Source organism: Pararhizobium capsulatum DSM 1112 (assembly GCF_030814475.1).
In the GTDB taxonomy this organism is placed as follows: domain Bacteria; phylum Pseudomonadota; class Alphaproteobacteria; order Rhizobiales; family Rhizobiaceae; genus Pararhizobium; species Pararhizobium capsulatum.
The window spans coordinates 56,652-518,024 of the sequence record NZ_JAUSVF010000002.1 but is presented as its reverse complement, the minus strand read 5'-3'; the positions used below and the strand labels follow the sequence as shown (position 1 = coordinate 518,024).

General features: G+C 59.3%; 378 protein-coding genes and 29 pseudogenes (2 of these 407 running past the window's edge). 170 read left to right on the top strand and 237 right to left on the bottom strand.

From position 1 onward, the window contains the following. A protein-coding gene (locus QO002_RS22785) for an ISNCY family transposase (RefSeq protein ID WP_307233340.1) crosses the window boundary here: on the top strand, positions 1-400 show its 3' portion. The gene continues 1,028 nt to the left of window position 1, outside the view; 400 of the gene's 1,428 nt are visible here — the last part of the coding sequence; the start codon falls outside the window, past its left edge; its stop codon occupies positions 398-400. A gap of 376 nt (positions 401-776) precedes the next feature. Beyond that, positions 777-1,054 (top strand): annotated as a pseudogene (locus tag QO002_RS22780) (ISNCY family transposase); the annotation flags it as partial. Here the strand turns inward: QO002_RS22780 and QO002_RS22775 are convergent. Together QO002_RS22775 and QO002_RS22770 are read right to left on the bottom strand one after the other, a co-directional pair. Beyond that, a pseudogene (locus QO002_RS22775) lies at positions 1,035-1,790 on the bottom strand (IS110 family transposase); the annotation flags it as partial. The pseudogenes QO002_RS22780 and QO002_RS22775 sit on opposite strands and share 20 nt — an antisense overlap. 293 nt (positions 1,791-2,083) lie before the next feature. After that, on the bottom strand, positions 2,084-2,353 hold the full coding sequence (locus QO002_RS22770; RefSeq protein ID WP_307234078.1) for a helix-turn-helix domain-containing protein: 270 nt from the start codon (positions 2,351-2,353) through the stop codon (positions 2,084-2,086). 128 nt (positions 2,354-2,481) lie between these two features. Between QO002_RS22770 and QO002_RS22765 the strand changes: the two genes are divergently transcribed. The 4 genes from QO002_RS22765 (at position 2,482) to traR (ending at position 5,672) form a co-directional block, all read left to right on the top strand. Beyond that, positions 2,482-3,162 (top strand): hypothetical protein, encoded by a 681-nt coding sequence (locus tag QO002_RS22765; protein WP_307234076.1) that lies wholly within the window; start codon positions 2,482-2,484, stop codon positions 3,160-3,162. 138 nt (positions 3,163-3,300) lie between these two features. Continuing rightward, complete coding sequence (locus QO002_RS30955) at positions 3,301-3,906, top strand: dihydrodipicolinate synthase family protein (RefSeq protein ID WP_370878587.1); 606 nt, start codon at positions 3,301-3,303, stop codon at positions 3,904-3,906. A gap of 217 nt (positions 3,907-4,123) precedes the next feature. Beyond that, on the top strand, positions 4,124-4,570 hold the full coding sequence (locus QO002_RS22760) for an alpha/beta hydrolase (RefSeq protein WP_307235031.1): 447 nt from the start codon (positions 4,124-4,126) through the stop codon (positions 4,568-4,570). A gap of 397 nt (positions 4,571-4,967) precedes the next feature. Then, positions 4,968-5,672, top strand: a complete 705-nt coding sequence (gene traR, locus QO002_RS22755; RefSeq protein WP_307234074.1) for an autoinducer-binding transcriptional regulator TraR — start codon at positions 4,968-4,970, stop codon at positions 5,670-5,672. Between the two features lie 9 nt (positions 5,673-5,681). Here traR and QO002_RS22750 read toward each other — a convergent pair whose 3' ends face one another. Next, the gene (locus tag QO002_RS22750; RefSeq protein WP_307235028.1) at positions 5,682-5,990 is read right to left on the bottom strand and encodes a transcriptional repressor TraM; all 309 of its coding nucleotides are present in this window, start codon (positions 5,988-5,990) and stop codon (positions 5,682-5,684) included. An 812-nt stretch (positions 5,991-6,802) separates the two neighbouring features. On the opposite strand from QO002_RS22750, the pseudogene QO002_RS22745 reads away from it, so the two are divergent. Beyond that, positions 6,803-7,089: pseudogene (locus QO002_RS22745) on the top strand (hypothetical protein). Here the strand turns inward: QO002_RS22745 and QO002_RS22740 are convergent. Continuing rightward, a pseudogene (locus tag QO002_RS22740) lies at positions 7,071-7,401 on the bottom strand (S26 family signal peptidase); the annotation flags it as partial. The pseudogenes QO002_RS22745 and QO002_RS22740 overlap by 19 nt on opposite strands. Next, entirely contained in the window at positions 7,398-10,700 is a 3,303-nt protein-coding gene (gene traA / locus QO002_RS22735) for a Ti-type conjugative transfer relaxase TraA (RefSeq protein ID WP_307235026.1), read from the bottom strand. The pseudogene QO002_RS22740 and the gene traA, both read right to left, overlap by 4 nt. Before the next feature lie 258 nt (positions 10,701-10,958). On the opposite strand from traA, the gene traC reads away from it, so the two are divergent. The 6 genes from traC (at position 10,959) to QO002_RS22705 (ending at position 14,607) form a co-directional block, all read left to right on the top strand. Next, the gene (traC, locus tag QO002_RS22730) at positions 10,959-11,267 is read left to right on the top strand and encodes a conjugal transfer protein TraC (protein ID WP_307234072.1); all 309 of its coding nucleotides are present in this window, start codon (positions 10,959-10,961) and stop codon (positions 11,265-11,267) included. Between the two features lie 4 nt (positions 11,268-11,271). Next, the gene (traD, locus tag QO002_RS22725; protein WP_307235024.1) at positions 11,272-11,487 is read left to right on the top strand and encodes a type IV conjugative transfer system coupling protein TraD; all 216 of its coding nucleotides are present in this window, start codon (positions 11,272-11,274) and stop codon (positions 11,485-11,487) included. After that, positions 11,474-13,444, top strand: a complete 1,971-nt coding sequence (traG, locus tag QO002_RS22720; protein WP_307234070.1) for a Ti-type conjugative transfer system protein TraG — start codon at positions 11,474-11,476, stop codon at positions 13,442-13,444. The genes traD and traG overlap by 14 nt, the downstream gene beginning before the upstream one ends. Then, positions 13,441-13,884 carry a thermonuclease family protein gene (locus tag QO002_RS22715; protein WP_307234069.1) on the top strand — a complete coding sequence of 148 codons (444 nt, stop codon included), beginning with the start codon at positions 13,441-13,443 and terminating at the stop codon, positions 13,882-13,884. The genes traG and QO002_RS22715 overlap by 4 nt, the downstream gene beginning before the upstream one ends. A gap of 95 nt (positions 13,885-13,979) precedes the next feature. Next, positions 13,980-14,246, top strand: coding sequence for a WGR domain-containing protein (locus QO002_RS22710; RefSeq protein WP_307234067.1), 267 nt, complete (start codon positions 13,980-13,982; stop codon positions 14,244-14,246). Between the two features lie 82 nt (positions 14,247-14,328). Continuing rightward, positions 14,329-14,607 carry an HU family DNA-binding protein gene (locus QO002_RS22705; RefSeq protein WP_307234065.1) on the top strand — a complete coding sequence of 93 codons (279 nt, stop codon included), beginning with the start codon at positions 14,329-14,331 and terminating at the stop codon, positions 14,605-14,607. 42 nt (positions 14,608-14,649) lie between these two features. Here the strand turns inward: QO002_RS22705 and QO002_RS22700 are convergent, their stop codons facing one another. From QO002_RS22700 to QO002_RS22665, 8 genes and pseudogenes are all read right to left on the bottom strand, one after another. Beyond that, on the bottom strand, positions 14,650-14,961 hold the full coding sequence (locus tag QO002_RS22700; protein ID WP_125850942.1) for a DUF736 domain-containing protein: 312 nt from the start codon (positions 14,959-14,961) through the stop codon (positions 14,650-14,652). 369 nt (positions 14,962-15,330) lie between these two features. After that, positions 15,331-15,798, bottom strand: a complete 468-nt coding sequence (locus tag QO002_RS22695; protein WP_307234062.1) for a shikimate kinase — start codon at positions 15,796-15,798, stop codon at positions 15,331-15,333. A gap of 11 nt (positions 15,799-15,809) precedes the next feature. After that, a pseudogene (locus tag QO002_RS22690) lies at positions 15,810-16,597 on the bottom strand (ParB N-terminal domain-containing protein); the annotation flags it as partial. Positions 16,598-16,631: 34 nt separating this feature from the next. Beyond that, positions 16,632-16,997 (bottom strand): annotated as a pseudogene (locus tag QO002_RS22685) (DUF1419 domain-containing protein); the annotation flags it as partial. Positions 16,998-17,127: 130 nt separating this feature from the next. Continuing rightward, positions 17,128-18,063 carry a DUF3991 and toprim domain-containing protein gene (locus tag QO002_RS22680; protein WP_307234060.1) on the bottom strand — a complete coding sequence of 312 codons (936 nt, stop codon included), beginning with the start codon at positions 18,061-18,063 and terminating at the stop codon, positions 17,128-17,130. Positions 18,064-18,237: 174 nt separating this feature from the next. Continuing rightward, on the bottom strand, positions 18,238-18,363 hold the full coding sequence (locus tag QO002_RS22675; protein WP_307235099.1) for a hypothetical protein: 126 nt from the start codon (positions 18,361-18,363) through the stop codon (positions 18,238-18,240). Positions 18,364-19,037: 674 nt separating this feature from the next. After that, positions 19,038-19,646, bottom strand: a complete 609-nt coding sequence (locus tag QO002_RS22670; protein ID WP_307235022.1) for an RES family NAD+ phosphorylase — start codon at positions 19,644-19,646, stop codon at positions 19,038-19,040. A gap of 8 nt (positions 19,647-19,654) precedes the next feature. Then, complete coding sequence (locus tag QO002_RS22665) at positions 19,655-20,317, bottom strand: XRE family transcriptional regulator (RefSeq protein WP_307234058.1); 663 nt, start codon at positions 20,315-20,317, stop codon at positions 19,655-19,657. A gap of 228 nt (positions 20,318-20,545) precedes the next feature. On the opposite strand from QO002_RS22665, the gene QO002_RS22660 reads away from it, so the two are divergent. From QO002_RS22660 to QO002_RS30945, 5 genes and pseudogenes are all read left to right on the top strand, one after another. Beyond that, complete coding sequence (locus QO002_RS22660; protein ID WP_307225521.1) at positions 20,546-20,932, top strand: transposase; 387 nt, start codon at positions 20,546-20,548, stop codon at positions 20,930-20,932. 175 nt (positions 20,933-21,107) lie between these two features. Beyond that, positions 21,108-22,232, top strand: a pseudogene (locus QO002_RS22655) (IS5 family transposase). A gap of 134 nt (positions 22,233-22,366) precedes the next feature. Next, the gene (gene tnpB / locus QO002_RS30950; RefSeq protein WP_370878586.1) at positions 22,367-22,618 is read left to right on the top strand and encodes an IS66 family insertion sequence element accessory protein TnpB; all 252 of its coding nucleotides are present in this window, start codon (positions 22,367-22,369) and stop codon (positions 22,616-22,618) included. A gap of 74 nt (positions 22,619-22,692) precedes the next feature. Beyond that, a complete protein-coding gene (tnpC, locus tag QO002_RS22650; RefSeq protein ID WP_307234056.1) occupies positions 22,693-24,291 on the top strand; it encodes an IS66 family transposase in 1,599 nt (532 codons plus the stop codon). 73 nt (positions 24,292-24,364) lie between these two features. Then, on the top strand, positions 24,365-25,303 hold the full coding sequence (locus QO002_RS30945; RefSeq protein ID WP_370878569.1) for a TIR domain-containing protein: 939 nt from the start codon (positions 24,365-24,367) through the stop codon (positions 25,301-25,303). A 175-nt stretch (positions 25,304-25,478) separates the two neighbouring features. On the opposite strand, the gene QO002_RS22635 is transcribed toward QO002_RS30945, so the two are convergent. The 3 genes and pseudogenes from QO002_RS22635 to tnpA (QO002_RS22625) form a co-directional block, all read right to left on the bottom strand. Beyond that, positions 25,479-26,684 carry an ATP-binding protein gene (locus tag QO002_RS22635; RefSeq protein WP_307234054.1) on the bottom strand — a complete coding sequence of 402 codons (1,206 nt, stop codon included), beginning with the start codon at positions 26,682-26,684 and terminating at the stop codon, positions 25,479-25,481. Between the two features lie 53 nt (positions 26,685-26,737). Continuing rightward, positions 26,738-26,965: pseudogene (gene tnpB / locus QO002_RS22630) on the bottom strand (IS66 family insertion sequence element accessory protein TnpB); the annotation flags it as partial. After that, a complete protein-coding gene (tnpA, locus tag QO002_RS22625; RefSeq protein WP_307234049.1) occupies positions 26,962-27,429 on the bottom strand; it encodes an IS66-like element accessory protein TnpA in 468 nt (155 codons plus the stop codon). The gene tnpA (QO002_RS22625) and the pseudogene tnpB (QO002_RS22630), both read right to left, overlap by 4 nt. A 376-nt stretch (positions 27,430-27,805) precedes the next feature. On the opposite strand from tnpA (QO002_RS22625), the gene QO002_RS22620 reads away from it, so the two are divergent. Further along, positions 27,806-29,188 (top strand): IS701 family transposase, encoded by a 1,383-nt coding sequence (locus QO002_RS22620; RefSeq protein WP_307234047.1) that lies wholly within the window; start codon positions 27,806-27,808, stop codon positions 29,186-29,188. 113 nt (positions 29,189-29,301) lie between these two features. Here QO002_RS22620 and QO002_RS22615 read toward each other — a convergent pair whose 3' ends face one another. The 13 genes from QO002_RS22615 to QO002_RS22555 form a co-directional block, all read right to left on the bottom strand. Then, positions 29,302-30,006 (bottom strand): SGNH/GDSL hydrolase family protein, encoded by a 705-nt coding sequence (locus QO002_RS22615; RefSeq protein ID WP_307234045.1) that lies wholly within the window; start codon positions 30,004-30,006, stop codon positions 29,302-29,304. 116 nt (positions 30,007-30,122) lie between these two features. Continuing rightward, entirely contained in the window at positions 30,123-30,542 is a 420-nt protein-coding gene (locus QO002_RS22610) for a hypothetical protein (protein WP_307234043.1), read from the bottom strand. A gap of 155 nt (positions 30,543-30,697) precedes the next feature. Further along, positions 30,698-31,024, bottom strand: a complete 327-nt coding sequence (locus QO002_RS22605; protein WP_307235097.1) for a hypothetical protein — start codon at positions 31,022-31,024, stop codon at positions 30,698-30,700. 34 nt (positions 31,025-31,058) lie between these two features. Further along, complete coding sequence (locus QO002_RS22600) at positions 31,059-32,153, bottom strand: glycosyltransferase (RefSeq protein ID WP_307234042.1); 1,095 nt, start codon at positions 32,151-32,153, stop codon at positions 31,059-31,061. Beyond that, a complete protein-coding gene (locus tag QO002_RS22595) occupies positions 32,150-33,439 on the bottom strand; it encodes a hypothetical protein (protein WP_307234040.1) in 1,290 nt (429 codons plus the stop codon). The genes QO002_RS22600 and QO002_RS22595 overlap by 4 nt, the downstream gene beginning before the upstream one ends. Positions 33,440-33,471: 32 nt before the next feature. Then, positions 33,472-34,713 (bottom strand): polysaccharide biosynthesis protein, encoded by a 1,242-nt coding sequence (locus QO002_RS22590; RefSeq protein WP_307234038.1) that lies wholly within the window; start codon positions 34,711-34,713, stop codon positions 33,472-33,474. Positions 34,714-35,121: 408 nt separating this feature from the next. Continuing rightward, entirely contained in the window at positions 35,122-36,981 is a 1,860-nt protein-coding gene (locus QO002_RS22585; protein ID WP_307234036.1) for a cellulose synthase, read from the bottom strand. Continuing rightward, positions 36,978-38,036 carry a family 8 glycosyl hydrolase gene (locus QO002_RS22580; protein WP_307234034.1) on the bottom strand — a complete coding sequence of 353 codons (1,059 nt, stop codon included), beginning with the start codon at positions 38,034-38,036 and terminating at the stop codon, positions 36,978-36,980. Before QO002_RS22580 ends, QO002_RS22585 begins: the two co-directional genes overlap by 4 nt. Then, positions 38,033-40,393, bottom strand: coding sequence for a cellulose biosynthesis cyclic di-GMP-binding regulatory protein BcsB (locus QO002_RS22575; protein WP_307234032.1), 2,361 nt, complete (start codon positions 40,391-40,393; stop codon positions 38,033-38,035). The genes QO002_RS22580 and QO002_RS22575 overlap by 4 nt, the downstream gene beginning before the upstream one ends. Beyond that, a complete protein-coding gene (gene bcsA / locus QO002_RS22570) occupies positions 40,390-42,576 on the bottom strand; it encodes a UDP-forming cellulose synthase catalytic subunit (RefSeq protein WP_307235020.1) in 2,187 nt (728 codons plus the stop codon). The genes QO002_RS22575 and bcsA overlap by 4 nt, the downstream gene beginning before the upstream one ends. 106 nt (positions 42,577-42,682) lie before the next feature. After that, positions 42,683-43,696 (bottom strand): cellulose biosynthesis protein BcsN, encoded by a 1,014-nt coding sequence (gene bcsN, locus QO002_RS22565; protein WP_307234030.1) that lies wholly within the window; start codon positions 43,694-43,696, stop codon positions 42,683-42,685. Between the two features lie 152 nt (positions 43,697-43,848). Continuing rightward, complete coding sequence (gene pbpC / locus QO002_RS22560; protein ID WP_307234028.1) at positions 43,849-45,933, bottom strand: penicillin-binding protein 1C; 2,085 nt, start codon at positions 45,931-45,933, stop codon at positions 43,849-43,851. Continuing rightward, on the bottom strand, positions 45,933-51,380 hold the full coding sequence (locus QO002_RS22555; protein WP_370878568.1) for an MG2 domain-containing protein: 5,448 nt from the start codon (positions 51,378-51,380) through the stop codon (positions 45,933-45,935). The genes pbpC and QO002_RS22555 overlap by 1 nt, the downstream gene beginning before the upstream one ends. Positions 51,381-51,573: 193 nt before the next feature. On the opposite strand from QO002_RS22555, the gene QO002_RS22550 reads away from it, so the two are divergent. After that, a complete protein-coding gene (locus QO002_RS22550; RefSeq protein WP_307234024.1) occupies positions 51,574-52,077 on the top strand; it encodes a hypothetical protein in 504 nt (167 codons plus the stop codon). A 9-nt stretch (positions 52,078-52,086) separates the two neighbouring features. On the opposite strand, the gene QO002_RS22545 is transcribed toward QO002_RS22550, so the two are convergent. The 8 genes from QO002_RS22545 to QO002_RS22510 form a co-directional block, all read right to left on the bottom strand. Then, positions 52,087-53,478 (bottom strand): FAD/NAD(P)-binding protein, encoded by a 1,392-nt coding sequence (locus QO002_RS22545; protein WP_307234022.1) that lies wholly within the window; start codon positions 53,476-53,478, stop codon positions 52,087-52,089. Between the two features lie 176 nt (positions 53,479-53,654). Continuing rightward, positions 53,655-54,044, bottom strand: coding sequence for a BRA0787 family protein (locus tag QO002_RS22540; protein WP_307234020.1), 390 nt, complete (start codon positions 54,042-54,044; stop codon positions 53,655-53,657). Between the two features lie 236 nt (positions 54,045-54,280). Continuing rightward, positions 54,281-54,997, bottom strand: coding sequence for an ABC transporter ATP-binding protein (locus QO002_RS22535; protein WP_307234018.1), 717 nt, complete (start codon positions 54,995-54,997; stop codon positions 54,281-54,283). Continuing rightward, positions 54,978-55,742, bottom strand: coding sequence for an ABC transporter ATP-binding protein (locus QO002_RS22530; RefSeq protein ID WP_307234015.1), 765 nt, complete (start codon positions 55,740-55,742; stop codon positions 54,978-54,980). The genes QO002_RS22535 and QO002_RS22530 overlap by 20 nt, the downstream gene beginning before the upstream one ends. Beyond that, positions 55,742-56,746 carry a branched-chain amino acid ABC transporter permease gene (locus tag QO002_RS22525; RefSeq protein ID WP_307234013.1) on the bottom strand — a complete coding sequence of 335 codons (1,005 nt, stop codon included), beginning with the start codon at positions 56,744-56,746 and terminating at the stop codon, positions 55,742-55,744. Before QO002_RS22525 ends, QO002_RS22530 begins: the two co-directional genes overlap by 1 nt. 1 nt (position 56,747) lies before the next feature. After that, a complete protein-coding gene (locus QO002_RS22520; protein ID WP_307234010.1) occupies positions 56,748-57,611 on the bottom strand; it encodes a branched-chain amino acid ABC transporter permease in 864 nt (287 codons plus the stop codon). Between the two features lie 149 nt (positions 57,612-57,760). Further along, positions 57,761-58,933: an ABC transporter substrate-binding protein gene (locus QO002_RS22515; protein WP_307234008.1), complete on the bottom strand. Its 1,173-nt coding sequence runs from the start codon at positions 58,931-58,933 to the stop codon at positions 57,761-57,763. Positions 58,934-59,168: 235 nt separating this feature from the next. After that, positions 59,169-59,993, bottom strand: coding sequence for a bifunctional allantoicase/(S)-ureidoglycine aminohydrolase (locus QO002_RS22510; protein ID WP_307234005.1), 825 nt, complete (start codon positions 59,991-59,993; stop codon positions 59,169-59,171). A 276-nt stretch (positions 59,994-60,269) separates the two neighbouring features. On the opposite strand from QO002_RS22510, the gene QO002_RS22505 reads away from it, so the two are divergent. Next, positions 60,270-60,425 (top strand): hypothetical protein, encoded by a 156-nt coding sequence (locus tag QO002_RS22505; RefSeq protein ID WP_307234004.1) that lies wholly within the window; start codon positions 60,270-60,272, stop codon positions 60,423-60,425. 3 nt (positions 60,426-60,428) lie between these two features. Here the strand turns inward: QO002_RS22505 and QO002_RS22500 are convergent, their stop codons facing one another. Beyond that, positions 60,429-61,088 (bottom strand): GNAT family N-acetyltransferase, encoded by a 660-nt coding sequence (locus QO002_RS22500; RefSeq protein ID WP_307234001.1) that lies wholly within the window; start codon positions 61,086-61,088, stop codon positions 60,429-60,431. Positions 61,089-61,160: 72 nt separating this feature from the next. Further along, positions 61,161-61,847 (bottom strand): pyridoxamine 5'-phosphate oxidase family protein, encoded by a 687-nt coding sequence (locus QO002_RS22495; protein ID WP_307233999.1) that lies wholly within the window; start codon positions 61,845-61,847, stop codon positions 61,161-61,163. Between the two features lie 100 nt (positions 61,848-61,947). On the opposite strand from QO002_RS22495, the gene pdxR (QO002_RS22490) reads away from it, so the two are divergent. Beyond that, a complete protein-coding gene (pdxR, locus tag QO002_RS22490) occupies positions 61,948-63,348 on the top strand; it encodes a MocR-like pyridoxine biosynthesis transcription factor PdxR (RefSeq protein WP_307233997.1) in 1,401 nt (466 codons plus the stop codon). Positions 63,349-63,472: 124 nt separating this feature from the next. Here pdxR (QO002_RS22490) and QO002_RS22485 read toward each other — a convergent pair whose 3' ends face one another. Further along, on the bottom strand, positions 63,473-65,746 hold the full coding sequence (locus QO002_RS22485; protein WP_307233995.1) for a tetratricopeptide repeat protein: 2,274 nt from the start codon (positions 65,744-65,746) through the stop codon (positions 63,473-63,475). A 379-nt stretch (positions 65,747-66,125) separates the two neighbouring features. Next, on the bottom strand, positions 66,126-67,190 hold the full coding sequence (locus QO002_RS22480; protein ID WP_307233993.1) for a LacI family DNA-binding transcriptional regulator: 1,065 nt from the start codon (positions 67,188-67,190) through the stop codon (positions 66,126-66,128). A 104-nt stretch (positions 67,191-67,294) separates the two neighbouring features. Here QO002_RS22480 and QO002_RS22475 point away from each other — a divergent pair, with 104 nt between their 5' ends. Beyond that, positions 67,295-68,131: a phytanoyl-CoA dioxygenase family protein gene (locus QO002_RS22475; RefSeq protein ID WP_307233991.1), complete on the top strand. Its 837-nt coding sequence runs from the start codon at positions 67,295-67,297 to the stop codon at positions 68,129-68,131. 5 nt (positions 68,132-68,136) lie between these two features. Here the strand turns inward: QO002_RS22475 and QO002_RS22470 are convergent, their stop codons facing one another. Then, complete coding sequence (locus QO002_RS22470; protein ID WP_307233989.1) at positions 68,137-69,153, bottom strand: LacI family DNA-binding transcriptional regulator; 1,017 nt, start codon at positions 69,151-69,153, stop codon at positions 68,137-68,139. Positions 69,154-69,286: 133 nt separating this feature from the next. Here QO002_RS22470 and QO002_RS22465 point away from each other — a divergent pair, with 133 nt between their 5' ends. From QO002_RS22465 to QO002_RS22440, 6 genes are all read left to right on the top strand, one after another. Beyond that, the gene (locus QO002_RS22465) at positions 69,287-70,384 is read left to right on the top strand and encodes an ABC transporter ATP-binding protein (RefSeq protein WP_307233987.1); all 1,098 of its coding nucleotides are present in this window, start codon (positions 69,287-69,289) and stop codon (positions 70,382-70,384) included. Then, positions 70,381-71,271 (top strand): carbohydrate ABC transporter permease, encoded by an 891-nt coding sequence (locus tag QO002_RS22460; RefSeq protein ID WP_307233985.1) that lies wholly within the window; start codon positions 70,381-70,383, stop codon positions 71,269-71,271. The genes QO002_RS22465 and QO002_RS22460 overlap by 4 nt, the downstream gene beginning before the upstream one ends. After that, positions 71,268-72,116, top strand: a complete 849-nt coding sequence (locus QO002_RS22455) for a carbohydrate ABC transporter permease (RefSeq protein ID WP_307233983.1) — start codon at positions 71,268-71,270, stop codon at positions 72,114-72,116. The genes QO002_RS22460 and QO002_RS22455 overlap by 4 nt, the downstream gene beginning before the upstream one ends. A gap of 62 nt (positions 72,117-72,178) precedes the next feature. Further along, positions 72,179-73,507 (top strand): extracellular solute-binding protein, encoded by a 1,329-nt coding sequence (locus QO002_RS22450; RefSeq protein WP_307233981.1) that lies wholly within the window; start codon positions 72,179-72,181, stop codon positions 73,505-73,507. A gap of 207 nt (positions 73,508-73,714) precedes the next feature. After that, positions 73,715-76,483 carry a glycoside hydrolase family 2 protein gene (locus tag QO002_RS22445; protein WP_307233979.1) on the top strand — a complete coding sequence of 923 codons (2,769 nt, stop codon included), beginning with the start codon at positions 73,715-73,717 and terminating at the stop codon, positions 76,481-76,483. A 305-nt stretch (positions 76,484-76,788) separates the two neighbouring features. Continuing rightward, the gene (locus tag QO002_RS22440) at positions 76,789-77,097 is read left to right on the top strand and encodes a hypothetical protein (protein WP_307233977.1); all 309 of its coding nucleotides are present in this window, start codon (positions 76,789-76,791) and stop codon (positions 77,095-77,097) included. A gap of 254 nt (positions 77,098-77,351) precedes the next feature. On the opposite strand, the gene QO002_RS22435 is transcribed toward QO002_RS22440, so the two are convergent. The 11 genes from QO002_RS22435 to QO002_RS22385 form a co-directional block, all read right to left on the bottom strand. Next, positions 77,352-80,030 (bottom strand): DNA translocase FtsK, encoded by a 2,679-nt coding sequence (locus QO002_RS22435; RefSeq protein WP_307233975.1) that lies wholly within the window; start codon positions 80,028-80,030, stop codon positions 77,352-77,354. A 237-nt stretch (positions 80,031-80,267) separates the two neighbouring features. Beyond that, positions 80,268-81,545: an L-fuconate dehydratase gene (locus QO002_RS22430; RefSeq protein WP_307233973.1), complete on the bottom strand. Its 1,278-nt coding sequence runs from the start codon at positions 81,543-81,545 to the stop codon at positions 80,268-80,270. 86 nt (positions 81,546-81,631) lie between these two features. Continuing rightward, the gene (locus QO002_RS22425) at positions 81,632-82,366 is read right to left on the bottom strand and encodes an SDR family oxidoreductase (protein ID WP_307233971.1); all 735 of its coding nucleotides are present in this window, start codon (positions 82,364-82,366) and stop codon (positions 81,632-81,634) included. A 12-nt stretch (positions 82,367-82,378) separates the two neighbouring features. Beyond that, positions 82,379-82,828: a MaoC/PaaZ C-terminal domain-containing protein gene (locus tag QO002_RS22420; RefSeq protein WP_307233969.1), complete on the bottom strand. Its 450-nt coding sequence runs from the start codon at positions 82,826-82,828 to the stop codon at positions 82,379-82,381. 3 nt (positions 82,829-82,831) lie between these two features. Continuing rightward, entirely contained in the window at positions 82,832-83,911 is a 1,080-nt protein-coding gene (locus tag QO002_RS22415; protein ID WP_307233966.1) for a Gfo/Idh/MocA family protein, read from the bottom strand. Continuing rightward, entirely contained in the window at positions 83,904-84,233 is a 330-nt protein-coding gene (locus tag QO002_RS22410) for an L-rhamnose mutarotase (protein ID WP_370878567.1), read from the bottom strand. The genes QO002_RS22415 and QO002_RS22410 overlap by 8 nt, the downstream gene beginning before the upstream one ends. Positions 84,234-84,244: 11 nt before the next feature. Further along, positions 84,245-85,357 carry a mandelate racemase/muconate lactonizing enzyme family protein gene (locus QO002_RS22405; protein ID WP_307233964.1) on the bottom strand — a complete coding sequence of 371 codons (1,113 nt, stop codon included), beginning with the start codon at positions 85,355-85,357 and terminating at the stop codon, positions 84,245-84,247. Between the two features lies 1 nt (position 85,358). Beyond that, positions 85,359-86,453 carry an ABC transporter ATP-binding protein gene (locus tag QO002_RS22400; protein ID WP_307233962.1) on the bottom strand — a complete coding sequence of 365 codons (1,095 nt, stop codon included), beginning with the start codon at positions 86,451-86,453 and terminating at the stop codon, positions 85,359-85,361. 3 nt (positions 86,454-86,456) lie between these two features. Then, positions 86,457-87,323 (bottom strand): carbohydrate ABC transporter permease, encoded by an 867-nt coding sequence (locus QO002_RS22395; RefSeq protein WP_307233960.1) that lies wholly within the window; start codon positions 87,321-87,323, stop codon positions 86,457-86,459. Continuing rightward, positions 87,323-88,219, bottom strand: coding sequence for a carbohydrate ABC transporter permease (locus QO002_RS22390; RefSeq protein ID WP_307233958.1), 897 nt, complete (start codon positions 88,217-88,219; stop codon positions 87,323-87,325). The genes QO002_RS22395 and QO002_RS22390 overlap by 1 nt, the downstream gene beginning before the upstream one ends. A 79-nt stretch (positions 88,220-88,298) precedes the next feature. Beyond that, positions 88,299-89,618: an ABC transporter substrate-binding protein gene (locus QO002_RS22385; protein ID WP_307233956.1), complete on the bottom strand. Its 1,320-nt coding sequence runs from the start codon at positions 89,616-89,618 to the stop codon at positions 88,299-88,301. Positions 89,619-89,780: 162 nt separating this feature from the next. Between QO002_RS22385 and QO002_RS22380 the strand changes: the two genes are divergently transcribed. Both QO002_RS22380 and QO002_RS22375 read left to right on the top strand, forming a co-directional pair. Next, positions 89,781-90,575, top strand: a complete 795-nt coding sequence (locus QO002_RS22380) for an IclR family transcriptional regulator (protein WP_307233954.1) — start codon at positions 89,781-89,783, stop codon at positions 90,573-90,575. A gap of 103 nt (positions 90,576-90,678) precedes the next feature. After that, on the top strand, positions 90,679-91,515 hold the full coding sequence (locus QO002_RS22375) for an amidohydrolase family protein (RefSeq protein WP_307233952.1): 837 nt from the start codon (positions 90,679-90,681) through the stop codon (positions 91,513-91,515). 121 nt (positions 91,516-91,636) lie between these two features. Here the strand turns inward: QO002_RS22375 and QO002_RS22370 are convergent, their stop codons facing one another. The 10 genes from QO002_RS22370 to QO002_RS22325 all read right to left on the bottom strand — a co-directional run bounded on the left by QO002_RS22370 (position 91,637) and on the right by QO002_RS22325 (position 99,511). Further along, positions 91,637-91,981 carry a hypothetical protein gene (locus QO002_RS22370; RefSeq protein WP_307233836.1) on the bottom strand — a complete coding sequence of 115 codons (345 nt, stop codon included), beginning with the start codon at positions 91,979-91,981 and terminating at the stop codon, positions 91,637-91,639. Further along, positions 91,978-93,069, bottom strand: a complete 1,092-nt coding sequence (locus QO002_RS22365) for an IS5 family transposase (protein WP_307233949.1) — start codon at positions 93,067-93,069, stop codon at positions 91,978-91,980. The genes QO002_RS22370 and QO002_RS22365 overlap by 4 nt, the downstream gene beginning before the upstream one ends. A 234-nt stretch (positions 93,070-93,303) precedes the next feature. Next, positions 93,304-93,759, bottom strand: a complete 456-nt coding sequence (locus QO002_RS22360) for a DoxX family protein (RefSeq protein WP_307233947.1) — start codon at positions 93,757-93,759, stop codon at positions 93,304-93,306. 197 nt (positions 93,760-93,956) lie between these two features. Continuing rightward, a complete protein-coding gene (locus QO002_RS22355) occupies positions 93,957-94,889 on the bottom strand; it encodes a carbohydrate kinase family protein (RefSeq protein WP_307233945.1) in 933 nt (310 codons plus the stop codon). Beyond that, entirely contained in the window at positions 94,886-95,398 is a 513-nt protein-coding gene (locus QO002_RS22350) for an ureidoglycolate lyase (protein ID WP_307233943.1), read from the bottom strand. The genes QO002_RS22355 and QO002_RS22350 overlap by 4 nt, the downstream gene beginning before the upstream one ends. Continuing rightward, a complete protein-coding gene (locus QO002_RS22345; RefSeq protein ID WP_307233941.1) occupies positions 95,395-96,135 on the bottom strand; it encodes a BtpA/SgcQ family protein in 741 nt (246 codons plus the stop codon). The genes QO002_RS22350 and QO002_RS22345 overlap by 4 nt, the downstream gene beginning before the upstream one ends. A gap of 26 nt (positions 96,136-96,161) precedes the next feature. Beyond that, entirely contained in the window at positions 96,162-96,947 is a 786-nt protein-coding gene (locus QO002_RS22340) for a GntR family transcriptional regulator (RefSeq protein ID WP_307233939.1), read from the bottom strand. 21 nt (positions 96,948-96,968) lie between these two features. After that, complete coding sequence (locus QO002_RS22335; RefSeq protein ID WP_307233936.1) at positions 96,969-97,829, bottom strand: ABC transporter substrate-binding protein; 861 nt, start codon at positions 97,827-97,829, stop codon at positions 96,969-96,971. 33 nt (positions 97,830-97,862) lie between these two features. After that, positions 97,863-98,627, bottom strand: a complete 765-nt coding sequence (locus tag QO002_RS22330) for an amino acid ABC transporter ATP-binding protein (RefSeq protein ID WP_307233934.1) — start codon at positions 98,625-98,627, stop codon at positions 97,863-97,865. Further along, entirely contained in the window at positions 98,624-99,511 is an 888-nt protein-coding gene (locus QO002_RS22325) for an amino acid ABC transporter permease (protein WP_307233932.1), read from the bottom strand. Before QO002_RS22325 ends, QO002_RS22330 begins: the two co-directional genes overlap by 4 nt. Before the next feature lie 623 nt (positions 99,512-100,134). Here QO002_RS22325 and QO002_RS22320 point away from each other — a divergent pair. Next, the gene (locus QO002_RS22320) at positions 100,135-107,589 is read left to right on the top strand and encodes a N,N-dimethylformamidase beta subunit family domain-containing protein (RefSeq protein WP_307233930.1); all 7,455 of its coding nucleotides are present in this window, start codon (positions 100,135-100,137) and stop codon (positions 107,587-107,589) included. 36 nt (positions 107,590-107,625) lie between these two features. Here the strand turns inward: QO002_RS22320 and QO002_RS22315 are convergent. The 10 genes and pseudogenes from QO002_RS22315 to QO002_RS22270 all read right to left on the bottom strand — a co-directional run. Then, a pseudogene (locus tag QO002_RS22315) lies at positions 107,626-107,736 on the bottom strand (IS630 family transposase); the annotation flags it as partial. Positions 107,737-108,087: 351 nt separating this feature from the next. Further along, positions 108,088-109,380 (bottom strand): amidohydrolase family protein, encoded by a 1,293-nt coding sequence (locus QO002_RS22310; protein WP_307233928.1) that lies wholly within the window; start codon positions 109,378-109,380, stop codon positions 108,088-108,090. Positions 109,381-109,396: 16 nt separating this feature from the next. Continuing rightward, positions 109,397-110,341, bottom strand: a complete 945-nt coding sequence (locus QO002_RS22305) for an ABC transporter permease (protein WP_307233925.1) — start codon at positions 110,339-110,341, stop codon at positions 109,397-109,399. Then, positions 110,338-111,387 carry an ABC transporter permease gene (locus tag QO002_RS22300; protein WP_307233923.1) on the bottom strand — a complete coding sequence of 350 codons (1,050 nt, stop codon included), beginning with the start codon at positions 111,385-111,387 and terminating at the stop codon, positions 110,338-110,340. The genes QO002_RS22305 and QO002_RS22300 overlap by 4 nt, the downstream gene beginning before the upstream one ends. Further along, entirely contained in the window at positions 111,377-112,897 is a 1,521-nt protein-coding gene (locus QO002_RS22295) for an ABC transporter ATP-binding protein (RefSeq protein WP_307233921.1), read from the bottom strand. The genes QO002_RS22300 and QO002_RS22295 overlap by 11 nt, the downstream gene beginning before the upstream one ends. Continuing rightward, positions 112,894-114,300, bottom strand: coding sequence for an amidase (locus tag QO002_RS22290; protein ID WP_307233919.1), 1,407 nt, complete (start codon positions 114,298-114,300; stop codon positions 112,894-112,896). The genes QO002_RS22295 and QO002_RS22290 overlap by 4 nt, the downstream gene beginning before the upstream one ends. A gap of 13 nt (positions 114,301-114,313) precedes the next feature. After that, positions 114,314-115,300, bottom strand: a complete 987-nt coding sequence (locus tag QO002_RS22285; RefSeq protein WP_307233917.1) for a BMP family protein — start codon at positions 115,298-115,300, stop codon at positions 114,314-114,316. A gap of 109 nt (positions 115,301-115,409) precedes the next feature. After that, positions 115,410-115,757, bottom strand: a complete 348-nt coding sequence (locus QO002_RS22280) for a hypothetical protein (RefSeq protein ID WP_307233915.1) — start codon at positions 115,755-115,757, stop codon at positions 115,410-115,412. A 358-nt stretch (positions 115,758-116,115) separates the two neighbouring features. After that, positions 116,116-117,183, bottom strand: a complete 1,068-nt coding sequence (locus tag QO002_RS22275) for a D-TA family PLP-dependent enzyme (RefSeq protein WP_307233912.1) — start codon at positions 117,181-117,183, stop codon at positions 116,116-116,118. Between the two features lie 116 nt (positions 117,184-117,299). After that, positions 117,300-118,190: a helix-turn-helix domain-containing protein gene (locus QO002_RS22270; protein ID WP_307233910.1), complete on the bottom strand. Its 891-nt coding sequence runs from the start codon at positions 118,188-118,190 to the stop codon at positions 117,300-117,302. A gap of 94 nt (positions 118,191-118,284) precedes the next feature. Here QO002_RS22270 and pobA point away from each other — a divergent pair. The 3 genes and pseudogenes from pobA to QO002_RS22255 all read left to right on the top strand — a co-directional run bounded on the left by pobA (position 118,285) and on the right by QO002_RS22255 (position 121,524). Beyond that, a pseudogene (gene pobA, locus QO002_RS22265) lies at positions 118,285-119,452 on the top strand (4-hydroxybenzoate 3-monooxygenase). Positions 119,453-119,600: 148 nt separating this feature from the next. Further along, positions 119,601-121,130: a winged helix-turn-helix domain-containing protein gene (locus tag QO002_RS22260; protein WP_307235016.1), complete on the top strand. Its 1,530-nt coding sequence runs from the start codon at positions 119,601-119,603 to the stop codon at positions 121,128-121,130. A gap of 124 nt (positions 121,131-121,254) precedes the next feature. Then, complete coding sequence (locus tag QO002_RS22255; RefSeq protein WP_307233908.1) at positions 121,255-121,524, top strand: hypothetical protein; 270 nt, start codon at positions 121,255-121,257, stop codon at positions 121,522-121,524. Positions 121,525-121,868: 344 nt separating this feature from the next. Here the strand turns inward: QO002_RS22255 and QO002_RS22250 are convergent, their stop codons facing one another. Then, positions 121,869-122,768 (bottom strand): SDR family oxidoreductase, encoded by a 900-nt coding sequence (locus tag QO002_RS22250; RefSeq protein ID WP_307233906.1) that lies wholly within the window; start codon positions 122,766-122,768, stop codon positions 121,869-121,871. Between the two features lie 95 nt (positions 122,769-122,863). On the opposite strand from QO002_RS22250, the gene QO002_RS22245 reads away from it, so the two are divergent. Then, complete coding sequence (locus QO002_RS22245) at positions 122,864-123,682, top strand: helix-turn-helix transcriptional regulator (protein ID WP_307233904.1); 819 nt, start codon at positions 122,864-122,866, stop codon at positions 123,680-123,682. Positions 123,683-123,721: 39 nt separating this feature from the next. Continuing rightward, positions 123,722-124,303, top strand: coding sequence for a dienelactone hydrolase family protein (locus QO002_RS22240; protein ID WP_307233902.1), 582 nt, complete (start codon positions 123,722-123,724; stop codon positions 124,301-124,303). A gap of 179 nt (positions 124,304-124,482) precedes the next feature. Here the strand turns inward: QO002_RS22240 and QO002_RS22235 are convergent, their stop codons facing one another. From QO002_RS22235 to QO002_RS22205, 7 genes are all read right to left on the bottom strand, one after another. Next, positions 124,483-125,724 carry an LLM class flavin-dependent oxidoreductase gene (locus tag QO002_RS22235; RefSeq protein WP_307235014.1) on the bottom strand — a complete coding sequence of 414 codons (1,242 nt, stop codon included), beginning with the start codon at positions 125,722-125,724 and terminating at the stop codon, positions 124,483-124,485. A gap of 69 nt (positions 125,725-125,793) precedes the next feature. Next, complete coding sequence (locus QO002_RS22230; RefSeq protein ID WP_307233900.1) at positions 125,794-126,720, bottom strand: LLM class flavin-dependent oxidoreductase; 927 nt, start codon at positions 126,718-126,720, stop codon at positions 125,794-125,796. An 8-nt stretch (positions 126,721-126,728) separates the two neighbouring features. Further along, on the bottom strand, positions 126,729-127,973 hold the full coding sequence (locus QO002_RS22225) for an acyl-CoA dehydrogenase family protein (RefSeq protein ID WP_307233898.1): 1,245 nt from the start codon (positions 127,971-127,973) through the stop codon (positions 126,729-126,731). Between the two features lie 131 nt (positions 127,974-128,104). Beyond that, positions 128,105-129,097, bottom strand: coding sequence for an ABC transporter permease (locus tag QO002_RS22220; RefSeq protein WP_307233896.1), 993 nt, complete (start codon positions 129,095-129,097; stop codon positions 128,105-128,107). A gap of 4 nt (positions 129,098-129,101) precedes the next feature. Beyond that, the gene (locus QO002_RS22215) at positions 129,102-130,052 is read right to left on the bottom strand and encodes an ABC transporter permease (RefSeq protein WP_307233894.1); all 951 of its coding nucleotides are present in this window, start codon (positions 130,050-130,052) and stop codon (positions 129,102-129,104) included. Then, positions 130,045-131,655, bottom strand: a complete 1,611-nt coding sequence (locus QO002_RS22210) for a dipeptide ABC transporter ATP-binding protein (protein WP_307233892.1) — start codon at positions 131,653-131,655, stop codon at positions 130,045-130,047. The genes QO002_RS22215 and QO002_RS22210 overlap by 8 nt, the downstream gene beginning before the upstream one ends. Before the next feature lie 13 nt (positions 131,656-131,668). Then, on the bottom strand, positions 131,669-133,429 hold the full coding sequence (locus tag QO002_RS22205; RefSeq protein WP_307233890.1) for an ABC transporter substrate-binding protein: 1,761 nt from the start codon (positions 133,427-133,429) through the stop codon (positions 131,669-131,671). 427 nt (positions 133,430-133,856) lie between these two features. On the opposite strand from QO002_RS22205, the gene QO002_RS22200 reads away from it, so the two are divergent. After that, positions 133,857-135,002: an LLM class flavin-dependent oxidoreductase gene (locus QO002_RS22200; protein ID WP_307233888.1), complete on the top strand. Its 1,146-nt coding sequence runs from the start codon at positions 133,857-133,859 to the stop codon at positions 135,000-135,002. Between the two features lie 10 nt (positions 135,003-135,012). Then, positions 135,013-136,263: a GNAT family N-acetyltransferase gene (locus tag QO002_RS22195; protein WP_307233886.1), complete on the top strand. Its 1,251-nt coding sequence runs from the start codon at positions 135,013-135,015 to the stop codon at positions 136,261-136,263. Between the two features lie 313 nt (positions 136,264-136,576). Here the strand turns inward: QO002_RS22195 and QO002_RS22190 are convergent, their stop codons facing one another. The 6 genes from QO002_RS22190 to QO002_RS22165 all read right to left on the bottom strand — a co-directional run bounded on the left by QO002_RS22190 (position 136,577) and on the right by QO002_RS22165 (position 143,041). Beyond that, complete coding sequence (locus QO002_RS22190) at positions 136,577-137,296, bottom strand: FadR/GntR family transcriptional regulator (protein ID WP_307233884.1); 720 nt, start codon at positions 137,294-137,296, stop codon at positions 136,577-136,579. A gap of 93 nt (positions 137,297-137,389) precedes the next feature. After that, positions 137,390-138,295 carry a dihydrodipicolinate synthase family protein gene (locus QO002_RS22185; protein WP_307233882.1) on the bottom strand — a complete coding sequence of 302 codons (906 nt, stop codon included), beginning with the start codon at positions 138,293-138,295 and terminating at the stop codon, positions 137,390-137,392. A gap of 10 nt (positions 138,296-138,305) precedes the next feature. Next, positions 138,306-140,021 (bottom strand): L-arabinonate dehydratase, encoded by a 1,716-nt coding sequence (araD, locus tag QO002_RS22180; protein WP_307233880.1) that lies wholly within the window; start codon positions 140,019-140,021, stop codon positions 138,306-138,308. 248 nt (positions 140,022-140,269) lie between these two features. Further along, positions 140,270-141,049, bottom strand: a complete 780-nt coding sequence (locus QO002_RS22175; RefSeq protein WP_307233877.1) for an SDR family oxidoreductase — start codon at positions 141,047-141,049, stop codon at positions 140,270-140,272. Between the two features lie 17 nt (positions 141,050-141,066). Beyond that, a complete protein-coding gene (dgoD, locus tag QO002_RS22170; RefSeq protein WP_307233874.1) occupies positions 141,067-142,215 on the bottom strand; it encodes a galactonate dehydratase in 1,149 nt (382 codons plus the stop codon). 55 nt (positions 142,216-142,270) lie between these two features. Next, positions 142,271-143,041 (bottom strand): FadR/GntR family transcriptional regulator, encoded by a 771-nt coding sequence (locus QO002_RS22165; protein WP_307233873.1) that lies wholly within the window; start codon positions 143,039-143,041, stop codon positions 142,271-142,273. 204 nt (positions 143,042-143,245) lie between these two features. Between QO002_RS22165 and QO002_RS22160 the strand changes: the two genes are divergently transcribed. From QO002_RS22160 to QO002_RS22130, 7 genes are all read left to right on the top strand, one after another. Further along, entirely contained in the window at positions 143,246-144,229 is a 984-nt protein-coding gene (locus tag QO002_RS22160; RefSeq protein WP_307233872.1) for an arabinose ABC transporter substrate-binding protein, read from the top strand. 65 nt (positions 144,230-144,294) lie between these two features. Beyond that, positions 144,295-145,827, top strand: coding sequence for an L-arabinose ABC transporter ATP-binding protein AraG (gene araG / locus QO002_RS22155; RefSeq protein WP_307233871.1), 1,533 nt, complete (start codon positions 144,295-144,297; stop codon positions 145,825-145,827). Continuing rightward, entirely contained in the window at positions 145,824-146,774 is a 951-nt protein-coding gene (gene araH / locus QO002_RS22150; RefSeq protein ID WP_307233870.1) for an L-arabinose ABC transporter permease AraH, read from the top strand. Before araG ends, araH begins: the two co-directional genes overlap by 4 nt. Before the next feature lie 20 nt (positions 146,775-146,794). Next, a complete protein-coding gene (locus QO002_RS22145; RefSeq protein ID WP_307235012.1) occupies positions 146,795-147,661 on the top strand; it encodes an aldose 1-epimerase in 867 nt (288 codons plus the stop codon). Between the two features lie 423 nt (positions 147,662-148,084). Beyond that, entirely contained in the window at positions 148,085-148,639 is a 555-nt protein-coding gene (locus tag QO002_RS22140; protein ID WP_307233869.1) for a DNA-3-methyladenine glycosylase, read from the top strand. 311 nt (positions 148,640-148,950) lie between these two features. Continuing rightward, positions 148,951-149,073 (top strand): hypothetical protein, encoded by a 123-nt coding sequence (locus QO002_RS22135; RefSeq protein ID WP_307233868.1) that lies wholly within the window; start codon positions 148,951-148,953, stop codon positions 149,071-149,073. 276 nt (positions 149,074-149,349) lie between these two features. Continuing rightward, entirely contained in the window at positions 149,350-150,447 is a 1,098-nt protein-coding gene (locus tag QO002_RS22130) for an extracellular catalytic domain type 1 short-chain-length polyhydroxyalkanoate depolymerase (RefSeq protein ID WP_307233867.1), read from the top strand. A 134-nt stretch (positions 150,448-150,581) separates the two neighbouring features. Here the strand turns inward: QO002_RS22130 and QO002_RS31190 are convergent, their stop codons facing one another. The 3 genes and pseudogenes from QO002_RS31190 to QO002_RS22120 all read right to left on the bottom strand — a co-directional run bounded on the left by QO002_RS31190 (position 150,582) and on the right by QO002_RS22120 (position 151,713). Continuing rightward, on the bottom strand, positions 150,582-150,764 hold the full coding sequence (locus QO002_RS31190) for a divalent metal cation transporter (RefSeq protein ID WP_503128901.1): 183 nt from the start codon (positions 150,762-150,764) through the stop codon (positions 150,582-150,584). A 42-nt stretch (positions 150,765-150,806) separates the two neighbouring features. Beyond that, positions 150,807-151,004, bottom strand: a pseudogene (locus tag QO002_RS31185) (divalent metal cation transporter); the annotation flags it as partial. Between the two features lie 181 nt (positions 151,005-151,185). Further along, complete coding sequence (locus QO002_RS22120; protein ID WP_307233866.1) at positions 151,186-151,713, bottom strand: hypothetical protein; 528 nt, start codon at positions 151,711-151,713, stop codon at positions 151,186-151,188. A 264-nt stretch (positions 151,714-151,977) separates the two neighbouring features. On the opposite strand from QO002_RS22120, the pseudogene QO002_RS22115 reads away from it, so the two are divergent. Then, positions 151,978-152,106, top strand: a pseudogene (locus tag QO002_RS22115) (IS3 family transposase); the annotation flags it as partial. A gap of 22 nt (positions 152,107-152,128) precedes the next feature. On the opposite strand, the pseudogene istA reads toward QO002_RS22115, so the two are convergent. The 3 genes and pseudogenes from istA to QO002_RS22100 form a co-directional block, all read right to left on the bottom strand. Further along, positions 152,129-152,819: pseudogene (gene istA / locus QO002_RS22110) on the bottom strand (IS21 family transposase); the annotation flags it as partial. Positions 152,820-152,923: 104 nt separating this feature from the next. Beyond that, a complete protein-coding gene (locus tag QO002_RS22105) occupies positions 152,924-153,364 on the bottom strand; it encodes a helix-turn-helix domain-containing protein (RefSeq protein WP_307233865.1) in 441 nt (146 codons plus the stop codon). 1 nt (position 153,365) lies between these two features. After that, positions 153,366-156,164, bottom strand: a complete 2,799-nt coding sequence (locus QO002_RS22100; RefSeq protein WP_307233864.1) for a beta strand repeat-containing protein — start codon at positions 156,162-156,164, stop codon at positions 153,366-153,368. An 872-nt stretch (positions 156,165-157,036) separates the two neighbouring features. Here QO002_RS22100 and QO002_RS22095 point away from each other — a divergent pair. Continuing rightward, a complete protein-coding gene (locus QO002_RS22095) occupies positions 157,037-157,321 on the top strand; it encodes a hypothetical protein (protein WP_307233863.1) in 285 nt (94 codons plus the stop codon). A gap of 332 nt (positions 157,322-157,653) precedes the next feature. Here QO002_RS22095 and QO002_RS22090 read toward each other — a convergent pair. The 3 genes and pseudogenes from QO002_RS22090 to QO002_RS22080 all read right to left on the bottom strand — a co-directional run. Beyond that, positions 157,654-158,156: pseudogene (locus QO002_RS22090) on the bottom strand (transposase); the annotation flags it as partial. A 46-nt stretch (positions 158,157-158,202) separates the two neighbouring features. Beyond that, a complete protein-coding gene (locus QO002_RS22085) occupies positions 158,203-158,580 on the bottom strand; it encodes a hypothetical protein (RefSeq protein ID WP_307233862.1) in 378 nt (125 codons plus the stop codon). Further along, positions 158,562-159,263 (bottom strand): glycosyl hydrolase 108 family protein, encoded by a 702-nt coding sequence (locus QO002_RS22080; RefSeq protein ID WP_307233861.1) that lies wholly within the window; start codon positions 159,261-159,263, stop codon positions 158,562-158,564. Before QO002_RS22080 ends, QO002_RS22085 begins: the two co-directional genes overlap by 19 nt. Positions 159,264-159,355: 92 nt before the next feature. On the opposite strand from QO002_RS22080, the gene QO002_RS22075 reads away from it, so the two are divergent. Then, positions 159,356-160,129 carry an ABC transporter permease gene (locus tag QO002_RS22075; RefSeq protein WP_307233860.1) on the top strand — a complete coding sequence of 258 codons (774 nt, stop codon included), beginning with the start codon at positions 159,356-159,358 and terminating at the stop codon, positions 160,127-160,129. Between the two features lie 41 nt (positions 160,130-160,170). Then, positions 160,171-160,872, top strand: coding sequence for a GDSL-type esterase/lipase family protein (locus QO002_RS22070; protein ID WP_307233859.1), 702 nt, complete (start codon positions 160,171-160,173; stop codon positions 160,870-160,872). Here QO002_RS22070 and QO002_RS22065 read toward each other — a convergent pair. Together QO002_RS22065 and QO002_RS22060 are read right to left on the bottom strand one after the other, a co-directional pair. Beyond that, positions 160,852-161,544, bottom strand: a complete 693-nt coding sequence (locus tag QO002_RS22065) for a hypothetical protein (protein WP_307233858.1) — start codon at positions 161,542-161,544, stop codon at positions 160,852-160,854. The two genes, QO002_RS22070 and QO002_RS22065, sit on opposite strands and share 21 nt — an antisense overlap. After that, positions 161,541-162,593 (bottom strand): GSCFA domain-containing protein, encoded by a 1,053-nt coding sequence (locus tag QO002_RS22060; RefSeq protein ID WP_307233857.1) that lies wholly within the window; start codon positions 162,591-162,593, stop codon positions 161,541-161,543. Before QO002_RS22060 ends, QO002_RS22065 begins: the two co-directional genes overlap by 4 nt. A gap of 657 nt (positions 162,594-163,250) precedes the next feature. On the opposite strand from QO002_RS22060, the pseudogene QO002_RS22055 reads away from it, so the two are divergent. From QO002_RS22055 to QO002_RS22030, 6 genes and pseudogenes are all read left to right on the top strand, one after another. After that, positions 163,251-163,394, top strand: a pseudogene (locus QO002_RS22055) (IS5/IS1182 family transposase); the annotation flags it as partial. Positions 163,395-163,766: 372 nt separating this feature from the next. Continuing rightward, positions 163,767-164,225 carry an IS66-like element accessory protein TnpA gene (gene tnpA / locus QO002_RS22050; RefSeq protein WP_307233856.1) on the top strand — a complete coding sequence of 153 codons (459 nt, stop codon included), beginning with the start codon at positions 163,767-163,769 and terminating at the stop codon, positions 164,223-164,225. Then, on the top strand, positions 164,206-164,559 hold the full coding sequence (gene tnpB / locus QO002_RS22045; protein WP_307233855.1) for an IS66 family insertion sequence element accessory protein TnpB: 354 nt from the start codon (positions 164,206-164,208) through the stop codon (positions 164,557-164,559). Before tnpA (QO002_RS22050) ends, tnpB (QO002_RS22045) begins: the two co-directional genes overlap by 20 nt. 52 nt (positions 164,560-164,611) lie before the next feature. After that, a pseudogene (locus QO002_RS22040) lies at positions 164,612-165,070 on the top strand (IS66 family transposase); the annotation flags it as partial. Between the two features lie 347 nt (positions 165,071-165,417). Next, positions 165,418-165,519: pseudogene (locus QO002_RS22035) on the top strand (IS5/IS1182 family transposase); the annotation flags it as partial. A 278-nt stretch (positions 165,520-165,797) separates the two neighbouring features. After that, positions 165,798-167,597 (top strand): capsular polysaccharide export protein, LipB/KpsS family, encoded by a 1,800-nt coding sequence (locus tag QO002_RS22030; RefSeq protein ID WP_307233854.1) that lies wholly within the window; start codon positions 165,798-165,800, stop codon positions 167,595-167,597. Positions 167,598-168,029: 432 nt separating this feature from the next. Here QO002_RS22030 and QO002_RS22025 read toward each other — a convergent pair whose 3' ends face one another. Next, positions 168,030-170,579, bottom strand: coding sequence for a tail fiber domain-containing protein (locus QO002_RS22025; RefSeq protein WP_307233853.1), 2,550 nt, complete (start codon positions 170,577-170,579; stop codon positions 168,030-168,032). 830 nt (positions 170,580-171,409) lie between these two features. Here QO002_RS22025 and QO002_RS22020 point away from each other — a divergent pair. The 5 genes from QO002_RS22020 to QO002_RS22000 all read left to right on the top strand — a co-directional run bounded on the left by QO002_RS22020 (position 171,410) and on the right by QO002_RS22000 (position 177,250). Beyond that, the gene (locus tag QO002_RS22020) at positions 171,410-172,132 is read left to right on the top strand and encodes an IspD/TarI family cytidylyltransferase (RefSeq protein ID WP_307233852.1); all 723 of its coding nucleotides are present in this window, start codon (positions 171,410-171,412) and stop codon (positions 172,130-172,132) included. A 20-nt stretch (positions 172,133-172,152) separates the two neighbouring features. Continuing rightward, positions 172,153-173,454, top strand: a complete 1,302-nt coding sequence (locus QO002_RS22015) for a CDP-glycerol glycerophosphotransferase family protein (RefSeq protein WP_307235010.1) — start codon at positions 172,153-172,155, stop codon at positions 173,452-173,454. A gap of 133 nt (positions 173,455-173,587) precedes the next feature. Beyond that, on the top strand, positions 173,588-174,625 hold the full coding sequence (locus QO002_RS22010; RefSeq protein WP_307233851.1) for a polysaccharide pyruvyl transferase family protein: 1,038 nt from the start codon (positions 173,588-173,590) through the stop codon (positions 174,623-174,625). 288 nt (positions 174,626-174,913) lie between these two features. Next, positions 174,914-175,963, top strand: coding sequence for an NAD-dependent epimerase/dehydratase family protein (locus QO002_RS22005; protein ID WP_307233850.1), 1,050 nt, complete (start codon positions 174,914-174,916; stop codon positions 175,961-175,963). Positions 175,964-176,062: 99 nt separating this feature from the next. Next, the gene (locus tag QO002_RS22000) at positions 176,063-177,250 is read left to right on the top strand and encodes a CDP-glycerol glycerophosphotransferase family protein (protein ID WP_307233848.1); all 1,188 of its coding nucleotides are present in this window, start codon (positions 176,063-176,065) and stop codon (positions 177,248-177,250) included. A 485-nt stretch (positions 177,251-177,735) separates the two neighbouring features. Here the strand turns inward: QO002_RS22000 and tnpB (QO002_RS21995) are convergent, their stop codons facing one another. After that, entirely contained in the window at positions 177,736-177,939 is a 204-nt protein-coding gene (gene tnpB, locus QO002_RS21995) for an IS66 family insertion sequence element accessory protein TnpB (protein ID WP_307233847.1), read from the bottom strand. A gap of 524 nt (positions 177,940-178,463) precedes the next feature. Here tnpB (QO002_RS21995) and QO002_RS21990 point away from each other — a divergent pair. From QO002_RS21990 to QO002_RS21980, 3 genes and pseudogenes are all read left to right on the top strand, one after another. Then, positions 178,464-179,123 carry a peroxiredoxin gene (locus tag QO002_RS21990; protein WP_307233846.1) on the top strand — a complete coding sequence of 220 codons (660 nt, stop codon included), beginning with the start codon at positions 178,464-178,466 and terminating at the stop codon, positions 179,121-179,123. A 203-nt stretch (positions 179,124-179,326) separates the two neighbouring features. Continuing rightward, positions 179,327-179,479 (top strand): hypothetical protein, encoded by a 153-nt coding sequence (locus QO002_RS21985; RefSeq protein ID WP_307233845.1) that lies wholly within the window; start codon positions 179,327-179,329, stop codon positions 179,477-179,479. 122 nt (positions 179,480-179,601) lie between these two features. After that, positions 179,602-179,927, top strand: a pseudogene (locus QO002_RS21980) (transposase); the annotation flags it as partial. A gap of 428 nt (positions 179,928-180,355) precedes the next feature. On the opposite strand, the gene QO002_RS21975 reads toward QO002_RS21980, so the two are convergent. From QO002_RS21975 to QO002_RS21930, 10 genes are all read right to left on the bottom strand, one after another. Further along, the gene (locus QO002_RS21975; RefSeq protein WP_307233844.1) at positions 180,356-181,123 is read right to left on the bottom strand and encodes an ABC transporter ATP-binding protein; all 768 of its coding nucleotides are present in this window, start codon (positions 181,121-181,123) and stop codon (positions 180,356-180,358) included. An 11-nt stretch (positions 181,124-181,134) separates the two neighbouring features. After that, positions 181,135-182,130: an ABC transporter substrate-binding protein gene (locus QO002_RS21970; protein WP_307233843.1), complete on the bottom strand. Its 996-nt coding sequence runs from the start codon at positions 182,128-182,130 to the stop codon at positions 181,135-181,137. A gap of 42 nt (positions 182,131-182,172) precedes the next feature. Continuing rightward, complete coding sequence (locus QO002_RS21965) at positions 182,173-183,024, bottom strand: ABC transporter permease (protein ID WP_307233842.1); 852 nt, start codon at positions 183,022-183,024, stop codon at positions 182,173-182,175. Between the two features lie 12 nt (positions 183,025-183,036). Further along, positions 183,037-184,389: an LLM class flavin-dependent oxidoreductase gene (locus QO002_RS21960; RefSeq protein ID WP_307233841.1), complete on the bottom strand. Its 1,353-nt coding sequence runs from the start codon at positions 184,387-184,389 to the stop codon at positions 183,037-183,039. 260 nt (positions 184,390-184,649) lie between these two features. Next, positions 184,650-186,134 carry a UdgX family uracil-DNA binding protein gene (locus QO002_RS21955; RefSeq protein ID WP_307233840.1) on the bottom strand — a complete coding sequence of 495 codons (1,485 nt, stop codon included), beginning with the start codon at positions 186,132-186,134 and terminating at the stop codon, positions 184,650-184,652. Next, positions 186,134-187,366 carry a putative DNA modification/repair radical SAM protein gene (locus tag QO002_RS21950; protein WP_307233839.1) on the bottom strand — a complete coding sequence of 411 codons (1,233 nt, stop codon included), beginning with the start codon at positions 187,364-187,366 and terminating at the stop codon, positions 186,134-186,136. Before QO002_RS21950 ends, QO002_RS21955 begins: the two co-directional genes overlap by 1 nt. 92 nt (positions 187,367-187,458) lie before the next feature. Next, positions 187,459-187,635, bottom strand: coding sequence for a hypothetical protein (locus QO002_RS21945; protein WP_307233838.1), 177 nt, complete (start codon positions 187,633-187,635; stop codon positions 187,459-187,461). A 63-nt stretch (positions 187,636-187,698) separates the two neighbouring features. Next, a complete protein-coding gene (locus tag QO002_RS21940) occupies positions 187,699-187,857 on the bottom strand; it encodes a hypothetical protein (protein ID WP_307233837.1) in 159 nt (52 codons plus the stop codon). A gap of 15 nt (positions 187,858-187,872) precedes the next feature. After that, the gene (locus QO002_RS21935; protein WP_307233836.1) at positions 187,873-188,217 is read right to left on the bottom strand and encodes a hypothetical protein; all 345 of its coding nucleotides are present in this window, start codon (positions 188,215-188,217) and stop codon (positions 187,873-187,875) included. Continuing rightward, on the bottom strand, positions 188,214-189,317 hold the full coding sequence (locus tag QO002_RS21930) for an IS5 family transposase (RefSeq protein ID WP_307233835.1): 1,104 nt from the start codon (positions 189,315-189,317) through the stop codon (positions 188,214-188,216). Before QO002_RS21930 ends, QO002_RS21935 begins: the two co-directional genes overlap by 4 nt. Positions 189,318-189,584: 267 nt before the next feature. Here QO002_RS21930 and QO002_RS21925 point away from each other — a divergent pair, with 267 nt between their 5' ends. The 10 genes from QO002_RS21925 (at position 189,585) to QO002_RS21880 (ending at position 199,149) form a co-directional block, all read left to right on the top strand. Continuing rightward, on the top strand, positions 189,585-189,854 hold the full coding sequence (locus QO002_RS21925; protein WP_307233834.1) for an acylphosphatase: 270 nt from the start codon (positions 189,585-189,587) through the stop codon (positions 189,852-189,854). A 268-nt stretch (positions 189,855-190,122) separates the two neighbouring features. Continuing rightward, positions 190,123-190,776, top strand: coding sequence for a Rieske 2Fe-2S domain-containing protein (locus tag QO002_RS21920; RefSeq protein WP_307233833.1), 654 nt, complete (start codon positions 190,123-190,125; stop codon positions 190,774-190,776). Beyond that, positions 190,773-191,618 (top strand): aromatic ring-hydroxylating oxygenase subunit alpha, encoded by an 846-nt coding sequence (locus QO002_RS21915; RefSeq protein ID WP_307233832.1) that lies wholly within the window; start codon positions 190,773-190,775, stop codon positions 191,616-191,618. Before QO002_RS21920 ends, QO002_RS21915 begins: the two co-directional genes overlap by 4 nt. Beyond that, complete coding sequence (locus QO002_RS21910; RefSeq protein ID WP_307233831.1) at positions 191,618-192,277, top strand: glutathione S-transferase family protein; 660 nt, start codon at positions 191,618-191,620, stop codon at positions 192,275-192,277. The genes QO002_RS21915 and QO002_RS21910 overlap by 1 nt, the downstream gene beginning before the upstream one ends. 1 nt (position 192,278) lies before the next feature. After that, entirely contained in the window at positions 192,279-193,661 is a 1,383-nt protein-coding gene (locus QO002_RS21905) for an amidohydrolase (protein ID WP_307233830.1), read from the top strand. A gap of 22 nt (positions 193,662-193,683) precedes the next feature. Further along, complete coding sequence (locus QO002_RS21900; protein WP_307233829.1) at positions 193,684-194,781, top strand: BMP family ABC transporter substrate-binding protein; 1,098 nt, start codon at positions 193,684-193,686, stop codon at positions 194,779-194,781. A gap of 6 nt (positions 194,782-194,787) precedes the next feature. Further along, positions 194,788-196,305 (top strand): ABC transporter ATP-binding protein, encoded by a 1,518-nt coding sequence (locus tag QO002_RS21895; RefSeq protein WP_307233828.1) that lies wholly within the window; start codon positions 194,788-194,790, stop codon positions 196,303-196,305. Next, positions 196,302-197,405: an ABC transporter permease gene (locus tag QO002_RS21890; RefSeq protein WP_307233827.1), complete on the top strand. Its 1,104-nt coding sequence runs from the start codon at positions 196,302-196,304 to the stop codon at positions 197,403-197,405. Before QO002_RS21895 ends, QO002_RS21890 begins: the two co-directional genes overlap by 4 nt. Then, positions 197,402-198,313, top strand: coding sequence for an ABC transporter permease (locus QO002_RS21885; protein ID WP_307233826.1), 912 nt, complete (start codon positions 197,402-197,404; stop codon positions 198,311-198,313). The genes QO002_RS21890 and QO002_RS21885 overlap by 4 nt, the downstream gene beginning before the upstream one ends. A gap of 650 nt (positions 198,314-198,963) precedes the next feature. Next, the gene (locus QO002_RS21880; RefSeq protein WP_307235095.1) at positions 198,964-199,149 is read left to right on the top strand and encodes a hypothetical protein; all 186 of its coding nucleotides are present in this window, start codon (positions 198,964-198,966) and stop codon (positions 199,147-199,149) included. On the opposite strand, the pseudogene QO002_RS21875 reads toward QO002_RS21880, so the two are convergent. From QO002_RS21875 to QO002_RS21865, 3 genes and pseudogenes are all read right to left on the bottom strand, one after another. Then, positions 199,140-199,362 (bottom strand): annotated as a pseudogene (locus QO002_RS21875) (IS3 family transposase); the annotation flags it as partial. The gene QO002_RS21880 and the pseudogene QO002_RS21875 sit on opposite strands and share 10 nt — an antisense overlap. A 103-nt stretch (positions 199,363-199,465) precedes the next feature. Beyond that, positions 199,466-199,672, bottom strand: coding sequence for a hypothetical protein (locus tag QO002_RS21870; RefSeq protein WP_307233825.1), 207 nt, complete (start codon positions 199,670-199,672; stop codon positions 199,466-199,468). Positions 199,673-199,690: 18 nt separating this feature from the next. Then, positions 199,691-200,587: an acyltransferase gene (locus QO002_RS21865; RefSeq protein WP_307233824.1), complete on the bottom strand. Its 897-nt coding sequence runs from the start codon at positions 200,585-200,587 to the stop codon at positions 199,691-199,693. Positions 200,588-200,659: 72 nt separating this feature from the next. Between QO002_RS21865 and QO002_RS21860 the strand changes: the two genes are divergently transcribed. Further along, positions 200,660-201,340 (top strand): SGNH/GDSL hydrolase family protein, encoded by a 681-nt coding sequence (locus QO002_RS21860; protein WP_307233823.1) that lies wholly within the window; start codon positions 200,660-200,662, stop codon positions 201,338-201,340. 293 nt (positions 201,341-201,633) lie between these two features. On the opposite strand, the gene katG is transcribed toward QO002_RS21860, so the two are convergent. Next, entirely contained in the window at positions 201,634-203,811 is a 2,178-nt protein-coding gene (gene katG, locus QO002_RS21855) for a catalase/peroxidase HPI (RefSeq protein WP_307233822.1), read from the bottom strand. A gap of 195 nt (positions 203,812-204,006) precedes the next feature. Here katG and QO002_RS21850 point away from each other — a divergent pair, with 195 nt between their 5' ends. Then, the gene (locus tag QO002_RS21850; RefSeq protein WP_307233821.1) at positions 204,007-204,921 is read left to right on the top strand and encodes a hydrogen peroxide-inducible genes activator; all 915 of its coding nucleotides are present in this window, start codon (positions 204,007-204,009) and stop codon (positions 204,919-204,921) included. Between the two features lie 32 nt (positions 204,922-204,953). Here the strand turns inward: QO002_RS21850 and QO002_RS21845 are convergent, their stop codons facing one another. Then, positions 204,954-205,871: an AraC family transcriptional regulator gene (locus tag QO002_RS21845; RefSeq protein WP_307233820.1), complete on the bottom strand. Its 918-nt coding sequence runs from the start codon at positions 205,869-205,871 to the stop codon at positions 204,954-204,956. Between the two features lie 107 nt (positions 205,872-205,978). On the opposite strand from QO002_RS21845, the gene QO002_RS21840 reads away from it, so the two are divergent. Continuing rightward, positions 205,979-207,178 carry an MFS transporter gene (locus tag QO002_RS21840; protein WP_307233819.1) on the top strand — a complete coding sequence of 400 codons (1,200 nt, stop codon included), beginning with the start codon at positions 205,979-205,981 and terminating at the stop codon, positions 207,176-207,178. 82 nt (positions 207,179-207,260) lie between these two features. Here the strand turns inward: QO002_RS21840 and glgX are convergent, their stop codons facing one another. The 3 genes from glgX to QO002_RS21825 form a co-directional block, all read right to left on the bottom strand. Then, positions 207,261-209,348 (bottom strand): glycogen debranching protein GlgX, encoded by a 2,088-nt coding sequence (gene glgX / locus QO002_RS21835; RefSeq protein ID WP_307233818.1) that lies wholly within the window; start codon positions 209,346-209,348, stop codon positions 207,261-207,263. A gap of 145 nt (positions 209,349-209,493) precedes the next feature. After that, a complete protein-coding gene (locus QO002_RS21830; RefSeq protein WP_307233817.1) occupies positions 209,494-209,697 on the bottom strand; it encodes a DUF2934 domain-containing protein in 204 nt (67 codons plus the stop codon). Between the two features lie 466 nt (positions 209,698-210,163). After that, a complete protein-coding gene (locus QO002_RS21825; protein WP_307233816.1) occupies positions 210,164-211,771 on the bottom strand; it encodes a bifunctional aspartate transaminase/aspartate 4-decarboxylase in 1,608 nt (535 codons plus the stop codon). Between the two features lie 916 nt (positions 211,772-212,687). On the opposite strand from QO002_RS21825, the gene aspT reads away from it, so the two are divergent. From aspT to cax, 6 genes are all read left to right on the top strand, one after another. Next, the gene (gene aspT, locus QO002_RS21820; protein ID WP_307233815.1) at positions 212,688-214,379 is read left to right on the top strand and encodes an aspartate-alanine antiporter; all 1,692 of its coding nucleotides are present in this window, start codon (positions 212,688-212,690) and stop codon (positions 214,377-214,379) included. A gap of 119 nt (positions 214,380-214,498) precedes the next feature. Next, positions 214,499-215,635: an AI-2E family transporter YdiK gene (gene ydiK, locus QO002_RS21815; protein ID WP_307233813.1), complete on the top strand. Its 1,137-nt coding sequence runs from the start codon at positions 214,499-214,501 to the stop codon at positions 215,633-215,635. 75 nt (positions 215,636-215,710) lie between these two features. Then, on the top strand, positions 215,711-216,160 hold the full coding sequence (locus QO002_RS21810) for a hypothetical protein (protein WP_307233812.1): 450 nt from the start codon (positions 215,711-215,713) through the stop codon (positions 216,158-216,160). Positions 216,161-216,162: 2 nt separating this feature from the next. Next, complete coding sequence (locus tag QO002_RS21805; protein ID WP_307233811.1) at positions 216,163-217,389, top strand: HlyD family secretion protein; 1,227 nt, start codon at positions 216,163-216,165, stop codon at positions 217,387-217,389. Positions 217,390-217,509: 120 nt separating this feature from the next. Then, complete coding sequence (locus tag QO002_RS21800; RefSeq protein ID WP_307233809.1) at positions 217,510-218,163, top strand: VIT1/CCC1 transporter family protein; 654 nt, start codon at positions 217,510-217,512, stop codon at positions 218,161-218,163. Between the two features lie 71 nt (positions 218,164-218,234). Next, positions 218,235-219,383 carry a calcium/proton exchanger gene (cax, locus tag QO002_RS21795; RefSeq protein ID WP_307233808.1) on the top strand — a complete coding sequence of 383 codons (1,149 nt, stop codon included), beginning with the start codon at positions 218,235-218,237 and terminating at the stop codon, positions 219,381-219,383. A gap of 54 nt (positions 219,384-219,437) precedes the next feature. Here cax and QO002_RS21790 read toward each other — a convergent pair whose 3' ends face one another. Next, a complete protein-coding gene (locus tag QO002_RS21790; protein ID WP_307233806.1) occupies positions 219,438-219,926 on the bottom strand; it encodes a hypothetical protein in 489 nt (162 codons plus the stop codon). A gap of 182 nt (positions 219,927-220,108) precedes the next feature. Here QO002_RS21790 and QO002_RS21785 point away from each other — a divergent pair, with 182 nt between their 5' ends. The 4 genes from QO002_RS21785 to QO002_RS21770 all read left to right on the top strand — a co-directional run bounded on the left by QO002_RS21785 (position 220,109) and on the right by QO002_RS21770 (position 224,743). After that, positions 220,109-221,047 carry a polyphosphate kinase 2 family protein gene (locus QO002_RS21785; RefSeq protein ID WP_307233805.1) on the top strand — a complete coding sequence of 313 codons (939 nt, stop codon included), beginning with the start codon at positions 220,109-220,111 and terminating at the stop codon, positions 221,045-221,047. Between the two features lie 122 nt (positions 221,048-221,169). Then, complete coding sequence (locus QO002_RS21780) at positions 221,170-221,604, top strand: potassium channel family protein (protein WP_307233804.1); 435 nt, start codon at positions 221,170-221,172, stop codon at positions 221,602-221,604. An 88-nt stretch (positions 221,605-221,692) separates the two neighbouring features. After that, a complete protein-coding gene (gene pdxR / locus QO002_RS21775) occupies positions 221,693-223,204 on the top strand; it encodes a MocR-like pyridoxine biosynthesis transcription factor PdxR (protein WP_307233803.1) in 1,512 nt (503 codons plus the stop codon). Positions 223,205-223,360: 156 nt separating this feature from the next. Continuing rightward, entirely contained in the window at positions 223,361-224,743 is a 1,383-nt protein-coding gene (locus tag QO002_RS21770) for an aminotransferase family protein (protein WP_307233802.1), read from the top strand. A 60-nt stretch (positions 224,744-224,803) separates the two neighbouring features. Here the strand turns inward: QO002_RS21770 and QO002_RS21765 are convergent, their stop codons facing one another. Beyond that, a complete protein-coding gene (locus tag QO002_RS21765; protein ID WP_307233801.1) occupies positions 224,804-225,556 on the bottom strand; it encodes an SDR family NAD(P)-dependent oxidoreductase in 753 nt (250 codons plus the stop codon). Positions 225,557-225,595: 39 nt separating this feature from the next. Further along, a complete protein-coding gene (locus QO002_RS21760; protein WP_307233800.1) occupies positions 225,596-226,336 on the bottom strand; it encodes a sulfite exporter TauE/SafE family protein in 741 nt (246 codons plus the stop codon). A 441-nt stretch (positions 226,337-226,777) separates the two neighbouring features. Between QO002_RS21760 and QO002_RS21755 the strand changes: the two genes are divergently transcribed. The 5 genes from QO002_RS21755 to QO002_RS21735 all read left to right on the top strand — a co-directional run bounded on the left by QO002_RS21755 (position 226,778) and on the right by QO002_RS21735 (position 231,844). Then, positions 226,778-227,752 (top strand): agmatinase, encoded by a 975-nt coding sequence (locus QO002_RS21755; protein ID WP_307233799.1) that lies wholly within the window; start codon positions 226,778-226,780, stop codon positions 227,750-227,752. A gap of 74 nt (positions 227,753-227,826) precedes the next feature. Further along, positions 227,827-228,960: an extracellular solute-binding protein gene (locus tag QO002_RS21750; RefSeq protein WP_307233798.1), complete on the top strand. Its 1,134-nt coding sequence runs from the start codon at positions 227,827-227,829 to the stop codon at positions 228,958-228,960. A gap of 94 nt (positions 228,961-229,054) precedes the next feature. After that, positions 229,055-230,149, top strand: a complete 1,095-nt coding sequence (locus QO002_RS21745; RefSeq protein ID WP_307233797.1) for an ABC transporter ATP-binding protein — start codon at positions 229,055-229,057, stop codon at positions 230,147-230,149. Continuing rightward, complete coding sequence (locus QO002_RS21740; protein WP_307233796.1) at positions 230,146-231,030, top strand: ABC transporter permease; 885 nt, start codon at positions 230,146-230,148, stop codon at positions 231,028-231,030. The genes QO002_RS21745 and QO002_RS21740 overlap by 4 nt, the downstream gene beginning before the upstream one ends. A 7-nt stretch (positions 231,031-231,037) precedes the next feature. Further along, a complete protein-coding gene (locus QO002_RS21735) occupies positions 231,038-231,844 on the top strand; it encodes an ABC transporter permease (RefSeq protein WP_307233795.1) in 807 nt (268 codons plus the stop codon). A 30-nt stretch (positions 231,845-231,874) separates the two neighbouring features. Here the strand turns inward: QO002_RS21735 and greA are convergent, their stop codons facing one another. The 5 genes from greA to QO002_RS21710 form a co-directional block, all read right to left on the bottom strand. Continuing rightward, complete coding sequence (greA, locus tag QO002_RS21730) at positions 231,875-232,357, bottom strand: transcription elongation factor GreA (protein WP_307233794.1); 483 nt, start codon at positions 232,355-232,357, stop codon at positions 231,875-231,877. A 614-nt stretch (positions 232,358-232,971) separates the two neighbouring features. After that, positions 232,972-233,868: a DMT family transporter gene (locus QO002_RS21725; RefSeq protein WP_307233793.1), complete on the bottom strand. Its 897-nt coding sequence runs from the start codon at positions 233,866-233,868 to the stop codon at positions 232,972-232,974. Positions 233,869-234,010: 142 nt separating this feature from the next. Beyond that, positions 234,011-235,303, bottom strand: coding sequence for a TadE/TadG family type IV pilus assembly protein (locus QO002_RS21720; protein WP_307233792.1), 1,293 nt, complete (start codon positions 235,301-235,303; stop codon positions 234,011-234,013). A 102-nt stretch (positions 235,304-235,405) separates the two neighbouring features. Beyond that, positions 235,406-237,121, bottom strand: coding sequence for a SulP family inorganic anion transporter (locus QO002_RS21715; RefSeq protein WP_307233791.1), 1,716 nt, complete (start codon positions 237,119-237,121; stop codon positions 235,406-235,408). A gap of 215 nt (positions 237,122-237,336) precedes the next feature. Next, entirely contained in the window at positions 237,337-238,236 is a 900-nt protein-coding gene (locus QO002_RS21710) for a LysR family transcriptional regulator (RefSeq protein WP_307233790.1), read from the bottom strand. A 118-nt stretch (positions 238,237-238,354) separates the two neighbouring features. Here QO002_RS21710 and QO002_RS21705 point away from each other — a divergent pair, with 118 nt between their 5' ends. Continuing rightward, positions 238,355-239,041 (top strand): hydrolase, encoded by a 687-nt coding sequence (locus QO002_RS21705; RefSeq protein ID WP_307233789.1) that lies wholly within the window; start codon positions 238,355-238,357, stop codon positions 239,039-239,041. 90 nt (positions 239,042-239,131) lie between these two features. Here the strand turns inward: QO002_RS21705 and QO002_RS21700 are convergent, their stop codons facing one another. The 9 genes from QO002_RS21700 to QO002_RS21660 all read right to left on the bottom strand — a co-directional run bounded on the left by QO002_RS21700 (position 239,132) and on the right by QO002_RS21660 (position 250,716). After that, a complete protein-coding gene (locus QO002_RS21700; RefSeq protein ID WP_370878585.1) occupies positions 239,132-240,748 on the bottom strand; it encodes a GMC family oxidoreductase in 1,617 nt (538 codons plus the stop codon). A 2-nt stretch (positions 240,749-240,750) separates the two neighbouring features. Beyond that, positions 240,751-242,280: an FGGY-family carbohydrate kinase gene (locus QO002_RS21695; RefSeq protein WP_307233787.1), complete on the bottom strand. Its 1,530-nt coding sequence runs from the start codon at positions 242,278-242,280 to the stop codon at positions 240,751-240,753. Between the two features lie 238 nt (positions 242,281-242,518). Next, the gene (locus QO002_RS21690; RefSeq protein ID WP_307233786.1) at positions 242,519-243,361 is read right to left on the bottom strand and encodes a class I fructose-bisphosphate aldolase; all 843 of its coding nucleotides are present in this window, start codon (positions 243,359-243,361) and stop codon (positions 242,519-242,521) included. Next, positions 243,334-245,076, bottom strand: a complete 1,743-nt coding sequence (locus tag QO002_RS21685) for a glycerol-3-phosphate dehydrogenase/oxidase (RefSeq protein WP_307233785.1) — start codon at positions 245,074-245,076, stop codon at positions 243,334-243,336. The genes QO002_RS21690 and QO002_RS21685 overlap by 28 nt, the downstream gene beginning before the upstream one ends. A 12-nt stretch (positions 245,077-245,088) precedes the next feature. Continuing rightward, on the bottom strand, positions 245,089-246,084 hold the full coding sequence (locus QO002_RS21680; protein ID WP_307233784.1) for an aldo/keto reductase: 996 nt from the start codon (positions 246,082-246,084) through the stop codon (positions 245,089-245,091). Next, entirely contained in the window at positions 246,081-247,088 is a 1,008-nt protein-coding gene (locus QO002_RS21675; RefSeq protein ID WP_307233783.1) for a sugar-binding transcriptional regulator, read from the bottom strand. The genes QO002_RS21680 and QO002_RS21675 overlap by 4 nt, the downstream gene beginning before the upstream one ends. A gap of 1 nt (position 247,089) precedes the next feature. Beyond that, entirely contained in the window at positions 247,090-248,079 is a 990-nt protein-coding gene (locus QO002_RS21670; protein ID WP_307233782.1) for an ABC transporter permease, read from the bottom strand. Positions 248,080-248,095: 16 nt separating this feature from the next. Beyond that, entirely contained in the window at positions 248,096-249,622 is a 1,527-nt protein-coding gene (locus QO002_RS21665; protein WP_307233781.1) for a sugar ABC transporter ATP-binding protein, read from the bottom strand. A gap of 65 nt (positions 249,623-249,687) precedes the next feature. Further along, entirely contained in the window at positions 249,688-250,716 is a 1,029-nt protein-coding gene (locus QO002_RS21660; protein WP_307233780.1) for a substrate-binding domain-containing protein, read from the bottom strand. Between the two features lie 411 nt (positions 250,717-251,127). Here QO002_RS21660 and QO002_RS21655 point away from each other — a divergent pair, with 411 nt between their 5' ends. Next, complete coding sequence (locus QO002_RS21655) at positions 251,128-252,744, top strand: arylsulfatase (protein WP_307233779.1); 1,617 nt, start codon at positions 251,128-251,130, stop codon at positions 252,742-252,744. 154 nt (positions 252,745-252,898) lie between these two features. On the opposite strand, the gene QO002_RS21650 is transcribed toward QO002_RS21655, so the two are convergent. Together QO002_RS21650 and QO002_RS21645 are read right to left on the bottom strand one after the other, a co-directional pair. After that, entirely contained in the window at positions 252,899-253,873 is a 975-nt protein-coding gene (locus QO002_RS21650; RefSeq protein ID WP_307233778.1) for a SphA family protein, read from the bottom strand. Between the two features lie 148 nt (positions 253,874-254,021). Further along, positions 254,022-254,390, bottom strand: coding sequence for a hypothetical protein (locus QO002_RS21645; protein ID WP_307233777.1), 369 nt, complete (start codon positions 254,388-254,390; stop codon positions 254,022-254,024). A 381-nt stretch (positions 254,391-254,771) separates the two neighbouring features. Between QO002_RS21645 and QO002_RS21640 the strand changes: the two genes are divergently transcribed. From QO002_RS21640 to QO002_RS21625, 4 genes are all read left to right on the top strand, one after another. Beyond that, positions 254,772-257,798 (top strand): calcium-binding protein, encoded by a 3,027-nt coding sequence (locus QO002_RS21640; protein WP_307233776.1) that lies wholly within the window; start codon positions 254,772-254,774, stop codon positions 257,796-257,798. A gap of 169 nt (positions 257,799-257,967) precedes the next feature. Then, positions 257,968-258,558 (top strand): 3'-5' exonuclease, encoded by a 591-nt coding sequence (locus tag QO002_RS21635; protein WP_307233775.1) that lies wholly within the window; start codon positions 257,968-257,970, stop codon positions 258,556-258,558. A gap of 169 nt (positions 258,559-258,727) precedes the next feature. Next, positions 258,728-260,017, top strand: a complete 1,290-nt coding sequence (locus QO002_RS21630; RefSeq protein ID WP_307233774.1) for a cystathionine gamma-synthase family protein — start codon at positions 258,728-258,730, stop codon at positions 260,015-260,017. A gap of 41 nt (positions 260,018-260,058) precedes the next feature. After that, entirely contained in the window at positions 260,059-260,274 is a 216-nt protein-coding gene (locus tag QO002_RS21625) for a hypothetical protein (protein WP_307233773.1), read from the top strand. 12 nt (positions 260,275-260,286) lie between these two features. Here QO002_RS21625 and QO002_RS21620 read toward each other — a convergent pair whose 3' ends face one another. Next, positions 260,287-261,099 (bottom strand): helix-turn-helix transcriptional regulator, encoded by an 813-nt coding sequence (locus tag QO002_RS21620; protein ID WP_307233772.1) that lies wholly within the window; start codon positions 261,097-261,099, stop codon positions 260,287-260,289. A 190-nt stretch (positions 261,100-261,289) separates the two neighbouring features. Between QO002_RS21620 and QO002_RS21615 the strand changes: the two genes are divergently transcribed. The 7 genes from QO002_RS21615 (at position 261,290) to QO002_RS21585 (ending at position 267,584) form a co-directional block, all read left to right on the top strand. Next, positions 261,290-262,375 (top strand): ABC transporter ATP-binding protein, encoded by a 1,086-nt coding sequence (locus QO002_RS21615; RefSeq protein ID WP_307233771.1) that lies wholly within the window; start codon positions 261,290-261,292, stop codon positions 262,373-262,375. Between the two features lie 53 nt (positions 262,376-262,428). After that, positions 262,429-263,592: a polyamine ABC transporter substrate-binding protein gene (locus tag QO002_RS21610; protein WP_307233770.1), complete on the top strand. Its 1,164-nt coding sequence runs from the start codon at positions 262,429-262,431 to the stop codon at positions 263,590-263,592. Positions 263,593-263,706: 114 nt separating this feature from the next. Next, positions 263,707-264,573 carry an ABC transporter permease gene (locus QO002_RS21605; protein WP_307233769.1) on the top strand — a complete coding sequence of 289 codons (867 nt, stop codon included), beginning with the start codon at positions 263,707-263,709 and terminating at the stop codon, positions 264,571-264,573. Next, complete coding sequence (locus QO002_RS21600) at positions 264,573-265,385, top strand: ABC transporter permease (RefSeq protein ID WP_307233768.1); 813 nt, start codon at positions 264,573-264,575, stop codon at positions 265,383-265,385. The genes QO002_RS21605 and QO002_RS21600 overlap by 1 nt, the downstream gene beginning before the upstream one ends. Before the next feature lie 13 nt (positions 265,386-265,398). After that, entirely contained in the window at positions 265,399-266,160 is a 762-nt protein-coding gene (locus QO002_RS21595; RefSeq protein WP_307233767.1) for an SDR family NAD(P)-dependent oxidoreductase, read from the top strand. 277 nt (positions 266,161-266,437) lie between these two features. Continuing rightward, on the top strand, positions 266,438-267,244 hold the full coding sequence (locus QO002_RS21590; RefSeq protein WP_307233766.1) for a Hint domain-containing protein: 807 nt from the start codon (positions 266,438-266,440) through the stop codon (positions 267,242-267,244). A gap of 157 nt (positions 267,245-267,401) precedes the next feature. Then, a complete protein-coding gene (locus tag QO002_RS21585; protein WP_307233765.1) occupies positions 267,402-267,584 on the top strand; it encodes a DUF6894 family protein in 183 nt (60 codons plus the stop codon). A 59-nt stretch (positions 267,585-267,643) separates the two neighbouring features. Here the strand turns inward: QO002_RS21585 and QO002_RS21580 are convergent, their stop codons facing one another. Beyond that, a complete protein-coding gene (locus QO002_RS21580) occupies positions 267,644-268,378 on the bottom strand; it encodes a Crp/Fnr family transcriptional regulator (protein ID WP_307233764.1) in 735 nt (244 codons plus the stop codon). A gap of 460 nt (positions 268,379-268,838) precedes the next feature. Then, complete coding sequence (locus QO002_RS21575; RefSeq protein WP_307233763.1) at positions 268,839-269,042, bottom strand: hypothetical protein; 204 nt, start codon at positions 269,040-269,042, stop codon at positions 268,839-268,841. Between the two features lie 974 nt (positions 269,043-270,016). Between QO002_RS21575 and QO002_RS21570 the strand changes: the two genes are divergently transcribed. Continuing rightward, positions 270,017-270,259 carry a hypothetical protein gene (locus QO002_RS21570; protein ID WP_307233762.1) on the top strand — a complete coding sequence of 81 codons (243 nt, stop codon included), beginning with the start codon at positions 270,017-270,019 and terminating at the stop codon, positions 270,257-270,259. A gap of 122 nt (positions 270,260-270,381) precedes the next feature. On the opposite strand, the pseudogene QO002_RS21565 reads toward QO002_RS21570, so the two are convergent. The 5 genes and pseudogenes from QO002_RS21565 to QO002_RS21545 all read right to left on the bottom strand — a co-directional run. Continuing rightward, a pseudogene (locus QO002_RS21565) lies at positions 270,382-270,687 on the bottom strand (hypothetical protein); the annotation flags it as partial. A 238-nt stretch (positions 270,688-270,925) separates the two neighbouring features. Further along, a complete protein-coding gene (locus QO002_RS21560; protein ID WP_307233761.1) occupies positions 270,926-272,110 on the bottom strand; it encodes a gluzincin family metallopeptidase in 1,185 nt (394 codons plus the stop codon). Positions 272,111-272,154: 44 nt separating this feature from the next. Next, a complete protein-coding gene (locus tag QO002_RS21555; protein ID WP_307233760.1) occupies positions 272,155-272,910 on the bottom strand; it encodes a TfuA-like protein in 756 nt (251 codons plus the stop codon). A 7-nt stretch (positions 272,911-272,917) separates the two neighbouring features. After that, positions 272,918-274,003 carry a YcaO-like family protein gene (locus tag QO002_RS21550; protein WP_307233759.1) on the bottom strand — a complete coding sequence of 362 codons (1,086 nt, stop codon included), beginning with the start codon at positions 274,001-274,003 and terminating at the stop codon, positions 272,918-272,920. A 124-nt stretch (positions 274,004-274,127) separates the two neighbouring features. After that, positions 274,128-277,202 (bottom strand): ATP-binding protein, encoded by a 3,075-nt coding sequence (locus QO002_RS21545; protein ID WP_370878566.1) that lies wholly within the window; start codon positions 277,200-277,202, stop codon positions 274,128-274,130. A 507-nt stretch (positions 277,203-277,709) separates the two neighbouring features. Between QO002_RS21545 and QO002_RS21540 the strand changes: the two genes are divergently transcribed. From QO002_RS21540 to QO002_RS21520, 5 genes are all read left to right on the top strand, one after another. Continuing rightward, positions 277,710-282,062, top strand: a complete 4,353-nt coding sequence (locus QO002_RS21540) for a DUF4082 domain-containing protein (protein ID WP_307233758.1) — start codon at positions 277,710-277,712, stop codon at positions 282,060-282,062. Positions 282,063-282,175: 113 nt separating this feature from the next. Then, a complete protein-coding gene (locus QO002_RS21535) occupies positions 282,176-283,390 on the top strand; it encodes a GTP-binding protein (RefSeq protein WP_307233757.1) in 1,215 nt (404 codons plus the stop codon). 31 nt (positions 283,391-283,421) lie between these two features. Continuing rightward, positions 283,422-283,730: a hypothetical protein gene (locus QO002_RS21530; RefSeq protein WP_307233756.1), complete on the top strand. Its 309-nt coding sequence runs from the start codon at positions 283,422-283,424 to the stop codon at positions 283,728-283,730. A gap of 30 nt (positions 283,731-283,760) precedes the next feature. Further along, complete coding sequence (locus QO002_RS21525; protein WP_307233755.1) at positions 283,761-285,905, top strand: peptidase domain-containing ABC transporter; 2,145 nt, start codon at positions 283,761-283,763, stop codon at positions 285,903-285,905. Continuing rightward, positions 285,902-287,296 carry an HlyD family type I secretion periplasmic adaptor subunit gene (locus QO002_RS21520; protein WP_307233754.1) on the top strand — a complete coding sequence of 465 codons (1,395 nt, stop codon included), beginning with the start codon at positions 285,902-285,904 and terminating at the stop codon, positions 287,294-287,296. The genes QO002_RS21525 and QO002_RS21520 overlap by 4 nt, the downstream gene beginning before the upstream one ends. A gap of 83 nt (positions 287,297-287,379) precedes the next feature. Here QO002_RS21520 and QO002_RS21515 read toward each other — a convergent pair whose 3' ends face one another. Beyond that, a complete protein-coding gene (locus QO002_RS21515) occupies positions 287,380-288,093 on the bottom strand; it encodes a helix-turn-helix transcriptional regulator (protein WP_307233753.1) in 714 nt (237 codons plus the stop codon). Positions 288,094-288,612: 519 nt separating this feature from the next. Between QO002_RS21515 and QO002_RS21510 the strand changes: the two genes are divergently transcribed. The 6 genes from QO002_RS21510 to QO002_RS21485 are packed head-to-tail and all read left to right on the top strand — an operon-like array spanning position 288,613 to position 294,907. Next, positions 288,613-289,908 carry an SLBB domain-containing protein gene (locus QO002_RS21510; protein ID WP_307233752.1) on the top strand — a complete coding sequence of 432 codons (1,296 nt, stop codon included), beginning with the start codon at positions 288,613-288,615 and terminating at the stop codon, positions 289,906-289,908. A 56-nt stretch (positions 289,909-289,964) separates the two neighbouring features. Then, entirely contained in the window at positions 289,965-290,840 is an 876-nt protein-coding gene (gene rfbA, locus QO002_RS21505; protein ID WP_307233751.1) for a glucose-1-phosphate thymidylyltransferase RfbA, read from the top strand. Between the two features lie 5 nt (positions 290,841-290,845). Then, positions 290,846-291,418: a dTDP-4-dehydrorhamnose 3,5-epimerase gene (gene rfbC / locus QO002_RS21500; protein WP_370878584.1), complete on the top strand. Its 573-nt coding sequence runs from the start codon at positions 290,846-290,848 to the stop codon at positions 291,416-291,418. Next, complete coding sequence (rfbB, locus tag QO002_RS21495) at positions 291,415-292,488, top strand: dTDP-glucose 4,6-dehydratase (protein WP_307233749.1); 1,074 nt, start codon at positions 291,415-291,417, stop codon at positions 292,486-292,488. The genes rfbC and rfbB overlap by 4 nt, the downstream gene beginning before the upstream one ends. Beyond that, positions 292,485-293,399: a dTDP-4-dehydrorhamnose reductase gene (gene rfbD, locus QO002_RS21490; RefSeq protein ID WP_370878565.1), complete on the top strand. Its 915-nt coding sequence runs from the start codon at positions 292,485-292,487 to the stop codon at positions 293,397-293,399. Before rfbB ends, rfbD begins: the two co-directional genes overlap by 4 nt. Next, positions 293,396-294,907 carry an O-antigen translocase gene (locus QO002_RS21485; protein WP_307233747.1) on the top strand — a complete coding sequence of 504 codons (1,512 nt, stop codon included), beginning with the start codon at positions 293,396-293,398 and terminating at the stop codon, positions 294,905-294,907. Before rfbD ends, QO002_RS21485 begins: the two co-directional genes overlap by 4 nt. A gap of 137 nt (positions 294,908-295,044) precedes the next feature. Here the strand turns inward: QO002_RS21485 and QO002_RS21480 are convergent, their stop codons facing one another. Genes QO002_RS21480 through QO002_RS21455 form a run of 6 tightly spaced genes read right to left on the bottom strand, consistent with a single transcriptional unit; the run spans position 295,045 to position 300,543 of the window. Next, a complete protein-coding gene (locus QO002_RS21480) occupies positions 295,045-296,235 on the bottom strand; it encodes a DegT/DnrJ/EryC1/StrS family aminotransferase (protein WP_307233746.1) in 1,191 nt (396 codons plus the stop codon). Further along, entirely contained in the window at positions 296,232-297,206 is a 975-nt protein-coding gene (locus QO002_RS21475) for an NAD-dependent epimerase/dehydratase family protein (protein WP_307233745.1), read from the bottom strand. The genes QO002_RS21480 and QO002_RS21475 overlap by 4 nt, the downstream gene beginning before the upstream one ends. Continuing rightward, the gene (locus QO002_RS21470; RefSeq protein ID WP_307233744.1) at positions 297,203-297,901 is read right to left on the bottom strand and encodes an acyltransferase; all 699 of its coding nucleotides are present in this window, start codon (positions 297,899-297,901) and stop codon (positions 297,203-297,205) included. The genes QO002_RS21475 and QO002_RS21470 overlap by 4 nt, the downstream gene beginning before the upstream one ends. Continuing rightward, complete coding sequence (locus QO002_RS21465; RefSeq protein ID WP_307233743.1) at positions 297,891-299,006, bottom strand: DegT/DnrJ/EryC1/StrS family aminotransferase; 1,116 nt, start codon at positions 299,004-299,006, stop codon at positions 297,891-297,893. Before QO002_RS21465 ends, QO002_RS21470 begins: the two co-directional genes overlap by 11 nt. Beyond that, on the bottom strand, positions 299,003-300,040 hold the full coding sequence (locus QO002_RS21460; protein ID WP_307233742.1) for a Gfo/Idh/MocA family protein: 1,038 nt from the start codon (positions 300,038-300,040) through the stop codon (positions 299,003-299,005). Before QO002_RS21460 ends, QO002_RS21465 begins: the two co-directional genes overlap by 4 nt. After that, complete coding sequence (locus tag QO002_RS21455; RefSeq protein WP_307233741.1) at positions 300,037-300,543, bottom strand: acyltransferase; 507 nt, start codon at positions 300,541-300,543, stop codon at positions 300,037-300,039. Before QO002_RS21455 ends, QO002_RS21460 begins: the two co-directional genes overlap by 4 nt. A 352-nt stretch (positions 300,544-300,895) precedes the next feature. On the opposite strand from QO002_RS21455, the gene QO002_RS21450 reads away from it, so the two are divergent. Next, entirely contained in the window at positions 300,896-302,143 is a 1,248-nt protein-coding gene (locus QO002_RS21450) for a glycosyltransferase family 4 protein (RefSeq protein WP_307233740.1), read from the top strand. A 644-nt stretch (positions 302,144-302,787) separates the two neighbouring features. Next, positions 302,788-303,591: a LuxR C-terminal-related transcriptional regulator gene (locus QO002_RS21445; RefSeq protein WP_307233739.1), complete on the top strand. Its 804-nt coding sequence runs from the start codon at positions 302,788-302,790 to the stop codon at positions 303,589-303,591. A 332-nt stretch (positions 303,592-303,923) separates the two neighbouring features. Here QO002_RS21445 and QO002_RS21440 read toward each other — a convergent pair whose 3' ends face one another. Then, positions 303,924-304,847: a glycosyltransferase family 2 protein gene (locus QO002_RS21440; protein WP_307233738.1), complete on the bottom strand. Its 924-nt coding sequence runs from the start codon at positions 304,845-304,847 to the stop codon at positions 303,924-303,926. Between the two features lie 467 nt (positions 304,848-305,314). Between QO002_RS21440 and QO002_RS21435 the strand changes: the two genes are divergently transcribed. The 3 genes from QO002_RS21435 (at position 305,315) to wecB (ending at position 309,059) form a co-directional block, all read left to right on the top strand. Next, positions 305,315-306,874, top strand: a complete 1,560-nt coding sequence (locus QO002_RS21435) for a GumC family protein (RefSeq protein WP_307233737.1) — start codon at positions 305,315-305,317, stop codon at positions 306,872-306,874. A 57-nt stretch (positions 306,875-306,931) separates the two neighbouring features. Continuing rightward, on the top strand, positions 306,932-307,720 hold the full coding sequence (locus QO002_RS21430) for a CpsD/CapB family tyrosine-protein kinase (protein ID WP_307233736.1): 789 nt from the start codon (positions 306,932-306,934) through the stop codon (positions 307,718-307,720). Positions 307,721-307,805: 85 nt separating this feature from the next. After that, the gene (gene wecB / locus QO002_RS21425) at positions 307,806-309,059 is read left to right on the top strand and encodes a non-hydrolyzing UDP-N-acetylglucosamine 2-epimerase (RefSeq protein WP_307233735.1); all 1,254 of its coding nucleotides are present in this window, start codon (positions 307,806-307,808) and stop codon (positions 309,057-309,059) included. Between the two features lie 177 nt (positions 309,060-309,236). Here the strand turns inward: wecB and wecC are convergent, their stop codons facing one another. From wecC to QO002_RS21410, 3 genes are read right to left on the bottom strand one after another with little or no spacing between them, the layout of a single operon-like run. Next, complete coding sequence (wecC, locus tag QO002_RS21420; protein WP_307233734.1) at positions 309,237-310,508, bottom strand: UDP-N-acetyl-D-mannosamine dehydrogenase; 1,272 nt, start codon at positions 310,506-310,508, stop codon at positions 309,237-309,239. Further along, positions 310,505-311,332, bottom strand: coding sequence for a WecB/TagA/CpsF family glycosyltransferase (locus tag QO002_RS21415; RefSeq protein WP_307233733.1), 828 nt, complete (start codon positions 311,330-311,332; stop codon positions 310,505-310,507). The genes wecC and QO002_RS21415 overlap by 4 nt, the downstream gene beginning before the upstream one ends. Before the next feature lies 1 nt (position 311,333). Continuing rightward, positions 311,334-312,623, bottom strand: coding sequence for a hypothetical protein (locus QO002_RS21410; protein WP_307233732.1), 1,290 nt, complete (start codon positions 312,621-312,623; stop codon positions 311,334-311,336). Positions 312,624-312,990: 367 nt separating this feature from the next. On the opposite strand from QO002_RS21410, the gene QO002_RS21405 reads away from it, so the two are divergent. Beyond that, entirely contained in the window at positions 312,991-313,953 is a 963-nt protein-coding gene (locus QO002_RS21405) for a glycosyltransferase (RefSeq protein ID WP_370878564.1), read from the top strand. On the opposite strand, the gene QO002_RS21400 is transcribed toward QO002_RS21405, so the two are convergent. Continuing rightward, entirely contained in the window at positions 313,932-315,155 is a 1,224-nt protein-coding gene (locus QO002_RS21400) for a glycosyltransferase family 4 protein (protein WP_307233730.1), read from the bottom strand. The two genes, QO002_RS21405 and QO002_RS21400, sit on opposite strands and share 22 nt — an antisense overlap. A gap of 752 nt (positions 315,156-315,907) precedes the next feature. On the opposite strand from QO002_RS21400, the gene QO002_RS21395 reads away from it, so the two are divergent. From QO002_RS21395 to QO002_RS21385, 3 genes are all read left to right on the top strand, one after another. After that, complete coding sequence (locus QO002_RS21395) at positions 315,908-318,298, top strand: calcium-binding protein (RefSeq protein WP_307233729.1); 2,391 nt, start codon at positions 315,908-315,910, stop codon at positions 318,296-318,298. Positions 318,299-318,733: 435 nt separating this feature from the next. Further along, positions 318,734-319,666: a glycosyltransferase family 2 protein gene (locus QO002_RS21390; protein ID WP_307233728.1), complete on the top strand. Its 933-nt coding sequence runs from the start codon at positions 318,734-318,736 to the stop codon at positions 319,664-319,666. Between the two features lie 49 nt (positions 319,667-319,715). Next, positions 319,716-320,540, top strand: coding sequence for a right-handed parallel beta-helix repeat-containing protein (locus QO002_RS21385; RefSeq protein WP_307233727.1), 825 nt, complete (start codon positions 319,716-319,718; stop codon positions 320,538-320,540). Positions 320,541-320,569: 29 nt separating this feature from the next. Here the strand turns inward: QO002_RS21385 and QO002_RS21380 are convergent, their stop codons facing one another. Continuing rightward, positions 320,570-321,481, bottom strand: a complete 912-nt coding sequence (locus QO002_RS21380) for an FkbM family methyltransferase (RefSeq protein WP_307233726.1) — start codon at positions 321,479-321,481, stop codon at positions 320,570-320,572. A gap of 272 nt (positions 321,482-321,753) precedes the next feature. On the opposite strand from QO002_RS21380, the gene QO002_RS21375 reads away from it, so the two are divergent. From QO002_RS21375 to QO002_RS21340, 8 genes are all read left to right on the top strand, one after another. After that, the gene (locus QO002_RS21375; protein WP_307233725.1) at positions 321,754-323,238 is read left to right on the top strand and encodes an O-antigen ligase family protein; all 1,485 of its coding nucleotides are present in this window, start codon (positions 321,754-321,756) and stop codon (positions 323,236-323,238) included. Further along, positions 323,235-324,422 carry an L-2-hydroxyglutarate dehydrogenase gene (gene lhgD / locus QO002_RS21370; protein ID WP_307233724.1) on the top strand — a complete coding sequence of 396 codons (1,188 nt, stop codon included), beginning with the start codon at positions 323,235-323,237 and terminating at the stop codon, positions 324,420-324,422. The genes QO002_RS21375 and lhgD overlap by 4 nt, the downstream gene beginning before the upstream one ends. Before the next feature lie 240 nt (positions 324,423-324,662). Next, entirely contained in the window at positions 324,663-324,896 is a 234-nt protein-coding gene (gene rpsU, locus QO002_RS21365; RefSeq protein ID WP_307233723.1) for a 30S ribosomal protein S21, read from the top strand. Positions 324,897-324,950: 54 nt separating this feature from the next. Next, entirely contained in the window at positions 324,951-325,340 is a 390-nt protein-coding gene (locus tag QO002_RS30940) for a hypothetical protein (RefSeq protein ID WP_370878563.1), read from the top strand. Between the two features lie 20 nt (positions 325,341-325,360). Next, positions 325,361-326,485, top strand: a complete 1,125-nt coding sequence (locus QO002_RS21355) for an IS5 family transposase (RefSeq protein ID WP_307228028.1) — start codon at positions 325,361-325,363, stop codon at positions 326,483-326,485. Positions 326,486-327,391: 906 nt separating this feature from the next. Further along, positions 327,392-329,038 carry a hypothetical protein gene (locus tag QO002_RS21350; protein ID WP_307233722.1) on the top strand — a complete coding sequence of 549 codons (1,647 nt, stop codon included), beginning with the start codon at positions 327,392-327,394 and terminating at the stop codon, positions 329,036-329,038. Next, positions 329,020-330,642 carry a Dyp-type peroxidase gene (locus QO002_RS21345; RefSeq protein WP_307233721.1) on the top strand — a complete coding sequence of 541 codons (1,623 nt, stop codon included), beginning with the start codon at positions 329,020-329,022 and terminating at the stop codon, positions 330,640-330,642. The genes QO002_RS21350 and QO002_RS21345 overlap by 19 nt, the downstream gene beginning before the upstream one ends. Then, a complete protein-coding gene (locus QO002_RS21340) occupies positions 330,639-331,883 on the top strand; it encodes a cytochrome P450 (protein WP_307233720.1) in 1,245 nt (414 codons plus the stop codon). The genes QO002_RS21345 and QO002_RS21340 overlap by 4 nt, the downstream gene beginning before the upstream one ends. Before the next feature lie 18 nt (positions 331,884-331,901). Here QO002_RS21340 and QO002_RS21335 read toward each other — a convergent pair whose 3' ends face one another. From QO002_RS21335 to QO002_RS21235, 21 genes are read right to left on the bottom strand one after another with little or no spacing between them, the layout of a single operon-like run. Beyond that, the gene (locus tag QO002_RS21335) at positions 331,902-335,648 is read right to left on the bottom strand and encodes a translocation/assembly module TamB domain-containing protein (protein ID WP_307233719.1); all 3,747 of its coding nucleotides are present in this window, start codon (positions 335,646-335,648) and stop codon (positions 331,902-331,904) included. A 2-nt stretch (positions 335,649-335,650) separates the two neighbouring features. Continuing rightward, positions 335,651-336,313: a hypothetical protein gene (locus tag QO002_RS21330; RefSeq protein WP_307233718.1), complete on the bottom strand. Its 663-nt coding sequence runs from the start codon at positions 336,311-336,313 to the stop codon at positions 335,651-335,653. Then, entirely contained in the window at positions 336,310-338,358 is a 2,049-nt protein-coding gene (locus tag QO002_RS21325) for an ATP-binding protein (RefSeq protein ID WP_307233717.1), read from the bottom strand. The genes QO002_RS21330 and QO002_RS21325 overlap by 4 nt, the downstream gene beginning before the upstream one ends. Continuing rightward, positions 338,355-339,908: a hypothetical protein gene (locus tag QO002_RS21320; protein ID WP_307233716.1), complete on the bottom strand. Its 1,554-nt coding sequence runs from the start codon at positions 339,906-339,908 to the stop codon at positions 338,355-338,357. The genes QO002_RS21325 and QO002_RS21320 overlap by 4 nt, the downstream gene beginning before the upstream one ends. A gap of 12 nt (positions 339,909-339,920) precedes the next feature. Further along, a complete protein-coding gene (locus QO002_RS21315; RefSeq protein ID WP_307233715.1) occupies positions 339,921-341,144 on the bottom strand; it encodes a hypothetical protein in 1,224 nt (407 codons plus the stop codon). Between the two features lie 11 nt (positions 341,145-341,155). Further along, positions 341,156-343,945, bottom strand: a complete 2,790-nt coding sequence (locus tag QO002_RS21310; RefSeq protein ID WP_307233714.1) for a hypothetical protein — start codon at positions 343,943-343,945, stop codon at positions 341,156-341,158. Beyond that, positions 343,939-346,014: a phage tail protein gene (locus tag QO002_RS21305; protein ID WP_307233713.1), complete on the bottom strand. Its 2,076-nt coding sequence runs from the start codon at positions 346,012-346,014 to the stop codon at positions 343,939-343,941. The genes QO002_RS21310 and QO002_RS21305 overlap by 7 nt, the downstream gene beginning before the upstream one ends. Then, complete coding sequence (locus QO002_RS21300) at positions 346,007-348,382, bottom strand: putative baseplate assembly protein (protein WP_307233712.1); 2,376 nt, start codon at positions 348,380-348,382, stop codon at positions 346,007-346,009. Before QO002_RS21300 ends, QO002_RS21305 begins: the two co-directional genes overlap by 8 nt. A 10-nt stretch (positions 348,383-348,392) precedes the next feature. Then, complete coding sequence (locus QO002_RS21295; protein WP_307233711.1) at positions 348,393-348,788, bottom strand: GPW/gp25 family protein; 396 nt, start codon at positions 348,786-348,788, stop codon at positions 348,393-348,395. Positions 348,789-348,790: 2 nt separating this feature from the next. Beyond that, the gene (locus QO002_RS21290; RefSeq protein ID WP_307233710.1) at positions 348,791-349,186 is read right to left on the bottom strand and encodes a PAAR-like domain-containing protein; all 396 of its coding nucleotides are present in this window, start codon (positions 349,184-349,186) and stop codon (positions 348,791-348,793) included. 1 nt (position 349,187) lies between these two features. After that, entirely contained in the window at positions 349,188-350,030 is an 843-nt protein-coding gene (locus tag QO002_RS21285; RefSeq protein ID WP_307233709.1) for a hypothetical protein, read from the bottom strand. Next, on the bottom strand, positions 350,027-350,506 hold the full coding sequence (locus tag QO002_RS21280) for a phage baseplate assembly protein V (protein ID WP_307233708.1): 480 nt from the start codon (positions 350,504-350,506) through the stop codon (positions 350,027-350,029). The genes QO002_RS21285 and QO002_RS21280 overlap by 4 nt, the downstream gene beginning before the upstream one ends. Beyond that, on the bottom strand, positions 350,503-351,672 hold the full coding sequence (locus QO002_RS21275) for a phage late control D family protein (RefSeq protein WP_307233707.1): 1,170 nt from the start codon (positions 351,670-351,672) through the stop codon (positions 350,503-350,505). The genes QO002_RS21280 and QO002_RS21275 overlap by 4 nt, the downstream gene beginning before the upstream one ends. After that, a complete protein-coding gene (locus tag QO002_RS21270) occupies positions 351,672-352,364 on the bottom strand; it encodes a CIS tube protein (RefSeq protein WP_307233706.1) in 693 nt (230 codons plus the stop codon). Before QO002_RS21270 ends, QO002_RS21275 begins: the two co-directional genes overlap by 1 nt. A gap of 3 nt (positions 352,365-352,367) precedes the next feature. Next, positions 352,368-352,562 carry a hypothetical protein gene (locus tag QO002_RS21265; protein WP_307233705.1) on the bottom strand — a complete coding sequence of 65 codons (195 nt, stop codon included), beginning with the start codon at positions 352,560-352,562 and terminating at the stop codon, positions 352,368-352,370. Positions 352,563-352,564: 2 nt separating this feature from the next. After that, entirely contained in the window at positions 352,565-353,083 is a 519-nt protein-coding gene (locus QO002_RS21260; RefSeq protein ID WP_307233704.1) for a phage tail protein, read from the bottom strand. A gap of 2 nt (positions 353,084-353,085) precedes the next feature. Then, positions 353,086-355,338: a phage tail sheath family protein gene (locus tag QO002_RS21255; RefSeq protein ID WP_307233703.1), complete on the bottom strand. Its 2,253-nt coding sequence runs from the start codon at positions 355,336-355,338 to the stop codon at positions 353,086-353,088. Between the two features lie 5 nt (positions 355,339-355,343). Then, positions 355,344-355,781: a phage tail protein gene (locus QO002_RS21250; protein ID WP_307233702.1), complete on the bottom strand. Its 438-nt coding sequence runs from the start codon at positions 355,779-355,781 to the stop codon at positions 355,344-355,346. Positions 355,782-355,805: 24 nt separating this feature from the next. Beyond that, complete coding sequence (locus tag QO002_RS21245; protein ID WP_307233701.1) at positions 355,806-358,277, bottom strand: phage tail sheath C-terminal domain-containing protein; 2,472 nt, start codon at positions 358,275-358,277, stop codon at positions 355,806-355,808. 19 nt (positions 358,278-358,296) lie between these two features. Further along, positions 358,297-358,953 carry a hypothetical protein gene (locus QO002_RS21240; protein ID WP_307233700.1) on the bottom strand — a complete coding sequence of 219 codons (657 nt, stop codon included), beginning with the start codon at positions 358,951-358,953 and terminating at the stop codon, positions 358,297-358,299. Beyond that, positions 358,950-359,522: a Pvc16 family protein gene (locus tag QO002_RS21235; RefSeq protein WP_307233699.1), complete on the bottom strand. Its 573-nt coding sequence runs from the start codon at positions 359,520-359,522 to the stop codon at positions 358,950-358,952. The genes QO002_RS21240 and QO002_RS21235 overlap by 4 nt, the downstream gene beginning before the upstream one ends. 618 nt (positions 359,523-360,140) lie before the next feature. On the opposite strand from QO002_RS21235, the gene QO002_RS21230 reads away from it, so the two are divergent. After that, complete coding sequence (locus QO002_RS21230; RefSeq protein WP_370878583.1) at positions 360,141-361,172, top strand: site-specific integrase; 1,032 nt, start codon at positions 360,141-360,143, stop codon at positions 361,170-361,172. Positions 361,173-361,201: 29 nt separating this feature from the next. Here the strand turns inward: QO002_RS21230 and QO002_RS21225 are convergent, their stop codons facing one another. Further along, positions 361,202-362,053, bottom strand: coding sequence for a calcium-binding protein (locus QO002_RS21225; RefSeq protein ID WP_307233698.1), 852 nt, complete (start codon positions 362,051-362,053; stop codon positions 361,202-361,204). A 285-nt stretch (positions 362,054-362,338) separates the two neighbouring features. On the opposite strand from QO002_RS21225, the gene QO002_RS21220 reads away from it, so the two are divergent. After that, on the top strand, positions 362,339-362,551 hold the full coding sequence (locus QO002_RS21220) for a hypothetical protein (RefSeq protein WP_307233697.1): 213 nt from the start codon (positions 362,339-362,341) through the stop codon (positions 362,549-362,551). A gap of 28 nt (positions 362,552-362,579) precedes the next feature. Here the strand turns inward: QO002_RS21220 and QO002_RS21215 are convergent, their stop codons facing one another. The 9 genes from QO002_RS21215 to QO002_RS21175 all read right to left on the bottom strand — a co-directional run bounded on the left by QO002_RS21215 (position 362,580) and on the right by QO002_RS21175 (position 373,404). Next, positions 362,580-362,984: a type II toxin-antitoxin system VapC family toxin gene (locus tag QO002_RS21215; protein WP_307233696.1), complete on the bottom strand. Its 405-nt coding sequence runs from the start codon at positions 362,982-362,984 to the stop codon at positions 362,580-362,582. Further along, complete coding sequence (locus QO002_RS21210; protein ID WP_307233695.1) at positions 362,981-363,214, bottom strand: AbrB/MazE/SpoVT family DNA-binding domain-containing protein; 234 nt, start codon at positions 363,212-363,214, stop codon at positions 362,981-362,983. The genes QO002_RS21215 and QO002_RS21210 overlap by 4 nt, the downstream gene beginning before the upstream one ends. 84 nt (positions 363,215-363,298) lie before the next feature. Beyond that, a complete protein-coding gene (repC, locus tag QO002_RS21205; protein WP_307233694.1) occupies positions 363,299-364,567 on the bottom strand; it encodes a plasmid replication protein RepC in 1,269 nt (422 codons plus the stop codon). A 623-nt stretch (positions 364,568-365,190) separates the two neighbouring features. Beyond that, a complete protein-coding gene (gene repB / locus QO002_RS21200) occupies positions 365,191-366,270 on the bottom strand; it encodes a plasmid partitioning protein RepB (RefSeq protein WP_307233693.1) in 1,080 nt (359 codons plus the stop codon). Positions 366,271-366,272: 2 nt separating this feature from the next. After that, positions 366,273-367,520, bottom strand: a complete 1,248-nt coding sequence (repA, locus tag QO002_RS21195; protein ID WP_307235003.1) for a plasmid partitioning protein RepA — start codon at positions 367,518-367,520, stop codon at positions 366,273-366,275. Between the two features lie 510 nt (positions 367,521-368,030). Continuing rightward, positions 368,031-368,891, bottom strand: coding sequence for an urea carboxylase-associated family protein (locus QO002_RS21190; RefSeq protein WP_307233692.1), 861 nt, complete (start codon positions 368,889-368,891; stop codon positions 368,031-368,033). Positions 368,892-369,169: 278 nt separating this feature from the next. After that, entirely contained in the window at positions 369,170-370,879 is a 1,710-nt protein-coding gene (locus QO002_RS21185) for an acetyl/propionyl/methylcrotonyl-CoA carboxylase subunit alpha (protein WP_307233691.1), read from the bottom strand. A 4-nt stretch (positions 370,880-370,883) separates the two neighbouring features. After that, positions 370,884-372,644 carry a 5-oxoprolinase subunit B/C family protein gene (locus QO002_RS21180; protein ID WP_307235001.1) on the bottom strand — a complete coding sequence of 587 codons (1,761 nt, stop codon included), beginning with the start codon at positions 372,642-372,644 and terminating at the stop codon, positions 370,884-370,886. Then, complete coding sequence (locus tag QO002_RS21175) at positions 372,637-373,404, bottom strand: LamB/YcsF family protein (protein WP_307233690.1); 768 nt, start codon at positions 373,402-373,404, stop codon at positions 372,637-372,639. Before QO002_RS21175 ends, QO002_RS21180 begins: the two co-directional genes overlap by 8 nt. Before the next feature lie 537 nt (positions 373,405-373,941). Between QO002_RS21175 and repA (QO002_RS21170) the strand changes: the two genes are divergently transcribed. Continuing rightward, on the top strand, positions 373,942-375,156 hold the full coding sequence (gene repA / locus QO002_RS21170) for a plasmid partitioning protein RepA (protein ID WP_307233689.1): 1,215 nt from the start codon (positions 373,942-373,944) through the stop codon (positions 375,154-375,156). Positions 375,157-375,198: 42 nt separating this feature from the next. Next, positions 375,199-376,251, top strand: coding sequence for a plasmid partitioning protein RepB (gene repB, locus QO002_RS21165; protein WP_307233688.1), 1,053 nt, complete (start codon positions 375,199-375,201; stop codon positions 376,249-376,251). 293 nt (positions 376,252-376,544) lie between these two features. On the opposite strand, the pseudogene QO002_RS21160 reads toward repB (QO002_RS21165), so the two are convergent. Beyond that, positions 376,545-377,167 (bottom strand): annotated as a pseudogene (locus QO002_RS21160) (thiolase family protein); the annotation flags it as partial. Positions 377,168-377,673: 506 nt separating this feature from the next. On the opposite strand from QO002_RS21160, the gene QO002_RS31140 reads away from it, so the two are divergent. From QO002_RS31140 to QO002_RS21130, 6 genes are all read left to right on the top strand, one after another. Further along, the gene (locus QO002_RS31140; protein ID WP_442417771.1) at positions 377,674-377,799 is read left to right on the top strand and encodes a hypothetical protein; all 126 of its coding nucleotides are present in this window, start codon (positions 377,674-377,676) and stop codon (positions 377,797-377,799) included. A 368-nt stretch (positions 377,800-378,167) separates the two neighbouring features. Then, positions 378,168-379,364, top strand: a complete 1,197-nt coding sequence (gene repA / locus QO002_RS21150) for a plasmid partitioning protein RepA (protein ID WP_370878582.1) — start codon at positions 378,168-378,170, stop codon at positions 379,362-379,364. Beyond that, positions 379,361-380,344 carry a plasmid partitioning protein RepB gene (gene repB, locus QO002_RS21145; protein WP_307233686.1) on the top strand — a complete coding sequence of 328 codons (984 nt, stop codon included), beginning with the start codon at positions 379,361-379,363 and terminating at the stop codon, positions 380,342-380,344. Before repA (QO002_RS21150) ends, repB (QO002_RS21145) begins: the two co-directional genes overlap by 4 nt. Before the next feature lie 153 nt (positions 380,345-380,497). Beyond that, complete coding sequence (gene repC / locus QO002_RS21140) at positions 380,498-381,712, top strand: plasmid replication protein RepC (RefSeq protein ID WP_307233685.1); 1,215 nt, start codon at positions 380,498-380,500, stop codon at positions 381,710-381,712. 121 nt (positions 381,713-381,833) lie between these two features. Beyond that, positions 381,834-382,145 (top strand): DUF6074 family protein, encoded by a 312-nt coding sequence (locus QO002_RS21135; RefSeq protein ID WP_307233684.1) that lies wholly within the window; start codon positions 381,834-381,836, stop codon positions 382,143-382,145. 67 nt (positions 382,146-382,212) lie between these two features. Next, a complete protein-coding gene (locus QO002_RS21130; RefSeq protein ID WP_307233683.1) occupies positions 382,213-382,527 on the top strand; it encodes a plasmid stabilization protein in 315 nt (104 codons plus the stop codon). A 23-nt stretch (positions 382,528-382,550) separates the two neighbouring features. Here QO002_RS21130 and QO002_RS21125 read toward each other — a convergent pair whose 3' ends face one another. Continuing rightward, positions 382,551-383,444: a LysR family transcriptional regulator gene (locus tag QO002_RS21125; protein WP_307233682.1), complete on the bottom strand. Its 894-nt coding sequence runs from the start codon at positions 383,442-383,444 to the stop codon at positions 382,551-382,553. Positions 383,445-383,613: 169 nt separating this feature from the next. Between QO002_RS21125 and QO002_RS21120 the strand changes: the two genes are divergently transcribed. From QO002_RS21120 to QO002_RS21100, 5 genes are all read left to right on the top strand, one after another. Next, entirely contained in the window at positions 383,614-384,477 is an 864-nt protein-coding gene (locus tag QO002_RS21120) for a D-amino-acid transaminase (RefSeq protein WP_307233681.1), read from the top strand. Positions 384,478-384,517: 40 nt separating this feature from the next. Continuing rightward, complete coding sequence (locus tag QO002_RS21115; protein WP_307233680.1) at positions 384,518-385,378, top strand: ABC transporter substrate-binding protein; 861 nt, start codon at positions 384,518-384,520, stop codon at positions 385,376-385,378. A gap of 13 nt (positions 385,379-385,391) precedes the next feature. Beyond that, the gene (locus tag QO002_RS21110) at positions 385,392-386,501 is read left to right on the top strand and encodes an amino acid ABC transporter permease (RefSeq protein ID WP_307233679.1); all 1,110 of its coding nucleotides are present in this window, start codon (positions 385,392-385,394) and stop codon (positions 386,499-386,501) included. A 24-nt stretch (positions 386,502-386,525) separates the two neighbouring features. After that, complete coding sequence (locus QO002_RS21105) at positions 386,526-387,269, top strand: amino acid ABC transporter ATP-binding protein (protein WP_307233678.1); 744 nt, start codon at positions 386,526-386,528, stop codon at positions 387,267-387,269. A gap of 122 nt (positions 387,270-387,391) precedes the next feature. Continuing rightward, on the top strand, positions 387,392-388,426 hold the full coding sequence (locus QO002_RS21100) for a DmpA family aminopeptidase (protein ID WP_307233677.1): 1,035 nt from the start codon (positions 387,392-387,394) through the stop codon (positions 388,424-388,426). Positions 388,427-388,934: 508 nt separating this feature from the next. On the opposite strand, the gene QO002_RS21095 is transcribed toward QO002_RS21100, so the two are convergent. Continuing rightward, on the bottom strand, positions 388,935-389,240 hold the full coding sequence (locus QO002_RS21095; protein WP_307234999.1) for a hypothetical protein: 306 nt from the start codon (positions 389,238-389,240) through the stop codon (positions 388,935-388,937). Between QO002_RS21095 and QO002_RS21090 the strand changes: the two genes are divergently transcribed. Together QO002_RS21090 and denD are read left to right on the top strand one after the other, a co-directional pair. After that, a complete protein-coding gene (locus QO002_RS21090; protein WP_307235093.1) occupies positions 389,212-389,478 on the top strand; it encodes a hypothetical protein in 267 nt (88 codons plus the stop codon). The two genes, QO002_RS21095 and QO002_RS21090, sit on opposite strands and share 29 nt — an antisense overlap. Continuing rightward, positions 389,445-390,434, top strand: coding sequence for a D-erythronate dehydrogenase (denD, locus tag QO002_RS21085; protein ID WP_307233676.1), 990 nt, complete (start codon positions 389,445-389,447; stop codon positions 390,432-390,434). Before QO002_RS21090 ends, denD begins: the two co-directional genes overlap by 34 nt. A 363-nt stretch (positions 390,435-390,797) precedes the next feature. Here the strand turns inward: denD and QO002_RS21080 are convergent, their stop codons facing one another. From QO002_RS21080 to gntR, 5 genes are all read right to left on the bottom strand, one after another. Beyond that, positions 390,798-391,781 (bottom strand): ABC transporter permease, encoded by a 984-nt coding sequence (locus QO002_RS21080; RefSeq protein ID WP_307233675.1) that lies wholly within the window; start codon positions 391,779-391,781, stop codon positions 390,798-390,800. Then, a complete protein-coding gene (locus QO002_RS21075) occupies positions 391,778-392,758 on the bottom strand; it encodes an ABC transporter permease (protein ID WP_307233674.1) in 981 nt (326 codons plus the stop codon). Before QO002_RS21075 ends, QO002_RS21080 begins: the two co-directional genes overlap by 4 nt. Next, the gene (locus QO002_RS21070; RefSeq protein ID WP_307233673.1) at positions 392,755-394,305 is read right to left on the bottom strand and encodes a sugar ABC transporter ATP-binding protein; all 1,551 of its coding nucleotides are present in this window, start codon (positions 394,303-394,305) and stop codon (positions 392,755-392,757) included. Before QO002_RS21070 ends, QO002_RS21075 begins: the two co-directional genes overlap by 4 nt. 72 nt (positions 394,306-394,377) lie before the next feature. Further along, positions 394,378-395,502, bottom strand: a complete 1,125-nt coding sequence (locus QO002_RS21065) for a sugar ABC transporter substrate-binding protein (RefSeq protein WP_307233672.1) — start codon at positions 395,500-395,502, stop codon at positions 394,378-394,380. A gap of 222 nt (positions 395,503-395,724) precedes the next feature. After that, the gene (gntR, locus tag QO002_RS21060; RefSeq protein WP_307233671.1) at positions 395,725-396,786 is read right to left on the bottom strand and encodes an HTH-type transcriptional regulator GntR; all 1,062 of its coding nucleotides are present in this window, start codon (positions 396,784-396,786) and stop codon (positions 395,725-395,727) included. Positions 396,787-397,322: 536 nt separating this feature from the next. Between gntR and QO002_RS21055 the strand changes: the two are divergent. Continuing rightward, a pseudogene (locus QO002_RS21055) lies at positions 397,323-397,758 on the top strand (plasmid maintenance toxin (PemK-like)). 144 nt (positions 397,759-397,902) lie between these two features. Here QO002_RS21055 and hydA read toward each other — a convergent pair. The 5 genes from hydA to QO002_RS21030 form a co-directional block, all read right to left on the bottom strand. Continuing rightward, positions 397,903-399,303 carry a dihydropyrimidinase gene (hydA, locus tag QO002_RS21050; RefSeq protein WP_307233670.1) on the bottom strand — a complete coding sequence of 467 codons (1,401 nt, stop codon included), beginning with the start codon at positions 399,301-399,303 and terminating at the stop codon, positions 397,903-397,905. A gap of 17 nt (positions 399,304-399,320) precedes the next feature. Next, the gene (locus QO002_RS21045) at positions 399,321-400,580 is read right to left on the bottom strand and encodes a cysteine desulfurase-like protein (protein WP_307233669.1); all 1,260 of its coding nucleotides are present in this window, start codon (positions 400,578-400,580) and stop codon (positions 399,321-399,323) included. Between the two features lie 29 nt (positions 400,581-400,609). Beyond that, complete coding sequence (locus QO002_RS21040) at positions 400,610-401,347, bottom strand: amino acid ABC transporter ATP-binding protein (protein WP_307233667.1); 738 nt, start codon at positions 401,345-401,347, stop codon at positions 400,610-400,612. Next, positions 401,344-402,018 (bottom strand): amino acid ABC transporter permease, encoded by a 675-nt coding sequence (locus tag QO002_RS21035; RefSeq protein ID WP_307233666.1) that lies wholly within the window; start codon positions 402,016-402,018, stop codon positions 401,344-401,346. Before QO002_RS21035 ends, QO002_RS21040 begins: the two co-directional genes overlap by 4 nt. 68 nt (positions 402,019-402,086) lie before the next feature. Beyond that, positions 402,087-402,887 (bottom strand): ABC transporter substrate-binding protein, encoded by an 801-nt coding sequence (locus tag QO002_RS21030; protein ID WP_307233665.1) that lies wholly within the window; start codon positions 402,885-402,887, stop codon positions 402,087-402,089. A gap of 191 nt (positions 402,888-403,078) precedes the next feature. Here QO002_RS21030 and QO002_RS21025 point away from each other — a divergent pair, with 191 nt between their 5' ends. Beyond that, positions 403,079-403,768, top strand: a complete 690-nt coding sequence (locus QO002_RS21025; RefSeq protein WP_307233664.1) for a FadR/GntR family transcriptional regulator — start codon at positions 403,079-403,081, stop codon at positions 403,766-403,768. A gap of 199 nt (positions 403,769-403,967) precedes the next feature. On the opposite strand, the gene QO002_RS21020 is transcribed toward QO002_RS21025, so the two are convergent. After that, the gene (locus QO002_RS21020; RefSeq protein WP_307233663.1) at positions 403,968-405,194 is read right to left on the bottom strand and encodes an MFS transporter; all 1,227 of its coding nucleotides are present in this window, start codon (positions 405,192-405,194) and stop codon (positions 403,968-403,970) included. Positions 405,195-405,515: 321 nt separating this feature from the next. On the opposite strand from QO002_RS21020, the pseudogene QO002_RS21015 reads away from it, so the two are divergent. The 3 genes and pseudogenes from QO002_RS21015 to QO002_RS31180 all read left to right on the top strand — a co-directional run bounded on the left by QO002_RS21015 (position 405,516) and on the right by QO002_RS31180 (position 407,941). Next, positions 405,516-406,891: pseudogene (locus QO002_RS21015) on the top strand (transposase). 211 nt (positions 406,892-407,102) lie between these two features. Continuing rightward, entirely contained in the window at positions 407,103-407,486 is a 384-nt protein-coding gene (locus tag QO002_RS21010) for a VOC family protein (protein ID WP_307233662.1), read from the top strand. A 395-nt stretch (positions 407,487-407,881) separates the two neighbouring features. Beyond that, positions 407,882-407,941: a hypothetical protein gene (locus QO002_RS31180; protein WP_503128900.1), complete on the top strand. Its 60-nt coding sequence runs from the start codon at positions 407,882-407,884 to the stop codon at positions 407,939-407,941. Positions 407,942-408,341: 400 nt separating this feature from the next. Here the strand turns inward: QO002_RS31180 and QO002_RS21000 are convergent, their stop codons facing one another. From QO002_RS21000 to QO002_RS20975, 6 genes are all read right to left on the bottom strand, one after another. After that, the gene (locus tag QO002_RS21000) at positions 408,342-409,565 is read right to left on the bottom strand and encodes an alpha/beta hydrolase family protein (protein ID WP_307233660.1); all 1,224 of its coding nucleotides are present in this window, start codon (positions 409,563-409,565) and stop codon (positions 408,342-408,344) included. Between the two features lie 366 nt (positions 409,566-409,931). Beyond that, positions 409,932-410,657 carry a hypothetical protein gene (locus QO002_RS20995; protein ID WP_370878562.1) on the bottom strand — a complete coding sequence of 242 codons (726 nt, stop codon included), beginning with the start codon at positions 410,655-410,657 and terminating at the stop codon, positions 409,932-409,934. A 65-nt stretch (positions 410,658-410,722) separates the two neighbouring features. Then, complete coding sequence (locus tag QO002_RS20990) at positions 410,723-411,574, bottom strand: alpha/beta fold hydrolase (protein ID WP_307233659.1); 852 nt, start codon at positions 411,572-411,574, stop codon at positions 410,723-410,725. Between the two features lie 12 nt (positions 411,575-411,586). Then, positions 411,587-412,057, bottom strand: coding sequence for a nuclear transport factor 2 family protein (locus QO002_RS20985; RefSeq protein WP_307233658.1), 471 nt, complete (start codon positions 412,055-412,057; stop codon positions 411,587-411,589). Between the two features lie 2 nt (positions 412,058-412,059). Further along, complete coding sequence (locus QO002_RS20980; protein ID WP_307233657.1) at positions 412,060-412,683, bottom strand: pyridoxamine 5'-phosphate oxidase family protein; 624 nt, start codon at positions 412,681-412,683, stop codon at positions 412,060-412,062. 85 nt (positions 412,684-412,768) lie between these two features. Next, positions 412,769-413,743 (bottom strand): alpha/beta fold hydrolase, encoded by a 975-nt coding sequence (locus tag QO002_RS20975; RefSeq protein WP_307233656.1) that lies wholly within the window; start codon positions 413,741-413,743, stop codon positions 412,769-412,771. Positions 413,744-414,186: 443 nt separating this feature from the next. On the opposite strand from QO002_RS20975, the gene QO002_RS20970 reads away from it, so the two are divergent. From QO002_RS20970 to QO002_RS20960, 3 genes are read left to right on the top strand one after another with little or no spacing between them, the layout of a single operon-like run. Next, entirely contained in the window at positions 414,187-415,038 is an 852-nt protein-coding gene (locus tag QO002_RS20970; RefSeq protein ID WP_307233655.1) for a PAS domain-containing protein, read from the top strand. A gap of 42 nt (positions 415,039-415,080) precedes the next feature. After that, a complete protein-coding gene (locus tag QO002_RS20965; protein WP_307234997.1) occupies positions 415,081-416,091 on the top strand; it encodes a PAS domain-containing sensor histidine kinase in 1,011 nt (336 codons plus the stop codon). Further along, positions 416,081-416,704, top strand: a complete 624-nt coding sequence (locus tag QO002_RS20960; RefSeq protein ID WP_307233654.1) for a response regulator transcription factor — start codon at positions 416,081-416,083, stop codon at positions 416,702-416,704. The genes QO002_RS20965 and QO002_RS20960 overlap by 11 nt, the downstream gene beginning before the upstream one ends. Positions 416,705-417,033: 329 nt before the next feature. Here the strand turns inward: QO002_RS20960 and QO002_RS20955 are convergent, their stop codons facing one another. The 7 genes and pseudogenes from QO002_RS20955 to QO002_RS20935 form a co-directional block, all read right to left on the bottom strand. Beyond that, a complete protein-coding gene (locus QO002_RS20955) occupies positions 417,034-420,063 on the bottom strand; it encodes a PAS domain-containing protein (protein WP_307233653.1) in 3,030 nt (1,009 codons plus the stop codon). Between the two features lie 2,251 nt (positions 420,064-422,314). Then, positions 422,315-424,411: a catalase gene (locus tag QO002_RS20950; protein ID WP_307233652.1), complete on the bottom strand. Its 2,097-nt coding sequence runs from the start codon at positions 424,409-424,411 to the stop codon at positions 422,315-422,317. A gap of 185 nt (positions 424,412-424,596) precedes the next feature. Next, positions 424,597-425,742 (bottom strand): catalase family protein, encoded by a 1,146-nt coding sequence (locus QO002_RS20945; protein WP_307233651.1) that lies wholly within the window; start codon positions 425,740-425,742, stop codon positions 424,597-424,599. Next, positions 425,739-426,242 (bottom strand): molybdopterin cofactor-binding domain-containing protein, encoded by a 504-nt coding sequence (locus QO002_RS30935; RefSeq protein ID WP_370878581.1) that lies wholly within the window; start codon positions 426,240-426,242, stop codon positions 425,739-425,741. Before QO002_RS30935 ends, QO002_RS20945 begins: the two co-directional genes overlap by 4 nt. Next, complete coding sequence (locus QO002_RS30930; RefSeq protein ID WP_442417770.1) at positions 426,145-426,714, bottom strand: molybdopterin cofactor-binding domain-containing protein; 570 nt, start codon at positions 426,712-426,714, stop codon at positions 426,145-426,147. Before QO002_RS30930 ends, QO002_RS30935 begins: the two co-directional genes overlap by 98 nt. A 174-nt stretch (positions 426,715-426,888) precedes the next feature. Beyond that, positions 426,889-427,416, bottom strand: a pseudogene (locus QO002_RS30925) (molybdopterin cofactor-binding domain-containing protein); the annotation flags it as partial. A 602-nt stretch (positions 427,417-428,018) separates the two neighbouring features. Next, entirely contained in the window at positions 428,019-429,119 is a 1,101-nt protein-coding gene (locus tag QO002_RS20935; protein ID WP_307233650.1) for a YihY/virulence factor BrkB family protein, read from the bottom strand. Positions 429,120-429,531: 412 nt separating this feature from the next. On the opposite strand from QO002_RS20935, the gene QO002_RS20930 reads away from it, so the two are divergent. Further along, positions 429,532-431,445 carry a hypothetical protein gene (locus QO002_RS20930; protein WP_307233649.1) on the top strand — a complete coding sequence of 638 codons (1,914 nt, stop codon included), beginning with the start codon at positions 429,532-429,534 and terminating at the stop codon, positions 431,443-431,445. Positions 431,446-431,751: 306 nt separating this feature from the next. On the opposite strand, the gene QO002_RS20925 is transcribed toward QO002_RS20930, so the two are convergent. The 4 genes and pseudogenes from QO002_RS20925 to QO002_RS20910 form a co-directional block, all read right to left on the bottom strand. Next, positions 431,752-432,543, bottom strand: a complete 792-nt coding sequence (locus tag QO002_RS20925) for an SDR family NAD(P)-dependent oxidoreductase (protein ID WP_307233618.1) — start codon at positions 432,541-432,543, stop codon at positions 431,752-431,754. 144 nt (positions 432,544-432,687) lie between these two features. Further along, positions 432,688-433,800, bottom strand: a complete 1,113-nt coding sequence (locus QO002_RS20920; RefSeq protein ID WP_307233648.1) for an NAD(P)-dependent alcohol dehydrogenase — start codon at positions 433,798-433,800, stop codon at positions 432,688-432,690. Between the two features lie 29 nt (positions 433,801-433,829). Further along, entirely contained in the window at positions 433,830-434,441 is a 612-nt protein-coding gene (locus QO002_RS20915; protein ID WP_307233647.1) for a hydrolase, read from the bottom strand. A gap of 438 nt (positions 434,442-434,879) precedes the next feature. After that, positions 434,880-435,782 (bottom strand): annotated as a pseudogene (locus QO002_RS20910) (alpha/beta fold hydrolase); the annotation flags it as partial. A 253-nt stretch (positions 435,783-436,035) separates the two neighbouring features. Between QO002_RS20910 and QO002_RS20905 the strand changes: the two are divergent. From QO002_RS20905 to QO002_RS20895, 3 genes and pseudogenes are all read left to right on the top strand, one after another. Then, a complete protein-coding gene (locus QO002_RS20905) occupies positions 436,036-436,947 on the top strand; it encodes a helix-turn-helix domain-containing protein (protein WP_307233646.1) in 912 nt (303 codons plus the stop codon). Positions 436,948-437,300: 353 nt separating this feature from the next. Further along, positions 437,301-437,443: pseudogene (locus QO002_RS20900) on the top strand (transposase); the annotation flags it as partial. Positions 437,444-437,640: 197 nt separating this feature from the next. Continuing rightward, positions 437,641-438,480: a DUF2189 domain-containing protein gene (locus QO002_RS20895; RefSeq protein ID WP_307233645.1), complete on the top strand. Its 840-nt coding sequence runs from the start codon at positions 437,641-437,643 to the stop codon at positions 438,478-438,480. Positions 438,481-438,518: 38 nt separating this feature from the next. Here QO002_RS20895 and QO002_RS20890 read toward each other — a convergent pair whose 3' ends face one another. The 7 genes from QO002_RS20890 to QO002_RS20860 all read right to left on the bottom strand — a co-directional run bounded on the left by QO002_RS20890 (position 438,519) and on the right by QO002_RS20860 (position 444,095). Beyond that, positions 438,519-438,863, bottom strand: coding sequence for a cytochrome C oxidase subunit IV family protein (locus QO002_RS20890; RefSeq protein ID WP_307233644.1), 345 nt, complete (start codon positions 438,861-438,863; stop codon positions 438,519-438,521). Between the two features lie 5 nt (positions 438,864-438,868). Continuing rightward, on the bottom strand, positions 438,869-439,588 hold the full coding sequence (locus QO002_RS20885) for a heme-copper oxidase subunit III family protein (protein ID WP_307233643.1): 720 nt from the start codon (positions 439,586-439,588) through the stop codon (positions 438,869-438,871). A gap of 11 nt (positions 439,589-439,599) precedes the next feature. Then, a complete protein-coding gene (locus QO002_RS20880; protein ID WP_307233642.1) occupies positions 439,600-440,307 on the bottom strand; it encodes a cytochrome c oxidase subunit 3 in 708 nt (235 codons plus the stop codon). After that, entirely contained in the window at positions 440,304-442,082 is a 1,779-nt protein-coding gene (locus tag QO002_RS20875) for a cbb3-type cytochrome c oxidase subunit I (protein ID WP_307233641.1), read from the bottom strand. Before QO002_RS20875 ends, QO002_RS20880 begins: the two co-directional genes overlap by 4 nt. Before the next feature lie 40 nt (positions 442,083-442,122). Continuing rightward, on the bottom strand, positions 442,123-442,938 hold the full coding sequence (locus QO002_RS20870; protein ID WP_307233640.1) for a cytochrome c oxidase subunit II: 816 nt from the start codon (positions 442,936-442,938) through the stop codon (positions 442,123-442,125). Between the two features lie 135 nt (positions 442,939-443,073). After that, positions 443,074-443,463 (bottom strand): c-type cytochrome, encoded by a 390-nt coding sequence (locus QO002_RS20865; RefSeq protein ID WP_307233639.1) that lies wholly within the window; start codon positions 443,461-443,463, stop codon positions 443,074-443,076. 149 nt (positions 443,464-443,612) lie between these two features. Further along, positions 443,613-444,095 (bottom strand): hypothetical protein, encoded by a 483-nt coding sequence (locus QO002_RS20860; protein ID WP_307233638.1) that lies wholly within the window; start codon positions 444,093-444,095, stop codon positions 443,613-443,615. 305 nt (positions 444,096-444,400) lie between these two features. Here QO002_RS20860 and QO002_RS20855 point away from each other — a divergent pair, with 305 nt between their 5' ends. Further along, a complete protein-coding gene (locus QO002_RS20855) occupies positions 444,401-444,970 on the top strand; it encodes an NADPH-dependent FMN reductase (RefSeq protein WP_307233637.1) in 570 nt (189 codons plus the stop codon). A gap of 239 nt (positions 444,971-445,209) precedes the next feature. Here QO002_RS20855 and QO002_RS20850 read toward each other — a convergent pair whose 3' ends face one another. Together QO002_RS20850 and QO002_RS20845 are read right to left on the bottom strand one after the other, a co-directional pair. Further along, on the bottom strand, positions 445,210-446,691 hold the full coding sequence (locus QO002_RS20850) for a mechanosensitive ion channel family protein (RefSeq protein ID WP_307233636.1): 1,482 nt from the start codon (positions 446,689-446,691) through the stop codon (positions 445,210-445,212). A 222-nt stretch (positions 446,692-446,913) separates the two neighbouring features. Next, positions 446,914-447,579 (bottom strand): LysR substrate-binding domain-containing protein, encoded by a 666-nt coding sequence (locus QO002_RS20845; RefSeq protein ID WP_307233635.1) that lies wholly within the window; start codon positions 447,577-447,579, stop codon positions 446,914-446,916. A gap of 186 nt (positions 447,580-447,765) precedes the next feature. On the opposite strand from QO002_RS20845, the gene QO002_RS20840 reads away from it, so the two are divergent. Further along, complete coding sequence (locus QO002_RS20840) at positions 447,766-449,043, top strand: adenylate/guanylate cyclase domain-containing protein (RefSeq protein ID WP_307233634.1); 1,278 nt, start codon at positions 447,766-447,768, stop codon at positions 449,041-449,043. A gap of 258 nt (positions 449,044-449,301) precedes the next feature. Here the strand turns inward: QO002_RS20840 and QO002_RS20835 are convergent, their stop codons facing one another. The 4 genes and pseudogenes from QO002_RS20835 to QO002_RS20820 form a co-directional block, all read right to left on the bottom strand. Further along, positions 449,302-449,499 (bottom strand): hypothetical protein, encoded by a 198-nt coding sequence (locus QO002_RS20835; protein WP_307233609.1) that lies wholly within the window; start codon positions 449,497-449,499, stop codon positions 449,302-449,304. 72 nt (positions 449,500-449,571) lie between these two features. Next, positions 449,572-450,689 (bottom strand): annotated as a pseudogene (locus QO002_RS20830) (IS91 family transposase); the annotation flags it as partial. A gap of 3 nt (positions 450,690-450,692) precedes the next feature. Beyond that, a pseudogene (locus tag QO002_RS20825) lies at positions 450,693-451,598 on the bottom strand (tyrosine-type recombinase/integrase). Positions 451,599-451,743: 145 nt separating this feature from the next. Next, positions 451,744-451,998 (bottom strand): hypothetical protein, encoded by a 255-nt coding sequence (locus QO002_RS20820; RefSeq protein WP_307233633.1) that lies wholly within the window; start codon positions 451,996-451,998, stop codon positions 451,744-451,746. A gap of 121 nt (positions 451,999-452,119) precedes the next feature. Here QO002_RS20820 and QO002_RS20815 point away from each other — a divergent pair. After that, a pseudogene (locus tag QO002_RS20815) lies at positions 452,120-452,745 on the top strand (hypothetical protein). Positions 452,746-453,149: 404 nt separating this feature from the next. Further along, on the top strand, positions 453,150-454,130 hold the full coding sequence (locus tag QO002_RS20810) for an aldo/keto reductase (RefSeq protein ID WP_307233632.1): 981 nt from the start codon (positions 453,150-453,152) through the stop codon (positions 454,128-454,130). A gap of 207 nt (positions 454,131-454,337) precedes the next feature. On the opposite strand, the gene QO002_RS20805 is transcribed toward QO002_RS20810, so the two are convergent. The 4 genes from QO002_RS20805 to QO002_RS20790 form a co-directional block, all read right to left on the bottom strand. Next, the gene (locus QO002_RS20805) at positions 454,338-455,084 is read right to left on the bottom strand and encodes a GntR family transcriptional regulator (RefSeq protein WP_307233631.1); all 747 of its coding nucleotides are present in this window, start codon (positions 455,082-455,084) and stop codon (positions 454,338-454,340) included. A gap of 180 nt (positions 455,085-455,264) precedes the next feature. Continuing rightward, positions 455,265-456,395: a sugar phosphate isomerase/epimerase family protein gene (locus tag QO002_RS20800; RefSeq protein ID WP_307233630.1), complete on the bottom strand. Its 1,131-nt coding sequence runs from the start codon at positions 456,393-456,395 to the stop codon at positions 455,265-455,267. Positions 456,396-456,458: 63 nt separating this feature from the next. Then, on the bottom strand, positions 456,459-457,328 hold the full coding sequence (locus tag QO002_RS20795) for an amino acid ABC transporter permease (protein WP_307233629.1): 870 nt from the start codon (positions 457,326-457,328) through the stop codon (positions 456,459-456,461). A 4-nt stretch (positions 457,329-457,332) separates the two neighbouring features. Continuing rightward, a complete protein-coding gene (locus tag QO002_RS20790) occupies positions 457,333-458,262 on the bottom strand; it encodes an ABC transporter substrate-binding protein (protein WP_307233628.1) in 930 nt (309 codons plus the stop codon). A gap of 518 nt (positions 458,263-458,780) precedes the next feature. On the opposite strand from QO002_RS20790, the gene QO002_RS20785 reads away from it, so the two are divergent. The 3 genes in view from QO002_RS20785 to QO002_RS20775 are tightly spaced (at most 27 nt apart) and all read left to right on the top strand, a layout consistent with a single transcriptional unit that may run on beyond the window. Continuing rightward, positions 458,781-459,989, top strand: a complete 1,209-nt coding sequence (locus tag QO002_RS20785; protein ID WP_307233627.1) for an ABC transporter ATP-binding protein — start codon at positions 458,781-458,783, stop codon at positions 459,987-459,989. A 27-nt stretch (positions 459,990-460,016) separates the two neighbouring features. After that, positions 460,017-461,060, top strand: a complete 1,044-nt coding sequence (locus tag QO002_RS20780) for an ABC transporter substrate-binding protein (RefSeq protein ID WP_307233626.1) — start codon at positions 460,017-460,019, stop codon at positions 461,058-461,060. Positions 461,061-461,070: 10 nt separating this feature from the next. Then, positions 461,071-461,373, top strand: the 5' portion of a protein-coding gene (locus QO002_RS20775; protein WP_307233625.1) for an ABC transporter permease. 525 nt of this gene lie beyond the right edge of the window; 303 of the gene's 828 nt are visible here — the first part of the coding sequence; its start codon is at positions 461,071-461,073; its stop codon lies beyond the right edge, outside the window.

The following is a 461,373-nucleotide window of genomic DNA, read 5'->3' as shown; positions in this document are numbered from 1 at the left end:
TCCGACGGATCTCGCCAAGACGCTCGCCGGTAACAAGGTCGTTGTCTGCGACTATCCCGATGGTCGCCTCGAGATCACCCACGAGGGGACGTCCCTGCCCTACAAAACCTTCGACACGCTGCGCTCGGTGCACCGCTCCGAGGTGGTTGAGAACAAGCGGCTTGATGACATGCTGGCCCTGGTGGCCGAGATGCAGGCCGGACGTGAGCAACAGCGCAGCCAGAGTGGACCACGCCGCACTGGTCAGACCGACCATATGTTCGGCATTCGCGACGGCAGTACAGCCAATGGCTACCAAAAGCGCGGCACCAAGCCTGGCAGGAGGACGGATTTTACCAATGATCCAGTGGTAATCGCCCGGCGACAGCAAGCCCTTGCGCAGTTGAAAGCGGCGGAGTGATCGGGGTGTCAAAGCTAAAGTTTACTCTTCCAGCTGGAGCCATCCGCCGCCGCCCGGCCTACGCAACCCCGACCAGCTCCACCCGGGCGGCGGCTTACGTCTGTGTATAGGCAAATATAGAATCTTGCAAAATCAGTAATAACGAATAGGATGGTGTCGCGTCTCTAAATTTCTTACTTTGTCTCATCTTTAAATAGCTGTGACAGATCATGTAGCCGCAAAGTTAGAATGTCCTAATTCGGCAAAGTTAGAATGTCACACTCCCCGGGTCTGATTGACGTCTGGGAGATTGCAAATGGGATTGATTGCGATGAGCGAGCGTGATCTGCAGCGGATCGAAGTTCTGTCGAAGGTTGTTGATGGTCATATGACGCTGGATGCCAAGGGCGGCCAGGGCATGACCCAGTTCGGGCGTGCGCTCTGCGAGCTAAACATCGAGATTCTCTGCGCAAATTCGAGCCAAGCCAAGGGGCGCGTCGAGCGGATGAACAGGACACTGCAGGATCGATTGGTCAAGGCACTGCGGCTGGCCGGGATCGATAACATGAAGGCTGGCAACGCGTTTCTGTCGAGTTCATGGACCGTTACAATGCGCGATTTTCAGTCGTCCCTGCCCGACCCGATGATTTGCACCGGCCGCTGAATCTGGTGCCTCAAACGTCAGCGGCTCGTTTACGGACAGGAGGGAGTTGCGCTCGCGCTCCACCCCGGCGATTTGCTCCAGCAGCAACTCAAGACGATCGAGTTCTCGATTTATTTGAGTCTTAAGATGGCTCGGCAAGTCACGCCCGTCTCCGGTTTGGAGCTCCTCCAAGCATTTGCGGCGATCCTTGCGAAGCGGTTGATAGTCGCTCACGCCTTGGGTGAAGAGTAGACCCTTGACGCGATTAACATGCCTTACCCGCTCTGCAATCAACACTTTGCGTTCCCGGCAAATTCGACGACGGTCTTCGTCCTCATGGGACGGCGCTCTGACCATTGCGCATACACGTGGCTCGCCACGCTTGAATGCTAGCAGTGTTCGCGTCAGTGCCTCTCCATCAATCTTGTCGGTCTTAACACGCCGACGTCGACGAGAGGTCGCGATAGAAGCTGCATCAACAACGTAACTCTCAATCCCCTTCGCTTCCAAAACCCGATGTATCCAAAAGCCGGCCAATCCAGCCTCTTGGATCGTTACGATGGGAAACGACTTCCCTGTTCGCAGCCGCGCCTTCTGTTGGAGCTGCTCAAACCGGGCGAGCAACGCGGCAATGTTACCGCCGTCCACCACATGCTTCGACATCTTTTCGCCGTTGCCCGGCGACAACGAAGTGATCAACCAGGTCGATCGGCTAAGTTCCAAAGACACAAAAATTGCGCCAAGATCAGTGCGAACCGCAGTCTGCATTTCCAATTGAACGGATTTGGCTTCCATAATGTGCTCCTCCCGAACGAGTGCATTGATGCAACCTCACTCTGCCAGAGCTCCGGCCGCTGTTCACTCCTCATGGGATCTAAAGCCGACGGGCAACGTCTCACCCGCCCCCTCCCGTCCCTTGCAACCCGGCCCAGCCGGTCGGATCGGGGGCTGATCGTCAAGGCCAGTGTCGCGTTTCTAAATGGCCGACGACATCGCAGCCCTATCCAGCTTTGACAGATCAGTTATAACATCACGTATCATAAAATATCCCAACTTGCTCTTCACGGAGGTGAGAGCGCAGGACCCCCGCCGGTGATTAATTCTATTGGATCAGAAAAGCGAACGCCAGCGCCACCGCCATTCTGTGGGATGAACTCTATGCCAGCGGCCTCAAATGCGACCCGTAGTGCCTCAAGAGTTGCGGGATAGCCTGGACGACCAGCTTCAATCCGAGTCACTGTCGCTGCTGTGACATTAGCTCGGCTTGCCAGATCGCGAACACCCCATCTTAGTGCAGCTCGTGCCATTCGGACTTGCGCGGCGTTCAACATTATAACCTTGACATAATCTTTGAAAGATTCAAACTCTCTGCGACCAACGTTTGGTCACAGCAGCCACGCAGGTGCTCGCAACACCTCGCGTGGCCTGACCGCAATTCAAGCTGTAGGGAGCTCGGATCATGGCTGATTCTGAGGATAGCAGAACAGTGCCCGCAATTACTCTCAGAAAACGAAATTCCAACGGATTTGCGACAGAAAAAATTCCGCACCAAATCGACCGGCGAAACCTTCTCCCCATTGCCGCACGTCTACTCAGCACACGGACTGCGGAGGCGAACAGTCAACCAAGGGCGCCTGGCCCCACACCTGTGAGAGAACTCTGGCCAAAGTGGTACGCCCTTTATCAGCAGCACATGCGGGCGTGCAAGTTCAGAAAAAAGCTCGAAATGGAAATGCTGGAAGATCACGCCTGCGCCCCGATTGCGCTGCAAATCGAAGGATCGGATCGTCCGGTTACCGTTCATTCCTATGCCGAAATCCAACGACTTTGCTGCCAACTGGATGCTGGCCAAATCGCCGGGGTACGGGCTAGCCTCAGGCAACGCCGACGAGCATGGAAAAAGGCCGACGAACGCCTGGGTTACAGTGCCGCTGTTGCGCTCGAGCAAGACCTCGCCCAACAGGCTGGCATAACAGGCCGTGTCATGGGGATCGCGAAACCTTTTTCCTTGATGGAAGTCGCCGCGAAGCTCCACTGCCTGATCGTCACGGAGGATCCGGCCCTGAAACTCGAAGAAACCCCTTGGCCAGAACTTCGGACGATGTTGAAGGATCTCATCCTCATAGAGCGAAGACGCTAGCACCTTCAACAGAGGCCTTATTATCGCTCCAGCACATGTTGGAGACACCTTTTGGGGCAGCCCCACTGGAAACTCGTTGGGCGACGTCTAGGGCGTGGATCCCAACTCTCCCCGGCGCAGGCACTTGGCTTAGCGCTTGTGACTGCTCGAAGTCTCTGGCAGGTTGCAGCATCAATCGAACAAGGATGGCGATGCAAGTGGATATACGACGTGGGACAGCTTCCCCTATGCGTCTACAACAATCCCAGCACAACAAGATTTACGTTCAGCGTTGAACTGATCGAACGGCCCGCCAAGGTTCGAAACATCGTAGCCATAAAAATGCCGCTGCCTGCCGACGGGGACTACTCTTCCGAGATGTCGACAATCCGACGTCACACGGCGCCTCCGTTTGCGACTGGCTATAGCGGGGATTGGGGTGCGGCTGACGCGCTGCTGGCAGGAGCCGATGCCTGGCACAGCGTTGTCTCAGGGCTGTTACCATCAGAGGCCTTAGCTATCACCAGAGCGGCTCGATCTGGAGACACCGAGCTTGCAGCGAGCATCAACAAGGGGTTCGAACCGATGTCGTCGACGTTCAAGGAGTTCGGAAGCTTCCGCGTTATATTCGCTGTCGCGGAAATTATCGGGATCGGAGCCTTCGAGCCGCCCCGTCCAGTTCTGGGGCTTCATCCGGAGGCGCGCGCTCGGGTGGCGGAGGCAATCTATGGACTTCGTTCCGCCGACTCATCGGCTCACGATTAGGATGGTACCATCACGGTTTTTTGCCCGAAGCGGTCATCCGTTTGTTGAAGAGGGATGCAATAGCGTGACAGCCATTCCCATGGAAGAAACTCATGCTGACACTTATAGCCTTTCATGGCTCAGGGCGAGAAGAAACAGATTTGATAGAATTCTGCCGCCAGCTCACACCTGACGCTAACATACGCGCGCCTCGCAGTTCGTTTGGACAGGCGGATGGATTTACCTTCTTCAGACGGCGCGCCGATCGGAGCATTGCTGCTGCAGAAGTCCTGAACTAGCGACGAACTGGATTTCGCAAGAGTTCGAGACGCACTTCCCGGAGTCAGGCGACGTCATTGCGGTAGGATACTCGAGCGGCGCGATATTCGCTGAAACGCTGCTCTCTGTCGCGCCGGAGTTGTTCGCAGCGGCGGTCCTCCTGCGCCCCGAGCCGCTATCACTGGGCTTCAGTTTTCCGGCGATGCCGGCGAAACGCATTCTCATTGTCGCCGGCAAGCGCGACGAGCGTCGTCGCCACGACGACGCTGCTGTTCTCGCTGAACAATTACACAGTGCTGAAGCCATCGTTTCACTGCATGTCATCGATGCAGGCCATGGATGGGCACAGGACGATGGGGACATTGCCTCAGCGCGCTCGTGGCTAGCGACCCTTGCTGCGGCTTGACGTCCGCATTTTGGCGAGAACCCGCCAAAAATGAGCGGCTTCAATTTCCTTGCCTTCAAGGTGATCGCGACCAGGATCCCCGTTCCTGCTGATGCGCTTGCTCGCAATCCAATCTCTCTGCGATGGCGACCTATGAAACTGGAAACAGCTGTTCTCAACAAAATTTATGCCAACTTAGATTACGTGTAATTGTATACTTGCAGAGTTTGGCTATGATGGCGTCGCTGCCGGGAGCAAACTGGAGGTTTCGCTGTCGCCACTTGGAAGCTGGCGATCTTGCTGAAATCCAGCAGAACAGTGAACGGCGTCTGGCTAGGCGCCCCCCAGCCCCAAATTAATGCCGAAAGCCGCATACTCTCCGCGACCTCTTCCACCTGCCACGCAAACGGAGCGACACATGAAGGACTGGCTTGATAAGTTGACCAATCTCGCTGCAGCACAGGGAGACGAGAACGTCCTCAAGCAAGCCCTGGCGGATTTCGCCGACCAAGCTGGCTTCGGCGGATACGCTTATCTCTACATCAGACCCAGCCATACGATCGCCGCGTCCAACTATCATCCCGAATGGCGCTCGACTTACTTCCAGCGAAACTATGAGAAGGTCGATCCAGTCGTCAAACGCTCAATGTCCTTTAACAAGGCTTTTACCTGGAGTGCAGACGACGAAAGGCCTCGCCTCGACAAAGAGGGACGAGCATTCTATGCTCACGCCGCAGACTTCGGCATTCGCTCCGGCTTGACCATTTCGATCAGGACTGCAAACGGGTCGACCTCGATGTTCACGCTGGCATCGGAAAAAACGGTGATCGAACTTGGGCGCGATATCGACGCTGTTTCGGCCGTTGCTGCTGTTGGGCAACTCCATGCCCGTATGTCCTTCCTGCCCCTGACTGCGAGCGAACAGCATCCGGGCTGGCTCGATCCCAAGGAAGCCGCCTACCTCCGATGGATTGCTGTCGGCAAAACCATGGAGGAAACGGCATGCGTGGAAGGGGTCAAATACAATTCGGTAAAGAGCAAGCTCGAAGAGATGAGAAAGCGACTTAGTGCGCGTACGATGCCGCAACTCGTAGCACTGGCTATCCGCGCCGGACTTATCTGAGCTGCCAGATCAGTTGACCGAGACGTTTGGGATATAGCCCAGAAGGTCAACCAGAGTGCTCAGGGCGACCATCTGTGCATGCATCTCGATCATTGCCTCGATGTATTCGAGATGCTGTGCGCCACCAGTGGCTGTTCCGGTCTTGTAGTCGTCCGGCAAGGCCTGGAACAACTGATCTGCCTTTTCAAGGAGCTGCCGGTGCAGCCGGATGGCGTTCACCGTTAAAGTCTCGATGTCTGAGTTTGGCAGCCCGCGCGTCAGCCCAATCACAGGGCGGAGTTCACATGTATCCGCCAACGTCTCATTTTCCGATAACATTTCGATCCAGCCTTGGTAGACGTTGGTCTGCGGTACGCCCCCGCTGACCACGAACCCTGTGAACTCTAGCCGGGGGTTAGAATCCGAGATGAATCGGCCCTGAGACCTTTAGCACCGAGGCGCCTGGACATACGTCACAGGCCCCCGGCCATAAGGTCAGAGGGTTCTTGGGCCATTCCGGTCGGCACCAACCGTTCATCAGGGGATTCTAAGCCCCAACGCGGCGCGTACTGCGTCTCGTTTGTTATAAGGGTCAATCTGGAAAGACGCCAGAGGAGACACGCGTTGACGTGTCATTTCTGGTCTATTCAGGGCCTAGGGCAAGATTACCTTGATGACGGTTGGGTCGATGCGGAAGTCCTCCTCAAACGAAGCTTCTACGAAAGATCAGGCGTTGGCTGGAACGTCTCGATATCCGCCTTGGCTAGAGGTATTCGGCCCTTGCTTATTCAGCGGCATATGGCGATTTGCCTTAAAGTGGCGTTGCGACCGCACCTTGAAAAATTTGCGGCAGGCAGTTTGGGAAGATTGCCGCCACGACGCAGCATCGCGCCTGATGTCAACGACCTCTCATGCGATCAAGAACGCCAAAGCCACTCGTCTCCCTCGTCTGCAAAAAGATAAGGACCATAATGCCGAAAACCCGGCTACCCACTTTCCTTTTCTTCATCGCTTTTATGGCGCTCCTTGTTTCTGCAGGCGCTTGGATCTCTGCCAGCGGCATGCGGCATGCGGCGTCCGCGCGTCTGTTCCGTCGGTCCAACCTGTAGAATTGATTTGAAAACGAAGATAAAGGCTGCTTAAATGCTCCCATGAAGGCAGTGATTTTCGCTGTTGCCCCGCTGCTGCCTTCGACCGGCTTTGCCGCCGATGCGCTAAAAGTTAACGCGCGCGATCATGATTGCGCCGCGATCAGCAAAATCATTCGCGACAACAAAAAGGAATTTGTCAGCACCGGCTTTGGCGGTCGCAGCTTCCGTTATCCGCCCGCGCGTTGCAACCTTGGGGTATGTATAAGACCGTTAGCACGCGCGATGCGAAAGAGCAGCAGTGCGTACTTAAATACGCCTGCGTAATTGATCCATCGATGACGACCTGATCACCGATCTCGACACGCTGACGGGCAAGAGCTGCTACCGTTTTGATGAGTGGTGCAAAGCCACCGTTACACGATCCCCAGCGAAGATAGCCGCGTTGTCGAGCGCGCTCAAAGCTGTCGGTTGCCCGGCGGGCAGACGAAGACGAGATCGCCGACAGCGACGTCTCGGGAAAGTAGCTCGATGCGCCAGAGCCCAAGCGGTTCGCTTGGTGTCAGGTTCAGCCGGTAGCCGCCGCTCCACCCGGCCGCGACAAGACCGATGATGACGACGCCAGCCCCCGCCAGGAACAAGAGCACCTGACGCCGCCTCATTGCTTCAGCGCCGAGGACTGGCGCTGGGTAAGGCGGATGTCTTCGGCCTGCCTGAGCGACTGGACCGTACGCTCGTGAGCCGCGAGTTGCTGGGCCGTGCGCATGACTGGCCAGGCTTCCTTCAGCCGCTCCTTCTCCTGAGGTGCCAGTCCCTCAGAGAGCTTGGTGAACACCTGACCCTCGGGGTTGCGCGCGGAATTCGCCAGCAGCGCGCGCTCCCCGAACCGCTCGGTCACCGCCTTGTTGAAACCGTCGATCTCGGCCTTGGTTTCGCGATTGCTGAGTGCGTATGCCATCGCAGCTGGAAGGTCGTTACGGTCGATCGCGTCACGCACACGTTCCAGGATGCTTTGCGCCGCCGGCGACAGCGCCGGGATATCGATCGAGACGCGCTGGCGCTGTGTCTTCTCCTCACCCTCGATCCGCTGCACGGCGGCCTCGCGGATCCGAAGGTAGGTTTCGATGTCGCGCTTCAATGCCGGCACGTTGACCTCGGCGACACGACGGGCTTCCCGGTCAGACTTGCTGGCGAGAATCCCGGTCTTTCCCTTCAGCGGGCCGACCGACGCGGGCTCCACGGCAAGCTTGTCGAGTGTCTGCGTTGCCACCTGCTTGTCTACGAGGACCGCGTCGAAGTTCATCGACCGGAAGGCGGTCTCGGCATCGGCGAACACGTAGCGGAACCGCGTCGAGACCTCCTCCCACTGATTCTTAACAGCAGGATCGTCCGCAACCTTACGATCGACGGCGTCGCTCAACGGTACGGGGAAGAGTTTGACGCCTGACACCATCGGTCGGGTCTCCTTTATCGTTTGAGGTTTCGGGGCTTGCAGCAGGCCGAGACGTGTCCCGGCTGTTCGAAGACGCGCGGCCAGATCGGCAAGTTTCGACCCCTGGCGCAGCGTCCAGTCGAGCCGGTCGCGCAGCAGGGTTCGAGCGACCTGGACGATGTGAAGGCCGCGGCTTTGGGCAAAGGCGAGCGCCGGGCGATAGAGGCCACCGCGCTCGTAGTCGAGCGTGGTCTCCTTGGCATTCCTGCGCGTCAGGATTTCCGTCAGACCACCCGCCTTTGAGAAGGAACGACGGCCATAGTAGAGCGCCAGATCCTCGCGGTGGCGGGTCATCGCGACATAGGTGAGATGGCGATCGAGTGACAGACTTGCCAGCACCTTCACCCGGTCTACGGTCGCACCCTGGCTCTTGTGAATTGTCGTGGCATAACCATGATCGAGATTGTTATAGAAGCGCTGTTCGACGGACACCTGGCGCAGCTGATCACCCTCACCAACCACGACCGATATACGGTTCGGCGCTGCCTCGACGACACGGCCGATTATGCCGTTCTTGACGCCAAGCGAGCCCTCGTTTTTGAGGAAGACGATCTGATCGCCGGTATCGAAATGGCGGATGCCGTCGGCTGTCTTGAAAGCATGGCCCTCACTGAGGATGCCGCGCTCGACAAGTTTATCGCGTGCCATGACATTGAGCATGCGAACGTCGCGGCGCAGGTGCGCCAGCATCAGCATAGACTTTGCCGGATCGTAATCTCGGTTCCAGTCGACGATGAGGTGTTCGACGGCCTGAGCCTTCAAATCCGAGCCAAGCACCCTGCCCTCGGAACGATAGGCGGCCAGCGCTTCGCCAACGCGGCCACGCGCAAGATCGAGCGAGGCCTTACGCATCCAATCGTCACGCTGGCGATAGATGGTTTCGAGTTCCGCGTAACCGACACGATCCGCGATGGCGCGAAACGCAGCGCCCGCCTCGATCGGCTGGAGCTGCTCAGGATCGCCGACAAGCACGAGCTTGGCGCCTGACCTAACCACGGTCTCGACAAACCCAGCCATCTGCCTGGACGCGACCATGCCGGCCTCGTCCATGACGAATATTGTTCTGGCATCGAGCGCGTCGCGGTCCTTCTTCCAGCGCAGCTCCCACGATGCCAGCGTGCGGCTCTGGATCCCCGCTTCCTTTTCCAGACCCTCGGCCGCCTTGCCGGCGAGCGCGCCGCCGACGACACGGTATCCAGCGAGTTCCCAGGCCTCTCGGGCCGCCTTCATCATCGTGGTCTTGCCCGCACCAGCGCGTCCGACGACGGCTGCGATGCGCGCAGAGCCAGCGACGTGTTCGATTGCGGTGCGCTGCTCATCTGACAAGCGGGCATGGCGCGCGAACGTTGCCTCGAGGACGGCTTGGGAAACGCCATGCGTTTCCCGCTCGGACAGCCAAAGCGACCGCCGGGCCATCTCCGCTTCCAACCGGATCAGCTCTCGTGTCGTGTACCGCGCCGGCAATCTCTGTCCGGTCGCGAACTCGATTGTGTCCAGCTGCAGACCCAGGGTTTCGGGACTCTGGAGGATGCGCGCCAGCAGCTGTTGGAACACGCCGGGATCGTCGATATAGCGATGCAGCACCTTGGCCACATCGCGATCATCGAAAACGCTTTTTTCACGGGTGATCAGGTCGAGCACGATGCCCGGATTGCGAAGAATACGGCGGGCACTCTCGCTGCGGCGCTGCTCGTTCAACTCGATCCGCTCGAGTTCTGGACGCACACCCCGACTTTCCGCCTTGCGCTCGATCGCCTTGGCGCCGACGCCGAGATGGATCGTCGGCTCAAGGTCTATCCCCTGCTTTTCGTAAGAGCGACCGTCGATGCGAAGATCGATACCGCACAGCGTCAGGTGATGGTTCTGACGTTCGAACCAACCATCCCGCAGGGCATTGAAGTCGTCAGTAGACCCGGCCCAGAGTTCGTAGACGATCTTGCCGGAGTTGGTACGGACCGGTTGACCATCCTCGCCGATGACCGCGACCTTCTTCGGCCCAAAACCCTCCTCGGTCATTGGGCGCAATGTCGTCATCAGGTGGATGTGCGGATTGCCGGGATTGTCGTGGTAGACCCAGTCGGCAACCATGCCCCTGGCGAGGATGTGTTTTTCCACGAAGTCGCGTACCAGCGCGATGTTCTGTTCGGGCGTCAGTTCCAGTGGAAGTGCGATGGTCAGGTCGCGGGCGAGCTGTGCATCGGAGCGTTTCTCGAACGTCTCGACCTTGTTCCAGAAGGCTTCGACCGCTCCCGAGACCGAGCGATCGGCGATAAGGGAGCGGACCCATTTCGGGGCGTCGGCGGGGAGGACGAACTCCTCATGCAGCAGGCCCTGCTTGCGGGTGTAATCGATGGTGCGGGCCTCGCGTTCATATTCCATCTTGGCGCAGTGGCGGTATGCCGCAGACAGCACGGCGCTGCGGCCGTCACCACGGCTGACAAGGCTGGCTGAGAAATGGGCGATGGCCACGGCGATGAACTTCCCGAAGTTAAAACCTTCGTCCGTCGGGAGTGGCAGTCCAGCCCGGCCCCGCCAGGGCCGAATGCAACCACGTCGCCTCAGCGACGTATAATTGCGCCCTTGGAACCGCTCCTTCGGAACGGCGGGATCATCCACCAAAGCATCGGCTTTGCCGATGTGCAGATCTGCAGGTTCCATTTTTCGAGCGTCCGGGAGAGTTTTGGCGTCGCAACAGCAACGCCATGACCATAAAGGAGATCGTCCGGAATGAAGAAGCCGTCATCCAAGATCAGGGAAGAAATCGCCAAATTGCAGGACCAGTTGAGGGCCGCCGAGACGCGCGAGGCGGAACGCATCGGCCGGATCGCGCTGAAGTCTGGCATTGGTGAGATCGACATCGAGGAGGCAGGGCTTCAGGCAGCCTTCGAGGAGATCGCAGGCCGGTTTCGCGAGGGCAAAAAGGGCACAACGGGACGGGCCAATGCAAGAAAGAATGCCAGCGGGACCGGAACCGGCAGCGAGACCACCTCGCCGCTCACGGCTGGCGCGGGTGCGAGCGGCGTTGGCGAGGCTTGAGCGGATGGCGAAAGGGATGACGACAGACGCCCGCAAAAAGGACACGCGCGAAAAAATCGAGCTCGGCGGTCTGATCGTAAAAGCGGGCTTGCGCTACGAAAAACGGGCGCTGCTGCTTGGCCTGCTGATCGAAGCCGGAAAGCGGATCAAAGGCAATAAGGCCGAGCGCTCGCGCATGACTGTTATCGGCGCGGAGGAGTTCGGTAATGACAGCGAATAGGCTGCTTCTCGGGATTCTTCCGGCAGTCATCATGATCGCCGCCATGGTCGCAGCATCCGGCCTGGAACACCGGCTTGCGGGCTTCGGAAGCTCCGCGCAGGCAAAGCTTTTGCTTGGTCGCGCCGGTCTCGCCCTGCCCTATATGGCAGCCGCCGCGATCGGCGTGGTCGCGCTGTTTGCTGCGAATGGATCGGCAAATATCAAGGCAGCCGCGCTGAGTGTGCTTGCCGGAAACACAGCAGTCGCTTTCATCGCAATCGTGCGCGAAACGATCCGGCTGGCGGGCATTAGTGGCAGCGTGCCAACAGGCCAATCGGTTTTGGCCTATGCCGATCCGGCGACGATGGTTGGCGCGAGCGCCGCATTGTTCAGCGGGGTGTTTGCGTTGCGGGTTGCCATCAAAGGCAACGCCGCGTTTGCTCAAGGACGGCCAACGCGGATCGGCGGGAAACGGGCAGTGCATGGCGATGCCAATTGGATGACCATACAGGAGGCCGGGAAACTGTTTTCCGACGTGGGCGGCATCGTCGTCGGCGAGCGATACCGCGTCGATCATGACAGTGTCGCGGCGATGGCGTTCCGCACTGACGATCCACCGAGCTGGGGTATCGGCGGCAAGGCGCCGCTGCTCTGCTTTGACGGCTCATTCGGCTCATCGCACGGCATCGTCTTTGCCGGCTCCGGCGGTTTCAAGACGACGTCGGTGACCATTCCGACCGCGCTCAAATGGGGCGGTGGGCTCGTCGTGCTCGATCCGTCGAGCGAAGTGGCGCCGATGGTCGTCGAGCACCGGCGAAAGGCTGGCCGCAAGGTGATCGTGCTCGATCCCGCCAACCCCGCGACCGGCTTCAACGCCCTCGACTGGATCGGCCGCTTCGGTGGCACCAAGGAAGAGGATATCGTCGCGGTCGCCACCTGGATCATGACCGACAACGCGCGGGCGGCCTCGGCACGCGACGACTTCTTCCGCGCGTCGGCCATGCAGCTGCTGACCGCGCTGATCGCCGACGTTTGCCTGTCCGGACACACCGACGCCAAGGAACAGACGTTGCGTCGTGTTCGCGCCAATCTATCCGAGCCCGAACCGAAACTGCGCGAGCGGTTGACGCGGATTTACGAGCAGTCAGAATCCACCTTCGTGCGCGAGAACGTTGCCGTGTTCGTCAACATGACGCCGGAAACGTTCAGCGGCGTTTACGCCAATGCGGTCAAGGAGACGCACTGGCTCTCCTACACGAACTATGCCGCCCTCGTTTCCGGAGACAGTTTTTCGACCGATGAGCTGGCGGCCGGGGCCACGGACATTTTCATCGGTCTTGACCTGAAGGTTCTGGAAGCACATCCGGGACTGGCGCGGGTGGTGATCGGCTCCTTCCTCAACGCGATCTATAATCGCAACGGCGAGGTCGCTGGACGCACCCTGTTCCTCCTCGATGAGGTTGCGCGCCTGGGGTATCTGCGCATTCTCGAGACGGCTCGCGACGCCGGGCGTAAGTACGGTATCAGCCTGGCACTGATCTTCCAGTCAATCGGCCAGATGCGCGAGGCTTATGGCGGTCGTGACGCCAGCTCGAAATGGTTTGAGTCCGCGTCCTGGATTTCGTTTGCGGCGATCAATGATCCGGAAACTGCGGAGTACATTTCCAAGCGCTGCGGTGACACCACGGTCGAGGTGGATCAGACAAGCCGCTCTTCCGGAATGAAGGGATCGTCACGCTCACGGTCAAAGCAACTGACGCGCCGTCCGCTGATCCTGCCGCATGAAGTGTTGCGCATGCGCGGGGACGAACAGATCGTCTTTACCGCGGGCAATGCGCCGCTGCGCTGCGGACGCGCCATCTGGTTCAGACGCAAGGATATGAGCGCGTCCGTTGGGGAAAACCGGTTTCACAAACAAGCTACAGACGGGGTAAAGAGCGAGAAGACCGCTCCAACTACAGATATCGAGGAGAAATGACATTGAGAGTTTTTGCGGCCGTCGCCAGCCTATTCGCCTTAGTCATCGGCACCCTCCAATCTGTAGCCTCAGCCCAGCAGCCAGACAGCGCCAGCGACATATTCTCTATCTGTGGAAGTGGGCAACGTATCACCTGCGTGGTGGACGGCGATACGTTCTGGTTCCGAGGTGAAAAGATCAGGATTGCGGACATCGACACGCCAGAACTTAGCCCACCGCGATGTCAGCGCGAACGCGAGCTCGGCCTCGCGGCGAAAAACCGTCTGCTCGACATTCTCAATTCCGGTCAGCTGTCGTTCAAGACGACCGCCAGAGAGGAAGATCGCTTCGGTCGCAAGCTCAAGATCGTCTACCGCGATCGGCACTCAGTCGGCGATATGCTCGTCGCCAAAGGCTTGGCTCGGAAGTGGCAAGGATCACGCCGGAGCTGGTGCGAATAATCCAGGCGCCACGCATCACCGTCGTGAATCGTTGATACCCATCCGATTCACAACATTCATTGGACGGCAGAATCCGGACGCGCGATTCTGCCGTCATGATCACGCAGCCCTATCACCTCTATGTTGAGCGGATCGCGCCGGAAAAGAACATGGCGCGGTTCTATGCGCTTGCTGTTCAGCCGACCTTGTTCGGCGAGGTATCGCTTGTTCGCGCCTGGGGTCGGATCGGAACGCGCGGGCAGCAGATGGTGCATCTGTTCGACGACGAGACCCAGGCCATCAACCTGTTCCTCGACGTGCTTCGCGAGAAGCGTAAACGGGGCTACCGACCGAAACCACCTGTGGACATCCCGCGGATCTGATCCGCGCTTCCCCGGTTGCCGATGACAAGACGGTCATAAGCTGACACGGATTCTTTCATTGTTAGAAGATGCGAGGGATTCCATGACCAACGCCAATGAAATCGCCGACAAGATTGCAGCCGACAACAGCCTGACCAAGGTCCAGGCCAAGGGCATCGTCGAAGCCGTGTTCCAGGCGATCGCCGATGCAGCAGGCTCCGACGCCGAAACGTCGATCCCCGGCTTCGGCAAATTTAAGGTGAAGGCATCGCCTGAGCGTGAGGGTCGCAATCCTGCGACCGGAGAGAAGATGACGGTTGCCGCTTCGAAGAAGCTGACCTTCGCGCCTGCTAAGGCGCTCAAGGATGCACTGAACAAGTGATCCTGATGTGGAGAGCCCCGCCTTACGGCGGGGCATCCGGTATCAGTCCCGGTTCGACCGGGACCAGATGAGGGAGAGGCCTTCCTCGCCTTCGACCTCGATCAGCGTTGCGTAGATCGGAGCCGGGAAGCTCGGGTCATCGAGCTTGACCGAGAGGTAGTCGCGGCCTTCGTTGGAGGTCTTCTTCCAGGCTGCGCCGAATTCGACCGTAGCTCCGGCGAGGATGCGGTAGTCCGGGCCTTTCTCGGAAGTGCGCTCCACCGTGCGGATGGTTGCCTTGACGTTGAGGTTGAGGGTCTTGATGGTGCCGGAGAAGCCGTTGCCGGAAGCGGTGAAAGAGCCGATGGTTGCCATTGTCGTAATCCTTTTCGGTTGTTCGGGCTGCGTCCATCGCGGCCTCGATGGCAGTCGATAGGACCGGAGACGATCGGCCTGCACCTGAAATGCCGAAACGGAGTGGAGGACGGCCAAAGGAGAGGCTTTCTTGCCTCGCGAGGAATGGGCGCTTCAGCGCACAGGGGAAGAAAACGATCCGGCCGTTGCGGATGCCGATCGAGCCGAATGCAATGAGGCGATCTTTGGTCAGACATGCCCCATCGAGACCGCAGTGGACGTGTCCGCTGACTGATCAAGGGATATGGCAATGGCATTATCTGGCGGTGCTCGGTGTTCAAACAGGCCCATGCCATTGAAGGCACAGAGCGATACTCATGACTGCGCTCATCAGGGCATGTCGGCCCGCACCCTGGTCATGAAAATACCCTCTTCCGTAGCGGTCGGGCGGGCCTGCGGCACGGGGTGGACGTTCAAATAGGACATCAAAGCCTGCATCGTTACCGCCGCGACCATTTCGTGCTGGCCGTCGACGGACACCACCGTCACGTCGGCCAGAGCATAAGTTGGGTAACGCTCATCGATAAACTTGCGCAGGGCGCTATCGGGATCGGGGGTTTGCAGCAACGGCCGGTTGGCGCCCCCGCGCACGCGGCGGATCAGTACGTCGAAATCGGCTTTCAGCCAGATCGACACCCCCTGCTCCGCGATCAGCGCGCGGGTCTCGGCATTCATGAAGGCACCGCCGCCGGTCGCCACCACTTTCGGCCCTTCGGCCAGGAGCCGCGCGAGCACCCGCCGCTCGCCGTCGCGAAAATAGGGCTCGCCGTGCCGGGCAAAGATTTCCGGGAGCGTCATGCGGTGCGCCGCCGGTAGGCAACGGACTGGACCGACCCGTCGCGCGCGTTGATGTACCATCCGGTCAGGTCGCCCTTCCCGGGCTTGCCGTAGACCTGTTGAGCCTTTGCCGGCAGCTTGGCCTGGCCGTATTCATTGGCCTCGATGACCGATCCGCGCTTAGGCAGATTGCTGGCGATCCACTCCTGCTGGGCTCCGAGGAATGCCTCGACATCGGTGGTGTAGCGGCTGTCTTCATCGGCGGGTGCAAACAGGCCCTCGACCCAGGTGATGCCGTAGGCCTGCGCCAGTTCGTCACCGAAGCTCGCATGTTTGGCCAGCATGCGAGTGGAGGTCAGCGCCCGGGCGATCTCCCACCAGGACACCTGCGGCTCCTGCTTCTTCGGCTTATTCTTCTTCCAGACCTCGGCCTGCTCATCCTGACCGGCAGCCGCGATCGTGCGCAGCTGCTGTTCGTTCGGCATGTCGCCGCGCGCCACTGATCGACCGGGTTCAGCGGCTCGCGGGCGATGTTTTCGGCGAACGACTGCATGGCGCCGAGATCGTCGGATGGATCGGCCAGCAGCGGCGGGATTTCCAAGAGATCCGCGGCAATCGCCTGGGCGGCGCGGCGGTGACCGAAGACGATGATGTAGCTGTTGCCGCCTTCCGGATCGAGTTTGACTATCGGCGGCTGGACGACACCGATGGCCCGGATAGATGCGCAAAGCAGCGCGTCGGATTGGGGTGAGGATTTCGATTGGCGGGACCGGTCGGGATTGTCCTTCAGGCTGCGCGGAACGGCTGTAATCAACTGCATGGGAATAACCTCCAGGTTTCGGGCGGACGGACTGGCGGGATTCCCGAGTGACAATTTCGGCGCGCATCCGGTCTGGCGACTGACGATCGCCAAGGTCGCAATATCCGTGAAACCATCGGGACCGATCGTCGATCGTCAGCGCAAAGAACACGCTTGTGACGCTTGCGGCCAGAAACTCGCGCATGGCGAACATGTCACCGCGATAGAAGAGCGGCGGCACGATCTCGAACATGTGGTCGTGGTCGGCTTCCGATATCTCAAACCACTCGCCGACGTAGCGCGTGCCATTTATCCGATCATCGTCGAACGGCGATTGGCTGTGGCGGTTGAACAAGGCATACATTTCGTGGCGGCTGGCCACACCTTCGAACACCTTACGGATAGCGGGCGAAACGAACATTTGCGGCTCCTTCGGGGTTGCGACTGAAGCGAAGCCTGTTCGACCTCTCTGTTCAGTCCTTTGATCACCCCTCCTCAGCCGGCGCCTCGCGGGCAGCGGGTCAAGGGCCGCCGTCAGGCGGGCGGCGGCTTCACCCTTGATGCGCTGGCCGCGTATGCGGCAGCTCTCCTCTCTCCCTCCACTCCTTCAATTCCTCATTCCAATCCTCAGCTTCCGGCCTCAGCCGCGAGAAATCGCAACCGGCGCGATCTGCCATCTGGCGCAGACGATCGGCAAAGACCTCACCCTGAACATTGTTGTCGGTCGCGGCCACAAGCCATGCGCCCTCCCCGGACGCTAGGTTTTCCAACGCGAGCGCGGTTAGCGGAGACCAACCGCCTCCGGTGCTGACATAGAGCGTGTCCGGTCTTGTCTGTTCGATCGCGGCAAGGCTAAGCGCATCGATCGCAGCCTCGGTCACACAGATCCGTCGGGCACTGGTGCTCCCAAGCTGGAAGAGCGCCTTAGCGCCGCCGGTGGAAAACCCGCGCCAGTCCGGACCGCGCTCCTCCCAGCCGATGACGGCGCCAGCCTCATCGACATGCTTTGCCCACATCGAGCCATAAGGGCCTTCCCGAAGAACGTCAGCCTCATCAGCCGCGGAGATGACCTGCCATGGCAGCTCCCGGCATTGCCGCAGATACGTCCAGGTCGCCGACGCGCGCCACGGCCGTTTTCGGTGGTTCCATCGGTCAGTGATCGAAGCCATTGTTTGCGTGTGAACGATAGGTTTTTCCCAAACCGGTGCAGTTGGCTGAAACGCGACCAGTTCGCCGACAGCCGCCAGGGCTTCTGCAAAACCGATCCCTTGCAGATATCTTGCAAGCGCGAAGACGTCGCCCTTGGCATCCGAACGAGCGTCGAACCAGCCCCTGTCGTCGTGTATTACGATGATGATGTCGTCGTCGCGCCGGAATTTGACTGCCCGGCGCGTGCTCTCTTTTCTGTCTATCGCGAAGCCTTCATGCTCAAGGACGGCTGCGCAGCCCACCCGGGTACGCAGCTCCTCGATGTCATTCTTATTCATTTCACATCCTTTGCTTTCCTGACTTTTCGGACTGGCAGCGCCCTGCCCGCGAAGATGGAAGCGCGCAAGGGCGCGGTTCGCAATGTGCAGATCTGCCGGACAAGCTCGCGGCGAAGCCTCCCTTGCGCGCGCATCAGCGCAAGCGGCACGCGCTCCCCCGAAGGGGTGATCGGCTCAATGAGCCGATCCATAGGCAAAGGGATCGTATTCGTTGATGATGGCGTCCTCATCGCCGTCATACTCGGCGGAAGGCATGACGCCGATCTCTCGAATTATTTCGAAGAGGGTGACCGGGACCATGAGGGTCCGGCAAGATCGAGGGCGTGGTTTGTGCGAGGCTGAGATCCGACATGTGACGCTCCATCCGTTGGCGGGGCCGATCCCCGCTCGATGGCGCCCGTTCGATCCCGGCCCGGCCGCGGTCACCTCGGCGGCGCAGCCAGAGAGGTCGCAGGAACTGCGAACCCCCTGCGGGTTGACCGTCCAAGGACGGGACTGGATTAGGGATGCCAGACAAAAGAGCTGGGTTCGGCAACGCCATTGGTTGGAACGGGACTGGTATTCGAGCTCGCCCGCACGACATTCGCCGGGTTATACAGACTGTAGATCCTGCTACGAAATGGAGATGTGAAGGTGCTTCATGACGAGAGCGCGGCCGGCGACGCCAAGCCGGAAGCCGTGCATCCTGGACAGGCCCGGTTACATGGCCTAAACGAGCATCTCTAGCCGCCGACGAGCTCTTGCGTCGTGCGGCTGTCCGTTACGGGCGTAACGCTATATTCTGGCGGCAGCAGCGTCAGCGTCATGGTGTCTGGAATTCGGTTTCGAAAGGACGGAACGCTGGGCAAACTGCAGGAAACGCTGAATTTGTCATTTATGGACGAGAGACACACTCAAAAATGAGGCCGCCAGTACCTGACGAACGCAGGCTCCTCAACCGAGCCGGGAACGACCAGCACTAAACCGGCAATGCATCAAGGGAAATCGACCAGACCCACACGGAGGTCATTGATGACCGCAGCGAGCCCTGGTGCGCCGATCAGTGGCACGACCCGGGCCGGCGCCAGCTTGGAGACGGCACGCCCGAAGACGGCGATATTCGTGTGGCCGTTCAGGCGAGATGGATAGATGATGCCGTCGGGAAGCGACTGGTGCTCGTGGAATGCCAGCCCCCAGGAGCGCGCAAGGCTCTGACGCGATGATTTCGCCACGTCAGTTGGCACACCCATCCTGATGGCGTGATCGTCGCGCAGGTCAACAAGACTGAGGTCTGCGATCGTCTCGATCTCAGCGTACCGCCGCGCATAGATTTCTTTTTCATCAATAGGAAGATCGCCAATAAGACCGTCGCGGCGATCACGCAGAACCGCTTCGAGGAAACAGACCTTGAGTGTTTCGCCCAGATAAAGAACGCCGAAGCGCTTCGTTGCGTCACGTCGGCGCGGATCGCTGAAACGGCTCGCCGTCTTTCCAAATCCAGCGGGTCCGGAAAGGCGCTTGCGTAGATCCGGCCAAAGCGACGCCCTGACGGAATGGTTTCGATATCGAGCGGCTGACGCTCGAAACCGGCAGGCGGTTTGAATCCAGTCATTTAGCGAAAGTCACCGCGGGCAATGCCCTCGGCTGCGGCGATCACGCCGCTATCCTGGCCCCGCTTCAAAGCGTCGAGCCCGGTGCGACCGTCAAGCGCGCCGTGGGGCGAAACAAGAAAGCGGTAAACGGCCCAGGCACCTGCCAGTATCTCGTGCAGTTTTGGAAGCGACGCATAGGGCCGGCCGTCCTGATCGAGCTGCCAGGCCGGAAACCGGAACCCTCGCTTGGCCCCATCCAGGCCGAGAACCTGGCCGTTTTGACGCTTCGTATTGACCGTGACCCGCGAAACGCCAAGAAGATCGGAAAATACGTCCGCGCTCAGCATGTCGTCCTCGCTGAGGATCTCTGCAACGCGGCGACGGCCGCGCTCTCTTGCGGAGGACAGGGCTGCCTTCAGTTCGTCATCCGGTTCGCCAGCCTCTTCGACCGGAAACACACTGTCGCCAACCAGTGGGTCTTCCTCGACGATCGAAATTGTCTGCGCTCCGGCGCGCGGATCCACGACGACGCGGAAACTCACCTGATGGCCAGCCTTCTGGCTCAGCTGCACCGCCTTGGTATACTGATTGAGCAACGCTTTTTCGAAATCGGCCTTGCGAGGCAGCTTCATTGATAGCGCGATATTTGGAGTTTCACTTGCTGACGTTTTCGTGACGGGCATGACAATCCACCTTCTGAAATTAAAATAACCAGTCGCTGCCATTTCGTCAAGTTCGTTAAGTTGGTAAAGTCTCCACCGACGTATTTGGACATAGGCGTTTCATAAAAACCGTCGTTTGATGCCGAAATGAGCCTTTGACACCACTACTATTAAGTAAGCGCAGGCGACCCCACGTAGCGGGGCGTCGTAAAATGGCTCATTTTCGGCATGAATCATGCGGAGAATCCTATGAGCGACAGTGTGAATCAGGCTCGTGCCTTTGAGGTTTTGACAGCAACACCGGTACGGTCGAGACGTAAGCCGCGCGATTGGCCGGATGACGAGAAGGCGCGGCTGATTGCCGAGACGTTTCTGCCGGGGGCGAATGTCTCGGCTATCGCACGCGCTGCAGGACTGGATGCTTCGCAGCTTTACGGCTGGCGTCGCAAGGCATTGGCCTCGGGATCGGTGGTGCCCCTTTCGAAAGAGGCTAATGAAAGGGTTAGTTTCGCGCGCGTCGAAGCTGTTGCAAGTTCACCGGTGGAGATCGTCATGGGTGACGTCGTGGTGCGCGTTGCCGGAGATATCGAGCCGGATCATCTTGCCAAGATCCTACGGGCGGTGCGCAGGGCATGATTGCGTCTGGCGTTGTCGTTTACGTCTCCTGCCAACCGGTCGACTTTCGCAAGGGAGCGGCTTCGTTGATGGCTTTGGTCAGGGATGGCGGTCTAGCAGGATGCGGAAAAAGGCGCTTGCTGCGAGCGGACTGGCGTGATTGCATGCCCGAGTGATTGGCCGGCAGGAGCAGGACATGCGGGGCAGTGATATCCAGACGGCGGGTCTGTTTTCTTATGTGAGCTGCGAAGCACGCGTTCCGACAAGCCATCCGCTGCGGGCAATCCGCGCGATTGTCGACGAGGCACTGGAAGTTCTGTCGCCTGATTTCGAGGCGATGTATTCAGCGATCGGCCGCCCGTCGATCCCGCCGGAGAAGCTTCTGCGCGCCCTGTTGTTGCAGGCTTTCTACACGATCCGCTCGGAGCGCCAGCTCATGGAGCAGATGGACTACAATCTGTTGTTCCGATAGTTCGTCGGCTTGTCGATGGACGCGCCGATCTGGGACGTCACCGTGTTCACCAAGAACCGTGAGCGGCTCCTGGCTGGCGACATCGCCGCCAAGTTCCTGGCCGCATTGCTGAGCCAGCCGCGAGTTAAGGCTCTCTTGTCAGACGAGCACTTCTCGGTGGACGGCACCTTGATCGAAGCCTGGGCCAGCATGAAGAGCTTCAAGCCCAAGGACGAGACTGATGGTGACGGTGATGACAACAACGGCTCCGGCGCTGACGCGAACAAGCCCGCAAAGGCTACGGCACGCAACCCTGAGCGGGATTTCCACGGCGAGAAGCGCAGCAACGCAACTCACGCGTCGACCACCGACCCGGATGCCAGGCTTTACAAGAAGGCCCGTGGGCAGGCGGCCAAGCTTTGCCACATGGGCCACGTCACCATGGAAAACCGCAACGGGCTGGTTGTCGACGCCACGCTGACCCATGCGACAGGAACCGCAGAGCGCGAGGCTGCACTGGATATGGTGGGCCGCATGGATGGTCGTCATCGCATCACATTGGCTGCAGACAAAGCCTACGATACGGCAGACTTCGTTGCCGCCTTGCGGGATATCAAGGTGACGCCACACGTTGCTCAGAACACGGCGAACCGACGCTCAGCCATCGATGGTCGTACCACCCATCACCCCGGCTACGCTGTCAGTCAGCGCATCCGAAAACGCATCGAAGAGGTATTCGGCTGGGCCAAGACCAGCGGCGGAATGCGCAAGACCCGCCATCGCGGAAAGGATCGCGTCGGTTGGATGTTCACCCTGACAGCGACGGCTTATAATCTGGTGAGGCTGCCAAAGCTGCTGACGACGGCATAATCGCGCCCGCAATCCGCCGAGACAGGGCGGATGACGACAAAAGGGCCGAAAAGGCCGCTGAAAAAGCCTCATCCCCGCTCGTCTTCGAACCGTCTAGCGAGGATCGGTAGAAAAATTAGCGCTATTTCCGCAACCTGCTAGATCCTTTCAATAGCGCCCTTTACGTGTTCCGTTCCAAACGGAAGGACCGTGTCCGGATCGTGTGGTGGGATGGCAGCGGGGTCTGTCTCTATTCGAAAGTTATCGAAGGAAATGGCTTTTGCTGGCCGGCAGCGACGGCGGCGCGCATCCGTCTGGATCATGCCCAGCTCATGGCCCTACTGGCCGGAATGGATTGGAAGAAGATCCGCTCGGCGACAATCAGGAGGCCGCTTTCGACGGGTTGAACCCATCCAAAAAATCTCACGCATGTTACTGTAAACGCTAGGAAAAGATCACTATTTGTGATCTACTTCCTGCTATGATGTTCTCTGCTTCGGACCTTCCTGACGACGTTGATGCACTCAAGGCGATGATCGTCGCCATGAGTGCAGAAGGCGCCGCTGCCCGAGCGGAGATCACCCGGCTTGAGGCATTGAAGAAAGACACTGACGAGCGGATCGCCACCCTCACTGCGATTGTGAAAGTTCTACAGCGTGCTCAGAAAGGCACCCGCTCAGAACGGCTTCGGTTGGGAATCGACGATGATCAGATCGACTTTGCGTTCGAGGAGGTCGAAACCGGCTTAGCGACGATCGACAGCGAGCTCGACCAGTTACGGAAAGACAAGCCGAAGCGGGAGGCTCGCCCGCGCAAAGGCTTTGCCGCTCATCTCGAGCGTATCGAGGAGGTCATTGAACCTGAAATCCCTGAAGAGTGCCAAGGGTTGGAAAAGGTTTTGATCGGCGAAGACCGATCCGAGCGGCTCGATGTCATCCCACCGAAGTTTAGGGTTATTGTCACCCGCAGACCTAAATACGCGTTTAGGGGCCGTGACGGCGTGCTGCAGGCTTTGGCACCTGCCCATATCATCGAAGCTGGCCTGCCGAGCGAACGGCTCCTGGCCTACATCGCCGTATCCAAATACGCCGACGGCCTTCCGCTCTACCGTCAGGAAACAATCTACCTGCGCGACAGCGTGGTACTGAGCCGCTCCTTGATGGCTCAATGGATGGGACATCTCGGCTTCGAGCTCAAGATCCTGGCCGATTACATCCTGGAGAGGATTAAAGCAGGTGAAAGGGTCTTTGCCGACGAAACGACATTGCCGACCCTGGTGCCTGGTTCGGGAAAAACAATGACGGCATGGCTGTGGGCCTATGCACGTGATGATCGGCCGTTCGGGGGATCAGGGCCACCAATGGTCGCCTACAGATTTGAAGACAGCAGAGGTGGGCGCTGTGTGGCCCGTCACCTGAGCGGCTTCAACGGCATTCTCCAGGTTGATGGGCACGGCGCCTATACGAGCATGGTCAAAGAGCAGGTCAAGGCCGGCAGCAACGAAACCATCACGTTGGCAGGGTGCTGGGCGCATGTCAGGCGCAAATTCTACGAACTCCATGTGGGGGGTATCAATCACGCCGCGACAGCCTCGGTGAAGGCGATGAGCGAGTTGTGGAAGGTCGAGGACGAGATCCGGGGAAAGGATGCCAACATCCGTGCTGCCGCACGACAAGAGCGGTCTGCGGCCATTGTCGCCAACCTTTTTGACATCTGGGAAAAGGAGCTCGCGAAAGTTTCTGGCAAGTCCAAGACCGCGGAAGCGATCCGCTATGCAATGACCCGCCGACAATCTCTGGAACGCTTTCTCGGTAACGGCCGCATCGAGATTGACTCCAATATCGTCGAGCGCGCAATCCGTCCCCAAACGATCACACGCAAGAATAGTCTATTTGCCGGAAGCGAAGGCGGTGGCAACACATGGGCCACGATCGCCACGCTTTTGCAGACAGCTAAAATGAACAACGTCGATCCGCTCGCCTGGCTGACACAGACCTTAGTTCGCATGGCCAACGGATGGCCCGCGCAGGATATCGACGCTCTGATGCCGTGGAACTTCGAGTCGAGCGGGGTCGGCTAACCGCTTACACTATTAACAGCAAGGCTCTGATTTTGTGTGATAATGTCCCGTATCACATTTAGGAGGAGTGCGCATGGAGGTTCTGAAAATTCCACCATTTCCATCGAGGGCTTTGGTGATCGCTTCAGCCAATGTACTCAGAGCGGTAGGTCATTCCGGCTTCAATGCCCTGCGATTGGAATGGAATCTTGACGACACTGATGCTGGTTCAGGTGGCAGCGTTGCCGATCGAGCGACCTCATTGGCCACCTATGCATTGAAAGATCCTGAGCTTCGAACCCCTGAAGGTATTTCGCTTCAGTCTGCGATCGTCGCCAAAGCAGGAGAGATCTATCGTGAAGGGTATATGAACAACATCGGGGAGAAAGAGCGGCTTGCGTTTAAAAAGCATTCGAGCGAAGCTGGCACGATGAACGATGTTTCAGAAAGCGGTATGCTGGAACTCGGCGACACCATTGGTCACGTCGAAATTGCCAATGTCGAAGGCCGGCCAAATGATATAGTTCGAGTAAGGCCAGCGATATCTAGATCTAACAAAGTGTTCATCGTACACGGCCACGACGAGGGAGCGATTTATAAGCTCGCTCGGTTCCTCGAGAATATGAAGCTTGAGGTAATCATCCTCAAGGAAAGGCCAAACCAAGGCCGAACCATTATCGATAGATTCGAGGACTGTGCAAACGAGGTCGGTTTCGCCGTTGGCGACGTCAAGTGCGCGACGGCATTCTGGTGCTGCCGTTTGCGGCGGCAACGACGCCGTCTCCGCACGATGGTATCGAGCCGGCATTCGTTCCTGTGGCAATCGCTGCGGAGCCGCCACGCCGGTTTCCGCGCCGCGGCTCGACAACTTCGTAGCGACCAACAAATCCATCATCTGCCATGCAAATCTCCAGATAAAACTGGAAACCTTCTCGCATACGCAGCAAGCCTCAAAATACACCCAATCAAATGGGGCCGAGACGGCGCTTACTGCGGCTCTGTTCCCTCGCCTGCTCCATGCAGGTATCAGTGAGTATCGACCGACAACGGAACAATTGTCAGTGAGAAAGCTAAAGCCCAAAGGGCAGTGTCTCTCCCGCCCCCTCCCGTTCCTTGCAACCCGGCCCAGCCGGTCCGGTCCGGGGCTGACCGGCGCAGCAGGAACGGCACCGGTGTCGCGTTTCTAACTGGCCGACGACATCGCAGCCCTATCCAGCTTTGACAAAGGGCGATTTCAGGATTTCGCGAACCTCGTTGACTGCCGACAGCAATGTACGCACCTTGACGCCGCCCTTCGCCGGATAATCTTCGGTGCCAGCGCCGACAACAATCCTGTTCTCGATTTCAAGATCGTCACAGGCTACGAAGAAACCGCGCTCGGCGTGCGGAGCACTGGCGCGCTTGACCTCGATCGCCACTTTCGCTCTGCCGGCCTGTTCAAACACCAGGTCGATCTCGGCGCCGTCGGCTGTCCTGTAGAACAGAGGTGTCACATCAGGTCCGGCCACGTTGATCAGCGTCTCGATCACAAATCCCTCCCAGCTCGGTCCGACCACCGGGTGGCCCAGGAGTTGGTTGAGCGTGCCGATCTCCAGGAGGGCGTGGACGAGCCCGCTGTCTCGGACATAGATCTTTGGCGACTTTACAAGGCGCTTGCCGAGATTGCCGCTCCATGGGTGGAGAAGGCGAACCAGCATGAGATCGACAAGGAGATCAACATACCGGCCGATCATCGGTGCGGATACGCCCAGGCCCTGGGCGAGCCGGGCGCTGTTCAGTGTATTCCCTTGCCCGTTGGCGAGCATCGTCCAAAGGCGTCCGATCGTTGTGGCCGGCATGCGAGGCGCAAACATCGGGACATCGCGTTCAAGGTAGCTACGGACGAAGGCCTGGCGCCAGAGATAGCTGTCCTCATCGGTGATGGCGGTCAGGCTGTCGGGGAAACCGCCGCGCAGCCACAACCGGTCGATGTCGATGGAGGCCGCGACAGCCTCTTCCGCTCCGATTGGCGGCATCTCGAGATAGACAATCCGGCCTGCTAGGGTTTCCGATACCTGCTGGATCAGGTCCAGAGACGCGGACCCCAGCAGCAAAAATTGCCTGGATCGCTCTCCCCCGGCGCGCCGGTCGTCTACGATCCCGCGCAGTTCGGCAAACAGTTCAGGTAGTCGCTGCACCTCATCCAGCACGGTCAGATGCCCGACCTGGGCCTGGAGGAATGCTTCGGCATCTTCTAGCCTGCGGCGGTCTGCTATGCGCTCCAGATCGAGATAAATTGTGCCTTGTACTCGATCTGTGAGCTTGCGTGCGAGGGTGGTCTTGCCAACCTGACGCGCCCCGATCAGGGCGACGACGGGCGCGCGCGCCACAGCGCTCTCAAGGGCAGTCTCGATTTGAGGTCGGGGTATCATCATTCCCGTAAATCGTAAATCACAATTTTGATTTACGGTCAATGTTAAATGCAGGTAAAGTGGCGATCTTCTAAAACCTTGGTCACCATCACCATGCCACTGCCGTCCCAAACCACCATCTTCAAACGATCGTTGCGCTTACTGCGGAAGAAATAGACGTCACCCGAAGAAGGGTTCGCGCCAAGCGCTGTCGACACCAGTGCCGCCAGACCGTTGATGCCTTTCCTAAAATCCACCGGCTTTGAAGCAATCAGGATCCGCAAATCCGATCCAAGCGAGATCAAGCCAACCCTCGCAGCGCACTGAACACCGTCCGTCGTGCCTGCTCGTCGACGCCGCCTTCGATAACGACACAAGCACCATGAATCTCAATGCGCACAGTCAGCTTCGTATCGAGAGAAGGCTGGAGCCGCTCGTCTTCAATCTTTACCACAGGGACGAAACACATCTCCTGCCCATCAGATACGCGCTCGCGGGCGCAGCGGCGCCAGTAGTGTAACAAGCCTTGGCTGACGCCGTATTGACGTGCGACCGCAGAGATATTGGCGCCAGGCACAAAACTCGCCGCCGTAATCGTCGCCTTATCCTCGGGGCTCCATCGACGCCGGCGCTCTTCGCCGATGATAACCTCGACGCGAAGCGGACCCGATCGAGCACGCTCCGCATTACCTTGCGCATAGTGCTGATGACTGTCATCAGCACTATGCGGTCCAACTTTCTCATCGCCCGCGATTGGCACCAGATCCATAATTTCCACCTTCAAATCTCGAAAGATAAGAAGTATGCGCGAACTGAAATCCCGTTAAAACGTGGGGTGTTCGCAATGCTTACGACATAATTCCGCCGGGTGGTTTCAGTCCAGGCCATCGTGCTCTCCTCGAATCTTCGCAAATCCGAAGGAATCACCGACTGAAATCACTCACATCTTTTTGAGGCAGCCTCTTACCTCGACTTTGTACAAAATTCTTTTGGAATTTGAGTTGGTTGGCGGCGCTGACAGGCTGCGTCCGGCCGGCTTATGGTGCATACCAGCGCACGCATTTTCTATCATCTGAATTGGGTGAATCAATTTGCCGCAGTCTCTTTGCCTTGCCTGTTTCGTCTGAGCGGATTCGAACCGATGGATGACCGATCATAATGAGAACTGCGTCGGGTCGAGTGATCCTGTTCCGCACATCCTTCGCCAGTGGCTGTCGTCGTTTCGTCCCTGGTTCACGGCACCCAGCTGGGAGCATCTGCTGGTCCTGGTGATGGGCGCGATCCTGTCTCCAGGCAAACGAACAGTATCGTCGTGTTTGCGGATCACCGGCCGCGCCGAGGCCGGCAATTTTTCCCTCTACCATCAGCTGCTTAATCGCGCGCGTTGGAACCCGCGCACACTGGCTTCGCGGCTGCTATCGGTTGTTGTCGCCCGCCTCGTACCTGCTGGCCCTGTCATTATCGGCATGGACGACACCATCGAACGCCGATGGGGACCAAAGATTGCCGCCCGCGGCATCTATCGCGATCCGGTGCGCTCCAGTCACGGTCACTTCGTCAAAGCCAGCGGCTTGCGCTGGCTGAGCTTCATGGTTCTTGCCCCAGTCCCATGGGCCAAATGCATCAAGGCCCTGCCAGTCTTGACGCTGTTATGCCCCTCGGAGCGCTACGATAAGAAAAGGGGACGAAAGCATAAACTGCTGACGGATTGGGCAAGGCAGGGCGTGCTGCAGCTCTGCCGATGGCTACCTGGTCGCGACATCATCTTTGTCGGAGACAGCAGTTTTGCGGTTCACACCCTGGCTGCGGCTCTTCCCCACAAAGCCATCCTCATCACACGCTTGCGCCTGGATGCAAGTCTGTTTGCTCCACCAGACCAACGGCACGAACACACGCTTGGGAGGCCTGCACAAAAGGGCATGCCACAGCCAAAACTGAAGACGATCCTGCACCATCCCAAAACCGTGTGGCAGCGCATTACCGCCTCAAGCTGGTACGGACGAGAAACGAACAAGAGCCTCGATATTACCTCTTCCACCGGGTTATGGTACCGGCGAGGAACGCCGCCAAAGCTAATTCGCTGGGTGTTGGTCCGAGACCCCTCAGGCCGCCGCGAACCGCAGGCGTTCATGAGCACCAATACCGATCTCGAACCAGCTCAGATCATTGCCTACTTCGTTCGGCGCTGGCAAATCGAGGTAACGTTCGCGGAAACACGCGCGCATCTGGGTATCGAAACCCAGCGCCAATGGAGCGGCAACGCTATCCTGCGCACGACACCTTCGCTTCTTGCCCTCTACAGTCTCGTCACGGTATGGGCCGGTGATGTTCTCAGCCAAAAAACGCGCCCCTACGCGGCCGCATGGTACAAGAAAACCGATCTGACATTCACAGATGCAATGGCTGCAGTTCGCCTGGTTTTGTGGAGTGACGATCTTTATCGACACTCACCGTCAAACCCGGAAATGCATAAAATACCTCCCGGACGGCTTCAGCGCATGGCCCAGGCTCTTTGCTTCGCCGCATAATGTGCAAAGTCGAGCTTACGGCCTGCCGTGGCGGAGATGGATATCTGTACGTCCTGCGCCTCTACAATCAACAAGCTTTCAATCAACCATTTCCACTGCGGGGCTTTCCAAGTTCACCATCCTTTCGCCATCAGAACGCGGGCCACTTTGGCTGCAACCTTTGCATAACCTTTGTCATTAAGGTGAACCGGATCTGCCCGATCATCACATTTGATCTCTTCATTCACATCGATAAAATTATCTGGATAGATTTTCTTCAGCCATTCGTTGACGTGGGTTAGTTGCTCGCCACGAGGCGTCCCCGCGGCCTCTTTTTTATTACCCGCCCTCAGTATTGCTAGGAATAGATAATTTCTATCGCCAAGAAATGCAGATATTCTTGATATATCACGCGTAACTCCGTCAAAATCGTCAAAATTATTTCTTCCAACCCAAGCTATTACAACAGATTTTTTTGGAATTCGTTCTTTCAAGAACAAGTTTGTTATTATAGTCGATTTGTGTCCACCAAGAGCTAATACTCTATACGCCCTTCGCTCCCCGTCCAGAGAACCCAACGTTATCGCCGGGAATGCCAAGGATTGATTTGTAGCCCCCGCCCCCTTTGTTAAGCTGTCGCCAAGGAAAATCAGTTCAGGTTTTGCGCCTGCTCCACCGACAACTGGAAAACTAGTGGGCATCGGAGGTGGTTGAGCTGCTAATTTAGCCTTAGCTGCGGGAGCGGGAGGCCAATCGCATACTTCTTGAGCCGATAAGGTGCCCGAAATTGCCAAAAGTGTTGTTAAACCAATCAATAAACGAATAAAATACGAATACATAGCACCTCCGTTTGAAGAGACATACTTCCTAGATGAACCCGTAGACACAAATTGGAAGCCGAAAATTGGAAAGATCTAGCTCACGATCCAGCCCCAGATCAGCGCTGCAGTGGAAGTTATTTTATCAAGCGTTCGGTCGTTTTGTAGGCGCCACGTTCACGACGAAGTGTGATCACCTTCAAGCCTTTTGAGCTTTTCAACGACATAACAACTCGGTGATCCCCTATTGAAATGGTATCGACCTTTTGAATTTGTATTTCTGTATCTGGAACTATCTTTGTGCAACCGGCGCCAGCTGCATATGTGTAATAAACCTCCTTCGGGCGATAGAAACGAGTAAGTGGCTTCTCTCCGTCCATAAGGACGGTGCAATCCGCGCCCAGCGAAGTCGTGTTATAATTGCCGGCACCGGATACACATCCAGCTAGCATGAATCCGGCGACAGCGACGATAAACACTGATACAATTTTCATAATGTCCTCATTAGTCCTATTTTTTTTAGTATCATTCTGTTTTTTAGTTTCTGCGAAACTCATGCGGCGAACACTTTTAAGAGTGAACAAAACCATACGTTTCGGAAAGAATTTGGTCCGAACTACAGGTCGTTAAAGCTGACACAAATAAGTACTTTCCCAAACAAGCCCGCCGGCGCAGACCCTGAATGTGCGCCGTGGGCGAAATCCAGGAGAACCTATATTCTTCTGTTTTTCATTTCAACAATTGGATGCCACCATTTACCGTAAGCGATATCGTCATTGGCTCCAAAACGAACAGATCTCCTGCCGACCTTCAAAGTCTCCTCGCCGACATACGGACGTGGGATGGTGGAATCCGCCAGTTCCTCGTCTATGAACAATGCGATCCTGAGATGATCGACCGTGTCATGGTCGATGAGGTGAAGCGCGTCCCATAGATTCGGCCAATCGAGCGCGCGAAAATGTGTTCGCCGGACGCTAACGGCACAACTTCGAGGGCAAAACCAACGCGTCACCGTGAAGATACCCGGGAATCCCCACATTCCGGCAGTCCGAGGTTTGGGTTCGGATCACCGTTTACTTCGCCAGTATGCCTATGTACTTATCGAGCATCTGGCGAGCGATATGGCTCCAGTGATATCTTTCCGAACAGTGAAGCGCTTTGTATGCCATTTTTGTAAGATTATCACCGCCACGCGAAAGTACATCAGGCAGTATTTCATCAAAATCACTAAAATCTTTCTTAATTCGAATGGCGACACCGACATCAAAAAGCTCTGGTAAGTTACACTCTTCAGTTAATATTGGGATGCACCCTTGTTGTAGCGCTTCGAGTACAGCCATTGGCAAGCCTTCGCTAAGCGAAGGCAATACGAAATATTGGGATGTCGCGAGTAGCTTGTCCTTCTCGTCCCCATATGCAGACCCGATGAACTGCACGTTGGGGGTTCCCGCCACAAGTTCTCTTACCGCCTTCTCGTACTCGGGCTCGCCCCAACCAGCAATAGTCAATTGGTTAGCGGAACTCTGAGGTAGCGCATTCCAAGCGGTGATCAGCTCCAAAACCTGCTTCTTCGGATGAAGCCGACCCAAGTACAGGGCCCCCCGCTTACGTCCTAAGGCAGTTGACTCAAGCGTCTTATCTGATGCAATTCCGTTGGGTATTATGAATGTTCTCTCGCGGGCGGAAGGCATGAACTTTATGACAGATTCATACTCCGAATCGCTCAAGGCATGTATATGCGCTTTCTTTAAGACAGGCCTTTCCAACAAGAACGCATGGAGGGCTTTAACTGATCTTCGCCTGCCAACTATCCACGGATCAAGCATGCCTCTCGGAGAAACAACTACAGGAACGCCCCGCGCTTCTGTTAATAGCGCATAGATGGAAGCGGCTGACCATATACCGTGAACGTGAAGTATATCGGGTTTAAATAATTTAAGTTGTCTAAGTACTGACGGGTTAAATCCATACGAACCCTTTTTTGAAGCGAACGTCGATAGATGTAGATCTTCCCATATAGGTTTGTCCTCATCGTAAAATTGATCTGTCCCGCCAAATACGCAAACATCCACGTCCAGCTCTGCCAAGGACTTCGTTAGGCCGGAGACTGAGTAATATAAGCCTCCTGCACTTCGCGAAAGCGACGTCGAAAAATGCGCTACTCTCATTTCAACTGCCCGGAAGACTTTGCGTCAAATTTCTCCACTTGGAATCCCTTTCCATAGGTTGACCTAAAAAAACGTCCCAATACATAACGAAGCAATATTAATCCGTAAAAATATCTAACTGAGTTCCTAATGGGGTATTGAGAGGCGAACATCAAGCCGATGACAAATGCGCCAAGCAAAGTCACAAAGGCGACACGCCCGATTCTCAGTGATGAATTAACAGCAGACGCAGAAAAAAAGATAACTATCCAAAGATATGTATAATAAAATGGGCCAAAGACCCACGCTTCACCGAAGGCATTGAACGGAATATATTCGGCTATACGTTGCTCATTCGCAAGTTTCAGTGATTGAAATCCGTCTATAAACCCGAAGGAAGGTGCGAACGACACAAATTTGTAGTAAACGTCATAGGCCTCAGGCACTGCTGCCTTCGCCGATGCGGAGGTCACCAAAAGAGACGCCGCAAGATTTGTAACAATCATCTCTAGTAGATCAGGATTTGAGAAGGACAAAGTAATATATTGATAGACATACGAAAGTCCCAGAGTGGGGTGAGCCCGTGCCTCCAAAGCATACCCAACAAAAATCAGCGAAATCAGAGCGCAAGCGGCGGCAACTTTCTTTCTATCAATTACGTAGAAACTTACAGCCGCAACGATGAGGTAAACGCTTGTTATACGACTTGCTTCTGCTATCGACATCATAAAAGCTATCGATATAGGAACAGCCGCCAGCAATTGCAGGTACCACCTGCGGCTTCGCGCGCTAACTATAGTGGAAGCAATCAAGACCAGCGCTATCGGCCTAAAAGTTCCGCCAATTACTTTACCAAGCTCATTAAACTCAAATCGTTCATTCAGATCCTTAATTGAGCCATAGCCATCGTAAGACATCAAATTTGCAATCCCTAGCTGAGCTAGCAAATAGCATCCAGACAACGTCACGCAAGTAATCATAGTTAAAATAAAGGTGTCTGGTATACGGATTGCCTTAGATACCTCCCAACTAGTCGCCAAGAGGTTTCTATAAGAGAAAGAACAGTAAATCGATAGCAGTAAAAAACAAAACGCGGTAACGCCTTGTGCTGTGTTCGCGGATAAATCGGTATTTACAAAAATATAAATACTTCCAAATCCACGAGAAAAACCATTTCTCGCTGCGGATAGAGAAAAAATGATCGCAGATAGAAGTGTGAATGCTGCAACAAATCGACCCGATAGGTGAGCTTTAAACGGGTTTATTAATATTACAAGAGCTGCAACACAAATAAAATTGTAATACATATTCGCCCCATTTCGATGCTAGTCAGAATGAACTATTTCCGTCGCAGTATGTAGACACTCACCGTAATGCAAATTATTCCTTCAAGCAAATCTGCAAGTACAAATCCATATATACCAAGAGGTCGGGCTAACGTCACGCTTAAAAATGCGCCCCCGATAACCCCCGCCACGCTTAGTAACATTAGTGGGCGGAACTGGCCGAGGGCTGCCATTCCCTGCTTGAAGGTGAGCGCCAAACTTCCGGTTAGGACCACCGCAGAGAAGGCTACTAGTACAGACCCTATGCGTGAAAAGTTCTTGTCATTCTCCAATGTTAGTCCCAAGCCCACCGTTAGCATCACCATGCTGAAAATGAACGTAGTAATGATGCTAATCCATTGATGACGAAGAATAAGTGTTGGCTTATTCCTGGATTCCAACGTCATGGAGGAAACGATCGATGGAAATTCGACGCGTCGAAGAAAGCCAACGATTTGCATTGTAGCCGCGAGTATCTGCTTTCCGTATACGAATAATGCTGTGCTTTCGGATCCCAGTAAAGTAACTGAAATGAGAAGCTGAAATCTGTAGTACAATTGACCGGGGATGGTGCTCCCTATCAAGGAAAGGCCGTCACGTGCAGCCTGCCATATGCCTTCCCAACCGGGTAATACGAAAGTAATTCGCATTCCGACGGATTTTAGAGAAACGACTTGAAGCGCGAGTGCAGCTATGTGTCCACTAGTAAAAGCGAGCCCCAACATGGCGCCTGCATCCTCATTTGCCCTTCCAACAGATAGAATCAGGGCAGTTGCTGAGAAGATGTATGGCATTGCTCCGGTAGCGCCGCTTAGGCCGCTGCGACGGAGGCCGTCAAATAGGCCAGAAAAGTTGAACCCCCAAACAAGATATGCTGGAAGCGCGTAGAGGAAGAAATTGGTGGTGAATTTATCGTCGCTTAGGAGAAACAAATATACCGAAATTGCTAATGTGCAAAAGAGGGAAAGCGTTACTCGGATTGTTGTCACTTCCCAAAACAGTTTCCAGAACGGTGTAGGATTTGTGTCATGTTCCGCAAGCAAGCTTGATTGACGTGCGAAAACAGTGAGGGATCCGGCATCGACAAAAATTATGCCGAGCATTGCAACGGAAAAATGGGTCCCAAAAGCAGCTAAAAGGTTGAGTTCCTGGCGAGCGACTAACCATGTTTGCGCTGCAAAAATGGAGCCTTGTCCAAGGCCGTATGAGGAAATCAAAAGGAGAATATTGAGGTATTTATTCTTCAGAGTTGCCATTTTGTTTTGTTTACCGACGGAATTGATATCCGTAAATTCTAGCTTCTCACTAAACGCCAACCCGATTTGATTTCAAAAGGGTTCCTCTAAGTGTTTTACTACCGTTGCTTGTTCTCCCTTTGGCGGGGCTCTTAAGCCCCTCTTGGTTCAAACTGGCGTCGAGATTTCTAGACTTCTTGCGCTGATTTATCTACGAGAGATCGGGCCTTGCGCTGCTTGCGGACAGTTGCAGGGCATCCGGCAGCAACCATTCCCTCAGGCAAGTCGTGCAGAACGGTGCTTCTAGCCGCCACGACACTACCCCGTCCGACTTTCACACCAGGTGCAATGAAGCAATCTGTCGCGATCCATGCCTCCGCTTCCACCTGAATTGCTTTTGCTACGAGAGGAAAGTAGATATCGTAAGGATCATGAGTGCCCGCGCAAAGATAGCTCCGTTGTGAAACAACCGCATGAGCTCCGATAGTGATTGGTGCAAGGCTGTAACCAGCCGCGATTAAGTGCCGAGTTGGGATGCAGGGTGCGAGGGTCGATCGTTGTCCTGCAGCCGCGTTGCACGGTCGTCGCCTGCGGTGCGGCCACTACCGTGCGCCGTGGTGTCTCGCGATAATCGACGTAGGCGGTCTGCCCGGCGACAACGGAGCGCTCTGGCTGAGCTTGGGGCTGAACCTGTTGCTGGGCGACAGGCTGTTGGGCAAGGGGCTTCCCTGACGTCAGTGGGACCAGACCGAGCTCTTTCAACCGCGCCGCACGCTCGGCTTCCGTCTCCGGTTGTCCCACACGGGCGATACGCTGCGAGCGACCGGCCCAAAGACGCTGGATTTCCGCAAGGTTCTTGATGTCGTTGATCTGCTGATACGTCACTGCGAGCCCATAGGCCGACGGCTCGTCGTCGAGTTTCCAGCCGAGCGCCGTACGGAACCATTGGATGGCGGTCTGCGGTTGGTTCAGCGCCCGCGCGTACCAGCCGAATTGTTGCGCCGTCGCGGGATCGCGCGACTTGATCACTTCAGGGGCAATACGCCGAAGAACCTCACCTGTGATCGGTAAGGGGGGCTCCACGCCAAGCAGATTGGCAGTCGCCGCCAGATAGACCGCCTTGGCTTCCTTCGAAGCATCCCGCCAGCGATACATCGCGTCTTCTGCCGCTAAATAGTCCTTGCGCTCGATCAGCGTCAGCGCCAGCCCTTCGGAGGCTGAAGCGGTGTCTTCCTTGTCGCGCGAGCGGCGGAACCATTGTTCGGCCGAAGGAATGTTCTTGTGCAGGTAATGGTACCAGCCCAGCAGCAGCGCATCGGATGCTAGGCCACCGGTTTCAGCCACCTTCTCCAGTCGCTCGACATAGGTCGGCGGAACGGTTTTCTTCTCGTCCGAATTGGCATCAGCGACGAAGCGGCGCGCGAGATCATCGCGCAGGCTGTCGAATTCGCCGATGCCGTTGTCCAGCACCTTGCCCTTGGCCAGCAGTTCCTCGATGGCCGGTGCGGGCAATATCGCAGATGCCTTCTGCACCGTCGCCAAGCGTTCGGCGGTGTTCGTGCAATTGTTGAGGATATAAGTGTAGGCGTCGGTCGAGCGCTCTGGCCGGTCCGTGCGGAAGAAGGCTTCGGCGACGCGCCAAAGCACGTCCACTTCACTGCAGGTGAGCAGGCTGGGCGTCTCCGAGCCAATGGTAACCACGGCCTCATATTGCTTGAGATCGGACGCGTTGATCAATCGCAGCCGGGCTTCGGCGACATCCAGCCGCTCGATCAGATCTGCCGGGGGCCTCCAGTTTGTTTCTGCTACCTGTCGCGCAGCAATTGCCTTGCGCACCTCGGCATAACGTGCCTCGGAATAGAGTTTCCACATCCCCTCGAGCTGCGTGTCGGCATTCTGCGGCACTGCCAGCGGGTCTTTCGGTGGTACCCAGTTCGGATAAAGTGCGCGCAGTCGCGAAATTTCAGCCTGAAGCCGGACATTATCACCGCGGCTGGCGAAATAACGCAGCGCGCTCTCGTCCACGACAGGATCTGTTGCGGAGGTCGTGATCGCATCAGCAACCGGCAGGAGAGGCTTGGAAGGAACAACTTCGCGGAACTCGGCGATCACATTGCGCGGCATTTTTCCGGATGGGGTGGGAAGCGAACTCAGTTCGACCGACGCCTCGGCTTCGCCGTTGATAGTCGTCTTCACGAATTCGACCAGGCTGTCGAAGGTTGCACTGTCTCTCACGCCGATAAACGTGGCAGCAAGGGCGACGGACAGGGCAAGGTGCGACAGCTTCATAAACACTCCGGCCGCTTTTCAGCGACAAAGGCTAGCCCCAGAAGATGGAGCGTCGACGGATAGTATTGCGTCGGCCGAAAACTTTTCACGTCTTCCGGCAACGGCGTTCCTTCGACTACACAGGCCAGAATATGGTTAATAATTCGATAACCCGGATCGCTCAGGTTGTTTTTTACTTCTCCAGTATTGACATCAGTGATTGCAATCGCATCGGCTTTTCCCGTAATTCCCTGACGGAAGCGGTTGAGGAGCGCGGGATCTGTTTCACCGGAACGCACGAGATAAAGCGGAATTCTCAGGGCGTTGTATCCAAACTCCGGCGGGAACCCCTCCGCTGCTTTCGGCGCACTGGCAAGAGAAAGCCAATCCGGCGGCAGGCGTCTGGGACCGAGCGCTACGTCGCGTATGAGGGCAAGGCCCGATTCCCGAATTTTCGCCCATTGTGGTGATGGGCTGAGTGAATCGAGGACTGGCAACGCCTCGAGTACCCAGTAGGACAGATTGACGATGGGTCCGTCTTTTCGCCCCGGCAGCACGAACCCCTCTGCTGCCGGCAACAGCAGGCTGCGCGAAGTGTTTTCGATCGTCGCACTCTTCAGGATGCCGCGGGCAATTCCGGCACCGGCAGCGAGATAGTCGTTGCGCTTCCACTCGCGCCCGGCGAGCGCCAATGCATAGGCGATGAGGATATCGCCATCGGTGGCGTTGTTGATATCCGTAACGTGCGGTTTTGCGGCTGGGCTCCACTTCCACGCAGCAAGGCCGTCATTGCGGATCAGAAGTTCGGTCCTGGTGAAGCTCCAGATCAGTGCGAAGTCCGCACGATTGCGGGCCAGATAGGCAAGCAGGAGGCCATAGCCCTGCCCTTCGCTGTGGCTGATATTGCCGTTGCCGTCGTCAATGATCCGGCCGCGCGGATCGAGGAATTTGCCCTTGTAGGCGTCCCACGCCGGCACCTCGATCCGTTGCTGCGAAAGTGCAGGCCACGACGACATCATCAGAGCGACGACGCCAAGCAAAACAGACAGAATTTTTGCACCCGCACCCGCCGTCATCCCCTCCGTCCCAGGTTGGTAAGCAGCGCTGCGGTCGCAAGACCCAGAATAACAGCAAGGGCTGCCAGCAAAAGTGCGTAGCTGAGTATGTTGCTCGACAGCCAGTTGGCCGCGATCAGGCGATAGTTGGCGAAAGACGGCGGCAGTGTCGGCACGAGCTCGAAACCCGCGACTGGTACCGTCTGGATGGTTTTGGCATCGGGCTGATAGCTTGCCACATGACCGGTGATCTGGGTCCAGTTTTCGCGCGCACTCACGGCCAGCATGGCATCCTTGAGTTCCCGACCGGTGCGGCCGGCAACAACTGTCCACGTGCCGTGCTCCTCGGGGCTCGCCCCTTGCGCGATGATCAGGGATGCGTCCCGCGCGGGTGAAAACCGCGGCTCCGGCGCGGGTGTCAGTCGCAGAGAATTGAGAGAGATGTCGAAGTTGCGCTTCAGCCAGTCCTCCAAGGCAGTAACCTGTACACTCAAGGCTCCACCGGGCAGTTTATCGCGCCATTCGTCGAAGGCAACCTGCGTTTCGGCCTCGTCGCCTCCGTCCGTTTCGCTACCACCCCATATGGTCTGGTTAGTGGCCGCGATGTTCAATTGCGTAAAGACTGTTGGTGGCATCTGCGACAGCGTGCCGACGAAGATCGCGTCGCGATTTCCGATCAAGGATGGTGACGCAACCGTTTCGATCGGAACGGGATGGCCCGAGCCAGATGCAATGCGGGCAAGAAAGGTTGCAGCTGCCGAAAGTGTGTCGCTGTCGAGCCGGTCCATGAAGAGAGGGACAGGTGCGGTCGCACGGCCGTAAGGAAAACCGGTCCCGGCAACTGCCGAAAGATTGGGTAGCTGCGCTATCCGGGCGAAGTCCGGCATGTGAAATTCTGTCGTGTCGAAGAGGGCAAAACGCGGCGTATCCGCAGCCGTGCTGCCCGGTGCACATGCTTTGTCCTCCCCGGTATTGAGGATAGCTTCGATGGTGATCGTATTGACGCCGGGTCGAAAGTGGCGAAGCGTCACGTTGATCGGCAGGTGCCGCAAGATCCCGCCACCCGTTGCCGAGATTGGCACGGTGGAAGCAATATTGCCGTTCACATAGATGTCGATGTGGCTCCCTGGCAGCACGCTCTGGGCATAGGCGGCATCGAGCAGAAGAACCGCCTCGCCATAGGCATTGGCATAGAAATCGGCGGGAACCGCAAGGTTGAACTGTGTACGAAAGCGCCGCCCGGGGAAGTTCTCGGATTTCAAGCCGAGTTGCGACAGGCGTATATTTGCGCCGGAAAACAGGAAGGGTACATCCGGCGCCATCCAGCGCTGCGTGGCGATCACGTCGCGCCGGGAGTCCGGCGCCGCGTCAGATGGGGCGACAATGCTTTCGATGGCGCTCGACACGGCCTCCCAGGTGGGACCGCTGACGACGAGGACGGATCCACCGCTTCTGGCATCATTGACGAAGGTTGCGATAGGCCCGCTGCCCGCCTCTGCAGGCAGAGCCGGCAATAGCGGCTGGAGTTCGTCAGCCGTGCCGACCAGTACAGTCAGTCGACCCGGAAGATCCTTGGCTGGAGCGCTCGCCTCGATGGTGACCGACTGGTTGGGCATGTTGGCAAGTGTGGCGAGCCCCTGCGACAGCCGCAGCAACGGTACTGTTGCCGATGGCCGTTCGATGCCAGGAGCGACAAGATTGAACTGGGTCAGTCCCTTGTCATCCACACCAACGGCGCGAACATCGTCAATGGTACTCAGCAGGCTGGGGGCCCGCCCGTCAAAATTCAGATATGTTCTTTCGCCGCTGATGTTCGACCAGAGTTCGTAGGTCGATTGGATGGTGCAATCCGTGCGGTGCCGTTGCGTGGCGCGCAGACGCAAGAGATTGGCGCCAGGTTTCAGCAATCCCTTGGGCACCGTCAGGTTTAAATCCGAAGGACCTTCTGCGGAACGCAGTGCTTCGTCAGCCAGTTCGACATCATTGATGCTGACTGTCAGTCGTGACGTCTCGGGCGCAACAAGGATAGCGTTTTGATAGCCAATATTGAATGTCGTCGCGGAGGCAGCCTGCTCGGCCGTAAGATAGACGGTCCAGGCTGCCTGATCGACTTCACCTGCGAGGTTGAGATCCTTGCTCGGCAGCATATAGCGCCGGAAACTCTCGGTTTCCGCCGGTATGTCCTGCGCAGGTTGCGCATCCGAAGGCTGTGCATCCGTAGGTCCAGAACCTTCCGCCCCTGCCGCCGGTTGATCAGGCAAGGGTGCCGGCATCTCCTGAACGGGGCGTTCGGTCGACATATCGAAAGGCAAGGATTGGGCATCGGCGTCAGCGGTGACAGTCAGAAGCAGGAAACAGGCCGCAAGAATGCGTTTCATGTTTTTGCTCCTTCCTTCGCTATCTCCGGCCGCGAGCCGGTTCCCTTGAAGAGATAGGCCAGACCGCGGCTGGTCTGGTAAAGGGCTAGCCCGAAAAACCAGATCGTGCCCCGCAGCAGGCCGGGATTGCCACGGCGCGATAGCTGGAAATCGGTCCACTGTTTCGAATTCGCGAAGATCAGATCGGCCACGAGACTATGGTGTCGCGCGACTTCCGGCAGGTAGCGGCAACCCAGCGTGACGATGTCGCCCGCCACCTCGCTGTTGCGGATCGCGACAGGAAGAATTTCTTCGTGTCCATCACCACTATGGGGTTTGAAGCGAATTTCACCCCGCGTATCGAGCGCCAGCTTCGGAATGTTCTTGGCGTAGACGTTCACGCGCGCGCCATGCACAGAGACGTTGTCTATCGTTGCCGGGTACCATTGCCCGTCCAGGCCGAACTCGCACCGACGGCTAACCTTGACGCGGCGGGTGGCTGTCCTCTCCCCCCGTTCCGAAACCACGCCGAGCGCGCAGCCGGCCAGAACCAGGTTGAGAAGGTTCCATCCGCCGACGACGAGCGTCACATCGGCTTTGTAGGGTTCTGCATAAACCCGGTAGATAGTCACCACGAACGCGAGGAGAAGCACCCCGAAGATCACGAAGAATGGTCGGCTGATCTCCGACAGTCGGCTGACAAGGATGGACTCGTCCTTCGCCGTGACCTTGAAGCTTGGCTTGCGCGGATTTATGATCGCGGAAACGACCGCCGGCAGGAGATGCACCGTCTGTACATATTCATAAAGCTCTGAGATCCATGGCCAGCGGAAGGCGCCGTAGAGATAGTTCTGCATCATCAGGTTCACGAGCATGTAAGCCAGCGTATAGGCGAGGAACTCGCCGCCAGAGGCTGTGAATATCTGCAGATCGAGAAAGAGATAGCAGAGTGGCGCGAACAGGAAAATCGCGCGCGGGAACGGAAACAGCCAGAAGAGAATGGATGACATGTAGCAGAGGCGCTGCGGCAGCGAGAGGCCGCGCTTCAGCAGAGGGAAGCGGAACCGCATGATCTGCATCATGCCCTGCGCCCAGCGGCTGCGTTGGCCGATGAAGCTCGCGAACGTGGCGGGCTGCAGCCCGGCGATCAGCGGCTTGTCTACATAAACGCTGTTCCAGCCATTTGCGTGCAGCTGAATTGCGGTTTCGCAGTCCTCGGTGATGCTGAGGCCGCTGAAGCCGCCCGTCTGGTCGAGAGCCTGCCGGCGGAGTACCGCCGCCGAGCCGCAGAAAAATGACGCGTTCCACTTGTCGAGGCCGCGCTGAATGATGCCGTAGAACATCTCGTTTTCGCTCGGCATGCGCTCGAAAGTGCGCAAATTGCGTTCAACGGGATCGGGGTTGAGGAAGAAATGCGGCGTCTGAACGAGGAACAGCTTCGGATCGTCCTCGAAATAACCGACAGTCTCCAAGAGGAAATCGCGTGCAGGCGCGTGGTCGGCATCGAAGACGGCGATCAGTTCGCCGATCGAGTGCTTCATGCCATTGTTGAGGTTGCCGGCCTTGGCGTGCTCGTTTCGGTCGCGGGTGAGATAGTTGACGCCAAGATCGAGGCACAAGGACTGTAGTTCCTCGTATCGTACCTTGGCCGCCTGATCCTCAAGAAGATTTGTAGACGTGCGCTTCTGCAACGTGCCGCCGTCGTCGAGCAGCCAGACGGTCACCTTGTCCGCCGGATAATCCATGCCTTTGGCCGCGGCCAGTGTGTTTGCGAGCAGCCCGGCCTCTTCGTTGTAGGTGGGGACGAAGACATCGACAAACGGGAAGTTGTCTTCGGTGGCCGCACGCGAAGGACGCGGCGGCAGCGGCATCGCAACGACAAAGAGGCTAAGCGCCAGCATCATGACGCTATACATTTCGGCGAGATAAAGCAGGAAGCCAGGAATGAAATTTTCAAGCTGGTTGACGGGGGGAAGCGTGCTGGTGGTTCGCCAATAGACATAACGCAGGACGACGGCTGTACCAAAGGCCAGCGCGATCAACCGCCACTTCCCCTCCGCGCGCAGGATCTTGATGACGGCCATGGAGGTGACCACAACAAGGCTGGCGATCAGCTGCGTCTGCAGGTTGATCGGCAAAGTGATCAGCAGGATCACGCAAAAGGAAACGATCGCCCAGAAAAGTATAATGCCGGCTTTGCGCATGCGTCCTGCCTTTCGGGAAACACCGCCGGCGCCAGCCATCGACACTATCTTCGACAACCGTGCACGGATCGGGTTCTGATCCGCGGTCCATCATGGACCATTACTTCTAGCACGGCGGTGTTCCGTCCGAGTTTGCCACGCAAGACGGAGAAGGAACAACGACTGTGTTCATATCTGACGTTACAGGTAAAGGAATGGTTTCCGCCGCCTGAGGATTCTGCACGCCGTCCGGCGATGGCACAAGTTGAGTGGAATTTTCCACCTGTGTCGCTCGAACCGGCACAACCTTCGTCACTATGGGCCTGGAAACGTGCGTCACCCGGGCCGGCTCCAGATCCTGCGGAAGCGGCCGAATCGGATTGGAGGTTCGCCCCAGACCATCATCCACGGATGGGGGCGCGCCGTAGGGGTTCCAGCCCGGCTTGCTGATGCCGGCGCGGATCGTATAGCCATACATGACCGAGAGGAGCTTTTCTTCGCTCGCCCCTTGTTCGCACAACCGCAAACGCACCTGAATGGTACCACCGTTCTGGAAGGCAGAGCGTTCTTGTTCATTGGAGCGGATTTGTTGCCAGCCGTAGAAGCAGGAATCGTTCTGGCGGCCGCGACCAAATGCATAGCCGAATGGGCCGTAATCGTTCTGCAGGAAGAGATCGGAGCGTTTCATCCCGACGCCGGGAAACTGCGCGCGCATTTCCTGACCGATCGTGCTTTCGCGCAATGTGGCATAGCCAAGCGATTTGCCGCCATCACGATCGATGCCCATGGGGCCGAAAAGCTTGATACGGAGGAAGTTCTGGCCTGGCGTCGATGCCGAGGTGAACAGCAGTATGTCTTGCTCGTCGGCATTCGTGAATGTGCGGGAGACAACGCTGACAACGGCAGGCCCGCCCGGTGGCGGCAGAGCCATTGCCTCTTCCGAGGGAACGGTTGTGGCGCCTTCGGTCAGACGAACGCCGTCGCGCGGCGCGCCGCAAGCCACAACGGAAGCACTCATCACAGCAAGCGTCGCTGCTCTCCGCAGGCTTGGCATGCTCAAAACGGGCACATGGCGGTGGAAAAACCCCGCGAAAAATCCCCGCGAAGGGGTGTTTTGTCGAATCAAGGGAAACCGAATCATGGTCCACTGTTAAAGGATCAGAACCTCTTCGTGAATCCCGATTGATCACTAGGGGATAATCCAAGATCGAAGGTTATGGCGATTCGGATCACGCGTGTAGCCGCTAGCACACGTCGTCCCCAGCCAATTGCACTCGGATCAGCGAAGCGAGGTTATTGCAGAAAGACCCGCACGCTTGCTGCTCGCCCTGCCGCGTCGATCACGGTCAGCGTCGAATAACCGGCACCGTCCGGCGTCCACTGCGTCGTGCGCCGACGTAAAGGTTCCGCCATTGGCTTGCCATTGGCAAGCCACCGGAACGGCGCCCTCCCGCCCTGGAGTTTCAACGTCAGGGGTTGAGCAATACCCGCGGCGTCGGCACCAAGCTCGACGTGAGCACCTTCCGGTGGATAGACGATCTGGGGCGCGGGTTCGCGTGTTGACGCGACCACCAGCCCATTGGCGGTAGTTGCAAAGCGCCGCTGACTGATCGGTAATTCGGCTTGCGCGATGCGCACGGCGCCGGGCGGTGCGCTCGGCAGGCGCGTAATGGCAACGCCCGAGCGGTTGAAGGCTTCAAACAGGATCGGGGCAGCATTGGCATACCCCGCCATGCCCGGCACCGCGGCATTGTCCGGCCGGCCGATCCAGACGCCCAGCACGTAGCGACCGTCGAACCCGACGGACCAGGCATCGCGGTAGCCGTAGCTCGTTCCGGTCTTGTAGGCGATGCCGCGCTGCCGGCTGCCGGCCGGCGCAATGACGCCGGAAAGCACGTCAGCCACATTCCAGGTGGCCACCGGATCGAGAAGCGGATCACCCGCGAATACGCCCGGTTCAGCATGAATCCCATCGCCGAGCCTCACCGGTTTGCCGCTGTTGGCAAGAGCCGCATAAAGCTGGACAAGATCGGTAAGGTTTATACCGAGACCGCCAAGACCGATCGCCAGCCCCGGGGCCTCATTGTCCGGCAGGATCGGCCGTACATCGGCGCGGCGGAAGCGCATCAGAAGCCGTGTCGGCCCCACTGCATCGAGCAACCGGACTGCAGGCACATTGAGGGATAGTTGCAAGGCATCTCGGATCGTCACATCGCCCTGGTAGCTCATATCGAAATTGCGCGGGCGATAGCCAAAGAAGTCGGCAGGGCGATCCTCGATGATCGTCTCCTGCGCAACCAGCCCCTCTTCGAAGGCAAGGCCGTAGATGAAGGGCTTCAGCGTCGAGCCGGGAGAACGCGGCATGCGGGTCATGTCGATCCAGCCCGAACGACTGGCGTCGAAATAGTCGGCCGACCCTACCTCGCCGACGATCTCGCCCGTGCGGGCATCCGCCATGATCAGCGCCACCGAAACCTTAGGATCGAGCCGGGATGCCGCCTCGCGCGCCACCGTTTCAAGCTCGCTCTGGATCCTGCGCCGCAAGGTCGTCTGGAAGACAGTCTTCGCTGGGTCTTTTCGGCGAGCTGCTTCCGCTAGATGGGCGGCATAAGCAGGAAGCTGGAGGCGTCGGGATGGAACCGGCACAAGTGCCGCGCGCTCCGCCTCGCCCTCTCCGATCACTTCGGATACGGCCAAGCGCTCGAGAACTCGTTGTCGCGCGGCCTTGGCAATCGCCGGATTGCGGTCCGGGCGCCGCTTTTCCGGAAGCTGCGGAATGGCGACCAGCATCGCCGCCTCCGGTACGGTCAGCCGTCGTGGCTCCTTGCCGAAATAGGCAAGGCTTGCCGCCCGGATGCCTTCCAGATTGCCGCCATAGGGCGCGAGCGTCAGATAGAGATCGAGGATCTGCGCCTTGGTCAGCCGCCGTTCGATCTGCAGGGCGCGGACGAGCTGCAACAACTTGGCATCAAGGCTGCGGCTCTGGCGCGGCTCGATCAAACGGGCCACTTGCATGGAAAGTGTCGAGGCGCCGGAGACAATCCGGCCGTGGCTGATGAATTGCCAAACCGCCCGCGCCACCGCATAGGGATCGATGCCCCTGTGCTCATAGAAACGGCGATCTTCATAGGCAACGAGCATACGCAAGAACTGCGGATCGACCTCATCCGCCGTCGTCTTCAACCGCCAGCGTCCTTCCGGCGTTGCAAAGGCTCGGAGTAACTGCCCATCGGCATCGAGCACTTCGGACGAGACGATGCGTGCACCTTCCAGCGGCGGCGGGAATGCGCGGTCTGCCGTATTGAGCCCGAAGATCGCGGCGGGAACGGCAACCGCAATGGCCGCCGCAACCCCCAGCCACTTCCAGCGCCTCTTCATTACTCGACTGCCTTAACTTCCATGCGTCCCGTCGCCGTGCGCGCCGAGAACTGCGGGCGATACATGTCCTCGACACTCGCGGCCGGGTGGTCATAGGTGCCCGGTGTGACGGCACGTACAACATAGGCAACGGTGATCGTTCTGTTGTCACCGGCACTACGATCGAAGGCGGCGACGAAGCGATCGAAGCGGAATTCCGTATGGGCCGCTTCCACCTCTCCGATCCAGTCGAAGTTCGAGAGTTTGGCGCTGTCTACAAGACTTGGATTGTCGATCTCGAAACCAGCAGGCAGGAGATCGGTGATCAGCACGCGCGAAGGCCAGTCGTTGGTCTCGGTGGCATTGATCACCACGACATAACGCTCGTTCTGCCGGGCTTCGCTGACATTGGCCTCCTCGCCATCCAGCGTATAGTAGGTCCGGTCGATGCTGAAGCCATTGCCGCCGGCCGGCAGCGGATAGGCCGGGGCGGCAACCGTCGTTACTACGGCTGTCACCGAATCCTTGCTGCGATTGGCGAGCACGATCGGCGTGTCCAGCAGCGCGTCGCCGGTCATGCGGGCGGAATAGCCGCCGCTATAAGCCTCGCCGTTGACCTCGATCTTCAGGTCCTCGTTACCCTTCTGGATCGCGCGGGCGGCAAGCAGCATCCACATTTGCTCCTGCGTGCTCGTATACGTCTGCTGCTCCCATTCACGAGAAACGAGCTTGGCCATCTGGGGGATGATCGGCGGCACCGGCCGGCTTTCGGCGGCAAGCGTCAGCACCGCTGCATTGTCACGCAAGGCCGAACCATAATCGGAGCGGCTGAGGCTCGGGGTGGTCGTCGATGCCATCTGAAGCGCCTCTTCGAAGATGCTACCCGAGCGTTGGGCGTCGCCATAGAGCGCAAGCGCTGCGGCCAGATGCCCCTTGGAGAGCGGCGTCGGGAACTCGGAAAGCTTCGTATCGGCATAGAAACGCAGGTCGCTGATCGCGGCCTTACGATTGCGGGCGAGCACATAGAGCGCATAGGCCATCTCGTTGCCACGATCGACGACATTGCTGTCATAGCTCAGGGCGTTCTGCAGATTGTCGAGCGCCTGCACCATAGCCTGTTCCGGAACGTCGTATTTCTGCTCGCGTGCCCGGGTCAGGAAGTCGCTGACATAGGCATCGAGCCAGAGATCGCCCGAACCCGGCCCCCAGAGACCGAAGCTCCCGGAAGACGACTGGTAGGAAAGCACCTTGTAGATCGCCTCCTGCACCCGCTTCTTGACGTCCTCCTCTTCGGCCATGCCGGATTGCTTCAGGAGTTCGCTGAGATAAAGCAGCGGCAGCGCCCGGCTCGTCGTCTGCTCGGCGCAACCATAGGGGTAGCGGTCGAGAGAGACGAGCAACGCCGGAATATCAAAAGCTGCCGAGCGTGTGACGTTCACACTGACGGCTGCACCCTGAAGGATGCTTTCCGCCAGCAGTTCGCCATCGACCTTAAGACTGGAATTCGGCTGCAGCGTAATCGGGTTACGAGTGGTGACCGGCAAAGCTGCCGGGCGTACGGGAACAGAAATCGCCTGATCGAGCGATGTACCATCCGCGCTTGCAAGCCTGAGGGTGATCGCCCCGCTTCCCGGATGCACACCGGTCAGAGGTAACGTCACATCGAACTTGCCGCCCTGCGGCAGCGGGAATGTCTGTTCCGCCAACGCCTTGTCGATCGCAATCGAGGCATCGGCCTCAACCGAGAGGCGGACATCGCCGGCCGGCGCATCGGTATTGGCAATATCAAGCCTCAGCTCCGCCTTGTCGCCGGGCGCCAGAACCTTCGGCATGCTGGCGGTGACCACGATCGGGTCACGGATGACCACATCCTGGCTGGCATGACCGACGCCCGCCTTCGACCAGGCGACGGCCATGACCCTCGCCGTGCCGTTGAATTGCGGAATATCGAAACTGATGATCGCCTTGCCATTCTCATCGAGCGTTACGGGACCGGAGAAGAACGCCACCAACTTTTCGGTGGGCGGACTTCCCTGCAGCGCCATCTCGCCGCCGTCACCACCCGTGCGCAGCCGGCCCATGGCGCCGAGCGAACCATCAATCAGGCGGCCATAGAGGTCGCGGATTTCGAGGCCAAGGCGGCGCTGGCCGAAATACCAGCCGTCCGGATCGGGCGCTTCATAGCGGGTCAGGTTGAGAATGCCGACATCGACGGCCGCGACCGTGACATAAGCGCCCTCCCCTGCCCCCGCACCGGTTACCTCGACCGGAATATTGAGCGTCTGCCGCGGCAGCGTCTTTTCCGGCAGGGTGAGCTTCACCGCAAGCTTGCGCTCGGCCGGATCGACCGGCAGCCATTTGACGCCGATAGCGCGCATCGGCATGCGGCTTTGCTGTGCATCTCCAGGACGGTAGAGCGTTGCCGTCACATAAGAGCCGGCGCCGAATTCCTGCGTCACCGGCAGGTCGATCTCGCCGCCTTCGGCCCCGATGCTCGCCAGCTTGGTGGCAATCAGGTTTTCGGAGCCGACCGTAACCAGTACTTCACCGGCAAAACGCGGCGAGATCTTCAGCTTGGCGGTCTCGCCGATGGCGTAATGTTCCTTGTCGAGCGCGATTTCGAGGCCATCAGGCGTTTCAGTGGACGTCGCCTCGACATACCATCCGGCATCGAACTCGACGCTGGTCGTCGGGCCGCCAGGATCGGCGGTTTCGATTTCGAGGCGGTAGCGGCCCCAATCGACGGACGCGGAGATTTCCGCCCCGTTTTCGCTTGTATCCACGGTCCCGGTCGAAATCTGCCGGGTGGAGATGACCGGCTCATAGCGCCATGCCGTTCCATCGCGATACCATTGATAATCGCGCTCAACAGCGAGCAGTTTCCAGCCGAGCTTGGTGCCCGCCAGCTTCTTGCCATCGGCATCCACGGCGATCACATGGAAGCGGCCAACGGAATTTTGCTGCAGGTCGCCGCTGAATTCCGGCTTGATGCCGATCATGTCGGATGCCGGCTTGACCGGCAGCGTCAGCGAGCGCTCGACGGCCCGGCCGCCGGCCTCGCGCATGCGCACGGTGATCTGAGCATTGAGCAACCGGGTGGTGGACGGCAGTTCAGGCAACGTGACATCGAGAGACGCCTCGCCGTTGTCATCAAGCGGTTCCAGCAAATCGAGTGACGTAAGACTGTCTTCGCTTTCCTCCTCATCGGCAAGGCCGAAGACATAGCCCGGGAAATCCGGATTTTCGCGGGTGGTCTTGAGCCCGATATCGCCTTCGAGCTCCAATCCCGCTGCCGGGGCGCCGTAGAGGTAACGGCCCTTGATATCGACAGGGATCGGCTGGTCGACATCCGCCTGCTTAAGCTTGCTCGTCATGTCGAACTCGACACGATCCGGAACGAAATCATCGACTTGGAAGGTCTTTTCGCTGATCGAAGAGCCCTTGGGATCTGTAAACACCCGCACCATCCAGGTGCCGCGCATGGCGTTCGGCTGCAGTGGCAAGTCGAGTGCATAACCGCCCATTTGCTTGCCGTCGCTAACAAGGCGGCGATCCTCGACGCCATCCGGCCGGGTGAAGATGAAGGTAAGCGGCAGGTTCTCGACCGCCTGCGCACTGGAATCGCGGGCGAGAGCCGAGACATGCACGGTTTCGCCGGCACGGTAGATGCCGCGTTCGGTCCAGGTAAAGACATCGAGCGCACCGGGCGCCGCACGCCCGGTCACTCCACGATCGGAAAGATCGAAGCCGGCGCGGGTCATGTCGAGGAAGACGTAGTCGTCTGTGCCACTCTCTGCCGAGATGATAGCTGGCATCATCGCAGCCGTGCCGCGGATCAGGCCGGCCGTAAAGGTCGCGCGGCCGCTGACATCGGTCGTCGCGGTGCCCAGTACTTCATTGTTTTTGGCCAAGAGATTGAGCTTGATGCCGGCCATCGGCTTGGCGCTCGCCAGCGAGCGTGCAAAGACGTTCAGCCCATCGCTACCGGAATAGGTGGCAAGGCCGATATCGGACACGAGGAACCACTGCGTGGCGCGGCTGTCCCATTCATTGGAAACGCCGGTGCCTGAAACGGCTGTCAGCACATAGACACCGGGCTTGCGCTTCGGCAGAACCTCATCGACCGGGAACGAGGTCACGACCTCTTTGTTGAGTTCGGGCGCGATATCGATCGCACCCTCCCAGACGAGTTCGCCATTCTGCTCGCTGATCTGATCGGCACTATAGCCATCAAGCTGCGTCAGGAACTGCGAATTCGCCATCAGCGGCGCAATGTTGCGGTCGCCGATCCGGTAAAGCTTCAGATTGGCGCTCGACGTGTTGACCGAGACGATCGGAATGCCCCGGCGCGCGGTCGACGGTAGGACGAAGCTGTCGCCGGTAAAACGCACCATGGCGGAGCGATCCGGGACGTAGACGTCGAACTCGACATTCTCCTCCAGGGGCTCGTCGGAAATCGAGGACGGCAGGCCACGACGCAAAGCGAGCTTGTAACGCTGGCCGTGATCGAGCCCTTCGACGCAGATCTGCGAACCCGAAGCTTCCAATGCCTTCGGCGCCTCGCCGTTCAGGCTGACATAGGGTGTATAGTCGACGCCAAGCTTGACCAGCGGTTCGGAGAAAGTGACGCAAACGCGCGGCGTGGCGCTGTCGGCATCAATGGTGTGCTCGGTGACGCGAAAGCCTTCGCGGGTGCGCAGATCGAGGTAGGCTGCACGGACGGTGCGGGCGTTTACGAGAGCAAGGCTCGCCTTGTAGGCATCGAGCGCCGGGCGGCCATTGCCGGATTGCTGAAGTGCGAGCGCCAGCACGGAAAGCGCATCGGCCCGCTCTTGGGTGGTGCGGGTCAGCTGGTAGCCGTTGATGGCCGAGAGCGATGCCTGCACGGCCACATCGGTGTTGTTGAGAATACGGTTGGCAGTTCGGGCTGTCTCGATCCAGAGATCGGCGTCCTCAGGCTCGATCGCCAGCGCCCCGCGGAAGGCGAGCAGTGCAGCATCGACATTATTGTTATTGAGTTCGCGCCGGGCGGCGGCTTTCAGGCTTTCGAAGCCGCGTGTCTTCTGGTCTTCGGCCAGTTCAAGGTTCTGCTTGACTGTGCGGGCGTCGGAGAGAAGCTGGTCGGAGATAAAGGGCAAGGCAGGGGGTGCGCCGATATCCGGTTCATTAGCGTCAGCCTCTACAACCTTGCCACCGATTGCGCCGGCAAAACGATTGACCTGGTTGAAATCAGACTTGAGGAAGCACCACTTGACTTTGGGGTTATAGGTGAAGGCCTTGCAAGCGCTGTCGGCAAGGCAGACGCTTTCGCAGTCCGCGAGACTGACATTCTGCTCCGTGCGCAGGTCAAAGCCGAAATAATCGCTATCCGGATTGGCGATCACATGGCGGTCGGCCGCAAGCGCTGGCCCCGCCGCCATCAAGGTGGCGGTGATCAAGAACGCAAAGTTCCGGATAAGCGCGCGCATCGACATTTGTCCCCCACCGCTGCCGTTTTCGATCTGCCCGCACTGTTGGAGGAACGTCTCCATTTGTCAACGGACCGCGAGATAACGGTTCTCCTTGCGGCTTTATTCGCATTGAGAATAAAATCTACAAGCGAGCAACAGGAACGTCTTGGCCGCTCGTTCGTTGTGGCCAATCCCATCAGGAGAAACCCGCATGCGCTTCCTGACGATCCCCCTTGCTATTGCCGGCCTTTCGCTCGCCGCGCCCTCCTTCGCCGGCGAGGCTGAATATCTTGCTTCGCTGCAGGGCACCCTGAAGGGAACAGGCTTTGCAAAGCTGCGCACCAACCGGGCAGCTATCAGCCTCACCTGCACGTTCACATCCGTCGCGAAGGCGACTTCGTTGTCGCTTTCCGGTACATGCCGGAGCCTCGGCGTCTTCAAGCGCAACATCGATGCGCGGCTCAATGTGACCGGATCGCGCTATCGCGGCACCTATACGGGCGCGGCAAGCGGCCCGGCGACACTATCTGGGAAACGTTCGGGTCAAACGATCCAGCTTCAAGTTCTATGGTCAAAGGAAATCAATGGCGACAAATCCGCTGATATGCGCATCGAGCGCACCAGCGGAAATGGCATCCGCATCGTCACTATTGATCGCGATCCCGAAAGCGGGAAATCGGTGGTGACGTCACAGATCGATCTTCGCCGCGGCTGACCGCCTCTACTATCCCGCCCGCAGCTGTGGCATGGAGCGTGCGTCGATCAGGCTGGCCGCCGCATAGGTCTGGGTGACGATCTCTGGCACAAGATCGATATCCGGAAGCGAGCCCAGTCCGAGCGGGCCGATGGCAAAGAGGCCGGCAGGCCTATTTTTCGACCCAAGCAGTTCGCCTGCCGGATTGACCGCCAGCCCGAGATCCAGCTCGTCGGTTACGGCAAGGCCGCCCTTCAGAAGGTCGGCAATGACCGGTTCGCAAAGGTCGGGGGCAAGGCATCGACAATCGATAACTTCGCTGGCGGCAAATAGACTTTCCTCGGTTTCACCCGCCCAGCGCACACGCAAACCCGACGTCACCGTTTCGATCGCCGTTCCCCGCCGGAGTTCTGTCTGTCCCGTTGCCAGCTCTCGTTCCAGCCGGGCATGGACATCGGCAGGCAGGCGGTTGCGGTGGGCGTCGTAGATTGATCGCAGATGACGGTTGAACTGACGTTTTTCGCTCGGCGGAAGCGACGACCAGAGCGTGCGAGCACGCTTCCTCAGGCCGTTCATGGTTGCCTGCCAGCTCCAGCCGTTTTCCTCCGCCTCTGCACAGGCCTCCCGCACGAAACGGACGATCTGGCGGAGGTTGGATGGCATGGGGTGGTTTGGGAAGACCGCATCTGCCGGAAGGCGCGTATGCGGCTGCGGCAGGAAACCGCGTCGCGAAACGATGGTGATGCGACCACGGAAGCCGCCGTCGCGCAATTGCAGCACCTGGTCGACGACGCGAAGTCCGCTGCCGAGCACGACAACGTGTTCCGCGTCTGCTCCACCTTCGGCAAAGGTATCCAGGGCCTCAAGCCTGGATTCCGCGCGTTTGCGGCCAAAACCGGTGGCAAGGATCACATCATGGAAACGACCAGTGTCGCCTTCCTCGAACGCGATCTCGAACAGTCCGGATTCCGTGACGCGGACGCTGGCAACGCCCTCGCTCGACATCTGCACAGAAACGTCCTTGCGCTCGGCAAGTGCCTCGGAAAATCGCTGGAAAACGTAGTCACTGAAAGTGGATTTCGGCACGAAAATCTGGCCGAAGCCGGGGATTGCGGCTGAAACGGCCTGCCGGAACGGCGCATTTGCCTGCAGCCAACGGGTAAAATCCTTGGGCTCTCCCGTGGAAACCGAAAGGTCGCGCGCGCGACTGTTCAGAATTTCGGTTGACCGTGCGGTGAGTAGCGCCTGTCCGCCACTGACCGTGGGCATGGGATCGATCAGACGAAGGCGAAAAGGCTGGCGGATCGTCTTCAACAGAGCGATGGCCATCATCATTCCGGAAAAGCCGCGGCCGATGACGGCTACGTTTAAAAGATCGCCCTGATAACTCGAATATGGCGATGCGAACCCATGTACCGTCATGTCATTCTCCTCTCCGCCCCTCCGGCTGGATCGTTGAATTTCGGCATCGCGAGGCGCGATGGTACAGGTGGATAATAGTCTATCTATTTTGTCATCTTAAGCAGATATTAACCGGCCGGCAAGCCCTTGTCGTAATCGTGCCCTTCGAGAGACATTACCGAAGGGCACGGCCACAACTATCGGGACGGCCTCATCTGATGAGCTGACATCCGCTTCAGAAGCACGGCGAGATTGGCATCGTCGTCGTGCATGGCCCTCTTGCGAAGCAATACGCACATGACCCTGGCCGCTGTCGAAAACGTGATTTCATCGAGCGAATTCTGGCGGTTCATGGGCCGCGTCAGCCGCTCCTTGATTTCGATCAGCATGTTGCGGGGCAGAATATCGGTGCAGGACCGCATATGGTCGAAAACCTCGGCGATCGAAATGCGTTCGCCCTGGAAATCGACCGTGGGGACCAGATCACCGCTTCCCCAGTCGTCATAGGCCTCCAACGCGTCGCGAAACAGTTGCTGGAGGGTAATCGGCGCATGGCCGTCGTGCAGTTCTGGCAGTAGAGTGTTCATCGGCGTCTCCTCGCGTCAATGTCGGAACTTACTCTGCTGTCGACGTAACTCGACGAAATAAAAATGCACGAAAGAATGCAAAGTTCCAAGGGATAAGAATTTAATTTTCGTAAGGTGAAAAACGCAAAAAATTCTTCCAGATAAATCAAAATGTTAGACGCGTTGAAAAATCACGTGACCATTGGCATACGCCGGTCACGTGATGGTTTCGACGTTTCTGGATGGGAATCAGGCCGTCAGTGCAGGCCGCCGACACCAAGCAGTCGTTCGACCGTATCGTGATCTGCCGTCAGCTGTTTTGGCGTGCCGCTCCAAGCGACGCGACCGCGTTCGAGCACGACAACCTGATCGGCAAAATCGAGTGCGCTCTGGATGCGCTGCTCCACCAGCACGATCGTCATGTCGCCGGTTGAAGCCAGCTGCGAGAAGGCGGCCATCAGCTCATCGCAGATCACGGGAGCAAGGCCTTCCAGCGGCTCATCCAATAACAGAACGGATGGGCGACCGAGAATGCTGCGCGCAGTCGTTAGCATCTGCTGTTCGCCGCCGGAAAGCTGCGAGCCGAGATTACGGCGCCGCTCGAAAAGCCGGGGAAACATGTCGTAGGCCTGCTGGAGATCGGTCTTCGGCCTGTCTTTCAATCCGACGAACAGGTTTTCCTCCACCGTCAGCGTCGGGAAGACGCAGCGCGCCTGCGGCACATAACCGAGCCCCTGCCGTGCCCGGTAGGCGCTTGAAAGCGGGGTTACATCGACATCGCCCAGCCGTATGCGGCCGTCATAACGGCGTGTCTGTCCGGCAAGGGTGGCAAGCAACGTCGTCTTGCCCATGCCGTTGCGGCCAAGGAGAGCCAGTCGCCCCCCGGCCGGCAGCGAAAACGAGATGTCTTCAAGCACCCGTGTCGGGCCGTATCCAGCCGACAGGTTTTCGACGTCAAGCGGCGTGGCTGGCATCGGCGTAGCTCCCCAGATAGGCTTCGCGCACCCGCGCATCCTTGGTCACCTCGGAGGGTAACCCATCGAAAATGATCGTACCGGCAGCCAAAACGATAACGCGCTTGGCAAAACGGAAGACCAGATCCATGTCATGTTCGATCATCAGCACCGCAAGATCGGCCGGCAGATCAGCCAGCGCCCGTTCGATCCTGCCCGTATCGCTCTGCGGCACCCCGGCCGCCGGCTCGTCGAGCAGCAAAACCTTGGGCCGGAGGGCAAGCGCCATGGCAATCTCCAGAAGCCGCTGCTGGCCATAGGCGATCTCGCTCACCTTGCGGTGCATGAGATCGAGAAGGCCGAGGCCCGACAGCAAGCCGGTCGCCTCCTCCATCACATCGGGCATCGACAGGAAGTTGCCGAACATGCGGCCGGAGCGGCCGTCACGCTGGAGAATGGCGATCCCGACATGTTCGGCCGGAGTCATGTCCTGAAACAACCGCGTAACCTGAAAGGAGCGACCGAGGCCACGTCGCACGCGACCAGTCGCATTGATCCCCGTGACGACCTCGCCATTCAGCCGGACATCGCCCGCATCCGGGCGCAGATGGCCGGTGACGAGATTGACGAAGGTGGTCTTGCCAGCGCCGTTCGGACCGATCAGCGCCACCCGGTCGCCCGATGCCATGGAAAGGCTGACATCATTGGTGACGGCGAGACCGCTGAAGGCCTTTTTCAGCCCGTTGACTTCGAAAACGGGGGTCATCAGCGAACTTCCTTTCGGCGTGAAAGATAAGCCGCGGCGGTTCCATAGATGCCCTTGGGTGCAAACAGCACCACCAGGATCAGAAGCGCACCGACCATGGTAAGCCAATGGAAGGGATTGGCGGCGGACACATAGTCCTCAAACAGCATGAAGACGACCGTACCGACGAGTGCACCGAACAAAGACCCGGTTCCGCCAAGAACCAGCATCACCAGCGCTTCCGCCGACTGGGTGAACGACAGGCTGTCGAGGCCGACGACTTGGGTCGAGATGGCATTCAACGCACCGCCCACCCCGGCAACGGCGCCAGAGATCACGTACATCTTGATGAGCGCAACCTTGGGCGAAGCACCCATGGCGGCGATGCGGATCGGGTCTTCCTTGATGCCGCGGCAGAGCATGCCGAAGGGCGATCGCACGAGCAGGCGCAAAAGCACCATGACCATCAGAAGCAGGCCGACACCGAAGAAGTAGGCAGTCCGTCCCCACAGATCGAATTCGAAAACGCCGAACAGCGCGTCAGTGGAGATGCCCGAAAGTCCGTCGCTACCGCCTGTCCAGCCGGATGCCTTGTTGGCGACTTCATGGAACAGATAGATCAGCGCGATGGAGAGCACGAGTTGCGGCAGGCCGTGTGCCCTGAGAATGATGAAACCGCAGATCAGTCCGGCAAACATGCCGCCAGCGATGCCGCACAGCGTCATCAGCAGGGGATTGGTGATGCCGAAATGGGCGGATGCGATACCTGCCGCATAGGCGCCGGAGCCGAAGAGGGCCGCCTGCCCAAGCGTCGCAATGCCGCCATAGCCGGTCACCAGATCGAGCGACAGAACCAGCAGCGCGATGCCGATGATCCGCGTCAGAAGGGCGAGATTGTCAGGGAAAATCAGATAGCCGAGCCCGGCCGCAACGATGATTGCTGCGAGCCCGATGAGATCGCGACCGAGAGCCGGAGACCGGCGGGCGGGGGTTTCGAGAGGGCGGTCGTTCATGGCAATGGACATCCTATCGCACCCGCCCGGCAAAGCCCTTGGGGAATATGCAGATGATGGCGATGACGGCGAGATAGAAGAAGAACTCTCCGAATTCTGGCATCAGGTAGCGACCGGTCGTATCGATGCCGCCGAGCACGAGACAGGCGATCAGCGCACCGGGAATGGAGCCCGCACCGCCAACGGAGACGACGACAAGGAAGGTCACCATGTAGCGCAGCGCATAATAGGGTTCGACAGGGAGCAGCTCCGCTCCAAGAATGCCGCCGAAGGCTGCGAGACCAACGGCGACTGCAAAGGAAACCGCATAGATGATCTCGGTGCGCACACCGAGCGCTGCCGCCATGGCTGCATTGTCGACCGCAGCCCGCAGTTTGACGCCAAACGCGGTCTTTTCGATGCAATACCAGAGGCCACCAGCTACCAGCAGGCCGCAGACGATAGCAAAGATGCGATGGCTGGCGATAGAGCGGAAGCCGAGATTGGTCGAGCCTTGCAGCTCCGCCGGCAGCGGAATGGTCTTCAGTGTCGGGCCGAAAATATAGTTGGCGATGCCGATGATGCAGAAGGTGATGCCGATGGTCATCAACACCTGGGTCAGTTCCGGCGCGCCGTAGATGCGGCGGTAGAGCAAGCGCTCGATCGGGATGGAAATCAACACCGTGCCGACGATGGCGATCAGCACGGCGACACCATAGCCCAGCCCCAGATCGCGACTAGCATAGGAGGCGATATAGCCGCCGATCATGGCGAAGGCGCCGTGGGCGAGGTTGACGACGCGCATCAGCCCCATCGTCACCGAAAGCCCGATGGAGATCACGAAGAGCACCATGCCATAGGCAATCGCATCAACGGCTATGCTGAAAAATGTCTGCATCCGGTGGTTCCGTTCTTCCAGGTTAGGCTCGTCTCGGGCGGCTCGCCCACTTCGACGACATGGCTGCGCACTTGGCTATGCCTGGGATGAATGTTGCCGCCCGATGCGAATTGCGCCCTGCACGCGGCAACATTCGATAGCTGAAAAAATCACTTAGCCGCTGCGAGCCCAGGGTCGCCCTGCTTTTCGAAGGTCTGGATTTCCTTGTTATAGTAGGTGCCGTCATCGGCCTTGGTGACTTCGCGCAGATAGATGTTCTGCGTGATGTGGCGGCTTTCGGGATCTATAGTTACAGGGCCGCGCGGGCTGACCCAGGAAAGACCTTTAACCGCCTCAACAGCCTTTTCCGCATCCTGTTCGCCGCCGGTTGCCTCGATCATCTTGTAGATGACATGCATGCCGTCATAGGCGCCGACCGAGGGGAAGGAAAGTTCCGCCGGGTTGCCGATCGCTTTGCTGGCGGCTTCGACGAAGGCTTTGTTTTCCGGTGAATCATGCGACACGGCGTAGTGGAACGTCGTCTGGATGCCCAGCGCGGCATCGCCAAGCGCCGGCAGGTCGGATTCCTGCGTCAGATCGCCAGGGGCGAAAAACTTGATGCCGGCGTCCTTCAACCCGTTTTCATTGTAGGCCTTGACGAAGCCGAGCGTCGTCGGCCCAGACGGCAGGAAGGCAAACACCGCCTGCGCGCCGGAATCCTTGATGCGCTGCATGATCGGGCTGAAGTCGTTGGTCGAAAGCGGCATGCGAATTGCCTCGACGACTGAGCCGCCTTCCTTCTCGAAACCGGCCTTGAAAGCGTTTTCAGCATCAACACCCGGACCGTAATCGCTGACAACCGAGATCACTTTCTCAACACCCGCATCATGGGCGACCTTGGCGATCGGGGTGGATGTTTGCCAGGTCGTGAACGACGTGCGCACGACCAGCGGGCTCTTGGTGACGATGGCCGATGTCGCTGCGTTCATGATCACCAACGGCGTATTGGCCTGCTTGAGGATCGGTGTGACCGCCATGGCATCGGGTGTGAAGTAGAAGCCGGCGAGATACTGCACGCCTTCCTTGACGACGAGTTCCTGGGCCAAAGCCTTCGACTGGGCCGGGTCGGCGGCGGGCAGATCGCGATACACTATCTCGATGGTGTCGTCGCCGATCTTGTCGCCATGGGTGGCGATATAGGCGTCGATGCCAGCCTTGAAGTTCTTCCCCTGCAGGGCGAACGGACCGGAGAACGGGCCGACGACGCCGACCTTGATCGTGTCTGCATAGGCAGCACTGCCCATAACAACGGCCGCGATTGCGGCCAGGACTAGCCTTTTCATACGTTCCTCCCTGATGATCGGCACACTCCCAGGCGCCAATTTTCCATTGACTGATAAGCCGGTCGTAAACTGGCGCGGCAGAATGGTAATGTAAAATGAATTATGGGTCGTAATTCATAACCTTTGAATTATGAATACAGCCCATAATTGGATTTCGAATGAAAGGGCATTGCTACGTTCGCGCCCGAACCGACCAACTCGTCGAACGGAGTTCCGGCCGGCCGTTCCGTGACAATTATCGCGGCAACCGCATGTGGCGGTTCACATCCTTATAGAGGAGGTAACGGAACTTGCCGGGGCCGCCGGCATAGCAGGCCTGCGGGCAGAAGGCGCGCAGCCACATGAAGTCGCCTGCTTCGACCTCGACCCAGTCCTGGTTCAGCCGATAGACCGCCTTGCCTTCCAGCACATAGAGGCCGTGTTCCATCACATGGGTTTCGGCAAAGGGAATGACGGCGCCGGGTTCAAACGTGACGATGGTCACATGCATGTCGTGGCGCAGGTCGAGGGGATCGACGAAGCGCGTGGTCGCCCACTTTCCTTCCGTGCCAGCCATAGGCGTCGGAGCGACATCCTTCTCATTGACGAAGAAGGCTTCCGGTGCATCAAGACCATCCACGGCCTGGTAGGCCTTGCGGATCCAGTGGAACCGGGCATGGACAGAGCCCTTGTTGCGCAGACGCCAGCCACTTGCTGGCGGCAGGAAGCCGAAACCACCTGGGCCGAGGCGATGGGTCTCGCCGCCGATTTCGACGGTGATCTCGCCTTCAACAACGAAGACCACGCCTTCGGCGCCGTCATCCGGCTCCGGCTTGTCGCTGCCGCCACCGGGCGCGACTTCCATGATGTATTGCGAGAAGGTCTCGGCAAAGCCGGAGAGCGGGCGAGACAGCACCCAGAGGCGGGTATCGTCCCAGAAGGGCAGATAGCTGGTGACGATATCCATCATTACGCCCTTGGGGATCACCGCATAGGCTTCGGTGAACACCGCGCGCCCGGTCAAAAGCTCCGTCTGCGCGGGCTGGCCACCCTTTGGCGAAAAATACGTCCGTTCCGTCATGTCGTCCTCGATCTCTTCAATGCTGTGGCGACCACCCTCTGTGGCAAGGCAGTGCCGACTCCGTCGGCATCGTTAGCATGTTGCCGGGTGCGCCGGTACCCAAGAGAAAAGGCGAAGGTTTTTTGCCACAAACGACGGGAATTACCCCGGTTCGCGTTCACGAAGAGGAAACGTTAACCATGGCCGATGTTCCCTGGGAAACGGCCATTATTGCGTCGCACAAATACGGTCCTTTGGCAGGTGTAAGGTGCGCGTTGCAGATGGAAGGACGGACAAGTGGTCAAGACACAATTGGGAGCATTGCTGGCCGTCGTGGCAATCTCGCTCGTGGTTTCGGGCGCACTGCACTTTGCCTTGTCGCACACGCCAACGACGCCGGTACCGGGCGGCGTCTCGGCTGAGACGACGGCCTCGATTCCCGATGGACAGTAATCGTCAGAAGCTCAGCTTCGTCTTCTGCTGACCGTTCTCATCAAAATTGTCAGGCTGCAGCCAACGATCATATCCGGCCTTCAATGTCGGCCATTCGTTATCTAGCATCGAAAACCAGGCCGTGTCCCGGTTACGCCCCTTGGTCACCATATGTTGCCGGAAGATGCCTTCGGAAGTAAAGCCAAACCGCTGTGCCGCGCGCTTCGACGGTTCATTGAGATTGTTGCACTTCCACTCGAAGCGGCGGTAGCCAAGCTGGTCGAAGGCATGGCTTGCGAAGAGGTAGAGCGCTTCAGTCGCCATGCGGGTGCGGGCGATGGCCGGCCCCCAGAGAATATTGCCGATCTCGATGACGCCATGAACGGCATCGATGCGCATCAGCGCCTGCCTGCCTTCCGCACGCCCCGTCGCCTTGTCGATGACAGCAAAGAACATCGGATCTTCCGAGGCGGAGGCTTTGTCAAGCCAGGGTAGGAAGGCATCCAAATCGGCCGGTGTCTCCTCGAACAGATACCGAAACCGGTCATCTGCACCTGGCGCCTGGGCAGAGGTGAAAAGATCGCGGCCATGACGTTCCACGTCCAGCGGCTCGAGCCGTGTGTAATGCCCCTCCAGCGAGATACGTTGTGGGCGTTCCACGCCCTTCCAATCGGAAAGTTCCATTGCGATATCCTGTCGGTCTTTCGTTATACCGGCGTCGCGCATGTTGCACGCTCCGCAAGTGGAATCCAGTGTTCAGCGCAGCCGGCCGGAGCGGATCAGTGCGTCCAGTTCGGCGGAAAGCGCAAGGCCTTCTTCAAGCCCCGATAGGGGCTCAGCATCCGCAAGCATGCTGCGAACCGGAATGATCCCGGCCCAGACGGGAACATCCGCATCCTCCGGGTCTCCGGGTGGCGCGTTGCGCACCTTGGCCGTCGCTTCCTCGATCTCCATCCAGAGCACCGACGTGGCTTTCAACTCCTGATCCTTCATCGGGCGCAGTTGCTCCCAGCGGCCGGGAAACAGGCCTTCGACAAAGAAGCGCAGCGCTTTCGTCTTCTCGCCCACGTCCTCGACAACCCGCGCCTTGCCGAAGACCATGGCCGAACGGTAATTGACCGAGTGGTTGAAGGCAGATCGGGCCAGCACATAGCCGTCGAGCATGCTGCAGGTGAGGCAGACCGGCATGCCCTCGATCTTGCGCAGGAAGCGGCTTGCCGCCGAGCCGTGCCAATACACCCGGTCGCCATCGCGCCAATGAAGCGTCGGCGTGACATAGGGCGTACCATCGAGCGTGTAGCCGATATGGCCCAGGGGACAGGCGTCGAGCACGGCAAAGACGTCGGCATGTTTGTGGCTGCCACGCTCGTGGCGACGGCGCAGACGGCTTCGCTCGGTCGTAGGGAAAACATTGTCGGCATTGGTTTGATCTGGAGAATACATGGCAACCTCATCGATTGGTCGCGAGATTGCTCTTGAAAGCGGCCTGATGTAAAAGGCCACTTAGCCAATTTTGAGCAGTCCACTTTGTTTTATGACAACGATGCAACCCCCATGGCTGGAGCTTGACCGTCAGGCCGGCGATCTGGAAGGCCAGATTTACCGCGCCTTGCGCGAACGCATTCTTGATGGTCAGCTTTCCGCAGGGCAACGCCTGCCATCGACACGCCAGATGGCGACTGTGCTTGCCGTTTCGCGCTCGACGGTCGTCGATGCCTATGATCGGCTGCGGGCAGAAGGTTACATTGAGGCTCAGACGGGCTCCGCCACCCGTGTTGCGACGCTCTCCTCCTCCCCATGGGTTCAATCCGGGCCGTCGCGTGAGCCCACCGCCCTGCCCCAGCTTTCGCCGGCGGGAGACGGCATGTTCCGGCCGGGCACACCAGATGTTTCAGACTTTCCCCATGCCGCCTGGGGCCGGTGCCTGGCCGCACGTGCGCGATCGCTGCGCATCCACGATCTCAGCTATGACGACCCTTGCGGCATCCGCGCGTTGAAGGAAGCGGTGCTCGAGCACGCCGCGGCAAGCCGGGGTGTTATCGCTAACACGGATCAGGTCCTGATCCTGCCATCGACCCGTTCCGGGATTGATCTTTTGGCCCGCCTGATGATCAAAGCGGGCGACAGCAAAAACGATGTCGCCTGGATGGAAGAGGCGAGCTACCCCTCCGCCCAGTGGCTCCTTAAGGAAGCCGGCGCTCGGCTTTTCGCCATCCCCTGCGATGAAGCAGGCATCGATGTCTCCAGAGCCGATGCTCACTCACCCCGCCTGATCTACGTGACCCCGTCCCATCAATATCCCACCGGCGTGACGATGAGCCTGCCACGCCGCCTCGCTCTCCTCGAACGCGCGCGGGAAACGGGCGCTCTCATCGTCGAGGATGACTACGACAGCGAATTCCAATATGGCTCCCGTCCGATCGCGGCGCTTCAGGGCATCGACCGGGGCGATGTGGTCGCCTATCTCGGAACCTTTGCCAAAATCCTCGCCCCTGGCCTGCGCGTTGCCTACGCGATTGTACCGACGCACCTCGTGGCAGAGGCCTCGCTCGAAATGCAGCGCCGCGGCCTCGCGGTCCCAATCCACATCCAGGCCGCCCTTGCTGATTTCATTCGCGAAGGGCGCCTGAGAGCCTATCTTCGGCAGATGAACGCGCGCTATGCCGAGCGTATGCAGACAATGGTCTCTACGCTTAAGCGGCAGTGCTGTGACTGGCTGGATATCGCCGAAGGCCAGGGCGGACTGCAACTCGCGACATGGTTCCACGAGAGGGACTTCGACGACGTCGCCCTAGTCTCAAGATTGGGACCGGCGGCACAGGGGCTGCAGCCGATGTCCCCGTTCTACCTTTCAGCCCCTCGCCCAGGGCTCCTGTTTGGTATAGCACGGGTGGATGTTGCGCGTGTACGGACCGCAATTATCGCGTTTAAACAGAGGCTCTGAAGTCCGCGCTTCAACCGCGATCACCAAAAAATTGAGTGACTGCTCAGCCTAAATTTGCGGTGAGCGCAGAATGAGTCCGATAAAGAGCTTTCAAACTATCGGACGTTTCTGGTTGACGAGCAGGTTAGTTGAGAAGCACGGAAATCAAATTAGCTGCCGAGCTATTGAGCGGTCCCTTGTCGCACCGTTGCGCAGCCGGACTTTCTTCACAAAGCCTATTCAGAGCTTGGATTGTCGATCTAGTCAATTGACCATTCAGAGGACCTGCATATAGCCCACGCTGCTTCAGGCGTTCCTGTGCAACATAAACATATGCATTGGGATTAGTAGTGCGTAAGCGCGATATTGTACCGGATTGTATTGCTGGCGGAGCTGCGGCTAACGACTTCGATAATTGTTCGAAATCATTGATCGATGTTGCCGAAGCTGACAAAAGGACGATTTTTTCTCGTACCAAGTCTCCTGGAGCAAAGAGGCTTTCGTAGCGCACAAGAGAGTCACGGGCCTTGGAGAGATTTTTGGAGACGTCTTTTCCTCGGCCATCGCGATAAATAGCCACCAACATAGCGGCGGCCCTCGCGTTCCCGGCATCTGCTGCAGCAGTCAGGGACTTAATTGCTTTCGAAGCATTTTTCGGAACTCCATTTCCCGAAAGTTGCAGACTGGCGAGAGACACAGCCGCCAGCTCGTTTCCTTGCTTTGCAGCTTCCGCAATGAGCCTTACACCGACTCCTTTGTCAGACTTTCTACCGTATCGCTGATAAACATAGTTTTCACCAAGCGCCAACAGAGCCGAGGTCTGTCCCATCTCGGATGCCTTGCGATAGTAATCAACCGACTTCTGCACATCCCGGGGTACCAGTGTGCCATCGCGGTAAATTTCTCCGAGGCGTACGTAAGCAGAGACATTTCCCGATTCGGCAGAAGCCAAAAATGCCTGTATACTTGCCTTCCCATCTGCCTCAAGGAAATCGCCTCGATAGAGGTAATCTCCGAGAGTATAGAGCGCACCGCTGTTTTGCTTTGTTGCCTCTTCAATCAATGCAACACCGCGTCCCGCATCTTTAGCCACGCCAATTCCCTTGATGTAGGCCTCACCGAGACGAATTTTGCCAGTGGAATTGCCGGCATTCGCAGCCCGTTGAAACGATTCGAATGCCTTCTGTGGATCTGCGGTAACAACAGTGCCGTCACGATAAAGTTCACCGATGCGAACCAGCGCAGCCGAATTGCCGGTATCAATCGTACGTTGATAATAGGAAAGCGCCTTTTGACCATCGATCGGAACGGGTCCTCCGCGGGAATAGGCATCGCCGAGCGTCAATAATGCCCCGCTGTCACCTGTCTGAGCGACCTCCTCGATCAGCGTCAAGCCCTTGGCTACATCAGCCTGCGTTCCAATGCCCCGGATATAGGCTTCACCCAAGCGAATTTTGCCGGTGGCGTTACCAGCATCGGAAGCCCGTTGAAACGATTCGAATGCCTTCTGTGGATCTGCGGTAACAATAGTGCCGTCACGATAAAGTTCACCGATGCGAACCAGCGCAGCCGAATTGCCGGTATCAATCGTACGTTGATAATAGGAAAGCGCCTTTTGACCATCGATCGGAACGGGTCCTCCGCGGGAATAGGCATCGCCGAGCGTCAATAATGCCCCGCTGTCACCTGTCTGAGCGACCTCCTCGATCAGCGCCAAGCCCTTGGCTACATCAGCCTGCGTTCCGATGCCCCGGATATAGGCTTCACCCAAGCGAATTTTGCCGGTGGCGTTACCAGCATCGGAAGCCCGTTGAAACGATTCGAATGCCTTCTGTGGATCTGCGGTAACAACAGTGCCGTCACGATAAAGTTCACCGATGCGAACCAGCGCAGCCGAATTGCCGGTATCAATCGTACGTTGATAATAGGAAAGCGCCTTTTGACCATCGATCGGAACGGGTCCTCCGCGGGAATAGGCATCGCCGAGCGTCAATAATGCCCCGCTGTCACCTGTCTGAGCGACCTCCTCGATCAGCGTCAAGCCCTTGGCTACATCAGCCTGCGTTCCAATGCCCCGGATATAGGCTTCACCCAAGCGAATTTTGCCGGTGGCGTTACCAGCATCGGAAGCCCGTTGAAACGATTCGAATGCCTTCTGTGGATCTGCGGTAAACACAGTGCCGTCACGATAAAGTTCCCCGATACGAACCAGCGCACCTGCATTGCCAGAATCAGCTAATTTCTGCAAATCTGATACAGCTTGTTGGACCACCCCACGATCTGTGGATTGCTTAATCTTCTCCTGCAACTGTTCGACGGTTTTAGCTATGTTCAAAGTATCCGGTGAAATGTCTTGCGCATTCGCCTCCGTGAAAGGAATCGCTGCGAATAAGGCGGCAACAATAAGGTAACTCTTCATTTGCTTTGCCCTCGTGATATATTCAAAATTTGAAATTTATAATGATGTCCGCTCAGTTTACAGGAGCCTGCCCTATCCGTCCAGCTTCGCACGTGTCCGTTCAAATAAAGGTGAAGCAAAGCTGATCACAGAAAATGAGGCAGGCCTCAAACAAGAAAAAGTCGCTTGAGACAACAAGTACGGGATGCCTTCAAACCTCGATATTCACCACGCCCGGTACATCCGGCATAACGCGTCCTCCGGAGATGATACAAGGTTTGCCCCCATCGTTCGCGGGGCCAACGAGGCCTTCCTGCTCTATGCGTGGACGAGGGAAGCCGCGCGGTTGTAGCCGATCGACCGGGCGGCCGCACCGCCTGGGGAAGATTCAAACGGCACGCTATTGAGGAGAATTGTTCCGGTACTGACATCTCTGAAGCGATGCGCACGAATTGCGTGTCACAAGCGAACAGGCGATTTTGTGTACAGATTTCGAGCCATGCGGTGGCGTTTCAAGCTGGCGGATGGCCCAGGCGCCCATCGCACGATGCGGCAGATCGAGCGTCGTCAACTGCGGCTTCATGTGGCGAGCAATCTCGTCGTCGTCGTAACCGACAACAGAGATATCGCCGGGGATGCTGAGACCCGCATCACGGATCGCGTTGAAACAGCCGGTTGCCATCTTGTCGTTCTGGCAGAAGATCGCCGTTGGACGGTCTGTTAGAGATAAAAGTCTCTGCGTCGCCTCATAGCCGGAGGTCGGGGTCCAGTCTCCTTCGGCAATAAGGCGATCATCATAAGGCAGGTTCGCCTTGGCCAGGGCTTTCCGATAGCCGCTCAGCCGGTCCTGGGCAGCTTCCATGAAACTCTCCCCCACGATGGTGGCAATGTGCCGGTGCCCCAGATCGATAAGGATCGACGTCGCCATCCTGCCCCCAGTAATCTCGTCCGGAACCACGGCGGGGAACCGCTCGTCGCTGGTGTAGCAGTTCAACAAAACCATCGGGACCGGGAGATTGTCGAAGATTGCATCCAGCGCGACCCGGCGCGTGAAGATCGACATATAGACGATGCCCTGTGCCCCCGCCTGAAGCAACCGATCCAGCGCCCGCTTCTCGTGCTCCACGCGCCCTTGCGTCTGGGCAACCAGGATAGTGACGTCGTCATCCCACGATTCCTGGCGGGCGCCCTCAATGGCGTTCACCGCTTCCGGCGCCGTGGCCAACTGGTCCACGATGAAGCCGATACAGCCGCCGCGAAGCTCCTCCATCGCCGTGCGACGGATCGGGCTGCCGGTTCCATAGCCGAGAGATCTGGCGGCATCCAGAACACGCGCCCGCAGATCGGCGGAGATCTTGATGTCCGTAACATTGTTAAGGACGAAAGAGACCGTGGCCTGGGAGCAGCCCGCAAGCTTCGCCACATCCATCATGGTTACGCGCTTGATTGTCTTCCGGCCGCTCATTCGCCCCTCCGTCTGGAGCTTTCTATCGGAACTAATAATAATTTTCCATTGACTAATAATTATTAGTTGCCGTAGCCTCGTTCTATTCCGGAGGAGGAAGAACGATGAACGCACATCACAAATTCGACTATGATATCGCCGCGCAGGTCGGTCAGCTTCATGAGGATGGTATTATCGGACTGAAGGGTGCTTTCAGCCCCGAATGGGCTGACGGGATGCGCGAAGACATGATGACGGCCTTTTGGTCGGCTATCCAAAGGCCGGGCGGCGCAGTCGGCCGCGGGCCGCGCCGCTGGTATGTCGAGATCCACCCACAGGATTTCCGTGGGTTCGTCGACCTCGTGACCCATCCGTGGGTCGTAGATGTCTGCAGGAATGTGCTCGGACCGGACTACCAGATCGTCGAGATCGGCCTCGACGTACCGTTCCAGGGCGCGAAATACCAACCCTGGCACCGGGATTTTCCTTCGCCCGTCGATACCTATCGCGACCGGAAAATCACATCCCTCGCCTTCAACCTGACCGGCGTCGATGTCACCGAAGACATGGGGCCGTTCGAGATTGCCTCCGGAACGCAATATGACGATGGTCGCGATTGGAAGCATGAAATGTTTCCGGACAAGGCGCTCTGGGGGCGCTTCCAGGACCGGGCAACCCGCAAGTTTCCGCGCCGCGGCGACATCTCCTGCCGCTCGGCGCTGACGGTGCATCGCGGTACCGAGCATCAGTCTCCGATCGCCCGCCCCGTCATGGTTCTGGGCGTTGATGCGCCGGGTGCCGGCCATGCGGAACTGCATGACATGATGGTAACCAAGGATTGGCACGACGCCTTGCCGGAGATTGCCAAAAAGCATCTCATCTGCCGGGTTGTCGAAGAACTCGTGCCGATCACGCAAAAGCACGACATCGAGGGTCTTGTCATGGGAGCGGACCCGACCTGATTGCCCTACCGGGCTGGCACCGGCGCGACTGATTGGCGCACGATCATGTCGCACTCCAGCTTGACCCTGTGATTGTCGTGGCGCATGCGCGGCGCGGCAATCATCTCGGCAAGCTTTTCGACGGCATAACGCGCCATGTCTGCGTGAGGCAGTTGCATGGTCGTAAGCGGCGGCAGCATGTCGCCGGAATAGGATTCGTTATCGAAACCGATGACCGAGAGATCGCGCGGGATCGACAGCCCCGCTTCCTTTGCAGCCTCATAGACACCCATGGCGATACGGTCGCAGAAGCAGCAGATGGCGGTGGGCGGCTCGTCGAGCGCCTGAAGCCGCTTGAACGCGGCGTAGCCACCCTGGATCGTCCAGCGCCCCTTGATAATCAGGTGGTTGTCGACGGGGATATCGTGCATCGTGAGCGCACGACGATACCCCTTTATGCGCTCACGCGAGGCTTCGATCGAATCTTCGCCGCCAATATAGGCGATACGCGTATGCCCGGCATCGATCAGTGAGAGCGTCGCTTTCATGACTGCCGACAGATCGCCGGGCACAACACTCGGCAAGGGCGTGTCGACGGCATAGCAGTTCAGCAGCACAGTCGGCCATTCCACAAGCTGTGGCGCAAGCGTCACCTGCTGCGTGATCAGCCGCGCATAGATAACGCCGGCGATCGGCATCGTCGCGAGGTGATCGAGAGCTGCGTGTTCGGCCGCCTCGTCAGCGTCCGTCGGCATGACCGACAGCAGATACCCCAGTTCATTCGCCGCCTCCGCAGCGCCCTCGATCAGGCCCGCAACATGGGGTGAACTCGTCACTTCATTGATGAGCATGGCGATAAGCGGACGCCGGTCGATACGGCGCGCAGGCGTGCTGTAGCCGAGATCGGCAGCAGCCCGCAGCACGGCCTCGCGCGTGGATGCCGAGATACGTGTCCCCGGAGCATTGTTCAGGACAAGCGATACTGTCGCCTGCGAAACCCCGCAGGTCGTGGCGATATCGGACATGGTCGGCTTTTTGGACACGCGAACCCCTTGGGAATCTAGGCTTTCCGATTAGCACGAAGTTTTATCAACGCAAAAGGGCTGAACAGGGCTTGCGTGCTAATATTTTTAGTTATAACTGATAATATATAACTAATCGCTCTGGGAGGAGTGCATGGCAGGGGTAACGCTCGCGGGTGTGTCGAAGAATTATGGCGCGGTGAATGTCATTCGTGATGTTTCGCTTGCGATCAAGGACGGCGAGTTCGTCGTCTTCGTCGGACCATCCGGCTGCGGAAAATCGACACTGCTGCGCATGATCGCCGGCTTCGAGATCATCACCGGCGGTAGCGTCGAGATCGGCGGCACTCGCGTCAACGACATGGCTGCCCGCGACCGCGGCGTCGCCATGGTCTTCCAGAACTACGCGCTCTATCCCCACATGAGCGTTCGCGAGAACATGGCGTTCGGCCTGAAGAATATCGGCACGCCCAAGGCCGAAATCACCCAGCGCATCGCCAAGGCTGCCGCCATTCTGCAGCTTGAACCCTATCTCGATCGCAAGCCCAAGCAGCTTTCCGGCGGCCAGCGCCAGCGCGTCGCCATCGGCCGCGCCATCATGCGCGAACCGGAGGTCTTCCTGTTCGACGAGCCGCTTTCCAATCTTGATGCAGCGCTTCGTGTCTCGATGCGCACCGAGATCGCCAAGCTTCACCACCGCCTCGGCGCGACGATGATCTACGTCACCCACGACCAGACGGAAGCCATGACCATGGCGGACCGCATCGTCGTCTTGAGGGCCGGAGAGATCGAGCAGGTCGGCGCACCAATCGAGCTTTACGAACGTCCGGCCAACGCATTCGTCGCCGGCTTCCTCGGTGCACCGCGTATCAATCTGATCCCGGCCACCGTTGCGGTCGTCGATAGAGAAAACGTCGAGCTTGTCTGCCCCGGAGAGACCCGCGTGAGCGCAAAAGTCCGCGCCGGCTCCGCCACGGTCGGAGACAAGGTGACCCTTGGTCTGCGACCGGAAATCCTGTCGCCAGCCAATGACGGCCCCATCAGCGGGACTGTCGATGTCGTCGAGCAGCTGGGCTCGATGCAGCTCGTCTATGCGACACTTGCAGATGGCACCTCGATCGTCTCCGAACTGCGTGGCGGCGCGGCACCTGCCATCGGCTCCATCGCCCGTTTCGCGATCGGCCCTGGCACACGCCATGTCTTCGACGCCAACACGCTCTCGATCACCCTGCATGCGGGAGGTGGGGCATGAGCGCCAACAGCCTCAAAGCTGCGCACAGGCGGGATGTTCTTGCCGCCTATCTCTTCCTCGCACCCTTTGCCGTGATCTATGCGACATTCCTGGTCTATCCCTTCTTCAAGGGCCTGTGGATCAGCCTCCACGACTGGGAGCTCGCCGGAAACTACCGCGAATATATTGGCTTCCTGAACTACGAAGATCTGTGGCTCGACGCGATCTTCTGGAAGGCCGTGGGCAACACGCTCAACTTCGTCGCCATGACCGTTCCGACCATGACGGCGCTGGCGCTGGTTCTGGCGCTCGCCGTCTTCGGTCAGGGACGCCTCAAGGGTGTGCTGCGCTCGGTCTTCTTCATGTCGAGCGTGTTTTCAGTCTCGGTCGTGACGCTGATCTGGTCGATGGTGTTGTCCGCCGACAACGGCCTGCTGGTGCCGCTCTTCAACATGATCGGCGTCAAGCCGATCAACTTCCTCGGCCACCCGACGCTTGCCATGCCGTCGATTGCGCTGACCACGCTCTGGTGGGGCGTCGGCCTGCCGATGGCACTGTTTCTGGCGGCGCTCAGCCAGATACCTCCGGAACTTTATGAGGCGGCTGAACTCGATCACGCCGGTCGCTTCACGGTCTTGAAGAACATCACCCTGCCCTCCATCCGCCACACCGTCCTTCTCGTTCTGGTGCTGCAGATCGTCGGCCAGTTCCAGATCTTCGGTCAGGCGCACCTGATGACGCAGGGTGGGCCGGCAAACCGAACGCGCATGCTGGTTCAGTATATCTATGAGACGAGCTTCCGCGACTGGCAGGTCGGTTATGCCACGGCCATGTCCTTCGGGCTCTTCATCCTGATGCTGGGCTTCACCATGGCGCAGCTCTGGCTCGGCCGGAAGGGAGACGAATGATGGTCAGCGCACGCACCAGCGGCCTGCGCCGTGTCACCGATCTCCTGATCCTCGGGGCGACTATTGCCTTCGCGATCCTCTGGCTCGTGCCCGTCATCTGGGTCGTCGCCATGTCGCTGAAGCCGAATGCAGAGTTGATGCACTCGACGGCAGGCTTCCTGCCGATCCCGTTCACGCTCGACAACTATATCGGCCTCCTGAAGCTCGATACCGTGCCGCGCTGGCTGATGCACAGCCTGATCGTCTCGGTGACGATGACCCTGATGGTTCTGTTCGTCTCGTCCATGGCCGGATACGCCTTCGCGCGGCTGGAGTTTCCATTCAAGAAGACCCTGTTCATGGCAATGGTCGCCGGCCTGATGGTGCCGGAGCAGGCCGTGTTCATTCCGCTCCACACGATGGTGTCCGGCTGGGGGCTGCACAACACGCACTTCGCTCTCGTCATGCCGCGCGTCGCCGTTCCGATCGGCGTGTTCCTGATGATGCAGTTCTTCCGCAGCGTCCCGAAGGAACTGGAAGAAGCCGCTGCCATCGACCACGCCTCGCGGCTGACGATCTTCCTGAAGATCATGCTGCCGCTTTCCATTCCGGCGCTGACCACGCTCGGGCTCTTCACCTTCATCTTCGCCTGGAACGACTTTCTCTGGCCGCTCGTCTCGGCAACCAAGGCCGACATGTACACGGTGACCGTGGGTCTCGCCTCGATCCAGAGCAACTTCGCCTTCTCGGAAGGGCTCGGCCAAGTCATGGCGTCGGCGGTCTTCGCCAGCCTTCCGATCGTTCTTCTGTTCCTGATCTTCCAGCGCTTCATCGTGGCGGGTGTCGCCATGAGCGCCGGCAAATAGACGCCGCCTGTCCGGGCTTTCCGGGACGGCCATTTCAGTACCGCATCGACAAGGAGGATATGATGCACAAGACCAAAACGTTGCAACGCCTGGCACTCGCCACGACACTAATGACCACGCTCTGGGGAGGAGCAGCCCACGCCGTCGATATCTCGTTCTTCCGCTTCTTCGGCGATTGCAAGACCGAATACGGCGAAGTGACCGATGTCTCCAAGGCCAATGGCGAATGCGGCATCATCACAGCGCTCACCAACAAGTTCAACGCTGAAAACACCATTGGCGCCAAGGTCGTCACCCAGACAGTCGACTGGGGTGCCTATTACGACCTGCTGACCGCGACCTATTCCACCGGCAACATCCCTGATGTCGCAGTCATGCATGCTTCAGTCATGCCGAATTTCTCTGACCGCGACCTCCTCACGCCCCTCAGCAAGTCGATGGCCGATCTCGGCATCGATACCAAGGACTTCGTGCCCGCAGCACTCAAGAACGCATCCTCCGGGGATGAAGTATATGCGCTGCCCTACGACCTCCATGCACTGCTTCTCCACGTCAATATGGATCTGATGAAGCAGGCCGGCCTCGTCAATGCCGATGGCTCGCCTGTCCTGCCGAAGTCGCCGGAAGAACTCCTCGCCCAGGGCAAGCAGTTCAAGGAAAAGACCGGCAAATACTATATCGGCTCAGAAGCCCAGAGTGCTGAAGGCATGATGGTTCGCGTCTTCGATACGTTCCAGTGGCAACAGGGCGTCGACGTCATTTCCGGTGATGGCAAGACGGCCAGCATCAACACGGCCGAAGGTCTGAATGCCGCCAAGCTCGTCTCGTCGATCTTCTCGGAAGGTCTCGCTAATGCCGCGCTTGATTATCCCGGCTCCGAACAGGCGTTCCTCAACGGTGAAACCGGCATCCTGATCAACGGCACCTGGGGCGTCGACAATTACGATACCCAAGCCAAGAGCGGCAAGGTTGCGCTCAAGGACTACCGCGTCGCCAACTTCCCGCAGGTCTATGCCAAACCGGCGGTCTGGGCCGACAGCCACATGTGGGTAATCCCGAAGGATGACAGTCGCAGCGAAGAGAAGACGCAAGCCGCCCTCGCCTTCCTCAAGTTCCTGAACGACAACAACTTCCAATGGTCGCGCACCGGCCATCTGTCGGTTCGCCAGTCGGTCCTGAACTCAGATGAATTCAAGGCCCTTCCGCACCGCGCCGAATTTGCCGACACCGCCAACAATGCCACGGCGTTGCCGCAGATCCAGAACCAGCGCGCCGTCTACAACGCGATGATCACCGACTTCAACGCCATGTGGCTGACGGGCACCGAGCCGCAGGCAGCGCTTGAAGCCATGCAGAGCGGGGTCGAGCGCGTGCTGCGCCGTAATCGTTAAGCATGTCGCGCAAAAGTGCGAAGCGGTTTTGCGATAACCACATGCGCCAAAACAAGAGCTTAAAGCGCCAAAGCGATCTGAAAGATTGCGACGCGCTTTAGGGTTCCTCACAGCCCCTCGGTGAGGGGCTGGTCTCCCGCGGGATACGCGCTTTGCCGCGCGTATCCCGTCTCAAGCCGAATTTGCCGATCTTCCAAGGATAATCCGATGAATGCCCATTCCCAGTCGCTTAGCCCAGCGAATACGCCGCACCGTGCCACGCTTTCCCTCGATGGAATGTGGGCGTTCCGTCACGAAACCGATGGCGTCTGGCGGCAGGCAAAGGTGCCTGCGCATTGGCAGGCCTGCTTCGAGGATCTTGCCGTCAGCTTCGGATCGGCAACTTACCGCCGTGATTTCGCATTGCCTGCCGAGTGGAACGGTCGCGAAATCGCCATCTGCTTCGGCGCCGTTAGCGATCTGGCTGTCGTCTCCATCAACGGCAACGAGATCGGCCGTCATGAAGGAGGTTATCTACCCTTCGAATTCGTGATCCCCGCAGGTCTTCTGAAGGCAGAGAACACTATCGAAGTCGTCGCCTCCCTGCCGGACGGACATCGCAACGAACACGGCGTCGATTTCGCGGAAATCCCCCATGGCAAGCAGAGCTGGTATGGTCCGCAGGGCGGCATCTGGCAGTCGGTACGGCTCGAGGCACGCCACACGCTTCACATCTCGTCCCTGCGTCTCGATCCGATCTGGCCTGAGGGCCGGCTCGATGTGAGAGCGGGCTTTGCAGGCGCAGTCGCCGGTACGCTGAAACTCGAGATCGTCGGCCCGCAGGGTACGTCCGTCTTTGCTGGGACCGTTCCCGTCACAGGGAACGCGCTCGACTATTCTATCCAGCTCGACGCTGTGCGGCCCTGGTCGCCGGACAGCCCGAGCCTTTACGCAATCAAGGCAACGCTCGTCGCCGATGGCATCGAGATCGACAGCCGGCAGGAGAGCTTCGGCTTCCGCTGTTTTGAAGCCAAGGACGGCTACCTGTATCTCAACGGCGCTCCGCTTTATCTGCGCGCCGCCCTCGATCAGGACTATTATCCCGACGGCTTCGGCGCGCCGCCCTCGCTGGAGTTGCTGGAAGACCAGTTGCGCAAGGCGAAGGCCATGGGCCTCAATTGCCTGCGCTGCCATATCAAGGTGCCGGACCCGCGCTACTACGAGGTCGCAGATCGGCTGGGCATGCTGATCTGGACGGAAATCCCCAATATCGAGACCTTCACTCCGGCCTCGGCCGAGCGTCTCAGGACGACGATGGAAGGCATCCTCGCCCGTGACCGCAACCATCCCTCGATCGTCATTTGGACCTTGATCAACGAAGACTGGGGCACGCGTCTGCGCGAAGCCGCAGAACAGCGGCAATGGATTTCCGATATGGTCGACTGGCTGCGCGCCGAGGATCCGCTGCGCCTCGTCGTCGACAACTCAGCCTGCTTTCCGAATGTCCACGTCAAGACCGATATCAACGACTACCACTTCTACCGGACGGCCGTTGATCGCCGCGAGGAATGGGACTTGCTCTGCCGCGAATTCGCAGATAATGCCGACTGGACCTTCTCGACGGACAAGGAATCGGTTCGTACACGGAAAGAGCCGCTGATCCTCTCCGAATTCGGCGTCTGGGGCCTGCCGGACCCGTCCCGCCTGCGTGACGAAAGTGGCCGCGACCCCTGGTGGATGGCTTATGGCGCGACATGGGCGGATGGCACCGCCCTGCCGCAGGGCATCGAAGCCCGCTTCCGCGAACTGGGTCTTGGCCAGGTCTTTGGCGACATCGGGAGCTTCATCGAACAGGTGCAGTGGTACCAGTACATGAACCTCAAATATGAGATCGAGGTCATCCGCACCCACGCACCAATCGGCGGCTACGTCATCACCGAACTCACCGACGTCCATTGGGAAGGCAACGGACTGATGGACATGGCACGCAATCCGCGTCCCTTTGCGCAGGCGCTGCCGGCTGTGAATTCCGATATCGTCATCGCACCGGGCGCTGCCCGCCACGCGATGTATGGTGGGGAGGACGCCGCATTCAACGTCAAGGTCTCCACCGGTGGTGCAACGCTGCCAGAAGGCAGCCGCCTCGTCTGGGAACTTGGTGCGGAAACAGGTGAAATTCGGTTGCCGGCAATTGCCCCGATGCAGGTTCATGATCTTCCGGTTTCGGCGACTGCAAATGCAGCGCCGGCGCCCGATATCCGCAAGGCGGCTTTCCGCATCGTGGCGCCGGATGGCAACATACTCTCTGAAAATTCCGAGATGATCTCGATCTATGCCAAGCGCGATGCGCTCTCGCCGGTCCGTTTTGCTTCGAACGACGACCAGATTTCAGCGCGGCTCTCGGCTCTCGGCCATGCTATAGCTTCACCTGAGGAAGCGGATGTCTTCGTCACCCATGACATCAATGCCGAGCGCATCGAGGCCATCCATTCCGGCCAGCGTGTGCTGCAGATTGTCGCAAAAGAGCCGGGACGCCTGCGTGACGACACGTCTCCTCGGGATGGGCCGATGTCGATCGAGATCGATCCGGGTGCCGGTGGCATGATGTCGGGCCCCTATTTCAGCTTCCCGGGCTACAACCTGATCAATCGTCACAAGTCGATCTGGCGCGGTGATTGGGTCGGCAATTTTTCATGGCTGCGACGCGACGGCGTCTTCGCAAATGTGCCGGGCGGCCCGCTGTTTGATCTGTCCTTCACTGGTGTGGTGCCGCACCAGCTGATGGCCGGGTTCCGCCCCTGGGAGTTTCAGGGGCGCGTGCATGCGGGCGTCGTCATCGGCTGGGTCCATAAGCCGGCCGCCTTCGTCATCGAGAAGCGGCTGGGTCGCGGCAAACTGGTCGCGACGACTTTCCGGCTCCACCAGGAAGCAGCGGATGTGGATCCGCTTGCCACCGCGCTCTACGACGGCCTGCTGCAGCTCGCGAAAAAACCATAAAATCCGTCTTGCTCGACTTTCGAACTCCAGCGGAAACCTAATCTCGGTTTCCGCTGGAGTTGATCAACTGGGGCTTGCTCGGGGACCCAGGACGCACGAGACCACGTCCGTCAGCCTTTGCGGACGCCGCATCGGCCCCTCGGATGCCCCGCTTCACAAACGTTGCAACGCCAGGGCCACTCCTCGCCACCGCGAAAATAGGGCGCCAATCGGGCTGTGCGGTATTTCGCGAATTGAAAATACGAATTTAATTCAATAGGCTGCCCCTTGTACGTGTATGATGCAGGCCATTGGAGGCGGGACAGGTGAGTGAAGTACAGAACAAGGCAGTTCGTCTTCTGGTTCAGACCGAAGGCACGCGCTCCACGTCTCTTGAACTTCGCCGCGACGCTTACTTAGCCAGTGCGCTTGATCTCTACTACGCGTCGGGCGGAAGCGTTGATAGCGCTAAGGCCCTTCTGGGCTTACGTGAAGATGAACCTCCTTCGCACGTCGATGTCGCTGTAGCCAATGTGGTCGTTGAAGTCGCGGGTCTCAGCCATATCCACGACATCGATATGATCCAGGCGACCTACAACCGCCTCGATGCTGAGCTTCACGATGCGGAAGGATGATTTCGGCTTGGCGGTCAATCCATCGAGCGACTTGCTGCAGGCATAGGAAGGCCTTTAGAGTTTGTCAGGGAAAAGTGGGAACCGATTTTCCTGAAAAGACAAACGAAAACAAAAGAAAGAGGATGTCTGGTTCAATCTGAACCAGACGTCCTCTCGAAGTGATGCGAAGGAACGCTTCTTCAATATTGGCTCTCGGTGAAGTCGCAAGTCTTAAGAAAATGAGCCCGGCAGGATCACCAGCCGGGCATCTACAATCAAACCTCTATATCCACGCCACCTGGAGCATCCGGCATATCGCGTCCACCGGCAATAATGGACCGTTTGCCGACATGGTTGGCGGGGCCGACGAGGCCTTCCTGCTCCATGCGTTCGACTAAGGAAGCCGCGCGGTTGTAGCCGATCGACAGGCGACGCTGGATGTAGGAGGTCGAGCACTTCTTATCGCGAAGCACGACCTTGACGGCCTTGTCGTATAGATCGTCACCGTCGTCCTCACCCATAGCCGTCTTGTCGAAGACGGCTGCGTCTTCATCCGCGGTGTCATCGATCTCATCGGCATCCTCGGTGACCGTGCCCAGATATTCCGGCCGTCCTTGCGTCTTCAGATGCGCGACGACCTTTTCCACTTCCTCGTCGGAAACGAAAGGACCGTGGACACGGGCGATACGGCCACCGCCCATCATGTGCAGCATGTCGCCTTGGCCGAGCAGATGCTCCGCGCCCTGTTCGCCGAGGATCGTGCGGCTGTCGATCTTGGAGGTCACCTGGAAGGAAATACGGGTTGGAAAGTTTGCCTTGATCGTGCCGGTGATGACATCGACGGACGGACGCTGCGTTGCCATGATCAGGTGGATGCCGGCGGCGCGGGCCATCTGGGCCAGCCGCTGGATCGCGCCTTCAATCTCCTTGCCGGCCACCATCATCAGGTCGGCCATTTCGTCGACGATGACGACGATGTACGGCATGGCCGCGAGGTCCATTTCCTCCTGCTCGTAGGTCGGTTCGCCGGTCGAGCGGTCAAAGCCGGTCTGAACGCTGCAGAGGATAGTTTCGCCCTTGGCGCGCGCGGTTGCCGCGCGGGTGTTGTAACCGTCGATATTTCGCACGCCGAGCCGCGACATCTTGCGATAGCGGTCTTCCATCTCGCGCACGGCCCATTTCAGCGCCATGACGGCTTTCTTCGGGTCGGTGACGACCGGCGTCAACAGGTGTGGGATGCCGTCATAAACGGAAAGCTCGAGCATCTTGGGATCGACCATGATCAGGCGGCATTCTTCCGGCTTCAAGCGGTAGAGCAGTGACAGGATCATCGTGTTGATGGCGACCGACTTGCCCGAACCGGTGGTGCCGGCAACGAGCAGATGGGGCATTTTTGCAAGCTCGGCGACGACCGGTTCGCCACCGATTGTCTTGCCAAGGCAAAGGGCAAGCTTCTGGCGCGTCTCGGTATAGTCTGAAGACTCGATCAGCTCGCGGAAATAGACAGTTTCGCGCACCGGGTTCGGCAGTTCGATACCGATAACATTGCGGCCGGGAACCACGGCGACGCGGGCCGAGAGCGCCGACATCGAGCGGGCGATATCGTCGGAAAGGCCAATGACGCGGGAAGACTTCACACCAGGCGCCGGCTCGAATTCATAGAGCGTGACGACCGGGCCGGGGCGCACATCGATGATCTCACCCTTGACACCGAAATCCTCCAACACGCTCTCCAGAAGCCCGGCGCTCTGCTCCAGCGCTTCCTGCGACATCGTGGTGGTTTCCTGGAAACGCGGCTCCTGCAACAGGTCGATCGGAGGAAACTCGTATTCTCCCACAGAAAACGCGAGATCGCGCGTGAAAGGCAAGGATGTCTGAGGCCTGACGATCGGGCGGATGTCCACTTTCGGGGTGGCCAGTTCAACCGTCTCGACCAACGGCATTGCCTGCGGCGCAGAAGGAAGGATGAGTGGTTCTTCAGCGACGGGCAGCATCTCGGGGGCCAGCGGAAGGCAACCGATTTCGCGATATAGCCCGGTAACGGACTCAGGCAGCGCCTTGAAGGAAGGCAAAGGCGTCGGCGCAACGTAGGCAACGATAGTGGGTGTAGGCTTCGCAATGAGAGCCTGCTTAGCAGTGGGCGCGGATACCACGACGACGGGGGGAGCAATCACAGTGGTAGCAGGTCGGTTGAGAACAGCTGCCGCAAGGGTCGACGTCGCAACAGGCTCCGGAATGTCTCCCGCGTTCGGGATGCTGACCGCTTCCCAAAAGGCATAATCGGACAGATGGTAGGCAACACTTGGGGCTATGGCGATCGGTGCCCGGTCCGGCTGCATTTCGTCATCGGGCGGGAAGCAGACAAGATCGATCTGTGCGTCAGATGCTTCTGCCGCAGACACCTCGATTGCGGAGACATCAATCGCCGTTCGGCTTTCCTGCGTGATGCTCGCCTCTTCCTCAAGCCGACGAGCGAGTTCGCGGCGCAGGCGATAGGAAAGTGCCCGCGCCCCGACAGGCTGCGGCAGGATTTCCGGCTTGGCAATCGGGGGTTCGACTGCAGCACGTTTAACGATCAGCGCGGGCGGCCGTTCGGCAGGGATAACAACCTCCGGCACGGTCTCGACGGTTTCCGGCTCTGTGGCCGCCTGCGGCATTTCCGTAGATGGGCGCTTGGCCATGGCACTTTCCGGCGTGCGGGTGAAGCGCACGTTTGGGCCGAGCACGAAGGCGCTCTGCCACACGGGCATGTCTTCTCGTCCCTCGATGCTGTTTGCGGCCATCGCGTCGGTATCCTGCCGCACCTGCGGTGCAGGTGTGCTGGCTTGCGAAGCTGACAACGGACGACGGGCAACCGAGCCTTGCTCGATCGCATTGCCCTTTTCCCCCTGTTTTACCGCTTCCTCCCCTATGCTGTTGATGGAATTATTAAAATTGGACCGGGAAAGATTCATGGCAACCTGTACACTTTACGAAGACGGACAATTGGCACTCCTCCTTTCAATAGAAAATAAAGGTTAACCTCCCCTTGCCAGCGCCTCCGAAGGGCTAAGATTTCCGCGTCCCCCAATGCCCTGAAAACGAGAAATCCGCCCTCACAACAAGCAAGAGACGGATTTGAAACGAGAATTTTTATTATTTTGTCTGAGCGTGTGCCCCAAGAAAAATGAGCCCTCCTTCAGGGGATCACATCATCCGGCGAAGGTGTACTCGGCAATCGATTCGGGCTTCATCTCGATCGAGAAACCGGCGCGCTCCGGTGGCATGTAAGCGGCATTCGTTATCACGCAGGGATCGATGAAATGTTCGTGCAGATGGTCGACATATTCAATCACCCTGCCCTCCTTTGTACCGGAGACCGCGATATAGTCGATCATCGACAGATGCTGGACATATTCGCAAAGCCCGACGCCGCCGGCATGGGGCCAGACGGGCAGATTGTATTTCGCCGCCACCAGCAGCACCGCCAGCACCTCGTTCAACCCGCCCATGCGGCAGCTATCGATTTGGACGATATCGATCGCGCCTTCGGCGATGAACTGTTTGAACATGATGCGGTTCTGGCACATCTCGCCGGTCGCCACCTTCACCTTGCCGATGGCCTGGCGGATCTTGCGGTGGCCGGCGACATCGTCCGGGCTCGTTGGCTCCTCGATGAAGAAGGGATTGGCAAACGAGAGCTTGTTTACCCATTCGATCGCCTGATCGACTTCCCACACCTGGTTGGCGTCGATCATCAAATAGCGATCCGGACCGATGACTTCGCGAGCAATGGTGAGACGGCGGATATCGTCTTCTAGATCGCGGCCGACTTTCATCTTCACATGGTTGAAGCCAGCATCGACGGCCTCCTTGCAAAGACGCCGCAGCTTTTCTTCGGAATAGCCAAGCCAACCCGCCGAGGTGGTGTAGCAGGCATAACCTTCACTTTTCAGGGTCGCGATGCGCTCAGCCTTGCCGACCTCCGCCTTCTTCAGGATGGCGATTGCCTCATCGCGAGTCAGAACATCCGTCATGTAACGATAGTCGACGATATCGGCGATCTCTTCCGGAGACATTTCGGAAACGAGTTGCCAGACAGGCTTGCCCGCCTGACGGGCCAGAAGGTCCCAGACGGCGTTGACGACAGCACCGGTCGCAAGGTGCATCGCGCCCTTTTCCGGGCCAATCCAGCGCAACTGGCTGTCGCTGGTTAGGTGGCGCCAGTATTTGCCCGGCGCTGCAAGAACCTCGGCGAGATCGGTGCCAACAACCAGATGCTCCATGGCGCGGATAGCCATGCAGCATATGTCATTGCCGCGGCCGATGGTGAAGGTCAGCCCATGGCCCTCCAGCCCCGCCTCGTCGGTCCCGAGGATGACATAGGCCGCCGAATAATCCGGGTCGGGGTTCATCGCATCGGAACCATCGAGGCTGAGCGAGGTGGGAAAGCGCAGGTCGAAGACGCGCATGCTGGTAATACGGGCCATGGGAAAGCTCCAGTTTGGCGCCTGTCACTTGGCGACAGGCAGGCAATGATCTCATGGGACGGTTATCGCCCCGATCCATACGGCCGTCAGATCGACCAGCCACCGTCGATGTTGTAGGCCTGACCCGTCGTGTAGGTCGCCCCGGCAACATAGACGGCAAGGTCCGCAATCTCCTCCGGTGTACCGATACGGCCGATCGGCTGGCGGGCAATAAAGGCGGCGCGGGCGGCTTCAAAGTCACCTTGGGCCCGCAGGCGATCCTGCAGCGAAGGGCTTTCGACCGTGCCGGGGCAAATCGCATTGCAGCGGATGCCCTGGCCGACATAATCGGCAGCGACGGCCTTGGTGAGGCCGATGACTGCCGCCTTGGTGACGCCGTAAGCAAAACGGTTCGGTACGCCCTTCACGCTGGACGCGACCGAGGCCATGTTGACGATCGAGCCGTCCTTGCGCTCCAGCATGCCCGGCAGCACGGCACGGATAGTGCGGATCATCGCCTTGACGTTGAGATCGAACGCGAATTCCAGATCCTTGTCCGGCATGTCCAGAATGGTGCCGCCGTGGACGACGCCGGCGCAATTGAACAGCACATCGATGGCGCCAATCTCGGCGACCAGACCCTTCACGGCATCTTCATCCAGCACATTGAGCTTATGGGTGACAATACCGTCTTTTCCGGCGATTTCGGAAAGCACATCCATGTTGATGTCGGTCGCATGGACCTTGGCACCGGCCATGGCAAAGGCAAGCGCCGAGGCGCGACCGATGCCCTGAGCTGCCGCCGTGATCAATACCGTCTTGCCGTGAAGATAATCCGTCATCTCATTTCTTCCTTAGTTGGCTTTGCGTTCGACCAGCAGGATATGATCCGCGGCCAGAACGACTTCATGTCTCTGGTTCAGTACTTCGCAGCGTTCCACGACCCGTCCCATGTTCACCCGCTTCGGATCATCCTCCTTGGCGGAGATTGTCACCCGCGTGCGGATCGTATCACCGATATGGACGGGACGGATGAAGCGTAAGCGATCATAACCATAGGAAAAAGCAACCGGGTTGATGAGCGTGGCTGTGAGGCCGACGCCGATCGAGAACACCATGGTGCCATGGGCGATGCGCTGGCCACCGGGAAGCGACTTCGCAAATTCGGCATCCATGTGATGCGGGAAAAAATCGCCGGTGTGGCCGGCATGCACGACAAAGTCCGTTTCGGTGATCGTGCGGCCGGTCGTGACACGCTCGTGGCCGAGTTCGTAGTCTTCGTAGTGGATGATCTGCTCTGCCATGTCTCAGGCCTCCGGAAGTTGTGCAATCGGCATGGCTGGCGCGGCGCTCGATTGGTAAGCGGCCTCGACCAGGGCCATTGTCTGCCAGGCATCCTCGACGGAACCGATCAGTTCCCTGTCCTCGCCGGTGGCAAAACGCTGCAGATTGGCCATGCGGTTAATGAAGGCGTCAGGGAACCATGCGCCCTCAAGCGCGACCTGAACCCAGTCTTGCGTGCCACGGGGGCGTATCCAAAGTTCGTCCGGCTCGCCGCGCGGATAGTCGAGATTGACGCCAAGTTTCACGTAGGCTGCGCCTTCCGTACCGGATATGCGAAACTCGCAGGCCTGGAACTTGCGGCCGAAATCATGGTCGTGGTTGATCGAGAGCACGCAGCGCACCTTGTCGCCATAGTCCAGAATGGCGGCCGTGCGGGTCTGGGCGACCTCGTGGTTCGGATGGCCGATTGTCTTGGCATGGACGCCCTTCGGATTACCGAGAAGGCCTCGCACGAAATCAAGATAGTGTATCGAGTGCATGGCGATCTCGATACGCGGCAAGCCTTTGAGAAATGGCCAGAGACCCCATGGGGTCGCGAGCGCCAGCCATGCGTCGAAGTCTACAATCTCACCAAGATACCCCTTTTTGACAGCATCATGCAGCGCCAGCATCATCGGGGCGAAACGGAGCTGGAAATTAACGGCGGCGCGGATATCGCGTTCGCGGCAGACTTTCAGGATATCGGTCGCCTGAGCGAGATCACTGCCCATTGGCTTCTGGATCAGCGCATGGGAGCCACGCGGCAATTGCGAGAGGATTTCAGCATGGACGGCCGGTGGCGTGGCGAGATCGAAGATCGCGCCTTCGACCGCAAACGCCTCATCGCGTGATGCAAAAGCCTTGATGCCCCATTGCTGCGCCAGCGCCTCGGCCTTGTCGCGGTTGGGGTCGTAAAGCCCAGCAACGGGGAAGCCGCCCTTGCGATAGGCAGGCAGATGGGCGTCGCCAACAATCGAACCAGCGCCAAAAATCACGATCGGTTTTGGCGCAGACGGCTTGGGCCACCATTGTCGGAGGCTGGATGGGTCGGATATCTCAATCATGATGAAACACCTCTTCCATCATCGCCCACCATTCACCTTCCTTGCGGGTGGCAAGCGGCTCCTGGCAGGGCATGCAGACGGACCACCATTCCTGGTTCTTAGGATGGCGCGCCATGGCAGCCATATCGGCCTCGAAATCGGCTCCGACATACTCCCAGGTGCCGAACAGCAGGTTTTCCGGCTCCTTTAGGAAGATGGTGTAGTTGGTGATGTTGCATTCGGAAATCAGCGCAAGAATTTCGGGCCAGACGGCTGCATGCAGCCGCTTGTATTCCGCGACCTTCTCCGGCTTCAGTCCGATCACCATACCCATGCGCTGCATAACGTTTCTCCTCAGGCGCGGAACTCAGTGGTGAATTCCGGGATCGAGCGGGCCTTCACCGCGTCCCAATCCCACGCAATGCCAATCCCGGCTTCTGACGGTGCCAATGCCTTGCCATCGACGATCTCCATGCCCTTGGTCGTCAGGTCATCGAGCTGGGGGATATATTCGACATATTTACCGTTCGGCACGGCGCAGGTGAGGCTGACATGCAGTTCCATCAGGAAGTGCGGGCAGACTGGGATGTCGAAGGCTTCTGCCGCATGCGCCACCTTCAGCCAGGGCGTGATGCCACCGATACGGGCAACATCCACCTGAACGATCGAGCAGGCGCCCTTCTGCATATATTCGCGGAAATGGCGGATCGAATACATCGACTCCCCGACCGCAATCGGCGTCGGTATCGAGCGTGTCAGCCGAATATGCCCGTCGAGATCGTCGGCCGGAAGAGGCTCCTCAATCCAGGCGAGATCGAGCTCCTTCAGTCGCGCGGCGCGGCGGATCGCTTCATCGACGGTAAAACCCTGATTGCAATCCGTCATGATCTCGAAACCATCGCCAAGGGCAATACGCATTGCGGAAAGGCGGGCATAGTCTTCGGCGCCATGCGGCTTGCCGATCTTGACCTTGGAACCGGAAAAGCCCTTGGCCTTGGCCTGCAACGCATCCTCGACCAGGGCTTCTTTTTCGATATGCAGCCAGCCGCCTTCGGTGGTGTAGAGCGGGCAGCGATCCTTGGCCCCGCCGGCGAGTTTCCAGAGCGGCAGGTTCTGTTTCTTCGCACGCAGGTCCCACAGCGCCGTATCGACGGCCGCCAACGCCAGCGCCGTGATCGGGCCAATCGTGGTGGCGTGCGTAAAAAACTCCATTTTGTGCCAAATCGCCTCGATGCAATTGGCGTCCTCATCGATCAGGATCGGGACAAGATGATCAGACAGCAGCCGCATGACGGAGGAGCCGCCGGTGCCGATCGTGTAGCTGTAGCCGGTGCCGACTGCGCCATCCGAATCCGTGATCGTGACGATGGGCGTCTCCTGGCTGACGAAGCTCTGAATGGCGTCGGTCCGCTTCACCTTCGGTGGCAGGTCGACCATGCGCAGTTCGATTTTCTCGATTTTCGCCATGTCAGATATCCAGGGTCTTGCCGGTTTCGGCATCGAAGAGATGCGCCTTGGAGAGGTCGAAGCTCATGCGCACTTTCTCCCCGCTCGCAAGCGCCCGTGGATTAAGCATGCGCGACACCCAGTCGCGGCCGTTGAACTGCACAAAAACAAGGGTTTCGTTGCCGAGTGGCTCGGTGATCGAGACGGCCAGATCGGCGGCATGCACAGCGCTCGCCTCGCCGGCATGAAGTCCGTGGCCCTCGGGGTAGAGATCGTCCGGCCGCAGACCGAATGTGACTTTCTGGCCTTCCTTAACACGTGAGAGAAACTTGGGTGGAACCGGAAGCCGTGCGTTTGAGAACACGAGTTCGCCACCCGTGACGACTGCCTCGTCCATGTTCATCGGCGGCGAACCGATAAAACCAGCGACGAACTTGGTCTCCGGCTTGCGGAAGACATCCTCTGGCGTTCCAACCTGCTCAATATAGCCATCGCGCATGATGACGATGCGGTCGGAAAGCGTCATCGCCTCAACCTGGTCATGGGTGACGTAGATCATCGTTGCCTTCATGCGGGCATGCAGCTTTTTGATCTCGGTGCGAACCTGCGTGCGAAGCTTGGCGTCGAGGTTCGACAACGGCTCGTCGAACAGGAAGACATCCGGTTGGCGCACGATGGCACGGCCCATGGCAACGCGCTGGCGCTGGCCGCCGGACAACTGCGACGGCTTGCGCTCGAGAAGATGGCCGAGATCGAGAATGGCGGCGGCTTCCGCCACCCGCGCCTTGATATCGTCCTGCGACCGACCGGCGATCTTCAGCGAGAAGCCCATGTTCTCAGCGACCGTCATATGCGGATAGAGCGCATAGGACTGGAACACCATGGAAATGTTGCGGGCGCGCGGCGGTAGGTCGTTAACGACGTTATCGCCGATTTCGATGTCGCCGCCGCTGATGTCTTCGAGGCCGGCAATCATGCGAAGCGTTGTGGACTTGCCGCAACCCGAGGGCCCGACCAGCGCGACGAATTCGCGGTCCTTCACTTCAAGGTCGATGCCATGAACGACTTCGAGTGCACCGTAGCGTTTGACGAGTTTCCTAAGCGTGACCGGAGCCATGGATTATCCTTTCACCGCGCCGAAGGTCAGGCCCGAGACGAGGTGTTTCTGAATGATGAACGTGAGGGTCAGCGCCGGAACGATCATGACGACCGCAAGCGCACACATGCCGCGCCAGTCGATGGTGAACTCGGAGGTATAGTCGAGTAGCCCGACCGGCAACGTCTTGGAATTGACCGACCGCGTGATCTGCGAGGCCAGTGCATATTCGTTCCACGACGTGAGGAAGGCAAAGATCCCGGCAGATGCGATGCCCGGACCCGCCAGCGGAAACTCCACTTGCCAGAAGGCTTGCCAGGGCGTGCAACCATCGATCTGGGCGGCCTCCGCCAGATCTTTCGGCACTTGCCGGAAGAAGCCGTCGATCAACCAGATGGTGAAGGGCACATTTAACGCGACGTAGGTGAGGATCAGCGAGAAATGGGTGTCAATAATGCCAGTGCGCGCATAGATCATGAACAGCGGCAGCGACAACGCGATGCCCGGCACGGCGCGTGTCAGCATGAAGCCGAGGAAGATCGCCGACTTCGCCTTGAACCGGTAGCGGGCAAAGGCGTATCCGCCAGCCATGCCGATGGCGAGCGCGATCACCGTCGAGGTGATCGAGATGATCAGTGAATTGCGGAAATAATCCCAGACTGGAATGCCCCCCTGCCCCGCACCGGAAAACATGGCGCGATAGGCTTCAAGCGAAATCTGTTCGGGGATCCAGACCGGCGGCTTTGCCATGATCTCGACGGTGGGCCTGAGCGACGACAGCACGATCCAGAGGCCGGGCAGGCAGATGATCGCCATGGCGAGGAACAAGCCGATCAGATGCGCGAACTTCAAAAGGCGCCGGCGCAGGCGATGGGAACTATTGATATCCATTACCACTCCGCTCCGATCTGCTCGCGGGCAGCCGCGAGCTTCCGGAAGAAATAGACGGTGAAGATGATCGACAGCAGGATCGCGACATAGGCCATGGCATTGGCCATACCCATGCGGGCGTCGCTATAGGCGGTGCGGCCGACAAGGGTCCAAAGCAGCTCGGTGCGCTTGGCGGGGCCACCGTCGGTCATGATCTTGACGATGTCATAGGCGCGGGCGACGTCGAGCGAGCGGATGGTCATCGCGATGAACGCAAACGGCATCAGATAGGGCCAGGTCACATAGCGGAAGGTCTGCCACGGCGTGCAGCCGTCGACATGGGCCGCCTCTACCGGATCTTTCGGCATGGCGAGCAGACCGGCAAGGATCAGGATCGCGAAGACGGCGGTGGATGACCAGACCTCGGCGACGATAATCGAGAACAGCGCCAGATTGCCATCAATCAGCCACGGAATTGCCTGATCGGTTAGCCCGAGCGATTGCAGGGCGTTGTTGACGAACCCGATATTGTCGTTGAACAGGAACTTGAACTGAAAGCCGACGAGCACCGGGGAAAACATCATCGGAAACATCATCATGGTACGCAGCACGCGCTGCCCATGCGTTGCCTTGTTGACGAGGAGCGCAAGCCCCAATCCCAAGAACATTTCCGCATTGAGCGCTACGGTCAGCAGCAGAACAGTGCGACCGAACGCGATCCAGAATTCCTGATTGGTGAGTACGCTAATATAGTTGCGCACGCCGATGAAGACGTAGAGCGAATCCGGCTTCGTCAGCCGAAACGGTGTGAAGCTCGAATAGAGCGAGAAGGCGAGCGGCAGGACAATGACGGCCGCAAGAACGATGAAGGCCGGGGTCAAAAGCAGAACCGGCGCAGACAGTCTGGAGAGCTTCATCGAAGGTCTTCCCGGAATTCATTGAAAGAGGAAGGGCGGCGACAACGCATCCGTTGCCGCCGCCCTCTTATGATACTTGTCAGAGCTTGCCGGCGTCTTCGAGAATGGCGGTTGCCTTCTGAGCAGCCGCATCAAGTGCTTCCTTCGACGTCTTGTCGCCGAGGATGGCAGCCTGCAGTTCCGGATAGACGGCGTTGGAGATTTCGATCCACTGAGGCGTCTGCGGAACCGGGAATGCATGCTTTGCGGCTTCCTGGAAAGCCTGCAGCACTTCGGTCTTGTAGGCGTCACCTTCGGCAGCCTTGATGTTGAAATCCCAGACCGCGCTGCGCGTCGGCAGCGGGCCTGCGGCCGATTCCAGCTTCTGGCTGTCCTCGTTTGTCAGCCACCAGACGAGCGAAGCGGCAGCTTCCTTGTTGGCGCAGGATTCGGTGACCGAGAAGCCGTGATGGCCAGACCAGCCGGTGCGCTTGCCGGAAGAACCAGCCGGCTGCACCTTCACGCCGACGTTGCCGGCGACCTTGGACGAAGCCGGGTCGTTGAAGAAGCTCGCCCAGCCAGGCCAGTCGAGATTGAGGGCGATCGAACCGGAGGCGAAGCCCTGGCCGAGATCGTCCCACAGATAGTTGGTCGTGCCTGGAGGAACGGCCTTTGCCTTGTAGAGATTGACGAACCAGTCGAGCGCCTGAACGCCTGCTTCGGAATTGAGGGCCGGGCGGCCGTCCTTGTCGAGATATTCGCCGCCGTCGGCAACGAGCATTTCATAGAAGCGGCCGTTGAGGGCTTCTTCCTTGCCGGCAAACTGGGTGCCGTAGAAATTCGGCGGTGCGGCGAAGAATTCGGCCTGGTCGGTAACCTGCTGCCAGGTGTCCGGCGGCGTCAGGTCGTAGCCGTATTTTTCCTTGAAGGCGGTCTTCTTGGCTTCGTCCTGATAGAGGCTCTTCTGGTAGTAGAGGGCCGAAACATCGAACTGGGCGCGCGGCAGCATGACGAGCTTGCCATTGAGCGTCGATGCCTGAATCAGAGCCGGGACGAAGGCGGCGATTTCTTCAGCCGGGATCAGCTTCGACAGGTCCGTGTAGATATCCGGATACTGCGGCGCGAAGGACGAGTGGTTGGAACCTACGCACCAGCTCAGGCCGCCGGTCGCGATATCCGACTTGATTTCCTTGTCGAGCTCGAAGTGGTTCTTCTTCGAGAGAATGTTGACCTTTGCACCGGTCGCCTTCTCCCATTCGCCGATCCGCTCATAGAGCTTTTCGTACTGCTGACCACCGATGAGCTTGGCATCGATTGTCACACCTTCAAACTTGCCGGGCAGTTCGGCTGCGGAAACCGCACCGATGGACCATGCAAGCGCGATTACACCGGCAGACACGCCGGAAAGCAGCTTTCTCATGAATTCTCCTCCAGTTTGCCGCACCTCTTCCTTAGTGCGGCGTTCTCATGTGTGAGAAACTAATTCATATACAAACAACATTTTCACAGGCCGTCAAGCAAGAACTTCGTTTGAATTGGCTCCATTATTCGTATACGGATGCTAATATTCACGGAGGAAGCAATGACGACAGACAGCGAAGAGGCCGATCGTTACCGCGCGCCCGCTCTCGATAAGGGATTGGACATTCTGGAACTTCTGGCCGGCGTCGATGGCGGTCTGACCCAGGCCGAAATTTCCAAGAAGCTTAATCGCAGCCCGAACGAATTCTACCGCATGCTCGACCGGCTCGTGCGGCGCGGCTACGTGACGCGCATTGACGGCGACCGGTATTCGCTGACGCTGAAGCTCTTCGGCCTTGCCCAGCTTCACGCCCCGGTGCGCCGTCTTGCATCCTATGCCACACCGTTGATGCGCGAGCTTGCGCAACGCTCGAAGCAGGCCAACCAGCTGGCCGTCTTTGACCGCGGTGCAGCCGTCGTCGTCGCCCAGCAGGAAGCCCCGGATTACTGGGGTATCTCGATCCGCGTCGGCTCCCATATCAGCCTGTTCGATACGGGTTCCGGCCATGTTCTGCTCGCCTTCCGGTCTGCCGAAGACCGCGAGATGATGATCTCCGAGCATGTTAAAAGCCGCAGCGAAGTAACCCTCTCCGACGAGTTCTATGCCCGGCTCGACCAGATCCGCGAGCGCGGCTACGAGATGATGGCCAGCGCCCAGACGGCCGGCGTCTATAACCTCTCGGCACCGATCCTTGGGCCGGATGGGGCGGGTATCGCCGCCCTCACGGTGCCCTATATCACCCTCGTCAACAATCCAACCGCCCCTGACATCACCCGCACCATTTCAATGCTGGTGGAAACGGCTGCCCAGCTTTCGCTACTGGCAGGTTCCGATGTTGCAGCGGTGCAGGAATAGAGAGGACGCCGCTTAAAGCGATGGGTCGGGAGACATGAAAATTCTTATTTGAACAAATAATTTTCTTGTGAGAGTTTGATCGCGACCGAGGAGGAGCCACGTCATGATCATCGATACCCACCTGCATCTCATCAATAAATCAGCGCTGAGCTATCCGTGGCTGTCATCCGCCCCTGCCCTCGACCGCGATTATCTCTACGAAACATATGCCCTGGAGGCCAAGCGCGCCGGCATCGGCATGTCGCTTCATATGGAAGTGGATGTCGATCCATCGCAAATGGAGAAGGAAACCGCTGAAATAAAGCGGCTATCCGAGACGGCCGGCAGCCTGCTCAACGGTGCGATCGCCGCTTGCCGGCCCGAAGAACCGGATTTCCCCGCCTATCTCGAACGCCAGGTGGCAAATCTTTTTGTCAAAGGTTTTCGCCGGGTGCTGCATGTCGTGTCGGATGACGTTTCAGAGGGTGCGACCTTCCGCGAAAACATCAAGCGGCTCGGCGGAACACGCTTCACCTTCGATCTCTGCGTCCTGCCGCACCAGATCCCGAAGGCCCTTGCACTTGCCGACCTCGCTCCCGATGTCCAGTTTATCCTCGACCATTGCGGCGTTCCGGACATCAAGAGCGGCAAGGATCTCCCATGGCGCGATCATATGGCAGAGATCTCCCGCCGCCCGAACGTCGTTGCGAAGATTTCCGGCGTGGTCGCCTATGCAGAGGCGGAGAATTGGAATGTCGAAACGCTGCGCCCCTATGTCGAACACACGATCAGCGCCTTCGGGTGGGATCGCGTCATCTGGGGCAGCGACTGGCCGGTTTGCACATTGGGTGGCAATCTGTCCACATGGGTCGCCGCGACGCATGCGCTGATCGAGGGCTCATCCATTGATGAGCGCACGAAGCTGCTCTCGGCGAATGCCCGCAGGCTGTGGTCACTCTAGGACCGACCGACATTCAGCCCTAGAGTTTGTCAGGGAAAAGTGGGAACCGGTTTTCCCGAAGAAGACAAACGAAAACAAAAAAATATAGAGGATGTCTGGTTCAATCTGAACCGGACATCCTCTAGCAGGCTGTTGAAGAAGTCTCTGACTTGGCCTTCAGGATGGCCTCGTCGCCATTGTGATAAGCGAACGCGATCTCGATTGCGCCATCGTCGAGTAATTCGGCATGACCGTCACCCGAGACCTCGTCCATTTCGTCGCATCCGGCCCAAGTGAAGGAGACCATGGACGTGCTGTAGCCGAGTTGGAGGCCCGCTTGCATCGCACCGAAGGCGATTTCTCCATGTCCATTGGCTCCGATGGTGATCGTGGCGGGTTCAACCAGGTCGAGATAATCCCGATCCCATAGATCGGCCTCGACGATCCGCCAGCGGCCAATCAGGCGGCAGTTCGAGGCCGCGCTCATGACGACACCGCCATCAGTTTCGGTAACCGCACCAGATCATAGGCGGCAGCCGCGAAGGTGAAGGCCCATCCGACGCGGTCGCGACCACGGAACTTCGTCTTGTCCTGCCCCGCGACAGTCTTGATCCAGCCGAACGCCTCCTCGATGCGCTTGCGGATACGCAAGCTGACCCCATAGCCGGAATGGCGCGTCGTGCGCCCGTCAATGGCGGAGCGGCGACCATTGACGTTCTGCGCCACATGGGGCGTCACCTTCATCGACCGCAAATCTTTGACGAAGTCCTTTGTGTCATAGGCCTTGTCGGCACCCAGGGTAGTCGCTTGTGTCCGCCCAGCGAAGGGCTCGATCATGTGCAGCGCCGCTACCCGTTCGGCATATCCGCTGGCCTCCGTCAGGTAGGCATCGACCAGCAGGCCATGGCGGTTTTCCATCAGCCCGTGCCCCATGAAGCACAGCTTGGCCTCCTTGCCTTTTCCCTTTCTATAAAGTCTTGCATCCGGATCGGTCGTTGAAGCATGCGTCTCGTTGGAACGCCTTTCGCCATGAAAGTCTGCTTCCACATTCCGACCGCCGTCATCCGATGGTGGCTCGCCCGAGCCGTCCTTCGGCTTGAAGCTCTTCATCGACGCCCAGGCTTCGATCAGCGTGCCATCCACAGAGAAGTGGTCCGTTGACAACAGCCGCTTTACCTTGGGCTGCGAAAGGATCGCACCCAGGAACTTCGCGGCGATGTCTCCTTCTAGCAACCGGTCGCGGTTCTTCGAAAACACCGAATGGTCCCAGGCTGGATCGTCAATGCCAATGTCCACGAACCAGCGGAACAGAAGATCGTATTCCAGTCGCTCCATCAAAAGCCGCTCAGAACGGATCGAATAGAAGGCTTGCAAAAGCATGGCGCGCAGAAGCTTCTCAGGCGCGATCGATGGCCGCCCGATCGGTGAATAGAGCCCTGCAAACTCCCGTTCCAACAAAACGAGCGCGTCGTTCACGATCTGACGAATGGCCCGCAGCGGATGATCCCGACGAACACGATCCTCAAGATCGACATAACTGAAAAGTTGACCGCTCCTCACATCGCTGCCGCGCATCCATCAACTCCGAATCTCGACAAAGCCAATGAATCACGACCAAAGTCTTCACGCCAGGGACTTTTTCAACAGCCTGCTAGGTCGCTACCGTTCTGGCAGGCGTTACCACCCTCTCCCTTCCCGGATGGCGATCGATCGCCGGGTGTGCTCAATTTATACCGCGTTGCACCGCAGCCCGAAGAGGCACGGTCCCCCATCGGTCGCCAGGACATTTTGCAACAGCTTGCCGCGGAACTATTTCCAGTCGTCTTCGCCACGGTTCTTATATTTGTGAAGTCCGTACCATGCGATCAGCAGGAGCCCGCCCACCAGCGCCAGATGGTCGGCGAAATCGGCACGCATGGTCTCATACATTTGTGGCGTCGTTTGCCAGAAGGCATTGGCGATGACGGAGGCCGCGAGGGTGAAAGCGGCCAGAACCAGGGCGCCCAGCCAACGGCAAAAGCCGGTGAGGATCATGGCGCAGCAGCCAAGCTGCAGGAGGATCGTCGCTGCGGCATAGGGCGCCGCAGGCAGGAGACCGTTCCGGCTCATTTCGGCAATGCCGGCGTCGAAGTCCATGAGCTTGTGAATGCCGCTCAGCAGATAGGGTGTGCAGACCAGGAGAAGAGCGACGCGCCGGACGGGATGACTGATCATCGCCCCATGACATGCAGAAATGATCGTGGTGTCGGCACGTTGCTGGCTCATGAAAGCTCCCTGCATGTTAGGAGGCGTGAAGATTGAAGAATTTCCGGATCTTGGCGGCAAATGATACCGAGTTCTCCGCCCTTTTTCCATCGGCAACGAAGCGACGCTGGTCATGTAATCGACCCGCCACGCTCAAACATCGCCCGAAACCACCGCGCCAAGCGGGCGCCATCCACACATCACTGCGCCGGATCGCGTTACTGGTGTCCTTTTTCACGCCAGCGGCGGATTTCGTCGGCGCTTGCCTTGCCGCCGCGCGGTCCATGGATGGTCACCGAACGGGATGCCGCTGCGACGGAGAAGTCCAGTGCTTCGTTAAAGTTCTGGCCTTGCGAAAGGCACCAGGTCAACGAGCCACCGAACGTGTCCCCGGCACCGGTGACGTCGATGACATCCACAGGAAATCCGGCCGTGCGCAGGACCGTGTCGCCGTTGCAGGCCTCAGCGCCGTTGGCGGCGAGTGTGCGCACCACCCATCCTATCTGATAATCCCGCGTCCAGGGGCCGATGCGGGTGATGTCATCATGGCCGAAGGCGGCGCGGAAGCCGACCTGATTGAAGATGACGACAGCGGCGCCTGTGAGATAGGGCATGTCTTCGGGCGCGCAGCCGCCGACGTCGAGATCGAAGATGGAACGGCGCTCATGTTGACGGAGATCGGCAAGAAGGGCGGCTTGCTTCAGGACGCCATCCTCTGTCCGGGCGTGCAGCCGGCGAACGCGGTAAAGCGTCGTGTAGAGAAAGCCGGGCCGACGCAACGCTTTCAGGCTCTCCGATGTGAGCCACATCGGCTGCTCGCCCATTTCGACGGTCAGCACGATATGCTCGCCGTCGACGAGAAAGATAAGATTGCGTGATTCCGGAATGGCGGGATCTGTCAGCATATGATCGACGCGGACGCGGTTCTCCCGCAAGTCGGCAATCAGCCTCTGCGACAGCGGGCTGGAGTTCAGCAGCGAGATGAACTGCGTCTCGCCGCCAAGCCTTGCATGGACGACGGCGGCATTGGCGATTGAGCCGCCGATTTCGGCAGGCAGTTCGGTGACCCGGCCCTTGTCGGCGCGGCCGGGCCAACGATCGGCGGTATAATACTCGTCAATCGCCACGTCACCGATGAAAAAGGCGGTCATGTGTTTTCCTCCGGATCTGCTTGCACCAGTCTTGGGCCCCCTGCAACGGGAACCCAGGGGCTTTCGCCAAGTCCGCAAATGGCCATCCAGTAGTAGGCCGCAGGACCGGACGCACCCCGGCAGGCATCGTGCCAAACGCCGCGGCGCATCACGACAGCTTGACCCGGTTCAATCACGAAGGCTTCAATATCTTCCCGATTGGCCGCATTGGCGTCTGATGCGGGGGCAACAGCAAGAATGATCGGCTGTGCCGCACAGAAGATCGCTTCTTCGGTCCCCGGATGCCGTTCCATTGCCGCGCAGAGCCACGGAGCGGCGGCGGTGCGTGTTACGCCAAGATGGCCGGAACCCTCGATCAGGGGCATCCTGGTAAAACCGTCGCTCCAGCCCTCACCTGCGGTCCAGATAGCCTTGGGATCGGTATCATTGGTGAGATCGTAGACCGTGCCGAAGCGTGCAAAATTGTCCGGCGTCACCGGACGGGCAACAATGACATCCGGGGCGTTCATGCGGCGTGCCTTGCTGCGCGCACGGCCCGCATCAGACGGGCGACATGGGCCGCCTCGACGCGGCCAGTATCCCTGTGGTCGTGCTTGAACCAGCTACCGACGACGGCGCCGTCGGCATGCGCCAATTGTTCCGCGGCATTGGTTTCAGTCAAGCCGGCTCCGATCAGCAGCGGCACTGTTCCGCCTGTAGCCGTGCGGAAACGTGCCACCTTGTCCATGTCGGTCGGCTGGCCGGTGGCGTCCGAGGTCACAACAAGACCATCACAGCGGGATGCGCCGATGCGCACGTCCTCGTCCTCGGGTCGGCCCGACAGGATCGGCTGGTATTTGAACCGCACACCACCGAGCAACAGCGCCGGAACGCTTTCGCGGTGCGCGGCAAGATCGGCCGCAAAAGGCGCATCCTGTTCCAGCGGGAGATGGCCGGCGACGGAATCGACCTGGATGAAGGAGACCGGATAAAGTTTGGCGAGCTTAAAGGCGCATACGTTGTCCCGCAGCACATTGATGCCGATGCGCGTTCCCAGATCAAGGCCGCACAACCGCTCCAGCACCCGTTCAACATCCTCGGCATCACCGAAATAGTTCTCGACGACAAGACCGTCGATCCCTTCGCCGGCCATGATGCGGGCTTCTTCCTCGGCCTGGTCGAGCTTCGCCGCGGGGCTTTCTCCAGCCAGATGCAACATGCCGAGAATGGGTTTTGGGTTAATAAATGTCTCGCCGAAACGGCTCATAGTTCTTCTCCTGCGTCGCGCGACTATCAAGCCGGCGCGGTATCACGCCCCCAGCGGGTAGCGAATTTCATCTGGACCGCCGGCGAGTAGACAATCGACGTTCGCTCCACCAACCGGTCGTCGGCGTCGAGTACATCCCCGCTGGCGCAAAGATAGCCCGGCACATCCAGCGCCGGGGCAAAGACCTCCCGCAGACGATCGGACGGCGGCACGACAGTTAGCAGCAGTTCCGAGCGTAGGGGATGGCGATCATAATCGCGGCGCAATACCTCATAGAGCGATTGCGCCGCGAAGTCGTTTCGGTCGATGCCCGGATAGAGGGTAAGGTCCAGCTGCGACGTATCGACGTTCAGCCAGTTCACCGTTTCACCATTAGCAAGGCCGCGAGCACGCACCAGCAGCAGCTCGCCGTTTTCCACCCGATGTTCCAGCACGCGCGTCACTGGCCGCTGACCTTGCCGGCGCGCCAGTTCGGTAAAGCTGCCAAAATTCCAGATATTGTGGCTGATCGGCCGATGCGAAACGATCGTCCCTCGCCCGCGAACCTGCTGGACCAACCCTTCCGACACCAGAAGCGCCATCGCGTTGCGCACTGTCGTTCGGGCGATGCCGAACTGATCGCGCAACTGGTTTTCCGAGGGGATGGCCTCCCCTTCGGAAAAATCGCCGCTGAGAATGGCTGCGCGCAATGCCCGATAAAGCTGCCGGTAAAGCTGCTCGCTCGAATAAAGATCGAGCCTCAACCGGGACAGTCTGTCATCGGAGCTTTCGCCCGTTGCGATGGGGGTGTCTGGTATGGAAGGGTGGGTCAAGATCGGCTCCAGATGGGTCGTTTACTTCGTGGTTCCGTTTACCTTGAACTCCTTCACGCCTGCTTGATTCAAGCCGTAGCGGTCGAGGATTTGTGTATAGGTGCCATCGGCCTTCAGAGCGTCGAGCGCGCCCAATACGGCGTCACGCAACTGGCTGTTCGATTTGGCAAAAGCGATGCCGTAGTGGTTGACGTCTCCGACTTCGCCGATCTGGTAGAATTTACCAGGCTCGTGCTTCATCAGGTCCAGAAGCCCTTCCAGTCCAATCACCGAAGCCTGCGCGCGGCCCTGGCGAATTTGCATGATATGCTCGGCCTGGGTCGGGATCTGGATGACGGTAATAAGTTTGTCTTCTGCGCACTTGGCCTTGCCGAGCTCCTCCGTCCAGGTGACCCAGCTTGTACCCGTCGCCACTGCCACGGTCTTGCCGCAGAGGTCAGCCTCGGTCTTGATCTCGCTCTGGTGGTCGACAGTTGAATACAAAACATTGCCCGTCTGGAAGTAGTCGATGAAATCGAGCTGCGTCTGGCGCTCGACCTTGTCGGAGAAGGCTGTCATGATCAGATCGGACCGGCCGGTAACGACCTGGGGGATCAGCTGCGGGAATTCGACATTCTGGAATTCTGGCGAAAGGCCGAGACGTTCGGCAATGGCCTTGGCGAGATCGATGTCGAAGCCCTTGAGTTCTGTGGAGCCGGCATCGTTATATTCCATTGGCGGATAGGCAAGGCTGATCGTCACGTTCAGCTTGCCGGCGGTTCGCACGGCTTCGGGCAGGGCGACGACCAGTTTTTGGTCGGCGGCGTGAGCCGCGCCGCATGCAGCGAGGCCGACTAAGGTTGTGGATACCAGTCCCAGTAGCATTGGCAGTAGTCGTTTCATTCTCTTCGTTCTCCCATTTTGAAGGTGTGAACCTCAGGCCAGTACGCGGCTGAGGAATGTGCGCACACGCGGGTCGTCGGGATTGCTGAGGACTTGTCCCGGCGCACCTGTTTCGCGAATTTCTCCATCGATCATCACCACAACGCGGTCGGCCACCTCACGGGCAAAGCCGATTTCATGGGTGACGACGATCATGGTGGTGCCACCGCGCGCCAGATTGCGCATGACTTCCAGCACCTCGCCGACCAGTTCAGGGTCGAGCGCTGATGTCGGTTCGTCAAACAGCATCACGCGCGGTTCCATCGCCAGCGATCGGGCGATCGCCACGCGCTGCTTCTGGCCGCCGGAAAGCTGCGAGGGATAGCTCAACGCTTTGCCGGCCATTCCGACTTGTTCCAACAGATCCATGGCGCGAGCTTCTGCTTCGGCGCGGCGCAGACCACGCACGACCATTGGACCCTCGATGACATTGCCAAGCACAGTACGATGGGCGAACAGGTTGAAATGCTGGAACACGATGCCGAGGTGGCTCTGCTGGGCGCGCAGCCGCTTGATCGGCAGTTCCTGCAGGGCGCCGCGATTAAGCTCGTAGCCCATGATGGCGCCGTCGACCCAGACATAACCGCTGTTGGGCGTTTCCAGATGGTTGATGCAGCGCAGGAAGGTACTCTTGCCGCTGCCCGAAGGGCCAAGGATGCACAGCACTTCGCCATAGGCGACTTCCAAATCGAGGCCTTTCAGGACCTCGTGACTGCCAAAACTCTTGCGGATTCCGACCGCCTTGACCGCGAGACTCATGCTTCCCCCTCGACAGCCGGGCGCCGCGCCCAACCTTTGAACCAACGCCAGCCGCCGGTGGCAGCCGCGGCGTCACGGCCAAAATAACGTTCAAGATAATATTGGCCGATGGAGAGCACGGTCGTCCCCGCCAGATACCAGGCAGCGCAGACGAACAGCAGCTCAATGACGGCGCCGTTGATGAAGTAAATCCGCTGAGCTGCGTTCAGCATTTCGCCCATGGCGATTGTTGCGGCGAGCGAAGAGAATTTCAGCATCCCGATGGCGCTATTGCCCAGAACGGGCAGGATCAGCCGCAAGGTCTGCGGCAGGATGATACGACGCATTGTCTGGCCGGGCGTCATACCGAGCGTATGAGCCGCTTCCTTTTGGCCATGGTCGACGGAGCCGATGCCACCGCGCACCACTTCCGTCAGATAGGAACCCTCGTTGACGCCGAGGCCGAGAACGGCCGCGACGAAGGGCGTCACCACATCGACCATGCGCTCATCGACAAGGCCCGGAATGTAGAGTCGTGGAAAGACAAGCGCGATGTTGAACCAGATAAGAAGCTGCAGCAGAACCGGGGTGCCGCGGAATATCCAGACATAAAGCCAGGCAGCGAAACGCAGGATCGGGTTTTGCGAATGGCGCATGATGCCGAAACCAAAGCCGAGCGCGACGCCGAGTACCAGAGCGCAGGCCGAGATCAAAAGGGTCCAGCCAAAACCGGTGATGATGACACCGGCTGTCAGGAACTCTCCGACCACGGGCCATTGGATTTGCCCGACTGCAAAGGCGCGACCGATTACGGCAAGCAGTAGAATGACGGCGATGCCGCTGAGCCAGCGCCCAGGGTGGCGCAATCGGCGAATAGGCGCGTCCGGTCCTGGCAGATCTGCCAAGGATAGCGCGGAAGTTGATTTTACAGACGATTGGGTCATGGTATCCAATTGTAGGGTTAGGCCTACAACTTGCTAAGGCCGTTTTGGAATTAAGTCAAGCCGGGCGCCGCTCATTTGATATCCGCCGACAGGGATCGACACGGCGTCGCCCGGGAGCATTTTCTACCGCCATCCGAGTCTCTCGGTATGAACTGACAACTTGGAGCGTATCGACTGCGCAAACTTTTCTCGCATTCTTAAAGCTCTTGAACATGAGGTAATCGCGGGCGGTTCACTCATCGCCATTTCCTCAGCAATTTCTGACATGGGTGATTGCCCCCCGATAAGATGAAAATGCTGGCTCACGATTGGAACCGGGGCCTCTCGGCCAACCTCAATCGCCTCTCAACGCCTTCATCCTGGGAAGGCAGAGTCGCTCAGAAGATCGACGGGTCAGGGATTTAGACTAACAGCGCCTTACACCGAATTTTGGAGATCAATAGATCGCACGTTGGAAGACCGCTGCCGGCGTGACTGTCTGATAGAGGCAACCGTTCAAAAATATTTCCGGCGGTTTTAACTTGGGTCACCTACCCCATCGACGTAGATCAACATCAATTTTAGTGAGCCATTGTTAGTCTTTGATGCTTTTGTATGACTTATTTCCGTTTTTCGATTTGCTTATGCTGGCGCGCTTATTTGACTTTCCTATGCGCGATTTCGCGAAAGGTCATCTTATGCGTGACGACCGCTGGTGGGATTTCCGATCATTTCTGTTGGGCGATTCGGCTCTCAAATTGCTGGCCATCGACACCAAAGCGAGGTGGCGGAAAGCCACGCCGAAAGAACGCCAGGGGCGCCGCGCTCCAGTCTGGTCGGACGACCTGCGTAACGAACACGGCGCCCTGGCGGATGCGGCGCCGGGCAGTCCCGTCGCCGTGACCTGCGCGAACCCCGGAAGTTCCGTCGTATTTCCGATCGCCAGCTTGACCACCAACAATTTCGGCACCCCCGAAAGTGTCCACCGTTATGTCGCAGCAGGTTCAAAAACGACATTTGCGACGGCGGAACTGGCAGGGCACGTGGCGATTTCGGCAGTTTGGCGCCCTTCGGCGCGCGCCGACGACCGGCCGTGGCCTGCTCCCAAGTCCGAATCCGAAATGTCCGCCGCCATGAAACCGTCGCGGCTTTCCGCCGGGAGCGCCAGCAAATCGTTGTCCGTTAGTACGGACAAAGCGGACTACGCGCCGGGCAGCACAGCGACCTTTGTTGTGTCCAAAGTTGCCCCTGGAAGTTCGGTCGCATTCGGTATCGCCGATTTGGCCAGTGATCCCGGCGTGAACGGCGTTGCCGACGTCTATGCGCCGTTCAGTGTGAGGGACGGCGGCGTTGGTGATTCTGATGGGCTCGCCAATGGCGTCGTGGTAGCGCATTGGCGCGTGCCGTCCGATGGAAGCGCTACAAACGCAATGCTGCGCCTGACCGCGACGTCCGGCAATCAGACGGCCAGCACAACGTTCTCCGATGCTTCCAGCGAGATCGTGCTGGAGAACCAAAAGCCTGGCAATCCGGAGAGCGAATGGGGAATCGTCGGCGCCGGCAGCGCAAACATCGAGGGCTTCGCCACCGACATCAGCACTAACCGGGGCCAGACCGTCAACTTTAAGATCAATACAAACTCCAGCAACTATCGCATCGACATCTATCGGCTCGGATACTACGGCGGCATGGGTGCAAGAAAGGTCGGCACGGTCCAGCACACCGGCGTCCAGAGCCAGCCCACGGCGTTGCGCGATAGCGCCACCGGTTTGGTCGATGCAGGAAATTGGTCCGTTTCAGCCTCCTGGGCCATTCCAGCCGACGCAGTATCGGGTATCTACATCGCGAAGCTCGTCCGCCAGGACGGTACCTCCGGCGAGAACCAGATTCCGTTCATCGTTCGAGATGACAGTAGCCACAGCGACATCATCTTCCAGACCTCGGACGAAACCTGGCAAGCTTACAACCCTTGGGGAGGCGCCAACCTGTATCAAGGTAACGGTCCTGGTAGCGATTCCGCCCCCGGGCGCGCATATGCGGTTAGCTACAATCGCCCGATCACAACGAGAGGCGGCGGCCTCGCAGCGGGGCCGCAGGATTACATTTTCGGTGTCGAGTACCCGGCCCTGCGATGGCTGGAGCAGAACGGCTATGATGTTTCTTACATGGCCGGAATGGATTCCGATCGTTTCGGCAACCTAATCCAGAATCACAAAATGTTTCTGAGCGTCGGCCACGACGAGTACTGGTCGGGACAGCAGCGCACCAACGTCGAGGCAGCGCGGGACGCCGGCGTGAACCTGTCCTTCTGGAGCGGCAACGAGGTTTACTGGGAGACGCGCTTTGCACCCAGCATCAGCACAGGAGCCCAACCCTACCGCACGCTTGTGTCCTACAAGGAAACCAGAGCAGGCCCCATCGATCCGAACAATCAATGGACCGGTACCTACCGGGACCCGAGGTTCGTCTCTCCGACCGCGGTGGGCGGTGGGCGGCCGGAGAATGCCCTTAGTGGCACAATGTTCCAAGTCGATTCGTACAGAAGCGACGCGATCAATATCCCATATGACGACGCTAATCTGCGCTTCTGGCGGGATACTGCGGTAGCGAACCTGCTGCCGGGTCAAACCGCAACCCTCACGCGGAATTATCTCGGATACGAATGGGACGAGTCACCGGACAATGGCTTCCGTCCTGCTGGTCTTATCGAACTGTCGTCGACTACGCTGCCGGTTGACGAATATCTATTGGACTACGGCACCAAAACTGGCTCGGCAACTGCAACACACAATCTAACATTATACCGCGCTCCTAGCGGCGCCCTGGTGTTCGGGGCCGGCACGGTCTACTGGGCGTGGGGGCTCGATTCCCACCATGACCTCGAAGCGACCCCGGTTGACCCACGCGTCAAGCAGGCGATGGTAAATCTGCTTGCTGACATGGGGATTCAGCCCGGTACGCTGGAGACCGGACTGGCGCCGGCAATCCAGTCGACGGATGTCACTAAGCCGGTGTCTACCATCACCGCCCCAAATAACGGGGCCGCCTTAAGGGTGGGCGACGCGATCACCATCAGCGGAACGGCCTCCGACGTCGGTGGCGTCATCGCCGCCGTCGAAGTTTCGACCGATGGCGGCACGACGTGGCACTGGGCGGTGGGAGACGAAACCTGGACCTATAGCTGGGTCGCACCAAGAGCCGGCACGTTTACGATCAAGACCCGGGCGGTGGACGACAGCGTCAACCTGGAGACCGCCGGTCCCGGCCGGACCGTGACGGTCACCGGCAACAATTTCTTTTCCGCTTCGGCGACACCGCCCGCCGTGCCGGATGTCGATGACAAGGCTATCGAAGTGGGAATGAAGTTCCAGTCTTCGACGGCGGGCACCGTGGCGGGCGTCCGATACTATAAGAGCGACTTGAACATCGGCCCCCATACGGGCTCGCTGTGGTCCAGCACTGGGACCAGGCTGGCTACGGCCACCTTCACCAACGAGTCTGGGGTCGGCTGGCAGACGGTGAGCTTTTCCACTCCGGTCTCAATCACCCCCGGTACAACCTATGTGGTGTCATATCACACCAACTACGGGCACTATTCGGCAACGGGAAACTATTTCGCGTCTGCCGTGACAAATGGTCCCCTTTCGGCGCCCACGAATGCCGGCGTCTATGCGTACAATTCGGCCAGCGTCTTTCCGAACAACACTTTCAATGCCGAGAACTACTGGATCGATGTCTTATTCAATCCGGCGTCGGCCAATACCGCGCCGACGGCGGTGGCCGACACGAGCGACGCCACGGAAAAAGGCGGTATCGCCAATGGCTCGGGCGGCCTGCCCGCCATCGGCAATGTACTGACCAACGACACCGATCCCGACGCCGGCGACACCAAGGCCGTTACCGCGGTCAGCTTCGGTGCAGTCAACGGAACGCTCGGCACGGCGCTCGCCGGAGCGCATGGCAGCCTCGTGCTCAGCGCCTCAGGCGCCTTCACATACACGGTCAACGAGACCGACGCGGCCGTACAGGCCTTGCTGCAATCGACCAGTATGCTGACCGACGTCTTCACGTACACTATGCGCGATACGGTTGGCGCCACATCCTCGACGACGCTCACGGTCAGCATTCATGGCGCCAACGACGGACCGGTGCTCGCCGTCCAGACCGGTGGCCAGAGCGCGGTGATCGACACGTCCTTCTCGCTGGTGCTGCCCGCCGGCACTTTTACCGACGTTGATGCCGGCGACACGCTCACCTACACGGCTACCGCCGCTGATGGCTCGGCGCTACCCGCCTGGCTGACCTTCGACACCACGACACGCACATTTGCCGGCACGCCAGCGGCTGTGAATATTGGCACACAGGGCGTCAAGGTCACGGCCACCGATCTCAGCGGCCTCGCCGCGACCGAGACCTTCAACATCGTCGTGACAACAACGCCCAATACCGCGCCGACGGCGGTGGCCGACACGAGCGACGCCACGGAAAAAGGTGGTATCGCCAATGGCTCGGGCGGCCTGCCCGCCATCGGCAATGTACTGACCAACGACACCGATCCCAACGCCGGCGACACCAAGGCCGTTACCGCGGTCAGCTTCGGTGCAGTCAACGGAACGCTCGGCACGGCGCTGGCCGGAGCGCATGGCAGCCTCGTGCTCAACGCCTCAGGCGCCTTCACCTACACGGTCAACGAGACCGACGCGGCCGTGCAGGCCTTGCTGCAATCGACCAGTATGCTGACCGATGTCTTCACGTACACTATGCGCGATACGGTTGGCGCCACATCCTCGACGACGCTCACAGTCAGCATTCATGGCGCCAACGACGGACCGGTGCTCGCCGTCCAGACCGGTGGCCAGAGCGCGGTCGTCGGTACGTCCTTCTCGCTGGTGCTGCCCGCCGGCATTTTTACCGACGTTGATGCCGGCGACGCGCTCACCTACACGGCTACCGCCGCTGATGGCTCGGCGCTTCCCGCCTGGCTGACCTTCGACACCACGACACGCACATTTGCCGGCACGCCAGCGGCTGCGAATATCGGCACACAGGGCATCAAGGTCACGGCCACCGATCTCGGCGGCCTCGCCGCGACCGAGACTTTCAACATCGCCGTGACGGTAGTGCAGACACAAGGCGTGGTATCTCTCAATGGAACACCGACCCAATATCAAACGATCGCGGCAAACATCCTGGACGTTGATGGACTGTTGCCGGGGACGACCATCACCTACCGGTGGCAGCAGAGCGGGGATAACGGCAATACGTGGACCGACATCGCCGGCGCAACCACATCCGCCCTAACACTACAGCAGGACCAGGTTGGAAAGCGGGCCCGAGTGGTCGCCACCTACACCGATGCCTTGGGCAATGCAGAGTCCGTCACGAGCAGCAGCACTAACGCAGTCGCCAATGTGAACGACGTTGGTTTGGCCTCGTTCGCCGGAGCGCCCGTTCAAGGCCAGGCACTTGTGGCAAATGTCGCCGATCCGGACGGCCTAGCAAACGTAACGATCACCTATCGTTGGCAGCAATTGGTCGGAAGCACGTGGAGCAATATCTCAGGCGCTACGGGTCCGAGTTGGACCCTGCAGGCGGCGCAGGTCGGCAGACAAGTCCGGCTCCGAGTTACTTATACCGACCAGGGGACCGCAACCGAAAGCAACCGAACGAGCCCGGCCACCCCACTGATCATTGCGAGTAATCCCGCCGGAAACGATTCTGGCGTTGTTTCCCTCAGCGGGACGCCAACTCAAAATCAGACTCTCGCGGCGAGCGTTACCGATGTCGACGGTGTCACACCTGCTGCAGTCAGCTATCGGTGGCAGCAAAGCAATGGCAGCAGTTGGAGCGATATTGCCGACGCTACTGCGAGCGCGCTGACACTGCAGCAGGCTCAGGTCGGAAGGCAGGTCCGTATCTTAGCCACCTATACGGACTCCCAAGGCAACATCGCCACCGTAAGCAGTGCTCCAACTTCAGCAATTGCCAATGCGAACGACGTTGGCGTGGCGACCATCACCGGCACTCCGGTTCAGGGTAAGACCCTCACTGCAGCTGCTACGGATCTCGACGGACTCGCCAATGTAACAATGACGTATAGCTGGCAGCAGCTGATCGGAACCACCTGGACAAATATTTCCGGAGCCACGGGCCAAGCTTGGACGCTTCAAGCCGCACAGTTGGGCAGGCAGGTCCGGGTAAGGGTTTCCTATACCGATCAACTGAGTGGCGTCGAGTCCAATCGGACGAGTGCGCCAACGCCGTTGGTCAGTCCGGCAACCAACAATCAGGGTGTGTTGAGCATCAGCGGGACGCCGACGCAAAACCAGCTGTTGACCGCCTTGGTTACTGATCCTGACGGCGTACCAGGATCGGTGTCCTATCAGTGGCAGCAGAGCAGCAATGGCACCATTTGGACCAATATTGGCGGGGCTACAGCCAGAACACTGCCCCTCCAGCAGGCCCAGGTCGGTAGCTTCGTGCGGGCAACGGCAAACTACGTCGACACTTTGGGTAGCGTGGAGAACGTGTCCAGTCCCGCGACGCCTTCCGCCGTCGCCAACGTTAACGACGGACCGGTGCTCGCCGTCCAGACTGGTGGCCAGAGCGCGGTGATCGACACGTCCTTCTCGCTGGTGCTGCCTGCCGGCACTTTTACCGACGTTGATGCCGGCGACACGCTCGCCTACACGGCTACCGCCGCTGATGGCTCGGCGCTTCCCGCCTGGCTGACCTTCGACACCACGACACGCACATTTGCCGGCACGCCAGCGGCTGTGAATATTGGCACACAGGGCGTCAAGGTCACGGCCACCGATCTCAGCGGCCTCGCCGCGACCGAGACCTTCAACATCGTCGTGACAACAACGCCCAATACCGCGCCGACGGCGGTGGCCGACACGAGCGACGCCACGGAAAAAGGTGGTATCGCCAATGGCTCGGGCGGCCTGCCCGCCATCGGCAATGTACTGACCAACGACACCGATCCCAACGCCGGCGACACCAAGGCCGTTACCGCGGTCAGCTTCGGTGCAGTCAACGGAACGCTCGGCACGGCGCTCGCCGGAGCGCATGGCAGCCTCGTGCTCAACGCCTCAGGCGCCTTCACCTACACGGTCAACGAGACCGACGCGGCCGTGCAGGCCTTGCTGCAATCGACCAGTATGCTGACCGATGTCTTCACGTACACTATGCGCGATACGGTTGGCGCCACATCCTCGACGACGCTCACAGTCAGCATTCATGGCGCCAACGACGGACCGGTGCTCGCCGTCCAGACCGGTGGCCAGAGCGCGGTCGTCGGTACGTCCTTCTCGCTGGTGCTGCCCGCCGGCATTTTTACCGACGTTGATGCCGGCGACACGCTCACCTACACGGCTACCGCCGCTGATGGCTCGGCGCTTCCCGCCTGGCTGACCTTCGACACCACGACACGCACATTTGCCGGCACGCCAGCGGCTGCGAATATCGGCACACAGGGCATCAAGGTCACGGCCACCGATCTCAGCGGCCTCGCCGCGACCGAGACCTTCAACATCGCCGTGACGGCCGCCCCCACGACGGTAAGTCTGTTCAGCGCTTCCAGCACACCGGCGCTGACGAGTCTCAATGACGGGTCTCAGCTCGAAGTCGGCATGAAGTTCACGTCCTCCGTTGCCGGCGAGGTCATTGCCCTGAAGTTCTACCGCAGCGCCAGCGATACCGGCTCGAACGTTGTAAATCTGTGGACATCGACCGGAACTAACCTCGCCAACGCGACATTTACAAACACAGCCGCGAGCGGCTGGCAGACTGTGACGCTCGCCACGCCTGTCGCCATTACCGGCGGTACAACCTACGTCGCGTCGTATCACACGACCGGCGCTTATGTGGCGACAGATAACTTCTTCACCACTCCCGTCACAAACGGCCCGCTTACGGCCCCTTCGAGCGCCACCGCCGGTGGCAATGGTGTCTATGCGTACGGAGGAACCAGCGCCATCGGCATCTTCCCCGACCAGACCTTCGCCTCCGCCAACTACTACGCGGATGTCGTCTTCCGACCCCAGCTTGTTAGCTAAACCATCCGCACAATTCATCGGGCGCATATCCTGATGCTTGCGATAATTCCAGCATTCGGTTCTGTTGAAGAGATTACAGATCAAGCCGAGAGCACCGGACAGGGCGTCGAAGGTCCTTGCGGCCGCGGTTCGCAGGTGTGCCTTGATTTACCGCCTTTTAGAAGGGCCGTGCCGGGGTCAAATTTCTACGCTTAAAAACAGGCGCTCAAATCTGGACCAAGCGAACGCAATCCGGCATTTCCATATCAGATGGCATTCCTACATGGTCGGAAGGTGCTCCACCGGCCGAACTGGCCGTCGCTTTAAAGACACCGGCTTGCTGCTGCTAGCGCCGAAAACCGTTGGTGATCTGGGTTGCGCCGAAAGGGCCGAGCTAACGGCGTACACTACGACGGAAGGCTGGCGGGCTGAAGAGCATCCGGGTAGTTTGATATCTCTATATATGCCCTTGCGGCGGGAGTGCGGATACTCCTGCATCCGACTCCGAGGAACACGAACTCAGCGTGCAGTCGGCACGTAATCCAGACCGGGATCGATGTTCTTTGGTCTGCCCTCGAGGAAAAGCTCGCCGATACGGGGTGCGCTCCGAGAAATGACTTTGCCACCCTTCACGACCAGAAGCCGGGTGGGCTTGAGACGGAGTGCCTCGACCACATCGGCAGCCTGCAACACGATGAGATCGGCGTTGCAACCGACCTCCAGTCCGTAGCCTTCGAGTCCCATGGTTTTCGCAGAGTTCATCGTCAGCGCATCGAAGATCTTCTTCTTGTCCTCGATTCCTCCCATCTGCGCCACATGGATGGCCATGTGGCCGACTTCCAGCATGTCGGCGGAGCCCATCGAATACCAGGGGTCCATCGTGCAGTCCTGGCCGAAGGAGACGTTGAGCCCGGCATCCATCAACTCACGCACGCGGGTCATGCCCCGGCGCTTGGGATAGGTATCATGGCGCCCCTGCAGCATGATGTTGATCAGCGGATTGGGGATCACGTTGATTTCGGCCTCCGCCATCAGCGGAATGAGCTTCGAGACATAATAGTTGTCCATCGAATGCATGGATGTCAGGTGCGATCCCGCCACCCGTCCCTGCAGGCCATGGCGTACGGTCTCGGCTGCCAGCGTCTCGATATGGCGCGACATCGGGTCGTCGCTCTCGTCGCAATGGATGTCGACCGGAAGCCCCCGCTCCGCAGCAATGCGGCAGAGGGCTTCCAGCGAGCGGCGTCCATCATCCATCGTCCGTTCAAAATGCGGGATGCCGCCGACGATGTCGAGGCCCATGTCGAGCGCGCGTTCCAGCGATTTTTCGCCGTCAGCCGCGCGGTAATAGCCATCCTGTGGGAAGGCAACGAGCTGCAGGGTGATATAGGGCGCCACCCGCTCGCGAACCTCGATCAGCGCTTCCGCCGTAACCAACCTCGGATCGGAGGTGTCGATATGACTACGGATGAACAGCAGGCCTTGACTGACGGCGAGGTCGCAATAGCGGAGCGCCCGTTCCACAAGTGCTTCCTTGGTGAGCAGCGGACGCAGCTCGCCCCAAAGCGCTATGCCCTCCAGCAGGGTGCCGGATACGTTCATGCGCGGCAGTCCGAGCGAAAGCGTCGCGTCCATATGGAAATGCGGATCGCACAAGGGCGGGCTGGCCAGCCTTCCGGTCGCATCGATCTCCTCTTTCGCCGATGCATCGAGATGCTTCTCGATAGCGGTGATCTTGCCGCCGGCGAGTCCAATATCCAAGCCTTGGCGGCCGTCAGGCAGGTTGGCGTTTCGGATGATCAGGTCGAACATGCTCGGGTTCCTCCGTTCAGCGCTCGCCGCGCCGATAGGGTTGCATCAGGGCCTGCGGCACGCGCGCACGCCGCGCCATGATGGCCAGCGCCGCGATCGACAGGATGTAGGGTATCATCAAAAAGAGCTGATAAGGCACCGCCCCGCCCAGCGCCGTCTGGAGGCGCAGTTGGAAGCCATCAAAGAAGGCGAAGAGCAAGGCACCTAAAAGTGCGCGTTCCGGTCGCCAGGAGGCAAACACGACGAGCGCGATGCAGATCCATCCACGCCCCTGCACCATGGTCGGGAAGAAACTGTTGAATGCCGACAGGGTGAGGAAGGCACCGGCCATTCCCATCAGGGCGCTGCCCGCGATAACAGCGCCGTAGCGCACAACCATCGGATTGATGCCTTGCGCTTCGGCCGCATGCGGATTCTCGCCTGTCATGCGGATTGCAAGGCCAAGGGGAGTCCGGAAAATGATGTAGGCAAGCACGAGCGCAAGCAGAATCGCCAGATAGGTTGGAGGAGTCTGGGCAAAGAATGCGGGGCCCAAGAACGGGAGATCGCTCAGACCCGGGATTGCAATCGGTTGGAACGGCGTGATTGTGGGCGGTGTTCCTGCGACCGGCACCGCCAGACGGAAGACGAAATAGCTGAAGCTTCCTGCAAACAATGTCACGCCAAGCCCAGCAACATGTTGCGACAGTCCGAGTGTGACGGTCAGCCCGGCATGCAGCAGTCCGAAGACGCCGCCGCCCAGAGCTGCTAACAGGAAACCCGTCCAAAGGTCCGCCCCATTATAAACGGCAAGCCAGCCGATCATCGCGCCGAAGGTCATGATGCCTTCGATGCCGAGGTTCAGCACGCCTGCCCGTTCGCACAACAGGGCGCCGAGCGTACCGAAGATCAGCGGCGTTGCGATCCTAAACACTGCGGCCCAAAGCCCGGCAGATGCGATGATATCGAAAACGGCGCTCATCGACGGATCCTGTATTGGGTGAAGAATACGGCGACCAGCATGGACAGAAGGGAAAGGGCCACGATGACATCGGCGATGTAGCTTGGAATTCCGAGGCTTCGGCTCATGCCGTCGGCGCCGACGAACATGGTTGCCGTAAATAGCCCTGCCAGCACCACTCCGAGCGGGTTGAGATTGGCCAGCATGGCAACGACGATGCCTGAATAACCGTAACCCGGCGAGAGGTTGGTCGTGACGTAGCCTTGGACACCCATGACTTCGACTGCACCGGCGAGCCCTGCAAGTCCGCCGGAGATGCAGGCGACAGCCACCAGGGTTTTGCCCAGCGGCACACCGGCAAAGGCGGCTCCCTGCGGGTTGAGCCCGGCTGCACGCGACTGCATGCCGAAGGCCGTACGCGACTGGACGAACGCGAGGACGAGTGCAAGCAGGATGGCGATCACCAGGCCGAAATGAAGCCTAGATCGGGCGAGAAGCTTCGGCAGCATCCCAGCTTCGGATATCGATTGCGACTGGGGCCAGCCGAAGGCCAGCGGATCCTTCAGAACTGTGTCGATCAACATCGACACAAAGAGCACGGCGACGAAATTGAGGAGCAGGGTCGTCACGACCTCATCCACCGAAAAGCGTAGTCTCAGCCAGAGCGGCACGAGCAGCAGGATCATGCCGGCGACGGCGCCGAAGACGAGCAGCAACGGAATCTGCACGATCGAAGGCCATGTGCCAAAAAGATGCGAACCTGCCCAAGCGGCGGTGATAGCGCCGAGATAAAATTGCCCCTCCCCACCGATATTCCAAAGCCGGGCGCGGAAGGCGACGGCCGCTGCAAGTCCAGTGAGGATCAAAGGTGTTGCACGGGTCAGCGTTTCGGTTGCCGAGAGGCGGGAGCCGAATGCGCCCAGCAAAATACGCCAATAAGCCTCAAAGACCGGCGCGCCGGCAATTGCGATCAGGACGCCTGCAATCGCAAGGGCCGCAGCGATTGCGATGAGCGGGGTCGCGATGACGAGCGCGACCGGACGGTGTTCACGCCGTTCAAACCGCATGCGCCACCTCCTTTTCCCATTCACCGGCCATCATCAGTCCGAGTTTGCGCGAGGATGCCTCCTCGGCGGCAATCGGCGGCGAAAGCCTGCCGCCGACGATGGCCTGGATGCGATCGGCGAGCGCCATCACCTCGTCCAGATCTTCCGAGATCAGCAGCACGGCTGTTCCCTGCCGTCTCGCATCGAGAAGCCGCTCGTGCACGGCAGCGACTGCCCCCTCGTCCAATCCTCTCGCCGGTTGCGCCGCAAGCAGAATGCGCGGCCGGTCTATCAGGTTGCGTCCCAGAATAAGCTTCTGCATGTTTCCGCCGGATAGCAGGCGAATACGGGTTGTCGGCGTTCCACCACGCACGTCGAACTGATCGATAATCTTTTGCGTGAACGCAACGGCGCGCTTGCGATCCACCAGCCCGCGGCGTGAGAAGGAAGCGAGCCTTTCCAGGATAACGTTTTCCCAGATCGCCATTTCGCCAATGGCGCCTTCCTTGTTGCGATCGTCAGGAATGCGGCCGACACCGGCCGAGACGACGTCGGCGACCGAAAGGGAGGCGACCGCTGTGCCGAACAGCAACAGGTCGCCGCTGGTCTTCGAGGTTGTCCCCGACAGCAATTGCGCCAATTCCGCCTGTCCATTGCCAGAAACGCCGATAATGCCCAGCACCTCCCCGGAACGAAGTTGAAAATCAATTGCCTTGAGCCTATCGACACCGGCGGACCGCACGGTAACGGCAGCCGCTTCCAGGACCAGTTCGCCGGGAGACGATGGCTCCCGGACAGGTCGAGTTACAGTGCGACCGACCATGAGTTCGGCGAGTTCGGACTTACTGGTCTCGGACGCTCTGCGCTCCGCCACGTGGCGGCCTCCGCGAAGAACCACCACGCGGTCTGAAGCTGACATGACCTCGTCCAGCTTGTGGGAAATGAAAATCAACGACAGGCCTTGGGCTGCCATATCCTTCAGCGTCGCAAAAAGTCGCTCGGCCTCGAGCTGTGTCAGGACTGCGGTCGGTTCGTCGAGAACGAGAATTCGCGCCTCGTTATAGAGTGCCTTCAGGATTTCCACCCGCTGCTGCTCTCCAACGGAGAGATCGCCAAGTCTTGCATCCGGATCAATCTTCAGGCCGAAGCGCTGGGAGATGGCAAGCAGCTTGATCCGCTCCTCGGCACGGCGCGATCGAAGCGACCACAGGCTTTCCGTCCCGGTTGTGACGTTCTCGATCACCGTGAGGTTTGGCGCCAGTGCAAAATGCTGGTGAACCATGCCGATACCGGCACGGATTGCTGCGCGGGGCTTGCCTTGCGGCAGTTCCTCACCGTCGATCAGGACGCGGCCGCTGTCTGGCACGTAGTGGCCGAAGAGAATGTTCATCAGTGTGGTCTTGCCGGCACCGTTTTCACCGAGCAGTGCTACGATCTCGCCTTTGGCCAGGGACAACGAGATGTCATCATTGGCCAGTGTCGTGCCGAACCGTTTGCTAACGCCAATGATTTCAAGAACGGGCTTGTTCATGCGTGCAATCCTGCAACGGGGAAGCGGTGCTGCCAGCGACCCTCCTGCTCCAGCGACGCGGCAAGTGCCAGCAGAAGCAAGTCATGTCCCATGGGAGCCAAAAGCTGGACGGGTAGCGGCAAGCCCGTCGCATCCGCGCCAAACGGTAGAGTGATTGCCGGAAAGCCCGTGATGTTCGCCAGTGACGCAAGCGGGGCGAAAGCTGTCATACGATGGATATGCAGCTCCGTATCATCATGGTCAAACGAGAAGGACCCGAGTGGCAGCGGGGCACTCGACAACATGGGCGTCAACAGACAATCGACCTCCTCGAAGATGTCCCAAAGAGCCCTGCTGGTATGAATGCCGGCATCCAACGACGCCCAGAGGGATTGGCCAGTCAGCGCCTGACCTTTGCGGATAAAGGCTTGGGTAAGGCGTTCAGCTTTTTGGGCATTCAGGTGCGCCCCATCGACGTAATTCGCGAGATTGACGGCAATGATGTCAGCGAATGCCCGACCGCTAGCCGCGACGGCGTTTTCTAATGTGTTCCACGAGATCTGGATAATCGCGTGCCCGTCGGCTTCCAGGGAACGCGCTGCAGCCTCGATCGTTGCGGCCCGGTCGGAATCCAGTGAGAAATCGTTGCCAGAATCTGTGACGAGGCCAATTCGCAGCGGACCGGCACTGGCCTGGGACAAATGGGGATCTGCGAAAGGGCCACGCGAGGCGCCAACGGCAACTCGGAAAATCGTAGTGAGGTCCCTTACAGAGCGGCAGACTGCAAGCTCGCTGGCGATTCCACCGAGATGATTACCAAAGCTCGGGCCAGCCGGTATCACCCCGCGGCTCGCCTTCAGACCCACAAGGCCGCAGCAGGCCGCGGGAACCCGGATCGATCCTCCTGCATCGGTGGCATGGGCTATAGCGACAATGCCTGCGGCGACGGCAGCTGCAGCACCACCCGAGGACCCGCCGGGCGTCAGCGACGGTTCCAGCGGGTTGCGGCTGAGTGGTCCGACTGCCGGCTCACTGGCGAGAGACAGACCCATTTCCGGCACCGTGGTAAGGCCGAAGAAGCAGAGGCCGGAGGTGCGAAGTCGCGCGGCAAGATCGGAGTCCGGTTCCACCGAACTCCTGTCTATCATGCCTGAGCACGCCGTGACCGGAAGCCCGAAAAAAGGTCCGCCAAGATCCTTGGCCAGGCTGGGCACGCCGGCGAAGGACGAGCCCGTTGCAGATCCATCGCGCAGTCTTTCGTCCATGGACTGGGCTGCATACAGTCCAAGATCCCGATCCAGATAAACGATAGCTCCGAGGTCGGACTGTTGCTCCGCCCGATCAATCGCAACCCGCATGGCCTCCAATGCACTGAGGCGACCCCCGCGGATCGCCTCAGCCAATGACGTTGCGTCATCCCGCATTTGCAGAACCCTATTACTTCGGTTCGTCCATGACCCTCGGCACCTCGAACGTGCCGGCTTTGATCTCGGCACGCTTGGCTTCCATAGCAGCCTCGGCTTCCGCCGGCGCCACGCCTTTGACGAACACGATGTCGCTGCCGCCCTCCTTCATCAGGCCGTAGCTCGTGTAATCGCGGCCTGTCGGTTTTCCAGCAGCAATATCAGCGATCGCGGCGTTGAGGATCGGGCGGAAATTCCAGAGTGCGTTGGCGAAGACCGTGTCGGGATAGCGCGGCGTATAGTCGATGAGCGAGCCAACCGACTTGATGCCGCGCTCCTTGGCGGCATCTGCCGTGCCGATACGTTCGCCGAACAGGATGTCGGCGCCGGCATCGATCTGGGCAAGGCCTGCCTCGCGCGCTTTAGGCGGATCGAAGAAGGTGCCGATGAAGGTCACCAGATGCTTGGCGTCCGGGTTCACCGCCTTCACGCCCTCCGCAAAGGCATTGATCAGCATGTTGACCTCAGGGATCGGCATGGCGCCGACGGAGCCGACAATGTTGCTTTTGGTCATCTTGCCGGCCAACATGCCGGCGAGGTAGGCGCCATCAAAGTTCCAGGTGCCGAACACCCCGAAATTGTCGCCTGATTCCTTCCCGCTTGAGCCCATGACGAAAGCGGTTTCCGGATAGTCAGCCGCCACTTCGCGGGCCTGCTTCTCGACGGGGAACGTCTCCCCGATAATCAGTTTGGCGCCCTGTTCCGAATATTCGCGCATAGCACGGGGATAGTCTGTTCCTGACACTCCCTCGGAGAAGACATATTCGATTGTCCCCTCTGCTGCTGCATCCTGGAGTGCCTTATGCAGCACCGAATTCCAGGCGTTCTCTACCGGAGAACCATGGATGCCAGCGACCTTGATCGGTGTGGCGGCGCGGACAGAGGGAATGAATGCGGATGCACTAAGTGCGAGACCCGACGCAAGAACGCCGCGTCGAGACATGATAAGCTTGCTGGTCATTTGATCTGTTCCCCAGTTTTTACCAACTGGTGAAAATTGTTAGTTGGTGCCTAATTTGAAGTCAAGGATACGGCGTGCATAGAAATTGAGCGCGCGGCCTTTCCGGCGCCTATCCCAACATCTGCATCGACCCCAGCCCCAGAATGTCGTTTAGCAACGCGATCCCCATCCCTACCGCCACGATACCGAGGCCGATCAGAAACAGTCGCCGCGAGCGGTCGTACTTTTTCGCTATCAAGGAATCTCGCGCTAGCAGGTCAGCGAACACTTTCACCTGGATCGCGATTCCGAAGGTTAGAAACAACATCGGCGCGATGTCTATGCGACTCCAGTCGTTGGGATTAGAAACCCAGCGAGCGATGAAATTCAGCGAGAAGCCGAGAATGATCCCCGCCGCCGTCAGCGAGCCGTTGCGGAAAGTCGCGTCGATCTTCTCCTCCGGGTCAGGCTCGGACATCCGGTTTCTCCCCACAACGTTTCATCAATGAAGGACAGAAATGATCCAGATGGGCAAGGCCTCTGCGTTCTTCGCGTTTGCCGGTCACGAGGGGATAACTTGAGCGGGTTTCTCATCCGCTCATTTCGGCAGGTGTCGACCTCGATTCAACACCGGAGCCGAAGGGAGGAAGACAGCCGTGTCACCGAAAACCGCGCACCGAGACGACGACGCCAAAAGAATCAGCGGAGAGATACTTGAGATTTCCGCGAAAAGAGACCGTGTGCAAGCCCCTAACCCGCGGGAATATCGACATTACTTTCCGGGTTGTGGGACCTTGAATATCAACTGGTCCCTGGTGGAAAGAGAGACGAACCCCTCACGTGATCTTGCCGCGCGCAGCGACCGGCCAGATGTCGGTCACGGTGTCGCCCTCGACGATATGCACGGCATCGACCATGTTGGTCACCACGCAGGCATGGTTGGGCACGACCCGCACACGATCACCGACGGAAAGAGCGATCGGCCCGGTGGTGACCAGCCGTCCATGCTCTTCCGACAGTTGATCGATGGCGATATCCGGGCGGCCCAGCACATGGCCAAAGCCGGTCTGGCCGAAAAGGTCTGATGTCAGCGTCTTGGAACCGGCATCGATAATCGCCCGGTTGGCCGCCGGAACCGAAACCACAGTTGCGAGAACCGTGAGCGCGCAGTCCTCCCACGCGCAGGCGCCCCGGGCGACAAGGGAGCGGTCGTTATAGACATAAGTGCCGGGTCGATATTCGGTGGCGATGGGGGCGAGGGCCGCTTTCATCATCGATGGCGTGCCGCCCGACGTTATGACGGGCACATCGATGCCGGCCGCTTCGAGGAAAACTTTCGCGCGGCTCATGAAGGATTGGACGGCGCGGGCGCCGCCTGTCGGCGGAAAGGTCATGAGGCCGCCAAAGATGAGGCCTGGTGCCGCGGCAATCCGCTTTGCAAGCTCGGCTGCGGCCTCCGGCGTGGCGACGCCACAGCGATCGGCGCCGGTGTTGCATTCCACCAGTACGGTAAGTGGCTTGTCTTCTTCGGCAAAGGCGGCGGATAGGCCGTCGATGACCTTGGCGCTGTCGGCAACGACACTGAGTGTCACCTTCTTCGCCAACGCCGCCAGATGCGCGAGCTTTTCGTTGCCGAGGATATTGTAGGTAATCAGCACATCCTTGATCCGGTCGCTACCCGCAATCATCGCTTCGGCCTCGGAAACCTTCTGGCAGGTGATGCCGATGGCGCCGGCGTCGAGCTGCATTTCCGCAATCGCCGGCAGCTTGTGCGTCTTGATATGCGGGCGCACTTTCAGGCCGTGTTTGTCGGCATAGGCCTGGAAACGGTCGATGTTTCTTCGCGTCAAGCCGAGATCCACCAGCACCGCCGGTGTGTTGACGTCTGCAAGTGCCGTTTTCATTCCGCTCTCCAATAAACGCGAAGCAAATCAGTCGGATAGATTGCTACCGGAAAGGCATATCGCGCCTTGGTCGTCGCTGGCAAGATGCGCGCTGCCGGATAGTGTTACCCGGCCGCTCAAGTCGCAACCGCATTGGTACGCCGCCACTGCAGCGGCGGCATTCCTGCATGCTGCAGGAAGAAACGGGAGAAATAGGCCGGGTCCGAAAACCCGAGCCGATAGCCGATCGCCTGCACCGGAAGCCGGGTGAAGAGAAGTTCGCGTTTTGCTTCCTGCAGCAGCTTCTCTTCAATCAGCATATGGGTGCTGCGCCCGGTCGCAGCCTTGACGATACGATTGAGGTGGGTAGGCGAGAGGCCGATAGCGGCCGCATAGAAGGAAGCCGGCTTATGATCCCGAAAATGCTGGTGGATAAGCTCGGCCAGCCGCTCCATGCGGCGTTCGTTCTCTCCGGCGCACGACTGGTTGCCATTATCTGCGTGCATGCCGGCGGCAAGCCGCAGGACAGTGGTCAGATAGGCGGCACAAAGCTCGGCCGGCGCATGTCTCTGGCTGGCAGCGTCTGCAAGTCGGCGCAAGGTTTCTTCGATGTAGCTGCCATCGACGCTCTCGGTAAGCGCCGTCACCCTCGGCTCAGAAAGCCAGGCCGCGAAGGTGTTTCGGCCGGAAGGCCCCATCTGCAGATGTGAGACGAGGATCGTGAAGACGAAACCATCGATATCGGACGAAAAGCGAAACCCATGGCGGGCATCCGGAGGCACGGTGACGATGGTTCCGGGGGAAAGTGCATACGCCTTTCCGCCGAAAACGGCGTCGCCGGAACCTGCGGCAATGTACAGGATTTGAAAGAAGCTGCGATGCCGGTGCTCGGAAATTTCCCAGCGGTGCAGGCTACTGCGCGACGGTATCGTTTCGCAATGCAACCAAAACTCGGAGGATGGGCGGATTTCCTCGCCGTATAGGTCGTAGGTTGGAATGGCCGGCACTGGATGGAGATTATTTGGCATGTTCAAATTGTGCAATTCGTTGCCGGATTTGTCCATGGCGATGCAACGTCCCGAAGCGCACACTTGCCCATATCCTGCACCTCGGGAGGAGAATGTGCGCACTCAAGTCTGTATCATCGGCTCAGGTCCGTCTGGTTTGCTCTTGGGGCAATTGCTGGCGAGAGCCGGCATTGACAATGTCATCGTCGATCGTGTTTCCAAGGAGTATATCCTCGGCCGCGTCCGCGCCGGCGTTCTGGAGGCGGGGACGGTTGCCTTGCTTGAAGCGGCAGGCGCTGGCCAACGTATGCGCGCCGAGGGGCTGCCGCATAACGGATTTTCGCTGGCCTTCGACGGTCGCGACCATCGCATCGATCTCAAAGGTCTCACCGGCAAGGGCGTGATGCTATGGCCAGACCGAGTTGACCCGCGATCTGATGGCGGAGCGGGAAGCCGCTGGCTGCGTCACCATTTACGATGCCGCCAATGTCCGCCCGCATGATTTCGACGGCACCTTCCCTCATGTCACCTACGAGCGCGATGGTGTGAGCCAGCGGATCGACTGCGATTTCATCGCCGGATGCGACGGGTTCCATGGCATCTCACGAAAATCGGTGCCTGAAGGATCGATCCGCAATTTCGAACGCGTCTATCCCTTTGGCTGGCTGGGCCTGCTCGCCGACGTGCCGCCGCTCGATCACGAACTGGTCTATGCCAACCATCCGCGCGGCTTCGCGCTCTGTTCTATGCGCTCGCCGACACGCAGCCGCTATTACCTGCAATGCCCGCTTGACGAAAATGTCGAGCGTTGGAGTGACGACCGGTTCTGGGACGAACTGCGGCGCCGCCTGCCCGTCCATCATGCCGAAGCGCTGGTAACCGGGCCTTCCTTTGAGAAGTCTGTCGCGCCATTGCGTTCCTTCGTCGCCGAGCCGATGCGCTTCGGCCGGCTTTTCCTTGTCGGCGATGCGGCCCACATTGTCCCACCGACCGGCGCCAAAGGCCTCAATCTTGCGGCAAGCGACGTTCACTACCTCTATTCCGGTCTGCGCGAACACTATCAGGAAAAGTCCGTGGCCGGCATCGAGGCCTATTCCGGCCGGGCGCTCGTCCGCGTCTGGAAGGCTGTGCGTTTCTCCTGGTGGATGACGACCATGCTTCATCGTTTTCCCGATGCCAGCGATTTCGACCAGAAGATTCAGGAAGCCGAACTCGACTATCTCACCCATTCGCGGGCAGCCGAGACCGTGCTCGCGGAAAACTACGTCGGCCTGCCTCTCTGAAGGTATTTTCAGACGCTGCGGAATTCCGTCCAACCGCTCCATTGGTTTCCATCGGAGCGGTTTTGTTTTCGGCATCTGGGTAATCCGCCCGCAATCTGACGGAGGATTGCTGGTTTCCATGAGTTCTGCCGCGCGATACATTGTTCGCATGATGCAGTCGCGGCAAACTTTTGGTTCGTTTGTTCTCGATTCCGCTTCCGGCGTGTTGCGGCGGAACGGTAAGCCCGTTGCACTGGGTGGTCGTAGCCTGGCTCTTCTCAAAGCGCTCCTCGACGCCGGAGGAGGGATTGTCTCCAAGTTGGACCTGATGGAACGGGGATGGCCCGGTTTGGTCGTCGAGGAAGGCAATCTGACCGTGCAGATTGCGGCCCTGCGCAAGGCGCTGGGCCCGGCACCGGAAGGGCAGGAATGGATCGCGACGGTGCCGAGGATGGGCTATCGCCTGATCCGCGCGTCCTCTGCGTCAAATGAGTCCGACAGCCAGTTCCCTGTGCTGGCCGTTCTTCCCTTTGCTAATCTTAGCGGTGATGTGGACCAGGATTACTTCGCGGATGGTATCGTGGACGATATCATCACGGCGCTCAGCCGCTTCAAGGATTTTTCGGTTATCGCCCGCAACTCCGCTTTCGTTTACAGGGAGCAAAACCGCGACGTGCGGCAAGTGGCGAAGGAACTCGGCGTCCGGTACGTGCTCGAAGGCAGCGTCAGGCGGTCGGGGAACCAACTCAGGATAGCGGCACAACTCATCGACGGTGGCAGCGGCGCTCACCTGTGGGCAAAGAAATTCGACGGTACCCTCGATGACGTGTTCAACTTCCAGGATCGGATTACCGAGAAAGTCGCAACGGTTGTCGAGCCGCATATCAGGATGGCGGAAATCGAGCGCTCCCGCAGGGAGCGGCCAGGAAGCATGGCAGCCTACGATGCGTACCTGCGCGCCCTTTCCAAAATCCTGGCGGAAACGGTGAGTGAGAATGCACTGGCATACGCGATGCTGACCGAGGCTCTTGCGCTCGAACCCGACAATGCACACCTGCTCGCCCATGCCGCTTGGGCGCTGGAACACCGCGTTACTATGGGGTGGCCGGCGATCGGGGCCAATGACCGGGAAAAGTGTTTCGAATTGGCCCGGCGCGGGCTGGAGAAGGCGGCCGGCGATCCTACGGTGATGGCACATTGCGCGATGGCACTCGTGCAGGTGGCAAGGGAATATGATTGGGGAATGGCGGTGCTCTCCGCAGCACTGGACTCCAATCCTAACAACATGCTGGTCGTTACGTCGGCGGGTGTGGCGACCCTTCATTGTGGAGAGGTGGCGAGCGCATTGGCCTTGTTCCAACGTGCGAGCAGGCTCTCGCCGCGCGATCTCCTGGCGCACATATCGCAATGCGGAATGGCGCACGCGCAGATAATACTCGGCAACTATGAGGAGGCGTTGACGTGCGCCACCCGGGCCCTCGCCATCAATCCGAACTTCGATCCGATATATTGGATGCTGACTGCCGCAAACGCGCATCTTGGACGCATGGCAGAGGCTCATCACTACCTTGGCGAACTGGTAAGAATAGCCCCGGACGTTACAATCGCCAGCATTAAGTCCGGCCAGCCCGCCAAGGACCCGAGCCGCCTCGCGGCCATCGTCGAGGGCTTACAGCTGGCCGGTCTTCCCGAAGACTGACGGGTCGCTCGTTGTTTTGGGACATTTTGGAACTTTTAATGCCTTGTTTGAGGACATAAATCGCTTGTTTCCCGAGAGTACTCCTTACAGCGCAGATCAGCGCGGACCGTAAGGAGATTTCGCGATGCTTACACCCTTGACCATCCTCTCTCTCGACCAAGGCAAAATCTATTTACCACCGCCCGATCGTTTCGGGGACGGCATGGTCGAAACTTCTATGCCGCTCGTGCGCGCCAGGAATCCTGGCCGAAAGTTGGCCCCGTGGGAAAAGGCTAAAAACGTCGTTCGCCTTCTGAACCAACTGTACGCCTCCACGGCCGGTCGCGGACGCCGGGCGATGACCTCCGGCCTTTTGGCAATGCGGCATTTAAAGGGACAAGAACGACAGGGGTGAACGGAAGCATTTTGATTGATAAGGGACCTACGAAAAAGGAGCGCCCCGCAGGTTGGTCTAATGAGGTTCGGAGAGGGCAAACTAACTTCCGCGTCTAGCCGATAGAATTGCGCCGACAACAGCCACCGCCTTTTCAGGAACGCGTGGCGGTTTCCCCTTGGTGAGGAGCCTGGATCAATCTCCAGCCGGATTGTCGCTGGCCACGTGCTAGAGGTTCTTGGTTTGCCTCTAGTTTCTTTTGTTTCCGTATGTCTTTTCGGGAAAACCGGTTCCCACTTTTCCCTGACAAACTCTGGCACGTGGACGGGGTGGTCCTTGAGGCCGATATGGCCCGGCCATAAAAATCAGGCCGCCAGCTTTCGGTAGTCCATGTCATCGAGATCGGCGATGAGCCCTGGGCCAGTAGGGTTCCATGCCAAAATTCGACGGGTTTTCGCGCTGGACGCCGGAAAATCCAGACCAGCGAACATAGACATCCAACCGAAATGGTCGGCGGCCTGTTGGCGAGAGATGGAGGCCACCGGCATTTTCAGGCCGCGTCCGACCGCCCCTGCAATCTCGCGGGATGTCACACCTTCCTCGCCGACCGCATTATAACGCGCACCAGGCTCGCCGCGTTCCATAGCCAGTCTGTAGAGCAGAGCCACATCGTTAAGATGTCCGGCGGGAAAGCGATTGCTCCCATCGTCCACGTATGCGGATATGCCTTTTGCCCGCGCGATGTCGATCAGCGGCGAGATCAGCCCCTGCTTGACCGTATTGTGGACCTGGGGAAGACGCATGACCGAAACATTCACGCCGGCGTCAAGCAGTTCGTTCCCAGCCTGCTCGGACGCAACACGCGGATTCGGATGATCAAAATTGGTAACGTCCTCCAAGGCAGGTTGGCCGAGTTTGGCGTTTCCAAGCCCCGTTCCCGAAGTGATAACCAGCGGGCGGTTCGATCCCTTAAGCGCCTCCCCCATCGCCCCGATCACACGACGGTCCTTTTCGCAGTTTTCCACGAAACGCGAAAAATTGTGGTCGAAAGCGGTATGGATTACCGCGTCAGCGTTTTCTGCTACGGTTCGGACACTATCTGGCTCTTCAAGCGTCCCGCGATTAACTTCGGCTCCTGCCGCTTCGAGCGTGCGGGCAGCCGCGTCAGAGCGGGCCATCCCGATGACCTGATGACCTGCCTTGAGGAGTTCGGAAATGACAGCCGATCCAATGAAGCCGGTCGCACCAGTCACAAAAATACGCATAGGATATCTCCTTGTTGAAGAGCTTCCATCATTGCGATAGTATCATGCTGGTAAAGTAGTGATCTTATCCTATGATAATTATCAACTGGATACTCATGGTCGAAACCAACCAACTGGGGGCATTTCTCAGGGATCGCCGCTCCCGACTTGACCCGGCGACCTTCGGCCTCTCCGGCCGGAGACGAACGCCTGGCCTCCGACGCGAGGAGGTTGCACAGCGCGCGAACATCAGCCCGACCTGGTACACTTGGCTGGAACAAGGGCGTGGCGGCGCCCCGTCTGCGGACGTTCTTAACCGTATCGCAAACGGATTAATGCTGACAGAACCGGAGCGAGAACACCTGTTCATGCTCGGCCTTGGTCGACCACCAGAAGTTCGGTTTCGCTCTGTCGAAGGCATCAGCCCACGTCTTCAGCGGCTCTTGGATACGTTGGAAGTGAGCCCAGCCTTGGTGCGGACTGCCGCCTGGGATATCGTTGCCTGGAACCGGGCAGCCACTGTCGTCATGACGGACTATGATCGTCTCGCGGTCGGCGACCGCAATATTCTGCGGCTTCTGTTCCTTAACCCGGCGGTCCGAATGCATCAGCATGACTGGGAAGCGATGGCGCGATTTGTTGTTGGAGCCTTTCGTGCCGATGCCGCGCGTGCGGGAGCGACTTCGGAGATCGCTGATCTCGTTGAAGAACTCTGTGCGACCAGTCCGGAATTCCAAGCCCTTTGGCGCGAGAACGAAGTCATCGCGCATGGTGAGGGAACAAAACGGTTGAAGCATCCTATCCTCGGCGATGTCGAACTCGAGTATTCCGGCTTCGCAGTGGATGGCAGACCCGACCTCAATTTGGTGATCTATAATCCGATTGATCCCGCCGTGGCGGACCACATTCGGCTGCTCATACGGTCAGAAAGCTGACATCGTACGTCCAACACCGCACCCTACCCGGAGGCCTGGATGACTGAGGTCTTGCTTTTTCACCACGCTCAGGGGTTGACTGAGGGTGTGCGCGGGTTCGCCGATGACTTGCGGGCCAGCGGTCATATCGTGCACACTCCGGACCTATTCGACGGACGTATATTCCAAAGTATCAATGAGGGTCTGGCCTACATAGGGGAGATCGGATTCGACGAAATGAGGGAGCGTGGCGTCCACGTCGCCGACGAATTGCCCCCCAATCTCGTCTACGCTGGGTTCTCGTTCGGTGTGTTGCCGGCGCAGAAGCTTGCACAGACACGGCCCGGAGCTCGCGGAGCGCTGCTCTTTTACTCCTGCCTCCCTATCAGCGGCGAGTGGTCCTTTGGACGCTGGCCGGACGGCGTGTCAGTCCAAATTCACGGCATGGACAACGACCCGTTTTTCGTCGCCGAGGGCGACATCGAGGCCGCCCGCGAGATAGTGGACAAGGTCGAGAACGCGGAGCTTTTCCTGTACCCGGGCGATCAGCACTATTTCGCCGATAGTTCGCTACCGTCCTTCGACGCAGATGCGACCGCATTACTTACCGTCCGCGTGATCGAGTTCCTGGATCGCGTCTGATCCATTTGCGCCTTGGTTGACCGAAATCCCCAAAGGTGATCCCGCAGCAACACTACGATCTGAACTATTGTCAACTTACCATCGCGAGAGCCGATGCTGTCCCTCTGCCGAGAGCCGCCATCGCCTCTTCGTGAGAGCATGCCGATTTGGACCTACTGATCTACATGGATTCGTAACTCTTAGAAGGGAGGTGTGGGTGAGGCCGCTTGGAAGTGCTCACGTAGTGTCTCCGTTTCGTACTGATGGCGGTAGAGGCCGCGTTCGCGCAGGATTGGCACGAGTTCATCGACGATCACATCAAGCCCGTCTATCAGCCGATCCGGCTGCAAATTGAAACCGTCGATGGCTCCGGCATGGAACCAATCCTCGATGTGATCGGCGAGTTGCTCAGGCGTGCCGACAAATCCGGCATGGCCCGACCCGGTATACCGCGTCTGCTTGAGGTAGCTGCGCACAGTGGGGTTCGTCTTGCGGATCTGCGTGATAATCGATTCCCGAAAGCCGATACTGCCGAGGAAACTCTGGGCGTTGCCGATAGGCGCGAGTACCTCCTCGGGAAACGGTTCGTCGAGCTCGAGTTTCGAGGCGTCGAAACCGATCGCCTGGGACAGCCAGCCGATCGAGTATGACGGCGGACCGGCATCGTGGATTTCGTCGCTGCGGCGACGTGCTTCCTCCTCGGTACTGCCCAGGCTCAACAACAGGCCCGGAAGGATTTTGATGTCGTCAGGTGAACGACCATTGCTCCGTGCGAAACCTTTCACGAGGCGGTAATGCTCGATTGCCTGATTTTTCGTAAGTTCGGCCGCGAAGACGCCCTCAGCCGCACGACCCGCCAGTTCACGACCCTGCGGCGAACCACCCGCCTGAAAGATGACGGGGTGGCCTTGTTTGGACGGCGGTACGCGCAAGCGTCCATCGATATCGAAGAACCCGCCATGGAAGTGCACGTCGCGACCCGTGGCCGCCGACGCCCATAAGGCCCGCACGACATCGACAAACTCGTTCGCACGCTCATAGCGGTCGTCACGGAAGGGGATATCCGGCATGCCAAAATTGCGCGCTGCGGGAACACCGCGAGTGGTGACGACATTCCACGCCGCGCGACCACCTGTTTGATGATCGAACGAGAGGAAGCGCTCGGCAAGCTCGAAAGGATCGTTGAAGGTTGATGACGCCGTGGCCACCAGCCCCACCCGTGAGGTTGCTGCTGCCACATGGCCCCAGTTTACCGTCGGCTCCAGCCGGATCGGATTGGCGTCGTAGGCCGGATCGCCCAGCAACGGGCCATCCGCAAGGAAAATGGCATCAAGGGTGCCGCGCTCCGCGGTCTTGCCGAGATTTTCCCAATATTCCGGGTCAACGAATGCATCTTTTTTCAAGTGCGGTGTCTTCCATGCGGCGGGAAGATATCCCAACACCAATGCGTTGATTCCGAGGAGGACGTGGCCAGTTCGTTTGTTTGTCACGGGGAATGTCTCCGGTGTTGTCTACAAAGAGACATGCGGTTGCGGCACGGGGAAAGCGGCCCGCGCCGTGGACGGCAGCGGCGCTGGTAGAGAAAGGTTTAGCGTGGCGCGCAGTGACCCGCCGAGCGCAGAGGGAACGAAGCCGTCGGCAAGCCAACGTTCCGCGGCATCGAGCAACTCGCTCACCGATTGCTCGATGCCTGCGCGGAGCACGATGCCTGCAAACTGACCGACTGGCGGCTCCTTACCCAACGCGACCACGGGGACAGAGCCCGCGGCACCGAGGATGAGTTCGATCGGCGTGTCATCACTCGTCGGCGGCCTGTCCGTCGCCGTTTCGGCATACCACGCGATTACTGACGCGCCGGTTTCCGGCGCGGGCGCGTTCAACGGCCCCGCGATGGAGAAGCTGTTTTCGATATCCACATGTAAAATACGGTTCGACTCCACCAGAATGCCCGTCTCACGGTCGCCGATGATGGAATCGTAAGGCCAGCTCTGCTCAAGAGCGCGCACCGCGCGCGCCGTGTCGTAAGCCGTCTGTGCATTGAGGGGCGCGCCCCCGCCGAGCCCGGCTCCACCCCAGGCTGGGGCATCCTTCGGACCCTCTGGCGCGTAGGCATCCCGCACGCCGATCAGCAGTCCACTACGACCACCTGACAGGTGGGCAAGCGAAGCAACCCGGCGGGCGATGTTATAGGGGTGGTCCCGCTGCGGCGACGCGGCAATGAGGAAGCGTCCACGCTTCGTGGCGCTGGCCAGCGTCGCACCGACGGCGCTACTCGAAAGCGTGACCGGCGCCGGTGCGCTGCCATCGATGCGGTCTATGCCCAGCACGCTGAACGCAACCGGCAAGGCATCCCAGCGCTCCAGCAACTGATGATTTGTGGTGAGTTCCACCAGATGCGGTCCCGCAAGGCCAAGCGCAAGATAAGGTTTCGTCATCATGCGTCTCCTCAGTTGCCTTGGCCGCCGCGGCCAAGGCGGGCAACGCTCGACACGGGCGAATTGTCGTTCACCAGGTAATCACCGAGGATGCGAGCCTTGTAGGCGACCGGGTTATGGGACGCGAGCGTGCGCGCATTGCGCCAATGGCGATCGAGCGCTGTTTCCTCCGACGTCGCGGACGCGCCGAGGGCACCGAAAACATGCGTGGCCGCGTGGAGCACCCCGTCAATGATTGCGAGCTGTGCCTGTGCCACAGCCACTTCGCCGTCGATGGCGCGCTTGTCGCGCAAAGCGACGTCGCCGTCGGCATGGGCGGCAGCGATGAGATCGAGCGCGCTGGCGGCACGGCGCAATGCGGCCTCTGTCGAGAAGACCCGCACTGACACCTCACCGATTACCTGCAACAATTGTGGGTCGAGTGCCGGGACCGGGTTGAGACCTTGCGGGTAGTTGCGCCCACGCGCCTTGAGCGCCTTGATCCCGTCACGCAGGATCGCGCGCGTGATGCCGGTGAGCACGGCCAGCAGTGCCGTCTGGTAGAAATGCCCCTGGTAGACCACACGCTCGCTCGCCGGAAAGACGTCCCCTTCGTGTGCGACCGCATCCTGATACGTCGCACTGCCGCTTGCCGTGGTGCTCTGGCCAAATCCTGGCCAGTCGTCGGTGAGGACGACGCCCGATTGGTGACGGCTTACCAAGGTGGTGATGAGCGAGCCGTCTTCGCCTTTGCCGATCACGTCGAGCCAATCTGCGTAGAGGCTGCCGGTGGCATAGAACTTCGCACCGGTGACTTTGTAGAGGTCGCCTTCCCGGGTCACCGTCGTCTTGATGTTGGCATAGGTTCCGTTGTTGGCTTCCGTCCAGCCACCGCCAATGAACTCGCGGTCCCGGAAGCGCTGGAACCAGCGATCGTTGGTCGGTGACGGCCGCGCGTTGAGACGGTCCTCTATAAAGGCGAGGTGATTGCGCCAGACGTGAGCGACGTTCGCATCCGCCTCCGCCAGTAGGGCCAGCAGGTAGTAGGTCTGCTCAAGCGAAGCGCCCCAGCCGCCGAACTCCTCGGGTACACGCACCAGAGAAAAATCGGCATCCTTCAGCCACTGCACCTGCTCGAAAGGGAATGTGCGATTGCGTTCGCGCTCGACATTGCCCTCGGCAATCCGGTCGAAAACCGGCTGAAAGCGCTCCACGAGAGCTTCTTCCTTCGCTGTCGCAGGGCGCAGATAGGTCAGCGAAGTCGGGGCGGTGGTCATTTTTGTTCTCCTGAATGCTGATACGTCAACAGTTGTGGGGCATATGTGAATCCGGGTTTGTGCGATCGCGGTTGCGTCGGAGCCTGGAGTTTGCTGGCCCAAGAAAGGGATGATTGGATCGTGTGAATTGCTCAGTTTCGATTGGCTGGATCACGCCACTGCGCGACAAGATCGACGGCAAGGGTTGTGATGATGAAGGCGGAGGCGGCAAAGATGGTCGTGCCGATGACGACCGGGAAATCGGCCTCCAGCGCAGCGGCAATCGCCATGCGGCCGACCCCATCCAACCCGAAGATCGTTTCCGTCACGATCGCCCCACCCATGATGGTGGCAAGTTCCAGCCCGCCCAGTGTCAGTATGGGATTGAGGGCCGATTTCAGGGCATGGGAAAAATAGATCCGGCGCTCGGGGACGCCCTTCGCGCGGGCCGTGCGGATGTAGTCATGCCCCAGCACGTCGAGCATGCTGGCCCGGACCATGCGCTGGAAAATCCCGATCTCGGCAATTGCCAGCGTCGCCCACGGGAGCGCCAGATGCCGCGCCCATTGCAGCGGGTCTTCGCTCAAGGGAACGTAGCCGCTGCTCGGGAACCAGGAAATGCCGTGGTTCGAGAACTGGAAGAAGAAGAAATAGGAGATCAGGATGCCGCTTAGGAAAGTGGGAACCGAAAGACCGACATAGGCGAAGAAGGCGAGCACATGGTCGATGAGACGGCCTTGCCAGCGCGCCGCGACAACTCCGGAAATGACAGCGATCACCATCCAGATCACTAATGCGCCGAGCGCCAGCGAAAGTGTCACCGGTGCCTTTGCGAGAATAAGGTCTGTGACGGGCGCCTGCTTGCGAAAGGAAAACCCGAGAGCTGGCGGCCAGTGCATCAATCCCATCGGCGCGCCCTGGATGTCGGGACCGCGGAACAGGTAATACCATAGCTGCAGGTACCAGGGTTCATCCAGGCGAAGCGCACGCGCGACGGCGTCGATCGACTCCTGCGTCGCATTGCGCGGAGCAAGCATCGCAGCGGGATTGCGGTACGCGATCCGGGTGATGAAGAACGAGAGCACAAGAACGATGACCAGCGTCGAGATCGAGCGCAAGACAACGGTGGAGAACTGTTTTGTCATGGTCTCAGGTCCGTCTGCGATGGGGATCGAGCACGTTCCTTAAGCCTGCGCTCAAGGTGTTGAAGCCGACCACCGTCAGAAACAGGGCAAGTGCCGGGCCAGCCAGAAACCACGGCTGATCCTGATAAAGGGAGGTCCGCTGCGCTTCAGCGATCATATTGCCCCAACTCGGCATCGGCGCCTGGATGCCGACGCCCAGGAAGGAAAGGGTCGCCTCCGCCACGATATTGGCGGGTAGTTGGACGGCCCAGTAGACAAAGACCGTCGGCAGGATGTTGGGCAGGATGTCGAACCAGATGATCCGCGCCCATGACGCGCCGATGGTGCGCGAGGCCTCCACCATCGGGCTGGTGCGCAACTCCAGCACGAGCCCGCGCGTGAGGCGTGCGAAATAGGCCCAGGAAAACAGGGCAATGATGGTGATGACTACGACGACTGGCGGGACGATCGGCTGTCCGGTTCCGCCGCGATTAAGGGCCAGAAGGCTGAGTGCCGTCACGATGAAGGGAAAGGACAAGGCAACGTCGATGCTCTGCGAAATGATGCGATCCGTTCGGCCTGCGAAAAAGCCGCTGACGAGGCCGACCGCCGTACCGATGATCATCGCGATCGTTGTCGCCGGGATGCCGACGATCAAAGAGACCTGCGCCCCATAGAGGGTTCTGACGAAGACATCGCGGCCGTTGCCATCGGCTCCGAGAGGAAATTCGAGCGTAGGGCCAATGGGCAATCCCATTTCATCGAGCGCGGTATCCTCGAACTGCTCCATGGGGCCGTGTCCCAGCAGATTGCTGACCAATGGCGCCGACAACGCCGCCAGCAACACGAAACCGACGAGGATTGCGCCCGTGCGCACCGCCCTTTCGCGCCAAAGACGCTTCAGAAGCAGTATTGCCGACGACGGCGACGGAGCGGAGACCGCCAGCACGACGGGGGAATGAATTGTGTCAGCCATAGATGGCATCCTCAGGCTCCGGCTCTGCGGGTAGACGCTTGCGTCCCGGTATGGAGGCAAGCAGCCGGCGGGTATAGGTGTGAACCGGGCGTTCGAAGACCTGCTGCGTGCGGCCCGCCTCGACGATCCGGCCTTGTTCCAGCACGATCACCCGGTCGCAGAGCTCGCCGACGACGCCAAGATCATGGGAAATGAACAGAAGGGACACGCCGAGCTTGTCGCGAAGGCGGGCAAGCAGCTTCAGAACCTTTGCCTGGGTGGTGATGTCGAGGGCGGAAACCGGTTCGTCGGCAACGATCAACGATGGGCGCAGCGCAATCGCCCGCGCAATGGCAACACGCTGCCGCTGACCTCCGGACAATTGCGACGGCAGTCGATCCAGAATGTCTTGGGGGAGTTCCACATCGGCGACAAGTTGCCTCACGCTCTCGCGCAGGTCCGCCTTGTCGATAGTGCCATGAATGATGAAAGGATCAGAAAGAATGGCCTCGACTCGCCGCCTCGGATTGAGGCTGGCATAGGGATCTTGAAAGACCACCTGGATCGATTTGCGCAAATCGCCCTGCAAGAGGCCACCGCGAGAACCCGATCGGGAGTACTCAGCCCCCTTCAGGCTGATGCGACCAGCGTCAGGCCGGTCGAGCCCGGCGATCAGTCTTCCTATGGTTGATTTTCCCGAGCCCGACTCGCCGACAAGACCGAGAATCTCGCCTTCCCCGATGGTGAAGGAGACATTGTCGAGCACAGGGCGGGACCCGAAGGAACGCGCGACATCCTGCACGTCGAGCAAAGGACGAGGCGCCTCCCGAACTTTAACGGTAGCAAAGGCCTTCGGGCCGCCGAGGCGCGCCGCGCCCAGCAGTTCCCGGGTGTAAACCTGCCGTGGCCGGAGATAGATATCGGCTGCGGGCGCCTTTTCGACGACGATGCCATCGCGCATCACGACAACATCATCGGCAATATCGGAGACCACAGCGAGATCGTGGCTTACGAAAATCAACGCGGTTCCATGCTCTTCCTGCAGGCGCTTGAGAAGGTCGAGGATCGCCGCCTGAACGGTGACGTCGAGGGCCGTCGTCGGCTCGTCTGCGATAATCAAGCCGGGATCGAGCGCGATGGCGATGGCAATCATCACCCGTTGGCGCATGCCGCCGGAAAGGTGACGCGGGTAATCCGAGAGCCGCGCTAGCGGGTCGGCAATACCGACATCGTCGAGAAGCGCGAGCACGCGCTCGCGCTTCTCCCTTGAGCTTATTCTCTGATGGACCGAGATCGCCTCGCCGATCTGATCACCGATCGTCTTCAAGGGGTGCAGGTTGCTCAGCGGGTCCTGGAAGACGAAGCCGATCTTTGCACCGCGAATTCTGCGCAAGTCCCTATCCGTTAGACCAAGGATCTCCTGGCCACGGTGCAGAACGCTGCCCTGGACGGTGGCGGAACCGGGCAGAAGCCCGGTTGCACCCAGAAGGCTGGCGCTCTTTCCCGATCCCGACTCGCCGACAATCGCAAGTGTCTTGCCGGCTTCGACGCCAAAGGAGACGCCCCTCACCGCCTGAACCCCGCCAAAGCGCACGTGCAGATGATCTACGGAGAAAACGGACATTGCGCTGCCCACCTCAGTTCTTCAGCGCGATGTTGGTAATGTCGGCCTGCACCGCCAGCGAAGACCATACCCAGTGACTGACGCGGTCCGAGGTAATGGCGATCTTGCGCTTTTCGAAGAGGGGGATCCAGGGCAGGTCCGTCGAGACGATCTTGTCTGCCTTCGTCCAGAGCGGGGTGGGGTTGTCAGACGGATAAGCTTCGGCGGCGAGCTTGTTCAACTCGGGATTGCTGTAGCAGATCGCATAGACGTTTCCGGGACCGCACGGCGCTCCATCCGAATTCAGCCAGCCACCCAGAAGCATGCGTGTGCTTGGACCCTGCCAATCGGGTGAAAAGCTTGCGTTCAGGAACAGGTCCCAACGCGATTTCGGGTCTTGAACATAGGCGCGCCACTCGCTGGCAGGCACGGGGATGAGGTTCAGCGTGATCCCAGCAGCCGCCAGATCTTCCTTGAGAGTTACGGCAATGGTTTCCCCTTGCGCGTTGGTGCGATAGAGCGCGTCGAACGTGATGCCATTGGGATAACCAGCCTTGGCCAGAAGTTCCTTGGCTTTTTCCGGATCTCCCTTGTTGCCCTCGGTTGGATAGGGGTCGAATTGCTCGTAGCCGGAAATCGTCGACGTGATGATCTGCGACAGCGGTACGGCCGCGATCGGCCCACCCTGTGATTGAACCAGATGGGCGCGATTGACGGCATACGACAAAGCCTGACGCACTTCGGGTTTACGCAAGGCATCAATACCTTCACTGGCGACATTCTTCTGCGCGTTTATGGTGATGAAGTTTGCCGAGCCGCTGTTCGTCGCATGCAGAAACGGGCTGTTTTCCGATGCATACTGCCGGATGGTGCCACGTGGCGGAGTATCGAGATAGAGCGAGAGGTCTGCTTCGCCGGCCTGGATTTTCTGAACAACCGCGTCTTCGCTGTTGGCGGTGAAATCGACATGGATCTCATCGACATAGGCCTTGCGGGCTTCGTCCGATTCGGCCTTGAAGTTCTTGGCTTTCTTCAAAACCAGCTTCTGCCCCTGATCGTAGGAGACGACATAATAGGGGCCGCTCGACGGCAGATTCTTGCGCGATTCCAATGAATCTGGGAAGTATTTGGATGCGATTTCGGACGCGACCGGCGACACGAAATTCATCGAGAGAATATTGAGGAAGTCGTAGTTTTTGGTGTCGGAACGGATCACCAGGGTCTTGTCATCCGGGGCGGAAACGCCGGAAATTTCATGGCTATCGATGAAGGCCTTGCTCGCCGCCAGATCTCCGGTCGGCACCTTGGAGAATTCCTTGCAGTAATCGACAAAGCCGGAGAGCACGAGATTGAAATAGTTGATCGCCGCCACCTGCTTGTTGGGGTCGCAGAAGCGCTTTATGCCATAGACAAAATCACCGGCAACGATCGGGCGTTCGGTAGAGCCCGAGAAGAAGATGTCGTTCTTCAGGTGAAAGGTGTAGGTCTTGCCGTCAGGGCTGACATCCCAGGACTTGGCCAGATCCGGCACCAGGGTCGTGTCTTCCTTGAGGCCGATAGACGAACCAGGATAGGTGACGAGCTGGCGTGTCGTCGCACGCAAAATTTCCCAGGATTCAATACTGTAGCCGGTGAGCGGATCGAAAGCGTCGAGATCGGATTCAAGCGAGGCAATGCGCAGCGTGCCACCGAATTTCGGCTCATCAGCAAGTGCCGGGGCGCAAAGAGCGGTGTAAGCCGCGAGAAGAGGAACGGCGGCCCGCTTGGCGGATCGCAAAAGGACGTTAACATGCATAGGGAATTGCCTCGGTTCGGTTTAGTTACATTATTTCTATAGTTTTTATAGGCTATTGAAACGCGGCAACGTTCCAATTTCGGCCGCAGCAGGAGAAAATAAGCAGTCGAAAATCCGGTTTCGCCAGAAAATCGATGCGTTTCGAGGCTCGTACCCTGCGAGAGGCACGCCAGATCACCAAAAAAGCGATCTCTCTCGCAACCAGCCAATTCCGCGTGAAAGTAGAGAACGATTTTCCTCGAAAAATCTGTTTTTAGAACGGATTGCCCACGCCAAGCGTCAGATCTCGTAGCATAAGTCTATTAAATTTATAGACTATGGATCAACCGATGGCTTTGAATGGACTTTCGATTAAACCTGCTTTGCGGCTGATGGATGCCCGGCTCCAGCCGGCACGCCCACTTCCAGCCGACGGGAACACCTCGGCATGAGTGGCAAAATCCATCTTCACTGGTATCTGCCGACGAATGGCGACAGCCGGGGCCTGACAGGCTCGGGAAATGACAGTCATCTGGTGGAATCGTCCGGCGGCTTCCGCGCACCGACCCTCGCCTATCTCGGCGATGTGGCACGCGCTGCGGAAGCGCAGCCTTTCCACGCTGTTCTGACCCCGACCGGCACATGGTGTGAAGATGCCTGGATTACCACGGCCGCTCTTGCCCAAGAAACGGAGCGGCTGAAATTCCTCGTTGCCTTCCGGCCCGGCCTGATATCGCCGACGCTGGTCGCCCATCAGGCGGCAACCTTTCAGCGGATGACGGGCGGGCGGCTGCTTCTCAACGTCGTCACGGGTGGCGATCGTTTCGAGCAGGCACGTTTTGGCGACCACCTGGATCATGATGCCCGCTATGAGAGGACGGAGGAATTTCTTTCGGTGGTGCGTGGCGTGACATCGGCGCCGGCCGACCAGCCCTTCTCTTTCAAGGGCAAACACTATGACATCCGCGACGCGAGCATCGATCCGGCACCGTACGAGCTGCCTCAGATATTCTTCGGTGGAGCGAGCCTGGCGGCTCTGGAGGTCGCAACCAGCCAAGCCGACGTCTATCTGGTTTGGGGCCGTCCCCCGGCGCTCGAGGCTGAAAATATCGCAAAGCTGAAAGCACGCGCTGCCGCCAAAGGCCGCTCCTTAAGCTTCGGCGTGCGCCTGCATGTCATTTCACGCGACACGGAGGGTGAAGCCTGGGCCGTGGCGGACAAGCTGCTCGCCTGGCTCTCACCAGATCGCGTGCGAAAAGCCCGGGATCTGCTCGCCAAATCCGAATCCGTCGCCCAGAGCCAGATGTCGGCCCTGCATGCGGATCGCGAGAGCCTGCCGACGTCGGCGCGTGAGCTGGAAATCCACCCCGGCCTCTGGTCCGGTTATGGCCTCGTGCGCGGCGGCGCAGGCACGGCTCTTGTCGGCAGCCATGCGCAGGTCGCCGATCTGATCGAAGCCTATCACGGCGTCGGTTTCGACCACTTCATCCTCTCCGGCCAGCCTCATCTTGAAGAAGCCTGGCATTTCGGCGAGGGCGGCGCAGCTATTCTCAAGGCGCGGGGCCGTCTCGCTCCAGTATCCCCTAGATCATAAGGAAGAGCTCATGCCATCGCTCTCGAAAATTTCCCCCGCCGACGGCTCCCGCCTGGATATACGGTTTCTGAATGGTGACGCGGACCGCCGCAAGGCTTTTGCCGTCTTTCGGCAGGCGTTGCTGGGAATTGGTGATTTTGGTCGCAACAGCCCTGAAACCGAGGCCCGATTTCTGGCGGAAGGCAACCCGCTTGGCGGCTTCGAGGATGACATCCTCCGTGGGGTCGTCAACGGCTACGATTCCTATATCACCCTGCCCGGCGGTCGCCGCGTGCGGCATCTCGCCGTGACCCATGTCGGTGTCTCTCCCGACGCGACGCGACGTGGCATTGCACGTCATCTTCTCGTCGAACAACTTCGCCGCGCCCGCGCGGAAGGCTATGTCGTCGCAGGCTTGAGGGCATCCGACACCGGCATCTACGGCCGATACGGTTATGGTGTCGCCTCATGGTCTGTCCAGCATGAACTCGATCTGACCCGCGCCGAACTCGCCGTCGCCACGCCACGCGAGGGACTTCGCATTGTCGATGCCTACGAGAGCTTCCCCTTGTTTCGACAGATTGCCGATGCCGATCCAAAGCCGCGGGCCGCAACGCTGTCGCGCTGGGATGGCTGGTGGGCCATACAGGAGTATCGTGCGGCCCATGGCACCACGCCCCACCACGCTGTCGTCTTCGGCCCCGAAGGCAATGAGCTTGGTTATTTGCGCTTCCACATTGAGCCTTCCGACAACTGGTTCACGTCATCGCGCCGCACCGTGATCATCGATGACCTCATCGCGCATGATGACGAGGCCTGGCGGGCCCTGATTGGTCATCTCTTCGCGCAGGATATCCTGCATCGCGCAATTTTTCCGTCCCGGCCGGTCGATGATCCGTTACCCTTGCTTCTGAATAACCCGAGAACACTGGAAATATCCGGCCTGCGCGACGAAAGCTGGATACGGCCCCTCGACCTCGAAGCCCTGCTTGCCGCCCGCCCCTTCGGCGGGACGCGACAAGTGTCAATTGCTGTTGACGATGATGTATTCCCTGACAATGGGGGCATATGGTCTCTCGGTCCCAAGGGTGCGGCGCGAGTTGGCGAGCGGCCGGAAGCTCGTATCGCAATCGCAGAGCTGGCCGCGCTGATATTCGGCGCACACCCAGCGTCACTTCTGGCGGCATCGGGCCGCATTCAGGCATCCTCCTCCGAAGTCGCAGAAGAACTAGACCGGCTATTCGCTACCAGCCACCGCCCTCATTCGGGTATCTCATTTTGAGGTGTATGAACTGTCGCCTGTAGCTCGCACGCTACTGGAACTCATCCGTCGATCGTCCGTACAGCGGCGACGGACATGGGAGGCTCGTAGCGTCACATTGGAGGGAGCTTCGAAGCGGTACCAGCCCGGTCGCCCGTGCCGGTTCGTGAAGCGATCGGGTGCTGTTGGCTCTTTTTTTATCCGCTTTATGAGATCCGAGATGCCGACACACCTGATAAACACTACGATGGTTCAGCGGCATAGGCACAGAGTGCGGGATTTTTGAACGCTCATCTGCGTCATGGTACCGAGATCTGCCGCTACCTGAAACTCGTTAAGGCGTATCCCCGCCGCCGAGAGAGAAATTTCTCTGGTAGGTTGCGCTGATCAGGAGTGTTGCAGCCTCGGACGCGCGTGTTTCATCGCGCGCTTCAATGGCATCGATGATTGCCTCGTGCATCTTCAGCGAATGCTGAAGGCCTCCGAACGTCTTCAGCGTCTTCGGAATGCTGATGGTCAGCGCTGCGCGGATGACGGAGGACACGGGCAGGAGGAACCGGTTGTGAGCGGCCTGAAAAATCTGCAGATGAAAGCTGATATCGGCTTCGATTGCCGCTTCCGCCGTCGCATGCTCCTCAGTCATGTGTGAAAAAGCAGCTCTGATCTGCGCATATTCCGCGGCAGAGCCTCGGCGTGCGGCAAGGCCTGCGGCCAGGGGCTCGACCGCCGAACGAATTTCGAACAGTTCTTCCGCCAGCGCGTCCTGGTCATCGGCACCGCCCTGCCAGGCCAGAACGACAGGATCGAGCGTATTCCAGAATTCCGGGGACCTGACGCGGGTGCCAAGGCGGGGCTTTGCCTCGATAAAGCCCTTGGTCGACAGAATTTTCAACGCCTCTCGCAGCGTTGTGCGACTGACCCGTAGACTGGTCAGGAATTCGGATTCCTTTGGAAGAATTTCGCCGACCTTGAGTTCGCCAAGCGTGATCCGCCGGCCGATTTCGCCGGCAATCTGCGCAGGCAGTCCTCGGTCTCCAAGTACAAAGGTCTTCATCCGTCATCCATTTCGCGTGGTTGCGTCCCAAGTCATAAGGCAAGCGCAGACGACTTGCACCTGTCACCTAGGCGCGATCAGGATAGCCGCCTTCTATTCCTCAAACGCACCGAGATCCTGAGCATAGCGCTTCGTCATCGCCAGACCCACTTCACTCGGGCGAAGCGCCGGTGCGCGGTCAAAGATGGGGATTCCGGCACGCTCCCCGAAAAGACGCTTGCCGTAGCAAAGCAGGTTCTCGATCCCCTGCATGGTAAAGACGACCGCCGGCAGCATGCGACGATAGTCCTCGTCCGCCTGTTCATCCCATCCGTCGCAAAAAAACTCGTAAACCCGAACGGCATAGTCGATGCAATCCGGTGCCAAGATCAGGCCACGACAACCGGCGCGCAGATTGTCCGGCAGCTCCAGCCCTGCCCTGCCGTTGAAGACCGGAAGCGTTCCATCGGTCACCTCGATCAGCGTCGCGATATCGACGACGGGGCCTTCCCCCTTCACCAGTCGGATATTCGGATGCTGCTGAACCAGATCGCGAATATCGGTGGCCGACAAGCCGCACCCCATCAGCGCCGGGGCATTCTGGATGGCGACGGGAAGGTCGGTCTGGTCGGCCACACGACCGAAGAACTGCATATATTCGCGGGCTGAAAACTGCCCGATCATCGGCGGCTGCAGGATCAGCCAGTCGGCGCCGACTTTGGCCGCATGGCGGGCCTGGCGGACCTGCTCGTCGACGGAGGACCCGAAGATCGTCAGTGCCACCGGAACCCGGCCGGCAGTATCCTCGACGACCCATTCCATCACCGCCAGGCGCTCGTTCTCGCCAAGCTTTGAGGCCTCGGTCGCAAGGCCGAGCGCCGCCATGCCGTGCACGCCGCTCGCAAGACAAAGCTCGACCTGCCGGCGCATGGCGTTTCGATCGAGCTTCTCATGCCTGTCGAACAGGGCGTAGAGGATGGCGTGAATGCCGTGCAGATCATCAATCCGGAAATCGTTCACATCCGCCTCCTCAATGGCTTTCGCGGGGAACGGCGTGGCCGCGGCAACCAATCAGAAAGTCGAGATCGGCGCCCTTGTCCGCCTGCATCACGCGCTCGACATAGAGACCCTGATATCCGCCGGCCATCTCCGGCTTCGGCGCCGACCATCGCGCCCGTCGGCGCGCAAGTTCACCGTCATCTACGTCGAGATGCAGCCGGCGGCCCTCGACGTCGAGTTCGATCCAGTCACCTTCTTCGACAAGCGCCAGCGTGCCGCCGACCGCCGCCTCGGGCGCGACATGCAGGACAACCGTGCCGAAGGCGGTCCCGGACATGCGCGCATCCGATATCCGGACCATGTCGCGCACGCCCTTCTTGAGAAGCTTTTGCGGTAGCGCCATGTTGCCGACCTCGGCCATGCCGGGATATCCCCTCGGGCCGCAATTCTTCAGAACCATGATGCTGTTTTCGTCGATCTGAAGCTGCGGATCGTCGATCCTTCGCTTGTAGTCATCGATGGTTTCGAAGACCACGGCGCGGCCGCGATGCTGCATCAGTCCCGGCGACGCCGCCGAAGGTTTGAGGATCGCTCCATGGGGGGCCAGATTGCCCTTCAGCACGACGATGCCGCCCTGCTGCGTCAACGCTTTGTCACGAGGACGAATAACATCTGGATTGTAGTTTTCGGCAGCCTCGATATTGGTGCCGACGCTTCGCCCGGTGACTGTCAGACAGTCGAGATCGAGCATATCGGCAATTTCCTTCATAACGGCCGGCAGGCCGCCGGCGTAGCAGAACTCCTCCATGAGGTACTGGCCCGAAGGCATCAGGTTGAGGATTGTCGGCACGTCGCGGCCAAAACGGTCCCAGTCGTCGAGCGTCAGCTCCGTGCCGACACGGCCTGCAATCGCCAGGAGATGGACGACCGCGTTGGTCGAGCCACCGATCGCGCCATTGATACGGATGGCATTGGCAAAGGCCTGGCGCGTCAGGACTTGCGACGGGCGCAAGTCCTCGGCAACCATCTCAACGATCCGGCGGCCGGTCAGCCGCGCGAGCCGCGCGCGATGCGCATCGACGGCCGGATAGGCTGCGTTGCCGGGAAGTGCGAGCCCAAGAGCCTCGGCCATAGAGGCCATGGTGGAGGCGGTGCCCATGGTCATGCAATGACCGGGCGAGCGGGACATGGCGCTTTCGGCGGCCATGAAATCCGCAGGCGACATGACCCCGGCGCGAACATCCTCGGAAAACTTCCAGACATCAGTGCCCGAGCCGATCGTGCGACCCTTCAGCCGGCCATTCAGCATCGGTCCGCCCGAAATGACGATCGCAGGCAGATCGCAAGATGCAGCCCCCATGACCAGCGATGGCGTGGTCTTGTCGCAGCCGGCCATCAGCACGACGCCATCCATCGGATTGCCGCGAATGGCTTCCTCGACATCCATCGATGCCAGGTTGCGAAACAGCATCGCCGTTGGACGCAGGTTCGATTCACCACAGGAGAAGACTGGAAACTCCAGCGGCAAGCCGCCGGCTTCCAGGACGCCAGCCTTGATCTGCTCGACCAGCCCGCGGAAATGGGCATTGCAGGGTGTCAATTCAGAGAAGGTGTTGCAGATGCCGATGACCGGCCGGCCATCGAAGGCATCATCGGGCAAACCGTTGTTCTTCATCCAGCTGCGATGAATGAACGCGTCCTTGTCCAGTCCCCCGAACCAGCTTTGCGATCTCAGTTTCCGGGACATGGGTCATTCCTCCGATTTTCTTCGTAATTCGTATTCTCATATAATCGGAGTTATTAATCGTCAAGCAAAGACGGCATGAAATTCGCACGGCAAACCCGACGAATCCGTAGGCGCGGTGCCACTGCCTCACATGTGCGGCCGGGCATAAAATTGATATTGAGGCTCATAAGCGAAACGACCCGGCCGCAAGCATCTGCGGCCGGGTCGTTATCAAAACCAGCGAAGCATTGAGCGGCGATGACGCCCGATCAGACGGGGTGGTGCAGAACGCTCAGGCCACCGTCGATCGTCAGGCATGTGGCGTTCATGAAGGGGCATTCGTCCGAGATCATGAACAGTGCGGCAAGCGCGATCTCTTCCGCCGTGGCGATGCGGCCGCCGGGATGCAATTTCATTGTCGCGGCCTCGGCTGCAACCGGATCGGGGAAACTGTTCCAGTATTCTGTCGCCTTCTGGGTCCGGACATAGCCCGGCGCCAGTGCGTTCACCCGCACGCCCTGCGGCGCGTATTCGATGCCGAGAGACTTGGTCATGCCCAACAGAGCATGCTTGGCCACCGGATAGGGGAACGTGTGCGGAATGATGGTGAAAGCGTGGGTCGAGGCGATGTTGAGGATCACGCCGCCGCCCTGGCCGATCATGCCGGGGAGCACCGCCTTTGCGCAGTTCCATGCGCCCTTCAGATTGATATCAAAGCAGCGCTGCCATTCCGCGTCGCTGGTTTCCAGCGGCTCGTAGAAAACATTGACACCGGCATTGTTGATCAGCGCGTTGATCGGGCCGATCTCGGCTGCGGCGCGTTCGACGGCCGCGGAAATTGCCGTGGCATCGGTGATGCTGGCGACGGCATAACCGATGGTCGCCCCACCCATCTTCAAAATCTCGGCCTCTGCCTCCAGCAAGCCGCCATCAAGGTCGACGAGAAACAGGTTTGCGCCTTCACTGGCGCAGGCCCGCGCGATTGCAAGGCCGATGCCCTGCGCCGCACCGGTGATCATAATCCGCTTGCCCTTGAGCCGGTTCGCCATCGCATTAGCCTCCTGCATCACCACTCGGCAAAGCTGCCATCTTCATGACGCCAGATCGGGTTGCGCCAGCGATGGCCTTCCTTGGCGCGTTCGATGACGTAGGCCTCATCGACTTCGATGCCGAGGCCCGGCCCCTGCGGGATGGAGACAAAGCCATCCGCATACTCGAAGACCTCCTTGTTGGAGATATAGTCGAGGATGTCGTTGCTCTTGTTGTAATGAATGCCGAGGCTCTGCTCCTGGATGAAGGCGTTGTAGCTGACGGCATCGACCTGCAGGCAGGCGGCAAGGGCGATCGGGCCAAGAGGGCAATGCGGCGCCAGCGCGACATCATAGGCCTCCGCCATCGCCGCGATCTTGCGGCATTCCGTGATACCACCGGCATGGGAAAGATCCGGTTGAATGATATCGACGAAACCGTCGGACAGGACCTGCTTGAAGTCCCAGCGCGAATAGAGCCGCTCCCCGAGCGCGATCGGCGTCGAAGTGTGATTGACGATGTCGCGCAGGGCGTCCTTGTTTTCCGACAGAACCGGTTCTTCGATGAACATCAGCTTGTAGGGATCGAGCTCCTTAGCCAGCACCTTTGCCATCGGCTTGTGCACGCGCCCATGGAAATCGACGCCTATGCCGATGTAAGGCCCGACCGCTTCGCGAATTGCAGCAATAGTCTGGACAGCTTTTTCGACCTTGTCGTAGCTGTCAACGATCTGCATCTCCTCGCAGCCGTTGAGCTTGATCGCCTTGAACCCGTGGGCGACGACGTCCCTCGCATTGTTGGCGACATCGGCCGGCCGGTCGCCGCCGATCCAGGAATAGACCTTGATCTTGTCACGGACCTGACCGCCGAGCAGCGAATGGACCGGCTGGCCGAGCGCCTTGCCCTTGATATCCCAGAGCGCCTGATCGATGCCGGAGATTGCGCTCATGTGAACCGCACCGCCACGATAGAAACCGCCGCGATACATGACGTTCCAGTGATCCTCGATCAGGAACGGATCCTTGCCGACGATGTAATCTTCCAGTTCGTGCACGGCGGCCTGGACCGTCAACGCGCGGCCCTCGACCACAGGCTCTCCCCAGCCGACAATACCTTCATCCGTCTCGACCTTCAGGAACAGCCAGCGCGGCGGAACGATATAGGTGGTGAGCTTGGTGATTTTCATGCGACTTGACCTTGTGGATATGGGAGTGAGACTGGGGCTGGCAGCCAAACTGGGCTCAGGCCGAAGGTGGCACCGGGTGCCGGGTCACGGCAATGGAGAGATCACGGGCGGCGATCTCCAGCATGCGGCGTGAACATTCCCGGGCGGCGACCTTGTCGCGCATGCGCAAGGCCTCGACCAGCATCCTGTGGATATCGACGGCCTCGTCTCTCGCATCGGCCGCTTCATTGGAAGCGTGCAGCGAAAACTCCAGCGCCGCCTGGATGATGCTCGATAGCTGAACAAAAACCTGGTTGTGGCTGGCCTTCAACAGGCCCGCATGAAAGGCGACATCCGCCTGCGTAAAGCGTTCCACATCGCCTTCGGCATTGCGCATCTGCTGCCAGGCGCGCTCAATCTCGGCAATCTCCTGCACCGTTGCGCGCTCGGCCGCGAACTCCGCCGCGAAAGGCTCGATCGCCCGGCGCGCATCCAGAATGCAGGTCAGCAGGTCAAACTCGAAAATCCGCGCGCCGATCCATTCCAGGACCTGCTGATCAAGAATATTCCATTCATCCTTGCCACAGACGATCGTCCCCACACGCGAGCGCCCGCGCACCAGACCCTTTGATTCCAGAATCTTCAGCGATTCCCGGATGACGGTACGGCTCACGCCGTACCGGTCGCAAAGCTCGTTTTCGGTGGGAAGATAGGTGCCGACCGGAAAGACATCGGCGCAGATGTCCGTCGCGATGGTCCGCGTTACGTTTTTCTGCACGCGGGGCCGCCGGCCCGGCTTTTCGCCCGAAACCGCCAACGGTTGCTCTTGTTGTCCCTGCACCACCATCTCCACCCCATCGTTGCACGCAAAGTGCACTGCGATGCTTATCGCAGTTTGATTTTTGTGGCGACCATCTACGATCCGCCGCCAATACACTCTCCAATGTCATACACAGATATATCAATCATCATACAAAGGCAATTGACTCGTATGATGTTTCATCCTACAAAAAAGGAACTGCAGGGAGCAGTTTCCATTGGGAGAGAGAACATGCGCTTTATCAAAGCAGCCATACTGGCTGGCACCGTTGCCGTTTTCGCCGCGACATCCGCCTTCGCCGCAGATGTGAAAATCGGGTTCATCGTCAAGCAGCCTGAGGAGCCCTGGTTCCAGGACGAGTGGAAATTCGCTGACCAAGCAGCCAAGGAAAAGGGCTTCACCCTCGTCAAGATTGGCGCAGAGGACGGTGAAAAGCTCCAGTCGGCCATCGACAACCTTGGTGCCCAAGGCGCGCAGGGCTTCATCGTCTGCACGCCGGACGTCAAGCTCGGACCGGGCATCGTTGCCAAGGCCGCAGCAAACGACCTGAAGGTCATGACCGTCGATGACCGGCTGGTCAATGCAGACGGCAGCCCGATTGAAGACGTCCCGCATATGGGCATTTCCGCCACCAAGATCGGCGAGGCCGTCGGCCAGACGATCGTCGATGAAATCAAGAAGCGCGGCTGGGACATGAAGGACGTCGGCGCGATCCGCGTTTCCTACGACCAGCTCCCGACCGCCGTTGATCGTGTCGAAGGCGCTCTTTCGGTGCTGAAGGCAAACGGCTTCCCGGAAGCCAACATCTTCGATGCGCCCCAGGCCAAGACCGATACGGAAGCAGCGCTCAATGCATCGACGGTTGTTCTCAACAAGAACGCCGGCATCAAGAAGTGGGTTGCCGTCGGCCTGAACGACGAAGCCGTCCTCGGCGCCGTGCGCGCCACCGAGAGTGTCGGCATCCCCGCCGACAGCATGATCGGCGTTGGCATCGGCGGCGCGGATTCCGCGATCAACGAATTCAAGAAGCCGTCCGCGACCGGTTTCTTCGGAACCGTGATCATCTCGCCGAAGCGTCACGGCTATGAGACCGCCCTCAACATGTACGACTGGATTGCCAACGGCAAGGAGCCGGAAAAGCTGATCCTGACAGCTGGCCAAATCGCATTGCGCGACAATTATGAAACAGTACGCAAGGACCTCGGCATCGAGTAATCGATAGACCGATGCAAACAACCCGGCGGCCAGAGGTCGCCGGGTTCCCGTTGCGGAGCGCCGTTATGCAGGACTTTCTAGAATTCCAATCGATATCCAAGGGATATCCGGGCGTACAAGCCCTGGCCGATGTCTCGTTCTCCATCAAGAAAGGTGCGGTTCACGGCCTGATGGGTGAGAACGGCGCCGGCAAATCGACATTGATCCGGGTCCTCTCGGGGGACCAGAGCGCCGATACGGGCGAAATCCACATTGGTGGCGAGCAGCAGGTCTACAAGTCTGTCCGCGATGCCTTTCAGGCCGGGGTGATCGTCATCCACCAGGAGCTTCAGCTGGTCGCCGAGCTGACCGTTGCCGAAAACCTCTGGCTCGGTCGTTTCCCGGCGAAAGCCGGCGTGCTCGACAAGCGCAAGCTGATCGGCATCGTGACTGAGAAGCTCACCGAGATGGGCATCGATGTCGATCCGACGGCGAAAGTCGCATCGCTCTCCATCGGCGAACGCCAGATGGTCGAGATAGCCAAGGCCGTGATGGTCGACGCGCGCGTCATCGCATTGGATGAGCCGACCTCCTCTCTGTCTTCCCGGGAAAGCGAAATCCTGTTCTCGCTGATCGACCGGTTGCGCGCGAACGGCACCGTCATTCTGTATGTTTCACACCGGCTCGACGAAATCTTCCGCCTCTGCGACAGCCTGACTGTGCTGCGCGATGGCAAGCTCGCAGCCCATCATCCCGACATTTCGCAGGTGACGCGCGATCAGATCATCGCCGAGATGGTCGGACGCGAAATCGCCAATATCTGGGGATGGCGGGAGCGCCCCTTGGGCGCGACGCGGCTGGAGATCAAAAGCCTCGCCGGTCCCAAGCTCCCCCATCCGATCAATTTCAAGGTGCGAAAAGGCGAGATCCTCGGCTTCTTCGGGCTGATTGGTGCCGGCCGCAGCGAAATGGCGCGGCTTCTCTATGGCGCGGATGCTCGATCGCAAGGGACGGTCACGGTGGACGGAACAACGGTCACCGCCAATAGCCCCGCGCATTCGATCCGCGCCGGTGTGGTTCTGTGCCCGGAGGACCGCAAGCTGGACGGCATCATTCAGGGCCGGTCCATCGAGGAAAACATGGCGATTTCCTCGCGCCGCCATTTCTCCCCCTTCGGCATCCTCAATCCGAAGAAGGAAGGCGAGCTGGCCGACACGTTCATCGCCAAGCTGCGCGTGCGCACGCCGTCGCGTAGGCAGGACATCATCAACTTGTCCGGCGGCAACCAGCAGAAGGTCATCCTCGGCCGCTGGCTTTCCGAGCAGGGCGTCAAGGTGCTGCTGATCGATGAGCCAACGCGCGGCATCGACGTCGGCGCCAAGTCGGAAATCTACGAAATCCTTTACGAGCTCGCCGCACAAGGCATGGCAATCATCGTCATATCCAGCGAACTGCCCGAGATCATGGGCATCACCGACCGGATCGCCGTGATGTGCGAAGGCCGCATCGCCGCCGAGATAGAACGTGCCGATTTCGACGAGCGGCGGATACTCGCCGCCGCCCTGCCGGACGTTTCGAACGCCAACGACCTACCCATTCAACAGGTACAAAGCCGATGACATCATTAAAAAAACTCCTTCTCGGCGAGCAGGGACTGGTCGTCATTTTCGCCCTCGCCTTTGCGGTCGTCTCGGTGACGGTTCCCAACTTTCTGACCGAGCGCAACATGCTCGGCCTGCTGCAGTCCGTGGTCACGATCGGCATCGTCGCCTGCACCATGATGTTCTGTCTGGCGTCCCGCGACTTCGATCTTTCCGTCGGCTCGACAGTCGCATTTTCCGGCATGATCGCCGTCATGGCGTCGAACGCCACCGGATCGATCGTTCTTGGCCTGCTGGCTGCGCTGGTCTGCGGCGGGTTCGTCGGCCTCGTCAACGGCGTGGTGATTGCCCGTTTCCGCATCAATGCGCTGATCACCACCCTTGCGACCATGCAGATCGTTCGCGGCCTGGCCCTGATCACGTCCGACGGTCGAGCCGTCGGCATCAACGATCCCGGTTTCTATCAACTGGCACTGTCTAAATTCCTCGGAGTGCCGACGCCGATCTGGGTCATGGGCGCGCTTTTCCTGGCTTTCGGATTTCTGCTGAACCGCACCGTCTTTGGCAAGAATACGCTCGCAATCGGCGGTAATCCAGAAGCATCGCGGCTGGCTGGTGTCAATGTCATCCGCATGCGCATCTGGATCTTCACGCTGCAGGGGCTCGTCTGCGGTATCGCCGGTGTGTTGCTGGCCTCCCGCATCACATCCGGTCAGCCAAATGCGGCAACCGGGCTTGAGCTCTCGGTCATTTCAGCCTGCGTTCTCGGCGGCGTTTCGCTGGCCGGCGGGCGCGCAGCCATGGCTGGCGTCATCGTCGGCGTGCTGATCATGGGCATTGCTGAAAATGTCATGAACCTTCTGAACATCCAGGCCTTCTACCAATACGTGGTTCGCGGACTAATCCTGCTGCTCGCAGTTCTGCTTGACAACCTGCGCTCCGTGGCCGCCGGGCGGCGGGGGTAAGCCGGGTATGGCAGGACGTTCTGCATCTGCAGAACGACAATCTCTTGGTGGAAGTGAGCCGCTTCGGCGGCTCGCTTCTCTCCGGACACTATCGCGGAATACCCTTTCTGCAACCAACACCGACCGAGGGGATCGCCTCGCAACGACATGGCGCCGAGGCAAGTTTCCCGCTAGTGCCCTACGGCAACCGGATCGAGGCGAACGCCTTCGAGTTCGCCGGCAAACGCTTCACGATGCAGCCCAACACCGCCGATCCGTTCTGTCTGCACGGCGATGGCTGGCTTGCCGAGTGGGAGGTTATAGCGCAAACCGGAAGCCAGGCAGTGCTGCTTTATGTGCGCCGCGCGGAACCACCAAGCCCATACAGCTACGAGGCCATCCAGACCGTGCGGCTCGACGACGATGGCGTGGCACTTTCGCTGAGCGTGACCAACAAATCCGATGCCGCGCTGCCGTATGGTCTGGGCTTCCATCCCTTCTTCCCCCGCACCCCGCGAACACGGCTAAAGGCGCAGGCCGAACGGTATTGGACCGAACGGGCCGGGCATTTGCCCGACATGCCCGTGGCTGTCCCGGCAGGACTGGATTTTACGACCTCAAAGCCCCTCCCCGGACACTGGATCAACAATGCCTATGACGGCTGGAACGGCCAGGCTTGGATAGAGTGGCCTGAATACGGGCTTGGTCTCTCGCTGGCAGTCGACGGCATCTTCCGGTGCTTCATGATCTATTCGCCGGAGGCCGATGCCGACTTCTTCTGCTTCGAGCCCATGAGCCACCTGCCCAACGCCCACAGCATGTCGTCAGGCGCAGGGTTAATGATGCTGCGGCAGGAACAGAGCTTCTCTTGTAGCATCTATCTGCGCCCGGTGGTGTTATCAGGGTGAGGGTCTGGATATCGAGGTTGTGGGACGGACTGTGAGTGATGGCGCAATCGAAAACCGTGAACTATTTATCCTAAGGTAATCAGTCCACCGGCGGTGGGATATGCCATCGACCTGTGTGACAGGATCCCTGACGAAATCGAGCATCCACACCGTATAGAGGTCCGTATTTCATGAGCACTCTCCTTGGGCGCCCTAGCTTCGCCCTCGTTTCTTCCAGGCTTCTCTTGTCTGCAGATTGCTTAATGTTGAGACGCAGTGGCATCGAGCGCGTCGAAGAGCTTGGGCTGAGAGCGGTGGGTGGGAATTCGGCACCACGGTCGAAGCGCATTCGCGAAACTTTTGTAGCCGGTGGAAGTCGCGTGCAGCGTCGCTACGGCGCCGGCCATCTTGAGGCAGCTTGATTAGATCCGTATCGTCTGGACCATGACATCCTGCCCCCCATCAGACTTTTTCGATCGCAATGCCTCGCATGTTGCCGCCGATTTGATCGGCTGGCAATTTCTGATCGACGAGGTCGGCGGCGCTATCGTGGAAACCGAGGCTTACGCCATTGATGATCCGGCCTCGCACAGTTTTTCCGGGAAGACCCTGAGCAATCGCTCCATGTTTGGCCGGCCCGGTAGTATCTATATCTACCGCTCCTATGGCCTCCACTGGTGCCTAAACTTTGTGTGCGAACCGGGAAGCGCCGTATTAATCCGGGCGTTGCGTCCCCTCCAAGGTATCGAAGTCATGCAACAACGCCGCGGTCTGCAAGATATCCGCCGCCTATGCAGTGGTCCCGGCCGCCTCTGCCAAGCTCTGGCCATTACCGGAAGCATGGACGGGCTGGCACTCACTAGCGAGATCTGTACACTCATCGCAACAGGAACGACGCCGGATGTGGAAATCGGCAGTCGGATTGGCATCACGAAAGGTGCTGATATCCCGTGGCGTTTTGGCGAGCGCGGCTCGCCCTTCCTCAGCAAGAAGTTCTAGCAAGCCCCGCATTCGCATCTCAGCAGTCAGCGACGCCTCGTCTTCAGATGTCAACCAAAAGTGATGCATAGAGATGCTGAATCTCCGTCATGGAGTTTCACCCGCAGCAATGCCCCAGAATTCGTGATGCAGACCGGGGGCCTTTTACGGTCGCGGTCTCCTCGCGGAGAGAACCACTCAAGGGGGTGGCAGCTTTAAAAACACGGGTGAACTGGCTGAAGATCTAGAGGTTAGAGAGGCGTGCAGTATTGGCGCGACATCCTCGAGCAAGGCCCCACCTCTAAAATTAATTTGCTGATGGAGGCACGCGAATGGCGTACGACTGGAATGACGAGCGGACTCGGCACTTCGTTATCGCAAGGCGGCTCCTCGTCGGCGGTCTGGCGGCGATCGTGTTTGCCATCGCCTGTGTTTTGCTCACCGGCCTGCGATAAGTCGCAAGACCTCCCCTGCTCGCCTGAATTCAGGCTTTATTCGAAAAGTAAAAGGTTCTGTCTGCAATTGGCAGATAGGGTTTGCGGAAACTTCGCAGATCAGTTCTACACGCCGGTTCCAACTGCGATGCTTCTCCAGGCCTTCCACTACGCGCTCAACGTCGCCCTTCTGCATGAAGGTCTGCCCCAGCCTTTTTATATTGTGCATTGCAGCAACCAACTGCGGTGCAGTGCGTTGAGCTTTGCGAGCTCCCGCATTGGAGCAGGAGAAAGCAAATGCGATCGATTTCCGACACCATTGCAAGACTGGCCAAAATGCGGTCCGCCCATTCCGTGAGTAATCCCGTAGAGGACCGATTGACCGACCTCGGTCGGTTCGGTTCGAACCGGGGAGAACTGGACGCCAAACTCCACATGCCGAACGGGCTTCTACCCCGTTCAGCCCTGGTTGTTGTGCTTCACGGCTGCACGCAGTCGGCTGCCGCGTACGACTACGCCTCAGGATGGTCCCGCCTCGCGGATGACTACGGGTTCGCCGTTCTCTTCCCTCAGCAAAGGCGGGCCAACAATGCAAATACCTGCTTCAACTGGTTCCTTCCCGGTGACATCGGGAAAGATCAGGGCGAGGCATTTTCGATACGCCAGATGATCGAGACCACCATCGCCCGATATGAAATCGATCGGAACCGCATCTTCATCACTGGCTTGTCTGCGGGTGGAGCAATGACAAATGTCATGCTCGCGACCAATCCAGACATGTTCGCGGGCGGCGCAATTATCGCGGGCCTTCCGTATGGCACGGCTTCAACCATTCCCGAAGCATTCGACCGGATGCGCGGACAAGGGCTGCCTCCCATCGACAAGTTACAATCACTCCTGCGGAGCGCATCCGATCACAAGGGCGAGTGGCCGGCAATCTCCGTGTGGCAGGGAACAAGTGACACCACGGTTCTTCCGGCGAACGCGCTGGCGATTGTCGATCAATGGCGCGGCGTACACGGCGTCGCGGTCAAGGCCGATATCGGCGAAATGGTAGACGGACATATTCGGCAGACCTGGGCGGCGTCCGACGGTCGGGAAGTAATCGAATTCTTCAGCATCAAAAACATGGGACACGGCACCCCACTCGATACCCGCACGGGATACGGACGTGCCGCGCCATATATGCTGGACGTCGGCATCTCCTCGACGCTGCATATCGCCCGTTCGTGGGGTTTAATTGCATCATTCGAGAAACGTGTCGAAAAGAATACCGAACGTCCCTCCCCCGACCCATGGGCCGGAATTCCTGCTGCCCCCAACTACGGTCAACCGACGAGCGGTATCCAGAAGACCATCGAAGATGCCCTGCGTGCGGCGGGCTTGATGAAGTAGGCGATGGACGGAATTGCTTCTTGAGCTAAACGCCGCGCAAACGACTCGGCCGTCGCCCCAATCCGATACATTGACCGCGCGCCGCGGGCCTCTGATAGTCTGCGAGAACATCCCGATTGACCAGTCGCGCGTCATCATGGCACAACCAGCGTAATCACTGCGATGGCCATCACGGCTGCCGCGCTCCAGCCCAACACGAGTGTCATCCAACCTGCCGTGAATTCCTTCATCCGGTCATGACGGCTCACCACCATCATCATTGCCACCATGATGGGCACGGCGACGAAGCCGTTGATGACCGCGCTCCAGAAATCTATTCGAACTCCCGGCCGAGCCCAAGTAGTGTGGCTGCTGGCGAAGGTATCAAGGCGTATCCGCTTGAGTTCCTTGGGAGCCTGTTGCGGTGCCTTCTTGGCTGGCTCAGCGGCATCCTTGCGGTCGATCTCCTCGACCTCCTGATTGGACTGCCAAAAGAACAGATACGGGCTGATGGTTGTCCCGAGGATGGCGACGACGACGGTGAAGCTGTTGCCTGACAACGGAAACGATGGCGGAGGCCAACCATGGGTGAGATCAGCACCGACGCAATGGAGCGATGTTGGGCGGCCACTGGCTCACCTCCCCCACCGAAATATAGCCCGAAAGAAATGGCGTCGAAAGGACCGCCGCCCGTCTTTCGGAACGCTAATATACGGCCTAAGTCCCATGAGAAATATTCGAACACGATAACGCACGCTCTTACTTTGGAAGCCCCCCGGTTTCATGGTGGGTCTGCTTGATACGTTTTGCCTCGGCCTCCAGAATCGAACCGAAAGAAGGCGGCAGGTAAGCTCCTCGATGCGTTTCAATCAAAGTGCCAAAAGTTGACCAGAAACTAAAAATTGTCGGCTCGAAAGACTGGTAGTTGTCGATCGTGCAAAAGTAACTTTGATGACATTTAATAAGATTTTCGGCGTCCTCAACGCCACCGACGATTTTGCCGTATAACCCTTGGTCTTCGACCAGTTTCTCTACCGCAACATCAAATCTGGCCCGATCATTCGCCAAAATCGCCGAGTTCATTTCCGGTGACCCTACGTCGCCGATTGCGATCATCGGGATTACCTGGCCGTAAAATCGATCGATCACCTCGCCTTCCATGTGCTCTATTATATGCACACCCAAATAGACCTGCGCAGTCAAAAGTATGACTGCAAGCAAATAGCCCATTCTCCCGACCAAACCGAAAAAGTAGCGCACCGGAGCGGAGTACGTACGTAGTTTCATATTATCACACCGGAATCCATTGCGTTCACAGCACGTGGCCCGACATATATCCTCGGAGTGTAGATTAAAACTGCATTTGTAGTCGACCGTCGGGGGTATCAGGCTTGCCCGCCTCGCGAACGCTTTATCGCGCTCCCCCGCAACACAACCGCAAACACAGGAAAACGCCCCGCGCGCGTGTAAGCATTAGCTGCTTTTGGCGCTGATTGCACCATACTCCCCGTGTGCACCCAAGTTCACACTAAGGCACGCACCTGGATCAATACGACCGCAAACGACTTCATGCAGCAGATAGACTCCTACATCCAGTGGTACAATCAGCATCGCATAAAACTCTCACTGGGCGGCATTAGCCCCGCCGAATACCTCCGGAACCTGGGAATTGCAGCATAAGCAGTCCAAGAATTTGTCCGCACTTCCCTCGGTAGGCCTTGCACGCCTTAGGATGGAATCCATAATGGCGGCCCAGGTCGATGAGAGCACGGTTGTAGATGATGCCCTCCGTCTGACCTTCGCCGATAACGGCCGTCTTCATCCGGTCGTAGAGCACCTCCCGCGGCGCACCACCAATCGCCTCGAAAGCGGCGATGTGGCAACGGAGGACGGTCGGCAGGTTCTGATGCATGACGAAGCGTGCCCAGATGAGGCGGCTGTGACCCAACACCATCGAGAACAACCAGACGATCCTTGGCGTGATTGGCTCGTCGGTGAAAACGACATGGAACTGGGCGAAATCGACTTGGGCCTGTTCGCCTGGCGGCGTCTCGAAGCGAACTTTGAAACCTGGATTTGCCGGAGGTCGCACGTCACGAAGAAAGTCTGTGACGGCGGTGTAACCGCCGGCATAACCTCGATCCCGGAGTTTTCGGGGAACCGACTGCCAGTGAGACCGGGATAGGCTTCACCCGCTCCCGCAGGTATGAAGCGAACGGATCGATAACCGTCGCGCGAGGCTTTCTCGGTCCATAAGCCGTGACCTCGATGCCTCGTTCAATGTATTTGCGCACCGTCTTGCGTTCGATGCCTGTTTCCCTGGAAATAGCCGACACCGTCAGCCCCTGCTGATGCAGATCCAGGATCATGATCGTCTCCCTCAGCTTGATCACCAATGTCCCCCTTCCGACCATCGGAAGGAGTATCTGCGATGACGCGCCACTGGTCTTCCGGGGCGCGCCCCGGAAGACCAGTGGCCGCAGCACCTGGGGAAGATTCAAACGGCGCTAATGGGGAGTATTGCTCCGGTACTGACACCAACCGTGGTCTCATCCATCGAGATCCGGAATTCCTGGAAGATCCATTCGACCAGATCCTTGCGCCGCCACCGAACGACACCGTGGATAGCCGGGATCGGACCACGCTCTACAATCTTGGCCATGGCCTGCCGCTGATTATCATTCAGCTTGGGCCGATTGCCGGGAGCCTTGCCGTTGAGGAGCCCAGCCGACCCGTGTTCAATGAAACGAATGACCCAATCGCGAACAATCTGCAAGGTCACGCCTCCGATCCGGGCCGCATCTGTACGCGAGCCGCCATCATAAATTTCCGCCAACGCCGGAAGCCGTCGCGCTTGAGCGGCATCCTTGGTCCCTTTCGCCAACTGCCGCAGAGCAGGACCATCAAAGTCATCGCGCGATGCAATCGCCCAACCCATTCTAGACCACGAAGAAATCCGCGTTGGTGAGCGACAAGTTGGCACTCAGCGTCGCGAAGTGTATGCCCCCGCCGGCTTTGTTGCCGTTGGCGTCATAGTAGAGTTCGCCTGTGTCCTTCTCGTAAATGATGCGGTCGTCGCTGTCGCCGGCAAGGCCAGTCGCATTGGACGCGAAGGCACCGGATGCAAGCGTCCCCACCGCAGCCAGTGCCGTGAAGACGGCGTTCTCAAGGCGGATGGTGTCGGCGGCGACGTTGTAGTCGGTGATCTTGTCGAAGTTCGTGGTTGAGTTGAGTCCACTGTTGAACAGAAAGGTGTCACTTCCTGCACCGCCCGAGAGGGTGTCGTTGCCACTTCTGCCGTTGATGATATTGGCGCCGGCATTGCCGGTAATCGTCTGGATGAAATCATTGCCGGTGAGGTTGATCGCTGTTGTACCCGCACTCGACGTCGTCGACAGCTTCTCGACATAAGCAAAGGACGAAAGTGCATAACTGACGCTCGTAGCGACCCAATCCGACGTGCCGCCATTCGAGCTTTCAACGACGATATCACCGGCGTTGTCGACCGTGTAGGTGTCGTTGCCAGCGCCACCGCTCATCGTATCGGCACCGCCCTTGCCATCGATCTTGTTGGCGCCGGCATTGCCGGTAATCGTCTGGGCGATCCCGTTCCCAGTCAGGTTAATTGCCGTTGTCCCGGAAATCGTCGTCGTCGAAAGTTTCTCGACATAGGCCGACGATGAAAGGGCGTAACTGACATTCGTCGCAACTTTATCAGAAGTACCATCGGTCGATTTTTCAATGACGACATCACCGGCATTGTCGACATAATAGATGTCGTTGCCGTCAATGCCCGACATCGTGTCGGCGCCGGCCTTGCCATCGATCTTATTGGCGCCCGCGTTTCCAGTAATTGTCTGGGCAATGCCGTTCCCGGTAAGGTTGATCGCTGTCGTGCCTGAACTTGACGTCGTCGACAACTTCTCGACATAGGCCGACGGTGAGAGTGCATAACTGACGCTCGTGGCAACCCAGTCGGACGTGCCGCCCGTCGAGCTTTCAACGACGACATCACCGGCATTGTCGACATAATAGGTGTCGCTGCTGCCGCCGCCAGTCATCGTATCAGCGCCGCCCTTACCATCGATCTTGTTGGCGCCCGCGTTGCCGGTAATCGCCTGGGCGATGCTGTTGCCGGTGAGGTTGATCGCTGTTGTCCCGGTGCTCGAGGTCGTCGACAGCTGCTCGATATAAGCCGACGTTGAAAGTGCATAGCTGACCCTCGTGGCAACTTTATCAGAAGTACCATCGGTCGAGCTTTCGACGACAACATCGCCGGCATTATCGACAATGTAAGTGTCATTGCCGGAGCCACCGCTCATCGTATCTGCGCCGCCCTTTCCATCGATCCTGTTGGCACCGGCATTGCCCGTGATGTTGTCGACCCCGGCCGAGCCGATGACGTTCTGGAAATTTCCGACGCCCCCCGTGCCCGTGGCTGCGCCGGTGAGAAGGTTGATCGCGGCGCCCGACCCAAAGGTCGAATAGTCGAGCGTGTTGGTGCCGCCTTCGCCGTCGGTGAGGCCGTTAATAGTCGAGGAAGCACCGATGACAAGTGTGTTGTTGCCGTCGCCGAAGCGGATGGCGGTGCCGCCACCTCCAGAGATCATGCCGTTGTTGGTGATGGTGTCGGCGAGCACGCTGATGATGCGGATACCGACGGAGTTGGTGCCCGATATGATGCCGTTGTTGATTATGGTCGTTAGGAACGGCGCGTTACCCTGTGAGCTGTCGTCGATCAGGATGCCGAGGCCGAGCCCTGTAATCAAAGCGCCGGCGAAGTTGGTGAACGTGCCGCCGCCGGCCGCGATGCCTTCGCTAGTGTTCGGTAGCCCGTCAGACCCGTGGCCGCCGGCGCCGGTGCCCCGGATAGTGCCGTAATTTTCGATTGTCGCCTGGCCGTCGATGTCGATGCCGTCGCCATCGCCGTCATTGATGCCATCAGGGCCCCCCGGCGTGAGACCGCTGGTGTCGGAACCGGCGCTATCGCTAAAGTTGCCGCTGATCGTTCCGAAATTGGTAACCGTGCCGTCGCCGTCGAGTCCGACTCCGGATCCGTTACGACCGTTAATAATGCCGGTGGCGTTGTTAACGACGGTGACAAAACTGCCAACGCCGCCATTGATGGCATGGCGGTCGCCGGAGATCGAGCCGCCGCTGTCGTTCTGGACCGTCCCGGTCGCGTTGTCCTCGAACTGGACGCCGTCCGATCCCTCGTAGGTCGCCGCAGTGCCGCCATCAACGTCGCCCGAGTTGATCAATGTGCCGACGCCACCGAATCGGATAGCGTCATTGACCAAGGCAAAGATATTCCCCGCGTTGGTGACGTCGGCGACGAAGGCGCCTGTGCCACCAGCAAGATCGAGTGCCTGGCCAGTCGTCGATTGAATGGTCCCGGCAGCCGAGTTGCTGATGGTGAGCGTTCCAGACGTGACGCTGCCCGCCTGGATCTGAATTGCATCGTCAACAGCTTGAATGGTGCCGGCATTGTCGATGATCGCCGTCAGCGACGCACCAACACCCGTTTCGAAACGGATCGCGCGGCCGCCGCCATTTGTGTTCTCAATCGTGCCGCTGTTGGTGATCAGAGCGCCGTCGGTCGAGGCTTGAAATCGGATTGACTGGGCGTTGGCGGAGACCGATAGGGACCCGGTCGCCTGAACCGTCACGTCGTCACTGCCGCTCATGTCGATGCGGGTCGTCTGAGTGGTGCCAGCGGTTACCGTGAATGATGTCATTTGCCTAATTCCTCTCAAGTGAGCAGATTGCCGCTATTTTTGAAACGTCAGATTGCAGGCTTGTTACGAACCAAGGGCACATCAGACATTCGGCGTCGCAGAGGTACGACGCAGCAAATTCGACTGGCGTGTTCGGGAATGTATGGAAGGGGGAGTGGTCAGGGGCAAACCGCCGGTACTTGGAAGTCGGAGCGCAGCGTGCTCGTAGCCGGCTGCGCCTAGCCGCCTCAAAGGTAAAGCACAGCCGCGAATAGCCAGACCATTCTGAAATCCCCCACCTGATGTTCCCCGTAGGGAGGATACAACACTAGTCCGGGTGAAATAGCCATGCGCTTTATTTTTTCCAACTGCTTTCTCTAAATTTTCGGAAACGTAGACACAACCCGTTGTGTGCTTGACGAACCAGAGGGTCGCGAATTGAGGCGAGTCCAATACACGCGCTGGCGCTCGCGCTCGGCACGTCTTCGATATTGTCCGGCTGTTCGACAACGCAGGCTGAGTTTCAGAAAAACCCGAAGGGAGCAAGCAAGGCCGCTTTGTGTAGAACCTTCCTGGAGTCCGGCGACCCATATTTTCGCAAGGATCTGGAGACTGAAATCCTTCGCCGTCGTTTGAACCCTTACGATTGCCCCGCCACGGCGCAGCAGCAAAATCAGGCTGCGGCAGCGATTGTCGCTGTCGCGCTCATAGGAACTGCTATCGCTGTCTGTGCCAACAATAACTGCGGGGGCTCGTCCTACCCCGTCAGGGCAATACGACGCTGCCGGGCGAATTTGTGGCGGACGAAGCACGTATTCGCGTCCGGGTGGGTATTGATCCGGAAACATCACCCAACAGTTGACTCTGCGGGGAAGTCTATCGATCCTCCGATTATGAACCACACCACCGATTTCATTGCTGAGTTGATCAGAGCCGCGAACGGGGTCGGGAAGCTCGGAGACTCCGAGAAGCATCGGCTGTTGGAGCACGCAGTAACGATGATCCAGGACATGCGCAGACAGAACGTCATTCCCATATTTGAAACGCTCACGGACCCGCTGATCCCCCTTCGCATTACCGCTGCCATAATCCACCGGCGGTCGAATGATGAAGTGAAGGCGGCCCTTCTGGAAGCCGCCGACATGATCCGCACACTCAAGATCGAGCTGGGTGGGTAGGATGAGGTCTTGAAGGGGGAATGAAGTTGATGGCCACCAACCGCCGGGATTGGACGACGCATTGAGCTACATTGCCCCGCCAGCCGCCCACGCACCGCCAGCCTCCTTATCCCTTGACGAGAAGATTAAAAATTCAATTGGCGGCGTTGTTGCTCAATGGGCAATTTGCGAAAGCTTCACTTGGGGCATATTCCCGTCTTTCACGGTGCAACCGGAGTGCGAAGTTTCGGCAGTATTGTGAGTTTCTACCAGAGCCACATCCCAAAGAATGGATTTTGTTCGCAAACTCGCGCGCGCCCACGGTCTAAACCAGGAATTGACAGGAGAATTGGACCTTCTGCCTTCAAAAGCCTTTGCAACATCCGACTTCCGGCAAACGGGTGGTCGAGATGTAGTTCATCGATCCGGCGCATCAAAGCCAGATCGCTGTCCGATACAGGACGCGGAGAATGATAGACGCTGCCACGGCTGAAGCCGAGAAGCTTCGCCTGACGCATGACCGACAGTTTGTGCTCGCGGTCGATCATTTCTTTCCGCCCAGCAATCCCGCCTTGCCGAGCGCACCGGATAAAAAATCGTTCTCCAGTGTCAGTTCGCCGATCTTAGCGTGCAGCGTTTTGACATCGACTGTGGGTGCCGCTGGTTCCGCCTTGGCTTCATCGCCGAAAACGCCTGTCGCCCCCTCAAGGAGTTGGTCTTTCCACTGCTTGATCTGGTTGGCATGGACGTCAAACTGCTGGGACAACTCCACCAGCGTCTGTTCGCCCCTGATCGCGGCAAGCGCCACTTTCGCCTTGAAAGCCGGGCTGTGGTTCCGGCGCGGTCGTCTCGTCATGGTCTCTCCAATGAAAGAACTCAAGCCATGCTTGGGAAGACGGTGCTCATTTCTCCTGTACATATTTGGCACTGAGAGCGGCGATGCAAAGTGCAAGCGCGGGAGTAGCGCCCATAACGGTACGGCCCTGATTGATTTTTGCTGTTGCGAATGATGTCCCCCACGTGAACCCGGCGGAGCATCTAGGCACTATCGTTGCCGCGAGCTTACGAGCGACGTCAATATTCTCTGTGTATTTCGGTATCTGAACTGTGCCGTTTCGCTTTGGGTGGAACCAAAGTTTTTTCGTCTGATCCTTGCCGGCGCCGGTCTTTACCGTCACCGCCCTGCGTTCATAACCCAACATCGTCGCTATCTCTACGTCAAGCTTTCTATCCGGCCCGTCGGCGTGTTGAAGCTCTACAATCAGCTCAGAAATTGACATTGAGATCGTTTCGTTGCTCCGCAAATTAGCCTCGCTATATCCCCAGAAGCCAGTTCTACACAAGAACCTTCTGTCATAAACTGACATATCCATGCATCTATCGAAACGCGAGGCTGCGTTGCCGACAGAGCGGGAATGACCTGGCGAGCCTGCACGCACACCACCTCAAAGCCTGCTTCGTCCAATCCGTAGCTCAGATGCTGGGTAAGAGTACTCGCCAGCTCGGGCGCTACCGAGCCAATCATGGTCAGCCGTGCGCCAGCAATCTCGATCTCAATCCGACCTGCGGCGAAATGGGCGGCATCCGACAACAAGCTCTCGGGCGACGTTCGATCGTCTACCACGGTCACCGGCACGAATATCGCCTGTTGCGCGAAGGCCTTGGCCAAGCGCCGAGCAACAGCCGAGACGTTCACATAAGGTTCCGCGCTTTCCGCAAGGATGCGCGCCTTCTCCTCGTCAGTCCAATTCCGCCGATGGCGACGACCGGTGATCACCTTGATGACTTCGGCGTTGGTAATATTCTTGACGCTCTGGACGGGCAGTTTGAGCGTACGCCTGTATTCGTCATAGACCCGTCGCGTGATGCCCTTGGTGGTCTCGCCACCAGCGTCGTCAGGGTCATTGACATACCTCCCCTCATGCACAAGCACCTTCGCGAAGGCGCGATCAAATTCGCTCATGTTTTAATCCTCGTGATTTTGAAACGAAACTTCCGTTGATGCGGGGCGGTGAGCAGTCTAAGACATGCCACTCAGTTGACCGGAGATGCCCCGTGTACCAAATACGCCAAAATATCCGCGTGGTTGCAGCGCTCGTCATTCGAGAAACGGCCGCACGGTACGGTAATAAGCCGGGCGGTTATATCTGGGCCATAATTGACCCGCTGGCCCATGTTATGCTCATGACTGTTCTATGGCAGGCAATCGCTCGATCGCCATTAATCGGTACAGATTTTGCTCTGTTTTTTGCATCTGGCTATCTGCCTTTTGCCGCTTACCAAGGCATGACCTCATTTATCTCTGGTGCCATAAAGGCAAACAGAAGCCTGTTTTCATACCCCGTTGTGGCGCCAATCGACGCGGTTTGCAGCCGCTATATTCTTCAGCTCCTCACATCAGTGCTGGTGACCATCATCATCTTTGTGATTTGCACATCGGAGCCTGCGCAATTCGGCTCAATCAAAATGGGCAGCGTCGTGGTAGCCTTCATGCTTGCGACCTTGCTGGGATTAGGCGTCGGCATGGCCAATATAGCCTTGTTCAATAAGTTCCCGGTCTACGAGAAGATCTTCAGTCTGATAAATCGGCCGCTGTTCCTGCTCTCAGGCGTTTTTCACCTTCCAGATTCATTGCCCCGCGAAGCTCATGACTTCCTGATGTGGAACCCTTTGGTGCACATCATCATGTGGTTCAGGACCGGGATTTACTCGGAATACAGGGCCGATGGACTCGATGTGTTATACGTTCTGGAATGGACTTTTCTCTCAATCCTTGTTGGTCTTACACTGTTCACGATGTCGCGGACACTTCGTGAAGATCGAAATTGATTCAGTGCCCTTGGCAACAAGGGGGCTATAGGAGGGAGCGCATGTTGCGAACAAAGATGATCTATCACCTTGCGATATCCGTAATCATTACGTCCTTCCTTCCGAGCGCGGCGAATGCGGCCTCCTGTGATCGCGCTACAGTTGACACCGCAACAAAGCCAATAGCTGAACAATCAGCCTCACGTATGGATAAAGCGCAAAAGATGGTGGCCTACCAGGGTCAGCCAGACATTTTGCTCATAGGCGATTCGATAGCTGCCCGGTGGAAAAAAGACCAAGGGCGGGACTTTGACGGTTTGTCAGTCGCTAACATGGGTCTCGGGGGAGAGCGGATTCAGGAACTTCGGTGGCGCCTCAAGCATCTGGCCCCCAAAGTCGATCCGAAACGCGTCCTACTCATTATTGGAACGAACAATCTGCGCGTAAAGTCCATCGCAACTTGCGCCGTCTTTGCAGGGATTTACGCTGCGGTAAACGATGTAAAAGCGCTGTGGCCGGATGCTAAACTCTTCGTCATGCCGATATTGCCGCGCGGCAAAGGCTTCAGATACCGCCAGCAAGACCGCATGGAGATCAACCAAAACCTCTCCACCCTCAATAACGTGACCTTTGTAAAAGTTGATGAGGATGCGTTGACGTGTGGATGGGCGAAGGCATGCCAGAACTATTTGACTGACAACGTCCACCTGGCAGGAAGCGGATATGCGATACTTCGCGATGGGCTAGATCGCAGCGGCTTCTAGAGCATCGCGAAGTATCGCCACTTGGTCGTCCATATAGTTACGAACCTTCTTGAGATACGATTTCCAGAACCGGTCGTCCATATGGATAAAGTCGCCGTCCCTTCTATTGAACTTCTTCTTGGTGACCATCTTGGTGTTGAGGGTGGTTTCCGGCTGAGAGACAAATCCAATTTCTCTTGCTGCGCAGAACTCCGCTGCCTTTTCCAGAAATCGCACCTTCGCCCTGACAGGAACCTGGGTGAGTTCCAGCATATTCGAAAGCGGGTCACAGACCAGAACGCATTTGCCGGGTGCCAGGCGAGGAAAGACTTCAAGAGCCTCGTTGTAGATTCTGCTCGGCGAATTAATCAGGAAATCGTGTTTCCGAAACATCTCGTCAAGCACTGCATCCGATAGCGGTGCCCGCCCTTTCATGAAGCGCTGGGGCTGAATCCAATGCCCGATGAACACAATGCGATCGTAGTTTGCTAAGTCATGGAATACTGACGGACTACGGCCATTACCGCCGACTATCGAACCTTCGACCGAGTAGCGGCCACCCTCGCGCGACCAACGAAGATTGGTTGGTCCTGCCGTTATATAGAACGTGTTCTCGACATCCGGGAATATCGCCTCGATGGCACGCTTTGCGTTGCCTAAATGCGATCCGCCGCACCATAATATCTTCTTCATCGGCCAAACGCTTCTAAAAGGGCCTCTTCACACTGTACGTCCTCATTCGCTTCATCGCCCGCACTTTCTTCATTTGGCGCATCCTTGGATGGTGCGACCGGAGGATGCTCTGAGAAGAAGTGCCCCATGACGAACTCGACTGTTTCGTCGCGAACGCTTCGAAGATTGTCTGCAAACGCTGTTGAATGCAGTCGTGGATTGGTAACGATCTCGTACGATGGGAAATAGTCGATATGCTCATGTCGAGCTGACAGCGTGCCAGCAACGGACCGAAGGACCGACTTCGAATAACTAGTTGCTACCAGCACGTGGTTGCCGGTAGCTGTTGCCGTCAGCGGGACGGGAGAAACAGTCAAGATGACTTTGAACGGGCGACCGCCTCGTATCCGCGTAATGATTTCCTGGCACTGTTCGAAAGCCTCAAGCACGTCGTCGTAATTCTCGTTCTGGAAGACAAAGTCGTCGGCGGAGAATGTCCCGGCGATCGTTCCCGGTGCAGTCGGGTAGACTGTGCCTGTCGATCGATGCAGCCATGTTTCAGTGAGGCCAAGGGTGAAGATAAAGATGTCGAGTTGCTTGAACAGTTTTTCGACCATCTTGATGTGATGGCGACGATGCAGCGTGACCTCGCTGGGGCTCTGAAGCCCTTTCGGCTCCACCGCTGGTCGCATGGCGTCTACGAACCTGTCGCCTTTCTGCCAAGCGACGTTCTCCGGGATGAACTCCCCCGCGACCTCACGAACGAGTTGTAACAACTGTCGGGTGGTATAAATGTTGCCGTATCGAGCGCTGTAGGTGCCGTAGCCAAACTCCAGATGCTTCTCTCTCGGCAGCCCGGGAGGGGCCGGCTCCACATCGAGAACACGATACCCATTCTTCTTCAGATGTCGCGAAATATGCTGGGCAAAGCATGACCCGGCAGTTGCAATGCGAGCGGTCCGGTCGATCGCAAACTTCTTACGATAGATCCCGTCCATTCTATACGGATTAGCGCTGACGACGCCGTTCTTCCAAAAAGCGGTTGATGGCAACGTTTCGTAGGGATTCATGCGTTAGCTCTTCACACTAAGACTGCGGGTTACTTATGAATATTCAGACCAAAGATATCAGTCAATAGAACCAGTAGGTCTAAACAGGGCAATCGCTTTTCACTCAAAAATCTGAAAAAAGAGCCCGGACGCTTTAAATCTTCACGTAGAAGACAGGCGTTATTGAACCATTCAGGATCGTGCCAGAACCGTAGATGCGGATAGCATTGAGCTGCGAAGTGAGCGTTTTTGTGCCAGCCGACAACCGTTGGCAACCTGGCCCCGAGTGGTCAAAAGGACGCCGGTTTGAACCCATCTGTTTGCGGCGAAATCACAACAGACCAGGCGGGATTCACCGTAAAAGTCCTGTGTTACGGTATCGTGCCCCCCGATGGTAAAGTATGTCCCGCTCTCGGAAACCCCTTGCCCTGTGCTGGTCATCCTCGAATGACCCGCACGGTACCCGGACGTGGCGAAACCACTGCTGTCAGATAGTCTTACGCCCCAAGCGGCATCAACGGTTGCCATAATCGATTGGCACATCAGAATTATTTCAACACAGTTCGCCGGAAAATTGAAATCAATCCCCGTCGCGAGATCAACATCATCAATGTTGATTGCGTTCCCTTGAGCACGTTTGGTTATGTCCGCGCCTGCCTGGAGAGATGAATTGATAGTGTCCAGCGGACCTTCGCATGGCTTGGTCGATGCCGCAGGCTGGCCAAGGACTTCGAAAAATCCATCGCTTCAGCAGACGCGTGGATCACAATCACCCACATCCGCATGCTCACAAGACGCCTTGCAGGATATGGATATCGTTGAGGGCTTTTCGAGTCCGACTTTAAGGGGTTCGCTCAGTCGGTCTTCGCCAACGTCTGCAACGAAGTACCATGTGCGGCTTGTGTAAGGCGACCGCCGAAGGGCGCCCGACGCACGTTTGCGAATAACGTTGTCAGGTTCATGGAGTGTCCTTTGTGGGATTTTAGATTGTCGTGAAATACACCGGCACGACCGAACCTGCGGTCAGTGTGCCTGACCCATAGATAAGAAGCTTTGTGACTCCGCTCGATAGGCTTTTCGTGCCGGAGGGAAGCCGGGTTATCCTGTCGCCTGTGTATTCCGACACGGTTCCGACTTCGACCCAACGATTTATCAACTCATTCGTAGTCGCGAATTTCACCGCACCTTCTGAAGTTGGGTGAGCTTTGGCATGAAGGTCAAAAACTCGCCGTGCGGCTGGTTGGTCGAAATGGAAGACGCCGCTTCGATCAAGGTTCGAAAGATCGCCTCGTTGCGGCCTGCCTTGAACCCGGCGCATCGGTATCGAAACTTGCGCGAGAACACGGGGTCAACGCGAACCTCGTTTGGAAGTGGATCAGGAAACACACCCAGGCACATCCGTTATCGCCGTCTTCGGCATCTGCGTTTATTCCAGTCCAGATCACGGCTTCGAGCAACAAGATCGACATCGAGATGCCTGCCGCGGATCGCGAAGAGCGATTGCCGACGGCGGAGAGGGGCGGCCCGCTGACCTCTCCAGCGAAGGTGAGCGCGTCACTGCCCAATGGTGTGAGACTGACGCTGGAGTGCAATGATCTCAGCGGATTGACGGCGATAATCGGAGCGTTGGGTCATGTTCAGACTGGGCGCTGATCTCAAGGTCTACCTGCATCGCGAACCGATTGATTTCCGCGCGGGCATCAACAGCCTCGCGGTCCTGGTCCAGGAGACGATGGCGCTGGACCCGTTTGCTCCTGCGGTTTTTGCCTTCTGCAATCGTCGGCGTGACCGGGTAAAGTTGCTGTTCTTCGATCGCTCGGGCTTTGTGCTGATCCTGAAGCGGTTGACGGAAGACAAGTTCCGATGGCCGCGCCGAGAGGTGCCGGTGGTTACACTGACGACCGAGCAACTGCACTGGATTCTCGACGGGATCGATATTGATGCGATGGTGCGCCATCCCGTGCGGCAATATCAGATCGCCGGCTGAGGTAGCGTATTGATCGGTTGACGCGGCGACGCGGCTCAGATTCAAGACTGGGATGACCCGAACCGGCGAACCTGATGTTGCAGAGCTGATGGCGCAATTGGCGGCAAGTGCCGCCGAAATCGCTGCGCTCAAAGCGGAGAAGGAAGCGCTGTCACGGCGGGTCGTCAAGCTGGAAGAAGAACTGGCGCTCGCAAGGCTGCATCGCTTTGCACCCCGCAGCGAAAAGCACATCGATCGCATCTTCAACGAGGCCGAAGAGGCTGCAGGCGATCGTGACGACGGTCATGTCGTCGATCTGCCGGATACAGGCCTGCCGGTGTTCGATGGCGCGGCGGGAAAGAAGCGTGGACGCAGACCCTTGCCGGAAGACCTGCCGCGCGAGCGTGTCGAATATGACCTTCCCGACGATCAGAAAGCGTGCCCTTGCTGTGACAGTCAAATGCATCGCATGGGCGAGGCCGTTACCGAGCAGCTCCATATCGAGGTCAAGGCAAAGGTCCTGCAGAATATCTCTTCTCCTCCTGAAGGGCTCCCAGACATCCGATATGAGCGCCTAAGTCTCGATAGCTTCAAGGTTGACAACAAGCCCGGGTTTGACATCAGAGACTGTTGGGTATGGTGTCCGGTCGGGTCTGCGCTGCAATAGAAATCTATAGTCACTTTTGCTTTCGGAAAAGCTGCAAAGAATTGTGAGTTCTTTTTCTTCCAGATCCCCTAGCCTGGGTCTAATACGGCCTCTCGCTGATCATAACCCATTAGCCCATTCTCTGCGTCCGATGGACATGTTGCGCCAGCGTTGGCTTTCGAGCTTTCGCCAAGGATCGCAGCAATGTGCGACGATATCGTCGTAGACCGTAAGACTGGGAGAAATCAATTGCCTCCGCTGAGGCGTGGATGCTTATCGCCCACATCCGGATGCTCAGTCGAAGGCTCGCACGGTACTATGTCTGCAATGACTGACAAGTTGAGACCGGCTTTGGGAGCGCAAAAGAAAGCCTCGACTGAACAGGATCATCGCGGACAGCGCCACTTCCGAGAAGTCGTGCCAACCATAATACAGTTGCTGGCAGACCGGGTGCGGGTCAGGCTGTCACTCAGTTGTCGCACAGCCTCCGTACCCTTTGCGCGAAAGAACAGGCGCATCGGAGCTATTTCAGGTGATACGGTACATTGAGAACTCGATTAGGAATGGTCGTCATATCGATTCTATAGATAGATTTCTCACGGTGGCAACTACAGTGCTGGATGCCGTGCCGCATCGCCGCTGCCGTCAACTCGTTCTTGACGGCCGTATTCTTATCGCTCAAAAAAAGCGAGACTTGCGATCGACCGAGGAATTAATACTGCGCTATCTTCAGCAGCACTCGCCTCCGTTCGACATGGTACAGAGTTATATCTCCGGTATTGTCAACGCGGGTCATCTGAAGCGATCAGCAGAAATTGCCGCCTCGCCGCAACTTACGGGTGATCTTAGAGCACTCGTCGATGCTGCAATTCACAAAGCTAACGGCGATTTCGACGCAGCATTGGCAGCACTCGACGTAGATTCCCCCCGTTTTCAGGTGAGGAAACAGATCGCGTTGGAAAAGCGCGGTATCTTTCATAGGATGCAGGATCACGAATCGATAGCAACGGTAGTCACGGATTTTCTTCTTCGGGAGCCAAAGCCTATCCTCATCCCTTTTGCCGTTAGCGCCGCCGGGTCGGCTGAGACCGCGCACCGTGATGATCTCTTTGCCGTAGCGATTGCACGCATTATCGACGATATCGAAAGAATTTTGCGCAAACGCAAGCTTATAAAAAGGCATTGGCGCGACGCGGTTTCGGGTTGCCTGACGATTTTTGATTTGGATGGCGCCATTCGAGTTACACGCCACGCAGCTGCCTTGGGCTTTAAGGTAGATACCGTTCTCAAGGAGATCCTTGAAACACGCGCCGACTTCGAACCAATCATGCATGTGATCGATGCGGCACGTCAGGACATGTACGAACGCGCAGGCAAGCGGAAAAAGCGCCCGCAATTCGGTCAGGTCATTGTTACAGTGCCCGCCGCTTCAACGCGGACAAATAAGCTGGATTATCCAGGCTTTCGGGGAGATATCCGCTTTGCTTTGAAGTCCATCGTCAAAACGCTGGAGGAAGCGGGTGTCGGCTACATCGTTAAAAGCCGTGTCCGTACCCATGGAAGCCTGAACTACGATAAGCCCTTCTTCTCTTATCATACGATTTCGGACGGCCGGTTGGGCCTGCACTATAAGGAAACCGATCGCCGGTCCCTCTTCAGCTTCGATGCGAAAGGATACGCGGGATGGTCACTCTTTGCTGAAACGAAGTACGATCAATTGTCGCTCGGGCAAATTGAACAGTCCGAAGCCGATCAATTCTTTAATTTTGATCGCCAGAGGGTCATTGGATCGCGCGTTTCCAAATATACGCAGGTGGATGCACAGGAAGAATTGCCCGAGGATTTCGTCTTCGTCGGCCTCCAAGTAATGGGCGATGCTGTGCAGAGCCTCGCGTACACTACCCCTTTCGCCATGCTAGATGAAGTCATAAGAGCATGCGCCGAAAAAAAACTGAAGGTCCTAGTGAAACGCCATCCAGCTTGCCGCTCCGGCGAAATCGGTCATTACCTGCTGGAACAGGAAGGCCGTGGCGCCTTACAGGTGGTGAGCGGAAACATCCACGACCTGATCGCCAAATCCAAGGCGGTCTGCATCATCAATTCGGGCGTCGGCGCAGAAGCGCTGCTGCACGAAAAACCGGTCTATGTCTTCGGCCGCGCCGACTATATGAATGCATGCTTCGCCTGCGAAAAGGAGGGAGATTTCCAGCGGCAATTCGAAGTCGATAGGCTACCAATGTCAAAGGCTGAATTGCATCGATATTGGTACATCTTCAGGAACGAATATGCCTGCGATCTATCCAATCCGGAAGGGGCTGGAGAATGGATAGCAGACCGCGTCCGACAACACCTCACTGAACACGCCATCAAGGGAGATGAGGCGTGCTTTCAATCTCCGCAGCTTGTCGCCTGAAACTCCTGATTTAAGCTCGGCTTTGCACAAATGCGGCGAAGCAAAGAGCCCGGGCTATACGCTGGAGCCCTCCGGGAGGTATTTTCTGCATTTCGGGGTTTGACGAAGAGTGTCGATAACCCGCAAGCTTGCGGTAATCCTACACCGCATGTGGCGCGACGGAACCGAATTCTGCACGGACAAGCCAATGCCAATCCTACGCTGAAAACTCAATCACGTCGTCGTGAGAATGCGGAGAGCGTGTGGGCAAGGATGACTGCGATGGACACCTCGCGAGATCCGATCGCGTTTTAGAGCTGGCAGCATTCAGACCCACCTTCGTATCGCCCAGAATGTGGCACCCGGCGCGGTGACCACGAACAGAAGCGTGATACCCGCTGACGACGACGAAACAAGAAGGAAACCAATTGACCCATTACAGAAGATGTCCAGTTACGTGGCAGCGAGGATAAAACAAAGCAGTTCCTCATAGCGGATGCCATATACACACCCCGCTGCACGCGCCGGCGCTACCAATTTACGACCTGCGGGTGTTATAATTTTGCCGTTCTGGTCATAAACATTATGCCATTCGTCCCATACATCGTACGTGGCTTCCCACTCGTCGTAACAAAAAAATGCGTACTCGTGGGGATTAAGGCCATGATTCCGCATGATTAGATCGACGTGTTGGGCGGCTACGCCATAATGCCAACGTGCATTATCCTCACCCTTCTTTTCGATAGAATCGAGCAACTTGTATTTTCGGATGTTGGCCTTGATCTCCAAGGCCGCCGCCCGTTCCGCCTCTTCAATCACGCCAAAGCGCTCCATTGTCTCGTCGGAAGTGCTTATTGCAGGTGTCTCTGCCGAGATCACCGTCCACCGATGAGTGGCGAGACCGCAGGAAAATGTATTGTTAGCAGACGGATACAGATCCCCATAAGTCACCACAGCACCCGGCCCGGCAAGAAGTCCTCGCGACGAATTGCCAACGTATAGGATTGCTGAATTCGGCTGAGTCGTATTAAGTTCGTTGGTCAGCAAAAGCGCGGCGCTCGTGGCCAAACCCTGGATGTGCTGTAAAGCAATATCCGATCCGTTGAAGCTTAATTTGGCGCCTTGGATCGAAAAATGTTCCCCGCTCGCCAATTTTTCGCCGTTATAGAAATAATGCTCACCGTTTGTTCGAGCCGTGTATGTTGGAACGACCCATCCTGTATTGAGAGGATTGTAGCAGATTGAATAATCACTCCGTGAGGTTGCCATGCCGTTGAAAGAGTTTTCTATATATGGGTAGGTGTATGCGTCTACATCGATAGAAAATTCTTCATCACCGTAAACTCCACCGGTTATATAAGCTGTTACATAGTGGTGGAATAGTACCGTTCCGCGTCTATATTCGGTCGAAGCATTATAATTGCCGTGCGTCGCCGGAGACATAGTTGGAGCCCAAAAGGCTATATTTGTTGGCAACTTTTCAGCGCTCGGGATATTTCCTATGTAGACATAATTGTAGCCCCTCCAACTTACGACGGGCGATCCTTCGACGAACAAATATCGACTGGCGGTTAAAAGCTTATCTTTATGAAAGGCCAAACCTTCGGTTTCATAAAATGCCGGTAGCCAACCGCCTATGCCATTGAGGTAGACGTCTGCATTTTCCGCGCGAATACCGGATGTGCAGACAGACTTTACGAATTCGCCAGTCAGTGTGTAGACGTAGAGCCAAGTCCGGCCAATCACACGGGCACCGCTAAAGGTGACGTAGATGTACTTACCATCAGATGCAATCCCCGCTTGCGCGTAGATTGCATCTGCCAGCTTGTCCGGCACGACAACAAATTTTGCAAACGGACGGACCGTCGTATGGTCAATCGCGCTTTCGATCGCCTCGCGACTATGGACGACAACCCGGTATGTTGTCACGGAGCTACGCCCGGCGGTAATTATACCAAACTCATCGACATCCCGCTGGACGAATAACAGCCATCGACCATCAACCGACATCCCGAAATTGGGATTACCGACCCCTTGGAGATTGCGATAAAATCTTGCGCCCGTCGGCTCGACTTCAGTTGACGCGCCATGCCACGGAAACTTTATATAGCCGTTGGCCTCAGATTCCGGATCGGACGAGCCGGCGGGGGCGCTGCAATGTCCGTAGAGCCATGTCTGGTCATCCTCCGTGAGGAAGGCAATGCCGTCGCCATGCCCGAGACCTTTCAGCGCGACCGTGTAATTTGGAAGCTGCGAGTTGGCGTCGCTGGTGTAATCGATTGTGGAGCGACTTCGGCCGTCGCCGAAGGGAAGTTCCAGTTCGGTGATATCAACGATCGAGTCGTAGGCATACGCGTTTTCAGCAATTCTGTTTTGCTGCGAGCGATAAAGTTTGCCATTGTGAACGGCAATACTTTGCGTCGCGCTGTTATTTCCAGCATTCTTGACTTCGGTTATATATCGTTGAGCGAGCCCTCCACGATCAGCCAGCGCATCGGCAACGACCTGCGACCCGGTAGAAAGATCAACTAACCCAGGCCCTTGCAACAGACGAAGGTCAATGCGCCTTGCGTCGATACGGTATGTGCCGGCCGGCAATATCGCGCGCCCCCCTCGCCTGATTTCCGAAGTGATTGCAGCTGTGTCGATGGTACGATCGCTGCCGTTGGCGCCAAGCAGACGTGGGTTGGAAAACTCCGCGACCGTCTCCCACCACGCGCCATCGGCGCTCTGGTCATGCCAATTCATAACTACGTCAGGCTTGGCGATGCGTACCTTTTCATGCCCACCGCCGTCGCCGGGGGAATTGTATCCGCTCAACCTTATAATCCGTACGTAATCCGGGATGGTTGCACGGCGAAACGCGTGCACGTGTTCAAATACAAAACCCGCGTTTACCGCTGCATGTGTGGCCGCGTAGGTCTCGTCCGTCGTTATCAAGTGGGAGACACCCGAATCTCCGACAATGAGGGCGCTCGCACGCAAAAAAGAACGGCGGTCCATGACAACTCCAATCACGAGAAACCTGTCGGGAATCAGGACTATGTCGTTGTCATCAAGGATAGTGAAGGTCCTGAAATATCAGTGCCCACAATCTTCACGCGCAAGCCTTCCCGTTGCAATGCCAATCAAAGAACTAAAAACATAGCCCGGTGAATACTGCAATCCGCCTTTTCAAAGAAGAGAAATACGAAGACATCGAAGCGATTGCGCACACGTCATCCGACTTCTCCAGACAAAAACCGCATATGACTTGAAGGAGCGAGATTAGCATGATGGTGATCTTCATGCTATCACAACTACGGTGGGGGCCGCTGAGCCAAGTCCAACCGGTGAGCATCCTGGAACCCGAGGAGACAGTGTGACGTCGAGATTGCAGCTACGAGGTCTAATCTGGGACTCCTGTGTAGTCGGGAGAGAGGGGCTTTCTGCTCGTTTTTCGAACGCCGTCGATTTCATATGGCGAAACAGAATGATGCCAAAAAAACCACGCCTCGATCAGAAAGAGCTTGCCGAAGCGTCATAAAACCTTAACAAATGCACCATGAAAGCTAGGCCACCTCCGCATTTCCGATCCTTACTTTGGCAATGTCCTGAATTTCGAACCGGTCTTTGACTTTCTTTCAAATCTGCTGCTTCGGAGACTTGATCTGCGAACTGCATCTCATGTTGTGGTCCACAGTTAACGGCGATTCCTACTATGCAAATACCTCTCCGCTACCTCTCCGCGACGTTAATCAGATTCCCGCGCTCCGCATAACAAGCGAGATGAGCAACAGTCAAGACCACGTATAGCACAGCATTTCGTTAATAAAAACTAGGAGCGTTAATAAATGAATGTCGGAGTCATTTTTGCGGGCGGAGTGGGAATAAGATTTTCCAAGAGTGGCACTCCGAAGCAATTCGTGGAACTCTACGGAAAGCCTATTATCGCATACACTTTGGAGAAATTCTCAAATAACCCGTCCATAGATGAGATCGTTATTCCATGCGTTAGCGGTTGGGAAGACTATCTGCGGAGAGTTATAAACCAGTTCCACATAATTAAACCCTGCCATATCGTGTCAGGGGGCGTCAATACGCACGACTCACGCCTCAATGCGATGCACTATGTTAAGCTGAATCTACCGGATACTCAGATCATAGTGTTTCATGACGCCGTTCGTCCATTGGTCAATCAAGACAATATTACAAACATTGTCTCGGAAGCAAAACTGCATGGCGCGGCCGTCTCGTACTCGCCAATGACGGAAACCCCTGCGGAAACAGTGGATTTCAAACAACTCGCAACGGTTCACAAGCGCAGCAAGCATATCGTTATTAAAGCGCCACAGGGATTCAGCTTCGCAGATGCGTACAAGGCTCACATTGACGGCCGAGAATTATCTGATGATATTCTAATCGACGCTTGCACTCTCATGTCGCACTACGGTCACAAAATTCAACTTGTCGAGTCTACTTTTGATAATATCAAGATTACGACTGCGAAGGACTACTTTATTTTTAAAGCTTTAATTGATGAACGCCACTATGAAGACATTTTTGGCTTAAATTGATGGCGCATAATAGGTTGAAGATGATAAACGGAAAATACCTTGCAGCTAGTTTGCGCATCCGGGCGGCGTTGTTGCGCACGGTCCAGAAAATCGTCGTCGCTTTCGTAAAGATAGACAGAGAAAAAGTAGTATTCGACCATTTTAATGGGCTGGACGTCGGATGCAACCCTGGCTATATAGCAAAAAAACTTTCGGAAAAATATCCGGGCTTGAAGATCACCTGGCTTTTGGCGGAAAAATACACAGGCAGTCACAGTTCATGGCTTACATATGCGAGCACCACCCCTCTAGCTAAGGCTATCGCCATAGCATCGGCAAAGGTCGTGGTGTTCAACACATTGAATTCCATGGCTGACTGGCCAAAGAAGAAGGGCCAGATATGGATTCAAACCGGTCATGGTTCCTTTGGCATCAAAAAAATCGGCATTGACGCGGACGTCAAGCGAAAAGAGCTTATCAAAAGGGAAGTGCGGAAGACGAATATCTTCCTTTCCAACTCCAGGTTCGAAACCGGGGTCTTTATGAGCGGCTTCCTGTTCCGTAGGCGACAAGTAATAGAGCTTGGCCACGCACGAAATGATATTTTTTTCAACCATGCTCAGCAGACCGCAGTACGAGAAGATATTTGTCGCCGCTACAAAATACAAGGCAAGAAGATCGTATTGTTCGCCCCAACTCACAGCAAAGGCGACGTTGCATTCATTAAAAAAATCAATGTGGGCGGCCTCCTTACAGCATTGCAGGCCAGGTTCGGGGGGGAATGGATTTTTGGACTGCGTCTGCATCCGCGAACGCGCAACAAAATGGAAAAACGCAAGCTTTCACTTAGCAATTTGAAAGGGCCGCAGATCGTGGACCTCTCGTCCCATTCGGACATGCAGGAGTTGCTGGTTTCGTCCGAGGCTGTCATCACTGATTATTCAAGTGGTATTTTCGATTTTCTGCTGACAAGAAGGCCATGTTTTTTCCATTTGGAGAAACAAACGCAAATTGCCTTGCGTAGGTCGATTTATTTCGACTTTAACACCACGCCAATTCCTGTTTCTTCTAACTTTGACGAACTAATTCAAAATATTGAATTATTCGATATGGATCGCTTCACTCACGGAGTCGCTGCGTTCCTAGAGCAGGCCGGTTCTGTTGAAAATGGTGATGCCGCCGAAAAGGCGGCTGACCTTATCAAAAAAGCAACGCAGGGAGTGAGCGTTACGGAGCTGCGTTCCATTTATATGGGCGAGGAGGGTCCCGAATCTCAGCCCGATATGCCTTCGTCATTCGCGCAAGAGGGAAACCCCAGAGCTCCATTGCAAAGCAGCAGATGACATATGCCGTGGGAAAGTGACGTGCTTTGGGAGCAATTGAAACCAATCTTGGTTGACCGACATGACCACATTGTGGTTTTCGTAGTACATGCTCGACCGTACCATTAGACGACTTAAATTCTTGGGATGCTAGATGAAGCATAAAGATACAGATAATGAGAAGTTTGGGCTGTTAAGCTATTCTTCCATGAACATTGGTGACGAGATCCAGAGTATAGCGGCAAAAAGATTTTTGCCACAGGTTGATACTCTGATCCATCGGGAACAGGTGAATTCGTTCAAATCTGCCCACAAGACAAAGCTGATAATGAATGCATGGTGGATGTGGGAACCAAAAAACTTTCCGCCTAGCCCCTGGATTGTTCCTTTGCCGATCTCGATGTATCTACGGGATGACATCCGCGATAGCTTTACGGATCGAGCCCATGAATATTTCAAGAAGGTCGGTCCTATCGGTTGCCGCGATGTCAGTACCCGCGACTATTTGAACAATAAAGGCATCGACGCATATTTTTCAGGTTGCCTTACCCTGACGCTCAATCGAAACCCGGATCTCCCAAGGGGGGATTTTATCCTGGCAATTGATCTTCCTGATGCTGTAATGAAACTTCTTCGCAAATCGACCAAAAGAAGAGTATTTTCATTAACGGCGATCCTTACGCCATCCTTTACGCAGAACCAACGATTCGATTTAGCAAGGACGGTCTTATACCTGCTGTCGAGAGCCCATTGCGTAGTGACAACGCGCCTTCATGCTGCCTTACCTTGCCTTGCCCTAGAAACTCCGGTGCTGAGAATAGATCTTGCGAAAGATAACAATAATATCAAGTCGCGTTTTTCCGGTTACGAAGGCTGTTTGCATGTAGCAAATGAAAGCATGGGGAATGAGATTTTCTCGAATTATAATCTGGAATACCCTCCGGCTAACCCGGACAAATATCTTCCGATCCGGGAAGAGTTGATTCGTAGAACGCACGCGTTTACAGGCTACGACAGTAAAGCCAGCAGTTACGGATATACCGACGACGTAGATGCGCTGGTCCGCATCATGCAGAATCTAAAGTATGACAGACGGGTAATGAAAAAGACCCTGTGGTGGGGGAAAAACCAAGATCTGTTCAAAGTCTGGTTCCAAAAGTTTCTATTGAAAAAGACGAAGAACGATCGCTAAACCGCGTGTGAGTTTTCAGAGGCTGCCAAAACAGATACCGAAATTGGGGAGTTTTTCGCTGTGCGGGTACGCGAAAGGCATTCATTAGGTTTGTGAAACAAACGGATCCTGTTCTGTACAGTGCACTGGAAAATCGCGTGCCGTATGAGTTTACTGACGAAGCCAGCGGCAACGATCCCGTTAAGCGTTCTCGGGAAGGCTACGGCACTAAGGAACGTAACCAAAACATCAATCAAGCCAGCTACCGTTCGGCTGGTATCGGATACAAAATATCGTAATAGGTGATGCATGTTTCAGCCTGACGCAAAAATCATAGGACAGGACATTGCTGAGGTCAGCAATAACTTCAGTGCAGATGAGCTAGCTACTTTTGCGGGGAAGAAAATTCTTATCACCGGAACATCCGGCCTCGTTGGGCAATATATTGCCAGCGCTTTGCATCAACTCAGCGACCAATACGCTCTCGACATCCAACTTTATGGATCAAGCCGGAACACGAAGGCAGCTAAGGCGCTTTTGACGAGATACATCGGTGATTCCGCAATCGAATTGATTAATTTCGGTGAAGAGAGCCAGCATAGGCCTTATGACTACATCTTTCATACCGCAAGCTCGACAAATCCCGTGGAACTGGCCACAACTCCACTTGACGTCATAGAGACCAACGTTGGCTATACCGGTAATCTACTGAAACTACTTTCCGTGAAGTCAGGAAGTTTCATATTTTTCTCTACAAGAGAGATTTATGGAAAGAAGGTCGATCCTGAAAAGCGATACATATCAGAAGAGGATTATGGCGTACTTGACCCTCTCGATGTACGATCCGCCTACCCGGAGAGCAAGCGGCTAGCCGAAAACATGATCGTATCTTTCAACGCGCAATTTGGCAATCCGTATCGAATCTTTCGAATTTCGCATACTTATGGCCCGGGTATCAAGCTTAACGATGGCCGCGTGCTGAGTGACATTATCGGCGCGATGGTTAACGACGAGAATATCAACTTGAAATCCGATGGTTCGCACAGGATATCGCCAACCTATATTGCAGATGTAATTGCTGGCGTGCTGGTCGGGATACTACGTGGCGAAAATGGTTGTTACAACGTGTCTAACCATCAGGAGTTGTATTCAATTTTAGATATCGCAAACATCGCCGCTAGCAATGTTCAAAATGGAACGGTTATCCGCCCATCGTCACCAATAAACTCGTCACTCTATCTAAAGCATGACACAGGTATTTTGTCGTCAGAGAAAGTGATGAAGCTACGATGGGCATTTGGCGTTCCGTTACGTGACGGATTGCGCCGTGTCTATCAACATTATAAAATCAACGCATGACATATGGCGGCGAATTACGATTTTGAACCTTCGGATCACAGTTTTTTCTGATAATCTGATTAAAGGGTCATATCCTCTGCCCGTTCGCTGAAAGGCATTATGATGAAATCTGTATTTTTCATTGATTCGAAATCACGCCACGGTGCTGAGCAATACAGGTTCGCGTTCGAAAACAGCCTTTTCTCTGCAAAAGATGTAGAAGTCTTGGTTAAATTCAGGCTGAGTAGTTTTTGGGGCAACATTCTAGCCTGGTGGAAATTCCGCTTCCGTCTCCGGTTCGTGTTAAAAGTACGAGAAAGTCTTTTATCGAAAGACGGAGGCTGCATCTATTATTTCTTTAACTCGCCGGAGAACGTCAAGCTTATAAAAAACAGAATGCATGCGCATGTCTTCCTTGGCCATGGCGAGAGTAACAAGCGCGCATCGCTTCATCCATTATACAGGATGTACGACTATCTGCTTGTCGCCGGGCCGTACGCAGGAGAAAGACTGAAACAATATGGCTTGCTCAATCAGGTAACCCTATCGGAAAGAATGCTTGATATAGGAGGCGCTGGCGTAGCCAATATCGGGCTTGAAGATCTGCTGATCACAGGAAACGGCGAGATCGATCCGGAAAGCCGCGCCTTGCTTTACATGCCTACTTGGGAGGGCGGCCTTAAAGAGGAAAACTATTCAACTCTTGATGAGCCGCTGTTGGGCGACTTTCTTGCGGAGACCGCGGCTAAGTTTTCATTGGATACAGTTTACATAAAGCCGCATCCAAACACCGGCAATAGAATCAGACAACAGAAAAAACGGTTGGCCGGCCTTATTGCCAAACTGAATGCGCTCGGCATTAAGGTGGTCATACCCAAAAAGGATATTGGTCTGATCCCATTGCTACAGAGACTCAAGTTGCGTTTACGGAGGTGGGATTCAAACCCGCCGACATTCCTCTGCGCAATCGTCGATGTCTCTGCTGCGGAATCCATGGCCGCGAAATCGGGTATACCGTCCATTGTCTTGATGTCCAGCAAGGGCACATCCTGCGCTCCCCCGTCCTATGTCGCGTTAAAGGGAAGGTCTGTCATCCGACTAAATGGCTGGTCCTCGATGCGAGATCTAGCTACCCACGTCTATCGTCATACACATGGTAGCTATCAGCGCACCTACATTGATTATTTTCGCGATGATGAGAACGATAAATTTCGGCGTGCGTTGATCCATATTGAAAACAGGCACACGCCTCAGGACAACACGCTTGAAGTTGATCCCCCAATGCGGAATGAAGCCACCGCGATGTGATTGCGTATTGCAACCTGATCAAACATTCGCATCGTTCAGCTAAAACAAAGGCCTAAAGCACGGGCGCGCAAATCCGAGAGATTCACGACACTTAGGTATCTCACTATGTCAAATAACCGCCTGATGCCTTTATGGCGTCGGGCACGGTTGTACAGCTCAGATAGCGGCTCTTGAAAGGCACCGGCATCCCAATAAACATTGAACGACAATGTGCCGTACAGTCCATTTACGATCCAACCGCTAATCGATTGGACAGCCGGCCCCCGCAAATTACACCGGCCGGATTAAGTCATGAGATCCGCACAATGTGGAGGTACTTCGAAGGCTCCGACTGCTTTTAAAGGTAGAGAAGGAGTGTGACAGTTTCATAACGTTTATGTGATACTTTTATGATTTCCATAAAAACCAGCAGTTTCAGTGAGATAAAATCAATTGACGCGGGACGGCGGCGCTCCCCAATCCGGACAGCGCCAATCGATCCCTTCCTATAACATCGCCAGTTGGGCCGACGTCAGCCGGGCTGCCGCGTCGCCCGCGGAAGGCCATGGGAACCGCCCTTTCTGCAAGATCTTGTAATACAGGCAAAACCCCTGGCCATCAAAATACAGCAGCTTCAAACGATCGCCACGCTTACCGCGAAAGGCAAAGACCGCACCGCCCGTCGGCTTCTGGTTGAGCGCTACGAACATCCCACCTTTCCTTTTATGATCGAGGCCGCGAGATAAGCTCCTTCACCGATAGGAGCGGAACGAGATGGTTGGAGATCGCGCTGATGCCGTGCTTGAAGGCATGGATGAAGGCATGCTTGAAGCCAGGCATGAGGGAAAATATAATACGGCCAAAACCTGTCGGCAAACCGTCACGAGGCCATCACCACAAACGGCTCAGCACAAATTCTCGGGTATTTCGAGCTGTCCGGTCTCCGAAGCGCCGGCGCATTACGGCATCTCATCTGCCGAGGGAGCAGCAACCTATGTATGGGATGTATTCCCTCTTAGAAAACCGCGAAAACGACATGGAGGCGGATCGGAGACCTCGCCAAGACTCTATAAATAGGAACATCACACCACTCATCACTCCCGGAACCTTTTAATATGGGTGTTTGTGCGGAAAAGATTAGAATATTCTTGCTTGAAATGGGCTTCAAAATTCCGAGAATGGAGCGAGATTGACATTTGTGCCGGCAGTAATTTTATAACGAGAGAGAGAACCCATGAGCCTGCGCATCAACCAGACAGCACCGGATTTTACGGCGGCAACCACCCACGGCGCGCTTCAGTTTCATGACTGGATCGGCGATGGCTGGGCGGTGCTGTTTTCGCACCCGAAGAATTTCACCCCCGTCTGCACCACCGAACTCGGCACGATGGCGGGGCTTGAGGGCGAATTCAAGAAACGCGGCGTCAAGGTCATCGGCATCTCCGTCGATCCGGTCGAAAACCATGACAAGTGGAAGCAGGACATCAAGATCGCGACCAGCTTCAATGTTGAATACCCACTGATCGGCGACAAGGATCTGAAGATCGCCAAGCTTTACGACATGCTGCCGGAAGATGCCGGCTCCTCTTCCGAAGGCCGCACACCGGCCGACAACGCCACTGTGCGTTCCGTTTACGTCATCGGGCCCGACAAGAAGATCAAGCTGATCCTCACTTATCCGATGACAACCGGCCGCAACTTCAACGAAATCCTGCGCGCCATCGATTCGATCCAACTCACCGCAAAGCATCAGGTGGCTACACCTGCCAACTGGGAGCAGGGCGACGATGTGATCATCACCGCCGCCATTTCCAACGAAGACGCGATCAGGCGTTTCGGCTCCTTCGACACGGTTCTGCCGTACCTGCGCAAGACCAAGCAACCAGCTGCCTGACAAGGCTGTCGTCGAGAATTGAAAAGAGCCCGGTTGCCTGTTTGCAGCCGGGCTCTTTTGTTGGTCCTGGGCATTGGGTCAAGCATAAGGGGAGGCCTGCGGTGCATGGCTTTTGAAGCCCATGTCGGTGCTGACGGATACTGCCCTTGTAGAGAAGATCGCGGTCACGACCGCCGACCTTAATGATGGCAAGGCCGGTCCCGATGCTCTACCCGACGATCCCCGAGGTATTTGCCGATAGCGCCTATCGCGGCAACCAGTGCGGCGACGCAGTGCGCGCCCAGGGTAGAACGCCACGCATTGTCGCCACCGGTATGTGGGGGCGGGATGAAGAGCGACACGCTGGGGCGCCTTGAGGCCTTCAACCAACCAATCCACCACATTCGCGGCCGGATCGAGAAGATCTTCGGAACATGGTTATTGTTTTAGATCAAGCGCGCCATCGTGAGCGATGGGGTAGACGCTCCCACTCAACGGCGCCAGGATCGACAAGATGCTTCTGGAAATCGTGAGGGAAGACGCGATTTGCCGTCTGCTGATGACGGTGCCCGGTGTCGGTCCTGTGACCGCGTTGACCTTCCGGACCGCAGTTGACGCCATCCATCGCTTCGACAGCTCCAGGCTGGTTGCCGCCGTTTTTGGCTTGACGCCAAGGGTGCATTCCTCGGGAGAAATGGAACAGATTGGTCGCATCACGAAGTGTGGAGACACCATGGTCAGGGCCATGCTCTACGAAGCCGCCAACGTGATGATGACGCGTTATCGCGCGACAAGTGGCTCAAGACATGGGCGCTCTGCGTCGCCCCGCCCGGCGACCACGAACAGAAGCGTGAAGCCCGCTGATGACGAAAGATCGAAAGGAAATCCAGTTGACCCATTACAGAAGGTGTCCAGCTTCAATTCCATCCCGCTGCCTATTGCTGGGTGTGGCGGCCGGTCAAGGCAACCCTCGTTCTGATTCTGCGAACCTGAAACGGTAATACGCGCCCTATGAGACAGAGGAAGGCCGAAGACGCACCACGGCCCTGCGGTATCCAACCCGCGCATCAGAGAGCAACCGTCGTCTCAGTGCCGCCGCGTCTTGAAATAGGCAGCATATAATGCTCTCGACGAGACGAAAACCTATGCCGCAGCTCTTGAAAACGGACATGAGAATCATGAATGCGCAAAGTGGGGAGGTATTTCGAGGGTTCCAGGTGAAACCGTGTACTGTTCGCTACCACATGCTCTTCTCAATGCAACCCGAACAGCCGCAACAACTCTTCGCGATGGCGGACGAACTCCGGCGAACTGCGGTCGCGCGGGCGCGGCAGATCGATGTCGATCAGCTTCGGTTCGCCGCCCTTGTCGCGCGGCAGGATGAGGATGCGGTCGGCGAGATAGATCGCTTCCTCCAGGTCATGGGTGACGAGAATGGTAGTCACGTCCTCGTCGCGCCAGATGCGCGCCAGTTCCTGCTGCATACCGATCTTGGTCATTGCATCGAGCGCACCGAGCGGTTCGTCGAGCAACAGGATTTCCGGCTGGACGGCGAGCGCCCGGGCAATGCCAACACGCTGCGCCATGCCGCCGGAGAGCTGCCGGGGATATGCGTTTTCGAACTGCTGCAAGCCAACGAGCTGGGCATAACGGCGGGCATGCGCCCTCGCCTCTTCCTTCGATGCACCACGGGTTTCGAGACCGAAGGCAATGTTATCCAGGACGGTGAGCCACGGCAGCAGCCGCGGCTCCTGGAAGATGACGGCGCGCTCGGCGCCGACGCCGTGAACCGCGTTGCCATCGATCAGCACCTCGCCGGCATCCGCCTCTTCCAGCCCGGCAAGCACGCGCAGCAGGGTCGTCTTGCCTGAGCCGCTGGCACCAACGATGGCGAGGCTTTCGCCGGAGCGGATGTTGAGATTGACGTCGCGGAGGACCGGCAGAGGCTTTCCGTTCAGAGTGAAGGACTTGGAGAGGTGACGGATCGTCACCTCTCCGCGAATGGACTGCGCAACGCTCATCTGGCTCTTCCTCAGTTGCTGGCAGTGGCGGTATCGGCCGAATACAGGATGTCCTTGGCGGCGAGCTGGCCTTGCTTCAGCTTGCCTTCGCGCACCAGCACGTCAATCCAGAACTGCACGTCACGCTCAACGGCACGGCCGCCCGGGCGAACGCCGTAGCCGCGGAAATACTGCGCGATGTCAGGATTCTCACCACGTTCCTTCAGCGCCTTGGCAAAGATCTTCTTGGTTTCCTCCGGATGCTCGCGGGCGTAATCGAGCGCGCGGGCTGACTGTTCCACGAAGGTCTTGGCTGCTTCCGGATGTTCCTTCACAAAATCACGGGTGAGCACGACGAAGCCGCCGGCAATCTCGCCGAGAATGTCGGTGTCATTGAAGACTGCACGCAGGCCACCATTCTTTCTGGCGGCGCCCTCGAACGTCGTCTGCCAGTAGCCGAAGGCCGAGATATCGACCTGGCCCGAGCGAAGCACCTGTTCAAGCTGCGGGCCGGGCACGACGATCTGGTTGGCGGCATCGGACGGCAGGCCGACCTGGTGCAGGGCCTCGCGGATCGTATAGTCGAGATGGGCGCCAAGCGTGTTCACTGCAATGCTCTTGCCGACGATGTCCTTGACCGTTTTGATCGGGCTGTCTTCCAGAACATAGAAGATCGACTGCACGTTGCTGTCGATGCCGTTCGACGGGTAGGCGGCGACGAAATCATTGCCGCCGACAATCGAGTTCAGAACGGCGGCAGTTGCCGCGCTGCCGATTTCGGCGTCGCCAGAAGCAAGCGCGATCAGCGAAGCCGGGCCGCCCGTGGCATAGCCGATATTTTCGAGCGTGATGCCGGTGCCGTCGAAATAGCCGAGTTCTGCGGCCAGTTCATGGGCGGAAAGGCCGCCCTGGCTGGCGAGATAGCGCAGCTTGACTTCATCGGCAGCGAGGGAGGAGCCGGCCCAGGCACCGGAGAGCCCGAGGAAGACAGCGGCGGAGAGGAGAAGGCGGCGGGAATGGAAGGTCATGGACATATCCTTTTAAAGGGGTGAAACGAGAAAAATCGGAGATCAGAGGCCGGGCTGCGACCAGCGGCAGAGCCGGCGCTGAAGAAGCACGAGCACGGCGTTGGCGGCGAGCCCGAGGAACGCCAGCAGCAGGATTGCCGCAAACATCAGCGGGATCTGGAAGTTGTACTGGGCATTCATCACCTGGAAGCCGATGCCCTTGTTGGCGCCGATCATCTCGGCGGCGATCAGGAGCAGCAGCGCCGTCGTGGCCGATAGCCGCAAGCCCACGAAGATCGCCGGAACGGAGGCCGGCAGGATGACGCGGCGGAAGGTGGTGAAGCTGCCCGCGCCATAGGTGCGCGCCATCTCGATCAGCTTGCCGTCGACTTCCTTCACGCCGCCGATGGTGGCGAGCAGGATCGGAAACAGCGTCGCCCAGAAGATCACGAAGACCTTTGATGTCTCGCCAAGCCCGAGCAGCAGGATGAAGATCGGATAGAGCGCCAGAGCCGAGGTCTGGCGGAAGAACTGCAGCAGCGGATCGAGCGCCTGTTCCACTGTCTTGATCTGGCCCATGAACAGGCCGAGCGGAATGCCGAGAGCCACTGCGGCGAAGAAGGCGATGCCGGCGCGCTGCAGGCTGATGGCGATATCATCGAGCAGGGCGCCGCTGGCGAGGCTCTCCCAAAGTGCGACGATGATCACGTCGAGCGGCGGGAAAACGGCCGGATTGACCCAGCCGCGGGTGCTCGACACCTGCCAGAGGGCAAGGAAGGCGATGACCAGCCCATAGCGGGTCAGGAACGGCAGGAGAAGTTCGCGCAGACGTGCGCCGATTGCCGTTCCTGACCCCAGCCGGTCCGCCGCGGAAAAGCCGGGAGCAAGCGAGAGGTCGATATTGTCGTAAGCCATGGTTTCCCCCTTTTATTCAGCGGCCTGAACGACCGAGCGTTCGGCGGTCCAGCGGTTGATGGGGAACGGCAGGCCGAGATTTTCGCGCAGCGTCTTGCCTTCATAAGCCGTGCGGAACAGGCCGCGGCGCTGCAGCTCGGGAATGACGAGATCGACGAAATCGTTAAGCGCGGTCGGCAGCCACGGCGGCAGGATGTTGAAGCCGTCCGCCCCTTCGTTCTCAAACCATTCCTGCAGCGTATCGACGATCGTTTCGGGCGTGCCGACGATGGTGTAGTGGCCGCGGGCAGAGGCGATCCACTGATAGAGCTGGCGGATGGTGAAGTTGTTCTCGTCGGCGATCTGGCGGATCAGCGCCTGACGGCTCTTCATGCCTTCCGTCGGCGGCGCCGGCGGCAGCGGACCGTCGAGATCATAGCCGCGCAGGTCGAGCGTGCCACCCGTCAGGCCGTTCAGGAGACCGACGCCATCCTCTTCCAGAATGAGCGAGGTGAGACGTTCGTATTTCTCCCGCGCCTCGGACTGCGTGCGGCCGACGAAGGGCGAGACGCCGGGCATGACGAGGATGTAATCCGGATTGCGGCCGAGGCCACGGGCGCGCGCCTTGATGTCGCGGTAGAATTCCTGCGCCGTTTCCAGATGCTGGTGGGCGGTGAAGATCACCTCGGCCGTGGCGGCTGCAAGTCCGCGCCCGTCGTCCGACTGGCCGGCCTGGACGATGACGGGATAGCCTTGCGGCGAACGCGAGATGTTGAGCGGGCCGCGCACCTGGAAATGCTCGCCGCGATGATCGCTCTCGTGCAGCTTGCCCTGATCGTAGAATGCACCGGTGTCCTTGTCGCGCAGGAAGGCGTCATCCTCAAAACTGTCCCAGAGCGATTTGACGACCTCGACATGCTCGGCCGCGCGACGGTAGCGGGCTGCATGGGGCAGCTGCGTTTCGCGGTTGAAGTTCTGCGCCGTCAGGTCGCCTGTGGTGGTCACAACGTTCCAGCCGGCCCGTCCGCCCGAGATCAGGTCGAGCGAAGCAAACTTGCGCGCCGTCGTAAAGGGTTCCTCATAGGTCGTCGAAGAGGTGGCGATGAAGCCGAGATGGGTGGTGAAGGGGGCGAGCGCCGAAAACAGCGTTACCGGCTCGAAGCCAGCGATCTTGGCGTTGCCGCCCTCGCGCGCACCGCCAAAGCCGATCGCCAGGTTGTCGGCAAGGAAATAGGCGTCGAACAGGCCGCGTTCAGCCGTCTGCGCCAGCTGCTTGTGAAACTCGAAACTGGTAGCGCCATCGGCGGGCTGATCGGGATGCCGCCATGCGGCGATATGCTGTCCGCCACCGGGGAGGAATGCTCCAAGCCTGATCTTGCGTGTCATATTTACCGTTCTCCTCGGGTGATCGATTGGCCAGTCGCCCTTTTCCGACAGCCGGCCCTGAGAACAAGCTTAGGTAATTGATAAATTTTATAGAGAAAATGTGTTTCTTAATTTAGACGAAGCTTGGAAAGTTTTGTGCCGCCGCGACCTTGCGGCGACATGCTCGGACCCTGACAAGCGAAAGCTGCACGTTTGCTACAAATCCCGAAAGCAGTTTCCTCCCCGGATTCTGGCGTCTCCGCGGCCACCGCTAGATGCGATCAGCGCCCTGTCGTCATACGGGACACGTGTCTCTGAAAGTCGGCCACCTGCGCAATATCGCCGTGAAAGCGATCGGTTTCCTCGCGCCGACGCATCTCGTCGGGAATACGCAGCAGGTAGGACGGATGCGCGGTCACCAGCAGCATCCGATCGTCGTCCAGCGCCAGCATCTGCCCGCGCAACTCGGCAAGTCTCTGCCGGCCATCCATCACGGCGGCCAGCGCCGTGGCACCCATGGCCACCACCAGCTTCGGTTTGACGAGATCGAGCTCCCGTTCCAGCCACCATTTGCAATGCTGCACCTCGTCCATGTTCGGCTTCTGGTGGATGCGGCGCTTGCCGCGCAGCTCGTATTTGAAATGCTTGACCGCATTGGTGACATAGACCTGCGTGCGATCGAGACCCACCTGTCTGCCGGCCTCGTCGAAAACCTTGCCGGCGGGACCGATGAAGGGACGACCTGCCAGATCCTCCTGATCGCCCGGCTGCTCTCCGACGATCATGATATCGGCATCCGCCGGGCCTTCGCCGAAAACGGTCTGGGTCGCCTTGCAATGAAGCGGACAGCGCGTGCAGGTCATTGCCTGCTGACGGAGCTCCTCCAGCGTCCCCGGCGGCATCGGGAGCCTCTCGGGCTCGATTCTCGCTGCCGCCTGAAGACGCGCATGGAACAGCGGCGCCTCTTTTGCCGCGCTTTCGGCCATGGCGATGACCTCCGCCTCGGCGCTGGCGATCATGCCGGGGATCAGCTCCGCTTCCGGTAGGTTCTTCCAGTATTTCTTCGGCATCTCCGTCTGCATCATCTTCACCTTGAGACGGGCGGGATTGAAGATGTTGCGGAAATAGATACGCCAGAGCACATCCGTCTGATCGGTGATGTCAGGATTTTCGGCGGGGCTGCAAGAAACCTCCAGCGTTTCGCCATCCCAGGAAGCCGTGCCCTTCGGCGTTGCGATCACCCAGTCCATATCGGTGAACCGCCGCTGGAAGAACGGCGCTACCCGCCCGACAATGTGATGATCTGGCTCGAACCAGGCGAAGAAACGGCGGCGTCGACTCCCCTCCTCCGCCGGCATTTCCTTGAAGCGAACGAAGGCCGTCATCTTGTGACAATCGCGCCGCACGGATTTCTCCATAGCGTAGAGATCGGCGACATGTCTGTCGGCCCGTACGGCAAGCAACGATGGCTCCCGCTGCAGACGATAGAGAAGCCGGTACAATCTGTGGAATCTTGTTGGATCGGAGTGACAGACAGCAGCTTCCGCGAGCGGAAGAAACGCTCTCGGCACCTTTGCCGTCCAGGCATTTCGCATCACCGGCAAAAAGCTGTCGGCCCCGCCGAGATCCGCAAAAAGATCCTCGGACGCATCTGCCCGGATGCGCCACTCGATCTCGTGCGGCGCTACCCGCGCCCCGATCAGCGCCCGGGCGGCATCCCGCCATTCGGCAAGATCACCCCTGCCCTCCACCGTGATCACCAGCATCAGAGGAGAGCCAGTTGTTCAGGCTTCGGCTCGAGCATCGCCCGTAGGTCCGAGCGATCGATCAGCCGATGCGGCGTCCACCCTTCGGCGCTGATGAAGGACTGCACCTTCTTCACCGAAACATGCAGCCGCGCGAGATCTTCAAGCCGCAGCCTGCGATGGCGGCGGGACGACAGAATACCAGCCACCGCCTTGGTCCCAAGCCCTGGCACGCGCAACAACATCTCCCGCTCCCCCCGGTTGATGTCGACAGGAAAACGGTGCCGGTTGGCCAGAGCCCAGGCGAGCTTCGGATCCAGCTTCAGGTCCAGCATGCCGTCCGGCTGCTTCTCAGTGATTTCATCGATCCCGAAACCGTAGAACCGGAAGAGCCAATCGGCCTGATAGAGCCGATGCTCGCGGATCAACGGCGGCTTGATCAGCGGCAGGTTTTTCGAGGCGTCGGGAATGGGGCTGAACGCCGAGTAATACACGCGCCGCATCCCGTAGCTGCCATAGAGGCGGGCGCTTGTGCGAAGAATGGTACAGTCGTTGGATTGGTCGGCGCCGACGATCATCTGGGTGCTCTGGCCGGCGGGCACGAAGCGCTTTTTACGCTTGGTCTGCAAGGTCGGCTCGCCGGCCGCCTCGATCTTGAGCCGCAGCTCACCCATCGAGCGACGGATATTGGCCGGCTGCTTTTCCGGCGCAAACTGCGTCAGCCCCTTGTCTGTCGGCAGTTCGATATTGATCGACAGCCGATCGGCATAAAGCCCGGCCTGCTCGATGAGCAGCGAAGACGCCTCGGGAATCGACTTCAGATGGATGTAGCCACGAAAATTATGGGTCACCCTCAGTTCACGAGCGATGCGCACCATCTCCTCCATCGTATAATCCGACGAGCGGATGATACCGGAGGACAGAAACAGCCCCTCGATATAGTTGCGCCGGTAGAATTCCAGCGTCAGCCACACGACTTCCTCGACCGAAAACCGCGTCCGCTCGACATTGCTGGACGACCGGTTGATGCAATAGGCGCAGTCATAGATGCAGAAATTGGTCATCAGGATTTTCAGCAGCGAGATGCAGCGCCCGTCTGGCGCGTAGGCGTGGCAGATGCCCGACCCTTCCGTCGATCCCAGTCCACCCGATTTCAGCGAATCCCGTTTGGTCGTGCCGCTCGAGGCACAGGAAGCATCATATTTGGCTGCATCCGAGAGAATGGCCAAGCGTTCGTCCAGCGATTTCTTCATAATTGTTCATGATATGTTCTTCTCGCAAAACGGTCAACTCTCCGTCTTCGCCGTCAAGGAAAGTTGATTGTCCAGCTCTGAAGAAGACCTGCTCAAAGGCGGCCATGACCTTCGAAATAGCCGGGATATTGAACTTCCTCTGGATCCGGCTTGTTGGGTTCCGGCTTCTCGGCCCGGTCGTCCTTTGCGCTCTCAGGCACGTCCGTCTTCGATGCCGGCTTGCCCGCAACCTCGGTCAGCAGGGACTTTGCATAGTCCTCGATCGACATGGCATGCTCCTTCCATTTGAAGGACAACGACAGCCAAGGCCGATGGTTCCGGGATCGTGCCCGTCAGAGAGTTGGAGGCGAGATGAACTGGTAATAGGCCCAGACCGCCACGACCGCGACGATGGCGGCAACCCAGATGACGATCTTGCGCCCCTTCGGTCCAAGCTTGGGCGGTTCCTTCTTCGGCGACGGGCGCTGGAACTTGATGACGTTGTCATTCATGCGGGTCGTTTTCCTCTAGCAGGCTGTTGAAGAAGTCTCTGACTTGGCCTTCAGGATGGCCTCGTCGCCATTGTGATAAGCGAACGCGATCTCGATTGCGCCATCGTCGAGTAATTCGGCATGACCGTCACCCGAGACCTCGTCCATTTCGTCGCATCCGGCCCAAGTGAAGGAGACCATGGACGTGCTGTAGCCGAGTTGGAGGCCCGCTTGCATCGCACCGAAGGCGATTTCTCCATGTCCATTGGCTCCGATGGTGATCGTGGCGGGTTCAACCAGGTCGAGATAATCCCGATCCCATAGATCGGCCTCGACGATCCGCCAGCGGCCAATCAGGCGGCAGTTCGAGGCCGCGCTCATGACGACACCGCCATCAGTTTCGGTAACCGCACCAGATCATAGGCGGCAGCCGCGAAGGTGAAGGCCCATCCGACGCGGTCGCGACCACGGAACTTCGTCTTGTCCTGCCCCGCGACAGTCTTGATCCAGCCGAACGCCTCCTCGATGCGCTTGCGGATACGCAAGCTGACCCCATAGCCGGAATGGCGCGTCGTGCGCCCGTCAATGGCGGAGCGGCGACCATTGACGTTCTGCGCCACATGGGGCGTCACCTTCATCGACCGCAAATCTTTGACGAAGTCCTTTGTGTCATAGGCCTTGTCGGCACCCAGGGTAGTCGCTTGTGTCCGCCCAGCGAAGGGCTCGATCATGTGCAGCGCCGCTACCCGTTCGGCATATCCGCTGGCCTCCGTCAGGTAGGCATCGACCAGCAGGCCATGGCGGTTTTCCATCAGCCCGTGTCCCATGAAGCACAGCTTGGCCTCCTTGCCTTTACCCTTCTTATAAAGTCTTGCATCCGGGTCGGTCGTTGAAGCATGCGTCTCGTTGGAACGCCTTTCGCCATGAAAGTCTGCTTCCACATTCCGACCGCCGCCATCCGATGGTGGTTCGCCATGATCGCCCCTTGGGCCGTCCTTCGGCTTGAAGCTCTTCATCGACGCCCAGGCTTCGATCAGCGTGCCATCCACAGAGAAGTGGTCCGTTGACAACAGCCGCTTTACCTTGGGCTGCGAAAGGATCGCACCCAGGAACTTCGCGGCGATGTCTCCTTCTAGCAACCGGTCGCGGTTCTTCGAAAACACCGAATGGTCCCAGGCTGGATCGTCAATGCCAATGTCCACGAACCAGCGGAACAGAAGATCGTATTCCAGTCGCTCCATCAAAAGCCGCTCAGAACGGATCGAATAGAAGGCTTGCAAAAGCATGGCGCGCAGAAGCTTCTCAGGCGCGATCGATGGCCGCCCGATCGGTGAATAGAGCCCTGCAAACTCCCGTTCCAACAAAACGAGCGCGTCGTTCACGATCTGACGAATGGCCCGCAGCGGATGATCCCGACGAACACGATCCTCAAGATCGACATAACTGAAAAGTTGACCGCTCCTCACATCGCTGCCGCGCATCCATCAACTCCGAATCTCGACAAAGCCAATGAATCACGACCAAAGTCTTCACGCCAGGGACTTTTTCAACAGCCTGCTAGGGCGACACTCTGCCGTTTCTACGACGGCTTTCGTCTTTCTGACGCAGTTTCGAGAAAACCGCTATGCCCATTTGCCGTTTTCCCAATGCCGGATGTGGACCGCGGCTTCACCACGCTTGCCTTGACGCGCGGCGTTGCGCAGGATCAAACACGTGCAGCCCAAGCGCCATAGAAATACGAGACCGTGATGACCGAGCAGAACCAGAGCCATTTCCGCGAACGGATGACAATTACAGGCGAACTCGATGCCGCCTCGTTCTTGCCCTGGATCCGCCGCCACGCAGCAAAGCTTGGCCTGTTGCAGGCCGTTTCTCATTCCAGTGCGGACCGGATCGAGCTTGAACTCGCCGGCCCTGAAGAGCTGATCGACATGATGGAGATGGGCTGCTCGCTCGGGCCGATCGACGTCTGGGTCGAGACGATCGAGCGGCAGGCGATGGATAGCGGGGAAAACTAGCAGCGGTAGCCGTCGAGACGCGACGGTCTTGCGGGTTGTGACCGGACGACAGGCGAAAAATCTCGTCATGACGGGATCGTTTCGATGATGTAATCGAACTCGCGATCCCACAAATCCGCGACAACCTACACAATCTGTGCACTTTATTTAATCATTCTTGCCATTGCAGAATGTTTATGCAAACCTACGATCCGCTGAACAGACGGACAACACATCGCGTGACCCATCTTTAACCGGCAAACGTTGAAATTGTTCAGAAAGTCTACCCATGCACTCCGATACGACCGGCTCTTGGACGCCAGTCGCCCTTTCCGCTGATCTGCCGGCGGGAACCGTCATGCCGGCACGTATTCCTGCCGGATTGATTGCCCTCTGGCGCAGCGATAGCGGGCGCCCGGCCGCTTCAGCCAATCGTTGCCCCCATCGCGGCATGAGCCTTTCGCACGGTTTCGTGCGCGGCGAGGCGCTGTCCTGCATCTATCACGGCTGGAGCTACGCCCAGGATGGCGGCTGTCTTCGCATCCCCGCCCATCCCGGCCTGACGCCGCCGGAGGCGATCCGGGTGAAGACCTATGCGGTCGAGGAAACGGGTGGCGTAATCTGGGTGGCAATGGATGAGCCTTCCTCGAAGCCCCCAAGGCTTGAAGGCCTCACTCCCTTGCGCTCGATGACCGCCGATGCCGGCATTGCCGCGATCGAGGCTGCGGCGGGTGCAAAAGCAAGCGCCGAAGGCCTTGTCGAACCCGCCGAAAGTACCGACACTCTCTGTCTGCTCTTAACCGCCCGGGAAGACGGGCAGACGTTGATCCATGTGCTGCTGAAGGGCGAAACCACCCCCGCCGCACGCATCGCCGCATCGCGTGCTGCAGAAAAGCTGCGCCGCGCGGCCGAGGATCTTCAGAAAAAGGGGATCGCGCAATGAGCACTCAGGCGATGATCGACGAATGGTATCCGGTCGGCATTTTTGCCCAGCTCGATCCGGCTGGTCGCCAGACAGCGCTGATGGGCGAGCCGATCGTGGTTGCCAGCGATGCAGACGGCAATGCCAAGGTCACGGGCGGAAATGGTCGCACGCTTCCGGTTCTGGTGCGTTACGGCCATGTCTGGTCCTCGCTCGGCGAGCCGAAGAAGGATCTCTTCCCGATCCCCGAGGCCGATCAGCCGGGCCGCCGGTTCGTCGATGTCGGCGTGGTCCGGGTTCGCTGCTCGCCGCTCCGGGCTGTCGAGAACTTCCTTGATGTCGCGCACTTCCCTTTCGTGCACACCGATATCCTTGGCGCCGAGCCCCATACGGAAGTGCAGAACTACAAGGTCGAAATCCGTGAGGATGTTGATGAGGTCTGGGCAACGCAGGTGAAGTTCTACCAGCCGCAGGCGGCGAAATCGGCAAGCGGCGGCATCACCACGGAATATATGTACCGCGTGCCCGCCCCCACCTGCACGGTTCTCTACAAGACCTGCCCGCCGCGGCCGAGCGAATGGGATGTGATCACGCTCTTCGTGCAGCCGCTGGCGGAAGACCTCTGCGACGTCTGGCCGTGGATGGCGCTGTTCGACGACGAAACATCAATGACCGATCTCATCCATTTCCAGCAGACGATCTTCCTGCAGGACCGCTCGATCTTGGAAAACCAGATCCCGCGTCTCCTGCCGCTCGATCCCGGCATGGAAATCCCGACCCGGGCCGACCTGACCTCGATCGCCTATCGTCGTTGGCTGAAACGCCACAACTATACCTACGGCGCGCAACTGGTGGCGCAATAATGAAGCTCTATGACTACATTCTTTCGCCCAGCTGCTACAAGGTTCGCCTGATGGCCGCGCTGACCGGCGTCAAGCTCGACATCCGCCCCGTCGATTTCCATCCCGGCCTCGAACATCGTGGGCCTGAACTGCTGGCGCTCAATCCTGCAGGCTCGATCCCGATCCTCGAAGACGGCGACCTGCTGCTGACCGAATCCTCGGCAATCCTCGTCTATCTCGCGGCACAAGCCGGCCCGCAATGGCTGGCAAACGACAAGCCGGAAGAGGCGGCCCGTTTACAGCAATGGCTGTCCTTCTCCGGCCGACTGACCGCAAGCCTCGGCGGCGCCCGCCTGCATGAAATGCTGCTGCGCCCCGGCGATATCGGCGCGCTGCAAGCCCAGGGCATTGCCGCGCTTCGCGAGCTCGAAGCCGGACTTGTCGAACAGACCCTGCGGGGCATGCGCTTCCTCGCCGCAGATCGGCCCACGGTCGCCGACATCGCCTGCTTCCCCTATGTCGCGCTGGCGCCCGATGGCGGCGTGTTGCTCGATCCCTACCCCGCGATCCGCCTGTGGTCGCGGGCGCTGCGCAGCCTCGATGGTTTCATCGAGATGCCCGGCATTCACCGGCTGCATGAACTGAAGCCCGAACCTCATATCGAACCGGGCGAGGCATGACATGACCGGCCACCTTCTTAAAAATTGCGCAGCCGTGGTCGTCGATGAGGGCAAGGGGCCGGTCGTGCATCGCAATGTCGATTTGCTGACCAACGGCCCGGCCATCCAGGCCATCGGCGAAAATCTCGGGGCGGATAGCTTGCCCGCGGGCGTCACCGTGCAGGATGCCACCGGCTGGTTCGTCTATCCCGGCCTCGTCAACACCCACCATCATTTCTTCCAGTGCTTCGTGCGCAACCGCGCCGATCTCGACTGGACCAAACTTTCGGTCATCGATTGGCTGGATCGCATCTATCCGATCTTCTCGCAGCTGAATGAGGAATGCTTCTATCATTCCTCGGTCACGGCCATGGCCGAGATGATCAAGCATGGCTGCACCACGGCCTTCGACCACCAGTACAATTTCCCGCGCCATGCCGGAAAGCGGTTGATCGACCGACAGTTCGAGGCGGCCGATCTGTTCGGCATGCGCTTCCATGGCGGCCGCGGCGGCAACACGCTGCCAAAATCGGAAGGCTCGACTATCCCCGACGAAATGCTGGAAACGACCGACGAGTTCATCGCCGATTGCGCCCGCCTGATCGACACCTATCACGACACCAGCCGCTTCAGCATGCGTCAAGTGGTGGTCGCGCCCTGCCAGCCGGTCAATTGCTACCGCGAGACCTTCGTGGAATCCGTCGCCTTGGCGCGCGACAAGGGCGTGTTCATGCACACCCATGTCGGCGAAGGCGAAAGCCCGGTCATCCTAGCCCGCCACGGCAAGCGCACCGTCGATTATCTGGAAGAGCTCGGCTTTGCCGGTCCGGATGCTTTCTACGCCCATTGCTGGGAGCTGACCCACGACGAGCTGCGGACGATGGCGGCGAGCGGCACAGGCATCGCCCATTGCCCCGAGCCGGTTTATCTGGTCGGCGCCGAAGTCACCGATATCCCCGCCATGGCAGCCCTTGGCGTGCGTGTCGGTCTCGGCTGTGATGGCGCTGCCTCCAACGATAATTCCAACCTGATGCACTGCCTGCATTCGGCCTACATGCTGCAATGCCTCGCCGCCTCGACGCGCAACCATCCCGTGCCGCCGCCGGTCGATTTCCTCGGCTATGGCACGAGCGGCGGTGCAAGCCTGCTCGGTCGGCCGGACATCGGCCGTCTTGCCCCCGGCATGGCCGCAGACCTGTTTGCCATCGACAGCCGTCGCATGGATTATGTCGGCACGCGGCATGATCCCTTAAGCCTGATCCCCCGCGTCGGCATCGGCATGGCAACGGATATGACGATGATCAACGGCCGGATCGTCTGGCAGAAGGGCGAGTTTACCGGGCTCGACGAAACCAAACTCTTTGCGGATGCCGAAGCGGCACTCGCGACTGTACAATTCTCATAAAACCAAAAGAGGGAACGAAATCATGACCAACCTGACCCGTAGAACACTGATGAAGGCCGCAGCCGCCACCGGCCTTGCCGGCGCATTCGGCGGTCGCATGGCCTTTGCCGCCGACGAGCCTTTGGGCATCACCCTTGTCGTCCCCTCGCCAATCGGCGACGTGGGCTGGGGCCATGCGCTCGCCGCAGGCCTCGAGCCGATCAAGGCCGCTTACGGCGACAAGGTGAAGGTCACCATCCTTGAAAACATCGCGGAAGGCCCGGACGCCGACCGCATCATGAACAAGACCGTCGCCGATGGTAACAAGTTCCTGATTGCCGGCTCCTTCGGCTACCAGAACGGCGCGATGCAGATCGCCCGCCGCGACCCGAGCGTGACGGTCCTGCATGCCTCCGGTTTCCAGGTTGCGCCGAACTTCTCGCCGTTTGCCGCCAAGTATTTCCAGGGTACCTACCTGCTCGGCATGGCCGCCGCAGCCCTCTCCAAGACCGGCAAGCTCGGCTCGGTCTCGGCCTTCGCCATTCCGGAACTGATCACCTCGATCAACGCCTTCACCCTCGGCGCCCAGACCGTCAACCCGAACATCGAAGTCTCGGTCGTCTGGGTAAACTCCTGGTTCGACCCGGCCAAGGAACAGGAAGCCGCCAAGGCCCTGATCGCCCAGCAGTGCGACGTGATCTTCTCCAACGCGCAGGACACGCCGTCCGTCGTCTCGGCCTGCGAGGAAGCCGGCGTCTACTCGTTCAACCTCAACTCGTCGATGAAGAAATACGCCGAGAAGACCTATCTCGGCTGCGTCGCCACCGACTGGTCGCCCTTCTTCAAGGCCTCGGTCGAAGATCACCTCGCCGGTACCTTCAAGGGCGCGAACGCCTTCCTCGGCGTTGCCGACAAGGTCGTCCAGGTCACCGACTGGAACCCGGCGATCCCGGCAGACACGATGACCAAGATCAAGGACGTCGAAGCCAAGATTGCTGATGGCAGCTTCTCGCCGTTCACCGGCCCGCTCACCAAGGCTGATGGCACCGAGGGTGTCGCCGCCGGCGTGACGATGCCGGATGCCGAGATCGTGGCGATGGACTGGCACGTCAAGGGCGTCGCAACCCCGCTGCCGAAGTAAGCCAACATGACCAGCCCGCTCCTGTCGCTCAGCGGCATTTCGAAAAGCTACGGCCAGATCAAGGCCAACCAGGAGATTGATCTCACCGTAGCTGAAAACTCGATCCATGCGATCCTCGGAGAAAACGGGGCGGGCAAATCGACGCTGATGAAACTCATCTACGGTGTCGAGCAGCCGGACGGCGGAACCGCCGCCTGGCTGGGACAACCCTTGAGCCTTGCTTCGCCCGCCGAAGCGAGGCGCCAGGGCATCGGCATGGTCTTCCAGCATTTCTCGCTGTTCGAGACCCTGACGGTGGTCGAAAATATCCAGCTGGTGGTGCCCGGCCGAAAGGCCGAGCTCACCGAGCGCATCCGCACCCTCGGCCGAGATTTCGGCCTCGAAGTCGATCCGCTCGCCCACGTACATGCGCTCTCTGTCGGCGAGCGCCAGCGGGTGGAAATCATCCGCTGCCTGATGACCAACCCGAAACTCCTGATCCTCGACGAGCCGACCTCGGTTCTGCCGCCGCAGCTTGTCGACAAGCTTTTCGAGACGCTGCGCCGCCTGCGCGATGGCGGCGTGTCCATTCTCTTCATCTCGCACAAACTCGAAGAAATCCGGGCGATCTGCGACCGCGCCACGATCCTGCGCGGCGGCCGCGTCACCGGCCATGTCGATCCGCGCGAGCATGACGCCCATGATCTGGCCCGCATGATGATCGGCCGCGACATGCCCGAACCGATGCCGGCCGTGGAAATGTCCGGCGGCGACAAGCAGCTTGAAATCATCGGCCTCGATTATACGCCGGACGATCCCTTTGCCGTGCCGCTGTTCAATATCAGCCTTAGCGTGCGCGCCGGCGAAATCCTCGGCATCGCCGGCATCTCCGGCAATGGCCAGAGCGAACTGGCCGGCCTGATCTCCGGCGAAACTGTGCTCGGTCGCGAAAATCGCGACCGCATCTTCATGATGGGCAAGGATGTCGGCCTGCTCGATCCCGCTGCCCGCCGCGCGCTCGGATTTGCCTTCGTGCCCGAGGATCGCCTCGGACGCGGCGCGGTGCCGGAAATGTCTCTGGTGCTGAACAGCCTGCTGACCGCCCACCCGCTGAAGCTTGTGAAGCGCGGCCTTGTCGACAAGGCGCGGGCGACCGCGTTCACCAATGACTGCATCACCCAGTACGATGTCCGCGCGTCCGGCCCCCAAGCCGAGGCCGGGTCGCTTTCCGGCGGTAACCTGCAGAAGTTCATCGTCGGCCGCGAGATCATGCTGGCGCCGAAACTGCTCTTCGTCGCCCAGCCGACCTGGGGCGTGGATATCGGCGCGGCGTCAGCTATCCGCCAGCGGCTGATCAGCCTGCGCAACGAGGGCATGGCGCTCCTCGTCATCTCCGAGGAGCTGGAAGAGCTGTTCGAACTCAGCGACAATATTCAGGTTCTGCACCACGGCACGCTCAGCGAGCCGCTGGTCACGCGCGGCACAAGGCCCGAAGAAATCGGCCGCTACATGATCGGGGCGCAACCCAAGAAAGCCTCCGCATGAGTTCCTTCGCCTTGCCGACCCTCGTACGCCGCCAGCGCGCCTCGCTGACCGCCACCCTTGTCGCGCCGCCCGCAGCTCTTGCCGCAGCCATCGTCCTCAATCTCATCCTTTACATGATTATGGGCCGCGATCCGCTCGCCGTGCTCCATGCAATGATTTTGGAGCCCTTCCTCTCCTGGGCTTCGTTCTCGGAGGTCCTGCTGAAGACCGGCCCGCTGCTTTTGATCGCGCAGGGCCTGGCGATCGGTTTTCGCGCCAAGGTCTTCAACATCGGCGCGGAGGGACAGTTCATTCTCGGCGCGATCTTTGCGTCCGCCATCCCCGTCTGGTTTCCGCAGGCGTCCGGCGGCTGGATCTGGCCAACCATGCTGCTGCTCGGCGCCATCGGCGGCGCACTCTGGGCCTCGCTCACCGCCTTCTGGCGCGTTCGGTTGAACGCCAACGAAATCCTTGTGTCGCTGATGCTGAGCCTCGTTGCGGCGCAGTTTCTCTACTACCTGCTTCTTGGTCCGTGGAAAGACCCTGCCGGCTTCAATTTCCCGCAGTCGGTGATGTTCCAGTACGACGCCATGGTGCCGACGCTGATTGCTGGCACGCGCGTCAACGTCTCCATTCTCATCGCCCTTGCGCTGTCAGTCGTCGCATGGGTCTTTATGGAAAAGAGCTTCCTCGGCTACAAGCTGCAGGTCGGCGGCCTTGCGCCGCGTGCGGCCGGCTATGCCGGCTTCAGTGAAGGCCGGGCGATCTGGCTGTCGCTGTTAATCGGTGGGTTCGCAGCCGGTCTTGCCGGTGCTGCAGAAGTCGCAGGCCCGCTTGGCCAGCTGCAGCGCTCTATCTCCACCGGCTACGGCTATGCCGCAATCATCGTCGCCTATCTCGGGGCCCTGCATCCGATCGGCATCGTCATCTCGTCTGTTGTCATGGCAGTCATCTATATCGGCGGCGACAATGCCATGGTCTCGGCCAACCTGCCGATCGCCGCCGTGCGCGTCTTCCAGGGCAGTCTGCTGCTCGCCTATCTCATCGCAGTTGCCTTCGTGCGCTACCGCCTCGAATGGCCCAAAGCAACCCATACGGTCGCTAAGGGGAGCACCCCATGAACGCCATCGAGTTCATCTTTGCCGGCATGCTGGCGGCAGCGACCCCGTTCTTGCTCGCAGCCCTTGGCGAAATGGTAGTGGAGCGCGCCGGCGTGCTCAATCTCGGGGTCGAAGGTCTGATGGCGCTCGGCGCGGTCATCGCCTTCATCGTCGTCTATCACGGAGGGGGCCATTTCCTCGGCTTCGTCGCTGCCGGGATGAGCGCGGCCCTGCTCTCGCTGGTCTTCGCCTTCATCGCGCTCGGCTTTCGTGCAAACCAGGTGGCGACCGGCCTTGCCATCGGTATCCTCGGTCAGGGACTTTCTGCCCTGTTCGGCAAAACCTATGAGAGCCTGACGGTGAAGGGCCTGCCGAAGATCGCTATCCCCGGCCTCTCCGACATCCCCGTTATCGGCGGCCTGTTCGAGCAGGATATCGTCGTCTGGCTCTCTCTTCTCGCAACGCTCGCGATCTGGGCGACCTTCGCCTTCACCAAGACCGGCCTCGTCATCCGTGCCGTCGGCGAAAACCCGAAGGCGGCCCATGCGATCGGCTATCCGGTCATTGCCGTGCGCGTCGCGGCCATCGCCTTCGGCGGCATGATGGCGGGCTTTGCCGGCGCCTATGCATCCGTCATCTACACCCCGCTGTGGGCCGACGGCATGATCGCCGGCCGTGGCTGGATTGCGATCGCACTGGTCGTCTTCGGCACATGGCTGACGGGCCGTATCTTCCTCGGCGCCTGCCTGTTCGGGGCGGTGTCGCTGATGAGCCTTGCCGCCCAGGCAACCGGCCTCGACCTGCCGTCGCAGCTCTTGTCGAGCCTGCCCTACATCGTCACCATCATCGTGCTCGGCATCATCTCCGCCGACCGGCGCCTGTTGAAGCTCAACGGCGTAGCCTCGCTCGGAGAACCCTTCGAGCGATAGATCTCAGCGCCCTGCGCCAAAAGCTTCCCGGTAGGCTGCGGGCGTGGTGGCGAAAAGGGCGCGGAAATTGGGTGCAGGGTAGCGGTGGTGCCTAAGCCGGCATATTCGGCCACCTGGACACCTTCTGTAATGGGTCAACTTGATTTCCGTTCGATCTTTCGTCATCAGCGGGCTTCACGCTTCTGTTCGTGGTCGCCGTGCGGGGCGCGGAGGCGGATTAGCATAGCGACACGTTTGGAAATGGTTGATGCGATTGTCGAGCGATATCGATCGAGCAGCCAGGCCGAAGCAAAGAATTTTGGACGGCTTCGCTGCAGTTTCGGGCTGCCTTCGCAAGCATGCGACACGGGTGCTGCGACCTCGAGCTGCCGGCCCGTCGCCCACCAGAAAATATCCCGTGCTTTAGGCACCGAAGTTCGGGATGCATTGGTGGTATTGTGGGAGGTCTGAGACCGGCTCTACTCGACACGTCGCAAGCCGATGGTTCCCATCTTGCTGCAGGCCCTCGAACGCCATGGCCGACCAGATCTTGATGGCGAGCTACGCGACCAGCTGTTATTGATCAGCCCGGCGACAATGGATCGCCTGCTTTCAGCAGTGCGTTCCGTGGCTCGCGGCGGGCAACGCCGCCGTATAGCGCGGCAATCTGGATGAGAGGTCTCATCCTGATTGTCGCGCCGCACCGCCGCGTCGGAATGAGTTCTGCGGTGCGCAGATCGGTGCCAGTGCGCACCTTCAGCGACTGGAACGATCCGCCGCCGGGATACGTCGAAGTTGACCTTGTGGCCTATTCCGGAGCCTCGTCGTCCGGCAGCTTTGTGCAGACGATTTGCTGACTTGGGACAGTGATGCTGCCACGACTGAAGCTGAGAAGCTTCGCCTGGCGGTAACCGACAGTTTGTGCTCGCCCTTGATCATCTCTTTCCGCTCAGCAATCCCGCCTTGCCTAGCGCACCGGATAAAAAATCATTCTCCAGCGTCAACTCCCCGATCTTGGCGTGCAGCGTTTTGACATCGACGGTTGGACCCGCCGGTTCGGCCTTCGTTTGGCCTGGTGCATTTCCCACAGCATGCCCTGTCCAGGGCTTTTGTGTTTCATGCTCCAGCAACATAAACGGGCGGCTCGGTCGTCCATGATCGAGCCGCGAATGTCTACTTGATGGCTTTCAAATCCTTAATAAGTTGAGCAGGCACTTCCTTGACAGTCATGGCCTTGAAAATAGACTTCTCTTTCCCACCTGGGACAATCAGATTAAAGTACAAGCGCGAACCACCCTTTACCGGATCAATTCTGACAAGTTTGGTCATATCCACCCACGTTTTTTTCCCTGTGCTCAGGCTTAGTTCCATCCAATGCATCGTCGGTTCTCCATTTTCTCATTTGACGGTACGTGACACTATTGGTAACTCGGGTATAACAACTTCCGTTGACTCTTCATATGCAACGAGCGTTGGCTTGGGACAAAATTGGGCTACTCCGTCAAGCTCGTTTCGCAGCCTGATGAGGTCCTCCATTTCAGTTTCGCTGATGCTTTTTTGGCGCCGAGACCATGAGATTCGTTCCTTGATTACCTTCGCGGGAACCCCGGCTACAGCGCATGCTTTTGGTACATTTTTCACGACAACGGCACCTGATGCGACCACCGACCCCTCTTCAATTGTCACATTCTTCAATACTGAAGAATGTCGACCAAGCCACACGCGACGCTTCAAATTTATGTACTTGGGCCCGCCGTTTATGACCTCCATCGTATCTAAGTCAACGACGCCATGGCTATCGGTTCCCTGCAGCAGAACGCCGTCAGACCAGAGGCCTCCAGCGCCCACAGTAATCGTTGTGTCCTGCATGACGAGAGTCGCGCCTCCAATGTAGGCGTCCTCGCCTACGGTTAGATGATTGCTTTTTTCAACCATCTTAACAGTAATGATGATTTTGCGTTCCGATAGAAAAACTGCCGTTTGGTTGTCACCTCGAAGCGAGAACGTAATCTTAGAGCGTCTGTCCGGTATCCGAAAAAAAAAGAAGTTGCAGTTTTGCAGAGGCTTCAAAACCTCGAATTTCACCATCGACTTAACGCGTCTAGAAAGCCCAGGAGGAAACCACACAAAGCACTTTTCCAAGGTATGGTCGGAAGGATTTACCACATTGAACGACGTTATATCGAGGCGTTTAAGATTGCCGCTGGGAAGATCACCCAACAAAAACGTTGATCGATCTGGTGCCCTATGCCCGCGAAAAGCGTACTTGAAAAGCACCTCGTTCGGTTTATCCATCTCTTGGGTCTCCATTTTTATGCAATAGTCGATAACTCTAGATCTGTGTGAAGGCAATTGGAGATTTAATGTATGTGGCGTCTATTTTTGCCATTGGTTGTTGCCACATTAACTTGTTCGGCTTCTTATGCGGCATGCCGCAGAGACGCGATTATTTCAAAGACTCCCATTATCGAGCAGTCTCACCAACGACTTAGCTTGGCAAGGAGATATTCTACCGCTTCTGGAACTACTGACCTTTTGATTATCGGAGATTCAATCGCGGAGCACTGGGGCGAAACACAATCTCGGGACTTTGCCGGGCTCTCTGTGATTAATATGGGCATTAGGGGAGAGCGCACGCAAGAATTGCTTTGGCGGTTAGAGATATTGCGCCCAAGCATCTCTCCATCTCGCGTAATCCTCAGCATTGGCACAAACAACCTGCGGGAGCTTGACTACGACCGCTGTGAGGTTTTGGGCGGGATGGTCGCCGTCGCCAAGTACATAAGAGTGTTATGGCCTAATTCGCAGCTTTTCGTTCTACCGCTTCTGCCCCGCGGGAAAGACTTCCACTTCAGGGAGCGTGATCGCGACTTTATAAACGCTCACTTGCCTTTCGCACTGAGCGGCATGACTATTGTTGAGATCGATGAAGCAAGCTTAACCTGCGGTTGGGCAAGTCAGTGCGACAACTTCCGACCTGACAACATCCACCTTGTGGCCAAAGGGTATGCGATGCTACGCCAATTCATCAAGCGTAGCGGCCTTTAAACTTAGGCCCGAGCCTTCGACCAACGTGGCGCATTTTTTCATGCCGTTGGCCTTGTGTCCCAGACCGATCTTTTGGTGAGACTCGGCGGAAGCATCTCCCAGCCGTCCCGGAGCCAGTTGGACACCGTGAAGAACCTCGATCTCGGAAAAAATCTAATCGACAAGCCATTGAATTTATAGAGCTCTGCTGTCAGAAATTCCGGTTTTTCGAGGTATGTAGTTGGCGTCAGCCTGAATTCTACGACATGAACTGGGCGGGGCATGACGCCCCGCCCAGAAACATTGCCCAGGGATCAGACCAGATCGAACCGATCGGCGTTCATGACCTTGTTCCAGGCCTTGACGAAGTCCTTGACGAACTTGCCCTTGGCATCGGACTGTCCGTAGACTTCGGCAAACGCGCGCAGCTGCGAATGCGAGCCGAAGATCAGATCGATGCGGGTGCCGGTCCACTTGAGGTCGCCGGTCTTGCGATCGCGGCCTTCATAGACGCCCTGCTGGCCAGCGGCCGGAGACCACACGGTCGCCATATCGAGCAGGTTGACGAAGAAGTCGTTCGTCAGCGTTTCCGGCTTGTCGGTGAACACGCCATGCTCCGGCGCGCCCGCTTTCAGGACACGCAGACCGCCGATGAGAACGGTCATTTCCGGACCGGTCAGCGTCAGCAGCTGGGCGCGATCGACCAGCGCCTCTTCCGCCTTCATGAACTGGTGGCGCGCGGTGTTCACATAGTTGCGGAACGCATCGGCACGGGGTTCGAGCGCTGCGAAGGATGCCGCATCGGTCTGCGCCTCGGATGCATCCATGCGGCCCGGCGTGAACGGCACGGTGACATCCTGGCCTGCGGCCTTTGCCGCCTTCTCGACGCCGGCGCTACCAGCCAGCACGATCAGGTCGGCGAGCGAGATCTTCTTGCCCCCCGCCTGGAAGTCGCTCTGGATGCCTTCGAGCACGCCGAGAACCTTGGCGAGCTGTTCCGGCTGGTTGGCTTCCCAGCTTTTCTGCGGCTCGAGGCGAATGCGGGCGCCATTGGCGCCGCCGCGCTTGTCGGACCCGCGGAAGGACGAGGCGGATGCCCAGGCGGTCGAAACCAGTTCCTGCACCGAGAGACCGGAGGCAAGAACCTTGGCCTTCAGGCTCGCAATATCCGTGTCATCGACCAGCGGGTGGTCAACAGCCGGGATCACGTCCTGCCAGATCAGGTCTTCCGCCGGCACTTCCGGGCCGAGGTAACGCGCCTTCGGGCCCATGTCGCGGTGGGTCAGCTTGAACCAGGCGCGGGCAAAGGCGTCGGCGAACTGATCCGGGTTTTCGAGGAAGCGGCGCGAGATTGCCTCATATGCCGGATCGACACGCAGCGCGAGGTCGGAGGTGAGCATGCGCGGCAGGTGCTTCTTCGTCGAATCGAAGGCATCCGGGATCGTGGCGCCAGCGCCCTTTGCGACCCACTGATGGGCACCCGCCGGGCTCTTTTCCAGCTCCCATTCGTAGCCGAACAGGTTCCAGAAGAAGTTGTTGCTCCACTTGGTCGGCGTCGATGTCCAGGTGACTTCGAGGCCGCTGCCGATCGCATCCTTGCCGACGCCCGTGTTGAACTTGCTCGACCAGCCGAGGCCCTGCATTTCGAGCTCGCCGCCTTCCGGGTCAATGCCGACAAACGACGCATCGCCAGCGCCATGGGTCTTGCCGAAGGTATGGCCGCCGGCAATCAGCGCCACGGTCTCTTCGTCGTTCATCGCCATGCGGGCAAACGTGCTGCGGATGTCGCGGGCGGATGCCAGCGGATCAGGAGTGCCGTTCGGGCCTTCCGGGTTGACGTAGATGAGACCCATCTGCACGGCGCCCAGCGGTTCTGCCAGCTCGCGTTCGCCGCTATAGCGCTCGTCACCCAGCCAGGTGCCTTCCGGACCCCAGTAAAGCTCTTCCGGCTCCCAGACATCGGCGCGGCCGCCGGCAAAACCGAAGGTCTTGAAACCCATCGATTCCAGCGCAACATTGCCCGTGAGGATCAACAGATCAGCCCAGGAGATCTTGTTGCCGTATTTCTGCTTGATCGGCCAGAGCAGGCGGCGGGCCTTGTCGAGGTTGACGTTGTCCGGCCACGAGTTGAGTGGCGCAAAACGCTGCTGGCCCATACCGGCACCGCCACGGCCATCGGTGATGCGGTAGGTGCCGGCGCTGTGCCAGGCCATGCGGATGAAGAGGCCGCCGTAGTGACCGAAATCGGCTGGCCACCACTCCTGCGAATCGGTCATCAGCGCATGAAGATCCTGCTTCAGCGCATTGAGATCGAGCGTCTTGAATTCTTCCGCATAATCGAACGCCTCGCCCATCGGGTCGGCGCGACCGGAGTGCCGGTGCAAAATCTGGATATCCAGCTGGTTCGGCCACCAGTCGCGGTTCGACCGGCCGCGCGGCGTATTGCCATGATCGACGGGACATTTGCCCGCGGTTTCAGTTTTCTGGTCCATCACGTTCTCCTTGTTTGCGTCTTGTCTTCCAAAGGAATCCTGGCGTAACAGCTTGGCCCCGTTGCGCTATCGCCTATCGCGATCCGGTCAGAACGGACGCGCCGATCACAGCGCATTCTCCCTTTGCATTCCTTCTATCGAAAGCATGTGATAAATTTAAGTTGGATTTGCTGATGACTGCGATAAGCTGAGGTTATGAAGAATGTAACACTTAAGCAGCTCCGCTATTTCGAGGCCTTGGCGCGTGATGGACGCTTCCGGCGCGCAGCGGATGCCTGCGCCATCTCCCAGCCTGCACTCTCCATGCAGATCAAGGAACTCGAAGAGGACGTGGGCCATGACCTCTTCGAACGCAGCGCCCGCGAGATAAAGCTGACGGCCTTCGGCGAGACCTTCGCGCTCCGCGTTCGCGACATACTGGCGGCCGTGGATGAACTCGGCGACCTTGTCCGCGCCTCACGCGACCAGCTTTTGATCCGCCTGCGCATCGGCATCATCCCGACGGTTGCGCCCTATCTGTTGCCGGCGATCATAAAGGATTTGAACAGCACATTCGAGGGCATTCAGATCGAGGTGCGCGAGACCCAGACCGCGCGGCTGGTGCATGAACTGGCGCAGGGCAATCTCGACATGGCGATCGTGGCGCTACCGGTATCGGAGCCTTCCTTGACCGAATTGAAGTTGTTCGAGGAAGAATTCGTGCTGGTGCGGAAACACGAAGACGAGGGCAAGCCCGTGCCCGAGCGGGAGGCATTGCGCGAGATGCGGCTGCTGCTGCTTGAGGAAGGCCACTGCTTCCGCGAACAGGCCCTGTCGTTCTGCAAGATCGGCTCGACGCGCCCCCGTGAACTGATGGAGGGAAGCTCACTTTCCACACTGGTGCAGATGGTGAGCGCCGGTATCGGCGTTACGCTGATCCCGGAGATGGCCGTGCCCGTCGAGACCCGCTCGGCCTCCGTGTCGATCTCCCGCTTCCTCAACGCCCCGCCGTCGCGCACGATCGGCATGATCTGGCGCAACGCCTCACCGCTCGCCAAACAACTCGTTCATATCGCCGACGTCGTCCGCCGCTCCGCCGACAGCATGCGCCGGCAAGCCGGAACAAAATAAACAGCAGTGGTGAAGCTACGTCTCACCCTGGGTCATGCGCTCTTTGCCCGATAGTGGCTCGGCGGTGCGCCGATGATCTTGCGGAAGGCGCGGCTGAACGACGCCTCGGAATCGTAACCGAGCCGATTTGCGACCAGCGCAACGCGCTGCCCTTCCTTCAACCATTGATGTGCCTTGTGCATGCGCGTCCGGGCGATATAGCGCGCCGGGGTTTCGCCCACCGTATCGACGAAGCGCTGGGCGAAGCCGGAACGGGAGGCACCCATGAGCTTTGCCAGCTCCGGCACCCTCCAATCCCGTGAAGGTTCGAGGTGGATGGCGGCCAGCACCCGGCCGATTTCCGGATTGCGCACCGCCGCCAGCCAGCCCGTCGCCGTGCCGCAGCCATGCTCGACCCAGGTCCGGATGATCGTTGCGGTCAGCACATCGGCCAGCCGCGCCAGGATGCCGCCCGAGCCGACGCGTTGCATTTCGGCTTCCCGCATCATCGCGTCCAGAAGCGGCGGGATAGACGGCTCGCTCGATGAGAGATCGCTGGTGCGCATCACCGCCGGCATCAGCTGGAGCAATGGATGCAGCCGGTCGACATTGAACTGCATGACCGCGAAGAACAGGAGATTGCTGCTATCCCTGCAGGGGCATTGCAGGTCGACGATGCCATCGCACAGCTGGCGTTTCGGCAGGTCGCTCACCGGCACCGCCGGGATGCCCGGCTTGCTGGCCAGCACATGCGCATCACCCTTGGGCAACAGGACAGCGTCGCCCGGGGCAAGTTCCATCCACTCGCCATCCGGTGTCTGCAGATGGGCGGAGCCTGCGGCAAGGAAATGGAAGCGGGCAGGCTCCTGTGCCGGATAGGACGTCGCCCAGGGCGCCGAAGGCTGGCAACGGCCGTATTCCACCCCGTCAAGCCGCAGCCCGCGCAGAATTTCAGTCAAGGCGTCGCTCATGGCCTCCCCGCAGATTTGGACAAACTGCATAGTTTAATGGATTTTCTAGCATAGAAACTCTGGCCGGTCACGCCTACGTTTTCTCCAACCTTCATTGGAGATGAAACATGGACGGCCTCGTAACAAACTCCGCCTCCGCTAAAGAGGAAGACCACGCCGCCCGATGGGGCGCCGTCGTCTCCTTGTCACTCGGCGTCTTCGGCCTGGTCACGGCCGAATTTCTGCCCGCTAGTCTGCTGACCCCGATGTCCGCCGACCTCGGCGTCAGCATCGGGACTGCGGGACAATCAGTCACCGCCACCGCGATCGTCGCGGCCATCGCCGGGCCTGCCGTCGTCGTCGGCACCGGACGGTTCGACAGAAAGCTCGTTCTTCTTGCGCTGACGGGCCTTCTGGTGATCTCCAGCCTGATGGCCGGTTTCGCATCGAACCTCGCCACCTTGCTTGCCGCGCGTGTGCTGCTCGGCATCGCGCTTGGCGGTTTCTGGGCCATGTCGCTGGCGCTGGCCATGCGGCTGGTTCCCGGCCGGCTGATGCCACGCGCCATGGCGATCGTGATGTCGGGCGTCTCGATCGCGACGGTTTGCGCTGCACCCCTTGGCGCCTGGATCGGCGCGACGCTGGGCTGGCGCTACGCCTTCCTGCTCGCCGCCGCCGTCGGCGTCGTCACCTTCGCCGTGCAGGCATTGACGGTTCCGCCGCTGCCGCCGGTCGGCAGGACCGGTCTCGATACGATCGTCCGGGTGCTCAAGCGGCCCGCAATCCGGCTCGGTCTCGCAACGATCCTGCTAGTCGTCACCGGTCACTTTGCGGGCTTCACCTATATCCGCCCCTATCTGGAACTGGTACCGCGATTTGACGTCGAGATGATCACCGCGATCCTGCTCGCCTTCGGCATCGGCGGCTTCTTCGGCAATATCGCCGGCGGCTTCCTGGCGGAACGCAGCACCCGCATGGCCATCACCCTGGCGGCAAGCGGGATTGCCATAACGGCCCTGACGCTCGCCACCGCCGGCGCCCTGCCCGGCGTTGCCGCTGCCGCCACCGCAGCCTGGGGCTTCGCCTTCGGCGCGTTGCCGGTCAGCGTCCAGTCCTTCATCAGCCGCGCTGCCGGCGACGAGGCGGAAGGCGCCGGTGCGGCAACGCTGACGACATTCCAAATCGCCATCTCGACCGGCGCAATCCTCGGCGGTCTGATCGTCGAGTTTCAGGGACCGGCCGGTGTCTTCCTCTTCTCGTCCTTCGCCGCCCTTCTCGGAGCCTCACTCGTCGCGGTCTCGCGCAAGATGACGCTCCAGGCGAGCTGATGCCCAGAAAGCTATGCCCTGCCGAGCAATCGGCAGGGCATGACATTTACAAGCGAATCTGCTGCCTAACCGGCAGGTTTGATCATTCCCCGCGCCCTTCGAACACGACGATGCTTTCCGCATGGACCACGATTTTCTCCTCCGCCGGCGCGTCGAGAAATTTCTCGCTCTCGCGTGTATCGAGCAGACGATGCCAGACAGTCCCCTCTTCCGATGATGGCAAAGTGAATTCGACTTCCCCGCCCGCGTTGAAGATCATGAACAACCTGTCGGTGACATCTGGCGGATCGGCATCCACGTCCCTGGCGACAACGTAGACACCCAGCGCCCGGCGCTGCGGATCGTCCCATGCCGCCTGATCCATGGCAGTGCCATCGCTGCCATACCATTCGATGTGATTCGGACCCTCGACGCCGTTCGAGAACCGCTCGGGGCTGAGACACGGATGGGCCTTTCTCAAGGCCACCAGCTTGCGGCAAAGTGCCAGGAAATCGTCCTCGTGACCGTCCCAGTCGATCCAGCTGATGTCATTGTCCTGGCAATAGGCGTTGTTGTTGCCGGCCTGGCTGTTTCCGATTTCGTCCCCCGCAAGGATCATCGGCACGCCCTGACTCAGGAGCAGCGTCGCCATCATGTTCAGCCGGCGATGCATGCGGGCATCGACGATGCCGGCATCGTCCGTCTCGCCCTCGGCACCCATGTTGTCGGAATGGTTGTTGGAGTGGCCATCGCGATTTTCCTCGCCATTGGCCTCATTGTGCTTGTCGCGATACGAAACCGTATCGGCCAGCGTGAAGCCGTCATGGGCACTGAGGAAATTGATCGAGGCGGTGGCGCCGCGGTCGGAATGGTTGAACTGGCGGGAGGAGGCGCTGAGACGCTCGGCGAGCCGCGGCGCCATGCCCTCGTCACCCTTCCAGAAGCTGCGGACATCGTCGCGATACTTGTCATTCCACTCCCGAAACGGAAAGGGAAAGCCGCCAACCTGATAACCCCCATCGCCGACATCCCAGGGCTCGGCGATCAGCTTGACCCCGGCAAGAACCGGATCCTGGCGGATCGCGTGGAAAAACGCGCCGTCGCGGTCGAACTCGACATGGCGGGTGCGCCCCAGCGTGCTTGCGAGATCGAAGCGGAAACCATCCACATGCATGACGCCAACCCAGTAGCGCAGGCTGTCGAGCACCATGCGCGTGACCATGGGATTGGAGACGTTGAGCGTGTTGCCGGTCCCCGTCGTATCGTAGGAGTGACGGGGATCGTCGGGCGACAGACGATAGTAGCTCAGATTGTCGAGACCACGGAAACTGAGCGTCGGCCCCCGCTCGGAGCCTTCGGCGGTGTGGTTATAGACCACGTCCATGATCACCTCGATGCCGGCTGCATGGAAGCGCTTCACCATGGTCTTGAATTCGAGGATGCGGGCTTCCGCCAGATAGCGCGGCTGGGGTGCAAAGAACCCGAGCGACTGGTAGCCCCAGTAGTTGCGAAGGCCTTTCTCCGTCAGATAACGATCGTCGGGGAAATAATGGATTGGCAGGACCTCGACGGCGGTGATGCCGAGCTTGACGAGGTGATCCACGATCGGCTCGCTGCACATGCCGAGGAACGTACCGCGAAGCTTCTCCGGCACTTTCGGATGCTGCATCGTCAGGCCGCGCACATGGGCTTCATAGATGATCGTATCGGTCCAGTTGCGCCGGATCGTCTGATCGCCGTCCCAGTCGAAACTGGTGTCCTGCACCACACCCTTCACCATGAACGGCGCGCTGTCGCGCTCATCGAAGGACAGGTCCTCCTCGGGCGACCCGACACCGTAGCCGTAGAGCACGTCGTCCCAGATGAGCTCCCCGAACACCTGCTTGGCGTAGGGGTCGAGAAGCAGCTTGTTGGGATTGAACCGATGGCCGTTTGCCGGCTCATAGGGGCCGTGAGCGCGGTAACCGTAAAGTGTTCCCGGTTTCAGCCCGGCAATGTAGCCGGACCAGATATCGCCTTCGCGCTTGGGAAGCGGCAGCCGCGCCACCTCCTCAGCACCGTCATCAGAAAAAATGCAGAGATCCATTTGCTCGGCATGAGCCGAAAACACCGCGAAATGAACGCCCTCGCCGGTAAATTCCGCACCGAGTTCGGGCTTGATATAGTCAAGTTGAGAAAATCTCAGGTCCATGATCCGTCCTATGGGTTCAAGAGAAACGGAGAAAAAAAGAAAGGAAAGGGCTTCGGGCCGACAGGGCGAGGATATCGCCGGGCCATCGGCCTTCAGGGAGGAAGACATCTTTCACTCATGCCGGCAGCAGCGTTCCGCGGGGATGCTAGTTGGCAACCATGCCGTCGCCATCGCGGATATCGGTCCCGGGAATATCGTCCTTGGAGACATCACCAGCAGGAGCCGAATTCTGCTTTATCTCCTGTTCGGCGCGGGACCAGTGTTCCGTATTCTTGCCGTCCGGGCGGCCATCATCTTCCCACAGTGCATAGGCACGTTCATGCAGCCACTTGTTCCAGTCATTTTCCATGGGGGCACTCCTTTTCCGAAACAACTGGAATCCGGCGCGAAAGTTCCGCCCCTGCCGGGCAGAAGCCGACAAATCCTTGCGCTCAGGGATGCCGAACCTGCACCCGTCACCGGAGCAAGCGCCTGCGCCACGGATGTCCCCCGCGTATTAGAGAATGTCTGATTGAACCAGACATTCTCTAGATTCTTTTGTTTGCGTTTGTCTTTTCGGGAAGACCGGTTCCCACTTTTCCCTGACAAACTCTAACTGGAAAGTGGCAAGTTGGTTCCTGCGCGAAAAAACGCTCGCAACAAGGTTGCGAGCGTTTGATTGAAAAAAGCGGATGTGGAAATTTGTTGGCAGGTCGCCATCAATTTATGCCCCGGGGCCTGCAGGCACCGGCTCATGCAAGATATTCTGCAGCCAGGGCCGCCAGTCGCTCACCTGTCGGTCAGCGACTGTTCCCTGGCGGCCGGGGCCGGTTGTGTCAGCTTTTTTTCGCTGCTTCGAACCGGTCCACATATCCTCGCCCGACGGCACGGACGGCGCGGCCAATGTCGTCATAAGCGTCGTCTGGCAGATTGGCGAAGGACACTCGGACGCTCCAGTTAGGTGCGTCGAACCCGCCGCCGTTCAGAAGCACGATGGCGTGATCTTCTGCAAGTCGAGCGACGAGGTCGAGCGGATGCACGTTCGCCTTCAGCCATGTCACCATCTCCTCGCCGACATATTTCCGCAGCCAGAATTCGAAATCGATGGTGCCGTAGTAGGCGGCGAAATTCGCATTCGGCTGCAGATCGAGAGGCAGGCCCTCGAGCAGCGTGTTGACCCGGTTGTGGCAAATCTCCATGCAGGCTTTCTGGTAGACCTTTTCGGTGTCCATCAGCTCGCTGATCGAGAACATCGTCATCATGACCTGCTGCGGCAAGGATAGGCCGGCCGTGTGGTTAAGGGCGACGTCGCGGCTGTCGGCCACGATGCGGTCGATCATCTTGAGCTTGCGCGGCTCCAGCGTGATCGAGATATAGCGCTTGTCGAGCGCCTCCAGTTCCTTGGCCGGAAGCTTGGCCAGCAGATCGTCGAGAATATTGTTCTCGTGGATACCGATGACGCCGAGGCGCCAACCGGTGCAGCCGAAGTATTTCGAATAGGAATAGACGCCGATGGTGTTGTAGGGCAGTTCGCACATCAGCGAGCGGAAACCGGGAACGAACGTACCATACACATCGTCGGTCAACAGAATGAGGTCAGGGCGCTTGGTCTTGACCAGGTTGACCAGCTTCTTCAGCGTTGCCGCATCGATGGCCATCGAAGTCGGGTTGCCAGGATTGACGACGAAGAAGGCCTTGATCTTCGGGTCTTCGAGCTTGGCGATCTCCTCGTCGGAATACTGGAAGCGGTGCTCCTGCGTCGCCCTGATATGGACCGCCTCGAAGGCATAGTCCTCGAGTTCGGCGATCTCGATATAGGGTGTGAAGATCGGCGTGCCCATCGCGATGGTGTCGCCCTTCTTCAGGATGCGATTGGCCATCAGCGACTTGAAGATATAGCACATCGCTGCCGTGCCGCCCTCGACGGCATAAAGGTCGAACTTTCCGGAAAGGGCCGTATCGGCGCCCATCGCCCACATCAGATAGCGGTGCGCCACCTGCTCGGCATGCACCAGCATGCGATCGGGAACCGGATAGTTATCGCCGATGATCGAATCCGTCAGCTCGAAGACGAAAGCATCGGCATTAAAGCCGAACATCTTGACGCCGTGATCGACCATTCTCGTCAGGAAGTCGGCCCCCGGATCTTCCGCACGCTTGGCAAGCCACGCCTCCAGCCGGGCGGCAATGCCGTTCTTCTGCGGCATTCCAGCCAGGCCCGCCACGGGATTATCCATCGAGCGACGGGATTCGGACAGGGCGAACATCCCGAACAGGAAAAAGGCTTCACGCGGCGCCGTCGCAATCCAGTTCGGATTGCCGCGGCCGGCATTGAGGAGCGCAAGGGTAGATTTTTCCGAGCTGCGCTTGGCGAGCTTCATCAGGCCGTCCTTGATCTCGAACGGGCTCATATGCTCGAATTTCTTATAGTCGATCTCAGTCATTGGTTCAGTTCTCCTGTGAATCCAGCAGTGCGTGGCAAACCAATTCGACCGGCGCCTGATCGCGCCGGTGGCGCATACATCTTGGCCGGCCCTCGCCGCGATAGGCACGTGTCGACAGACGATATCGCCGCCCATAGGGCCGGTCGCCGCCGACTGCGGCTTCGCAATCCAGCGTCAGCCTGTCTCTTCGCACCACCCTTCGAGGTCGTGTCATCCCGTCCGCTCTGTACGGCCGGATCCTGGCCCTTGATGAGCGGGCCAGGATGTCGCGTCATGTCTTCGCAGAGGACCTGTTTTCACCGAGCGGCAACGTCACGCCGCAAGGCCCTCTGCACGGGAAAGCGAACATGGTCGAAGGCGGTCTCGCGCGCCGGGCCATCTGCGTATTTGCGAGGCGTGTCGGCTCAGACAGGGGTGTAACAACGTACAACAGATCGACTCAAAGAACAGTATCTGCGAACAGTATCTGTCCGGCGGTCGGAGCCGATGATCGCAGCCGACACCCGCGGAAATCCCTCCCCGAACGAATTCGCGTCTCTGAATATCTTCATGGCCGTATATAAGTATAAATCAATAAACATACTGCACAGCAGCATTTATTATCGATCTATCCTCCTGCTATTACCAATCATTTCGACCTCCCGTCTATCGAAATCGTAATAGTACGTGCAGATTTTTTCGCCACCCTCTCAAATTGAGGGATTTTTTACTTCAAAAGCGAATTCAACGCCCGACAAGGCCATATTACCAGCTTGCAACGGACGCGCAAGGGTGTATGTTTCCAACGACTTATTCAACTGACCCGTAACATTTTCGACATAATCCGGCGCTCAGTAAAACCATCTTCGTGCATACTTCTAGCTACAAATTGCCTGTGCTTGTCGCCTTTCATCCACATGTTCGAGGGCCTCCTGCTATGATCGACTGGTTCGTAAACACACTTCGCACCTATCCCGAAATTGCGATCTTCCTGTCCCTCGGACTTGGTTACTATTTCGGGTCGTTCACCTACAAGGGGCTTGGCCTGGGCGCAGTCACGGCAACCCTGATCGCCGCCGTTCTCATCGGCCAGCTGGGCATCACGATTTCCCCGCCCCTGAAGCCGACCTTCTTCCTGATGTTCCTCTTTGCGATCGGTTATGGCGTCGGGCCGCAATTCGTGCGGGGCATCGCCAAGGACGGCATCCCGCAGGCCCTGTTCGCGGTTGTGGTCTGCTTCTTCTGCCTTGGGGCGGCCTATGTGGGAGCGCTCATCGCCGGCTATGACATCGGCTCGGCGGTTGGACTCTATGCGGGCTCGCAGACGATCTCTGCCTCCATGGGCCTTGCCACGGATGCGATCAACAGGCTGGGGCTTCCACCGGAACAGAGCAAGGCGATGCTGGATGCCATGCCGGTCGCCTATGCCGTTACCTATATTTTCGGCACCGTGGGTTCCGCCATCGTCCTGGCGCTTTTCGGTCCGGCGCTCCTCGGTATCGACCTTGAGGCGGAGTGCAAGCGCTACGAGGAAGAGTACGGCGGCAAGAAAGTCCTTGGGGGTGCCGGCACGGCTTGGCACAACTACGAACTACGCGCCTATCGCATCAAGGAAGGTGGCCAGATCATTGGCAAAACGGCCCTCGAGGCTGAAAAACTCGTGCCCAACGAACGTGTGTTCATCGAGCGCGTCCGTCGAGGCGGCCAGATCACGGATGCAACCGTCGACACCGTCTTTGCGGCCGGCGACGTCGTTGCCGTGGCCGGGCGCCGCGAGGTGCTGGTCAGCCTGATCGGCCCGGTTGCCGAGGAAGTGGACGACCGCGAGCTTCTTGCAGTTCCGACCGAGGGCGTCGATGTGTTCGTCACCGACAAGGCGACGGATGGCAAGACACTCGCTGAACTTGCCACGATGCCGTCTGCACGCGGGGTCTTCCTGCGCAAGATCGTTCGGGGCGCAACGGCGACCGAGATCCCGATCCTGCCAAATACGAAAGTGCATCGCGGGGATATCCTGACGATCGTCGGCAGAACGCAGGATACAGCTGCTGCCACGAAGGCATTGGGCCGCCCGGACCAGCAGACTGACGTTGCGGATGTCGCCTTCATCGGCGCGGCCATCACCATCGGCGCGCTCGTCGGCGCCCTGACGTTCAAGATCGGAAGTGTCCCCCTGACACTTTCGACATCCGGCGGCGCGCTGATTTCCGGGCTCTTCTTTGGCTGGCTGCGATCCGTTCGCCCGACCTTCGGCCGCATTCCGTCACCGACCGTCTGGTTCATGAATTCGGTGGGCCTCAACGTATTCATCGCCGTCGTCGGCATCTCGTCCGGACCGGGCTTCGTCGCGGGGCTCCAGCAGCTCGGCATCAGCCTGTTCCTCTGGGGAATCGCGGTGACGACCGTGCCGCTGGTGCTGGCCATGTATGTCGGCAAATATGTCTTCCGCTTCCACCCTGCCATCCTTCTGGGATGCTGCTCCGGTGCACGAACGACCACAGCCTCGCTCGGCATGATCAACGACCGCGCCAAGAGCCAGATACCGGGCCTTGGCTACACCGTAACCTATGCCGTCGGAAACACGCTTCTGACGATCTGGGGCATGGTGCTGGTGCTTTTGTTGGCGTAGCGTGAGACGAAGACAATTGATGACCGGCAGGCCGCAAAACGGCCTGTCGCGACGGGGAACAGCAGAACCACTTATCGAAGCAGGGCGCCGGGGAACGTGTCCACATCGATAAGCCCGATATGGCTGATGAAGCAGGGGAGCATGCGTTGCGTAGAGACCTCACCCAGATCACGTTGAACGTGATGTTCGTCAGTGGATTGATTGCCGCCAGTTTCTGGGTGATGCAGCCGTTCCTGCCCGCCATCCTCTGGGCAATGACGCTGGTGATCGCAACCTGGCCGCTGATGATCTGGATTCAGCGACACACGGGAAATCGCCGGATCATTGGCGTGCTGGCCATGACCCTGACACTGCTTCTTGTCCTGATCGTCCCCTTCTGGCTTGCCGTCAGCACCATCCTTTCCAACCTGGATGGCATTACCCAGCTCGTGCACAACGCACTGACGATGGAGATTCCGCTGCCCCCGGACTGGGTGGCGAAGATTCCGCTTTTCGGCAGTAAGCTCGCCGACGCCTGGACCCGGCTTGCCACCTCCGGCATCAATGTGATCGCACCCAAACTCCTGCCCTATGCCGGCGCCTCCGTGCAGTGGTTCGCTTCGGCGGCTGGCAGCCTCGGCGGTATGTTCCTGCAGTTTGTCCTGACGACGGCGATTGCCGCCGTGATGTATTCCGGTGGAGAAACCGGAGCCGCGGCAGCCATTCGTTTCGGACGGCGGCTGGGCGGCGAGCGCGGCGAAATGGCAGTTCGCCTCGCCGGCAAGGCCATTCGTGGCGTCGCCCTTGGTGTCATGGTCACGGCCGTTGCCCAGAGCGCGCTCGGCGGCATCGGGCTTGCCGTGGCCGGCATGCCCTTTGCGCCCCTCCTGACCGCCCTGATGTTCGTTCTCTGCCTTATTCAGATCGGACCGGGACTGGTGCTTTTTCCCGCGGTGATATGGTTGTACTATACCGGGGACAGTTTGTGGGCGACCGTACTTCTGCTTTTTACCGTCGTTGCGGTGACGCTGGACGGTTTTTTGCGACCGGTCCTCATCCGAAAGGGAGCCGATCTGCCGCTACTTCTGATCCTTGCGGGCGTTATCGGCGGACTGATTGCATTCGGCGTTCTCGGAATATTCTTAGGCCCCGTAATCCTGGCAACGGCCTACACCCTGCTGAATGCGTGGATGGAAGAAGGCCCGCAGCCGGAATTTTCGCAGGAGCCCGCCGGGGAGACGATGGACGCCACACCACTCCCTTCGCGCCGGCTCTAGCAAGGCAAAGATCAGCCGCGGCGTGTCGCGGAAAATTTGGAATTACGCAGTCAATAGACTAAAGGGGAAGTTTGGATGGACGACACAATACATCCGGTAGCGATTGAACATTTACCTCCGTTCATCACGGCGCCGGGGCAAACGGATTACCTTTTCAACGGGGTCCTAATTTTCCTGATCGTCGTCGTACTGGTGATCGGCAACCTGTATTTCCAGTTGCATGCTGTTCCCGAACGTATGGCGCATCGCACCAGCAAGGTGCAGATGGAGATTGTCGCCGTTCTGGCGCTGATTTCTCTCTTTACCCACAATCACCTCTTCTGGATTGCCGGCCTGCTGCTCGCCTTCGTGCATATTCCAGATTTTTCCACCCCGCTTTACTCGATCGCGGATTCGCTCGCGAAGCTCTCGGGCAGACCCACGGTCGATGAGGAGATCGATAACCCCGGACCCATTGCGCATAGGGAGCCGGAGCCTCAGCCGGAGCCCGAAGTTCGTACGGACGTACATGGCGGGGGTATCTGAAGATGTTTGAACTCATTCTTTGCTCCATGCTGACGATTTTCCCGGATTACCTCTTCCGCCGGTACGGCCAAGGGAAACGAATTGGCGTCGATATCACGCTCTACACGATGTGGTACGAACTCCGATGGGGCATCAGCGCCTGCCTCTTGCTGACGATTTCGCTGATTACCCTGATCTTCTACTTCCACCCGTCCACCAAGAGCGTCACAGCGCTGTTCCGCACGGTGACGATATTGCCGGAAACGGTAGGCCGGGTTGACGAAGTCTATGTCGGGCTGAACCAGAAGGTGGCCGCCGGCGACGCACTCTTCCGGCTCGACGGCGCTCAACAGGAGGCTGCGATCGAAACCGCTCGTCGCCAGATTTCGGAGCTTGATGCCGAGATGACGGTCACCAAGACCGAACTCATAACAGCCGATGCTCAGATCAGTGGAGCTCAAAGCGACTTGCAGACCGCCATCGACGAATATGAGATGAAGGCCCAGCTTCTCAAAACCGACGCAGTTGCCAGACGCGAGGTCGAGCGTCTCGCAACCACCGTCGAAGGTCGCAAAAGCGCCCTGGCCGCGACCAGCGCCACCAAGGCAACGCTGGAAACCAAGATCGCGACCCTCCTGCCAGCGCAAAGGGCAAGCGCCGAAGCGGCTCTCGCGCAAGCGCAGGTCGATCTCGACAAGACGACGGTTCGCGCCGGTGTTGCCGGGACCGTCCAGCAGTTCACGCTGCGTGTCGGCGATGTCGTCAACACGATGATACGTCCGGCCGGCATTCTTGTGCCCGAACAGGCAGGGCGCGGCACGCTGATCGCCGGCTTCGGACAGATCGAGGCGCAGGTGATGAAGACCGGCATGATCGCCGAAGCAACCTGCATCGGCAAGCCGTTCACCATCATACCACTCGTCGTGACCGAAGTTCAGGACGTGATCGCCGCGGGGCAGCTGCGACCGACGGACCTGCTGGTGGACGTGCAGCAGATGGCCCAGCCGGGAACGCTGACCGTCTTCCTGCAACCGCTTTATCCCGGCGCTCTGGACGGTGTCCCGCCGGGCAGCAGCTGCATCGCCAATGCCTACACCAACAATCATGATGCACTTGCCGACCCCAATATCGGCACGCTGAAATGGGTGTACTTGCACGTCGTCGATACCGTCGGCCTCGTGCATGCGATGATCCTGCGCATGCAGGCGATGTTGCTCCCGGTCCAGACCCTGGTCCTGGGCGGCCACTGAAACATGGTGACCGCCGGCACGCACCGTGCGGCGCCGGCTGCCCGAAACCGTCGCCCCGGAAATGGCGGCGGTCACATCGACGGTCTGGCTTTCGCAGTTGTCAGTGGGGGAATGCCCTGAATGAAGGAAGGGGAGCAGACCCGGCCGGTCCTCGATCCGATCGACCGGATGTCCGAAGTCATCTTCGGTCTTTTGATGGCGCTCACGTTCACGGGAACGATGAGTGCTTCGGTGGCCGGTGGAGAAAGGGTGGCAAGTGTCCTGATGGCCGCGCTTGGATGTAACATCGCCTGGGGTATCGTCGATGCCGTGATGTTCGTGCTGGCGACAGTGGTCGAGCGCGCGCGGCACAACAGCTTCGTTGCCGCCATCCACACATTGCCGATGGAAGACGCGCAGCAGGTGTTTCGCGAAAACCTGCCACCGGAGGCGCGGCGGGTCATGGCGGACCAGGAGGTCGACAGCTTTCTGGTGCGTGTGAGGGAACAGTCGGCACGGCCCGCGCAGCGCATGATCGGCACAGGCGATCTCAAGGCCGCCTGTTTCATTTTCGCCCTTGTCGTCCTGTCGACCTTGCCGCCGAGCCTGCCGTTTCTGTTTGTCGATGATCTTCATCGGGCGATGCGCATCTCCAACGGCATAGCGCTCGTCATGCTGTTCATCATCGGTGCTCAGCTTGGCACCCATGCCGGTCGCAGTCCCTGGCCAATGGCGTTCGCGATGACATCGATCGGGGCCGTTATGGTGGCGGTCACCATTGCGCTTGGAGGATAGCCGACCCGCCGAGTAGTTTTCGAACCTGACTGTATTTTCCCCCGTCGCATCGAACCTGACTGGATTTGAACATGGGCAGCTTACTGGAAGAAATCCGCCACAACCGGGCACTCTGGTTGCTGATATTCGTGCCTGTCGTGCTTGTCGCAGAACATACGGCACCCACCGCCCATACCATGCTTTTCCTCCTGTCGATCCTTGCGATTTTTCCGCTCGCCGTGCTGCTCAGCTACGCGACGGAAGGTGTTGCGGCCAAAATGGGCGATGCGACCGGCGGCCTTCTCAATGCCACGCTCGGCAATCTGACGGAACTCGTCATCGCTCTTGCCGCGCTGCAGGCCGGCCAGCACGATCTGGTCAAGGCGTCCATTGCAGGCGCGATCGTCACCAACACCCTGTTCCTGCTGGGAGCGTCCTTCCTGGTCGGCGGATTGAAGTATCGGATGCAGGAATTCAACCGCATCAATGCGCGCTTCCAGTCGAGCCTGCTCTTCGTCGCGACTGTCGCGATCCTGATCCCGTCCGCGGTCACTGCCGCCGATTCCATCGGCATGTCGGATTTTACCCATAAGCTGAGCGTCGGCCTCTCCCTGCTGCTGATCGTGGTCTACGGGCTGGGCTTGCTGTTTTCGCAAAAGACCCATCGCGAACTCTTCAGCAGCCAGGAAGCCGGCGAGCATGGCCCCACCCCGCCGATGAGCGTTGCCCTTGCGACGCTCGCGGTGACGACGCTGCTGGTTGCGCTGGTCGGTGAAATCTTCGTCGGATCCGTGCAGCAGGCCGCAACCTCCTTCGGCATGACGCCTGCCTTCATCGGCTTCATCATCGTGGCGCTGGTCGGGGGCGCTGCCGAGATGGCCTCGGCTTTCTCCGGCGCCCGCAAGAACCGCCTGGATCTCAGCGTCGGGATCGCGCTTGGAAGCGCCGCGCAGATCGCGCTTTTCGTGGCGCCAGTCCTGGTGCTTCTGAGCTATGTGATAGGCCCGGCGCCCATGGACCTGCAATTCTGGCCCGGCGCCGTGATCATGATGTTCCTTGCAGCCATGACCGTCGTTCTGGTGACATCCGGCGGTCATTCGACGTGGTTCGTCGGCGTGTTGCTGCTGATGGTCTACCTGATCCTGGCCATGACCCTCTATCTGCTGCCGCCTCAACTCCCATCCGACCCGCCGGCAAAGGTCAGTGCCTATGAGCGGGTCCGGACGGGGTTAGCGAGCTGATCGTATCGGCCAGAGCGCATCTGCCGGTACCGGGATAAGTCGGAATGGAACGCCTCAGTACTTGCGCTCCTCGCCCCAGCTCAAGAAGAAGCCGACATCGCCGGGCATGCCGTGCGGCCATTCCACGATCATGGCCGACAGGCGGTAACCCGCCGCCTTCAGCTTGTCGCGCCAGATCTCGTAGGCCTGCCGCGGAACGCCGGTCAATGTCTCCGGCCAATCGGAATCGTTGTTGTTGATCGCCCGTCCGTTGTCGGTGCAAAGCTCGACGGGAAACTGGAGAACCATGAGTTCCGACCGGCCATCTACGGCGGCCTGCTTCAGCTGGGACAGAACCCTGTTCCTGATCTCATCGGTCACCGGCATAGGCTTGGAAAGGCGCGACATCAGCTCGGAGCGCGCATCTTCCGCGGTTTTCATCCCCTGAGAGGCCTTGGACGCCCGAGCCATGTCGATCTTGTCGGCATACCCGCGCAGATCCTCCGCAGACATGAAAACACCATCGTTCGGACCCGTGCCCTGTTGCCCATTCTGTGCAGACATCCTTGTCTCCGATCCGGCCTCTGGGGCCTTTAAACGAGTAAGATCCAACTGCTTGCGTTCACCGAACTTCGATATTGACGAAATCACTTTTATAGCCACGAATGATAGCATTCCGAACGTGCCTGACAACTATGATTTACGCCGATCCCGCATGCCGCATAAGCGCTTCAACGGAGTGTCAGATGAAAATCGACGTGGACCTGGACGAGAAACGTGAAATTGAAATCGGGGATGGGGGACGGGTCAAATTCAGATTGCGCGACATCGCTGTCAAGCCCGGCAAAAAGGTAAATCTGAAGAAGGATTTCGATACCGATTTTACCGGCGGTTACGATGACAAGGCCGGCGCGTTGCAGCATGTGGCCAAAAATGTCCAACGCCTCTCGGACATGCAGGAAATGCTCTATGCGCAGGACGTCTATTCCGTCCTGATCATTTTCCAGGCCATGGACGCGGCCGGCAAGGATGGGGCGATCCGCCACGTCATGTCCGGCATCAATCCGCAGGGCTGTCAGGTGACGAGCTTCAAGGCTCCGACCTCGGATGACCTGGATCATGACTATCTTCGCCGCGCCTCGGTCGCGCTGCCGGGGCGCGGAATGATCGGCATTTTCAACCGTTCCTATTACGAAGAGGTGGTCGTCGTTCGGGTGCATCCCGAGTTGCTGATCAAGCAGAAACTGCCGGTCGAGACGCGCGGAAAAGACATCTGGGAAAAGCGCTTCAAGGACATCAACAACTTCGAGAAATATCTGCGCAGAAACGGCACGATCATCGTGAAGTTCTTCCTGAACGTCTCGAAGAAGGAGCAGAAGCGGCGCTTTCTCTCGCGAATTGATGAGGCCGAGAAGAACTGGAAATTCTCGCCGGCCGACTTTGCCGAGCGCCAGCACTGGGACGACTACCAGAAGGCATTCGAGGAGATGCTGTCCAACACCAGCACCCAAGCTGCGCCGTGGTTCGTCATACCCGCCGACAACAAATGGTTCGCCCGCCTTGCCGTATCCGAAGTCATCACTGCGGTCTTCGAAAAGCTCGAGCTGGCCATGCCCGTCGTCGATGACGCACGACGGGCGGAACTGCAACGGGTGAAGGCCCAGCTTCTCGCCGAGGTCGATTAAGGCAAGTCGCGCAAAAGCGTGCAGCGGCTTTACAAACGGTTGGATCCGCCGACGCCCGGCAGGCCGCAACCGAGCTGCTTCGCTGCAATTTTATGCACACGCAACATTCATGGAGGAAACCTATGCTCCTGGTGATCGTCATTGCCACAGCTCTCCTGCTCGCCACGATCGTCGTCCATGGCGCTGCGGTTATGCTGCTTTACAACTGCGGCGCACGCCCGCTCGGTAACGCGGGCAATCTCTCGCCGCTGTCGCGCCTCGGCTGGAGCTATTTTTTCGTCCTCGGTTTCGTCGTCGCGCATCTCATCGAGATCATGATCTGGGCTCTTGCCTACAGGCTGACCGGCGAGTTGCAGGACCTTGAAGAAGCCATCTATTTTTCAGCGATCACCTTCGCAACGATCGGCTATGGCGATGTGACGCTGGTGGGAAAATGGCGGCTTGCAAGCGCGCTGGAAGGGGTGAACGGCATCCTGCTGTTCGGCTGGACGACAGCCTTCCTGTTCAAGGTTTCCGCCGTCCTGTGGTTCGGTCAGGCAACAACGGATGATTCCTAGGAAAGGCCTCGCCGAGACATCGACTGATGCTTCCGCGCTGGGTGGCCGAGGGATGCACACGTGGCCCGGTTCTTGCGTTGAGGCTTGAATGAAAATCTCCCAGCTTAACCTTCAGACCGAGAAGACCTGGCATCAGGTTTTCGGCGTTCTGGATCGCGACGGCCAGCCGCTGAACATCCAGATCCGCCGGATGATCGTCCATGCGGTGGAAACCGGTCTGCTGCCGACCGATGCGCGGCTGCCCTCGTCGCGGGAACTTGCCGCGCGTCTCGGCATCGGCCGCAACACGGTGACGGCGGCTTACCAGCAGCTCATCGACGAAGGTTTTCTCGCCTCGCGCCAGAGGAGCGGCATCTTTGTCTGCGCGGTCGTGAAACCGGCTGTTATTACAGAGGCCACACGACGCCCTTCAGACTGGGCGACGCGCTTTGCCATGAAGCCGTCGCGCCTGCCGCAGATCAGCAAGCCGCGCGACTGGCGCTCCTATCCCTACCCTTTCCTCTCCGGCCAGTACGATCCCGGCCTGTTTCCAACCAACAACTGGCGCGAGGCCGTGCGCGCCACGTCGAGCGTTCAGGAGATACAGGTCTGGGCGGCGGACATGATCGACGATGACGATCCCGATCTCATCGAGCAGCTGAGAGTCCAGGTGCTGCCGCGGCGCGGGATTTCTGCGCAGCCGGGCGAGGTCATGGTCACGCTCGGCTCGCAACAGGCGCTCTCCATGCTCGTGCAGTTGTTTGTCGCTCGCGATACGCCGGTGGGGCTGGAAGATCCCGGCTATCCCGACCTTCGCAACATGATGCGGCTGGCGACGATGAAGCCCGTCTTCCTCACCAGCGACGACCATGGCCTGATACCGGATGATGCCTTCGGGCGCTGCGACATCGCGTTCGTGACCGCCGGCCACCAATGTCCCACGACATCAGTGATGCCGCTGGCGCGGCGCAATGCCCTGCTCGATGCGGCCGCCCGTAGCGACGTACTGCTGATCGAGGACGACTACGACGCCGATCTTTCCGTCGAGGCCGATAGTGATATTCCCTCGCTGAAGAGCCTCGATAGGGCCGAGCGTGTCATCTATATCGGCAGCTTCTCCAAGGTGCTCGCGCCCGGCCTGCGCATCGGCTACGTGGTCGCGCCGAAGCCGGTGATCGATGAATTACGCGTGTTGCGCCGGTTGATGCTCCGGCATCCACCAACCAACAACCAGCGTTCGCTCGCAACCTTCATCGGGCTCGGCCATTACCGGCAACATCTTTCCCGGGCAGGCGCCGCGATCCTCGAACGGGCGCGACTGATCGAGAGATTATTGCCGGAAACCATGCCGTCCTGCCGCTTGAGGCGCGGCGACGGAGCAACGAGCTTCTGGATCGAAGGCCCGCCGGAGCTTGATGCAAGGGCAATGGCCGAGATAGCGCGAGCGCAGGGCATCCTTGTCGAGGCCGGCGACATCTTCTTTTCCGTTCCAGCCCAGGGGCGGAATTTCTTCCGTATCGGCTTCAGCTCCATTGCCACACATCGTATCGAGAGCGGTCTCGTCAAGCTCGGCGCAATCGTGGAAGACTGCGGCAGGCGAGCATTGTGCCATACGGCCTGAACCAGGGGCCAGAGCAGCGTTTTCCTGGAGCCAGCGGCAAAAAGCCTCGTGCAAAGACAACCGCGTGTTACAAGCTCTGCAGTCCAAGATTCTTTCTGATGTCGTCAGGCCGTTGCACGCGTTTGGCGACATCCATGAGCGACAGGGAGATGCCGCATGAACATAGCCTCGCAGCCCAACGATATCCGAGATGTCATCGAGGCGGATCGCGCCCATGTCTGGCATCATCTCAGCCAGCACAAGCCTTATGAAACCGTTGATCCGCGTATCTTCGTCGAAGGCAAGGGCATGCGGGTCTGGGATGCGACGGGCAAGGAATATCTCGACGCGCTTTCCGGCGGCGTCTGGACGGTCAATGTCGGCTTCGGGCGCACCAGCATCGCCGACGCTGTGCGCGACCAGCTCGTCAAGCTCAACTATTTCGCCAATTCCGCCGGCTCGATCGCCGGCGCGAAATTCGCCCAGCAGCTGATTTCCAAGATGCCGGGCCTCACCCGCGTCTATTATTCAAATTCCGGTTCGGAGGCCAACGAGAAAGTCTTCAAGATGGTGCGGCAGATGTCGCACCGCCACCATGGAGGCCGCAAGTACAAGATCCTCTACCGCGATCGCGACTATCACGGCACCACCATCGGCACGCTGGCCGCCGCCGGCCAGCCGCAGCGCCGCGAGCAATATGGCCCGATGCCTCCCGGCTTCGTCGAGGTGCCGCATTGCCTGGAATATCGCAGCCAGTACGGCGCGATCGAAAACTACGGCGAGCGCGCCGCCGAGGCTATCGAAGAGGTGATCCTGCGCGAGGGGCCGGATACGATCGGCCTTCTCTGCCTTGAACCTGTCACCGCTGGCGGCGGCGTCATCGTACCGCCCCGGGGCTACTGGGAGAAGGTGCAGGAGATCTGCAGGAAATACGACATCCTTCTTCACATCGACGAAGTCGTCTGCGGCGTCGGCCGTACCGGCAAATGGTTCGGCTACCAGAACTACGGCATCGAGCCCGATTTCGTCACCATGGCCAAGGGTGTGGCCTCCGGCTACGCCGCCATTTCCTGCACGGTCACCACGGAAAAGATCTTCGCGATGTTCAAGGACGATGCGGACGATCCGTTGTCCTATTTCCGCGACATCTCGACCTTCGGCGGCTGTGTGGCGGGACCTGCGGCAGCACTTGAAAACATGCGCATCATCGAGGACGAAGGCTTGCTCGACAATACGCTCAGGATGGGCGAGCGGCTGGTCGGAAATCTCAATGCGCTGATGGAACGCCATGCCGTGATCGGCGATGTGCGCGGCGCCGGCCTGTTCTGCGGCGCGGAACTGGTTTCCGACAGGCAGACGAAGGAGCCTGCACCGGAAAAGATGGTGCAGGCCGTCGTTGCCGATTGCGCCGCCCAGGGCGTGATCATCGGCGCCACCAACCGTTCGCTGCCGGGCCTCAACAACACGCTCTGCCTCGCCCCGGCCCTGATCGCTACCGAAAACGATATCGACGGCATCACCGACGCGATCGGCAACGCCCTGACCAAGGTGTTTGGTTGACAGCTGTCAAAAGCGGCAACTCCCTTTTCTCCCGAACTGGAAGAAAAGGGAGCACGCCACCTACTCCCGATGAATCTGGAACGGTGCCCAGGACTGGCTGACCGGCATGATCTCGAGGCTGTTGATGTTGACATGATCAGGCAGCGACGCGACCCAGTAGATGCTTTCAGCAATATCTTCCGGCTGCAGCGGATTGGTGCCGGCGTAGAATTTATCGTAAGCCGCCTGATCGCCGCCGTTGCGGACAAGCGTGAATTCGCTTTCCGAAAGGCCGGGTTCGATCGACGTCACCCGCACGCCCTTAGCTGACAGGTCGCTGCGCAGCCCCAGCGAAAACTGACGCACGAAGGCCTTGGTGCCGCCATAGACATTGCCGCCGGGATAGGGCCAGCTGGAGGCAATCGAGGCCAGATTGATCACCACACCCCGTTGCGCGATCAGCGTATCGAGCAGCAGCCGGGTGATCGTCACCAGCCCGGTAATGTTGGTGTCGATCATCGTCTTCCATTGATCGAGATCGGCGGTTTGGGCCGGGTTATAGCCCAGCGCGAGACCGGCATTGTTGACGAGAGCGTTGATATCGGCAAAGCCCGCCGGCAGCCCGGCCAGCGCGGCCCTCGTGGCAGTCTCGTCGCGGATGTCGAAGCAGAGCGCCAGGGCGCGTTCCGGCCCGCCCAGTTCGGCAACCAGCGCATCGAGCCGATCCTGACGGCGGCCAGTCAGCACCACGTTCCAGCCTTCCCTTGCGAAACGCTGCGCAACCGCCTTGCCGAAGCCGGAGGTGGCGCCGGTGATGAGAGCCGTCTTGGCCATGGGTCGATCCTTTCACGTCAAATGATCTGGTCAGTGTATTCAGGCAAAGGCGATCGCGTAAACCGTCTGCGCTAAACCGACAATGGCGATAAAGATAAGACCGACGCCCGATACGCGATCCCAGACTGAGGCCGGCAGGCGATGGGAAAGGAAGTAACCGGCGGCAAAGCCCGCCAGCGTCAGCGGGCAATAGATCATCAGGAGGCGCAGCAACTCGGCATCAACAGCGCCCATGTAGGCGCGGCTTGCCAGCGTGAACAGGTCGATCAGGCCGAAGAACACCGCCAATGTGCCGCGCACATAGTCGCGCTTCACACCGCCGGCCAGCAGCCATGCGGCGATCAGCGGACCGCCGACGGCAAAGGCTGACAGAAGAATGCCGGTAACAAAGCCGATGACGATGCCGAACGCCTTGTGTGCCAGCCAGACCGGCGGTTGGCGGATCAGCGCGGTGCAGGCCGCAACCACGATGGTCGCAGAGACGAGGATGCGGGCAAGATCACCTTCCAGGTAAGGAACGAGCAGGCTGCCGCAGAGCGCGCCAAGCAGGCCGGCAGCGATCAGAATCCGCGTCACCGGCCAATCGATGGGGCTGCGGCCGCGATCGACGACGGTAAAGCCGGTGAGCATGAGATCGTTGATCAGGATGAACGGCACCATGCCGGTCGGCGAAAAGATGCCGGCAAAGCCTAGCGCCGCGACCAGCGCGTAACCAAAGCCGGTGACACCGCGAAAGGCCGCGGCGCCGATGGTGACGGCCCCGATGACGAGCGCATCCATTCCTGATCTCCTGTCGGGTTATGCACACTGGCCGTACGGCTGTCATAGCGATAGCCGATCAGGGACAGCTTGAGGAGTTCATAGCTGCCGCCACCGTCATCAGACAGGGCCAGCCCCTTGCGAACATGGAGCCAGAGCCTGTGCTTGCGCATTTCCATCCACGGCGCCCTGAAATGACGCAACAATGCTGTTTTCTCAGAGAAAACGCGGAATTCCGCTCGGAGACGACCCCGCGGCCCGTAAACATTCTGTCTAATATTCAATCATATTGATGAATTTTTTTGCTATTGTTGACGTATATTTGGGCTTCCATGACTTTGATATCGAAAAATATCGCTATAGTTGTAGCAACGTTGAAGCTTCCGTAAATATATCATTGCCAGCCATTATCATCGTGTTAGCTTGTCGCCAATAACAGCGGCAAAGCCGCGAGGGGAATTGATGGCTTTTGGCGGTTTTCACCCGGTTTCCGGGGTCGATCTTCCACGTTTTGCCGGCATCGCAACCTTCATGCGATTGCCGCACATTACCTTTGACGATCCGCGCCTGTCCGAGGTGGAGATCGGCCTGATCGGCGTTCCCTGGGACGGCGGCACCACCAACCGGCCGGGTCCGCGTCACGCACCGCGCCAGTTGCGCGACTGTTCGACGATGGTCCGCTTCCAGAATGGCGCAACGAAGGTTCGCCCCTATGATCTGGCGCGCTGCGCAGATCTGGGCGATGTCGGCCCCAATCCCGCCGATGTCGCCGATTCCCTTGCGCGGATCACCGCCTTCTACGACAAGGTGCGCGACGCCGGGATCATACCGCTCAGCGCTGGCGGCGATCATCTATGTACTCTTCCGATCCTCCGGGCGCTGGCGAAGGACCGGCCACTCGGCATGGTGCATTTCGACAGCCACACCGATCTCTTCCACTCCTATTTCGGCGGCTTCAAATACACCCACGGCACGCCTTTCCGCCGCGCGGTCGAGGAAGAACTGCTCGATCCCAAGCGGGTCTGCATGATCGGCATTCGCGGCTCAGCCTATGATTTCGAGGATCGCGACTTTGCCGATGCCGTCGGCATCCGGGTCATTCCGATCGAAGAGTTTCACGCTCGCGGGGTCGATGACGTTATGGCCGAAGCCCGCGAGATTGTCGGATCGGCCGAGACCTATGTCAGCTACGACATCGATTTTGTCGACCCGACCTTTGCACCCGGCACAGGGACACCCGAGATCGGCGGTCCCAACAGTTTTCAGGCGCTTCAGGTCGTTCGCGCATTACAGGGATTGAACATCATCGGCGCCGATCTCGTGGAGGTTTCGCCGCCGGTCGATCCGAGCGGCGGCACCGCATTTCTGGGCGCGACCATCCTGTTCGAACTGCTCTGCGTGATTGCCGAAAGCAAGGCGCTCAAGCTAGCGGCGTAAAACTTCTACCGACAACAGCAAGACCGGGAACCGGCGGATAACTTTAACGCAACATACAAACTGGGAGCTTACCGATGAGCATTCTGAAAACGCCGCTGACACGGCGCACTGTTCTGAAATCTACCGCCATTGGCGCCGGCGTTCTGGCTGCCCCCGCCATCATTTCGTCGGGGGCACTTGCGTCTTCCGGCGAAGTGAACTTCACCGGCTGGGCCGGCTATCCCGGCATGGCCGAAAAGGTCTTCCCGGCCTTCGAAAAGGCAACCGGCATCAAGGTGAACTTTACCGAGCAGCCCGACCAGGACACCATGTTTGCCCAGGCGAAGATCTCGCTGGCAACCGGCACCTCCGACGTTGTCGAGCCGACGCTTGACCGCGTTTCAGCCTGGAATTCCAACGGCCTGCTTCAGGGTTGGGACCTCAAGAAGCTGACGGTGGACAACTATGCGCCGGGTCTCGCCGATGGTTCCGCCGATACGCTGGCGACGATCGACGGCCAGAAGCTGATCGTGCCCTCCGTCTGGGGCACCGAAGCGCTGGTCTATTCCACCGAAGGTTTCCCGACGGAATATGGCAAGGCCAGCCTCGCCGACCTCTTCAATCCGGCAAACCAGGTGACCGTGCGCGGCCACTCCGCGCTTGCGGCCATGGGCCGCTGGCTCGATGCCGAGGGCAAGCTGCCGAAGCCGTGGATCGACGGCTACAAGGACGAAGCCACCATGGTCGAGCTGTGGGACATCGCCCTTGCCGAAGCCATCAAGGCCAAGGGCAACATCGTCCAGTTCTGGAGCGGCGAAAACGACGCGCAGGCGGCGTTCCGCACCAATGGCGCTGTGCTTGGCCTGTGCTGGGATTCGACCGGCTTCAACATGAAGAAGGAAGGCGGCTATGCCTACCTCGCGCCGAAGGAAGGCGCCTTTGCCTGGAACCAGGGCCTCGTGCTCCTGAAGAGCGCCAAGAACATCGAGCAGGCCCATGAATTCGCCAAGTGGGTTTCGACTGCGGAAGGCTCCGCTCTCTGGGCGACCGCCTTCTCCGCAAACCCGGTCGGCAAGGGCGGCATCGACCTGATGGATCCGACCGTGTCGGAGTTCTACAAGGCAAGCTTCCCGGGCGACGCGGTCAGCAAGATGTACTGGTGGCCGAGCCAGGCCGCATGGTTCCTCTCCAAGCGCGGCGAATATGCCGACAAGTACAAGGCCGCTTAAAGCCGCCTGACCCTTTTGCCGGCCGCGCAAGCGGCCGGCATCTCACAGATAGAAAAACGGCCATCGAAGGCGATAAGGGAACGAATTCCAGACAATGAGTGCCAGTGTCGAACTTCAGAATGTGTGTGCGGATTTCGGATCGTTCCGTGCGGTGGACGATGTCTCGCTGTCGATAGAGGCCGGTGAATTCTTCTCGTTTCTCGGGCCTTCCGGCTGCGGCAAGACGACCATCCTGCGCATGGTTTCCGGCTTCGTTTCGCCGACATCAGGCACGATCAGCATCGGCGGCAGGGATATGCGCGACCAGCGCCCCAACCAGCGGCCGACTGCCCTCATATTCCAGAACCTCGCCCTCTTTCCGCTGATGCCGGTCTGGGAAAACATCGCCTTCGGGCTTGAGGCGCGCGGCGTCGACAAGAAGGCCCGCCGCAAGCGCGCCGAAGAACTTTTGGCGCTCGTCGATCTGCCCGATGCTGCCGACAAGGCGGTGAGCCAGCTTTCCGGTGGCCAGAAGCAGCGCGTGGCGATTGCCCGCGCGCTCGCGGTCGAACCCTCCGTCATGCTGCTCGACGAACCGCTCTCCGCGCTTGATCTCAAGCTGCGCCAGCATATGCGCGCTGAACTCCGCGCCATCCAGAAGCGCACCAACGTCACCTTCATCTACATCACCCATGACCAGGGTGAGGCCTTGGCGATGTCGGACCGCGTCGGCGTCATGTCCCATGGCAAGCTGCAGCAGGTGGCACCACCGCGCGAAATCTACAACACGCCCGCCAACGGTTTCGTGGCGGCCTTTGTCGGCGAGAGCAATATCTTCACCGGCACGCTCGCCGGACGCTCCGACGGGTTCGGCGATTTCCAGACGGCAACCGGCGTCTTCCGGGGCCGGCTCGGCCGCGATGTCGATGCCAGCGCCAAGCTCTATGTGCGCCCCGAGCATGTGACGCTCGAGGCTGCGACGAGCCAGAGCAACTCCATCCCCGTCGAAGTCACCGATATCGCCTTCGAGGGCAATTTCATCTCGATCCAGACCGTGGACCATGCGGGACGCACCATCGTCTCCGAAACCCGCAATGATGGTATAGGCACCGTGCCGGACCGTGGCGCAAAACTGTTTGCCACCTTCGATATCGACAAGGCCTTCATCCTCGCGGATGAGGTGACCGCAGCCAGGGTGGCGGCGGAATGAAGGATCTTCTCAACCGTTACGGCGTTTCGCTGACCGCGCTGATGGTCCTGCTGGTCGCCTTCTGGCTGCTGGTGCTGGTGATCGTTCCCAATCTCTATCTCTTCGAGAATTCCTTCCGGCCCTATCTTCCCGTTACCGAGATGGGCGGCCCGAAGGACGTCTATACGCTGAAGAACTACCTGACCTTCTTCCAGAGCCCGATCCACATCTCCGTGTTCTTCTGGACCGTGCTCTATTCGTCCATCGTGACAACCCTGTGCTTCTTCATGGCCTACCCGCTGGCCTATTACCTCTCGAAAAAAGCCTCGGCAAAGAGCCTGCCGACAATCTTCCTGCTGTTGACCATTCCGCTCTGGGTCAGCGAGATCATGCGCTCCTTCGCGTGGTTCATCATCCTGTCGCTCAAGGGGCCGCTCAATTATTTCCTGATCAATATCCACCTGATCGACAAGCCGATCCGCTGGATGACCGGCTTTCGCAGCGTCATGATCGGCCTTGTCTATACCTATGTGCTGTTCATGCTGTTCCCGATCTACAACGCCATCCAGTCGCTGGATACGAGCCAGATCGAGGCGGCGGACGATCTCGGTGCGCCGTGGTGGCGCATTCACTGGCGGGTGATCCTGCCCCATGCGAAACCCGGCATCGCCTCGGGATCGGTTATGGTGTTCATGCTGTCGGCCGGCTCGATCCTCGTGCCGACGTTGCTTGCGTCCACCAATTCCCGCTGGTTTACCGAAATCATCCAGCAATGGATGTTTGAATCGCTCGACTGGAACACGGGTGCGGCCTACGCCTTCCTGCTCCTGATCCTGTGCACGGTGTTCGTAACGCTGGTGATGCGGATATTCCGCGTCAAGCTTTCCGATATTGCGAAGTGAGGCAGCCATGACCACGAAGAAATCGGACTGGTTGTTTCGCCTCTATCTCTACGTCTTCCTCGCCTATCTGCTGCTGCCGCTGATCGTCATGGGCGGCGCCGCCTTCAACGCCTCGCGCTTTCCCTCGGTCTTCCCCTGGGTCGGCTTCACGCTACAGTGGTTCGTGGACCTCTGGAATGACACGCGCCTGTTGAACTCCTTCAAGAACACCGTGCTGGTCGCGCTCGCCGTGGTCGCGCTCTCGGTGCCGATCGGCACGGCTGCAGCGATCCTGATCAACAGCCTCGGCGGCGCGATGCGCTCCGCACTTTACGGCCTGATGGTGGCGCCGATCCTGACACCCGGCGCGGTGATCGGCATTTCGACGCTTCTGTTCTGGAACACGCTCGCGGTGCCGCCCGGCCTGCACCTCGCCGTGCTCGGCCAGGTCTCCTACATCGCCGCCTTCGTGATGCTATTGGTGCTTGCTCGCTTGCAAAGCTTCGACCGGGCGCTGGAGGAGGCCGCCCTTGACCTCGGCGCCAGCCACGCCATGGTGCTGCGCCGCATCCTGCTGCCGCATCTCTACCCGGCGCTTGGCGCCGGCGCTGTCATCGCCTTCTTCCAATCGATCGAGAACTTCAACATCACGCTGTTCACGCGCGGCCCCTATGACACGATGACGGTCTATGTGTTTTCCAAGGTGCGCAGCGGCATAACGCCGACCATCAACGCCCTTGCCGTCATCCTGATCACTGTCACCCTTCTCGGCGCCTTGCTGGTCGAGTTGCGCCGCAGGCACGCCGACAGAAGATCGGCGCCCGCCAGCGCCTAGCCCCGTGGTCGCGAAGGCGAGACGAATGGTTTACGCGATCGTGATGATCTCGAGCTCCTGCCCACCGACGGTCACGACATCGCCGACAGTCTTGCCCTGCAGCAACCGCGCAACCGGGGAGACGAAGGAAATCGACCCGGCCTTCGGGTCGGCCTCGTCCTCGCCGACGATACGGTAGGTCTGCACGCGGCCATCGTCGCGGCTGAAGGTGACGGTGCTTCCGAACGCGACCGTATCCGTCGATGTCGGATCCGCGACAAGCTGAGCGGTGCGAACCCGTTCCGTGAGATAACGCAAATCGCGCATCGGGCCTGAGGCCTGCCGCCGTCTTTCGTTCACGTCTTCGATCGAGCTTGTGGCATTGTAGGCCTCGCGAGCCTCCTGCAGCTGCAGTTCCAGGGCCTTCAGGCCCGCCTGCGTCACCAGGTTCGGGTGGACCGAGATCGGGCGGTCGGGCAGCAGGGTTTCGGCAGCGGTTTCTGCACTTTCCTCTTTGACGAAGGCGACACTCACTCTCAAAACTCCATTCAAACGCAACCCGTTTCTTGTGGCTACAATTCTATCATCTATCGCGGATGCCCGCCAATGCGCCCCCATCCGCGTCATCGCCGGTGACGATAATATCCGCTTATGGGTCTGTATTGGGGATCGCGAGTGCATTTATTTGGCCATCTGAAAATAGAACCCATACCATTGTATGGTTTCGTCATGAAAGATGCCGAACTAGAGTGGTATGGCGTTCTGAGGTGTCCCGCATGGAAACTGGCTTTACCCCCCCGCCAGATAGTTCTTCGGCCTTCCCCAACGCCGAAGCCCCCATGGACCTTCCGAAACGCCAGGGACCGCTCCGTTCCGCCTCGGAGCGGTCCTCACCTTTTCAGGAAATTCCCGCATCTGGTCTCCAGCACAGCCGGTCGAAACATGCGTTCGGCGGGGTGGAATAAGGGGGAACGACCGTCGCGGCGGCATGGCCAATTTGGCCTCATGAATTTTTGCGTGTCCACCCCGGATGACGGTGATCCACGGGCCAACAGGTTACGTAGAGTGGTCTTGCTAATGGGCGGAAACTCTTAGCACCGGCAAGGTTCCGACGCCACGGTCGGGCCTTGCCACCCTTTCTGTCAGGCCTATTTGCGACGCGCGTAAAGAATTCCACACAGAACAATGGCCCCGCCGATCGCCTGCGTGACACTGACGCCTTCGCCAAGCACGACCACGCCAAGAAGAGCCGCGACCACGGGCTGCAGCAAAAGGGTGAGCGAGGAAAATGCCGTCGGCAGATAGGCAAGCGCATAGGCGATTGCCACCTGCCCGCCAACATGGCAGATCAGCGCCAGCCCGATAAGCATGGCCCAGCCGAAAATCGTGACGGGAAAAAGCTGGCTCTCGGTCAAAAGCACGACCGGCAACAGGCAAACCGCAGCCGAGAGCGTGCTCCACAGCATGACGCGCATCGTGTCGAAACGACCGCGCAGCCGGGCGATGCTAAGCATGTAGCCAGCGTAGAACACGGCCGCCAGGATGGCCAGCAAATCGCCCGCCCTGTTGCCCTCGGCAAGCCCGCTTAGCCCACCCTTCAACACGACGATACCCACGATTGCAACGAAGAGACCGATCAGGAAGGCGCGTGTGATGGATGCGCCGAAGAACACCCAGCCGATCGCCGTGACGAAGACAGGCGCCAGATTGGCGAGCAATGTCGCATTGGCGACCGTCGTCACGTGGATCGAGGCATGCCAGCTTATGAGATCGCCGGCGAGAAATACGCCCGGCAAAGCGAGCACCATCATCTCGCGCAATCCCTGGGGCTTGGCCGCGTCTCCCCTTTCTGCCGCACGGAACAGGAAAAACAGCGGCACCACGGCCAGAGCAACCCGCCAGAAAGCGGTCGCCATCGGGCCGACCTCCGACAGTCGGACGAAAATCGGCGAAGCGCCTATGGCGACGGCGCCCGCAAGCAGCGCAATAAGCGCCAGACGGCTACGGGCGGCGGGTGCCGTGACGGCAAGTTCGGTCTGCGACACGGCGTCGTCCAGTCTCTCTGCGCTTCGGTTGGCGAAGGCTTACACCATGCGACGGAACCTGTGCAGCAATTTTGCGACGGGGAGAGGCGTAAAACACAGGCTTCGGGGCAACTTCCCCGAAGCATCAGTTACGGGTCCGCAATCAGCTCGTCAGACGGGGCGAGGTGATGATTTTCTTGAAGAGTGCCGCCATGGCCTCGGCGATGCCCTCCGTCGGGCTCACCTCGAAGAACAGGCCGGGCGAGGCGCACGCCTGCATGCGCGGGCTGATCTCCGCCTGGAACGGCTTGATCCATGTGTTGTACCAGCTGTTGGTCGGCAGCGGCAGGTAGGTCGTATAAAGAACGGCGATCTTGTAGCCGCCCGTCTTCAGCGTTTCGCAGAACTTGATATCAATCGGCTCCTGGCAGCGCCCGCTTGTCGTCTTCTTGGTGCAACTTGAAGGCTTGTAGCTGTCGCCGACCCCATCAGAGACAAAAAACAGAACCTTCTCCGGCGAGCCAACGCTCAGGCCGTTTCCGGCCGTCCCCATCTTGGCGGAGATCTGCGTGAGGGCGCGGTCGAAATCGGTCTGCTGGTCGTTGTTGTAGCCCTGGGCCGGGATCGACATCAGGTCGATCTTGGCCGCGCTCTTTTTCGCCGCATCCAGGTCCGTCGTCAGCCCCACGACTTCAAGCAGCTTGGTGTCTTCCGCCTTCTCGCCGAAGGTATAGACGGACATCCGGTACTGGTTGCTGCTTCTGCGATAATCCTTGGCGGTATCCATCAGGCTTGCAGTGGCCTTGGCAACGACGTTGATACGCGTCTGCACGCCGAGCTTCTTGGCAAGATTGTAATAGCTGTTCTTGTCGATGACGCCGTTCTTCACGATGTGGCAGGCAAAGGCGCACTGGTCGGACGTGCTCGCTACCATCTTTGCGACATCCGTGGGCGTCGCGCCGACACCCATGGAAGGGGTGTTGTCGAGAAGTAGGTAAAAATCGCTGAAGGTCTGCGTCTGGTATTCGGCGGTCGAGCGAACCGCGACCTTGATCTTTTCCTGCCCCAGTATGCGCGCGAAACTGGTCGAAATTGTTGCCTCGAGGTTTACGACAGAGCTGACGATATTGTCCTTCTTGACGACTTTTGCATCCAGCGAATCGAGCGTGACGCCGCCAAAATCGGCGGACTGCGCAGCAAAGAACTGCCGCGCATATTGGGTGCCGACGGCAATCTCGCCGTCGCCGGTCATTTCAAGTGCCTTCTGCACGCCGGGAGAACGTTCCGATATGGCTGCCAGCGCTGCCGCATCGGCAGCATCCTGCAATCTCGTCTTGGCCATCAGCGCGGAGCTGAAATCCACGGCAAGGCCGATTGCGCCAAAGACGGGCACAATAAGAATGGCGGCCATGATGCCGAAATTTCCAGATCGATCGTTCCGTAGCCGCGCAAACATCAAAGCCTCCATCGTCGTGGAAGACTTATAACCGTTGCGGGTTAAAATTCTCACGCCATGGCAAAGCCCTGAAAAAGCGGACAGAAAACCGTCGCAGTCCGCTCAGGCGGAGCCTCCTTCGGCCACTGGCTGCGGCTCCGCAGAGGTGCCCTCCTGATGACGACGTATACCGACCCGCGTGTTGAGCAACATCCGGTCCATGCCGAGCTGCTCTGCGAACCCCGATGCCCGGACATAGTCGAACACATCCGGATTGAGACCGGCGAGCCAGAGAACGATACCCTGTCGCGCGAGACTGCGTTCGCCCTCGATGATCATCTGAAGCGCGGAATACTCGATATCGACGACGCGGCTGAGATCCAGCATCACGACGCGCGGCTTTTCCTGATTGACCAGTTCACGGATGCGGTCGCCCACCTGCTGCGCGTTCACGAAAAACAGCCTCCCTTCCGGCCGCAGGATCAACAGTCCCTCGAAGGTCTCGTCGTCCGGATGCTCGGCAGAAACCGGCCGCAGAACGTCCCCTCCCCGTTTGCGGCCGACAATATGGATGCGTGGCTTTGCCGTCTGGCTTGCAAGGCCGACGAGCGACAGGATGATCGCAATAATGATGCCCTGGAGCGTGCCGAAGAAAAGCACGCCCAGAAAGGCGGCAAGCGCCCAGCGGAATTCCATGCGGCGAACCCTGCGGATCGACTTGAATTCCACGGGGTCGATCAGGCCGACGGAATAGACGATCACGATGGCGGCCAGCACCGCCTGTGGCAGCAATCCGAGCAGCGGCGCAAGAACCAGCATCGTCGCTGCCGAAGCCGCCGCGGTCACCAGCGACGCTTTTTGCGAGTGCCCCCCGACGGCGCGCACCACAGCTGTCTGCGATGTGCCCCCACCGGCCGGCATCGCACCGAAGAACCCGCCCGAGAAGTTGGCAAGTCCGGTGGCAACCAGCTCGCGGTTTGGCCGGATCGCCGGTTCCCCGGCCACGGAGAAGGCGCGGCCGGCGGCAATCGTCTCCGTAAAGCTCATCAGGGCGATGCCGCATGCCCCCGGCAACAACCGCAGGATCATATCGACATCCGGCAGTGTCAGCGATGGCAACGCCTGGGGAATGTGACCGACAATGGAAACGCCAGCCGCACCGAGCCCGGCCAGCCACGACAGGGCGATGCCCGCGCCCACGATGGCAAGCGGTGCGGGAGAGTGAGGCCAGATCCGCTCGAGGAGCAAAAGCAGCACGAGCGCGGTTGCACCGATCGCAAACGTGATGATCGATGTCTCGGGCAGATGCTGGAAGAGGGTCAGCACATCCCGGAAAAAGCCCTGCTTTTCGATATGCAGTCCGAAGAGTTTCGGCAGCTGATCGAGAACGATCACCAGTCCGATCCCCGCCTTGAACCCCGTCAGCACCGGCGAGGATATGAAGTTCGCCACGAAGCCCAGCCTCAGGGCCGCGGCCGCAATCAGAAGCAGCCCTGTCAGCGCCGTCAATGTCGCCGTCGCCGTCAGAAGCCGAACGGGATCTCCATCCGGCACGACGAGTGCAAGCTCGCTTGCTGTCAGGATCGCAAGGGTGGTTGTCGAGCTGACACTCAGCACCCGGGAGCTACCCAGCAGCGCATAGACAATCATCGGCACGAAGGCCGTGTAGAGGCCGACGCTGACGGGAAGACCGGCGACGGTCGCATAGGCCATCGCCTTCGGCAGAACCACCGCAGCCGCCGTCAGGCCTGCAACAATATCCAGCCGCAGCGGCCCGCCCGGCTCCCCGCCTGAATGAGGCGCCCCGCTTGACTGATCGGCATGCGGCAACGGAATCATGATCCCACCTCTTCCATCTGCATGATCAGGCCGGGCCGGGTGACACGCGCTGCCAACACGCCGGATCGATCACGTCTACCCCCAAGAATCGCCCAGTGCAGCAATCTCACCACCGCAATCGCCTGACGTCCAGCGCAAAATCTCAACTATTGCGCTCGCTGCAAGACCTGTCGCCCGCAGCGCGATATTCGATGCCGACGACAGGCGGAAAAACGCTACTCCAACGCGCCGACCAGGGCGGGAAGCTGCTGTTCGAAGAACCTGGAGAAGGAGGCGATGGGCGGCGGCAGGGTCTGATAGGGCGGGTAGTAGAGCGTCAGCCACAGATCCGGTGGCGCCCAGCTTTCCAGAATATGGACGAGCCGGCCATTCCGCAGATGTTCGGCAACGTGAAACCGCGGCAAGAGCGCGACACCGGCCCCGCCGGCTGCCATGTCAGCCAGCACATCGCCGCTGTTGGCGCTGAAGGCACAGCCCGCCGAAAGCACGACGCTCGCGCTCCCATCCGACAAGGTCCACATCTCGCGCCGGCTCTCCCCGCTGTAGGCCAGGCATTCGTCGGGTGCCAGTTCGCCGGGATGCTGCAAGCCTGCAAAGCGACTTTCCGGGGCGGCAACGAGTACGCGGCGGATCACGCAGATCTTTCGCCAGATGGTAAACTTGTCCGATGGCGCCGCGGAAATGCGGATGGCAAGGTCGTAGTCGTCATCGACGATGTTCACCAGACCGTCGGCCAGCGAGATCTCGAAGCTGATTTTCGGATACTGTTCCCGGAAGCGCGAAAGGATCGGCGGCAGAATTGTCTTGCCGAACCATGTCGGAACGCTGATCCTGAGGCGACCTTGATCTGCCTTGTTGGCGTTGATCACATCCTTTCGCGCGTTTTCGAGCGCGGAGATCGCCGGCTGTATCTGTGCGGCAAAGATCGCGCCGTCGGTCGTCAGCGATACCTGCCGTGTCGTGCGCACGAAAAGCTGCACGCCGAGATCGTCTTCCAGCGCCGCGATGGCGCGGGTGACCGCGGCCGGCGTCATATCGAGTTCACGCGCAACCTGGGCGAAATTTCGCTTTTCGGCCGCAAGGAGAAAGGTTCGCAGAGCTTTGTAGTCGTTCATGGCATTATTTCAAAAATCGCAATTCATTCGCAATTATTATTGCAATTTTCGAGACAAAACAACTCCGCTAGATTTTCCCTTGTCAGACAGCAACCACCTAAGAGGAAAGGCGACACCGATGTCCAAGCTTGAAGTTCTCACCCCCCAGAACAGCCAGATGATCTTCATCGACCAGCAGCCGCAGATGGCTTTCGGCGTTCAGTCGATCGACCGCCAGACGCTGAAGAACAATGTCGTCGGCCTGGCAAAGGCTGCCCGCCTCTTCCGCATTCCGACAACCATCACCACGGTCGAGACCCTGAGCTTCTCCGGTCATACCTATCCCGAGCTCCTGCAGGTTTTCCCTGATAACAAGATCCTCGAGCGCACCTCCATGAACTCCTGGGACGACCAGAATGTCCGCGACGCACTCGCCGTCAACGCCGCCGCCGGCCGCAAGAAGATCGTCGTCTCCGGCCTCTGGACGGAAGTCTGCAACGTAACCTTCGCACTCTCCTGCCTCAACGACACCGACTACGAGATCTACATGGTTGCCGATGCTTCCGGCGGCACGAGCGCCGATGCGCATAAATATGCGATGGACCGTATGGTTCAGGCCGGCATCATCCCGGTAACATGGCAGCAGGTCATGCTGGAATGGCAGCGCGACTGGGCCCGCAAGGAAACCTATGACGGCACGGTCGGTATCGCCAAGGAACATTCCGGCGCCTATGGCATGGGGATCGATTACGCCTACACGATGGTCCACAATGCGCAGGAGCGCGTCGGCCATGGCGAGCGCATCGGCCCGAACCCCGCCGTCTGATCCGCCAAAGCCAGAGAACCGACCTTCGATGCGACCGGGAACGGTCGCATCGAAGGTGTCTCGCTTTTGCGACGAACCGGTTGCCGGGCGTCACGCGCTCAGCATGGCCTCCGCCGCCTTTTCCGCGATCATGATGACAGGGGAATTGGTGTTGCCGGAAACAATAGTCGGCATGATCGAGGCATCGACCACGCGCAGGTTGGCGAGCCCGTGCAGCCGCAGCTTCGCATCCACCACTGCCATGGGATCGTCTCCCATCCTGCAGGTGCCGACCGGGTGGAAGATCGTCGTCGCGATATCCCCGGCGCGTCGGATCAGCTCTTCTTCGCTCTGATATTCCTTGCCCGGAAGCATTTCCTGCGGCCGGAAACCGGCGATCGCCTTGGCCTCCATAAGACTGCGGGCATGGCGGATGGATTTCACCGCAAGCAGCCGGTCACCCGCTGTCGAGAGGTAGTTGGGACGGATTTCCGGGGCCGTCGAAACATCTGATGTCGTCATATGCACCGTGCCGCGGCTTTCCGGCCGCAGATTGCAGACGGAGACGGTCACGGCCGGATAGCGATGCAACGGCTCGCCGAGCCGGTCCGTGCTCAACGGCTGGACGTGGTATTCGAGATCGGCGGTCGCGACAGCCGGATCGCTTTTGGCGAAGATGCCGAGCTGGCTTGGCGCCATCGAGAGTGGGCCCGAACGGCGGATCGCATATTGCAGGCCCATGCCGGCGCGGCTGAAGAGGTTGTGGTAAAGCTGGTTCAGTGTGCGCGCACCCTCGATCTTGAACACCGTGCGGATCTGCAGGTGATCCTGCAGGTTTTCGCCCACCCCTTGCAGCGCATGATGCACGTCGATGCCAAGCTCGGAGAGCACATCCGGCCGACCAATGCCGGAAAGCTCCAGAATCTTCGGCGAATTGATGGCGCCTGCCGACAGGACGACCTCGCGCGTCGCATGCGCCACGCAGAGCCGGCCATTCAACCGGAAGCGCACGCCGGACACGGCCTTGCCGGTAAATTCCAGCCGCTCGGTTTCGGCGCCGGTCAGCACGCGCAGGTTCCTGCGCTTCATCGCCGGCCGCAGGAAGGCTTTCGTCGTGTTCCAGCGCAGGCCGCCCTTCTGGTTGACCTCGAAATAGCCGGAACCTTCGTTGTCGCCGTCGTTGAAATCCTCGGTCTTGCGGATGCCAAGCTCTTCCGCCGCATCGCGGAAGGCATCGAGGATCGGCCAGGACAGGCGCTGGCGCTCGACCCGCCATTCGCCGCCCGCGCCATGCATGGCCGATTTGCCGCGATAATTGTCTTCCGATTTCAGGAAATACGGCAGCACATCGTCCCAGCCCCAACCCATATTGCCCGCTTGGCGCCAGCCGTCATAATCGGCCGCCTGGCCGCGCATGTAGATCATGCCATTGATCGACGAGCAGCCGCCGAGCAGTTTGCCACGCGGATAGTTGAGCGCGCGGCCGTTGAGGCCGGCTTCCGCCGCCGTTTTCATCATCCAGTCGGTGCGCGGATTGCCCATGCAATAGAGATAGCCGATCGGCACATGCACCCAGTGATAGCGATCCGAGCCGCCGGCCTCGAGCAGCAGCACGCGGTTTTTCGGATCGGCCGAGAGCCGGTTTGCCAGCACGCAACCGGCCGAGCCCGCGCCGACGATGATGAAATCGTAGCGGCCTTCGTCAATCGGCGTTTCATTCGTCTGCAATTTCACGCTGCAACTCCTGTTGCAAGGCTTTGCGCCTCGGAAAGCCGCCGCCACAGCGGCGTCATCGCTTCGGCGATATCGGTATAGAGGCTGTAGCGTCTGATGTAATGGGCGGCGAGTGCGGCGTTCGGTTTGTAGTGCCGATCGGTGCGCACCATGGCGGTAGCGCCCTCGGTAAAATCTGCAAACAGACCGACGCCCGTCCCGGCCGCGATCGCAGCGCCCAACGCCCCCGTTTCCCGGGAAACGGCGACGGTGACGGGAACACCCAGCACATCAGCGAAAATCTGCGGCCAGAGCATGCTGCGCGAGCCGCCGCCGGACAACACCGCCTCATCGAAGGTAGCCCCAGCCTTACGGATTGTCTCGATATGCTGGCGGTGGCCGAAGGCGACGCCTTCCAGCAGCGCCCGGATCAGGTGCCCCTTGGTGTGCCAGCCGGCCATGCCATAAAAGCCTGCCCGCGCGTGGCCATCCTGTTGGGCGCCGTAGAGATAGGGGTGATAAAGCGGATCGTCCGCCGCCGGTGTGACGGCGGCTGCGAGCGCGCAAGCCGTATCGAAAGGCGAGGCGCCTTCCTGATGCTCGCCCTCGAAGAATTCCCGCACCAGCCATTCGAGATTGGCGGCTGACGTCGCGCTGTTTTCCATCGCCATGTAGCGGCTGCGGTCGAAGGTGGACGACATGAAGACCGGACCGTCGAGCGCGGGACCGTCGATGATCACCTGATTGATACTCCAGGTACCGGCGATAACAGAGGCGTTGCCGGTGCGCGACACACCCGAGCCGAGCGCCGAGGCAACGACGTCGAACAGCCCGCCAATAACAGGCGTACCGGCGGCAAGCCCGGTTTCAGCCGCGACCTCGGCCGTCACGTGGCCGGCGATATCGGCGCTTTCGATCAGCGGCGGCAGCATGTGCATGCAATCCGCAAGCCCGTAAGCCGCCATCAGCGTTTTGTCGTAGCGGCGGGCGGCAAGATCGAGCAGGCCGGCGCCGGACATATCTGAGACTTCGCTGACGCGCTGGCCGGTCAACCGGTTGACGACAAAATCCTTGGAAAAGAACACCGTGCCGATGCGCTGGAAGAGTTCGGGCCGGTGGCGTTTCAGCCAGGCGAGCAGCGTCGGCGTCTGGGAGGGCCAGGGGCGCTGGCGGGCAATGGGCGCGGTGCGATCACCGACGCCTGCCGCCGCCCATTCCTCGACAAGCCCCGTTGCCCTCGTGTCGAGCGACTGGATGCCGATGAGCGGCGCACCGTCGCGGTCGAGTGCATAAAGCCCGTTGCCATGGCCGGCGCAGCCGATTGCGGCGATATCTGTGGCTGCAATACCGGCCTTGTCGAGGCAGGCGCGGATGACACGCTTGGCATTGGCCCAGAGTTCGCCGAGATCACGCTCGACATGGCCGGGGCTTGGCATGCGGCTATGGCCCTCCTCCCCGGCATAGGCGACTTCCCGGCCCTTGAGATCGAAGATCACAGCCTTGATGACGGTGTTTCCGGCATCGAGGCCCAACAGGTATTTTTCCATTTCGAACCCCTCCCAAGGTTCTGACAGTTTTGCGCGGTTCGAGCCGAAAGCCCAGTCCTTGCTCCCTCTTCTCCCCAGTGGGGAGAAGAGGTAATTCGCGGCAGTACCTCATTTTCAGGTCCAAGGACATGATACGCGGCAGCGCTGCGATCCCCCCTCTGCCCAGCCCCAGCCAATCTGCCCCTTGAGGGGGAGATGTCAGCGTAGCTGACAGAGGGGGATGTTTCCGAATGCCCAATCAACCCTGCTGATATCTAGCGAACGCCTCATCACCGCTCGCGTCCTCGTGGATGATCGCCATCAGGCCGCGCACGACGGCGTTCGGGTTGGCGTGCTGGTAGATGTTGCGGCCGTAGACCATGCCAACAGCGCCCTGCCGCATCAGGGCGGCGGACTTGGCAAACACGGCGGACAGGTCTTCCTTGCCGCCGCCGCGCACCAGCACCGGGCAGCGCGCCGCCTCGACCACGCGATGGAAATCCTCCGGGTTGGTCGTCGGATCGGCCTTGACGATATCGGCGCCCATCTCGCGAGCAAGCCGCGTCAGCGTCACGATCTTGTCGGCATCGCCATCGACCATGTAGCCACCGCGCTCCGTCACCGGCTGCATGACCAGCGGTTCGATCATCAGCGGCATGCCGTATTTTTCGCAGTCGGCGCGAACGCGGGCAATGTTCTGGACGCACTGGCGGAAGAGATCCGGCTCGTCCGGCAGCATGAACAGGTTGACGACGACGCAGGCGGCATCCATCTGCAGCGCGCCGATCAGTGGCTCGGCCTCGTTCTGCAGCACGGCCCACATGTCGCGGTGGCGGATGCGGTTATAGGGGTTGCCCATGTCGATGCGGATGACCAGCGCCGGCTTTTCCTTGCCGGGCAGGTCCTGCAGCAGGTCGGCCTGGCCATAGTTCATCTGGATCGCATCGGGTTTCGCATCGACCAACGCCTTCACGACGGCAGGAACATTCTCCAGCCCGTCGAGGAAGGACGGCTCGTTGCAGACGCCATGATCGATCGCCACATCCAGGCAACGGCCGTTGCCGAACAGCCGGTTCATCCGGACTTTGCTGATGTCTCGCATAGTTCACTCCTTTGTTCGTTCCTTGCGGAAAGGGTTTCCTCCGTGACGCCGTGACGATCGTTCAGGAGGGTGAGAAAACGGGTTCGCTCCTCGGCCACGCGCGGCGGCGGCCAGCTTTTTTCGGCGGCGAGGATGTCGAGGGCGGCGTTGGTCATGGCAGCTGAAAGCTCGCCGGTGATGGCAAGCGTCGTGCGCCGCAACAGCAGGTCGTCCAGATGCTCGACCGCCTCCTGGCGGATGAGGTGGATGAGTTCGCGGGCGCTGTAGCCGGCATGCAGCAAGGCATGGTCCGGTTCGAGCGCGATGAAGCGGGCGACATCCTGCGCATCCGTGCCGTAGCGGGCAAAGAGTTTGGCGGCGCGATCTATGGAAATCCCCGTCGCCTCGGCAAGCTCCCGGATCCAGAGGTCAGGATTGGCCGGAAAGGCTCGTCCGCCCCCGAACGTACGCTCGGCGGTATCCAGCTGGCGCGGGCGGCCGAGCCGTTCCAGCGCCATGTCGGCGGCCAGTTCGCCGAAGGAACGAAAGGTCGTCCACTTGCCGCCGATCATGCAGAGCACGGGCGGCCCGCTGCCTTCGAGCATGGTGCAGAAATGGTCGCGCGGAATGCGGCCGGTGAAGCTGTCGTTGCTCGCAGGCAGCGGCCGCACGCCGGAAAACTGGAATACGATCTCTTGCCGCCGGATGACGATGCCCGGCAGAACGAAGGCGAGCGATTGCAGGATATAATCGCGCTCTTCTGCCTCGCAGCGCACCGTGCCGGGGTCGTCTACCCTTATATCCGTCGAGCCGACCAGAACCTTGCCGAGATAGGGGAAGAGGATGCAGATGCGGCCGTCCTCGTTCTCGTAATAGATCATGTGGCCGTCAAGCATGTCGCGCAGGCCCGGATGATCGATGATCAGGTGCGAGCCCTTGGTGCCACCCATCAGCGGTGCGGGGCGTGTGCCTTCGGGGAAGAGCGAACCATTGGCGATGTCGATCCAGCCGCCCGTGGCGTTGATGATCAGCGTCGGTTCGATCGTCTGCGTCTCGCCCGAAACGCCGTCGCGCAGCAGGAAGCCGCCGGCTGGTGCCTGTTCGATCGTTGTATAGTTCAGGGCGGCGGCGTTCGGGCCGGCCGAGAGGCCGTCGCGCAACAACTCGATGCCGATGCGCTCGGGGTGGCTGACCCAGGCGTCGTAATAGGTGGCGGAGTTGCGGATCGCCGGGTTGAGCGCCGGCCATTTGGCAAGCGTGCTGCGGCGCCCGCGAAACTGGTGTTTCGGCATCAGCGCCCGCTTGCGCGTCAGGAAATCGTAGATGGCGAGACCCGTCTTGATGGCGACGGCGCCGCGGCGGCTCGGGCGGCGGGTGAGGCCGAGGAAACGAACGATACCGTTGCCGAGCCCGGAGAAGACATCGAAGATCGGAACGGTGGTCGGCAGCGGCGCGACATAATGCGGGGCGTTGCGCAGCAGCCGGTCGCGCTCGACGAGCGATTCCTGCACCAGGCTGAATTCACCGTTTTCGAGATAGCGCAGGCCGCCATGCACCATGCGCGACAGCGCCGCACTGGCGCCGGAGCAATAATCGCCCTTGTCGACGACGAGCACGTTGACGCCTTGCAGCGCCAGCTCGCGAAAGACGCTGAGCCCGTTGATGCCGCCGCCGAGGACGCACACGTCCACCTTCGGGCTTTTGCGAAGCCCGGCCAATGTCTCTTCACGGTTCATGATGACAGCCTGTTATCCGTCCATGTTGGCAAGCTTCGCGGCGAGCGCCGCGTCAATGGCGACAAGATCGTCCGCAGAAAGCCTGAGCGTTCCGGCCCGGGCATTGTCGAGCGCCTGTTCCGGGTTGCGCGCGCCGCAGAGCGCAAAGGTCACACCCGGCTGAGCCAGCGTCCAGGCGATCACCACCTGGGCGATGCTGGCGCCATGCCGCTCCGCAACGGGTCGGATCTCCTCTGCAAAATCCTTCGCTTTCTGCCGGTTGGCGACGGAAAAGCGCGGATTGTCCTTGCGCTGATCGTCACCGGAGAAGATGCGTTCCGGCCCGATCGCGCCGGACAAAAGGCCGAGCGCCAGCGAGGAATAGCTGAGCGTGGACACGCCGTTTGCAACGGTGAGCGGCAGCAGGTCCGCCTCGATCTGACGATCGATCATGCTGAACCGCTCCTGGATCGCATCGAGCGAACCAGTTGATATGTATTGCTGAAGCTCTGACGGGTTGACGTTACTGGCGCCGATGGCGCGGATCTTGCCCGCCTGTTTCAGTTCTTCCAGCGCCCTGACGGTCTCCTCGACCGGCGTCGTCGGGTCCTGCCAGTGGGTGATGTAGAGGTCGATATAATCCGTACCGAGCCGGCGCAGGTTTTCATCGACCTCGTGGATGATCCCATCGCGGCCGAGATAGCGGTGAACCGGCTTGCCGTCCTGATCGAAGAAGTGCTTGCCCTTCTGCGTGTGCCACACAAGGCCGCATTTGGTGGCGATTACGGCCTTGTCGCGACGGCCGGCGAGCGCCTTGCCGACGATCTCTTCCGAGCGGCCGAGGCCATAGGCGGGGGCGGTGTCTATAAGGGTAACGCCCGCATCAAGCGAGGCCTGGATAGCGGCGACGGATTGCGCCTCATCTGTTCCGCCCCACATCCAGCCGCCGATCGCCCAGGTGCCGAGCCCGACGGCGGACGCCTTGACGCCGGAGCGTCCGATCTCGCGGATCAACTGTTCGCCGCTCATGCTGAAAACCCTTCTTCGGATGCTATTTCGAGAATGCGTGCCCCGGTCGCCTCGTCGGTGACCAGCGTATCGAGATGGTTGCCGCGGAGCACGCTGAGGATCGGGCCTGCCTTGTTCGGACCGCTGGCGACGCCGATCTTCATCGGGATCGAGGCGAATTCGGCCAAGGTGAGCGAGACCAGCGAACGGTTCAGGCTGTAGTCGCAGACCCGGCCGTGTTCATCGAGCAGATGGGCCAGCAGTTCGCAGCTGGCGCCGGAGCGCTCGATCGCGGCACGGTCAGTGCTGGAGGACGGGTGCAGGTCGTAATAGCTCGAATCGTCCGTGAGGATAGAGCCAATGCCGACGATCGCGACCTTGGCCTCGCGTGCCCTTTTGAAGACATCGGCGACGGAACGCATGTTGATCAGCATGCCCCGCTGTTCGGCATCGTCGGCAAACAGCGGGGCATGGATCTGGTAGGAGCGGCCACCGAGCCGGTCGGCCATCAGCGTCGAGACGTGGTTGACGTCGGTATAGTGCTTGCCCTGTACGCAGCCGGTCCCAGGGATCACCTCGACATCGAAGCGGCGGGCCGGTTGCAGGCCGGCAACCACGGCGCTGACGCCCTTGCCGCCGGTGATGCAGATCGTGTCGCCATCGGCGATCTCTTCGAGCAGCAGGCGGGCCGCGGCCTCGCCGACCGCTTGAAGCGCGGTCTGCGGGTTGTCGGAGACGGTCGGCACCACGACGGCGCGGCTGATGCCGCCGAGCGCCAGCAGGCGTTCTTCCATATCCACCAGCGGCTCCACCGGCGACTTGATCTTGATCTCGACGAGGCCGAGCTGGCGGCCGCGCTTGATCAGCCGGTTGATGGTGGCGTGCGACAGGCCGAGCTGGTCGGCGATCTGCGCCTGCGTCAGGCCCTCGAGAAAGTGCAGCACGAGCGCCTGGTGCATCTGGCGGGCGATGACGGTCTCTTCGCGCGGCGCTGTCGTCTTGGGTTTCGGCTTGAGGATCGGCATGTCAGACGGCCTTCCGCTTGTGCAGAAAATGGTCGATGGAAACGGCGGCGAGCAGAATGCACCCTTTGATCATGTCCTGCCAATAGACGGAGACATCAAGCAGGATCAGCGACGAGGTGACGACCGAGAGGAGCGCCATGCCGAGGATTGCGCCGAAGATGGTGCCCGAGCCGCCATTGAGCGAAGCACCGCCGATGACGGCCGCCGCAATGATGTTCAGTTCCATGCCGACGCCGAAGGTCGGGGTCGCAGCACCGAAGCGGGACATATAGATTACGCCTGCGACACCGGCGAGGGTCGAGCACAGCACCGTCACCCAGAATTTCACCTGATTGGTGCGGATGCCGGAATAGAGCGCCGCCTTCTCGTTGCTGCCGGTATAGAACACCTTGCGGAAGGCCGTTGCCCGGCGCAGCAGGAAATCGAACAGCGCGACGACGGCGACGAAGATCAGGATGACATAGGGAACGCCATAGAATGTGCCCTGCCCCACCGCCTTGAAACTCGGCGGCAGCGTGAAGAGCGACAGCGGCGTGCCCTTGGTGATGATCAGGCAGATGCCGCGCACGATCACCATGCCCGCAAGCGAGGTGATGAAATGGTTCAGGCCCACCACCGTCACGAAGAAGCCCATGATCGCGCCGATGACGCCGCTGGCGAAAATGCCGATCAGCGAGGCCGTCCACGGATCGAGCCCGGCGAGAAACAGCGACCCCGACAACACCATGGCAAAGCAGACGACCGAGCCGACCGCGAGATCGATGCCGCCGACGATCAGCAGGATCGTCATGCCGACGACGACGATGCCTTCCACCGAAAAGCTCATCAGCATGGCGCGGAAATTGCCGAGCGTCAGGAAGTGCGGCGAGGCGAAGCTCATCATCACGCAGAGCGCAAGGATGATCGCGATCAACCCGGCTTCGCGCATGGTGCCGATGCGCTTCCAGTGCCCCGTCTTCGGCATGTCCGCCGCCATCGTATCGATTGCCATTCCCGTCTCTCCCTCCTTACGCGGCATGATCAGCCGTCCTTGCCGCACTGACCCCCGATGCAAGGCGGATCACGGCCTCCTCCGTCATGTCTTCGGCGCCAAGCTCTCCAGCGATGCGCCCCTCCCGGACGACGAGCACGCGGTCGCAAAGCCCGAGCAGTTCCGGCATTTCCGACGAGATGACGACGATACCGATGCCCGAGCGCGCGAGATCGCGCAGCAGCCGGTGGATTTCAGCCTTGGCACCGACATCGATGCCGCGCGTCGGCTCGTCCATCAGGATCACCCTGGGCTTGACGGCCAGCTGCTTGGCGATCGCCACCTTCTGCTGGTTGCCGCCCGAAAGCGACTTGACCGGCGCCTCGACCCCGCCCATGCGCACGGCAAGCCGCCGCGCGAAATCCTCCGCCAACGCCGCCTCTGCGCGGCCGTTGAGCAGCCCGGCGTGGTTGGTAAGCGCCTTCAGGTTCAGGACCGAGATATTCTGGGCGATCGACATCTCCAGGAAGATGCCAGAGCCCTTGCGGTCTTCCGACAGATAGACAATGCCGGCCCTGACGGCATCCGCATAGGCGCGGATCGCCTGCGGCCTGCCATGCAGGCGGATTTCCCCCGCCGTGCGTGACCGAAGCCCGCAGATACCTTCGGCGATCTCCGTGCGGCCGGAGCCGATCAGGCCGCCGATGCCGAGGATTTCGCCACGGCGCACGTTGAACTGCACGTCGTGAAAGCGCACGCCGTCGCTGATGCCGTCGACTTCGAGGATGGTTTCGCTGGAGGCCTCGTCCGTTGCGAGCTTGTCCGGATAGAGCTGGGTGATCTCGCGGCCGACCATGCGGCGCACGACATCGTCAGCCGTCACATCGGCAATGTTGTCGGTGCAGACATAACGGCCATCACGGAACACGGTGACCCGGTCGCAGAGGCTGAAGATCTCAGCCATGCGGTGGCTGATATAGATGATCGAGATGCCGTTCGCCTTGAGGTCGCGGATGATGGAGAACAGCTGCTGCGCCTCGGTTTCGGTCAAGGCTGCAGTCGGTTCGTCCAGAATGAGAACGCGGCAGTCGAGCGTCAGCGCCTTGGCGATCTCGACGAGCTGCTGGCTGGAAATCGGCAGATGGGCGACCTTCTGGCGCACGTCGATGGCGGCCAGCCGGTTCATCACGGCCTGCGCATCGCGCTCCAAAGCACGGTAATTCATGAACGGGGTACGGCGGCGGTTGGTCGCGGCCATGAACATGTTTTCGGCAACCGTCGCATCCGGGCAAAGCGCGATTTCCTGATGTACGAGGCCAATGCCGAGCGATTGGGCGGCAGCGGGCGAGGAAATGCGCACAGGCTTGCCATCGACGCGGATTTCGCCCTCAGTCGGCTGCAAGACGCCGGCGATGATGTTCATCAGCGTCGACTTGCCGGCGCCGTTTTCGCCGCACAGCGCATGGACTTCGCCGCGTTCGAGGGTGAAGTTGACATCTGTCAACGCCTTCACCGCCCCGAAGTGCTTGGTCACGCCATGAATGGTGAGCACCGGCTCCGCCATCGTCTTCCTCCCTCTGCCGTCATGCCATCCGCGCCGCAGGGACGCGGATGGCATTTTTAACGAGCTTATTCCTCGATGCCCTTGGTGCCACGGCGCTTCAGGTACTTGTCCCAATAGAAGTCGTCGGCATTTTCGGCGGTGACGATCGACAGGCCGTTGTCGACGACCGGGATGCTCATCGGGTTGAAGCCCGAGCGCTTGGCGTCGTTCATCGGGTCGATCAGTTCAGGATGCTTGGCGAGCCATAGCAGCATGAAGCCCATGTAACCCTGCATTCCCTGGTTCGGGTTGATCGAGCCGAAGACTTCGCCGGCCTTGATCATGTCGAGGATGTTGGCGTTGACGTCGGCGCACATGACGAGAACCTTGCCGCCGTTTTCCTTGGCGGCCTGCGACGCGCCAATTGCCGAGTTGGCTTCCGGCATGAAGACAGCGCCGAGGTTCGGATTGGCCTGGATCAAGCTGGACAGACCCTGATAGGCCTTGGTCGGGTCTTGGTTGGAGGCGGCGCGGCCGACGAGCTTCATGTCCGGCCACTTCTCCGTCATGCGGCCGATGAAGGCGGTGATGCGCTTGTCGTGGTTGTCCTGACCCGGATTTTCCAGAACCGCATATTCGCCCTTGCCGCCCATCTTCTCGGCGATCGCATCGGCGGCATAGACGCCTTCGCGATTGTTGTCCGAGGTGATGAAGGAGACGCGCTTGGAGAGCGGCGAGTCTGCCGCGAAGGTGACGACCGCCGTGCCTTGGTCGATCGCCCGGTTGATCGGCTCGATAAACGGATCGGAGTTCATCGGATGCACGAGGATGCCGGCCGGGTTCTGGGCCAGCGCCTGATCGAAGGTGGCGATCTGCTTGTTGACGTCATATTCCGGTGTGCCGGTATATTCCGTCTCGCAGCCAAGCTGCTGGCCGGCCTGCTTGAACATTTCATAGACCGGGAACCAGTATTCGACGCCAGAGACCATGACGTTCATGACGTATTTTTCGCCCGGCTTGCAGCGGAACGGATTGTCCGTTTCCGCAGCGGCCGTGCCGGCAAAAAGCGTAGTTGCAAGGACCGCCATGGCGGTCGAGCTGATAAATTTGCGCAAGATTCCTCCTCGAGGCCGAAGCCCCTCCCAAAAGCCCGAGGGCGTCACATTGACGCCGCTGATCGCGTTGAAATCGAACTTCCTCCTCGAAGTTCGATGGGGGCAATAAAGGACAAGAAAGAATGGATGTCAATATAATTCATATATTGAAATATATTTCATATCTCTTGTTCCGCCTCACTCCGACGATCCCTTGACCTCCCATCCTTTCTATCGCAGCATCCCGGCGAATGGAGGCTCTGGTTTAGTAAAGCCTTGATTAACCTCCATTTCCGGCTTGTTACCATACCGTATTTCCATTCCACGATTTTGCAACCATGCCGTCACCATCAACGGCCAAAGTGGAAGCCGGCCTACCCTTCAAAAGGAGATCGTAATGTCCAGAGACGTCCAAGGAACAGGAAGACCATCATGACAAACACCTTTTCCAGCAGACTGCTGAGCGCCACAGCCGCAATCGCCCTGTCATTGACAGTACTGCCGCTGGCTGAAACCACCGCCCATGCGCAGGATGCCGCTGCGGCAAAACCCAACATCCTCGTCATCTTCGGTGACGACATCGGCCAGACCAATATCAGCGCCTATTCCTTCGGCGTGATCGGCTACAAGACGCCGAACATCGACCGGATCGCCAAGGAAGGCATGATGTTCACGGACTATTATGCCGAGAACAGCTGCACGGCAGGCCGCTCCACATTCATCACGGGACAGGTCTGCCTGCGCACCGGTTTGTGCAAGGTTGGTGCACCGGGTGTTGCAGTGGGACTACAGGATGGCGACATCACGATTGCCCAGGCGCTGAAGCCGCTGGGCTATGCCACCGGTCAGTTCGGCAAGAACCATCTTGGCGACCGCGACGAATATCTGCCGACCAAGCACGGCTTCGACGAGTTCTTCGGCAATCTCTACCACCTCAATGCCGAGGAAGAGCCGGAGGCGCCCTATTGGCCGAAGGACGACCCGGAATTCCTGAAAGCCTACAACCCCCGCGGCGTCATCAAGGCCTCGGCCGACGGCAAGATCGAGGATACCGGCGCGCTCAACAAGAAGCGGATGGAGACCATCGACGACGAAACGACGGCTGCCGCCATCGACTTCATCGACCGACAGGTCAAGGCGAAGAAACCATTCTTCACCTGGATGAACACGACACGCATGCATGTGTTCACCCATGTGCGCGAATCCATGCGCGGCCAGAGCGGCATGCAAGGCAATGAATATGGCGACGGCATGATCGAGCATGACGGCGACGTCGGCAAACTGCTCGACAAGCTCGATGAACTCGGCATCGCCGACAACACCATCGTCGTCTACGCCACCGACAACGGACCGAACCAGTTTTCCTGGCCGGACGCTGCAACGACACCGTTCCGCAGCGAAAAGGACACCAACTGGGAAGGTGCATTCCGCGTGCCTGCCCTAGTTCGCTGGCCGGGCCACATAAAGCCGGGACAGGTCTCCAACGGCATGGTTTCCGGTCTCGACTGGTTTCCGACACTGCTTGCTGCTGCGGGCGATGCGGGCGTGAAGGATCGTCTCCTGAACGGATGGAAGCCGGATGGAAGCAGGACGACCTACAAAAACCATCTGGATGGCTACAACCAGCTCGACTACATCACCGGTAAATCGGACAAGAGCGCGCGCAGCGAGTTCTACTATTTCGATGATGACGGAAATCTCGTGTCCATCCGCTACGACGATTGGAAAGTCGTCTTCCACGAGCAGCGTGTGCCCGGCGGTTTCCAGGTCTGGCAGGAGCCTCTGGTGACGTTGCGTCTGCCGAAGCTCTTCAACCTGCGCATGGACCCCTTCGAGCGGGCCGACCTCGTTTCCGACCAGTACAATGACTGGCTGGTCCGCAACGACTACCTGCTCGTGAAGGGACAGCTGAAGGCTGCAACGTTCCTGGAGACCTTCATAAAATACCCGCCAAGCCAGCGTGTCGCGAGCTTCAACATCGAGGGCGTACGCGAACAGGTGAACAAGGCAATCGACCAGTCCTTCAAGGAACGCGGCATCGAAAAGTAAAAAGTACGCGAAGACGCGCCCGACCAGGGGCGCGTCTTCTCATTCTAGAGGATGTCTGGTTCAGATTGAACCAGACATCCTCTCGGTTCTTTTGTTTTCGTTTGTCTTTTCGGGAAAACCGGTTTCCACTTTCCCTGACAAACTCTAATATTCCCTATTGTGCAGCGACGTTCGTGGGCGGGGTGATCGCCAGAGGCATCGACAGGGTCAGGAACACCGCATCGCCCTGCGCCCGGTTCGTGGCGTCGAATTCATGGAAGTATTTGAGACGGGTCGAGATCGGGATTTCGCCAGCCTTGAAGTTCCAGCCGATGGTCGCGCCGATGGCCGCAACCTCGCCTTTGAAGGGGCGTTTTGCGCCCTCGCCGCTGTCACCGGTGACCTGATTGTAATAGTAGCCGACCAGACCGGCATCGAACTGTTCGTTGAAATGCTGAACGCCCGCCCATTCGAAATGGAACTCGTTGCCCGTCTTGTAGTCGGTCGCCGGATTTTCCGCGTTGAACGTCATGCCGACCACGCCCGACAGATCGAAACCGATGTTCGGGTCAAGCCAGGTCGCAGCCGCAAACACGTCGGCTCCCCAGTGATGGAAGGCGATGTTGGAGATTTCGCCGTCCTGGTAGTCGCCGATCGGCACGTTCACCATGGTTCCGACCTGATAATGGAAGTTGCCGCTTTCCCAGCCGAGGAAGGCGCTGACCAGGGGATCGCCGACCGTAAGGACGGTATCCGTCGTCGACCCGGTCGCGATACCGCCCAGCGGCCCGGTCAACGTGCCGTCCGCGGACGTGTCCTTCCAGCCGACCGGCAGGGTTGCCGAGAGCCCGACGTGGCCGCCCATGACCTCTTCGGGAAGAACCCAGATGACGGTCGGGATTTCGATCGCCGCCTTGCCCTCGACGCCAACGGCAAGCTTGCCGCCGGTCGGAAGTGCTGCGCCGCCGCCAAGGTCGCCGGAGTAGATGTAGAAATCATTCTGGAAGAAGACCCCCGCCGGCGGCAGGATCGCGGCGGCAGGACCCTTTGAGCCGAGCAGGTAGAACCCCGCCCCGCCTTCTGCCGCAAAGGACTGGCCAGACAGGCAGAAGGCCGCTCCCCCCAGCGCCATCGCCGTTATCTTCGCCATCTGCAGCCCCATCATGCTCTCCCGAATACCTGCGAATCAATTGTTACCTGAACATCTGCGCCTGGACATTGCCTCACCGGCGGGGGATCCGCCACCTCCCGGGGTATCGAACTGGGCCCCTGGACACCCCCATCGCCAGTTTTCGGTCCTACCAGAACCTCCGATCCAGCTGCGCGGCGATCATCGGAACTGCCGCTGCACCGGGCGTTCCCAGGCGAAGACGTTGAACCAGACGCCCGAGAACGAAGGTCGTTGCCACGGTAGCGATTATCCTCAACCAAGGGTGAGTCTCCTGTTTAAAAACAGGCTCGTCTACGGCGTCAGTCTGCTCGCGAATGAGTGAAATCCGTTCGTGCAGGTCGGCCACCTCAGCACGCAGCAAGGCGATTTCGCGTTGCTTCATGTGCTCATTGTGTTCGGCAACGGATATCTTGCGCGGATTTTCATCGTCCACCTCCGCCATGTGCTCCCGCAGCTGCGCAACGCTCTCAAATCCTCGGGCCTTGATATTGGTCATCGCCTGTTCCTCCGCCGTGTTCTGTCGAGACCATCTGAAACCCGCTCGCGGCGCAGTTGTTCCCCCTCTGGACGCGGCTGAACATATCCGCCCGCCAATCCGATGACCCGCTTCAGACGGGTGCCGGATGATTCATGCAATTGACGTTACAATCCCCCCGTCGATCCAATCTCACGAGGCAAGGACGCGCTGCGGGCTTGTTCCCGCAGAAACAGGACTGAATCCCGCACTGTGAGCAGATACCGGCACGACAGGAACACGTCCTGTCGCGGAACTGCGGCGGCCTGACCTCCAACGTTCATGAACAGCGTCTTGACGTCCTCCGCAATGCGGTTGGCGAATGGCTGCTGCTGTCAGAAACACAGACTATGGGTGAGCAAAATGGCGACCAAATACGGAACCGAGGCATCGGAAACACTGACGGGCGAAAATGCCTACGACTACATCTACGGCCAGGGCGGCAACGACAAGATCTACGGCCTGTTCGGCGCCGATAACCTGATGGGCGGCGAAGGCAACGATACGATCAGCGGCGGCTTCCAGGGCGACACCATCTCCGGGGATCTCGGCAATGACACGATCTCCGGCGGCCAGGGCGACGACATCATCACCGGCGGCACCGGCGCCGACACCATGTCGGGCGGGCTGGGCGACGATCGTTTCAGCGATTACAATATCAGCGACTGGAAGAGCGATGTCGTCGATGGCGGGCTCGGAACGGACACTGTCGATATCAACCTGCAATACAACACGGCCGGCGTCACCTTTACCGCGCAGGATCCGACCAAGACCGTCAACCTGTTCGGCTTCACCGTCAGCGGCATCGAGCAATACACGGTCTCGGCAACCAGCTTTGCCGACACGCTGACCGGCGGCCGCTGGAACGACCGCTTCAGCGGACAGAACGGCAATGACAAGCTTTACGGGCTTGGCGGCGATGACTACCTCGACGGGGGCGTCGGCAAGGATACGCTTTATGGCGGCCAGGGCGACGACCACATCTACGGTGGCGAAGGTGACGACACGATCAGCGGCAGCTACGGCGACGACAATCTGCAGGGTGGTGCTGGCAATGACGCAATCACCGGCGGCAATGGCGATGATGCCCTCTACGGCGAGGACGGCAATGATACGCTCGATGCCGGTAGTGGTGACGACTACCTCTGGGGTGGCGATGGCAACGATACGCTGAACGGCGGCAGCGGTGAGGATTACATCATCACAGGTTCCGGCACCGACACCGTCAACGCCGGCGCAGACGATGATCAGATCCTGATGACCATGTTCAACGGCAAGGACAAGATCGACGGCGGGAGCGGTGATGACAAACTCGAAATCCGCAATATCGACGGCAGTTTCACCGCCAAGGCCTCCACTGTCGTCAACACGCTCGCCGATGGTTCGACCATCTTCAACATCGAGAACTACGAACTCTACGGTTCGAACAACAAGGATACGATCGTAACGCTCGGCGGCAAGGATCATATCGTCACCTATAACGGAAACGATACCGTCAAGGCCGGGGCCGGCGACGACTATATCGATGGTGGGGCGGGTGACGACACACTCTCCGGTGAAGCGGGCAACGACACGATCTTCGCCGGGTCTGGCAAGGGCAAAATCTATGGCGGTTCCGGCACGGACACCGCCTACATCGATGTCTATGGCTACCAGACGACCAATTACACATTTGATGTCGTCAACGGCAAGGGCACGCTATCGAACGGCACGTTTGCGCAGGATACTGAGATCTTCAACGTCTTCACCGCCTATGGCAACGACGTCCTCAAGGCCGGTAATGCCCAGCGCGTCTGGTTCCAGTCCTATAGCGGCAATGACCAGCTCTATGGCAGCGTAGGCGACGACCTGCTCGACAGCGGGCTTGGCAACGACAAGATCATTGCAGGCAAGGGCGACGACGTCCTCTATGATCTCGGCGGCAACAACAACCTGTCTGCCGGCGATGGGGACGACGAGGTCCATCTCTCGATTTTCGAGGCCCATAGCGGCGGCGACACGACGACGCTTGATCTCGGTGCCGGCAACGACGTCGTGGAGTTCAATGCCGGCATCGGCTACACCTTCGGCAAACTCGTGGCCGAAGGCGGCAGCGGCACCGATCTTGCGCAAATCGACCGGAATGAAAGCACCAAGGCGCTCACCTTCACGCTGAGCGCCAATGCCACCCTCGTCAATGGTGACGCCACGCTCAAGTATTTCGAGCGCGTCCATATCACCGGCGGCTCGGGCGGCGACACGTTCACCGGCGGCAATCTTTCCGACACGTTCGATGGCAATGATGGCAACGACACGCTTTCGGGCCTTGGTGGCGACGACTGGATCTATGGCGGCAACGGCCGCGACACCCTGAAGGGCGGCGATGGTTCGGATACGATCTGGGCCGCCGGAACCAACGGCGATACGGACGCCGACAGCATCGATGGCGGCGCCGGCAACGACTACATCCATATCAACAGTGGTGATACCGCCATCGGCGGCAGCGGCACGGACAAGGTCTATGTCGATGTCTCGGCGCTCGCGACCGGCGTCAAGTTCTCTTTCAGCACCGGCACGGTGAAGGTCAATTCCACCACTTCCTTCTCCGGTATGGAATCGCTCGATTTTGTCGGCACCAAGGGCAACGACACCGTCGCCGGGAGTACCGGCGACGACGTGTTGCGCGGCAATGCCGGCAACGACACGCTCAATGGCGGTGCGGGCAAGGACTTCCTTTACGACGATGCGGGCAATGACACGCTGCTCGGCGGTTCGGGAGACGACTGGTTCACCCGCAACGAATTCACCGGCAAGGATACCTTCGATGGCGGCTCCGGCATCGATACGCTGGATTTCAACTATTACGGTTATGATTCCTCGGTGAAACTCGACCTGCTTGACAATTCCAAGAACGACGGCCTCGCACGCGGCCTGACCGCCAAGAATTTCGAGCGCATCTGGGGCACGAGCCAGGACGACGACATCCGGGGCTCGAATGCCAGCGAATGGATTTCGGGCGGCAGCAAGGACGATATCCTCCAGGGCCGGGGTGGCGACGACACGCTGATCGGCGGCTCCGGTGGAGATCATCTGACCGGCGGATCCGGCAAGGACACCTTCCAGTTCAGCTACCTCGCCGATGGCGGTGACCAGATCACCGACTTCAAGCGCGGCGAGGACAAGATCGCCATCGATGACATCAGCTTTGGCCTGAGCAAGGGAACCGCCATCAAGCTTGTGCTTGCCGACGAAGCCAACTTCACGACAACCGGCGCAACCTTCCTCTACGAGAAGGATACGCACCGGCTCTGGTTCGATGGCGACGGCAAGGGCGGCGACAAGGAAGCGGTCCTGCTGGCAACCTTCGACAATGTATCTACCTTGAGCGCCAGCGATTTCATTCTGGTCTGAACATCGCCTCGGCCCGGACTTGCCCTTTCGCAAGTGCGGGCCTTGCGTTCTCTGTGACACACCAGGGTTGACTCTCGCCTTCATGCCTGCGGCATAATTTATCCGCAAGCCGATTCCGGTTTGGGGAATTATGCAGTAGAAGCGGCGCACGAGCAGCCGGGATACCATCTTGAAGACCATCGCCATCGATTTCGAAACCGCCAATGAGCAACGTGGAAGCGCCTGCTCCGTGGGGCTTGCCTGGATAGAGGATGGCAGGGTCGTGCGGGTCGAAGAGCGGCTGATCCGTCCGAAGGGCATGCGGTTTTCCTCCTTCAACATTGCCATCCACGGCATCCGTCCTGAACATGTCGAGGACGCATGCGAGTTTCCCGAGGTGATGGACGAGTTCACGGACGATTTTCGCGGTGCGACGATGATCGCCCACAATGCCGCCTTCGATTTCAGCGTCTGGCGCTCGTGCCTCGATCTCTACCGGCAAAGCTATCCAGAGCTCTCCTATCTCTGCTCGGTGAAGATGGCGCAGAGGGTCTGGCCGCATCTCGGCTCCCACAAGCTCAACATTCTGGCCGGCCATCTCGGCCTGAGCTTCAAGCATCACAATGCCGCCGAAGACGCCGCGATCTGCGCCGAGGCGGCGATCGCGATCGCGCGTTCCTTGCGCGTTTCGCATGTCCGCGAGATACCGTCGATGATCGGCATGAAAGCCGGCCGCCTGTTTGCTGGCGGTTACGACGCCTGCACCTGTCGAAAGCAATAGGTGGTCGCAGGAGGCTGCTCCTGCGGGGTTCTCCTTCAGCGAAATAGGAAGCAACGATTGCGGGCAGGAAAATCCAGCCTGCTTCTGGCAAATCCCTGATCGGAGACATACGTCGATACTTCATCGATCGTTGGTGTAAGCTGCTTGCACCCCCGCAGAGGAGATTGCCATGACCGCTCCACACCCCTCCAAGACCCACATCGGTAATCATGCGCTGCATCCTGAAACGCAGATGCTGAATTACGGCTACGACCCGGAACTCTCGGAAGGGGCGGTGAAGCCGCCGGTGTTTCTGACATCGACCTTCGTCTTCCGATCAGCGGAGGAAGGGCGCGACTTCTTCGATTTCGTATCTGGCCGCCGCGAGCCGCCGGCAGGCACCGGAGCCGGCCTCGTCTACTCCCGCTTCAACCATCCCAACAGCGAGATCGTCGAAGACCGCCTGGCTGTCTATGAGCGGACGGAGAGCTGCGCGCTGTTTTCCTCCGGCATGTCAGCCATCGCCACGACGCTGCTCGCCTTCGTGCGGCCGGGCGATGCCATTCTCCATTCGCAGCCGCTCTACGGCGGCACAGAGACGCTGCTGGCAAAGACCTTCCTCAACATGGGCGTCGCGGCCGTCGGCTTTTCCGATGGCGTCAACGAGCAGTCCGTACAGGCGGCAGCCGATCAGGCCGCGGCGAAGGGACGGGTCTCGATGATCCTCATCGAAACACCGGCCAACCCGACCAACAGCCTCGTCGATATCGCGATGATCCGCAGGATCGCCGACGCAATCGGCAGGATGCAGGGACACACACCCATCATCGCCTGCGACAACACGCTGCTGGGGCCTGTCTTCCAGCGCCCGATCGAGCACGGCGCAGATATCTCACTCTACTCGCTGACCAAATATGTCGGAGGACATTCCGACCTGATCGCTGGCGCGGCATTGGGTCCAAAGGCGGTGATGAAACAGGTCAAGGCGCTGCGCGGTGCCATCGGCACGCAGCTCGATCCGCATTCCTGCTGGATGCTCGGCCGCTCGCTCGAAACCCTGTCGATCCGGATGGAAAAGGCAAACAGCAACGCAAAGGAGGTCGCCGATTTACTGCGCGATCATCCGCTGGTCGAAGGCATCCACTATCTTCCCTATCACGACCCGGCCTCCCCGCTCGGCAAGACTTTCGAAGCGCAGTGCACCGGGGCGGGGTCGACATTTTCGTTCGACATCAAGGGCGGTCAGGAAGCTTCGTTCAAGTTCCTGAACGCCCTTCAGATCTTCAAGCTTGCCGTCAGTCTCGGCGGTACGGAATCGCTTGCTAGCCACCCCGCAACAATGACGCATTCCGGCGTGCCCCTGGATGTCCGCCAGAGGATCGGCGTGCTGGAATCCACCATCCGCCTGTCGATCGGCATAGAACATCCCGACGATCTGATCGCGGACCTGGAAATCGCGCTGGAGGCAAGCCGGAGCTAGATTTTCGACGGCGCTGGAAAAACAACAGAGGAGATCAGGCCATGCAGACATTCACGGTCACCACCACGCAGCAGATCCAGGCCGACACGGCCGAAGAGGCCGCCCTGCTCATGTATCAGCAGCTGGCCAAGGGGCCGCCACCTGTCCGCTATGCGGTGACGGATGAGGCAAATGTGGCGACGGATCAGAAGCTGGACCGCGCGACGGCCGACGAATTTGCCCTGATCGATCACACCGCCGACCCCGGCAACTGGTAGGCTGTATCCGCGTCACGTCAGGTTCTGGAGATAGAGCGACAGAAGCTGGGTCTGGGAGGAGATGCCGAGCTTCCGATAGACGTTCCGGCGATGAACCTTGACCGTACCGGTGGAGATATTGAGCTTCAGGCCGATCGATTCCGACGAATGCCCCTGAAGCACGAGATCGACGATCGCCGTTTCGCGACTGGTGAGGTTCAGACCACGCCAGACGGCATCGGCCGGTTGCAGCGCCTTTTCGCCCGCACCACGCTTGCGCCCGCGAGGACCGGACCTGCGTTGCGTATCGAAACGGCTTCCAAGGCCTGACCAGTAATGCCGCACCATGGCCGTCACCAGCGGCTCCGCCTGCTTCAACACCGCGAACTCCGCAGCCGGGAAAACGCCGGTCTCCTCGCGCCGCATCAGCGACAGGGCGATGGTGATGTCATCGTCTGTTGTGACGAAGAAGCCGATTTCCTCGGCAAGACCGGTCTGCACATAATAGGTACGGTAATATTCGCTGGAGAAGAATCGGTCTGGCGCCAGTTCCCGCATGCGGAAGACGCCGGCGCGGCGATCCTGGGCCGTCTGGTAGAAAGGGTCGAGCAGATAGGGACCGGCCTGATAGAGTGTGACGAAGATGATGTGCTCCTTCGCATTGAAGGTGCTGTAGAGATCGACCGGCCGCTCCTTGCCGCGATAGGCAAAGACCACGAGATAGTCGAACCGCACCAGCGACGACATCATCTGCCGGAAGGTTTCGCCGAAGGTAGCATCGTCCATGGCCGGCTTGCCGATGGTGGCACTGAACGCCTGGAACAGCGCTTCGAGATTTGTGCTCATCCGACTGCCTCCCTCCATTCGCCGCCACGTATCGCGGCTGCCGGTATATACCTTCCACGAAGCTTTTCGAGCTAAAATACCTCTTTCGGGGTATATACCGTCCGGGAGGGGCGGGCTTAGTCTTTTCCTAACGACGGTGGCAAAAGGCAGCGATAGACTGTCCTCTCCAAACCAACCGCGGGGAACAGATTTGACATCCGCTTCGACGAACGACATCGAGTTCCGTTCGGTCACGAAAAACTATGGCGCCGTGACCGCCGTGACGGACATCAACCTTACCGTGCCGAAGGGCGCCTTCCTGGCGCTGCTCGGCCCGTCCGGCTGTGGCAAGACCACCTGCCTGCGCATGATCGGCGGCTTCGAGCAGCCGAGCGAAGGCACCGTGCTGATCGACGGGCGCGAGATGAACGGCATCCCCGCCTATCGCCGCCCGGTCAACATGGTGTTCCAGCACTATGCGCTGTTTCCCCATTTCAACGTCGAGCAGAATGTCGCCTATGGCCTGAAGCAGATGCGGCCGAAGCTCACCTCTGCCGAAATCAACCACCGGGTGGCGGAAGCGCTGGAGATGGTGCGGCTCGATGGCTTCGCCAAGCGCCGCATCCATGAAATGTCCGGCGGCCAGCAACAGCGTGTTGCGTTGGCACGCGCGCTCGTCAATCGTCCGTCGGTGCTGCTTCTCGACGAGCCGCTCGCCGCGCTCGACAAGAAGCTGCGCTCGGCCATGCAGATCGAACTGCAGACGCTGCAGCGCGAGCTTGGCATCACCTTCGTGCTCGTGACCCACGATCAAGAAGAGGCGCTCTCAATGGCAGATATCGTCTGCGTCATGAGCGCGGGGCGCATCCGCCAGCTCGGATCGCCGCAGGAGGTCTATGATCGACCCGCCGATCTCTTTGTCGCGGATTTCGTCGGCAAGACCAACCGTATCGATGCGAAGCTTGAGGCGGACGGCAGCACGCTTAGACTGAAGGATGGCTCGGCGATATCAGCAGGCGTTGCGTCGCTCGCGCCCGGCGATGCAATCGTCGCGATCCGCCCGGAGGCCATCCGGCTCACCCGGGCAGCCGCGACCGATCTCGCCTCGTTTGAAGGAACGGTGACCCACCGCATTTTCCTCGGCTCGTCGGCGGAATATGCCGTCAGCGTTCCGGGGCTTGGCGATTTTCTCGTGACCGCCGACCGGCGCGGCATTCAGGACAGCGAACTGGTCGAGCCCGGCGAAGCGGTCTTCCTCGGCTTCGATCCGAGAGCCGCCCACATCTTTTCAGCATAACTGTCTTTTCAGCATCACGTGCAGCCTAAAATCAAAACAAAGGGAACAGCATCATGAGCAAGGACTACAAGGATAATCTTCCCATCTCCGCATCGGGCTTCATGGACGAGTTCATGCGCCTGAAGCGCGGCTCCGTCTCTCGCCGGCATTTCCTCGGTATCACCGGCCTTGGTCTGGCGACCGCGGTCATGACCCGCTTCCCCGGCGCGCTTTCGAGCCCGGCCTTTGCGGCGGAAGACCTCGGCACGCAGATGTCGATTGCCACCTGGCCGAACTACCATGACCCCGCAACCTTCGAGAACTTCACCGCCGCGACCGGCGTCGCGGTGGAGGTCAACGTCTTCGGCTCGAACGAGGAAATGCTGGCAAAGCTGCAGGCGGGCGCTTCCGGCTGGTCGCTGTTCGTGCCGACGAACTACACGATCTCCACCTACCAGAAGCTCGACCTGATCGAGGAGCTCGATCTCGCCAAGGTGCCGAACTTCAGCCAGACGACGCAGAACCCGCGCTTCACCTCGGAAGGCAAGATCGACGGCAAGACCTACGCGGTGCCGAAGAACTGGGGTACGACCGGCTTCTCCGTCAACACCTCGAAGATCAAAAGCAAGCTGACCACCTGGAAGGACTTCTTCGAGATCGCCCAGACGGAAGCCGACGGCCGCGCCATGGTGCACGACTACCAGCTGACGACGATCGGCAGCGCGCTGGTCTCGCTCGGCTACGGCTTCAACTCGATCAAGGCCGAAGAACTCGCCAAGGCCGAAGAGCTGCTGATCAAGGTCAAGCCGCATCTCTTCGCCATCAACTCCGACTACCAGCCCTCCATGCGCTCGACCGACGCCTGGATGACCATGTGCTGGACCAATGACGGCGCCCAGCTCAACCGCGACATGCCTGAGATCGCCTATATCCTCGGCACCGACGGCGGCGAAATCTGGACCGACTACTACGCCATCCCCAAGAGCGCACCGAACAAGGCGGCCGGTTACGCCCTGCTCAACTATCTGATGGACCCGGCCAACGCGGTAAAGGAGCATATCGCCAACGGCGCGCCCGCCACCGACAGCCGCATCATCGCACTGCTACCGAAGGAGATCACCTCCAACAAGATCGTCTATCCGGACGAGGCATCGCTGACGCCCCTGGAATTCGGCGCCGCCGTGACGCTGACCGATCCGGGCCGCGCGGAGCTGATGGCGCGCTTCAAGTCTGCTTAATCTGGCTCCCTCTTCTCCCCAACGGGAAGAAGAGGGTTCCAGCGCAAGGATTTCAAACACCGCAGTCACGCCCCCGGGCGTGGCCGCCTCCACTCCTCAAACAGAAAACATCCGATGGCCATCACACCCGAAACCAAGAAACGCCTGGTCACTGCCGCGTTGCTCACGCCGGCAAGCCTGTGGCTGTTCGTGTTTCTGGTGCTGCCGTTCATCGCCATCGTCGTCTTCTCCTTCGGCGAGCGCGCGCCGGAAGGCGGCTATCAGGCGTCCTTCACCTTTGCGCAATTCGCCAATCTCGGAGCCCGCGCGGCAGCCTTCAAGAACACGCTGATGCTCGCCCCGGTCGGCGCCTTCCTCTGCCTGCTGGTCGCGTATCCCGTCGCCTACTATCTGGCCGTCAAGGCAAGCCCGAAATACCGGCTGGTATTGGTTTCGCTGGTCGTCGTGCCGTTCTGGACGAGCCTGCTCGTGCGCGTCTATGCCTGGATGTACATTCTGGGCGCCCGTGGCCTGCCGCATCTCCTTGAGATGGTCGGCATCGAGAATGTCCGGCTCCTCAATACGCCGGGCGCCGTGCTGCTCGGCATCGTCTACAGCTACCTGCCACTGATGATCATGCCGATCTATGTGAGCCTCGAGAAGCTCGACCGCCGCCTGCTGGAAGCCTCCGCCGATCTCGGGGCCAAACCGATCTCGACCTTCTTCGGCATCACCCTGCCCCTGTCGCTGCCCGGCGTCATGACCGGGGTTGCGCTCGTTACCATCCTGCTGCTCGGCGAATACCTCATTCCGCAGCTTCTCGGCGGCGGCAAGGTGTTCTTCATCGGCAATGCGCTGGTCGATCTCTTCCTGCAATCGCGCAACTGGCCGTTCGGTTCGGCGATTGCCGTGACGCTCGTCGTGGTCGTCGTCATCATCCTGCTTGTTGCCATGCGCATCGCGTGGCGCGTGGCCGGCACACGACAGGTGGATCTCGTCTGATGCGTGGCTTCATTTCTGCCGTTTATGTCTTTCTCTATGCGCCGATTGCGCTGGTCGTTTTGTTCTCGTTCAACTCCGGCCGCAGCGCCAGCGAGTTCGTCGGCTTCTCGACCCAGTGGTATGCCAAGGCGCTCTCCAACACCTTCCTGACGGACGCGCTGCAGAACAGCCTCGTGATCGCCTTCATCAGCGCCGTGCTCGCAGCCGTCTTCGGAACCATGGCGGCGCTCGGCATGGAGCGACTGGGTGGCCGGATGCGGGCCGTGTTCGATGGTCTCTTCGCCGCCGCCATCGTCGTGCCGGGCGTCGTCATCGGCATTGCGACGCTGGTGGCGCTGGTACAGGTCTTCGGCTTCATCAATCCACTGCTGGCAGCCGCATGGCCGGGCGAGCAGCCACCGAAACTCTCCCTCGGCTTCGGCTCGATCATCGCAGCCCACGGGTTGTTCACAATGGCGCTGGTGACGATGATCGTCAAAGCCCGCATCGCCAGCCTCGGCCGCGATATCGTCGAGGCGTCCAACGATCTCTATGCAACGCCCTTCACGACCTTCCGCCAGATCGTGCTGCCACAAATCATGCCGTCGGTCCTTGCCGGCTTCCTGCTCGCCTTCACCTTCTCCTTCGACGATTTCATCATCGCCTTCTTCGTCGCCGGCTCCAACACGACGCTGCCCATCTATGTCTTCGCCTCCATCCGCCGCGGCGTCACGCCCGAGATCAACGCCATCGCGACGATGGTGCTGGTGGCGTCGCTCTGCATGATCCTCATCGCGCGTTTCCTGATGCGCGAAAAGAAAACAACGAACTGAACGGGAGGCCGCCATGATCCTCAAGAACCGCGTCGCCATTGTCACCGGCTCCGGCTCAGGTATCGGCCGTGCCGGCACACTGGCCATGGCGCGAGAAGGCGCTCACGTCGTCGTCGTCGATGTGGATTTCATGAATGCCGGCGAGACCGTGGAATTGATCCACGAGGCCGGCGGAACAGCAGAAAGCCTCGTTCTCGATGTCACCGACGACGATGCGCTGGAGGCCGGCATCGCCTCCGTCGTGGAGCATCATGGCCGTATCGATATCCTGCACAACCATGCCGGCGCGCAGGTGGCCGGCGATCTCGAGCAGGTGGCGATTGAAGGTTTCGACAAATCCTGGTCGCTGAACGTGCGAGCGCATTTTATGGCGGCGCGCTTTGTCATGCCGATCATGAAGCAGGCGGGCAAGGGCGTGATCCTCAATACGGCGTCCTCATCCGGCGTGCTCTACGACCGCGAGATGATCGCCTATACGACGACGAAACACGCCGTCATCGCCATGACCCGGCAGATGGCCGGCGACTATGCAAAATTCGGCATCCGCGTGAACGCACTCTGCCCCGGCTGGGTCGATACCCCCTTCAACGAACCCTTCATCGCGCAGATGGGCGGTAGACAGGCAATCGAAGCCTATATCGCCGACAAGGTGCCCCTCGGTCGCTGGGCGGATGTTTCCGAAATCGCCGAACCGATCCTCTTCCTCGTCTCCGACCGCTCGTCCTACATGACCGGCCAGATCCTTGTCGTCGACGGCGGCGAGACGGTGGTCTAATTCCATCGCTTTAAGCTGCGGCCCCTGCGAACGTCAAAACAGGCGTTCGCAGGCAGGGTGGCGAAAGCGGTAGGGCAAGCGTTTTTAGCCCTCTCCGTGAGTATATGCGGCAATCACGCGAGGGTACGTCACCTACATCATTTGGCGTAGCTTCTCCCTCGAATGCTTCAATATTCCGACAAAAATGCCCTCAGCTGTCCTTTTTGAGTAATCTGCGTGCTTCCAAAACCAAGGTAGACTGGGCCAACATCAGTCCTACCGACCATTGGAGGCCAACATGCCAGTTGAACGCGACAGCCATACGGTGCTCGGACGCACAAGACGACATTTCCTTGGCCTTACGGCGGCAGCAGGAGCGAAGGCTGCGGCAATCCTGGCCATGACAGTTCCAACGATAGGCTACGCCAAGTCGGATAAAGACAAAGACAAGGACAAGGACAAAGGGGATGGCTCGCGATGCTTTGTGCGGGGCACCTCCATCCTGACGACAGCCGGCGAGGTTCCCGTCGAGAGCCTCCGGATCGGCGATCTCGTCAAGACCGCGAACGGAACCGCCAAGCCGGTGAAATGGATCGGTTTCAACCGCTACCAGCGTCGCGGCGCACGGTGGCCGTCAAACGTCATGCCGATCCGTATTGCGAAGAATGCCCTGGGAAAAAATACGCCGTATGCCGACCTCTATCTGTCGCCCGGACACGGTCTGTTGCTCGAAGGCGTGCTTATCCAGGCCCGGGACCTGGTCAACGGCAGTTCGGTTGTCCCCGCTCTTCCGGCAAAAACCGACGTTCTCGAATATTTCCATATCGTGCTTGATACCCACGAGGCCGTGCTTGCGAACGGTGCGGCAACGGAAACCTTTTTAATGAGGGCCGGCAACCACGAGGATTTCAGCAATTTTGCGGAATTTGCTCGCTTGTATTCCGATGTCGGGAAGATGCTGCCTCTCGCTGCAACAGTCGGATACGGTGGCCGCCTCCATCTGAAAGCCCTTCTGCGGCTGGCCATGGGGCGCTTTTTGCCACTGACCCAACCGGCGGAACAGATTTACGAAACGGTAGCGGCGCGCTGTCACGACCGTTCCTGAAATCTCGGAGACGTAACTGCTTTTTCTGCTCCTGCTGTCCCCTGGCAAGCGGTTTGGAACGGAGGCGTGAATTGCGCGCCTTTACCGCTGCCCCGTGCTTGCGCCGCATCCCAAGTTTTGGCTAGGTTTGGAGAGCCGACGCGAGGAGCGGCGCTGCGTGCCCAGGTACTTTTTCAACATCATGACCGCCAACGGACCCATCGATGACCCCGAGGGAACCGAACTGGACGATCTCGGCCAGGCGAGGATCGAGGCCATCGCGGATGCACGAGCCTTGATGAGCACGGCGATGCGCGAAGGGCGCACGATCTTTGGAAGAAGCATCGAAATTTGCGACTAAACCGGAAATGTATTGATGAAAATCGCCTTTTCCGAAGCCGTGACGGCTTCGGATTGAGTTCACGAAAGATCGAAATCTTCCACCGGCTCCTCGATCAGGCGCCTATACTCCGCCTCGGCGGCGCCATAGCAGCCGCCGGCGACCTCCTCAAGCTTGCGTCGGTCGATGATCCGGACATTTCCCCGCGTGGCCTTTATCGCATGCAGGCCTTCCAGAATATGGAGCTGATCGGTTACGCCCGATCGCCGGACGCCTAGCATCAGAGACAGGAACTCATGCGTCAGCGGCAGGTTGTCACCGTCAATTCGGTCATGGCACATCAGCAGCCATCTCGCCAGCCGCGCATACATGCTGTAGCGGGCGTTCGCCAGAGCCGAATGTCCGAGCTGAACTTCGCAGGAATGAATGTAGCGAAGAAACAGGCTGTGCATCTGTGAATGGTTGTTCACGACGCCGAGAAACGGCTGGACGGCGACCCTGAAGCCGGCTCCGGTTGCCTGCATGAACGTTCGATGCGTGGTGGTGCGCGTCAGGAGAAGCACGTGGTAACCGGTCATGCCTTCGCGCCCCACGTGACCGACTTCGCATGTTTCACCATCCGACGATCGGGCGACGACCGATGCCAGTCCATCTTCTATGAAATACACGAATGGGTTCGGTTCATCTGCCTCGACAACAACCTCCCTCAAAGACAGTTTTACCCACTCCATGTGCGCAGAGAGTGCGTCGAAGTCTTCCGGTCGCAGCGCTTTCAGAAGTATATTCTGAACCGCGCGCTGCGTTGGTTGTGACATTCCATTCTCCAATCCCGTCGGAGTTCGGGCTGCAGCGCCGTGCGTCATCTATGACGCACTCAGGTTGCCGTAGCACTTTATGCCTTCTGCACAATTTTATCCTTAGACCGATTCCGGCTTAAGGAATTACACAGCAGGACCAAACGCCAACTCATTCATGACAGGTTATGGGACAAAGCAGGTCGGTGCGCCATATCACACGGGCGAATGTACGTTTTCGACCAAGTGGATAGCTGCGATGTCTGATTGTTTTGCTGGAGAAGGGCCTGGCGCCCTTGTCGAGATGTAGCCACTATGCGCCTTCGGGCAGAAATAGCAAACGACCCTTTGCGAATGTTCAGATTGAACCAGACATTCGCTAGTTTTCGATTGTCAGGGACAAACCGGTTCCCACTTTTCCCTGACAAACTCCAGGAAGAAAGCCAAAATCGCATTTTTCTTGAGACCGGCCGTCTTCAGATCAGCCTTCCTTGTCCGGAGGACTCGTCGGCCCACGTCGGCTTTGTGCTGCAATCTTGACGCGTGCGTTGCCAAATTCCGCCGCCTGGTCGCGGCTCTGGAAGGAGCGATGCTCACTATGGTCGAACTGGTAAACCGTCACGACCCATACTTTGTCGTAGCGCTGAATTTCAAATCTTGCTGCGGGTGAATCCGGTGACGTCATTGCGGTCCTGTACCAAGTGGACGGGAAGGCACTCGGCCTTCACGACGAAAGGCGTGCCTGCATTTTTCATCTTGCCATATGCACACGTGAAAATAGCGAAACCATCGTACACTATCGTATTAAGAATTCTCTTGTTTTTTCCAGCCGAAATCTGGTTAAACCCGAAGGGAGGAATGTTGGATAAACAAGCGATATCCGCAGGCCGTTTTTGGTACGTTATAGGACGGTTGCTTGACGGTCGATTCAGCGGGTCTAATCAGCAAGATTTACCGGGTCTGGAGCCGTGTCTCTACCTCTGCCAAGTTCTTGAGAAACGATTTGCATCCGTGTTTGTTCCGGATCCGGGAAAGAGGCCCTTTTTCAATCCGGAACGTCCAGCCAAACCATATCGCTCGCACGTGATGTCGAGCGTTTTAACTTTGCTCTGCCGGAATGATCGACGAACAAGGAAACCGCCAGCCCTTGCCGATGATTGAGACGCCGGACAATAGGATCGGCACCCCCACCGCGACCGGATGCAGCAGCCATCAACCAAGAGATGTCAGTCTAAAGCCGTTGAGCAAGGTCAAAAAGGGCGCGCTGGCAGATCAATCGGAGGAGCCACGTCGCTCGGCGCCCCCCACGGAACTCGTATGCGTTCACTGCGGCGCGATCTTCCAACGTTCGACATCACCTGCCAGCGAATTTTTTCTCTGCAATCGATGCGCGAGCGATGCAGTTGCCTGGTCGCACGACTGAAGTGACGATCGCATGGAACCTTTTCTATGGGTACGCATTGTTGTTTTCCAGACAAAGGCAAACCATGTTCATCTGGAGCAAAAAAACGACTTGCGCTGCGTGTCTTCGCAATTAAGTTGGCAGGAGATGACAGGCCAACCTCCCGCGTAGAAAAACATAGGTCCTACTGTTTCAAACGAAAAGAAACCTCGTACGCATACGCGAAATCGAAGCGGCGAATTGATTCAGAGGATCCAATGGCAACAAGTAGGCGCCCCCTGAGGGCAACTTTCATCTACAACGATGACACCAGGACGATGTCGGTGACGATAGAGGAATACTCGACCGTTCTCGGTCCTTTCAAGGACCAGGATGAAGCGGCAATTGCCGCCCATGCTTTTTGCATCGAGCAGGCTGGCCTCGTCGATGAGGCAGAGAGTGACCCCTCCCTGTCTCCTTCCGAACGACTCTCGCTTGCACAGCTTTTCTCAGCCCATTGATCGCACGATCGGCGTCGGTATTTATTATATAAGCCTCTCCTGATACGTTTCGGTGACGCCTTCCCGCCGAAACCGGTTTGCGGCGAGCGAATTTCTCTCAAGCGATGGGCGGGACATCCCGCCTATTCCCGGCCTCGCTGAGGCGCCATCGCCATCGCTTGGGCATAGGCCTGCGGTGAGCGGTTGCCCGGCATATTCTCCTCCAGGAGCAGGGTCTTTACGTCATCCGAGCGCATATCGAGGACGATGACACGATCGAGCTTGTCCACCGCCCAGACAACATAGCCAAGCTCTGGCGCATAACCGCAATCGCAGCCGCTATCACCGCCGACAATTGGCTGGTGTTCCACCGGCAAATACATGATGCGCGGCTTCGGTAGCTTGTAGCAATGTCCCTCGTAAGCATAACCATAGATGATGCCGACACTGACAGCCTCCGCATCCTGTCGCATGTCCATGGCGATATAGCCCTCGCCGGCGCGAAACCGCATTTTCTTCCCATCCGCCGCGATCTGGCCGGTCCCATCCGGTTCACCTCCCAGGCCGTCAGGTGGGTTGAACTGGCTGCGTCCATAAAGGCGAACCTCGCCGGGATTAAAGACCTCGTCACGCATGCCCGCATAGGGGTTCTCGCTGCAGCTGCTCATCTTCGTTTCCTTCCACGGTTCAAGTTGGATTGATGATTTCGCGCCAGATGAAATTCTCACGCAGCCGGTCCGCCGCATGACCGCGCGCTGAAGTCACGACTGCAGCTGCTGCAAGTTCAAGCTTGAGATTGTCGGGATCGAGCATCCTCAGCGACCTCGCCAGTGCGCGGCCGATATCGTCACGGGCAGCAATCAGGGCACGCTTGAACGCCAGCGGATCGTCGGCGAAAGCATCGGCGGTCAAGGTGTGAAACCGATCGAAATCGCCCAGGCTGAGATCACGCAGATCCGTATCGATCAGGCTTTGCCCGGCGCACCCGCTCTCCACCAGCCGAAAATGATAGGCATCGACGATGCTGTCGAAGACCGCGCCGATGAACGGCAACGCGCGATCGTGAACCTCGCGCGTCACCTCCGACATGCGCCGAAAATTCGTGGCAAGACGGATCTGCGTCTCGGGGCTCGTCTCGGCGAAACGGTTGAGTTCGTTGTAGAGGAGCAGGTTGCCCCGGGTCCGCCGCAGCAGACGATCGATCGCAGAATCGAAGTGCAGGAACGAGATGAGCGACACGCAATCCGAAAAAGCCTCCGAAAAGACGAAGAAGTCGTCGCCTCGTGAAAGCCCCGTCGGGAAACCCGCCTCCGACAGGCTGATGAGATGCCCCATTTCGTGGGCGATGCTATCGAAATTCAGGGCGTAGGGCCGGCGTATGCCACCGACATCCGAGAAACCGAGTTCGAGGAAACCATACCCCGCCTGGGCATTTGGCCAGTCCACCAGCGGCACGATCTCCAGCCGGGGGTAGACGTCCCGGAAGAACCATTCGACTGGCCTGCCAAGATAGCTATGCCAGACATCGAGAACAAAATGCACGCAGGCATAGGCATGGACGCCGAGATAGGCGCGCGACTGCGGATCGAGATGATCGAAATGCCGGTCGATGCTCGCGCGTGCCGGTGCACGACATGGTCCAAGAAAGGGCGGCAACGCGCTGGGACCATAGGGCTGCTTGTCGAAAAGCGGATCGGCGACATACATCGAACCGTCGCTCGGACCATCGGAAATATCGTCGCGGGAAATGTTCAGCCAGACGCGATCCGGCTGCTCGTAGCCGGGGATGAAGGGTGGTTGCGGATAAATCCAGAACCGTGTGCCGAGGCGGGCATCCGATGTTGCCGGGGCTGCGTTCAGATACGGGCTCATCGCACAATATCTCTTCCAACGGAGGCATGCAGCTATAGGTTTTATTAGTATTTATGTATCAATGATATGTCAATGTTGGCGGCTTCCAGATCCCGCAGCATAGTGTTGGTCACACGCCACTGCTGCAGAGAGCGAGAGCCCTGCCGACGCTTCACGATATCCGGCAGAAGGCGTAGGGATTGTATGGCATCCACAGCCTTCTGGTGGATGATCTGCGATCGCAAGCCAGCACATCTCTCCGCCAGAAGACCCACCTCGGAAAACGCATTTTCGAGCGTGCGCTGGCGAAAATCCGTTGTCCGGGCAATGGCGGCAAGCGCTTGCCGCTCCTTCCACGAGATAAGGCCCCGTCGCATCAGCATCGCAAAGGTCCGCTGCAGGTCGATCAGGGCATCGGTCAACGGCATGAAGCCGAGTTCGGCCGGCGCCGACTGGATTGCAACCGCGTCATCCGGGGCCAGCGGCCAGCGGCGGTACCAGCGATAGACGAGGCCCACGCCGACCATGCCGCAAGGCGCCAGTTCCGCAGCACGCAGCGCGCCCATGCTGGCCGCCCCGACCATGACGATGCCTTGGGCCATCGCCCACAGGATTTCCTTGTGCCGAGCGGCCGGCCGATGCTCGAACTGGCCGTCGATCAGTAGCATGGCGCGCGGGCGAAAGGCATGCGCGGCCAGCAGGATATCGCCCTGCCCGGCCGGCTGCAGATAGACGGCATCGAGAATTTCGCGCGCATCCGCCAACCGAAGCGTGGGACCGAGAAAGACGAGGAGCGGTCCTTGCGTGTCGCTTCCGGCCATCACCGCCTCACCGCACGACGGCAAGGGGAAGTGCTGCCGAAAGAACCGTGCGCACGCAATGGATACCCCTGTCAGAGCCTACGGGAACGGCGATCACCGCTCCCAGCCCCACTACTGTGACACGTTCGACAATATCGCTGGCGCATTGAACAGCCGGGATTTCCTGCAATCCGCTGCTCTCTGTCTTTCCCGCGTCAAGAATGAGCTGTCTCGCCGTTGCAACGATATCAGCGCGCGCGCGACTATAATGGGTCGCCGTCAGATCGTCCCGCGCCCCGGATATGACCGCTGCCCGCGTCACGAGGGCTTCCAGCAAGGCGTTGGCCATAGCTTGCGGCAGGGTCGGCGCGGCCGCGTAGCCTTCCGTCGGGAGGCTGAGCAGCGGAGCCTCGCTGCCTGTTTCAATCGTCTGACACCAGACCACGGGAACCCCCGTCGGGGATGGTGCGCTCCAGAATGCCGCTGCAATCCCGTGCTCGGCCGAAATCGACAACCATGTTCCCACGTCACCATCAAGGCGCTCTGCCGCAAGCCGCATCCGGTCGAAAAACCCATGGGTCGCGAAGGCACGCGCCAAGGCGTCCCGTTCAAGACATTCGAACAGGCCATGAAGGAAGGCCTCGTGCACCGTCCTGTGACAGGCAAGCCCGGTGGTCGTTCGATGAAACAGCCCGTCATGGGGCAAAGGCGGTTCGGTATAGCAGGCATGGACCAGCTCCAGCGGAACGGGAATCTCGGTACCACCTGCGACATCGAGCCCGAGGACCCACGCCGTCTCGACACTGCGCCAGTCCCGCTTGCGTTCCGGTAAAGCAAGAGTATCGAACGCGCCCTCGGCAATCCCAAGCTCCTGCGCCGTCGCGACGAAAACACGCCCGGGCGGCACCGCCTCCGCGTAAACCCGTTCCATCGCCTCCATCAGGGCTCCGATGGCCGCCTGCTGCAGCGTCTTGCCGCGACCCAGCGACGTCACTTCCGATAGGGCCACCGGGCGCACGGCCTGCGCGACGGGAATGCCGAGATGGTCGAGACCGGTCAGATCGCCCAGCCGGGTGACACCGGCGCGGCTACAGATTGGCAGGATGTCACGCAAAAAACGATCTTCGTCCGTCCTTTCTACCCGCGCGGCAAAAGGCACGTCAAAACCCTCAAGGAGTGAACGGCAAAAATCGGCTGGGACGCCGGAAAGCCGGCCGGCCGCGATCCGATGGCAAGGGTCAAGGCTCAAGGACAATGCCGAGCTCCCTGGCTGTCTGCTCTGCACGCCGCTGGAGGGTGGCGGCTCCCTGGCTTCGAGCCACATGGAAAGCGGCCACAAGGTCTTCCGCGATCACGTCCCCAGACGCTCCGTTGTGGCTGTTGAGACCCGCCCGGCACCGGTACAACTCGGAGAGCCAGTAGCGATGGCCGGTTTCGTTGGTGTTCTCGATGGCGTCGCCCACCACCTCGATGGCTGTCGCATAGTCCCTGGCCAGTCCCAGCATCGAAGCGTGCATATAGAGATAGATCGGCAGATCGATAACCGCGCCAAGGCCCCGCAGGAGAGACAAGCCCTCCTGGAACGTTTCATAGCCATCGGCGAGTTTGCCCCTGTGCACATCCGCCCAACCGCCGAAAAGCTGCGACAAGCCGAACAGGGACGGCATGTCGTGCTGTCGCGAAAGCCCGGCCATGCTGGCGGCAACCTCGGACAGTCCCTCGTAATCATCCCGGTAGAAGGCTGAAACGGCCTCCGTATCCAGCGAATGTGCCTTGCTGGGCGTATGCGAGATGCGGTCGACGAAGGAGATCATATCCGACAGTGCCGCGTCCGAACCCGCGACATCCCCCGTCAGCCAGAGGGAGAGCGCCAATTGACCGAGCGCACAAACTTTTGCGTCATGTCCGCCGAACAGGGTTCGACCTGTCCTAGCCGCACTCTCGTCATAGAAAGCGAGCCCCGCTTCTATTGCAGCCTGGGTTTCCCTGTGCCGGCCAAGATTGAAATCGATCGCCCAGATGCTGTGGTTGACCTGAAGCTGGATCTCTGGATCATTAACGGCCGAGAGTATCGATTGCACCTGCAGGGCGCGATCATGCATCGTGCGGAAATCTGCACCCGTCTGCCACCAGCCCCAGTAGATCGGAAACCATCTAGGCTGGGTTTCGACAGGCTGCCGTCGCGCGATCTCGATGCCTCTTTCGTAGAGATCACGGGCGGCCGGAGACCCCATGCCCACGGTCCCCGTCAGAATAGGGCCTAATGCCGCGAAGGCGGCAAGCTGCAGCAATTCGGCCTTGTTCGCTTCGGCAAACTGTTCGCAGAGCGCCAGAGCATGTTCCAGGTGATGGCGCGCCTCGATCAGGGCGGAACGGCTGGAATGATCCGTGCCTGCCGCAATGAACAGACCGACGGCATCTTCGAGAAGACCTGCATACTCGGCGTGCTGCGCAAGCGCGCCCGTATCCATCCAGCTGGCCAGCTTGTCGATCTGCCGGCAAGCGTTGAACAGGCGGCGATGCAGCTCGCGCCTCTGTTTCTGCAGCAGCGTATTGTAGATGGTTTCCTGGATCAGCATATGGCGAAAGCCATAGGCGGTTGGGCCGGGCATGCGCAGACGGCTCAGCAAGCCCATATCGCAAAGCGTGTTTGCAGCGCCGAGCAGGGCTTTCCTGCTAAACCCCGGCAACATCTCCTTGAGAAGATCGAGCGTGAAGCGGGAACCCGCGACGGCACCGGCACGAACGACTTCGCGCGCAGATCCTACCTGGCTCAATCGCGCATCGACGATGCTCTCGAAGGCAGACAGACGATCCGGCGAAACCGTGCTCGCCAGTTTCATGCTATCGGTCTTCAATCCCTCCGATGCCCACTGGCATATTTCCTCTATGAAAAGAGGAACACCGCCCGAGATATGTTCGGCAACATCGAGAAACTCCGCCAGCATGGCCGATCGATGCTTCGGCCACATCGCTTCGATTGCCTGCCGGGTCTCGTCGTCCGTCAGCGGCCGTAGCGTGAGACGGGTCAGGCTGTGATCCTCCAGCCATGCACGTTCCCTTACCGGCCGCGAGGTGATGACGAGAAGGACGGGAAGGTGCTGGACAGCCCCCATGGCCGCTGTCAGGAGATCCTGGGACGTCGGGTCGATCCAGTGAATATCCTCGACCGCCAGCACGATCGGGCCGTTTTTGCACATCGCCTGAAGCGCCCGGAAAACGGCCCGGTGTGCCCTTTCCCTGATGGCTCCCGGTTTGAGATCCGAGAGCGGCCTGTGCCCTCCGTCGGCGCCCAGCATATGGGCAAAGACGTCAACCGCCTCGACATCATCGATGCCGTTGCGCGCAAACTGAGATGAAACCGCCGAGCTGGTCAGCCGAACCGTTGTTCCCCGCTGCCCGCTCTGCCCGGGAAGACCATGCATCAAAGGGTGCAGCGTCGAATGGGCGCCATCGACGGAGCATTGAAAAAAGAAGGACTTCACCCGCGCATCCCGCGTCATCTTGCGAACTTCGCGCAGCAGCCGCGACTTCCCCAGCCCGGCTTCACCCTCCAAAAGGAGGATTTCACCGGTACCATCGCAGACTTTCCTCCAGCAGCTGGCTATCGCCTCAAGTTCGTCGTCCCGCCCGATGAAGGGTCCGATGAGATTGCCGAAAGCGTAGAACCTGTCGACTTCCTTACGGTGGGGGGATGCGCGCCATACTCTGAGCGGGGTCGCAAAACCCTTGAGCGCGCGGGTCCCCTGAAACACGAAGGCATGCGAGCGGCCGGCAAGATTTCGGGTTTCCTCCGAAACGAGAACGGTGTCCGGCTCGGCCAGCGCCTCCAGCCGTGTCGCCAGCGCCAGGGCAGCCCCGGTCACCGGTTCTTGCGACCCATCCGCCTGCCGGGCATGGATCAATGCAACGGACGTCGCCACGCCCACGCGCAGCCGCACATCGCCATGACCGTATTTCGCCCCTGCCCGCTTGCAGGCATCGATAATGGCAAGCCCCGCGCGAACGGCAAGCGACGCACCATCCTTGGCACCGAGCTCGATGGGAAAAAGGGCAAGCCCGCCGTCACCTGCAATCACCTTTACAACACCGGAACAGGACGTGATCGCCTGCTTTGCCGCCGCTTGAACCGCGGCAATCAGTTCGCTGTAATCCTCGATATCCAGTCTTTGAAACAGGTCTGTCGAACCGACCATGTCGTAGCAGAGCGCCGACACGATGCGCCGTTCACCGGCCGCACCGATCTGCCGTCCAACGCCAGCCGATTGCCTTGCCTTCCGAAGTCCCCCGGTATTTTCACCTGAACGCGGCACTTCGATCCCCCACACTCGCAACGCCTGGTGGTTTCTGCCTCTTCCGGTATCCTAGAGCCTTTCAGAGTTAGATTGAAGCCTTCCGCCGAGCATCTTTCCGCCCGGATCGGAGGCGATCGGCTCGGATGCACCGTTAGAGTTTGTCAGGGAAAGATGGAAACCGGTTTTCCCGAAAAGACAAACGGAAACACAAGAATCTAGAGGATGTCTGGTTCAATCTGAACCAGACATTCTCTAGGTATCCCCTTCGCGAATCTCCTCTGCCGCGACGAAAACCTCCTTCGCAGAGGGCTTCAAGCTAACCCTTAATGTACTCCAACGGTGTTTCGGTTGGTTTGCCCGTACAAACAGCCGAGCCGAATGCGCCTCATCATCACATAGGTGGATATCACCTTCGCACGCGATACCACCGATTGGTGTCGTTCAAGGACGGCAAAAACTTGTCACACTCACGATCAAGGTTACCCCAATGCTACGGGGTGCAAACAGCGATCGGGGCGGTGGCGCATGTTGAGAATCACGATCAAAGACGACAACTACCTCAGTGCCTCCGCTGGCATCAGCGGCGTATACAGCGCCACCGGCGCCGATTCGAGTGGCGGGAGTTCTTCCGCAGATACCGCCGATGTCACATCGATCTATCGCGCCGCCGATGGACTGACGTCAAAAACAGCTTCCACCTTTACCGCAGACTTCGCGCCCGGCCCTGTGAAGTCTGCCACCACCGCCGGCGTGTTGTCGGCGGTGGTTGACACCAGCCCGGCACAAAACGTCGGCGCCACGGACGATCGTGTGCTGCTTGCCAACCTTCCCTCCTCGGCCGCGGCAGACGCTGCCCCGGCATTGCCGGAAACCACCCTGCAATCCAAGGCGGTCGTGCTCCCGGTCGGCCCCGCAACCGTAGCCCGCAGCTTTACCGCCCTGTCCGATGACGCCACGCCAACTGCAGCAGCGGCGGCCGCGACGACAACGAACAAGATCGTTCTCGAAAATATGAAACAGGGTACGCCGAGAAGCGAGTGGGAGATCGACGGCGACGGCGACGGCAATATCCAGGGCTTTGCAACCGAAATCAGCACCAATGTCGGCCAGACCGTCAACTTCAAGATCGCGACGGATTCGACCCACTACCGCATCGACATCTACCGGCTCGGCTATTACGGCGGCGATGGCGCCCGCAAGGTCGACAGCATCGACAAGTCGCTGACGACAGCGCAGATCCAGCCGCACCCGATCGTCGATATGTCGCTCGGGTTGATTGATTGCGGAAACTGGTCGGTCTCGGCAAGCTGGACCATTCCGCAGGATGCCGTCTCCGGCGTCTATTTCGCCAAGCTGGTGCGCGAGGACGGCACCGAAGGCGAAAGCCTCGTCCCGTTCGTCGTGCGCGAGGACGGCTCCACCAGCGACGTCGTGTTCCAGACCTCCGATACGACCTGGCAGGCCTACAATGCCTGGGGCGGCGCAAGCCTCTACTACGGCGAGGTCCCCGTCGATCCCGCTGACATGATCGGCTACCTGCCGCCCAATTGCAGCTGCGGCCTGACCGCTATCGGCCGCGCATCGGCGGTCAGCTACAACCGGCCGATGATCACCAACACCAGCCCGGTGGGCGGCACCCACGATTTCATCTTCGGCGTCGAGCATTCCGCCATCCAGTGGATGGAGCAGAACGGCTACGACGTTTCCTACATCTCCGGCGTCGATGCGACCCGCAGCGGCAGCCAGCTGCTCAATCACAAGGCGTTCCTTTCGGTGGGCCATGACGAATACTGGTCGGCCGAACAGCGCACCAATGTCGAGGCAGCCCGCGACGCAGGCGTCAACCTTGCCTTCTGGAGCGGCAACGAGTGCTACTGGAAGGTTCGCTGGGAAAACAGCATCGACGGCAATGGCACCGCTTATCGCACCATGGTCTGCTACAAGGAGACCTGGGGCACGAGCACCGACCCGAGCAATGTCAACACGGGAACCTGGCGCGATCCACGCTTTGCCGATCCCGGGCAGAAGCCCGAAAACGCCCTGACGGGCACGATGTTCACGGTGGACAGCTACCGTCAGGACGCAATCTCGGTCCCATACGATTTTTCCAAGCTTCGCTTCTGGCGCAACACCGACGTTGCCAATCTGCAGCCGGGCCAGACGCTGCAACTGGCGCAGAACCTGCTGGGCTATGAATGGGATTCGGATGTCGAAAACGGCTTCCGGCCGGCCGGCCTCGTCAATCTGTCGCTCTCGACGGTCTCCGTCGACACGTATCTGCGTGATTACGGCACCACTGTCGGCTCGGCCGACGCCACTCACAGCCTGACCATGTACCGCGCCGAAAGCGGCGCATTGGTCTTCGGTGCCGGCACCGTCTTCTGGTCCTGGGGGCTGAATGCCGATCACGAAGGTCCCACGACAGCCACGGACCGCAATGTCCAGCAGTCGATGGTCAACATGTTTGCCGACATGGGCATCCAGCCATCGACGATCGATGCGAGCCTCATCCTTGCCACGCAATCGCCGGACCATATCCAGCCGGTCTCCACCATCACGTCACCCACCGTCGGCGCCAGTTTCGTCGAGGGCCAGCGGGTCACCGTGACCGGGACAGCCCAGGATTCGGGCGGCGGCATCATCGCCGGCATAGAAGTTTCCACCGATGGTGGCGCGCACTGGTTCAAGGCCACCGGCCGGGAAAACTGGAGCTATAGCTGGGTCGTTCAGGCGAGCGGCACATACACCATCAAGTCCCGCGCCGTCGATGACAGCGTCAACCTCGAAACGCCCTCGACCGGCAAGCAGGTCACGGTCAACCTGCCCATCAGCTCAAGCCTCTGGACCCTTGCGGCAAAACCCGCAGTCGAAACCGCTCTTGACCGCGACGGCGTCGAACTCGGCGTTCGCTTCCAGTCAACGACCAGTGGTTCGGTCGAGGCGATCCGCTTCTTCAAGGGGTTCTACAATACCGGGGAACACAAAGTCAGCCTGTGGAAGACCGATGGTTCGCTGCTGGCGACCGGCATCTCTACCGGAGAACCGATCTCGGGTTGGCAGACCGTCAAATTCAACAGCCCGATTCAGATCGCGGCCGGCACGACCTATGTCGCCTCCTATCACACCAACGGCTACTATTCGGCGACCGACCAGTATTTCAACTCGGCCTATACCAATGGTTCGCTCAAGGTCGATCAGGGCGGCGGCGTCTACGCCTATGGGAGCAGTACGGTCTTTCCCGGCAACAGCTTCAACGGCACCAATTACTGGGTCGATGTGGTCTTCAACCCGTCCGGGGTCAACGCCGCCCCGGTCGCAAGCAACGACAACGGCTTCGTTGGCGTCCAGAACGCGGCTATGACCATCACAGCCGCGCAGGTCCTCGCCAACGACACGGACATCGATGGAGACACGCTCTCGGTCACCGGCGCAAACGGGGCCGTCAACGGCTCGGTCAACTACGATACGCAGAGCAGGACCTTCACCTTTACACCGACGACAGGCTTTACCGGCGCGGCCCGCTTCACCTACGCGATCTCGGACGGTCGTGGCGGCACCGCGTCAGCCACCGTTAACCTCACCGTCAATCCACCCTCGACGGCCGTCAGCCTGTTCAGCACCTCCGACACCCCGGCAATGACCTCGGTGAACGATCCAAGCCAGGTCGAACTCGGAATGAAGTTCGTTGCCTCGGCCCAGGGCCAGATCACCGGGATCCGTTACTACAAGAGCGCCCTCGATACCGGCACGCACACCGGATCGCTTTGGAGCACCACCGGCACGCGGCTGGCGACAGCTACCTTTACCAACGAAACGACGGCCGGCTGGCAGACTGTGACCTTCTCGCAGCCCGTCACGATTACTGCCGGCACCACCTATGTCGCAAGCTACCACTCCAACGGCAATTACGCCGTCAGCCCCAACTATTTCAATGCCAGCCGCACCAACGGTCCGCTCACCGCGCCGTCAAGTTCGTCCAGCGGCGGAAACGGCGTCTACGCCTATGGCGCAAACGGCATCTTCCCCGGCGGAAGCTATAACGCCTCCAATTATTGGGTCGATGTCCTCTTTGAGCGACCGACACAGAACACCGCGCCGGTCGCCGGAAACGACCCCGGCATTCCCGCGCAGGCCAATACGCCGGTTACGATCCAGGCATCGGTTCTTCTCGCCAACGACAATGATGCGGATGGCGACCCGCTGACGATCACCGGTGTCAGCAACGCGGTCAATGGCAGCGTCGCGTTCAATGGCCAGACCAACATGGTCACCTTCACGCCAACGACCGGGTTTTCAGGCACGGCGACCTTCAACTACGCGATCTCCGACGGACGCGGCGGCACATCGTCGGCACAGGTGTCTCTGGTCGTTGCACCGCAGGGCAATGTTCAGAACCTGTTCTCGGAAACCACCACGCCAGCCACGGTCACGGTCAATGACAACAGCCCCGTCAACCTCGGCATGAAGTTCCAGGCGGACGTATCGGGCTGGGTAACCGGCATCAAATTCTACAAGGGGCCGAGCAACACCGGGCCGCATACCGGTTACCTCTGGACGTCGAGCGGGACGCTGCTTGCAAGTGCGAACTTCACCAACGAGAGCGCCAGCGGCTGGCAAACCGTCAACCTGTCCAACCAGGTCGCCATCACCGCCAACACCACCTACGTCGTTTCCTACAGCACGAATGGAAATTACTCCGCTACCGGCAATTTCTTCAGCACCAGCGTCGCCAACCAGAACCTGCATGCGCTCTCCTCCGCTCTCAGCGGCGGTAACGGCGTCTATGCCTACGGCACAAGCGGCCTCTTCCCCGGCAGCACCTACAACAGCACGAACTACTACATCGACGTTGCCTTCAGACCTCAGCTGGCAGCCTGAAGCGGGTCGTGCCGCGACGGAATAATACATGTGAAAACAAATACTTAAAAAATACAAGCGAATCGAAAAGATCGCGAAACTCTTAAAATAAAACCAACTTCAAGAGGGTGCGCATGACAGTCGACGATCGTCTCCCGGTAACGGTTCTGGCGGGTTTTCTTGGTTCGGGCAAAACCACGATCCTGAACCATGTGCTCTGCAACCGCGAAGGTCTTCGCGTTGCCGTGATCGTCAACGATATGAGCGAGGTCAACATCGATGCCGATCTCATTCGCGACGGCGGCAGCGATCTTTCGCGCACCAACGAAACACTGGTCGAGCTCAGCAATGGCTGCATCTGCTGCACGCTTCGCGACGATCTTCTGAGCGAAGTGCGAAGGCTCGCTGCGGAGCGACGCTTCGATTACCTCCTGATCGAAAGCACCGGTATTGCCGAACCGTTGCCGATTGCAGCCACCTTCTCCTTCCGGGACGAGACCGGAGCGGCCTTAAGCGATATCGCCCGGCTGGACACCATGGTGTCGGTCGTCGATGCCGCAAACCTGCTCTCGGACTATTCCAGCACCGATTTCCTGAAAGACCGCGGCGAGACGCGCGACGACACCGACAACCGCACACTGGTCGATCTCCTGGTCGAACAGATCGAATTCGCCGATGTCGTCGTCATCAACAAGATCTCCGATGTCAGCATATGGGAGCGGTCGACCGTGCGCGCCATCGTCGCCGCGCTTAACCCGGATGCGCGGGTCATCGAAACCGACTTCGGGTTCCTGCCGCTCGAATCCGTGCTGGATACCCGGCTGTTCAGCGAGGCCAAATCTGCCCGCCACCCGCTGTGGCACAAGGAACTCTACGGCTGGGGCGATCATCACCCCGAAACCGAAGAATACGGTATCGGCAGTTTTGTCTATCGGGCGCGCCGTCCTTTCGATCCAACGAAATTTCAGGATTTTCTCGATACCAACCAGCCGGGTCTCATTCGCGCCAAGGGGCATTTCTGGCTGGCCACACGCCCCGAATGGATCGGCCTGATGTCGATTGCCGGCATTCAGCGACGGGTGGACGCGAAGGGTTTCTGGTGGGCAACGGTTCCGCGCGCCCATTGGCCGCGCCACCCACAATTCAACGCCCTGATGGAGCGCCACTGGAGCCCGATCTGGGGCGACCGGCGGCAGGAGCTCGTCTTCATCGGCATCGATCTGGACGAGAGCAATATCCGCCAGACCCTCGATGCCTGCCTGATCGGCCAGGAAACCAGTTTCGACCCGAGGATCGGCCGCGACCTGCCGGACCCATTCCCACCATGGCACCAGACCCATGCAGCCTGATTACTTTCTGAACCCAGCTACGGAGATTACGATGACAAACGAACTCTACGCCGACGGCATTGGTGAAATTACCGTTACCGGAACGATCGTCAGGATCGACCTGATGTCGCTCTCGGCAACCGAGCGGGACGCCAGCAACAATCCGCGTCCCGTCTTCCGGCAACGGATCATCATGCCGGTCGATGCCTTCGCAAACGCTGTCGATCTGATGCAGAAGGCGCTGAATGGCTTGGTCGATGCAGGCGCAATCCGCCGGATGACCGAGGTTCCGCCGCTCGCCACAGCCGATGCCGCATCAGGATCGGTCCTGTCGGGCAACGCATCGCCAAATTTCAACTGACCGGACATGCCTGGGATCGCGGGTGACGACATGACGACTTTTGCGCACACGAACTTGCAGTGCCTGGCGCTCGTCGCCCGCCATCACGGCATCGACCTTTCTCCGGAAAGGCTGGTGCACGACTACGCGATCGGGGAGCAGGCGGTTCCCATCCGGCAGATCCTGCGCATGGCCAAGGACGCCGGTCTCAAGGCGAAAAGCGTGCAGCTGACATGGCAATCGCTTTTCCAGCTGGGCGGCGCCTATCCGCTGCTCGTCCAGCTGGAAAACGGCAACTGGGTGATCGTTGCCGATGCCGCAGGCGAAGGCGAGGACGCGCGCGTCAAGGTGCTCGATCCGCTGGCGCAACGCCCGGAATTCATCATTCTGGGGCAGGAGCAGTTCACCCGGTCCTGGCATGGAAATGCCATCCTGATGAAACGCGACTATCGCCTCTCCGATGAGGACCAGCCCTTCGGCTTCCGCTGGTTTTTGCCGGAGATCGCCAGGCAGCGCAGTCTCCTGCGCGACGTGGCGCTTGCAGCCTTTGTTCTCTACGGGCTTGGTCTGGCGACGCCGATCTTCTTCCAGCTCGTCATCGACAAGGTGCTGGTGCACCAGAGCTATTCGACCCTGGTGGTTCTGACCATCGGGATCGGCATCGCGCTGATCTTCGATGCCGCCTTCACCTTCCTGAGGCGTTACCTGCTGCTCTACGCAACCAACAAGATCGACATCCGCGTTGCGACACGCACCTTCGGTCATCTGCTGAACCTGCCGATTGCCCTGTTCGAGCAGGCCTCCGCCGGCGTACTGGTCAAGCATATGCAACAGACGGGGCGTATCCGCGAGTTCCTGACCGGTCGCCTCTTCCTGACGCTGCTCGACGCCTTCTCGCTCCTCGTCTTCATCCCTATTCTGCTTCTCTACAGCGTCAAGCTGACCTTCGTGGTGCTCGGCTTTGCAGCCCTCGTCGGCCTCGTGGTCATGGTGCTGGTCGGCCCCTTTCAGCGACGGCTGCAATCCCTCTATCAGGCCGAAGGCGAGCGGCAGGCGCTTCTCGTGGAGACTGTGCACGGCATGCGGACGGTCAAGTCTCTCGCGCTCGAGCCGCGCCAGCGGCGCGTCTGGGACGACCGGTCGGCCGAAACCATTTCCGTACGCTTTCGCGTCGACAAGATATCGACCGTCGCACAGGCGCTGACCGGGCTGCTCGAGAAGCTGATGGGCGTCGCCATCATCGGCCTCGGTGCACTCGACGTGTTCAGCGGCGCGATGACCATCGGCGCGCTGGTCGCCTTCAACATGCTGGCCGGCCGCGTCTCGGGTCCACTGGTGCAGATCGTCACTATGGTTCACGAGTACCAGGAGGTGGCGCTGTCGGTGCGCATGCTCGGCGAGATCATGAACCAGAAGCCGGAACAATTTGGTCGCGGCCGTGGCATCAGGCCTGAACTCAAGGGTCGGATCGATTTCGACAAGGTCACCTTCCGCTATGGAAGCGACGGCCCACCGGCGCTCGACGACGTCTCGTTCACGATCCCCGCCGGTTCGGTCTTTGGCGTGGTCGGCAAGAGCGGCTCGGGCAAAACGACTGTGACCCGGCTGATCCAGGGACTTTACCAGAACCAGCAGGGGATCATCCGCATCGACGGCTATGACAGCCGGGAAATCGATCTTTCCCACTTGCGCACCAGCATCGGCGTCGTGCTGCAGGACAACTTCCTGTTTCGCGGCACGGTGCGTGAAAACATCGCCGCCGCCAAGCCGGATGCCAGCATCGAGGAAGTGATCGCCGCCGCACGCATCGCCGGCGCCGAGGAATTCATCGAGCGGCTGCCGCGCGGCTTCGAATCCATGCTGGAGGAAAACGCATCCAACCTTTCCGGCGGACAGAGGCAGCGGCTGGCGATCGCCCGCGCGCTGATCACCGATCCGAAGCTCCTCATCCTCGACGAAGCCACCAGCGCGCTCGATCCCGACAGCGAGGCGATCGTGCGCCAGAACCTTGGCAAGATCGCCGCAGGGCGCACGGTCGTCATTGTTTCCCACAGGCTCTCCACCCTCGTCGATGCCGATGCGATCCTGGTGATCGACCGCGGCAAGATTGCCGATATCGGCCGGCACGATCAGCTCGTTTCGCGCTGCATCACCTATCGCCATCTGTGGAGCCAGCAAACGAGGCAGTCCGCATGAGCAACAATCCGAAAAACCTCCCCGTCCCGGTGGCGAAACCCGCCTCCGAAATCGTGGTCCAGCGTCCGCGACCGCAGGTCATCGCGGAATTCCAGTCGGATGCGGTGGAACTGGAAGAGCGTGCGCCTCCGAGGATCGCCCGCCTGACGCTCTATGGGGTCACGGCCCTGATCGCCGTCGCCGTGACCTGGGCATCGGTCTCTGAAATCGACGAGGTCGTCATCGCCCCCGGAAAACTGATCACCACGCGGCCGACGATCGTCGTGCAGCCGCTGGAAACCTCCATCATCCGGTCGATCGATGTCACGACCGGCGAGATCGTCAAGGCCGGCCAGCGGCTCGCCACGCTCGATGCAACTTTCAGCCAGGCGGATGTCGATCAGCAGCATACCAAATTCGCGGCCCTTGACGCGCAGGTCAAACGCATCGAGTCCGAGCTTGCGAATACCGACTATACGAAGCTTGCCGGCAACTCTGCCGACGAAATGCTGCAGGTGCAGCTTTTTGGCCAGAGACGTGCCTTTTTCGTGGCGCAACTCCAGAACTTCCAGCAGCAGATCGCCGGACAGGCCGCGGCAATCTCGGCCGGAGAGAAGCAGCAACTGGTTCTCGCCGATCGCCGCGACAACCTCGTCCAGATCGAAAAGGCCCGCGAGACCTTGTTTCGCAACGAAACCGGCTCGCTAGTCGCTTTTCTGGGCTCACGCGACGCCCGCCTCGATGTCGATTCCGATCTGACCGTCGTGAAAGGAAAGGCGGACGAAGCGGCCCATTCGCTGGCAAAGCTGACAGCCGAACGGCAGGCCTTTGTCGAGGATTTCAGGCGTGCATCGATGGAGCAGCTGGTGGAACTGCGCAACCAGCGCAACACCGCCGAGGAAGAACTCAAGAAGATGGCGCTACGCCGCAGCATGGTGACGCTCTCAGCGCCGGCGGACGCGGTCGTTCTCGACCTCGCGCAACGCTCGATCGGCTCCGTGGTCCGGGAGGCCGAGCCTATCGTGACGCTGGTGCCCCTGAATGCTCCGCTCGAAGCGGAGGTGGCGATCAGTACCCAGGATATCGGTCGTATCGCGATCGACAAGCAGGCACGCGTCAAGCTGGATGCCTATCCGTTCCAGAAATACGGCACCGCCTCCGGCACGGTGCGGGTGATCAGTCAGGATGCGTTCTCCCCAACCGACCAGGATCGCTCCGCCGGAAGGGTCGGGCCGTTCTACAAGGCCCGCGTGCTGCTCTCCGATACCGCCCTTCACACAGGTGGGGAGCCGGTGCGGCTGCTGCCGGGCATGACGGTATCGGCGGAGGTGAAGGTCGGTCACCGCACGGTGATCTCCTATTTCCTCTATCCGCTGCTGCGTGGGCTCGACACCGCAATCCGCGAACCGTAACACCGGTCTTGCGACGCGGCAGGAAACATCCTTGATGCCCTCTCATCAAGGATCGTAACCGGCGGCTTGCGCTTGGCCGGTCTCTACTCGCCGTTCTTGAAGCTTCGGAACCGGGCAGCCGCCTCTGTACGATTGTGAACGCCAAGCTTGCGCATGATGTTGTGCAGATGAATCTTCACGGTGTGTTCCGACAGCGCGAATTCGGCGGCGATCAGCTTGTTCTGCAAGCCGGCACAGACCATCTCCAGAATCTGAAGTTCCCGCGTGGTGAGTTCCGTTATGCCTGCACTGTTATCTACCGCAGTAAATGCCCGCTCCTTCGCAATATCGGCGATCGAATTGAAGGGCAGATACTCGCCGCCCCACAACATCAACCGCAGGACGGAGAGCCAGACATCAAGCCTCAGATCCATCGGCAGCACGCTGCGGATGAGGGGTGATTTTGCGATGTCGTGAAGGGATGTGGTGGCAAATTTGTCGTAAGGCTGGATGATGGCTGCAAGCGCCTGCGGATGGGCGGCTTTGAGCCTTGAGGCTGACGCCTCCGCCTCCTTCAGGAAACCGACATCGATGAGTATGAGCGTGACAGGATGGGAGAATGTTTCGCAAGCCCTGTCGATCTGGTTGACCTGTTCGACATGGACCCAGGGAAACTCGCGCCCGATCGCATCGATCAGCGGCTCGGATACGCTTGCAACATTGGTGAGGATGAGGATGACGCGCTCCGCCTCCTGTCTCTTTGCAGAGCCATTCAGGTCGCCCTGTTTTTCGTCATCGAGGTTAGAGCTCAAAAGCATTGTATCCTTCACCCGCTATGCTGCCCGATGAACGATGAGTGCCACTGACCGGCGACTGCCTCGCACTTGAATTGACGCACCTTAAACCAGCCATGCGATAACGGCGATGGTGCAAAACGGCTAGGGTATGGAGCGATGAGCAGCAACGGGAAACGCGGATTGTCCATCACCACTACTCTAACGCATTAGGCTGTAGCCTCACGCTCATCCCAATGAGGGTTGACCATCGCTTACACAACTCATCCCAACCCCAGCGTGTCGAAACGCGGGCGGGTACACCGCCGGGGTCGAAATATATGGCCATACGAGTAAGTTCACGCATTCAGACCTACCAATATTGATAACGCCGATTAGCCGCCTTTCCCCTTCAAAATCCTCCAGGAATTGGCACACTTAGGCACGTTTCGGGGCCAACTTATATTGCCGATTGGCGGCAGGAGCGGCAGCAATCCTGCTCGCCGGCTTCTGCTCTTATACTGCAATATCGGGCATCTGAACATTCCGGCAGGGGGAAATACATTGCTCGGATACTCCGTTCTTCATATCTTTTCGCCACGGTCGACCGGCCTAGCGCTTTCGATCGTCAGTCTCATCGCCAGTGGAGCTCCGGTTTTTGCCGACAGCCCGGGGCTGCCGCCGCAAACCAAGGTGCGCATCAACATCGTGCAATGGATGCCGACAAAGGGCGCCTATGAGAAATGGGACGCGCTTGGCGGCGAATTTCAGATTTCCCAGATGGGGACTTTGACATTGCCCGTCATTGGCACGCTCTCCGTCGACAAGCTGGACAGCGAAGCGCTTGCCGCGGAAATCGCCACGCGCCTCAAAGCAAAGATAGGCCTCTCGGAAACCCCCGAGGCCACGGTCGAGATCGTCGACTATCCGCCGGTCTACGTCGTCGGCGATGTCGCAACGCCCGGGGAGTACAAGTTTCAGACAGGGCTTACCGTTCTGCAGGCACTGGCGATGGGCGGAGGCGAGCGACGGCTGACGGAAGGATCCCAGTCATCCCTCGGAACGACGGAACTGGTCGGCCAACTGCGGGAGATGGACAACGGTATCCTGCGCGGTGAAATCAGGATTGCGCGCCTGCACGCCGAAATGGCCGGCGAGAAGAGGATTGCATTCGATCCGCCCATGCCGCGGGACAAGGCGCTCGCCGAGAGCATCTTCAAGCAGGAAGAGGCTCTCTTCAAGGCCCGCGCCAACGTGCTTGCCCGGCAGGCAAAATCCTTCTCGGAACTGCGCGTCCTGCTTGAGGCGGAAATCGGCACCACCGAGAAGAAGATCCTTGGCAACGACGCGGATATCGCCTCCGTCGAAAAAGAACTTGCCGCGATGAAAAGCCTCGTCGAGCGCGGCATCGCGCTTCCGACGCGCCAGTCGGATCTCGAACGGACCTTGCGCAGCTACCATGCCGACCGGCTGGATATGGTGACCGCCATCATGCGCGCCCGCCAGAACATTTCCGAGGCCACCCGTAATCTCGATGGCCTTTACGACAGGCAGCTGACCGAAGTTGCCGCAGACCTGCAGCTGCAGCAGGCAAATCTCGATCAATTGCAGCTGAAGCGCGAAACCGCCCAACGGCTCCTGCTCGATTCCCTCGCGCACGGTGATCCCGCAGTGGATCAGGCAGGCGGATCAACACTCAGCTACACGGTGATCCGCCACACCGGCGACAAGGTCGGCCAGATTCCGGCGGACGAAACGACGCTGCTCCAGCCCGGAGACGTCGTTCGGGTCGCGAAATCCACGGCCGGCAGTGCGGATGTCAAGACGATGGATGTGCTCCCCCAAGAGGAAAGCCAATGAACGCGGCGGACGGTTCCTGGCCTATTCCCGCTCCCAAAAAACGGCAGGCACCACCCATGAAGGGCATCATCCTGGCCGGCGGCAGCGGCACCCGCCTCTATCCCCTGACAATCGCAGTCTCCAAGCAGATCCTGCCGATCTACGACAAGCCGATGATCTATTATCCCCTCAGCGTGCTGATGCTTTCGGGCATACGGGAGATCCTGGTGATCTCCACGCCGCGCGATCTGCCCTGTTTCCAGCAGCTTCTGGGGGACGGATCGCATTTCGGGCTGGAGATTTCCTATGCCGAGCAGGCCCATCCGAACGGCCTGGCGGAAGCCTTCATCATTGGCCGGGAGTTCATCGGCAACGGCCCTGTCGCAATGATCCTCGGCGACAACATCTTCTTTGGACACGGGCTGCCTGCGGCCTGTCGCGAGGCGGTCGACCGAGCAACGGGAGCGACCGTTTTTGCCTATCATGTCGATGATCCTGAACGCTACGGCGTGGTCAGTTTCGACAAGGCGACCGGCAAGGCACTCACCATCGAAGAAAAGCCCGAGAATCCGAAATCGAACTGGGCCGTGACCGGGCTTTACTTCTACGACAACGATGTCGTCGAGATCGCCTCCACCATAAAGCCATCGCAGCGTGGCGAACTGGAGATCAGCACCGTCAACAGCATCTATCTCGAACGCGGCAAGCTCCAGGTGGAGCGCCTCGGCCGCGGATACGCGTGGCTGGACACCGGCACCTATGACAGCCTGCAGGACGCCTCATCCTTCGTGCGCACCGTCCAGCGGCGCCAGGGCATCCAGATCGCCTGCCCGGAGGAGATCGCGCTCGACATGGGATGGCTCAGCTCCGATGCCGTGCTCAAACGCGCCTGCACGCTCGGCAACACCGCCTACGCGTCCTATCTGCGGCAACGAGCGCAGGAGTGTGTCTGATGTCGATGGAGGTGAGGCCGCTCGGCCTTGATGGCATTGTTGAAATTACCCCGCTGCGCCTGTCCGATGAACGGGGATATTTCTCGGAAGTGTGGAACGCCAAGCGTTTTTCGGATCACGGCTTCGATCTGGAGTTCGTTCAGGACAATCAATCCTATTCAGCGGAAAAGGGCGTCCTGCGCGGCCTGCATTATCAGCTGCCGCCCTTCGCACAGGACAAGCTCGTCAGGGTCGTCCACGGCTCCATCTTCGATGTTGCGGTCGATATTCGCAGAGGTTCCACGAGTTTCGGGCATTGGACCGCGCTTCGGATTTCGTCCAGCAAAGGCAACCAGATCCTCGTTCCCAAAGGCTTCGCCCATGGCTTTGTGACGTTGGAGCCGAACACCGAGGTCGTCTACAAGGTCACCAATCCCTATTCGCACGAGCATGATCGATCGATCCGGTTCGACGATCCGCATATCGGCATTTCCTGGCCTTTCTCCACGTCCTTCATGCGGCTTTCCGAAAAGGACCTGCGGGCGCCACGTCTGGAGGACGCCGACGTATTCGAGATATTGCAGGAGATACATCTATGACGCCGGTCAACGTGCTTGTCACCGGCGGCGCCGGCTTCATCGGATCGGCACTTTGCCGCCAGCTTGTCGCCAACCCTCAAAATCGGGTCGTGAACCTCGACAAGCTCACCTATGCCGGCAATGTCGCTTCGCTCGGGACGATCGAACACGCACCCAATTATCGCTTCGTCCGGGGCGATATCTGCGACGAGCACGCCGTACTGGCGCTGATGCAGGCCGAGAATATCAACCGCGTTATGCACCTTGCGGCGGAAACCCATGTCGACCGCTCGATCGAAGGGCCGGCGGCCTTCATCGAAGCCAATATCGTTGGAACATTCCGTCTGTTGCAGGCCGCCCTGAAACACTGGCAAGGCCTGCCGGAAGAAGAGGCGCGGAATTTTCGCTTTCACCACATCTCCACCGACGAGGTGTTCGGTGACCTGCCGTTCGACGGCAGCCTGTTTCACGAGACGACGCCCTATGCGCCCTCTTCTCCCTATTCGGCTTCCAAGGCCTCCGCGGACCATCTGGTTCGCGCCTGGCACCACACGTTCGGCTTGCCGGTCGTTCTTTCCAACTGCTCCAACAATTACGGGCCGTTCCACTTCCCGGAGAAACTCATACCGCTTGTCATTCTCAACGCGCTGGATGAGAAGCCGCTGCCTATCTATGGCACGGGAAGCAATGTGCGCGACTGGCTGTATGTGGACGATCACGCGCGCGCCCTGATGCGCGTGGCGTCAGCGGGCACTCTGGGCGAAAGCTATAATATCGGCGGTCACAGCGAACGCAGCAATCTCGTCGTCGTTGAGACGATCTGTGACATTCTCGACCGTCGCCAGCCGCGCCAAAGCGGCAGCTACCGTGATCTCAAAACCTTCGTCAGCGATCGTCCGGGCCATGACCGGCGCTATGCGATCGACGCATCCAGGATCGAACGGGAGCTTGGCTGGAGGCCACAGGAGACCTTCGAAACCGGCATCGAAAAGACCGTCAGCTGGTATCTTGAAAACAGCTGGTGGTGGGGGCCGATCCGGGCAGGAACCTATGCCGGCGAACGTCTTGGCCGGGTGGCGGGGCCACGATGAAAATCCTGGTGACAGGCAAAAACGGACAATTGGCCGCCAGTCTGGTGGAGGCGGCGGCTTTGGTACCGGGCGTCGAGCTCGTAACCGTCGGGCGGCCGGAATTCGAGCTGACCGACGCGGCGTCGGTCACCGAGACAATCCTCGCACAGCTTCCGGATATCGTCGTCTCCGCCGCAGCCTACACCTCGGTCGACAGAGCGGAATTCCAGCAGGATCTCGCCTATGAAATCAATGTCACGGGCGCAGCGTTGGTCGCAGAGGCTGCCGCCATGCTCGGTGTTCCGGTCATACACCTCTCCACCGACTATGTTTTTTCCGGCACCAGTTCGGCGCCCTACCGGGAAGACGACGAACCTGGCCCTAAGACGTTTTATGGCTATAGCAAGCTGAGGGGCGAACACGCGGTTGCCGGTGCCAACCCGCTGCATGTCATTTTGCGGACAAGCTGGGTCTACAGCCCTTTCGGGCATAACTTCGCGCGAACCATGCTGCGGCTTGCCAAGGAGCGCGAAACCATCGACATCGTCGCCGATCAATGGGGAAACCCGACCTCGGCACTCGCGCTCGCAGCCGCCGTCATGATGGTCAGCACCCATCCCGGGCGAACGATACCGAGCATCTATCACGTCGCAGGAACCGGAGAGACTAACTGGGCCAATCTTGCGCGCTATATCTTTCAGGTCAGCAGAGCCTATGGCGGACCATCCGCCAACGTTCGTGACATCACGACGGCCGAATATCGGACACCGGCGCCTCGGCCTCTTCATTCAGCCCTCTGCTGCGACAAATTCGAAAGCGTTTTCGACTGGCGCGCGCCACCCTGGCAGGAAAGCGTGGAGACGGTGGTCCGCCGCATCATTGCCGAGGAGTACGGTCACGTGGACCCAGAGGAATCGGAGCACTTACAATGAGTGCCACGCCGCAAACCCAGCCCGAAAAGCAAAGCTATCTCCATATCCTCAAATCGACGGCACTTATCGGCGGGTCATCGCTGATCAATGTCGGTTTCTCGATCATCCGCAACAAGGCCCTGGCGGTGTTGCTCGGTCCCGAGGGTATCGGCCTGATGGCTCTTTACAACTCGATCCTCGACATTGCCCAGACATTGGCGGGGCTTGGCATACAGGCAAGCGGCGTTCGCGAAGTTGCCCGCACAGCCGGTGAAGAGGACGGGGACCGTGTTGCCCGCACCGCCATCGTTCTGCGTCGATTGTCCCTGATCCTTGCCGTGGCCGGCGCGCTCCTGCTCGCAGGGCTGGCCATCCCGGTTGCGCATTTTACCTTCAGCGAAAATCTGCATGTCACCGGCACCGCGCTGCTCGCGCTTGCCGTTTTCTTTCGGCTGATCTGCGGGGGTGAAACGGCGCTGCTCCAGGGGATGCGGGAGATTGCAAGCCTCGCGCGCATCAACGTTATCTCCGGCTTTGCCAGCACCGTCGCTTCCGTCGCGCTGATCTTTTTTCTCGGTGCCGATGGCATCGTGCCGTCCCTGATCGCCATTGCTGCGGTGACGGCAATCACCTCCTTCTGGTACAGCGCAAAAATCCGCATCAGCCGCCCCACAATTACGGGGAGACAATATCGCGAGGAAGTGCTGCCGCTCGTGAAACTGGGCGCCGTCTTCATGGCGAGCGGTCTTCTGACCTTTGGCGCGGCCTATGCAGTTCGCCTGATCGTGCTGAAGCTTGATGGAGCAGTTGCAGCAGGCCTTTATCAGGCCGCATGGGCGCTTGGCGGTCTTTATGCCGGCTTCATCCTGCAGGCTATGGGCACAGACTTTTATCCGCGGCTGGCCGCGGTCGCACATGACCACGAGGCTTGCAACCGGCTGGTCAACGAGCAGACGCAGGTCAGCATGCTCCTGGCGGGACCGGGCATCCTTGCGACTTTGACCTTCGCACCCGTCGCCATGTGGCTGTTCTACTCACCGGAATTCGCCCCGGCTGCAGATCTGCTGCGCTGGATATGCCTTGGAATGATGCTGCGGATCGTCGCATGGCCCATGGGCTATATCGTGCTGGCAAAGGGCGCACAGGCAATCTTCTTCTGGACCGAGGTGGCCGCTAGCCTTGTTCATGTCGGGCTGGTCTGGCTTCTGGTCTCGAAGCTCGGCGCCGTAGGCTCCGGAATGGGGTTCTTCGGGCTTTATGTCTGGCACGGAGTTTTGATCTACGTGATCGCCGGCCGCCTTACGGGATTTCGCTGGTCGCCCGCAAACTACCGCCTGGGGGTGGTGTTTCTCCTGGCTTCCGCCCTCGTGTTCTGCGCAACCCTGTTTCTGCCGCTCTGGCAGGCGACCGTCCTGGGGTCCCTTGCGGTGCTCGCAAGCGGTATCTACTCGCTGAAGTCCCTCGTGGAAATGCTGCCGCCCAGCGCGTTTCCGGCCGGGCTGCGTCACTGGATGTGGAAATCGGCTTGAAGCGATGCTGCAGACACACAAAACATGTCGCGCAAAAGTGTGCGGCGGTTTTGCGATAGCGACATGCGGAAAACAAAGACCTCGAGCGCTGTCTGCAGCCAGGACTTTGCCGACCTCGGGAGGGACCTTCTCGCAAATCAGCCCGTTGCGCCTCTCGGCCGGGTGTCTGCGGCGATTTCGTGAAATGCGTCGACGACCACGGCGATATCTTCCTCGGTCATTTGGGCGAAGAGCGGAAGAATGATGGCCTTTTCCTGGGCTGCTTCGCTTGCCCCAAGGTTTCGCACGCGACGATGGGTATGACCGTACCGGTAGGCAGGTTCCCGATGGATGTTCATGATACCGCGCCGGGTCGAAATGCCACGATCGAGTAGCGCCTGCATGGTCTCGCGCTGGTCAAGCCAGTCGGGAAGACGGATGCAATAGCTCTGCCAGTTGCTGCACGCCCAGGACGGCTCGACCGGCACCTGAAGACCGTGAATATCGTGCAGGCTGCGGCGATAAAGCTCCGCCAGATGCCGCCGCCGAGATACGAGCTCCGGCAGCCGCTTCAACTGTACGCGGCCAACCGCCGCCTGCAGATCGGTCATGCGGTAGTTATACCCGATCTCCGGATATTCCTCGTAGATCACCTGCTTGGATCCGTGGCGCGCCTGATCGGTGACGCTCATGCTATGCTGGCGCCAGAGGCGAAACTTGCGGTCATAATCCGGGTTGGCCGTCGTCAGCATGCCGCCGTCGCCGGTCGTGATGACCTTGCGGGGATGAAACGAAAAGCAGGCGATATCGCCATGCGGTTTGCCGATCTTCTGCCATTCCTCGCCCCAGCGGATTTCGCTGCCCGACGCGCAGGCGGCATCCTCGATCACCGGAATTCCATGGCGCCTGCCGATCTCGACGATACGGGCGAGATCGCAGGGCATACCCAGCTGATGCACGGCAAGGATAGCCTTGGTGCGGGACGAGATGGTCGCCTCGATCTGGTCTGGATCGATGTTGAAGCCGTTATGTTCGATATCGACGAATACAGGGATGGCATCGCAGTAGCGAACGGCATTGGCGGTCGCGATGAACGTATGGCTGACGGTGATGACCTCGTCACCGGGGCCGACGCCGACCGCTTTCAAGGCCAGATGCAGCGCTGTCGTGCAATTCGAAACGGCGCAGGCATGCGGGGCGCCGACGAAGGCGGCAAACTCGAGTTCGAAAGCTGCGACCTCGGGTCCCTGCGTTACCCAGCCGGAGAGCACCACCCGTCGTATGGCGGCGACTTCTTCTTCGTCGAGAACAGGCTTCGCGACGGGGATCTGCGGCAATGCAGTGTTCACGCGGCTTCTCCCTCTGCCGCCTTCTCCTGCCGCCACCAGGCGACGAGATCGCGGAGTCCCTCTTCCATATTCACCTTCGCCTTGAAGCCGAGAAGGCTTTCAGCTTTGGTTGTATCGGCAAGCCGACGGGGCACGGCATTGACCTTGCGCGCTTCCTGATGCTGTGGCGCCAACGAGGCGGCGCCCATGACGCGCGCCAGCAGCTGGGCCAACTCAAGCAGGCTCGTCTCCGTGCCGCTTGCGACATTAAAGACCTCATCCGCCACATCAGATTTCGCAGCCAGCAGATTTGCCCGCGCGATATCGTGGACATGCACAAAATCCATTGTCTGGCTGCCATCGCCGTGAATGATCGGCGGCTGTCCCATCGAGATACGTTCCATCCAGCGGATCAGCACCTCGGTATAGGCACCATAAACGTCCATGCGCGGTCCATAGACATTAAAATAGCGGAGTGCGACATATTGAAGGCCGTACATCTCCGCAAAGCTGCGCAGCAGACCTTCGTTGAAAGCCTTCGCAGCGCCGTAGATTGTCCGGTTGTTGTAGGAATGATGTTCTTCCGTCGTCGGAAAACTGTTGGCCAGGCCAAGCACCGAGGCTGAAGATGCAGCAACCACCTTCGAGACACCGGCACTGACCGCCGCCTCCAGCACATTGAAGGTACCCCCTGCCAGAACATCGAATGCCAGACGCGGCTCTTCGGCGCATTGGGTGATGCGGATTGCCGCCTGATGGAAAACGACATCGATCCCGTCGAATGTTTTCGCCAGCAGCTCCCTGTCGCGGATGTCCCCATCGACAATCGTCAACGGGTGGAGCGCGCTCGCGCTCGCCAGATTTTCTAGACGCCCGCGCACGAAATTGTCGAGAATGACGATCTCGCGTGGCTGCTCGCGTGCGACGAGATCGGCGATATGCGAGCCGATAAGCCCGGCTCCGCCGGTGATCAAGATCCGCTTGTCTTTCATAATCCCATCCCCATCTGTTTTTCGGCGCCCACATCGTCGCGCCAGCGCAAGAATTTGGCCGGCACGCCGGCGACGATCGAAAATGGCTCGACATCCGAGATGACGACCGCACCGGCGCCGACGATGGCGCCCTTGCCGATCGTCACCCCCGGAAGGATCGTGGCGTTCGTGCCGATATCGGCCCATGCCCCGATGCGCACCGGCTTGATCTCGAGATCCGTGCGGATGATGGGTACATTGGAGGGTGTGCCTGTATGGCTCGAACCAAGGATTTTCGCGCCCGGCCCCCAGCCGACATAGTCGCCCATCTCCAGATTGCGGGCGTCGAGGAAAGCCTGTGGCCCGATCCACACATTGTCGCCGATCACGCAGCGGCCGTCATAGCGCCCCTGGAGATAGGCTTGTGCGCCGATGAACACGCCGCTGCCGATCTCGAAGGTCTCGGGATGCTTGAAACCGGCGCAGCTGCCGACCTGCAATCCCTGCCCGCTGCTCTTCGACAGCGCCTGCAGGATCGACCGGCGCATGAGGGCATCGACAAACCCGTCGCCGACGGAGAACCGGCCATAAAGCTCGATGAGCCCCGCCTTGCCATAGGTTTGTTGGAGCTCTTCCACCAATCCGCGCTGATAGGCCTGTTCGACCGAGCCTTTGCCATGAACTGCGGGGACGATGCGGGGCAGATCAGTGAACATAGGCGTCCTGCTCCGCTGCAATGATGGCGAGGGCGACCTGCTCCACCTGCCCCAGGGTCATTTCCGGGAAAATGGGCAGGGAGAGAACCTCCTGCGAGGCGGCCTCCGCCACCGGAAAATCGCCGGGACCGTAGCCCAGATCCGCATGCGCCTTCTGAAGATGCACCGGGATCGGATAATGCAGGCCGGACTGGATGCCTGCAGTCATCAAGGCGCCCTGGAGCCTCAGCCTGTCCCGGCAACGAATTGCGTAGACATGATAGACATGGTCGCGATGCGCCGCTTCAACTGGCGTACGCACACTTTTCAAACCTGTCAGCAGCGACGAATAACGGGCTGCACGATCGCGGCGGGCCTGGGTCCACGCATCCAGATGCCTCAGCTTCACCCGCAGGATCGCACCCTGGATGCCGTCCATGCGGTAGTTGAAGCCTTTGATGACGTGGTGGTACCGCTGCTCCTGGCCCCAATCGCGCAGCATGCGGATGCTTTTCGCATGTTCGTCGCTGTTGGTGACGACCATGCCGCCTTCGCCGCAGGCGCCAAGGTTCTTGCCGGGATAGAAGCTGAAGCAACCGGAAATGCCGAGACTGCCGGCGCGATGGCCCTCGTAGCGGGCGCCATGGGCCTGGCACGCATCCTCGATGAGCGGAATGCCATGCCGGTCGGCGATCCGCTTGATCGCGGTCATATCCGCCATCTGCCCATAGAGGTGCACCGGCATGATCGCCTTCGTGCGCGGGGTGATCGCCGCCTCGAGCTTCAAGGCATCCATGGTCAGCGTCGCCGGCTCGACATCGACGAAGACCGGCAGCGCGCCCGTGTAGCAGATCGCCGAAACGGTCGCGACGAAGGTGAAGGGGACGGTGATGACCTCGTCTCCCGGACCGATCCCGGCGGCAAGCAACGCCAGATGCAAGGCGCTGGTGCCGGTGTTGACGGCGATCGCGTGGCGCACACCACAGTAAGTGGCGAACTCGCTTTCCAGCGCGGCCACCTCCTCACCGAGAACGTAGTGTCCGGAGGCGAGAACAGAGAGCACCGCCGCATCGATCTCTCCCTTGAGAGACTGGTACTGCACCTTGGTATCGAGCAACGGGATCATGCGATCATCCTCGCCTGTTCGAGTTCGACAATCCGTCCGCGCTGGGCGAGCGATTGCGTCGCAGCCTCCAGAATTCGAACGACGCGCAGGCCGGCATGCCCATCGGCAATCGGCTGCTCATTATTTTCCACGCAGCGGATGAATTGCCCGAGCTCCCGCCCCAGCGCCTCCGTCATGTCGAGCTGCGGCGCGTACATGTCGCCGGTCCGGTAGCCGACCAGCATCTGGTAGACCTTCTCGCCGTTCTTCTGCGGATTGCCGTTGAGGGTGATGCCCTTGTCGTAGACCTTGATTTTTTCGCTGGGCTCGAGGTCGTCATAGACGATCATCTTCTTGCTGCCGCCGATCAGCGTCCGGCGCACTTTGACCGGCGCCAGCCAATTCACATGGATATGCGCAATCAGCTTGCTCTCGAAGAACAGGGTGAGATAGGCGATGTTTTCGGGTTCGCCCGTCACGTGGCTCATGCCGGTCGCCGAGACAGCCACCGGTTTTTCCGCCAGCACATAGTCCATGATCGACAGGTCATGAACGGCGAGATCCCAGACGACGCTGACATCGTGCTGGAACAGGCCGAGATTGACCCGCACGGAGTCATAATAATAGACGTCGCCAAGCCCCTCTTCGACGATCTCCCGCATCTTGCGGACAGCACCGGTGTGGATGAAGGTGTGGTCGACGGCCAGCACCAGCCGCCGACGCGCAGCCTCCTCGACCATGCGTCGCGCCTCCTCGGCATTCGACGCCATGGGCTTTTCGACAAACACGTGTTTTCCGGCCATCATCGCCTGCATGGCGAGCTTGAAATGCGCAAAGACCGGCGTCGCGATTGCCACCGCATCGACCCTGGGATCGCGCAGCACTTCCTCAAAATCATTGGTGATATCCACCGACGGATAGCGCGTCTTGACGGATTGCAGCCGATCCATCTTCAGGTCGCAGACGCTGACCAGACGTGCGTCCGGCAGTTCGGCGATATTGCGCACGAGATTGGGCCCCCAATAGCCGTAACCGATGACAGCAAAACCGATCATGATCTTCCCCCATATGAAAGAATCTCGGCAGGCGCCGTGCTGGCGCGACCGATAATCCGGGCCGGCACGCCGGCGACGATTGCATGGTCGGGGACGTCCTTGGTGACAACAGCGCCGGCGCCAACCTGTGCGCCCGCGCCGATCGTCGTCCCCGGCAGGATGGTGGCATTGCTCCCGATGGAGGCATGCCGCTTGACGAGAATGGGAATGACCACCCAGTCCTTCTCGGACTGCAGCTCCCCCGTCTCAGTGACGGCGCTCGGATATCGGTCATTGGTGAACATGACGCCGTGGCCAATGAACACGCCGTCTTCGATGGTCACGCCTTCGCAGATGAAGGAATGGCTCGATATCTTGCAGTTGCGCCCGACGGAGCTGCCCTTCTGGATTTCCACGAAGGTGCCGATGCGCGCCCCGTCGCCGATGGTGCAGCCATAGAGATTGACGAGATCCGGATGGTGAATAACGACGCCTTCACCGAGCGTGACATTCGAAGAAATCATACCGTAGCGGCCCTATGCTGAGCGTCTATAAACAAAAGAAAAGAAGGCCCGGCATTGTTTCCCCTGAGGGCAACCGGCAGCCACGGGTGGTTGTTCCCGCCCCATCAGCAGAGTTCTTTTCGCCAAACGAGTAAAGAAAACAAAACGAACTACTTACCTCGTCAAAAGGCGTACACGCATAGAGACCTTTGATGCTTTTCCCGGCATACCAGGTGCATGGTTTTACCTTCGACCCTGTTTGCTTCGGTCGAAGTGTCAGCTTGTGATGACGCTTGCCGCGCGCAACTCTCGCGCGATCACCTTGCCGGCATCGGTGCAAGCGATCTCCATCACAACCCGGGGGAGGATAACTTTGCGTGTTCTCGTATGTCCGCATGATCTCGCCATCGGCGGCAGCCAGATCAATGCGATCGATCTCGCCGCAGGCGCGGCCGCTGCCGGCCATGACGTCTTCATCTATGGCATACCCGGGCCGCTTACCGCCTATATCGCTGAAAAGGGCCTGCGCTTCCTGCCGGCAAACCCCATGTGGTGCAGACCCGCACCTGCACGGATCGCGGAAGTGGCGGCGATCTGCAAGCGCGAGCGTATTGACCTCGTCCACGCCTATGAATGGCCGACCTGCCTTGAGGCGTATTATGGCGCGTTGCTGTTCTACAAGGTTCCCCTGCTCTGCACCGTTCTGAGCATGGAGGTGATGCCCCATGTTCCTCCATCCGTACCGCTTGTGGTGGGTACGGCCGACATCGGCGACGATGCCCGACGCACCCGAAATCGTCATGTCTGGGTGATCGAACCGCCGATCGATGTCGAGAATGACAACCCGCAAATCGACGGCAGCGGTTATCGCCGTCGCCTGGGCGTCGAGCCGCATGATCTTCTGGTCGTCAGCGTCTCCAGGCTTGCGCTGGATCTCAAGCTCGATGCCCTCGTACGGGCAATCGATGCCGCCGATCTCCTGGCGGATTCTTGCCCCTTGAAACTGGCGCTTGTCGGCGATGGCCCCGCCCGAGACGCACTGAAAGCCCGTGCGCTGGCCGTCAATAAGCGTCACGGGCGTGACGTCGTCATTCTGCCGGGCGCCGAGCTCGATCCACGAGCGGCCTATGCAGCCGCGGACCTTGTCGTGGGGATGGGAAGTTCCGCGCTGCGCGCACTTGCCATCGGTCGTCCGCTCATAGTCCAGGGAGAAAGGGCTTTCTCCGAGATCTTCGAGCCGGACACCTATGACATATTCCTGCGCCAGGGCTTCTACGGTCTCTCGGACGGTGCTGCCGGAGCTTCTCGTCTGGCGACCCAGATGCGTGAACTGCTGGATGATCCCGCACGACGCGCAGATCTTGCCCTGTTTGGCAGGAAGGCCGTCGTCGAGCGGTTCGGCCTGCAGCGCGCCCTGGAGCTGCAATTGGAAATCTACCGGAAGGTGGCGATATCACCGCCGAACTATCGGCTGTCGGAAGCGCTGAACTCCGCACGCCTGTCGCTGCTCCTGGAATATGCCAACCACGATCCGATTGGAAAGCGGCGGAAGCGGAAGAGAGAAGTGGCCATGCTTCACTCCGCCGGTTTTGGAACCTGGCCTCCGGCGCACTCCGTTTGAGCAAAAGTTGTTATACAATTGAAGAAAAAGTCGTCAAAAACAAAAGAAAGTACATTTTTTTTTAAAAAGTACTTTTTTAGTAAAAGTTTCCGACAAATATCTTCCAGAATATGTTTTTAGGAAAATTCTTCTCAAATTATAAGACTTTCCCTTCTTACTCCCCATAGTCGTTCGGTGAAGAACCGTGGACGTCACCAAGGATGAGACGAAAGCAGCCACCCCCTACGTCTTTCGGATATATCTCACGACCCGCGTGCAGACCTTTGGCGTTTTTATGTGGAAATTCCCTCAACAGTTGAATTAAATGCCAGTATTCTTAAATCGGAAAAAATAGCAGGGCTAATAATTCATCGACTACTGCACGCAGGCGCATCACCTTTTGGATAGGTGAAACTTATTCCTGCTGCGCCGCAACACGCTCCGACAATTGCGGTGCACTATACATCAGAACCATTATGAGTTACTCATATGCCTACATCCAAGCCTCTATTCCATTTTGTATGCAAATTTCAAATTCAGGATATTGGAGTTGGTTACGGCGGATTTTTAGAAACTAATTTCTAAACAGACGAATTCTCAAAACTTCATATCCAAACAAAAACTAAACAACCGTTTTCACGGGATTGTTGGGGAGTGAGTGCGTCATGAATTCTGTTTCAATAACAAGCAGTGATGATATTGCGAAGATTTTTCTGCACCCAGACACGATTGCAACGGATGACAAGCGGGAGATCAAGCATCCCGACAGTATGGCGCTTGCGGGAGAGCGTTCACTGGTCATTATCGACGGCAGAGCGCTTGATCGTGAGTGCCTTGCCAAATGCATCGCTTCACACAAGCTCGACATGTGTGTTCTGGCATTCGGCTCGGTAGGTCAATGGCAGAACAGCAATCAGAACTATCCTCCGCTGGCTGCCATCCTCCTTAATATAGGCGGACGCAACATCAACGATCAGAATGTGGCGGATGAAATCAGATATATTGCCGATGAGTTTGAAGCCCCGGTCATCGTTCTCGCCGACAGCGACGATCTCGGGCAGATCATGAGGGCGCTCGAATATGGCGCGAAGGGGTATATCCCGTCGTCCGTCAATATCGAGGTTTGCATCGAGGCAATCGCATTGTCGCTCGCGGGCGGTATCTTCGTGCCTGCCAGCAGTGTCCTCGCCATGCGACAACGCCTGGACACGGGAGATCCTGTGGCACGTCCTTCGCTTTCGGGCATGTTTACCGCCCGTCAAGCAGAGGTTGTTGAAGCGCTTCGGCGCGGCAAGGCCAACAAGATCATTGCCTATGAACTGAACCTTCGCGAAAGTACCGTCAAGGTTCACATCCGAAATATCATGAAAAAGGTCAAAGCAACCAATCGAACGGAAGTCGCCTATAAGATCAATGATCTTTTTCCTGTCGACAGTGCTTCAGACCGAGCCAAGAAATACGAACATTGATCCTTTTTCTCTCCTCCCTTCTGGTTTTCACTCACGGGCCCATGACGCCCTGACATGAACCATGATCGGTAATCCGGTACTCTCTCATGGTTTCCGCCATCTGGCGGAAACAGCGTCGGGATACTCGTACGGAGCGCGGGCAACCTCGTTTTGCCCGCAGCCCCGCCGAGAACCGCCGGCCGGCAAACGCACCAGATTTGCCGCGTCGATCCAAGAAACAATCCTCCTCCAAAGACATTTCTCAATATTGATATTATAGAGGCCATATAGCGGCACAATAAATCAAAACTAGACAATTCGTTCTAATGCCAATTCTTTGAATTATGCGTATTTCAGGAGTTATTCCTGTTCCAGGTCGAAAGAATGACAAAGGCATTTTGGCTATAGACCAGCTCCATCATTTTCCGGGCACGATAAAGCCGGATGCGCGTGACGCAGGTGAACGCCAACCAGCGACTTCTGGCCCCCGATATCCTGCTCGACCTCAGAATTCCCGGGATTTCACCAGCGGGTGAAAAAGCAACGACAGCGCAATAGACGCACCATCTCAGCATCCCCGAAAGACTTCCCCGATATCTGCGAAATTCGTGGGCGATATGCCGATCCCATCGCGTTGCGAGCTCCGGAAAGGACTTGCAGGAGGGCGTCAGCACCTTTGCCTCGGGCAGGAAAACCGCCCGGTAGCCGAGCTTGGTCGCCCGTTGTCCCCATTCGGTGTCCTCCATTGTCGAAATACCGCCGAAAGGGCCGACAACCGAGAATACGCGTGCTCGAACAGCCATGTTGCCGGTTGCCGCATAGCCATGGCGTTCGACATAGAGGCGCGCCCGATAGCTATAGATGCTCTCATACGCTTCGACTGCGCTTGGTCGATCCGGATCCGTCATCTGAATGGCGATATCACCCCCTGCGAAGTCAACGTCCGGTCTTTCCTCCATCAGCTGGACGATGGAGCGCACCCAACCCGGCTCAGCGATGCAATCGGCATCGATGAAGGCGAGAATCGCACCGCGTGCGACCTCTGCTCCGTGATTGCGCGCGGGACCGGGACCGGGGACGGCTTCACGCTCGAGCCGGACCCCGGTCACAGCATTGCAAACATCGTATGGCGGCTCGACCGAGCCATTGTCGACGACGATGATTTCGAACGAGAGGTCCTCGCGCCGCTGGTCATCGAGCGACTGCAGGCAGCGACGCAGATTGTCCGCCTCATTGAGATGGGGGATGATCACACTCAGCTGCAGGTCAGGCTTCATCTGTTTTCCCGATATTGATGGAAGGGAAGTGCGGGGCGCATTTTTGCCGCAGCGACGACCTTGCACAGTTCTGGTCGCAAAACTCCAAAGCCATCATGCCTGCGGTAACAAAGGGTTGAAAGACATTGCCGGGCTGAACTTTGGAAGCAGATCAACCCGCTACCCTCCATCGATGGGAGGTGCCGGCGTCCCCATCCTATTCGAAGCGGAGGTAGGCAGCGATATCCCGGGGTAGTCCGAACCCTTGATAACCGGCGCCAAACACCATTCTGGCATGAAAAACCAACCGGCTACCGCCCTGCCTACGCGGGCTCAATACCACCATAAGGCAATGGGAGGGCAACCCTACCCGAAGGAACTACCGGCTTCTGCCACGCGCCGGCTCGCTCACCACCATTGAAGAACTATCAAGCAGCATCCATCCGCTTGAAGATGTCGCCAATCCGACACGACTTGAGTGGTTCGCTATGGGTGATACGGACGTACGCTTTTATCTTTCGATCCTGATACGCAGGCTGCCTTACATGCTCGCCATCGCCGCGTCGGTGTTGCTGCTTGCTGTGGTCGCCACACGCGTTCTGCCGACCGTATACAGCGCCAACGCCCGCATTCTCGCCGAAAATCCGCAGATTCCCGCCGAGCTGGCGCGTTCGACTGTCCCAACGGGGCCGGCCGAGCAGCTGCAGATCGTGCAGCAGCAGATCACCGCGCGCGACAATCTGCTGACCCTGGCCGAGCATCTCGGCATCTACGAAGGATCAGACACGCCTCCTGCCCCGGAGGACATCGTCGCGGATATGAGATCTCGCATAGGCTTCGAGCAGACACCTCTGGACGAACCCGGCGGCGCGATCGTTTTCAACGTGGCCTTCGAGGCGAGCGATCCCGTGGTCGCTGCAAACGTCGCCAATGAAATCGCCGCGATGATCCTCGGCCGCAACCAGCAGCAACGCACCGACAGAGCCGGTAACACACTGAAATTCTTCGATCAGGAAGTCGCCAAGCTTGGCGACAATCTCAACCGCATCGAAGCGGAAATCCTGAAGTTCAAGAACGCCAACAAGGACACACTTCCCGAAAACCTGGAATTCCGCCGCAGCCAGCAGAGCCTGCTTCAGGGACGGCTCGCCACGCTGGAGCAGGAGGAAGCCGAGCTGCGCACCCGGCGCAGCAATCTCATCGTCGCCTATGCCGGCGCCGGCCAGCTTTCCGGAACGACGCCCATAACCCCGGAACAGCAGATGCTGGCCGAACTCAACCGAGCCCTGGCCGAACAGCTGGCGATCTTCTCCGAATCCAGCCCAAGCATAAAGGCGCTCCGTGCCCGCATTAACTCGCTTCAGAGCCGGTTGGTCCTGTCACAGCCAAAGTCAGAAGAAAAGACCGACAGGGTCAAGGCCGACGACGCCTCCAAGTCATTTGGACTGGACCTGCAGCTCTCGGACATCGACGACAGGCTGCAGTCGATCACCCGGGAAAAGACCACGATTGCCCAACGTGTTTCCGACCTCACTAAATCGATCACGGCGACGCCCGCCAGCGAGACTGCGCTGAATTCCCTCGAACGCAACCGCGAGAACGTCCAGACGCAGTACAATTCCGCCATTGCGCGGCGTGCTGAAGCCTCGACGGGTGAACAGATCGAAATGCGCGCCGATGGCGGCCGCTTTTCTCTTCTGGAAGAGGCAACGCCACCCACAAGTCCGATCAGCCCGCGCGGCAAACGCATCCTGATGCTGGGAGCGGTCCTCGGCGCCGGATTGGCATTAGGCTATGTGGTGCTGCTGGAGCTGCTGAACCGCACGGTTCGTCGCCCTGCCGAAGTGGTGCGGCTGCTCGAGGCCTATCCGCTGGCGGTCGTGCCAAATATTCGCCCGACTGCCTACCGGCGCCGGGCGCCCAAACGGCGAAGCGTCTTCGCCAGGCTTTCCGCTGCCGTACTTCCCACCCTAGCGGCGGCGGCTTTTTATCACGTCCCTTTGAAAATTGCCTTCGAGAGGCTGCTGGGAGGCCTTTCGGGAACCTGACGAATTTTGCCGACCAGAAAATACATAAACATTTTCAGCGGATTCAGAGTAGCAAACATGGACACATACGCAGCCCAATCCCAGGATGTCTCGCGACGTCGAGCGTCTGATCAGTTTTCCGAAACCATTCAGGCCTGCGTGCGCCTGGGCCGCGAAATCGCCTGGGGTAGCCTGGAGCCTCTCCTCATCGACCATCGGATGATGGCCAGCAACTGCATCATCACCGCCGATCGCTCCGATCCCGCTCACAACGCCTTCGATATCCTGCGCACACGCGTTTTGCAGACATTGCGGCAGAACGGCTGGACATCGATTGCGATCACGTCCCCCACTCGAGGGTGCGGCAAGTCGGTTGTCGCACTCAATCTGGCGTTCAGCCTGGCCCATCAGCGTGACTGCCGCACGGTCCTGCTCGATTTGAATCTGCAGCATCCGAGCATTGCCCGGCTGGCTGGCATGACGGATCCGGCATCGATGGAAGCCTTTCTGAAGCGCGAAGTGGATGTCCACGATCTGCTGCAGCGTTACGGCGACAATCTGGCGATCGGCGCAAACAGCCGGGCAGTGCATTTTTCCGCAGAATTGCTTCAGAACGGCGAGACTGCCAAGGTCATGGCCGATCTTCGCGATCGGATGAAGCCGGATGTGCTTCTGTTCGACATGACGTCGATGCTTCCCAGCGACGATGTGACGGCGTTCCTGCCGAATGTCGATGGCGTCATCATTGTCGCCAGCGCCGAGAAAACCACGTTCGAAGAGCTGGAAACCTGCGAGCGCGAACTCGCCGAACGGACGAATGTCCTCGGCGTCGTTCTCAACAGATGCCGGCATGGGCCGGGATATTGAGACCCGCATCGCGACCGAGACCCGGGGGGGTCAGCCCACACCCGAATATTTTCAGACACTGCCCATCAACGAGGGGGAAGTTAGCATGCGCAAGATTCTGCTTGTCTACGGCACACGCCCGGAAGCCATCAAGATGGCGCCGCTGGTGGATGCACTGGCCCGCTCCCGACACTGCATGCCCATCGTCGCGGTCACCGGCCAGCACCGTGAAATGCTCGATCAGGTCAACGAACTGTTCGGCATCAATCCCAATCACGATCTCAACATCATCACGCAGGCCCAGACCCTCGAAACCGTTACCACCCGCGTCCTCAACGGGGTCTCCGCAGTCATAAAAGCTGAAAACCCGGATGCGCTTCTGGTGCAGGGAGATACCACAACCTGCTTCGCCGCAGCTCTCGCCGCCTTCTACACCCGCATCCCGTTGATCCATCTGGAGGCGGGCCTGCGCACGGGTGACCGGTTCAACCCCTTCCCCGAGGAAATCAACCGCCGCCTGACGACCCAGCTCGCATCGCTTCACCTCGCACCGACGCAGACATCGAAATCCAACCTTCTCCACGACGGGGTCGTCGAAAACGACATCGTGGTCACCGGCAACACGGTCATCGATGCCTTGCTGCAGGTTTCGGGTCGCAACAGTCCTTTCGAAAACCCCGACCTGGAGAAGATCGCTGGCCGCAAGACGGTGTTGATCACGGCTCACCGGCGCGAATCCTGGGGCGAGCCGATGGCGCAGACCGCGCGTGCTATCGCCAGACTGGCGATAGCCTTTCCCAACATCGTCTTCCTGCTGCCGGCCCATCTCAACCCGGCGGTCCGGGACGTGCTTCTGCCACCGCTCATGGGCCTCGAAAACGTCGTGATCACACGGCCGCTGGACTATTGCGATTTTGTCCGGGCAATGCGCGATTGCTCGATCGTGCTGACCGACAGTGGCGGTGTTCAGGAGGAAGCGCCCACCTTCGGCAAACCGGTTCTGGTGATGCGCGATACGACGGAGCGCCCGGAGGCCGTTGCAGCCGGCACCGTAAGGCTGATCGGTACGGATGAAGACCGGATCTTCGACGCGGTGTCCACGCTCCTCAACGACCGGCGCGCCTATCAACGCATGTCGCGCGCGGTAAACCCCTATGGGGACGGTCAAGCGGCGATGCGCTCGGTTCACGCCATCGAACATTACTTCGGCCTCGGTGAGCGCCCCGACGAATTCGGTCGCCCCCTACGGCCGGCTATCCGCAGGCCCGCACGCACGATACGCCGCCCGAACGGGATCCCAATTCCACTCGGCCCGATGGCGAACTTCGCCGATCTGCCGGTGCAGCTACCCGGCGAATAGGCCGCAAGGAACACCGCAGAATCAAAGAGCCCGCCAGATGATTGGCGGGCTCTTTTCGTTGCTGGAGGCACGGAAACAGGAAGGAAACGACAACCGCCCGGCCAGCAGGTGTGACCGGGCGGTGTAGGCTTCGTGCCTGCTGTATAATTTTATCCTTAAGCCGATCCGGCTAAGGAATTACACATTCGCCTGTTGTCGCCAGGCCCCACGGGTGTCGTAGACGACCTTGCCTCCAAGCCGGGTATGCTTGATCATCTTGAAGGGCTCATGCTCCACCAGGAGAACGACGATATCCGCACGTTCGACGGCCTGGTTTGCACCTTCAAGGCGAAGGTTTCCATATCCTGACAGCAGTTTGGGGATGGTATCGACATAGGGATCGCAGACGAGGATTTCAGTGTCGGGCAGCGCCTTGGCGATCAGGCCGACCACCTCGATGGCCGGGCTCTCGCGCACATCGTCGACATTCGCCTTGAAGGTCAGCCCGAGGCACGCGATCGTTGGCGAGCGGAATTTTTTCGCCTTCTCGACCACCTGTTCGGCAACATGGTGCGGCCGGTGGTCGTTGACCTCGCGTGCCGTGCGGATGAGCCGGGCAAGGCCCGGGACGGCGGAGACGATGAACCACGGATCAACTGGAATGCAATGTCCGCCGACCCCAGGCCCGGGGCTCAGGATACTCACGCGGGGATGCCGGTTGGCAAGGCGGATCACTTCCCAGACATCGATATGCAGGGATTCACTGATCAGCGACAGCTCGTTGGCAAAGGCGATGTTGACATCGCGATAGGCATTTTCGACGAGCTTGGCCATTTCAGCGCTGGCAGCATCGGTGAGCAGGATTTCCCCCTGGGCAAAGAGGCGATAGATCGAAGCCGCCTTTTCCGCACATTTCGGGGTGAGCCCGCCGACGACGCGATCATTGGTGACGATTTCTATCATGATACGACCGGGCAGTACGCGCTCGGGGCAATGGGCGACGAAGATATCGGTGCCGTTCTCGCCGTCGCGCGGCATCTTCAGGTCGGGGCGCAGCGCACCGATCCACTCGGCGACCTTCTCCGTCGTGCCCGGCGGCGAGGTCGATTCCAGAACGACGATATTGCCGCTTTTGAGCTTCGGCGCAATCTGCTCGGACGCCGCCTTCACATAGGAGAGATCTGCCGTTCGATCCTCGTTGAAGGGTGTCGGCACCGCAATGATGAAGGCATCCGCCTCCGGCGTTTCGGTGGTCGCCGTGAGCCGCCCCATCGCCACTGCCCCGCTGACGCCGACGGCAAGGTCCGGTTCGATGAACGGCACCTCCCCGCGTGAAACCGCCGCCACCGTCGCCGGATTGACATCGACGCCGATGACGTCGATGCCGCGTGTGGCAATCGCAACCGCCGTCGGCAGGCCAATATATCCCATACCCAATATTGCCAGTCGGCCCTTGAAGACTTCATTCATCGCGAGCGCTCTCCCAGTCGCTTGTTCTCGTTTCGTAGCCCGGTCTTGGGTGCCTCCCTGGCACCGTCACGCGTGAAAGCACGGGCAGGATGGATAAATTCCATTGCGGTCATCTGGACGAAGCTGGTGTTGGTGGAGAGATAGCGCCACCACAGCCGCCCCGGCTCCTGGAAGACACGGTAGGCCCACTCCATGCCCGTCTTCTGCCAGATCATCGGCGCCCTCTTTGTAAGGCCTGCCATGATGTCGAAAGACCCGCCAACCCCGTGCTGGATCGGAACATCGAGGGTCGCACCGTAGGTGCCGAGGAAAATCTCCTTCTTCGGCGAGGTCATGCCGATGAACAGCATGTCGGCCCCCGATTTCCGGATGCGGGCGGCCACATCGGCGGCTTCCTCGGGCTTGTAGTAGCCGTGCTCGCTACAGGCGATCCGCAGACCCGGGAAACGCGCGCCGATGACGATCTGCAGTTTCCGCAGAACGTCCGGCTTCGCACCCAGAAGAGCAATCGATCGCCCCTCCTCATGGGCCATGGTAAGCAGCCGCTCGAAGATATCGATGCCGGCGACGCGTTCTGGCAGGGGCCGCCCCAGCAACTTGCTGGCCCAGACCACGGACTGACCATCCGCCAGCAGCAGATCGCACTCCATCAGAGAATTCCGCAGCTGGCGATCCTTATGCAGGCTGACGATCTTGGCGGCGTTGAGAACCCCCAGAAGCAGACGCGTACGGGTAACCAGGGCAGCATGGCAACGCTCGATCACTTCATCCATATCGAGGGCATCCAGATACATGCCGAACAGAAGTTGACGACGCTGGTTCATCTCAAACCTCCCGCAGCAACCGTTGATTTTCGCTCTTCGACTCAGCCGCAAGGGCAGCAATGGCACCACCGGAAAGCCAGGCATAGAGCAACCATCCCAACTCGTAGGGCCGGCACTCGTAATCGATCTTTCCCGGCGGGAAGAGCGTGTCGAGGCCCGGTAATTTCCAACCGCGCACAAGGCCCGTGGTTGCCGCAGACAAGATCCTGCTCAGCTTGCCGGGCTCGCGCCGCGCAACCTTTCGCCAGATGACGCCTTTTTCGAAGCAGACCAGCGATGTCGGGGTTTCCGGATGTTCGTTGAGCCAGCCGAGCCCCTTGATGATGGCGGATGTGTAATCCGTTCCGCCCGCTTCCCTCAACTCCAGAAGCGCCATCGGTCCCATTGCATGCTGGTGCACGCTGTAGACGGGATAGCCTTCGACGACGGTGCCTTCGCGAGTGTCATAGTGCCACCACCATTGCCCCGCCGGCCCCTGGAGCGCGCAGATACGCTCGGCGCAGGCTTCGGCGGCAGAAAGGACGTCATCGCCCCCTCTCGCCATATACAACCGCGCCAACGCCTGGATCGGATAGACCTGATCGGCGAAGCAACCGATATGAGCCCGCATGTACCCCCCGGCAGAGGGCGGCAGCGTATGGGTAAAGAGGCCCGACGGGGCTCGACCGACCATTAGCCGGGTGGTCGCCAGCGTCACCACGTCTTCGGTATCGCCGAATTCGCGGCTTGCCAGCGCCGCGATAAGGGCCCAGGCGCATTCGACCGTTGCACACGGCGTATCGGACGCCATCCGCTCGGCGATCCGGCGGAAAAGAGGCACTGCGTGGACCGAGGCGACCTCCGCAGCCGCCCAGGCCGCCAGCGCGACAGCGCCGAGATCGTTCGAAACAGCAGCATCCATGGCCGTGATTTCGGCAAGCTCGCTGGCGCTGGCGCCGCCCAGGATCTGCCGTTGAACCGTTTCGCTGAGGCACGAGAGACCGAGGGCGACCATGGCTGAATACCGCAGGCTTCTCCCCTGAAGCTGCTCCACCTCCCCGGCCTTGGTCTTCACGGCGCGCAAGGTGTGGCCGAAGACACGATCCTTGTGCATGCGAGGCAGGCCGCGATTTGCAAGCGCCAGGAGGTGATCAACCTGGCGGCGAACCCCAAGCGACGTTCCTTGCAGCAGCAGCAACCTGTCCAGCGGGATAGGCGCAGCAGATTTGGACGGATATCCCAACCGCTCCACGCGGCTCTGCACAACATCATGTGGAATTATCGAGGACGAATTCTGTAGTTCTAGCGACATGAAGGCTCTCCAGTCGGCGCGCGAATTCATGGCGACGGATCGAGAAATCCGGCGCTTATTCAAATCCTTGATCAAAGGAATCCCCTAGATCCTGATGGCATGCTAGAAACTTTGCCGAGACAATCCCACCGCCCTCAAAGGCTTACACAGGCAATATGGAAGGGGTGGTGATGCTGCTGGCATGCGTCGATAGGATGATCCCCGGAGACGCCTGACTCGGCTTTCAGGATGAGAGCATCTGCCAGTATCTCCCGCGCCTACCTCTCTCGGCAGTCTTTCGGCGCGCGCCATCTTTGGCCAAGGTCTAGGTCAACTTCCTCCCGCGCCCAAGCCCCGCGCCAAGTCGCGATGAAAGCGAGAACAGCAGATGGATCCATTGTTGAAGAGAGCTGCTTTGCCGAGCAGCACGGTTGCAGCCCGCAGCGGACATAGCCACCCGATCGCCCTTGTGGTCGTCACCTACAACAGCGCGGCGGTTCTTCCCGGTCTGCTGGATTCTCTTGAAACCGGGCTTGAAGGCATCGATCGTTACGAGATCATCGTCGTCGACAATGCATCCCGCGACACATCCGTCGCCTTGGCGCGCGCGCATCCGATCGGGATCAAGGTCATCGAGACGGGCAGAAACGCCGGCTACGCAGCCGGCATCAATGCAGCCATAGCAACGATCGCTCCGGACACCGACGTCCTGGTTCTCAATCCCGATGTCCGGCTGCAACCGGGCTGCGTCCTGGCGCTCAGCAGGCGACTATCGGATACGTCGATCGGCATGGTTGCCCCGAAGGTTCTCAATGAAGACGGGACAATCGCCCATTCCCTGCGGCGCGAGCCATCCCTTCTCACCATCTGGTCCGACGCGCTGTTGGGAACGAAGCTTGCGGCAAAGCTCGGCGTCGGCGAGATCGTCGCCTCATCCGACCTCTACCAAAGTGGCGGCGTGGTGGACTGGGCGACAGGCGCTGCGCTCGCAATCTCTTCGGGTGCGCGACAGACTGTCGGCGACTGGGATGAAACGTTCTTTCTCTACAGCGAGGAGGTCGACTACATGGAAAGGGTGCGCAAGGCAGGAATGGGCGTCGTCTACGAGGCCCGTGCCAGCGCCGTGCATTTCGGCGGCGAATACCACGAAAACACCTATCTTTCAGGACTGATGACCTCCAATCGCATCCGGTATTTCCGCCGCCATCACAGCGCCTTCGCCACGGTGCTTTTCCGCCTTGGGATCATTGTCGGGGAAACGATGCGCATCACGCTCGGTCCAGGGCATCGCGCAGCCCTTTATGCAGCTCTATTCTCAGCTGCCGGGTCTCAAACGGCGCCAACGGTTTGAGACGTCTTCATGAGATCGGCGTAGATCGCATCCATCCGGTCGAGCTTGGCCGACCAGAGGGCCGTCTTTCGGACGTGCACGTAGGCGGCCTTTCCCATCCCGTTGCGCAGCGCAGGATCGATCGCCAACTTGCGAATGGCAACGGCGACATCGATGGCGAGAGCCTCCGGCGTCGTTACATCAAGCTTGATGGCGCATTGCGAAGACACCGCACTGCCCGGCCCGCCGCGATCGACAACGATCAAAGGCAGGGAGAACGCCATCGCTTCCAGCGCCACGTTGCCGCCGGGTTCGCGGTAGCTGGGAAACACGAAGATATCGGCGCTCCGATAGAACTCCGGCAACTCGTCCCTCTTGCGCCATCCATGTAGGCGGACCCGGTGGCCGAGTTCGAGCTCGGCCACAAGCCGCTCGCATTCGCCCCGTTCCGGCCCTTCCCCGACGATATCGAGTTCAACCGGCAGGTCGCGAATGAGGTTCATCGCGCGAATGATGTCGCGCGCGCCCTTGGTGCGAACCAGGCGACCGACATACAGCAATTTTACGGGCGTTGATCGCGCCGACCTGTCAATCGGGTCCGGGATATCGTCCAGACCGGTCTCGCTCATCACCTCGAAGCGGTTCAGCGGGATGTCGGAGAGCTGATCACGGACATAGCCGGCGATGCCGAGGACGCAATCGGCGCTTTGAAAACTCGCACGCAGCAGCGGATCCCACCGTAGTCTTGCGCGATCCAGCTGCCTGAGCTTCATGAACCATGGGCTTGAGCCCTCGTCGGCAGCAAAACCGGCCGGCGTCGACAATCCGCCCCCCACCGGCCCGATCACCAATGGGACGCCCAGATTTGCGACAGGCGACGGGTAGCGCATGGCGACGGGAACGGGTTGATGCGCGATATCGAAACGCTCTCCCTTGTCCAGGGCCGCGATCGTCCATCGGCGCGCGCGGATATAAAAGGGAACATAGCCCGGCTTCATGAGGCTGTTCAGCCGCTCCGCGCGGCCGAGCAGGGGCGGCTCCTGCCACTCAATGACCCGGACCCCCGTCAATTGTTCGCTGGCCGGCTTTGCGCCGCGTTTGGAGTAGGTAAGCAGCGTTACCTCATGACGCCCGGCAAGCTTGCGCGCCCATTGGCAGGCAACCCACGCCTCGCCGACGTCTTCCCCGTTGCAGGTCGGCGCGACAAGCAAAATCTTCGCCACGTCAATAATCCCCTTGCTCTTCGCGTCGCTATCCCCGCCAAGCCACCTTTTCGGGCTCCGCCAGCGACGTCTTGAGAAAGAAGTATCGCGTGCCCGCATGCGCGAGCAACGCCGCCGATGGGCTATAGGGCTCTACGCCATCGCATCAAAAAGCATCTAAAGGTGGATCACCGAACGGTATACGCCCTCCCTGGGACCGCAGGGAGGGCGTAGGTGGCGCGGCGGCGATGCGCTCCCGGAAAGATGCGCCGCCAGATTGATTGCCGCGAACCAGTGCGCAGTCGCGACTCACTTCAGCACGCCTGAGTGATTGCACCTCTAAAACAGACATCTTTTGATTGAAAAAATGGCCGTCACAGAAATTTCTTCGAATGAAAGCTGCCTTTTTTGTCTACATGTGTATTCATTTGAAACAAAAACGAATTTTTCACAATGTTTTCAATAAAAAAAATAAACCTTTAATTGATGAAATAATTTTCCACAATCATTTTTCAGGCAAATGTTTCTCAAATATGGCAACACCGAATTTCAACAACTCTTTCAAAATTACATTGTGGCGAAATGCCGATTACGGCGGCATTAAGGCATATTTCAATACCGTGCTTCACTATTGCGCGACGTTGCCATCCCCAACTAGCTGGACTACCAACCCTGACTTCAGCGCTGACTTACCTACAAAGCAGTACTCAGTTCGTTACATCAGATAGTCGTGAGTTCCGATGTACGAATGTTGGGAGAAAGGCGACAAGACAATGAGAAGCACATTTCGCGATGTTGCGGCCTCCGAATTCTCGGCGGACACATCAGCCATTCGTGGCGAGATCAACTCCTTCATCGACTCAAGCGCGCATGTAGACAGTCAAATCAGTGACGCAGCGCAGACGTTCAATTTCCGCGACTTCGGCAACCTCATCGATGATGCGATCCAGGTCCGCGATACGTTCAGCCACGGCGCGAAGGCAGGCGTCATAGAAGACACTATTCGCCTGCAAAATCAGGACCATAGTGCGACCTCCTCGCTCGATGCGGACACTTCTCCTGTAAAGGTTGCATCGGCAACAACATCGACGCCCGTTGAAACAACGCAGGCAACGGCCACCCAAACCCTTGCCAAAGCTGCGGCGGTCGCACCGACCACGACGCTTGCGGCCATGAGCAGCGCTGCAGCTCCCGCCGCGGCAACAACCGCTGCCACCTCCGGTTTCCCCGATGCCAGCAACACCGGCGTCGCCAGCGGAACGGTCATGACCAAGTACACCGGCTCCTACCATGTCACGCAGGACAACGCGGTCATCAGCAATCTTGAAGTCCATGGCGATATCGTCATCGAGGCCAAGAACGTAACTCTGAAGAACGTCAAGCTGGTCTCCGACACCGAATGGCATGCCCTTCGCGTCATGGACGATGCGACGGGCTTCACCTTGCAGGACAGCGAGATCGATGGCGTCGGTGGCACCGTCAATGCCATCTACGGCTTCGGAACCTTCCTGCGCAATAATCTGCACGACGTCGAAAATGGCATCAATGTCATTGGACCGTCCGTCATCAAGGACAACTACATCCACGACATGCGTGGCGGTAGCGAAGCCCACTATGACGGCATTGAGATCAATGGCGGTAACAACATTGATATCATCCACAACACGGTCATCAATGACTACAGCCAGACGTCGGCCATCATGCTCGACAACTACTTCGGCGGCCTTTCCAACATCACCGTGGATGGCAACCGACTGGTCGGTGGCGGCTACACCGTCTATCTCGACGACCGTTTCGGTGGCGGCGCAGTAGACGACAGCTCGATCAAGATCACCAACAACCAGATCGGCGACGGCTACTGGGGTGACTTTTCGCTCTATGGCAACAAGCCGGTGCTTTCGGGCAATACCGATCTGGACGCATTGCCCTCCACGCCGACAACGCCGACCACCCCAACCCCCCCGGTAACAGGAACCACCTATACCGGAACGGAAGGCAACGACACCCTCCCGCTGAGCGGCAAGACGGATGCCGGCAACGAAACCTACAAGGGCATGGGCGGCAACGACCTCCTGAAGGGCGGCGCAGGCGCCGATACCCTTGACGGCGGTCTCGGCACGGATACGGCAAGCTATGCCGGTTCGACCGCAGTGAACGTCAACCTCCAGACCGGAGCGGCTTCCGGCGGCCACGCTGCGGGCGACAAGTTCATCAGCATCGAAAACCTGACGGGCTCAAGCTATGGCGACACGCTGACCGGCAATTCTGCCAACAATGTCATCGACGGCGGTGCCGGCGCGGACAAGATGGCTGGCGGCACCGGTAACGACACCTATGTCGTTGATAATGCGGGTGATGTCATTACCGAAGCCAGCAATGCCGGTACCGATCTCGTCAAGGCATCCGTTAGCTATACCCTGGCGACCAATGTCGAAAACCTGACACTGACCGGAACCGGCAACATCAATGCTACCGGCAACTCGGCGGTCAACACGCTGACCGGCAACTCGGGCAACAACACCCTCGACGGCAAGGCCGGCGTGGACAAGATGGCCGGTGGCTCCGGTGATGATACCTACATCGTCGACAACACCGGCGATGTTGTTACCGAAGGCGCCAGCGCAGGTACGGACCTCGTCAAGGCTTCGGTCAGCCATACACTGGCGACCAATGTCGAATACCTGGCGCTTACGGGCACCGGCAACATCAATGGCACCGGCAATTCGGCGAACAACGGCATCAGCGGTAACTCTGGCAACAACACGCTCAAGGGTGGTGCAGGCAGCGACGCGATCATCGGTGGTTCGGGCAACGACACGCTTGAAGGACAGTCCGGCTACGACACGCTGACGGGCGGTTCCGGTGCCGACAAGTTCATGTTTCGTCAAAGCGAAGTGAAAACGTCGGGTGCCGATCACATCACCGACTTCGGTTCGGGTGATCTGGTCGTATTCGACGTAACGTCCGGACCGACCGGAAATCTCAGCACCGGGGCCTTCTACCTCGGCACAGGTGCTCACGACAGCACCGACCGCTTCATCTACGATACGGCCAAACACGCTCTCTATTATGACAGCGACGGCACCGGTTCGGCGGCGCAGGTTCTGGTCGCAACGTTCGAAAACGGCTACACGCTGTCGGCGAGCGATTTCCTCCTCGTCTGACAATAACAAGGGCACGGGCGGCTTCATGCCGCCCATGCCTAAAGCGGATCGCGATCTTTCAGATTCGCTTTTTACGCTTTAGCTCTTTGTTTTAGCGCATGTCGTTATCGCAAAACCGCTGCGCACATGCTCTGGTTCTGCTATTTATATCCAGCCTCGGACAGCTATCCGCGCGGCCCCGCGCTTTCCAGGCGGACTCTGGGCTGAATCCCTACTCCTCCGGTGATGCTGCCTCCCCTAAAGGATAGCCCCAAGCCTGCTTTGGCTTGTCTTTCAATCCCCGCTCCAGTCTGCATAATTCGGTCGTGACATCGTTTCAGCGATGCGAACTTTTCAACGGCCTGCGCGGAGAAATACCCGTGCTGCGCCGCAATCCCACGCAGGGTGCGAACTGCAACAAACGGTCTCGTTGCTTCTGCCTCCCGGAGGCTCACGATGAATGCAGAAGTTTCCGTTATCCTGCCGACCTACAATCGGACGCGCAGCCTTGGAGCCGCGGTCGCTAGCGTGCTGTCGCAATCCTATACCGATTTCGAGCTGATCGTCGTCGACGACGGATCGCGGGAGGATGTGGAAGGGCTGGTCACAAGCATCGACGATCCGCGGATACGATATGTGCGCCGGCCAAAGAACGGTGGGGCGGCGGCGGCCCGCAATACCGGACTTGCGGAGGCCAAGGGCCGCTTCATCGCCTTTCAGGACAGCGACGATCTTTGGCTGCCGGGAAAGCTGAAGAAGCAGGTTGCCCTGCTCTCGGGCATGCCGCGCCATATCGGCGCCGTTACGGGCGCGAAGATCATCTATGGTCGCGACGCCGGCTTTAACTACGGGGCCGGACGCGTCGCCTGCGCACCGCCACCCGAAACACCGCTTCGCCTCAACGAGGACCAGCTCGGCCACCTCCTGAACGAAAACCGGATCAGCTTGCAGAACGCGCTTTTCCGGCGCGACTGCCTGCCGGATATCAGCTGGTTCGACAGCTGCGCGCGCGCAAACGAGGACTGGGAATTCGCCATCAGGCTCGTCCAGCACACGACGGTCTACGAGGATATCGAGCCGGTGGTCCTGGGCTTCATTTCGTCGGACAGCATCTCATCCAATCCCCGCAAGCAGACGATCGGACAGCTGCGTATCCTAAAAAAGAACAAAGCGGTGCTTTCGCAGCGGAAAAACCAGCGGTCGAGAATGCTGATCGATCTCGCCATCACCTTTCACAAGGCCGGGAAGCGAAAGCGGGCAATGAAATTCATGCTGGCGGGCTTGAGGGATCATCCGGCCCACATCCTGTCGCTGGCAACAGCCTTCCTGAAGAAAGCCGTCAGGGTCGTAATGCGCCGGTCACAGGCTTTGGCAACCGCCCAGCCATAGCCTCCTCGATCGCCGCAAGCGTATTTCCTGATTCGTGCGGGAGTAGAGCATGACAAAACGCAAGTTCGTGCTCGCCGTCTTCCTGCAGCTATCAGGGTTTGGGGCGCCGCCGGTCGTTGCGGCACAGACCGGCGTTCCAGCTGGAACGGTCCTGACACGGTATGACGGCACCTATACCGTCAGCCGGGACAGCGCTGTCGTCAGCAATCTGGAAGTTCACGGCAATGTCATCGTCATCGCCCGCAACGTGACGATGAAGCACATCAGGGTGGTATCCAATACGCCCTGGCATGCCGTCCAGCTTTCCGAGGGCGCCTCGGGTTTTACCCTGCAGGACAGTGAAATCGATGGCGCGGGCAAGACCGTAAATGCCGTCTATGGCTTCGGCAGTTTCCTGCGCAACGATCTCCATGATGTCGAAAACGGCATCAACGTCATCGGGCCATCGATCATCCGCGACAACCACATCCATTCCTTGCGAGGCGGCAGCGACGCCCATTATGACGGCATCGAGATCAATGGTGGGTACGATATCGATATCTCGGGCAATACCATCGTCAACGACCATGGCCAGACATCCGCCATCATGCTGGACAATTATTTTGGTGGTCTTTCCGACATCACGATCGACAGCAATCACCTCGTCGGAGGCGGCTACACCGTCTATCTGGACGGACGCTTTGCAGGCGGCATCGTCAACGACCGTTCGATCAGCATAACCAACAACCGGATCGGTTGCGGTGCCTGGGGCAATTTCGCACTCTATGGAAACAACCCGCATATGGATGGCAATAGCAGCCTGAACGACGCTCAGACGAGATGCCCCGCCAGCACCCAGGATGAGGCAACCGATGCGCCGAAAACGCGTCCCTAAACTCTTTACCGGGCCGGAGCGTTCTTCGTTTAAAGCCTGCGCACCGAGATGCCCGCGGCGCGGGCGGCTTCAACCGCCGGCGGATAAAGGGCAATGATGTTGCGTGCCGGCCATGGGCGGTGGTTCAGCACGGAATCCGCGTCGAAAGCAGTCACCTCATAGAGCGCAGCCTCCTTCGGGTGGTAATAGAAGAAGCGGTAGCCGAGCTTTGCCACCTTCGCATACCAGTCAAGCGACCCCAATCCGAGCAACAGGATCAGGATATCCGCCCCGCCCCCTGCAAGATAGCCCATCGCTCCTTCGAGCACGCTCGGCTCGAAGCCCGCAACGTTGATCTTGAGCACAGACACATGGTCCAGTCCCAATCGCGGAAATTCATCCGTCAGGGTCCTGACCGCGACGATCTCGCTGCCGGTTTCGCTCAATCCGCTGACCCAGGTACTTTCCGTCGTATCGAAGCGCGATTCCGTTTCGCAGTTGGAAAGCGCGGTCTTATGGATCGTCACGCGGTCGGCCACGCCGTTGCGTTTTATATTCGCCGCCAATGCCGCAACATTCGCAGCACTCGGCTCGAACGCACAGACGGAGGCAACCGGCAAGATTGCCGCAAACAATGTGAACTGGCCGATGGCCGCGCCAACATCCGCGACGATCCAGTCCGGACGGACGGTTCGGCGCAGAAAGGCAAATTCAGGATCGACGAAATCACCGAACATCAGAAGCGCACGCGGTAGCTGGCTTGGAAACTTGAATTCGAGAATCTGGCCGGAGCGCAGGTGAAGCTCGCTGTGGTTCGGTCGACGGGCATAGAGATAGGCCATTCTGGCCGAACCCTTGAGAGCCGCACCGATACCGACCGCCCTGTACCCCCAGAGCATCTTGTCAGTCCAATACTGGGCCTTCTGCCACAATGACGGTACGGGGTGCGCGCTTGCCGACATATCACCGCAATCTCTGTTGGATGGAACCGGACGCTACCAACGATCCATGCGGTGGGAAATTTGCAAAATAGGTGTAGGAAAAAGCGACCTCGGCTTCACCGTAAGATTTTCGGGGGTGCATACCGCTGTAGAGGATAAAACCCTAAGCCTTATTGGGAACTGCCGGTGTAAGCCCGCGCACCCACGCGCATGAATTCTGCGGAGCGACCATACTCCCCGCCGCCAGACACTCCTCCTTAGTTGCGCTCGAAACGCGACGGCAGTGCGATACGATGGCTGATATCAGCAATCCGGAATGCTCCATCATCATGAGGGTTTCCCACAGAACCAAGGCAATTGCCGCCACCGCCGTTTTGGAACCCGGGGTCGCCCTTCCTGCGCGGCGGCCATTGCGGGCGCGGGCGCCAGCCGTTGCCTCCACCAGCCGGCTGGCATGGCCGGTCAAGGCTTTCCTCCTCTGTGCATTTCTCCCCTGGCTCTGGCAGATCGGCACGATGTCGATTTCCCCATACCGGCTCGTGCTGGTTTTTACCCTCGTGCCGTGCATCTTCTTTTGGTTGGGAGGCCGCGCCGGCAGAATTCGCGCGGCCGACATCTGCATCTGCGCCTATTGCGTCTGGTGCCTCGTGAGCCTTATCGCTGTGCACGGCGCCGATGCAGCCCTCCAGCCGGCCGGAACGACGATCGTCGAAACCGCCGGCGCCTATCTTCTGGCGCGCTGCTCCATCCGCAATGCCGAGCAGTTCCTTGCGATGTCGCGCCTGCTTTTCTGGATCATCGTCCTGATCTTTCCGCTCGCCATCATCGAGACCGTGTCGAATACGAACGTGTCACTGGACTTCTTCTCGAAGTTTTTCCCGACCCACGTCGTTGCCGAAAACATTCCGCGCTGGGGGCTCCGGCGGGTGCAGAGCGTTTTTGAACATCCGATCCTGTTCGGCGTCACCTGCGGCGCCATCCTCGCCCTCGTGCACATCGTCGTCTGCGAAAACAAATCCGCAGCACAGCGTTGGGGCGCGACCAGCATCGTGCTTGTCACGGCCGCTCTTTCGCTCTCGTCAGGCCCGATGACGGCGCTCGTGGTGCAGACGTTCATCCTGATCTGGGACCGTGTTCTGAAGGACAATCCGATGCGCTGGCGCCTGCTCTGGGCGCTTCTGGCTGCCATGTACATCGTGATTTCGCTCGGTTCGAACCAGACCGTCCCGGAATTTCTGCTGACCCACTTCACCTTTGATCAGGCCTCTGCCTATTATCGCATCCTGATCTGGCACTTCGGTTCCGGTTCAGCGCTTAATCACCCCTTTTTCGGTGTCGGTTTCAACCGTTGGGACCGGCCGGAATGGATGCCGGGAAGCATCGACATGTTCTGGCTATACCACGCCATCCTTTTTGGCATTCCTGCCGGCCTGCTGATGATATCGGCCTTCTTCCTGATGGTGCTCCCGGTCGGCTTCAAACGCGGTCTCGAACCAAGGCTCGTCCAGTACCGGACGGCTTATCTCGCCGTCATGAGCGGTTATTTCCTTGTCGGCTGGACGGTGCATTTCTGGAACGCGACCTACGTTCTCTTCCTGTTTCTGCTCGGCAGCGGCGCCTGGCTTCTCGATGCCGGCACGCCGGAGCGCCGGACGGCGCGCAACCGGACCAGTCGTTCTGATCAAGCAGCCGATCCAGCGCCCCAACCGCGTCGGCGATATCCCGCGCGCGCGTCATGGCAGCCGAAACCGATTGCACGGGCAAGAAAACTGACATGATCTATGACTACGGCATCGTCGGCGGTGGCATCGTCGGGCTGGCAACGGCCATGCGGCTTCTGGAAGCCCGGCCCGGATGCAGCCTTGTCCTGCTTGAGAAGGAAGATAGGCTGGCTGCGCACCAGACCGGCCATAACAGCGGCGTGGTGCACGCCGGAATCTATTACGCCCCCGGCAGCCTGAAGGCGGAGCTTTGCCGCAAGGGCGCTCAAGTCATGAAGGATTTCTGCGCCGCCAACGACATCGCGCTCGATGTCTGCGGAAAGCTTGTGGTGGCAACCGATCCCGTAGAACTGCAGCGCATGGAAGCCCTCCAGGAGCGTGCGCATGCCAATTCTATCCCTGTGCAGCGACTGGATGGGGCAGCTCTTCACGAACGGGAGCCGAATATTCGCGGACTGGGTGCATTGCTCGTGCCCTCGACGGGGATCGTCGATTACAAGGCCGTCTGCCGGGCCATGGCCGCTGATATCACCAAGGCCGGCGGCGAGATCCGTCTCTCCACACGGATCACCGCCATTCGCGAAAGTGGCGCCGACGTCTCCATCTCCTCAAGCGGGAAAAACTGGACCGTCAGGAAGCTTGTCGTCTGCGCAGGGCTGCAATCGGACCGGCTGGCGAAGCTCGCAGGCCTGAAGATCGATCATCGCATCGTCCCGTTTCGGGGGGAATACTACAGGCTCCGGCCGGAGAAGAGCGGTATCGTGCGCCATCTCATCTATCCCGTCCCCGACCCGGACCTCCCGTTTCTCGGCATTCACTTGACGCGAATGATCGACGGCAGCGTCACAGTCGGTCCGAACGCCGTCATCGGGATGGCGCGGGAAGGCTATCCGCGGCTTTCGACAAACCTCCCGGACATTCTCGACTACGCGCTGTTTCCCGGCTTCTGGAAAACGGTGCTGGCCAATCGATCGTCGGCGCTTGCCGAGATGCGCAGCTCGCTCTCGAAACAAAACTATCTGCAGCAATGCCGGAAATATTGCCCGAGCCTGGAACTGGATGACTTCCGGGCCTGCGAGGCGGGCATCCGCGCGCAGGCCGTCAAGCGCGACGGTACGCTGGTTCATGATTTTCTCTTTGCCGAAACCGACCGCATGCTCCATGTCTGCAACGCGCCCTCGCCTGCCGCAACGTCATCGATCCCGATTGCCGACATGATCGTCGAAAAACTGCTGGCCTGAGACCAGGACAAGCGCGTCAATCGCCCCATTTTCCCTTGGTTGCCCCTGCCCCAAGCCTCGACACGTCGCCAATTTCCCGAATATTTGACGCCTCCGGTCCCCGATCCGGGAAAAAACTTCAGGTAAGTGTGCAATTTGGCCAGAAAAATGCATTGCCGACACATGTTGTGACTTGGATTAAGCGCGAAAATTTGTAATTTGCGATCTCTCAATATTCGCCAGAGTTCAAAGGGCCTAAAAATGCAGGTATTGGTTCGCGACAATAACGTCGATCAAGCGCTTCGCGTTCTGAAAAAGAAGCTTCAGCGCGAAGGAATTTTTCGCGAAATGCGCATGCGCGAAGCCTTCGAGAAGCCATCCGTGAAAAGAGCACGCGAGAAGGCTGAAGCGGTTAGTCGCCAGCGGAAGAATGCCCGCAAGCAGATGCAGCGGGAAGGTCTCCTCCCTGCGCCGAAAAAGAAACCCGGCAAGTAAGCATCTTACACCGCGGTGGCGAGCAGGCAGCACTGCCCGCTCAGGTCTGATCTGGTGATTGAAATTGCCAGCGCGTTCGGCGATAGCCCGGCGCTCATTGAGCGTCTGACGCAGGATTGCCATATTCTTGAAACCGGAAACGACAGCTTCCGGTTTCAAGGGCAGTTCAAGCGCGGAACACAAAACCGCAAGAAGCAGAAACCTGAACACGACTGCAGGCCCGAAGCAGGCCTGGAAGGCGGTCGCGTCTCCGTGGGTTCAATACCCGGCAGACCGCAACGACGTGCGGCATCAGCCAAAGGCCGTCACCGCCTCGACGCGTCAGGGGAACGTCCCCAAGATCCTCCACAAAACGGTCGCCCGGAACGATTTTTGTCCCGCTTAACAGGATGCGGAAAAAGGCGCTTGCTGCGAGCGGACTGGCGTGATTCCATGCCCGAGTGATTGGCCGGCAGGAGCAGGACATGCGGGGCAGTGATATCCAGACGGCGGGTCTGTTTTCTTATGTGAGCTGCGAAGCACGCGTTCCGACAAGCCATCCGCTGCGGGCAATCCGCGCGATTGTCGACGAGGCACTGGAAGTTCTGTCGCCTGATTTCGAGGCGATGTATTCAGCGATCGGCCGCCCGTCGATCCCGCCGGAGAAGCTTCTGCGCGCCCTGTTGTTGCAGGCTTTCTACACGATCCGCTCGGAGCGCCAGCTCATGGAGCAGATGGACTACAATCTGTTGTTCCGATGGTTCGTCGGCTTGTCGATGGACGCGCCGATCTGGGACGTCACCGTGTTCACCAAGAACCGTGAGCGACTCCTGGCTGGCGACATCGCCGCCAAGTTCCTGGCCGCATTGCTGAGCCAGCCGCGAGTTAAGGCTCTCTTGTCAGACGAGCACTTCTCGGTGGACGGCACCTTGATCGAAGCCTGGGCCAGCATGAAGAGCTTCAAGCCCAAGGACGAGACTGATGGTGACGGTGATGACAACAACGGCTCCGGCGCTGACGCGAACAAGCCCGCAAAGGCTACGGCACGCAACCCTGAGCGGGATTTCCACGGCGAGAAGCGCAGCAACGCAACTCACGCGTCGACCACCGACCCGGATGCCAGGCTTTACAAGAAGGCCCGTGGGCAGGCGGCCAAGCTTTGCCACATGGGCCACGTCACCCTGGAAAACCGCAACGGGCTGGTTGTCGACGCCACGCTGACCCATGCGACAGGAACCGCAGAGCGCGAGGCTGCACTGGATATGGTGGGCCGCATGGATGGTCGTCATCGCATCACATTGGCTGCAGACAAAGCCTACGATACGGCAGACTTCGTTGCCGCCTTGCGGGATATCAAGGTGACGCCACACGTTGCTCAGAACACGGCGAACCGACGCTCAGCCATCGATGGTCGTACCACCCATCACCCCGGCTACGCTGTCAGTCAGCGCATCCGAAAACGCATCGAAGAGGTATTCGGCTGGGCCAAGACCAGCGGCGGAATGCGCAAGACCCGCCATCGCGGAAAGGATCGCGTCGGTTGGATGTTCACCCTGACAGCGACGGCTTATAATCTGGTGAGGCTGCCAAAGCTGCTGACGACGGCATAATCGCGCCCGCAATCCGCCGAGACACGGCGGATGACGACAAAATGGCCGAAAAGGCCGCTGAAAAAGCCTCATCCCCGCTCGTCTTCGAACCGTCTAGCGAGGATCGGTAGAAAAATTAGCGCTATTTCCGCAACCTGTTAAATCCCCAGATGTTCATGAACAAGATACCCGACCTGGGCGCACACTCGGGCGTAACCAGACCCGTATTCTGAGCATTCGCGTATCAGAAGCTTGCGGAAGATGGACAGACATCCTCTGCAGTAATCGTCGCAACCATGCTCAAAATTGCACGCGCGAACAGTGACACCATGCAGCCCTCGCGGAGAAGCCTCGCAACGTTGACATGCTCTTCTTTCGCAAAGACAAAGTATGTGTACATCAAGAAATCTTGATACAAATTCTGGCAACAGATTTCCCCAGATCATCCCGCCATAACCGCATATAAAATCGAAATAGACAGACTAAACCAATATATATTCGATCAATCGGATAATAAATTATCCAACGAACTAAGAAATTATTCGCAATCATACGGATATACCAGTAAAATTGTATGGGATTTTTTCCATTTCGATGCCTCGCGGCGTCTACCCTCTGGAAAAGCTTCATATTGCCCGCGAAAACTGTGGGGCATGGCACTTAATATCTGGAAAAACGCAACCACAAGAGTAATGTGCGATCTCTAATATATTGGCTGGAGGGTGTCGCGCATGGCACCTATCCGACCAGAGCCTTCTGCAAAGCCGGGCGACCGGAAGCAGGTGCTTTTCCGACGTTTAACCAATTGAAATATACCAAATTATCCGTTGAAGCACAGCAGAGTGAGGGCGTGAGCATATTCTGATGATTGTGTAATTTTCCCCGACGCGGCCCCAAGCCTAGTTTGCGCCATGAAGGAGCGACCCGTTGAGTGCCAAGCAAACGACCCTTTGCGTCCCTCTTGAGGTCAAGCCCGAGAGTTGCAGCCGCCTGTCTTCCCTCATCAACGACATTCGCATCCGCGAGGATAAAAGCACGCCCGGCCAGGAAAACTTCGCGCGCATCATTGTCAATGTTCCGACCCTTCACTTCCTCTCCATGAGCGTTTTTGCAGCCGGGGACTATGACCCCATGTTCATACTGGAGGCCAATTTCGACGGGCCGGTTGGTGTTTTCTGGGGGCAGATGGAAGCCGCGCTCTCCAACGACCTGCGCGAGATCGTCCGTTGCTGCAAACGCCCGCTCGATGGCGACGGCAAGCTCTACGATGCGGTCACGGCACCCGAAAGCGCTGCGTCCATCGCCGCCTATTTCGAGAAGCGAACCCAGAGTCCGAGCGTTTTTCACCACGGCAATCGGGGCATGAACCGCGACCGCATCCTTCGCGAACATGCCCTGTTTCTCACGGTCAGGCGAGAGCTCGACGCCGTGGACACGATCGATGCCGATCCCTATCGCGGACTGGAGCCGCGCCCCCTGCATGAAAAACTCAGGCAGCGGGTCATTGCGGATCACCCATGGCTCGCCCAGGTACCAATCCAGCGCATTTCGGCGTCTGAAAAGGCCTTCGACGTCTTGCGCCTGCTGCTCTACGTCGTAATCCTGATCTTCATTCTCTCGCTGCCCGGTCTGCTCCTGGCTCTCTTGTTGCCAACAGCAGCCTATGTCGCCTTCATCATCGTCGCGGCCGTGCTTGTTGCCTTTTTAATCTACCGCAAGCGCGAGCCCTTGCCCGGCACGGGAATCCCGACCACCTTCAGTTTCCTCAACCTGCTCTGGCAGCAGGCCTTCGTGGTCGCTGCATATGTGATCGCCGCGACGCTGCTGCTCGTGCCGACCGTGGTGATCGGCAGCTATCTGATCGCCACCCTCGTCCCGCATGAAACTCTCAGTCTTTCAGAAGCATTCTGGCTCATCGCCCCGGCAGTGGCCCTCGGCTTGTTCAGTCTCATCGTCACGGTCCCGCTCATCATCCTGCGGCTGCGCTATCTCGAGATGCATGATTCTTCCCATGATGCGCCGCAGACCAGAGAACATCTCCTACGGGAAATGATTCGCCGTGAAGATTGGGTGGCACAGAACCACATGGGCTCCATCGTTCTGTTGAAACCCGGAGTTCTGCGCACAGCGGTCGTGCGGGCTGGGCATCTCGGTCTCGGCCTGCTTCTGCGGGTCCAGGCGAGGGATGGTTATCTCGGCAGCATGCGCACCGTGCATTTCGCCCATTGGGCATTTCTCAACAATGGCAGCCGGCTGCTCTTCTTCAGCAACTTCGACCACAGCTGGGATTCCTATCTCGACGATTTCATCGAAAAGGCGCATGCCGGGCTTACCCTCGCCTGGGGCTGCGGCGTAGGCTTTCCACCCACGCGGCTCCTGCTTTTCGACGGCGCAAGCCATGGCCGTAGGTTCAAGAACTGGGCGCTGGCATCCCGCACGGTCAGCCGGTTCTGGTATAGCGCGTACCCAACCCTCACCGTCGACCAGATCGAGCGGAACTACCGCATCGCCTCTGTGCTTCACAAACAAACGCCAAGTGACATGGAGGTACGCCAATGGATGCTGGATCTCTGAACAACCGCAGAAAGCCTGCAACCTGGAAACTTGCGCCTGATATCGCTCCTTTGACGCAAGGCCTGGTGGTGAACGGCTTTGGAATGTTTACGACCGGCCTCGCTTTGTTCCTGGAAATCGGGGAAGAACAGGGCGGTGCCTGGCTTGACGCCCTCCAGGCAGTCGTCCAGATCACCCCCGCCGTTCCGCCGGACAAGAGCGCGGAAAACACGACCCCCTACGCCGCCGCGCTCGCCTTCACATGGACGGGACTTGAGCGCATGAAGCTGCCGGACACGGCGCTTGCATCCTTTTCCCGCCCGTTCCGGGAAGGGATGTTCCAGGAGGACCGTCTGCGCCGTCTTGGCGACCGGCGTGGAGACACATGGGCCGTTACCGTTGCCGAGGGAGGTCCGGTCTGGAGCGCCAACACACCCCTGCGACCGGCCGCCGCCCACACCATCGGCGCCTATGATGTCTCCTACGACAGCGAAGAGAAGGGTTTTCCAACCCCGATCTCGGTTCATGCTGTGCTGATGATCTATACCGCAGAGGATGGGACCGCGGCCGACCTTGCGAAAAGGGTCGGCGAAGCTCTGGCCCCCCAGGGCGTTCGCATCGTCTACAGGCAGGAGCTCCGACTGGATGCAGAGACGGGGATCGGGCGTGAACATTTCGGCTTCGCCGACGGACTTTCGCAGCCGGAACCCTATGATGAAGCGGGCGCCGTTACCCTCAATGACATCCCGGTAACACAGCCGCAGAAGATCCAGGGGGTGCCGCTCGGTGAGTTTCTCATCGGCTATCTCAACGGTCACCACGAGAAAGCGCCCGGGCCGGTCGTGCCGGGCCTCCCCGGCGAGACCCAGGGGACCTCTCCAGGCAGCGCCGGGCTCGTGCCCCATTCCGAGGCCCAGGGCTTCTACGATTTCGGCCTCAACGGCACTTACATGGTCATCCGGGAGCTGGAGCAGGATGTTGCCAGCTTCTGGGCCTCCATGGACGAGAATGCAGCAGCGATCCGCAAGCGTGATCCGGTGAACTCCGCTCATGTCACATGCGATTGGCTGGCGGAGCGCGTCATCGGTCGAAATCGCGACGGCCACCTGCTCTGCCCCGGTGGCTACATGAAGCCGAATGCCTATGGCTTGGCCGACAGTGACTATCTCTTCCTGAAGGATGACCCCCAGGGCACTGGTTGCCCGCTGGGAAGCCATGTCCGGCGGGCTTTTCCGCGCGATGGCCTCGCGCCCTCAGCGGATCAGGGCGAAACGCTGCTTTCCGCGGCAAACAACCATCGCATTCTCCGGCGGGGACGCAAGTTTGGACAGAAGATCGCCGACGACAGGTCCCCCGACGGCGTGAAACGGGGTCTGCTGTTCATCTGTCTCAACACGGATATCGCCCGTCAGTTCGAGTTCATCCAGCAGACATGGCTCCTCAATCCGGATTTCGCCGTTCTTTTTGAGGAAGTCGATCCTCTCATCGGCCCGCGCGGCCGCATGACTATTCAGGAGAACCCTCTTCGGCGCACGATCGACGTCAAGACCTTTATCCAGCTTGTCGGCGGTGAGTATTTCTTTCTTCCGAGCCTGCCGGCGCTCAAATATCTGGCCATGCTATGAGCGCGATCACCTCAAACGACGTCCTGCGGCCCGCTGCGAAAGGGCTTAAACGTCGGCTGATGGCGGCGGCCATGTCGGCAATCCCCTTCGTCTTCAGGCTCATGCGGCGGTTTTACCCCATCGCCGGGTTTGGCTCGACCTACATCGTCACCCGGTACGACGATGTGCGCGAAGTCTTTGGCGAGGATGCTGCCTTCACCATACCCTACAAGGCAAACCTAGACGTCCTGACCGGTGGCGAACCCTTCATCCTCGGCATGACCCGGACACCGGACTATTTTCGCCAGCTGGTGGCGCTGCGGCAGGTAATGCTTGCCGATGATCTGCCGGAGCTTGGCCGCAGCGCAGAAGCCCATGCCGAAATGATCGTGTCGGCCGGCAACGGCCGTGTCGAGGTCGTCGACCAGTTGGTCCGGCGGGTCACCTTCGATGTGCTTGCCGACTATTTCGGCGTGCCGGAACCCGGGATCGGAAAGCTTGACGTCTGGGCGACCCGGCTTTTCGAGTTCCAGTTCGCCTCGTCGCCCAGCGATCATGCACTACGTCAGGAGGTGGAAGAGATTGCACCGGCCTTTCGCGACCACATCGATCGCGAAATCGCCCGCCGCAAGAGCGACGCGGCAAGTCTGGAAAGACCGGATGTGATCGGACGTTGCCTCAAGCTTCAGGCCGAGGGTGAACCCGGCTATAGCGACGTGGAAATTCGAACGGCCATGCTCTGCATGATCGTCGGCGGCCCGCCGCAGCCGCCGATGGTCGTGCCGCAGGCGATGGAACAGCTCCTGCGCCGTCCCGAGGCGCTCGCAGCCGCAGCCGAAGCTGCGCGGGCAAATGAAGACGACCGTCTCTGGAAAATCCTGCGCGAAGCCCTGCGTTTCGATCCACTGGCGCCCGGGCTTACCCGGATCGCCGCCAAGCCATGGACCATTGCCGAAGGTACGCGACGCGCCCGAACCATTCCAAAGGATGCGACCGTCATAGCCGCATTTGCATCGGCGATGATGGATGAGCGCCGGATTCCTGATCCCGGTCGCTTTGATCCTGACAGGCTCAACCACGAATATATTCACTTCGGCCACGGGATGCATGAGTGCTTTGGTCGATACATAAACCGGGCGACGTTGCACAGGATGGTCAAGCCTCTCCTGCGTCAGCCCAGGCTGCGCCGCGCTTCGGGTCCGGAAGGCCATTTGAGCAAGAACGGGCCCTTTTCCGAACGTCTGGTGGTGGAGTTCGGCTGATATGGCCGCAGGTTGGCATTACAGCTTCTTGTCCAGATCATCCGATATATTGGAGCCCCAGGCGTTGGCGACATAGGTAAGGCTCGCTTTTTCAGCCGCGTTCGGATCGCGCTTGGCACCAGCACCGTCGAAATCGATATTGGTGACGGTCTTGTCGGAGCGGCGGCAGACGGCGACGTAGATTTTCATCACCAGCTCTGCCCGCGCCTCGCCAAAGCCGACATAGCCCATCATCGCACCCTTGATCTTCTCCCTGGTGTTGCCGAGCGCATAGCTCTTGGCAATCGCCTGCTCGATATGCGCGGGGAACGTGACCGTATCCGTGTGACGATCGGAAAGCTGAACCGCAACATTCTTGTCAATATCGCGAGCCTTTTGCTGGTCGAGTTTCTTCTCGTCGATGTCAGTGGTGATGTCGGATGTAGCGGGCTTCTTGTAGTTCGAATCGATCGTGACTTCCCGCGTCAGCCCGCTGACCGGCTTGAGCTTGGTGTCCAGAACCGAAGCCTTGGCTGTCAAAGTCGAGTTGATGTAGCTCAGTCCTGCCTTGGCCTGTTTCAGCGAATTGTCTCCGCTGATCGAGATCGAGTAGCTGACCCAGTATTTCTTGTCGTTGACCCATTTCTTCACCGAGCTTTCGATGACCGCATGATGCACGGAATTGGCGTGGGCGGTGATCGGAAAGAGATTGTTCGGTGTGCCCGGGCCACCGAGATTGTCATTCAGCAGATGCCCACGGATATAGCGCGTGTCTGCATCGCCGTAGACGTTCGGGTCGGTCGGCAGCATCGCCATGAGGCTGTCCTGACCCGACGGACCGCTGCCTGCGGGATGATCCGGGCCGAGCGGCATCGCCGTCATCCTGATACCGACCTGATCGCCCCCGAGTTTCGCGCCTTCCATTTGAACTGACGTGATATGGCCTTTCTGCAGGTCGCCCGGAATGCCTGTTCCTGTCAGTGTCTCGACTTCGGTGATCTTGAAACTCGGGTTGATCTGGCCGACGACCTCGAAACCTGTCTGGAAGTTGCCTTCATAGCCAAGCGACGCCAGTCCGAAACGGGCCTTGATCCGCGGAAAATAGTTGTCCAGCGCATCGCTGTCGGAAGCGACGCCACTGGCGAGATCGACGGCCTTCTTGGCCGCATCGACATCCTCCTGCTCCTGCGCCTTCGTCCGCGGCATGGGGGCCGGCGGCTCGTCCAGCATGGCAAGCGTGATCGGTCCCGGATAGCGCGGCGTCTTGGCGTTGGGGATCGCCGATTCCGGGACGGAACCGTTGACGGACGTATCCCTGTTGGCCGCATCATCGACGGCAGCGGACCGGGCGGGCTGATTTCCCGGTGTCGCTGCAGCGCCCGGGTCCTTGTTTGACCCCTCTCCCGCAGCCTTGGCGCCTGCGGCCGGCGGGCCGGGTTTCTTGCCAGGCTTGGCGGGTGGGGCCGGGGGTGCCTCTGCCTTTTTTGCCTGGGCTGCCGTTTCCGGCGGTACCGCGGCCTTTTTCTGTTCCTTCAGCGCGCCCTTCCACTCGGCCTTGTTTTCCAACGCCTCTCGCGCGCCGGAGCCGGCCGGACCGTCCTTCGGCATCGCCTCCGTAATCAGCGATTCCGTATCGATGTCGGAGGTCTTGAAGTCGATTTCGGGCGGCGTGGGTTGGCCGAACTTGTAGGCCATATGCGCCTGCAAGGCGAGGTCCGGCCCTATAGGCATGACATATTCGGCAAGCTTCCACTCTTCCTCCCAGATAGTCACCCAGAGAGCCTCGATTTCTGCCCAGGCATTCAGCCCAAGTTTCAGTCGAGCACCGGCGGCAAGCGTGGCGGTACCTTCGATGCCCCAGTCACCGCCCTCGTAGCTGAGTTCGGGTATGACGGAGATCGCGCCATAGAGACCCGCGGTCGCCACCCCCTCGATGCCGCCGGTGAGAGAACCCAGCACCACATCCAGCCCGAGACCCGCCCCGAAGGCCACATATCCCTCGATGAAGGCGGGGATGAACATTTCGCCCGAGATGGTGAAGCTCGGATCGGCCTCGCCCGCGCCGATCGTATAGGAGCCTTCGACCTTGATGTTGCGGAACACGCCCGGACCGATTCCGGCCCTTATACCTGCCCGCACCCGGATGATCGCGACGAGGATCGCCCAAAGCGGAATGTTCTGGGAATATTTGAAGAGCTCCTTGTCCATCCGCTTTTCGGGAAAGAGCTCCAGTGGTTCGGTGACGACAATGGCACCGGAAACATCGACGCCGCCTTCCGGCAGGATGGTGGCTGTCAGCGTGCCGGAGAGACGCGGCATGATCTGCGCCGTGACGCTGCCGGAACCGCCGAGCTGCAGCGTTCCCTCCGGCGTCTGGGCGACCGTCACTGTCACGGTACCCGACAGCTTGCCGTCGTCGGCCGAATAGTTGAGCGTGGTTTCGCCCGACCAGAGGCCTTCCTTGTAGCGAACCATAACGTTGCCGGTGAGGCCGGGCAGAAGTTCGGAATTGACGGGAACGCCGATCTCGCCTTCGATCTGCCCTTCCTTGTAGACCAGAATGACATGAACGGGCTGCAGCCCCGGCACCTTAAGATCGGCTTCCGCGCCGATGGTGAGCAGCCCGGCTTCGGAATAGGCCGCCTGCAGCTGGCCGCTGCCTGCCGGCCCGAAATCAACGCCGACATTGCCGGCAAAGGCGATCTTGCCCTGTTCGGAAAGTGTGGCGGTGATCGTGCCTTTTTTGACGGGAAAGCCCTTGGGAAACTTGTCCGCGGTGATTGTCAGGGAGCCCGAAACATTGCCGTTTCGGAGGGAAACCGTGCCGGATGCCTTTTCGAGCATCGGCACTGTCAGGTCAAACGTGCCCTCACCTGCGATCTTGTTGGCCTTGTCGAGGGTGGCCGTCGCGATGCTGATGCTTCCCAGCCCCTGATACTCGGCGCCGAAATTGGCAAGCGTCACGCCCGGCTGGCCGTTCATGTAGGATACTGTGATCGAGCCGGCGCTCAGCTTCAGGGCCGGGAGTGGCGACGTCTGCGAGGTGATATCGGCGGTGACCGTCGCCGAGAGGTTCCTGTTTTCATCGACCGCGAGCTGGCCGGTGACTTCGTTGAGAAAAGGCGGCGTGAGCCGCACGGAACCATCGGCCGTGAACACACCGCCCTCGGCGAATTTGAAGTTGACCGTCGCGGCTCCGAGCTTGGCATAGGCAAGATCGATCGTGCCGCCACCGGTCATCCGGCCGTTGGCGACGGTGATGGAACCGGATCCCTTTGCCTCCGCCGACTTCAGGCTTTTCGGCAAGAGGTTCGCGCCGGTAACGGTCGCAGACCCGCCGATCGAACCATCCTCCGCAAGACTGGCCTTGAGCTTCGGATTGCCAAGCGCCGGGACCGCGATGACGCGCTCCACTTCTCCCTTGAAGGTCGCCTTGCCATCCGTGTCGATCTTGATTTCGAAGCCACCATCGGCAACGCTCGGAATGGCTAGCGCGGCAGTGAGCGAGACCTTCTTGTCCCTGTAGGTGATCTTCTGCACGCGCAGCCCGGGGATCGGCTGCGGCCGATCGCTGAAATCGATGCCCTTGGCGCTGAGGTCAGCAGCAGGGATGCGGAAACCGAGCGGTCCGAGCCTGGCGAAGAAGTCGCCGTTTTCCAGAAGTCCGAACTGCGAGGCCGGAATGCCCGAATCCGTTGCAGGCGCGGCAGGAGCCGGCGCCGGTGGCGCGGGTTGCGGCGGCGCATTGGTGGGCGTGGGTGCCTGTGGGACGGGAGGATCTGCCACGGTCAGCCTCCCGGTGGCGGTGCGACGGGTGCTGGCGCCTTGGGTGTGACCACATGGCCAAGCCGCACGGCAAGCAGGACCGCAAGTTTTGAGCCGCGAAACGTCTGCATGGCAGGCCCGAGCGACTTCATCAGCGGACCACGAGCCTTGGCGGGGCTGCGCAGGAAGGTCATGGAAAGCACCAGGGCCGCGGCCATGACTTCCTTGTCGGGCGCCTTCACGAACAGCGCAAACAGGCTCGATATCGCATCCGCATCCGGCTGTGCATGCATGCCGGCAAGCACCGTCTGCAAGGCGGACTGGCGCAACTGCCAGTCATGATCGGGCGCAGGAGGGGCGCTTGCCTCCGGCTTGGCTGGCTTGGGCGGCTTCTTTGCCGGGTTCTTCTTTTTCGCTTCCTTCACCTCTACCTTTGCACGCACCGGAGCGGGCTTCTTCTTCACGGCGACGACTGCCTTGGGGCCTTCGACCTTGATCTTCTGAAGCTGCTTGACCGGCGGCGCGGGCTTGCCGATCAGGCCCGCTGTTTCCGCGGCCTTTGCAGCGCCCTGAATGCCCGCCAGCGACGCACGGGCACGCTGCTGCGCGTCCTCCTTCATCTTCTGTTCGACGATCGGGGGTTCGGGCACCTCATCGGCCAGAAGCGGTTTGGTGAAATCGATCATGGCCCCGCCTCATCGATGCGCAGCCGGGCATAGGAATCGCCGAAGGCGGACTTGCGCACGGGTTTCCCCTGCTTGACCAGTTCCCGGCCCACGGCCTGGAGGATCAGGTCCATGTCGATCACGGTCCTGCGCTGTGCCGCCCGGTGGGCGGCATCGAGCCAGCAGTTGCGGATTTCCGCGCCCGTCAGCTCCATCCGCGCCGCCAGGAACTCGAAATCGACATCCTCGCCGATCGGCGCGCCCGTCAAATGAATGCGCTCCCAGATCAATCGCCGTTCCGCCTTTCCGGGTGCGGGGAAATCGACGACCACATCGATGCGCCGCAGGAACGCCTCGTCGATGTTCTTCTGCAGATTGGTCGCGAGGACCGAGATACCGTCGAAGTTCTCCAGTCGCTGCAGCAGATAGGATGTCTGCAGATTGGCGTAGCGGTCGCGCGCATCCTGGATTTCGGTGCGCTCGCCGAACACCGCGTCGGCCTCGTCGAAAAACAGGATGATGTCGGCGCAGGCCGCCGCTTCGAAAAGCATGTCGAGGTTCTTCTCCGTCTCGCCGATATATTTCGACACCATGCCCGCCAGATCGACGCGAAACAGGCCGAGGCCCAGCTCGTTTGCCAAGGCTCCGGCCGCCATGGTCTTGCCGGTGCCCGGCGGCCCCTTGAACAGAACTGTGGTGCTCGATCGCTTGCCGAGGACCGGCCCGAGCTTCCATTCCTTGAGCACGATCGAGGCAGACTGCTGGTTGCCGACAAGACCACGCAAGGCCGCAAGCGCCTTCGGTTGCAGCACGAGATCATCCAGCACATGCGGCGCGCTGACCTGCTGGGCCAGACCCGAAAGACCTGATGTCATCCGCTCCATCGCGGCCGCCCAGAGGGCCGCAGGTTCCTTGTGTCTCGCGGCAAGCCTTGCGAGCGGAAGCAGACCGAGGCGCGGAAGATTGGCGAGGCGCGCCAGAAGCGGGCGATCGATGGCGGGGCTTGCCAAAAACAGCCCCTCCAGGATGGCTTTTCGCGCCGCCTCGGAGGCCTCTGGCAACAGGACCGTGCGTGCGACCAACCCGGCATCATCCCACAGCACCGGTTTCGAGGTGAGCAGCAGAGCCGGGGCGCTGATCAGGCCGGCGATATCCCGCCGTTCGGCCGGCGGCGCGGCGTCAAATCCGGACAGCACCGGCAGTGCTCCGTAGAGCTTCGCCTCGCGCATGCATGCAGCCAGGGTCGCCGCCTGACTGGCGCGATCGAGTCCGGCAAACCGGCTGTGCTCGAACAGCATGATATCGAGACCAAGCGCGCCAGCCGTCTCGATTGCAAAACTGCCCGGATCCTGCCCGGGCTCGCTGACGGCCAACACTATGCATGGCTCGAGAGCAGCCCGATTGCCCTGGACCGGGAGCAGGTCGAAGAAAGGCTGCAGCGCGGTATCCGGCGACTGCCCGCCCAGCAGGCGGTCGAGGACGGATTCATCGACCCGCAGCGGGCATTCGACAAACGGCCGTTCAGCGCCGGGAACGATCAGCCGCGCAACGACCAGCGGCGCGCCGTCCGCCAGCATCCGCCGCAGCGTCAGCATGTCGAGGCCGTGATGATCCAGCAACCTCGCCGCCAGTGCCGGCGTCAGGTGACGCTTGGCCATGTCGTCATTGAGGTAGCCGTAGACGCGACCGTAGCGCGGATCGATCGCCGGAGCGGCGGCATAGAGCAGAAGATCGAGCTCGGCTTCCGCCAGCCCGAACAGCGTTGCCAATCGCGCCCAGATGCCGTTCGGATCGACCTGCCGGGCGTGCGCGATCTGCTGTTGCAGGTCGGCGATCTCCGCCGCCGATGCCGCCGTGCCCGACGCCCGCAACCGGCCGGATGCTTCCGCCAGTATCGCCTCGGCATCGTCGTCGGAGAGAAACAGGCCGAGAAAGCCCTCCTGTCGATCCTGTCCGCGAAGGGCGCGTGTCAGCGCAACCTCGTGCCGCAAGCGGAGCGCAACCACCATCATCGCCTGCCGCATCCAGTCGGCAGCGTCGAAAAGGGCGCGGGAGGGGGCGTTCATCGTCCGCTTCCGATATGAAGGATGAGGAGCCGGTCGTTCAGATGCGGCACCGGCATCTGGTCGCCGGAAAGACCCGCCATCTTCAGGATGATCGCCAGAGGCGGTCCATCGAGCGTCACGACCACGGCGGCATCGGTGATCTCTGCACGACCGGACACGAGGAAAAACTGGCGCTGCAGATAGGCGCGCGAACTGGCGCGCAAGCCAGGTAGCCGGCTTGAAAAACTGGCGACCAGCAAGTCGCCCCAGCCCACGGCACCCTCGACGCCGTTGATCAGGCCTCTCGATTCCGGCGCCAGCCGCGCAAGGGCGATATCCGGCACCGGTGGAAAGGTCGGATCATCTGCGTCGTGGATTTCGGGGAAGAGAAAATCGATCAGCGCATCCTTTTCGGCGCGGAGGCGAAGGTCCGCATCGGGTATCGACAGCAGTGCCCGGCGCAGACCGTTTGTGCCGAGATGGCGGTGAAGCGAAAGCCTGACGACATCGGGAAGCAGCAGGGCGAGACCTCCAAGCGGCGACGACAGATGCAGTGCCCGGCCCTCGCCCGGAGACACGGAATGTCGCTCACGGCTGCCTCCGCCCGCCGTCTGTGGAGCGTGTTTTGCCAGCGAGCCCAGAATTCTCTCGACCATCGGCCTTGCAAAGGCCTGCTCGGCCATCTGCAGGGTTACGGTTGCAAGATGCGGTGGCAGGACCTGCCGGATGAGGCCGGTTGCAGTTGAAAGATCCGCAAAGGTCAGCGCGCGCGCGTTGCGCCGCTCGAATTCGGCGGCGATGACCGCAAGGCCGACAACATCAGCGGCAGTCAGGATTGCGAGAGACATATCGTCGGAAGCGAAGGACTGATCCGCTTCGCAGAGCAGGACCAGCACAGCCCTGTCTATATTGGTAAGGCTCGTCTTGCCCAATGCCTCCAGAAAAATCTCCAGCAAGGGAGAGGAGGCAGGCGGGCCGGATTGCATCGCGGAAAGTGGCGCTCTTTCCAGAAAATGAAGGACCAGATGCTCCGTCGCTGCGGCATCAAGCCTCTCGACAAAACGCAGCGGGTTGCCGCTGCGTCGGCCATTGCGAGCAAGCGCCGCCAGAGCCGCAGGCCGCGCCTTGACTATTTCGATCGCCGCCTGAAGCGGAAGCAGCAACCGCAGTGCCTCGAAATCCGGGAAGGCCCAGTCGGGCTCATAGGCGAAACCGAGACGCATATCGATATAGCTTGCCATATAGGCCACGTGGTTCGGCCAGGCACGAAGGTCCGGCGAGCGGCTTTCGAGCGCCTGACGCAAGGCATGCGCAAAACGCGCCGCCAGCAGTTCCGCCAGAACGCTTTCATTCCAGGGGCCGGTATGGGCGAGATCGAGGCTGATCGTCCTTATCCGGATAACCCCGTCATGACCGTCCAGCACGGGTTCGACTGCGCGCGCCAGCCTTTCCGAAAACGGCCCGGCAAGGGCGCGATCCATCGTCGATTGCAAGCCGGCAACGGCCTTCGGATAGCTGATGACCCGGCAGTCCATCTTCAAGGCACCAATGGCGAGCTCATGCTTTTCCATTCGCGCCACCCATCAGATATGCGGCGCGTTCAACAGGAACCGTTTTCCCTGAAGATCGTTGCGCATGACTTCCAGGGTTGTTTTGGTAAGCCCCGTGGCAAGCGCAACCTGATCGAGATCGGCCGACAGCAGCTTGCCCGGCCTGTCTATACCGACCGCCGTCAATTTCTCCTGGTTGCTGGCGACATGGGCGTCGATCGGGTTCAGCCCGTTCGCAACAGCCCGCTCGTTGAACATGCCCCATGTGGGATCCTCCAGGATGGGGATCTCCGGCACGGGGGGTATGGGTATCAAAACAGGCGGTATCGGGAAGGGGGTGATCGGTATCTCGGGGAACTCGGGCACAAAAGCCCCCGTTATGATCGGCGGCTCCATTATGATCGGTGGGTCCGGTATGGGAACCGGAGTGGGGATCGGCACGGGCACCGGAGTCGGGATTGGCATTGGCGATGTCCTGACACCGCAAAGGCATGCCATCATCCAGTCCTGCAGAAGGCTGACCGGGAAAAGCGGCCTGCGGTTCTCGTAGGTCTGCCTGAAAACCCCGTCATTGATGGTGATGCGGCCGATAACCAGATAGTCCTCGCAGGCCTCCACCGGCATCGGAAGCGGCAACGGTTCCCTGCCCTCTGCCGGGGGCCTGCATATCCAGTTGCTCAGGTACTCGCAGGACGGGGCATCCTGAACATGCGGAAACTTCAGGCCGCAGACGATATCGAAGGTCACGCCCTCACAGCGCCTTGATGGAAGAAGCGCATTGGCGGGGTGCTCGCAACCCTCGGGCACGCCCGGACGAAGCTCGCCGTCCTTCAGATAGGGTCTTGCGACAAGCCAGCCCTCGACCGTGCCGTTGGCGGCAGTCTCTTCCGCCCGCCGGCGCGCATTTTCATCGACGATCTCGCAGCCCGGCATGCCCGGTCCGCAGCATACCGCCAGAACCTCCGCGAGACCGGATAGCTCGATTGCTTCCGTCAGGAAGACTTCGTTGCCATTGGGCGTAATGCCATATCCCGGCGTCACGGTGACAGCCTGCCTCTCCGAGTCCGTGTTCACGAGGGCAAAGCCGGTAACGATGCCCCAGCCATGCAGCATGCGGCGCATGCGCGCCAGTTCCGCATCATGGCTGGACCGGTCAAGTGTCAGGTCGTCGGCACGCACGACCTGACGATCGAAGTACAGCGGCGTAACCACGCCGTTGAGCGACGTGGCGAGCGGTTCGCTTCTGGTGTCAGCCATAACCGTCTCCTTCAACCTCGAGTGACAGTGAACCAACTGCGGAATGTATCGCCGGGACCGCCCCGACCGGTCGGCAGCTGCCCGCCGATATGCGACCCGTCGAGCGGCACCCTGAGATCTGCGTCCAGAACGAAATCGGCATAGAAGACAAGCCGCAGCACTTCATCGCTCTCAAGGCCGCCAAACTGGAAACCCTCTCCACTTTTCAGCGCGAAGCCCTGGCACTTCTCGGCGCCCGGCAGCACGGTCCAGCCTGTCAGCAGCGTAGCGTCGCCGGGATCGAACTTGAGTTCGTCGATCGGATGCGCTTCGATCTGCTCCAGCGTCACCCAGAACGACTGGCCGGCCCGCATCGTGAACTTCCGCTGAAGCTCGACCAGCATGGTCGGACCCGGATCGTTGCTGCCGGTAAACTGCGGCCAGAAAACCGGTCTTTCGAAACCAACCGCAATTCCGTTTTCCTGCAGCAGAGCCCGGAACCGGCCTTCGTCGACGAACACTTCACTGTGCTTCCAGCTGACACCGACGATGGTGTTCAGTTCCGGCGTCGGCGCGGCCTCCGGGACAGGCAGCCGGATGTTCAAGGTTCGGTTTGGCGGATCGCCGCTGATGGAGACCTGCGGCGACAGGATCGTGCTGTCATACTCTATGGTCGCCTTGTCGATGCCGATACCCGCGTCTCCGCCCGGTCCGGGTGCGCCCGGAGCGGCTGCGGGAAGCGTCAGGTTCGCAATGATGCCGGCCGGTTGATCGGTCGTCGTCGCCGTGGGGGCCGATCCGACCGGTCCGAGCGCAATCGTCACACCGGTGATGCTTTTGCCGTTCTGGCCGGGATCGCCCTTGGTGCCCTCGGCACCGGGATCGCCGCGCGGACCGGGAGGGCCTTCGGCAACCCCGTGGGCGAGGATGCATTCGACCACCTCGTACAGGGTCGCAGCCGACGGCACGATTGGACGATATTTCTTGTTGTCTATGACGACGATGTTGAAGCCTGCCTCGCCCGGATTGACCATCCGGGGCTTCGACACGGCATTGTAGTTCGGCAGATGGCCGAGAACGACGGCATGATCTTCGTCTTCCTCGCAATGAACGCAGCCATCGATGATCTGGTCGAAATGAACGCCGCAATCTTCTTCAGTGATATCGATGACGGCGACCAGCCCGCGGTCGGGCAGCTTTTCAAGATCCGGATCGGAGGCGGCGACATAGGCGCGCACACCGTTGGAGGCCAGCGCCAGGGATGTCCCCACACCGTCGATGGTGATGGTTTCGTTTGACAGCTCTTCCGCTTTTGGTTCGGCGCCCTCGGACTTCACGACCTCCATGTCGATGGTCGTCAGCCGGGTGACGCTCGCAGCATCGACGAGCACATAGGCACGGGTCTCCGTTGGAGCGACGGCAAGGTCGACGCCGTTGGCGACGAGGGAAACGCCCCTGCCCTGCCGTTTCAACCTGTTCTGGTCACCCGTCATGATGAAGCGCAAAAGGGTGGTTCTGATCTCGGCGCCTGAAGCATTCGTCAGGAGATACAGGAACTGGTCATCGAGGCTCCAGGCCACGGAGCACAGGCGCTCGGCATTGTTGATCTCGACATCCGGCACCCGTGCCTCGGCCGCCGTCATGCCGGCGTTGAACTTGGAGACATCAACGACATAGAGCTTTTCAGCCGGCTTCGGGCCGGGAGCCGCGATCGCCAGGAAACGGCCATCATGGCTGAACTGGATCATCGAGGCGCCGCGAAGCGGAGCATCCTTGTCCGTTCCGAAACCATGCTCGAACTTGAAGCTGGCGGTGACATCCGGTAGCTTTCCGCGCGCCGGATCGGCCAGCCACTTGCCGAGATTTTCTGCCGAGATCGAGGTCAGCGATGCCTCGGCATTGGTGAAATTGAGGATGAACAAGGCGCCCGAGGTGGGCGATACCGCGAGACGTGAGGACCTGAGGTCCGGCTGCATGACAGCAAGCGGCGCGGATTCGACATGAACATCGCTCGCCTTCCACACGCCGATGCCGCTGACATCGGCGCCGTCGATCTTGAAGATGCCGGCGGCGAAGACCAGCCGCGCTTCGCGGCTGGAGGCGGTATCCGTAGAGGTGCCGCCCATTTCCAGAAGGGAAACCAGATCCTGCGTATCGCGGTCGTGCAGGTAGAGATGTGCGCCCTTGGCATTGTTGTCGACGGCGATCTGCAGCCATTGCTCGCTGTCGTTGATATGCATGGCGCGCGGCGTCTGCGCCCCGAAGCTCAGCGTATGCACCCATTCCAGCTTTGCCGTGACCGGCACTTCCTCGGGCGTCAGATCGTTCGGATCCCGGGCGCTGAGGACAAACTTGAACCGCTCGGCGATGCGCCCGAAATTGGTGGCACCGCCTGCCCCGCAGCCGGGCAGGATCACCGGCACCGCCTCGACCCCGCTGTCGCACCGCTCGATCGCGATGAACAGGTGCTTGCTTCCATCCAGCGCAGCCGCCAGATCGGGGTCTTCCGCCAGCATCTTTGCCACGTTCACGCCGGTCTGTTCCGGCACGATGATCTCGTTGCCGCAGCAATCCAGCGCCATGCCCGGCTGAACCACGACAAACTCGCTTCGGCAGCCATCGGCGGGATGCTGGACGATCTTCAGTCCGCAAACGGTTCCCGTGCCGTGCAGCAGGGCGTTGTTAAGCCGTCGGTGGCCGCGGCCATAGTCCTGCTCATCGACGAAATCGCGGCTGACCAGCAGCTTTCCGTCGAAATAATTGTTGCGTCGCGGCTCGTGCAGGCCGCACGGAAGGCAGGATTTCGTTTGATCGTCTAACATGACGGGGTCCTTTCATGGACGGCGGAACGAACGGCTGCGATGCCGCGTTGCAACGGCCCTTCTGTCGAAAAATCGAGCCCGAGATGCCCTAGGCCGAGCCCTTTGGCGGCGATGTCTCCGATCAGCATATCGACGCCGATGGTCGACTGTGTGCCGATGGAAATGCCCGGATCGACGAGACGCAGGCTGATGCGGACATGGGCCGGCGCATTTTTGGCAATGAGCCGCACAAGCCGCGCCTGCGAGGCGTCGTCGGGCACGCTGGAGCGCGGCAAGACGATGGTGGCGCTGTGGGCGGCCGGCGCGACATCGAGAGGGCTGCCGGCAATCATCGGAGCGGCGCCGGCGGGAAGCCGGTAGTGCTCGATGATCTGCGGCATCGGCGCGGCAAGGCCGGTGTGCCATTGCAATATCTTCTTCAGGCCCGCGACCGTTCCACGGATCGAATAGTAGCGGATGGCTTCAGCGATCATCTCGCGCCGGGTCTCGACATCCCATTCGGCGAGAAAGGCGAGATCAAACCAGGAGCCGAGCCAATCGAGGAATTCGCCCTCCGGCGTCGCCTGCGGGTCGAACAGGGCCGCGATGTCGCGGTTCGAGGCGGAAATCTCTGCAAAGACGGTGTCGAAATAGCTCAGGAACCGGTCGAGAAAGCTGACGCTTTCGGGGTCCTGATGGAAGCTGGCCGGCAGGTAGCGCATGGCGCTGCGGCGTGGGCCGTATATCTCGATCTCGTCGACGACGGGCGAAACATTGCCATCGCCGAACAGGCTGATCCTGATCCAGAGATAGCGTCCCCCAGGGCTCTGCACCAGGGCCTCGGGCATCAGGGACGCCTTGGGGTCCAGCGGCATTTCCAGCCTCAGCGGCGAAGACCATTCATCGTCGGGCTTTGCAAGGATGCGATCGAACTCGATCGCACTGTCGCTGGTCAGTGTCTGCACGAGAAGCCGCGTATTGGGCGGCAAGGTGCAGCGCAGGGCGATACGGTCCCAGGTAAAACCGACACGGCCGCCATCAAGCGCCGTGGTGACGAAACTGCCGGAACGCGGAACCTGAACGCGCTTGGGCATCGCCACCAGCGGTACGTTCTGCTCCACCAGCCGCCCGTCGCCCGTCAGGATCAGTCCGGTCAGGCGCATCGGTTCCCGTCCCGGTTCGTCCGGATCGGTGTAGAGAAGCGTGCCATCGTCGCCGTGCTGCAGCGCGGGCGGTAAAAGCTGGAGAGTTGCAGCATCCGGCTTCGCTACCAGATAGCCGCGCTGATCGAGCCCGATCAGCCTGCCGTCATCGATTGCATAGACGACCGCAGGGTTATGATCGTGATCGTCACCGCAGCTTCCACCGCATCCGCAGCCGCAATCGCCACCACAGCCACAACCGCTGCCCATTGCGGCGGACGCCACGAAGACAGGCCGTTTCAGTTGCACGGACGGCCGCGGAAACGAGCCATCGCGCCGCCACTGGGCGTCGTAGCGATAAATGGTCCGCAGCTTCGGATCGAGGATGTAAATATTGCCCTGATGGTCGGTGGCGAGCATGGTCGGCTCGCCGCCGGGGACGGAAATCACCTGGCGAAGCTGCGCTGTCGGATAGGCGATCACAATGATCCGCGCCGCACCCGGATCGGCAATCGCCAGATCGCCGTTCGCCAGAAAGGCAACATCCGTCGGACGCACCAGCGTGTACGGGTCGGACGGGATCGCGGGTGGCGGCACGACGTCTTCGGGAGTCGGCGCCGGTGGAAGCGGGCGGGCTGGCCACAGCGGCAAGAACAGGGCCGGACCGGCATGGCTTGATGCCTGTGCCGTCCAGATCACGCGCTCGACTGGATCGGCGACCAGGATGCGTCCCGTATCGGTAGTTGCCACGCCGCGCGGCAGCCGTTTGCCTCCGAAGCTGCCGAAGGGCTCGTTCAGCGCGATCGCGGATGCGCCGGCGATGGCGAGTTTCAGCGGCCCATCGACCGAAACGATCCCCGGTCGCGAGACCGCGCCGCCCAGCCGCCAGCCAGTGCGGGCGTTGAGCCTCAGGAACGGCGGGAAGGTGGCGCGGATTTCGCTAGTCATAGGACGGCACCAGCGAAATCACGTCCCGGGTCAGGACCGGGAGATACCCCTCCGGCAGGCTGATGATATCGGTCCAGTCGGCACCGACGCCATCCACCGTGATCTGCAGTGCCGACGCCCGCCGCACCCCCTCGACATCGAGCACGCGCTCGTAGAGATCGGCGATGTAGATATCGTCGCCCATCGGCCAGCCCGTGCCATCGCTGCCGCCTGTGATCGGGTGAAGAAAGCCGAGCAGCGCCTTATAGACGCCTTCGGAAACGGCTGTGAGATCGAAGCCTGCACGCACGCTGACCCGCAGCTGCAGCGACGTGATCTTGCTGTAATTCGGCCCCGTGATGTGCAGTTCGGTGGTGATCAGCCGGTGCGGCTCCATCCATTCGCAGATGGCACGCAGCTGCGCCTCCGAGGGCTGCGGTGTCGCCTCCTTGTTGTTCGGCAACACGACGAGGGTGACCGCGCCATCCTTCTCGACCATCGTCCCGGCCGAAATCGCGCGGCGGGCGATCGCATAGGCGCGGTGGATCTTGACGCCCGGTGTCTGCAGGGCGATGTCGGCGAAATCTTCGGCGCTGACGGCGCGCTTCAGCGTGCGCAGATCATGCGGCGCGCGCAGCTTGACGTTTTCCATGGTTTCCGCGTCGCTGCCGTCATGGGCGGCGCGAATGTTCTCCACCCCGGCAACGCCGCGGATCCGGCCCTTGATCTTGGAAATCGTGCCGGCAGCAACATTGCCGACGTCACCGCCGCCGACGCGGTAGCGGCTCGCGATGACCTGGGCATCGGCCACCGCAATCTGTCCGCGCCGTCCGTCACCGAAAGTCACCGTCCCGCTTTGCGGATCGAGCATGTAGTGCTTGCTGTCCGGCGCCGAGCGATAGAAGTCATCGACCCGCTCCCAGATTTCGCTTGCACCGGCGGTGACCACCGTCAGCGTCAGATCGGGTTTTTTGCCCAGCGGATCGATGAGTACCGGCGTCTTGGGCAGCGTGAACCGCTGTGCCGGGCGGCCCGTCGAGCGGCCGAGGCTGTCATCCAGGCGTGTCGCCGCCTGGGTTGCCGGCACCGTGTTGAGGTGGAAGGCATTGATCGTTGCGGGTTTGGCATCCTCGGTCTGAAAGGCCGACTTGATCTTGGCGCGCAACCAGTAAAGCTCACGAAACACGTCCTTTTCGACCGGCAGATCGATGGCAAAGGAGGGCTCGATTTTCTTCCAGTCCTCCAGTTTCAATTTGCTGAAGTCCAGATCGATCGATCCAAGCTTGGTGATGGTATCGCCCACCGATTCCGAGCAGGCAGCCAGCGCCGCGGTGTCGGCCTCGTCGACGACACCCATTTCCTTCCACTTGTCCGCCAGTCCCTCGAGGATCGTCGCGCCATTGGCGCCATTGAGCACGGCGATCAGTTCGCCCTTGTCGACCGGCGGCTTTTCCTCGCCGAAAGTCGCCCAGAAATCCGGGGAAAGCGAGGAAGGCTTGACCGGCTCGGCCCCTGCCGGAATTTCGAAGACGAGATGGCCCGAGCGGGAAAGATTGAGCGTCGTGTCCGACGACAAGGACAGCGTCTGCCATCCGGTATTGTCGGCGTCCGCAAACAGGTCCGGTCCGATATCACCGGTGAAAAGTTGCCATTCGATGCGCGAGGTGAAGGGAACGCTGCTGCTCTGGCACGATGTCGCCAATGGCCCTTCGATGACATCGCCGGACGCATCGGCGTCGAAGACCTGGGTGGCTTCCACGTAGATGTCCAATGGTCCCGCTGGCAGACGATCATTGTTGTATTTGTCGGCCGGCTCGCTGCGCACGGGTCGCAGCAGCAGGCCGAGATAGAAGGTCGAGCCGATGGGCAACATCGTATCGAAAGGATCGAAGGAATGCAGCCAGGTCAGGTCCTTGGTGAAGCTGGTCACCAGTTCCTTGCTCATCGTGCCCGCGCCCTTGCCGGTGATGGCGAGGCCGACGCTGGCGTTGAGCGCAATCAGGGTCCGGTCCGTCTCGAACAGGACTTCCTGGTTAAGGTCCGGATCATCGACCGAAACCTTGGTGGCGAGCGGCACCGGCACCACCAGCGCATCGTCCGGCTTGTCTAGCTTGTCGAGTTTGAAGGCGAGCTCCGTCAATGCTGGGTGGGCGGGCTCCGGTGTGACGCCCAGAAGATCGAGGAAGTTGATGTAGTTGAGTTCGGGAACGCGATTAAGTTCGTAGAGAATGGTTTCCGTCATCCAGGCATGGAGCTGGACGAGCGTCATGCCCGGATCGCTGTCGTTGAAATTGGTCCATTCGGGCGTATAGCGCGGTATCCGTTCGCGGGCCTCGCGAACGAGGTCATCAAAGCGGCGCTTGTCGAGATCGGGAGCGGTCAGGGGCATCGCGCAGTCCTCACTTCGGGCCTTCGTTGATGTAGAATGGGTAGACGATGTTGTGCGCCGCGTTGTTGGAACGCAGGCGGTAGTCGACTTCGATCATCAGGGTTTCCGGCGCATCCGTATGGGCCGTCGCCGTCACGCCGATCACGTCGATGCGCGGCTCCCATCGCACCAGGGCGGTGCGCACCTCGTTTTCGACGATGGCGCGGGTGGACGGGTTGTTGGGTGCAAACACATAGTCATGGATGGCGCAGCCGAAGGCCGGCAGCATGACCCGCGAGCGGCGCGGCGTGGACAGGATGATCCAGATCGCCTCGCTGATCGATGCTTCGCTCTCGGACCAGTCGAGACCGCCGCGGGCGTTGACCCGGATCGGATATTTCCAGCCCTTTCCGAGAAACGCCGCCATGGTCAGTCCCCCACCAGCACAGTGGGCAGGCCGACCATAACCTGGCCGGTTGCATTGCCGCCATTCTGCTTCGTCGTATCGAACTGCCGCACGATGCCCTTGCCATTGGCCTTCACGGTCTGGGAAGAGGTGTCGAACGTGCATTCCTTGAGATGGTTGGGGGGTGCCGTAACGCCACCGCCAACGCCGGGTTCGCCGCCGGAAGAATTGTCGATCTTGCTGCTTTTCAGGATCACGGCCTTGCCGCCGGCATTGACATTGGTTGCAGTGTCCTTTGCCGCCGAGAGCTGGGCGATGTTGGGATAGGGCATCGGAACCGGGCCGCCCGGCGTTGGCGTTTTCAGAATATCCGGGAAGGCAAAGCAGATGCCGGTCTTGGTGGCGATGGGTTTGGCCATGTCAGACACTCCCCTCCATCACCTGCGCCAGCCGCCATTTTCCCTCCGGAACAGCATGCCAGTCGAACCGGCCGCGCCACAGGATTTCGGCGGTGTGCCCGACCGGATCGATGATCAGCGTGTCGGGAGAAAGCGCGATCGTATCGACGATGCACCAGCGTTTCGGTTCGTCCGGGCAATCGCCGCACCAGGCGCGCAATCGGGCCTTCATGGAAAGGTCGGGAAGTGCAACGGCATAGGATGCGTCCCCCGTAACATCCTTGCGAACGATCCTCACAATTTTTCCGGAGGGCAGCTCATGGGCCAGACTTTCCGGAAGGGGCGTAAAACCATCGCTGCGCCGGTAGAAATTGTTGAACTTCGCTGCAAAACCCGGGGGCAGATGAGAAAAGTCGTCCGATGGAAATACACCGTTGAAGGAACGGTTATCCTCCGTGCGCGAATGCCAACCGAAAAGATTGGTGTTGAAATCGCCCGGGCCGGCAGCGCCAGGCGCGCGCGTCAACCATTCCGTCCCATCGATCTGCACGTGACCCTCGACGTCCGTACCACCCCATCCTTTGACAACGATATCGACGCAGGCCTTCTGGAGCGCAATGTCCGCTTCACGGGTCAGGACGTAGCCATCGCTGACAGGTGTACCGCTATCCTGAAAGACAATAGCCGACCGCGCGGCATCGCTGGACCGCACCATGGTCCGTTGCGCGCCGCCAGTGTCGATCAGGTCATAGGCGGCCTTGACCACGATCACGCCAGAGAAACTTTCCACGTCGACGGGAGCGGCGGTCCAGCCGTTTAGCACAGCACCGCCAAAGCTTTTCGGATCCGGGAGCTGGATGTTCATGGGTTGAGCTCCACGGTTGTGCCCTTGATCGTGGTCTTGCCCTTCGCCTCGATGATGAAATCCTTGTCCGTCTTGATCGAGATGCCGTCGGCATTCATGGTGATCTCATTGTTGTGCTTGTCGCGGAGCGTGATGCCGCTGTTATCGCCGTCGATCAGCAGCAGGGCATTGCCATCCCGCGACTGGATCATGCGCTCCTTCGGATCGGTCGATGGCGTCTCGATGCCGCCACCGAACAGGAAGCCGAGAACGATGGGACGGGTGCCGCAGAAGGCGACCACGGCCAGATCGTCCAGCTCGGGCATGAAGCAGAAGCCGGCCTTGTCGCCAGCCATCGGGCCGGCAATGCGCATCCAGTCGGTCTCGATGCCGCTCGGCCGGTCGAGGCGCTGCACGCGCACCATCAGCCCTTCGACGCTCGACTGTGTTTCAACGACTGTTCCAAGTACCAGTGCAGGGGCAAGGCCATCGGTCATTTCAGAACCTCCTTGCGCGACTGGAAGCTGGTGCTGTAGCCCGACCCGCCGATTGTGTGGGTGGTCTGGGTCAGCCGGTAGACGCCGTCGAACCGGGCGCCGAGCCCCTTGATCGAGATGGTCTTTCCAGCGCGAAGCTCGGGCAGGCCGATCGCCGTTCCGCTGCCGGTGACGAGCCCGTTGGCCATTTCCGTAAGCCGCGCCATCGCCGCCTTCTCGGCGTCCTCCAGCGTGTGGATTTCATCCGGCTTGATGATCTCGCGAAATCCCTTGCCGGCGGCTTCCGCAGCAGCAAGCCCGGTTGGGCCGAGCGCGCCATCGACCCAGTTGAGATCGGACCATTTCTTGACGGCCTCGATCGCCTTCTTCTTGCCGTCGCCATCGGGATCGGCGCCGCGTGCCACCACTTCGGAAACCTGCGCCGAGGCCGACATGACCGGCGTAAACGACAGGAGCGTGCGGCCCCAGACGAATTCGACAACGGCTGCCTCCTGTCCGGACGCGACCTTGCTGAAGCTGACCGTCGGCTTCTCCCCCTCCTTCGATGCCGGCAGCACCGTGAAGAACATGCCGTATTCCTTGGCCTTCGCCAGCAGTGCATCATAGAGCGTGCCTTCGATGGCGACCTTCTGCTTGGGCTTGCCTTCCTTCTCGATGTCATCCCACTTGGCGTCGAAGCCGTTGTCGACACAAAGCTTGGTGGCGATCTCCTTGGAGGTGCCATCATAGGTTTTTTCGACCTGGATGCGCTGAAGCTCGCGGTAGGCCGCATGCAGCGCCCGCACCCGCACCGTCGGCAGGCCGCTTGCCGGAAACGACGGAGACAGCGAAACGATCTCGCCATCCATGATGTGCTGGAGCCCGTCCTCGATATAGCCGAACGACAGGGAGACTTTTCCACCCGGCTCGAAATTCGGCACGCTGCCGCCATTGGTGAGCTTGCGCGGCTGGCCGCTTGCATCCCAGGGGCTCGAATATTTGGTGGATTTCTCGACCGGGTCCCAATCATGAAGGACGAATTCGAAGAAGCCCGGGGCTGCCATGTCGTCCGTGAAGGTGATCTCCTGAACATCGGAAATCACCTCCTTCTCGGTCGCCGATCCCGCCAGCTTGATCTGGAAGGCGGGTACGAGAAAACTGCGGTTGGCGAAGAAATCGATGCTCATCACGGCACCAGCGGCGGGAGTTCGAGCCGCATTCCGGGCATCAGGTCGCGCACCTCGGCCAGCCCGTTATGTTCCGCAATCACCCGCCATTTGCGCGCATCTCCGAAAGCGTCATGGGCAATCAGCGGCAGCGTCTCGCCCTCGATGACGATGTGCAGCCGCGTGTGGTCGGCGGAGCGGAAATTGATGTCGTCCAGCTGTTCGGCAATCGTCGCGTAGCGCTTCAGCGACAGCGTGACGATGGCTCTCAGTGGGGCGCCGGAGGTGTTGAACAGCGTATATTTGCGCGTGACCGACAGCACCACCGCCTTGAAGCAGCTTTCGGTGGTGTAGTTGTGCCCCATGGCATTGCCCGGAAAGGCATCGCCCCAGGTGATGCGCACGATTGGCGGCATATGGGTCTCGCCGTTGATCGTCACCAGCTTGCAGAAGCGGTTCACCTCGTCGGCGACATCCGTCTTCGTGACACCGACCGCGGTGCTGGTGGCATCGAAGAACAGGTCCATGTTCAACGTTTCGGCATCGCCGCGCACGAACTGCAGGATCGGCTGCTCAAGGCCCGGAATGGCGACTTCCGCATATTGCGCCGCCTTGGTGAAGGACAGTTCCGGCGGCGAATATTCCACCGTGATGGCTTCCGAGCCATCGCCGCTGCCGTCCGCCCGCAATTTTTCAAAGGTCAGCTGAACCATGGCCTAGAGGCTCCTGCCGGGCGCCGGACGCACCATGGTCTTGTCGTTGGCCCGCTGCTTGTCGAGCGCCTGATCGCGTTTCATCTCCTCCTTCACCAGCCGTGTGACTTCGTTCAGGAAGGGAGACGACAAGAGCACGTCGGGGCTCATCGCCGTCAGCTTGGCTTCGACCGTTCCGACCTTGATTTCAACGACCATGGCTAGAATCCTATCGCGCCGGCGAGCGCTGCCGCGCCCATGCCGGGACTGAATGTCAGGGTGAGCTTCTCATGGGCGATTTCGAGCTTCTCGATGGCAAGCGTGCTCGAGGTGGCATTGAGCGACGGACCGGACCATTTGACCGGAATGCCGTTTTCGAAGGTCCAGCACTTGATGGGAACACGGGTCTCGTTGGCGAGATAGATCATCCCGTTCTTGCGCTTGCCCTCGCCCTTCAGGAAACCCTCGTGCCAGAGATAGAGATCCTCGGAAAACCCGATGCCGCGGGACAGGCTGATATTGGTGTAGTTGGCGCGGGTGGGGAAACGGAACACCCGGTCGTTCTTCCCGCCGGCCCGGTAGTCCTCGATCTGGACTTCGCTCTCCAGCCCGGTGCACTCCGAAAAGCCGGCAAGAAGAAAATCCGAGGCAACACTCAGCACTTTCGAAAAGTCGCTGGCGCCCTCGTCGATCAGGGAGATGTAGAAGTTGAAGCTGGGAAGCGGTCCGAGAAAATCCATGATCAGCGCTCCGTGACCTGAATGGCGTCAAACTCGTGTCCGAGGCGGAAATAGATGAATTCGAACGGCTGTGTCGGCGCGACAGCGATATCGACCACGAGCTTGCCCTCGTCGCGGCTGGCGTCGCTGTTGTTTTCGAGATCGCATTTGGCCGAATACGCCCCTTCCGCCTTCACGCCGGAAAGCACGCCCTGGCGGAAAAGCCGGTCGAGCAGGATCGATGCCGTCGTCTGGACGCTGTGGCGGGTGATCAGGTTGTTCGGTTCGAAAACCATCCACTGCAGCGCCCGCTCCAGCGATTTTTCGATCGCATCGACAATGCGACGGGTCGTAAGGTAGCGCCACTCGGGATCGGAAGACAGCGAGCGCGTGCCGAAAATGCGTATGCCCCGCCCGGGAAAGGCACGGATCGCATTGACGCCGATCGGATTCAGCCCTTCCTGCGTCGCATCGTCGATGGCAAGCGTGACACCTTCGACAAAGCGCAGCTGAAGATTGGCGCCGGTGCGATGGATGCCCGTCGCGTTTTCCGCCGCGGCAAATGCGCCGGCCACATGGCCGGACGGCGGGCAGGCAAGCGACAGCGGATTACCGGTGCTGTCCTTGGCCGGCAGGTTCAGCCATGGCGCGAAAAAGCCTATCCGCGCGCTGTCCCCAAGCCGTGAGCGCCAGGTCGCCAGCTGGTCCGCCCGCATGTCGCTGGCGGGCGGGTCGGCAAGAGCGACCTTGTAGGGGCCGACATATTCCGGGTTGGCCAAGGCCGCCTGCATCTCGACGATTTCATCGGCGACAAAGACCTTGGGCGAGGTCAGCGGCGCCATCGACATGACAACCGGTTGCGATGGCATGAACGGCAATGGCTGCGCCTGAAACTCGAGCGGTTCGTAGCCCTGCTTGTTGAGCCGGATCGAAACCAGCGAAAGGCCGATGTCGGACACCGCAAACAGGCCATCGCTACCGGTCGTGGCGATGCCCCCCGGCCCCGCAATATCCACGGCCACGCCACCAAGCGGGATTTCCTTTCCGTCGTCGTCGTAGCTCACGACCTTGCCGAGCAGGAAGCCCGCCTCGGGCTGCTCCAGAACGCAGCAGTCAAGGACGGCCGGGAGCGGTGCATCGGGCGGCGGCAATCCCGCCTCGGGAAGCACGATATCCGGCGCCACGATGAGGGCGGCGTCGGCAAGCCGCTTGATTGGTTCAAGCGCCGACAGCCAGTTTTCGCGGGTGATCCGATCCAGTCCATCCACGCCGCCGGCAAGCGGATAATCTCCCTCCTGCGGCCAGAAATGCTCGTCGGTCCAGTCGATCATTTTCATGCGGGCTGCGGCCTTTTCCTCGGCCTCGCTGTCGCCATTGGTGCGCACGACAGCCGGCGAAAACGCGACCGAACGACAGGAGGCGGGCAGTACCGTTGCCATCGCGCGGCTATGGGCGGGGTTGGGGGAAAGCGCGGCAAAGGATTGCTGCAGCTTGCCTTCCGCAAAAATCGCCAGGTCGAATTCGACGCTGCTCACCCGGATCGGCCGGCTGGGGTCAAGACCGTCCGCGGTCAGATTATCCGACCAGACAATCCGCTGGCGCGCCGTATCGACCTTGGCCGGTATCCTGACCGCATGGGCGGTGAGCCCGGAGGCAGCCGTCTGCGTCAATTCCAGGATGGAGCCCGCTTCGAGCCCGGCCAGCGAGCGAACCGACGATGCCTTGCCGCCATCGACGACCTCGTCGGTGGTTTCGGTGCGAACCCGCGATGCCCTGACGACCTTCAGAACCAGACCGTTGCCGAAAGCGCCGGGGTCATCGCTGCGAACACCCTCTTCCTTCAGAACCTGCTCGAAGATCTGGATCCATGAAGCGGACTCGCCGCGCAGCGCACTGGTCAGCTTTCGTGGGTCGATCGCAAGCCAGGGAAAGGATGCCGTGGCACGCCAGACAACCCGCGCGCCCTCCACCGCACCCTGCGCCGCATCCACGCGCTCAGACCGGGCAGCCCGCGCGCTTTCGGAGACGATGCGCAGCACATAGGCCGTTTGCCCTCCGTTTTCGAAGAACCCCTTGAGGCTGTGCCAGAGAAACCCGTGGTCCAGGGCCTCTCCGAAAATATCCTCGAACTCCCGAAGCGAATGCAGCCGGACAGGCACGCCCGGCGGCCCCTTGCGGGTGTAGCCGAGCATCACCGGGATATCGCCGCGCGCCAAAGCACCCACGGGACGAACCGGCGTGACAGGCTGACGATAGAGGCCGGGTGTCAACAGCATGGCGATCAGCTCGGCAGCACGAGTTCGATCGTCTCGACGGCGATCTCGATGGATTCGATTGCCGCCTCGTTGGCCGTCGCGTTGAGGGCGGGGCCTTCATATTTCGAAACCCAGCCCTCGTAGAATTGCCAGCGCAGCCGGTTGTCGCCCTTTTCGTCGCGCAGAACGATGGCGCCGTGCTTTCGCTGGGTGATGCCGTCAAGCGTGGTCTTGCGCCAGTTCCACAGTTCCAGGTTCTGCGTATAGCCACGCTTCAGCGTGATATTGCCGACCTTGCGCAGCGCCGGCAGCTTGCGAACCCGCGATGGGTCAGAGCCCTCGCGATATTCGATGATGTCGCTTTCCGAGTTGATGCCGCTCACTTCCGAGAAGCCGGCGGAATCGATGCCATCGATCTCGAGGACGAAGTTGAATTGAGCATAGGGATCATTGCGCTCTGGCATGGATTTTCTCCTTGGCAGCCGTCATCACGACGTTGCTTCACGGGTTTTCTGGCTGATGCGGACAATCACGTATTCGGCTGGCTTGACGGGCGCGACGCCGATCTCGACGATCAGCCGGCCGTTGTCGATATCGGCCTGTTCCATGGTCACGTTGTAGCCGATGTTAACGAAGAAGGCCTCTTCGCGGGTCTGCCCTTCCAGCGCACCGGAGCGCCAGACCGTATCGAGAAACGCTGTTATGGACTGCTTGACCTGATCCCACAGCGGCGTGTCGTTGGGCTCGAAAACCGCCCATTGCAGGCCGGTGTCGAGAGATTGCTCGATGAACAGCAGCAACCGCCGGACATTGATGTATTTCCATTCCGGATCGGAGGTCGCCACCCGCGCGCCATAAACCCTGAGGCCCCGGTTTTCCGACCGGAAATCGCGGTGGCAATTGAGGTTGATCGGGTTGAGGATATCCTGCTCCCCCTTTGTCAGCGCCGTCTCGAAACCGAGAATGCCCTGGATCACCTCGTTGGCGGGGGCCTTGTGCACGCCACGGGTATTGTCCGTCCGCGCATAGACGCCGAGCATGTGGCCCGAAGACGAGATCGCCATCCGGTCGCCGGGCTGGCGGAACCGGTCGGGAATGACCAGTCCCGGATAGTACACGGCGACGCGAGTTGAATCGAAATTCTGCCGGTGCGCCCTTGCCTGTTCGAGGTTGCTGCCCAGCGGCACATCGACGGCGGCAAAGCGGTAGCGCATCTTTTCGCAGTGATCGACCAGCGCCTTCTGCACCACAAGCGAGGTGCGTCCTGGCACCGCGACGATGTTGATCGCCGGTTCGTTTTCCAGCGCCTGTATTCCGGACCGTGCACCCGGATCATTGCCGAAGGTGCCGATATAGACGGTGTCGTTGACGGTACCCACGTCATCGTTCCCGCCTGCCAGATTGCGTGGCACGCCAGTGACGAGTGGCAGGATGCGTGTCGTCGCATCGGCATTGTCGGTCAGGCGAATGGTTTGCGACCCGCCGGAATCCGAAGGCCGGTCGGTCGCCGTGTCCCAGCTGCCCACCACCTTCAACGCGTAGCGCGGATGCTCTGATGCCATCGACAGCCGTTCGAAGAATTCGCTCTCCACCACCTTGCCGCTGGCGCTGTCCGTCCGTTCCACCAGCAGCGAAAACTCGCCGCTCACCACGGCGGCGCCAACGGCAGCAGCCGCTGTCAATCCCGCCGCGAGCGTGACGAGACCCGTCGTCGTGTTGACCGCTGCAACTTCCGCCGTCTGCGTGCCGCCGATGGAAATGACCGAGCCGGCGAACAGGCCGAAGGCGGTCGCAAGGGTGATCGTGGTTGCCCCGGCAGCCGCAGCAGCCCCGATCGTGGTCTTGACCAGAGGGGTGGAGCCCGCGGTGACCCGAAGCCGGTTGCCCCAGTCTCCAGGCCAGCGGGCATGGATATCGAGAACCGGAAGCGAAGCCGTGAGCGCCGCACCCGCCGGGTAATTGTTGGCAAGCTGTGCCGCCAGCGTCATCACCGTCACCAGGCGCGTGATCGTGCCATAGGCGGTCGTTGGCCCGTTCGCGAACATCAGCAACTGCCCATCGGCAATTCCGGCGGTCGAGGCGAGCGTCAGGTAGGCCGCCGCACCGGATCCTCCCGCCGGCGCCGTCAGGGTCGTTGCCACCGCGGGCGCCGCATCTGCCACCGTCGACAGGATCGAATCCGTGCCATGCGCCAACGTCAGCCCCGACACCAGCGTGATCGTTTGCGGGACGACTCCGTTGTCCGTCGTAGCAACCGTAACGAACTCGCTGTTGTCATCTTCACCCAGGGGGCCATGGATCAACAGAACGTCATTGGCGGCAATGCCGGCCACGTCATCGATGGTGAGAACGGTCGCGCCGACCGCATGGTTGGCGGTCAGGACCGCGGCAAGCGGCGTGACATCCTGGACCGTGACGGTGCTTGCCGCCGGGAAGAGGCTCGCTAGCCCTCCCCCGATCTCTACCTGGGATGTGAAGGCCGCGCCGTCGAAGGCCACCATTTCGCTTGTCGTGCCATCAGAGAGGAGAAGGCCGTTGGCATAGGCTTCCGTCAGGCCGCCAGCCGCATCGACCACGACCTGGGTGTCCCCTTGCCGTGCCCCTGTCGCAAGCGTCGGCACGGCGGCGATGGCGGTGTCGCGCGCCAGCATCGACAACACCGATTCCGTGGCATTGGTGCCCACGATGCGCACCACATAGAGGCGCGAACCACCGTTGGTGAAGAAGCCCTCGGCGCCGTATGGCAGTCCGTCACGGCCGTCGGTGAAGATCAGCGGATCGAGATCGCCGCCGAATTTACGGGCATATTCGCCACGATTGGTGACGAGCGTCGGCATATTGACCGGACCACGCTCCGCCATCCCGACCATGCCGGCGGTCGATGTGGAAGCGCCCTGGATGGGCTTGTTGGCGGAAGGTATCTCTTCGACATAGACACCGGGTGCAAGATATTCAGCCATGTGAAAACTCCATGCAGGCTCAGCTGCCAAGCGAGAGCGTGATCGTGTTGACGGGAATGTCGTAGTCTGGTCGGAAGACGACGGTTTCGGCGGGACCTGCGCCTTCAAGCTCGATATCGACGGTCTCGGTGACCGGCAGGGCAGTGACAACAAAACGGCCATTGGCGGCCGTCAGGACCTCAGGCGCAGTGCCGGCCCGGATTTTCACGCCGGCCAGCGGTGCATCCGGATCATTCTTGTTCAGGACGATGCCCCTCAGGCCGACAGGGGCGGCCGAAAAGATGAAATCCATCACGAAGGGCGCGCCGGTGATCACGCGGCTGTCGAGCACCTGCGTGCCGATCTTGACCGGCCTCGAAATGAGCGCGAATTTCGCAGCCGGAATCTTCTTGGCTTGCACGAGCGGATCGCGCCCGGGGACGGTCACCGTCAGCGTGAGCGTCACCGGACCATTCTTCGACAGGTCCCGGAGATCGCGGACCGGATCGAGATGCAGCGCATGATGCCCGCCGGGCTTTGTCTGGAGCGTGACCGGAAGAATGCCCTGCCCCGCACCGTGAGAGAAAGACAGTACCGCTTTGAAATCGGTGAACCTGCGACCCGTCACCGCTTCGGATACCTTGCCCTGCACCAGGGTCTGGCGGGCGGAGAGCAAAGGGGAGGCAAACAAGGTCATGGCTCCCTCCTCTTCAGCCCGACGGCCGGAATGATTTCGCCGGCCCGGACGATCTCCATCGGCGGCTGGCCGGAATCGACGGCAACAGCCTCGACCAGAAACGATATGGCCGCCCGGAAAGGCGATGAGAAAGCGCTCCACATCTGCGTCAGCTGTTCCAGCGACAGCATGTCAGGGCGCACGCGGACTTCGCGGCTCGCACCACCGAAGCTGTTGCCGATCGGAACACCCGACACGGTCGAGAACACGGGATTGTCGTGGAAATGCTGCAGCACCCGGCCGAGCACCAGATGGTTTGTAAGCTCGTCGTCGCCGACGGGCGTGAACAGATATCGCAGCTGCAGAGGCAGTGGCGGGCGGCGGAAGGCACGCTCGCTCACCGGATCCGGCAACAGTCGCTGGTTGCGTTGAAACTTGTCTATGTCGAGATGATAAAGATAGAGGCTGGCAATCGTATCGTCGGCGATAGTCTCTCCAGGAGAAACTAGACTGATTTTTTCTACGCCGGCACCAAGATCAAAATCGACGTCAGGCGCAGTTCGCAAAGAATTGGCAATCTGAAATTGCAATTCTATACTTATATCGTGAACAATACTAAATGCAGACATTTTATCATACCCATAGTGTTCCCAAGTTTATGAATAAACTCAGGTCGCAAGTGATGAAAATGTCCGCCTCGATTGCAAGTGCATCACGAACGATTGGAGTTTGCAACCCATTTTTTAGCTAGAACTTATCGATAGACGCCTTCTGGAAGACGAAATCCGGTCCAAAAATTTGGAAAAGTACTTGAATTCCAGCACTATATCGGTTTCGAAAAAACGCTAATACGCGGAAAGGTTATGTTTCCTTCACCAGAAGCGGTATTGCCGGGGGATTCATGGAGGTGTCGTCACCCCGACAGGCACGCGTTGCTGTGCCCTTCCCTGCAATCAAACGACGTTGGCGATCAAGCCGGCAACAAAGCAAACATCGGAGAGCTGCCGCTCGCCCCCGCAAACAACGGATAACACATGAGCGGATAATGCAAAATTTTTACCGATAACCGCACAGCATGATATTTTATTATAAAGATTGATAATTGGCTTATCGTTCATAATGTTATTTATAAGGGAATCAGCCTTTTCGTCGAGCAAAACATGGAAAATCGTCCCGAAGAGCCAGCAGCAATACCAGAGAGCGAGGGTATGTCCGGTAGCTTGCCGGTAGCGGTCGAGGTAGATTCAAACCGCCTGCAACGGCTTGGCGATCTTGCCGGCCGCGCGCGTGACTATGTCGAGGCTGCGAGTTCGGGAAATACGCGCCGGGCCTATGCCTCGGACTGGAAGCAGTTTGCCGGCTGGTGCCGGCGGCAGGGTCTGTCTCCCCTCCCCCCGGATCCGCAGCTGGTCGGGCTTTATATCACGGCTCTTGCCTCCGGTACGGTTTCCGCCGGTACCAAACCCAGCTCGGTATCGACGATCGAACGGCGCCTGGCGGCACTTTCCTGGAACTATACCCAGCGCGGCCAGCCACTCGACCGCAAGGACCGCCATATCGCCACGGTGCTCGCCGGCATTCGCAACACCCATGGCCGCCCACCGGTGCAGAAGGAAGCCGTCATGGCCGAGGATGTCATCGCCATGCTGGAAACGCTCGACCGGGGCACGTTAAGGGGCCTGCGTGACCGCGCCATGCTACTGCTCGGCTTTGCCGGCGGGTTGCGCCGATCGGAAATCGTCGGTCTGGATGTCGGTCGCGACCAGACCGAGGATGGCCGCGGTTATGTCGAAATCCTCGACAAGGGTATCCTCGTCACCATCAAAGGCAAGACCGGCTGGCGCGAGGTCGAAATCGGCCGCGGCTCCTCCGATGCCACCTGCCCGGTGGCCGCGCTGCAGATGTGGCTGTCCCTTGCCCGCATCCCCCATGGTCCGCTGTTTCGGCGGGTCACCGGACAGGGCAAGGCCGTCGGCGCAGACCGCCTCAACGACCAGGAGGTTGCCCGTCTCGTCAAGAAGGCTGCCATTGCCGCGGGCGTGCGCGGCGATCTGTCCGAGCGCGAGCGTGCATTCCGCTTCTCCGGCCATTCCCTGCGCGCCGGCCTTGCCTCCTCCGCCGAGGTCGATGAACGCCATGTCCAGAAACAGCTCGGCCACGCCTCGGCCGAAATGACCCGTCGCTACCAACGGCGAAGAGATCGGTTCCGCATCAACCTGACCAAGGCATCGGGACTGTAGCGCCCCTCCCCTTCCCGAAGGGGAAGCCGTTACAGCACGAAATAGCCCTTCTGCAAGCTGACGGCGTCGTCCAGATGGATGGAGAAATCGGCCTTCTTGTCGCCATTCACATCGGCGTAGATATAGGTGTCCGACGCCTTCTTTTCATAGCGCAACTCGCCGGCCTTGCGGGTGAAGGCCTTGGTGCCGAGGAAACTGAAACTCTCGTCCGCCGTGGTCTTGCTATTGGCGTCGATCGCCGAGAAGTCGATCTTGTCGCTCCTGGTGAAGTCGTAAATCGTATCGCGGGTCGAGTTTGAGGTTCCGTAGCTGTCCTTGAGCGAGTTGTAGACGAACGTGTCGTTTCCGCTCTGCCCATGGAGCTTATCGCCGGCAGCGCCTCCGAAAAGGACGTCGTCACCGGCACCACCCTTCAGCGTGTCCCGGCCGCCATTTCCGTCGAGCGTATCCTTGCCGGCGCGTCCTTCAAGGATGTCTGCGTAGCGGGTGCCATTGATCACATCATCGCCGGACAGCAGAATGTTCTTGATCGCCTCGTTGTCATTGGAGGTGACGGCCTTGTAGAGCGCTTCCGCCGAGACCTTGAGGCCACTCACGCTCACGATGTTCACACCGTTCTGGGTGATGACCACGCCCTTGATGGTGCCGCCGACGATGGCCGAGATATCCTTGCCCTGGGCAGTGGGGTCCAACAGGATTTCGCCGCCGGTCCCCCGGTAGATCAGCTTGTCGCCCTGGAAATAGGTTCTGTTATTGTCGTCGCTGTAAGCGCTGACACCGCTGAAGGAATAGGCGTAGCTCGTATATTCGTTCAGAAAGGAAAAATTGAAACTCGTAAAATCCGCGCCGCTGCCATCATCGCCCAAGTAAATCGTTGCCATCTTAAATACCTCTTTGAAACGTGACCAAGCTTAGCGAAGACCTATATTGGTGATCAATGGGGCGAAGAAACTCTGTTAAGACTTGGTTAACCTCTCTTCGTTTGCAGTATTAATGGATGAAATTCACAACTGTTGATTTATTTTCATTCGACGTATCAATCAAACAGCGCTGTTTCACCCCTCCCCTCCCGCCCCTCAGAAGGTCATCCTCCGTATTTCATCGTTACAAAAACCGGAAACCTCGTGCTATTGCCGCCTCAAACGACCTTGAAAGGAAAAAAGCTCATGGAAACCGCCACTATCGCCAGCCGCAGCGATTTCGCCCAATGGGCAATCGAGCGCGCTTCCGCCATCGTTGCCGAACAGGGCGGCAACCTGGCGCTCGCAGCCCGCGACGGCGTAGATGACAAGATTGCCGAAACCGGCAATGCGTTGGGACAGGCGATCGTCAACGCGTTACTCGAAGTCTTCGACGGGCTGATTGGCGAGGACGAATAGCTCCCTGTCCTCCGCCTCAGGCCGCTAGCTATCGCCCGGGCGCAATCAGCTTCACGGTCGGAAAATAGCTGCGATAACGGGCTGTATCGCGGGTCAGAAGATCCAGTCCCTCGACAGCAGCCTGGGCGCCGATGAAGAAGTCCGGCAGAACCCCGGTGCGGGCGCCGCCGGCCTTGCGATACGAGGTAAAGACCTTGGCCGCAAGGAAAAGCGCAGGGCGCGACAACGGCGCCATTTCGATCCCGGCTTCCGCGATGAAGTCCTCAAGGCTCTCCACACGCTCATAGCGCACCGAAAGCTCGGCATAGACGATATCGTTGATGAGAAGCGGGCCACGCAAGGCGGCGGCCTCCAGCTGCTCGATCGACCAGTCGGCCCAGACAGGATCATTGCTGACGACATCGAGCAGGACGTTGGTATCGACGAGCGTCACGGCTCACCGCGGGTCAGCGCCATGATGGCATCCGTATCGAGACCAGCGCCGGCATGGCCGCGCAATTTGGCAAAGCGGCTCGCCGGTTTCTTCTGGTCGGCACGGGTCAGAACCACGGTGCCATCGGCGGCGCGGTGGAAATCGACCTGCATCCCCGGCAGGATGCCGAGAAAATCGCGGACCGGCTTCGGGATCGTGACCTGCCCCTTGGTGGTAACGGTCGTGCTCATAAAAACCTCGGTAATGATTATTTTCCAGAAGGTATTACATCGGTCGCGGTTTTTCAATGTCGCCTGCGCCGAACCATGGCAGCGTTACTCTGTCCTGGTATTGGCGAGCGCCTTCAGCATGGGCGAAATCGAGAACTGGCCGCTCTCGGCCTTGCGGGTGAGATCACGCAGATAGCCGCCTGGCGAACGAATGCCTTCCGCCCGTTCCAGAATGAAGGCAATCGTCACCGCCGCCGCCGTGTCGCCCATCGATGTCTTGGCCTTTGCCCAGGCATCCGGCGAAACCCCGAGCATCGAGCGCACCAGTTCCGCCGTTTCCATTGCATCGCGCCAAGTCCGGATGCCATGTTTGGCGTAATTTGCGATCTCCGGGCAAAGTGCGAGGAACCGCTTCAGGCTGAGACCATTGGTTCTACCCGTTCCGGTATCCGCTTCCGCTGTTTTCACCTCGGGCGCCCGTCTCACCCCCACTTCGGTTTCGGTTTCGACTTCGGGTTTCGCCCCATTTTTGAGTTCTTTGCCGCTTTCTTCAAAATATTGGTCTGTATTTGAATTCTGAATATGGCGCTCGGAATCGGAGTCATTGGCGCTCATTTCCTGTTCCGTGAGAGAATTCGGGTAGGCGTTCTCCACCTCGGCCCGCAGGCACATCAGACCTTCACGGCGCGCTTCAAGGCTCTCTTGGTCGGCATTGCGCCGGACACGGCCGGAAAGGCTCGCCAATGCTGCCGTATATCCCATCCAGTCGCCGGCCCTGCCCTCTTCGAGCCCGGAGGAGATCAGCTTGGAAATATCGCGCAGATGCAGCGTCACCTCGGCGCGCAGCCGATCGATGACCCGCCGGATCGCACGGACACGCTCGGCTGCCGCATGGATGTCTGCGGCGGCGAGCGCCAAAGGCGCGAGATCGAAGCCGAAGGCGTCTTCCATCTGGCCGTGATCGTCGCGGCGGCAGAAGCGCTTGCCATTGGGACTGTCACGCCGAAGAACGAAACCTGCCTCGACCAGGAAGGCTATGTGGCGCCTGAGCGTTGCCGGCGACATGCCGCGGGTGCGCATCGAAAGCTCGGCGTTGGAGGGAAAGACAATAATCGGCTCTGCGCCATTCAACGTCCGCTCCGGATGGAAGCTGGTCAACGCCTCCAGCACGGTAATGCTGCGGTCGGAGAGTGCATAGACCTCGCGCGCCTCCGTCAGCGCCCGGATGAGCTGCCATTTGTCGGCCGTGCCATTGTCATTGCCGCCCTCGCCCGCCTTCAACGCCTCCTGGCGCCGGGCGACCCGGGTCTGCAGGGCAAAAGTCTGCGCACGCAAAGGCGCGCCGCCAAACGGCGTCGTTGCCAGTCTTTCCATCGCTATCATCCCCTTTGGCAGGGCAAGCGGCTGCAAAAAGGCACCATTGGAGCGGGCACAGACAAGCGTTCGCACATCTCGCTGCCGCCAGGTGGCCGCAGGATCCGCACGCTACGAACATCATTCCCTTTTCAGGGAATCATCTCCGCTGTCGAACCGTCAAATCGCCGTCGACTCTTGACTTTGACCGTTGGAAGTGATTCTCTCGAATTGCTACATTGAAGAGGGCTTCCGGAATGGTAACGTTTTGGAGGCCTTTTTTCTTGCTCTGATTTCCCTTTCAGATTGTTTCAATCCCGGCAGGCCTGGGCCTCACCGTCTGCTTCAGCGCCGTAGGTCATTGGACCTTTGGTGCCTGAACCTGTTACCGTCGAGGTAGGAAGCAATTCGCCTCCACAGACCGGCCGAATATTCCGCATCTACCGCATCTGCGATTACCCCTATGTCAACTTTGCTGACATCTTCCCCTTCAAGGGGGGAGATCGCTGGAGGTGAACCCTCATCCCAATCTCTCATCCCTACGGAAATGAGATTGCCTCATCGTCTCCTCTCGACCCAATCTCCCCCTTGAGGCGGAGATGTCAGCAAAGCTGACAGAGGGGGTGGAGCCGAGCAGCACAAACCTACGTTCTCTTCCCTGCCCGCGCCCGGAACCGCTCGGCCACCAGCGCGGCGATCTCCTCGAAGAAGGTGTCGTCGGTGCCGGCGGCAAATTCGATGCGCATGCTCTTGCCACGCTTCAACCGGGCATAGACCCTGCCAGCACTGTCCTTCAGCTCTTCCGGCAGAACCGGCTCCGGCTTTACGTGTCTCTGCAGCCGCTGCAGCACCATGGCGAAGCGGGTGTCGCTGTCGACCGCACGGCAACGCTCGCTCGTCGCCTCGTCCAGGGCGCGAACCCGCGCAGCTTCGGAAACCAGCAATTCCGCCAGAACCATCCAGCGATTGCGTCCGGCCTTCGGCGCCGCACCGATCAGCCGGGCAAGACGATCCGGCACGGTCTCGGCCACCTGCAGCAGGCGAGAAAGCTCCGTCTTGTCGATCGAAAGCGCCTCGCCGACCACCTTGCGATCGAAGCCGCGGGCAACAAGCGCCGTGGCAAACAGCGCCCGTTCGATGAAGGAGAGATTGCGTCGTTCTGCATTTTCCTTGCCCTGCGCCAAAACCAGCTCGTCATCGGTCAGCGGCCGTACGATCGCCTTAACCTTGATGCCGAGGGTCGTTGCTGCCCGCAGGCGTCGGTGACCATAGGCTGTCTCGTAACGGCCTGATGATGCCGGGTGCGGGCGCACGAGAATCGGCGATTGCTGGCCACTCGCGCGGATACTTTCGACAAGCGCGAGGAAATCCGGGTCTTCCTCCGTTCCATCGCCCATGCGGTCGGAAACGAAGGAGTGATCGATGACAGCGGTGTCGAGCGTCAGGACGCGCTCGCCATCCGACAGCGCCTGGCGCAGATGCCGCGCCTCTTCCGCCTCGCGGGTGATCGCCCCAAGCGTCAGACCCATCGCCTTGACGGCGCCGGATGAGGCACGGGGGATGTCAGGGCCGGAATTGTTGACAGCTGTCAACTCGTCACCCTGTGTGCTCGAAGCATCGGGCAGGGACTTGGTTTCGGGCGCACGAACAGGTGTCGCGGAGGGCGTGAGTGGCCCGCCGGAAAACAGCGAGCGAAGTTCATTTTTTCGGTTTCCGCCGGACATCGTCAGCGCCCCCACGCCGTGTGAATGAGCGCCTCGATCTCGCTGTTGACAGCGTTCAGCGATTCCAGCGCCCGGTCATAGGTCGCGCGGGTAAAGTTCTCGCGGCCGACTTCATAGAGCGTCTGCTTGGTGAGACCGGCATCGGCGATCGACGTCGACTTGACCATTGCCGAGGTCAACACCCGATCACCGAACAGCGAGCGCATGAAGCCGACGATCTGCGTCTGCGGCCCGTCATTCGGCTCGAAGCGGGTGACGAGATAGCGCAGGAAATCAAAGTTCAGCTCACCGCCCGCCTCGCGCACAACGCTCAAGAGATCCGACGTCATGAACAGGAACTGGTTCATCGAGGCGACATCGAGCATCTGCGGATGCACAGTCACGACCACCGAGGTGGAGGCACAGAGCGCCGAGAGCGTCAGATAGCCAAGCTGCGGCGGGCAATCGAGCACCACGACATCATAGTCATCGGCAACGCTCGCCAAGGCCTGTTGCACGCGGGCGAAAAACAGCGGACCTGCCTCCGTGCCGTTCTGGCGGTTGGCCAGCGCCTGCGGCGTCGCATGCTCGAATTCCTGCAGTTCGAGATTGCCGGGCACAAGATCAAGCCCGTCGAAATAGGTCTTGCGGATGATCTCCTTCAGCGGCCGATCGCTGCTGTCATAGCGGATCGCGCCAAACAGCGTATCGTTACCGTCAAGATCGAGCTCCGGCTGATAGCCGAACAGGGCCGAAAGCGACGCCTGCGGATCGAGATCGACGGCGAGAACCCGATGGCCGGCCAGCGCCAGATATTGCGCCAGATGCACGGAGGAGGTGGTCTTGCCCGATCCGCCCTTGAAGTTGGTGACGGAGATCACCTGCAGATGCTCGCCACGGGCCGGATCACGCCATTTCACATAGGAGCGGGCCTTGGCATCGTTCTTCTTGGCGATCGCCTGATCGGCGAGATGCCGGCGCACGGCATTGATATCGGCAAGCGAATAGGAGCGGCGGCCGGCCGTGCCGGTCTCCGGCTGCGGTCCCTCGCCGGCCAGCGACAGCTGCCGAAGATACCCGTCGGAGACACCGATCAGCTTGGCTGCCTCGCCCGAGGTAAAGCTGCGCAACGTCTTTCTTGCGGCCGGCGGAAAAAGCCGTTCGCGCATCGCCTTCAGCTGTTGCGACAGCGCGCGCGCATCCGCGGCGATCGCCTCGTCGGCAGGAAGACCGGCCTGCACCGCTCTGTTGCTTTCCGCCTCAACGGCCATCTGCCAATCCCCGGATCTTTCGATCACGTCCTCATCCATGTCACAACGTCCTTTCCGTCTCTCTGGACCGAACCCGGCTTTGACCGGGCACGCGATCGCTGGACGGACGTCGTTCCCTTAGTGTCAGCCGATTCTATCGCCGAGTAAATACGCGGGGACGATCGGTTTACAGCCGAAGAAGCGAGTTACGCCGAAGAGAGATATTTCCGTAAAACTCCGTAGAAAGGGTGCCGGACCGCACGAGTCGCGTCAAGGAGTTTTTGGTTAACGAAAGGGGTTTTGCGGGAAAATCTAGGAAATTCAGTGCGTTGCGGCGAACGCGACGACCTGCGAACTTCGGAGTTGACAGCTGTCAACTGAGGCAAAGCTTCCGGCGAAGAGCAAAAACGCTTCGGGGACGTCGAGATGCAAGCGGGCGACACAAAATTCGTCAATTCAGCGTCCTCGTTTCAGGCTAGCACGCGATCGTCCCATCTCCCCGCAGGCGAGGAGATGGGATATGCCGCACCTTCAGAGACCATGCGTCCCGTCATATCCGTTCAGGGCAGGCGACGCCCAGCCGTCCGGCAATCGGGCAGGCTTGTAGATCTCCACCTCCAGTGGATAACACGCCGCCACATCGGACGAATGCTGTGCCGAGCAATCACCGCCGGGGCATGCCGACATGCAGCCGAGAAGATCGATCTCGGCGAAGAACTCCAGGTAGTCGCCGGGACGTACCGGGCTCGCCTTCATGAAATATTGTCCGGTGTCGCGGGTGAAGCCGGTGCACATGAAGACATTCAGCACATCATGGATAAAGACCTCGGCTTCAGCCAACGGCTTGCCGGTCTGGCGGGCGAAGGCGCGGGTGAGGTTCGAGTGGCAGCAATGGTGATATTGCCCGCCGTGGCTGAGCAGATTGTGGGTATAGGGATCGCAGCGCGTGCCGATGACATCGTGAACCGAGCCGCCAAATTCATCGAAACCATACCAGTCGAGCGTATCATGGGTGATCGTGGCGATCGGGCGCAGATAGGGCATGTTGGAGAACAATTGGTCGCCGAGCCCGACATGGGTCCCATTCAGCGCCCGGGTTTTTCCCGTGTAAAGCCGCTCGTTGAAATCATGGGCGTTGAACAGATTGAGATCACCGACCTGGGCACCCTGGCTGCAGAGGATGCGGCAGAAATGCCCTGACGGTACCGACCAGCAGGCCGCGTCCCGCGCCGGCACGGTGACCCGATCGACCAGTAAGAGATCGTCGCGCAAACCGCGGTAGGCAGCGAGATCCGGGCGCGGCAAGGTCTCTACGGGATAGCAGATGACCGGGGCAATGGCCTTGCGGGCGACGGCATCATGTGGGGCCTGGGTGAGGGGTGAGGGTTTCATGATGAATTCCGTTTGTACCGTTGATTCAATTAATTAGAATGATGCGGGTGCCCTGTCGGTCACAACGTATCCCCTTTCAAAGTTAGCGTCGGAGGCATTCAAAGGCATTGGCCCCATGCCGCTCCACCCCCTGTCTTGTCGGGCATCTCCCCCTCAAGGGGGGAGATTGGCAGGATGCGGCCTCTCGCTCCCGATCTCCCCTTGAGGGGGAGATGTCAGCGTAGCTGACGGAGGAGGTGAAGCGACAGTCGCCGCCGCAAGCCGACCATCCCGACCCTTTACCCAATCATCGCGATCTCCGTCCCCAAGCCGACCACCGTCCCGACCTCGACCTTCAGACCGATCCGCCCCGCCCGCGGTGCCGCGATCCGTGTCTCCATCTTCATCGCCTCGATCAGCGCGACGACCTCGCCCTCCGCGACTTCAGCGCCATCCTCCACCAACCATCGCTGCAACGTGCCCGGAATCGGTGCGACGACGGCGCCATCCGCTGCCTTCGGCACTCCCGCTGTCACCGATGCAGGTGCCGCAACGCCGGAAAACAACGCCGACGGAAGCCCCAACATATGCCGCTTGCCATCGATCTCGATGAAGCTGCGCACCAGCCCGCCCTCGACCGGATCGACCCGCCGAGACGGTTCGATGCCGGAAAATTCCGTCTCGATCCAGTTGGTGAACACCTTGAAACCATCCTCACCGGTGAAGGCCGGCTCCTCCAAGAGGGCGCGGTGGAACGGCAGGACCGAGGCGACGCCTTCGATCTTGAATTCGGCAAGCGCGCGGCGTGCACGGACCAGCGCCTGTTCCCTGGTCGCCCCGGTGACGATCAGCTTGGCCATCATCGAATCGTAGAGGCCGGGGATTTCGGACCCGGTTTCCACGCCGCTGTCGAGGCGGATGCCCGGACCGGACGGTGCACGAAACCGTGTGATCAGTCCCGGCGTCGGCAGAAAGCCACGGCCGGGGTCCTCGGCATTGATGCGGAACTCGAAGGCATGGCCAGCAGGAGCGGGGGTTTCGGTCACGGAAAGCGGCACGCCATCGGCAATGCGCAACTGCTCAATGACGATATCGACGCCCGTCGTTTCCTCCGTCACCGGATGCTCGACCTGCAGGCGGGTATTGACCTCAAGGAAGGAGATGACACCGGTCTGCGACAGCAGGAACTCGACCGTTCCCGCGCCGGTATAACCGGCGGCCACGCAGATCGCCTTGGCCGCATCGTGGATACGGGTGCGCTGCTCTTCGGTGATGAACGGGGCAGGGGCCTCTTCCACGAGCTTCTGGTGGCGCCGCTGCAGCGAACAATCCCGCGTGCCCAGCACCACCGTATTGCCATGGCTATCCGCGATGATCTGCGCCTCGATATGGCGCGGCTTTTCGAGAAATTGTTCGGCGTAGCATTCACCGCGACCAAAGGCTTCCATCGCCTCGCGCACGGCGCTATCGAACAATTCGCCAACATCCTCGATGCGGTGCACCACCTTCATACCACGCCCGCCGCCGCCGAAGGCAGCCTTGATCGCCAGCGGCAGCCCCGCCTGCCGGGCAAAGGCGACGGCATCGGCCGCCGATGCCAGCGGCCCGTCCGATCCCTTGACCAGCGGCGCCCCGACCTTTGCGGCAATGCGGCGCGCCTCGACCTTGTCGCCAAGCGCCATGATCACCTCCGGTTTCGGGCCAACCCAGATGAGGCCGGCATCGATGACCGCGCGGGCGAACTCGGCGCGCTCCGACAGGAAGCCATAACCGGGATGGACGGCATCGGCACCGGCACGCCGGGCAATGGCGATGATCTTCTCGATGTTCAGGTAGGTATCGACTGGCCGGCCGGCGCCCAGGCCATAGGCCTCGTCGGCAAGCTCCGCATGCAGGGAGGACGCGTCGGAATCCGAATAGATCGCGACCGAGGAAACGCCGTAATCGCGGGCGGCGCGGGCGATGCGGATGGCGATTTCGCCGCGATTGGCGATCAGCAGTTTTTTCATGCGCTCAGCTTTCGTGTGAGACGGTCTCGGCATCTTCAGGGTCGAAACCGGAAATCGGATTGAAGCGGATGCGGGCACCGATCGGGATCTGCCCGGCAAGATCGAGATGATGGCGCGCCACGGAGCCGATCACCGGGTAACCGCCGGTTAGCGGATGATCGGCGAGGAACAGCACGGGCTGGCCGGTATGCGGCACCTGGATCGCGCCGATGGCGGTGGCTTCCGAAGGGAGCTCCGCCTGATCACGCCGCTCGATGGGAGAGGAGGCGGACAGTCGCATGCCGACACGGCTCGATTCCGGTGTCACCGACCATTCCTGCGTCAGGAGGGTTTCAACCCCATTGGCCGTGAACCAGTCGGTGCGCGGGCCAAGGATAACGTCGAGCGTCACCGTCTCGCCCGTACGCGGCAGGCGTGGGGGGAGGGGACGGGCGGGATCGACGGCGATGGTCCTCCCATTGGCCGGGACGAGGACATCGCCAGCGACAATCGGAGCCGGCCCGACCTTGGATAAAGTATCGGTGGAGGCGGACCCCAGCACCGGTTTGACGGCGAAGCCGCCGCGCAAGGCGAGATAGCTGCGCATGCCCTCCGACGGGATGCCAAGCGTCAATGTGTCGCCGGCATCGAGGGCGAAAGCTTTCGCGAAAGGAGCATTGATGTCGCGCCCGTCGGCGGTGCGGATGACCAGAGGGGAGGGAGCTCCGAAGACCGCTGATGTCACGGGGCCATCTGCCCTGACGGCAAAGCCACCGAAGGTCACCTCGATCACGGCGTCATCGCGCGGATTGCCGAGCGCAAGATTGACCTCCTGCATCGCCGCCCGGTCCAGCGCCCCGGATTGGCCGACGCCCTGATCGGCACGACCGGCGCGGCCGAAATCCTGATACAGCGCCGGCCGGTCAGCGCGGATGACGTGGAGGGCGTTCTGTTGCAGAAAAAATTTTCCGGAGGAGGGGAGGGTAACGGAAGGCCTGATGCGTCCGGAGCTTGCCGCATTACCCCCCTCTGTCAGCTCCGCTGACAGAGGGGGGTAATGCGGAGTACCGATCTCACCAACCGGCACATCCGAAAATTTCTCCGAGAGAGGAGGGGAGGCAAGGGGAGGCAAGGATAGTAAGCTGCCCGAAACTACCACACCCTTCGCCATATCCCGAAATCGTACCCGGTCGCCCGGGGCCAGGAGCGCTGCCCGCGCGCGGCTCGTATCCCACATCGCAAGCGGCGTGCGGCCCAGAAGCTGCCAGCCGCCGGGACTGTCGGACGGATAGATGCCGCCGAATTTGCCGCCGAGCGCCACGGCACCTGCCGGAATGCGTACCCGCGGGCTCTTGCGGCGCGGAACGTCGAAGGCCGGATCATCCGACGTCATATAGGCAAAGCCCGGCGCAAAGCCGGTGAAGGCCACCGTATAGGTCGCGGCCGTATGCCGGCGCACCACCTCTTCGACCGACCAGCCGAGGATGTCGGCAACATCGCCCAGATCTTCGCCGTCATAGGTCACGGGTATCTCGAACAGATCGCCCCGGCGCGCGCTGCGCTCCGTCAGATCGAGGCCTCGAATGAAGGCGCCAAGGCGGGCACGATCGGTCGTCAGCGGGTCGAAGCGGATCATCACCGTTCGCGCCGCCGGGATCATCTCGATGACGCCTTCCGGTGGATTTGCAAGCAGCCGGTCGAGCAGGGTCAGCGTCGTCTCGAGATCGACAAGCTCGGCCATAACACTGTCGCTCCCGACAGGCAGGAAACGCAGCCGCTCACCCATGGTGGGCAAAGGATTTCAGCGTCACGCCACGCGCAGCAAGCGTGTCGCGCAGGGTGGACGCGATGGCAACGGCGGTTGCGGTATCGCCGTGGATGCAGATCGATTGTGCCTCAAGGGGAATCACGGTGCCGTCGATCGCGACGATGCTTTGTTCGTTGACCATGCGCAGCATGCGCGCGGCCACCTCGGCGGGATTGTGGATGACCGAGCCGGGCAGGCGGCGGCTGACAAGGCTGCCGTCGGCATTGTAGGCGCGATCGGCAAAGGCCTCGCAGACGACGGTAAGCTCAGCCGCTCGCGCCTGCTCGACGATGGGCGCACCGGCCAGCGCCATCAGGATCAGCTGCGGATCGACAGCCTTGATGCCGGTAATGACATCGGCCGCCTGCCGGGCGTCATAGGCAATGGTGTTATAGAGTGCACCATGCGGCTTCACATAGCGAACCGTTGTTCCCGCCGCCTTCGCCAGCCCCTTGATCGCCCCGATCTGGTAAATCGTATCAGCGACCAGCTCTTCGCTCGACGGGTCCATGTTGCGGCGGCCGAAGCCAACGAGATCGCGGTAGCCAACATGGGCACCGACAACGACCCCACGTTCGGCCGCAACCTTCAGCACCTTCAGGATGCCCGCGGGATCGCCCGCATGAAAGCCGCAGGCGATATTGGCGCTGGTAACGATCCCCAGCATGGCGTTGTCATCGCCCATCGGCCATGGGCCGAAACCTTCGCCCAGATCGCTATTGAGATCGATGCTTGTCATGTCCAACCCCGTTCGAAATCCTGGATTGTTGAGGAGTAAATGCCCGGTGTTGTGGTACCTTGAGAGCTCAATTGGGATCGGCCGTCATATTAGTTCCATAGATAGATTTCTTACGTTGGCAACTGCGGTTCTGATCTATTGTCGCACGGCCGTTGCCGTACACTCGTCCTTGATTGGCGTATTCTTATCGCTCAAAAACAGCGAGACTTCTAATCAATAGACGAATTTTGCTCTAGTTCCCTACCGCGGGGTTGAGGAGCACGGCTTTTTGCTGTCTCCATGCCCCCAGTTGGGTGATCGCGTTATGGTGACGCCTCAAGGGGATCGAACTGCTTGCTCATCGCTATGCCGATACTACGGGCAGCGGTCATGACGCCACAGGTTGAGCTTGGTGCATCCGATCGCCGAATGAAATTTATAAAATCGTAGTTGGCGCTTTGCTCTTGTTAGCCCAATTTTTCTTGCAATGTGCGAGCGAATTAGCAAGATGCGCTTTAGAGTTTAAATCACGATCAAAATCGCATCTGAGAGATTTCCATGACATTCGCCGTGAAGGCCGGACAAGCCATCTCCGAAATGGACCAGCTGATCATCGCCCAGGCGCAGGAACTGTCCGAAAAGCTGAAGCAGCATCGAACGGAGATGTTCCCTCCGGTCGCGATGAAAGGCCTGCGGAAGTTCCAGCTGGCCGAGGCTGCCCGTTTTCTCGGCGTTACCGGCGGCTATCTGCGCAACCTTTCCCTTGAGGGTAAGGGTCCCCTCCCCCAGGTCACGCCCTCGGGTCGCCGCTCCTATACGGCGCAGCAGATGGAGGAAATGCGGCTGTTTCTCGATCAGAACGCTCGACCGGGAACGCATTATGTCCCGCGCCGTCGTGAGAAGGATCATCTGCAGGTCATCGCTGTGGTCAACTTCAAGGGTGGCAGTGGCAAGACAACCTCGGCGGCCCACCTCGCGCAACATCTTGCTTTGACCGGCCACCGTGTTCTCGCCGTCGACCTCGATCCGCAGGCTTCGCTGTCGGCTATCCATGGGTTCCAGCCGGAATTCGACGTGCAGGAGAACGAGACGCTCTACGGCGCCATCCGCTATGACGACCAGCGACGGCCGCTGAAAGAGATCATCCGCAAAACGAATTTTCCACATCTTGATCTCGTGCCGGGCAATCTGGAACTGATGGAGTTCGAGCACGACACGCCGCACGTCCTCGCCCAGGGCCAGGCCGGCGATTACGGCAGGATTTTCTTCGCTCGCCTCGACGAGGCGCTGAGTACGGTTTCCGACGACTACGACGTAGTGGTCATCGACTGCCCGCCGCAACTAGGCTTCCTGACGATGAGCGCAATCTGCTGCGCCACCGCGATCCTGATCACCGTGCACCCGCAGATGCTCGACGTCATGTCCATGTGCCAGTTCCTGCAGATGCTCGGCGAGGTGCTGAACACGCTGAAGGGTGCAGGCGGCGACATGAACCTCGACTGGCTGCGTTATCTGGTGACGCGTTATGATCCGCAGGACGGCCCACAGACCCAGATGGTCGCCTTCATGCGCTCTATGTTCAAGAACCATGTATTGACCAATCCGATGCTGAAGAGCGTGGCGATCTCGGATGCCTCGCTCACCAACCAGACGCTCTACGAGGTGGAGCGCAGCGCCTTCACCCGCACGACCTATGATCGCGCGATGGAAGCCATGGAGGGCGTGAACAACGAGATCGTCGATCTCGTCCATAAGGCCTGGGGACGGAAATGACGGGCAAGTTTACTGCAGTAAACTGGCGGAAAGGAGAAAAGCATGGCGCGTAAGAACATTTTGTCCGGACTGATGGACGACAGCAAGAAGTTTACCGCGGTAAACTCGGAAGCTCCGGCTGAGGCTCAGGCCCTTTCCTTCAAGGGTATCGGTGCGCTGGGTGCCGTCACGCGAAGCATAGACGCGCTGTCCGCTAGGGCAGAGAGCGCCAAACAACTGGAGGAGAAGCTCGCGAATGGAGAGACGGTCATCGATCTCGATCCGGCGCTGATCGAAAACTCCTTCGTCAACGACCGCCTCGGCGGCGATGATGAGCGGTTTCAGGAGCTGGTTGAGGCGATCCGACAGCGCGGCCAGGACTCGCCTATTCTCGTGCGCCCTCACCCGATACTGTCCGGCCGTTATCAGATCGCCTTCGGCCATCGGCGTGCCCGCGCCGCCCGCGTGCTTAGCCGTCCCGTCCGGGCCGTCGTCAAGGCGCTGGACGACCGCGACCACGTCATCGCCCAGGGGCAGGAAAATTCGGCTCGCGCCGATCTTTCCTTCATCGAGCGCACGATGTTCGCCCATCGGCTGGAGGGGCTCAGCTTTGATCGCGAGACGATCATGACGGCACTCAGCGCCGACAAGACGACCGTCTCCAAGATGCTTTCGGTCACAAGGCGTATCCCCGCCGATGTGCTGGCTGCACTGGAGGCAGCAAGAAGCGTTGGTCGAGACCGCTGGCATGATCTGTCGGCGCTGTTTGATGATGGCGCTTTTGTGGAGACCGCCCGCGCCTTATTAGCAAGCTCAGCATTTCTCGACGCGGATCCAGATCGTCGGTTCGAGCTTGTCGAGGCGTTGACGAAGCGCGAGCCGAGCCCGGCAAAGCCGGCTAAGGTGTCCAGGGCCGCGCGTGCGTGGCAGAATTCCGCCGGCACGCTGACCGCCAAGATCGTCGATGATGGCAAACAGGTGACATTTGCTCTGCGCTCGGACAAGATCTCCGCCTTCGGAGCCTACCTGACCGAAAATCTCGAACGGATGTATGAGGCATTCGAGAAGGACGCATTCCGAAGTAGACCTTCAGGCGTAGCATCCGAGAGAGTTTGAGAGGCCTAACGGTCGGGGATAACCCGGCCGTTCTGTTTTAGATAATTCGAAAACGGATAGGCCCGCTTACTCCCAGCGCGGAAGGCGGCGCACAATGCTGGATAGGGCGGCTGGCTCAGAATCTGTGGTCAACACCCCTTCGCCGGCAACTCGGGCGTGCTCTACCTGCTGGGGATAAGAGGGAGATCGTCGCGCGGCCCCTAACGTTTCCAATTGTCGGCAGACGAGAAATCGTCCCGATTTTGTGGAGGCGGCGAAGTGCGATCACTGTCGTAAAACCGGTGTAGGTCCCACATCCGCTCCAGCGCGATCGCAATCCCCTGCCCGAGACCGACGCACATCGTCGAGAGCGAATAGCGACCACCGACTGCAGTTCCAGCGCTGCCGAGCCGGTGATATCCGTCCCGAACATGCCGAGCGGATGGCCGAGTGCAATCGCGCCACCGTTGCGATTGACGCATGCATCATCGTCGGTGATGCCGAACTCGGGCGGGACGGCCAGGGCCTGCGACGCGAAAGCTTCGCTGAGTTCGATGCCTTCCAACGGGTGTTGGGAAATGCCGAGGCGTCCCATCAGCTTGCGTGATGCCGGAACCGGGCCGATGCACATCGCGCGCGGAGGCACGCCGCCGGTCGCACCCTCCCAGGATGCAGGCGACCGGCGCCAGCCTGTATTTCTTCGCAGCCGCTTCCGAAGCGATGATCCGTGCGGCAGCGCCTTGTTCACGCCGGAGGCGTTGCCGGAGGTCGACGTGCCGTCTTCTTTCTTAAAGAGAGTGCCAAGATTGGCCAGCGTTTCAATGGTCGTGGAACGCGGTTGTTCATCCCTGCCGACGACAATCGGGTGAACCTTGCGCTGGGGGATGGTGACGGAGTCGATTTCCTTCGCCAGTCGCCCATTTTCCTGCGCGGCGGACAGATGCCGCACATAATGCGAATGAAATGTGAGAGATGACGTATGCAAGCAACGGACTTCGTCAGTTGTTATGCTCGGGGTTGACGGCGATCGAGGCGCTTGGCGAAACCCGCTAGAAGCTTGCCTGCTCGCTGCTGGCCAAGCTCGGCTGTGCCGACTACCATGGCAAGCTCTTCGCGCTGACACCGTGCATCTCGTGGCTCGTACGTTCTTATCTGGAGGCCACGGCGCTGCCGACGATTATCGAGCCCCCCGCATCAGCTTTCCCAACAGGCAGGCCAGAGCGCCTGCCCCTCTGTACAGGATGGCACGAAGGTGGAGTATTTTGCCCGTGCGGCCTTGAAGCGGGTCATGTTGGTCAACCTGACTACGGACTTGTGCTTGCCAGCCTATTGCGCCCTTCACGGCGCGGTCTCCTTGCCGCTCTGACGGGAGGCGAGGGCGATCTTGCCGAGATTGGACCTGCAGGAAAGACGGCGTTCACCAAGATCGATCCCGACCCGTTGATGCAGGAGCTCGCAAAAATTCCGCTTAAGGGCTATGCCGTAATCAACCAAGAACTGGGGATAGGCCTCTGTATGATCGCCGTTCCGGTGGAAAACGACAGGGGGAGGCACAGTTGTCGCCTTTAATATCGGCGCGCCGGCTGCCCATACGGCAGGGGAGGATCTGCGGGATCGTTACCTGGCGCTGCTTTTGGAGGCAAAGGCTGCACTGAAGGCGGTGTTGCGCTGAATTGTGCGCTTTCGATTCTCGCCCGGTGACGTGCGAGGACGCTGCTCCGTATGTCTTATCTGCGGATAGAGTCTGCTGGCGACTCGCAATGCGTGCAATCCACTTGTCGAAGCCAATAAAAGAATAGGGTTTTCTCAACGTATAGCCGGAGTCATTGTTGCTACCCGGCTATTTGCCGCCACATCCGAATCGTGTCATGTTTTCGATACGGTTTTTGAGTGCATCACGCCTTAAAACCGCATCAAAGGAAACTAGCCGCGTGAACATGGAAACCGTCGCGACGACTGACATCCGCATCGAGCGGCATGCCAGGCAGCTATCGAAGCAGCTCAAGCTGCTGCGAGAACGGCTGTTTCCGCCAAATTCCTCAAAAACACTTCGAACGTTTTCCTCCGGCGAGGCCGCCCAGCTTATCGGCGTGTCCGACGGCTACCTGCGTCAGCTGTCACTCGACGGCAAGGGGCCGACCCCACGGCTCACCAGCAACGGCCGCCGCTCCTATACACTGTCTCAGATTAACGAACTTCGCCAACATATGGCGTCGATCAAGCCGAAGGACGCGCTAAGCTATATGCCGCACCGCCGTTTGGGCGAGCGACTGCAGACGATTGCGGTGACAAACTTCAAGGGCGGCTCGGCAAAGACCACGACGGCGCTTTATCTCGCACAATATCTCGCGCTCCAAGGTTACCGTGTGCTGACGATCGATCTCGATCCGCAGGCGTCGCTTTCGGCTCTGCTGGGCGTTCAACCAGAATTCGATCTTGAAGAGGGCGATACGCTTTACGGCGCGATCCGTTATGACGACGCCAAGCGCCGGCCGCTGTCCGATATCATCCGCAAGACCTATTTCGATGGGCTCGATCTTGTTCCCGGCAATCTGGAACTGATGGAGTTCGAACACGAGACACCCGGCGCGCTTCATGATCGTCGTGGCGGCACGGATACGCTGTTTTTCAAGCGCGTGGGCCTTGCCATCGCCGAAGTGGAGCAGGACTATGATATAGTCATTATCGACTGCCCGCCACAGCTCGGTTATCTGACGCTCGGCGCCGTCTGCGCCGCAACGTCGCTTCTCATCACCATCCATCCGCAAATGGTCGATGTCGCCTCCATGTCTCAGTTCCTGTTGATGACGTCTGATCTGCTGTCTGTTGTGCGCAAGGCTGGCGGCGATCTGACCCATGATTTCGTCAAATATGTCGTGACCCGGCACGAACCCTTTGATGCGCCGCAGTCACAGATCGTCGCGCTGTTGCGCAATCTCTTCGGAACCGACGTGCTGACGGCAACTATCCTGAAATCAACCTCGATTGCCGATGCGGGCCTGACAAAGCAGACACTTTACGAAATTGAAAAAGGCCAGGTGCGCAAGTCGACCTACGACCGTGCGCTGGAATCGGTGAATGCGGCCAATGCTGAAGTGCTGTCCAGCATCCACCGGGCATGGGGGCGGTCATGAGCAGGAAAGATCGGCTCAAGAACATTTTCGACGAGGCCGTCGAAGAGTTGGCCGCGGCCAACTCCGAGGAAGAGCGCCGCGATCCGGCCGGCCCGGTGCGCACCATGGCGTTGACGCTTGGGCGCATGGAAGAGGAAACCAACGCTCTCAAGCAGGCGATCCGCGCAGGCGAGCAGGTGGTCGATCTCGATCCGAAAACGATCGACGCCTCCTTCATTCGCGATCGCATGGGCGAGGATGCCATCGAGCCTGATGACGAGCTGGTGCGCTCGATTGCCGAGGGTGGGCAGGAAGTACCTATCCTCGTGCGCGTGCACCCGTCGAAACCGAATCGTTATCAGGTCGCGTATGGCCATCGTCGCCTGCAGGCAGCCCAGCTTCTCGGGCGACCCGTCAAAGCTATCATCCGCCCGCTGGAAGATCGCGAGCTGGTCGTTGCCCAGGGCATCGAAAATTCCGCACGCCAGAATTTGTCCTATATCGAGCGCGCGCTCTTTGCCTATGCGCTCGAGGAGCGCGGCTTCGAACGCCCGATTGTCATGCAGGCGCTGTCCACCGACAAGACCGAGCTTTCCAAGATGATTTCCGTCGTGCGCCAGATCCCGCATCGGCTGGTTCATTCGATCGGCAATGCGCCCTCGATCGGCCGCCGCCGCTGGCTTGCTCTCGCGGAGCTGGTTCCCTCACGTCCCAACAGTTCGTTGGAAAGCGTTGTGACAGCGCCGTCGTTCAAGACAGCCACCTCGGATACGCGATTCGAGCTGGTCTTTGCCTATCTGACCGACAAGGCTTCGAAGAAGAACACTGCGACGCGCTGGACGGCGGATGGTTCGGGGCGGATTGCTGCCGATATCCGCAGCGGTGGCCGCTCCTATACGCTCGCCTTCAAGGCTGAGGACGCGACAAGCTTCGGCGCATTCGTGGCTGAAAAGCTTGATACGCTCTACACCGAGTTCAAACAGAAACAATCAGGAGACTAACCCGCAAAAGAAAAAGGCCCCCAAACGTTGCCGTCGTGGAAGCCCTTCTCTGTATGTAGCAATTAGAGAATCCCATTTCCGCGAATCATAGTCAAGAGTCTTGGCACCGTTTTTGGTGATCGAATTTCTTTTGCCTCGTGAAAGGTGAAGGATATGGAAACGGGATATGTCTCGACGCCCTTTGGGCGGCGGACGATGACGCTTGGCATGCTGTCGAATCAGATCGCCGCAGCCAAGGTCGATACAGACGCATCGATCGACAAATGGAAACTATTTCGGGCGCTGTGCGAGGCAAAGCCTTTGCTCGGTATTTCCGATCGCGCGCTGTCAGTGCTCAACGCGCTTCTGAGCTTCCATCCGCATACTAAGCTCTCGGCCGAGGATGTACTTGTCGTGTTTCCTTCGAACACGCAGCTTTCATTGCGTACCCACGGTATGGCTGAAACGACGCTCAGGCGCCATCTCGCGGCCCTGGTCGCAGCTGGGCTACTCACCCGCAAGGATAGCCCGAACGGAAAACGTTATGCCCGCAAGGACATTGCCGGCCAAATTAATCACGCATTCGGCTTCTCGCTTGCGCCGCTGTTGGCCCGGATGACGGAAATTCTGACGCTGGCTGATCAGGTTTCGAGGCAGCGCCTGCAACTTCAACGCCTCAAGGAGCGTGTTTCGCTCTGCCGGAGGGATATTGCCAAGCTAATTGAAACAGCGATGGACGAGGGGGCACTTGGCGATTGGGGCAGCATTCAGCTCCAGTTTCGTACCCTCGTTTACTCCCTACCCCGCGCTTGCGGCGTCGCGGAAATAGCTCCCATCCTCGAAGAAATGGAGATGTTCCGCGAAGAAGTCGTTAACCGGCTGGAATTGAAAGTAAAAATTGACAATACGGACGGCAATGACGCCCAAAATGGCTGGCACATACAGAATTCAGATACACAACCTCTTACTGAATCTGAACCTCGCTTTGAACCAAAAGACTGCGCAAAACCAGTGGAAGAGCCGAAACGGTTGAACGAACCGCAAAAGGTATTTCCCCTTTCTGTAGTTCTTTCAGCCTGCCCGGAGATTTGGGCCTACGGGCCAGGGGGCAAGGTTTCGAGTTGGCGTGACCTGACAACGGCTGCGGTCGTGGTCCGTTCCATGCTGGCAGTTAGCCCCAGTGCCTATCAGCGGGCTTGCGAAGTCCTGGGTCCTGAAAATGCCGCGGCGGCTATCGCCTGCATTCTGGAACGCTCCAGACATATCAATTCGCCCGGTGGATATCTCCGCGACCTGACACGCCGGGCAGAGCGCGAGGAATTCTCGCTGGGGCCGATGATCATGGCGCTTCTGCGAGCCAACGGGCATGGGGCCAGAAAGGCTGGATAGCTGAACTTTCTGCTTTCAGATCGCTTCGAACGCGAAAAGCTCTGGCAAATTCTTCAATCGATACGAAGCGTTAACCAAGAGCTTTGTAAATCTTGGAGGACTGATTCAGGAGAACGAGTGTATGGCGTTGCTACGCAGGAACGAGACGATGTTGGATGCTGAAAAGGTCGTGGCCTTTCCCCTGTCCGGCAGGAAGGCAACGATCCGGCGCTGCGCCCGCGAACTGGAAAATGTCCATGGCGATGCTGCTGTAACCTACTGGCGTTCGGAATGCCGGGTACTCGCAGAAAGTCTTACCGCGCTTGGCTGCTCGGAGGATGACGTCCATCAGCAGGTCCTGACGTTCCAGACCGAGGTCCAGGTGGAAATGATGCGTCGCTACTCGGACAGAATGGCAGAAAAGACGGCCGAAATGGAGCGCATCGTTCCCTGAGAAGCGGTCACGGAACTTTCCTTACGGTCCACGCATTTTTCTTGCGTTACCAACAAGGGAGGGTTCCATGCCCCGTGGAGACAAATCTAAATACACCGACAAGCAGGAGCGCAAGGCTGACCACATTGCGGAAGGTTATGAGGATCGTGGCGTTTCTGAAAAGGAAGCCGAGCGTCGCGCCTGGGCAACCGTCAACAAGGAAAGTGGCGGCGGCAACAAGTCTGGTTCGGGTCGTGGAAAGCCCGATACCCCTGTTTCCGCCGAGAAAGGTGGGCGCAAGGGTGGCAAGGCTTCGGCGGAACGGCCGGCTGCAGAGCGTTCAGCGTCTGCAAAGAAGGCGGCCGCGACCCGCAGGAGAAATGGAGATCACGCGCATCACTGACGCTGACCTCCCAACTGCTCGAATTAGAGCGCCCGCCAGAACGATTCGACGATTGGACGGCCGGCTGAAGCGTGCCGGTAGATGCGGATTTCAACCTCCAGGTCCCAACTCGGATCATCGCTGGCACGCACCAGTTCACCGTCTGCCAGTTCTCGAGCAATAAGGCTCTGCGGCAGCCATGCCGTTCCCCAACCGGCCATTGCCATCGTCTTCAGCCCGATGGAGATGGTGTTTTCGTGAACAATTCGGGTTTCGAAGGATGGGCGCGCCGCAAACATCTTGTTGAGCGCCACCCCGAAGAAGGAAAAGTCTCCGTAGCTGAGATAGGGCAGGGGGCTGGCATCGCTTATGCTGCGATCGAGCGTTGGACCGTTTGCCTCGGGACGGGAGGCGGGGATTACCCGTTCCCTTCCAAGAACCAGATAGGGAAACCGTTCAGTATCGAGCAGGACGGGAACGGAAGGGTGGGCGTAGGTCAGCAGAAAATCGGATTCTCCGTCAACCAGTGTTCCGATATTCTCCTCGATCCCGCCCTTGTCGGGGCTGAGGCGCGAGCGGAGCGGGCCAAGGCGTTCCTTCACCTCGTTCAGCCATTCCGGGAAAAACGTCACGGTCAGCGTATGCAGTGCTGAAAAGGTGATCGTCTGGTTCTGGCTCTTGCTTGCTGGCCGAAGTGCGTCGCGCGTGGTGTAAAAATTACGAATGGCTTCCTGGGCCACGGGCAGGAAAGCGCGGCCCTGCTTTGTCAGTTCGGCCGGAAAGGTCGCACGGCTGACCAGGGTCACGCCCAGCCACATTTCCAGCTGCTTGATACGCCGGCTGAAGGCGGATTGCGTCACGTTACGCTCCTCGGCTGCGCGCGAGAACGAAAGCGTCGCGGCAAGTGCGGTGAAATCCTCAAGCCATTTCAATTCCATGGGGGGTCGACCTCCGCCAAATTCTCCGTCTTCGATATACCGAGGCCTGCCGCCTAAATCCTATGCATTTATCGCATAAGGATTGGAATACATAGCATTGGCCAGTCCATCCTCTTTTCCCTAGCGTCATCCCGGTAAGCGAATTGAAGCATATCCACCGAGGTTTGGCGTGAGCAGGACAGTCTATGTTGACGGGGAATATCTGCCTGAAAACGAAGCGAAAATTTCCGTATTTGATCGTGGTTTCCTGTTCGCGGACGGGATTTACGAGGTCAGCGCCGTGCTCAATGGGCGGCTGATCGACAACGATCTTCATCTGGCCCGATTGGAACGTTCGGTGCGGGAAATCCTGATCCCGATGCCGTTGACTGTCGCCGATATTGCCGAGATTCAGGCCGAACTGATCCGCCGCAACGACCTGCTCGAAGGGGTGGTCTACCTGCAGGTGACGCGGGGCACGGCCGATCGGGATTTTGGCTTTGCCGAGGACATGAAGCCAACCTTTGTCGCCTTTACCCAGGCAAAAACGCTCCGTGATACCGCTTCCGTGAAGAATGGCGTGGCGGTTGCCATCATGGACGACACCCGCTGGGCCCGGCGGGATATCAAGACCGTGATGCTTTTGGCGCAGGTTCTGGCCAAGAAAAGCGCCAGGAGTGCTGGTTTTCACGAAGCCTGGCTGGTCGAGGACGGCTGTATCACCGAGGGCGCATCCTCGACCGCCTATATCATCACCAGCGACGGCGCCCTGGTCGTCCGGCCCAATTCCCATGCTGTTTTGCCCGGCTGCACGCGGCAGGCCGTGCTCAAGATAGCGTCAGAGCAGGGCCTGCGGATCGAGGAGCGGCTGTTTACCGTCGCAGAGGCCCATGAGGCCAGGGAGGCCTTCCTTACGAGCGCCTCCAGCCTTGTAACACCCGTCATCAAAATTGCAGATCGCGTCGTCGGAGACGGCACTCCTGGCCCGATAACGCGCCGTCTGCAGACCATCTATCTGGAACTCGCTTTGGCACAGCCGAGCGTGCTCCCGTAGAACCCGGAAACCACCACAAACGATCATAAGAAAGGGAACAATGACCATCTCCAGCATCACAACGCTTGCCAAGCGCACTCTCCTGGCAATCGCCCTAACCTTTGCAGCCGTAGGTTCGGCCATGGCAGCCGAAGGCTATGGCGATTGCCCGCTGACAGGGGAAAAGGGCAGCGCCTCGATCACCCCGGCCGTTCCCGGCCAGTTTACGGTTATCATCAACCTGCCGGCGGTCGGCCAGTTCAACGGTGATACGCCCGATACCATCAAGGATGGCTACGAATTCTGCATGGCCGTCAATATCGCCCATCGCCTGGGGCTTGACAAGGTCAAGCTGGTCAACGCTTCCTTCGATTCGATCGTCGCCGGTCAGAACAAGGATTTCGACATTGCGCTTGCGCTGATTTCCGTGACGGAGCCCCGCAAGAAAGTCGTCGACTTCTCGGTTCCCTACGCCACGTCCGACTACGGTCTGGCTGCAAAAGCCGGTTCGACCCTGAATGAAGAGACGATCAAGGCCGCGCATCTCGGCACCCAGGCCGGTACGACGATGATCCCCTTCATCCAGGAGACGCTGAAGGTCGAAAATCTCGACGTTTTCGATGATACCGCCTCAATGTTTACCGCTGCTGCGGCCGGCAAGGTCGATGCCGTCATGACGGATCTCGGCATCGTCCTCGGCCAGGTGGCCAATTCCGGCGGCAAGCTCGTTGCCATCGGCAAATACTCGACCGGCGGCCAGACGGCGGGCATCTACCCGAAGGGCTCGGCCAGTGGTCCTGTCATCGACAAGCTCATCGAGACGATGAAGACCGACGGCACGCTGAAGCAGCTTGAGAAAGCCTATCTGCTGGAATCCTTTGGTGGCGTATCGCCGGACGACGTTCCTGCCTGGAAGCCGTGAGCGGGGAAGCCTTATGACCATCTCGGCTCCTGAAGCCAGGGGAGAGCGCGCCAGCAACTGGCGCGCTCGCAACCAGGTCCGCGCCCATGCCGGGCGCTCGCTGTTTGCCTTCCTTTTTGCCTTCGCTACCCTCCTTGCGGTTGCCTTTACCGCCCACTCCATCTGGTCCTACGTGATTGCACACGGGTGGGACACTCTGCCCTCGAGCATCGGCGCGCTGGTTGCGACTGTTCTGCCGCTGTTTGCCGTCGCCATCGCCAGCTATGCTTTGCTTCAATCGCTAAAGTCATCAAAAGAAAAGGATATTTACCTCGGGCGGGCCTTCGGCGCGAAGGCCTCGGATGCTTCCTGGAAGGCCATATCCTATTCCGCAGCGCTTCTGATCATTTGCGTTTTCGCCTGGTTTCTGGTGGTCAATGACGCCGCCGTTAGCCGTACCTTTTTCGACGTGGCGCTGATTGCTAAATCGTCCGCCACGGTTTTGAAGGCCTTCGGCACGAATATCTTCATCTTCGTCGTGTCGGTGATCCTGATCCTCATCTGGGCACTGGTCGTCGCCATTGCCCGAACCTTGCCGGGGGATGCCGGGCGTCCGATCCGCATGATCGCGATCATCTACGGTGATCTTTTCCGCGGGCTTCCGGCCATCATCACCATCTATCTGATCGGCTTCGGTCTTCCCCTGACCGGACTGCCGATCCTGAAAGACCTGTCGTCCAACGCCTATGCGATCATCGCGCTGACGCTGACCTACGGCGCCTATACGTCCGAGGTCTACCGTGCCGGTATCGAGAGCGTGCATCCAAGCCAGATCGCGGCGGCCCGATCCCTTGGGCTCTCCTATTTCAGGACGATGCGCTACGTCGTAGTCCCACAGGCCGTGCGGGGCATTGTTCCGTCGCTGATGAACAACTGCATCAGTCTGCAGAAGGACACTGCCCTGGTCGCCATCATCGGTACGATCGACGCCTTCAACCAGTCGAAGATCATTGCCAGCAACTACTTCAACCTCTCCGCCGTGACCACGGTCGCGATCATTTTCATCCTGATCACCATCCCGCAGGCCCGCTTCGTTGATCGGCTGATCGAGCGTGACCGGCGCAAGATGCGATCGGGAATGTGACCCCGCGGCTAAGGAATTTCATCAATGGCACTCGTCGAAATCGACAAGGCGTATAAACGCTACGGAACGCTGGAAGTCCTGTCCGGTATCACCCTGGATATCGAGGAACATGAGGTTGTCTGCCTCATCGGCCCGTCCGGCTGCGGAAAATCCACGTTGCTTCGCTGCATCAACCGGTTGGAAACGATCAGCGAAGGCGAAATCCGGCTGCATGGGGACCGTGTGACCGGCCCAGGCGTCGATCTTGATGCGCTCCGGCGCGAAATCGGCATCGTCTTCCAGGGGTTTAATCTCTTTCCGCACATGACCGTGATGGAAAACGTCACGTTGGCCCCGATCAAGGTGCTGGGGATGCACAAAACAGCGGCGATTGAGAAGGGGAGGGGGCTTCTTGCCCGTATCGGTCTCGATCACAAGTCCAATGAATATCCGGACCGCCTTTCGGGCGGCCAGCAACAGCGGGTGGCGATCGTACGCGCGCTTATGATGGACCCGACGCTTTTGCTTCTGGACGAGATCACCTCGGCGCTCGATCCGGAGCTTGTCTCGGAAGTGCTGGACATCGTGCGTGATCTTGCCAAAAAGGGCATGACCATGGTGCTTGCCACCCATGAAATGGGCTTTGCGCGGGAGGTTGCCGACAAGGTGTGCTTCCTGCAGAGCGGGGTGGTCTACGAACAGGGGCCACCATCGCAGATCTTCGGCAATCCTGAGGGCGAGCGCACACGCGCTTTCCTCAAGCGGATCATCGAGGCGGGGCGGATGTAAAGTTCATCAGGGAAAAATGGAAGCCAGCTGTTCCAGAACAATCAAACGAAAACAAAAGAGTATCTAGGATGTCTGGTTCAATCTGAAGCAGACATCCTCGCGGCTTGGGAGGGATGAATGTCATGTCTATGGCGGCGCGGAAGTTTGGACTTGGCTGCGGCATTCTGCCGACCGGCGCGAAGAATGCGATTACCGACGTGCCGGGCGTGCGTGTCGGGCATTGCACGCTGAAAGATGGTGACGTCAACACGGGCGTGACCGCTATCCTTCCCCATGGCGGAAACATGTTTCGCAGCAAGGTTCTTGCGGCGTGTGATGTCATCAACGGTTTTGGCAAGTCGGTTGGCCTGGTGCAGGTGAAGGAGCTCGGCACGCTGGAAACGCCGATTGTTCTGACCAACACGCTCTCGGTCGGGACCTGCGCAACGGCGCTGATCCGTGACGCTGTTGCCGCCAACCCTGACATCGGCCGGGAGACATCCACCGTCAATCCCGTGGTGGGGGAGTGTAATGATGGCCCCCTCAACGACATCCAGGCGCTTTCCATTGCCGAGGAACACGTTCGTATCGCGCTGGCCAACGCCACAGACGGGGACGTCTCCGAGGGCAATGTCGGGGCCGGAACCGGCATGAGCTGCTTCGGCTTCAAGGGCGGTATTGGCACGTCCTCTCGCCTGTTGCGGCTCGACAAACGCGAATTCCATCTGGGTGTTCTGGTTCTTTCCAACTTTGGTCGCGCGGGCGATCTCGTCCTGCCGGATGGACGAAGGGCTGACCCGCGGGGTGGCAAGGAGCCGGAAAAGGGCTCGATCATGATCGTCCTCGCGACGGATGTGCCGATGGAACAGCGCCAGCTCGGGCGGGTAACACGCCGCTGCGGCGCCGGGATCGCCCGGCTCGGTGCCTTCTGGGGCCATGGAAGCGGCGATATCGCAATCGGCTTCAGCACGGCTATCCGTATTGATCACGACGAAAATCGCGATTTCATTCCCCAGACGGCGCTTAATGAAGACCGGATCGACCTGCTTTTCCGTGCAGCAACCGAGGCCACGCAGGAAGCGATCCTCAATTCGCTTTGCTCCGCAGAAACAATGACCGGCCGCTCCGGCCGCACACGTCGCTCGCTTGCCGACTGGTTGGCAGACGAAATGCGCTGAGACTGGCCCTCGACAAGTTCGGTCGCTGCGTTCCAGTGCTTAACTTTTTTAACGCCTCGTTCGCTAGGATCGTCAGGTGAAACCCGCTCGGCCGGATTGAATGCCGGATGCCGAACGAGGTGGGAGGGCTTTGAGCGTCAAAACGGCCGTTCCGTTTAAGATTGCGGCAGTGCCTTGCCAGCTCACGAAACCCTGGTTTTGTGGGCGTTCTTGCACCGAAACCCGAGACAGGACAGCGAGAAAACGTGCTATATGACGCCGCAGAGCGCAGGAGGCTATGGTTTTCCGCATTCTGCTCGACGAGAGAGCCAATTTTTCGCCTTCCGAGGATGACGAATGATAAGCCAAGTTTATCGGTCATTACTGAATTGAAACGGGCGGTGCGGTTTTCTGTTCTCTGATAGACAAAACTGCACAGACGATATACTTATTTCTATAGACCGGCTTGCCGTCGTGTGGCTTGCGTCTTCTGGAGAACGGGAAGTCTGGAGCTATTTGGCGCGCGCGCTTAAATGCCTGACCCGTCGAACTGCTGAGCGTCGCTGCCTTCCCAAGGGGAGGGCGTCGAGAGGCGATTGAGGTCGGCCGAGGGCATCGGCATCCAGCATTTCAATTCCGGCTCCGCATATTCAAAGATCTGTCCAGGCGAGGAATCAGCGGCGCGCCAGCCTTCTCCTCCAAACTGATCACCGTTTGACCAGTACGCGAGATCGACTTCTGCCGGCCCCTGTTCGGAGGAGCGGATTGTGACTAAGATCCGGCTACCGTCTTTCGGTGCCTTTGCCATGGAACGCCAACTGCCTGTCTCGTTCATTGATTTTTCTCCTGCATTTCTGCTCGGTACAACTGTCGTCCTGCCGTCGACGGTGGTCAACCCAATCTTTGCAGGACATGATCTATCGATTGATCAACGAACGCTGTGGTTGCGCAGATATTCGTGTTTAGGCACACCTGATAGTGAAAGCGACCGCTCCAAGAAGTCGACGGTGAATGCAACCAATCAAGAAGGTGAATTCAAATGCATATACTCGTCGTTGGCGCTGCAGGCATGATCGGCGGCAAGCTTTTGGACCGGATCGCCGGACAACTGGATGTTCTCGGCGAACCAATCGAAGCGCTTACCATTGTAGACGTGATCGAACCTATTCCGCCAGCTGCGCTTTCCGACATCGCAAACTGCGGGCAGGTTGATCTTGTTGTTCCCGGCGCGGCCGAAACGCTGATCGCCGCCCGACCGGATGTGATCTTTCATCTTGCAGCGGTGGTGTCTGGCGAAGCGGAGTCGGATTTTGACAAGGGATATCGGGTCAATATGGATGGAACGAGGGCCCTCTTCGAGGCGATCCGTAAAGAAGGGCAGAAGGCACCCTATGTACCGCGTCTTGTCTTTGCATCCTCGGTTGCCGTCTTCGGAGCGCCGTTCCCCGAACGGATCGGCGACGAGTTCTTCACGACACCGCTCACCAGCTACGGTACGCAAAAGGCAATCGCGGAGCTGCTTCTTGCCGACTATTCCCGGCGCGGCATTTTTGACGGTATCGGTATCCGTCTACCGACCATCTGCATTCGGCCGGGTGCACCCAACAAAGCCGCTTCGAGTTTCTTCTCGAATATTCTGCGGGAGCCACTGGTCGGCAAGGAGGCCATCCTTCCCGTCGATGTAAATGTGCGGCACTGGTTTGCCAGCCCGCGGTCGGCCGTCGGCTTCTTCGTTCACGCCGCCAGACTGGACCTCTCGCTGTTGGGCACGCGGCGAAACCTAATGATGCCTGGTCTGTGTGCAATGGTGGGTGAGCAGCTCGCCGCACTCGAGAGGGTTGCTGGTGCCAGAGCCACGGCCCTAATCCGCCGGCAGCCGGATCCTGTTGTTCAGAAGATCGTCTCTGGCTGGCCTTCTGATTTTGATACGGAACGCGCCAGGGCGCTCGGGTTCGCAGCGGAAACCAGCTTCGACGATATCATCCGCATTCATATCGAAGACGAGCTGGATGGAATGTTCGGCGGTTGAAGCAAGGACATCCGTGAAGTTCCGTTTGCGCTATTGTCTGATCTTTGCCTGGCGCGGGTGGGGTGGCTATAGGCGACAACATATAAGCGCGCTACAAAGACGTGCGAAACGTCCCTTCCTGTGTGCTATAGTTTGTCAGGAAAAATGGGAACCGGTTTTCCCGAAAAGACAAACGGACGCAAAAGAATCTAGAGGATGTCTGGTTCAGTCTGAACCAGACATCTCTATAGGCTCACCTCAAGGCCTTCCGCCTATATGGATAATTTCTTACATTCGAAGACCGTCCATTTCCGCCCACTTTGAAACCGAGGTGGAATTTGCTCTATCTCGCGTCCGAAAAGGCGGACAACGGCCACGATACAGTTAACGATTTGCTGGACTGCGGCCATAGAGCAGCAGCATGGCGATGATGACGACGCCGTAGATGATCTGTCGCCCGGCTTCTGGCATTTGCATGACGGACAGGATCGATTGCAGGAGGGTGATGAGGATCACGCCTGCGACTGTCCCGAGATAGGAGCCCTTGCCGCCAAGGATCGATGTACCTCCCAGGACGACTGCGGCGATCGAGGGCAGCAGGTAGGTGTCTCCCATTGATTGCGCGGCCTTCGAGGCGTAGCCGGCTAGCAGAGTGCCGCCGAAAGCGCTGAGTGCTCCGGAGACAACAAAGGCGATCAGGACGATCCTGCGGGTGTTGATGCCAGAGAGATAGGCTGCTCTCTCCCGGTTGCCGATACCGTAGACGCAACGGCCGAAGGTCGTACGTGTCAGCACGAAGACCGCCGCCGCACCGACGACTACCCAAATCAGTACGGCGTTGGGTACGCCCGGCAAGAGAAAACCGGTCGCCAGATAGCGCATAGCCGATGTAGCGGAATCCTGCGGCGAGAAGCCGCCGGTATAGACCACCATCAGCCCTTGCGCGACAGCGTTGGTCGCCAGCGTGATGATCATCGACGGGATGCGCAGATAGGCGACCCCAATGCCGTTGGCGAGCCCGATCACCATGCCACAGAGAATGCCGAAGGGAATGGCGAGGATTTCCCCTGTGGGGCCATAGGCTGCGGCCGCGCATGCCATCATTCCGCCGACGGCCACAGCCCACGGAACCGAGAGGTCGATCTGGCCGAGCAGGATGACGATCATCATTCCCGTGGCGATAACGCCGAGGAAGGACGCGACCTTCAACTGCTGCAGCAGATATTCCGGCGACAGGAAGCTCGTCGAATAGAAGCTGCCAATCGCCAGGAGAAGGATGATACACGCGAACGCGGTCGATATGGCCGGATCGAGACGCCGCAGGAATTTCGGAGGGGTCATCGGCGGTTCTCGCGTTGCGTCGCTCATCCAAACCACTCCAGACGGTTGCGGACGCGAAACAATCCGAACGCGCCGAGACTGACGGCAACCAACAATACCACACCCTGGAACAGCGGCTGCCAGAGCGGATCAAAATCGAAGACAAAAAGCAGATCGCCGATGGTGCGAAAGGCGAGCGCGCCGAAGATCGCTCCGATGGCGCTTCCCCTGCCGCCGAACAACGAGACGCCGCCCAGCACCACTGAGGCGATCGAGAACAGCGTATAGGCGTTGCCACTGGCGAGCGCTGCCTCGCCGGTATAGGTGAAGAAGGTGAGAAACAGACCGCCAATCGATGCGAGCAGGCCTGACAGCATGTAAGCCGTGAATTTTGCGCGACGAATGGGGACGCCGGACATATAGGCGGCGACCTCCGACGAGCCAGAGGCGTAGGCAGCCCTTCCGATAGTGGATCGCCTAAACGGCACCCACACCACGGCGACGACAATAACAAGGGCGACGAGGCTAGACGGCACCACGCCGAGCACCCGTCCGGTCATCATGTCGGCAAGGTCTTCATTGACCGAACCGCCGGGATAGGGTCTGAGCAGCAGGGCGATGCCGAAGAACACGGCGCCGGTGGCAATGGTGGCGACGATCGGCTGCAGGCGACCATAGATGACAATCAACCCGTTCACCGCTCCGCAGGCAAGGCCGGTTGCAAGAACGGCAACGACGCCCAAGCTGGTCTCAAGCGGCGTACCGACCACCAGCCATGAGGCCAGCGCGTTAGTCAGGATGAATACCATGCCAACTGAAAGGTCGATTCCGGCGGTAATCACCACCAGCGTCTGCGCCATAGCGACGAAGGCCAGCAATACGCCTTTGTTAGCGGCCGTCTGAACCACATTGGCTGTTAATCCCGCCGGATGGTTGGAAACGTAGATAATGAACATAACCAGGAAAATGCCGACCGCCATCAGCACGCCGCGGTGTTCGTTCAGCCAGTAACGCCACTCGCTCACGCGGCAGTCTCCATCTTCTTGTCCTCGACGTTGTGGGCGCTAGCGATCAGCGCATGTTGGGTGATGCCGTCGCCTGTCAGCTCGCGTGCGATGCCACCGCCATAAAGAACCAGCACGCGGTCGCAACAACCGATGAGCTCGTCATAATCCGTAGAATAAAACAGGATGGCGGCACCCGCTTCCGCAAGGCGGCGCAGCAGCTGATAGATTTCATGCTTCGTGCCTACGTCGATACCGCGTGTTGGGTCGTTGAGAAGGATGATCCGAGGCTTGCGCATCAGCCATTTGGCGATGACCACCTTCTGCTGGTTGCCGCCGGAAAGCGCCCCGACAGGGATATCCAGGCCATCGGTCTTGATGGCAAGCACCTTTACCATTTCGTCAATCAGCAATGCTTCCCTATTGCGGTCTATGATCCCGCAGTTGGATATCTTGTCGAGCACAGAAAAAGAGAGGTTTTCCCGCACCGTCATCGGCAGCATCAGACCTTCAGTCTTGCGGTCTTCAGGGATCAGCGCCATGCCGACCTCGTGGGCGCTCGCCGCTTCGGGGCTTTCTAGGCTAGCGGGTTTTCCATCAACGAGGATGGAGCCTGTCGTGCCGCGCAGGACGCCGAACAAAGCAAGCAGCAGTTCGCGCTGTCCCTGTCCATCGAGACCGCCAAGGCCGACGACCTCGCCTTTGCCGACGGTGAACGAGATATCGCGCAGACTATCGGTCCAGCCGAGGTTACGGCATTCGAGCGCAGGTGGCGCTCCGTCTTTCGGTAGGCTTGGCTTGGGCGGAAAGGCGCTGCTGTATTCACGGCCAATCATCATCTCGACGATCTCGCCGTCGCTGCGTGTGCCGGCCGCGAAACTCAATACGTTGCGGCCGTTGCGGAACACGGTACACTGGTCAGCGAGTTCGGTGATCTCGTGCATCCGATGGGAGATGTAGAGAAGAGCCAAGCCTTCCGAACGTAGCCGTTTCAGCACGGAAAATACCTTGGTGACGTCGGTGGCGGTGAGGGCGGACGTGCCCTCATCGAGAATCAGGATCCGCGGCTTCCAGGCCAGCGCCTTTGCGATCTCGACCAGTTGCCGCCGCGATAGCGGCAGATCCTTGACCAGTGCGCGGGGGTGAACGTCCTCGGCGCCCGCGCGGGCGAGGGCTTCTTCAGCGACGACACGCTGTCTCCGGCGATCGATCAGGCCAAAGCGACGCGGTGGATCGGAGATGCTGATATTGTCGGCGACGCTCAGATCGGGGATCAGCGACAGTTCCTGGAACACGCACGTAACACCGGCGGCCGAAGCCTCGGCCGGTGATCGGAAACGGATAGGTCGTCCCTCCAGCAGCATGCGGCCTTCATCCGGAGCCACGACACCGGCCATAATCTTGATCAATGTCGATTTACCCGCTCCATTTTCACCCAGGATGGCGTGGATACGACCGGCCTCCACCGTCAGTTCGGCATTTTCGAGAGCGCGTACGCCGCCATACCGTTTCGACACCTCGTTCATCTGGAAAAGCGGCGACGTCGCCGGTATGTCTGGTGCGGTCATGAAAATCCTCGAGTCCGTTTTTCGCGCGCCGCGGACTCTGCCCGCGACACGCAGTCAGGATTCCGTCCCGATTTATTTGTCAGCCTGCGTCTGCCCCATGATCTCCTGTGCCGTAAAGTTGATGCCGCAGGTGGGGAAGGCGTTGCCGACGAAGAAGTTGTCAGACTGGTCGGGATAGAAATCTTGACCTTCCTTGAAATTCGGGTCTTCGACGATCGCCAGCGGTAGCTTGATTGACTGCGGAACGACCTCGCCTTCGAGCGCCGCAATGGCCGTCTTGATGGCGACGGCCACCTGGGCAGGACCTGTTCCGGCCGACGAGCATTTCAGACCCTCGGCAGCATGCTTGGAGCAGAATTTGCGGAACCCATTCTCGGTCTCACCGCCGAAGGGTACGAAGGCGTGGCCTGCATCGATCATCGCTTGCACGACGCCGGTGTCGCCACCCTGCGCGGTGATACCGTCGAATTTCTTGTGTACGGCGATGGCGTCGGCGGTCGCCTTCTGCGCAGTGGGATCGTCCCACTTGCCAAGCACCTCAACGACCTCCCATTTCTTGCCGGTTGCATCAAGGGTTTCGTGGATACCATTGTGACGATCCGTATCGACAGAGGTTCCGGCAACACCGCGCACTTCGAGGATTTTGCCACCATCAGGCAGATGACCTGCCAGCCAGTTTGCCCAGAGCACGCCGAGGCCTTTCTGGTCGACATTCACGTTGATCGCATCCTGCGTGTCGAGAATGTTGTCGAAGGCGACGAGGATGACGCCGGCTTCCTTGGCCCGCTTGATGACCGGCCCGAATGCCGTCGGGTTCTGGGCATTGACGACGATGGCATCATAGCCTGAATCGATGAAGTTGTTGATCGCGGAAATCTGCGCCGGAACGTCTTCTCCCGTGGAGACGACCTTGAATTCCTTCAGCTTGGCGGCCACGTCAGGCTGTGCGGCATAGGCCTTTGCTGTCTGGATCATCTGGATGCGCCAGGTATTGGCGATATAGCCGTTGGCGAGTGCGATCCGGAACGGGCCATCTTTTTTTGGAAACTTGAAGAACTTGGTGTCGGCCGCCCAAGGGGCGAAACAGTCCGGCTGAGCGGCGGGACCGCTGACCGTTTCCGGGTCGGCCATCGCAGTCGCACCTGAAAGCGTAAGCGCTGCGGCCGCAAGAATGCCGCCGACGAATGTCTTGAACATCGAATTCCTCCCACTTGTTGCCATTTCTGGACTGGCAGCGAAAGGCATTGAGAACGTCGACGACCCTTTTTGCAGATGCAAAACTGCATTCGGTTGCCGGTCCGGCAAGCATCTCGATGCGCGAGTCAGATGACGTCAGACGGGCTCCTCCCCGCGCGCCATATCGGGGATGGTAGCGCTACCAATCGAGATTGTAAAGCTATGATATAAGGTGTTGCTTTGTTAGCGATTCAGAATATTGGACCGCGTCGTACTTTCCCGGATTTTTAGCTCGAAGCCGAGATCGACAATCGCATTCGCAGGCCTTTCGCCTGCCAGCGCAGCCTGTACCATCGCAATTGCCTGTCGTCCGATCTCGAAGCGGGGTGTGCGGATACTGGTGATCGATGGAAAGGCCACAGCCATCATTTCGAGATCGTTGAACCCGGCAAGGCTGATGCGGGCCGGAACAGGCAGGCTGGCGCGTTGACAGGCGAACAGAACGCCCATTGCCAAATCGTCATTGTTGCAGACCAGGGCATCGATATTCGGTGTCTTGGCATACGCCATTCGAAAGAGATCGCCGCCTATCGACACGCTGGAGGGTAACGTCGTCGTCGTGATGAACGCGGGATCGAAGCAACCGGCAGCTTCCATGACGGCCTTATATCCGGAAAGACGCCGATGGGAGCGGGGGTCCATGCGCGCGCCGAGAAAGCCGATTCGCCGGCAACCGGCGTCAACAAGATGCTGGGTAACGGTCCTGCCTCCCTCGAAATGGGAAAAACCGACCATCATGTCCACCGGGTCTGGACCGATCTCCATGATCTGGACAACAGGGCAGCCTGCCTTTTCGAGCAAAGTTCTCGTCGCCGGCGTCTGATCGATGCCTGAGACTATCAGGCCGGAAGGATGCTGACTGAGGAACACCCGCAACAGCCGTTCCTCCTCGACGTCGGAATAGTGGGTGTTGGCGAATTGTATCTGCAGACGGCTATCTCGCAGGCCATCGTGAATGCCCCTCAGCACCTCTGCAAAAACATTGTTGGTCAGCGATGGTACCAGCACTCCGATGACAGCCGCACGGGCCGAGGCAAGAGCACTTGCATTTGGGTTGAGTACATATCCGAGATCGTCGATGGCAGTGAAAATCCGGTCACGACGCTCTACGGAAACCCTTTTGGGATCGCGCAAAGCCCGGGAAACAGTGATGGTGCCAACGCCGGCGCGTCTCGCGACGTCTGCAAGCGTCGGACGTCCGCTGCTGCGCCGCGCTCTGTTTTTTGCGTCTGAGGTCTCAACCATGAAATTCGGCCGGATGCCTTCCTGAGTGTATTAAAGCTCCTCGTACAGCGGGTTCCGTTGCCAACCGCAGTTGATCGAAGCGCCGTGACCAACGAAACAAAGATTGGCTCCGTTGTCGGTGGGTAACTCGCCAAAAATACTATGCTGGCGCAAACGAAGGTGCGACCTTCGATGTTTTCAACAACGATCGCGCCCATTTTTGAGAGGCGAGTGCGACACTTTACAGGCAGTTGGATGAGGCCGAAAGACGTTAATCACTGGAAAGCCTGTGATCCCAGAAAAGGAGCGGGGGTCGCCCATGGGATCGGCGTGAGCCGGTTCCTCTTTGATCAGGTTCTCGGTGCGAAGATCTGCCACCACCGTGCGACCTCGAAAGCCGACGGCAAAGGCGATCATCAGGACCGAATGGCGGACATAGACCAGGCTGTTGTCCGCTCAGGCCGAAGGCACATATGCTATGAGGTCGTTTTCGACGTTCTGAGCGGAAAGGAGTTCGGTGAGAGTCTCGCGCCGGTCCATCGGCGGAACGGACAAGCATGCTGCCGACTAAACCGAAGGTCGGGTGAGTTTTCCGATATTCGTATCTCTGGCCTTGGCAGCATCTCTAAAGTCGTGAGGAGGGTGACAAAGATCGCCCGGGGCTCGTGTTGGCGCTCGTCGCAACCTTGGAGGATGGAACCCCTGCCGTGTGGGTTCTGCCCATCACGCGGTCGCCACCCTCTGATCCAGGAGATGCGATCGAGATTCCACCCGCGACGAAACGTCGTCTCGGACTGGACGACGAGCGATCCTGGATTGTTTTGACAGAGAGCAACCGATTTATTTGTCTGGCCTGGGCCAGATGTACGGTCGGTCGATACCGAGAGCGGCTACTATGGCCCCCTGCCGCCGGCACTGTTCGATGAGGTCAAACGCCGCTTCGTCGAACTCGCGCGCGGACAACGTCATAGGGCAACCGCACGCAATCACTAACATTATATTATGATTGCTATTCTTTTCCTGGCGAAACCCTCAAGAAAGGGTGCGAAAATTCGCTTCTGGGCTTTATAGGTCTTGATCTGAACCCACTGGACCATTTTTGGTTAGAGTTTGCCAGGTAGCCTATTCACCCAGTAACTATACCAGCGACGACCGGGCTCGTTCGAGATAGTCGCCTGATCCTTTGGATGCGACCAGGGTCTCGCCATCGGTCACCGTTTTTCCGCGCACAAGCACCCGTACCGGCCAGCCCGTCACTTCCAGCCCCTCATAGGGCGTGTAGTCGGCGCCGTGGTGCAGGATGTCGTTTGTGATGGTCACGGATTTCTTCGGGTCCCAGAGGGCGATGTCGGCATCCGAACCGATCGCGATCGTGCCCTTCTGCGGATAGAGACCGTAGAGCTTAGCGTGATTGGTCGATGACAGCGCGACAAACCGGTTGAGATCGATCCGGCCTTTCCCGACGCCTTCGGAAAACAGAATCGGCAGCCGGGTCTCGACGCCCGGAATTCCGTTCGGAATCCAGCGGAAATTTTTCTTTCCCTTTTCGTTGAGCTTGCCTTGAGCATCCTCATAGCGAAACGGGCAATGGTCGGAGGAGAAAAGGTCGAACGTGCCGTTCTGCAGCCCTTCCCAGCAGGCAATCTGGCTTTCCTCGTCGCGGGGCGGCGGCGAGCAAACGAATTTTGCGCCTTCCAGTTCGGTGGCGTCGAGGTCGTCGGCCGTCAGCATTAGGTATTGCGGGCAGGTTTCACCGGCTACCTTGCTGCCCCGCCCGCGCGCCCGCTGGATTTCCTCCATTGCCTCGCGGTTCGAGACATGGACGATGACGATCGGCGTGTCGACGATTTCGGCCAGCGACAGCGCGCGGTGGGTCGCCTCGCGTTCGGCGGCGACCGGGCGGCTGGTGGCGTGGTATTTCGGAGCCAGTTCGCCATTCGCCTCATGACGGCCGATCAGGTAACGGATCGCATCCTCGTTCTCGCAATGGACCATGACCAGCGCGCCGGATGAACGGGCGCTGTCGAGCGTTGCAAGTATCTCGTCGTCGCGCAAACGTAGATTGTCGTAGGTCATGAAGACCTTGATCGAGGTATAGCCGTCTTCGACCAGCGCTGGCAGTTCCTGGCCCAGCACGTAGCCGGTGGGATCTGTGACAACCAGATGGAAGCTGACGTCGACATAACATTCGCCCTCGGCCTTGGCATGGTAGACCTTCAGCGATTCCCTCAGCGTCGTGCCTTTTTCCTGCATGCAGAACGGCATGACCGTAGTGTTGCCACCGAAGGCAGCCGACAGCGTGCCACTGGCGAAATCATCGGCCATGACGATCCCGTCACCGGACGGTTGAGCCAAATGCACATGGCTGTCGATACCGCCCGGCATGACGTAAAGGCCGCTGGCATCGATGATCTCTGCCGCATCGCCAAGGCTGTCCGCGAGTGCCGTGATCCGGCCATCGCGGATGCCGACGTCGCAGCGGAGCGTATCGCTGGCGGTGACGACGGTGCCGTTGCGGATGATCGTGTCGAATTGCATGCGGTCTGCTCCTGCCGTCAGGCTGTGGTGGTAACGGTGCCGGTAAGGATGGTGTCCAGTGCCTCGGTCATCCGGTCGATTTCCTCGATCGTGTTGTAGTGAACCATCGACACGCGAACCATGCCATTGTTTTCGGTGAGCTCAAGATACTCCGCCAGCCGGCGCGAATGAAAATCGCCGAAGCGAATCGCGATTCTGTGGGCATCCATGGCCCTGCAGATTTCAGCCGCATCACGGCCATCGAAGACGAAGCTGATGGTTGGAATACGGTTGCCATCTGCGTTCGAGCTGCGCCCAATGATCCGGCAGTCGTTGCGGCTCCTGAGGTAGCCGAGGAGCCGATCGACGAGGGCATTTTCCTGCGTCGTGATCGCGCCATAGGCGGCCACGATCTTTTCGCGAGTTGAACCGGTCTCCCCGGCCTTTTCGCCCAGCTCGCACAAGTAATCGACAATGCCGCAGGTGGAATAGGCGAGTTCATAGTTCGGGTTTCCGGGCTCCAGTTTGCCCGGCACTTTGTCCTTGCCGTAGAAATAATGGTAGAGCGTATCCAGCTCCAGCAGGTGATCGTATCTGCCGTACATCAGCGCGTAATGCGGACCATAGGTCTTGTAGAGGCTGAAGACATAATAATCGACATCGAGAGCCTGAACGTCAACCGCGCGGTGCGGCGCATAGGCGACGGCATCGACGCAGATGCGAGCGCCCTTGGCGTGCACGAAATTGGCGATCTCGCGCACCGGGTTGATCGAGCCCAGAATGTTGGACACATGGGTGATGCAGACGAGCCGGGTGCGATCCGACATCAACGGCTCGAGATCGGCAAGATCGAGCGCGTAGGTATCCTTGTTCAGCGGCCAGACCTTGATCACAATACCGGCGTCCCGCAGCTTGTCCCACGGGCCGATATTGGATTCGTGGTCCGCGATGGTGACGATGATCTCGTCTCCTGGCGTCAGCTGGCTCGTCATCGCACGAGCGAGATTCTGCAAGAGCGCCGTGGTGGAGCTGCCGAAAACGATTTCCTCGGGGCGTGACGCGTTGACGAGATGCATTGCCGCAGTCCGGGCCTCATAGAGTGCCTTTGCGGCCTGCTGCGAGACGTCGTAGGTGCCGCCGATCTGGACGTTCTTGTCATAGAGGAAGGTGTTGATCCGCTCGACGGCCCGTTTCAGGATCTGCGATCCGCCGGCATTGTCGAAAAAGGTCCAGCCATGGGAAAGACCGGGAAACTGGTTGCGGACGAAATCGATGTCCAGCTTGTCTTGGTTCGGCATGTGGTCCTCCAGACCGTCTTTTGTTTTTCTCAGTGGTTAAGAACGGCGCGCAGGAAGCTGCGTGTCCGTTCCTCCTTGGGGTTGTCGAAGATGTCGGCGGGCGTGCCCTCTTCGATGATACGACCGCCATCCATGAAGATGACGCGATCGGCCACCTGCCGGGCAAAACCCATTTCATGGGTTACGACCACCATCGTCACGCCGGTGCCGGCAAGCTTCTTCATCACGTCCAGCACCTCGCCGACCATTTCCGGATCGAGCGATGACGTCGGTTCGTCGAACAACATCACCTTCGGCTCCATGGCGAGAGCACGGGCGATCGCCACGCGCTGCTGCTGGCCGCCGGAGAGCTTGCCGGGATATTTTTCCGCCTGTTCGGAAATACCGACACGGGCGAGCAGTTCGAGAGCCTTGTATTCAGCATCAGCCGGCTTCGTGCCGCGCACCCGCATCGGCGCGAGCATGACGTTTTTGAGCACCGTGAGATGCGGAAAGAGGTTGAACGACTGGAACACCATGCCGACTTCGGCGCGCACCTTTGCCAGCGCCTTGCCAGGTCCGACGGTGACGCCATCGACCACGATGCTGCTGTCGTTGGAAAAGGCTTCCAGCCGATTGATGCAGCGGATAAGCGTGGACTTCCCGGAACCGGATGGCCCGATAACGCAGACCACCTCGCCCTCGGCAATATCGAGGTCGATGCCGTGCAGGACGGTGAAAATGCCATAGGCCTTTTTCAGATTGGTGATCTTGATGAGCGGGCTCATGGGCGCTTCTCCCCGCCGAAGTGTTTTTCGAGCCGCGCAACGATGCTGACCAGTGGCCAGAGGAGGGCGACGTAGATGAGCGCCGCACCGATCAACGGCGTCGGATTGGCGGACAATGCCTGTGCCTGCGTCGCCTGTTTCAACAGATCCGGCATGGCGACGACGGAGGCGAGCGCCGTATCCTTCAGCACGTTGATGCAATTGTTGGTGAGCGGGGGGATGACGATCTTGATAGCCTGCGGCAGGATCACATCGACCATCATATGGCGGCCCGAAAGGCCCAACGCCTGGGAAGCTTCGAACTGGCCGTGCGGAATGGCCTCGATGCCGGCGCGGAAAATCTCCGCCGTGTAGGCCGAGGACACCAGCGTAAGGGCCACGACGGCCGAGACGAAGGGCGAGAACCGGATACCGACGAAGGGCAGGGCGTAGTAAACAACGATCAGCAGCACCAGCAACGGGATCGATCGGAAGATGTCGATATAGATCTTGGCGAAAAACGGAACCGGGCCGGGTCCGTAAAGTCGGACGAGCGCCAGGAACAATCCGCCGACGAGGCCGGCGAGGATGCTGGTAATGCCGATTTCCAGCGTGACCAGCAGTCCCGACAGCAGAAGCGGGAAGGTGTTGATCAGGATCGGTATGTTGAAGAAGGTATTGAGCAGGTTCATGAGGTCACCGGCTGTCACTGTGGAGGTGATGGCGGCGCCGTAGCGTCGCCATCACGAGGGAGTACGGTTTACTTGGCAGCCGGCATGTCCATGACCATCACGGTCGAGGTCGTGTCCTCTGCCTTAGCGCCGAACCAGGTCTCGTGCAGCTTGGCGACGAAACCTTCCTTCTTCAGCGTCGAGATGACTTCGTTGACCTCGGTCGCCAGTGGATCGCCCTTGTTGAACATCACAGAGTATTTCTCGCCCGTTGTGATACGCTCGACGACCTTCAGTTCCGGCTTGTCCTTGACGTAGTAGAGCAGTGCTGGAATGTCGCTGATGTAGCCGTCGACGCGGCCGGCAACAAGGTCGAGCATAGCTGGCGACAGTCCCTCGAACTTGCGGATTTCGCCGAGCTTGTACTTTGCCGTGTTGGTCGTCGCCCACATGTCTCCGGTCGAACCGGTATCGACGCCGACGACCTTGCCTTCCATGCCCGAAAGCCCGGTTATACCGCTGGCAGCAGTCACTGTCAGCGACTGGTCGCTGTCGTAATAGGGCTGCGCGAAAGTCACGGATTCCAGCCGTTTCTCGGTAATGGTGATCGAGGAGACCGCCATGTTGATGCGGCCAGACTGCACGGCGGAGAACAGGCCGCTGAACGGAATGTTGACGAACTCGATCGACTTGCCCAGCCGCTTGCCGATTTCGGTCACGAGATCGACTTCGAAGCCGACGGTTTTGCCTGAGGCATCCTGGAATTCCCACGGCACGTTGCCAATGTTGGCACCGACGGTCAGGTCGGCGGCAACGGTTGACGAGACGAAGCTCGCTGCGGCAAGAACGCCGGACAGCAGGGCGGATTTGATGAGTATAAGCGCTTTCATGAGGTTCCCCTTGATTTTTTGGCCTTAACACGTTTACGCTTGGTCTAACTGGTCAGACCAGTAGGACCAGACAAGCACGCTTGTTTGGCAATTGCAAGACACGGTGTCGATAAAATAGACTTGGCGCAAAAATAGGCTATGGCGCTTGTCGCGCAGAGCCGCGCCGACGGGACAGATGGAAAACACATGCGATGCTGAACAAGACCCTGGTACCCCAATCCGTCGCCCGCGAGATCCAGAGTATGATCCAGAACGGCAGCCTGAAGCTGGGCGAGAAGATCCCGTCGCAACGGGAATTCTCGCAGAAATTCGGCATCAGCCGGGCATCGCTTCGGGAAGCGTTGCTAACCTTGGAAACACTGGGCTTGCTGAAGACAGAGGCGGGGCGGGGCACATTCGTTTCCGGCGGCCCATCCTCCGCATCGAACCATATGGCGCCATGGCGTTATTCCGACAGCTATTCGGTGTTCGACGTGTTCCAGACCCGCATCATGTTGGAGGGACAAATCGCCAGTCTTTCGGCCGGGCGGTTGACCGCAATCCAACTCGACCAGATGGAGCGCCTCACGCGACAGATGGAAGAATGCTGGGCAAAACAAGACCTCTTGGCCAATGTCGAGGCGGACCTGGAATTCCATGCGATTGTCGCATCCGCCTGCAGCAACGTTATGTTGCGTGCCCTATACCAGAACGTGCGCGAGCAGCTGACGGAAACCCAGCGCCAACCGATCCCGATCACCGATCCCTCACGGATGAACGCCTCGATCGCGGAACACCGGCGTATTATCGTTGCCCTGCGCGCCAACGACCCGGCGGTCGCTCGCCTGGAAATGGAGACACACATCCGCAACACAGCGCGGTGTGCTGGGCTAGATCCTTGATGGTTAGTAAACCTTCGTCGGAATTGGGAGGCGTATAGTGTTCATAAACATGCCTATCGCCACAATCGATGTAACGGATTGATTATAAAAAGACGTCGGAATTATAGTGATTTCCGAATGGGTTCGGTGCAATTCCTTCAAGGCGTTGGCATACGTTTGACGGCATATTGCTTGCGTCCAAACTCCACGCAATTAACGCTCAGCCACCGTCCAATGTTTTCACCTGCGTGAGAGCAGGAAACAGGCGTATCCACAGAAGCACAACGATAATTGTACCAACGCCGCCCACCACACCGGTGAGCACTGGGCCGAGTAACGCGGCCATCATACCGGACTCGAATTCACCCAGTTGATTGGATGTTCCAATGAACAGGGAGTTGACCGCGTTGACACGTCCGCGCATTTCATCGGGGGTGAGCAGCTGTACAAGAGAGCTGCGTACCACGACACTAACGGTGTCGGAGGCTCCAACAACGAACAAAGCTGCGGCCGACAATGCAATGCTCGTGGACAGAGCAAAGACAATGGTTGCAAGGCCGAAAATGGCAACTGCCCAGAACATTTTTCTGCCCGCCCCGGTCTTTAGCGGATAACGTGCCAAGACGATGGACATGGTCAGTGCGCCGATTGCCGGGCTTGCTCGCAGAAGACCGAGCCCCCACGGCCCCGCGTGCAGAATGTCGCGGGCAAACATCGGTAGGAGCGCCGTTGCGCCGCCCAGCAGCACGGCGAACAGATCGAGCGAGATGGTGCCGAGCATAATCGGCTTGCTGCGAATAAACGACACGCCTGCAAACACCGAGGCGAGGGTTATTGGCTGGCGCGGGGCCGTTCGCCGCTCCATGCGGATGGAAATCACATTGATGCTGGCGATGAGAAACAGCACGAAGGACACGGCAAACGGAGCGACGGCATCCAGGCCGTACAGCAAGCCGCCGAGTGATGGGCCAACAATCAAGGCCGTCTGCATCATCGATGTTGTGGTTGCAATTGATCTTTGAAGAAGCGTGATCGGAACGATGTTCGGCAGAAGTGCAGCCATCGTCGGCCGCTCAAAGGCCTGCGCCGCACCGAGAATGGCAACGGCTATCAGGATACCCGTAGCGTTCAAGGACTGGTGCCAAACGGCAAATGCAAGCACCAAAACGGTCGATGCCTCGACCAGTTGACACACCAGGCCGATCCTTCGCCTGTCGAAACGGTCCGCGATCTGTCCGACAACGAAGGTCAGCACTACCATGGGCAGGAACTGGCAGAGTCCGACAAGTCCAAGGGCAAAAGCACTATGCGTTTGGTCGTAGATCATCCAGCCCACGGCGACGGCCACCGACTGGAAGCCAAGAGAGGAAAAAACACGGGAGGCTGCGAAGTTGAGGTAACCCGGATGCAGCAGGACACTGTCCCGGACGGGTTGAATGCTATCCATATTGATTTTCCGACAACGACTGATGAATTGGCCCCGCGCTGTTGAGGCCCATGGCGACTGCCGGCCGCTTGTTCAAATTCGAAGCTAAAGCATTGGCCGGCCCGTGTGGCACGAGTATTATCGTGCGTGCTTCATTGCAACATCTATCACGCCCAAGAAATGTTCAGACTAAGAGTACCCGCCAACGCTCACATATTTGATGACTGGCGTCCCTGGACAATGGCCGAAGGCAAGATTGCGCCGATACCGTTGAAAAAGTCGGCGTTGCTGTCGGTGCGAAGTTCTGTTTCACTCCTTCTAGGGATTTAGGAGGATGTGCCGATGATGGGCGAGCGGACGATAGCGCAGGAAGCGCTGTTTTACGGGTTCAGCATCGAGCGTCACGTCCCGGCGAACCATCTTCTTCGGTCTATCGACCGCTTCGTCGATCTGTCTGGTCTTCGGTCTCACTTGCGCCCTTTCTACAGATCGGGCGCCCCTCGATTGATCCGGACCTGATGATCCGCATGCTGATCGTTAGTTACTGCCTCGGCATCCGTTCGGAGCGTCGGCTGTGTGAAGAGGTGCATCTGAACCTTGCTTATCGCTGGTTCTGCAGGCTCGGCCTTGAAGGTGATGTCCCGGATCATTCGACTTTCGCCAAGAGCCGGCATGGTCGTTTCCGGGATAGCGATCTGCTGCGCGAACTGTTCGGCACGACAGTAAGGCGTTGCATCGAAGAGGGCCTTGTCGGCGGCGAAGGCTTCGCCGTCGATGCGAGCCCGATCAAGGTGGATGCGAACAGGCAGCGCTCAGCGGACGGATCGGAAACGGTCGACTGCAAAGCTAAGGCCGAGACCCGCCGCTCGGTTCAGGAATATCTCGACACGCTGGATGACGCAGCATGGGGTGACGCCAGCGAAGCAAAGCCGAAGTTCGTATCGAGGTCGGACCCGGCAGCTCAATGGACCGGAGCGATGAAAGGCCACGCCTTCTTCGCTTATGCTACCAACTATCTGATCGATTTGGATAATGCCGTCATCGTTGATGTCGAGGCGAGCCGTGCGATCCGGCAGGCGGAGCTCGGCGCGGCACGCACCATGATTGACCGTACTTAGGATAGCTTCGGTCTCTTTCCGGAACGGTTGGCCGCCGACAGCGCCTATGGTTCGGCAGAGATGTTGGGCTGGCTGGTCCACGAACGCGGGATAGAGCTGCATATTCCAGTCTTCGACAAGTCCGAACGGCGTGATGGCACATTCGAGCGTGCCGACTTTGCTTACGACCACAGGCGCGATCTCTATACCTGCCCTGGTGGCAAGGAGTTACGCTCTCGACAAATCACCTACAAAAACGAACGTCCACTCGTGGATGAAGATGGCATGGTACGCTATCGGGCCAGCAAACTCGACTGCGATGCCTGCGCCCTGAAACCTCGATGCTGCCCGAACGCCCGGGCGCGAAAGATACCACGCTCCATCCATGAGGGCGCTCGCGACTTGGCGCGCGATATCGCCAAGACCGAAGCCTATGTTACGTCGAGGCATCAGAGGAAAAAGGTCGAGATGCTTTTTGCCCACCTCAAACGCATCCTCAAACTGGATCGCCTGCGATTACGAGGGCCGAACGGAGCGCGTGATGAGTTCCACCCCGCCGCCGCCGCCCAAAACCTCCGGAAACTCGCAAAGCTAATCCCCCCAATGCCAAAACCGGCGTGAAGGGAAATACATCTCGGCACGTCCCTACGACGGAAACGTCGGAGCAAGATCAACACACGCCTTTTTCAACGGTATCGGCCGACAGGCGACAAAAGCTCGGCCGCTGCGCCGTCAATTGCAGTTTTTGTGGCACAAGGGCTATAGTGGCGCTCGCGCCAAGCCGGTGGCTAACGCCGCCCAGGGTTCACCGGGTGATTTCGGAGGATGACCAATGACCGATGCGTCCGTTAACGTCCGCTACATGGTCAATGACGTTGAGGCATCTATCGCCTGGTATACCGGCCACCTTAACTTCGCGCTAATTTCGAACCACGCCCCCGCTTTTGCAGATGTAAGGCGCGGTGCGTTGAGGCTCCTACTCAGCGGGCCGAAGAGTTCGGCGGGGCGGCCGATGCCAGACGGAGAGCAGCCAGGTCCCGGAGGCTGGAACCGCATTCACATTATTGTCGATGACTTGCCGGCCGAGGTGACGCGGTTGCGGATGGCTGGCGTACGGTTCCGGAATGAAACTGTCACCGGACCGGGTGGGATGCAGATATTGTTGATTGATCCTTCTGGGAACCTAGTCGAGCTGTTCCAGCCAGCTCGTGGGTGAAGATTCAAATACGACCAAATTGCTGACACGCGTGCCAAGCCGAATCCCGACCACCGACGAACGCCCGTGGTCGCCCATGCGCCAATAGGAGACGTTGTGGTGTGCGACCTAACGCATTCCCGGTCGATACCGGAAAGCATCGACGAACGCCGAGAAGGCTGGCGAGGGATTTCGACGGCTTGATAGTATAGGCGACCTGGAAGGTCGGGCATCACTCCATATTCACGATCCGCTCTACGTCTTGTCGGCGATACTCGTATGTGGCGTCGGTGCCTGGCTGGCGTCGAATCTTTTTCACAAAGTGGGTTCCAGGCGCGATCTCGTCAAGAAAGCGGCGTTTCTCTACTGGCAGGCATGGTCGCCGGGTCAACAATTGCACGACGCATTTCGTCGCGATGCTTGGCGTCGAGTTCCCTTTCCCCCATACCTACAGCTTTGACAAAACCCTGCTCTAACTTTGCGCCGTCGTCCTGTCTTCTGCGGGATTTCTGATTCGGGGCATCGGCGAGTTTCCATTTGCCCATGTCGTCGGCGGCGCAGTTATTGGCGGCGGCATTGAAATTATGCATTTTGTTGGCCTGTCCGCACTCATCTTCGATGGCGTCAGGTTGCGCGCGCAACTGAACCTAGCCCAGTTCGGTAAATAACTGTTCGGTGCGAGCCTCCGGCATACATGTTGAGTGCAGGCAACGCCGAGTCGGTCAGCTTCAATCATTTCGGGAGATTGAAGCGATGCGCTTGAAGCCACGGCTTGTGCCGCTGTTGTCGGCCAGGTTGGGCGTTTACCGCCAACGCTCGGAACGACGACGCGCGGACGTGGATCGTTAGCAATTGGGCTTGGACATAGGCCATTCGTCACTTGGAGAGAGTGTCGAACCAGTTCTTCCACAGGGGCACCGCCGTGGCGAAGGTGCCGCGATGTGTCGTGCTTCCCGTTGATATCGCTTCCACGCTTTGATTGCCGGCTCCGATCGCGTGCTGATAGGTCATCGCAAGCTGTCCCAGGCCGACGCTAACGGCCTCGTCACTTCCCCCGTAGTAGTTTCGGACCGGCGTCTTGATGACCCAGCGGTATGCTTGGGCCTCTTGCAGGAGCCGTCCATAGGCCGAAGCCGCGAAAAACTGCGGATCAAAATACTCGGCACGAACCAGCTTATGTACGTCCGTCGGGACATCGGCGGGGTTGAAGGGCTGTCTTTCGTATGCCTTTCGCGAAACTTCGTAGTACTCGTCGTTGATGACAGAGCGTGCGAGACCCGGCACGCGGTAGTAGTTCTCAAAGGAGAAGGACGACAGTATGACGATCGTTGTCAGCCAGGGCGCATCATTCTTGCGGGGAAAGTTCAGCACGCCGTTCAATGCCACAAAGATATCGATCGGCGCGCTAGCTGTTGCGGTTGCTTGCACCGGTACGCCTGAACTCTCAAGTCTTTCCAGTGCCGCCATTGTTACGAAACCGCCTTGCGACCATCCCGCCAGGAATAGTTGGTTGCCGCGAAGATCGAGGTGATCGAGAACAGATTGACTTGCAGTTAGCATATCGACCGTAGCCTGTTGATGACTGCCTTTCACCAGGTAGCTATCGGGCTGATCGGATGAGCCCAGTCCGAAGTAGTCCGGACCGATGAGGATGTAACCCTGCCCAGCGAACTGCGCGATCATCAGCTCAGTCTCAGGTGATTGCTCAGGGAAGGACGGCACCTCCTTCTTCCCGTAAACGGTGCCATGCTGGTACGAGACGATGGGAAATTCCTTGTCCGCGGTCTCCGGAATGGCGATCAGACCAGTCGCCACAATCGGCGTGTTGCCATGCTCTGGGATAACCGAGAGATACGTCACGCGATAAAGCCGCACTGCATTGCTCGCTGGACTGTACGATACGGGAATTCCAGCAAACTTTGGCGTATCGACTTTCAGTATCTGATTCAGCCGATCGACATCCCAACGCTCCAGAAACTGATACTCAATCCCGGAGGTTACCTGAATTGGCGGATTGTCCTGTGCCACCGCAGGCGAGGAAACAATAGAAAACCCGCACAGCACTAAAATCGCTGCAAGCGTTGGAATAAGGCGCAGCATTGTTGCCTCCATTGGTTCAACAGTTCTCGTAACAACGTACGGCTATCGAAAGTCGCTTCCAGCAGGTCTACAACTTACTACTAGTTTGGGAGGGATTGCAGCCATGCAAAAAAAGATTCCTTAGACGAAGCTTCCCCGTTCCGCTTTCGGCCCTTTCAGTAGGGTGCAAAAAGAGCGAAGCAGAAGGACAGACCGGAGTTTCAAGTACTGATCCGTCAAGGCAACGATTGGATAGAAGTCTACAGCGTCAATCGTCGTCCTAAGGTCTCTGGCGTCGCTTATGGATTGCCCGGAAGCCGATAATTCGTTCTCATATAAATCTGCTTGAATCCGGTGGCGATGAGATTGGCGTGAGAGATAGTCGGCTCATGAGCCAAGGGCTGGGCCGTTTCGACGACAAATTTGCTCTGGCTGGCGCCTTGGTTCAGACGCGCCGTAATGAGGGCCTTCTGTGCCCCTCGATTGCGAAACTCGGGAACTGTCGCGCCTCCACCAAGTCACGCAAAGCCGCCTACCGCGTACATCGCCGGTCGCAATCAGCGTGCCTTCCAATTCCGCGAAAAAGCAGCTCCAGCCATCCATCCCAACGATCGCTGACCACAGCGGAGCAAGGTTCGCCGGAAAATTAAATCCAACGCACATCATCGAACCGAAGATGTCAGCTTCAGTGACTTTGACCTGCCGGGTACAAACCTCTCCAGATTGGATGAGTGGCGTAGAAGGCGCTGCTCGCCGTAGCTTTGCCCATCCGTTGCCTTGGGGAACAAAGCCCCGTTTCCTTATCCAATCGTGTGTCTGTTGAGGAGCGGTGGCAGCGTTCACTTGCAAGTAGCGGCGGCCTGCCTTTTTACTCATCCACTCATAGGCCGTGTCGAGGTCTTCAAGAGCTACAATGCCAAGTATCCGATTGAGACCGATGGCGGGCGCGCTGGGCAGCGATATTGCAAAGCCAGCGCCCAATTGCAGGCAGCTAAACTGGGCTTGATCCACCAGCGTTTGGGGCGCGACCATAAACAGATCGATAAAGGCTCTCGCCTCAATGATGTCTTCTTCGGGTACCGCATGGCGCGATGCTAACGGGTAATCATCCATGGAGGTGTCTTTGAAACAGTCGATAAGGCAGCGGCGGGAAAGGCAGACCGCTTGTGCGAACGCAGCTAAGTCAGAAAGTCCACAATTGCGGCGGCGATCTCAGACGAATGCGTCTCCAGGGCAAAATGACCTGTATCCAGAAAACGAACCTCTGCATTCGGGAGATCGCGTTTAAAGGCCTCCGCACCGACGCGCAGGAAGAATGGGTCCTTGTCGCCCCATATGGCCAGGAGCCTGGGCTGATATTGGCGGAAATACGCCTGAAACTTCGGATACATGGCGACGTTGTTCGCGTAATCGAGCGCGATGTCGAGCTGGATTTCTTCCGCATCTGGGCGTGTCATGTAGAAGGCATCAAGTGAATAGCCATCGGGAGACACCTTCGATAAGTCCGAAACACCATGTTCGTACTGCCAACGGATGGCGGGAGATTTCATGATCTCGCGCAAGGCATCGCGGTTGGCGGTTGTTGGATCAGACCAGTACCGCCTGATGGGGTTCCAGACGTCGCTCAACCCTCCTTCGTAGGCATTGCCATTTTGGGAAATGATTGCCTTCACGCGGTCCGGATACTTCATCGCAATACGGAAGCCGATTGGTGCTCCGATGTCGAAGACGTAGAGGGCAAACTGCTCGATTCCAAGGACCTCAATGAACCTCTGGATGAGGCCGGCAAGATTGTCGAACGTGTAGGCGAAGTTTCCGCGGGAGGGCGCTTCCGATTGGCCGAAGCCTGGTATGTCGGGTGCGACAAGGTGGAATCGATCGGCGAGCAACGGAATGAGATCGCGAAACATGTGGCTGGCAGACGGAAACCCGTGCAGCAACAACAAGGTCGGTTTTGTCGGCTCTCCCGCTTCGCGGTAGAACATTTCGTGGCCAGCGATGTCGATGCGGTGATAGGTTGGGTGCCTCATCTTGTCCTCGCCTTAAAAGCCAAAATCACTGAGACCGGGATGGTTATCCGGCCGGCGGCCAAGCGGCCAATGAAACTGGCGATCCTGGCTTTGTATCGGCGCGTCGTTGATCGAGGCGAAGCGTTTTCGCATCAGGCCATCGGCCCCAAACTCCCAGTTTTCGTTCCCGTAGGAGCGAAACCAGTTGCCGCTATCGTCGTGCCATTCATAGGCAAACCGAACGGCGATGCGATTATCACTTAAGGCCCAAAGCTCCTTGATCAGCCTGTATTCGAGTTCGCGCTGCCATTTCCGGGTCAGAAAGCCGAGAATTGCTTCGCGGCCAGTCACAAACTCGGAACGGTTGCGCCACTGGCTGTCCGGGGTATAGGCCAGTGCCACCTTTTCGGGGTTGCGGCTATTCCAGCCATCCTCGGCAAGTCGAACTTTTTCTGTTGCGGAAGCCACCGAAAATGGCGGCAAGGGCGGTCTTGTGATCTCCATGATTACTCTCCAGGGGCCTTGAGCCGCGCCCGCAGCTCCGCATTTTCCGCCTCCAGTTGGGTCAGCCGCTCGCGCAACGGTCTTTCCGCCTTCTCGACTTCAAGTTCGGTGTAGCGCGGGATGATATGCTGAGGGCAGTTCCAGTCGAAGGCTTCCAGCCGCAACCGGAAAATCCGCTCTGCCTTTGCCCGGTAACCGGCGTCGAAAACAAAGTCGGTCAGCGTGGGGTCGGCATCAAGCGCCAGCCTCTCGACATGCATGTAAATCTTGAGGCGTGCTCGTCGCGGGTAGTCCACCAGAAAGAGACAGGCTCGGTCATTTGCGGCAAAGTTTCCGGTGCTGATGTATTGGCGGTTGCCCCTGTAGTCGGCAAAAGCCAGCGTTTTCCTGTCGACGATTTTGAGAAAGCCTTGTGGACCACCACGATGCTGAACATACGGCCAGCCGGTTTCCGATACCGATGCGATGTAGAAGCTGTCCCGTGCGGCGATAAAGGCTATCTCGTTCTCGGTGAAGCTATCGGACTCTCGGTGGTGGTCGCCCAACCAGATCTGGTCGGCCCCCATCTCGGCCTGCGCGTCCCGAACGCTGGCTGTCACTGCGACTTCAAGGAAATGGTAGGGCATGATCGATCTTCCTGAACGTGGTTGCCAGGCTCGCTGTCGGGAGACGGTGCGAGCCTGGTTTCGTCTGCCGTTGCACGCTGCAAGTTCAGTCTGTCGCAATCTCGCGATCAAGAAAATCGTTGATCAGCGGAGCAACGACATCCAGCTTTTCTTCGAGCAGGAAATGACCTGAATTCAGGATATGAATTTCGGCATCCGGAAGATCCTTGAGATAGGGATGAGCACCGGCTTCAGGAAAGATATAGTCGTTCTTGCCCCAGACGATCAGTGTGGGTGGCTTGCGTTCGCGAAAAAAGCTTTGGAAATCGGGATAGAGCGGCACGTTGGTCCGGTAGTCGTACAACATATCGAGCTGGATATCGCTATTACCCGGCCGGTCCAGGAGCGCCTGATCATGCACCCAATTGTCCGGGCTGATGCGTGACACATCTTCCATGCCATCGGTATACTGAAATTTGGTGGTTTCAAGCGTAACGAGGCCGGAGAGCGCCTCGCGGCTCTTCTTTGATCCGTCTGCCCAATAGGTCTTGATCGGATCCCAGAACTGCTTCAGTCCCTCGTCATAGGCATTGCCGTTCTGGATGATCAGGGCGCTCACCCGTTCCGGGTGCTTCAGGGCCAGCCGATAGCCAACGGGCGCGCCGTAATCCATGACGTACATCGCATAGCTCTTGGCCGCGACATGATCCATCAACTTGTCGACGATATCGGCGGCTCCAGCGAACGTATAGGCATATTTGCTGCGATCGGGGGACGCGCTTTGCCCATAACCGGGATAGTCCGGCGCGATCACATGGTAACGGTCTGCAAGGAGCGGAATCAGATTCCGGAACATGTGGGAGGACGTCGGAAACCCATGGAGCAGCAGCACGACCGGAGCGTCAGCCGGACCGGCTTCCCGGTAGAAAATATCGAGGCCGTCGATTTTCGCGGTACGGTAGTGGATGGGAACGGGAGTTGCACGAACCTCCGTTGTGGCCTGCGCAGGCAGGACACTTACCACTGTTGCCGTAGTCATGCTTGCGGTCGCCAACATGAAGCACACAATGAAACTACGCATGATAGTCTCCCCATAGGTCGAGATGGAACAAATTGGTTTCGAATGAAGGCTGCTTGGGGCCGTTCAGACCGAGCAAACGCCGTCGCGATAAACAATGTCACCGGAGGCTGTTGCCTCAGGTCAGGAAACGGCAGGGATGTAGTATTTCAGCGCACGTAAATGTTCGATTGGAACGCGACGACGGACCAGACGACATCGCCTTTCAAAAGCCTGTGTGTGTAGGAGTAAGCGGTTTTTTAATCGCTCTCAATTGCGATCTAGGTCACATGCAACTAGACGATGGCATTGCAGCCCTAGACCTTCGTATATCGATTTGTCCTTACGCAACTCGCGGAAATCCCGTAACAATTTCCAGCGGACGATCGGCCACCCTTCTCTATTTCCTGACATGGAGTGGGAAATTCAGGGTTTCTGAACGTCTCATACTGTGAACGGAGAGTGCGGTGGAACAAGAGCCGGAAACCGATCCCATTATTGATCTGATCCCCGCGATGGTGTGGTCCGCAACGTCGGAAGGTATGCTGGATTTCGCTAACCAGCACTTTCTCGACTTCATCGGGGCGCCGCTTGAAGAAATCTCTGGAGAAAGGTTCTATCGGATATTCCATCCCGACGACACGTCACACCTTGCTTCGGAATGGCACGAGATCATGGCCTCGAAAAATGCGAGGGAGGTCGAGGGCAGGCTCAGGCGGGCGGACGGCCAATATCGTTGCTGCACGCTTCGGCAGAAGCCGCGGCTCGATGCCGAAGGAAATGTCTTGAAATGGTATGGTGTGGTCCTCGATATCGAAGACCGCAAACAGGCCGAAAACGCGTTAAAGGAAACCAAGACTGCACTTGCGGCCAGCGAGGAGAACCTCAGCCTCATAATCAATTCGCTGCCTGTTCTCGTATGGTCCGCGCGACCGGATGGCAGCGCCGATTTTGTCAATAAAAGCTGGTTGGACTATGCGGGCCTTCCTGCTGACCAGATTCTCGACTGGGGCTTCCTGGAGCTTTATCACCCAGACGATATTCCCGGCATGGTGGACATCTGGAAGAAAGACCTCGAGCATTCCGACCACACTATTTTGAAAGGGCGCATTCGCGGAGCAGACGGCAGATATCGTTGGTTTTACTTCTCAGGGCGCAAGCTGGTCGATGCCAACGGCGTCGTTCGTTGGTTCGGTGTCAACATCGATATCGAAGACCTGCAACGTGCGGAGAATGCTCTTCGGGAAAGCGAAGCGGCACTCAGAGAAAGTGAACACAAGCTCAATCTTATCATCAACACGATCCCCGCCATGGCCTAGTCCTGCACCTCGGATGGCCGGCTTGAATATTTCAATCGAAACCTGATCGATTATGTCGGTCTGCCTTTTGAAGAGCTCGTCGGCTTCGGTTTTTATCGCATGTTTCATCCCGATGATGTCGAGCCAATGCGCACGGCCTGGGACGAGATCGTGGCTTCAAAAAAAAGTCGCCCAGTAGATGCCCGCATCAGACGCGCCGATGGCGAATATCGCTGGTTTAACCTTCGACAATGCCCCCTTCTGGATTCAGAGAGAAATGTTGTGAGATGGTACGGCGTCGTCGTGGATATCGAGGATCGCAAACGAGCGGAAGAGTCCCTGCGGCAAAGCCAGAGTGACCTCGCGCACGTGACCCGGATGACGGCGACAGGTGAACTTGCCGTTTCGATTGCCCATGAAGTCAACCAGCCGCTTATGGCAATCGTCACGAATGCCGGCACATGCCTGCGCTGGCTACAGCCGGGTCACACGGACTTGGAGCAGGCGCGCCTAGCCGCCGAACGGATCGTTAGGGACGGACACCGCGCGGGTGACATTATCACCAGTATCCGGGCAATGGCTCAGAAACTGCCTGCAAAAATTGAGCAAACTGACTTCAAACCTGCCGTAAGTGAGGTGCTGAATCTGTTGACCGGCGAACTTCAAAGGCGCGGGATAGAGGTTGGTCTTGATATGGCCGACATGCCTATCGAAGTCTTAGGAGATCGGACACAACTGCAGCAAGTCGTTTTAAACCTGGTCATGAATAGCGCCGAGGCGATGGCAGCTTCTTCCGGGGTAAGACGCATCGATATCCGATGTACGGCAGAAGAGCAGCTTGTGATAGTAAGTGTTTCAGACACGGGCCGCGGGGTACCTATCCACGAGCTGGAGCGCGTTTTCGAAGCATTCTACAGCACGAAGACAGACGGTATTGGAATGCGACTATCGATATGTCGTTCAATCGTCGAAGCGCATGGCGGCCGTATTTGGGCTTCATCGGGACAGAATGGGAGCGGTGGCATGTTCACGTTCACCTTGCCAATGGCAGAGGGCCTTGTTCATGATCGATGATCGCACGAGAGGTCGGCCAACTGTCATTGTCATTGATGACGACGAAAGCGTGCGGGAAGCGTTGAGAGGGTTGTTCGAGTCTGTCGGACTTGTCGCTGAAACCCATTGCTCCGTGGCTGAGTTCCTTGCCGCGGATGATCCTGATCGTACAGGCTGCATTGTCCTGGATATTCGCTTGCCCGGCCAGAGCGGCCTGGAGTTTCAAGAGGCGCTCGCAAACGGCCAGAACCCAAGGTCTGTGGTCCTGATCAGCGCGCATGTCGACGTCGCGATGGCTGTCCGCGCCATGAAAGCCGGCGCTATCGATGTCCTTACCAAGCCAGTGCGTGAGCAGGACCTGCTTGAGGCGGTGAACCGCGCTTTGGCAAGTGATAGCGCTCGACGCGAAGAGGCAAATCAAACGGCTGCATTGCGCCTGACGTATTCCAAACTTACCGAGCGCGAGCGGCAGATTATGACATTGGTTGTCGCCGGCAAGCTGAACAAACAAATTGCGGCTGAGGTTCAGCTCGCCGAGGCCACGGTAAAACTTCATCGTGGGCACATGATGCGGAAAATGCACGCTTCGTCAGTTGCAGATTTGGTGAGGGTCGCGGGCATTCTGGAGGCCTGAAATCTGCGATTTGAAGGAGATGTGGTTCGCTCCCTTGCAAGAACCAACACCTCTACATCGGCATTGCTAGGGGCCTTTGCCTGTGTGTCATTATTCAGACCTGAAAATTTCGCGCTTCGGCCTGAACGTCATGTATTCGGCGAAGGATACCAAGAGCTGCTAGTCCACAGACTTCCCGTAACCGCCAGCAGCAGATAACAGAAACAATTTCCGCAATGCGCCGCCATTTCCGCCGTCCAACGCTTGGCGCGCTTTCCCGAAAGCAGACGTTCTTCTTCTCTGCCATTCGTCTCAGGAATTGCCGTCTGGGCATGTCCTATCTATTGCCCTTATCCTGGGTTCAAAACTTCCCGCACCAAAAGGGCAAGCTTCTCCGTCGCGAACGGTTTTGTCATGACCAGCATGCCCGCACCAAGGTCACCATCGTTGAGGACGGTCTTCTCTGCGTAGCCGGTAATGAAGATGACCGGAAGCCCCGGTTTCGCCTGCACTACCGCATCAGCCAACTGCCTGCCATTCATGCCGTTGGGAAGACCAACGTCCGTGAGGAGCAGGTCAATTTTTCCGACGTCGTTTACCAGTTTCAACGCCTGGAGGGCGTCGCCAGCTTCGACGATCGTATAGCCCAATTCCTCCAACTCTTCGGCAAGGACCATCCGCACGAGTGCCTCGTCGTCCACCAAAAGGATCGTCTTCTTCGTGGTGATTGCCTCAACGGGGATCTCGCTATCGTCTTCGGTTTTGCCCGGCATTTTCCCGGTGTACCGGGGTAGATGGATTGTCACCGTCGTGCCTTTCCCAACTTCAGACCTGATGTTGACCGCACCCCCGGATTGCGCGGCGAACCCGTAGACCATCGACAGTCCTAGGCCTGTCCCTTGGCCCGTTGGTTTAGTCGTGAAGAAGGGCTCGGTGGCACGCTCCATGATAGCTTTCGGCATGCCCACGCCGTCGTCTTTCACGCACAAGCGAACGTACTGGCCGGGTTCGAGCGACAATGCCCGAGCGTTAACCTCATCGATTTCCGTATTTTCAGTCGTGATCGTGACAGTGCCGCCGTTTGGCATCGCGTCGCGCGCGTTGATGCAAAGATTGAGCAGGGCATTTTCGACCTGGCCAACGTCGGCAAAAGTGTTCCAGATCCCGGAGGAGTTTGTCGTCTCGACGCGGATCTGCGGCCCAACGCTCCGGCTAATAAGGTCCAGCATGTCGAGCACCAGATCATCCAGTTTGGACGGCTTCGGGACGAGGGTCTGTCGGCGGGAGAAGGCGAGAAGTCTGTTTGTAAGATTGGCGGCGCGCTTGGTCGCTCCCTGTGCCGCGACGACATACCGATCAACATCGCTCAGCCGGCCTTGTGACAGGCGTTTGGAGATCAGTTCCAAGCTTCCACCGATACCCGCAAGGATGTTGTTGAAGTCGTGAGCAAGGCCGCCAGTTAATTGCCCCACCGCTTCCATCTTCTGGCTTTGTCGCAGCGCCTCTTGAGCTTGTTCCAGCTCCGCCTCGCGCGCCTTCACGTGACTGAGGTCGCGCCCCACGGCAATGAAGTTCACGCCATCCAGCTCCGGAGCGACAGTCCACTCAATGTGCTTCCAGCCGCCTTGTTTAGTGCTGATGCGGTTCTCGAAACGGGTCGGCCGACCAGTATGCGCCATGCGGCTGATCGCCTCGAGCGTTGGAGGTTCGTCATCGGGGTGCATGAACGTGGCGTAGCCGCGCGTAAGCAACTCGCGCTCGGTCCAACCCAGCACCTGGGTCCAGGCAGGACTGACCGCCGACATCATGCCGCTATAGTCGGCCCGCGCCAGCATGTCCTGAGAGAGGTTCCACAATCGATCCCGTTCTGCCGAGCGCGCCTCCACCTGGGTCTCCAGCGTTTCGTTCAGTTCGCGAAGCCGCGTCTCGCTATCGCGTAAGGCGTGCTCACCGCGGGCCCGCGCGACAGCTATGCTTGTCCGCTCAGCGAACTCTTTGATGAGACCAAGATCGCCGCTGTTCCATTTTTTTATCTCGCCTTGATTGACGAAGAAGACAGCAACAAGTTTTCCCTGTTCAAGCACCGGTGCATTGACAAAGGAACGCGTGCTCTTTCCTTCCAGTGCGACAGCGGCTGGGCCGGTCGTTCGGGGATCCTCGCGAACATCGTTGATAACAATGAACTCGCCTTGCTTGAGGCTGTCGATGAAAGAGCCATAGCTTCGCAGCGGTAATACGCCAGCGAGCGTTTCCACTCCAGGCGCGGTCCAATCACGGTCGGTGTGGAGGGTCTCGTAGATCGGATCTATTTCGGAATAACCAACCCGGCTGGCACCAAGTGTTCGGCCGAGCACTTCTGCGGCGGAGAAGGCGATCTCCGTAGTGTCCTGCAAGTCCCGAATGGCCTGAGTCAGCTCGATCAGCGCATTGCGGCGAATCTCTGCAGTCTTGCGGGCTGTAATTTCAAGCGCAGTGCCTGTGACCCGAACACATCGTCCCGCACTGTCGAACACGCCACGGCCTTTTGCCGCTACCCACCGTTCGACACCATCTTCCTTGCCTATCGTCCGGTATTCCACATCGTAGACAGCGCGCTGCAAAGGATCGGCTGCAGCCAGGTACGCCGCAATCGTCCCTTCGCGATCATCCGAATGGAGCCCCTGATAGAAATTTTCCATGGTCACCGGGACGTCGGCCGAAATGCCGAACATGGCCTTTGTGCGAGGCGGCCAGGTCAACCGACCCTCGATGACATCGACGTCCCAAAAGCCGATATCGGCATTGTTGACTGCAAGACGCAGACGCTCCTCGCTCATTTCCAGCGCAGTTTGCTCTTCCTGGAGACGCTGCTCAAGCAAGACACGACCGGTCGTCTCGGGCGTAATGTTGAGAACCGCTGCGACGCTGCCGTCTTCGTCGCGAAGTGCCGACAGCGAATAGTTAAACCATGCGGTCTCTGAGCCTCCCCCTTCTAACCGCGCCATGACGAAAGGTGCATCCTCGAAATGGATTGGATCGTCGCCCGCCCGCACACTGTCGAACTGAGGTTGCAGCTCTTCCCAAATCTCCGCCCAAACACTGGATCCGGGCTGCCCGAGTGCCGAGGGGTGCTTCGCACCCAGGATGCGCCGATACGGATCGTTATAGATGAGCGCGTATTGCGGACCTGACCAAAGACAGATCGGAAAAGGCGAGTCGAAGATCGACCGCGCCATTGTTCGCAACGCTGGCGACCAGCTCGATGACGATCCCAACGGGGTCGCGGACCAATCGAAATCCCGTGCAATTGCACGGACCTCGCCGGCGCCGGCAAACAGTGCCGTGGCATCGGCATGGGCTTCGCTGTTCAAATTTGATGCGTTCTCGCTTGCCACTTCCACCCTGCGTCACACTCCCGCTCAACGACCACGATAAGTAGTCGCTCGTAACGGAAAGCCATCACAACGACTTCAACGGGTGCATATAGCTAACGGTAAACGAGCTGCCACCCCTTCGGCCGACAATAATCGAATCACGACCTATCGCGTCGACACTGTTGATGTATGTCGGCCTGGCAACAACGCGACTATACCCAATCCGCAGAGGCCTGTGCAAAGTGAGAACAGGGACCAGTATCCAAACCCGTTTGCCCACACACCTGTGCCGAGCCCCGAAAGTAGGAAGCCAACGCTGATCGTGTTGCCGAATAGCGCCGAGGCGATCCCAGCTCGCCCGGCAAGAGGTCCTGCACGACGGCCATCCCGACGATGCTGATGATTCCGATCCCGGCCGCTCTCGGAATTTGGCCGAGATAGAGCGATGTCAACGTTGGCCAAAGGAGCGCCATCAGGAAATACGCGGCGAAGAGAGCAAATCCTACAAACAGAAGCCCCTGAAACGCGGCCAGCGCAATGATTGCTGACGCGGTCCGGTGCAACTTCGAGACCCAACTTAGGCCTCTCCTCTGAAACTGTCGCAACGGCGCGTACGTGGGTAATGACCACGATTGCCAGTGACAAGGCTGCGAGGGAGCCGGCCCCAGGAACACTCCGGGGAATCCCGTCTTCGAAACGAGGACCGCACCCTGGGGCTTGCCCGATCGTCCAACTCAGGGATGTGACGAGTCGAAGGATCGCCATGCCGCGAGTTACCGTCGATCCGCCTACCTGATCCAATCGATCTTTCGCCAACGCAGACAGGATAAGGAACGATGCTGCACCCACCCCGAAAAAAATGCCCGCGACGGCCGACGGCCGTCGCCAATCAGCCAATCGTTAGAGAGACCTTGCTAGATTTTCCTTGTGAAGTTTGCGTGTTGTATTAGAAATCTATAATACTGGCGTCGGTCAATTCGACGCTGGTGCTTGTGCGCTTGTAGATGAGCAAAACAAGCGAGCCAGTGGCTACCCCAACGCTGCTGGCTCGACTAAGGAACCAATTGTTTCAGTGAACGTTTTGACACGTTGAAATTGAGAGGAACTCGTCATGAACCGATTGATCTATATTGTTGGACTCGTCGTAATAGTCATTGCTGTACTGTCGTTTTTTGGCCTGCGCTAATACGAGCGAGATGCTAGTTCGTCGGTGAAACCTGGTGTATCAGTCACCCCGGTCCTCGAATAAGATTCAATCTTAAATCCGGTCAGGTAAGGCGGGCGTTACTTGCAGGATATTCTGACTGTTTCTATAGGCCGTTGTTTTTACGGGAGAAGGCGGCGTTTCAAGTGAAATGAACGCATTCGATTGGTCCCAGAACCCAATGGGGATGCCGGACGCCTGGCCTCCGACGCTGAAATTCGCCGTGAATCTTATCCTCAACTCTCCGGAGTCGAAGTACGTTCTCCGGGGACCTGAGCTCTAATTCTTTTCCAATGACTATCGGCCGATCATGGGGCCGAGGGCAATACGTGCCATCGGCACGACGCTTCCCGACCTATGGCCGGACGTCATGTATGCCCTCAGCCCCATCATCGAAAAGGCCTTCAATGGGGAGGCCAGCCGCTTCGACCACCTGCCATGGCGCGGTATGGCGAACCAGAAGAGACAACATTGACGTTTTCCTTCACTTCTCTCCGCGACGAGACCGCGACCGTAAAAGGGCTGGTCTGCATTACCAATGAAACGACACAATCTTGCGCGCAGAACAGGGGGCCTCGCTCGACCGTGAGCGCATGCCGCAGATGTTTCAACAAGCTCCCAGTTTCATGGCGATGCTGGGAGGTCCTAACCATGTCTTCGAGGGCGCGCAATAAGTTATGTGCGGCAGGGAGGAACCCATGAATTCGACATTCTATCCACCGCTTGCCCGCAGCGATTTCGACCCGGATCCATCCGGAGGTAAGCAGAGCAGCGGTCTCAAACAACTCGGCCCCAGTCTGATAACCGGAGCCGCCGACGACGATCCGAGCGGCATCGCTATCAGCGCCCGGATATGGCACGTCACCGCTTATGGTCCAGCGACCAATATGGCCAAGGCCCCTTGTCGTCGTACGCGATCAGCAGGTAGAAAACGATGAGGGCGGTCGCGGCCGACAACTCACGCCATATCGAGAGCTGATGGGGCCGGCAAGACAGAGGTGTGTCCTCGCCTAACACGAAATAGCCCCTGCGAAACAACAGGGGCTATTTTTGCCGAGGCGTAGCACCAGGGGGCTACACCAACATGCGCACGTTCGGTTCACGATCCCAATACCGCTTGGCAGCAGCCTCGATGAACCTGTTGGTCAATGAAACCACACCGTCATCTGGTTCGATGCCTGCCTTGTCGAGAAGGGGCTTGGACGTCTCGACAAAGCCGATTGCCTTCAGATGACCGAAGGCATCCATCACCCACTGTATTGCGGCTCCTTCCTTGAGAAGCATCTTGCAGCCTTCCTCTGACAGTAGGACGGCAACAGCGTCGAAGATAGGCGAGGGTGAGCCGGCCAACTGACCATCAGCCTTGATTGGCTCACCACCAGAGAGTGCAACCTTGCCCACCTTTGGCGCGACAATGAAGGGCGTCGCGCCCGCCTTCTTGATCGCGTCGACAAGGCTCTTCAGGACTTTTGCATGGGTCCCGTCGGCGATAAGGATGCCGATTTTTCGACCCTCGACGGTATCGATCATATTCTTCTGGATCGAGAGTGCCGGTGAGGGGGCCATATCAACGGGTTCCCGTGCAGCTTGCGATTTCTTCGGCAAGTCGATGCCGAGACCATCTGCAACGCGCTTGGCGAGCGCCTCATCGACGTTCCGCAAATTGGCGACCATCCGCGGGGGTACCTGATCCAGGCCGACCTTCGACAGTTCGAAGACGAAGGAGGAGGCAATATGGGCCTGCTCGGAGGTCGTCTGCGATGTCCAAAACAGACGCGCCTGACTGAAGTGATCCGCAAAAAGTTCGGCACGGACACGCAGCTTGTCGCCCTGCTCCTGCTTCTGGGCCTGGCCCTCAAAGGTACGGAACCCGGTGACGGGACACTCTCTTGGACCGCCCATCTCGCCATGGGCGGCAAGGCTGTTCGGCTCGTAATTCGCCCGCCCCTTCGGCACAGTCATCTGCATCTGCCCGTCCCGCTGAAAATTCATGACGGGACACTTGGGCGCATTGATCGGCAGTTGGTGGAAATTGGCGGTCCCGAGCCGGGACTTCTGCGTGTCGAGATAGCTGAACAGGCGACCCTGCAACAAAGGATCGTTGCTGAAGTCGATGCCGGGAACGATGTTGGCAGGACAGTAGGCGACCTGCTCGGTTTCGGCGAAGAAATTGTCTGGATTGCGATCCAGCACCAGCCGGCCGACCTTGCGCAACGGTAGCACTTCTTCGGGGATGATCTTTGTCGGGTCGAGAACATCATAGTCAAGACTTTTGGCAAACGCTTCGTCGAAAAGTTGGACGCCGAGTTCCCATTCCGGAAAATTCCCGGCGGCAATGGATTCGAACAGGTCGCGGCGATGAAAGTCGTTATCGGCGGCCTGCAGCTTCAGCGCCTCTTCCCAGACCGTGGACTGGATGCCAAGTTTCGGCCTCCAGTGAAATTTCACGAAGGTGGATTTTCCGTCGGCATCGACGAAGCGGAAGGTGTGGATGCCGAAACCCTGCATGGTCCGAAGCGATCGAGGGATCGTGCGGTCTGACATCGCCCACATTAGCATGTGGGTGGTTTCGGGCATGAGCGATGCCCAGTCCCAGAACGTATCATGGGCGCTACCTGCCTGCGGGTAAGCGCGGTCGGATTCCATTTTCACTGCATGCACAAGGTCCGGAAACTTCATCGCATCTTGGATGAAGAAGACTGGAATGTTGTTGCCAACGAGGTCCCAATTGCCTTCTTTAGTATAGAATTTCACGGCAAAGCCGCGTACGTCTCTCGGGGTATCAACCGATCCCGCGCCGCCTGCTACGGTGGAGAAACGGACGAAGACAGGCGTCTTCTCGCCGGCGCGCTGGAACAGATCGGCCTTGGTGACATCGGAAAGATTGTCGGTGACCTCGAAATATCCGTGAGCCCCTGAGCCGCGGGCATGAACGATGCGCTCCGGAATCCGCTCATGGTCGAAATGAAAGATTTTCTCCCGCAGGACAAAGTCTTCGAGAAGCGTCGGACCACGCGCGCCCGATTTCAGGCTGTTCTGATTGTCCGAAATCGCGATGCCCTGATTGGTTGTCAGCGTTTCATCGCGATCCTGCGAGCTTTTCTCTGGACACTGCTGATGAGTCTCGCCACCAGATCCACGGATTTCATTGAATGGTGCGCCATCAGACATGTGTGATCCCCTTCATGTTGCACTGGTTCGCAAACGGAAGCACCGGGGGATTGTTCCGGCGAAGGCTACGCTTTGATAAATAAACAGCCGACAAACAGACCGAGTGAAATGGCCTGCAGAATCCACATGGGCCATTCCGATGCCATAATGTGCTCCTTCTACTGTCTGGAAAGTGATTTTCGCGCTTACTGCTTCAGGATCGGCGTCTGCTGCGAGGGCATAATCTCGCGATGGTGACCGAATGGACAGACCATCGGCTCGGTCACGGGGATCTCATTGCGCTGGGAGCGGAAAGCAGAGGAGCGCTCATAGGCAAGCTTTCGAAGGCGCATGGTCGAGCCCAGCGGCTGGTGCGCCGTAATGCCATTCCAGGGGCTGAAATGCATGCCGTCATCGACAGCCTCGGCGCGGCTCTCGCTCCAGGCTGACTGGGGAGCCGCCGTGATGTGGGCGACGGTCACGAACGGGCTTTTCGCCTCGTCCCAGGCGTCAATGCCTTCGACAGGCATGGCGTCGAGATTGGTGCAGAGCTGGACTTGCAAATGCCAGACGGCGGTTTCGGTCTCGAAGAAATCCTGAACGGCGTGGCGGATGGCATCCGCATCATCGGATGTATCAAGGGTGGTGCCGGTCAACGCCTTGAGATTGTCCGAGGCGGGCACGACCGCGTATTTAGCGATATGGTTTCCGTAGCGCAACGGCAGCTGCGCAAAAAAGCTGTCTCCGAGAATGTGGGTCTCCGGGTTTCCGCCGAGCGTCTTGAGCGTCGCACTTTCCGTGCCGAAGGTTTCGAGCGCCCCTTCGACTTTCTTGAAGACGCTGGCAATGAACTCCTTCGTGCCCTCCATGCGGTCGGTCGTTGCCGCCAGAAGCTTGCGGTTCTTCACGAAGGCCTCGCCGCTCGGCGAGTTGAACTCCTTGCCGTTGACCATGACGAAATCCTGGCTTGCGGAATTCTCAGAGCCGGGCAGGCGGGGGCCTTCGACGTCCATGATTTTCAGCTCTAACCCGCGGGGTGTCGAGACGCTGTCGTGCAGCAGATCGCCCGGTGTTGTTGAAAGGCGGATGATCGCATCGTCGCTGCGCGGTTCCGCAAAGATCCCTTGCGCAAGTTCGGGCGGCAGACCGTCAACAACGTCGACACGGGCTTCCAATAGGCCATGGCTCTTGGCATGCACTGAGCGGATGCCGTGGCCGCTGTCGGCATAGGTCTTTTCGGCAATCGACAGCATGGTCTTTGCCAGTTCGCGCGCCGTTGCCGGCTCGTCCGGTTGTATGATCTCGACATCCGGCGAGAATGGGACCGGCTTGAAGGGTAATAGGCTGTTCATTGTTGTGCCTCGGCTGTGAGAATTTTGTCCAGTGTGATGGGGAAACTGCGGATGCGTTTTCCCGTGGCGTGGAAGATGGCGTTGGACACGGCGGCCGCCACGCCGACGATGCCGATTTCACCCAGGCCCTTGACGCCGATCGGGCTTGCCTTGTCATCGTCCTCATCGACGAAGATGACGTCGATATCCTCGACATCGGCATGGGCGGGGACATGATACTCGGCGATATTGGGGTTCATGATCCGGCCGGTGCGATGATCGATCATGCCTTCTTCATGCAACGCCGCTCCGAGCCCCACGACCACGCCGCCGAGAATCTGGCTGCGGGCCGTCTTCGGGTTTAGGATACGCCCCGCAGCAATGGCGCTGACGACGCGGGTGACCCGCGCAACACCAAGCTCGTCATCGACGCGGACTTCGACGAAGACCACGGAATGCGTGTAGGCCGCAAACTTCCGCATGGTCATCATATCGGGGCCGACTTTGGCGTGTTCCTCGATGTTGGAAAGGCCTGCCCGTTCCATGATCTCCGAAACGCTCATGCCGACCTGATGATTGGCTTCCAGCACAAAAGCGCCCATCGATGATCTCCACCTGATCGGCTTCAACCTTGGCCAGAGGCGAATTTTCCAGCCTGCTGGCATGTTTCAGAAGGGTCGCGATCACGGCCCTTGACGCGGCCTGAACGGCCGATCCGGTCGATGCCGCCGTCCATGAACCGCCCTGAACGCCGGTTTTCGGCAGGGTGGAGTCCGCGATCTGCACGGTCACGTCATCCAGAGGCACACCAAACGCATCAGCGCCCAGCTGGCCGAGGATCGTATAGGTGCCGGTGCCGATATCGGAGGCCGCGGCAGAGACGGTAACTTTGCCATCGACGGAATACCGAACCTTGGCTTCCGCCGGCGACATCATCGCTTCCCAGATGCCGGTCGCCATGCCCCAGCCGATCAGCTCATGACCCTCGCGCATGGAGCGCGGTTCATGGGACCGCTTCGACCAGCCGAAACGGGCAGCGCCCTCCCGATAGCAGGCATGCAGGGCCTTGGAGGTGAACTGCTTGTCTTGCATCTGGTCGCGATGGGCGAAGTTACGGATGCGCAGGTCGAGCGGATCAATGCCGACGGCATAGGCGAGTTCATCCATCGCCGCTTCCAGTGCAGTGACGCCGGTGGCGGCACCCAGAGCGCGCATGTCGCCAGGCGTCGAAACGTCGAGCTTGCCAACCTCATAGGCGATCTTGACGTTGTCGCAGGTGTAAGCCAACGCTGACCAGTTGGCGACGTTCTCCTGATAGTCCTCGTAGCGGGATGTCGCATGCACGGCGTTGCGCGTGACCGCCGTCAGATGCCCTTCCGTGTTCGCTGCCAGCGATGCCGTCTGGAAGCTGGAGGGACGCTATGTGAGATAGAACATCTCGCGCCGGCTCATCTCGACCTTCATCGACCGCTTCAGGTCAAGGCTGGCCATGACGGCGAGGAAGAGCTGGTATTTCGGCCTCAGAGCCTGGCCGAACGCACCGCCGCCGAAGGCATTCTTGACGACGACCTTCTCCGGATCAAGACCGAAGACGTTGCAGACGTACTCGTGGCTGTTCTGCGACCCTTGCGTCTTGTCATGGATCGTCAGCTCGCCGTCTTTTTCCCAGAGCACGGCAGATGCGAAAACCTCCATCGGATTGTGATATTCGCCGCCCATCTCGTAATGGGACGCATCGAAACAATGTGGAACAGACCGTTCGCGCCAGCTTCGGCGGCAGCGTCGGGCATCCACTAATCCTGCCCGCAACCTTTTTTCCTGGTATTGAACAACTGACGGGCGACACGGGTGAGCGCGCGTTACTACAAGGTGTACCCACTACGCTGGTTGAGGTGGGAGAGGCCGCTTGCCTTGACGTCGACACGGTCATCGACGTCTTCTTGCCGGCGGATTGATCGGGTGATAAGGCAGCTGTGACCATGGCTCGCAGTGGGTCGTTCTGTTTTCGGGAACCATCCACGCCTGCGGCAGTTTTGACGTTCACCGTCTGTCAGTGAATGGAGTAACGTGTATGCGTAGGCAACTGTCAGAGCGAGAACGCTCACCGCAAGGTTGATAAATCCAATAGTCAGCGGTTCGATGTCGCGATCCATAAGTTCGCTTCTTTGCTCCTATGAACATTCAGCCAGGATCTAAGTTCCGTGGCTCCGGAGTGATCGGATATCAAGGATTTTCCGGCGACGCGCGGACGTCCCCCATAGTTTGAGGATGACTTTGGCTTTGCCGGGGCGGAGGGTCTAAGGAGCTTGCTTCCCTAACGTGTCGGCAACCTGGGCACCCCGAGAGCCCATCGGCAACGGCAGGCCCGTTGTGGTGTCCTTGCTCGTCTGATGCTCAAGCTCAGCATTAAGTTCACCCCCCATTATCAAGATCGCAACCGACAGCCAGATCCACACGAGAAAACCGACGAGACCACCCAACGTCCCGTATGTTGCGTTGTAGTCAGCAACCGTGTCGAGATACCATGAAAATCCCCATGTCATCGCCGTCCAGCCAACTGTTGCGAGAACCGCGCCCCACGTAAGCCATCGGAGTTTCGCCGGCTGCCTGCTGGGACCAAAACGATAAACGGCGGTCGACGCGACAAAGACCGCCATAAGAAGGACCGGCCACCTTAAGAGCAGGGCCAGTTGTTCCTCCCACTCGGCCAGCCAAATGTAGGACATGACGACCGGCATCACCGCAAACAATCCAACCAGGATAGTCGCTGCGATCATCGCACAGACGGTGAAGCACAGCGCTACAAGGTTTCTTCGGACGAAAGAGCGCTTTTCATCCTCCTCGTAGGCGACATTCATGGCGTCAAATACCGCGAGTGTCCCGTTGTGCGTGCTCCAAAGAGCGATTCCGAGGCCGACGAGGAAGGTAATACCCAGCGTGGCGTCCTGGCGTCGTACGACGGATTCGATCTGCTCGGAAAATACCTCGAATGTGCCGGTCGGCAGAACGCTGGCCAAGTCGCGGAGGTGCTCGGAGATCGTCACGGGGTCGGCCATAAGCCCGTAGAGGGAGACCAGTGCGGCCACACCTGGGAACAAGGCGAGTAGAAGATAAAAGGTCACTCCTCCCGCGATCAGTGTGACGCGGTCCTCGGAGACCTCGTGGAAAACACGCCACAGCACGTCGCGAAGTCCGCGTCCGGGGATATCCTCGGGGACGTCCGCGAAGCGCCCGTGCTCATCGACCGATGCTTTGTCTTTGTCCTTACCGCTCGAAAGGATACGCGCGGAGATCGAACGGTTCGTCACTCTGCTATTGGCGACCTCGATTATGACGACAGCCGCAATTGCGGCGACCGCAAGCGTCGCTATCGTTCCGACCTGCTTCCGCTCGAACAATTGCGTGCTCCATACTCGTTCAGAGCTCAACGCGCGAGGCTGCGAATAGATGCGTGTGCAAAAAGATCGCCGTATGCTGAAGGGAGCAGCTTTATTCCCTCTGGGCGCGTCGATTGCGACTCCGCCGCCGCACTCATTCGAGCCGCACTCGCCGGGCTCGGCGCGGCCTAACTTCTTCGATGCTTGGTCGCTAGAGAACTGGACGACGGCACGCTCGCCAGCAGACAGTCTGCCATCGGCCCCTTACTGCTCTTACGCATTTTTTTACCGTCCTATATTGGTCAAAGGAGAACCAGCGGCCTGTTCAAGCATCAGGCGACGCTTACATTGTCCTTTCCGCTTTTTCACAAGATCCATATTGTAATATGCTAATATTATGAGATGCTTCCTCAGGTTGTCTCCGGAGGGTGCCATGTTCCCATTTCTAGCCATCGCGCTGCAGCTCTTTCCGAAGCTCGTAGCCTCGCTGACGGACGCAAAAACCGTGAGCAATGCGAACGACATCAAACAGTTCATCGATTCCGCCGTTAAATCGATATCGGGGGCGACCACGCCGGACAAGGCACGCGAAGTCCTGACGGCCGATCCTTCGAAGATGAACGATCTGAAGATCAGGCTGGCGGAGATTTCACTCGAGGCTCAGAAGCTGGATGTCGCCGAGATCCAGGAATACAATCGCGCCGCAAACGAAAGCACTGTCGACGCCCGAGAAAATCTGTTGGCCATGCTGAGCAAGCCGGACTCGATGTGGATCAGCATGACGCCCGCGATCATTTCCTACATCGTGGTCATCGGCTTCGTCGTACTCATCGGCCTGCTGCTCTTCACGGACCCGCCGGTGAAGGCTGATACAACCGTTCTCCAAATCATCAACATCTGCATCGGCGCAGTCGCAGCCGGCTTTGCGACCGTCTTGAACTTCTGGCTGGGCTCCTCGCTCGGCTCGAGGCGTAAGGACACCGCCTCATCGTTGTCTTCGACGATCAACCAGGTGAGGGACCTGACGACGCCCAATCAGGCTTCTGCAAGCGTAAAGACGCCGGATACCGATACCGAGATCAGTACGTCCGACGGCGGCGTTTCCGTGACCGTGAACGACGCCGGAAACGACGCAAATTCAGCCGAAATCGCAACTCCGCGAGACATCCAGACGACACCGTTGCCGGCCAGTCTTGTGGGGATCGGCAGATCCACTGATCCGTCGACGGTCAACGTTCGCATGGACATTCCACAGGGGGCCGACCGCATCCCGGCAAGCATTCGCTACCACAATCCAGGGGCACAATATCCCAGCCGGGAGGCCGCGCAGTTCGGACAGCTCGGCTATGGCATTATCGGAGGGGGGCACAAGATCGCGACCTTCCCGTCGCCGGTGAACGGGGCCGCCTCCAACTTCGATCTGCTTTTCCGACGCTACACCGGCATGAGCATCGGTGCGGCCGGGACTAAATGGACGGGCGCGAACGGTTTCGGCGTGCCCGGATACGATTCGAACCTGCTGATTGGCAAGGGCATGATTGAACAGCCCGACCAGGCGATCGCGCTGTTGAAGGCGATCGCCGGCCGCGAATCGGGCAAGGACGACGCCCTGACCCCCGAACAGTGGTCCCATGCGCACGCGATGTTTCGCGCGGGAAGCGCCGACCGCTACCTGGCTCAGTTTCAAGGGCAGATGTTGCCGCTGCGCGAGGCCATCCGACCCGACGACCCTCCGGACGAACAGATCGAGATCCTGATCGTCGAAGCGCTTAAACGGCTCGGATACGTCATCGATACTAATCCCGACGAGGTGAACATTGTCTATGTGGAAGGCATGAACGAAGACGGCTCCGTGAACAACGACGAAGCGAACAAGTTTAACGACCTGCGGTGCGTCATCGGGTTTCGAAACGGCGTTCCGGCCATGCTTGGAAAGTGGCAGGCCACGACGGAGCCGGGCTTCTACTACGGTCGAGATCATCCGATAAATCGTCTCGGAGCGGCGCGGATCAAGTTCGGTCAGTATAGCGCCTGGAAAGTGGGCATACATCGGAACACGCAAGAGGCGCTTGTTCAGGTCAAGGACGTCACCGTCTGCCGCGACCTGAACCGCGATATGGAACGCAAGGGCGATACGGAAGACACCGGGCTTTTTGGAATAAACCAGCATGGAGGCTACGATCAGCCCTCGGACGACATCGGCAAGGCGAGCGCAGGTTGTCTCGTCGGACGGCTGATGAGTGGCCATCGCGCCTTCATGGAGACGGTCAAGGGCGATCCACGCTACCTGGCCGACCAGGACTTCGTCTTTCGGACGGCAATCTTGCAGGCATCGGACGTGGCGTAATAGAGGCGGACGTGTCGGCTCAACATTCTTTTTCAGTCGGGTCTTCGAAAACGACCACCGAAATGCTTCGACCTTGGGATTGGACCTCATCCAGATCAACGTTCGCACCGAACTTTTGGCGAAACGCTACGGGTTCTGATCGGAAATCAAGCTTTCACGTCCGATTGCGCTGTTATTTAAATTTGAAGCGGACAGTCGGTTGCCGGCCCCTCAACATTGCACCCATCCACGAGCCTTGGCGGCTGTCGTTGAGGAGGCGGTAGGATGGCGCCGCGGTATTGCCGACTGGCAGGGGAGGGTTCACCGTCAGAGCGTGTCGATCAGACCTCCGTCCACGCGCATGGAAGCCCCTGTCGTCGCGGATGCTAAAGGCGAGGCCAAATAGGTTACGAGGTTGGCGATTTCCTCGACGCTTGCCGCGCGTTGAATAATCGAACTGCCACGATGTTTCTTGACGAAGTCCGCCGCGACCTCCTCGATCGGCTTGCCCGTCTTTTCACGCTCTTCAGCTAGCATCGCCTCGACGCCTTCAGACAGTGTTGGGCCGGGGAGAACCGAGTTCACGGTGACGCCCGTGCCCGCCATGCGCTTGGCCAGCCCGCGGGCAACCGCGATATCGGCGGTCTTGCTAACGCCATAGTGAATCATCTCCACCGGAATGTTGAAACCGGATTCCGATGCGATGAAGATGACGCGACCCCAGTCGAGGTTCTGCATGCCCGGAAGGTAGGCACGCGAAAGCCTGACGGCCGACATCACGTTGACCTGCCAATGACGATCCCAGACCTCGTCGCTCGCCTCGAAGAAATCGAGCGGCTGGAAGATGCCCGCATTGTTGATCAGGATATCGACCTGAGGAACCTTCGCGATGAGAGCCTCACACCCTTCGGCGGTAGCGACATCGGCTGCGACGGCGGCTACGGTGCCCACGGCGCCTTCACCTTCCAGGCGCTCGGCGGCCTTAGCGGTCTTTTCTTCAGACCGTCCATTGATCACCACGTCCGCGCCAGCTCGCGAGAGTTGGCGGGCGATTGCGTAGCCGATGCCTTCGGTGGATCCGGTAATCAGAGCGGTCTTACCTGCGAGGTCGATCTGCATCTGCAGCTCCTTCTGAGGTTGAACGGAGAACGTATGAACTGGCGGTCGGTCTTGCAACAGCCCACGACGTCGAGAATTTTTTCGGATAGCCGATACGTTTCCCGTCTTGCATCTCGTTGAGTCCTAATCACGTGATCGGTCTGATCAAGCGGTGGATAGTTCCAGTATCGCCTTGACGACTTTGCCCGCAATCTGGTCCTCGACCGCCTGATTGATTTTGTCAAAAGGATAGAATTGCAACAGTTTGTCGAAGGGAAACCGTCCAAGACGGTAAAGCTCGATCATTTGGGGTATGAACACTTCTGGTATGGAATTACCTTCGACAAAACCACTGACAGACTGACCTTGGAGTAACGTTGGGAACCAAGGCAACTCAATTGTCCGGTCAACCGTTGGCGGAACGGCGACCAAAGCCAGGGTGCCGAGCTTGCCGAGGCCACCGATGGCTGGACCTATTAGTCCCGGTGCACCAGCGGCATCGAGGATGTAGTCGGCGCCAGCAGGCAGTCGTGCACGAATAGCAGCGGCTAGATCGGTCTCTTCGTTGGTGTTGATGGTATCCGAAGCACCGAGGGTCTTGGCCAATTCGAGCCGATCCGGAGTTCTGCTGACGGCTATGATGTCGCTACATCCGCAGATCAGGGCGCCCATGATTGCCGAAAGGCCGACCGCTCCGGTGCCCAGGACAACCATTGTTGATCCGGCGTGCGGCCTCAGGCCATTCATGACAGTGCCCGCTCCGGTCTGTACCCCGCACCCCAATGGACCGAGGATTTTAAGAGGCACGTCCTTTGTGACTTTAATGGCATTGCGATCGCTTGCCAAAGCATATCCTGCAAACGACGACTGCCCGAAATATTTAAGATAGGTGCGTCCCCCGTTGAGCACGGATGCGCGCGGCCCTTCGGGATTAGTCTGGAAGTTCAGCTCTGGATATTGGTCGCAATACATCGGAAAACCTCGTTGACAGTGACGGCAGGTTCCGTCCGAATCCGGTGAGAGAACCACGTGGTCACCGGGTTCCAGTTTGGTCACCTGGCTACCGGTCTTCTCAACTACGCCTGACCCCTCATGGCCGAAGATCGAAGGAAAGGGCGCTCCCAAAAGGCCGTCACGACTCGCAAGATCCGTGTGGCAAATCCCGACACCGACAATCCGAATAAGAACCTCGCGAGGCCCTGGATCGGGCAATTCGATTTCAACAAGTTCGAACGGCGCTTTCGCGTTTTTCACAACGGCAGCGATGGTTTTCAACATTCGGGGACATCTCCGGGTATGATTGAGATTCAGTGGCCTTCGACTGAAAACAGGATTTCAGCAAAGCCTGCGACGGTCTTGTCGCGGTTCCAGTCGCGCTGCAGTTCGCAAATCAACTGAACCCAGGACACAGGTTTGCCACCGGCTTGAACAAGCCTTTGGAGGCCTGCCAAATGCGCTTCGAGCGACGTACCGCCCACACAATCGACGACAGGGTAGACTTCAAAACCCTCCTCAAGGGCGTCTAGAGCCGGATGGACAAGACAGACTTCTGTCCAAAGCGCGGCCATGATGAGCTTGTTGCGTTCCGTCGCCTTCACGGCGCGATTGAAATCCTCATCCTCCCATGCGTTGATCGAAGTGCGGTCGATCGGTTGCACGTCGATGAGGACATCGGTGATATGGTGGATGGTCGGTTGGTTGCGACCCGTCTTCACGTTCACGGTCGAGAGCACGACTGGCATGTCGTAGAACTTTGCGATCCGGGCAAGCGCTGTGATATTGGAGACCAGCTCGCGCTTTGGACGGGAGGCGATCGAAGATACCTGGACGGGCTGGAAGTCTATGATGACTACGGCGGCGTTCTGCGGCGTCAACAGGTGGTCGCAGGCCGGGTCTCGGCGATTGGCAAACGATGTCATGTTTCACTCCTGTTACTGGCCCGAAGGGGCGTCGGCCGCGTCGACGTATTGGGTGTCCGTCGGACCCTCGCCAGTGATGTAGATTACGGTCGGCTGATTCCTCGTGAAAGCGAAGTGCGCCGAGTTCGCTGGCTCGGTGTAGAACCCGCCCGGTCCAAGCACTAAGGTCGCGGCGTCACTCGCCTTTGGCCCGTAGCCGAAATGCCATTCGCCGGAGACAACGAGTGCAGTGCGGTTATCGCGATGGGTATGGGAGGCAATGCGCGTGTGGGCCGGCACCCGGAGTTCGATTGCGTATGGCCCTGGCTCCAGCGGGTTGCCGGAAAGCACGATCATGCCCACGCCCTTGAGTTGAGAAGTCCCAGCACCGGCGCGATCATGGCTCAAGGCGGCGACTTCATCGGCGTTCAGCCGGGTCGGCTTCAGCAACACCGGGTTCGTGTTGCCGAGGAAGGCCCGGATCGTGGCGACCGTCGCGTCCGGCTGCTCCTCCATAAGCCAATGTCCTGAATTGACGATGACGACCTGATGCACGTTATCGGCGGCGAAGCGCATAATATGGGCCATCGTGCTTCCAAGCGAATGGTCGCCGCCGATCGCCAGGACAGGCATTTGCAATCGCCCCCGTGCGATTGAGGCGCGGTTGTCGATCACGTCTTGGTCGAAGGCGGCGAACTGAAGGAAGCCCGCGTGCATCCGGCCCGGTTTTGCGTAGAGGTCCGCGTAGTGGCGGCGCGTCGCTTCAGGAAAACTCGTCGGGTTGGCGGCGAATTCATTCCAAAACCGGTCAAGATAGATGCGCTCGCGGCCAGCAACCAGACGCTCCATGTCGGGGCCGCCGAACCGGAAATGCCAAAGCAGCGGACTTTTTAGGATATCATCCCAAGGCCCGACGCCGGGAAGAGGCGCGTCCATCATGATGAGGCGCGTGGTGCGATCGGGGTGCGCCTCAGCGAAGGCAAAGGCCACCATGTTGCCGATGTCGTGGCCCACGACGTCGGCCTGCCGAACTTTCAGCGTATCAAGGACACCCGCGAGGTCCTCGGCCTGGTTGATTTTGGTAAACCCGTCCGTTGCGACGGCTGAGAGACCTATACCTCTCAAGTCGGGCGCGATTACGGTGTGATCTGCCATAAGTTCCGCGGCGAGTGGTGCCCACATGTCCCCTGTGTCGCCGTATCCATGGACCAGCAGCACCGCAGGTCCTTTGCCGCCAACCCTCACGTGGATCGTGGTCCCGTTTGTCTTGATCTCCTCAGTCCGAAATGAACTAGGAAAGACGAAAGCCTCCGCCCGCGCCTCGCCACCAAGAACGAGGAGCGCCGCCATCGCAAACAGCATTTGTTTCACCGAGAATACCCTCCATTTCTCGGTGTTACTTATTCAGAAGGGGCATCGAAAACCTTGTGGAATATTACCCTTTTTCGTTCAAAATGCGCGGCGTGAGCTTACGAACTCAGTAGGGATGTTTTGCTCTCGCCACTTCACTTTCCGACAAAAAAACTCAAAATATTCAAGACCTCCACGACACATCAGATTAGTGTGACAGCGGGACACGATTGAAATCGAAGACCGCACACAGCGAGGGCGATGCGTGCAATCCGATCTTGCCTACCGTCAGAATTTCGTCAGTCCCTTCAGGGCCGACTCCGTGTCGCAACTCTCCGTGGCCGGCCCGAGGAAATCGCGCCTGCTCGTGTCCCGCCTGCGCAGAGATACGCCAGGACATGGACTGGTCATGGCACCCCAGCAAGAAGGGGGCGCGGTCTTTTCTGTTCTCCTGCAACTTCGCGAGCAGACCAGTCGAGAGCTTTTCATTGACGATAAATGTATTCATCGCGGCTCGTACGCGGCTCGCACGACCAGTATCGTAAACCATCTCGAAAAACCGCTTGCAAACCTGCTGAGCCCTTTCGACAATCTTATGTTCACCGTGCCCAAGATTGCACTCGACGAGATCGCTGATGAACGCGGAGTAGCAAGGATCAATCAGCTCTACTGCAGGCCTGGCGGCGTTTTCGACAAGACGGTATGGCATCTGGGAAATGCATTGCTTCCGGCCTTGGAGCGGCCTCAGGAGATTGGGGCGCTGTATGCCCAACAAGTCATGCTCGCCATCAATACCTATTTCGCGCAGACCTTTGGTGGTTTGCGGGCCGCGAGGGATGACTCTGGAACCCTTGCTCCCTGGCAGTTTAGACGTGCGACCGAGGCAATGACGTCGCTTTCGGATGATTGTCTCTCGCTCAAGGAGCTCGCGGCTCACTGCGGCCTCTCCGTGAGCTACTTCGTGCGCGCCTTCAAGGTGACGACAGGCGATTCCCCGCATCGCTGGATTCTGCGCCATCGCATCGAGTCTTCGAAATCGATGCTCGCGCATGGCAACGCGACCTTGGTGGAAATCGCCCTGAGCTGCGGCTTCGCCGACCAAAGCCACTTTACCCGAATGTTCAAATCGTTCGTCGGCGTCACGCCGGCTACCTGGCGACGGGCGATCAAATCCTAAGCCGGGTGGCAGGTGTGGCGTCTCGCCAGCAAATGGGCGGACCCGACATTTTGAACTTATGTCAGCTATAGACGGCTCAGTTCATAAAGCCGCAAGTCTTCTCCCGGCCCCAAAATCAGTCATCTCTCCAACCAGTCCGAGTGTCTCCTATGGCGGGGCGAAGCGGAAATAATCTCCGCTTCGCCCCGTCTGTACTCGATTTCTGATAGTTTCCCAGGAACGAGGACTGGAAGTGTTTCCATGAAGCACCACCAACCCGCGTTAGTCAGAAGGAAACGCTGGTTGATCTCGAAGGCTGCTCGCATGCACGAAGTTCTTTCGTAAGCGAGTTTCCCCACACTTACTGTGATTGAGTGATGAAAGTAGGTCCGAAACTTGTCGTGCGGCTCGTTGGTCGGAACGGACGACGTCGGTTCGATCCGGCAACGAAAGACCGTCTTATTGCGGCCTGCCTTGAACTTGGCGCGTCAGCATCGAACTTGCGCTCGAACACGGAAGATCGAGGTATCCGGGATCGCCGCCAGGCATTCGCGCGCGACGTCGTCGATCACGTTGAGCACGCGGAACCGCTGGTCAGGTTTTACCCGTGGGTATATATTCTTCACGCGTCCAGGTTACGGCCCCATGGTCCCATTGTTCGTGCGGGTGTCCGTTCTGATCATTGTTGTGGCGGCGAAATCTGGGGGAGTTGTCATGGAACATTTTCACGTGATCGCGGGTGGCAACGAAAAAGCAGCCTACCCGAACGTGCGGCGCATCGGTGCGGCCGATGTCTTTGCTGCCCTCCGTCAAGGGCTGGATGATTTCTGGGCCAAGCCGTCTCACAACGTCTTTCTTTGCCTGATCTACCCCGTGGCCGGCATTGTCATCGCGCGATGGACATCCGGCGCTAATGCGCTGCCGCTGCTGTTTCCGTTAATGTCAGGCTTTGCCCTCCTCGGTCCGTTCGCGGCGCTGGGTCTCTACGAAATCAGCCGCAGGCGAGAGCTCGGTCTCGATACCTCCTGGCAGCACGCGCTCGAGGTCAGGCATTCCCCGGCCGTTCCGGCAATTTTTGCCCTCGGCTTCATGCTGGTGGCGATCTTCGTGGTGTGGCTCTTGACGGCGCAGACCCTCTACGTCAGCCTCTTTGGGCCTGAGCGGCCGGAATCGTTGATGGCCTTCGTCAATGAGGTTGTGACCACCGCTGCCGGCTGGCAGCTCATCCTCTATGGCAATGCCATCGGTTTCCTCTTTGCGCTTGCGGTGCTGTGCACCACTGTTATCGCCTTTCCCCTTCTGCTTGATCGCGATACCGGCGTCGCTGTAGCAATCCACACGTCGATCAAGGCCGTGGCCGTCAATCCTGTCGAAATGGTGCTCTGGGGTCTGTTGGTCGCGGTGCTTCTGGCCGCCGGGTTCGCATTGTTGTTCGTCGGTCTTGCCATTGTGATCCCTGTGCTCGGACATGCGACCTGGCATCTTTATCGCAAGATCGTGGAGCCCGAACGCGTTCGCGCCACGGGGGCGCCCGCCGATGGTCAATCCGCTTGATGGCTGCGGTGCTGCGCGCCGTCTCCGGACGATGGGGGCTACGGCGCGGCGCCGAAGAAGGCGAGCCGGGTTAAGATGGTATAGTTCGATTCCGATACCATCAGCGCCACAAAAATCAGCACGAGCAGCGGTGGCAGCAGGATGGCGTAGACGAGCGCCAGCCGTTCCCAGGCCATGTGCATGAAGACGGCAACGATCAGCCCCGCCTTCAACATCATGAACAAAAGGATCAGTGACCACCGCAGATAGCCCTGAATCCCGAGATAATCGACCATGTAGGAAAAGGCGCTGAGCACGAAGAGCAGGCCCCAGACGACAAGGTAGAGCCGAATCGGATGATGCTGGCCGCTTGGTGTTTGTGCAGTTGTCTCGCTCCTGGCCATATTTCTCACCACAGATAGAAGAATGCAAAGATGAAGACCCAAACCAGATCGACGAAGTGCCAGTAGAGGCCCATGATCTCGACGGCCTCGTAGCGGCCCTTCCGGCTGGTGAAAAAGCCGCGCCGCCCCGTCTCGAAATCACCGCGCCAGACCTTGCGGGCGACGACGAGTAGGAAGATGACGCCGATCGTGACATGGGTGCCGTGAAAGCCGGTGATCATGAAGAAGGCCGAGCCGAATTGGGCAGCACCCCACGGGTTTTCCCAAGGGCGCACGCCTTCCGATATCAACTTCGTCCATTCAAAGGCCTGCATGCCGACGAAGGCCGCGCCGAGAAGGGCGGTCAAGAGCATCAGCGCGGCCGTCTTGCCGCGTTCGCGGCGATAGCCGAAATTGACCGCCATCGCCATGGTGCCGCTGCTTGAGATGAGGACGAAGGTCATGATCGCGATCAGGATCAGCGGAACGTCCTGCCCGCCGATATGGAGCGCGAAGACCTCGCTCGGATTGGGCCAGGCGACCGGTGTCGATATGCGGGCGGTCATGTAGGCCAACAGGAAACATCCAAAGATGAAGGTGTCGCTGAGGAGAAAGACCCACATCATCGCCTTGCCCCAGGAGGCGGTCTTGAAGGCGCGCTGATCCGAGCCGAAATCGGCGGCGACACCCCGCAGGCCGGCCGGCCGAAGGTCGGGATCGCTGTGTGTCTGGACAGACTGTGTCATCTGGAAATCTCCTAGCTGAGCAGTTGGCGGCAGAGATCGACGAAATCGTTCGCCCAGCCGGCAAAGAGCGCAAACAGTACGAGCCAGACGGCGAGCATGAAATGGGAGTAGGTGGCGCAAAGATCGACGCTGAGGCGAAGCCGCGCTGGTGGGATATCGGCTGCGAATGCCCTGACGGTCGTGCGGCCGGTAACGGCAAGGCCGCCGAGAATGTGCAGGCCGTGCAGGCCGGTTAGCATGTAGAAGAAACTGTTGGCGGGATTGTCGGCAAGCACATAGCCGGCTGCGTTCAGTTCCCGCCAGGCCTCTACCTGTCCTGCGAGAAAGAGAGCCGCAAGAAGGAGGCCGGCCACAAGTGCAAGCCTCAGTTTCTCCATTCGGCCGTGGCGCGCCTCGTTTTTTGCCCATTGCAGCGCGGCGCTGCTGGCAGCGAGCAGCGCTGTGTTTACCCAGAGCAGCCTAGGCACCGGCATTCCCCACCAGTCCGAAGAAGCCATGCGCATAAAATAGGCGCTTATGAAAAGGCTGAAGACGGCGCCGACGACGCCGAGGAAAACATAGAGGCCGATTTTTATCGCCGGATCCGGCGGGTCTTCCAGTCGGGGTGCCGTTTGCACCGGGCTCGATTCAAGCCAGGGTTTCGAGGTCAGCCGCTGTCCCGACATCCACCAGGCGATGATGGCGCCGATTGCGGCGAGGAAGAGCAGCGTGACGTTCATGTCATGAGCTCCCGCGTTACGCCGTCGGTTGCAGGTTGCGTCTGCGGAATGAAATCTTCAGGCGCTCCCGGTACACTGTAGTCATAGGCCCAGCGGTAGACGATCGGCAGGTCCCTGCCCCAGTTGCCATGGGCGGGCGGCGTCTGCGGCGTCTGCCATTCCAGCGTCGTCGCGCGCCACGGATTGCCGCCGGCCTCTTTGCCCCGGAAAAGGCTCCAGATTAGATTGAACAGGAAGACCACCTGAGCGGCCCCGACGACAAGCGCCATGACGGTGATGAAGATATTCAGCGCATGGGCCGAAGGCGGAACGAAACTCGTCTCTCCCATCTCGTAGTAGCGGCGCGGCACGCCGAGCAGGCCGAGATAATGCATTGGAAAGAAGATCGCATAGGCGCCGAGAAAGGTGATCCAGTAGTGGATATGACCTAGCACGCCGTTCAGCATGCGGCCGGTCACCTTCGGGTACCAGTGATGGATCGCCCCGAAGATGACGAGGATCGGTGCTACGCCCATGACCATGTGGAAATGGGCGACGACAAACATCGTGTCGGATAGCGGAACGTCGACGACGACGTTGCCCAGAAACAGGCCGGTTAGCCCGCCATTGACGAAGGTGACGATGAAGGCTAGCGCAAAGAGCATGGGCAGTGTCAGGTGAATATCGCCGCGCCACAACGTCAGCACCCAGTTATAAACCTTGATCGCCGTCGGGACGGCGATTATCAGCGTCGTGGTGGCGAAGAAGAAGCCGAAGGCGGGGTTCATGCCGCTCACATACATGTGGTGCGCCCAGACGACGAAACTCAAGGCTGCGATGATGACGATCGCCCAGACCATCATGCGATAGCCGAAGATGTTCTTGCGCGCATGCGTGCTGATGAGGTCCGAGACGATCCCAAAGGCAGGCAGCGCGACGATATAGACCTCCGGATGCCCGAAGAACCAGAACAGGTGCTGGAACAGGATCGGGCTGCCGCCGCCATGCTGCAATTGCGTCCCCATCTCGACAATCGCGGGCATGAAGAAGCTGGTGCCGAGCAGGCGGTCGAACAGCATCATCACGCAGGCGACAAAAAGGGCGGGGAAGGCCAAAAGCGCCATCACCGTGGCGGTAAAGATGCCCCAGACGGTCAAGGGCATGCGCATCAGCGTCATGCCGCGCGTACGGCCTTGCAAAACGGTGACGACATAGTTCAGCCCACCCATGGTAAAACCGATGATGAAGACGATCAGCGAGGAGAGCATCAGGAGGATGCCCCAGTCCTGGCCGCCCGGCGTGCCGGACAGAACGGCCTGCGGCGGATAGAGCGTCCAGCCGGCTCCTGTCGGTCCGCCGGGGGCGAAAAAACCCGTGACAAGGATCAGCACCGCGAGCAGATATATCCAGTAGCTCAGCATGTTCGCATAGGGGAACACCATGTCGCGCGCGCCCACCATCAGGGGGATGAGGTAATTGCCGAAACCGCCGAGAAACAGGGCGGTCAGCAGATAGACCACCATGATCATGCCGTGCATGGTGATGAATTGATAATAGTGATCTGCGTCGATGAAGCCGAAAGTGCCGGGAAAGGCAAGCTGCAGACGCATCAGCCAGGAAAGCACGAGCGCCACAAGGCCGATCGAGATGGCCGTGATCGAGTATTGCACGGCGATGATCTTGGCATCCTGGCTGAAGACATATTTCGTCCACCAGCTTTTTGGATGGTAGAGTTCCATATCTTCGACTTCGGCGGCCGGGACGGTGTTTGTGCTGCCGGCTGGGATCTCGACCATGATCTTTCCTCGCTTTCGCTCCGATGCCTTCCTGCCGGGTTCAGTTTGTCGGCTGCGGCTCTCCCGATGCCAGAAGCTGGGTGAACGTCTGTTGCTGCTCCAGCCATGCCTGATAGTCCGCCGCTTCCTCGACCACGACTGTCCCGCGCATTTGCGAATGACCGACACCGCAAAGTTCGGCACAGAGAATATCGAAGGTTCCAGTCCGCGTCGGCGTGAACCAGAAATAGGTTATCATGCCGGGGATCATGTCCATCTTGGCGCGGAATTCCGGTACGTAGAAATCGTGCAGGACGTCGATGGAGCGCAACAGTATGTGGACCGGCTTGCCGACCGGCAGATGTAACTCGCCACCCTCGATGATGACGTCGTCAAGGCCGGCAGTATCGTTCTTGTTCACGCCAAGCGGATTTTCCGGGCTGATGTCCCGCGTCTCCGCGCGGCCGAGCTTTCCGTCGACGCCCGGCAGGCGAAAGCTCCACAACCACTGCTGGCTGACAACCTCGACCGGTGCGGCATCTTTGGGCACGGTAATGAACTGGTTCCATACGAAAAGGCCGGGCACAAGCATGGCGGCGACACCGATGGCCGTTCCGGATGCCAGCAGCAATTCCAGCTTTCGGTTTTCAGGCTCGTAGGCTGCCCGGTTGCCGGGCTTGTGCCGGAAGCGCCAAACACAATAGGCAACGAAGGAGACCACCGCGACGAATACGACACCGGTGATCCAGAAGGTGATGATCAGTGTGCTGTCGATATAGGTCCAATTGGATGCGATCGGTGTCCACCACCACGGGCTCAGCACGTGGAACAACACAGAGCCCACTAACAGCAAGGCGAGGATCAGCACGACAGCCATTTCCGACCCTCCCTGAGCCGACCCGACCGTGAATATGAAGCTGCATCCACAAAGTACCGTTTTAGTTTCCTGCAAGCGAAAAATGCAGCAATTAAAGCAGTTTACGGATATGCCACCCGGCCGTCACGCAACCTGTCACTTGGAGTATTGCTTCAGGTATGCCATGAGATCGGTTATATCGTGATCGTCCTTCAGGCCGACGAAGGCCATCTTCGTGCCCTTCACCTTTACTTTCGGATTGTGCAGATAGTCGCGGAGCGTCGTCTCGTCCCAAATGAGGCCACCGTCGCCAGCCGCCTTCATCCCCGCCGAATAAGCAAAATCCGGATGCGTTCCGGCCTTTCTGCCGAACAGCCCGTTCAGCGACGGCCCGACCTTGTTCTTATCGGTATCAACGATATGACATATAGCGCATTTCTTGAAAATGGTGGCGCCAGCCGTCGCGTCGCCCTCCTCGGCCCGGGCGTGAAACGGGGAAAGGGCGATGACGGATGCGCCGATCAGCAGAACGACACGGTAACCCATGGCAAACCTCATCCTCCTCAAGGTTGCCTAGCCACTTGCACCATCCGCCACCATTCTCGCGCGGAAGGTGTTTGCGATCGCCGAAATCTTAACGTTTCGCGGTAGTAAGTCAATCGGTTCCACAATTTGACCGGAGCCGGAAAGTCGGGTTAACGCGGCTTTGCCGTTGACGAAAGTCTGTCCCATTCCCTGGAATAATTCGGGAGAAGCGCAATGGCGAATATGGGATTGGATTTGGTCGTGGGGTTTGAGACGTGCGTCTGAAGTCGCTGCTTGATCATCTTGGCGCGATCGAGGACGTCCGTGAGCCGTGGCGGGTCGTCCATCCTTTGCGGAAGGTGTTGCTCCTTGGTGGTTTGCGACACGATCTGCAACTGCAAAGAATATAATTTTATTTCGGAATGGGCGAGTAACATCTTGCGTTTCTGGGGAGCTATCTGCCCCGTCATCACGGTGTGCCAGGCGGATGCTGGCTGACGATCCTGATGAACAGGGTCCAACCTTCGGACTTTTCGCAGGTCTTCCCCGACTAACTCCGCGCCAAGTGACCCGACAAACCCGCCTTCGTTGCCATCGATGGCAAGACCTCGCGCCGCGGCCATGACCACAGCGCGGGCAAGGCGGCGCTGCATCTGGTATCGGCGTATGCAGTGACACTCGCTTGAATTACCAAGTCTCTGTGGTTTCGGGACCCACCAACCACTTGCTGCGCGAGAACGCGCCATCAGGCCGAACTCGTCAGCGCGTGCCCGTTGAAGCCGTTCAAAAGCCAGGCGTCACGCGATCGAAGAAATGATGATGAGGATCATCGGTTGGAGCGCGAAAGGCTTAAGCATCTCGAAGGCTGCGTAGCGATCTGCGGCCAGAGAGTGACGTGGGCTTGCTTTCCCACGCTCCTGTCACATGTGGATGGATACCGCTTTTTTTGGAGATCGTCATGATACTTAAGCTCAACATTATAATCGGCAGCACCAGACCTGGACGTGGCGGACCGGCTGTTGCCAAATGGGTTTACGAGGCGTGCGCGACGTATCCGGGGTTTGAGGTCGAACTTGTCGATCTCGCCGATTTCTATCTACCGCTGCTCGATGAACCCAGTCATCCACGCATGCGTAAGTATCAACATGAGCATACCAAGAAATGGAGTGCGGCGATTGAGCCCGCAGACGCATTCGTCTTTGTCTGCCCGGAATACGATTACTTTCCGAACGCCGCGCTTATCAACGCCCTGCAAGTTCTATCACTCGAATGGCAGTATAAAGCCGCGGCAATCGTAAGCTACGGCGGCGTCTCCGGCGGCCTTCGCGCGGCACAGGAGTTGCGGCTGTTGCTCGGGAACCTGGCTGTGATGGCGATCCCGCAGACCGTTCCAATTCCTTTTTTTCAAAAGCAGATAAGCGAGGATAGGGTCTTCACCCCGACAGACCCTGTAATCGACGGATTGAAGGTTACCTTGGGCGAGTTGTTGAAGTGGGCGGCTGCGCTGAAGCCGATGCGTTCCGCCTGACGCACCTGACCTGTAATCGCAACACAAGTTCATTTTGGATTCTGCGTGATCTGGGGTCAACAATGAGGTCTCGCTTGTCCGCCTCCGTGCTGAATGCCCCAGCGGCGGACTGCCCGCTGTTGAACCCGCTTGCCGTCAATACGCCGCGGCTGCTTCGCGCGTTCCCGGAAACGGTCAGTCTGCTATTCGAGTGGTCACGTCCGGTGGTGCGGGCGCGCAATTTCCGATAGTCAAACTCTTCAGGAATGCGGCCTCTCTGCCATCTTCCTCAAGAAGTTCCGCAGTTTCGAGAGAAACATCTCGGGCTCATCGAGGTGATCGCTTTGATGGGCAACAACATCAGTGCGCCGCATTTCGAGCCCGCGTCGAGCCAGTATTTCCAGGCTCTTCACCAGCTCCGGTTTCGCAGCGATCGCAGCGCTCACAGCCTTCCTGTCCAATCGGTAGGATGTGAGGGGGGTGAGAGCTGTTGCCGTTGCAGCATAGGGCGTCCCGGTAATCATGCCGATTGCACCAAGGCTTCCGCCTGGCCCCAATCGGTAGATCACCTTGTCTGTTCCAGCACCGATGTCGGTGATTTCGACCGTGCCGGATGCAATGATGAACAAGGCATGTGGATCGTCCCCCTGCTTGATGAGAGTGTCACCCGCCGCATACCACACTTCCTCAAGATGCTCCGCCAAGACGTCGCGGTCCTCGGAGGCAAGAATTCCAAACCAATCGGACTCTTGAAGAAGGACTGCCGACGTCGGCACATCAAGACCTGTGACGCTCTGGACACCCGCCACGGCCAGCGAAATTCCGGCGTGGCGCAGGTGGTTTTGAACATGACCGAGCAACTCCGTCCGGGCATCGACGAAAGCCTCGATGCTCGGAATGGAAAAGCTGATGTCGTAGGCGACCCCGTCACCATGCAGTTCGCTTCGGGCAACACTTGGGATCGGTTTCTCCGCCAATAGCATACATGTCTTTACCGCGGCGGTGAGCACCGACATGCAGCGGTCCGGCCGCTCATTGGCCGCGAGGCGAACAGTTATGGAAACGCCGCGGATGGTCGTCGGCATGCTATGATTGACCAGCCGGGCCTTGGCCATGACGTTGTTCGGGACGATGGCGACGTCCCTGTTCAGGGTGGCAATGTGTGTCGATCGCCAATTTACCTGGATGACGCGACCTTCGATCCCGCCTTCGACCAAGATAAGATCGCCGACGCCATAGGGGCGCTCAATACCGACCGCGATCCCGGAAAAGACGTCCGAAAGACTGCTTTGAAGCGCGAGACCAAGAACGATGGCGATGACACCCGACGTCGCCAGCAGTCCACCGATCGGCACAGAGAAGACGAGGTCGATAATGGCGAAGAGTGCTACGAGATAGATCACGGCAGCCAGGAGATCGGACACGATCCGGGTTTCCCGCGGTTTGGTCTCGAAGACGACGAACAGGCGTGTGAGCCCAATTGCACATTGCGCCGTGACCACCCACCACCCGAACTCAACGGCCTGCTGCCAGGCCTGCACACCTGGCTGCTGCAGATCAAACTGAGGGGCGAATGGAGACCCAAGCGCCTTCTGAACGAAAAAGGTCAGGACGACGAACGCGGCCACGCGCCAAGCCGCCCGTGCCCACAGCGCCCAGCGCGATATCAGCAGCGGGATGATAGCAGTTGAAAACAACAATAACGTCGCGCCAATGAGGGCGGCTTCCGTGGTCATACTCATGCGTGCCCGCTGCTGTTGGCTCGCGGCGTCTCCCCCGCGAATGCGTCGCTATCACTTTCGTGCGACCATATCGATGCCGATCGCGTTCGTCCTCAGCAATCCGCATGGATCAGGCCATAAGCGGTCCACCTGTTTTAATCTCGGTGCGACAGACCTCGATGAACGCTCGTAGTGGCGTCGACGTGAAGCGACTTGGATAATAAAGCCTCGGTCCTTCCTGCTCTACCACCAGTCGGGCAGTACTGGAACGAGGGTTCCGGCGCGGAAATCATCTTCAAGCCAGTTGCGAAAAGTTCCGATGATGCCCAGTCCCGACCTTGCATAGCTCAACCTGGTGTTCAAGGCGTTGACGCTCAAAACCAGCCGCGTGACGGGCTTGACGAGGACAACCTCGCCGCCGTTCTGCAAGTTCCAGGGGAGCAGTAGCCCGCCAGGCAATCTATACCGGATCGCTTGATGGGCTTCGAGCTCAACAGGATCCCGAGGCGGTCCATGCTCCTTCAAATAGGAGGCCGACGCGACGAGGGCGATCTGTTGGACCTGCTGCCCCACCGGGATGGAAATCATGTCCTTTTCGATCGACGCGCCATGACGGATGCCCGCATCACATCCCGCTGCGATGATATCGACGAGAGTGTTCTCCACCACGATCTCGACTTCGACTTCCGGAAGCCTGCGCTGAAATTCCACCACAAGGGGCGGAAGGATGTCCGGCATGACAGCACCGGGCACGTTGAGCTTCAATCGGCCCTGTACGCGATCCGTCGAACGGGCTGTTTCCAGGCAAGCCGCGTCCATTTCCGTCAGCAGCGGCTGGATGCGCTCGGCGAGCGCTTGACCTTGTTCAGTTGCCCGAATGCTTCGAGTTGTGCGCAAGAGAAGTGACACGACGAGCTGGGCCTCTATGCGCGAGACCGACGCTCGATGAGATAACGCGCAAGGCAGGCAAGCGATGACCGTCGTCGGCGTCTGGGCAACCAAAACTTCTCGTCCTGCATTGACGCTGGCAACATTAACTAGCCCAGGAGCGCAATTCGGCTTCTTACCTGCGGACGATGCCGCTATGATCGGGTCATGGATACCCGTGATTGCAACGATATCGCCGCGTGGTTGGCCGAGGCCGGCCTGCTGGGGATTCGAGACGAGGCCTCGCTGACGCAGGCATTCTGCGAACGATGCGTCGAGGCCGGCCTGCCGCTAGGAAAAGTCTTCGTGATGATCGACACGCTTCATCCGATGTATGAGGCGCGCGCGTTTTTTTGGGACGAGGATCCCGAAAACCATTTCCGCGAAGAAGAACATGTCGCCAGTCGTGATCCGGAAGGTGCGGGTCAGTGGTCGCGTAGCCCTTTCCTGCAAATGCTGCGTCGGCGCGAGACCTCGCTGCGCTGCCGGCTGGAGCACGGCGAGACCCACGGCTATCCAGCGATCCAGGAATTGTGTGACGCTGGTCAGACTGACTATCTGGCATTCGTCTACCGCACGCGGCAGGCAGTGCGAGTCGAAGATGTCGATGCATTCTATGCGCGATTCACCACGGCTCGGCCGGGCGGATTCAGCGACGCTGATGTGGCCTGCCTGGCGCAACTTACGCCTCACCTCGGCCTCGCCATCAGGTCCGCTGCACAAACCCGGCTGACGAAGACGCTCGCCGAAGCATATCTCGGTCGCGATGCCGGCCGGCGTGTGCTCAGCGGCGCGATTCGACATGATGCTGTGAGGCGTATCCGGGCCGTGCTCTGGTATTCCGACATCACCGGCTACACCCATCTCTCCGAGTCCGTGCAGGTCGATCAGTTGATCCCTCTGATCAACGACTATGCGGAGGCGGTGATTGGGGCGGTCAGGTCGGCCGGCGGTGATGTCCTGAAGCTGATTGGAGACGGTGTGCTGGCGATGTTTACGAGTTCCCGGCCGGAATATGCGTGCCGAGCGGCCGTTGACGCGGAGCACGATGTACGGCTGCGGCTCGGCCAGCTTGCACGCCGCCGCAAAACAGAGGGCCTGCCTGTCGCCGACATCCATCTCGGTCTGCATGCGGGCGATGTATTCTACGGCAACATCGGCACACCCGACCGGCTCGATTTCACTGTGGTTGGCCAAGCAGTCAATGAAGTAAGCCGCATCAGCGACATGTGCCAATCCACAGGGCGAAACATGCTCTGCTCCTCGGAGTTCGCCGACCTCCTGCTGGGGGCGGAACGAGACAAGCTCGTTTCTGTCGGGCGATTTGCGTTGAAAGGCGTTGGAAAAGCCAAGGAATTGTTCACGCTCGATCCAAGCCTTGCAGCCGCGGATACGACACCGAAAATGAGGGCCTCTCGCCGGCGGGCATCTGCGGCGAGGCATTGATAGGACAAGACCTGTCGCTGCGTCTGGCCGCCTTTATGAATACCCTTCCGCTTAGGCAGGGCATGCGCGTATTGGAGATCGGATGCGGCTGCAGCCCGCGACTCGTGGCGAGCCTTGAACGTCCGCTTGATAAGAACCGAGACCATAAACTGACAGTCCGCACACGTGAAGAGTTTCGGGCGCCGTGAGGCGTACGAAAGTCCCCGAGGAAGGAACCCGCGGACCCAGTCGAAGGCTATGGAGATTTCAATCTTCGGCTCATGTGCGCGGTACCAGGATCGCCGTGAGGGAGTGGGATGATGGATGACGGGCAGGTCGCTTCTTTGCGCGCCTGCGCGGATTTCCGGCCCCGGCCCCGGCCCCGGCTGCCGCGACCGTGTCGGCGGCAATGATCGCCACGGTCGCATGCGGGTCGGTTGCCGGAGGCGTGACGCCTGCGACTGAAGTCTTGACCATGCCAATGCCGGGTCATGAGGCAGTCTCCCGGTTCGGTGAGGTTTTGTTCGGCGGTCCACGCGGCTGTCTTCACCGTTCGAACATCTCGATGATAATCATGCGTCCGTCGCAGCATGGGCATGGCGGGCGGAAGTTGTCCGGTTCGTCTGGGGTATCGTCATCAGGTGGCGCGGCGACGTTCAGCAGTTCGCGCGCGAGCGCGAGGCTGGCCTTGCGGGCGGAGCCGGCGAGCAGGCCGTAGTGCCGAATGCGGTGGAAGCCACGCGGCAGGACATGGATGAGGAAGCGGCGGATGAACTCGTCGGTTGCGAGCGTCATCACCTGCTGACGGTCAGCGCTGTCGCGGCGATAGTCCTTGTAGCGGAAGGTGATGCTGTCCTTGTCGAAGCGGATGAGGCGGCTGTTGGAGATCGCGACCCGATGGGTGTAGCGCGACAGATAGGCAAGAACCGCCTCAGGACCCGCGAACGGCGCCTTCGCATAGACCACCCAGCGTTTCTTTCGGACCGGCGACAGATGCCGCAAGAATGCCCGCCGCTCGGCGAGGTGAGCAAGTGCGCCAAAAAAGCTGAGCCGCGCGGCGTCGTGCAGAGCGACCAGCCGAGTGAGGAATAGTCGTCGAAACAGTTTGCTGAGTACGCGTACTGGAAGCAGGAAGGCCGGGCGCGATGATATCCATCGACTTCCGTCTGGCGTGATGCCGCCGCCAGGCACGATCATGTGCACATGCGGATGGTGCGTCATCGCCGATCCCCATGTGTGGAGCACGGCGGTGATGCCGATGTGCTTGCGATCGGCCGCGATGGTCAGCATCGTCTCCGACGCCGCCTTGAACAGCAGGTCATAGACAAACGCCTTGTTCTGGAACGCTATGCCGGCGGCCTCGGCCGGCAGCGTGAACACGCCGTGGAAGTAGCCGACTGGAAGCAGATCAGCTTCGCGTTCGGCAAGCCATGTCCGTGCCGCTGCACCCACTTCAGACAGTGCCGATTGCGGCAGGAGTTGTAGGCGATCTGCCGCTGGCCGCAGTCCTCGCAAGCCTCGACATGACCGCCGAGGGCAGCAGTGCGGCAGTTCTCGACCGCCGACATCACCTTCAGTTGCGGCAGGCTCAGATGTCCTGCATGCGCGCGCCGGTACGCCGCCCCGGCAGGACAGAGGATGTCGGCGACCTCGATCGAGGCACGCAAAGCTCAACCGTCGGGGGAGGCTTCTCCCGGCTTGAACAGGCCGAGCTTGTCGAGTGGACTCGTAACCGTGCGGACCGTCCTGGTCGCGACCTTGGTGTAGAGGGCGGTGTTGTTGAGTTTTGCGTGCCCGAGCAGGACCTGGATGATCCGAATATCCGTGCCGTTCTCCAGCAGGTGGGTGGCGAAGCTGTGGCGCAGCGCATGCGGCCCCACCCGCTTGGCGATGTCGGCGGCCTGGGCGGCTCAACGACGATGCGATAGAGCTGCCGCGTGCTGATCGGCTTCATGGCGTGCTGTCCGGGGAACCGCCAGCCGTCGCGGTCCATCACGCCCTGCTGCCGCCCCACCTTCCACTACTGGCGCAGCAGGGTGAGCAGGTCCTCCGAAAGCATGGCATTGCGATAGCGCCCGCCTTTGCCACGTTCGACGCGCAGCAGCATCCGCTCGCTGTCGACGTCGGCGACCTTCCATGGAGACCTCTGCAACACGTAGGCCGGCGCCATAGGCGACCGACAATGCTGCCTGGTGCTTGAGGCAGGTGGTGGCATTGAGGAACCGGGTAACCTCGTCGCGGCTCAGTACCACAGGCAGGTTCCGAGGAAGCGCCAGCCGGACGAGCCTGCGCGCCAAGTCCGGGCGGTCGAGGGTCTGGGTGAAGAAGAACCGTAGCGCCGACACGATGCTGTTCTTTGTTGGAACGGGAACGCCGTCCTCCTGCTGCTCGATCTGGAACCGGCGCAGGTCGTCGGCGGTCGCCGTGTCTGGTGAACGCCCGAGGAAGGTTGCCAGGCGACCGATGTCGCGGAGATAGTTGCGCTGCGTTTCGCGTGACAAACGCCGCATGTTCAGGTCGTCGATCAGCCGCTGGCGCAGCCGGCTGACGGGCGTGTCGAGACGGGGGTACTGCATGGTCAGGTTCCTTGGTTGAAGAAGCTTGTCATGCTCCGCCCTTGCCCGACGACGTTCAATCCAGGCGCGACTTCCAGCCAGGGCCCTCTATTTCAACCGCAGGCGCCCTCCCGCGCAGCGGGTTCGTTCACCGGCCCCCAATCAGTCATTCCGCTCCGCCAGTCCGGTCCGCCGAGTATTTCACCGTCACGCCGCGCTGCCGAAAATAGGCCTGCATCAGCTTCCTGCCAGAACGGTTGTTCTGCACAAGCTTGGTGGGATCGAATACGGCCTCTTTCAAACCCTTTCGCATCAACGCTGCCTTGAGCGCTGCGATATGCACGTCTATGTCGGCATTGTCCGCTTGAAGCGATTCATAAATCTGGTTTGTTGCGTCTGCCACGGTTGGTTCCTTCACCATTCCACTCCTTTTGCTGCTTCGCTGCCGCTTACCATACTTTTCCGTGTAGCCCTACAGGACGTGCTCTTTCCAAAAGAACGGCCTCATTGAAGATCTAAATGAGGCGATCCATCTAGGCATCATGCCAAAGCACAACAAGAACGACGTCGAACTGCTCAAGACATGGGTACTACCGCCAGCGGCGACATTGGGTTCAGCCGTCCGCATGAAGGGCATCCTTCTGGAAATTCGCGCACGGCTGTCACCTGCCACGAAGAAATCGCTCGAACTCGATGGTCCCGAACTGACCCTTATGATGTCCACAAGCGAGAAGGCGGAATTCCACGCCGCATCGGCTGTCGTCGCCAAGGCACTGGCAGACATTGAAACCTTTCCAGTAATTCCGCGGGAACTTGAGGACATCCTGACGATCAAGACGAGCGAAAGACACCGCTGGCTGGCGGACGGCCGCTTGCCAAGTGCTGGAACGCGAACGGTCAAACTGCGCGGGCGTACCAGGAAAATAACGTTTCACGTCTTCGACCCGACAATTGTCGCAGACATTCTCGACCGGGAGCCGTCGATGACTGGCTGGAGGAAGAGGCGGCCGCCACCGAAAACCGCAGACGGGGTGCCTACAAAGCGAAGTTGACGCGGTCGTTGAGAAACACCACCAAATGCGGGCCAATATCCGAAACTGAAAATCGAGACATCGCCTCCAACCTGATCGGTTGGGAAGAGTTCAGACGCGACGGGCTCCTTCGATAATCGTCAAGCGGCCACTTCGCGCCTTGAATTCGGTCGTTCGCAAAACTGCTGACGCTCCTGAAAGCAGTCTGTCTGCTACCTGAGTAGTATCGTCAGGAACGAGTTCAGGGCGAGTTACCGTACTGTGGCCTTGAATGGCTGCTTCTCTGCAGGGAGCGACTACTGCAGGTTCATCGTGCTCAGTATATCAGCGTGAGAACTCACAGTGACAGATGCAGAGACGGTAGGTCATAAAGTGTCGAGATCGGAAACCCGCTGTTACGCGGGCCTGCCAAAAAAAACGCTAGGATCACTGTACTTCTCGCGTGAAGGCCTACGTTTAACAGTAGCCCGGAACAACGGGTTCGCCGCCAATTGAATTCGGCCGGGAGACCGGGTCTCTGGCCGAAGTGGGGAGAATAATCATGAAAATGCGTAAACTTGGTTCGCAAGGTTTGGAGGTTTCTGCCCTCGGCCTCGGATGTATGGGTATGTCCGAATTTTACGAGGGACGTGACGATGCAGAATCGATAGCCACACTCGAGCATGCCATCGATAGTGGGATCGCCTTCCTCGATACCGCCGACATGTATGGTTCTGGTTCCAATGAGGAGCTGATCGGTCCAATCGTCCGCAAACATCGCGGAAAAGTCGTTATCGCGACGAAGTTCGGCAACGTGCGCGGACCTGGTGGCAGCTTCGCAGGTATCAACGGCCGACCGGACTACGTCAAGGAAGCATGCGATGCTAGCTTGAAGCGACTGGGGCTCGACGTAATCGATCTCTATTACCAGCACCGCGTCGATCCGAACGTGGCCATCGAAGAAACGGTTGGCGCAATGGCCGAACTCGTGGCGGCGGGCAAGGTGCGCTTTATCGGCTTGTCTGAAGCCGCGCCCGCGACAATCCGTCGAGCCGACGCCGTTCATCCAATTTCCGCACTTCAGACAGAGTATTCCCTCTGGAGTCGGGATCCCGAACTAGAAATTCTGCCGACATTGCGCGAGCTGGGTATCGGCTTCGTGCCCTATAGCCCGCTCGGCCGCGGCTTTCTCACCGGGCAGTTCAAAATCGCGACTGACATCCCTGAAGGCGACTATCGCAGAAACGCGCCTCGCTTCCAGGGAGATGCATTCGAAAAAAATGTCGAACTCGTCCGGGCGATAGAAGCGATGGCAGTGGACAAAGGCTGCACGCCAGCACAACTGGCGCTCGCCTGGGTACTTTCCCAAGGTGACGACATCGCGCCCATTCCCGGAACAAAGCGGCGCAAGTATCTTGATGACAATATCGGCTCGCTCGACGTGGTGCTTAACGAGGCCGACCTTGCGCGCATCAATGAGATCCTGCCCGTTGGGGCCGCGATCGGCGACCGTTATGCGTCGATGGCATCGGTAGACAGATAAGCCTTACGCAGGCCGACTCGCTCCAGCAATCCAGTATTGGAGATTGGTGGCTGAGCTGAACGACTAATCGAGCGGAGGGAGAGGGAGTAGCTCTTCCCCGCCGTTATGGCGGTACAGTCTCGAAAACCCAAAATCGAGACATCGTCTCGAACTCGATTGGCTGGAAGGAGTTCGAGATCAATGGACTTCTTCCATAATCATACAAATTTATGAGAAATTCTCCAACACAGCCAGAAACGTATGCCGATCGCCCTGTCCTTCGGTGAGGCGGACGCGACCTTCGATGTCAGCGAGATGGTGATCCATCAATTGCTGGGCCTTGGCCAAATCCTTGGCTTTTAGAGCAGCCACGATCATGCGGTGGTGGTCGGCGCCGCAGTCGTCTTTGCGCTCTTCTTCGTAGAGCGACATGACAAGGGAGAGGCGGGCGACGATCTTGGTGAGCACTTCGGTCAGCACCGGATTGCCGGCGATCTCGGCCAAGGCAATGTGGAACTTGCCGGAGAGGACCGTCTTAGACTTTTCGTCGCCGTGGTGGTGGATGTGCTCTTCCTGGTCCGTCAGTCTTTCAAGCTCATCCAGCAGTTCCGGTGTTGCCCGCAAAACAACGAGTTCCAGGAGGAGGCTTTCAATTCTTCGACGCGCTTCGAACAGGTTTTTGGACTGCTCGAGGCTCGGCTCGGCGACGAAGGTGCCGCGGTTTCTTTTCCGCTCCAGGAGGTGGTCGCTTTCCAGTACGCCAAGCGCACCGCGAACCACTGTCCGGCTGACCCCGAAATGCTCGGCGATCGCTTCTTCGAGAATCTTGGTGCCGGGCTTCAGGGCGCCTTCTCCGATGGCCGCGGCCAGCGTGGCGCGGATACGCTCGGAGACATCATCGTTGCTATCTGCAGCGTCCGCTGCGCCATTGGCTGCGGGCATCGTCTTGGCGCTTTGACGGCGCGTCCTTTTCATGGCCTTCTCCACATCGAATCCGGGGCATCGAACGGGCATCCGATCACTCCGCACCCCAGATAGCTGCATGCCATAATTATTTCCATAAGAATATTCGTGCGCAAACGACCGTTTGCGGGTCTTCAACGACTTCTTGCAGGGTGTTGGCAGTCATGTTCCGTCAACACCCCGTCGCGCGTTTTAAGCGGCTTTCTGTTTGGCGGCTGGGCAAGAAAGCACGATACTCTTCTCCTTGCAGATTGTTTCAATATGACGAGCCGAGGTCTTTATGAAGCCTATGGCTTCGTTGAAGCCGTAGGACTGGTTTTCGTAGGTCGGATAGCCGTACTGGCTCGCCTCGTATACCTCCCAGTTCGCTACTTCGCCGGATGAAACCCGCCTTGCGTAGGCATCGACCATGTCCCTGTAGGCTGCGAGTTCATCCGCGGTCAGGTCCGGATGGCCCGCGCGCCAGAGCGGGTCATCGATCTCGATGCACTGGCGCGGATTGGCCTTGCGCGGCTTGTCCTCAACCGACTGGGCCACTTCGAGCGATAGGTTGAGCTGGGGATTGGCCTCCGCGAGAATAGGCAGGATCGTGGCGAAATCGACGATGCCGTCGCCGCAGGGCCGGGTCTGGAAATCGAGGCCGCCGGGCGCACGGCCGACATAGGCATCCTTCATGTGTGTCTGGCGGATATAGGGCGCCAAGCGTTTGGCGGCGAAAACCGGATGTTCCGCCCGCTGCAATCCGTTTGCAGTATCGAAAACGACGCCGACGCAGTCAGCGCCCACCTTCTCGATCAGTCGCAGGATTTCGAACGAGGTGATTTCGTCATGGGTTTCAATGTTCATGTGGGCGCCATGGGCGCGCGTGACGGGCGCGAGCTTCCGCAGCACCTTTTCGATGCCGGCCAACTGCTCTTCCCAGGTCACGTCGGTGCGAAACCGGTCATTGGCGAGCCGCCCGCGATATTCGGATTTGAAATTGCCCGGCGCGACCCAAAGCTCGAAGCAGCCGATCGCGGCGCTCGCCTCTATCATGCGGGTGAAGCCGGCAATGATGTCGCCGCCGCCGGCCGCGCGCAGTGCCGGTTCTTCGGCGCTGCAATAGGGATTGACCTTGCCGATGCCGCTCTCGAGGTAGAGCCCCAGCTCATCAGCTTTCGCGCGGATGTCGCGCAGGGCGCCGGGGTCCAGCGTCGGGCTCATGTCGAGCACCGTGCTGAAGAAGATGCCAGCGAGCCCCAGTTCCTTGACGTGGTCCAGACTGGCCAGCGGACCGCGTTTTTTCGACTCCGGCAGTTTGATGCTGTCGATACCCAGTTTCATGGCAAAACTCCTTGGTGTTTCCTGATTGGACGCGCTTCGATGGCGTCCTTGATGTTGAGGACGCTATGCACGCCGCTTGGGTTTTCCTGCTGCGCTGCGGTTCTTGGGTTGGAGGCTTTTTTCGAGATAATGCTGGCCGATCGAGGCGACGGTGGTGATGGCGAGGTACCAAATCGAGGCGACGAACAGCAGTTCGATGACCAGGAAGTTGCGGGCGTAGATCGCCTGCGCCTGGGTCAACAGATCCTGCATGCCGATGACCGAGACGATGGCGCTGGCCTTGAGCATGCCGATGGCCTGGTTCCCGGTCGGTGGAACGATGAGGCGCGCCGCCTGCGGCAGGACGACGGTGAGGAAGGTCTGTCTCGGCTTCAGCCCAAGTGCCGTTGCTGCCTCGCGCTGCCCTTTATCGACGGCGACGAGGCCGCCGCGTATGATCTCCGCCATGTTGGCCGCTTCATGCAGGCCGAGCGCAAGGAACCCCGCAAAGGCTGGCGTCACGAGGTCGTTGATCGAGATGCTGTAGTCTCCCATCCCGACCTGCGGGATGAAGAGAGCTATGTTGAACCAGAAGAAGATCTGAACGATCAGCGGCACGCCGCGAAACCACCAGACAAAGCCTGCCGCAATCGCCTTCAGAACCACATTTTGCGAGGTTGCCATCAGGGCGAGAAGGCATCCGAGGATAATCCCGAACACCATGGCGCCAGCCGTCAGTTCCAGCGTCAGGAGAACGCCGCTCAAAATGGACGGATGGATGAGGTAATGCGGGATTTCCGCCCATTGAATGCTTTGGCTCTGCGCGACGATCATGCCGAAGAAAGCCAGCGCGAGGATCGCGCTGGCACCGGTCAAAATCTGGCCCCACCGGATCGGCCTGGCGACGGGTGGTGCAAGGGAGAGGGCAGTGGGGTGAGCCGCAAACAGAGACATGGGCTCAATCCACCGGCATGTTTGCAGCGTCGTTGACCTTGACGGTCTTCACGGCGAGCTGTCCGAGGCCCCACTTCTTCATGATGGTTTCATAGGCGCCGCTATCGACCATCTGCTGCAGGGCGGCAACGACGGTGTCGCGCAGTTCAGGGTTGTCCTTGGCGGTCAGCATGCCGAGATAGCCGACGGCAAGGCGGATATCCGGAAGCGCCTGCAGGCCCTTGCCGTTGCCGGTCTGATTGGCCGTCGTATAGACGCTGGTGGCGTAGCCATTGACGGTCGCGTCGGCGCGGCCGGTGCGAACGGCCTGAAGAACGTCGGGCATTTTCGGGATGGACATGATGTCGATCGGGGTTGCGCATTTCGCGGACGCGGCCTCGACCATCTTGCCCTGGAAGGTGCCGACCGGCACGGCGACCTTCTTGCCGCAGAGGTCTTCCATGCTTTTGATGCCGAGGGGATTGTCCTTGATCGTCATGATCGTGGTCGCGTCATACATATAGTCGATGACATCGACCTGCTTTTCCAGTTCGGGATCATCGTTGATGCCCGAGATCGATATGTCGAAACGCTTCGACAGGATCGAGGGTACGATCGCAGCACCCGCGCCGACGTCGGTCATCTGAACATCGAGGCCAAGGATGACGCCGAGGGCGGCGGCAATATCCGCATCGATCCCGACGAGCTTGCCGTCGTCGGCATGGAAGCTGATCGGTGGCGTAAGGTCGGTCGCGACCTTCAGCACCCCCGATTCCTTGATCGAGGCCGGCAGGCCATCGGCCAGCGTCTGGGTGAGCGCAATGCCCGGCAGTTTAGCCACATCGGTATCAGGCACCATTTTTACGGCGGCACTTTCGGCCGCATATACGGAGGTGGTCATCAGAGTGATGAGTGCACTTGCCAGGCCTGCCTTCAAAATTCTCTGGACGTTCATGAGATCCCCTTTGCATTTTTGCTTGTGTGAATTTCCTGGGATCAGCAATGCAATCGTCGTGCCAGTTTTGATGGCCTCTTAATAAGCCATTGAAATCGAATAAACTATTCTGAATTTACGATTTCCATACAAAGTTGCGAATTTTGTTTCGCATAATATTTCGAACAATACGTGCACAACTTTTCACCTGATGACCGCTTTTGCAGGCATATTCGGGTTTATCCCAAATTCTCTGCGTCGGTCGGGAGGCATTGAGGTGGCGTCTCGAGAGGGATTTGAGGACGTGTCTTCATGCGGTGTCGACAAGCTATCGTTCATTTTATGATCAAACCCATGCTCACAAATATGGGTTTTTGGTGAAACTTTATGCAGAGTAAAATTATCACGAGATAAGAACTTTCTTTAATTATAAAGTTACGAAACATTATAAATCAAAAATAACTATTTTATTTCAGTAATTTATAAGTTTCACAAACGGCGTTAATTCAAACTGGCACGCCGCTTGCAATTCGACTTCCATGAACACATTTGACGCAACACTCCTGACCAAGCCGCATTTTCGTCTCGCAATGGAAGGGGCAGCACCGTCAGTGACCACAACGCGGGGAAGCCAAATGCTCGATATCGCAAAGACGGCCGATCGGAAGCGGCTCAGTGTCCGGGGTGTGACCCATAGCTATGGCGGGCAGAATGCCGTCAGCGACGTCTCGTTCGATGTCGAGGCGGGCGAGATTGTCGCGCTGCTCGGCCCAAGCGGGTGCGGCAAGTCGACTGTGCTGCGTGCCATCGCGGGCCTGATCCATCCGAAGGCCGGCAACATTATCCTCGGGGATGACGATCTCGCCAATGTCTCGGCACGGGCGCGGGGCATCGGCATGGTTTTCCAGAACTACGCGCTGTTTCCGCACTTGACTGTCGCGGAAAACATCGCCTATCCGCTTGCCTGCCTGAAGGTGCCGCGCGCGGAGCGCAGGGCGCGGGTCGACGAAATGCTGTCTCTCGTCAGGCTGCAAGGATACGGAAACCGGCTGCCGCGCGAGCTATCCGGCGGCCAGCAGCAGCGTGTCGCCGTCGCGCGTGCCATTGCCGGGCGCCCGTCTTTGCTTCTTCTCGACGAGCCTTTCGGCGCGCTTGATCGCGCCCTTCGCTTCGATCTGCAGGTCGAGCTTTTGCATCTTCAGAAGACACTCGGCATCACCACGCTGATCGTGACCCACGACCAGGAGGAGGCGCAAAGCCTCGCGGGGCGCTTAGTGCTGATGAACAAGGGCAATATCGAGCAGACCGATACGCCGATGGCGGTTTACGACCGGCCGAAGACGCTCTTCGTCAACACGTTCATCGGTCAGGCCAATCTGCTGCAGGGAACGGTTGTCGGTTTCGATGCCGTCAGCACGCTGATCGGCCTTGCGAACGAAAAGAGCCTGCGGCTGCCGCGCCGCCTGAGCTTCACGGTCGGCTCGAGGGTGACGATCACCTTCCGGCCGGAAGAGGTTCGCCTGTCGACGCAGCCGATGGAAAACGCGCTTCCGGTTGATGTCACGGTCTCCGTACCGCTTGGCCCGTCGCTCGTCCACGATCTGGTTCTCGAAGATGGTACGGGCCTGCGCTCGTCCGAAGTGCGGGGGCCGTCCACGGCGATTCCCGAGCCGGGAGCGCAGCTTTTTGCAGAGATCGACACCATGAGGTGTCACGCCTTTCCGGGTGAGCCGGAAAATTCCCAATAAAGAAACGTAACAACAGAGGTGAACATCATGACCGACTTCACAATGACCCGCCGCCATTTCGGCCTGCTTGCCGCCGGTGTCGCTGCCTCCGCAGCCTTTCCTTTCTCCGTCAGGGCTGCCGCCGGCGAAACCGCCATTGCCGCCACGTTTCCGGGCAACTGGGAAGACGGCTACCGCACGGTGCTGACGCCACTCGTCAAGGAGGCCGGTTACGACCTGACGATTGCTCCCTCCATGGCGCAGGACCAGCTCGCCAAGGTCATGGCCAGCCCCGGCAACCCGCCTTACGACACGCTGCTGATGTCGCCGGGCCAGATGGCGATCGCACTTGAGAACGACCTGATCCAGAAGATCGACCCGTCCAGGCTGAAGAACTGGGGCATGCTCGACCCGGCCTTCCAGGGCGAATACGGTCCGACCGTGACGATCGAAGTCAACGGCATCGCCTACAATCCCGACATGGTGCCGAAGCCGAAGGGCTACCGCGACCTGTTCGAAAACCCGGCCTATAGCGGCAAGGTTTCCTGGACCGGCTTTGCCTCGAACACGGCCGTCATGGCCTATACCGAGATGGCGAAGATCTTTGGCTCCGGCCCGAGCGACATGGCTGCCGTCTTCAAGCTGTTCAAGGACCATCCCGAGCATCTGAAGGGCGTCGTCGACAGCACCAACCACCAGATGACGTTGTTCCAGCAGGGTGAAATCGCCGTGTTCATGTGCTCGACCGGCAATGTCGCCCGCCTGAAGTCGCTTGGCATGAACGCCGAGTTCGTCCAGCCGGAAACCGGTTCGCCGGCTGCTCCGGTCAATATCCACCTGACCAAGGGCGCCAAGAACCTCGACGCGGCCTATGCCTATATGGATGCAGCGATCTCGAAGGCCGCGCAGGACGCGCTGAAGATGCCGCCGACAGAGATGTTCCCGACCAACAAGGACGTCGCTCTCACGCCCGAGATCGAAGCCTATGTAACACGCGATCAGCTCGCAAAGATGGTTTATCCGGACTGGGCCGAGATCAACAAGAACCGGCCGGACTGGATCCGCCAGTTCGACGCGCTCGTCGCAGGCTGAGGTCGAACCCATGAAGGCGAGCGGTTTTCCATACGTTATCCCGATGCTGTTGTTGTCGGTGGCGTTCTTTGCAACGCCGCTCGCCGTCCTCGTCGGGTTCAGCTTCATCGGCTCCGAAGGGGCGACACTGGCCAATTACATCAGGTTCTTCGGGGACGCGTTCAATTTCCGCGTCCTCGTCAACACGGCAAGGCTGGGGCTGGAAACGGTTGTCGGCACGACCCTGCTGGGCGTACCGATTGCCCTTCTTTACTGGCACAGCGGCAAGACCACCCGTCAGGTCATCATCTTCCTGACGCTCATTCCGATGCTC

Coding starts and splice junctions, on each gene's coding strand:
- QO002_RS22770 (WP_307234078.1), bottom strand. CDS start 2,353: ATGTTGAACGCCGCGCAAGTCCGAATGGCACGAGCTGCACTAAGATGG.
- QO002_RS22765 (WP_307234076.1), top strand. CDS start 2,482: ATGGCTGATTCTGAGGATAGCAGAACAGTGCCCGCAATTACTCTCAGA.
- traR (WP_307234074.1), top strand. CDS start 4,968: ATGAAGGACTGGCTTGATAAGTTGACCAATCTCGCTGCAGCACAGGGA.
- QO002_RS22750 (WP_307235028.1), bottom strand. CDS start 5,990: ATGTTATCGGAAAATGAGACGTTGGCGGATACATGTGAACTCCGCCCT.
- traC (WP_307234072.1), top strand. CDS start 10,959: ATGAAGAAGCCGTCATCCAAGATCAGGGAAGAAATCGCCAAATTGCAG.
- traD (WP_307235024.1), top strand. CDS start 11,272: ATGGCGAAAGGGATGACGACAGACGCCCGCAAAAAGGACACGCGCGAA.
- traG (WP_307234070.1), top strand. CDS start 11,474: ATGACAGCGAATAGGCTGCTTCTCGGGATTCTTCCGGCAGTCATCATG.
- QO002_RS22715 (WP_307234069.1), top strand. CDS start 13,441: ATGACATTGAGAGTTTTTGCGGCCGTCGCCAGCCTATTCGCCTTAGTC.
- QO002_RS22710 (WP_307234067.1), top strand. CDS start 13,980: ATGATCACGCAGCCCTATCACCTCTATGTTGAGCGGATCGCGCCGGAA.
- QO002_RS22705 (WP_307234065.1), top strand. CDS start 14,329: ATGACCAACGCCAATGAAATCGCCGACAAGATTGCAGCCGACAACAGC.
- QO002_RS22700 (WP_125850942.1), bottom strand. CDS start 14,961: ATGGCAACCATCGGCTCTTTCACCGCTTCCGGCAACGGCTTCTCCGGC.
- QO002_RS22695 (WP_307234062.1), bottom strand. CDS start 15,798: ATGACGCTCCCGGAAATCTTTGCCCGGCACGGCGAGCCCTATTTTCGC.
- QO002_RS22680 (WP_307234060.1), bottom strand. CDS start 18,063: ATGAATAAGAATGACATCGAGGAGCTGCGTACCCGGGTGGGCTGCGCA.
- QO002_RS22675 (WP_307235099.1), bottom strand. CDS start 18,363: ATGGTCCCGGTCACCCTCTTCGAAATAATTCGAGAGATCGGCGTCATG.
- QO002_RS22665 (WP_307234058.1), bottom strand. CDS start 20,317: ATGCCCGTCACGAAAACGTCAGCAAGTGAAACTCCAAATATCGCGCTA.
- QO002_RS22660 (WP_307225521.1), top strand. CDS start 20,546: ATGAGCGACAGTGTGAATCAGGCTCGTGCCTTTGAGGTTTTGACAGCA.
- tnpC (WP_307234056.1), top strand. CDS start 22,693: ATGATGTTCTCTGCTTCGGACCTTCCTGACGACGTTGATGCACTCAAG.
- QO002_RS30945 (WP_370878569.1), top strand. CDS start 24,365: ATGGAGGTTCTGAAAATTCCACCATTTCCATCGAGGGCTTTGGTGATC.
- QO002_RS22635 (WP_307234054.1), bottom strand. CDS start 26,684: ATGATGATACCCCGACCTCAAATCGAGACTGCCCTTGAGAGCGCTGTG.
- tnpA (WP_307234049.1), bottom strand. CDS start 27,429: ATGGATCTGGTGCCAATCGCGGGCGATGAGAAAGTTGGACCGCATAGT.
- QO002_RS22620 (WP_307234047.1), top strand. CDS start 27,806: ATGACCGATCATAATGAGAACTGCGTCGGGTCGAGTGATCCTGTTCCG.
- QO002_RS22615 (WP_307234045.1), bottom strand. CDS start 30,006: ATGTATTCGTATTTTATTCGTTTATTGATTGGTTTAACAACACTTTTG.
- QO002_RS22610 (WP_307234043.1), bottom strand. CDS start 30,542: ATGAGTTTCGCAGAAACTAAAAAACAGAATGATACTAAAAAAAATAGG.
- QO002_RS22605 (WP_307235097.1), bottom strand. CDS start 31,024: ATGTGGGGATTCCCGGGTATCTTCACGGTGACGCGTTGGTTTTGCCCT.
- QO002_RS22600 (WP_307234042.1), bottom strand. CDS start 32,153: ATGAGAGTAGCGCATTTTTCGACGTCGCTTTCGCGAAGTGCAGGAGGC.
- QO002_RS22595 (WP_307234040.1), bottom strand. CDS start 33,439: ATGTATTACAATTTTATTTGTGTTGCAGCTCTTGTAATATTAATAAAC.
- QO002_RS22590 (WP_307234038.1), bottom strand. CDS start 34,713: ATGGCAACTCTGAAGAATAAATACCTCAATATTCTCCTTTTGATTTCC.
- QO002_RS22585 (WP_307234036.1), bottom strand. CDS start 36,981: ATGAAGCTGTCGCACCTTGCCCTGTCCGTCGCCCTTGCTGCCACGTTT.
- QO002_RS22580 (WP_307234034.1), bottom strand. CDS start 38,036: ATGACGGCGGGTGCGGGTGCAAAAATTCTGTCTGTTTTGCTTGGCGTC.
- QO002_RS22575 (WP_307234032.1), bottom strand. CDS start 40,393: ATGAAACGCATTCTTGCGGCCTGTTTCCTGCTTCTGACTGTCACCGCT.
- bcsA (WP_307235020.1), bottom strand. CDS start 42,576: ATGCGCAAAGCCGGCATTATACTTTTCTGGGCGATCGTTTCCTTTTGC.
- bcsN (WP_307234030.1), bottom strand. CDS start 43,696: ATGATTCGGTTTCCCTTGATTCGACAAAACACCCCTTCGCGGGGATTT.
- pbpC (WP_307234028.1), bottom strand. CDS start 45,933: ATGAAGAGGCGCTGGAAGTGGCTGGGGGTTGCGGCGGCCATTGCGGTT.
- QO002_RS22555 (WP_370878568.1), bottom strand. CDS start 51,380: ATGCGCGCGCTTATCCGGAACTTTGCGTTCTTGATCACCGCCACCTTG.
- QO002_RS22550 (WP_307234024.1), top strand. CDS start 51,574: ATGCGCTTCCTGACGATCCCCCTTGCTATTGCCGGCCTTTCGCTCGCC.
- QO002_RS22545 (WP_307234022.1), bottom strand. CDS start 53,478: ATGACGGTACATGGGTTCGCATCGCCATATTCGAGTTATCAGGGCGAT.
- QO002_RS22540 (WP_307234020.1), bottom strand. CDS start 54,044: ATGAACACTCTACTGCCAGAACTGCACGACGGCCATGCGCCGATTACC.
- QO002_RS22535 (WP_307234018.1), bottom strand. CDS start 54,997: ATGCCAGCCACGCCGCTTGACGTCGAAAACCTGTCGGCTGGATACGGC.
- QO002_RS22530 (WP_307234015.1), bottom strand. CDS start 55,742: ATGACCCCCGTTTTCGAAGTCAACGGGCTGAAAAAGGCCTTCAGCGGT.
- QO002_RS22525 (WP_307234013.1), bottom strand. CDS start 56,746: ATGTCCATTGCCATGAACGACCGCCCTCTCGAAACCCCCGCCCGCCGG.
- QO002_RS22520 (WP_307234010.1), bottom strand. CDS start 57,611: ATGCAGACATTTTTCAGCATAGCCGTTGATGCGATTGCCTATGGCATG.
- QO002_RS22515 (WP_307234008.1), bottom strand. CDS start 58,933: ATGAAAAGGCTAGTCCTGGCCGCAATCGCGGCCGTTGTTATGGGCAGT.
- QO002_RS22510 (WP_307234005.1), bottom strand. CDS start 59,993: ATGACGGAACGGACGTATTTTTCGCCAAAGGGTGGCCAGCCCGCGCAG.
- QO002_RS22500 (WP_307234001.1), bottom strand. CDS start 61,088: ATGGAACTTTCCGATTGGAAGGGCGTGGAACGCCCACAACGTATCTCG.
- QO002_RS22495 (WP_307233999.1), bottom strand. CDS start 61,847: ATGTATTCTCCAGATCAAACCAATGCCGACAATGTTTTCCCTACGACC.
- pdxR (WP_307233997.1), top strand. CDS start 61,948: ATGCAACCCCCATGGCTGGAGCTTGACCGTCAGGCCGGCGATCTGGAA.
- QO002_RS22485 (WP_307233995.1), bottom strand. CDS start 65,746: ATGAAGAGTTACCTTATTGTTGCCGCCTTATTCGCAGCGATTCCTTTC.
- QO002_RS22480 (WP_307233993.1), bottom strand. CDS start 67,190: ATGAGCGGCCGGAAGACAATCAAGCGCGTAACCATGATGGATGTGGCG.
- QO002_RS22475 (WP_307233991.1), top strand. CDS start 67,295: ATGAACGCACATCACAAATTCGACTATGATATCGCCGCGCAGGTCGGT.
- QO002_RS22465 (WP_307233987.1), top strand. CDS start 69,287: ATGGCAGGGGTAACGCTCGCGGGTGTGTCGAAGAATTATGGCGCGGTG.
- QO002_RS22460 (WP_307233985.1), top strand. CDS start 70,381: ATGAGCGCCAACAGCCTCAAAGCTGCGCACAGGCGGGATGTTCTTGCC.
- QO002_RS22455 (WP_307233983.1), top strand. CDS start 71,268: ATGATGGTCAGCGCACGCACCAGCGGCCTGCGCCGTGTCACCGATCTC.
- QO002_RS22450 (WP_307233981.1), top strand. CDS start 72,179: ATGCACAAGACCAAAACGTTGCAACGCCTGGCACTCGCCACGACACTA.
- QO002_RS22445 (WP_307233979.1), top strand. CDS start 73,715: ATGAATGCCCATTCCCAGTCGCTTAGCCCAGCGAATACGCCGCACCGT.
- QO002_RS22435 (WP_307233975.1), bottom strand. CDS start 80,030: ATGAATCTTTCCCGGTCCAATTTTAATAATTCCATCAACAGCATAGGG.
- QO002_RS22430 (WP_307233973.1), bottom strand. CDS start 81,545: ATGGCCCGTATTACCAGCATGCGCGTCTTCGACCTGCGCTTTCCCACC.
- QO002_RS22425 (WP_307233971.1), bottom strand. CDS start 82,366: ATGACGGATTATCTTCACGGCAAGACGGTATTGATCACGGCGGCAGCT.
- QO002_RS22420 (WP_307233969.1), bottom strand. CDS start 82,828: ATGGCAGAGCAGATCATCCACTACGAAGACTACGAACTCGGCCACGAG.
- QO002_RS22415 (WP_307233966.1), bottom strand. CDS start 83,911: ATGATTGAGATATCCGACCCATCCAGCCTCCGACAATGGTGGCCCAAG.
- QO002_RS22410 (WP_370878567.1), bottom strand. CDS start 84,233: ATGCAGCGCATGGGTATGGTGATCGGACTGAAGCCGGAGAAGGTCGCG.
- QO002_RS22405 (WP_307233964.1), bottom strand. CDS start 85,357: ATGGCGAAAATCGAGAAAATCGAACTGCGCATGGTCGACCTGCCACCG.
- QO002_RS22400 (WP_307233962.1), bottom strand. CDS start 86,453: ATGGCTCCGGTCACGCTTAGGAAACTCGTCAAACGCTACGGTGCACTC.
- QO002_RS22395 (WP_307233960.1), bottom strand. CDS start 87,323: ATGGATATCAATAGTTCCCATCGCCTGCGCCGGCGCCTTTTGAAGTTC.
- QO002_RS22390 (WP_307233958.1), bottom strand. CDS start 88,219: ATGAAGCTCTCCAGACTGTCTGCGCCGGTTCTGCTTTTGACCCCGGCC.
- QO002_RS22385 (WP_307233956.1), bottom strand. CDS start 89,618: ATGAGAAAGCTGCTTTCCGGCGTGTCTGCCGGTGTAATCGCGCTTGCA.
- QO002_RS22380 (WP_307233954.1), top strand. CDS start 89,781: ATGACGACAGACAGCGAAGAGGCCGATCGTTACCGCGCGCCCGCTCTC.
- QO002_RS22375 (WP_307233952.1), top strand. CDS start 90,679: ATGATCATCGATACCCACCTGCATCTCATCAATAAATCAGCGCTGAGC.
- QO002_RS22370 (WP_307233836.1), bottom strand. CDS start 91,981: ATGAGCGCGGCCTCGAACTGCCGCCTGATTGGCCGCTGGCGGATCGTC.
- QO002_RS22365 (WP_307233949.1), bottom strand. CDS start 93,069: ATGCGCGGCAGCGATGTGAGGAGCGGTCAACTTTTCAGTTATGTCGAT.
- QO002_RS22360 (WP_307233947.1), bottom strand. CDS start 93,759: ATGAGCCAGCAACGTGCCGACACCACGATCATTTCTGCATGTCATGGG.
- QO002_RS22355 (WP_307233945.1), bottom strand. CDS start 94,889: ATGACCGCCTTTTTCATCGGTGACGTGGCGATTGACGAGTATTATACC.
- QO002_RS22350 (WP_307233943.1), bottom strand. CDS start 95,398: ATGAACGCCCCGGATGTCATTGTTGCCCGTCCGGTGACGCCGGACAAT.
- QO002_RS22345 (WP_307233941.1), bottom strand. CDS start 96,135: ATGAGCCGTTTCGGCGAGACATTTATTAACCCAAAACCCATTCTCGGC.
- QO002_RS22335 (WP_307233936.1), bottom strand. CDS start 97,829: ATGAAACGACTACTGCCAATGCTACTGGGACTGGTATCCACAACCTTA.
- QO002_RS22330 (WP_307233934.1), bottom strand. CDS start 98,627: ATGAGTCTCGCGGTCAAGGCGGTCGGAATCCGCAAGAGTTTTGGCAGT.
- QO002_RS22320 (WP_307233930.1), top strand. CDS start 100,135: ATGCTTTTGTATGACTTATTTCCGTTTTTCGATTTGCTTATGCTGGCG.
- QO002_RS22310 (WP_307233928.1), bottom strand. CDS start 109,380: ATGTTCGACCTGATCATCCGAAACGCCAACCTGCCTGACGGCCGCCAA.
- QO002_RS22305 (WP_307233925.1), bottom strand. CDS start 110,341: ATGAGCGCCGTTTTCGATATCATCGCATCTGCCGGGCTTTGGGCCGCA.
- QO002_RS22300 (WP_307233923.1), bottom strand. CDS start 111,387: ATGCGGTTTGAACGGCGTGAACACCGTCCGGTCGCGCTCGTCATCGCG.
- QO002_RS22295 (WP_307233921.1), bottom strand. CDS start 112,897: ATGAACAAGCCCGTTCTTGAAATCATTGGCGTTAGCAAACGGTTCGGC.
- QO002_RS22290 (WP_307233919.1), bottom strand. CDS start 114,300: ATGCGGGATGACGCAACGTCATTGGCTGAGGCGATCCGCGGGGGTCGC.
- QO002_RS22285 (WP_307233917.1), bottom strand. CDS start 115,300: ATGACCAGCAAGCTTATCATGTCTCGACGCGGCGTTCTTGCGTCGGGT.
- QO002_RS22280 (WP_307233915.1), bottom strand. CDS start 115,757: ATGTCCGAGCCTGACCCGGAGGAGAAGATCGACGCGACTTTCCGCAAC.
- QO002_RS22275 (WP_307233912.1), bottom strand. CDS start 117,183: ATGAAAACGGCACTTGCAGACGTCAACACACCGGCGGTGCTGGTGGAT.
- QO002_RS22270 (WP_307233910.1), bottom strand. CDS start 118,190: ATGCCAAATAATCTCCATCCAGTGCCGGCCATTCCAACCTACGACCTA.
- QO002_RS22260 (WP_307235016.1), top strand. CDS start 119,601: ATGATGCAGTCGCGGCAAACTTTTGGTTCGTTTGTTCTCGATTCCGCT.
- QO002_RS22255 (WP_307233908.1), top strand. CDS start 121,255: ATGCTTACACCCTTGACCATCCTCTCTCTCGACCAAGGCAAAATCTAT.
- QO002_RS22250 (WP_307233906.1), bottom strand. CDS start 122,768: ATGCGTATTTTTGTGACTGGTGCGACCGGCTTCATTGGATCGGCTGTC.
- QO002_RS22245 (WP_307233904.1), top strand. CDS start 122,864: ATGGTCGAAACCAACCAACTGGGGGCATTTCTCAGGGATCGCCGCTCC.
- QO002_RS22240 (WP_307233902.1), top strand. CDS start 123,722: ATGACTGAGGTCTTGCTTTTTCACCACGCTCAGGGGTTGACTGAGGGT.
- QO002_RS22230 (WP_307233900.1), bottom strand. CDS start 126,720: ATGATGACGAAACCTTATCTTGCGCTTGGCCTTGCGGGACCGCATCTG.
- QO002_RS22225 (WP_307233898.1), bottom strand. CDS start 127,973: ATGACCACCGCCCCGACTTCGCTGACCTATCTGCGCCCTGCGACAGCG.
- QO002_RS22220 (WP_307233896.1), bottom strand. CDS start 129,097: ATGACAAAACAGTTCTCCACCGTTGTCTTGCGCTCGATCTCGACGCTG.
- QO002_RS22215 (WP_307233894.1), bottom strand. CDS start 130,052: ATGGCTGACACAATTCATTCCCCCGTCGTGCTGGCGGTCTCCGCTCCG.
- QO002_RS22210 (WP_307233892.1), bottom strand. CDS start 131,655: ATGTCCGTTTTCTCCGTAGATCATCTGCACGTGCGCTTTGGCGGGGTT.
- QO002_RS22205 (WP_307233890.1), bottom strand. CDS start 133,429: ATGCATGTTAACGTCCTTTTGCGATCCGCCAAGCGGGCCGCCGTTCCT.
- QO002_RS22200 (WP_307233888.1), top strand. CDS start 133,857: ATGAGTGGCAAAATCCATCTTCACTGGTATCTGCCGACGAATGGCGAC.
- QO002_RS22195 (WP_307233886.1), top strand. CDS start 135,013: ATGCCATCGCTCTCGAAAATTTCCCCCGCCGACGGCTCCCGCCTGGAT.
- QO002_RS22190 (WP_307233884.1), bottom strand. CDS start 137,296: ATGAAGACCTTTGTACTTGGAGACCGAGGACTGCCTGCGCAGATTGCC.
- araD (WP_307233880.1), bottom strand. CDS start 140,021: ATGTCCCGGAAACTGAGATCGCAAAGCTGGTTCGGGGGACTGGACAAG.
- QO002_RS22175 (WP_307233877.1), bottom strand. CDS start 141,049: ATGGCGAACCGGCTCAAGGGCAAGCGGATTATGATCACCGGTGCGGCG.
- dgoD (WP_307233874.1), bottom strand. CDS start 142,215: ATGAAAATCACCAAGCTCACCACCTATATCGTTCCGCCGCGCTGGCTG.
- QO002_RS22165 (WP_307233873.1), bottom strand. CDS start 143,041: ATGGTGGTGCAGGGACAACAAGAGCAACCGTTGGCGGTTTCGGGCGAA.
- QO002_RS22160 (WP_307233872.1), top strand. CDS start 143,246: ATGCGCTTTATCAAAGCAGCCATACTGGCTGGCACCGTTGCCGTTTTC.
- araG (WP_307233871.1), top strand. CDS start 144,295: ATGCAGGACTTTCTAGAATTCCAATCGATATCCAAGGGATATCCGGGC.
- araH (WP_307233870.1), top strand. CDS start 145,824: ATGACATCATTAAAAAAACTCCTTCTCGGCGAGCAGGGACTGGTCGTC.
- QO002_RS22140 (WP_307233869.1), top strand. CDS start 148,085: ATGACATCCTGCCCCCCATCAGACTTTTTCGATCGCAATGCCTCGCAT.
- QO002_RS22135 (WP_307233868.1), top strand. CDS start 148,951: ATGGCGTACGACTGGAATGACGAGCGGACTCGGCACTTCGTTATCGCA.
- QO002_RS22130 (WP_307233867.1), top strand. CDS start 149,350: ATGCGATCGATTTCCGACACCATTGCAAGACTGGCCAAAATGCGGTCC.
- QO002_RS22120 (WP_307233866.1), bottom strand. CDS start 151,713: ATGAAACTACGTACGTACTCCGCTCCGGTGCGCTACTTTTTCGGTTTG.
- QO002_RS22105 (WP_307233865.1), bottom strand. CDS start 153,364: ATGGGTTGGGCGATTGCATCGCGCGATGACTTTGATGGTCCTGCTCTG.
- QO002_RS22100 (WP_307233864.1), bottom strand. CDS start 156,164: ATGACATCATTCACGGTAACCGCTGGCACCACTCAGACGACCCGCATC.
- QO002_RS22095 (WP_307233863.1), top strand. CDS start 157,037: ATGAACCACACCACCGATTTCATTGCTGAGTTGATCAGAGCCGCGAAC.
- QO002_RS22085 (WP_307233862.1), bottom strand. CDS start 158,580: ATGTCAATTTCTGAGCTGATTGTAGAGCTTCAACACGCCGACGGGCCG.
- QO002_RS22080 (WP_307233861.1), bottom strand. CDS start 159,263: ATGAGCGAATTTGATCGCGCCTTCGCGAAGGTGCTTGTGCATGAGGGG.
- QO002_RS22070 (WP_307233859.1), top strand. CDS start 160,171: ATGTTGCGAACAAAGATGATCTATCACCTTGCGATATCCGTAATCATT.
- QO002_RS22065 (WP_307233858.1), bottom strand. CDS start 161,544: ATGAAGAAGATATTATGGTGCGGCGGATCGCATTTAGGCAACGCAAAG.
- QO002_RS22060 (WP_307233857.1), bottom strand. CDS start 162,593: ATGAATCCCTACGAAACGTTGCCATCAACCGCTTTTTGGAAGAACGGC.
- tnpB (WP_307233855.1), top strand. CDS start 164,206: ATGTTCAGACTGGGCGCTGATCTCAAGGTCTACCTGCATCGCGAACCG.
- QO002_RS22025 (WP_307233853.1), bottom strand. CDS start 170,579: ATGGACCGCCGTTCTTTTTTGCGTGCGAGCGCCCTCATTGTCGGAGAT.
- QO002_RS22020 (WP_307233852.1), top strand. CDS start 171,410: ATGAATGTCGGAGTCATTTTTGCGGGCGGAGTGGGAATAAGATTTTCC.
- QO002_RS22015 (WP_307235010.1), top strand. CDS start 172,153: ATGATAAACGGAAAATACCTTGCAGCTAGTTTGCGCATCCGGGCGGCG.
- QO002_RS22010 (WP_307233851.1), top strand. CDS start 173,588: ATGAAGCATAAAGATACAGATAATGAGAAGTTTGGGCTGTTAAGCTAT.
- QO002_RS22005 (WP_307233850.1), top strand. CDS start 174,914: ATGTTTCAGCCTGACGCAAAAATCATAGGACAGGACATTGCTGAGGTC.
- QO002_RS22000 (WP_307233848.1), top strand. CDS start 176,063: ATGATGAAATCTGTATTTTTCATTGATTCGAAATCACGCCACGGTGCT.
- tnpB (WP_307233847.1), bottom strand. CDS start 177,939: ATGTTCGTAGCGCTCAACCAGAAGCCGACGGGCGGTGCGGTCTTTGCC.
- QO002_RS21990 (WP_307233846.1), top strand. CDS start 178,464: ATGAGCCTGCGCATCAACCAGACAGCACCGGATTTTACGGCGGCAACC.
- QO002_RS21985 (WP_307233845.1), top strand. CDS start 179,327: ATGCTCTACCCGACGATCCCCGAGGTATTTGCCGATAGCGCCTATCGC.
- QO002_RS21975 (WP_307233844.1), bottom strand. CDS start 181,123: ATGAGCGTTGCGCAGTCCATTCGCGGAGAGGTGACGATCCGTCACCTC.
- QO002_RS21970 (WP_307233843.1), bottom strand. CDS start 182,130: ATGACCTTCCATTCCCGCCGCCTTCTCCTCTCCGCCGCTGTCTTCCTC.
- QO002_RS21965 (WP_307233842.1), bottom strand. CDS start 183,024: ATGGCTTACGACAATATCGACCTCTCGCTTGCTCCCGGCTTTTCCGCG.
- QO002_RS21960 (WP_307233841.1), bottom strand. CDS start 184,389: ATGACACGCAAGATCAGGCTTGGAGCATTCCTCCCCGGTGGCGGACAG.
- QO002_RS21955 (WP_307233840.1), bottom strand. CDS start 186,134: ATGCTGGTGATCACGGTGGAGGGCAGGGGTGATCTTGCCGAATGGCGG.
- QO002_RS21950 (WP_307233839.1), bottom strand. CDS start 187,366: ATGAAGAAATCGCTGGACGAACGCTTGGCCATTCTCTCGGATGCAGCC.
- QO002_RS21945 (WP_307233838.1), bottom strand. CDS start 187,635: ATGTCGATCGAGGACTATGCAAAGTCCCTGCTGACCGAGGTTGCGGGC.
- QO002_RS21940 (WP_307233837.1), bottom strand. CDS start 187,857: ATGAATGACAACGTCATCAAGTTCCAGCGCCCGTCGCCGAAGAAGGAA.
- QO002_RS21935 (WP_307233836.1), bottom strand. CDS start 188,217: ATGAGCGCGGCCTCGAACTGCCGCCTGATTGGCCGCTGGCGGATCGTC.
- QO002_RS21930 (WP_307233835.1), bottom strand. CDS start 189,317: ATGCGCGGCAGCGATGTGAGGAGCGGTCAACTTTTCAGTTATGTCGAT.
- QO002_RS21925 (WP_307233834.1), top strand. CDS start 189,585: ATGACCGAGCAGAACCAGAGCCATTTCCGCGAACGGATGACAATTACA.
- QO002_RS21920 (WP_307233833.1), top strand. CDS start 190,123: ATGCACTCCGATACGACCGGCTCTTGGACGCCAGTCGCCCTTTCCGCT.
- QO002_RS21915 (WP_307233832.1), top strand. CDS start 190,773: ATGAGCACTCAGGCGATGATCGACGAATGGTATCCGGTCGGCATTTTT.
- QO002_RS21910 (WP_307233831.1), top strand. CDS start 191,618: ATGAAGCTCTATGACTACATTCTTTCGCCCAGCTGCTACAAGGTTCGC.
- QO002_RS21905 (WP_307233830.1), top strand. CDS start 192,279: ATGACCGGCCACCTTCTTAAAAATTGCGCAGCCGTGGTCGTCGATGAG.
- QO002_RS21900 (WP_307233829.1), top strand. CDS start 193,684: ATGACCAACCTGACCCGTAGAACACTGATGAAGGCCGCAGCCGCCACC.
- QO002_RS21895 (WP_307233828.1), top strand. CDS start 194,788: ATGACCAGCCCGCTCCTGTCGCTCAGCGGCATTTCGAAAAGCTACGGC.
- QO002_RS21890 (WP_307233827.1), top strand. CDS start 196,302: ATGAGTTCCTTCGCCTTGCCGACCCTCGTACGCCGCCAGCGCGCCTCG.
- QO002_RS21885 (WP_307233826.1), top strand. CDS start 197,402: ATGAACGCCATCGAGTTCATCTTTGCCGGCATGCTGGCGGCAGCGACC.
- QO002_RS21880 (WP_307235095.1), top strand. CDS start 198,964: ATGAGAGGTCTCATCCTGATTGTCGCGCCGCACCGCCGCGTCGGAATG.
- QO002_RS21870 (WP_307233825.1), bottom strand. CDS start 199,672: ATGCATTGGATGGAACTAAGCCTGAGCACAGGGAAAAAAACGTGGGTG.
- QO002_RS21865 (WP_307233824.1), bottom strand. CDS start 200,587: ATGGATAAACCGAACGAGGTGCTTTTCAAGTACGCTTTTCGCGGGCAT.
- QO002_RS21860 (WP_307233823.1), top strand. CDS start 200,660: ATGTGGCGTCTATTTTTGCCATTGGTTGTTGCCACATTAACTTGTTCG.
- katG (WP_307233822.1), bottom strand. CDS start 203,811: ATGGACCAGAAAACTGAAACCGCGGGCAAATGTCCCGTCGATCATGGC.
- QO002_RS21850 (WP_307233821.1), top strand. CDS start 204,007: ATGAAGAATGTAACACTTAAGCAGCTCCGCTATTTCGAGGCCTTGGCG.
- QO002_RS21845 (WP_307233820.1), bottom strand. CDS start 205,871: ATGAGCGACGCCTTGACTGAAATTCTGCGCGGGCTGCGGCTTGACGGG.
- QO002_RS21840 (WP_307233819.1), top strand. CDS start 205,979: ATGGACGGCCTCGTAACAAACTCCGCCTCCGCTAAAGAGGAAGACCAC.
- glgX (WP_307233818.1), bottom strand. CDS start 209,348: ATGGACCTGAGATTTTCTCAACTTGACTATATCAAGCCCGAACTCGGT.
- QO002_RS21830 (WP_307233817.1), bottom strand. CDS start 209,697: ATGGAAAATGACTGGAACAAGTGGCTGCATGAACGTGCCTATGCACTG.
- QO002_RS21825 (WP_307233816.1), bottom strand. CDS start 211,771: ATGACTGAGATCGACTATAAGAAATTCGAGCATATGAGCCCGTTCGAG.
- aspT (WP_307233815.1), top strand. CDS start 212,688: ATGATCGACTGGTTCGTAAACACACTTCGCACCTATCCCGAAATTGCG.
- ydiK (WP_307233813.1), top strand. CDS start 214,499: ATGGCTGATGAAGCAGGGGAGCATGCGTTGCGTAGAGACCTCACCCAG.
- QO002_RS21810 (WP_307233812.1), top strand. CDS start 215,711: ATGGACGACACAATACATCCGGTAGCGATTGAACATTTACCTCCGTTC.
- QO002_RS21805 (WP_307233811.1), top strand. CDS start 216,163: ATGTTTGAACTCATTCTTTGCTCCATGCTGACGATTTTCCCGGATTAC.
- QO002_RS21800 (WP_307233809.1), top strand. CDS start 217,510: ATGAAGGAAGGGGAGCAGACCCGGCCGGTCCTCGATCCGATCGACCGG.
- cax (WP_307233808.1), top strand. CDS start 218,235: ATGGGCAGCTTACTGGAAGAAATCCGCCACAACCGGGCACTCTGGTTG.
- QO002_RS21790 (WP_307233806.1), bottom strand. CDS start 219,926: ATGTCTGCACAGAATGGGCAACAGGGCACGGGTCCGAACGATGGTGTT.
- QO002_RS21785 (WP_307233805.1), top strand. CDS start 220,109: ATGAAAATCGACGTGGACCTGGACGAGAAACGTGAAATTGAAATCGGG.
- QO002_RS21780 (WP_307233804.1), top strand. CDS start 221,170: ATGCTCCTGGTGATCGTCATTGCCACAGCTCTCCTGCTCGCCACGATC.
- pdxR (WP_307233803.1), top strand. CDS start 221,693: ATGAAAATCTCCCAGCTTAACCTTCAGACCGAGAAGACCTGGCATCAG.
- QO002_RS21770 (WP_307233802.1), top strand. CDS start 223,361: ATGAACATAGCCTCGCAGCCCAACGATATCCGAGATGTCATCGAGGCG.
- QO002_RS21765 (WP_307233801.1), bottom strand. CDS start 225,556: ATGGCCAAGACGGCTCTCATCACCGGCGCCACCTCCGGCTTCGGCAAG.
- QO002_RS21760 (WP_307233800.1), bottom strand. CDS start 226,336: ATGGATGCGCTCGTCATCGGGGCCGTCACCATCGGCGCCGCGGCCTTT.
- QO002_RS21755 (WP_307233799.1), top strand. CDS start 226,778: ATGGCTTTTGGCGGTTTTCACCCGGTTTCCGGGGTCGATCTTCCACGT.
- QO002_RS21750 (WP_307233798.1), top strand. CDS start 227,827: ATGAGCATTCTGAAAACGCCGCTGACACGGCGCACTGTTCTGAAATCT.
- QO002_RS21745 (WP_307233797.1), top strand. CDS start 229,055: ATGAGTGCCAGTGTCGAACTTCAGAATGTGTGTGCGGATTTCGGATCG.
- QO002_RS21740 (WP_307233796.1), top strand. CDS start 230,146: ATGAAGGATCTTCTCAACCGTTACGGCGTTTCGCTGACCGCGCTGATG.
- QO002_RS21735 (WP_307233795.1), top strand. CDS start 231,038: ATGACCACGAAGAAATCGGACTGGTTGTTTCGCCTCTATCTCTACGTC.
- QO002_RS21720 (WP_307233792.1), bottom strand. CDS start 235,303: ATGTTTGCGCGGCTACGGAACGATCGATCTGGAAATTTCGGCATCATG.
- QO002_RS21715 (WP_307233791.1), bottom strand. CDS start 237,121: ATGATTCCGTTGCCGCATGCCGATCAGTCAAGCGGGGCGCCTCATTCA.
- QO002_RS21710 (WP_307233790.1), bottom strand. CDS start 238,236: ATGAACGACTACAAAGCTCTGCGAACCTTTCTCCTTGCGGCCGAAAAG.
- QO002_RS21705 (WP_307233789.1), top strand. CDS start 238,355: ATGTCCAAGCTTGAAGTTCTCACCCCCCAGAACAGCCAGATGATCTTC.
- QO002_RS21695 (WP_307233787.1), bottom strand. CDS start 242,280: ATGGAAAAATACCTGTTGGGCCTCGATGCCGGAAACACCGTCATCAAG.
- QO002_RS21690 (WP_307233786.1), bottom strand. CDS start 243,361: ATGCGAGACATCAGCAAAGTCCGGATGAACCGGCTGTTCGGCAACGGC.
- QO002_RS21685 (WP_307233785.1), bottom strand. CDS start 245,076: ATGAACCGTGAAGAGACATTGGCCGGGCTTCGCAAAAGCCCGAAGGTG.
- QO002_RS21680 (WP_307233784.1), bottom strand. CDS start 246,084: ATGAGCGGCGAACAGTTGATCCGCGAGATCGGACGCTCCGGCGTCAAG.
- QO002_RS21675 (WP_307233783.1), bottom strand. CDS start 247,088: ATGCCGATCCTCAAGCCGAAACCCAAGACGACAGCGCCGCGCGAAGAG.
- QO002_RS21670 (WP_307233782.1), bottom strand. CDS start 248,079: ATGGCAATCGATACGATGGCGGCGGACATGCCGAAGACGGGGCACTGG.
- QO002_RS21665 (WP_307233781.1), bottom strand. CDS start 249,622: ATGGCGGAGCCGGTGCTCACCATTCATGGCGTGACCAAGCACTTCGGG.
- QO002_RS21655 (WP_307233779.1), top strand. CDS start 251,128: ATGACAAACACCTTTTCCAGCAGACTGCTGAGCGCCACAGCCGCAATC.
- QO002_RS21650 (WP_307233778.1), bottom strand. CDS start 253,873: ATGGCGAAGATAACGGCGATGGCGCTGGGGGGAGCGGCCTTCTGCCTG.
- QO002_RS21645 (WP_307233777.1), bottom strand. CDS start 254,390: ATGACCAATATCAAGGCCCGAGGATTTGAGAGCGTTGCGCAGCTGCGG.
- QO002_RS21640 (WP_307233776.1), top strand. CDS start 254,772: ATGGCGACCAAATACGGAACCGAGGCATCGGAAACACTGACGGGCGAA.
- QO002_RS21630 (WP_307233774.1), top strand. CDS start 258,728: ATGACCGCTCCACACCCCTCCAAGACCCACATCGGTAATCATGCGCTG.
- QO002_RS21625 (WP_307233773.1), top strand. CDS start 260,059: ATGCAGACATTCACGGTCACCACCACGCAGCAGATCCAGGCCGACACG.
- QO002_RS21620 (WP_307233772.1), bottom strand. CDS start 261,099: ATGAGCACAAATCTCGAAGCGCTGTTCCAGGCGTTCAGTGCCACCATC.
- QO002_RS21610 (WP_307233770.1), top strand. CDS start 262,429: ATGAGCAAGGACTACAAGGATAATCTTCCCATCTCCGCATCGGGCTTC.
- QO002_RS21605 (WP_307233769.1), top strand. CDS start 263,707: ATGGCCATCACACCCGAAACCAAGAAACGCCTGGTCACTGCCGCGTTG.
- QO002_RS21600 (WP_307233768.1), top strand. CDS start 264,573: ATGCGTGGCTTCATTTCTGCCGTTTATGTCTTTCTCTATGCGCCGATT.
- QO002_RS21595 (WP_307233767.1), top strand. CDS start 265,399: ATGATCCTCAAGAACCGCGTCGCCATTGTCACCGGCTCCGGCTCAGGT.
- QO002_RS21590 (WP_307233766.1), top strand. CDS start 266,438: ATGCCAGTTGAACGCGACAGCCATACGGTGCTCGGACGCACAAGACGA.
- QO002_RS21580 (WP_307233764.1), bottom strand. CDS start 268,378: ATGTCACAACCAACGCAGCGCGCGGTTCAGAATATACTTCTGAAAGCG.
- QO002_RS21575 (WP_307233763.1), bottom strand. CDS start 269,042: ATGACGTCACCGGATTCACCCGCAGCAAGATTTGAAATTCAGCGCTAC.
- QO002_RS21570 (WP_307233762.1), top strand. CDS start 270,017: ATGGCAACAAGTAGGCGCCCCCTGAGGGCAACTTTCATCTACAACGAT.
- QO002_RS21560 (WP_307233761.1), bottom strand. CDS start 272,110: ATGAGCCCGTATCTGAACGCAGCCCCGGCAACATCGGATGCCCGCCTC.
- QO002_RS21555 (WP_307233760.1), bottom strand. CDS start 272,910: ATGGCCGGAAGCGACACGCAAGGACCGCTCCTCGTCTTTCTCGGTCCC.
- QO002_RS21540 (WP_307233758.1), top strand. CDS start 277,710: ATGTTGAGAATCACGATCAAAGACGACAACTACCTCAGTGCCTCCGCT.
- QO002_RS21535 (WP_307233757.1), top strand. CDS start 282,176: ATGACAGTCGACGATCGTCTCCCGGTAACGGTTCTGGCGGGTTTTCTT.
- QO002_RS21530 (WP_307233756.1), top strand. CDS start 283,422: ATGACAAACGAACTCTACGCCGACGGCATTGGTGAAATTACCGTTACC.
- QO002_RS21525 (WP_307233755.1), top strand. CDS start 283,761: ATGACGACTTTTGCGCACACGAACTTGCAGTGCCTGGCGCTCGTCGCC.
- QO002_RS21520 (WP_307233754.1), top strand. CDS start 285,902: ATGAGCAACAATCCGAAAAACCTCCCCGTCCCGGTGGCGAAACCCGCC.
- QO002_RS21515 (WP_307233753.1), bottom strand. CDS start 288,093: ATGCTTTTGAGCTCTAACCTCGATGACGAAAAACAGGGCGACCTGAAT.
- rfbA (WP_307233751.1), top strand. CDS start 289,965: ATGAAGGGCATCATCCTGGCCGGCGGCAGCGGCACCCGCCTCTATCCC.
- rfbC (WP_370878584.1), top strand. CDS start 290,846: ATGGAGGTGAGGCCGCTCGGCCTTGATGGCATTGTTGAAATTACCCCG.
- rfbB (WP_307233749.1), top strand. CDS start 291,415: ATGACGCCGGTCAACGTGCTTGTCACCGGCGGCGCCGGCTTCATCGGA.
- rfbD (WP_370878565.1), top strand. CDS start 292,485: ATGAAAATCCTGGTGACAGGCAAAAACGGACAATTGGCCGCCAGTCTG.
- QO002_RS21485 (WP_307233747.1), top strand. CDS start 293,396: ATGAGTGCCACGCCGCAAACCCAGCCCGAAAAGCAAAGCTATCTCCAT.
- QO002_RS21475 (WP_307233745.1), bottom strand. CDS start 297,206: ATGAAAGACAAGCGGATCTTGATCACCGGCGGAGCCGGGCTTATCGGC.
- QO002_RS21470 (WP_307233744.1), bottom strand. CDS start 297,901: ATGTTCACTGATCTGCCCCGCATCGTCCCCGCAGTTCATGGCAAAGGC.
- QO002_RS21465 (WP_307233743.1), bottom strand. CDS start 299,006: ATGATCCCGTTGCTCGATACCAAGGTGCAGTACCAGTCTCTCAAGGGA.
- QO002_RS21460 (WP_307233742.1), bottom strand. CDS start 300,040: ATGATCGGTTTTGCTGTCATCGGTTACGGCTATTGGGGGCCCAATCTC.
- QO002_RS21455 (WP_307233741.1), bottom strand. CDS start 300,543: ATGATTTCTTCGAATGTCACGCTCGGTGAAGGCGTCGTTATTCACCAT.
- QO002_RS21445 (WP_307233739.1), top strand. CDS start 302,788: ATGAATTCTGTTTCAATAACAAGCAGTGATGATATTGCGAAGATTTTT.
- QO002_RS21440 (WP_307233738.1), bottom strand. CDS start 304,847: ATGAAGCCTGACCTGCAGCTGAGTGTGATCATCCCCCATCTCAATGAG.
- QO002_RS21435 (WP_307233737.1), top strand. CDS start 305,315: ATGGGTGATACGGACGTACGCTTTTATCTTTCGATCCTGATACGCAGG.
- QO002_RS21430 (WP_307233736.1), top strand. CDS start 306,932: ATGGACACATACGCAGCCCAATCCCAGGATGTCTCGCGACGTCGAGCG.
- wecB (WP_307233735.1), top strand. CDS start 307,806: ATGCGCAAGATTCTGCTTGTCTACGGCACACGCCCGGAAGCCATCAAG.
- wecC (WP_307233734.1), bottom strand. CDS start 310,508: ATGAATGAAGTCTTCAAGGGCCGACTGGCAATATTGGGTATGGGATAT.
- QO002_RS21415 (WP_307233733.1), bottom strand. CDS start 311,332: ATGAACCAGCGTCGTCAACTTCTGTTCGGCATGTATCTGGATGCCCTC.
- QO002_RS21410 (WP_307233732.1), bottom strand. CDS start 312,623: ATGTCGCTAGAACTACAGAATTCGTCCTCGATAATTCCACATGATGTT.
- QO002_RS21405 (WP_370878564.1), top strand. CDS start 312,991: ATGGATCCATTGTTGAAGAGAGCTGCTTTGCCGAGCAGCACGGTTGCA.
- QO002_RS21395 (WP_307233729.1), top strand. CDS start 315,908: ATGAGAAGCACATTTCGCGATGTTGCGGCCTCCGAATTCTCGGCGGAC.
- QO002_RS21390 (WP_307233728.1), top strand. CDS start 318,734: ATGAATGCAGAAGTTTCCGTTATCCTGCCGACCTACAATCGGACGCGC.
- QO002_RS21385 (WP_307233727.1), top strand. CDS start 319,716: ATGACAAAACGCAAGTTCGTGCTCGCCGTCTTCCTGCAGCTATCAGGG.
- QO002_RS21380 (WP_307233726.1), bottom strand. CDS start 321,481: ATGTCGGCAAGCGCGCACCCCGTACCGTCATTGTGGCAGAAGGCCCAG.
- QO002_RS21375 (WP_307233725.1), top strand. CDS start 321,754: ATGGCTGATATCAGCAATCCGGAATGCTCCATCATCATGAGGGTTTCC.
- lhgD (WP_307233724.1), top strand. CDS start 323,235: ATGATCTATGACTACGGCATCGTCGGCGGTGGCATCGTCGGGCTGGCA.
- rpsU (WP_307233723.1), top strand. CDS start 324,663: ATGCAGGTATTGGTTCGCGACAATAACGTCGATCAAGCGCTTCGCGTT.
- QO002_RS21355 (WP_307228028.1), top strand. CDS start 325,361: ATGCGGGGCAGTGATATCCAGACGGCGGGTCTGTTTTCTTATGTGAGC.
- QO002_RS21345 (WP_307233721.1), top strand. CDS start 329,020: ATGGATGCTGGATCTCTGAACAACCGCAGAAAGCCTGCAACCTGGAAA.
- QO002_RS21340 (WP_307233720.1), top strand. CDS start 330,639: ATGAGCGCGATCACCTCAAACGACGTCCTGCGGCCCGCTGCGAAAGGG.
- QO002_RS21330 (WP_307233718.1), bottom strand. CDS start 336,313: ATGATCGATTTCACCAAACCGCTTCTGGCCGATGAGGTGCCCGAACCC.
- QO002_RS21325 (WP_307233717.1), bottom strand. CDS start 338,358: ATGAACGCCCCCTCCCGCGCCCTTTTCGACGCTGCCGACTGGATGCGG.
- QO002_RS21320 (WP_307233716.1), bottom strand. CDS start 339,908: ATGGAAAAGCATGAGCTCGCCATTGGTGCCTTGAAGATGGACTGCCGG.
- QO002_RS21315 (WP_307233715.1), bottom strand. CDS start 341,144: ATGGCTGACACCAGAAGCGAACCGCTCGCCACGTCGCTCAACGGCGTG.
- QO002_RS21310 (WP_307233714.1), bottom strand. CDS start 343,945: ATGTTAGACGATCAAACGAAATCCTGCCTTCCGTGCGGCCTGCACGAG.
- QO002_RS21305 (WP_307233713.1), bottom strand. CDS start 346,014: ATGACTAGCGAAATCCGCGCCACCTTCCCGCCGTTCCTGAGGCTCAAC.
- QO002_RS21300 (WP_307233712.1), bottom strand. CDS start 348,382: ATGCCCCTGACCGCTCCCGATCTCGACAAGCGCCGCTTTGATGACCTC.
- QO002_RS21295 (WP_307233711.1), bottom strand. CDS start 348,788: ATGGCGGCGTTTCTCGGAAAGGGCTGGAAATATCCGATCCGGGTCAAC.
- QO002_RS21290 (WP_307233710.1), bottom strand. CDS start 349,186: ATGGCCAAACCCATCGCCACCAAGACCGGCATCTGCTTTGCCTTCCCG.
- QO002_RS21285 (WP_307233709.1), bottom strand. CDS start 350,030: ATGAACATCCAGCTCCCGGATCCGAAAAGCTTTGGCGGTGCTGTGCTA.
- QO002_RS21280 (WP_307233708.1), bottom strand. CDS start 350,506: ATGACCGATGGCCTTGCCCCTGCACTGGTACTTGGAACAGTCGTTGAA.
- QO002_RS21275 (WP_307233707.1), bottom strand. CDS start 351,672: ATGAGCATCGATTTCTTCGCCAACCGCAGTTTTCTCGTACCCGCCTTC.
- QO002_RS21270 (WP_307233706.1), bottom strand. CDS start 352,364: ATGGTTCAGCTGACCTTTGAAAAATTGCGGGCGGACGGCAGCGGCGAT.
- QO002_RS21265 (WP_307233705.1), bottom strand. CDS start 352,562: ATGGTCGTTGAAATCAAGGTCGGAACGGTCGAAGCCAAGCTGACGGCG.
- QO002_RS21260 (WP_307233704.1), bottom strand. CDS start 353,083: ATGGATTTTCTCGGACCGCTTCCCAGCTTCAACTTCTACATCTCCCTG.
- QO002_RS21255 (WP_307233703.1), bottom strand. CDS start 355,338: ATGCTGTTGACACCCGGCCTCTATCGTCAGCCTGTCACGCCGGTTCGT.
- QO002_RS21250 (WP_307233702.1), bottom strand. CDS start 355,781: ATGCCAGAGCGCAATGATCCCTATGCTCAATTCAACTTCGTCCTCGAG.
- QO002_RS21245 (WP_307233701.1), bottom strand. CDS start 358,277: ATGGCTGAATATCTTGCACCCGGTGTCTATGTCGAAGAGATACCTTCC.
- QO002_RS21240 (WP_307233700.1), bottom strand. CDS start 358,953: ATGACCTTGTTTGCCTCCCCTTTGCTCTCCGCCCGCCAGACCCTGGTG.
- QO002_RS21230 (WP_370878583.1), top strand. CDS start 360,141: ATGTCCGGTAGCTTGCCGGTAGCGGTCGAGGTAGATTCAAACCGCCTG.
- QO002_RS21225 (WP_307233698.1), bottom strand. CDS start 362,053: ATGGCAACGATTTACTTGGGCGATGATGGCAGCGGCGCGGATTTTACG.
- QO002_RS21220 (WP_307233697.1), top strand. CDS start 362,339: ATGGAAACCGCCACTATCGCCAGCCGCAGCGATTTCGCCCAATGGGCA.
- QO002_RS21210 (WP_307233695.1), bottom strand. CDS start 363,214: ATGAGCACGACCGTTACCACCAAGGGGCAGGTCACGATCCCGAAGCCG.
- repC (WP_307233694.1), bottom strand. CDS start 364,567: ATGGAAAGACTGGCAACGACGCCGTTTGGCGGCGCGCCTTTGCGTGCG.
- repB (WP_307233693.1), bottom strand. CDS start 366,270: ATGTCCGGCGGAAACCGAAAAAATGAACTTCGCTCGCTGTTTTCCGGC.
- repA (WP_307235003.1), bottom strand. CDS start 367,520: ATGGCCGTTGAGGCGGAAAGCAACAGAGCGGTGCAGGCCGGTCTTCCT.
- QO002_RS21190 (WP_307233692.1), bottom strand. CDS start 368,891: ATGAAACCCTCACCCCTCACCCAGGCCCCACATGATGCCGTCGCCCGC.
- QO002_RS21185 (WP_307233691.1), bottom strand. CDS start 370,879: ATGAAAAAACTGCTGATCGCCAATCGCGGCGAAATCGCCATCCGCATC.
- QO002_RS21180 (WP_307235001.1), bottom strand. CDS start 372,644: ATGGGTGAGCGGCTGCGTTTCCTGCCTGTCGGGAGCGACAGTGTTATG.
- QO002_RS21175 (WP_307233690.1), bottom strand. CDS start 373,404: ATGACAAGCATCGATCTCAATAGCGATCTGGGCGAAGGTTTCGGCCCA.
- repA (WP_307233689.1), top strand. CDS start 373,942: ATGACATTCGCCGTGAAGGCCGGACAAGCCATCTCCGAAATGGACCAG.
- repB (WP_307233688.1), top strand. CDS start 375,199: ATGGCGCGTAAGAACATTTTGTCCGGACTGATGGACGACAGCAAGAAG.
- QO002_RS31140 (WP_442417771.1), top strand. CDS start 377,674: ATGCAGGAGCTCGCAAAAATTCCGCTTAAGGGCTATGCCGTAATCAAC.
- repA (WP_370878582.1), top strand. CDS start 378,168: ATGGAAACCGTCGCGACGACTGACATCCGCATCGAGCGGCATGCCAGG.
- repB (WP_307233686.1), top strand. CDS start 379,361: ATGAGCAGGAAAGATCGGCTCAAGAACATTTTCGACGAGGCCGTCGAA.
- repC (WP_307233685.1), top strand. CDS start 380,498: ATGGAAACGGGATATGTCTCGACGCCCTTTGGGCGGCGGACGATGACG.
- QO002_RS21135 (WP_307233684.1), top strand. CDS start 381,834: ATGGCGTTGCTACGCAGGAACGAGACGATGTTGGATGCTGAAAAGGTC.
- QO002_RS21130 (WP_307233683.1), top strand. CDS start 382,213: ATGCCCCGTGGAGACAAATCTAAATACACCGACAAGCAGGAGCGCAAG.
- QO002_RS21125 (WP_307233682.1), bottom strand. CDS start 383,444: ATGGAATTGAAATGGCTTGAGGATTTCACCGCACTTGCCGCGACGCTT.
- QO002_RS21115 (WP_307233680.1), top strand. CDS start 384,518: ATGACCATCTCCAGCATCACAACGCTTGCCAAGCGCACTCTCCTGGCA.
- QO002_RS21110 (WP_307233679.1), top strand. CDS start 385,392: ATGACCATCTCGGCTCCTGAAGCCAGGGGAGAGCGCGCCAGCAACTGG.
- QO002_RS21105 (WP_307233678.1), top strand. CDS start 386,526: ATGGCACTCGTCGAAATCGACAAGGCGTATAAACGCTACGGAACGCTG.
- QO002_RS21100 (WP_307233677.1), top strand. CDS start 387,392: ATGTCTATGGCGGCGCGGAAGTTTGGACTTGGCTGCGGCATTCTGCCG.
- QO002_RS21090 (WP_307235093.1), top strand. CDS start 389,212: ATGGAACGCCAACTGCCTGTCTCGTTCATTGATTTTTCTCCTGCATTT.
- QO002_RS21095 (WP_307234999.1), bottom strand. CDS start 389,240: ATGAACGAGACAGGCAGTTGGCGTTCCATGGCAAAGGCACCGAAAGAC.
- denD (WP_307233676.1), top strand. CDS start 389,445: ATGCATATACTCGTCGTTGGCGCTGCAGGCATGATCGGCGGCAAGCTT.
- QO002_RS21080 (WP_307233675.1), bottom strand. CDS start 391,781: ATGAGCGACGCAACGCGAGAACCGCCGATGACCCCTCCGAAATTCCTG.
- QO002_RS21070 (WP_307233673.1), bottom strand. CDS start 394,305: ATGACCGCACCAGACATACCGGCGACGTCGCCGCTTTTCCAGATGAAC.
- QO002_RS21065 (WP_307233672.1), bottom strand. CDS start 395,502: ATGTTCAAGACATTCGTCGGCGGCATTCTTGCGGCCGCAGCGCTTACG.
- gntR (WP_307233671.1), bottom strand. CDS start 396,786: ATGGTTGAGACCTCAGACGCAAAAAACAGAGCGCGGCGCAGCAGCGGA.
- hydA (WP_307233670.1), bottom strand. CDS start 399,303: ATGCAATTCGACACGATCATCCGCAACGGCACCGTCGTCACCGCCAGC.
- QO002_RS21045 (WP_307233669.1), bottom strand. CDS start 400,580: ATGCCGAACCAAGACAAGCTGGACATCGATTTCGTCCGCAACCAGTTT.
- QO002_RS21040 (WP_307233667.1), bottom strand. CDS start 401,347: ATGAGCCCGCTCATCAAGATCACCAATCTGAAAAAGGCCTATGGCATT.
- QO002_RS21035 (WP_307233666.1), bottom strand. CDS start 402,018: ATGAACCTGCTCAATACCTTCTTCAACATACCGATCCTGATCAACACC.
- QO002_RS21030 (WP_307233665.1), bottom strand. CDS start 402,887: ATGAAAGCGCTTATACTCATCAAATCCGCCCTGCTGTCCGGCGTTCTT.
- QO002_RS21025 (WP_307233664.1), top strand. CDS start 403,079: ATGCTGAACAAGACCCTGGTACCCCAATCCGTCGCCCGCGAGATCCAG.
- QO002_RS21020 (WP_307233663.1), bottom strand. CDS start 405,194: ATGGATAGCATTCAACCCGTCCGGGACAGTGTCCTGCTGCATCCGGGT.
- QO002_RS21010 (WP_307233662.1), top strand. CDS start 407,103: ATGACCGATGCGTCCGTTAACGTCCGCTACATGGTCAATGACGTTGAG.
- QO002_RS21000 (WP_307233660.1), bottom strand. CDS start 409,565: ATGCTGCGCCTTATTCCAACGCTTGCAGCGATTTTAGTGCTGTGCGGG.
- QO002_RS20995 (WP_370878562.1), bottom strand. CDS start 410,657: ATGGATGATTACCCGTTAGCATCGCGCCATGCGGTACCCGAAGAAGAC.
- QO002_RS20990 (WP_307233659.1), bottom strand. CDS start 411,574: ATGAGGCACCCAACCTATCACCGCATCGACATCGCTGGCCACGAAATG.
- QO002_RS20985 (WP_307233658.1), bottom strand. CDS start 412,057: ATGGAGATCACAAGACCGCCCTTGCCGCCATTTTCGGTGGCTTCCGCA.
- QO002_RS20980 (WP_307233657.1), bottom strand. CDS start 412,683: ATGCCCTACCATTTCCTTGAAGTCGCAGTGACAGCCAGCGTTCGGGAC.
- QO002_RS20975 (WP_307233656.1), bottom strand. CDS start 413,743: ATGCGTAGTTTCATTGTGTGCTTCATGTTGGCGACCGCAAGCATGACT.
- QO002_RS20960 (WP_307233654.1), top strand. CDS start 416,081: ATGATCGATGATCGCACGAGAGGTCGGCCAACTGTCATTGTCATTGAT.
- QO002_RS20950 (WP_307233652.1), bottom strand. CDS start 424,411: ATGTCTGATGGCGCACCATTCAATGAAATCCGTGGATCTGGTGGCGAG.
- QO002_RS20945 (WP_307233651.1), bottom strand. CDS start 425,742: ATGAACAGCCTATTACCCTTCAAGCCGGTCCCATTCTCGCCGGATGTC.
- QO002_RS30930 (WP_442417770.1), bottom strand. CDS start 426,714: ATGCGCGAGGGTCATGAGCTGATCGGCTGGGGCATGGCGACCGGCATC.
- QO002_RS20930 (WP_307233649.1), top strand. CDS start 429,532: ATGTTCCCATTTCTAGCCATCGCGCTGCAGCTCTTTCCGAAGCTCGTA.
- QO002_RS20925 (WP_307233618.1), bottom strand. CDS start 432,543: ATGCAGATCGACCTCGCAGGTAAGACCGCTCTGATTACCGGATCCACC.
- QO002_RS20920 (WP_307233648.1), bottom strand. CDS start 433,800: ATGTTGAAAACCATCGCTGCCGTTGTGAAAAACGCGAAAGCGCCGTTC.
- QO002_RS20915 (WP_307233647.1), bottom strand. CDS start 434,441: ATGACATCGTTTGCCAATCGCCGAGACCCGGCCTGCGACCACCTGTTG.
- QO002_RS20895 (WP_307233645.1), top strand. CDS start 437,641: ATGGAACATTTTCACGTGATCGCGGGTGGCAACGAAAAAGCAGCCTAC.
- QO002_RS20890 (WP_307233644.1), bottom strand. CDS start 438,863: ATGGCCAGGAGCGAGACAACTGCACAAACACCAAGCGGCCAGCATCAT.
- QO002_RS20885 (WP_307233643.1), bottom strand. CDS start 439,588: ATGACACAGTCTGTCCAGACACACAGCGATCCCGACCTTCGGCCGGCC.
- QO002_RS20880 (WP_307233642.1), bottom strand. CDS start 440,307: ATGAACGTCACGCTGCTCTTCCTCGCCGCAATCGGCGCCATCATCGCC.
- QO002_RS20875 (WP_307233641.1), bottom strand. CDS start 442,082: ATGGTCGAGATCCCAGCCGGCAGCACAAACACCGTCCCGGCCGCCGAA.
- QO002_RS20870 (WP_307233640.1), bottom strand. CDS start 442,938: ATGGCTGTCGTGCTGATCCTCGCCTTGCTGTTAGTGGGCTCTGTGTTG.
- QO002_RS20865 (WP_307233639.1), bottom strand. CDS start 443,463: ATGGGTTACCGTGTCGTTCTGCTGATCGGCGCATCCGTCATCGCCCTT.
- QO002_RS20860 (WP_307233638.1), bottom strand. CDS start 444,095: ATGCAGCGCCGCCTTGCCCGCGCTGTGGTCATGGCCGCGGCGCGAGGT.
- QO002_RS20855 (WP_307233637.1), top strand. CDS start 444,401: ATGATACTTAAGCTCAACATTATAATCGGCAGCACCAGACCTGGACGT.
- QO002_RS20850 (WP_307233636.1), bottom strand. CDS start 446,691: ATGAGTATGACCACGGAAGCCGCCCTCATTGGCGCGACGTTATTGTTG.
- QO002_RS20840 (WP_307233634.1), top strand. CDS start 447,766: ATGGATACCCGTGATTGCAACGATATCGCCGCGTGGTTGGCCGAGGCC.
- QO002_RS20835 (WP_307233609.1), bottom strand. CDS start 449,499: ATGGTCAAGACTTCAGTCGCAGGCGTCACGCCTCCGGCAACCGACCCG.
- QO002_RS20820 (WP_307233633.1), bottom strand. CDS start 451,998: ATGGTGAAGGAACCAACCGTGGCAGACGCAACAAACCAGATTTATGAA.
- QO002_RS20810 (WP_307233632.1), top strand. CDS start 453,150: ATGAAAATGCGTAAACTTGGTTCGCAAGGTTTGGAGGTTTCTGCCCTC.
- QO002_RS20805 (WP_307233631.1), bottom strand. CDS start 455,084: ATGAAAAGGACGCGCCGTCAAAGCGCCAAGACGATGCCCGCAGCCAAT.
- QO002_RS20800 (WP_307233630.1), bottom strand. CDS start 456,395: ATGAAACTGGGTATCGACAGCATCAAACTGCCGGAGTCGAAAAAACGC.
- QO002_RS20795 (WP_307233629.1), bottom strand. CDS start 457,328: ATGTCTCTGTTTGCGGCTCACCCCACTGCCCTCTCCCTTGCACCACCC.
- QO002_RS20790 (WP_307233628.1), bottom strand. CDS start 458,262: ATGAACGTCCAGAGAATTTTGAAGGCAGGCCTGGCAAGTGCACTCATC.
- QO002_RS20785 (WP_307233627.1), top strand. CDS start 458,781: ATGAACACATTTGACGCAACACTCCTGACCAAGCCGCATTTTCGTCTC.
- QO002_RS20780 (WP_307233626.1), top strand. CDS start 460,017: ATGACCGACTTCACAATGACCCGCCGCCATTTCGGCCTGCTTGCCGCC.